Here is a 461,373-nt window from a genome sequence, read left to right as displayed (position 1 = left end):
GATGAGATCCAGCAGCTGATTCATGCGTGAACCGCCGGCGCTGTATGCGGTAACGTAAATCCCTTTGACTTTGGGGGCGGTGACCTGCGGATCTACCTTGACGGGCGGGTGGTCTGCGCTGACCGGAACGTCTTGTTGGGATGCGATCATTGCGGAATGAACGGTTGCCTGAAACAATTGGCTTAACGGATGATGGCTGTCCTGCTGCGGATGACCGGCACTGCTGCCGAGCAACAGCAGCAGCGCCCAAATAATATTCATAATACTCTCTCCCCTTGAATGGCTTTACATGTCAATTATATCGGAACGACCTCCTGTTTGGTGCAACAGCTTTGTAATCATTTGGCGAAGGCTGCGCGGCTGGAATCTGGGGCGCCTTTCCTTTTCTTAAACGGATCAGCTTGGAATCAAACGGTCTCCCTCTTCCGTAGGGTTGCCACCGGGATGCTTAAATACTTGCGGGAAAAGCGACTTCCAACATTTTGACAAAATTGCAGTTCCCGTGCCCGGTGGCCGCTTCAGGACAAATAAAAATGCCACCCGCGCTGCCGCTGAAAGCGGCCATTCGCGAATGGCATGTTATTCAAGCACTTGCTACTTGCTATAAATCAGTGAAGCAGCGCGGAGCTCTGATGTTCACAGATGCTGTACTGGATGATCTCCATGGCATCTTCTTGTTCCAGAATGCTAAGTCCGTCCCGCAGCACAATGAGGGAATTCAGTTCATTTTGCTTCAAGAATGGCATCATATCCGGGAACCATTTCATGACGATTTGGGACAACTTTACCGTTTCCATTTCCATTTCCACAAAAATCACCCTTTCCTCCTTCGAATCTTCACAGTCAGATGATCCAACGCAAGGCGAATCGGAAAAGCGTTTTGGTGCTTTGGGAAATTCGGGTCTATCCTAATCTCATGGAACTATTGTAGGAAGCGCGCACTATTAATATACCACATTTGGTGTTTTTTTTACACAGCGCATACAAAAATCAGCTTCTGCGGAAGGAACCCATCACCCCGACGGTCTCGACAATGTTGACGAACGCCTTCGGGTCGGTCTGCTTGATGATGCGCTTCAGCTCGGCCAATTCGTACCGTGTGGTAACGGTCATCAGCATATCCTTTTCCACATTGGAAAAGGCGCCCTGCGTCTTGATCTTGGTTACGCCGCGCGGACGTTCCAGCAGCTGTTGAAGAAGGGCATCCGTCTCATTCGTGATGATGTACACAGTGACCTTGAAATGGCTGACGTGGATCATGTCCACGACCTTGCCCGTGACGAAAATGGAAACGATGGAGGCGAGCGCCAGGTTCCAATTGTCCTGCAAGTAACCGGCTGCGAGGATGACGACCCCATTCATGGCCACCAGTATGTTTCCGATCGGGAAGTCGCGGTAACGCGTAACGATGGACCCGATAATATCGAACCCGCCGGAGGAGCCGCCGGCACGGAAAGAGATGCCTGCCCCGATCCCGACGAGGACGCCGCCGAATACCGCAGCCAGCAGCGTATCGGACACGAGGGACGTTTCGGGGACTACCGCGATCAGCCACGTCGTGGCGACGACCGAAAGAATACTCAGAATTATGAAACGTTTGCCGAGCTGGAACCAGCCGGCGACAAGCATCGGTATGTTAAACACGAAATAAAGAACGCTGAGACTGATCGGTGTAAAATAATTCACGAGCATGGACAGGCCCGACACGCCCCCGCTCAGCAAATGAAGCGGTACGAGGAATAAATTGAACCCGCAGGCAATAAAAGCCGCACCAAGGACCACAACCACATACTTCCAAATATTTTTGAGCTCCAAGCTCATCACCTCATTATGTAATTTTCTGCAAGACGATTGAAAGTTGTTTCAGCTTGACTGGTGTTTGTAATTTGGTTTGTGATATAATGTATTAGATGTTCTTGAGTACGGTTGTACAATAGTATTATTTTGCATTGTTTCAGGAGAATAATTACCGTTTACTAAATTCTGTAGGCTGTTTTGTTTGCCCGGATAAACGCTATAGAGAATCGAAGCCATGAAAAATTTGATCGAAGTTTGGCTACCCTATATAATGTTTACCGCTACTTAAGAATACAGACAAGATTGTGGTATGTCCACTTTATAGAAGGAGTATGAAAAATTTGAAAAATTTCGCAGAATTAGGCCTCGAACCAAAGGTATTGCAGGCCATTACGGAGCTTGGATTTGAGGAAGCGACACCGATTCAGGCACAATCCATTCCGATCGCAATGAGCGGACGGGACATGATTGGCCAAGCACAGACGGGTACAGGCAAAACCGCTGCCTTTGGTATTCCGCTGATTAATAAAATTTCCAAAGATACGGATAAAATCGTCGCCCTCATTATGACACCTACCCGTGAGCTTGCGATTCAGGTCGCAGAGGAAATCGGAAAATTGACCCGTTTCAAAGGAATTGGCTCGCTGCCGATTTACGGCGGTCAAGACATCGGACGCCAGATCCGGGCGCTAAAGAAGAAGCCTCAAATTATTATCGGTACGCCAGGCCGTTTGCTTGACCACATTAACCGCAAAACGATCCGCCTGGACGACGTCGAAACCGTCATTTTGGACGAAGCCGACGAAATGCTGGATATGGGCTTCATGGAAGACATCCAAACGATCCTGAAGCTGGTGCCGGAAGAACGCCAAACGATGCTGTTCTCCGCGACGATGCCGCCGAACATTCAGAAGCTGGCTCAGCAATTTTTGAAAAATCCGGAGCATGTTTCCGTTATTCCGAAACAAGTCAGCGCACCTCTGATCGACCAGGCTTATATTGAAGTGCCGGAACGCCAGAAGTTTGAAGCGCTCAGCCGCTTGATCGATATGGAATCTCCGGAGCTTGCCATCGTTTTCGGACGCACGAAGCGCCGTGTCGACGAGCTGGCCGAAGCCCTGCAGAAGCGCGGATATTCCGCGGACGGCCTGCACGGCGACCTGTCCCAGAACCAGCGCGACACCGTGATGCGCAAATTCCGTGACGGAAGCATCGACGTGCTGGTAGCTACGGACGTTGCGGCCCGCGGCCTGGACGTATCCGGCGTTACCCACGTCGTGAACTTTGACCTTCCTCAGGATCCGGAAAGCTACGTGCACCGGATCGGACGTACCGGCCGTGCCGGGAAAGAAGGAACCGCGTGGACCTTCGTTACTCCGCGCGAAATGGATCATCTGCACCTGATCGAACGCGTAACCCGCCACCGGATTCCGCGCAAGCCGCTCCCTACGCTGGCCGAAGCCATCGAAGGCAAACAGCGCGTGACAGCAGAAAGATTGCTTGAAACCGTGGAGAAGGGCGAATTGAACGAATACAAAGGACTGGCCATCCAACTGCTGGAGCAGTACGACTCCGTGCAGCTGCTGTCTGCGGCATTGAAGATGCTGACAGGCGAGAAGAAGGATTCGGATATCCAGCTGACGCCGGAAGACCCGATCCGCGTCAAGCGCCGTCACAGCGGCAAGCCAGACCTGCGCAGCGGACGCAAACCGTCCGGCGGCTATCGCGGCGGCAGCAGTGGCAGCCGCAGCGGCGGAGGGTATAACCGTGACCGCGGCGACGGACGCGGAGGTTACAGCAAGAGCTACAGCGGACGCGGGGATTCGTACCGCGGCGACCGCAAACCGCGGACCAGCAGCAGCGAGGGACGCCGTACTACGAAACGCGAAGATTCTTACGAGAAGTAAGAACATAACAAAGAGGCGAAGTGCCGCGTGCACTTCGCCTCTTTTTTCATATCATCAAATTACCAGATGAATGCGCGAGTGATGATAACGAGCAGGATGAACAGCACCAGAATGGCGCCTGTGGAACCCCAAAGGCCATGACCGTAACCATAACCAACTCCGCCTACAGCGTGAGACATTGAACATAACCTCCTTCAAAAAGTTGAACTCTTTTGGATTACGGTGTATCTTATGACGGTTTTCGCCCGCATGTATAGACCAACACCCAGATGCCGGAAATTAGGCTCTGGCAATGTATGTCCCTAATGCGGTATTATTAAGGTACAGGCATGTTAGTGGAGGAGGAGACTTTTACTTGGAATTCAAAGGTGCAATGGGTGGAATTTACAAAATTACAGAGTGGATTACCCGGATAGCTTACAGCAATATCTTGTGGATGCTGTGTTCGATCCCGTTCTTCTTTTTTCTCGTAACGAAGCTGTTGGTAACGGGGGCTAACGAGTCGCTGCAGATGAACTGGGCTATGGGAATCGTGGCACCGTTTACATTGTTCCCTGCAACGGCGGCGCTGTTTGCAGTGGTACGTAAATGGGTGATGGGCGATACCGATATTAAAATTTTCAGCACCTATTTCAGAGCGTACAAGGAAAACTACAAACAAAGCATGGTCGGCGGCATTTTCTACGTGCTGCTGCTGGTTATTATGATGGTGGATTATACGGTCTATATGACCCAGTTCCGCAATATGCAGCTGATCGGGATTGTGATGCTGATCCTGCTGATCGTTCTGTTCCTGTCGATGTTCAACTTTTTCTCGATGATCGTTCATTACCATATGTCCATCGGACAGATTTTGAAGAACGCGATTCTGATTACGATCATCCGGCCTTTCCGGGTGCTTGCTACCGTGCTCGGGAGTGCGGTCGTCCTGTTTATCGGGTCTAAGTATCCTGCGCTGATCTTCTTCTTTGGCGGTAGCGTCATCGCATTGTGGGCGTTTTTCAACTTCTACGGCACCTACATGAAGATGCAGGAGCAAGCGGAGCGGCTCAAACAGAAGGAAGAAGAGGCGCAGCAGGAAGCCGCTGACGCAGATGATTCCGTAAGTTTGCAGGGCGATCCGGACAAGAGAGATGAATGGTACGAAGAAAGTGTTTCAAATGGCGATGAGCCGGGTAAAAGAAACTAAGCCAGCAAGCGATAATTTTCTTCTAAATTTTTACCATTTCGTTTACATGCTGACGATTTCGGTCTATAATAAGACTACATCCTGCGATGTTCGCCACGGTTAATCGTTGTTTTGAACCAATGATAATGTCTGAGGGAGATCTATATGAAGCGCAGCTGAAACGCCCTGTCTATATGACATGGGGACTTCAAAACCGCTTATGCGATCACCCACCTGCTAGAGCAGGTTCAGAAGACAATTTAACCGGACGGCATAGGCGGGTTTTTATTTTGTCGATGAACCCATTGCGACCATGATGGTGCAGAATAGAGAACATCCCAGCCGGTTCTATTTCCGGATTGGGGTGTTTTTTTTGTTGAATCTCCGGCATCAATCCGTACTTACTCTTTTGTTCTGACCGTAACAATGATAAACTGTTAAGTATTGATGATGTTTACTATAAAGGAGGAAAGGTCTTGTCGCTAAAGAGAGTTCTAGTGGGGGTCATTCGCAGTCAAGAAGGAACAAGCGACCGCGCGAAGGATCCTAAAATGAAAACGCGCTATTACAATTTATCGAAAGACAAGGCATGGGAGGAAATCTCCTCGACACTTAAAAAAATTCCTGGCTACAAAGTGCTGCACGAGGTGTCTTCCGTCGGGGAAATCACGCTGGAGAAGAGAACCTCGCTTGGCCGTACCGTGGATATTACCATTTCGGTGCTATCGGTTGGTCCAGTCCGCACCGCTGTTGATATGTATTCCGCCTCCCGGGGCTCGCTGGGGGATCTGGGGTATAATTACCGGATTATTTTAAACTTGTTCGGCATATTGGATAAGAAACTGGCTAAATACAAAATAACACAATGAGTAAGGAAAAAGCGGGAGAAAGATCAGCTCTTTCTCCCGCTTTTTATGGGAACATGGCGGCTTAAGCCGAATTACAGCAGTTCTTTAACGGCTGCTACGGCATTTTCGTAGTTCGGATGCTCGGCCATTTCCTTCAGGTACTCGACATATGTAATCTTGTCGTTTTTGTCCACGACGAAAATGGAGCGCATGTCCAGACGGAATTCCTTAATATGAACACCGTACGCGTCGCCGAACGACATCTCCTTGTGGTCGGAAAGGGTCACGACACGGTCGATTCCGGCAGCGGCACACCAGCGTTCCTGGGCGAATGGAAGGTCGGCGCTGATGGTCAGCACGATCACGTCGTCGCCAAGGCCGGCGGCTTCTTCGTTGAAACGGCGCGTTTGGGCGTCACATACTCCCGTATCAAGAGAAGGAACGACACTAATTAATTTGATTTTACCGGCATAATCCTTAAGAGTAGCCTCTTCAAGCAAATTTTTGCTGACCTTGAAATCCGGAGCGGCGTCGCCCACATGAAGTTCCGGGCCAATGAGGGTAATCGGATTGCCTTTGAATGTAGCTGCATTGGTACGTTCTTGTGCCATATGAAATCTCCTTCCTGGTTATCAAAAATTGGTGATTCGTGACAAAGTCCATTATAATCTTTTTAAAAAGGCATTGTCCAATTTCGTCGGCGGTTTACTCGGTTATAGAAGGAAGGATAACATGTTATTTGTACGTTATGAGAATCTGAAAAGTTATTTGAAGTACTACCCGATCACGACGCTGCTCTTTGTCATCAACCTGGTGATGTTTCTCATTATGGCCTTTAACGGGGGCTCCACCAACAATGAAACGCTGATCCGGTTTGGAGCACTGACGAACATCGATCAATATAATGAGTGGTGGAGATATGTCAGCTCCATGTTTTTGCATGCGGGTTTTTCCCATTTGCTGTTTAACAGCTTCGCGCTGCTCGTGTTTGCCCCGCCACTGGAGAGGCTGCTTGGTTCTTGGCGATACGGGCTGCTGTACTTGTTAAGCGGTATTCTGGGCAATTTGATGACAGTGGCTCATTACAACCGTACCGGAGAGATTCTGATCTCCATAGGCGCTTCAGGAGCGATTTACGGCATTTACGGCGCCTATCTGTATATCGCTTTGCTTCAGCGGCAGTGGATGGACGACGCCTCCCGGAAAACCGTGTACGGCATATTGATCGTGGGGGTCGTCGTAACCTGGGTTTCACAATCCAACATCAACTGGGTGGCCCATATGGGCGGATTGATCGGCGGTTTCTTTATTTATGGACTGATGGCGAGGGTGCTGAGAAGGCGCCGCTAGCCAAGCTCGGATGAACAGGTATCGTATAAGCAGAATGGAGCGAAAGTAGTGGAATTAAGACAGTTGCAATACTTTTTGAAGGTAGCACAGAAGGAGCATGTCACGCAGGCTGCAGAGGAGCTGCATGTCGCCCAGTCAGCGGTGAGCCGGCAGATTCATCAGCTGGAGGAGGAACTCGGAGTCCACTTATTCATGCAGAAAGGAAGAAACCTGCAGTTAACCCCCGTAGGGCAGCTGTTCTGCAAACGGGTGGAGGGTATCCTGAAGGATTTGGATAAGGCGGTCATGGAGGTTCATGAATTTCTGGATCCGGAGCAGGGAGAAATTCGTATCGGATTTCCGCACAGCCTGGGGATTCATTTGATCCCTTCCGTGGTGGCCGAATTTAAACGCCGGTATCCGAACGTGAAATTCCGTTTCAAGCAGGGGATGTTCCCGTCCTTGATCCGTGATGTGATCTCGGCGGAAGTCGATTTGGCCTTCATTTCACCTTTCCCGGAAAAGCATGAACATGTGGAAGGCGAAGTGATCCTGACCGAAGAGCTGTATGCGATTCTGCCGCCGAACCATCCGTTGGCCGAGAAGGAGAGCATCAAGCTCGTCGAGCTGAAGGATGAGAAGTTCGTTCTCTTCAGCAAAGGCTATTCTTTGCGGCCGATTGTCTGGCATGCTTGCCTCGAGGCGGGCTTTACGCCGAAGATTGCCTTCGAAGGTGAGGAGACCGACACGATCCGCGGACTGGTGGCCGCTGGCATGGGTGTCAGCATCCTGCCGGAGCTGGCCTTGTTCCAGACCAATCCGCTGCAGCCGGCACGCGTTAAAATTTCGGAGCCGAAAGTCACCCGCACGATCGGGCTGATTCATCGTTCGGACGATAAGCTTCCTCTGGTGGCCCAGTCTTTCCGCACCTTTCTGCTTAAATATTTCGGCTTACACCAGAACAATAAAAATACCCCGGTCGGTTAAACGACACGGGGTATTTTTATATTTGAAGCCGGATATTTACATACTTGTTTGTATTAGTCACGGTTGTTGCTGTTCGTAAAGATCAAAATGTACCGGAGCAGTTCGAGCAGGGAAACCAGCGCCGCTGCAACATAGGTCAGGGCTGCGGAGTTCAGCACCTTGGCCACGCCCCGTTCTTCTTCGTTCGTGATGTATCCTTCCGAAACCATAATCTCGCGGGCCCGGTTACTTGCGTTAAATTCGACCGGCAGCGTGATCAGCTGGAAAGCAACCGCAACGGAGAAGAAGATAATGCCGAGTCCGATCAGTCCAAGCCATTGGAAAAGGAAACCGGCAATCAGAAGGATCGGAGCAAGTCCAGATGCAAAGTTGACGATCGGGAAAATCCGGTGGCGCAGTACCAGCATCGGATAGTGCTCCTTATGCTGAATGGCGTGGCCGATCTCGTGACAAGCAACGGAAATCGCCGAGATGGAGCTCTCGTAATACACCGGTTCCGACAGGCGGACGACGCGGTTAATCGGGTCGTAGTGGTCGGAGAGGGCTCCGCGTACCGGTTCGATCGGCACGTCATGCAGCCCGTGGGTATCCAGCATGTGCCGGGCCGCGTCATATCCGGTCATGCCACTGTTCGCCTGAACCGTGGACCACTTCTTGAAGGTACCCTGAACTCGAAACTGTGCCCAGAGCGAAAACAGAAATGCAATAATGATAAGTATATACATTCCGTCGAAATACATTTCCATACCTCCTGCTTTATTTTGCGGGAAACTAGAGGGTTGGGCCGTGCTGTTCAAGGAAGAGGCGAATGGCCTCGATGCACGCCGCACCTTGCGGGAGGAGATTCAGCAGCACCAGCCGCGCATGGCTTGGCTTCATTTGCTTAATCAGCGGTTCGAGCTCCTTCACTTCGCGCTGCAGCTGCTGCATATGAAGCTCGAGGTGAGACAGCTTGTCGGACACCTGCTTCTCTTCCGGAACCGAATCCCACTTCTCAAGCATCTCTTTAATCTCATCCAAACTATATTTCTCTTGTTTCAATTCATTAATACGTTTAAGCCGGACCAAGGTTTCATGGCTGTACAAACGGTAATTCTTAAGCGTGCGCTTCTCTGGAAAAATCAATCCCAGCTTGGTGTAATAATCAATTGTACGCTCGCTGACACCACCAGCCTTAGCTAATTCACCGATCCGATACAGTATCATATCCCCATCCTATATCACCTCGCAGGAAATTAAACGAATGCTCGTTTCCATATTATATTACTTAAATTATGATACATGAATCCGAACCGTACAGTCAAACGTCATGCTTTTCCTGTAAAGCTGACATTGTAAGTTAATATTACATCAGAAACATTTTTTCAGTATTTTCAAAAAATATCTTGTCAATTTCAGGACTATCGGCTTATAATGTCATTAAGAATTTCACTTTGTGTTAGAAATATTGACATTGGGGGAATGGGGTACATGAAAAGAAAATGGTTAGGAATCATGTTATTAATGCTTACATTGCTGACGTTTCCCGTAACGGTTTTTGCAGCCGATGACGGGGCGACCAACGTTCAACTACAGGCTGGGTTGAACACCTTCTTCGTATTTATGGCTGCTATGCTCGTGTTTTTTATGCAGGCGGGTTTCGCGCTTTTGGAAGCCGGTACGGTACGGATGAAGAACGCGGGTCATATCGCAGGGAAGACCGTACTGACACTCGGAATTGCCATCGTCGTTTTCTGGGCAGTCGGTTTTGGCCTAGGGTTCGGCAATGGGAACAGTTTATTCGGAACGACGGGATTTTTCCTGACCGGCGATTCCATGGCGGCGTCCTTTGATTCCTTATCCGCATCGGATGCGTCGCTGACCGTTAAGTTTTTGTTCCAGCTATCCTTTGCGGCCGTTTCGCTGGCCATTGCCTGCGGCGGTATGGCGGAACGCGCTAAATTGAGTGTATATATCGTATTTGGAACGATCTTCATGATCGTACTTTATCCGGTTGTTGCCCACTGGGTATGGGGCGGAGGCTGGTTGGGGCAATTGGGTATGCAGGACTATGCCGGATCGACCGTCGTGCATCTGACAGGTGCGACCGCAGCCCTGGTCATCACTTACATGCTGAAGCCGCGCCTTGGCAAATACAACAAGGACGGCAAGCCTAACAGCATTCCGGGTCACAATCAGGTATTATCGGTACTTGGCGTGTTTATTCTGTGGATCGGCTGGTTCGGTTTTAACCCTGGCAGTGCGCTGACACCGCTGATGGACGGATTTTTCGGATATGTGGCCTTGACCACCAACCTGGCTGTAGCTGCCGGTGCTGTTGCCGCCCTGCTGATTTCCTGGGCAATATTCGGCAAAGCCGATATCCCTAGCATGCTGAACGGCGTTTTGGCCGCTCTCGTTGCTATCACCGGTTCTTGTGCATTCGTGGATGCGTGGGCAGCGATCGTGATCGGTGCGGTTGCCGGTATCATTACCTTCTTCACGGCTCAATGGTTTGAGAGAGCGGGACTTGACGATCCGATTTACGCTTTTTCCGTACACGGTATTGCCGGGATTTGGGGTGCCGTTTCCACAGGGTTGTTTGCAACGCCGAAGCTTGTTGAGATTACTGGCGTCGGAAAACCCGGACTGTTCTATGGCGGTGGATTCTCGCAGCTGGGCGTTCAAGTACTGGGTGTTCTCGGGGCGTTCGTATTCGTTCTCGTGATCTCCTTTATCGTCATCGCTATTATGAAAGCAACGATGGGAATCCGCGTTACCGAAGAGGAAGAAATGATGGGTCTGGACATCAGCGAACACGGCACTTACGGCTATCCGGAGCAAATGAGACTGCTCGTTGATTCCGAGATCAGACCATCGGCGTCTTCCGCATCGGCTCCTAAGCCATCTGCGGGAACCAACGAGTCCTTTACCTAAGTCTAAAGAAATATGAATGAATATAATTCACCATGGAGGGGGTGAACCGTATGGAACCGCTGAAGTCGGGATCATGTGACCTGGACCTCGGTACGATCGCTTATGCGAACTCGCGTGAAGAGCTTCGGAGTCGGCGGCTGGACTGCCAGGAACAGCTTCAGGAAATGTTCGCTGACATGCCGATCGGGGCCTGGTCTGCACTCGTCAATGAAATGCATGATTTGATCGCGGCCAGAGCCGTCGACATCTGCGAGCGGGAACTGGAGGAGGCCGGTTACGGCCTGCCTCCCGTCTCCTACGCCTTCGTCGTATTCGGCAGTGCGGGCCGTAGGGAGTCGACGCTGTGGAGCGATCAGGATAACGGCCTTATTATCAGCGACGAGCCGGATGCATATAAGGAAGCTTACTTTCAAATCTTCGGTCAACGGCTGTCGGACCTGTTTGAATATTTGGGCTATGAAAAATGCAAGGGGAAAGTCATGTGTTCCGAGCCGCTGTGGCGCAAAACGCTGGAGGGTTGGAAAACGCAGCTCTCCCGCTGGCGCAATGACTTCAGCTGGGAACCGGTTCGCTACCTGATTATCGCTACAGATATGCGCTATATTTCTGGTGATCGCACACTTTCTGAGTCGTGGAAGGCTTTTTTCGGAAAATGTCTCGATGAGACGCCGGAACTGGCGATCGCGATTCTGCGGAATACGGTCAGACATAAAGCAACGCTAAATCTGCTCGGCCAGGTCGTTACCGAACGGTTTGGAGAACATGCCGGAGATTTTGACGTGAAATACGGGGTGTACATCCCGATTGTCAACAGCGTCCGATATATGGCCCTCCAGCAGGGAGTCAAGGAATCATCCACGCTGAAACGGCTGGAGAGGCTGATGGTGCTGGACGGGGGCAACATGCTGCTGGAGAACGTGCAGCGCGCCTTTCTTACCGCCTTGATGCTGAGGTCGACCGCCCCCCACCGCGAAGAAAGGGGCATCTTCATGAGCAGCGGATACATTCCGCAGAAGGAGCTCAAGAAAAGGCCGCTGATGTATGAGCTTCGCGAAAGCCTGACCGTCGTCAGGCGGACACACCGGGCGCTGCAGCGTCAGCTCCGTTTCGCGGAGAGGAGACGACCATGAAGACGCCGGAGCGGGGGAACAGCGGGTTCTGGAGCCTGCTTCGGCAGGGAGGCATGCCTTCTGCGATTGCTTCAGTGATGGGAGGATCCTCCGCACAGCAGATGGCGTTTATCCGCTCGCTGATGAGAGAACAACGGCGGCCGGAGGTTCTGCATACTCCGCTCAGCGAGCTGGAAACCGTCGTGTTTGATCTGGAGACGACGGGATTTAACGTTCAGCAGGGCGATGAAATTTTGTCGATCGGGGCGCTCCGGGTCAAAGGCGGCGAAATCAAAGAGGATGAGTCGTTCTACAGCCTCGTTCAATGCAAACGCCCGGTGCCGTCCCACATTACCGGATTGACGGGGATTACGCAGGCGATGATCAACGAAGCGCCGCCGCTGATGGACGGTCTGCACGGATTCATGAATTTCGTTGGGGGAAGGGTGCTGGTCGCCCATGCGAGCGCCCATGACAAATCCTTTTTGAATGCGGCACTGTGGAAAACCTCGAAGGTGAACCTCAGCCACCGGGTGATCGACACGATGATGATTGCCCGCTGGCTGGAGCCGCAGCGCGCGAGCTTTGCGCTGGACGACCTGCTGATGGCGAAAAATATTCCGATCGAGGGAAGGCATCACGCTTTGGAGGATGCCAAGATGACCGCAAAGCTGTGGGTTATGTACCTGCGGGACATATCGCGCAGGAGACAGGTGGAGACGCTGGGCGACCTGTACGCCTATCTAAGCCATGCGTAACCGGGCCGGGCGGAGATGAAAATCGCCCGCTGCTGATCGTTCAATGAAGTAAGCTTGAGTCAGGATGGAAGATCCCGATTGGTCGGGGGAGCTGATCAAGTAGATACGGAGCAAATCTCCGAAAAGCGGGAGCTGACGCAAATCCTCCTCGGACGGAGCGGGAACGGTGTGTGGATGCGTGTGAAAGATTCCGAGCAGTCCCGAAGGGTTCAGACACTGCTGGACCCACGCCTGGGGATCCAGGACGAAGCGGTGCAGCGGGTCAGGCGCTACGTTGCGGATCGGGATCAACGTCTCGATTCGCATGCCGCCCGCTGCAGCATTACCCCGCAGTACACCGCAGGCTTCATAAGGCCGATGAAGAAATAGCTGCTCCGCCAATCCGTGGGCGCAAGCAGCATCCAGCCATATTTCTTCGTCGTATACGTGAAGCTCTGTCAACCGTATTCTCCCCTCTCACTTTGGCCTCTGCATTTGGCAGGGGCTCTTTTTTTTGTGCGTTCATATCATGTCAAGTGTAGCGGGATGCCCGTACAATCGCAAGGGACGTGCTCGGCAAATCGCATTGTGGCACAAGCCAAATAGGTCGTTGGGAAAAATTTTGCAGTTCATTTGTAAGTTCCCGTGAAAAGAGGGTAAAATATAAGGGATACCACTTTATGAAAAAAAGGGACGACATCAATGAAACGTAATTTGTATATTCTGCTCGCCTTTTTGGTGCTGGCGGGTGTTGTAGTTTACCAAAGTGCAGGCGACAAAATCCAGGCTGCCTTTCAGCAGGAGAAGCCGATGCCGACCGAAACGAAGCCGCAAGCGGGATATCTGGCACCGGCCTTCACGGCCACGGGGCTCGACGGGAAGGAATACCGTGTCGGCGGGGCGCAGGACAAGGCTATTCTGGTGAATTTTTGGGCTTCCTGGTGCGATCCGTGCCAGCAGGAAGCGCCCGAGCTGCATGCCTTGGCGGAGAAATACAAGGATGACCTGAATATTTACGGCATCAATGTCACCAAATACGACAACAAGAAAAACGCCAAAAGCTTCGTCGAGAAATACGACGTGAATTTTCCGGTCATGCTGGACCTGAAAGGAACGATTTACGACCAGTACAAAGGAGCCGTGTTCCCGACGAACGTGCTGATCGACAAAAATGGCGTCGTGCAGGATGTGATCCTGGGCATTCTGCCGTCCAAGGATCTGGAGAAGAAGATCAAGCATCTGATCGAGTCCTAGTTTAAGGAGAATGGGAGACCCGCCGCGTGAACGGAGGTCTTCTTTTTTTTGTGAATTTGTTGTAGAACATAAAAGACCGTCCAGGATAGCTCCCGGACGGTCTGCTTCAGTTAAGCTGATATGAATGGTTTAGTGATTGACCAGCCCTTGCGACGGTGAAGCCGCTTCAGGTTCCGATGTCTGAAGGATCTGTCCCAGCAGGGCGTAGCGCATACTGTCGACCAGCGCCTCCCAGCTCGCCTCGATGACGTTCTCGGACACGCCGACGGTGTTCCAAGACTGGTTGATGTTGCGGGATTCGATCAGTACGCGAACCTTGGCCGCGGTCGCATCCTTCTCATCGAGCACGCGGACCTTATAGTCGGACAGGTGCATTTCCTTGATCGCCGGGAAGTACTGCACAAGCGCCTTCCGCAGCGCATTGTCAAGCGCATTGACCGGACCGTTTCCCTCGGCCGCAGTATAGACGTTGTTGCCGGCGACGTTCAGCTTGACGAACGCCTCGGAAACGACGGCTCTGCCGGCGGTTTTCTCTACCAGCATTTTGAAGGATTCAAAGGTGAACAGTTCCTTCATTTCGCCGCCGGCTTCGCGCAGGAGCAGCTCTAGGGACGCGTCTGCCGCTTCGAACTGATAGCCCTGGTGCTCGAGATCCTTGATCTTCTCGATCACTTTGCGCGAATGCTCGCTCGTGGAATCGAAGTCCAGGCCCATATCTTGCGCTTTGGACACGATATTGCTCTGGCCGGCCAGCTCCGACACCAGCACGCGCTGCTTGTTGCCGACGAGCTCGGGCACGATATGCTCGTACGTGCGCGAGTCGCGAAGAATGGCGGAGACGTGGATCCCGCCTTTGTGGGCGAATGCCGCGTTACCGACATACGGCTGGTTCACTGGCATGTTGACGTTGGCAATTTCGCTGACGAAGCGGGCGGTGTTGGTCAGCTGCTTCAGGCGATCTTCACCGATGCACTCGTAACCGAGCTTGAGCTCCAGGTTCGGAATGATAGAGCAGAGATTCGCGTTGCCGCAGCGTTCGCCGTATCCGTTGATCGTTCCCTGAACCTGGCGGGCGCCGGCTTCTACCGCGCTGAGCGTGTTGGCCACGGCGAGCTCGCAGTCATTATGCGTATGGATGCCGAATTGGGCCTGAGGGATAAGCGATGTCAGGCTGGTGACGATCCCGTGGATTTCGTGCGGGAGGGTTCCGCCGTTCGTGTCGCACATCACCAGCCAATCGGCGCCGGCTTCCTTGGCTTTCTTCAGCACGGACACGGCATAGTCCGCATTGTTCTTATAGCCGTCGAAGAAGTGCTCGGCGTCAAAAATGACTTCAAGCCCCTGCTGCTTCAAAAAGGCGATCGAGTCGTAAATCATGGCCAGGTTCTCATCCAGCGTGGTCTGCAGCGCTGTATGGACATGGAAGTCCCAGGATTTGCCGACGAGCGTGGCGGCCTGTACACCGGATTCTAGAATGCGCTTTAAGTTTCCGTCCTGCTCAGCTTTGCTGTCTTTACGGCGCGTGCTGCCGAAAGCGGTGATTTTGGCGCTCAGGCCCAGCTGCTGAACCCTTTTAAAAAACTCGATGTCCTTGCTGTTGCTTCCCGGAATGCCACCTTCAATATATTGTACGCCAAGCTCATCGAGCTTCTTGGCAATCTTCAGTTTATCGTCGGCGGACAAGCTGACACCTTCGCCTTGGGTGCCGTCCCGCAGGGTCGTATCGAAGATGGAAATGGACTTAGACATGGGAGTCCTCCTTTGGAAGTCTTGGAATGATCACTACGTCATTTGTATAATTCATTATTATATCATTTTTACGCGGGAATGTAACAAAGAATTCCTCGTGCAAGTAGGTTCCCAGGGTTCTTGACCTCGTTTCTGGCGAGGGGTATGCTGGATTTATGAATTTGGTAAGGGTGAGAAAGATGGACAAGCCAAGCGTTGATGCCTATTATCCGCAGAATGGAAGGGTCATTCTGCATGTCGATATGAACGCGTTTTATTGCTCCGTCCATGAGGCGGAGGAGCCGGAGAAATACCGGGGCATGCCCACCGCGGTTGCAGGGAGCATGGAGCTGCGTAAGGGAATTATCGTTACTTGTTCCTATGCTGCGCGGAAACGGGGCATTTCAACAGGCATGCTGGTCACCCGGGCGCTGAAGCTGTGCCCGGAGCTGATCGTCATCAAGCCTGATTTTGATTTATACCGCAAATACTCCAAGGCGTTTATGAAAATCGCCTATTCCTATACGCCGCTGATGCAGGCGACTTCGATTGACGAATGCTATCTCGATATTACCGGATCGAAGCAGTTCGGGACGCCCCAGCACATCGCTGAGGAAATCCAGCGGCGGATCTATGAGGAGCTCGGGCTGCCGTGCTCTATCGGGATCGCCCCGAACAAGCTGCTGGCCAAGATGGGCTCCGATATGAAAAAGCCGAACGGCATCTCGGTCCTTCGCATCCGCGATGTGCCGAACGTGCTGTGGAGCAAGCCCTGCGGCGAGCTGTTCGGGATCGGCGGCAAAACGGCGGAGAAGCTGCGCAAAATCGGCATCCATACGATCGGCCAGCTGGCGCGTACGGACGAAGAAGCGCTGATCCGCGTGTTCGGGGTCGTGGGAGCCTGGATGAAGCAGGCGGCGAACGGCATTGACCATTCTCCGGTGGTGGAGGATCGGGAGCAGAGCAAATCGGTCGGGCATACCACGACGCTGCCTCACGACATCAGCGCCAAGGAAGATGTCAACCGGGTGCTGCTCAATTTAAGCGATCAGGTAGCCCGGCGCTTAAGAAGGAAGGAACTGGTTGCAGGCGGGGTGCAGATCACGATCCGGACGCCGGACATGAAGACGATCACGCGTGCCCGCGTGCTGCCTGCCCCGACCGAAAATGCCGAGGACATCTACGAGGCGGCACGCAAGCTGTATGCGGAGCATTGGAGCTGGGACAAGCCGGTCAGGCTGCTCGGCGTGACGCTGCAGCATTTGGTGCCGAAGGAGGAATCGGCGATCCAGCTTGATCTGTTCAGCTATGAGAAGCAGCCGAAGAAGGAGAACCTGACGAAGATCATGGACGAGCTGCGGAACAAGTTCGGGGAGAACGCCGTCGTTACCGCGGGGATGCTCGGCGACGATCCGTCGGCGCTGCTGCGCAACCATCGGGTACGGGGAACGTCGCTGCAGATGGATTTTGCCGATAAGCGCGATGAGGATCTTCCGTAGGGGGCTAGGGCGAAAGTCACGAAACGAAAATATGTGATTTTTGTCATTGAAGAGACGGTGAAATTTGCGTTACCATAGAAATATGGTTTTGCTGCTATAGTGGAGAACATTTCGTTTTTTTTGGATAGATCATTTATATAGATAAATAGAAAGGTAGAGGAGAGCCATGGCCAAATATACTTGGGTTGAGAAAGATACCTGCATCGCGTGCGGCGCCTGCGGCGCAACCGCTCCGGATATTTACGATTACGACGATGAGGGGCTGGCGGGAGTCGTGTACGGCGGCGACGACAACACAGGCAACACCGAAATTCCTGAAGAGATGTACGATGACCTGCAGGATGCCGTTGACGGCTGCCCGACCGATTCCATTAAGATCGCGGACTGCCCTTTTCATAAAGAAGGCTGAAGCATCGCTGCATACGCCTATGTCTGAAAACATCCCCCGGCCGAATAGGCCTCGAGGGGGATGTTTTTTTGTTTTCCGCGTGCCGATATAAATAGAAAGAACATTTGCGCATGGAGGTTACCGTTGAAGAATTCGCTCTATCTCAAAAAATACGTTCAGATGCATCCGGACAATAAAATGGGATGGTATTTGCTGGGGAAGGAATATGAAAAAAGCGGGCAGCAGGGGAAAGCCAACTACTGCTTTAACCAGTCGGGCGGAATTTATGAAGCCTTTGAAACGAGCCGGGTGCCTTCGGATATTTGGCTGGAATACGAACAGAAGCTGCTGAAGCAGGCCGAGGATGCGGAGCGGAAGCGGCGGCGGATTCGCCGGGCGGCGGTTGCCTTGATGATTCTCATTCTGGTGCTGATTCCTTCGGTGGAGTCGCCGCAGCGGCAGAGCCTTGCCGAAGAATCGGCGAACCCCGGGGAAGAAGTGCAGGCGGCTGCAGCAGCAGGTGATATGCCGGAGAAAACGGGTACGGGTATAGGCGAGGGGGCTGCGGCAGAAGCCAGACAGCCTGCATCCGGTACGGTGTTTACCGCACTGGGCGAGGACGATGGGGACGGCAAGGCGCACCTGCTAGCGGATGAAATGTCAATCGCGCAGAAATCCAGGAACCGCTTGGCGGTCCTGACCATGAAACGGCAGGGAAAATGGCTGCTGTGGTCGCGCGATCTGCCAGTCTCTTATACGATGCTTTCCGGCGGGAAAGGAAAGATGACCTATCAGTCCTATAACGCCAAAGACTGCGCATGCAAACCTGAGGATCAGGAAGCATTGCAGTCCGCCGCCGCGAAATGGACCCTGGAGCAGGAAGAGCTGGCTTTGCTGTACAGCGCCATGGCTGCCTACCGGGACAAGAACGGAGCCCTGCCGAAGTCCGTGAACGATCTGACGCGGCCGTTTCCGGAAAATTGGGTTTCGGGACGGACGCCGCGCATGCAGGAGGCGTTTGCCCCGATGGCCGAATGGATGCAATCCGGCGGTAGTTCTTCTAAGGGACAAGAAGGCGGGAGCGGTGAAACGGCATCCGGTGCCAATACGCCGTCGTCTCCGTTTGCTTCGACATGGGGGCAGGAGCCCTTTTTGCAGGAGCGGCTCGAAATTATCGTCGATAAAGCGGCGCACCGTCTGGCCGTAGTCAGCGGGGATAAGCTCATCCGCAGTTATCAGGTTGGACTGGGGGGAGAACGTACGCCGGAGGGAAAATACAAAATTTCGATCAAGGTGATGAATCCGAACGGCCGGGATGACGGCGAATTTGGAAGCAGGGGCATGCAGCTGTCGGACACCAATTACGCGATTCACGGCACGGACGAACCCGACAGCGTCGGTAAGGACGAATCCAAAGGCTGCATCCGCATGAGCAGGGCGGACATTGAGGAGCTTTTTGATCTCGTACCGTTAGGCACCCCTGTTCTCATCAGCAAGGGGGTTCTGCCTGATCTGCCGCTCGTGCCGAAGGAAAGATTCCTTACGAAGCCGAGGCAGGATCAGACGAACTCCCATCAGACGTATCACTGGCTGTGAACCGCAGCCCTGGCAGAAAGGCTTGTCCCAAACGATAATGCGTTAGATTATAGAATTAAAAATTTACACGTTGAAAATAATCAGAACCGAAATGAGCAGAATGAGCAAAAGCAGGCCGACCCCGACCGAAAGCACCGCCCTCCGGTTGACTTCGTCCTTCTTCTGCTGAAGCGTCGGCGGTTTGCGCTTGGTTGCCATGACGTTCTACCTTCTTTCCTAATCAGATTCAATCTTACCCTCATTGTAATGGCTTTCAATGTAAAATACCAGCAGGGGATGGGCTTGGAGCCAGCCGGTTCGATCAGGCAAAAAACTTTATTTTTATACCGATTAAGGATAAACTGAAGGATAGAGACAACAATGTGCATGGAGAGGAAGATTGGCTGGTGCTGTACCGAAATTTGGCAAAACCGATTTTTTTTAAAATGGATCCGGAGAAAGCTCACCATTTGGTCATCGGCGGACTTCATTCCGCGGGCGCGTTTCCGGGAGGAACGGGCCTACTGCGAAGCATGTACGGCGTGAACGAGACGGCAGACCTCGCAGTGGATCTGTTCGGCATACATTTTCCGACACCGGTTGGACTTGCAGCAGGATTGGACAAGAATGCGGCAGCGGTCGACGGTTTTTCTTCCATCGGCTTTGGTTTTATGGAGGTTGGCACGGTGACGCCGAAGGGACAGCCGGGCAACGAGCAGCCCCGCCTGTTTCGCCTTCCGCCCGACGAGGCGCTTGTGAACCGGATGGGATTCAACAACGAGGGAGCGGAGGCCATGGCCAAGCGGCTGGCGGCCATCAAGAACCGCAGAATCCCGGTCGCCGTGAACATCGGCAAAAATAAAGTAACTCCGAACGAGGAAGCCTATAAGGATTATCAGGAATGCCTGCGTACCCTGTATCCGTACGGGGATTTTTTTGTGGTTAACATCAGTTCGCCGAACACGCCGGATTTGCGCAATCTGCAGTACGGCAGCGAACTTTCGACATTGGTCCGGCATATTATGGAAGAGATGCGGGCACAAGCCGCCAAGCACGGAGAGTCCAAGCATATTCTGGTGAAAATTGCGCCTGATGTGAGCGACGGCGAGCTGGAAGAAATGGTCGACGCGCTGGCTCCGAGCGGGATCTCCGGCATTATCGCCACGAACACCACGATCGGGCGGGAAGGGCTGAGCCATCCGAATGCCAAGGAAACCGGTGGACTTAGCGGCAAACCGCTGCGTATCCGTTCCACGGAGGTCGTATCCCGGGTATACCGCCAGACGGGCGGCAAGCTGCCGATTATCGGTTCCGGCGGCATTTTTACGGCTGAAGATGCTTATGAGAAGATCAGGGCAGGTGCTAGCCTGGTGGAAATTTATACTGCCCTTATATATGAAGGACCCGAAATCAACCGGAAAATCAACGCCGGGCTGAGAGAGCTTTTGCGTCGTGACGGCTTTGCCCATATCTCCGAGGCTGTGGGGGCAGACCATCACTGAGGGAGACAGACAGGAGGCATGTGAATGGACGGCAGAGATTGGGGATTGTTTCTACTACCGTATGAACAAACCGTTGAGGAACTGAAGGTCAAATTCAAGACGATGCGTGCGGAACTGAAGAAGAGAGAGGAATATGCCCCGATCGAGTTCGTGACCGGACGCGTCAAGAAAATATCGAGCATTCTGGACAAGGCGAAGCGGCTTAGCGTTCCAATGGATCAATTGGAGCAAGGGATCGAGGATATCGCCGGCATCCGGATCATGTGCCAGTTCGTCGAGGATATCCGCCGCGTGGCCGAATATATTCGCAAGCGGAAGGATCTGACGGTGCTGTATGAAAAGGATTATATTACGAATTATAAAGAAAGCGGCTACCGCAGTTTTCATATGATCGTGGAGTACCCGGTTCAGACGGCGCTTGGTCAAAAACCGGTGCTGGCGGAGATCCAAATCCGCACGCTGGCGATGAATTTCTGGGCGACGATCGAGCATTCGCTCAGCTATAAGTACAGGGAGAGCCTTCCGGAGAACATCCGCAAGCGGCTGCAGACCGCGGCCGAAGCGGCATCCGTGCTGGATAACGAAATGTCGAGCATCCGTGAGGATATCCTTGAGGCGCAGAAGCAGTTTGAGGACGATTCCAACGTGACCTCTACGGTGCTGGCGATGATCCATCAGCTCTACTTCTATCATCTGGTGAACGAGGCGATGGCGTTCCAGGAACGGTTCAATCAAATCTGGTCCCAGACCGAGCCAGGCAAGCCCCATGACATGGAGAGCATGAGACAGCTCCTCGACGAGGTGCGGGAACTGATGGCGGCCTATAAGAAAAATTCTATCGACGTCTTCTCACAGGAGACAGACCGAGATTAGCGGAAATTTTTCTTGCGATCATGGGATGTTTCAGTATCCCTGAAATCTTACAGCCATGATCTAAAGAAAAACGATCCTTCCGATGAGGCATAACATTCGGATTCAGCCCGCTGCCGATCATGCGCAGCGGGTTGTTTGTATGGACGAGGGTTGATACAATGGGGTCCGGCCAACGATTTTATAATAAAGACAGGATGATGAAGCACATGGCACTTAAGCTGCCTGCTGCCTTTCAGGAACGGATGCGTTCCTTGCTGAAAGAGGAGTATACCGATTTTATGGATTCGTATGACCGTGTGCCGCGCAGCGGCATCCGGGTCAATACGCTGAAAATTTCCACAGAAGACCTGCTGTCTATCGCCCCATGGGATTTGCGGCCGATTCCCTGGTGCGGGACAGGCTTCTATACCGAAGCGGGTGAACGGCCCGGCAGGCATCCGTATTACCATGCGGGCCTTTATTATATCCAGGAGCCAAGCGCAATGGCTCCGGTGGAGCTGCTTGACGTAACGCCGGGAGAGGCCGTACTGGACCTGTGCGCCGCCCCTGGAGGCAAATCGACGCAAATTGCGGCCAAGCTGCGGGGGACAGGCATGCTGGTCTCCAATGATTTGAATGCCGACCGGACCAAGGCGCTGGCCAAAAATATTGAGCTGTACGGCGTCCGCAACGCGGTCGTGCTCAATGAGCATCCCGACCGGATCGCGGAGAAGTTTCCGGCCTTTTTCGATAAAATTCTGATCGACGCCCCTTGCTCTGGAGAGGGGATGTTCCGCAAAGACGAAGCGATGATCAAGGAATGGGATGGGGATTCGCCTCTGAAGTATGCGGACATGCAGCGCGGCATTCTTAGGGCAGCCGCCACGATGCTCAAACCCGGTGGACGGATCGTGTATTCGACCTGTACGTTTTCTCCGGAAGAAAACGAAGGGATGATTGCGGAATTCGTGGCAGGTCATCCTGAATTCCGCGTGCTTCCGGTCGGAGGAACCGGCTCTTTTGCCGCAGGGGAAACGGATTGGCTGAAGGAACAAGGCTCCGGATTCGGGCATATTCCGGATCAGGTTTGGGAGCAGGTTCGGGGCACAGCCCGGCTGTGGCCGCACCGGATTGAGGGCGAAGGGCATTTCCTGGCTGTCCTTCAGCATGAGGTGGACCCTAAGTCTGCCGCCGAAGCGGAACGGGCCAGAGATACGCTGCTGAGCAGCACGGCTCCGGCGGAGTCCGCCGACCGGCCTAAGGGAAAGGAACGGCCGACGCGAAACGTCAAGCCCGTGAAAGGAAAACCGCCGAAAAAAGGTGCGGGGAATCAGGGCGAAGCCGCACCAACGGCCGCGTATGAAGCTTTCATCCGCGAACATCTCCTTGGCTTCGTGCCGGGGGGCCATACGGTCGTCTACGGCTCCCATATTTATCAATCGCCGCTGCCGCCAAGCCTTCTCGACGGGCTGAAGGTCGTCCGCCCCGGCTGGTACATGGGCGATGCCAAGAACGGCCGATTCGTTCCCGCCCATCCGCTGGCGACGGCGCTGCATCCCGGTGAGTTCATCCGGGTCATCCGGCTGGACTCCGGGAGCGGCGAAGCCGTGCGTTATTTGAAGGGGGAAACGCTGAGCATTCCCGAGGAACGCGTGGAATGCGGAGGCGAAGCTTCGCCCAAGGGCTACGCCCTGGTTTGCATCGACGGCTATTCAGCCGGATGGGGCAAGTGGCAGGAGGGCATGCTGAAGAACGAATATCCGGCAGGCTGGAGGTGGACATCCGCATGAGCAAGCAGGGCAGAACGACACTGCGGTTGGACAAGGTGTTAACGCATATGGGATATGGCTCCCGGAGCGATATCAAGAAGAAAATCAAACAGGCGGGGGTTACCGTCAATGGAGTCCGGGCCAAGGACAGCGGCATGCATGTCGACCCGTATAAGGATGACATCCGGATTGACGGGGAACAGGTGCAGTATAAGGAATTTATCTATCTCATGCTGCATAAGCCGCCAGGCGTCGTATCGGCGACCGAGGATACACGGGACCGGACCGTGCTGGATCTGCTGGAACCGGAGCATTTGGCATTCGAGCCGTTTCCGGTCGGGCGGCTGGATAAGGACACGGAAGGCCTGCTGCTGCTCACCAACGACGGCAAGCTGGCGCATGAGCTGCTGTCGCCCAAGCGGCATGTTCCCAAAACATACGAGGCCGTCGTATCCGGCGACGTGACCGAAGCCGATGTACAGCAGTTCGCCTCCGGGGTCACGCTGGACGACGGTTATGTTACGCTGCCCGGCGAGCTCACTATTTTGCGCAAAGAGCAGCAGGGGGAAGGAGTTGTCTCCCACATCTCCCTTGTGATCCATGAGGGGAAATTTCACCAGGTGAAGCGGATGTTCCAGGCTGTCGGGAAAAAGGTCACCTACCTCAAGCGCGTGCAGATGGGGGAACTGAAGCTGGATGAAGGCTTGCGCATCGGGACTTACCGTGAGCTGACGGAGAATGAGCTGCTGCAGCTCGGGAAGGATGAAATATCCCGATAACATTGGCATACTACAATAGACCAAAGACCGGCTCGCTTTAGAACAGATAGAGATATTACGGCAAAGGATGGATGGAGCATGAAATACAAACTGATTGCATTGGATGTCGACGGCACACTGCTTAATGATGAGCATGAAGTAACCGAACAGACGCAGAAGACGATTCAGGAGGCCGCGCGTCAAGGCGCTGAAATCGTGCTGTGCACCGGGAGAGGACCGCAAAATTCCATTCCGTTTATGGAACAGATGGGGCTCTCCGGCTACGTCATCAGCCATAACGGGGCAGCGACAGTGAAGGTGGACACCCGGGAAGTGGTTCACCAATATGCGATGGACGCCAAGGCGATCGTGCCTTACCTGGATTACTTCCGGAAGGAAGGCGTGCATTTTGACGTTAATACGGCGTTTCAGATGTTTGTCGACGACGTTGAGGGACTGGCCGTGGAAGTACGCAGCATGTATGAAAACTATCTGATGCTGCCGTCGGTTCTGCCGCCGCTGCGTGACCTGAGTGATCCGATCGTCAAGGTCACCGCGTTTGGGCAGCCGGACACGATGGACCAGGTACATCAGGACATCGCGGCGTGGACGCCGGAATTTAACATCCTGCGGAGCGGCGAATATTTCGTCGACCTGATGCATCCGGAAGCGTCCAAAGGGAACGCCCTGAAGCATCTCGCTGAGCGGCGCGGCTACCGGCAGGAGGAGATTCTGGCAATCGGCAACTATTATAACGACATTACGATGCTCACCTACGCCGGCCTTGGCGTGGCGATGGATAACTCGCCGCTGGAGGTTAAGGCCGCAGCTAATGAGGTGACGGCTTCGAACAATGAGGACGGCGTGCACGCGGCGCTGCTGAAATACTGTTTGTCGTAATGAAAAAAAGAGCCTTCCTACGGCTTCAGCTTGGTACACGCTGGCGTAGGGAGGCTCTTTGTTGTTGATGGCCGATTACGGGGCGGCTAGTGCTGCCGCAGGCCTTTGGGCAGGTGGTTTTTGAGCTGCCCGCTGCTGGCTTTGCCCCAGCCGAGCGGCAGGCCGTCCACGGCCGCGAGCACCCAGCCCTTCAGGGAGGCGTCGACCTGAAGGGTCTCGCCCCGCAGGTAGGCGGAGACCTGCGGGTCCTCTGCGGCCAGCGTGATGCGCTTGGCCGCCTGCTGCGGGGAGAGAGCGATGGCGAGCGCATGCGCCGGCTCGATCCGGTTTTTCTTGAGGTGGGCCAGGTGGAGGCCCGCCCGCGGCACTTTCAGGCCCTGGAGCTGCTGTTCCTGCAGCAGCTCCCCGCCTGGAAGCAGGTACAGCGATTCGCCGAACAGAATCGGCGTACCCGCCGGCAGCGCGAAGTCCGGCAGCTCCTCATCCGCCCAGGCCTGGAACGCCTTCAGCGCAGACGTGGCGTCCTGGAGGCCGGCTCCCGGCTTGCCGTTTCCGCTGCGGCCTTTTCTTCGCGGCCGCTGCCGCTCGCTTGGCGAGGCCTCCAGGGTCTGCCCGCCACCGCTGGGTTCGCCCCGTTTCTGGAGGAGGGCGACAAAATGCCCTTCCCCCGCCTCGCGATGCGGCCACAGCCGCTTCATGGCGATGATTTCCATATCGGCATAATGAGCCGTAAAGCGCTCCATCATGTCTTCATTCTCGCTGCGGTTAAACGTGCAGGTTGAATAAGCCATCGTACCGCCGGGTTTCAGCATGGCGTATGCCTCCTGCAGAATATCCCACTGCCGGGCGGCGCACAGCTCGACCAGCTGCGGCGTCCATTCCGCGATCGCCCCGGAGTCCTTGCGGAACATGCCTTCGCCCGAACATGGGGCGTCCAGCATGATCCGGTCAAAAGCCTGCGGGAAACGGCGCGACAGCTCGTCCGGTGCCGCGCTTGTAACCACAGCGTTAGTAACGCCCATACGCTCGATGTTCTCGGCCAAAATTTTTGCCCGTTCCGGGTGGATTTCGTTCGAGACGAGCAGCCCTTCGCCCTTCATTTTCGAGGCGATATGGGTACTCTTGCCGCCTGGCGCCGCGGCCAGGTCCAGGATCGTCTCGCCGGGCTGCGGATCGAGCAGCTCCACAGCCGACATAGCGGACGGTTCCTGGATGTAATATAAGCCGGCCGTGTGGTACGGATGCTTGCCGGGCCGGACGTTCTCCCCGTAATAGTAGCCGGTGCTGCACCAAGGAACCGGGGTCAAGCCAAACTCCCGGATGACTGCCTCCTTGAGCTGCGGCACGCCCGCAAGCTTTAAGCCGTTGAACCTGAGCCCATGCGTTCTCGGCTGCTCGTAGCTGTCAAGAAATGCTTCGGTATCGCTTCCCAGCAGCGATTCCATCTGTCTGACAAAAGCTGCGGGGAGTTCCTGTTTACCCATTCGTTACATACTCCTTTATTCAACATCATCATGGATGCGGTTTCTATGTATTCGCGCTTTCCGCCGAAGGGGCCGTCCCGGCGGCTGCCGGCGGATTTGAAGACCGGTATGCGGTCACTTTATTTTTGCCTGTCGTCTTCGAGCGGTACATGGCCTGATCCGCCTGCGAAATGAGCGTACCGGCGTTCGTGCCGGCGCGAAGGACGCTGTATCCGACGCTCAGGGTCACGATCGTTTCGGCTTCGACCCGGGCCCGGATTTGCTCGGCGATCCGGCTGACTTTGGCCCTTTTGTCCACGATGAGGGCAACCAGTTCTTCGCCCCCGTACCGCCCGGCCAGGCCCGTCTCATCGACTTCCTCCTCGATAATAGCGGCCACCTGCTTCAGCACCTGATCCGCTCTGGCATGGCCTTCGGTATCGTTCAGCTTCTTGAAATTATCGATGTCGCAGAAGATCAGCGAGACCTTCAGCCCCTGGTCCACGTAACGGTTCAGCTGCCTCGTAAAGAAGCGGCGGTTGTATAAATTGGTCAAGCCGTCGGTAATGGATGAGCGGTAGATCGACTGCATTTGCTCCACGATCCGCGTAAACAAAATAAAAAAGAGGAGCGTGTAAAACAAGAGCGGCAGCCAGATCCAGATCGCCGGAATCCAAGTCTTTTCCAGGGGGATGAGGTTGTTCAGCAGATGGACCGAAATGTAGATGAAATAGACGGCCAATCCGGCGGTATATTTCTTGCGCTGGCCGACCCGCGGCGCCATGCCGAATAGCCCTATCATTACGGTGCCCAATTGGCACAGGTCTATATAACCCGCCTGCCAGCTTCCGGCCCCTTCCAGAAACCCGGGAGACAGGAGCGGAACGACATACAGAAGCGCCATGACGATCAGGAGCGCCCGCAGCCTGCGGTTCATCCGGTGGTACAGCTGGTACACAGCGAAGTTGAGGAGGAGGAGGGAGAAGGCCTGGAGCCAATCGGCACCTTCCGGATAATTCCCTTGCCTCAGCGATCCGGAGAAGGCGAAATGGATGTTCACCCCTTCGTATGCCATAATGAACAGAAAAGCCGCCACCATGTAGAGATAGGCTTTTTTGCGCTGCCTGCTGTACATCGTGAGACAAATCAGCAGCATGATGAGTATGATATATAAACCTGATGCGGCGGCAATCCCCGGTACAATGGGGGATAAGAATGAAGAGTAGGGCATGGATCGTTCTCCTGCTCTCTTGAATATTCTTTGGATCAGCGGTTTTACTTTACTGAAACATATGTTCTAATATATCATAATTTACAAGATGCCGAAAAGCTAAGAGACCTACAGAAAGGGGTGGTTTTCCCATTATGAGATTGTTACAGGCCCTCTTTTTCCCACCCGAGCAGCCGGGCGGAGTATCCTCCATGATTCCGTATATGCAGGAGCGATTCCAATCATCGAGATGGGATATGGAGCTGTTTTGGCTTCCTAAACGGATCCGCAACAAGGGGCATGAGGAGGTCGTGTTTGACACCTTCGATTGGACCGAGTTCAAGGACTCCCCTGTCGTTCAAAAATATATTCAGACATACAAGGATTACTTGTGGTGGACGCGTCTGCGGATCCAGAAGCCGTATGACCTGATCCATGCGCACCATCCCATCGCCGGGCTGGCCGCCAAGCAGGTTTTTCCCGATACGCCGTTAATTCAGACCATTCACTCCAGTTATGAACGGGAATTAATATTGAACGGACGCATTAAGAACGGTGGGCCGGAGCATCGGTTCCTCGTATCGCTGTATCGGGAGCTGGAGCAGAAGAGCCAGCGCATGCTGACGGTTTCCCGGTCGTTCGCCGGCTATTTGTCGGACTATGTGGACCATCCGGATAAGATTGGGGTCATTCCGAACGGTTTTGACGAAAAGCGGTTCAAGCCGGTTCCCCATGAGAACGAGGTGCCGCAGTTGATTACGGTCTGCCGCCTGGTACCCGCCAAAGGGCTGGATATTTTGCTGAAGGCCTGCGCCGAGCTTAAGAAGAAGGGGCATGACTACGTGCTGCACATCATCGGAGACGGACCGTTCCGCACGGAGCTGGAGAGCCTTGCCAAAGAGCTTGGCATTTATAACGAAACTATTTTCTATGGATACACGCTGCATCCGGAAGAGTTTATGCCGTTTTTTGATATTTTCGTGCTCCCTTCCAGAGCGGAAGCCTTTGGTTCGGTCTTTGCGGAAGCGGCGCTCAGCTGCCTGGCCCTGGTAGGAACCGACGTGGGCGGAATTCCGGAGCAGATCGAAGACGGAGTGAACGGCCTGCTGGTGCCGCCGGAGGACCCGATCGCGCTCTGCGAAGCGCTTGAGAAGGTTATCACAGACCCGATGTACCGCTACGATCTCGCCCGGACGGCCTGGGATAAGGCGAAGAGCCAATATTCCCTGACGCATGCGGTGAATGAACTGAAGAAAATTTATTTATCTTATCAAAAGGTGTAGCGTGCTGGCCGTTCAACACAAAGAGGCAGGTGCTGAGATTTTCAGCTCCCGCCTTTTTTTCTATTTCATGGCTCTGTCATTTGGATATGAACATCAGCTTCAGCACCAATATCAGGCACAGCGCGCCGATAATCGGGTACAGCACGGACAGCAGGGAGCTGAATCCGATCTGGCTCAGCAGAAAGCAGATGAACATGACGCAGACAATCAGAAGCTTTGGCGGCAAAGGAAGATGCTGCTGCAGCTGAAGGGTGACTCCGTAGATGTCGGCGACGAAGGTGCTGAAAATCTCTAAAAAGATCAGCATCACATAAATCAGCTGGATCGTGGTGCCCAAGTTGCTGGCGATGCTGCCCATCGGGATTTCGTACTGCCGGATGCCCGGCATGTGGGCGGACATGGCAACATGCGCGGCCAGCAGCATGAACCCGACGCCGACGCCCCCCAGAATGCCTCCCCATTTAACTACCGTATGGCTGTCCGTCTTGCTTCCAAGGGGGACCAGCACCGCTTGGGCCATGACGAGATTGAAGGCTGTATACAGCAGCGGAGATGTCCATACCGCCGTAAAATGATGGTCGGTCGTAATCCGCAGGAAGCTGTCTGCCCCCGGCATGCGGATCGTATTGAAAATAATGGCCAAAGACAACGTCAGCATCAAAGGGACAACAATGCTGTTCATCTGCACGATGGCGTTCATTCCCCGGGTGAGCAAGACATAGGATCCGACCAGAGTGATGATCAGGCCTGTCTGATAATGAAGGTGTAAATGCTCGACGAAAACGGAGCCGGCTCCCGCTAACATGACGCTGTTTACGCAGATGAGCACGAACATCATCACGATGCTGATCACTCCCCCGGCCCGGTCCCCGAACAAATGCTTGTTGAAATCCTCATAGGATCTGGCCGATATCCGCCGTGAAATGATCATAATCTTGGTCCCAAGCCAAATAAACAGGGCGGTGGACAGCAGAATCGTCAACGTCGCCCATTTGCCGTATTGGGTAAAAAACTGCAGGATCTCCTGTCCGGTCGCAAAGCCTGCACCCACAATGGTTCCGATATATGTAAAAGCAATTTGAAGTACCCTGATCCCGTTCTTCATCGTTATCCTCCCTGCTCCAGGCAGTCCGGTTTGTGTCCTGCCTGTACTACAGGTTATGATGATTAGAGGTAGGACATGACTGGAACCTGTCCATGTCTCATGAAGGCAGTCCATCAGGCGTTTTCCGTGAGCGGCTGCGTTCGAATGGACGAATAGACACACCGATAGGAAAGAGAGGCTTTGTAATGGCAGGGATTACCTTTTACATTGCCCATTACGGGTATGCGGCCATGTACTTTTTGCTGGCCTTGGGCATTCTGGGTATTCCGGTGCCTGACGAAACGCTGATTGTTGCTTTCGGGGGGATGGCTGCGAGGGGTGAGTTCAACTTTGCCGGCGCGCTGGCCGTCACTTTTCTGGGAAGCATGACCGGGATGATGATCAGCTATTCTCTTGGACGCCTGGTCGGGGAACCTCTGCTTCACCGGTATGGAAAATGGGTAAGAATGACTCCGGAGCGGCTGGCTGGGGCGGAAAAGTGGTTCAGGCGTTATGGATCACTAAGCATTATCGTCGGCTACTTCGTGCCGGGACTCCGGCATTTATCTTCGTATATCGCGGGGACGACGAAACTTCCTGTCAGGGCTTATGTGGTGTATGCGGGAGCAGGTGCCGCCTTGTGGTGCACCATCTTTATGCTGATCGGACATGCCGTTGGATACCATTGGAACGAAATTGCCGGGAGGATGACGCACACCACGATCCGGATCGCGCTGCTTGCGGCTCTTCTTGCACTCGGAGCGGCCATTGGCTTGCTTCGGTGGAAGAAACGCTGACATTTGAAGTTATGTATGGAGTTTCCCCTTGAAGTGGGAGCCCAAGATATGTTACTTTTACGTCAAAGGAACGGCGTGGGGGGCTATTGAAATGGATAAGTTAAAAGAACGAATTTTACAAGAAGGCGTCATCGTTTCGGATCAGGTGCTGAACTTGGACGGTCTGCTTAATCACCAGGTGGATCCGCAGTTGACGATGGAGATGGGAAAAGAGTTTGCATCCCGGTTTGCCGAAGCCGGTGTGACCCGGGTCGTTACCGTGGAATCGTCCGGGATTGCGGTGGCCTTTGCGACGGCTTACGAGCTTGGCGTGCCGCTGGTGTTCGCCCGCCGCAAGAAGACGCTGCTGGCCGATCCGGACGCTCTTTGCGAACGGGTTCCTTCGTTTACCAAAGGGATCGTGACGGATATTATGCTGTCGCGTCATTATATCAGCGAACAGGATAAAGTGCTCTTTATCGATGACATCATTGCAAACGGAGATGCTGCGCGGGGGCTTATCAAAATTATCGAACGCTCCGGCGCGGAATTGGTCGGCCTTGGTGTCGTCATAGAGAAGTGCTTTCAGGCAGGGGCCCGGACCATCCGGGAGCAGGGCATAAGTATTGAACCGCTCGTCCGTATCCAGTCGCTCGAAGGCGGCGTCATCACTTTTGCCGATTAAGCCCGGGATGAAAGCCCGTTTCGCCGCATTTTCCGCGGATAAATCGAAACAATTTCTTTCAACCGGCCGTCTTTTGGCTTATAATATGTATTAGATGATCATGAGGGGAGGCAGCACAATGGGGAAAGAACCGGTAACCGAACAGTATTTCATTGATAAATTGGCCAAAGCAAAGGATCACTTTGAAAGAGCGCTTGATTGCAAGCATACCGAATTCGATGACCTCTATCCCTATATTATAGAGCATCCTCAGTTTTTTTGGTATAAACGTTACGTGGCCTGGTCAGAACTGCTGACCATCGTGGGCATGTGTGATGAGCTAGACTTCTCCTGGAAGGAATTGTTTACCCCTCATCAAGTTGAATATCTGGAAAAACGAGTGATGTCGTCGACGGTGCTCGATTATTGGTACGAGAAGAACGACAGTAAAGAACACGCACAACGTTAATTGCTGAGCGTCACCGAGAGGTTCAGTTGATTAATATACACACCTTTATACCAACACATTCAGGATCAGCGGCCGATTGGCTGCTGGTCCTTTCTTATAATATCAGAAAAGTATAAACGCCAGAGCATTGCTTCCTGATATTGCAAGAAAAATTACCTCTAAACGCGGTCTGTCTTCTTTGAAGGTACGTCGATAGACGTTTTTCTTAATCATGCCGGATGACTTTAACGAAAAATGCCATTGAACCCGCTCAGTCTTGTGTATAAAAAAGGTCGGTACACACCGATTCCATTGTAAGATATGCGGGAAAAGCATATACTTATCGATGTTCACTACATGAAGAGATTGCTTCAAAAGCAAAGGAGGATTGGAGATGATCAGCGATGAGGAATTGGATGCGTACCGCCAATCCGGAGAGCAGGTCCGGGTGGTTCGCGACGGCATCGAAAGCAATGATGTGACCGGGATTGTTGTGGCTTGGGACGGCAGCCAGGTGCTGATCCGCCGCCGCAACCGCAAAGTGGTCAAGCTGGACCGGAACTACTTGTTCCAGCCTGCGAGCGCTCCGCGTCAAAGCCCTCTGGAATAATAGCAGAGCCGTCTGGTTCGGTTCCCCTTGGTTCATATGGGGGACTCCAGGCGGCTCTTATGGTTTGGAGCCCTCCTGAAAATAGGGAGCAGCGGGATGGTCCATATGGGGAGTAAAAGAAGAGACGGGAAGGAGAGAACGGTCTTCGGGAGAGAAAGGATCCAGCCCGAGATAAACTCTCATCCGAACGAGCATCTCGTTACGAAAAGCCGGCCATAGGATATTCATTTCGTCGGTATAGCCTCTGCAGGAATATTCCGCCTTGACCCCGGTATCATCTTGTAAGATTCGAAGGATCCGGATCTTGCGTCTTCTCATTTCCCGCTTGACTTCAGCGAGCAGCGTGCCGGCCTGCCGGTCGCCGTTCACAATCAGTTCCGAATACAACTGGGGGGTCTTGAATACGCCGCTCTCCTCCATAATCCGAATGTCCCGTTCGAAAACTTTATGAATAAAAATCAGGAGCAGATAACTCTTAATCAGCGATGTCTCTTCCGACGTCATGCCGGGTGCTGCCATACATATCACCACCTGTACGAACTTATGTTCTTATTTTACCCGCAAATGCTTGGATTATTCAATAGATAGGAACTGGAAATTGTTTAGAATGAAGAGGAAATTAAACTTTTTTTGAAAAAGTGTTGACTATACCTGTCCAGCATGGTATGATCTATCTTGTCGCCGCGAAAGATTGATTCTTTCAAAGAGTGACCGACCGATTTGCGGTCGTGGCGGAATTGGCAGACGCGCACGGTTCAGGTCCGTGTGGGCTAACCCCCCGTGGAGGTTCGAGTCCTCTCGACCGCATACATACATAAGGCGTTCCCGTTTTGAACAACGGGGACGCCTTTTTGTGTTATTTGTTATTTCCCGTATCTTTCCTGAGAGGGGAGTAGCGGGGATTTTTGCTATACATAATTCCTCCAACTTCCTCAAACAATGAAACCACATCGTGGAGATACCGAGTAAAGGAGGAAGTTGCTTGAGTACATCATCTTTCAATAAGCTGCATCGCGGCTGGCGGAATATTGCGGCAGCGGGACTGGCGCTTACGGTTGCGCTTTCTGATCAAACCGCCCTCGCGGATGGGGAACGATCACTGGCGGCGGAGCGGGTCTTCAACGAGCAAGCGGAGGAGCCCGGGGCAGACCAGCGGCAAAGTGACATGAAGCCGGATAAAAAGGTTGCGATCATCATCGACGACTTCGGGAACGGGCAAGGGGGAACCGAAGAAATGCTGTCCCTGCCGATTAAGCTGACCGTGGCCATCATGCCGTTTCTTCCTACCAGTAAAACCGACGCGGAGCTGGCCCATAAACAGGGGCATGACGTCATTGTCCATATGCCGATGGAGCCCAAGCAGGGCAATCCCAAGTGGCTAGGTCCCGGTGCCATTACCTCCAATATGAGCAATGAGGAGATTCGCAAACGGGTGGAGGAGGCCATCGACAACGTGCCGTATGCGGTCGGCATGAACAATCATATGGGATCGAAGATTACCGGAGACGAACGGATCATGTCCATCGTGCTGGAGGTCTGCCGCGAACGCGGGTTGTTCTTCGTGGACAGCAAGACCAACTACCATTCCGTTGTCGGCAAGCTGGCCGTTCAGATGGGAATGCCTCCGGTGGCCAATAACATATTTCTGGACGACCGGCACACCGTCAGCCATGTCAGCAAACAAATGAAAGCCGTTGAAACCTGGGCGAGCGAACATCAGAACTGTGTAACGATCGGGCATGTCGGCGTGCAGGGGAAAAAGACGGCGGAGGCCATTCGCCAAAGCATCACCGGTATGCAGAATTCCGTATCTTTTGTAGGAATCAGCGATCTCGTCCGGGATATCTGGGATTGGAAGCCGGCGCCTATATTGCCGTCAAATAATAGCTGATTCCGTTCGCGATGGCCTGCGCGATCTTGAGCTGCCCGCGCCGATTGCACAGCATCGCCCGGTCTGCGGCATTGCTGAGAAATCCGGTCTCTACGATAACCGCAGGATCTTTGACCTGGTTCAGCAGGTAAAACGGGCTTCCCAGCCGGATGCTTCCCTTCGTCTGGTACAGCGGGTTAAGCTGCTGCTGAATGCTGTCCGCAAGCAGGACGCTGCGCCCTTCGTTCTGGTGAAGCACAAGCGCCCCGTTCTTTGAAGGATTGCGGCCCCAATTGACGTGAAGACTCACGACAATCAGGGTCGGCAGCTGATGGCTTAACTCCTTCCGCTGCGCGAGATCGCGTTTATGGCGGGAAGAGCTGCGGAGCCAGTGATTGTCGTCGCTGAGGGCGTAGTCAGCCGTCCGGTTCAAGACCGCGTCGTACCCCTGGCTGCGCAGCAGCATAAACAGCTTCTGGGCGATGGCGAGGTTAATGTCCTTTTCCAGAATGTTCTGAAATGAAGTCCCTCCGTCAACACCGCCATGTCCTGCATCCACGATAATCACTTCATGCGGAAAAGCCGGATGCTCTGGATAGGCGGTCGTACTTTGGTCACCGGGGCCAGCGGCCCAAGCGGACGAGCTGCCTGCGCACAACATTGCCGGGATCAGGAGGATGGCGGCGATCAAGCTTTTGATAGGCATAAAGGATGGCCCTCCTTTCGTTAAACGGGATTGGAGCGAATAATTGATGTCGAAGTTAGAATGTGCAATAAACGGTAAATAATGCACCGTCCGCATTCCTCCGTTTAGATTACCGTATCTCTGTGCAAACTAAGAGCATAGCAGAGCTGTAATTTGGCATTGTGGGGGGAATGGAAATGGCCAGTGGAGATGAACTTGTAAAATACATTACAGAGCGCGTCGTCAGCTACATGGAAACACCCAAGGAAGAACGAAAGAAGCAAAAATATAAAGAGCCGTGGACGGTCAAATGGTTCGGCATGATCCCGTTCGGATTGTCCCAATGGGGAGGCCGGACGGCTGATAAACGCCATCCCAAGCGGCGAAAAATCAAGATGCGGAATCTTCATGACTGAACGAAGATGAAAGAAGCGGACCTCGTATCCACACGAGGTCCGCTTCTTTTTGGGAATGAAACGCGATAAGGGCAGGAACAGATAATCATGCAGGAGATCTAGGGGCGGGCATGAAATTCTCCGGCAGCCATCAGCATGGAGACAGGGAGGTACCGGGTTCCGGCACGTCCTGTGGCCGCGTAGCTGACCGCAGGAGCGCTTGCGGCCTGGGACCATGTCTGAATCCCGCTTACCGCAAACGGCGCCCCATAGGACGCGTTACGGCCGGGAGCGGTGAAGATCAGTCTGCCTCTGGATGCGACGGCTTTCAGCAGATCGTCTCCGCGGCGGATGTTCAGCCGGGGGGAGGTCATCCAGAGCAGGTCGTCATAAGGATCATTACTATCTATCTTCGCAGCAGGTGACGATGCCTCGAGCCGGAGACCGTTCTGATTGGTAACGACTGCCGTCTTAGAAACGGAGGCGGTGCTGGCGGAAACGGCATTTGCTGGCAGAAGCTCCAAGGTCAGCGCATTGATGTACATTGCCGGCTTGCCGGGCAGGGTCACTTTCCAAACCGGCAGCACTGCCGAATATTGAGCTTGGATTTGAACGTTTGTGGGGAGGCCGGGGTGATCGGGAATAAGGCCATCCTCAGCCAGCCGGTCATGGAGGGCATCGCTGCTGTAAGGGATGGCTGGACCGCTGCCGTACTCGCTGAGCATATATCCGCCTTCCTCCCTGGCGGTGAATATTAAATATCCCAACTGCTTGCTATCCTTTGAAACGACCGCAAGCCAGCTGTGGGTGCCGGGCCCTAGCGGGTAATAGTCGATGGCGGCGCCGTCCCACTGCTGAAACTCGGACTGCGCGGACAGCTCGCGGACGACGGTGCCGGCAAAGCTCTCCAGCGGCGCGGGCACCGCCTGCATGTCCGATCCCGATGCGATCCGAAGCAAGGCCGTCCGCACGGGGCTTGCCGCCTTGGCGGCAGCGATGCCGACCGCTGCGGCCGATTGCGGGACCGCAGGACTCCAGGCCGGCCAGGCGCAGCTGACGGCACAGGTCAATGCCGTCACTTTTAAAGCGAGAGATACCATCCTCACCACATTCACCCTCCTCGATTTCAGAGCTTTATTGACATCATTGTATCGGACAAGCCGTAAAAAGGCTGTTGCAAGGTGTCGGGCTTTGGGGCGCGGGCACGGGTCTTTTTTTGCCTTCTTTTAGCGAGGGAGGTCAAATGCTCATGGACGGATGGATCTTAAGTGAAACAGACCGCAGGTTATGGCGGACAGGTTCACCTTAGGTTCATACTGCCATGTCATTTCGCTACGCCGGTTGTCGTATTGCTCCCGGATGGCCGTAAGCTTCTCCTCCTCGGTTTCCTTGAGGAGGTCTTCGTAATACATGTCGATCACCGCAAGCTCATCCCTAAGGCGCTCCCTTGCGGCTTCCGCCCAGCTGTAATCCTCGCCCGCCAGCTGATCCTTCATATGCTTCTCCAGCAGATTGGCCGCGCCAGCGAGCGAGAGGCTTCCCGGCTGGATATGGATATTCTCGGGCAGCCGCGGCCCGAGTTGAAGCTTCTCCAGACGCTGGGCAAACTGTTGGTCGATCTGCCCGGTCACCAGCGAGATGCCGATGAAGTGGAGCGCTTCTTTCTTCACGTCGCAGGTCATCTCGACCTTGAAGCAGACGCCCAGCCACGGCTCGTAGGGGGCGGAGAACAGCGTCTCCCGCTGCAAAGGGCCCGGCTGCTCAAACAGGTACACGCAGGAGCCCTCCTGCCGGGCTACGGCCCAAATTTGCTGCAGCCGGCTGCTGCCGTATGTGACGTCTTCGCGGGGAATCCGCCCCGGGCCGATCCGCGGCCCTGCCGGATTCACCCCGAAATACCTCGACAGAATGCTGTCCTGCGGCTGAGGCTGCGCTGAAGGGGGCGGGGTTTTGGCCGCCTGTTCGTTATATTGGTCCGGATCAAAGACGAAGGTGTAGGAGAGAGTCTCCGGCTCCGCCCCAGTCCGTTCAATAAAGCCCCAGTAGTAGGGGCGGTTGGTCAGCTGCTTGTCCGCCTGCGGTGACAGTTTGACAGTCACGTGATAAGGGGACTTCTCGATAATGCTGCATTCGGTCGTTTCCAGATAGGTTAGCACTTGCTTCTGAACTTCCTGCGGGGACAGGCTCATCAAGCTTCCTCCTCAATGACGGTTTCCGCATCTTCGTATTCGATCTCGCGCTTGATCTGGTCAAGCGACTGCCCGAGCGAGCTGACTTTGCTGCGGATTTCCTCATCCGACTCCGACTCGAGGAACAGCTTGTACAGGCTTTTCTCGAACGATTCCTTTTTCTCGAAACGCTCCAGAATGACATCCAGGCCGCCGATGACCGTCTCAAACATGTTGATTTTTTCGTGCAGCAGATTCAGGATATGCTCCTCGATCGTTCCGGTGGTGGACAGGTTGTAGATCTTCACGTCGTTCTGCTGCCCGAGCCGGTGGACGCGGCCGATCCGCTGCTCCACCCGCATCGGGTTCCATGGCAGGTCAAAATTGATCATATGGTGGCAGAACTGCAGGTTGATGCCCTCGCCGCCGGCTTCGGTGGCGATCATGACCTGGGCCCGGCCGCGGAACAGGTCCATCATCCAGTCCTTTTTGCCCCGGTTCATTCCGCCGCGGTACGGTACACAGGACAAGCCGTGCTTTTGAAAATACTGCAGCAGGTATTCCTGCGTCGCCCGGTATTCCGTAAACACGATGACCTTTTCGTTCATGTCCTTGATCAGCTCGATCGTCTTTTCGGCCTTCGTGTTCGCTTTGATATTCCGGATTGCGTTCACCAGCTCCCACACTTCGGCGGTGAGCGGGGAGTCGTCCGGAATCTTCTTGGACAGGTTCACGAGGGTCAGGAACACCGCGTCCCGGCTGCTGCACACCTCACGCTGCAGCGTGACCAGGGACAGCATGCTGCTGAGGTTGCCCCCGGACGCTTTGTACTGGTTCTTGACGAAAGAAGTTACACCGTCGTACAGCGCCTGCTCCTCAGGAGAGAGCTGCAGGCTGACGTTGCGCACCGTCCGTTTGGTGAACTGCACCGGGCCTTCGCCGCGCCGGTTGCGGATCATTACCTTGGCGAGCTCGTCCCGGAGCTGACCCTCGTTCTTCGCCTGCCGTTTGCCGACAACGAAGTTGGCCGCAAAATCCCCCTGCCGCCCGAGCTGGCCGGGCTTCAGCAGCGTAATAAGGTTGAAGAGCTCGCTCATATCGTTTTGAACCGGCGTCGCAGTCAGCAGCAGGCAGTACTTTTTCCGCAGCTTCTGGATAAATTGATAGTTCGTCGTTTTCTTGTTCTTCAGCTTGTGCGCCTCGTCGATAATGAGCATGTCGTATTCCTGCTCCATCAGCATGTCCTTGTGGGGCTCGCGCTTGGCGGTATCCATGGAGGCGACGACGACGTCGGAATGCCAGGAATAAGCCTTTTTCTGCGCGACCGCCGGGATGCCGAATTTGCTGTTCAGCTCGCGGACCCACTGGAGCACCAGGGAGGCGGGTACCAGAATCAGCACTTTGGATACCAGCCCGCGCACCATGTATTCTTTTAAAATGAGTCCTGCTTCGATCGTCTTGCCCAGTCCGACCTCATCGGCCAGAATGGCTCTGCCGGACATCTCAAACAGCACCCTCCGCGCCGTGTCGATCTGATGGGGAAGGGGGGACAGGTCCTGCAAATGCTTCACACACTGCAGCTCGTCAAAGCTCGTCACAAGCCGCGCCTCTTCGCCCTGAACGGCCAGCTGAAACAGCCGGAAGTCACCCCAGGGGCCGCCTTTATCCAGGCGGGATTCGAGGTTATCCAGCCAGCTGCGGTCAATATTCAGGGGAACAGGAAGGTCCCCGGCCTGCGCCCCGCTACCGAGATGAGAAGTTTTCAAGCCTTGTACCTCCTTAATAGGTTCGTAATCTCGCGTAAGAGTAGTATGCACGTAAACCGGAGAGTTCATAACCTCCGTATGGATGGAGGCATCCGCTGATTTTCACAATTTTTTTCAAAGGAACCGAAGCAAAAAAGTGAGATTGGCGGAGAAAAGCAAAGGTTGTCCCAGAGTGAAGAGCTTTCATGGTCTAAATTTCAGGATTAAGGCGTGGAGTAACAATATGTGGTATAGTATAATCATCAATGCACACAATATATGGTACATGACGAGCGGATTTGCGTTTTAAATGGGGATATTTCGTTTATTGAATGGAAGGAACCCGGCTACATACAGGCCTTTCCCGGAAGTGAACCGGCACTTTTAGCGCAGTCGGCAGACCGACATCATCCGCTGATCGGAACTAAGAGCCGATACGTTCGGCAGAACAGTCATGGGAGGAGAATGTAACAGTGAATCAAGTTCAGAGCAAACAGAAGCTTGAGGGGTTAAGCGAAAAAATCTTTTTGGACCGGTATGCTTGGAAGGACCCGGACCCGAATCACGCCAAAGTTGGAGACGTCGTACTTGTACTGACCAAGGACGATCCGAAGTTTCCGACAAAGGAAGTCGGCGAGATCGTATCGCGCGAGGGGAAACGGGCGACGGTAAAAACACGCCGCGGCGAGCTGGTGGAGACGGACGTCGAGAAGCTGACGCTGAATATCGAGAAGACGCCTGAGGAAATGTGGGACCGGCTGGCCGGGGCCATGGCATCGGCGGAGCCGACGCCGGAGCTGCAGGCCGAGTGGAAAGAGAAGTTCCGCTACATTCTGGAAGACTGGAAGCTCGTTCCGGGCGGGCGGATTGCCGCCGGAGCGGGTGCCAGTGACGAGCTGACGCTGTTTAACTGTTACGTCATTCCTTCGCCGAAGGACAGCCGCGGCGGTATCATGGCGACGCTGTCCGAGATGACCGAAATTATGGCGCGGGGCGGCGGAGTCGGCATCAACCTGTCCTCGCTCCGTCCGCGCAGATCCGTGGTTAAGGGCGTGAACGGATCCTCGAGCGGTGCGGTATCCTGGGGCGGATTGTTCAGCTACACAACCGGCCTGATCGAGCAGGGCGGCAGCCGGCGCGGCGCGCTGATGCTCATGATCAACGACTGGCACCCGGACGTGCTCGATTTTATTACGGTCAAGCAGACGATGGGACAAGTGACGAACGCCAACCTTTCCGTCTGTGTGAGCAATGATTTCATGAAGGCGGTCAAGGAGGACCTGGACTGGGAGCTGGTATTCCCGGATACGACGGATCCGGATTACGACGAGCTGTGGGACGGCGACCTTGAGAAATGGAAGCAGGGCGGCCATGCCGTCATTCCGTACCGGACGGTGAAGGCGAGCGAAATCTGGCATACGATTATCGAATCGGCGTGGAAATCAGCCGAGCCGGGCGTCGTCTTTATGGAATACTATAATCAGATGTCCAACAGCTGGTACTTCAACCCGATTATCTGCACGAATCCGTGCGGCGAGCAGGGGCTTCCGGCATGGGGCGTCTGCAACCTGTCTGCGATGAATCTCTCCAAGTTCTACGATGAAGAGAAGCATGACGTGGCTTGGGACGAACTGGCGACGGTGACGCGTTACTCCGTGCGTTTCCTGGATAACGTTATCGACACGACGCCGTACCATTTTGAAGAAAACGAGAAAAACCAGAAGAAGGAGCGCCGGATCGGCCTCGGTTCGATGGGTCTGGCGGAGCTGATGATCAAGCTGAACATCCGGTACGGCAGTCCGGAATCACTCGAGTTCCTTGACAAGCTGTACGGTTTTATCGCCCGCGAAGCATACCTGGCATCGGCTGACATTGCGGAAGAGAAAGGCTCGTTCCTGGCGTTTGACGCGGATCCGTATTTGCAGAGCGGATTTATGAAAAATATGACCGAGGCGTTCCCGGAAGTCGGCACGGCCATCCGTGAGAAGGGCATGCGCAACGTGACCGTCATCACCCAGGCGCCGACCGGCAGCACGGGAACGATGGTCGGCACGTCGACCGGTATCGAGCCATACTTCGCGTTTAAATACTTCCGTCAGAGCCGCCTCGGCTTCGACGAGCAATTTGTGCCGATCGCGCAGGACTGGCTGGACGCCCATCCGGGCGAAGAACTGCCGGATTACTTCGTGACGGCGATGGATCTGACGGCGGAAGACCATATCCGCGCTCAGGCCGCCATTCAGCGCTGGGTGGACAGTTCCATCTCGAAGACTGCGAACTGCCCGGCCGACTTCACGGTCGAAGAAACGAAGCGGCTGTATGAGCTGGCGTTCGACCTTGGATGCAAGGGCGTGACGATCTACCGTGACGGCAGTCGCGACGTGCAGGTGCTGCAAACGGAGAAGAAGGAAGACAAGAGCGAAGCGAAGGCCGCTCCGACTGCGGAAACAGCTGCCTCCGAGGCTGCCGTACCGGCTGCCGCAGAGCAGGCGGGTGCCCAGGTAGCCGCTGCCGTGGCAAGCAGCCAGAGCTCCGTAGTGGATAAGCAGTACAAGCGCCGGCCGCAGGTGCTGCGCGGCGCAACCTATAAGATCAACACGCCGTTCGGCATGGCGTACATTACGATCAACGACCTCGACGGCATTCCGAGCGAGATCTTCCTGAACGTAGGCAAGGCAGGCTCCGATGTGTTCGCCATGGCGGAAGCGCTGGGCCGCGTCTGCTCCCTGTTCCTCCGCTACGGCGACCATGGCCACAAGGTGGAGCTGCTGATCAAGCACCTGAAGGGCATCGGCGGGTCCGGTGCAATCGGCTTTGGCGTCAACCGCGTGGAATCGATCGCCGACGCGGTCGCCAAAGCGCTGGAAGCGCATGTGCAGAGCGGCATCGAAGATGACCATCCGGAGCCTGCGCCCGTGGCAGCTACGCTGGCACCGGAGACAGCGGACCATGGCGGAACCCACTCGCACAGCCATGATGCGCCGAAGGCGTCGGTGGACCTGTGCCCATCCTGCGGGGCTGCGGCGCTGATCAATATCGAGGGCTGCAAAACTTGCGGCAACTGTGGGTATAGCAAGTGCTCGTAAATAGAGCGTGGTCATACACGGAGATGGAAAAAATAAATAAAGCGAGTTGAGTTGTAGCACATTGTAAATCCGAAGATTGATTAACCGGCAGTTTGGGGAAATACCCTCAAGCTGCCGGTCTTATTTTTCCTGCCGATCTTTCAATTTGGATGAAGGAAAAAAATACATTGGTACTAGTCGAATAAGTACAATTCATTGCCGAATTGGAGAAAAAGTAAAGCAGAGTTATGTAGATTGTACCAACTCTATCAAGGACCTTTAATGACAAAGCGTTAAGTCTGGAACATCGGGAAGCAATCGCCCAGAACTTTCCTGGCTTTAACTAGGCAAAAAATCGAATCATGCGGTGGAGAATGAATCAATTCAAAACCGGTTGCGGCTTTGTTTTGTGAATCAAATGAATTAAGCTTGGCATAACCTTAATTCATTGCCTGGTTGCGTACCTGATGAGTAAATGAGACACCTATTAGGGTGTCTCGTGATATTCGGCAGCCATATTTTTCTACGGAGTGAAAGACTCCTTTCTTACCCAAGCTCCACCTTCATCCGTACTCCGGTAAAACATTGTAGCGTAGCGGAGTGCTCCTCGTGCCGCTTCTTCAACAGATGAATATCTATTTTCCGATGGATCGTGAGGATCGGTTTTGTCCGCGTTTTTATAGTAATGGCTTAGCTCATAAAAATAATGGTCGTTCTGATTTCTGAGGATATCAATTTCAATTTCTTTACCATCGATTATAACCTTTAGTGTTCGGACAATCTCGTGAACGGCTTGGATATCGGCGTGAAGATTTCCGAGTTCAGACAGATTTAACATCGTCAGTATCCTCCCAATAGCTTCCTTTACCAAAGTAATCTTTACATACGTTGTTGAGTGACTGCAACACATCGATCATCCCTTTTAAATCACATGTATGGAAGGTGTTATTGATATCACGATTTTCGTCCTTGATTGAATATACATGGATCTCAGCGCAGCCATCCCATCTAATATCATCATCCTTATTCACATTCATCGTTTATTCGGTTTCCATCTCAGGTATGTCATCAAAGACGTTTGACTTTGGCACCTGGGTCATATTTTCTTTTTGCTGAACCCAATACCCGTTACGGTACCAATCCTGAAAAGAGTCGTCCAATTGCTGTTCCCGATTGCTGTCCTCATTAACGTCAGAATCAACTTCCATCTCCTTCCTTAGAACCCCATAAACATCCTTATTAACCCAGTCTTTCCGGTCATCGGCATCATTAAATGTATCCTTGTAGATTTAACCTCCTGAAGTCTATGGCCCTTTACCCATTTTGGTTAATTTGCTTGATCAAGGAGAGATTTATACAATCGTATTGATTCTTCGCAAGCAGGCATCGAATATTTGATTTGGGGTCTGCTTCATTTAAACTATTCATTCAACTGTGAGAAAAAAACTGCCGTATAACCGGCAGAGCAGGTTTTTTGATGGCTGCTTTTTTCATTAAGCTAACGGGCAGGATAGTGCAATCGGTTGTTCAATGAACGATACGGCACTCGAAATATAACTACCAATAATGTCTGACATATTGTTGTCAGCATTCCCACCTTATAATTAGTTTGAGAATAATTAAACGAGTGGAGGTACCACGATGATCCCTTCGAACAAAGTTACATGGTTTCAACTTCCCGCAGATGATGAGCAACGAGCATGGTATTTTTATGGGCAAATTTTTGGCTGGAGCCAGGAAGAAGTCTACGCAAATAAGACTACGACTGGCGCCATAAATGGCGAAATCGTACGGCGTAGCGGAGAACTAAAGGAACCGCGCCTTGTAATTCGGGTGGATGATGTTGATGGAATGATTGAAAGAATCATTCATTTTGGCGGTAAAATCATACAGCAACGAACCGAAATTACCGAGATCGGTATGGTGTATGCTTCGTTTGAGGACACTGAAGGAAATGCGGTAAATATTGTAGGTAACATCTAATAATCGAATCCTTGGCAAGAAGGAGCATTTGATGACGAAAATAGATGATCATGGACATTCCTGTGAATGACTTCGTTAAACTAACGGGAAACGATAGTTGAATAAACGACCTCTTGAAAGAAGCTGCCGGTGCAGTTCGGTAGCTTCATCTACGTTAACGGGCAGGATGGTTCAGTCGTTTCTCGAATATCATATTATGGATAACACCAGTCAAAACAAGGATTTAACGTATATACGTATACATTACTACCCGACCTAACAAGTGCTAGTAAGGTGGGTATAGCAATAGAGGGATAGGGAGATAGATAGATTCCCTCTCGTTGCTCGTGTACGATTTGTAGCTAAGCATGCATGTCCTTTGCCTGATCCTTAATGGATCAGGTTTTTTGATTTTAGGTTACCGGGTAACAGGTAATCATTTTGAATCGCTCTGAACCGTAGATAACGAAACGAGGACGGGACCGGCAAAATCCGATGCCTCCTCGCCTTTGGGATTCCGAAGACGAAACAGGAAGGCATTTGAAGATAGAGCTCGGCAAAGCCCAGCGGGTGCTCGACAAGCTCTCCGCTATGTTCGGATACTTCACTGAACGAAATCAACTCCCTTTTACCTGCAGCTGCAAGCTGAGCTAAATCGTAATTAGCAGGCAGCTTTTCGATATCGACATAGTACTCCGGGTGGCTGCTAAGATATCCAAGCGGTAGCCTTTTGCAGTATGGACGCGGCAGCATTATTTTTGTTTCGCTACATCAATATGTTCGGATGCCTTTTTTAGTAAATAGAGGTTCGAGCTTTCCTATAACTCCGCTCAGGAACATGGTACAGGTCAATGTAATATCCTTACATTAGACCATATAACAAGGAGCGCTTAGATGAGCCGGAAATTAACCTTTGATTATATTATCGTAGGAACTGGTCCTGCTGGTGCCGTCATCGCCAAAACATTAAGCGATAATAAAGAAGTATCGGTTCTTGTCCTGGAGGCCGGTGGGAACAACGATAAAGACACCCCCATTAAGGACTCTACATTCGCACTGGAATTGGAAGAACAGTTCTTCCCCCAATATTTTTGGCAGGGGGAAGGGGTTCCGCAAGAGGAGCTGGATGAGCGGGCATTTGAATGGACAACGGGACGCCTTTTAGGCGGAGGGTCATCGATTAACGGTGAGCAGTATGTACGTCCTACATCAGCTGTTTTCAGGGAATGGGAAAAGCTCTTAGGTCCGCTGTGGTCACCTAGACGGGCCATTCGCCGATTCAAGAAATTGGAGAAGTATAACGGAGAAACCGATGATCTGAACGCCCGTGGATTCAATGGAAGGATCGATATCAGACAGGCTCCGGTAAATCCCACATCTATGGCGGAAAAGCTCACGACGGCTATTGAGAGGGCTACAGGATATCCCGAGATCCTCGATTATAACGATCCTAAAACTCCCCTGGGCCCATTTACCCGCTGGCAGTTGTATCAAAATCCCAAAGGTCGAAGAGAAAGTTCCTCTAGAGCCTTTCTCTCCTCGGATATCATGACGCCTTCCGGCCGGGGTGTAGACGGCAGGAGACTTAAAGTGTTCTTTAATTCGACGGCTCTGCGCGTGCTTTTTGACAAGAAACGCGCCACAGGGGTCGAATTCCTGAAAGAAGGAAGACGCCTTCGTGCTTACGCCCAAAAAAAGGTCATCATCTCTGCAGGCATCAATAGCGCTCAGCTATTAATGCTGTCCGGAATAGGTCCGGCTGCTCTACTTAAAGAAGCTGGGATCCCTGTGGTTTTCAATAACCCGAACGTAGGGAAGAGCTTGAGAAATCACACGCTTAACTCTGCGGTGTTCACTACGAATCCGAACGATGCTGCCCTGCCTGCGAATGACCCGGATGCACTTTATACAGGGGGAGCCTTTTTGCCCGATCCGACGGGTGTAAACAGCAATCGCCGGGCGGTTCAACTGATTGGCATTGGTTCTGACAGTACGTTAACTTTAGCGGTTCTTTACTTGCGCCCCAAGAGCCGCGGCACGATTAAGATACAGAACAAGGATCCGCTTAAAATCGTGCTTGCGGATGAAGGATTTCTCGCCAATCCGGATGACATGGAAGCCGTTAAAAATATTTTTAGAACCTATGTGAAAAATATAGCGGCAGAACTCGCATCCATCGATCCGTCGTACCAGCTTGTTTCACCGACACTGGATATGATTGAGGACGACGCCCAATTGGAGGAGTATATTAAACAGAATTTCGACCATAATCATCACCAGCAAAGCTCCCTTCGTATGGCTCCGTTAAAAAAGGGAGGGGTAGTGGATCGAACGGGCCACGTGCATGGGGTAGAGGATTTGATCTTTGCCGACGCTTCCATCATTCCATTTACGGTGGACGGTAATACATCCGCCGCTACTTTCCTTATTGGTTATACGATTGCCAGGCAATTGGTCTCACCGGATAAAAAAGGCAGAAGACAGCCATCCGAGGGCGACGAAGAGTAATGAACTCAACTTATTCATAAATAACGCCTAAGTCCCCGAGCTCGAAAACCCGGGGACTTTTTTTATATGCTGCGCAGCTGGTGCGTGAAGCGCTTTACTCCTTGTTGTTCCTCAGCCCAAAAACTTAATGGATTCTTTGGTTTTTCTGGCAAATGCAATGGGATCATCGATTGACTCCCAGTGAACGTACATCAAGCGCGGATTCTCGAATAACCAGTGATTGTGGACGGCCGTTACTTTAATCCCGTTTTTGCGGAGATTGCTCAGCAAGCGGTTGACTTGACTTTGGAAGAGAGCGGTTTCGCCTAAACAGAGCGCCTTGCCCGAACTGTTCAGGGATTCGAAGGAGAAAAGTTGATAGCGGACCAAAGGAGAAGTGGTACGTCTTCCTAAAATCGAGGCTCTAATGACCCGATTTCTGGAGACAAAACAAACCGGACCTTTCGTAATTTCGTGCTCGGTTCCACCTAAAATAGCTGAGAATTCGTTACAAAGTTTTTTAAAGCGAGGACTTACTTTAACTTGCGCCATCCGAAATCATCCTCCCATGAAATGATATAATACAGCCTGCCCGTTTAACCGTGTTAGCCCAGGAATTTAATGGATTCTTTTGTTTTTCTGGCGAATGCAACCGGATTGTCAATAGACTCCCAGTGCATATACATTAAGCGAGGCTGCTCTTTCAGCCAGTGGTTATGGACTGCGGTTACTTTAATCCCGCGTTTACGGAGGTTCGACATCAACCGATTCACCTGATTTTGGTGAACGGCCGTTTCACCCAAACAAAGCGCGCGGCCCGACTTATCAAGAGATTCGAAGGAAAACATTTGCATTTGAACCAAAGGGGAACGTGTTCTTTTGCCAAGAATGGTTTCTCTTAAATTCGTCATCCGCGTAACAAAGCAAACCGGACCTGCTTCAATTTCCGATTCGCCTCCCAATATTTTTCCGAATTGGGTACAAAGTCTTTTGAACTGCGGGCTAACCTTTACTTGTTCCGCCATCATAAGTCCTCCTTTAATCAAGTTCTATGTATTCTATGATCAAGGAAGGAAGAGGTATGGACTGATAGCGTAGGGTACTCGCATAAAAAACGAACGACCGATGCTGCATCATGAGCAGGCCGGTCCGTTATCTGAACCCGCGTCGCTTTTTCTTCCAGAGCAGCATGACAAATGCTTGACGGGGAGAGGCATTTTGTGATAGTTTCATCCATATCAAATGAACAGGGAGGGATAAAGCGATGACGATTTCTGAGATTGTAGATGATCAGGTGAACCTGTCTTCGGGAGCAATGCTGGGCAAGGTTCACCAAATCACAAATCGGATACCGGAGCTTTATCCTTCTATGCATAAATATCGCAGGTGACTTGTTTTTAAAATAGTCGCTTGTTTGTGTATAGCTTGGTTAATGTATCGCAAGAAAGCACCGGTATGCTGGTGCTTTCTTTGCGTTGTCTCCGTGTAAAAGGAGATCGTTAACGTTGAAGCACATCACTAAGTATGAAAAAATCCGTCAGATCCTATCTATCCTGAAACAACCGGATTATAGATACAAGCAAATAACTGATGCTATTTTCAAGCAGAAAATCGGACATTTTGAAGAAATGAGCAGCTTGCCTAAAGCCGTAAGAAACGAATTCATCAAGGAGATTGGCAACCCTGTGCTGAGCATTACGCCCAAAATCGTGCAGCAGTCCAAGCAAGTAAGCAAAATTCTTTTTGCCATCCCTGGCGACGAGCACATCGAGTCCGTAAAGTTAAGTTATAAAAACGGGTGGGAATCCTATTGTATCTCATCCCAGTGCGGCTGCGGGTTTGGCTGTACCTTTTGCGCTACGGGAACGTTGGGGTTGAAGAGAAATCTCACAGCGGATGAAATCACGGACCAGCTTCTTTATTTCCATTTGAACGGCTACCCATTGGACAGCGTGTCCTTTATGGGGATGGGCGAAGCCCTTGCAAATCCGTATGTGTTTGATGCCTTACATGTGCTGACCGATCCTGAGCTTTTTGGCCTGGGGCATCGGAGAATTACGGTGTCTACCATAGGCATCCTGCCTGGAGTAAAGAAATTAATGAAGGATTTTCCGCAGATGAATCTAACGTTTTCTCTCCACTCCCCATTTCCGGATCAGAGAAGCGAGCTCATGCCCATCAATCATCATTTTCCGCTGGAAGAAGTGATGAAAGTGCTTGATGAGCATATTCAAACGACGAAACGAAAGGTATACATTGCTTATATCCTTTTGAGGGGAATCAATGACTCGGCCAAGCACGCTGAAGCGGTTGCTGATTTACTGCGGGGAAGAGGACCATGGGAACATTTATATCACGTCAATCTCATCCCTTACAATGCCACCACGGCCACCCCGCAAAGTTATAAAGAATCGGATCACAGCGGAATCAGCATGTTTCTTAAAATCTTAAAGACCAAAGGAGTCCATGTTACCGTCAGAACCCAGTTCGGTTCCGATATCAACGCAGCATGCGGTCAGCTGTACGGATCACAGTGAGATTTTGAAATTTTGCTGCCTGAACCATTTTTTCAAGGAGTGAGTCTCAGTGAGATACATTAACGCCTCTGCCGTCCTGCCGGAGGAATTGGTTGAAAAATTACAGGAATTTGTCCAAGGGGAATACCTCTATATACCGGCTATAAAAAATCAACATCGAAGCTGGGGAGAGCTATCCGGCGCCCGACAAGAGATTAATAAAAGAAACCATGAAATACTGAAAGCATATATACTGGGAGCATCCGTCGAGGAGCTTTCGGAATCGTTCCATTTATCGACCTATGCGATCAGAAAAATAATTTATCAGAAGTAGAAGTAGAAGTAGAAGTAGAAGTGGATCCCCCCCTCAAGCAAATCGTGCTAAAGGAAAGCATGGTGTGACTTGCAGGGGGGTTTTTACGTTGTTGCTACGAAATGCTACAGCATCATTCGGTATATAGATCAGGAAAATCCAATCTGTTAACGTATAAATGTAGGCAGGGAAGAGGGGGTCAAAGTCATGAATGCCATCGTAAATATTTCGGTTGTAGTTTAAGTGAGCATAAAAGTAAGAAGATAAATCATACGGGTAACAACTAATTATCGCTATTTATGCTTGCTTGAGGCTGATCGTACCTACGCATATAATGCACGATACGTCTAGAGGATCATCAGGAGGTAGTTAGGTTGTTAAAGATTTCAGTATATGATATGGATGGTAGAGTGACCGGTGAAATGGAGCTCGAACAATCCATCTTCGGCATTGTCCCGAACGAATCCGTTTTACATGAAGCGGTGGTCAATGTTCTCGCGAATAAGCGCAGCGGGACGCATTCCACCTTAACCCGCGGCGAAGTTAGAGGCGGAGGCCGAAAGCCCTATAAACAAAATAAAATCGACCGATCCAGAGCGGGTTCGATTCGTATGCCGCACTGGCGTCATGGAGGGATTGCGTTTGGCCCCAAACCTCGCGACTATGGTTATCGCCTGAATAAAAAGGTCAAGCGTCCATTGTCCTACCTGAAAAAGATCATATGATCTTTAAAAGCGCAAATAACATTCCGGGTGTGCAAACCACAGAAGCCGATTCGCTGAATGTATATGACATTCTGAATTGCGATAAGTTCATAATCACTAAAGATGCTGTGAGAATGGTTACGGAGATCTATGTTTAGGAAGGAATTTAATTTCATACGCGTAACTTGTTTTTTGAGGCCGAAAATGTGTAATGGTTGTTTTTATTGGTACCGTACACTGTGGAAAAAGCTGTAGTCGATTTGAAAAGAAACTACTCGCCCTTTTATAGGGCGGGTAGTTTTTATGCAAACCACAAGTCTTGAATCAGAGAAGATGCTCAGTATTTCTCCAAGTGGTAATAGTTGCGCGGGGATTTGCGGTATTGCCCTGGGCTCATGCCGAACATTTTTTTAAAAGTCCATTGAAAATGGGTGACGTTGTTGAACCCGATCGAATGAGCGATATCCGTAATCCGCTGGTTCGTATACAGGAGCATTTCCTTGGCCCGCCAAATGCGTTTGAAGGTAATGAACTCCACGACGGAAAAGCCTGAATTTTGCTTGAATACGCGGCTCAGATAGGATGAATTCACTCCGATAAAATCGGCGATACGGTCCAGAGTGATTTCTTCCGTATAGTACTGCGCGATGTATTCCATGGCTTTGGATACAACGGGTTTGAAATGCACATGCGACGCGTTCTCCATCTTAGAATATGGGGAATTGTCCTCATAACCTTCTTTGATCTCCAGTAAAATCCATTGCAGGAGTGACTTGATTTTTTGGCTTGAATAACGGCTTTGATGGTCGTAATGCTCTTGCAGCTGACTGAAGCCGAATTCGAGCTTCTTTTTTAAAGGTTCATTGACTCTAAGGCAATGGGAGAACCCCGGCTCGCGTTTTTCGAACAATGACAGCAGATTGACCTCGTCCAGCAGCGGATCGGTTTCGGCAAGCTGCCGGTTGAACATCAGTACTTTGGCTTCAAACGGTTCGTTGTTGATCAGCTGGCTTTTATGGAGCTCCTGATTGCCGATGACGAACAGGTCGCCTGGTTCAAACACATAGGTTTTGTTATCGATATAAAACTGCCCCCGTCCCGATAAGACATAGAACACCTCCAACTGCTCATGCCATTCAAAGGGCATCCGCCACTCTTCCTCGTTTAGATTCGTAAATATTTGAAATTCATCGAATCCCTGAAACGTTTTTAATGAATCGGGCAGACCATCCTTTGGGGAGATATTGTTCTTGTGCTTATCCATTTCTTTATCCTCCCCCGGTTATATTGGTTTATATGAGATATGAGCTGCCATAGATTTTGCGAAAGGATTCGGTTTTCCGAAGCTCGCCATCTTTCGAAGCGGACTGGACATGTCTCAAATAGTTCTCCTTGAACGTTTTGCCTCCGGAACCTTGACTGACATGCGAATCAGCGGCTTGAAGCTTGGCCTCCCATGTGCCAGTGACATCTACCGTATAATTAGGTTCATCCGACCAGAGGAGGTAGACCTCGCGCGGCTTCCACGGCTGAATGCCTTCTTCCAGATGCTTCGGATAATAACCGTAGCTGTCGGCCAAATAGGCGGCTTCGGCAGCGGCTAGGCCGAGTGCGCGATGGTCGGGATGGAATTCCCATTTTTTCCAGGCGTCCAAAGTGATCACCACATCGGGTTTTTCGTTCCGGATCAGGCGGAAGATGCGTTCCTTCAAGTCCGGCTGTTCGCTTAAGGTTCCGTCATCGAATCCGAGCTGGATCACTCGATTCACACCCAGAATGCGGGCGGCATCCGCCATTTCCCTTTCGCGGGTCTGGGCTAATTGTTCCGGCTTCACTGACGTATCCTGCGTTCCCCGATTCCCGTTCGTCGCGATGGCGATGGTTACCGAATGGCCTTGTTTGGCCAGTTTGGCCAGCGTGCCGCCGCAGGATACTTCGTCATCGGGATGTGCCGTGATTACAAGTACGTTCCACTTTTCCATATGAAACCCTCCAGTCATTTAGGTTTTGAATTGTTATCCCTTTAATCCGCCCAAGGTAATTCCCTCGATAAACTGCTTTTGCAGCAGAAAAAAAATAAGGATCATGGGCCATACGGCCAAGAGCATGCCTGCCATCAATACCGGATAATTTGTCGTGAACTGCCCCTGAAGGGAGGCAAGTCCGACGGCCAGCGTCATTTTGTCCATCGAATCGTTGACCACAAGCGGCCAGAGGAAGTCGTTCCACGACCATAGGGTGGAGATGATCGCCACGGAAATCAATCCTGGCTTTGCTAACGGGAGCATGATATTCCAGTAGATACGGAAGGGATTGCACCCGTCGATCCTTGCAGATTCCTCGAGTTCCGAAGGAAGCCCAAGAAAAAACTGACGAAGCAGAAAAGTGGAGTACGCGCTGAACATACCGGTTACGGTAATGGCTTTCAGGGAGTTCAGCCACCCCAAATCTTTCATTAATAGGTATTGGGGAATCAGAAAGACTTGGCCGGGCACCATCATAACCGATAAAACCAGCAAAAACAGCAGGGTTCTGCCGGGAAAATGAATTCTAGCAAAGGCATAAGCGGCCAGGGAACTGATTAATAAACCGAACAGTACCTTGACGAGCGTCGTTACAACCGTATTCCAATAAAACGTCATAAAAGGAAGCAAGTCGGCTACCTTTTGGAAATTGTCCCAATGCAGCTCGCCCGGAAGAATCGTGATCGGGATCCGGGTCACTTCATCAGGAGCTTTTAAGGAAGTAAGAAGTGACCATAATACAGGAACAACCATAAGGAACGACCCGACCGTGAGCACGATATGGATGATCATAGGCTGGAATCTTCGTTTCTGTTTTGCATGTGTGACTGTGGTCATCTTTGCGGCCCCTCCTTAATCATAATGCACCCATTTTTTCTGCAGTTTGAATTGGAGCGCCGTCACGATCAGGATCATGATAAATAATAGAACGGCAATGGAAGACGCATATCCCTTATCATTTTTAATAAAAGCTTGTTGATAGAACAAGTAGACAACCGTATTGACATGATCGATGGCTACTGTGCCGACCATCATATAAATGAGATCGAATACCTGCATGGCTCCGATGAGCGAAGTAACCGATACGAAAAACAGGGTCGGCGTGATCAAAGGGAGCGTGATCCGGAAAAATTGGGACACTCGGCCTGCGCCTTCGATGGAAGCCGCTTCATAAAGCATAGGGGAAATTCCCTTAATTCCCGATATGATAATAACGGCTTGAAGACCAACCGCTCCCCATACAGCTACGCCTACGACGGAGATGAGAACGGTTCGGGAATCCGTCAGCCAGCTAACGCCGTGAATCGAAAGCAGCTTCAGGCCGGCGTTCAGCAGCCCGTAATCGCCATTTAATATCCATTTCCAAGACATGGCGATGGCAGCCGGCATCAACACGGACGGCAGGAAAAAAATCGTCCTATACACCGATATGCCGCGAACTTTGCTGCTCAGCAGAACACCCGCCAAGGTGGACAGAATGACAATCGCAGGCACATAGATGATTACGTATTGAAGCGTGTGCAGAAGGGAATGGTATACGGCCGTATCACGGATCAGCCTGGTGTAATTGCTCAGACCTGTCCAATGATAATTGCCAAAATCGCTCCATTCCGTGAAGGATAAATAAATGGTCCTCAGTACCGGCCATATGAACAACGCGCTCATGCCGAACAGAAGGGGTAATACCATGGCGTATCCCCATCCATATTCCCTCCTCTTCAGCTTTGAACGCTTGGCGTTGATAGTGGATAGTTGTTTTGCATTCATCACATGAGTTTCCCTCCGATGCAATGACGTTATGGATTGGATGCGATGGCTTCGTTCAAAGCTTTGGCATACGCTTTGGCGGCTTCTTCAGGAGTGGATTCACCTGTATAAGCACTTTTCAGGTACTCTTCTTCCAAACCGTCGAGCTTGGCATTTTGCGGTCCGCGCGGTAATGCTTTTGCAGCGTTAGCCATATCCAGCAAGTTCTGCAGGTGGAACTGGGGTACCGATTTGAGCCACAATTCCTGTCCGCCATGAAATGCAGGCAGTGCGGTTCCGTCTTCCCCTTGGATATCGGCAGATTCTTTGGAACCCAGGAAATCAAGGAATTCGATGACTTCTTTAGGATGCTTCGTATTAGCTGCACCTACATTAGCCAGCCCATGAATGACGCTTGTTCTCAACTTATCTTTAGGTAGAAGAGCAACATCGACATTGTTCTTGGTATACTCATTGGTGGCAAAATCTTTGACATTCCAAGATCCATCTATCAGCATGGCTACTTTTCCGGATTTAAACAGATCTTTGGGCGACGTATCCGTCATTTGGGCAAGCGTTGGAGAAACCTTATACTTGTGAATCAGATCGGTCTGAAGCTGGAGGCCGCGAATGCTCTCCGGAGAATCGTACAAGGATTTCTTTCCGTCATCCGTATAGAATCCACCCCCGGCCTCAAGTATTGTATTGTAATATCCTGTTTGTCCCTGGAACTGAGCGGGAAGCCCCCATATGCCATTGGCCGGATCAGTTAATTTCTGAGCGGCCAGGGCGGCCTTGTTCCAATCCCATGTTTCATCCGGATAAGGGATGCCTGCTTGATCGAATAAACTTTTGTTGTACCATAAACCGATAGCGTCCATGTCTTTGGGTACCCCGTAATGTTTGCCATCGTATGTATAAATGTCGACGAGGCCCTGAGGATAATTCCCGAAATCGAGGCTTGTGTCTTTCGCGTAGTCGTCCAGATTCAGCAGTTGATTGTTGGATGCATACTTCGGCAAACTTGCTCCGTTAATCCAAAATACATCGGGAAGGTTGCCTCCGGTAGCTGCCGTTTCCAATTTGGTCCAGTATTCATTCCATGGGGTTAACTTGATCTCAACATGGATATCCGGATGCTGTTCCTCGAATTTCGCGATAATTTTCTCCATGGCCGGCTGTTGGACTTGATCCCACAGTCCGTATGTCAGCGTGACATTGCCGGAGGCGGACCCTGATTCGTTGGACGAATCGCTGGCTGAATTTCCGGCTCCGCACCCGGAAAGAAGAAGTGTGAGCATAACCGTAAAAATGAGGATGGGTGCATAAATTTTGTTCATATCCGTTTGTCACTCCCCTATGAATTAAATAGAATAAATCCGTGTAAACCACTAGGATTTAATGATATTTAATATCTTAGGATAATCTATCGTGATTTTCAAATGATTCCTTGCGTGAAACATTAGATATTTTTACCTTTTGACTAATTTATTTTTTTGAAGAATATAGCATTGGAAATGGAGGGGAAGCCTCCAGTGCAGCGGTCTTTTTCTATATGCGCATGAACGGTGAAGGATTATAGTTATAACTAAGCCATATCATATAAAGATTATGCTTGAACAGGAGGGAAGCGCATGGCATCCGGTACGGAGACAGGCACATACGGCTTTCGTTTCACGGCGCCTTCGCACCTGGCGTTGTGCGAATTGTTTGCGGTCGGGCGGGACGAGATTAGGCATCCGTCGTACCGATGGGACGGGGAGGAGCGGAAGGACGGTCCGCTGCTGCTGTTCCAGTACACGCTGGAGGGCGAGGGCATGTTCGAGTCGGGGACGGAGACGTACCAGATCGATCAGGGACGGGCAATTATGGCCGAAATCCCGGGTGATCACCGCTACTATTTTCCGGCGGATGGGTCACATTGGTCCTTCGTGTTTATTCTGATGCGGCCATCGCTCATCCTGCCGAATTGGGAGGAAGCAAAGCTGCGGTTGGGAGAGGCTCCCTACTTGCCGCCCACAAGCCGGCCTGTCCGCGCGCTGCTGGAGATTTGGGATCAGGCGGGTCACGGCCGAATTACCGACCCTTACACAGCCTCTTCCTGTGTATACTCTTTCATTTCTGAGCTGTGCCGGTATGCGGTAGCGCCGCAGGACGAGCGACGGAACTGGCCGGAGAAAGTGCGCCAGGCCGCCGAGTATATGGATGCGAATTACCGTTCGATGATCAGCCTGGATCAGCTGTCGGACCGGCTCGGGTGGTCCAAATACCATTTGCTGCGCACGTTTGCGGCTGCGGTCGGCCAGACGCCGAGCGAATATTTAAACCGGGTCCGCATTGAACAAGCGATGCGGCTGCTCCGGCAGACGGATATGAGCGTTGAACAGATCGCGGAGCAGGTCGGATATTCCGGCGGCAGTTACCTGATCAAGGTGTTCCGCAAGATGACCGGGCTGACACCCGGGGGCTTCCGCTCCGAAGAGGGGCAGCTGACGTTCAGCCGGATGTTTTTTGAAGATTATAACGTCGATAGACGTTTTTCTGATTAGTCGGCGAATAAACCGCAATATTTTGCTGTAATAGAAGAAAGATTACTATGGAAACGTTGTTCTTCCCGGACGTAATATAGGAGGCGTAAAAGCAATTTTATGATACGAAATCAATTCGGGAGGAATGTCATGCAGCATCATTCGTTTGCACCAACACCCCCTATGGGATGGAACAGCTGGGATTGTTACGGCGCAACCGTTACGGAAGCGGAAGTTCGGGGCAATGCCGAATATATGGCACGCCATTTAAAGGATTACGGCTGGGAATACATTGTCGTCGATATTCAGTGGTACGAGCCGGGAGCGGTCTCAGACCTGTACAGGCCCTTCGTCCGGCTGGAAACCGACGGTTACTCGCGCCTCATTCCAGCAGTGAACCGCTTTCCGTCTGCGGAGGGAGGCCAGGGCTTTAAGCCGCTGGCGGATTACGTACATAGCCTTGGACTAAAATTCGGCATCCATATCATGCGCGGCATTCCACGGCAGGCCGTACATGATAATACGCCGATCAAGGGCACGAACGTTACGGCCCGGGATATCGCCCATACCTGCTCTTTCTGCGGGTGGAACACGGACATGTATGGCGTCGACGCGGGCAAGAAAGGGGCTCAGGAATACTATCATTCCTTGTTTGAGCTGTACGCCGAATGGGGCGTCGATTACGTCAAGGTGGATGACATTGCGGATTCTTGGCTGCACGGAGGGCCGCATTTGGCGGAAATAGAGCTGATCCGCAAGGCGATCGACCATGCGGGCCGGCCGATGGTGCTGAGCCTGTCGCCGGGACCCGCACCTGTGAAGCATGCCGATTTCCTTGAAACCCATGCCAACATGTGGCGGATGACCGACGATTTCTGGGACCGCTGGCCGCTGCTGCTTGATATGTTCGACCGCTGCGAAACCTGGCAGGGACGGCCGAAGCCCGGCTGCTGGCCGGATTGCGACATGCTCCCGCTGGGCCGCATCGGCGTCCGGTGCAGTCATCCCGACCGGATGACGAACTTTACGCGTGACGAGCAGCTGACGATGATGACGCTGTGGACGATCTTCCGCTCGCCGCTTATGTTCGGCGGGGAGATGCGCGACAACGACGAGTGGACGTTATCGCTGCTGACAAACCGGGACGTGCTGGACATGCATCAGCACAGCTTCGGCGCCCGCCAGGTGAGCCGGAGCGAAGGCCGAGTGATATGGGCTGCTGAGGGTCCTCATGGCGAGCGTTACGCCGCGCTGTTCAATACCGGCGAGGAGGCTGCCGAAGTTTCCGTGTCGCTGGCTGAGCTGGGCATTTCCGGCTCGGCGCATGCGCGAAATTTGTGGACCGGAGAGGAGCGCAGGGAGCTGGGCGGCACATTGGCTTCTGCCGTTCCGCCGCATGGAGCTTCTTTGTTCCGGCTTATAGCGGAATAACAACCCTTTTGTTGATGCAGACATGATCAGAGGAAGTCTATCTTTTATAGATAGGCTTCCTTTTTGTTAAGATGAGCTAATTCATAAAGCTCTGTACGGCCCTGGCTGCCCGATGTGACGATATATCAATTAGATGTTGGTATAGATCATTGTTTAAATCAGGGGAGTCATTTACAATTTTTTTAAATTTAGTGCAAGTCATATAGAGATACAATGATATCTTGAGAGAATGTATGGAGGTGTTCCGAAAAAACAGATGAGACCATTGTGATTGGAGAAATGGATGGGGTCAGAGCGTTTTTTGCTTATTATTGAAAGCGTTTTCGAATGATTGGCTGGGAGTGATATTGTGGTTCCCCGTCAAATCTACGAATCTTTAGGGAAGGTGACACGATGCGCATACGAGAGTACAGCACGAAAGGCATATCTTTCAGGAAATTCCTCTACATACTTCCGTTCATGCTTTTGCTTGCTGTCTTTGCCTACTATCCGCTATACGGATGGGTCTATGCATTCTTCGACTACTCGCCGCCGATTCCGTTGTCCAAATCTCCGTTTGTCGGCTTACAGTGGTTTCGTTCCTTGATCGAAAACCAGGTCAAGATCGACCAGCTGCTCCAGGTCATCAAGAACACGTTCGGGATGAGTGGATTGGGACTGCTGTTCTCCTGGCTCCCCATGATTTTTGCCATATTCCTGAACGAAATAAAGGCCGTGCGGTTCCGGAAGTTTGTGCAGACGGTAACGACCCTGCCGAATTTTATCAGCTGGGTACTGGTATATTCTTTGGCGTTTTCCATGTTTTCCAGCGAAGGCATCGTCAACGGCCTGTTGAAGCAGCTGGGACTGATCGATTCCCCGATTTTATTCCTTCAGAACTCCGATCATGTCTGGATCACCATGTGGCTGTGGACGATCTGGAAAACGTTAGGCTGGTCCGCCATCTTGTACATAGCGGCGATTACGGGAATTGATGATTCCCTTTATGAGGCGGCCCATGTGGACGGGGCAACGAGAATGCAGGTGATATGGAACGTCATCCTGCCGAGCATGCTCCCGACGTATTTTGTTCTGCTGATGCTGCAGATCGCCAGCTTTCTGAATAATGGCTTGGAGCAATATTTCGTATTCCAGAATGCATTCAACAAGGAAAATATACAAGTTCTGGACCTGTATGTTTATAACTTGGCGATGGGGGGCGGCAGCTACTCCGTATCGGTCGCCATCAGTATGCTGAAGAGTTTGATTAGTGTTGTTCTTCTCTTTTCGGTAAACGGATTCTCCAAATTGTTAAGAGGAGAGAGTATCGTATGAGAAAAGCTGCAGTTCAGGTAAGCCCGACCGACAAAATGATCACCGTAGTGATCTACGTCCTTTTTTCCCTGTTTGCTTGCGTGTGCGTCTATCCGTTTTACTCCATCATCATTAATACGATAAGCGCAAACGATATCAGTGCCCGGGGGGACGTCGTCTTTTATCCGCGGCACATCCATTTCCAGAACTATTTGGACGTTTTTAAAATACCGGGATTGGGGAATGCGGCTTTGATCTCCCTGGGCAGAACCGTGATCGGAACTCTGCTGACCGTAGGGGCCTCCGCCTTTTTGGGATTCATGTTCTCCCAAGAGGATATGTGGGGGAGAAGATTCTGGTACCGGTTCACCGTGATCACCATGTTCTTTAACGCCGGCATTATTCCGTGGTATCTCACCATGCGTTCCCTGCATCTGACCAACAATTTTTTGGCATACATTCTGCCGACGATCGTAGCCCCGTTCTTCATCATTCTGGTCAAGACCTTCGTGGAATCGACGCCGAAGGAATTGCAGCAGGCGGCAAGCATCGACGGGGCGGGCACGATGATGATCTTCTTCAGGATCATATTGCCGATAAGCAAGCCGATCCTGGCGACGGTCGCGATATTTACTGCAGTGGATCAGTGGAACTCTTTTCAGGATACGCTGCTGCTCGTTACGGACAGCAAATTATACACGCTGCAATTTATTCTCTATAACTATATCAATCAGGCGAGCTCATTATCGACCATGGTTAACCTGCAAAATGCCGGTTCGACGGCCATAGCCAGTCTAGCCACAGAGCAAACCACGACTTCCATTCGCATGACCGTTACCATTATCGTCGTTGCCCCCATATTGCTCGTCTACCCGATCTTCCAGAGGTTTTTCGTCAAGGGAATTATGATCGGGGCGGTCAAAGGGTGATTTTCGCATGGGATTAAAAATGGATTAGGAGGATGGTCAATGAGTAAAAGCAAGAAAGCAGCAAAAAAATCGGTCATGCTATTGTTCGCTTGCCTCTTCATCGCCTCGGTCGGGCTGGCCGGCTGTGGAAGCGGATCCAATGAGGAGCCGGGTACCGATACAAAGACTTCCGAGAATAACACAGCCATCGATCACAGCAAGCCGCTGACGATTACGGTGTTCGATAACGCGGCGAATTACCAGGGCGAGCAGACCGGATGGTATGGCAAGCTGCTTAAAGACAAGTTTAATCTGACGCTGAACATCCTTGCTCCGCAGGTTGCCGGGGATCAGTTATACAAGACGAGGTCGGCAGCAGGAAATTTGGGGGATCTCCTGATCATCGATAACAGTCAGCTGGAAGAGCTCATCCCGGCCGGTCTCATTATGGACTTGACGGATAAGGTCAAGAACACCAAGTACTTGTCCCAGTATGTGGATAATCACTTTAAACCTTTCAACGAAGCTTTCGATAAAGTGAATCCGGACGGCAAAATTTATGCGTTACCGACGTTTACAGCCGATACTTCGCCAACGACCTTCTCGGAAGACCAGCCTTATTCCAGCCCCATTTTGCCCTGGGATTATTACAAGGGGGTAGGGGCACCCAAGCTGAACAATTTGACCGACCTCCTGAATGTACTGAAAAAAATGCAGGAGAAATATCCCAAGACTCCGGACGGGAAACCGATCGTTCCGATCACCCTGTGGAAGGATTGGGATGGCGGAGGGATGGAGAACGTACGCTGGCTGAGCAACTGGTACGGCTATGAGCAGCCTGACGGAACTTCAACCTTACAGCTGAATGCGAAAGGCGATATCGTTCCGCTCATCGATGATAACAGCATGTACAAAAAGATTTTGCAATTTTATTTTACGGCCAATCAGATGGGGCTGATCGATCCGGATTCCGCGTCGCAGGATTGGAACAAAGTCTCTGAAAAACTGACCAACAAACAGGTGCTCCTCTTATGGTATTCCTGGCAAAGAGGGTTCTACAATTCCATTGAAAGGGGTAAAAACGGCGACGGCTACGTTTCAGTTCCGATCGCGGATTCCCGGATCATTCAGACCAGTGATGCCTACTACGGCAACGGCAGGGTTTTTGCCATCGGTTCAAAGGCCAAAAATCCCGAAAGGATCATGGAATTCCTGGATTGGTCGGTTTCTCCCGAGGGCTTGCGCTACTACACGAACGGCTTTGAAGGGTTCAATTACGAAAAGACGGATGACGGCAAGTTCAAGCTGACCGAAACAGGGCAAACCGCTTTCCAGAAGAACACCCCCGTACCGGATCAATATGGAGGTGGCGGATACCAGGACGGACAGAGCAAGATCAACAGCATGATCATGAGCGATTTTGTCAAGGATCCGGACACCGGCGAATTCTATAACAACAATTACTGGAGTTCCACTATAGAAGCTAACAAGACCGCCTTGACCACGGACTGGCAAAAAACCTACGACGCCAAGAACGCAACAGACTACTATCAGAAAAATAAGATGATCGACATCGTGCCGAATATTAATACGAGCTTCGGTGTTGACTCGTCGGATATTAAAAATAAACGCAGCCAGATTTCGGACTATGTAAAAAATGCATCCTGGAAAATGGTGTTTGCGAAGGATCAGGCGGAGTTTGACCAGCTGTGGGCAAAGATGAAAACGGATGTGGCAGGTCTCGGCTGGAATGATGTACTTGCTGCGGATACGGCAAAAGCGCAAAAAATCGTTCAAATGCGTTCCGAGGCATCGGCCGGCAAATGAGAGTAGGGGCTGTGAAGGCCGTTGAATTCCAACAATGAAGGGAGACGTTACACATGCTTCGAATCGTACAAGTTGAAAACGGGGTGGTGCAGGGACTACCGGCAGCCGACCCCCGAATCACCAGTTTCAAAGGAATCCCATTCGCCGCTCCACCCGTAGGCGACAATCGGTGGCGTGCCCCGCAGCCCGCCCAGGACTGGGAAGGCGTGCTTAAGGCGTACGAATTCGCGCCGATCTCGATGCAGGTAAGGCAGGAGATCGACGAAAACAATATCTATACCCGGGAATGGGCCGTGGAACCGGACATTGCCATGGACGAGGACTGTCTCTACCTGAACGTATGGACACCGGCTAATCGGACCGATGAGAAGCTGCCGGTCTACGTATGGTATTTTGGCGGAGGTCTTCAGGTCGGCCATACGGCTGAAATGGAGTTCGACGGTGAACGCATCGCCAGAAGAGGGATCGTGGTCGTCACGATCAACTACCGCCTCAATGTGTTCGGATTTTTATGCCATCCGGAAATTACGGCGGAAGCGCCCGAAGCGCCGGCTAACTTCGGCAATCTCGATCAGCAGGCGGCCACCAGATGGGTCAAGCGCAATATTGCGGCTTTCGGCGGCGACCCGGACAACATCACGATCGGCGGTCAGTCCGCCGGCGGCGGCAGCGTGATGACACAGCTGACTTCGCCTCAGAATGAGGGGCTGTTTCAAAAGGCGATCATTCAAAGCGGAATCTACACGAAGCTGTATCCGGGGACTCGCGTGCCCCCGCTTCGGAGTCATTTGGCTGAGGCCGAACAGGATGGCGTGAAATTTTTTGAATACCTTGGCGTATCTTCACTTGCGGAAGCCCGGCAGCTGGATGCCGTCACTCTCCGCGACAAGGCTGTGCAATACAAGGGATTCTGGGGCACCGTCGCAGATCAGGTGTTCAGCGTAGGCAATCCGTTTGAATTGTTCCTTGAGAACAAGCGCTGGAATGTGCCGGTCATGTTTGGCCACACGTCCTCCGAGTTCTTCAGTACTCCGGATGTCCATACGCCTGAAGAATTCAAGAAGCTGGCCGAAGACATGTTTGGAGACGACGCAGAGGCGTTCCTGGAACTGTGTGGCGCGCCATCGGCCAACGTGGAGGAGAGCCGGCAGAAGGCTGCGGTGAGCGGCATCGAATATGCGATCCGCATCGCCGCACAGGCCAATGCCGAGACCGGCTCCGGTACGCCATTGTACTATTACAATTTTGATGCCGAGATTCCCGGCTGGGATGATCCGGGCACCTTCCACTCGGTAGATCTCTGGTTTTTCTTCGAAACGCTGGCGAAATGCTGGCGGCCGTTTGTCGGCAAGCATTACGATTTGGCCCGCCAGATGTGCAATTACTGGGCGAACTTCATCCGTAACGGTGATCCGAACGGGCTGGATGCAACGGGAGAGGAACTGCCGCGATGGGAGCCTTATACCCCGGAAGCCCCTTATGGAATGCTCTTTGCGGATCAGGCTGAATTTTCCCAAGAGCAGCCGAGCGAGATCATGAAATTTCTGGTGCGCCAATATTTCAAGAAGAACAGACCCGTCCTGCAACCAGAAGCTTAGCATGGCGTGATATGGATATCAAGCTTGTTTATGCTCCTGGAATTTTCTTGGCGAATAGCCTGTCATCTGTTTGAACTGTCTGCAGAAGTGCTCCACATTTTGATACCCGCATCGGGAGGCGACTTCAGCAATGTTTTGGGTGCTGTGAATTAAATATTCTTTGGCCAACCGGATTCGGCTGTTGATGACGTCTTCCATGCAGGTGACCTTAAAGGTTTTTTTGTAGATGCTCTGCAGGTAGCCTGGGCTGATTCCGAGATATTCGGCCATTTTCGCAATCGTCCAGTAATCGCCCGGATCGTTCTGGATCGCGGTTCGAAGCTTCAACAAGTTATAATACTGAGGCGTAATCGGTTCGTGAAAATAAGATTCCAACAGCTTGTTGAACAGCGTCCGCAGCAAACAGTCGATGGACGAAGCCTTGTAATCCCGATGAAAGTTGTGTTCGATGGTCAACAGTTCAAACAGCTTGCGGCAGTAGTCCGGATCATCCAGGGAAAAGGGGACTCCGAGCGGCAGCGGCGATTCCGTAATATAGGGCTCATTAGATTCAAAGCGGATCCAGTCATTGATGAATTGATCGGCGCAGGCCCGATAATACACTTTCTGCTGCGGGCGGTAGAGGATAACGCTGTGCGTAGGATATTCCTTCAGCGCACCATTGACCCAGAACTGCGCGGGAGTCTTGGTGATGACAAGAAGCCAGTGATGACCCACGGGAACATCGATCACAAAGTTGCTTGGGTGCGTCGTGTTATACTCAACAAAATGAATACGGGCCATCCTTATCCCTCCTTGGAATGATGTTTCTACTATACTATAACAAGGAAAATATGAACGAAACCCTATGAGTTCTACCTTAGCATCAGGAAATATGCTCAGTGACCGGGTCATGAGATGATCCACCGTTTACAAGCGCCTCGCGGCTGCCGTCAATTCGCCGCGGGGCGCTTGTTTGTGTTAAACCTTGGGCGACTATATTTTTAGGGGGAACATCTTGAGTTTGTGAATTGTAAGCGATTTCTAGAAAGATATAATTTAGTTATCACCAGGTGAGAATATGTGACAATAGATGAAAAAGGGGAGGGCACAAAGAAATGCGCAAAAAGGTAAAACGTTCACTCATCATTTTGTGTATCGGCATGATTTCTACGGCACTGCTGCTATCCGGCTGCAGCGGATCAGGAAAAACGAGCGGCGGGGGATCGACGGCTGAATCAAGCGGGGACGATACGAAACCCATTACCCTGTCTGTGTTTATGGACGCCCCGGGCCAGCAGCCTACGGCCGACAACAAAATTTATAAATTGATTAAAGAAAAAACCGGCGTCAGTCTGAATATGGAATTTTTGGTCGGGGATCTGCAGCAGAAGCTGGGCGTTATGATCGCAGGCGGCGACTACCCGGATCTCATCTCGGGCAATGACAAACTGATCAATGCGGGGGCTTATATTCCGCTGGAAGATTTAATTGAGAAGTATGCGCCCAATTTGAAGAAGCATTATGCGGAAGTATGGAATCAAATGAAGGATCCGAAGGACGGACATATTTATGTACTCCCAAGCTACGGCGTGTACACCGGTTCGGTTCACGATACGACCTATCAGGGACCGGGGTTCTATTTGCAAAAGGATGTTTTGAAAGAAATGGGCTATCCTACGCCGAAAACGCTGGAAGAGTATTTTGATATTATCGCGAAATATAAGGCCAAGCATCCGGATATGATCGGATTTGAAACCTTGAATTTTGACTGGAGGGTATTTCCGCTCCAGAACGCGCCGGAGCATTTATCCGGTCACCCTAATGACGGCGGCGTGATCGTGGACAACAACAAGGCGCAAATTTTTGCGGACAAGGATATCGCGAAAACCTACTATAAGAAGCTGAATGAAGTGAACGCGCAGGGCTTGCTGGATAAAGAAGCTTTCGTGCAGAACTATGACCAGTACCTGGCCAAAATCGCCAGCGGGCGAGTGATCGGCATGTTCGATCAGCATTGGAACTTCCAGGATGGTGAGAATTCCCTGATTTCCCAAGGGAAAATTGGAAGCACTTACGTCGGCTTTCCGCTCATGTATCCCGGTGCAAAGGAATACTATCGTGATCGCGGAGGGTTGAACCTCAATCGCGGATTCGGTATTTCCGTAAAAGCCAAAGATCCGGTCCGGATCATTAAATTTATGGATGCATTGATGACTGAGGATTGGCAGAAGACGCTGCAATGGGGAATCAAGGGAGAAGATTATGAGGTAAAAGAGGACGGCACGTTCTACCGGACTCCGGAGCAGCGGAAAAATGCGGACAACAATACCTGGAAATTAGCGAACAAGGCAGATTCGTTCTTTGGATACATGCCTAAAATGCAGGGATCTTACAGTGACGGCAACGCGACGGATCCCGGAACCCAGCCGCAGGAATTTTACGATAGCTTGAAGCCTTATGATCAAGAGATCTTGAAAGCATACAATCATAAAACCTGGGCGGAATTTTTCAAGGAGCCCGGCCCGAACCCGGTATATTTCCCGGCTTATACCATCATTCTGGAGGACGGTTCGGCCGCTCAACTAGCCAGCACCAAATTAAACGACCTGTCGGTAAAATATTTGCCGAAAGCGATTATGGCTTCCCCTTCGGAATTTGATAGTGTATGGCAGGATTATGTGAATCAGATCCACAAGCTGGATATTAAGGCTTACGAAGACCGCATGAATGAACAAATTCAATGGCGGATTAAGAACTGGAGCAGCAAGTAAGAGCTGTAGAAATCCAAACGGGGCGGGGAATTCATTCCCCGCCCCGTATTGGAAATGACATAAGGGAGGGGAACAACGAGATGTCTGAAATCGTGCTGACCGGGGAGGTCAAGAGCAAGAAGAAGAAGAAGAAGAGAGTGGACCCGGAAATTGGTGTCAGCCTGAGCTGGAAAACCCTGAAAGCCCAAAAACAGCTGATATTCATGTCGGTTCCAATTGCCATTTACTTAATCATCTTTTCATATGTCCCCGTCTGGGGATGGCTGATGGCTTTTCAAAACTATCGTCCGGCCCTGTCCTTCTGGAAGCAGGATTGGGTTGGACTGCAGCAGTTCCGTTTTCTGTTCCAGGACGATGCCTTCCTTGGGGTGCTGCGAAATACGATTGCCATGAGTTTCATCAACCTGGTTTTGGGTTTTGTAACGGCGATTGCCTTGGCACTGCTGCTGAACGAAATCAAGGTGCGGTTCTTTAAAAGGACGGTACAAACCATATCCTATCTGCCGCATTTTCTGTCATGGGTCATCGCGGCAGGCATTGTTGCGACTTCCTTATCTGTGGATGACGGCATCGTCAACACCGTGCTCATGAAGCTGCATCTGATTGATCAGCCCGTGATGTGGCTGAGTAAAGGGCACTATTTTTGGGGAATCGTCGGGCTGTCGAACGTTTGGAAAGAGGTTGGCTGGAATACGATTATCTATTTGGCTGCCATTACCTCGATCGATCCGTCCCTTTACGAAGCAGCTTCCATCGACGGTGCAGGCAGGTTTCATAAAATGAGGTATGTAACGCTCCCCGGGATCAAGTCCACTTTTATCATCCTGCTCATTATGAATATCGGGCATATCCTGGATGCAGGATTTGAGGTTCAGTATTTGCTGGGAAACGGCCTGGTCGTGGACTGGTCGCAAACGATTGATATTTTCGTGCTGAAGTACGGGATATCGATGGGGAATTATTCTCTTGCCACGGCAGCAGGCATATTTAAAACGATCGTGAGCGTCATACTCGTACTTATTGCGAATTCCATCGCAAAGCGTCTTGGCGAAGAACGATTGGTATAGAGGAGGACGGGGAAATGAAAACAGAAGTCAAGAGTCAGTTTCGCCTGGAACCCGTCGTTTTCCATACGCTGAATACCCTGTTTATGCTGATTGTTGTCATTGTCACGCTGTACCCTTTTCTTCATACGATGGCGATTTCATTTAATGACGGAAGCGATTCACTGAAGGGGGGCGTGTACGTTTGGCCGCACACCTGGACCCTGCAAAATTATAAAGCGGTATTCGTATCGGGCACGATCTATCACGCCGCGTTCATTTCTGTGTCCCGTACCGTCATTTCGACCGTGCTCGGCGTTTTTCTGACGACCATGCTGGCTTATACATTGGCCCAGCCTCACTATATTTTCCGCAAAAAAATAAGCATGCTGTTTATATTGACGATGTACTTCAACGCAGGCTTGATTCCCAACTATTTTTTAATCAAAGACCTGGGTTTGCGGAACAGCTTCTGGGTCTATATCCTGCCGGGTTTGGTCAGCGCATTTAACCTGATCGTGATCCGAACGTACATCAGGTCGCTCCCGGGAAGCCTGGTAGAATCCGCCAAAATTGACGGAGCCGGTGATTTCCGGATTTTCTGGCGGATCGTATTTCCGCTGTGTACGCCCGTCCTTGCGACCATTGCCTTGTTCATCGCCGTAGGCTCCTGGAATTCCTGGTTCGACACGTTCCTGTACGCTTCTTCTGAACAGAACCTCAGTTCACTCCAGTATGAAATGATGAAGCTGCTTGGATCGACCATGAGCACGAATAACGATCCGTCCATGATGGCAGGGGCTAATACGAACCAAACCCAGGCCATGGTAACGCCGGCGTCCATTCAGGCTGCAATCACGATCGTGACCGCGATGCCGATATTATTCGTTTATCCTTTTTTGCAAAGGTACTTTGTGGTAGGCTTGAACTTGGGAAGTGTCAAAGAATAAAAATTTTTCGGGTGCTCGTTTCAGACGAGAACAGTACCGTTCCGGCAGCCTGCCGGAACGGTTTCTCCTATTCCATGGGTGTATAATGAAGCAAATTCAATCGGTGGAGCGGTGATGCCAAATGCTTAAAGTCTTACTTGCCGACGACGAACCCTTGATGCTGGAAGGTCTGTGTTTTTTGGTCGACTGGACCGAATTGGGCTTTGAGATTTGTGGTACGGCTATGGATGGGGATGACGCCTTGCAGCTAATCCAGAGTCTCAATCCCGATTTGGTCATTACGGATGTTCGTATGCCCGTCATTGATGGATTAGAGCTGATTAAGCAGGTGCAGGGCGGGTCTCTCCAACCGAAATTTATTATTATAAGCGGATATGCTGATTTTCAATATGCCAAGACAGCCATTCAATATGGCGTTTGCAACTATCTGACCAAGCCTCTGGATGAGGGCGAGTTGGAATCGGCCGTGAAAAACATAGCTTCGGAGATCCGGTCCGAGCGGAAATCGGATGCGTACCGCAGAGCCGAGACTGCCTATGTCAAAACAGAACTGCTCTCGCAGCTTCTCACAAGAGAATACGCTCCGCAAGAGCTGGAGCAGGCGGTTAGGCAGCTCCCCATCGGCGATGAATCGCAGATTCGCTGCATGCTCGTGTATGGAACTGCTTTGGAGCACGGAAATGTTCGCGGCTGTCAGCTGCTGGATCGGCTGAGCCGTCTGGCCGAACAGCAAATAGAGCATATTACCGTGCTTCCTTTCGTGATTGGGCAGGACAAGCACGGCTACGTATTGATATCCGGCCCCGACGGCCCGGAATTAACTCCCCTTCTTGTTACCCGGTTCATCCGATGTATTAGAAATGATTATCAGGAGAATGTCACCTTCTCGGTGAGCGATGAGCATAGAGGACCGTATTCTCTCAACACCGTTTTCCAAGAAGCCGTTGCCGCTGGGGTTTCCCGTCTCGATAACCGTCATCAAGAGGTTTACTATTATGAGGAGGAGAATCTGGAACAGCAGCTCCTTCTTCCCTCTGCGTTTATGAAATCGCTCACAAAGGCGGTTGTGGAAGGCAGGGTGGATGAGCTGCCAGGTCGTGTGCACGAGTTTTTCGCCGTCATTTCGGGTGACCACGCTTCAAAACCGTGGATCAGCGCTTATGCAGCCAATATCAAGGTTGAACTCCTCCATGAAATCGGCAGAAGGGGAGGCAGCACAGCGGACTGGGAGAGGAGATGGTTTACTGGCTCACCGGCGTTGACGATGCAAAGCGACCTTGAACAACAAACCCTGACCGAGCTCCGCGAAGCGGCCGAGTGGTTTGCTGAAGAGGATGGGGTTCAGACGGATCAAAACATATCGAAAGCGATAGAATTCATCCGTGATCATTATCCCGAGAAACTGAAGCTGCAGGATATCGCTGAGGTTCTGCATGTCAATGCGGCCTATCTGGGACAGCGCTTCAAGAAGAAACTCGGCATTTCCTTTAACGAATATTATCATGCCGTGCGGATTGAAGAAGCTATGAAGCTTCTTCGGCGAACCGACTTGAACATTCGCGAGATTGCGGCTCGTGTCGGTTATGCCGATACCGATCAGTTTACGGCCAAATTTAAAGCCATCAACGGCATATCCCCTTCGGTTTATAAGAAGGGCTGAAAATATGATGCAGGAGACAGGTGCATGAACGTGAAGTGGAAGACCTCAGCTCTCATGGACGATATCCCTTTAAGATACAAGTTTTTAATCATCCTGCTCGGTGTACTTATTCCGATCATCAGCATTAATACGCTGTTCTATTTGCAGACCAGCAAAAATGCCGAAACCCGTGAACAGGAAAATCTGCAAATTTCGGTAGAGCGGGCGGGCTATGATTTTATGCAAATGGTTAATGAATGCGTTGCCATCGGCAACACGGTAGCTGCGGACCGGACGTTAAATGAAATGCTGGATTATAACTATGCGGATTATGATGAGTACTATGAAAATTACGATAATGTATTAAGAGATCGGCTGCGACAGTACAGTAACCTGCATTCCTATATTTTATGGCTTGGCGTATATACGACGAATCCGACCATTCAAAGCGGCAACAGCTATTTTGTCTTGCAAGACAGCGATAAGAACAGCGAGTGGTATCAAAAAATCGCCGGGAGCAAAGAAAAAGTGCTGCTCACTTCGTATTTGGATACGAACCCGATGTACCCGAATCAAAAGAAGGTATACATCAGCATCATTCGAAAAATGGACAATTACCCCGGACTATTAAAGCATACAAAGTATCTGCGGATCGATCTGCGATTGGACAGTCTGAAGGAATTGTTCGCCAAGGAACGGGATTATATGACGTTAAAGCTGATCGATGACAAAAACAGAATCGTTCTGGCATCCGATCAGTCGCATGATGATGCGGGCGACAGTCAGCTGTTGAGCCTCCCTGTTGAGAGCGGAGCTTCCGGAGATGGAGCGATAAAGGATATTATCAGGCCATTAGGACCGGCAAATTATACACAGGGCTGGAATCTGGTCGGAACACCCGAAAGGAAAGATATCAGCGGCGAGCTTCGTCATATCCTTCGTTTTATCCTGATTTTGGCTCTGATCACCACGCTGATCCCGGCCATCTTATTTGTAGTCATTCTGCGTTCCTACAATCTAAGAGTAAAGCAGCTGTATAAGCATATGAAACTTGTGAACTACGAACGTTTTGAAACGATTCATATGTACGAAGGAAAAGATGAAATCGGCGGGCTCCTGCGGAGCTTTAACATGATGACCGAAAAAATCCGCAATTTGATCAACGACGTCTACAAGCTGGAAATCCAGAAGAAGGATCTGGAGCTGGAACGGGTCAGGGCGGAATTAAACTATTTGCAAAGCCAGGTGGACCCCCACTTTTTATTTAATACATTAAATGCGGTGCTGGTCATCTGCAAAAAATACAAGTACGAGCAGGTGACCGATATTATTCGCAATCTGGCCCAGATCCTGCGCAGATTGTTAAGCTGGAAAGATGACCTGGTGACGATTGAGGAGGAGGTGATGTTCATTGAAATGTACCTCCAGATCGAAAAATTCCGGTTCCAGGACCGGTTTTCCTATGAGCTGGACGTTGATCCCGGCCTGATGAAGTACCGGATCCCTAAAATGAGCATCCAAGCGCTCGTGGAAAACTCCTGCAAGCATGGACTCCAGTCGGTCAAAGGAGCACGGTTGATCCGGATCGGGATCCACCGGTCCTATGAGGACCTTATCATTACCGTGGAAGACAACGGGATCGGCATGAACAAGGACAAGCTGGATTGGATCAACCGCAATCTTCATTCGGACGATGACACCGGAAAAAATATCGGACTGCGCAACGTGTATAAGCGTCTGAAAGTGTACTACGACGGTCAAGCCAAGCTTGTCATTGAAAGCGATCCCTATGTACGTACGGCGATCGTAATCCAAATCCCGTTGAACCAGGTTCAAGCACAAGCGGGAGGTGAAATTCATGTATAGCGTGCTTCTTGTGGATGACGAAGCGATTGCCCTCGAGGGGCTGAAGATGTTGAGCGATTGGGAAGGACTCGGTTTTCAAATCTGCGGAGCATGCGACGACGGCGAAGATGCCCTGTCTCTGATTATGGACACGCTGCCAGATTTGGTGGTCACCGATATTCGCATGCCGGGGATCGATGGGCTGGAATTGATACGTCGAGTCCGTTCCATAGAACATTATGATCCGATCTTTGTCGTTCTCAGCGGGTACAGCGACTTTGAATATGCCCGCACGGCTCTTCGGTACGGGGTGAGATTTTATATGCTCAAACCGGTCATTGAGCCTGAGTGGGATGCGATGATCGCGACGATTGTTAATGAACTTGACGCCAAATCACGCACCAGAGAGCAAGAGGAAGCTACCTCCAAACAGGTCTTGGCCATCGCCCTTTCCCGAATGCTTCGCGGAGAACTGACCGAAGTCGACGGGGATATTGCGCATTTGATGGATCAGATGAATCAGCAAGCCACCGGCTGGCGGTATGTCCACATTGAAGGACTGACATGCGAGGGAACGGAAATTTGCCGGTCGTTTTCCCAGTCAGGGCATGCATTATATGTAGATATGTACTGCAACCAAGCCGGTCTTATCGTAGATACTGCCCGTAAACCATTAGAGCTCGCGCGACGCGTGCACGAAGAACTCCTGGAGCATGGCCTTGACTGCTCCGTATCCGTCGGTCCTTCGGTTCAAACCCTTCATGACCTGCCTGAGTCTTATATGAGGGCAGCCAAGGCTTCCCTTCAGCACTTCTTCCGCTCGGAGGAGGGAGGGGTGATTGACGGTGACCCGGATTCCTCGCTTAAAATGAATTACGTTCTTCCTCCGTCCCTTGTCCTGGATGAATTGCTCATCGCTGTCGAGAGATCACAGGAGCAGAAAGTTTGCGATATGCTCCATCAGTTGTTCGAGACATTTAAGGATAACAAGACTGCTCCTGAAGTGGCGTATATGGCAAGCATTCAGATCGTCATGAAAAGTATCGAGCTGCTCAGGGAATTCGGCGGGACCACGGATTTATGGCGGGATGTGTTCCATTTTTTAAAAACGAAGCCGGGTTCCATTACTGCGTTAAAGCAGTCGCTGCACACGTTTTTAGAATTATGCATGGGAACCGTCAAGCACTACAAAGAAATGAACTCCGAGCATCCCTTGGTGCAAATCGAGCGTTATTTGCAAGAGAATTTCCATCAGAATCTGACGATCAAGAAGATCGCGGAACGATTTTTTATCAATCCGGTTTATTTAGGGCAGGCGTTTATCAAAAAGAATGGTGTCGGCATTCTGGAATACATCCACGATCTGCGGATTGCCGAAGCCAAAAGAAGATTGTGCGACACCGAAGAAACGGTGCGGGTGATCGCAGAGGATCTCGGATATGTCCACTATCACCATTTTTTAAGAGAATTCGAGAAGCGGACGTCTCTCAAACCTGTAGCTTACAGAAAATGGCATCAACCGGGAGATCGGTTAGGTATTTCTGCCCCGTAAGCAGTAAACATCGGGTGGGTATGTAAAGAGATGCGGATTGAGTTTATCCGTCCGCTGCAGGGATAATGAAGTTTGATAAATCGAAACGCAAATTCCTAATCACAGTGAAAAGGGGATTTCCCATGACAGACCATCCAGCTGCATCCACGAACGAAGCTCGCGGCCCTGCGGCCCCGCGGGACCCGGAGAACCGGCGTGAAGATGATCAAGCTGCCGAAGACATGATCGATCCTCCGGTTGACTTTGATGGGCAGTCCTACCGTGATATGATCGCCAAATCTCTTTTGAATCGAGGCAGCAACAAGAGATTGAAAGCGGCCATCGAAAAAGCGAAGAGAGGGGAGCCGGTCACCATCGCCTACATCGGCGGCTCCATCACCCATGGAGCTGGGGCTATCCCGCTTCCCGCAAATTGTTACGCCTACAGGTCGTACGATCTTTTTAGGAAGCGGTTCGCCTCCTCCGAAGGCAGTCCGATCCGTCTGATCAAAGCGGGAGTAGGCGGGACACCGTCAGAGCTGGGAATCGTACGTTATGATCGGGATGTGCTCCGGGACGGTACGGAGAATCCCGATATCGTGATCGTGGAGTTTGCCGTCAATGACGCCGGCGATGAGACGCGGGGCAATTGTTACGAAAGCCTGGTGCTCAAGGCGCTTGGCGGCGATAGCCGGCCTGCGGTGATCTTGCTGTTCAGCGTGTTCCTGAACGACTGGAATCTTCAGGATCGGCTGGCTCCGGTCGGGTGGCACTACGACCTTCCCATGGTCAGCATAAAGGATGCTGTCGTCGAGCAGTTCCGTTTGGCCAGGGACCAAGGAGGCGTCATCTCCAAAAGGCAGTTCTTCCATGATATCTATCATCCGACGAATAGCGGCCATCAGATCATGGCGGATTGCCTGGACTGGCTGTTCGAAGTCACGGAACGGTCTGCACCTGATGAGGAGGATGTCCTGACCGATAAACCGCCGTTGATCGGCAGCGATTACGTTCACACCCGGCTGCTGGATCGTCAGAACGGTGACCGTATCGCTCAGATCGATACCGGTGGTTTTCGGGAGACCGATACCGATCTGCAGCTCGCGGAAATGGACGATCACGATTATGGCACGCCCCAATTTTCCCATAACTGGATGCATACAGCCGGATCGGGAGAGGGCCATTTTACAATGACCATCAGGAGCAAGCGTCTCATTCTCGTATTTAAAGACTCGGGAAGCAGCGATTTCGGATCCGCGGAGATTCGGGTGGACGGAAAGCACAAGCTGACCGCTGATCCGCATGAAGTGAACTGGACGCACTGCAGTGCGGTTATTTTGTACGATGAGCCGGAATCAGGGCAGCATACCGTCGAGATCCGTATGGCGGCGGGAAGCGAACATAAACGGTTTACGATTCTGGGGTTTGGTTACGTGCTGTAAAGCTTGTTTGTACTTGATACAGTTCTATTTAATCATGTGAGTCATAACAGGGGAGGAAAAGAAATTGATAGAAACAGCGCCAACGGGCTTTGACCAATATAGGGAACATATCAGCCGCGGACAAATCGAACTTGTGGAATATTATTCAGAAACAGTCGGCTGTGACCGCAATATGTTCATATACACCCCACCCGGGTACTCAGAACACCAGAAGTATAACGTGCTCTTTCTCCTGCACGGAATAGGCGGGGATGAAGCCGAATGGAAGAATCACGGCAATATACAGGTCGTGCTCGATAATCTTTACGCCGACGGCAAGCTCGAGCCCATGATCGTCGTACTCCCTAATGGCCGCGCGATGCCGAACGACAGGGCGGAAGGAGACATATTCGATCCCGACAAGGTGAAAGCCTTCGAGACTTTCGAGTCCGATTTGCTTCATGATCTGATTCCTTTTATGGAATCGAAATACCCGGTATTCACAGGCAGAGAGAATTATAGTATCGCCGGTTTGTCCATGGGCGGAGGGCAGGCGCTGAATATCGGATTGAATCATCTCGACCGCTTTGCCTGGGTAGGAGCCTTTTCTCCGGCCCCGAATACCAAGGTCCCGGAACTGCTCGTACCGAATCCCGAAGAGGCAGCAAATCTCCTTAGACTGCTCTGGCTATCCTGCGGAGACCAGGATGACCTGAAGCATATCAGTGACCGGACGCACTCGCATTTGTCAGAGCACGGCGTTCCTCATGTCTGGTACGAGGAAAGCGGCGGTCACGATTGGCCGGTTTGGAAAAACGATCTGTACCATTTCTCGCAGCTGCTGTTTCGAGTTTAGCATCATGGATCAGGAAGAAACCTTTCCTTTACGGATAGGTTTCTTTTTTTTAGTTAAAGCAGGTCAGGTTCAGGAAGGCTAAAAAATGATGTTTAAAACTTACAAATGCCATTTAGATTATCTATGGTTGTTTGCCGGAAATCCATTTAACATGATCCGTGTGCTTGCAGTTCATCAGGAACCACCGGCATAGGCATACGCGTGCAAGCTCATGTTTTGAAAGCGCTGTCCTATGAGACGGCGAAATCCAAAGGGGGGGTATTTTATGAGGAAGCGTAAGTCAATGGTGCTGGTTTGGTGTTTGATTCTGATCCTGATGGCCTCTTGCAGCAGCGGTTCCGGAGGAGGCGCATCCAACACGGATTCAAGCGGCGGAAATGCCGCTGAGGAAAGCACGAATGCACCCGCGAAGCCGGACGAAAAAGAAGAGAGCGGTACTTCGGAAATGAATTTCGACATGGGTGGCCGGACGATCAAATGGGTATCTTGGTACGACGAATCGATCAAGGAAGATAACCCGGACAATATTAAAAAGAAGCAGAACCTGGACGAACTCATGAAGAAGCATAACTTTAAAATGGAATACGTTACGATCGACTATGGCGAGTACGTGAATAAAGTGACGTCATCGCTGCTCGCGGGAGAGCCGCTCGGCGACATCATCCGGATGGCCAGACCTTGGATGATTCCAACGCTCGTGAAGCAGGATTTATTCTCCCCGATTGATGAATTCACAAAAAATCAGAACGTATTTATTCAGCAGTACACGAACGATTATTCGCAGTTTGAGGGCAGGGGCTACGGGTTCCGGGCAGGCATCAACGGTGCTTCATCAGGTATTTTTTATAATCGGACCTTGATGGAGAAACTGGGCCTCAAGCCGCTGCAGGAATACGTCAACGAAGACGACTGGAATTGGGAGACCTTCATCCAGGCAGCCAAAGAGGCGAACAAAGATACGAATAATGACGGTAAGCTGGACACCTGGGGGCTCGCTTCCGCTTCCATTTTAGTTCAGGCTCTGGCGGCCAACGACGCAAATATCGTGTCGGGAGATAAGCAAAACCTGGAGGATCCGAAAACGAAAGAAACCTTAAACTTCATATCCCAGCTCGCAACGGAAAACATCGCCAGACCGACCGAAGGCGGTGATTGGACCGAACCCGGCCAATTTTTCCGTCAAGGGAACACGCTGATGTATGCAGGGAGCGATTATGAGATGGATGGATTTAAAAAGGATATGCCTGATTTGGACATAGGCTTCCTGCCCTTCCCTAAAGGGCCCAGCGCGACAGAGTACCACTCCCATCTTACGATTCCGAATTACTTAACGATCCCGAAGGCGGTCGAACATCCCGAGCAATTGGTTTACATTTATGAAAAAATCAACGATATCGAGTCCATCTACGACTACCCGAAACAAGCTTCACTCGAAACGTTATTCAAGAACGAAGACGACATCAACAATGCAAAAATGGCAGGGGAAAGCATCAACGTCGTCGACGGCAAAGACGGGTATCCTTCCATGCCTTACTACGAGCTAGTCGGAGACATTATTGACGGAAATTCCGTTTCCACGGTCATTGGAAAATACAAAGAGCCGTTCCAGGCTTCGATTGATGAGGTTTGGAAAAAGTAGCGGTGATAGGTACCGTCCCCACGAAGAAAATATCCGAAGTGGGGACTCCTTATTCAAGGAGGTGCTTCTGCCCTGCCTGCTTCCTTGCAGCGGATGGAGGATAGCCCTTCATTTCCTTGAACAGCTTGCTGAAATAGTAAATATCGTCAATCCCGCACATTTCCGCCGCGTTCTTCACGGTAAAGTCACCGGATGACAGCATCATTTCGGCATTGTTGATGCGAATGCGTTTGATGTACTCCTTGAGTGTCGTACCGGTATTCTGCTTAAATAACCTGCCCAAATAGACGGGGCTCAGATGCAGCCATTCCGCCAATTCGGCGATCGAGAGATTTTCCGAGTAATGCTCTGAAATGTATTCGGTTAATTTCTTGATCCGCGGATCGATCGGCATGGGCGCTTTCCGGTAATAGTTGGTGAGCAGACGGTGGAGGATAAGCTCGAACAAAGCGCGTGCCTGGATGTGGTAAAACGGCTGCTTGCTCATCCATACATGGTTGAATTCACGAATATACCCCAGAATCTCCTTGGTCATCACTTTCTTGGTGACGCCTTTAAACGGAAGATGGATATGATTATACGGTTCAGCCCAAAAAAAGTTGAACGGATACGAGTGCATGAGGGACTCCTTGAACGTATGGGCTTCCCGGATGCTTCCCCCGGGGACGTAGATCATGTCACCTGCTTCTACTGTGAATTTTTCTCCATTAATATAGTAATTCGCCATGCCTTCAACCACAAACGTTAGATCGTGGAAGCCGATTTTCGCTTTCTGGATCGTCCACTCGGGAAAGCATCTACGGTCGATGAACAGAAAGATATTCGGAACAAGATGAGGATGATGCTCAATTTCCAAGTACACCGCCTCCTTTAAGCTAATCATAGATTTCGCTCCAGAAAATTCAAGAGAAAATCGAGATTGTATGACTCATCCATGATGAAGTATTTCATTTCAGTTCAACAAATGAAGGGGGTTTTGTCATGATTACATTAACTGGTTTCGCGGATGAGATTTCATCGGATTTGGAAGAACAGCTGGATGTCCTCGATTCGGAAAATATTCGGTATCTGGAGCTGCGGGGAGTCTGGGGGAAAAATGTATTGAATTTAACCGAAGCGGAAACGGTGAAGATTAAAGAACGGATGACCCGGCGGGGATTCGGCGTCTCTGCAATCGGCTCTCCTCTGGGAAAAATCAAGATCACCGAGGACTTTGATCCGCATTTTACGAAGGCCGAGCACGCCATACGATTGGCAGCGTTTTTTGAAGCGAAGTTTGTCCGCATCTTTTCGTTTTATATTCCGGAGGGAGAACATGAAAGATTCCGAGAGGAAGTATTCCGTCGTATGAAGCGGCTCGTTCAGCTGGCGAATGATGCCGGAATCGTACTGCTGCATGAGAATGAAAGCCACATTTACGGCGATACCGGAGAACGCTGCAAGGACATTTTGGAGGCCGTTTCGTCGCCCGGCATGAGAGCGGCCTTTGATCCCGCAAATTTTGTGCAATGCAGGGTACACCCCATGTCTGAGGCATACCCGCTGCTCGCCGGCTACATCTCTTATATTCATGTGAAGGACGCGCGGATGGACAATGGTTCAGTGGTTCCTGCCGGCGAGGGAGACGGCCAGCTGCGTCTGCTTCTCCAGCAATTGAAACAGACGGGATATTCCGGATTTATGTCTTTGGAACCGCACCTGCAAGCAACCGGAAAGCTCGCGGGGCTCAGCCAACCTGAACTATTCGTAGTAGCCGCGAAAGCAATTAAGAAACTGCTGGCCGAGCAGGAAATGAAGTGGAATTGACTGACGCAAAGTCCTACATTTATTGGGGGTATTTCTTTAGTTTATGAATAGGAGGGATCATAAAAACTGATTTAAAATAAATAGAGAAAATGTTTACGCTTTCACAAAAAAGTAAAAAACGGGTGAGCAAGTAAAAAGTTGCGGGTTGTGTGTTTGCGTACGCCATCAAGATAATAGTCTTGATACGCTTTAATGAATCTAATCGAAATGGGGTTGGCGCATTGCGTATTCCCAAATGGAGTGTAGTTGGTCTAGTCCTGACGGTCACGATGCCCTTGTCCATGCTGGCTTCGTGCGACCGGGTCGGGGTGTCTGACGGTGAGGAGGTAACAGGGAAGACCGATGGTCAGTACATCTACTCGGAACCCGGCCTGGAGAAGTATGATCCCCCGATTGAGCTCACTTTCGTGCGGGAGACGAGCGATGATTTGGACAACCTGATCAAAACGTTTCAGGGAGAAACGCTGGAAGATAACCGATGGACCCGCCTGTATGAACAAGTTCTGGGCATCCAGATCAAGTATGATTGGACAGCCAAAGGCACCCTCTATAACCAGAAGCTGGGCGTTGCGCTTGCTTCGGGAAACCTGCCTGATGTCGTGAGAGTCGATGCAGATCAGCTGCGTCAGCTGAGCAATGCAGGCCTGATTCAGGATTTGACCGAAGCCTATGAGAAATATGCGGCGCCGTTCACGAAGGAAATTTTGAGCCAGGAGGGGAGCGGGCCGTTTGAAGCGGCCACGGTAGACGGCAAATTGATGGGAATTCCCGAGACAAGCTCATCGATCGAGGGAGCACAGTATATTTGGATCCGGACGGATTGGCTGGACCGTCTCGGCTTACAGCCGCCACAAACGATGAATGACCTCCTGAACATTTCGAAAGCGTTTACAGAAAATGACCCCGACCGAAACGGAAAAAACGATACATTGGGGCTCCCGGTCACCCAATATTTGTGGGATCCCGTGATGGGCTTGTCGGCATTTATGGCCGGTTACGACGCCTTCCCTAATATATGGATTCGCGATCCATCCGGCAAGCTCGTATACGGAGCTGTTCAACCTGAAGTCAAAACTGCGCTGAAAGTCCTTCAGGACATGTATCTGAACGGAGAAATTGACGAGGAATTTATGTTTAAAGACGGCATCAAGGCCAAAGCAGACCTTATCGCAGGTAAATACGGGATGATGTACGGCGAACAGTGGGGATCGTTTGTCGTGCAGGGCAATCATGAGCAGGATCCGGAAGCCAGATGGCAGGCTTTTCCCATTGTTTCGGCCACAGGGAAACCGGCGAAAGTGCCGCTCCGCTTCGCTACCCATCAATTTCTTGCCGTCCGTAAGGGATTCCAGCATCCCGAGGCCATCGTCAAGCTGTTCAATTTGCATCTGGAAAAGAACTGGGGAGCGACGGCCGAGTACGAAATTTATTACAGCACCCCATATCCGGCTTGGCAGCTTTCTCCTGTAACTCCGTATCCTGCACTGAAGAATCTGGACGCCTACTACCAAATTGAAGAGGCACGCCGAACCGGAAACCCTAATGTGCTTAAGGATGAGGCAAGATCAATTCAAAAGAACATCGAGGCTTATCTGACCCGTGGCAATCCGTCCGGCTGGGGCTGGGAACGAACCTATGGCCCGTCGGGAGCGTTTTCCATCCTTGACCGGTATAAAAGGAACAACCAGTTATTGTATGAGAGTTTTGTGGGCGCGCCAACCGATACGATGATCGAAAAACAATCGATTCTGGACTCTCTGACGATGGATACGTTCACTAACATTATACTTGGTCATCCCATCGATGAATTTGACCGTTTCGTCGAGGAATGGCATCGTCTGGGCGGTGATAAAATGACAGCCGAAGTCAATGAATGGTACTCGAACAAACAGAAAGATTAGTGCATCGGAGGCGTTGTTTTGATTAGGATTCCTGTGAATTCGTTGCGTCATACCATCCTGGCCAGGCTCGTTCTGATGTATCTGGTGGTGATCCTCCCGATTATTCTGCTCGGCGTATACCTGTACAATTGGAGCTATACCAACGCAAGCGAAGAAATATCAAGAAATTCACTGGCGCAGTTATCATCCTATCTCGAGGGGCTGAACCGGGAAATCGAATGGCTTGAAATTCAGCAGTTCGACATTTTGCAGGAAAGCGAGCTTCATAAAATTGCCGTCACTTGGGGGATGATGGACAGCGCCGAGAAAAGGTCCAGCGTAAATTACTTGCTCCACCGTCTGACTTCCATAAAAAACAGCAGCCCGTACATCAAAGATATTTATGTCCATATTCATTCGATCGGTAAAACGATTTCGGCCAGCAATGCTGTCCGTTCGCTGGACCAGCAGAGATATGATGCAATACGCTCCATCGGAGAACGAAGCGGCGCCCGGCTGATGCGGCAGGGGGATTCGCTTCAGCTCACCGCCTCGAAGTTTGGCGGGAACAATGTGGAGGATCCGCTGTACCTCGTTGAAATCGAATTGGATAACGACAAGCTGAAGGACTCATTGAAACCGCTCAGCGTGTATCCCGGAAGCGGCTCGATTCTGATCGCGAGGGAAGCTGGATTCACATTGTCCAGCAACGGCACGCCGCCAGAGCTGCTGGAGGATTTTATAAAGGCGGCCAAGGGCTTGGATGACAGTACGATACTGCTCGATATCGGGAGAAGGGAGTACCATTTCAATATCGTCAATTCCGACAAGCTGGCCCTCTCGCTCGTTTCGTACTTACCGGAGGGGACGGTCAAGAGACCGCTGATCAAATTCAACCTGTGGGCATGGGTGTTTGCGGTAACTTCGGTTTTTGCCATTATCGTATATGCCTATTCCACTTATCGTTACGTTCATCGTCCGCTGCTGTCGCTCGTCCAAAGCTTTCGAAGGATGGAAGGAGGGACCCTTGATATTCCGATTCAGCATGAGCAGAAGGATGAGTTCGGCTATTTGTATGACCGGTTTAATCAGATGCTCGTCAAGCTGCAGACGTTGATCGATCAAGATTTCAAACAGAAATTGATGATGCAGAAGGCGGAACTGAAGCAGCTGCAGTCGCAAATCAAACCGCATTTTCTGTATAACAGCTTCTTTATCCTGAATTCGCTGGCCAAGACGGGCGATACGGATCGGATCGAGCTGTTTACGATCATGCTCGGCGAGTATTACCGGTTCATCGCCCGCAACGGCGAGGACCATGCCACGCTGTCGGAAGAAATCAAGCATGCGAGAATGTACACGGAAATCCAGCAGCTCCGCTTCTCCCGGCGCATCCGTGTCCAGTTCGACGAATTGCCTGTGGACATGCAGCGCATCAAGGTTCCGAGGTTGATCGTCCAACCGTTGATCGAGAACGCCTATGAGCACAGTCTGGAGAGCATGCCGAACGAAGGGTTTCTCCGCGTTACGTTTGAACGAACCGGCTCCGAATGTGTCATCAAGGTGGAGGATAACGGGAACAGCATCGATGATGCCGGGCTCGAAGCCCTCCAGCATCGGGTAACAGGTCCTGCCGAATCCCACGAAATGACCGGGATGATCAACATCCATCGGCGGATCCTGCTTACGTACGGCGAAGGCAGCGGACTGTTCTTGTCCAGAAGCAGTTTGGGCGGGCTTCAGGCCGCCATTCGTATCAAGATCAGGGAGGAGAACGGGGATGTACAGACTGCTAATCGTTGACGATGAAGATATCATTACGGACGGGCTATATGAAGTGTTCAACCGCTATCAGCCGGAGCGGCTCGATGTGTGCAAAGCCTATTCCGCCAAGGAAGCGCTGGATTGGATGTCGCGCACGAGAATCGACATCGTCTTGACCGATATAGCCATGCCCGGCATGAGCGGGCTGGAATTATCCGAGGAAATCCGGAAGTACTGGCCCAGATGCAGAGTCGTGTTCTTGACCGGCCACAGTGAATTCGAATATGCGTACCGCGCGATCCAAATGACAAATGCCCGTTATGTGCTGAAGACGGAAGGGTACGCCAAAGTGACCGACACCGTGCAGGATGTCTTGGACGATATCGAACGCGCGTATCACGACAGTCTGCTGCTGGAACAGTCCCGCGAGCAGCTGCTGGCGTTCCAATTCATGGCGCAGGGTGACTATATGAGGCACCTTCTCCAGAACAGCCGTGTATTGGATGAGGATACAGACATGCTGGCTCGCGAATTCAGCAAGCTGGGCATCGGCCTCGATCCCGCCCAGCCTGTCGTGCTGGTCCTTGGCCGCATCTCGTATCCGGAGGGCAGGACGTATACGGAAAGAGGCGAAATCCTGTCGTCCGTCAGAAGGATATGGGATACCTATTTTTCGGGCAGGGCCCGGAGTATGGGGATCACCGACAAGCATGGCGACGCCTTTTGGTTTCTGCAACCGTCTGAACTGGCCGAGGGCGGGACCGACAGCCATTTCATCCGATTCGTGGAGGGGACCTTGGAGCTGGTTCAGGAATCCTGCATCGGTTTTCTTGGATTGAGCATCGGATTGGCGCTGAGCAGCGAAGCATGCAGGTGGGAAAGCTTGACGCGCCAATACGAAAGGCTGCGGGAGCTGCAGCAGTTAAGGAGCGGCAGCGGGGGAGCCATCATTGTACGCGACGGCTTCGAGCCGCTCGATGGAATGGACTGCAAAGCGAGCTTTGCGGACAGTCAGACAGCGGAGGTGCTGAGGGCTTATCTGGAGTCGGGGAGACACGATGAATTTATCCAAGCGCTTGAGGAGGTAACGGCCAGTGCACTGAAGATGAGCTGTAAGGTTCAGTTAACGATCGAGACGTACTATACGATTGCGCTGATGCTGCATTCCTGCATAGGCCGTATGGGAATGCACGGGCATATCGGCGATACCGGAAAATTGATGCGGCTGAACGATCATCCCTCAATGGAGGAGGCCTTCGGTTATTTGAAACGCGTGGCGGAATCTATTTTCCTAAGCAAACAAACGCAGGAGAGGGACAGGGCCACGCTGATTGTCGACCGGATCTGCCAGTACATCGAAGAGCACTTGAGTGAGGATTTGTCCCTGGTGCGCCTAGCGGAAATCCATTATTTCAATCCCTCGTATTTGTCGCGGTTCTTCAAGCAGGAGAAAGGAATCAACTTATCCGATTTTATCGACAAGTGCCGGGTGAAGAAAGCCAAGGAGATGCTGCGGGACAACGATTTGAAAGTGCGCGAGGTGGGGTTATCCGTCGGTTACGAGGCGGCCCATTCGTTCACCCGTTTTTTCAAAAAAGCAGCGGGGCTCACGCCACAGGAATACCGGGATACACTTTCTTTGAATTGAACCTCTGGAAACTAGAGTTTGGCGGGTGATCCGGACGGATCAGACAGGTTGTTACCGCTGAACGCAAGCCTTACTCTTTTTAAGAGAGTTTGGTTATACAAAAAATGCTGAATACGGGAGTTGACACAAAAATGAATGAACTCGTTCATGCACCGATCGGCAAGCTGCCGCGAAACGGAAATCCGCTTGTCGCCCATAAATTTGGAGCAGACCCCTATGTACTGGTGTTCGACGGGCGCGTATACCTCTACAATACAGACGATGTATTAGAGTATGACGAGCAAGGAGCGGTCAAGGAAAACAGCTATAGCTCCATCAACCGCATATCGGTAATTTCCTCGGATGATCTGGCGAACTGGACGGACCATGGCGCCATTCAGGTGGCAGGTCCGGATGGAGCAGCCAAATGGGCGACGCAATCCTGGGCCCCTGCGGCGGCTCACAAAAGAATAGACGGCAAAGACCGCTTCTTCCTGTACTTTGCCAACAACGCCAGCGGCATCGGTGTGCTGACGAGCGACAGTCCGACCGGCCCATGGGTCGATCCGATCGGCAGGCCGCTTATCGCAAGGGACACGCCGGGCGTTCCAGGCGTCGTATGGCTCTTCGATCCGGCCGTGCTGGTGGACGATGACGGCAAAGGCTACATTTACTTTGGCGGGGGCGTTCCGGAAGGCCAGGATGAGAATCCCGGGACCGCTCGGATGATGCGGCTGGGTGACGATATGATCAGCGTGATCGGCGAAGCCGAGCTGATCCCGGCTCCGTTTATGTTCGAGGATGCCGGCATTCATAAGGCAGGCGGCCAATATTACTATTCGTATTGCTCCAACTTCTACAATGGCGTTCGCCCGGAGGGAAGTCCTCCGGCAGGGGAGATTGCCTATATGACCAGCACCGGCCCAATGGGGCCATGGACGTACCAGGGGACGATCCTTAAAAATCCCGGCCATTTTTTCGGTGTCAGCGGCAACAACCACCATGCCATGTTCCAGTTTCATGGGGATTGGTATATCGCTTATCACGCCCAGACCTTGTCGAAGGCCATGGGCGTGGTGAAGGGGTATCGGTCGACCCACCTTAACCGGGTGATCTTGGACGAGGATGGTGCGATCCAATCCATTGAAGCGGACATGGCCGGCGTTGAGCAGATCAAGCCGCTGAATCCATATGACCGCGTTGGAGCGGAGACGATCGCTTGGTGCGCAGGCGTGAATGTGCGTAAGCTTCAGACGGATGGACGGGAACAGGGCGAGGACCTCATGGTTTTAACGGACATTCACCATGGGGACTGGACCGCCGTGTCCGGCGTTGATTTCGGCGCCGGGGCCTCAGCGTTTTCAGCGTCTGTATCGTGCGCGAATGATGGGGGAGTCATCGAGCTCCGCCTGGACAGCCCTGAAGGCAAATCGATCGGTACGCTTCAAGTGTCTTCGACCGGCGGACAGTGGAGCGAAATGGCGGCGCCCGTCAGCGGTGCGGAGGGCGTGCATGATTTGTTCCTGATCTTCAAAGGGAAGCCGGATATCGAGCTGTTCCAGATCGACTATTGGCAATTTCGATAATGCGCCGGTAATGAATATGTGAGAGTAAGGTCGTTGTAAGAAATGCCGTCCGTTTCATCGGGCGGCATTTTTTTAAGATATCAGAAAGTATAAAATTCGAAGCGAGACCTTCCTGATATCGCAAGAAAAACAACATCTAAACGCGGTCTGTCTCCTTTGAGAGTACGTCGATAGACGTTTTTCTTATTGCAAATACACGCAGCCGCAGAACTTGCAGCCTGCACATATCTACATTTTCTCAGGTAAACGAACGGGAACTGGCGGGTACTTCCCCCTGAATGGAAGCGCTACAATGAGGTTGGTGAAGGCGAATCGGGTCAGAACAAAGGGGCGAGTGCAATGACCGGTAAGGAAACGGAGACGAAGGATACGGGCGGCGGACCGATTCTGCAGGCAAGCGGGATCACACGGATTTTTGGCAGGGGGAATACCGCCGTTACCGCTTTGGAAAATATCCATCTGAACATTCCGCCTGGAACGATCGTGGCTCTGAGAGGGCGCTCGGGTTCCGGAAAGACCACACTATTAAACATTCTCAGCGCATTAGACGATCCGACGGAGGGACAGGTGTATTTCAAAGGGAGGGAAATCACCGGTTTATCCGGCTCCGAACGCAGCCAGATCCGGCGCAAGGAGATCGGCCTCGTGTTCCAGTCGTATGGCTTGATTCCGCTGATGTCGGCTTACGAAAATGTTGAATTCGGGCTGCGTATCGCAGGACTGAAGGGTAACCGTGAGGTGGTGGAACATGCGCTTGACCGCGTCGGCATGCGGGAGCGGATGAAGCATCGGCCGTCCGAACTGTCGGGCGGCGAGCAGCAGCGCGTAGCCATTGCCCGCGCAATCGTTCACCAGCCTGAGCTGTTGATTGCGGATGAGCCGACCGCCGAACTGGACAGCCGGATGGGGCTGCAGGTCGTCCGCATTTTTCGCGAGCTGGTAAAAGAATCGGGGATGACGGTCGTTCTCACGACGCATGACCCCGGGATGATGGAGCTTGTCGATCACGTTATCGCATTGGAGGATGGAAATATTGTATCGCAGACAACGAACGAATCTCCCCTTATCTAGAATAGACCGGCGTCTGCGGCGAATAGCCGCGCTTCTGACGGCGCTGATGCTGCTCTCGGGCTGTTCGCTCCTTCCGGTCGAACCGGAAACGCTGCAGCCGCCCTTGGTCGAGCCGGCCAAAGAACAGTTTAACCTTGTGCAGGCCAGCCGCGGGAAGATTCAGACCTTCCTGAAGGGGACGGCTTATTTTGTGTCGGCCCAATCCGAAGCGCTGTCCTTCAAGGAGATGGGCGGAAGGCTCAAATCGATTCCGGTGACAGTGGGCCAGGAGGTGAAGGCGGGCGATTTGCTGGCCGAGCTGGAGACGGGCGACCTCGATTTTCAGGTGCGTCTGCAGCAGCTGAATGTAGAGCGCGCACAGCTGCTGTACAAACAGGCACGCGATGCCGGCGCAGGCGCCGTAGACCTGCGGCTCAAGGAAATCGACCTGGAGCGCGAGCGGATGTCGCTGCAGGAGATGAAGGCCAAGCTTGGCCAATCACGCTTGTACGCTCCCGTCTCGGGAACGGTGACGTTTGTCGAGAAGCTGAATGCGGGAGACAACGTGAACGCTTATCAAGCGATCGTCACGGTCTCCGACCCGTCCAAAGTGCAGCTGACTTATGTTGCAGCGGACAGCAAGGATCTGAACCCGGTCAAAGCCGGCATGCCTGTGAGTCTCAAGTATAAAGGCAAGGACTATAAGGGAAAGGTCCTTCAAGCCCCTTCGGATTTGCCGGCAGCCGCCGACAGTTCGAAGGCCGAGAAGAACGGGGTTACGATCTTCATGAGCATGGACAATGCTCCGGGAGACGTCAAGGTCGGCGACAGCGCCGAGCTGACGATCGAGCTTCAGAAGCGGGATAACGCCATCATTGTACCCCGCTCGGCAATCCGCTCCTATATGGGGCGTTCCTATGTTCAAATCGCCGAAGGAGAACGCCGCAAGGAGGTTGACATCGAGATCGGATTGACGACGCCGACGGAAGTCGAGATTGTCAAAGGACTTGAGGAAGGCCAGAAGGTCATTCTGAGCAATTAACCGATGAGCTATGGCCCGGGCCGACCGGGCATTTAGGGATGGGGTGTATGTATTGGCTTTGTGGACGATGATCCTGCGCAAGATGGCCAACAACAAATGGCTGCAGCTGAATTTGTGGATCGGCCTTACCGTATGCGTGGCCCTGTTCAGCTCCATGCCGCTCTACTCGCAGGCCATTTTGCAGCGGACATTACTGAAGGAGCTGCAGTCCGTGCAGACCGGGAACGGCGTGTATCCGGGCTTTCTCCGAATAAGCACGACGGTCTCGGCATCATCCATGGACGCAAAGACGAAGGAAGCCATCGGAAGCGCCGACCGGTTCGTGAAGACGATTCCGGAGCGCATGGGGCTGGAAGCACTGTCGTTCTATCAGCAGCGGTTCACGCCGAAGATGAAGGTATACGGCGCCGATGCTTCGGCTCAAGAGAAGCAATCGCAAAAGACGTTAGGAAGCTTTATGTCGCTGTCTGATCTGGAGAAGCGGGTCCGGCTGATCGAGGGGCGGATGCCTGCGGATCGTTCGGACGGGATCATCGAGGCGCTGGTCACGCAGAAGTTTCAGCTGGCGACCAAGCGGAAGCTTGGTGAAGAACTGACTGTAGAGCCGCAGGATGGCGGAAGTACCCGCTTTCGGGTCATCCCGGTCGGCATCGTAGAGACGAATCCGGAGGCGGACCGGTATTTGCCGTTTCTGACCACGGAGAACGAGGACGGATTCCTGATCCCCTTTCAGCAGTTCGAGCGAGAATTTACGCAAGGCGGCAAAGCCAGGGTCTCCAACATGGAATGGCGGCTCGCGCTCAATTACGAACAGCTGTCGCTGGGCAAGGTCGATGCGTTCACCCAGGCGGACCGGGAGGTCCGGCGTTATTTCAAAGGCAAGCTTGGGGTAGCCGAAATCAAAATTCCGGCGAGCCCGACCATCGCATCGTACCAGGGCAAACAGGAGAAGCTCGATACGGTGACGCTTTCGCTGTATACCCCTGTCATGCTGATGCTGGCATTCTATTTATATATGACCGCCAATCTGATCATTGACCGGCAAAAAACGGAAATTTCCGTGCTCCGCAGCCGGGGAGCAAGCCGGCTGCAGATCATGGCTGCCTACCTGCTGGAGAGCCTGCTGCTCGGGCTGAGCGCGCTGGCGGCCGGGCCGTTTCTCGGCGTATGGTTTACCAAACTGCTTGGCGCCTCCAATGGGTTTCTGGAGTTCGTGCAGCGCTCCGCGCTGAAGGTCAGCATGACGAGCAGCGCCTATCAAGTGGCTGCAGCCGCTGTGGCGGGAGCGGTCATCCTGATCCTCATTCCGGCCTTCCTCGCAACGCGGGTCAGCATCGTAAGCCACAAGCAGCAGACGGCGCGCCTCACCCGGCTGTCGATCTGGCACAGGACAGGTTTGGATCTTGTTCTTATCTGCCTGGCAGCTTACCTGCTGTACAATTTCAACCAGCGCCAGGAGGATCTGCGGAGGCTTGCGCTGGGATCTGCCGACCTGCAGGTTGATCCGCTCCTGTTCCTGACCCCGGCTCTTTTCGCGCTTGGAGGCGGCCTGCTGGTGCTGCGGGTATACCCCTGGTTCGTCCGGCTCGTTTATTGGCTGGGCCGAAACGGATGGCCGCCTGCGCTGTATCATACGCTCGTTCAGATCAGCCGCTCGTCCGGGCAGTATTTGACCATTCAGGTGTTCCTGATCATGACGGTGGCGACGGGCCTGTTCAGTGCGAACGCGGCCAGGACGATCAACGACAACATGGACAGCAAGGTTCGGTATGCCGTCGGCACGGACATTGCGCTGACGACAAAGTGGGAAAGCGATGCGCCTCCACCTGTATCCCCCGGGGCGGGAGGGCAGCCTCAGTCTGAGCAGGCAACGACAACGGTGCAGAAACGGGTTCAGTATACGGAGCCGCCCTTCGAGCCCTTTGAGGAACTGGACGGCGTGCAAGCGACAGCAAAGGTGTTCAAGAAGCAGGAGGCCAGATTCAGTGCCGTCGGTAATGAAAAGTCCGGCAAAACGGCTCTCTTTGGCATCGACACGAAGGATTTCGGCAGTACCGCTTGGATGAAGGAGGGGCTGCTGCAGTATCCGATCAACAGCTACCTGAATCTGATCGCCCCGAATCCGGAGGCCGTGCTCATTTCGCGGTCGCTCGCAGAGGATGCCAAACTGAAGCCCGGCGATCCGATCCGGGTTTACTGGGACAGCTTGGACGGGGCGACGTTCACGGTGTATGGCATCATCGATTATTGGCCCAGCTGGAGCCCGCTGCCATCCGATCAGGGAAGCGGAAAACCCGAGCAGCCGCATCTCGTTGTCGGACATCTGGGCACGATTCAGAACAGGCTGGCCGTCGAGCCGTATGAGGTGTGGCTGAAGCTGGCGGACGGCACGAACAGCGAACAAATCTACAGGGAGCTGAAGGCGAAGAAGCTGCAGGTGACGAGCCTGCGGGACGCGACGCAGGAGTTGGTCCAGTCCAGAAATGATCCGTTCCGTTTGGCGATGAACGGCGTGATGACGCTCGGTTTTTCCATTTCGATGCTGGTCAGCTTCATCGGTTTCCTGCTGTTCTGGGTGCTGACCTTGTCCGGCCGGACGCTTCAATACGGGGTTCTGCGGGCCATGGGCATCTCTTTCCCGCAAATGATCGGCATGCTCGTCAGCGAACAGCTGCTCACGTCGGGGGCCGCGGTCCTCATCGGCGTGTTCATCGGCAACGTCACGAGCATGAAATTCGTGCCCCTGTTTGAAATGTCGTTTGCGTCCAAAGAACAAGTCCCTCCATTCACGATTACATATCAGCTCAGCGATTATTTGCAGCTGTACGGCATTATCGGATTCACGCTGGCGGTCGGCCTGCTCATTCTGGGGTACCGGCTGACACGAATCCGCATCGCACAGGCGCTGAAGCTCGGGGAGGAATAGAGCATGATTCAATGCGAAGGGCTCGTCAAAATCTATAAAACGGCGGATTTGGAAGTCGTCGCCCTTCAGGGCCTGGACCTTCAGGTGGAGAACGGTGAATTCATGGCGATCATCGGCAATTCCGGCAGCGGCAAATCGACGCTGCTCAACATGCTGGGCGGCCTCGACAAACCTTCGGCCGGCAAGCTGTTCGTAGACGGCAAGGACCTGCTCGCGTTCAGCGAGCGCGACCTGGTGCAATATAAACGGGAGTCGGTCGGGTTCGTCTGGCAAAATAACGCGCGCAACCTGATTCCCTATTTGACCGCGATCGAAAATGTCGAACTGCCGATCCTCCTGCGGGGCCGAAGACGCCGGGCCCGTGCGCTCGAGCTCCTGGAAGCGGTCGGCCTGAGCCACAGGGTGAAGAACAAGCTCAGCGAATTGTCCGGCGGTGAGCAGCAGCGGGTGGCTATCGCCATCGCGCTGGCGAACGAACCGCGGCTGCTGCTGGCCGATGAGCCAACCGGATCGCTCGATACGGGCACATCGAATCAGGTTCTCGATTTGTTCCGGACGTTGAATCGGTCGATCGGCATTACGATTGTGATCGTGACTCATGATCCGGAGCTGGCCCGCAAGGTCGACCGGGTTGTTCAGATCCGCGACGGCAAGACGTCGGCCGAGATGATCCGCAGGATCTCTTATTCCGATGTGCTGACGCAAATGGACGCCGACACCGCCCGGCGGGAAGCCGAGAGCCATATCGAGTACGCAGTGCTCGACAAGGCTGGCCGGCTGCAAATTCCTGCCGGTTACCTCGACACGGGGAGCTTCAAGGACAGCAACAAGGTGCGTGTCGAGCTTGAAGACGGGCGTATCGTTCTGTACCCGGCAAACGAAAGGCAGACGGTCTGAACTTAACCTGGTTTTATTTATGGAATGAAGTGATCCATAACATGACCATGGAACGCCGTTAAGCGGCGTTTTAATGGAATAGATGACATGAGGAGAGGTGGATTCATGAAAAAGCATCGAATCAAACGTTCCATCCTGCTGATGCTCGCGCTTGTTCTCGTACTGGCCCCTTTATCGCTCGGCACACGCCCGGGTCTGGCCAGTGCTGAGCAGGAGCCGGCCGGCCTGCTATCTGAAGGCCGCATGGGAACAGCCGGAACGAGCGATGCGGCAGCAGGCGTTCCGGTAAGCATCTCAAAAGATTTTGAGGACGGGACGCTTCAAGGCTGGTACGGGCGTGGCGGCAGCGAAGTCCTGACGGTTTCCCCGAATGCAGCCCATACGGGATCTTACGGCATGCAGGTCACCGGTAGAACCCAGGGCTGGAACGGCCCGCAGCTTGACGTGACGCCAATCATGGAAACGGGAAAGACGTACCGCTTATCGGCTTGGGTCAAGCTGCCTGCCGGAACGGCAAGCTCGCCGGTATCGATTGTGGTGCAACGCACGACGGATGGCGCCAATGCCTATGAACTCGTCAAATCGGTCCAGGCGAGCGACAGCGGATGGGTCAAGCTCAGCGGAGAATATACCTTGCAACACCCGATTGAAAGCCTAGCCGTTTATATCGAATCCTTCGATTATCCGACGCTTGATTTTTACGTGGACGATGTCGTGATTGAGCGCGCTCCCGATCCGGTTCCGATCGAGATTCAGAAGGACATTCCAAGCCTGAAGGACGTGTTTGCCGGCCAATTCAAGCTGGGGACGGCGGTGCTGGTCAATGAAATCCAGAATCCGAACAGCCCTGATGCGGAGCTGGTCCGGAAGCATTTCAACAGTCTGACGGCCGGCAACGAGCTGAAATGGGACGCCACCGAGCCCACGGAGGGTCAATTCAATTTTACGGCAGCCGATAAAATTGTAAACTTTTCCATGGATAACGGGATCGCCATGCGGGGCCACACGCTCATCTGGCATTCCCAGACACCGAAATGGGTGTTTTATGACAGCGACGGCAACCTCGCCAGCAAGGAGCTTCTATATGCGCGGATGAAAAAGCATATCGATACCGTCGTCGGCCGGTACAAGGGAAAAATTTACGCTTGGGACGTTGTAAACGAGGTCATTGAGCCCGGGGATCAGAAACCGGGGGGCCTCCGCAACAGCTTATGGTATCAAATTGCAGGCGAGGAATTCATTGAAAAGGCGTTCATTTATGCACATGAGGCCGATCCGGACGCCAAGCTGTTCATCAACGATTACAACACGAATGATCCCGTGAAACGGCAGTTTCTGCATGATCTCATTAAGCGTTTGAAGGCCAAGGGGATTCCGGTTGACGGCGTCGGCCACCAGACGCATATCGGGATCGAATATCCCCGTGTGCAGGAATTGGATGATATGATTCAGGCGTTCCGGGATCTTGACATCGATCAGCAAATTACCGAACTGGACATGAGCATCTATACGAATGACACGGAGGCTTATGAGACGTTCCCAACCGAGCTGCAAATCAAGCAGGCGAACCGCTACAGGGAGATCTTCGACGTATTCAGGAAGCATTCGGATCAGCTCAGCGCCGTCATATTCTGGGGCAAGGATGACCTGAACACCTGGCTGCGTACGTTCCCGGTCGTTCGCAACAATTGGCCGCTGCTGTTTGATGAAAGGCTGCAAGCCAAATACGCTTACTGGGCGCTCGTCGATCCGGCGAAGGTTCCGGTTGAAACGAAGCGCACGAAAGCCCTGGAGGCCAGCGTGAAGATTGACGGCCAGGCGGAGGCGGTATGGAATGTGGCGCAGGCGGTACCAATCCAGACAGGCGGCAAAGCGGCAGCGACTTATAAGACGCTGTGGGATACGGGACATCTGTATGTATGGGTTGATGTCGATGATGCCACGGTGAACGGCAATGACTCCGTCGAAGTGTACATTGACGGCAATAACGGCAAAACGAATGCTTATGAAGCGGACGACAAAAAGTATACGTTTCGGCGCAGCGGCGCGAATCCGCATAAACCGGCCGAGTATAACGTGGTGAAAACGGAGAAGGGATACCGGATCGAAGCCTCAATCCCGGTCGACGGTGCGCAAACCGGAAAGGAAATCGGCTTTGACGTCCGTATTCGCGACCGGTCCGGTGCAGCGGAAGAGCTGGCGTCCTGGAACGATATTCATCACAGGCAGGATTCGGATACGTCCGGGTTTGGCGTATTGACGATGGTGGAAGGTCCGCGAACCGCCAAGGCTGTAAAAGGAACGGCGGTCATCGACGGAGACATCGATGACATTTGGAACAAGGCCGAGCAGATCGTAACCGACCGCTGGGTCAGCGGATCTTCGGGTTCAACGGCCAAGGTCCGGACGCTCTGGGACGATCACCGTCTGTACGTGCTGGCCGAGGTGACCGACTCTCTGGTGACCAAGCGGAGCGCCAATGCGTGGGAGCAGGATTCGGTCGAAATCTTCATCGATCAGAACAACGCAAGAGCCGCTTCTTATGACAGCGACGACGGGCAGTATCGTGTGAACTTCGATAACGAGCCGTCGGTCAGCCCCGGATCGCTCGGCGCCAATTTGACATCCGCCGCGAAGCGGACCCCGACCGGCTACATCATTGAGGCCGCTGTCGATTGGGTCGGAACGCCTCCTGAGGCGGGCAGCCTCATCGGGTTTGACGTACAGGTCAATAATGACGGGAACGACAACGGGGTTCGCGACAGCGTGGCGATCTGGAATGATACATCGGACAGAACGTGGCAAAACCTGTCTAACATCGGACTGTTAACTTTGGAATAACCCCAGCGAGTGGGTGAACGAATAAAGGCCGCTCCCGGATAAACAGCCGGGAAGCGGCCTTTGTTTTAAGGGATCAGGCGGTCAGGCTTCATCGAATGTGCGCCATGTACGCCGAAGTGTGCTTAAATCACGCCGTTATGATCAGGGTCTTTCTATATTTGTTAGCGCTTACACCGGTATACGTTTTGAACTTCTTATAGAACCAGTCCATCTCGGTATAACCGACTTCATTAGCAATTTCATACACCTTCATGTCGGTATTCTCCAGCAGGAACTTTGCCTTCTCCATGCGCTGCTGAAGCAGATATTCCTTGAAGGTCATCTTCTCTTCAACTTTAAATTTCTGGCCGAGGTAAGAATAGTTGAAGTGAAAAATATGGGAGATTTCCTTCAGCGTGATGTTCTGATGCAGGGCCTCTTCCACATACGCCTTCACCTTGTCGATGATGCCGGCCGAAGAGATGGCGGAGGCAGCTTCCTGAACGGTTCCTGCCCATGGGACCGGTTGATGTCCGGAATACGGCGCTTCGTCCATCTCCCGCTTCACGGTCTTCAGGCTAGCCGCGAATTCCTCCGGTGATACAGGGTCGGGCAGGTAGTCGTTCACCTGATAATACAAAGCCTTCCGGGCAAGCTGAAACTCATTGCGCCCGCCGATCAGAACGATCGGGACACGGCTTTTCTCCCGGATACGGCCGCAGAGCTGAAGTCCTTCTTCCTCCGAGGCTCTCATGCTGATCAGCACCAGCTGATGATCCTGGGCGGATAGCATCGACATCGCCTCGGCAGCTGCAGCGGCATGGCACTCCAATTCAAATTCCGCTTGGTGTCTGTCCAGCATACGCTTTATCCATTCCTTCGCATGATGATCGGGATCAACAAGCAGCACCTTATACACGATATTCCCCCCTGTTTCTTTTTCGTAAATCATTGGCTCCGGTGAAGCTGCTTATCTCTCATTATGAAAAAGAACCCGATACCCAAACAATGTGCTTTTCTTTATATTGCTATCCGTTGTTTACTTATTGGCCATTTGTAATGTAAGGGGTTACAAGCAACCTATATTTTGACGGGTAGAATATCTAACTTACCACAGGTTGTTGCCCTTTCAATGTAAGCGCTACACTTTGAATGTAATTGGGATGCAAACCACTTTAACGGGGGGATTAGAGGAATGCGTATGGGAAAAATGATGCTGCTGCTCTGCACACTGTTGCTTGTGCTTTCGGCGTGCAGCAGCGGCGGCTCCAAAAGCGGGTCAAGCGCCGGTACGGCGGAGACGAGTACGGAGACGAGTACCGAGACTGCGGCAACCAACACCGACAATAAAGGTGCGGAAGAGAAGGATGCGGAGCAAACGTACAAGACGCCTGACATGGATTTCGACATGGGCGGAAGAACGATCAAGGTCGTATCGTGGTGGGATATGACGATTCCGGAGGATAACCCGGATAACATCCAGCGCAAAAAAAATCTGGAGGAGTTGGAGAAGAAGCATAATTTCAAAATCGAATACGTCGCGATCGATTACGGCGAATACCAGCAAAAAGTGACGGCTTCCCTGCTGGCCGGCGAACCGCTTGGCGACATCGTCAGATTGGGCAAAACCTACACGATTCCGGCACTTGTGAAACAGGACTTGTTGTGGCCCGTCGATGAGTATACGAAAAATCCGGTAGCCTTTAACCAAAGTGTGACCAATCAATACATGCAATATAACGGAAGGGGTTACGGATTCTCGGAAGGGCAGGGCAACAATGTCATGGGTATTTTTTACAACCGGACGCTCATGAGCAAGCTTGGCTTGAAGTCGCTTCAAGATTATGTCAATGAAGACAGCTGGAATTGGGATACGTTTTTGCAAGTAGCCAAAGAAGCCAACAAGGATACGAACAATGACGGCAAGCTTGATTCCTGGGGGCTCGCTAACCCGGCGCCGCTCGAATTTGCGCTCGCTTCCAACGAAACGAGCTTGACGAAGGACAACAAGCAAAACCTGGAAGATCCGAAAACGACCGAAGCGCTTAATTTTATTTCCAAGATTGCTACCGAAAAAGTGGCCAGACCAACGGAAGGCGGAGACTGGACGGAGCCGGGCCAATTTTTCCGCCAAGGCAACACGTTGATGTACACGGGAGCGCTCTACGAACTTAGCGGTTTCAAGAAGGATATGCCTGACGCGGATATCGGATTTGTGCCATTCCCTAAAGGGCCTAGTGCAAGCTCGTACCACTCTTACGAAGGCCTCTATCAATCTTTGTTCATCCCTAAGGCTGTGAAGGATCCGGATAAGCTGCTCTATATTTGGGAGAAAATCAACGACATCGATTCGATGTATGACTATCCAGACCAGGCCTACTATGAAACCTCGTTCACGGACGAAAACGACATTAACAATGCGAAGGAAGTCGCCGCCAATTTGATTGTCCTCGACCACTTCACATTCCCGAACCTGAAGTTCTACGATTTCCTCGGCGAAATCACCAGCGGAACCTCGGTGTCTACGGTGGTGGAAAAGTACAAAGCGCCGTTCCAGGCAGCCATTGATGAGGTATACGGATCGAAATAATTTCACATGTTGAAGCAGCAGTCCCTATTAGAAATTTTTTCTAACGGGGACTGTTATTGACATGACATGTCTCTTGCTTCAGGAGGGAGAAGCGTGAACAACCGAAAGAAGAGCTACGTCGCTGTCCTGCTCGTCCTTGCCATACTGGTGTCCATTTGGGCATTCTACCCTTCTGGTTCATCCGAAGTGCGGAGCGTTCAAGCCATGGCCGATTTTGCGGCTGTTACGGGATCGGGCGGGGATGACGGCGGCTACGATGCATATGTGAAAGCCCATTCGGCTGCTAAGCGCCCGGATCAGGTTATCCGGATCGAGGGCGAGAGCTTTACCCAAACCGACGGGCCGGGATTCGAGGTCGTCCATCCGTCAGGGGAAACCGCCGTCCTCACGCCGGAGTCAGGTTCCATCAGCTGGAACGTGCCCATCGAACAGGCGGGCCTGTACAACATCCGAATCCGGTATTTGCCGGTTGAAGGCAAAAGTTCCGCGATCGAACGCGGATTGACAATCAATCAACAGCTGCCCTTTAAGGGCGCCGACCTGGTTACGTTTGACCGGGTCTGGGGCAACCGGGACGACAAGATCGGTCGCGATGACAGAGGGAACGAGCTGCGTCCGAGTCAGGTAGAGAAGCCGATCTGGCAGGTCGAATCCGTCACCGACCGCAGCGGTTATTATGACGAACCCTATTTGTTCTATTTTGACAAAGGCAACCAAAGCGTGACCTTGACGGCATTGCGTGAGCCTATGGCCATCGATTATATCGAGCTGTACCAGGAAGAAGCATTAAAGACGTACGCAGAAATCAAGAGCGATTATTCAACCGAAGGGCTGCAGCCGGTCAAAGACCAATACACCCTGATTCAGGCAGAGGATGCGGTGTATAAGTCCTCTCCGACCTTGTATCCGGTTTCTGACAGATCGAGCCCGACGGTTATTCCATACGATGTGTCCAAAATTCGGATCAACACGATCGGAGGGCTGAACTGGAAGCTGCCCGGACAATGGATCGAGTGGGAATTCGAAGCGCCGGAGGACGGCTTGTACCAGATCGCTTTAAAAGAGAAGCAGGATCAGCTGCGCGGCGTCTTCGCCACGCGAAGCCTGACGATTGACGGAAAGGTTCCGTTCAAGGAGATGAAGCGGATCCCTTTTGAATTCAGCAGGGACTGGAGCATGTACGTCTTGGGAGAGGATGAGCCGTACCTGTTTCATTTGACCCAAGGCAAGCACCGGATTCGCATGACGGTTTCCCTTGGCGAGCTGGCCCCGCTGATCCAGACGATCGAGTCGAGCGTGCTGCAGCTGAACGAAATGTACCGCAAAATTTTGATGATCACATCCAATTCGCCCGATCCGTACCGGGACTACCAATTGGAGAAGCGGATCCCGGAAATGGCGGAGGTATTCCGCAAACAAGCCGAAACGATCCAGAGCGTGGCCGATTACCTGGAACAAGCGACAGGCGAACAGAGCGACAAGGTGGCCATTTTGCACACGATGGTCAAGCAGCTCCAAGAGATGGCCAAACGGCCGGATACGGTTGCGAACCGTTTGGAGGCGTTCAAGACCAACGTCGGCGGCCTGGGTACCTGGATTCTGACCGTCCGGGAACAGCCGCTTACGCTGGATTATCTGGTCGTTTCCTCCCCGGATCATAAGCTGCCGAGAGCGGATGCGTCGTTTCTGCAGGTGGTGAAGCATGAAGCCGGGGCGCTTACCGCTTCTTATACCGAGGATTACGACAGCATCGGCAATACCGGCAAGCAGAAGCGGTCGACGACCGTTTGGATTACGACGGGACGGGATCAGGCACAGGTGTTGAAAAACCTGATCGATGATTCGTTTACCCCGAAATCAGGCATTTCGGTCAATCTGAAGCTCGTACCCGCCAACATCCTTCTGCCCGCGACACTCGCCGGGGAAGGGCCGGATGTGGCTATGCAGATCGGCGAAGACGTGCCCGTGAACTATGCCATGCGGGGAGCCGCCGCTGATTTGTCGAAATTTGCCGATTATAACGAAGTCGCATCCCGCTTTCGCGACAGCGGATTGGTGCCTTACGAATATGACGGAGGCGTCTACGCGCTGCCGGAGCAGCAGTCGTTCCCGATGCTCTTTTACCGCAAGGATATCCTGAAGGAGCTTAACCTGGAGCCGCCCCAGACGTGGCAGGATATCTATAATATGATTTCGGTTTTGCAGAAGCACAACATGGAATTTTATCTGCCGATCGAGGCCGCCAACGCGAGCCTGGTGCCGAACCCGACGTTCTCCATGCTGCTGTACCAGAACGGCGGCGAATTCTACCGGGACGGCGGCAGAAAGAGCGCGCTGGATTCCGAAATCTCCATGGATGCCTTCAAGAAATGGACGCAGTTCTATACGAGCTACAAGTTCCCGCTGCTTGCCGACTTTCCGAACCGGTTCCGCACCGGCGAAATGCCGATCGGCATCGCGGATTATACGACGTACAACATGCTGACCGTCCTGGCGCCGGAGATCAAGGGGCTCTGGGAATTTACCATGGTGCCCGGCACGGAGAAGAACGGCACGATCCATCATGAAGTGGCAAGCCACACGACCGGCGTGATGATGCTCGAGGGCGCACGGGATCAAGAGGCGGCTTGGGAGTTCATGAAATGGTGGACGGATAAGGATACCCAAATCGCATACGGCCGCGAGATGGAAGGGCTGATGGGCGAGGCGGCCCGTTATCCGACAGCCAACGTCGAGGCGCTCGAGGAGCTGCCTTGGCCGGTTAAAGACTATCGTAATCTGGAGAATCAATGGAAATGGGTCCGGGGAATCCCTCAAGTTCCGGGTGGCTATTTTACCGGCCGGCATCTGGACAACGCATTCCGCAAAGTCGTCAACGCCAGCGAGAATCCCCGCGAGGCTTTGTCGGATTACCTCTTGTACATCAATGACGAAATTGCGGTCAAGCGGAAGGAATTCAATTTACCTGAACAGTAAGGGGGGAATCGGATGCAAGCCGAAACAACCAGCCCGTCCGCCGTATCGAGCCTCGTGCAGCCGAAAAAGCAGTCGCGGCTGGCCAACGTCTGGAGAGAGCTGAAGAAAAACAAGCATTATTACATCCTCATGAGTCCGTACATGCTGATCTTTTTTGCCTTTACGGTGGTTCCGGTCGTTTTCTCGATCGTTCTCAGCTTCTTTTACTTCAATATGCTGGAATTCCCCCGGTTTGTCGGGTGGCAGAACTACTCCAGATTGTTTTTGAATGATGACGTCTTTATGATCGCTTTGAAAAATACGCTGCTGTTTGCGGTCATTTGCGGACCGATCAGCTACATTGCCTGCTTTCTGTTTGCATGGATTATCAATGAGCTGTCCCCGAAGGTCCGCGCGTTGATGACACTTGTTTTCTATGCGCCGTCGATTTCCGGCAACGTTTTCTTTATTTGGCTCATTATTTTTTCAGGCGACAGATACGGCTATTTGAACGGCTTTTTAATTAAATTCGGCTTTATGCTGGAACCGATTCAATGGCTGACGAACGAGAAGTACATTTTGCCGATCATCATGATCGTCCAGTTGTGGCTCAGCCTGGGCACCAGCTTCCTGGCTTTTATCGCGGGATTGCAGACGATCGACAAGTCTCTGATTGAAGCCGGAGCGATCGATGGCATCCGCAACCGCTGGCAGGAGCTGTGGTTCATTACGCTGCCGTCCATGAGGCCGCAGCTGATGTTCGGCGCGGTTATGCAGATCACCAGCTCGTTTGCGGTGGCCGATATCTCGGTGGCGCTCGCCGGTTTTCCCAGCGTCAACTACGCGGGGCATACGATCGTCACTCACTTGATGGATTACGGAACGATCCGCTTTGAAATGGGGTATGCGTCCGCGATTGCAACGGTGCTGTTCGCCATGATGCTCGGTGCCAACAAAGTGACACAGCGATTGCTCAGAAAGGTAGGGGAGTGATTTGGTGACGAGAATGATGGCCGCCTTTCGCATGCCGAGAAGGCTGAACCGCTCTTTTACCGTCAGCTTTATGCTGTTCGCGTTCCTGGCCGTATTCGGCGCATTCATGGCGCTGCCGCTGATCTACGCCGTTAATAATGCTTTTAAACCGCTGAACGAACTGTTTCTGTTTCCGCCGCGTTTCTTCGTGAACAATCCGACGATGGACAACTTTTACGATCTGGTGGCGTTAATGGGAAATTCCTGGGTTCCGCTGTCCCGGTATATCGTGAATACGCTCTTCATTACGATTGTAGGGACCGTCGGCCATATCCTGCTGTCTTCTGCTGCGGCCTATCCGCTGGCAAAATACCGTTTTCCCGGGTCCAGAATCCTGTTCTCAATCGTCGTCATGTCCTTGATGTTTTCCGGGCATGTTACGGCGATTCCCAACTATATGGTGATGTCGTGGCTCGGCTGGATCAATACGCACGCATCGATTATCGTCCCGTCGCTTGCGTTCCCGCTAGGCTTATTCCTGATGAAGCAGTTCATGGAGCAGATTCCGGATGCCCTGCTGGAAGCGGCCAAAATCGACGGGGCGAACGAATACCGGATTTATTGGACGATCGTCATGCCCAATGTGAAGCCTGCTTGGCTAACGCTGATGATTTTGCAGTTTCCGATGCTGTGGGGCTCGGACGGAGGCAATTTTATTTACAGTGAGAACCTCAAGACGCTTCACTACGCCTTAGGCCAAATCACCGCGGGCGGGATTGCCCGGGCCGGCGTGGGAGCTGCCGTCGCGCTGATTCTGATGGTCGTGCCGATTACACTCTTTATCATTTCGCAGAGCAACGTCCTTCAGACGATGGCGACCTCCGGAATGAAAGAATAGAGGGGAGACTAGCACGATGCGAATGAGCATACCGAAAGTGAAAAAGTACCTCCTGGCGGCTGCCCTCTGCTGCCTGCTGGGGACGAGTATAGGCGTAAATGCGGCTCACGCCGAAGGCAGCGGCTCCTACAACTATTCCTTCTGGAATGACACGACGCCGGCTCCTGCCGCCTATGAGGCCACGTCCTTGCTGAACGGCGCACAGCTTGGCGTGGGCCCCTTCAAAAACCCAAGCGACATCCACGTAACGGCCGACAAAGAGATTTACGTGCTCGATTCCGGCAACAACCGCATCGTCGTCCTCGACGAGCATTTTAAGCCGGTTAAGGTGGTGGATTCCTTTGACCACAAGGGGAAGAAAGATACGTTCAATAACCCGCAAGGGATTTTCGTGACCGACCGGAAAGAGCTTTTTATCGCCGATACGGGCAATAAACGGGTGGTTCATCTGGATTCAAACTTAAGGGTGGCGGGGGTGCTTGAAGCGCCGAAGTCCGACCTGCTGCAGGCCAATTTCGATTTTCAGCCGGTTCGGGTGGTTGTCGACACGGCGCAGCGGATCTACGTCATGTCGACCGGCGTATTTGACGGTTTTATGGAATTCAATCCGGACGGGGCGTTCACCTCGTTCATCGGCGCCAACCGGGTGACGGTTGATCCGGTGGAGCTGTTTTGGAAAAGGATGTCTACGCAGGCGCAGCGGAGCCAAATGGTGATGTTCACGCCTACCGAATTCACAAATCTGGATATGGATGACGAAGGCTTCATTTACGCAACAAGCGGTGACTACTCGAATAACCCGATCAAAAAACTGAACGCTCAGGGCAACGATATTCTCCGGCGGACGGGATATCTCAGCCTGGTGGGGGATATCCGGTATTCAAAAGATGTCGGCCCTTCACGGCTCATCGATATCGATGTCACCGACAGCGAAATGTATTCGGTCCTCGACTCGAAGCGGGGCAGGATCTTCACTTACAGCGGGGATGGACATCTGATGTACATATTCGGCGGCTTGGGCAACCAAATGGGCCAATTTAACACTCCCGCGGCGATTGAACGGGTCGGGGACGATTTTCTTGTGCTGGATAAGGCATTCGGCGAGATAACGGTGTTTCAGACAACAGCGTACGGCCGGATCTTGAACGAAGCGGTCCGGAGCTACTACAGGGGCGATGAGGAAAAGGCGTTTGATCTCTATCAACAGGCGATCAATATGAATGCAAACCTGGAATTTGCTTATTCCGGCGTGGGCAAGGCCCTCCTTCGGAAAGGGGACTACAAAGGGGCGATGCAGTACTTCAAGGAAAGCTATGATCAAGTCAATTATTCAAAGGCGTACCTGCTATACCGCAAGCAGGTGATGAGAGAATACTTCCCGGCAGTCATGACCGGATTGATCGTGCTTGCCGCTGCTCTCCTGTTCTTCAAAAAGCTCCGGAAGCGGATGAGGAGACAAGGAGGTGTTACGATTGAATCGTGAGCTCGTAAAATACCCGCTTTATCTCATCGTGCATCCGTTTAACGCCTATTGGGACCTGAAATACGAACGAAACAAGCGGCACACGCTGATCGCTTCCTTGATCATTTTGTTTTTGATGATCATCACCAATGTCCTTAGCAACCAGTACAGCGGCTTCCTGGTCAAAATCACCAATCCGGATGATATGAACAGCCTGATGGAAGTAGTGTACATCATTGTCCCGGTCTTGTTCTGGTGCGTGGCCAACTGGTCGCTGACGACGCTCATGGACGGCGAAGGGAAGTTCGTTGAAATTTTTACGTCGACGTGTTTTGCCCTCGTTCCGATGATGATCATCAACTTCCCGTGGATCTGGCTCAGCAATATCATATCGCTGCAGGAGACGGCGTTTTATAACTTCTGCAGCACCGCGGCCTTCCTCTGGTCGGCGTATCTTTTGTTCGTCGGCAACATGACCGTGCATCAATACTCGCCGTCGAAGACCATCGGGACGATCCTGCTGACGATCGTGGCGATGGGATTTATGGCTTTTATCTGCCTGCTGTTTTTCGGACTGATTCAGCAGATGATATCGTTCGTTCACGTCATTTATCAGGAAATCATGCTGAGAAACTAAAGAAAGGAGGAGAAACCATGCGCAAAGCCAGAATCGCCCTGTGGCTCCCGGTACTGATCGCGGGGATCGCGCTGGCCGGCTGTGCCGATTCGAACGCCGCCCGCTCCGCGGCCAAGGATGCACCGGCTGCAGCCCAATTCACCAAGGGCCAGCCTTTGAAGGCGGCTTTCACCGACGCCCGCGCAGCCGGCATGAAAGGCGTAGCCGAAAATGAACGACTGCGGCTGTTCGTGGATGAGAGTACGGGTGCTATTGCTGTGTTAAATAAGGAAACCGGAGAGACGTGGTACAGCAACCCGCCGGAGCAGGGCAAGGATCCGCTCGCCTCGGGGGTGAACAAAGCCAACCTTTCTTCCCAGCTCAAGATCGATTATTACAACAATTTCGGCCAGGTGAATTCCATCAATACGTTCACGGACAGCGTCTCGCATAAGCAGATCAAATTCGAACCGATCCCAAGCGGGGTAAGGGTCACGTACCAGTTCGGAACGGCCGTGAAGTCAGCGGCCGATTTGCCGATGATGCTCAGCAGCGAGCGGATCGAGGCGATGCTGGGCAAGCTGGACAAAACGGGGCAGCGGGCTCTGAAGATCGCCTATAAAGAAGATCCGGATAAAAAGGTGTATGTCCGTAACGATAGCGCATTAAATGGACTGCAGCTCGATCGGGCCTTCAAGGCATTTGACGATGCCGGATATACGGAAGAGGACCTGATGAAGGACATGGAGGAGCTGCATTTTACACAGGAGAAGCCGGAACCTCGGATATTCCTCGCATCGATCGAATATGCTCTGGACGGCGGCAGCCTAGTCGCCAAAATCCCTTCATCCGGTATTCAATATCCGAGCGCATATCCGATCGGGAATATTTCCTTTCTCAGCTTTTTTGGCGCCGGCAGTTCCAAGGAGAAGGGGGCGATCTTCGTGCCGGACGGATCCGGTGCGCTCATCCACTTCAACAACGGGAAGAAGCAGTATCCCGCTTACCAGCAGCCGGTGTACGGGGAAGACCTGACGATGAAGACGACCGAGGATGCCAAGACCGAGCAGGCCGTCCGGCTGCCGGTGTTCGGCATCATCCGGGAAAGCGGCGCGATCCTCGGCATTATCGAGGAAGGCGCATCGGCTGCGGCCATCCATGCCGATATTAGCGGAAAGCTGAACAGCTATAACTATGTATATCCCAGCTTCAATGTCATGAACAAAGGAGAAGTGACACTGCAAGCGAACGGCCAGGAGCGTACGCTCCCCAGGTTCCAGGAACAGGCGATGAAAACGGATTTTACGGTCCGGTACGCATTCCTGAACAAAGAGGAGGCTTCTTACCAAGGCTTGGCCCGCTACTACCAGCGTTATTTGGAGCAGCATGGAGGTCTCCCTAAGCCAGAAGAGGCTACCGCAGGTACGACAGATACGCCGTTCTACCTGCAGCTGGTCGGCGGCATCGCCAAAGAAAAGCATTTCGCCGGCATTCCTTACCGGACCATTGAGCCCCTCACGACGTTCGAACAGTCGGAGGATATTATCAACCAGATGAAGAGCCGCGACATCTCCAACATCAAACTGAAACTTTCGGGCTGGTTCAATGGCGGGATGGATCATGAGGTTCCGGATCACATTTCGGTCGACAAGGCGGTCGGCGGCAGCAATGGATTGCAGAGCTTCCTGTCGTTCACGAGGGATCAAGGGGTTTCTTTCTTTCCTGATGTAGCCGTTTTGACCGCGAATACAGGAAAGGGATTCAACGAGAACGCGAATGCTGCGAGAACGCTGAGAGGCGTTCCTGCTGCTCTTTATCCGCTTGATCAGGCACTCAATCGAAGGGACCGGGATAAGCCGCCTTCTTATGTTGTATCACCTCGGCTTACTGTTCCCTATACCAAGTCGGTGCTGGAGGGCTTGAAGGGGTATCAGACAGGCGGCATTTCACTCCGGGATCTCGCCGATCAGCTCAACAGCGATTACCGCAAGCACAATCAACTGGATCGCACGCAGTCCGAGAAACTATCGGTTCAGGCGCTGGGCAGCATCTCGCAGCAAAATTTGAAGGTCATGGCAGACGGCGGCAACGCTTATGCGCTTCCATTCTTGTCGGATATTACGAACGCGCCGATGTCCGGCAGCCGATTCAAGATCGAGGACGAAGAGATCCCCTTCTATCAAATGGTCATTCGGGGGTCCGTCGACTACACGGGAAGCCCGTTTAACCTGTCAACCTATACGGATGAACGGCAGTATATCCTGAGATGCCTCGAATACGGAGCGGGCGTGTACTTCGAATGGATCCATGAACCGAATGACAAAGTAAAGGATACGGATTATAACGAGTTGTATGCCGTCCATTACAAGCAGTGGATCGACCAGGCCGCCGAAATGTACCGTGAAGTGAACGATGTGCTGAAGAACGTCCGGAATGAACCGATCACGGGCCATGAGAAGCTTGGCGAAGGCGTATTCAAGACCGTGTACGGGAACGGCGTATACGTCATTGTGAACTATAACCGTACGGATGTGACGGTGGACGGCCAAACGGTGAAAGCCGAGAGCTATTTGACGGGTGGTGTGCAATCTTGAAGTCGATCATGAAAATCGGCGCGAAGCGGCGGACATACGCCGAACAGAAGGCGCTCTGGGGCTTTATCTACGTTTTGCCGTGGCTGCTCGGATTCCTTCTCTTTTTTCTGATACCCTTAATTTCCTCATTAAGGTACAGCTTCAGCTCCATCGAAGCCAATGCTAACGGCATGAACATCAGCTTTATCGGCATCTCCAATTACGTGGAAGCCCTTACGGTCAATACGAGCTTTAACCGCACGCTGACGACCTCGATCGTAAACATGGTCATCAACGTGCCGCTCATTGTGATTTTCAGCCTGTTTTTGGCTGTACTGCTGAACCAAAGGTTTGTCGGCAGAGCCATTGCCAGATCGATTTTTTTCCTTCCGGTCATCCTGGCGTCCGGAGTCATTGCGAATTTGGAGACATCCAGCCTCGTTCAGGCCATCAATGAGCAGAACGCCGGCGGTGCCGTGAGTGGCCTGGGGACCAGCGAGCTGACGCGGATCATGGTCAATTCCGGTGTCAGCGATAACATCGTCGCGTACCTGACCAGTGCCGTGGATCGCATCTACCAGATCGTCAGCCAGTCGGGCGTGCAAATTCTGATCTTCCTGGCAGGGATCCAGTCGGTATCCCCCCAGCTGTATGAGGCATCCAAGATCGAGGGAGCAACCGGTTACGAAGCGTTTTGGAAAATCACGCTGCCCATGGTCAGTCCGCTCATCCTGGTCAACGTGATTTATACGGTGATCGACTCGTTCTCCCGGAGCGAAATGACAACGCTGATCAGGGAAACGGGATTTACAAATTTCAATTTCGGCCTCAGCTCGGCGATGGCCTGGATTTACTTCCTGGCGATCATGGTTATTTTGCTAATCATTACGTTTTTCATTTCCAAAAGAATTTTCTATCAAGAATAGAAGGAGCGTGAGCAGCGTTGATCATCGCCCGTTTGTTGTCGCTCGAAAGCTGGAAGAGCTGGCTGTGGACCGTCGTGCGGCTGGTCCTGATGGCGGGACTGTCGTTTGTCATTCTGTACCCCATTCTTCAAAAGATTTCAACGGCCATCAAGGACAAGAGCGATCTGTATTCGCCGATCGTCGTCTTTATCCCGGAGCATTATTCGCTGGACAATTTCAAAAAAGCCATCTCGATCATGGATTACTGGCACACGCTGTTCAATACGTTTACGTTATCGGCCATGACAACGATCCTGACGGCCGTGTCCTGCGCGTTTGCAGGCTACGCTTTCGCGCGGCTTAAATTCAAAGGCAGCAATTTGCTCTTTGGAGGCGTCATTCTGACCATTCTGGTGCCGCCAACGACCATTCTGATACCGATCTACATGAATTTGAAGGATTTCAGCCTCATGGGGCTGATCCCGCTGCTGACCGGGAAATCGGTGAACCTGCTGGATTCGTACTGGCCTTTCTTTCTAACCTCAGTCACCGCAAACTCGCTGAAGGCGGGTCTCTACATTTTTATTTTCAGGCAGTTTTTCCGGGGGATCCCGAAAGAAGTGGAGGAGGCGGCTTATATCGATGGGGCGGGCGTAAGCAAAACTTTTATGCGCATCATGCTCCCGAATGCCGTTCCGGCCATCGTTACCGTGCTGTTGTTTTCATTCGTATGGCAGTGGAATGACAGCTTCTTTACGACAACGTATTTAACGTCGGGCAAAGTGATGTCCACCCAACTGGCGTCGCTGCCGCACAACCTCTCCATCATGCTCGAGGGCGGGGTGGCGACCAACAAGGATCCTTTCTATATGAGCATGGTCCAGGATACCGGCATCTTGCTGGCGATCCTGCCGCTGATCATTATTTATTTGTTCGTGCAGCGTTACTTTGTGGAAAGCATCGAACGGACCGGCATCGTCGGGTAAGGTTGGGTTATGGTATTAACGAAAAAGCAGCATGCGGTCCCGCATGCTGCTGCTCTATTTTAGTTATCTATAAGGAGAAGGTTTCTATTGGAAACGGATAGAAAGCTGCTTGATTTAATCTCAAAGCCGTAAATCACCCGACTGCCGATACTCACGAGGCGTGCAGCCCACGATACGCCGGAATTGTCTGGAGAAATGCTCGACATTTTTGTATCCGCACAACTCGCTGATATCAGCGATTCGAAGCGATCCGTGGATCAGCCTTTCCTTGGCGAGGCGGATTCTGCACTGGATAACGTCGTCCATGCAGGAAATCCCGAAAGTCGCCTTATACAGCGTTTGCAGGTACCCGGGGCTCAAATGAACGTCATCGGCCATGGAAGGGACGCTCCATTCAGCGCCGGGACGGTTATGGATCGCCTTGCGCAGATTCAGCAGTTTCTGGTAATGCGGCGAATTTTCCTTGGATTGAAAAGCTTCGAGCAGCTTGTTGAACAAGATCCGAAACAGGTAGTCGATCGAGAGCTCCCGGTAATCGCAGCTAAAAAAATTTTCGGTGGCCAGAAGCTGGAACAGCTGGCGGCAGTATCCGGGATCCGGGACCGGAATCGGAACGCCCTGCGGAAGTGTCGTCTCCAGAACGTAGGATTCGTCCGTCTCGAAACGGACCCAGTCATTCACAAATTGGCCTGAGCAGGCGCGGTACATAATCTTTTGCCGAGGGGGAAAGAGAACGGCACAGTTTGCCGGGTACTCACGGATTTCTCCTTGAACCCAGAACTCGGCCGGCGTTTGCGTAAGAATCAGCAGCCAAAAATCATGTCCTTCCGGAATGTCATAAATAAAGTCTCCGGGATGGGCGGCATCATATCCGACATAGTAAATGGATGTCGTCATCACGATCTCCAATCTTAGAATAGATCAAATTTCTGTCAGCATAGATCATTCATTGCTGAGATGTCCCAATTTATAATTTCATAGTAAACGCAATATAAAGTCAATAGAATAATCAGAAATGGCGTTACTCCGTCAGCAAATCCGTATTTGAAATGATCAATAAAGGTGAGGCATGCCATGATATGGAAAAGCGAATTTATCAAAGTACTATGCTATACCCGCACTCCGCAGGAGGACATCATCTATGCACCTAGACTGGCGTACAGCATGCATCTTGCCTACAGCGAGAACGACAGGGACTTCCAAGCCTTGAACCATAATTCAGGCGTTCTGTTCGCCAAGGCAACGAATCATGAAAACGGGACGCTCCGGGCCAAAAGCCTGAAAAATCCGTACCTCTTCCGCATGGCCGACGGAAAATTCGGTGTCGTTGCCGTACGGACAGAGGCGGATGGACAGCAGGATGAAGAGAGCCGAGGAGCGGTGATGTTCTTTACTTCCGACGATTTGCTGCAGTATCAAGAAATCGGGCTTGTCGATTTGAAGAGCGATGTTTACGTCCATGATGTCGCTTGCGAGTACGATGAAACAAGCCAGGCATACGTCATCCGGTGGAGCGACGGGAAGGGCGGCAGCTACCAAAATAAGATTCAGGACCTTTATGATTTGGCTGGCGCCGGGACTCCGGAAAAAGCGGAGGCGTTTACGCTCGAAGCCGTATCGGCAGACATTGAAGGCGTCCAGCCCCGTAACGTGATCCGCGTTCCGCGGGAAACGGCACAACGGCTCGTATGCCGGCTTACGGTTCCCGAGAATGTCGCCATTGAAGTTCCGGATGGCATCAAGGCGGCATCGGCCGAGGATTTGAAAGCGCTCAAAGCGACCGCGGTATACAGTGACGGCACCACGGCCCCCAAAGCCGTGGACTGGGATACGGCAGCGGTTTGCTGGGATCAGGCGGGAACCTATCGGGTGAAGGGAAGGGTTCGTCAGGAGCATTATGCGTTTCCGATCGCGCCGAACCGGGCGGACCCCTGCATCGCGAAATGGAACGGCAAGTATTATTTCATTGCGACCAACGACGCCGACGGCAACCGAACCTTGTATATCCGGGAAGCAGAGACGATATCCGATCTGGTTCAGGCCGGCGAGTCTTTAATTTTGGATACACAAACCTATGATCACATTAAAGGGCTGTTATGGGCGCCCGAGTTCCATATTATCGAGGACGAGCTGTACATTTTTCATGCGGCAACGACAGGCGAGTTTTTCTATGAAGAGTGCCATGTGATGAAGCTGCGCGAGGGTGGGGACCCCACTTGCGCCGCTGATTGGTCGATGCCCCGGCGCGTCGTCAGGAAAGACGGTACCGAGTTATGCGAGGCGGGCAAGGTGATCTCACTGGACATGACCGTCATCCAAGTGAACGGGGATTGTTACGCGGCTTGGTCGGAGCGGCAGTTCGTGCCTGTAGATCTTGGCGCCTGGGTTTATATCGCGAAATTGGATCCGAAGGAGCCGTGGAGGCTGACGAGCGATCCCGTGCTGCTGACCAAGCCGGACTTTGGCTGGGCCAATAACCATACCTTTGTCGATGAAGGGCCGTTTGCTTTGATCCGGGACGGCAGGATTTTTCTAACCTTCTCGAGCGCGGCGGTAGACGCTACTTATTGTGTAGGCCTGCTGACCGCCGATGCGAATGCGGACCTGCTGGATCCCGGCAGCTGGACGAAGGGCAATTATCCGCTGCTGACGTCGAGAAGCGTCCCGGGCGAATACGGTCCGGGCCATAATTCTTATATTACCGATGACGATGGCGTCACTTGGAACGTATATCATGCCCGACCTGGAGTAGAGGGGCCAAGAGGCTCCGGAATCCGCCGCGTTCATTTCGGCATGGACGGATATCCGGTGCTTGATTTAACGGAAGAAAGGGATTTGAACCCGGCTTTGGCCGAGGTGTCGATCGAAATCATTGTACAACGCGATTAGGAAGGGGCAGAGAGAACATGTTTCCAAATCCGATTATATGGGCCGATTATCCGGACCTTGACGTGATCCGGGTAGAGGATACCTACTATATGGTGAGCACGACGATGCACATGATGCCGGGCTGCGTCATTCTGCGATCATACGACCTGATTCAGTGGGAGGTGGCTTCACATGTGTACGACGTACTGGACAATACGCCCGCACAGCGGCTCGAAGACGGACAACATATTTACGGCCAGGGCATGTGGGCTCCATCTTTTCGTTACCACAAGGGTAAATTCTACGTCATCTTCGTGGCGAACGATACCCGCCGGACTTACCTGTACACGGCAGATAGTGTAACCGGTCCATGGACGAAGCAATACATCGAGGGTTTTTATCACGACTGCTCCCTGCTGTTTGACGATGATGGCCGGACGTATCTGATTTACGGGAATGCCGAGATTCACCTGCTCGAATTGAAGGAGGATCTTTCCGGTCCCAAACCCGGCGGGCTGAACCGCGTTATCGTGAAAGAACGGGAGCCGTATCATCTCGGGTACGAGGGTGCCCACTTTTATAAGATCGATGGCAGGTATTATGCTTTCTTTATCCATATTTCGAAGGCTTCAGGGCGCCGAACGCAGGCCTGCTTTGCAGCGGATTCCCTGGAAGGCGAATTTACGGGCGGAGAGGTCTTTAATGACGATATGGGGTATTTCAATTCAGGCGTAGCGCAGGGCGGCATCGTGGATACGCCGGACGGGAAATGGGTGGCAGTGCTGTTTCAGGATCACGGCGCCGTCGGCCGGATTCCGGTGCTTGTTCCGCTGCGCTTTGAGAACGGTTTTCCGGTATTCGCCAAAGCAGCACCCCCAATGATCGAGCTGCCAAGCACAAGACCTGGGTATACCTACCAGCCTTTGGTTGGAAGCGACGACTTTGATTACACGCCGGACGAAGACGGCAAAGTACGCCTGAAGGATGTTTGGCAGTGGAATCATACGCCTGACAATACATTATGGTCCGTAACGGACAAACCGGGAGTCTACCGGGTCACATCCGGCAAGATCAGCCCCAATTTGACGTTCGCGGTCAATACGCTGACGCAGCGCGCCATGGGACCGGCATGCGAGGTGACAGTCACGCTGGACGGCAGCGGGCTGAAAGATGGCGATTATGCAGGCTTATGCTTTTTGATCGGTACGTACGGCTTGATTGCCCTGACCAAGGAGGCCGGCCGATCCTACCTGGTAATGCTGGCCAGAGAGGCCAAAGACCGCTCCATATTCGGCAAACTGGTCGACGAAGAGCCCGGGACCGAACTCGCCAGAATTCCCGTTTCCGGAAACGTCGTCACACTCAAGACGATTGGCAATTTCGTGAACAATGCGGATGAGTGCATGTTTTATTACCGGGATGGCGCGGACTGGAGGCAGCTCGGGATTACGCACAAGATGGTATACAAGCTGGACCATTTTATGGGATGCCGCATCGGTCTGTTTTTGTTTTCCACCCGAGAGGTCGGAGGGACGGCGGATTTTTCCGATTTTCAATACCAGGTGCTGAAGTAATCCGACTTCGTTCGCTCTTTATGCAAAGGGGATGTTCCTCCGGGAATGTCCTCGTTTGCGCTGGCTGTTTGAAAGTCGCAAGGTGTGGTCAATGACAACCATACTTTGCCGGGTGAGGACATGGTCAACGGCAGGTTGTTGCGTGATCATGAGGAGGCTTACACTTTGGGATGAAGGTGTCTTTCATAAAGCATTGGCGTGTAGAACTTCTCTAGGAGGGGATAGGTATGATGAGGTTGCGCGAAGCGTTTAAAGAACAGTTTTTGATCGGGGCCGCCGTCAATCCGGTGACGTTGGACTCGCAGCGTGATTTGCTTATTGAGCATTTCAACAGCGTGACTGCCGAAAATGAAATGAAATTCGAAAGATTGCATCCCACGGAGGACCGGTATACGTTTGAGGCGGCAGACCGTATGGTGGCCCTGGCTAAAGCCAACGGTATGGGAGTAAGGGGCCATACGCTGGTGTGGCACAATCAGACGCCGACATGGGTGTTTGAAAATGAAGACGGCAGCCAAACGGATCGGGTGACGCTGCTGGCCCGCATGAAATCTCATATCAACACGGTCGTATCCCGTTACAGGGGAGAACTCTATGCTTGGGACGTGGTGAACGAAGCGGTATCCGACAGCGGCAGCGAGCTGCTGCGGCCTTCGAAGTGGCTCGATATTATCGGCGAGGATTTCATCGCCAAGGCGTTTGAGTATGCCCATGAAGCCGATCCCGAGGCGCTGCTGTTCTACAACGATTACAACGAGGCCGATCCGGTGAAAAGCGAGAAAATCTACACGCTCGTCAAATCGCTGCTCGAGCAGGGAGTTCCGATCCATGGCATCGGGCTTCAGGCGCACTGGAGCCTGTATCACCCGTCGCTGGATAATATCCGCGTGGCGATCGAGAAATACGCCAGTTTGGGCGTGAAGCTGCATATTACGGAGCTGGACGTTTCGATGTTTGCGTTCGATGACCGGCGGACCGACCTCACGGCTCCGACGGAAGAGATGCTGGCTCTTCAAGCGGAACGTTACGGTCAATTTTTCCGGTTGTTCCAGGAATACAGCGAATATATCACTTCCGTCACTTTTTGGGGCGCTGCCGATGATCATACCTGGCTGGACCATTTCCCTGTACGGGGCCGAAAAAATTGGCCATTCTTATTTGATGCGAAGCATCAGCCCAAACCGTCTTATTCGGAAGTGCTGAAGACCGTGGGCTTGACTCTTTAGGCAAGGCAAGTTTTTCATTGGAATGGTGCTTGTACAAGCACCATTTTTTTCGTGTTAACGGCAGCTGCACCGCTTTTAATTAAGGCGATACCGTTTGATGGGAATTGAAGGTCATCCGGTATGCGGTCGGCGAGAAGCCGGTCGATTCCTTGAAAATTCTGGATAAGTAGGAGATATCGGATATTCCGATCCGCTCGCCGATTTCAGATAACGGGAGGTTCGTCGTCACAAGCAGCAGTTTGGCTTCCTCCAGCCTTCTTTTCTTGATGTATTGGATCGGGGAAATCCCGAACTGGCGTTTAAATACACGGATGAAATAGTTGGGATGCAAATGAGCCTTTTCGGCCAAATCCGTAATAGTCAGGTTGTGACGGTAGCTGCTCTGAATATACGAAATGACCTGTTCGAGAGGTTCGGGCTCCGTCGAACGATGGAGGCTGACCTCGGAGGAAACGGCATGCTCAATATAATAAGAAACCAATCTTAGCATGGCTGATTTCACAAGCAGCGGACCGCTAATGGAAGCCGCAGCATCGCTGTCGAGCAATTCGCGGAACAGCCGGATCGCTTCGCTGTCATTTTTTGTGTCCACATACAGTGGGGTTTGAATCAGGTCAAAGAGATTGCGGTCTCCAATCCGAGCCGTAAAATGGCACCAATATTTCGTGTATCTGGGGCCCGAAGTATAAGAATAGGACTGCTTAACCCCATGAGGCATAAGAAACCATTGTCCGGGTTTGGGTCTGAATTCCGAATCGCCGATTTTCAGCCATCCCTCCCCGTCACAGATCAAATAAAACTTGTTAAAGTCCGGCGTGTAGTCGAGCTCCCGCCAATCCGTCCATACCTGGTTATATCCCATCGATGTGACCCGTACGTCCAGATTTTCCATATACAGCCTTGCTAGTGATTGGTTGCCCATATTTGTATTCCCCGTTCTATATAGAGTAGATAATTTTATCCAACAGAAGGTTAGGATTCTGTATTCATTCATGGCATGAGGATTGCTAGGATAAAATCAATTCCTGATTCGAGCAAAGGAGGCAATACCGATGAACTGGAACGAAATCGCTGCAGGCCCCTACCAACCTACCTTTGAGTCCCTCCGCCAATTCGAATGTCCGGAGTGGTTCCGGGACGCCAAGTTCGGGATCTGGTCGCACTGGGGCGCCCAGTCCGTACCGATGTACGGAGACTGGTATGCACGGAACATCTACATCGAAGGTTCGGAACAATACCGATACCATATCCGTCACTACGGGCATCCATCGAAATTCGGCTATAAAGATCTTGTGCAGCTGTGGAAAGCGGAGGCGTTTGACCCGGATGCCTTAATGGACTTATACACGGCAGCCGGGGCCAAATATTTCGTGGCGCAGGCGATGCACCATGATAACTTCTTCAATTATGATTCTAGCATCCATCGCTGGAACTCGGTCAATATGGGACCCAAAAAAGATATTGTCGCTCTGTGGAAGGATGCGGCCGCCCGGCGTGGGCTGCCTTTTGGCCTAACGGAGCATCTCGGCGCCACATTCAGCTGGTTCCATTGGAATAAAGGCAGCGATAAGGAGGGGCCATATGCCGGCATTCCTTACGATGGGAACGATCCGGCGAATGAGGATTTGTATCTGCCCAATAAGGAACACCATCAAGGCAGGATACAGGCTGATTCGATTGCGCCTTGGTATACATCCAATCCATGGTGGCATCGTCACTGGTTTTCCGTGATGAAGGAAATCATTGATAAGTATCAGCCGGATCTGCTGTACTCGGACGGCGGGCTGCCGTTCACACCAGGCTACTGGGAAAAGCCGGAGCTGTCCCTGGATGATCCCGCTTACGAGGCTGGACTACGCGCTGTCGCACACTTGTATAATACGAGCGCGGCGATTCATGGCGGCGTGAACCGTGCGGTCTATAACCAGAAGGATCGGCGCAAGGAAATATACACGATCGGCGTGCTGGATATCGAGCGCAGCCAAGAGCCTGACATTAAGCCTGAGCCGTGGCAGACCGACACATGCGTAGGGGACTGGTTCTATAATGTGAGGTCTGTGTATAAAAAGCCGGGGCATGTCATCGAAATCCTGGTCGATATCGTTTCTAAAAACGGCAATCTTCTCTTGAATATTCCGCAGAAGCCGGATGGTACAATCGACGACGAGTGCACGCATATCCTCAGGGAGATGGCCGAGTGGATTCGAGTCTGCGGCGAAGGAATATTTGGCACCCGCCCGTTCCGCGTGTCGGGCGAAGGCCCTTCGCAGGTGGTCATTGACCATTTCACCGAAAACAAAGTGGAATGGACAGCGGCAGATTACCGATTTACGCAGAAGGGGAATATTCTCTACGCCTTCCAAATGCGCTGGCCGGAGGATCGTCTGGCCGTCATTCGTACGTTGACCCCGGCTGACAAAGTAAAGTCCGTGCGGCTGCTGGGTGTGGGCGATGTACCGTTCGAACAGCCTTACGGAGCTCTGGTTGTTTCCCTTCCGGAGCATGGGCCGACAAATCATGCCCACTGCCTGGCTATTGAGCTCGGGTGACACGCCGATGATCCATTTGGACCGGCATCGCTGGCTGAGTTAGGCATATAATCAGTATAAAAATATAATACTCGTTGGATTACGCCCTGCGGCTGTTATAATGATGCCGTGGGGCGTTTTTAATAACTCTTTTTAAGGAGATGATGACGATGAAAGCGCTGAAGCTGAGGCCTTTTGTTCCGTCCGGTGAGGATTATCCGCTTGCTGTGCAGTTCTATGAGGATTTGGGATTTAAAAAAATCTTCACCAGCGATGAGCTTACGATTTTCCGGATGGACGAAACGGAGTTCCATTTACAGAACTATCAGAACGCTGAATTGCAGATGAACTATATGCTGGAGCTATGCGTTCAGGACTTGGATGCGTGGTGGACCCACCTTCAACACTCCGGTGTCATCGGAAAATACGGCGTGAAAGCCAAGCCTCCTGAAATCCAGCCTTACGGCAGACGGGCCATCCACCTGCTGGATCCCGCCGGCGTTCTCTGGCATATTACAGAAGTCTGAACCCAGCCGATTGGACAGGTTAGACGCAGCTGATGGCTTTTGTATAGAGAGGAGGAAGATTACATATGGACGGTGATAAGAAGCAAATCTATCTGATCTCCGGTCCGCTCGGGGTCGGAAAATCGACAACGGCGAAAGAGCTCGCTCGGCTCGTGGAACGCTGTGTGCTGATCGTGGGCGACGATTTACTCCACATGCAGATGACGGAGCCTGCCCCGACATGGGAGGAGCGTCTGAGCTTGGCCTGGATGAATATCCTTTCGGTCACCAGAAACTTTATCCAAAGCGGTTTTCATGTCGTGATCGACTTTGTCGTCGAAGATGAATTCGAGTGGTTCTGCCGGCAGATCGCCGATTTAAACGTTCAGCTCAAATATGCGGTACTGCACGCAGACGAAGAAACGGTAAAGGAGCGTCTCCATAAGAGAGGGGATATACATTTACTGGACCGTTCGCTGTTTTTGCTAAATAAACTGAAGTCTGCAGCAGTCAATGCGGATTATCTTGTGGATACGAATCAAAAGGATCCGGCCGATACTGCCGCAGGAGTGATCCAACATGACAGGTTTCACGTTCATATTGGAATGTAACGGAAAGCATGGTTAAACAACGGCTGCCGCAGGGATAGACTGCGATTCTTCAAGTCTTCGCCGGCCGCCGTTTTGTTGTGCCCGAAAGTGTCTGAACAGTCAAATGCTGATGCATGAAAAAAAGGGTTGACAATAACTGTTAATCACCGCATAATGACATTGACTGACTGAGTCAATCTAAATTATGGAACTTCATATTTTTTTGGAATATTATCGACTGAACGAGTCAATCTAAACTAGGGAGGAATCAATTTATGGTTACCAAGGCGAACACAAGCAAGGCCATCGTCATCGGTGGAGGTATGGCTGGACTCATGACCGCACGCGTGCTCTCGGAACATTTCAAAGAGGTACTGATCGTCGAAAATGATGCCTATCCGACTGGGCCGGACGTCCGGCCGGGAACGCCTCAGGCATTCCATCCGCATCGCTTTACGGCGCGGGGGAAAGCGGTCATCGAACGCCTCTTTCCTGGATATGAGCAGGATATGATCGCGAACGGCTGCCCATCTTCACTGAACAAAAACGCGTATTTCATGAACCAGTACGGCACCCTGGAAATGAAGTACGACCGGGATGATCTTAAATTCAGCAGAGCGATTCTGGAGTGGGTCATCCGGCAGCGGACGGCAGCCATTTCCAACGTGAAATTTCTGACGAAACACCAGGTGACGGGGTTGTTAACGAGTCCTGACGGATCCGAGGTAATGGGGGTGCAAGCCAGAGACCGCGAGCAGTCCGGCCAGGAGAAAGCTCTGATGGCCGACCTGGTTATTGATACAAGCGGGCGATCTTCAAAGCTGTCGGGCTGGCTTACGGACCTGGGCTACGAGGTTCCCCAGCCGGATCTGTTGAAAGTTTCGCTCGGATACAGCACCCGCCGCTATAAAGTACCGCCGCACCTGACTCATTTGATCGATGAATGGGATGTCATCAACATTCAAGGGCAGCCGGCGAGCGGTACGTATACGAGTGTCTTCTCTTTTATCGAGAATGATACGGCTGAAGTGCTGCTCGCCCGTCCGGGCGGGAATTACCCTCCGACGGATGCCGCCGAATTCGAGAGCGCCTTGGAGCAGCTTCCGAGCCCGAAGATCGCAGAACTCGTCCGCGATTTCGAACCGATGGCGTCACCCAGACCTTTCCGCGTTCCGGAATTGTACTGCCATCGATACGAACAGATGCCGCAGTGGCCGCAAGGCTTGCTGGTCCTGGGAGATGCTTACTGCATCTATGACCCGATCTTCGGCCAGGGCATGACCGTGGCTGCCATCTCTGTCGAAATCCTGGAGGCTTGTTTGCGGGAACAGCGCCCCGAGAAGCGGTCGGATTGGGAGCATGGCGTACTCTGCCGCATCAAGGAGGCCATCGAGCCGGCGTTCTGGCTGAACTGTACGGCCGATCTCCGGTGGGAGGGAGTCGAATACCATGGGACGGATTCGAGCAAGAGGAACGCCTTCAGCCGGGAATATATGGAGCTGTTCCTGAGATATGCGGTCAGCAAACCCGATTGGAAGTTCTATGGACTCTATTGGGCGGTCAATACGTTAGCGGTTTCCCCCCGAAACATTTTCAACCCTGAAACAGCAGTCCAAGTGTTAACCGATTCGGAAGAAGGTAGGGAACTGCTCTCCCGTCTTACAGCGGACAACAGCCAGCCGGTTGAAACGATTCTTGAAGAAATGCTCCCGCAGTTCCCGGAATCGGCGTTCGAGCTGGTCAGACCATAGCGATAGCCAAGATGGATTTGATATACTGGTAGAAAAAACGGTAGCTTCCGGTAAAGGGGTACTTGACATTGGCACCATTAAACGAAGAGCAATTGCACCAAATTCGCGATGAACGAAAAGAACAAATCAAGGCGGCAGCGCTGCAGGTGTTTGCCCGCAAAGGCATCCTCAGCGCAAAGATGAGTATGATCGCGGAGACGGCAGGCATCAGCAACGGGCTGCTGTACCATTATTTTAAATCCAAAGACGAATTGTTCACGTCACTCGTTCAGGAGGCGATGGCCGAATCGGAAGCGGCGCTGCGCAGTGTCTATGACATGCCGGGAACGCCGCTCGAGAGAATTAGGGCGTTAACGGCGGAAATCCTCAATGAAGACGGCACTCCATACTTCATGCTGATTCACCAGGCAGCCACGTCCGACGGGGTGCCTGAACAAGTCAAGCAGCTCCAACAGCAATATTCTATGGATACGTATGTGGATATGCTGCTTCCGTTATTCGAAGAGGGCCAGCAGGCAGGGGAATTGGCGGAAGGAGATCCGCGTGAGCTCATCGTTTGTTATTTATCCGTCCTCTCCGGTGTGATGGTCATCAATTCGAATGGAAGCAAGGTGTATCAAATTCCGAAGGCCGACATGCTGATGCGGCTCGTTGCCCGGAAATAAACGCAGTCTGTACATCGTGAAAAAACTCTTTCCTACCCGTCTATCAAGGCGGGTGGAAAGAGTTTTATGATGTGTTCTCCTTATTCAAGAACAGCAATCCGTTTCCAGCCTCTAACGCTGCCTGCTTATCCGGCTCCATACTGGGCGAGATACTGCGGATACGAGCGGAGATGGACCGCTTTGGCCTTGCGCTGGGCCTCTTCCCGATGTTCCGGGACCTCCTCCGACTCGACGTAATCGGCCAGTACGTCAATGACGTCGTCCAGCAGTTTTGCCCGAAAATACAGCTCAAGCCGCTGGGCAACCGTATCTCCTGCCGTGGCCAACACCTTTTCCCTCCAAACCGGCCATGATGGGCCATGCCTTAGCGGCCATAACATAACCGAATAGTCCATCGCCGCATCTCCCTGGGCGGAAAGATCGTCCCAGTCGATGATCCGAAAGCTGTCCTTGCCGCAAGTCAGCACGTTGTTTCCGTTCAGATCGTTATGAACCACATCGCGCGCAGGGAGTCCAAATGCCGGGGTCTGCCGGACGGTTTCCCTCAGCCTTTCGATCTCTTCTCCAAACCACAAAATGGTCTCATCCGATACGAAGTCCCGCAGCAGCTCCCGGGATCCGCGGATTCCTTCCAAGTCTTCCGTAAACCTGGATATGTACTCGTCTTCAAATGCATCCGCATAAGTGCGGACTTCCGCTTCAGGCAGCATTCCGCGGAGAATGCCGTCGCGATGCAGCCTGGAGGCGGTCTCGATGACGCCCGTCAGAATAGCCTCCGAATTCGGCGCTTCCGCCAGCGGGACCGCATCCTCGATATATTCGAACACAAGGCCGTACGGATACCCTTCTATGATCTCGCTTTCAATTCTGTGGACCAGCTTGGGGGCGGCGTAGTGTTCGGCAAGATAATCGCTGACGCCCGCCCACTGCTGCAGCCGCTCGCTCCGATCAGGCGGAGCCAGCTTAACATGAAACCGCGTGCGGCCGTCCGACAAGCGGAGGGACAAATTGCCGAAGCCTCCCGGATTATAGATGTATGAAGCCTGGATATGATGGGGATCTAGGCCGATCGCATCGGCGTTCGCCGATGCCCATTTTTCGATGAGTCGTTCTGATAGCCTTACATCCATTGCAGCTTCCTGCCTCCTTACCTTTTTTTAGGATATACCGGATATTTTATCATGGAACGGATGTAATTACCCGGCCGTCATGCAGCAGGAAAAAACCATTCGTTCACGAATGGTTTTTTTAAAAGATGTCAGAAAGGACATCCCAAGCATCCTGGATAATGGCCAACAATGGAGGTTTAGCGCAAAATGTACACCGTTCTGATCGCCGAAAATGAACCGTGGGTATTAAAAGGAATCGTCCAGATGGTGAAGACGGCCGGGGAGGAATTCGAGGTCGTCGGAGAATGCAGCAACGGGGAAGAAGCGTGGAGCATGATTCAAGAAGTATGGCCCATGCTCGTGATCACCGATATTATGATGCCTGAACTGGACGGGTTATCTCTGATCAAAAGAATAGCTGAGCATCGCATTCCACTCGTATCGGTCATTATTAGCGGATACGACAATTTTCAATATGCCCAGAAGGCGATGACGTATGGCGTATCGGACTATTTGCTGAAGCCGGTAGAATTTGAAACGCTGACCGAGGCATTAAACCGATCGAAGGAGAAGCTGGAGTCGCTAAAGGACCTGAACGATTACATCGTCAAGTTTCAGTCTTTACTGGATAACAGCCAGGGCTTGGCGGTCGATGCGGTGATGCAAAAGCAGCGCCAATTCATCGAGTCCATCTTAAGGCTGCATCTGCTGAACAGAAATGCCCGGGTCGGGCTGCTGAATATGATGGAGCACAAGCTGAAGAACCTGATGAATGAATTCGGCCTGGACTTTACGGACGTGCCGAAATATCAGTCAGGCGATGATGCGTCCACCCTGAAATATTACATGACACTGCTGGAAAAGTGGTACCTTGGATACCCGGGAACACCGAAAACGAGCATACCCGCGGCCATTGCCGAGTCGTGCCGGTATATCGACGCCAATTATAAAACGAACTTATCGCTCACGGACATGGCGAACCTGACGAATTTCAGCGTCTCCCATTTCAGCGCACTGTTCAAAAAGCATACGGGCAGCTCGCTTGTCAGCTACGTCAACCGTTTGCGCGTTGATGAGGCCAAAAAGCTGCTCCGAACGACTTCATACGCCGTATCCGAAATTGCGGAAATCGTCGGCTACTCGTCTACGCCCTATTTTACGCGGGTATTCAAGGCACTTGCCGGGGTGGCGCCCCTCGAATACAGAAAGAGGATGGGATCATGAAATGGGGCCATTGGCATTACCGATTTTCGTTCAAGACGAAGATCCTCGGGCTGGTGCTGTCGGTGAGTTTTGTGTCCATTGCACTGATGGCGGGCTTCACATCCTACTACTACACGGAATCAGCCAAGGATGATTTCTACACGATTGCCCAGGACTCAACCGCAAGAATTAATCATCAGCTGGACCGGTATTTTACGCAAATGGCCCAATCGACCTACGCTTCGATTGCTGGTCCATTGCCCTCGAATTCGCTGCTTGGCGACAATCCGGAGAGCGGTCTCCTTCAGAAATGGCTCATCAGCGGCGAGAATTTCAACCGGGAACAGGAAGCGCTGGTCGAAGGCATCATGTCGAAATATATCGCGATCAACTACTCCAACGTCCTGGGCATCGTTCTCCGTTCGCTGGACGGCCGGCTGATTTATTCGAAAGATCACTCCCTGAGCCATCCGATGATTGAATCCTCGCCTTGGATGGTGGGCCCCTTGTCCGATCAATTAAAAATCGTTCCCTCCTATTACCGCCATGAAGATGCGGTTGTGCCCGCATACCCTTATATTACGCTCATCGTCCCTGTATTTGATCCGAATTCGCTTAAGCTCATCGGCAATCTGAATATTGCTTTATCGATTACGGAAGTCCAGGATATTCTTGGACAGACGAGGCTTGGGAAAACAGGGTATTTTTTTATCGTCGATTCGAGCGGCGAAATCGTGTATCACCCGGACGTGAGTTTGGCGGGCCGGCACGTGGAGGACACAGCTCTGGGCGTCCTTCCTCTTGGTAAGCAGGATGCCGTCATCGAACGAAACGGGGAAAAAATTCTGATGTCCGGCAATCGCTCGGAAGTGACCGGCTGGAATATGGTCGCCTCCGTGCCTATGCACGAGATGGCCAGCGGCCTGGACTTCGCCCGCAAAGCTACGTTGTGGGTGATGACGGGCATCATTGTGTTATCGCTGTTCTTTATCCCCAGGATGGTCGGCCAAGTGGTCCAGCCCATTCTTCACCTGAGGAATCTGATGAAGCGCGTGGAAACCGGCGATACCAAAGTCAGTGCGATCGTGGTTCCCGGCAGGGACGAAATACAGCAGCTGAACGGGAGCTTTAATCAGATGACGTCCAGGCTGAATGAGCTCATCCATACCGTCCATCGTCTGGAGATCAATGAGATGAAGCTGCAGCTGCGGCAAAGGGATGCGCATATTCAGGCGCTTCAGAACCAGATCAATCCCCATTTGCTGTACAATACGCTGGAAATTATCAAGAGCATCGCTTTTATCGAGAAGGTGCCGACCATTGAAAAAATGGCGACCCGCCTGGCGGGCGTTTACCGGTATACCTCGAAAATGCCCGGATCGGAAGTGCTGCTGCGGGATGAACTGCAGAATCTGCTCAATTATCTGGATATCATTCATATTCGCTTTGATCATTTTCACAGCAGCATATCGGTGCCTGAGTCCTGCATGGACTGCCGCATGATCAAGCTGTCGCTGCAGCCGATCGTGGAGAACAGCGTGAAGTACGCGGTGGAACCCAAAAACGGCCATGCCCAAATTACGGTGGAAGCCTATGAGAGAGCGGGCGACCTCGTCATTGACGTCACCGATAACGGAAATGGATTCCCTGAGGAAGACCTGGAGCGGATCATGCATCGAATGAAGCTGGTAGAGCAGCAGTCAGAGCCGTTCGCTCAGGAGGAATCGGTTGGAATCATTAACGTTCATGCCCGAATGGTGCTGAAATACGGTTCAGCTTACGGCGTCCGCGTACAGTCAATACCGGGTAAAGGAAGCGTCGTCACGCTGAAATTCCCAAAAAAGATAAATCCATGATCGGAAATTTGGATAAAAAGATCATCATTTTGTGAAAAAGTGACCCCTGTCAGCAAGATATATTGAAATGGAAGAGGACAAAATCCAATGGGTAATGGAGGTCACCTGAAGTGAAACGAATGCTCTCAATCATCCTGGTTATGAGTCTCGTATTTTTAGCGGCCGTTGGATGTTCATCCGCGGGATCGGAGGATACGGGTACCGCATCTGGAACGAACGGAGATAAGGACAAGCCCAAGAAAATCAAAATTGACATGATGATTGCGTCATGGAAAGGAGGGGGCTGGCCGGACAACAATCATCCGATCATCAAGTACATCGATGACAAATTCAATGTGGACCTTCAAATTCAATGGGTGCCGAATGCGAATTTTTACGAAAAGCTGAACGTGATTGCGGCATCCGGCAAACTGCCCGACGTGATGCGGATCGATAGTCCAAGCCAGTATTTGAAATGGGTGGAGGAGGGCGTTTTTCAGGACTTAAAGCCTCAGTTAGCCCAATATCCTCATTTGCAAAGCATCGCAAAACCGGAAGAATGGGCGCTGCTGAACCCGAAGGACCAAATCTTCGGCATTCCGATCTATGCCACAGCCCAGAATACCATTTACGTCCGCAAGGACTGGCTGGATAAGCTGGGAATTCCCGTACCAACTCCTGATACATTCACCATCGACCAATTTTATGATATGGCCAAAGCTTTCACGACTCAGGATCCGGACGGCAACGGGAAGAACGATACGTTTGGATTCTCGGCGCTGGGCAATGCAAGCCTGCTGGGCATGCCGGAGCTGTTCGCGCCATTTGGGCTCGCGAATGGCTGGAAGGAGGAGAACGGTAAGCTGATTCCGATGCAGGTCCAATCGGACGAATGGAAGGCGTTCCTGACCTTTATGAGCCGTGCATATAAAGAAGGCGTGCTCGACAAAGACTTTGTTACGAACACGAATTTTAACGAGAAATACGCGCAGGGCAAAGTGGGCTTTGCCGACATGCATTACCAGTTCAGCCAGCAAACCAATCAGCAGCTGCAGACGATTGCTCCTGGAGCCAAATTTGTGGAGCTGGCGCCGCCGATGGGCAAGGACGGGATGCGGGGAACACCGACGCCAACGAGCGGAACGATCAAAGTCGTCCTGAGCAAGGACGTGGATGCCGAGAAGCGGGATCGCATCCTGCAGTTGTTTGATTGGTGGGTATCGCCGGAAGGGGAAGACATCTTGAAGAACGGGATTGAAAATATCCATTACAAGAAAAACAGCAGCGGAGCCTATGAAATGACCGATGAGTTGAAGGCCGAAGGCGAGGGGCGGCAAAGTCTCTTGTGGAACTGGGTATTGCGGAACAATTCCAATACATTCAACACCTACAAGTGGAGCGATCCCACATGGGCTAAAGAGATGGAGCAATCCATTGATAACGCTGGCAAGTATCCATATAAGAACGCGTCCGACGCCTATCTGTTCTCGTCCAATACGTACTTGGAGAAAGGAACGGCACTCGACGAAAGCTTCCACAAAACCGTCATTGAAATTATCGCAGGCAAAAAGCCGGTGGAGAGCATCGATGAAGCGATCAAAGAATGGAAGAGCAGCGGCGGAGACCAGATTATCGAGGAAGTGAATGCCGCATACACGGCGAATCCATAACGTTCGCCTGAAGGTCCCGGGCGGCTGCGGCCGCCTGGGGCCTTTTATTTCCAGGCTGGCTATACAGCGAGTTGGAGGTTGAAGACATGAAAGCGTACTGGAAGAGGGCATTTCCCATTTATCTCATGATCCTGCCGGGTCTGCTCTATTTTATCATTTTTAAATATATCCCGATGTTCGGGATCTCGATCGCCTTTATGAAGTATAGTCCCTTCAAGGGAATAATGGGGAGCGAATGGGTAGGTCTTCATTATTTCCGCAGATTATTTGCTGAAGGCGACTTCCTGCTGCTTCTCAAAAACACGCTGCTGCTCAATTTGCTGGATGTGCTGTTCTTTTTCCCAGCCCCGATCCTCGTCGCTCTGCTGTTGAATGAATTGAGAGCCAGACGAATGAAGGCGGCGGTCCAAACCATTCTGTATGCACCCAACTTTATATCGTGGGTCGTGATCGTCGGTATTACGATCGTGCTCTTCGCCACCGGCTCCGGAGGCATCAATCAGCTATTGGAGGACTGGGGGCTGGGCCCAATTGAACTGATGACGGATCCCCGCTACTTCCGGTGGGTGTGGCTGTTACAGAACATTTGGCAGGGGGCCGGGTGGGGAGCGATTATTTTCCTGGCCGCCCTGTCGGGCATCGAACCTACGCTGTACGAAGCGGCTAAGATGGACGGCGCGAACCGATGGCGCCAGGTGTGGCATATTACGCTGCCCGGCTTGCGGGGCGTCATTGTCGTCATGTTTATTTTACGGTTCGGGCACATGATGGACCTCGGCTTCGAGCATATTTTCCTGCTGCAGAACCCGATGAACCAAGAGGTGTCCGAGGTGTTTGAGACTTTTATATACAAAAAGGGTCTGATCGAAGGCGATTACAGCTACTCGACGGCCGTCGGTTTATTTAAATCCGTGGTCGGTTTGGTGCTGGTATGGGGTGTGAACCGGCTCGCCAAGAGATTCGGCCAGGAGGGGGTATTTTAAATGCGGCAGGCAAAAGGGCCCGATCTGTTCTTCACGTGTCTTGTTTATTTCATCCTTTTCCTGGCGGCCGCGATCGCGATTTTTCCATTGTTCTACGTGCTTGCGGTTTCGTTCTCGACGGAGTACGAGTATTTAACGCGGGGATTCTTCGTCATTCCGAAGCAGTTTACCTTGGACGGTTATTTGTATTTGCTGGCCCATCCGGGCTTTACCCTAGCATTCCGCAATGCAGTGATCATCAGCTTGGGAGGGACGGCGCTGAATATCGTGCTGACCTCCCTTATGGCCTACGGGCTGTCCAAGCGATGGTTAAAGCTGCGCAGTACAATGAATTTTATTGTATTTTTCACGATGCTGTTCTCAGGAGGCATGATTCCAACCTATTTGGTCGTTCGATCGCTCCATCTATTGGACAGTTTCTGGGCGATCTGGCTTAGCTCGGCGATTGCCGCGTTCAACGTCATTGTGATGAGAAGCTTTTTTCAGTCCATGCCGCTTGAGTTGGAGGAGTCGGCCCGGATCGACGGGAGCGGAGAGTGGCGCCTGTTTCTATCAATCATCGTGCCGTTGTCTATGCCGGTCATTGCGACCTTTACGTTGTTTTATCTGGTGAGCAACTGGAATACGTATTTTTCCGCTATTATATATTTAAACGATGCGAAGCTTATGCCGCTGCAGGTCTTTCTGAGGCTAATGCTCGTTGAGGATGACCCTTCCATCTCCAACGCGTCCACTGTATTGTATAAATATACGCCTGCAGCCAAAATGGCAGCCATCATGTTAACGGCGCTGCCGCTGCTGATCATATTCCCCTTTTTGCAAAAATACTTTAACAAAGGGGTTATGCTCGGTTCGATTAAAGGATGAGGACAGCAACAAAAATTCGGATCATGGGGTGAAAACAGGTGAATCAGCAACCGAAGTATGTAGCCCATCGGGGGCTTAGTATGCAGGCGCCTGAGAATACCGTCGCGGCTTTTGAACTGGCGGGACGATCGGGATTCTGGGGCATCGAATGCGATACGTACTGCACGACGGACGGCCGCTGGATTGTTCATCATGACCGTACCGTAGACCGGATGACGAACGGATCGGGGAGGACGAAGGATTTCTCGTTTGCCGAGATCCGAGGGCTGAGCATCACCTCCGGAAACGGGATCAGCGATTATTCCGGCCTGCAAATCCCGGCACTGGAGGAAGTATTGTCCGTATGCGTCAAATACGGCATGCACGCATTCGTCGAGATCGAGGAATACCACCAGGATCGCGATCTGGAAAGGCTCGTTGAGCTGGTCCGCGGCTCCGGCATGATGGGACAAATGAGCTTCATCTGCTTCAATGCCAACGATCTGTTGAAGGTGCGTGCCATCGATCCGGCGGTGCCGCTCGGCTTTCTATCGGCGAAGCCGCCAAGCGAAGCAGACCTTGAGCTCATCGGCCGGCTGCAGCCTGCTTTTCTGGATTACGACTATCGTTCGGCGACGCCGGATGACGTGCGAAACTGCAGCAAGGCCGGAGTTGACGTGTCGATCTGGACCGTAAACGAGCGGGAGATTTCGCGGCCGTTTGAGGAGGCGGGTGCGGCCTATATAACGACGGATACGATTTTGTGGGATTGAAAGAGGAGTCTTGGTTTCCGTAGCGTTTTGTCCACGGGTATTACTGCTATGACTAATGGTGACATTTGGAGATAGTTGTTATAGCTGATGAGTGTTTAGTATAAGAAAAGGGAAGCGCTAATTCTTGCGCTTCCCTTTTCTGGATCGTATTTTTCCGAACTCTAATATGAGATTGAAGAGAACCTTATTTCTCCTCCAAAGAATAGGAGGTTACAGCGCCGTTTTTCAGCGTTACGTAGATAAACAATTTTGGTGGTGCGATGTCGTAGATCCAGGTTACGGTATGATTCCCCGAATTAAGGATCCGGTCCGGCTTGTCCCAGGATAATTCGAGCATCTTGCCGGTCATCCCTACACGAACCTGGCTATTTTCGATGAGCTTCCAAGATGAACTTGGAAAGTTAAAGGTTTTATAAGGGTTAACGGTCGAAATTACCTTTTGGAAATCCTCGGTGTGAAGGCTCTTGATTTTATATGTTTTGTTTTGATAAGTAAAGTATACGTCAACCCAGCCGGTAATTAGTTCATCGCTTTCTACCTTGATGATCTTAACTTGCGACAAATTGTGAACCGATTTAGTTGGCGTTCCGTCAAGTTCCGTTAGTTTCATCTGCACCCGGTAGCTGTGAATCCAAACAGTCTTGCCTATATATTTTTTATAGGTTTCATAGGCGTTATTAATAAAAATGATAACTTTCTTGGCTGATGTGGTGAGCATAACGTAGCTGATCGGCTTTGTTTTTTCATTTATAGGCCTGGTGTAATCTACTGTTGTCTTTGCATTCAGCGTGTCCGTTATCATCCGGAGGGGAAGCATCAACTTGCCCTCGATGAGCTGAGGAGGGACAGTATACAGCTTTTTTGCTCCATTAATCGACACGGACTTAACATTCAGCTTAGCGGTGACCTTGATATCCCCGATGGTATAGCCGATGTTTCCCTGTTTGGGATCAAACTGCAGTTGCAGGCCCAATTCTTTAAATAGCTGGCCAATGGGAAGCATGGTTTGACCTGATAGGATAACTCCTTTATCTTTCAATTCGATGGTAGGCAGCTCTGATTCTGTCTCTCCACTGGCCTCCGCCTTTTGTCCATTCGTGATTACCGAAATCCCCAGCACACAAGCCAGCAATATCATGACAATTTTCTTCAAAATTCTTCCTCCATTTGAATCTTTTCCTTGAATATACCTGAATTGCAGTGATTTGTCTCATTTTTTTGCTAGAGTCAAAGGAATCCACAGATATCATGTGGAAACTACTAGGCAGATGAATAACCGAAAGAGAGGAATATCGTGATGATGCCGGTTCAGGACCTACTGAATCCAAAAGCTTACCCGATGCAAAGTTTACATCTTTGCTCCATGCAGAGTCTATATGACAAACAGCGGCGGTTGTTTTGCATGGAGCCTTATCTATTAACCGCATCATTTTCAATTCATTAGCAGGATGTTTGTCATGCAGGCTTTGCTACCTTACCATCTGCAACTCACTTAGATGAAAGGGCGAAGCCAATGAAATATGTATCTGCGAGCGACATTTTACCTGAACAGCTGCTTCAGGAAATTCAAAAATACGTCCAAGGCAGGACGATCTATATACCTTCTCGCGAGGATGGCCGCAAAAAATGGGGCCAGCTTTCGGGACAGCGGGACTATCTGCGGAAACGCAATCTAGAGATCAGGCAATCGTTCCGTAAAGGAATTGATGTGGAGGAGCTCTCCCAGTCCTATTGCCTCGCGGTAGAAACGATCCGAAAGATCGTATACCAGAAAAAATAATGCCAGGGGCTTGCGTGTGATCAAACCAGCGCGAGCCCTTTTTGTATCCTAAATGGTTATGTGTATTCTCTGCCTATTGTTTCAAAGCGCCAGCCGATATACTTTACGGTAATAGATAAAAGGCTCTTTGAGGAGGATCCAACATGGCGAAAATAACGGTTGAATTAAGCGGGCGTGATACACAATCAATCATCTATAACCTTTACCCCCTGTACCTTCACGATTTAGCAGGGATCCGTAACGTGCTTCCCAATCGGTATGGCGTCTTTGAAGACAGCGATGCTATTCAAACGCTTCAGCAGCAAATGCCCGAGTTTGATATTTGGTGGGAAAAAGAGGAGTGCCTTTTTCCTTTCTTGATTCGGGTCGACGAAGTGCCCGCAGGATTCGCATTGATTGCCACACCTCCTTATGTGGAGGATGACAGCAACCTTTTGGTGAACGAATATTTTATACTGCAGCCTTTCCGGGGTCAGGGCGTTGCCGAGGAGGCCATAACCCAAATCTTCAACCGGTTCCAGGGAAAATGGCTGATCTACACGACCCCGACAGAGAGGAATTCAAGGACCATTCATTTTTGGAGAAAAACCCTCGCGCGTTATACGAACAACAGGTTCACGGAAGAGGACAAGGAACTGCGGGCTGAGATCGGTGCGGCAAAGGTGTTCAATTTTACAAATAAGTAGCCGGGCGGCTGATCGATAAGATCGGCTGTTTTTTTGTTTAATTCATGGCTGTTGCGATCCACCGATAGGTCCGATTCTACGAGACGAGATATCATTTTTGCCGCACTTGTATACATATGCACCTATCCAAACGTTGTACTGCTTGGAGGGAGGTTGAAAGTGGATAACGAGCAGATGCTGCGGCTGATGCAGGATAAAATGAAACAGATTCAGCGGTACCTGATTCGCCTGGGGGCAAGCAGGGCTGACGCCGAGGATATCGTCCAGGACGCGGTATATAAAGGTCTCCTGTATATTGATTCCATCGGGCCTGATAAGTTTTCGGCGTGGCTGTACCGGGTCGCACTCAATCGATATTACGACATGCTCCGAAAACGCAAACGAATCGAGATTTCGATGGAAGAGGCGAATGTGGAAGGCAGTGAAATTCCAGAGGAAATCCTGCTGCGAAAGGAACGGAGAGAAGAGATCGAAAAGGTGATGGAAGAGCTGGCTCCGATCTATAAACAGCTGCTTATTTTAAAATACGAACTGGGTTTTAGCTATAAAGAAATCTCTGAACTCATAGCCATTCGTGAGGAGAAGGTGAAGACGTACCTATATCGGGCACGCAAACTATTTCAGAAAAAATATGGAGGACTGTACGATGAACGATAACGAATCCAGCTTTGATGATGGGGCGAAGCTGTCGGCTCTCGTCAGGAAGGCACGCCGCAGAACGATTGCAAGGAACGTAAGTATCTCGTTAGCTGTAACTCTGCTTATCCTTGCGGGAGGGTGGTTTGCGAATTTACAGCTTCAGTACAGAAGCGAAAAACATGCAATGCGTGACATTGAGATGCTTAAAGCGATCAGTGGTCCGAATCAGTATATATTAGGTTTCCAGATTAACTACGGCTTTCTTCATGGTACGCTTGAATATCGGACATATAAGGTTGTAGAGGGAGTCCCGGTCATCTGGGGGGAGGAAAACTACGATTTTAGCTCATGGGGAAGTTTTTCCCGCTTTTTCGGCGACTATTCTGACCTGTCGCTTATGGACCCAGAAATGAAGGCCAAAGGATTTCATTATTCACGCCCCTATAACCGTTATAACGGCGAGAGAGAGATGCTGTTCTATCTTCCAAGTGTGAAATATGCGAACTATCTTAACGAGCTTCCGCAGCTGAAGGACATGGATGGACGGAAGCGGGTTGAAATGGGCATTTCTTTTGATAAAAATTATTCGGTAGAGCAGATCAAGGCGATGCTTCCGCCAGGTGTCCATCCCGTGTGGTATTGGGTAGATACTTACTCGGATATGAAGCCCTATACGGCCGCTAAAATGCCTGATGGATCCGTTGTTGATCCGTTTCCTGACTGGGCGAGCAGCGTATACGGTTTTGGCGTTCATCCGGATCGTAATGATATTTCTGAAAAGGATTTTCTTAGCGCACTGGAATATGGAGTGCATCACAATCGAAAATATAAGCAGGAATTTAAGCGGATTTATGATTATTTACGCAAGGATAAGGAACAACCGGAAACAAGCGACGTGCGCCTGTTTGGCGTTGTCGTAACCGGAACGGCTGAGAGCCTGAAAGCATTGCAGGGCCAACCCTATGTAAAAGCAGCCGTCATGGGTGCAACCGTCGACAGATGAGTGAAGTGTCCCGACTTCATCAGGAAAAGAAGGTATCCGGTCAGTGCGAACGGCTGCCTTCTTTTTAACTCATGGGATCAAAAATAGCATTTAGTAATCCTATCTATTTTTTGCCGAATATATTCTACCGCTTCTACAGGCCCCTCGATCTTTGCTTCTCCCCCTAAGGGCCAAATCAAATCCGTGAAAAATTCGATTTTCTGAACGGGGATCCGCATGCGTAAAGTACCTCTTCCATCTTCATGAATTTCTATGTGAGAACTGAACCAGACGTTGGTTTCAAGCGAACGTACGCCTTCCTCTGTTAGATCGACGATCAAATCGCACTGCTGCTCAAAGCGGGTCAAATCCGGTGTGATCCAATCGAATACGGATCGTCCGCCCAGATCCTTCCGGCCAGGAAAGCCGCCATTCAGACTCGCAAAGCTGATTCGGTCTGCGCGGAAAAGCCGGTAGGTCTGGCGGAGGAAGCAATAGGCCGGACAATACCAGTATCCCTCGCTCGCATAGAGACCGATGGGCTGAATATCTCTTTGCGTGACGCCATCGCCGGATTTATACGCAATGGTCACGACGCTGTCGTTCATGATCGCTTGCAGCAGAGTCTGGAGGCAGTCGGCGGACATCGTCCGATTAGGATTCCAAATGACGACCCGATTTCGCAGCCGGTCGATCTGCGCCTTCGCATCGGCAGGCAAGTAGTGATAAAACTTGTGAATCGCCGAAGCCGCACTCTCGTCAAAGGGAACGGAACCAAAGTACTGCAGGGATTGGCAGGCAAAAAATACGGCGACCGCTTCGTTCTCTGAAAAGGCAATCGGCGGAAGCATCCTTTCTTGAAGCAGTCGGTAACCGCCGCCGCGCCCTTGCACGGAATAAATCGGAAACCCTACTTCGCTCAGTTCCTGTAAATCCCGGGTAATCGTCCGTGGAGACAAGCCGAACTCGTCGGCAAGCTCTCTGACCGTAAACGACCTTTTGGCGTTAATCACCATCATTAATTGAATCAGGCGCTGTGATTTGATCATTACACGCTCATCCCTCGCCACATATTTTTCATCCATATTATCACATAAAATAAGCCAAGTTCTGACTTATTTAGGTGTTATATTCATGCTCGTAATGATCCTCTGCCCCGAAGAAAGGATGAGAGACATGAATCCGGAAGTATCCCGCATCAAGGATTTGCTGTTTGAAGAGATGGAGCTGGCGCTCACGACAACCGCCTCGCTGCTCTCCATGATTGAGGAGGAGCACTGGGAGTATCGTCCTCGCGAGAACATGCGGAGCTTAATCGAGCTTGCCCGCCATCTTGTTCAGGTCCCCGAGCAAGAACTGGCTATTTTGCAGGAACAACCCATGGAGCAGGTTAGAAGTCTGGTCATGTCCGTTATGCATGTAAAAGACGCAGCTGCCCTGTCAGAGGTTATGCATCGCGGAGTCTCAGCGTTAAAAGACTACATGAACAACTTGGATGAGGCAGACCTGCTGCACAAATCGACCGCACCTTTTTTTGCCAAGCACCAGCCTTCTGTTCAGATCAAATGGTTGATCGAGATTACGACGCATATTTATCATCACCGCGGCCAAATGTTTACCTATATGAAGCAGCTTGGCCTACCGGTTTCGATGTATGATCTGTACGGACCTGCGTCAAAGTCGTGGACGTTATGAAGTGTGCCCCACCAAAACTATAAAGCAAATCAAAGCAGCGGATCCCAACGATCGGCTGCTTTTTTTCGCTAACCGCGCGGATAACCTCATTTATAACGCAATTTATGGTACAATTTGGGATTATGAGAACATCTTTGGGGAGGTAACATGCGCTTAAAAGCATGCATATTGATCATCTTTTTCGTCTTAACGGGATGTTTTGCAGAGAGTAAGGAAACGACGTCACCTGATAGGGAATCTAGCCCTGCCAAAATAGAGCTGGTGCCCGTTGATTTGTTTAAGGGGGAGGCAGCCAAGTTTCAGCCGTTCCTCGGGGCGATGTCCGGTGCATTTAAGCTGAAATATGAAGGAAGCCAGCCGATCGCTAATTTGGACATAGACATTTGGAAGGAAGGACGGAGAGTAGATTCCGCAGGCTCGATCGGGGATGTGTTCTACAGTTCTGATGAGCAGAAGAATAACGAAATAGAAGTGATCGTATCCATTGACACGGTAACCATGGGGGAGAAGGACGAGTCTGCAATCATAAAGGTCAGCACGATTGGCCGCTCAGGATCTAGCCTACTCACATTTCAGATTCCTTGGGACAAAAAGCTGACGGCCCGAGGATTGATCCAGGATGCAGAGCCGCGTTCGTTTACGGCCGAGCAGGCCGTGCATGTGTTTGGCATGCAAGCCACAAGCTCCAATACCATGCGTACATCGGATCTTTCAACGGAATCGTTAAGCCAAACGAAGTGGGCACTCGTATTCACCTTACAGTTTGAGGATTAATAACCTTTAAGGCAAAGTTCTAGCGTGTTTCCTAATATCTTATGAACCTTTGTATTCACAAGGAGAAATCATGGACCCCCAAATAAAATTAATGTTCAAGGACGAGCATGCTACGGAAGGAGCTGCGCTGTTTGGCGTTAGCTCAAAGGAGCTGACTTTCATCGGCGGCTTTCAGAACTTTATTTATTCCTACATGGATGGCGATTCAAAATATATCCTCCGTTTCACCCCGAGCACGCTTCGCACATGGAATTGACTTGCGGCTGAGATCGAATGGATTCGTTATCTTTCGGCGAAAGGACTTTCTGTTTCAGAACCGGTATCTTCAGTTGAAGGGAAAGACATCGAACAAGTGCAAGGGAATGCCATTGATTTCTACGTGACGTCATTCAGGCACGCGAGTGGTCGTAAAATCGGGTACCCGGAGTGTTTAGGAAACGCCTTGCTTTATGAACAATGCGGACGCATCACCGGACATCTTCATGAACTGTCGAAGCGTTATAACCCAACGCTCAGAAGACATACTTGGAAGTCTAATGAATACCTCTCGCAAGCCAAAAATGTGCTGCCCTCAGAGCATCAACCGATTCTTCAGGCCCTGGATGAGCTTAAAGCACAGCTGGCTGTCCTGCCATCTGCAGAGGATCAATTTGGTTTGATTCACGGGGATATGAATGTCGGGAATTTTATGGTGGATGAAGCTGGAGGAATCACACTTTTCGACTTCGACGAATGCCAGTACAGCTGGTATGTCGAAGACATCGCCGTTCAGCTATATTACTTGCTGTATGTTTATGGGGAAGATTCGAAATCCGAACGGAAGGCGCAGTATGAACTTTTTATCAAACATTTCGTGCGTGGCTATACCGCGGATGGGCGTACTATGCCTGATGGCTGGAAAGACCTTCTGCCGCTCTTCCTTAGACTGCGTGAAATCATTGTATTCGTCGGTATGCACCGGAGCTGGGATTTACGTGAACCGGACGATTGGACCCGCGACTTTTTGCAGGGCAGTCAGATGCGAATAACGAAAGGAATGTCATTGATCGACGAGTTCTTTTAAATGATCAAAAATCATTTATGTTTGTGCATCGAAAGTTAGCACTCAGGCTGCCGCTTCATAACGGCAGCCTGTTCAGCGTTATAAAGATATGCATGATTCCATGATGAGGACGTTGTCGGATGCATCGGTGCTACCGAAGTCGCAGCCCGCCGTCCACCTCCAGCACGGTTCCGGTCACAAACGTGTTATCGATTAAGTAACGGACCGCTTTGGCAATATCCTCCGGCTGGCCTATTCTGTTAACCGGGGCCTGCTCTTTGTAAAATTCATACGCGGCGTTTTTTTGATCTTTCGGCAGCCAATTCCACCAAGGCGTATCCACGACACCAGGAGATATAGCGTTAACGCGTACAGGTGCCAGCTCTTGTGCCAATATGGGAACCATAGACTCCAGGGCGGCGTTAATCGCAGCGAGTCCAGCATTGCCTGGCGCATGGGAACGGGCCGAAATCGCAGTGAGGAAGGTGATCGAGCCGCTGCCGCTCAACGTATTCAGGCTGAGCTGGGCAGACGTCACTTGCGGCCAAAACTTGGCATCGAAGCCGCTGCGCAATTCATCGAGCGAGAGTTCACGGAAGTTTCCGCCACCTTTAGCCCCCGAGACCGCAATGACCAGGTGATCAAAGCTTCCTTGACGTTCATAAAAAGATTTCAGATCTTCGTAAGAAGCTGCATTAAGCTGCTCTCCTTTAGCGCCAGACCCCAGAAGTTGAAGAGCGGTCTCCAACTTGGCCTGATCCCGCCCCGTGACGATGACGTCAGCACCCAATTCGACCAACAACCGGGCTGATGCCAGCCCCATTCCCGATGTTCCACCCATAATAATGACACGTTGACCTTTTAAAGATTGTTCCATTGGATCGACTCCTCACTGTGCTTGATTGAAGTTCTGGTTTGAATTATAATATATTACGTAACGTTCTGTAAATAAATTATTTTAAGGGAGCTATCATGGATACTGAGCAAGACAAAACAACAGCTGTAGGTCGGCCAAGAAGCCAAAAAGCGTATGAAGCCGTGATGAAGGCGACTCTTGACCTTCTCAAATCGGGCAGGTACCCGAGCTTAACGATGGAAAAAATCGCAAAAGAGGCTGGTGTAGGAAAGCCTACGTTATACCGTTGGTGGCCTGGCGTTCCTTTTATCGTAATGGAGGCGCTGAAACTGCACGCGGACACGGAGATCGGCCTGCCGGATTCAGGCCATCTCAAGAGCGATGTGCTTGAATATTTAAAGCGGACCTTCCGTTCCCTGATGGAAGGAAAGGATGAAATCGTATGCAGTTTGATGGCGGAAGCCCAATTTAACCCTGAATTTGCCGCAGCCTTTCGTGACAACTTTATCTTTTCGCGCAGAGCAGCCTTGATTCGGTTGTTGGAGCGGGGACAGCAGCGTGGCGAATTGCCCAGGGATACAGACTTGGAGCTTATCGCGGACTTGTGTTATGGACCGATGTGGTATCGGCTTCTGAACCGGCATTCGACCCTGGAGGATCCTTTTGTGGATAACCTCGTATCGTACTTATTCGATTCCCCGCGTCCGAAGAACTAAAAATAAAATTTGCCGGCTGATTTTAAAAATCGGTCGGCTTTTTTTGCATGGCGTTAATTACTTGCAGCGTCCCGTGTCTTGGTAAAAGGTCATCCAGCTTTAGCACCCGATCAGGATCAATGGGTAGACAGATACAGCAAAATCATTTATGTTATTGCTTATTAAAAGTATTTTAATAAGTCCGGAAGGGGAGGGTGGCGGCAATGAATCCCGTGACGCACAATACGATGCGAGTCAAAAAGATGAATCAGGAGCTCGTGCGGCAAGCGCTCAAATCGATGAAGCAGGGTACCAAGTCGATGGTGGCACAAATGACCGGATTAAGCGTGGCGACCTGCGGCAGCATTCTGAACGAAATGCTGGAGACCGGTGAACTGCTCGAGCTGGATCGAGAGGAATCGAGCGGCGGCCGTCCGGCCAGACTGTATCAATATAATGTGAACTATGCTTATATCGCCTGCGTGATCATCCGGGCCGGCGTGAAGGTGCACTCCCTCACGTACAGGGTTGCTAATCTGGCCGGTGAAGCGGTAGAGGAGGGGCAGCAGGAAGCGGGCCGGATCGATGTAGCAGCGATTGAGAAACTGATCGACGGGCTCATCTCCCAATACCCGCAAATCCGGGCGGTTGGGATCGGTGTCCCGGGTGCGGTTTATCAGGGCGTGATCAATGTCAGCGATATACCTGAACTGATTCATGCCCCGCTGGAGGCGATCATTCGCGACAAGCACGGGATCGAGGTCATTCTGGAGAACGACATGAACTCGACCGTGTACGGCTTTTACCGGAAGCAGGAATATGACAGCGAGAAGTCGATTGCGGTTGCGACGTTTCTCGAAGGGAGCTTGCCGGGTGCCGGGCTAATCGTCGATGGGCATATTCATCGGGGGAATACCCGCTTTGCCGGTGAGATCGCCTTCTTACCGTATGGTATTTCGCAGGCGGAGCAGCTGCGGCAGCTGCACGACCGGGAGACCTTTCATTCCCTGGCTGCGCATGCGGTGTCCAGCCTGATTGCAGTCATGAACCCGGAGACGATCGCTCTGACGGGAAGTCTGGTACAGGCAGATGATATCCATCTGATCCGCCAGGAATGCCTGAAGTATATCCCGGAGATGCATATGCCGCAGCTGGCGCTGCTGGAGCATCCGGATGAGGACTACATGTACGGGCTGACGACCATGACGTTGGAAAGCCTGGCTTATTCCCTGCAGTTGGTAGAGAAGCGGAGGTGAGGGTCAGCCCAATGACATCTGTGAAAAGTAAACCGCATCCGGGAACGGTCCGGAATATTCTGTTTCTGCTGTTTGCCCTGCCGGGTCTATCCTTTGCGTCATGGGTCTCCCGCACGCCTGACGTTCGGGACACGCTTCAAGTCTCCACCTCCGGGATGGGGATGATTATATTTGCGATTGCCGCCGGCTCTTTGTTCGGTCTGCTTACGTCAGGTTCGATCGTAGCCCGGAAAGGCGCAAGATTTGTCATCCTCATCAGCTCTTTGCTGATTGTGGTTGGCTTCATCGTTGCGGGAATCGGCACGTCGCTGGCTTCGGTACCCGTAGTTATTATCGGCCTGATTATTTTCGGCGGCGGCTATGGTACGGCGGAGGTTGCTCTCAATGTGGAGGGCTCAGCCGCGGAAAAGGCGTTGAACCGGACGCTCTTACCGGCGTTTCACGGCTTTTTCAGTGTGGGGACGCTTGTGGGCGCAGCACTCGGCGCCGCCGCGGTCGCCATCCATCTTCAGGTGATGGTCCATTTCACGATCCTCGCCTTAATTATGGCGGCAGCTGTGCTCTATAGCTGGCGTTACCTGCCTGAGGAGTCTGGGAAGGAACCGGCGGGTGCTGGAGCACCTAAAGGATCGGCGATTCAGCAGCAGTTAAGGATGTGGACGGAGAGGCGCACCTTGCTGATTGGAATCATCGTTTTGGGCATGGCGTTTGCCGAGGGTTCCGCCAATGACTGGCTGCCGCTCACCATGGTGGATGGCTACGGGGTGAGCTCGCTGACAGGTTCATTTATTTACGGATTGTTCGTTGCGGCGATGACGCTGGGACGGTTTACGGGCGGATGGGTTCTGGACCGTTATGGCCGGGTGCCGGTATTATCCGGATGCGCCGTGGCGGCCATTTTGGGGTTATCGCTGGTGATCTGGGGTCCGAATGACGTTGTGGCCTCCATAGGCGTTGTCCTGTGGGGACTTGGAGCTTCCCTTGGTTTTCCGGTCGGACTATCAGGCGGCGGGGGACGATCCTCAAGGCGCTGCCGCAAGAGTCGGAGCCGTGGCGACCACAGGCTACATCGCTTTCCTGGTGGGCCCGCCTGCGCTGGGGTTCCTTGGAGAGCATTTCGGGTTATTGCACGCACTGATCGCAGTGCTGATCGGCATTGGGATCGCAGGTTCTCTGTCTAGAGCAGCCAAGCCCGTGCAGCTGCATCAAACATTACATCAAGATGAGAGGGGACTTCACTCCTAAGATGAAAACAGAAAAACAAAAGATGCTGGATGGCGAATTGTACGTCGCTGCCGACCCAGAATTGACGCGGGAGCGGGCATATGCCCGGCAAATGACCCGCATGTACAACCAGACGACCGAAACCGATGAAGCATTGCGGCTGAAAATCCTGAAGGAGCTGCTCGGTTCAACCGGGAACTTCCTGGCGATGGAGCCTAACATCCGCTTTGACTATGGCTACAATATTCACGTCGGTGAACATTTCTACGCCAACTTTGACTGTACCATCCTGGATGTGTGCGAAGTGAGGATCGGGGACAACTGCTTGTTTGGGCCCGGGGTTCACGTCTATACCGCGACTCATCCGGTGGATCCGTACGAAAGGATCAAGGGGCCTGAATACGGCAAACCCGTAACGATCGGTGACAATGTATGGGTCGGCGGGAGGGCGGTCATCAATCCGGGCGTAACGATCGGCAACAACGTCGTCATCGCTTCCGGAGCGGTCGTGACCAAGGATGTTCCGGACAACATGATCGTGGGAGGCAACCCGGCGAAAATCATTAAAACGATCGAAGCCTAAGTTGTAATAAAAAAGAATCGCCCGAGCGGAAACGGCCGCCGGGCGATTTTTACATACCGGAAAAAGGGTTATCTCAGAGGGACGCCCATAGCTTAGTTGCTTATGGGAGCAAAGTGATCCTCGAGTTTCACATTCGAGAATTTGGCAAAGTTTAATTGCTCGATCGCATTGGCCACATCGTTGCTGTCCACGGCAAAACCGACATAGACCGAATCCTGCATCGCGATGGTTCTCTGACCGATCGGCTTCCATTCCTTGCCGTCCGTCGATCCGTAGGCGTAGAAGGTGTTGCCATTACGGCCGAGCTTAAGCCAGTAGCCCTGCTCGACGCCGCCGATTTTGAACGGAATGTCGGGAACCAGCTGAATACCGGCTTCCTGCGCGCTGGATGCGCTGTCCAATGTTTCGGTCAAAGGATCAAAGCCTGAGCCCTGCTGATATCTACCCGTCAGATAAGCCGACCAGCTTGTTTCTTTGGACAGCTTCACCCAGGATAATCCAAGGGCTGCAGTGGCGCTGTTATCCTGCAAATCATCACGGATCATCAGTCCGGTAAAGGCATGATTGTCAACGGCTCCGATGGCTTCCAGCTTCGCGGTGAATTCCATGTCTCCGGTCATTTCCTTATATACAAAATGAAAATCGTCTTTCGCAGCATCGTTTTCCGGCGACTGCTCGGTGCTTCCTTCGCTCGTTCCCAGCTTGCCGTTGCCTTTAACGGTGATTACGCCGTCCGTCAGACTTCCGGTCCCTTTAATATCCGGGCGGCCGATATCGGCCGATTCCCAGCCTGCATCAGCCAGCGAGCGCGGAGCCGCGTTGACATGGATCGTGGCTGCGGTCGTTTGGGTCGCATTTCCGTCCGTGTCCGTCACTCTGGCGGAAATATTGTAGGAAGCATCCTGAAGGCCCTTGATGGTGTACACATAGGCGCCGCCTTTTTTCACCGCTTCTCCAAGGTACTGCGATCCGTTGTATACGGCCACATTGTTGATTTTATTGCCGAATTTGGAGGAGGCTTTGACGTTGATCTCAATGTCCTCTCCCAGAGCAAACTGCAAATTGTTCGCCGGCGCCGCAAGCGTAGCATCCGGATTTTCGGCTGCATGGTCCATGTCGGCCAGGCTGTTGAGGTACAGCTCAAGCCAGGTGTAGCCCGTGCCGGTTACCGTCTTATAGGCATCTTGAATGCCCCAGATGTTGTTTTTCTTTTCCCATTGGTCGTCGATTCCGTTCCGATTCGTATCAAAATCGGCGCCGCGCTGCTCCTCGATCACACCGAATGGGGAAACATAACCGCCAACCTCATTTTCGGTGTTGATGTACCTGCCGAGGCCCTGCTCCACTTCCGCGACGATTCTTGCGTCGATGGCGTCACGCCGCGGGTAGGTCGCACCCGCTTTCTGCAAAATGGCCTTCAGCAGCGGCTCGTTCGCTTTTTCCACGCCATGCTGCACGTAATCGTCAAACGCCGGATTGGTCACCCCGTGATTGACGCCCGTGCTGTCCGCAGAGAGATACGGTTTGGACGCAAAAGACGTCGACTGGTCTCCGCTGGCGTCACCGGAGCTTTTCACCAATGGGGACGATCCGTCGAGCCATCCCGTCTGCTTGCCGTTGATCCGGTTCCCGGCGATGTAGAAGCCGCCAAGCTTTTTGGATTCGCCCGCATCGATGACCCGGCCGGTTACATTATCCCTTGTGCCTGGACCGGCGATTTCGATATTGTTCATATAATTCGTAAAGGTGAACCCTCCACCATAGGTGCCATTAAAGCCCCAGTTATAGATCACATTGTTGGAGAGCTGCACGACCGCCACGTGATCGGCATCCGCCGCGCCGGCATACCCGCCGCCGAGCCTTGGGTTCCGGGAAGTATGGCTGGCATACAGATTGTGATGGAACGTCGTTTTGTCTCCGCCGGCGATGCCGCCGTAGCCGTGTCTGCCTTTGGAATGCCCGGACAGGGTGAGGCTCTCCGAAATGAGGGACCATTGGACGGTGCCGTTTTCGCCCCTGTACAGCGACAGCGTTTCATCCGTATTCCAGCTGAAGGAGCAGTGGTCAATGATAAAATCGTTGTTGTCCCTGCCCCAGAGCGCATCCATCGAATCGCTGCCGTTGTACACGTTGGTCGCCCCCGGCCGGAAGGAGAGGTACCGGAGGATAATGTTCTCCGAGTTGCTGATGTTGGTGTCCCAACCTGCAAGGGTAATGCCGTTGCCCGGCGCGGTTTGCCCGGCGATGGTCAGGTTTTTAATGTTTTTGAACAGCAGGGAGCTTTCCAGCTCGATCGTTCCGGATACGTTAAAAACAATCGTGCGGCCTTCTTTCGGCGTGGACATAATCCCATAGCGAAGCGATCCCGGGACCGCCTTTTCGTTGGCGCCGTAATCCTCCAGGGTGGTGACGATATAAACGTCGCCCCCGCGGCCGCCGCTCGTATAAACCCCGCCGCCTTCCGCGCCCGGAAAAGCGGGAATCGATGCGCCCGCAAACTTCTGCTCATCCGCCGACTGGGCCGAAACCGAACCGGAATGCGGCATTCCCGCAAATGGAAACGCTACCATAATACTCAACACAACAGCCATGCTTTTCAATCCTTTTTTCTTCTGTTTCATCCGCTTGCCGTGTAACATAAATGCACCCCTTACTGTTCGATTTGTCATTCGATCACACTTCCTCCCTTCAACGGCCTATGGAGCAGGAAGCCCGGCGGAATGCTGCGTTCTCCGCTCCATGGAGCCGCTTACTGCTCTTACTTTAAATCTTTTAGGCTGCTTTTACCTGCCAAAAACGAATTTTTTTGTGCCAGAAGTTGCACCCGGTGCTTGTGCTGATACAGACATCCATATTATCTTTTTCATAACAAACCAAGCTTGGCTGCCAGGGTTCACATCAGACCGAAACGGGGGATCGCAATGAAAATCAAATACCAGCACAGGGACCCGCAGTTTCATTTATTCATTTCCACCAACAATACCTATCCTCTGCATCTGCATAAAAACGTCGAAATTGCCATGGTCCTGTCCGGCGACATCCGTGTCCACATCGATCAACAAGAGTACGTCCTCTCCGAAGGGGACATGGCGATTATTTTCCCTAATCAGCCGCACGGCTATCAAACGATTGACCACAGCCAAATCCTGCTGATCTTCTTTGACGCTTCATTTCCGGGGGATTACACAGGAGATTTGCTTCATTATGTTCCGGACCACCCGGTCGTCCACAAACATCCGGTCGTATCAGGCATCCTGGCCAGCTTGTACAAGCTGTATCGCGAACCTGGCGATTGCCGATTGCTTAAGGCGTACCTTTCGGTATTATTAGGGCATGTGCTGCCGCTGATGTCCCTGAAAAGGGTGGATTATACGAAAGATATGGATCTCTTCCAAAAGATCCTTGCTTATATCGACCTTCATTTTCTGGAGGCCATCAACTTGGACACGCTTTCCAAAGAACTCGGGATCAGCAAGTTCCTCATTTCGCGAATTTTCTCCGAGCAGTTTCACGTCTCGTTCCGCGATTATATCAACGGCCAGCGGGCGGCCTACGCCCACATGCTGCTGCTGTCCACCGCCGATCCGGTCACCGAGATTGCGTTTGACTCCGGCTTCAACAGCTTGCGTTCGTTTTACCGCGTCTTCAAAAAGGAATACGGCATGACCCCGAACGAATTTCGCCGAAGCCTCCTGGAGGGCATGCCTAAGAACGAATCGGCTCGGTGAGTGAAAAAGGCGGGGGACAGAAGTATGGGGGAATGACTCCCGTGACTTTTTAAAATGCAGTAAAATGTGATATACTGTTTATAGTATAAACATTTTTTGAGCGCATAATGGCTTAGGACGACTAGGGGGTAGATCTGATGAGTAATGAAGAAGTGACACCGGAAGAAGCGGCGAAGATGCTTCCTGCCGGCGCAGCGCTGAGCTGGGGACTGGTGAAGCCTCCGCAGCGGGGGCCCAAGCGTGAGATGAGCATCGACCAGATCGTGTCGAAGGCGATTGAAATCGCGGACCAGGACGGACTCGCCGCCGTTTCGATGAACCGGATCGCGTCGGCGCTCGGCTTCACGGCGATGTCCCTCTACCGCTACATCCCGAGCAAAGACGACCTGCTCATCCTCATGCAGGATGCGGCATGCGATATTCCGCTGACTCCTGAGCGTCCCCAGCATGAATGGCGGGAGAGTATGCGTGAGTATGTACTCGGAACGGTCGCTATTTTTCGGAAACATCCATGGTATGGGGATATTCCGATCCTTGGCATTCCGATCACGCCTAACAATTTACGGATCGTCGATTGGGCGCTCCGGCCGCTGCGGGACATGCCACTGGACGATTTCGAGAAAATGTCGATCGTTCTTTTGCTGAGCGGCTATGCCCGTCATTGCGGGATGCTCCAGCGCGACATCGACCGGGCCGTTCAGGCGGGTTCGAGCGAGGAGGAGTTCAGCGGAATCAATTATTCGGTGGCGCTTCAGACGCTGGTCAAGCCTGAACTATATCCGAACCTGTACCCGATCGTTATGTCCGGGGTATATTCGGGTGAGAAAGAGGCCGAAAACACGGTAGGCGATGATTTGGAATTCGGGCTGGAGCGGATGTTGGACGGGATCGAACAGTATTTGAATCGGAAAATGAGCGGCGGCAAACACAAATAAAGCTGCCGCTAAAAAAGGCTGCTTCCAGGGATAATTCCTTGGAAGCAGCCTTTATTCATTTGCGCTGATCTTACGCAGCGGTGTGGACGGCCTTCTTCGGTTCGCGAAGCAGTACGAGCGTGACTGCGGTGGCCAGGAGCAGGATGACGGCGGAGATCAGGCAGGTGGCGTGCATGGCGGTGATAAACGCTTCACGGGAAGCCTTCATGACCTGCGCCGCAGCATCCGCCGGTAAATGCAGGGCGGCGGCCGATGCGCCAGCAATGGTTTGCCCTGCTGCCTGGGCCGCATCCGGCGCAAGTCCCGAGGGCAGGAACGGGGTGACCGCGTGGCGGTAAATGGCCGCAAGGACGCAGCCGAGGAGCGCGATGCCGAATGCGCCTCCGAGCTCGTTGGACGTTTCAATGAGGCCGCCGACGGCTCCCGCCCGGTCGGCCGGAGCGACGCCCACGACATAATCGGTGACGAGGGTCATGACGGATACGATGCCCGCGGCGACCAAGGCGGCGCCGACGAGCAGCACGGTCAGCGGCGAGAAGCCTTCCAGGCGGACCTGGGTCAGTACGCCGAATCCGACTGCCGACAGGAGAAAGCCGCCGGCCATGACGCGCGGTCTTCCGTAGATTTGCGACAGTTTACCGGCAATCGGTGCCGCTGCCCCGACCACCACAGAAGGCGCCACGCTCCAGAGGGAAGCGACGAACGGGGAGTATCCAAGAACCGACTGGAGGAACTGGGTATTGATGAGCGAGCTGGCCATGAGAGTAAACGTAGCGATAAAGTTTACGAGGATCGAACCGCCGGTCCGCCGCTCCATTAGCGCACGGATATCGAGCAGCGGATTAGAGATGGTCAACTGGCGCCGTACGAACAGGATGCCGATGAGTAAGCCTGCGGCAAGCAGTGCGGCGGGAAGGATCGCCCAGCCGTCTTCCGCCAGTGTCTTCACGCCGTAAGTCACGGGAAGGATCGCGGCGAGCGCGAGCGTCGAGCTGAATACATCGACTTTGACTTTTGCCGTGCTGCGGGACTCTGGCAGCAAAAACGGCGCGATGATGAGCAGCAGGACCATGGCGGGGATATTGATGAGGAACACGGATCCCCAGGAGAATGAGTCGAGAAGCAGGCCGCCGATAATCGGCCCGACGGTGACGCCGCCCGCCATGACGGCACTCCAAATGGCCATCGCCTTCGTCCGCTGCGCCGGGTCCTGGAACATCGTGCGGACGAGCGCCAGCGTCGACGGCATGAGGGTCGAACCGGCGATCCCCAGAATCCCGCGGGCCAGGATCAGCGTTTCGGCCGACTGGGCGTACGCTGCGAACAAAGAGCTTAGGGCGAATCCGACGGAACCGATCATCAGCAGTCGCCGCCGTCCAATCCGGTCGCCGACGGCGCCCATCGTCAGCAGCAGCCCGGCAAGGATGAAGCCGTAAACGTCGAAAATCCATAATTGCTGGGTGGCGGTCGGCAGTAGATCCGCGGCAATGGCCGGTGCCGCGAAGAACAGGACGGACACGTCCATCGAGACGACCATCAGCGGGAGACAAAGGATGCAAAGCGCGATCCATTCTTTGCGGCCGGCCAATTTGGCCGCTGCGGGGGTTGAAATGCTCATTTAAAATCCCTCTCCTTATTGTTTATTGTATAAACAGTAACTTTTGAAAACAGTATATTATATAAACAGTATATGGTCAACACAAAAGAAATTTATTTTTTCACGGGTACGGGCGGAGTTCTATGGAGCATTGAAGAGCCGCATGATAAACCATATTTTTATTGCCCGGCCCCATTTTTCTATGAGACAATCCGGGATATAATGGGTTCAATCCGGAATCGCGGGTAACCGATCGAACGATATGGAAGTGAAAGGGAGGCGGACGGCATGACCGAATACGAAAAACCAATCGTGGACATCACTTTGGTCGAGGAGATGATCAGCGAGCATCTGGGTGCTGGAGCGGTAGAAATCACGCCGCTGCAAGGGGGGAACTTAAGCCGCGTTTTTTCCTTTAACCATGAAGGTCACGGATACGTGATCAAGTTCAGCGACCTGGAGGGGGCGTACCAGTCGGAAATCTTCGTATCGGATCTGCTGTCCAGCCAGGGCATACCTTTCCCCCGGTGTATCGGATATGGAAAAACAGGGAATTTGGAATATTCCATTTTGGAAAAGATAGAAGGCCGCAATCTGGCGGATTTTTCGGCTGAGGAGCAGCGCCGTCGGCTTCCGGAGCTTATTCGGATTTTGACGCGCCTGAACCATATTGACCTGGGGGGAGCCCGTGGATACGGCTGGATCGGGGCGAGCGGTGACGGTGCGTTCCCAACCTGGAAGGATTATTGGGAATCCGTCTATGCGGAAGACCAAACGGGCAGCTTCTGGGAGAATTGGTACACCTTATTCCATACCTCCTGTTTGGAGAAAGAGGTATTCGATGAAATTTACAGCCGGTTAACGGCTTATTCACACTTTAACGAACCGTACCGCTATTTTATACATGGGGATTTTCACCAGTGGAACATCTTGTCTGACGGCAGCCGGATTACAGGAATTCTGGATTGCAACTGCGCTTACGGCGACTTTCTTGTGGATCTGGCCATTCTGGACCGGCACATGGACGGGCACAACGTCGTACAGGCTTATCAGAACCATCAAGAGCAGGCCGGAATTGTCATCCCCGATTTCAATGAGAGATTAAAAGGCGCTTACTACTTCAAAGGACTGGACGGACTGCGCTTCTATGCCAAAATGGGATGGACCGACGCCTACGCATATACCCGCAACTTCCTTCTGGGCCTGGACAAATCATAAGTCTGTTGTAACGGGCTCGGATGGAGCTGTTTGCATTTGTGTTTTGGCAACTCCGAGTGCCCTGTTCCCCCACAGCGTCTGCTCAACAAACGGGGCTTGCTCCGCTGCGCATTGGACGATCAATATCACTTCACCGGCTGTGGTCTTGACCGTTCGGATCTTTTTTCGTTTCACAAGGTTTTTGATCAAATCGTAAACAAAGCCAACAGCAAATCCCACAGCCGCTCCAATTAGCCCCCAATAGACCGGACCCCAATGGAGAACAAATCCTCTGGATACCCCAATGGTCCCGCCCATCATGGCTAGGATAAGCCCGATATCGATTAACGAGGTTCCGTCCGTACCATGCATCGTATCAACCAACTTCATATCCATCGAACGATTATCCAGGGGTACAGCGTAAATCTGGACGACATCGTTTTCCTTAAGCTTGCTTATAGCCAGCTCAACGTAGTGTGAATGCTGAAATGTAGAGAAAAACTGGATTCCCATTAGACTTTTTCTCCCTTATGCAGTACAAAATTTTGCGGCTGATAGTTTTCTTTCAAATAATCGGCTTGTTCCCAATCAAACAGTTTTGTCAGCTCTACAGCATTCGTGTAAGAATCATACATGGTAAAGAAATAGACCGAGGGGAAGTAAAGGAACCACTGAACTCCAATCACTTCTCTAGATTTCGGGAAGTCTCCCAGCAAAACGTAATGCAGCGCTTCGATCATATTGGACTGAATGACAATCATCATAGTCATAACAAGCGTCAGAACAGCAGCTAAGATTCGATGAATATATAGTTGTCCAAGACTTGGAATTGTCATTGCCCAGACTAACGCAATCCATGGCTTTTTCTTGTCCAGATAATTGACCTCGAAGGGGCTCATCGAAAAATTCGGGTATTTGGCATTTTCCCTTTTCGCCAGCAGGTGAATCTTATTGATATCGACTGTGGTCCGGTAACTGTCCCATATGGCAAATAAATAAACGGGGATATAGAGATATATGTACTTTTCATTTAATACAGCCTTTGCGTGGGCGATATCTCCGTTAAAAGAATACACAATGGCCGTATTCAGCTGAGTCTTTTGGTTGATATAAAATTCCCAAAAAAACAATGCAAAGCCGGAAATGAATTTGTGTAATAAGATGTGGCCGAATCCAGGAAAAGCTACGGACCATAACGCTACGACCAGGGGATTACGCTGGTGAAGCTGGATGGTGCCGAACGTCGTGACAAAGGCATGATAATAACGATTTCTATATTTGGCTCTAAAGTTATCCACTTTTCAACGCTCCAATGGAATACAGTGTAATCGAATTTTTTGTCAATTGGCGAAAGATTATTCTTCTTTGGGATATCTAATGCGATTCGATCAATAACACGTGGAATTAGCGGAATAAGTTTGGGGAAGTTTAAGGTCAATCCATAGACGATGAATGGTGCAAAAAGGAGCTGCATTACTTTTGTCAGACCGATATCCTTCCTTTGAAGAAATCAAAGATGTAGATCGTAAACTTACTGAAATGAGAAAGCTGTATTATTATCGCCATGACCTGTTCTCGATTCAATGGTGGTTTTTGTTGGTGCTGTTGATTGTGCCATGGATCATTTGGTGGAAAGTGGTCGATAAATCAAGACTGAAGGATATTTTACTTTACGGTTTTGCAATAACCATCGTTATTGTTCTTCTGGATGATATTGGAAGTGAGCTCGGATTATGGTCTTACCCTCATCAAGTCTTCAGGCTGATTCCTCGCTTAAGCCCGATTGATTACTCCGTATTGCCTGTCATTCATATGTTGATCTATCAGTATTTCAGAAGTTGGAAGTCATTCTTTGTTGCCAACGTCATACTGGCCCTAGGGGCTGCCTTCATTGCAGAGCCTTTCTTTGTCTGGATTGATATTTATGACATGGACCATTGGAAATCTATTTATTCGTTCCCTCTATATATAGCTAAAGCCTGTTTTGTTAAGTGGTCGCTGGAGTTCATGCTATCCAGGGCAAACCGATCACAACAAAAACCTGCGAACTAAAAGAGGGCATTGAGCCCGCTTTTAATTCCAGGATACAATATTGATAGATTGAATAACGCATCGAAGGCGGATTCGATGCGTTATTTTATGGTTTGTTATACGATACACTTTCTGAAACCTAACTTAAACCTTCCTTGGTGAAAAGGGGGGAGCTGTGGCGCGTAGATTACTGTTGTCCTTTGGCAAGAATCCGGAATGTAATGCCGAATGGATCAGTCACATTGCCGTAAGCGGGACTGAAGAAGCTGGCTTCAAGCGGCGTGTTCACTTGACCGCCCTGTTTCAAGGCGTCAAAGTATCGTGCGGCCTGATCTTTGTCATCGGTTTGCACAACGATGGTCACTGGCGAGCCCTTCTGGTAGCTGCTGCCGGTAACAAGGTCGGACAGTTGGAGCTGCGATTCGCCGATGACCAAGACCGCAAAGGATATCCAGTCTTTTTTCTCCGGCGGCAGCGGGGACTCCGGATCTTCCGGTAAATCGCCCAGCCGCTGTGCATAGACAACCTTGGCTTCCAGCGCTTTGACGTAAAAATCGATAGCCTCATTTGCTTGACCATTCATTTCAATAAAAGGGATTAAACTCGTGCTCACAGCAATCATCTCCTGTACATGTTTTTTACCGGGGATACCGACGGACCTTTTATTGGGCAGCGGGATTCCCTTCACTACCCATGTCGTTCACCGGCAGGGAAACGTGACCGTTAAAGGTAAAAAATATTTTTGCAATTTTTTTACGATTTCGGTCACATCCGTTAGATTTCTTACGACATATGAGTAATAAGGAAAAGGAAGGGTTGGGGAGCGTGAACGATCACGACGGGCTTGCAGAACAATTCGAATCGCATCGGAATCACCTTCAGTTTGTGGCTTACCGAATACTAGGATCACAGAATGAGGCGGATGACGCCGTACAGGAGTCATGGATACGTCTTAGCCGTTCGGATATGAGCAGCGTGGAAAATATCGGGGGATGGATGACGACGATCGTCTCGCGGGTCTGTTTGGATATGCTCCGAGCCCGTAAATCACGGCAAGAGGATCTGACGATGGATCGTGCACCAGAGCCGGTTACCCACTTCCGTGACGGAAGCGACCCGGAGTATGAAGCGCTGATGGCCGACGCTGTGGGGCATGCCATGCTTGTGGTCTTGGGAAAATTAAGTCCCGCCGAACGAATCGCGTTCGTGCTGCATGATATTTTCGGCATGTCTTTCGCGGATATCGCTTCCATCCTGGGGAGAAATGAGGCGGCAGCCAGAAAGCTTGCCAGCCGTGCACGTCAACGGGTGAAGGGGGATGAATCGGCTTCGATAGCAGAAGAACTCAGGCGCAAACGGGAGCTGGTGGATGCATTCCTTGCTGCATCGCGCGCCGGAGATTTTGAGAAACTTCTCTCTATCTTGGACCCGAATGTGGTGACACGAAACGATCCGGCATTTCCGCCGGCCGCAAACGCGCCGGTTGTTCATGGTTCGCAAGCTGCGGCCAAGCAATTCGCCGGCCGTGCCCAAGGCGCCCAGCCTGTGCTCGTGAACGGTTCCGTAGGCGCCGTGATAGGTCCGCTTGATCGAATCCTGTTCGTACTCGTATTTACGGTAAAGAATGATAGAATCACCGAAATCGAAATGATTGCCGATCCGGCGCGCCTGAGCCAGCTTGACCTGGCCTTGTTGAACGATTAACGGGTATAAAGAACACGGAGAAAAGATCATTGAAGCAAGGAAAAGGCACCGTTTGCAGCCGTAAGGCTTGCAGCGGGTGCCTTTTTTTGTTCCCAAACCCCGGTCAGGACAACCGGTATACTCTGGCTTCATAGGGGCGCAGCTCAATGCGGTCTCCATCCGCGTCAGGCGGCAGATCGTAATTGCTGATCAGCAGGTCTCGCGACATGCCCCGCAGCGTTTTCGGCCATTCCATGACCGGCGTATCATCAAAAAAGTTAAGGATGACCAGGATGGTATCTTGCTCCAGCGTACGGGTGTAAACATAGAGATCCGGATCCAATGGAAGCAGCAGCTTGTACTCTCCGTAGATCAACGCTTTATGGGTCTTACGCAGGGAGAGCATCCGCTTGTAGTAATGATAAATGGAATCCGGGTCCTTTATCGCCGAAGCCACGTTTACATCCGTATAATTGGGGTTAACCTTGATCCAAGGTTCGCCGGTCGTAAAGCCGGCTTGAGGTCCGTCGTCCCACTGCATCGGGGTGCGGGCGTTATCCCGGCTCTTCGCCTGGATGGCCTGCATCGTCTGGTCGATCGGCTTGCCTTGAAGATGGGACTGCTCATAGTAATTCAAGGTTTCCACGTCCCGGTAGTCGCCGATTTGGTCAAAGGCTGCATTGGTCATCCCGATTTCTTCGCCTTGGTAAATGTATGGCGTCCCTTCCAGGGTGAGCATGAAGGTCGCCAGCATTTTTGCTGATTGGACGCGGTACTGCTTGTCATTGCCGAACCTTGAGACGGCTCTGGGCTGATCATGATTGCCGAGGTAGTTCGCATTCCAGCCCTGGTTATGCAGTGTAGTCTGCCAACGGCTCATCACTTTTTTGAGCTCCAGCAGCGTCCACGCTCGGGATTCCCACTTACCGGTGCCGTTTGAGGCGGAGTCCAGCGTCATATGTTCGAACTGAAACACCATGTTCAGCTCATGGCGCTGGTCTCCCACATACTCCAAAGCCTGCTCCGGGCCGAGTCCCGAGGTTTCGCCGACGGTCATGATGTCGTAGTCCATCAGCACTTCCTTGTTCAGCTTTTTGAGCATAAAATGGACTTTTTCCAGGTTGGAAAATAGCTGGTACGCCCTCACGACAGGGAGATGCTGGGGATTGTCGGCATCCGGCAGTCCTTTCGCCTTTACGATGTGGGCGATGGCATCAAAGCGGAAGCCGTCCACGCCTTTTTCCAGCCACCACCGGATCATTTGGTACAATTCATGTACCATTTCTTCGTTTCTCCAGTTCAAATCCGGCTGATGCTTGGAATACAGATGCATATAGTATTCGTCCGTCTCCGGATCCATCTCCCACACCGAGCCGCTGAAATAGGACTCCCAGTTGTTCGGGTACAGGCCGTTGACCCCTTTGCGCCAAATATAAAAGCTTCGCTTGGGGTTGTCGGTCGACGATTTCGATTCCTTAAACCAGGGATGCTGGTCGGAGGTATGGTTCAGCACGAGGTCCATCATGATTTTCATTCCTCTGGCATGGGCTTCTTGCAGCAAATCATCGAAATCCTCCATCGTGCCGAATTCAGGATTGATCGCGTAGTAGTCGCTGATGTCATATCCGTTGTCTTTGCCGGGAGACTCGTAAATCGGGCAGATCCAAATGACATCGATCCCGAGGTCCTTTAAATAATCCAGCTTGGAAATGATTCCGCGAAGGTCGCCTTTGCCATCTCCATTGGTATCCATGAAGCTGACGGGATAAATCTCGTACACGGCGGCTTCTTTCCACCAGGTTTCGTTCATGTGCGCATTCCTCCTGTCCGTGCATGAAATGGGTTGTACGGGAATTAACCGTGTCCCCCTTGAAAAGCGGGGTATTTGGTCATCCCGCCATCCGCAAACAGGGTAATGCCCGTAACATAACTGGATTCGGAGGAGGCCAGCCAGGCGGCTGCAGCCGCGATTTCTTCCGGCTTGCCGATATACCCGAGCGGGATCAGCGCCTCAACGCTTGCTTTGGCTGCGGGATCGGAAAACTTGGCGGCATTGATCGGCGTATCGATCGCGCCGGGACCGAGGCTGTTGACGCGGATTCCCTTCGGCGCAAATTCCAGCGCCAGCGTCTCCGTCATCATTTTGATCCCGCCCTTGCTCGCAGCATAATGCACGAAATGGGGCCACGGAATCATCTCGTGCACGCTCGAAACGTTGATGATCCGTCCTTTGATCCGGTGTTCCAGCATGTAATCGATCGCCTCGCGGCAGCCGAGGAATGCTCCGGTCAGATTCACGTCCAGCACCTTGCGCCAGTCCTCCAGCGTCAAGTCCTCCGAGGGGACTTCGTTTTCGATGCCCGCGTTGTTGACCATGACGTCCAGCGAGCCGAAATGCTCATGCGCGGCGGCTACCAGCTTTTTGACATCCTCTTCACGAGTGACATCGCCGTACACGCCTATCGCTTGACCGCCGCTTTGTTCAATCTCCTGGATGATCGAATTCACTTCCTGCTCCCCGCTGCGATAGTTAATGACCACATTCATCTTTTCCCGACCGAACCTCAGCGCCATTGCCCGTCCGATGCCGGAAGAAGCTCCGGTAATAATGGCTGTGTTGCCTTCAAGATCCTTGTACATAATCATTCCCTCCTGTCGTCCCATCAAAATGACTACAATAGTATTTAACCGGAACGGGCATGGTTCAACAGGGCGGGGTCATAACTTCCGTCGAAGAAACGGCATTATAGTATCGGGATCAGTCTATGAGTCATTTCCATTTGACAATATCGTTCGATAGGTGTAATTTATAACTAACCAGTTAGTTATTAAAGCTAATGGCGTATACTAAGAGAGTGGGAGAGGATTCGAAATGAATGATCGTACTTGGCTGATCACCGGCATTAGCAGCGGCTTTGGACGTCAAATGACGGAGCAGCTTTTGAAACGCGGGGAACGGGTCGCGGGAACGGTTCGCAATATGGAGGCGGTAAATGATTTGCAAGCAAAATACGGCGACCTATTATGGGTTTCCAAGCTGGATGTCACCGATACGCCCGCCATACACCGGGTTGTAAACAACGCTTTTCATGATCTAGGCAGCATTGACGTCGTAGTCAACAACGCGGGTTACGGCCTTTTCGGCGCGGCAGAGGAGTTGACAGATGAGCAGATACGCCATCAGCTTGAAACGAACCTGATCGGATCCATCCAGGTGGTGCGTGCGGCTCTTCCACACTTGCGGAAGCAAGGCTATGGGCGGATCCTCCAGCTGTCGACCGTAGGCGGCCAGTCCGCTTTCCCGGGAAGTTCTTTGTACCATGCGAGCAAATGGGGAATTGAGGGGTTTGCCGAATCCGTCATGGCTGAAGTTGCCCCTTTTAATATAGGCGTCACTATTGTGGAGCCGGGCAGTGCAAGGACAAACTTCCGGTATCAAAGCTCCGCGCTGGCACCAAAGATAGATGCTTATGAGGCCTCCCCGGCCATCCATGCGCGGCGGATTATCGAAGAAGCCAAGGCACCCTCGCTAGGGGACCCTGCCAAAATGGCTGCTGCGATGATCAACAGTGTAGACCAGAATCCGGCGCCTAAAAGAATCGTGCTGGGCAGCGACGCTTATTCGACGATTCATAAAGCTCTTACCGAGCGGCTGGCGGAATTGGAACAGCAAAAGGATCTCGCTTTTTCAACCGATTTTGACTGATTTCCATTTGAACATAGCGGCTAATGTAGGCGATAAGTCTTCGTTAGCCGCTCTTTCATGATCTGGTCATGCGAAGCGAGGGCTAAACCTTGGTAAGCTTATCCGGGTTTCGTACGATATAGACTCTGGACAGCTTGCCGCCTTGGAGCTGCATAAAGACAGCTTTCACGGTATCGTCCCCCGAACGGATGACGATGCCGGACCCGCCATTCAGAGGGGCAATCTCGGAGTGAAGATTTCCTTGATCATAGGGCTGTATACCCTCGAACACGGCGGCAAGAAATCGGACTACTTGATCGCGTGTCTGTATTGGACGGGTGGCCGCAGTTACTTTTCCGCCTCCATCGGAGACGAGCATGACGTCTTCAGTCAGCAGGGAGAGCACATGATCGATGTTTCCTTGCTTCAGCGACGTGAGGAAACGGCCAACCCATTCCATATCGGCGGCTTCGGCTGAGATCGTCTCCTCTTCGGATATGCCCAGCTTGCCCTTTGCCCGGCTCATCAGCTTGCGGCAATTTGCTTCTTGTTTGCCGAGCATTTCGGCAATTTCCGGATAATCGAAGCCCAGCGCCTCGCGCAGCACGAAAACGACCCGCTCTGTCGGCGTCAGCCGCTCAAGCATGACGAGCATGGCGTAAGACAGCAGATCGCGGCGAACGACCGCCGTCTCGAGCGTATCCGTTTTCGGCGTCCGGATCGGCTCAGGGAGCCACGGACCGACGTACATTTCCCGCTTTTTGCGCGCCGTCTTTTGCAGATTGAGGCAGTGATTAGTGACCATTTTGCATAAATACGCTTTCGGCTCCTCCAAACGTTCAGGGGGCAAGCCGTACGCCTTTAAGAACACGTCCTGCACCGCATCTTCCGCGTCAGCCGCAGACCCTGTCAACTGATAAGCCAGCGTGAACAGCAGTGCTTTATATTTCCCGTACAGCTCCTCCATTCGTGTCTCTCCTTTTCAAGGGCGTGCATGCGGAGTTTCCATGCCAGTTCTTTCATTTTCAATAAAAAACCACATTTACGTCAAGAAAAAAAGGGCAGTGAAAACTCACCGGCTGCCGAAATTCAGGTCTGGTTAATATGAAGAAGCCGCCCCATTTGTCATCATGACATCTGGGACAGCTTTGTCTTGAAATCCGCAGCTGCACGATGCTGCCTATCGTTCGTGGGTGGTTTGGATTTTTATCAACTGATCGATGATTTCCTGAGGCTCCATACGCTTCATGAAATCCGGATTGACATAAGCGCGGCGGATATTCCCTTCCTGATCTATAATAAACGTGGCCGTGAGCGGCAGAATCCAGCGATCGGTTTGGTTGAACTCGGTGAGGTCCAGGCCGAAATTGTTGTAGGCATCCTGCAGGTAATCCGGCAGCTCATACAGGATTCGGTAGCTTTCTGCGACACGCCCGTTCGGATCGCTCAGCACCTGGAAGGTTAGTTCTTCCTTCTCCTTATGCGACAGCGAGTTGTCGGGGCTCTGCAGGGAAACGGCGATCAGTCGGCCACCAAGTTTCACAATATCCGGCAGCATTTGTTGATAAGCCCGAAGCTGGATATTGCAGAAGGGACACCAGCTGCCGCGGTAAAATGTCAGAATGACCGGACCTTTCGCAAGCTCGCGATACAAATTCACCTGTTCACCGAGCGGACCCGTTAGCGTAAAATCCGGTGCTTTGTCCTCTTCGGTGAGGCCGAAAACGACGCCGGACTCCTGCTGCTCCTGAATGTGCCGAAAAACTTGCGACTGCACCTCTTGAGGCGCTTTGACAACAAAACCTTCCTTTGCTTGATCCAATAATGCTTTGACCGCCATGGAACAACACTCCCTTGAAAAAGTGGTGGGGTAAATCCAATGATCATTTCTCAGCTTTATGACGTTCTGCACATATAACAAGGTAAGGGTCTGATTTGTGACATGGGGAACGAAAAAAAACGGCGGATAAAAACAAACAAGCGTCCTGATCATTCAGGGCGCTTGTTTATTGGCGGCTATTTCCACTTTTTATATTCATTTGGCGTGACGCCGACCACTTTCTTAAACAGCTTATTAAAGTAAGCGGGATCCGCATATCCTACCTCCGCTCCGATTTGGTGCACCTTCATGTTCGTCTCGGTCCGCAGAAGGCGTTTGGCGTTTTTAAGTCGTACGTCGGTGATGTACTCGGTCAGCGTCAGACCGGTTTCCTGTTTGAACAGCTTGCTGAGGTAGCTCGGTGTCAGATACACCATGGCCGCCAGGGTGTTCAGCTCGGCATGCTCGCTGTAATGCTCGGCGATCCAGCGCTTGACGATCTCTACGGCTTTACCGCCCATCTCGCTGCGCAGTCCGTACACTTTCTCCAGCGCCGACCTAAACACCTCCACAAAGCATTCTTCCATGCCGGAGAAGCTCATGCAGGCTCGCAGCTGCGTCTCCAGCCGGGCGCGGGCTTCTTTGCTCCGAATCTCCCGGTACTCCTGCACTTCCCGGCATGCCATATCCTCCAGCTGACTGCAGACGCGGACGATCGTCCCGGTACCTGCACGCTGCTCTTTCAGCCGCTCAAAGCCCTGACGGACGCATTCCAGCACGGCTGGAATATGGAGGAGCTGCAGCTGCTCGGCAAGGTTCATGCCGCGGACGGCATCCTCCGCTTCGACGATGTCTCCGAAAGCTTCCCCGGCATAACCGGCGGCATAATATAGGGCCGAATCTGAGTATAAGCCCAGGTCGCAGGCTCGCATGGCTTCTTCATAGGAGGCTCTGAGTTCGGCAGTGCCGTTGTGGATGCGGCTGAATCCGATATGAACCGCCGTTTCCTCTTCGCTTGGTTCCTCCGCGCCGCCCAGCAGACGGGCGATCCGGTCCAATTGTTCTTGCCCCGGAGCTTCCGGAAAATAAAAGACCCAGGCGAGCATGCGCTCCTGGACCGAGACCCAGTCACAGACGAGCTCCGGGTGCTGCTGGATCCGCCCGGCTGCGGCTTCCAGCGACCCGCCTTTCTGAACGAACGTGGCATAACAGGACAGGGGCAGCCCGGTATCCTCGGATAGATAGGGGAGGGGAGACTCGCTCAGAAAGCAGGAATGAAGCAGCCGCTTGCGGCTCAAGGCTTCTTTCTCGAGCGAAGACTGATGCTCCTCGTCCAATTGGTACAACAGCTCAAACAGCTGCTCTTTGTTGATCGGCTTGAGCAGATAGTCGACCGCGGAAGCGCGGATCGCTTCCCTGGCATAGTTAAATTCAGTGAAACCGCTCATCAGGATGGAACGGACGTGCGGGCGGGCAGCCTTCAGCTGCTTGATCAGATCTAGACCGTCCACAACCGGCATCCGGATATCGGTAATAACCACATCGACCTCCAGGCCGGGAAGGCTGTCCAGTACATCCTTGCCGTCCGGAAACTGCCCGACCACACGGAAGAGGCCGCTTTCCTTTTCGATCATGCGCGACAGGCCTTCGCGAATCAGAACTTCATCGTCCACAATCACAATTCGAAGCATATTTCTCTCCCGCCTTTGCTGTAATGATGTTTACTCTTGGTCTTCGTCGGGGAGTTCTTCCTTAATGCGCACAATTACCCGGGTTCCGTGCCCCGGCTCGCTCTCCACTTCAAGACCGCAGGTGCCGCCGTAATGCAGACGTACCCGCTCGGCCACATTATGCAGCCCGATGCCGAATGCACCGCCCGCGTCGCCGTGCTTCAGGCTGCGGTTCAACTGCTGGACGGTATCCGCATCCATGCCGACTCCATCATCGCCGATCACGAAGACGACATGGTCCTGTTCGCGTGAAGCGGTGATGGTGATGGTGCCGAGTCCGGGCTTGCGCTCCAGCCCATGAAAGACCGAATTTTCCACAATCGGCTGGAACACCAGCTTGAGCACCGACAGGCCGAGGTAGGGCTCAGGCACATCCATGATAAGCTGGAATTTGTCCGGGAAACGGATGGCCAGCAGATCGAAATAGTTGCGGACATGCTCCAGCTCCTGCCGGATGGTCACCGGGTCCCCGCTGCGGACGATGGAATACCTCATCTGGTTTCCCAGCAGGTAGGTCAGCTTGGCGACGCGCGGATCGTCGTTGCTCTCGGCCAGCATGCGGATGGACTCGAGTGTATTGTAAATAAAATGAGGGTTGATCTGGCTCTGCAGCGCCCTCATGTCGGCGGTCTGCTTGCGTTTTTCCGTCAGCTTGATTTCGGTGAGCAGGTCTTTGACCCGCAAAATCATCCGGTTGAAATGGCTGCCCAGCATGCCGATCTCATCATTGTATTTAGGCGAAATCCAGACGTCGAGGTTGCCGTGCTGAACTTTGCGCATCAGTCGAACCATGGATTTCAGCGGTTTGGTCAAGGCGTGAGAGAAGAAGGTTGCGACGAACAGGGCGATCGCCAGCAGGATTAAGGTCGTAACCATCAGCGCCCGGCTGTTCTGCTGGACCTTGTACAAAATTTTGGACAGCGGAATCGTGACGGACGTCGTCCATCCGGTCTGATCCGACGTGTAGTAGACGGTCAGATAACGGGTTCCGTGTATCGTCGATTCAAAATGGCCATCCTTCTGACCCTTGGCCGCCGTCATCAGCGCGGTCAGCCGATCCTGAACCGAATTCGCATCACCGCTGGCGTATACCAGCTGTCCTTGCTCATCCATAATGAGCGAGCTGCCCTGGGTCACCCGATCCATTGGCTCGACGATGCCCTGAAACAAACGGATATCGATATCCAGGACGATGATGCCGAGATATTGGAGCGAGCTGGCCGAGTTAATGGTCCGCAGCACGCTGATGACATCCATTGTACTGCTGCCGTTGACCGTGATCGGGTGGCGGCCTTCCAGGATCGGACGGGCTCCCCCCGCCTCGCCTAAGAGCTTCTTCCAGCCGGGAAGCTGATTTTCGGCCGACAGATCGTTGATGTTCCCGTTCTTGTCATAAAAAATATGATCGTACCGGTCAACGAGGTAGACAGCCACGACGTCTTTTTTGGTATGGCTCAGATAGCTGAGAAACATGCCCATACTCTCGTTCTTGTACCAGTCGGTGTGTTCCTGTCCGAGATAGTACTGCACATCCTTGTTATACAGGGGAAGCGCCGTGTAGCGCTTCAGGTCGTCCACGTACCGGTCGATCGTATCGGAGGCGTTGTCGGCCATCTGTCCCGCGTTGTTGGTGGCGTTCTGCAGCACGGAATTGAACGTGGACCTTGCCGACAGGTAGCTGACATAAGTGATGGGCAGCGATAACAGAAAGACAAATACGAGAATCAGCTTTTTCTCCAATGACAGATTGGCCAGAAAGAGCCATCCCCTGCGTATGATGCGGCCGATTGCAGTACTCATAACCGATAGTCCACTCCCTGATGCTTGTCTTATTTAACCGCTCCGCTGGTTACTCCTTCAAAGATATAACGCTGCAGGAAAAAGTACAATATGACCGTAGGCAAAAGGATGACCAGAATCGCGGCGCAGATGAGGTTCCAATCGGCCGTGTTGACGCCCTGGAACCGCATCAATACAGTGGTGACGACGCCGAGGCTCTGCTTTGGCATGTATAAATACGGAATGTACATATCGTTATAAATGCTGATCGTTTTCAGAATAATGAGCGTCGCCGTAGCCGGCGTCAGCAGCGGGAAAATGATCGAACGGTAAATTTTGAACAGGGATGCGCCTTCCACCATGGCGTTTTCGTCCAGGTCATAAGGGATGTTGCGGATGAACTGCAGGTATAGAATGATCTGGATCACGTCGGCTCCGATGTACAGGACGATCGGGGCACCCATCGTGTTGTACATCCCGAGGCTTTTGATAATACCGAATGTGGCAACCTGTGTCGTGATGCTCGGGATGATCGTAGCGACAAGATAAGCCCCGAACACGATCGGTTTCAGTTTGAAATCGAACCGGCCCAGGACATAGGCGACCATCGTGCCGAACAAAATGTTCAGCGCGAGCGAGACGACGATAATGATCAGAATGTTGCCGAACCCGCTGAGCAGGCCGCCGCGCTCGAACACGACCTTGAAATTTTCGAAATTCAAAAAGTTATGGGGCAGCGACATTGAGCTGCTGCTGTTAAATTCATCCCTCGATTTGAATGCGTTAATGATGACGACATAGAGAGGGAACAGGACGACGAATACCCCGATGAGCAGGGTCAAGTATTTAATCAGATCCTGGATCCGGAATTTGGACGAATGCATTATTTATTTCCTCCTCTGCTGAGCACAAGCTGCTGAACGGCCAGTACGATGACCACAAAGAACAATAAGATGACGCTCATCGCCGAGGCCAATCCATAGTTGTTGTAGGCGAAGGCCGTTTCCACGACGCGCTGCACGTAGGTCTGGCTCGCTCCGGCAGGTCCGCCTTTGGTCAGCACAAACGGAAGGTCGAACACTTCGAGCGCGCCCGTCACGGTCAGGAACAGGTTCAGCTGAATAACCGGCTTCATGTTCGGCAGCGTAATTTTCCACAGGGTCTGCAAAGAGCCGGCACCGTCGATTTTCGCCGCTTCGTAAATATCCTTCGGAATGGCCTGAAGGGAAGCGATGTAAATGACCATGTTGTAGCCCATAAAGCGCCACAGTCCGGTAGAGGCCAGCGCATAGTTGACAAGCCCTTCCGTGCCAAGCCAGCTCGTTTCGCCAAGATGCTTCAGTCCAAGGCTGGAGAGGAACAGGTTCAGCGAGCCATTGGTTGTGTCAAACACGTATCCGAACATAAAAGCGACCGCCACGCCGTTCATGATGTAAGGCAGAAACAGCAGAATCCGGAACACGTTCCGGCCGCGCAGCCGGCTGTTCAGGACGACAGCAAAGTAAATGGCGATGATATTCTGGACGATCCCCATCGCAAAGTAAGCGAAATTGTGCTCAAACACTTTGAAAATATCCGAATTGGAGAACACTTCCCGGTAATTGTCCAGGCCGACCCAAGGCTTCTCCGGGCTGTAGCCGTCCCAGTTCGTAAAGCTGTAATAGATCAGCTTGATCGCCGGGTAGTAGGTGAAGGTGGCTAGTAGAATTAAAGGAATCAGTAAAAAAGAGACGATAATGATCGTCTTCTGTTTGCGGTACGAGAGCGTTCCGAACATGCTATACCTTCTTTCTGCAAGCTTATAGGCGTTTCTTGGATGCAAGCCGACAGCAAAGCGGATTACCTCCTAAGGCGGATAATCCACTTTGCCGGGCTATTTCTGTAAGCAGGCGTTATTTGCCGAGGTCTTTCTTGGCTTTGGCCCACGCCTTGTTCCATTTATCCAGGACGCTTTGCGGATCCTTGGCAAGGACGAATTCCTGAACCATGGCCGGCAAATCGATCTGGGCTTTATTGAGGATGTCGGTAACCGTCGCGTCGTCCGGTGTGCCTTCCTGAAGCTCCACGCCGGTAGCTTGGAATTCTTTCAGCTGGGCCAGCTTGGACTCTTTGTCTTTCAGCGGCGGGATGAATCCGGCGAAATCTTCGTAACCGGAATCTTCGATCATCCATTTTACGAAAGCTTTGGCAGCATCAACGTTTTTGCTGTTTTTGGATACGGCATAGAAGAAGTCAGGGCTAAGGGCGGCGCGCAGCGTGCCGGAGTTGTCATACGGCAGCGGGAAGAAGCCGATGTTGTCCGAAGTCGTTCCTGCACCGACGACTTGATTGATGACCCAGTTGCCAAGGAAGTACATGGCGAACTTGCCGGAGGCCACATCTTTCTTGGACTGCTCCCAGTTGGTGGAGTTGATGTCCTTCTCCAGGTAGCCTTTTTCATTCAGTTCACGGATCAGGCTGAACGCCTTGCCGTAACCGTTGTCCATCGTGAACGGCGTGTCCGTGTTCAGCTTCGCGTTCGGGAAGTCCGCATTGTTCTCGATCAGCCGCGGCAGGTCATACACCCAGTTATTCAGCGGCCACTTATCCTTGAAGTTGGAAGCCAGCGGCACGATGCCCTTTTGCTTCAGCTTTTCACAAGCCGCCAGGAACTCGTCCCAAGTTTTCGGGATTTCTGTAATGCCTGCATCGGCGAACGCTTTTTTGTTGTACACGATACCGGAAGTGGAGTTGCCTGTTGTGATCCCGTATACTTTGCCTTCATAAGATCTGAAGTCTTTAAACGTAATCTTGTCATCCAGCCCGAGATCGTCAAGCGGAGCAAAATACTTCGGCAGGTCGGAGTTCGGAATCGTCGGGATAAACATCACGTCCGGAAGCTCATCGCCGGCCATTCTCACTTTGGCCTGCTGGTTATAATCGGTTTGCGAACCCTCGAATTCCACTTTGATATTCGGGTATTTCTCGTTAAAGCGCTTTACATAATCGTCATACTCTTTGCCGATCATATCGGTGCGGTTGGTCAAAAAGGTGATTTTGCCTGACAGCTCGGTTCCGCTTCCGGCAGATCCGCCGGACGAAGTGCCGGTGGTGTCCGTGCCTCCTCCGCTGCTGGCCGAATCATCACTGCCGCCGCTTGATCCGCAGGCGGCCAGGGACATGGAAAGCATCAGGATCATAACAAATCCTAACAACGTAACAGATTTCTTTTTCATTTCTACTCTCCCCATTTCGAATATGTTAGCGTTTGCATTGCTATTATAGCTTTTTGAATGCGTTTTTTAAATGTACTCATTTGTTATTTATTGTCTTCTATTATACTAATCACAATAAAAATTAGTGTTATTTATATAACAAAATAATAACAAATTAAATATTGAAGGAGAAAGAAGAAAATACTGCTAAAGAGAGTTGGCGGGGAATAGCATTATTTTGCTGTATAAGTGTGGGGGAGAAAGGGGATTGTTCGTGACGAGCTAAAGTGCATAGAGAAAGGGAAGAAGGGGATGGTGCGGACTTAAAGAGCGAAGAAGAAGGGCGAAGTTGCAGCGCTGGTTTGCCGCAGTTTCGCCGGATCGGTGTGTACATTTTGGCATGAGCGGAAGAACAAACAAGAAAGGAGCCGTCCCATGAGGGACAGCTCCTTTTGTAGATATAAGAAGGTATAAGCTCCAGAGAGTGATCTTTCTTATATGGAAGAATAACCTCCGCTAAATACGGTCTGTCTTCTTTGAATCTGGCGCCGATGGACGTCCTTCAAATATTGCGCCTTGTTGGCCGCTTACACGCCTTCCGGACGCATCCGGCACACGACAAACGGCTCATGCAGCGCCCGGAGGGCTGCCGCAAGCTCATCCTCCGGCAGCGCCGGCTCCGAGCTGACATGGTATTGAAATTCGTAAAAGCCGCCGAGCGTCGCTTTAAAATTGGTCTCCCAATAGTTGGTCATCAGCCAGGCGTACGATTCCGGCTTCTCGTCCTCCGCTTGCTGGGTGTGGAGGCGTCTTGTGCCGTACTCCAGCGGGCCCCATTGCATGAGCGGCGTATCCGGCGAAGCCAGCAGCAGCGAGCTTCGGTCATCCTGCCATGCAATGCCTTCCTGGACGCAGGCATAATCGAGGCAGGTCCCCGGAATCTGGTCCTTCCACGGACGCACCAAGCCTCCCGGTTTATCCGCATACAGCGTATCCCGCAAGGTGTCCCCGCTTGTAAAAGGAAGCGAGAGGTAGACGTTCTCCGGGCTCCAGACGCTGTCTTTATGGAAGCGGGCCGACACGTCGACCCGGTTCCGGTTGGCATGGACCCGCAGGAACAAGGCGAAGTAGGACAAGCCGTTCAACTGGTACGTGATTTCTACCGTTGCATAAAGCGGTCCGTTCTCCACGGTGCGCACCGATGTAATGCGCCCGGCGGAGCGCTCGGCGTGGAGCCCCTTGCGGTTGCGGCCCATCCGTGCCCGGGTGCTCCATACCTGGGAGGCGTCCGTCTCATCCGCCGGCCGGGTGACTTCGTAGATCGGTGTGAACGCACCGTACGGATTGCCGCTGCGCAGCATCTCGGTGTCCAGTTCCTTGTTGAACCAGGAATGAATGCCGCTGTCGGACCAGGCCAGACGGACGAACGGGGATTCCAGGCCGTTCCGGGTCATGCGGATCGGCGGATGGCCGGCAGCGCCGGAAGCCCCCTGGAACATGTCGTCCATGTCGTATACCTGGTCTGCTCCGATCAGGCGGGTGTTGGTCGTCGTCGTGCCCTGCTGCCGTCCCTGAGCCAGCGGGCGCAGAAGCAGGAAGCAGGTTTTCTGCGCCTGCAGCTTGAGCTCGGTGACGATGGTGTGCGGATGGACGGACTGCTGCGGCAGCACTTCGCCGGTATCCTCCCGCACGACTTCGACGCCTTCGCGCAGGGCGCCGGGCTCCCAGCCGTCCAGCTGGAGGGTGACGAGCTCCGTCACTTCGCGCCCGGCCAGATTGCTGACCCGGAACCGGTACGGCCGATCCGGGTACAGCGTGGCACTGCCCTGCTGCAGCAGCACCTTGTCCAAGGCGCGGTAGGCCCGGCGGCTTGCTTCGGAGGCGTGCGCCAGCTTGCGGACCTCCAGCAGCTGGACGTTTTTATGCCACGGTTCATAAATGGAGGAATGGTAACCCCACGTATGCTCGGCATACAGCGCCAGCGCTTCCTCTGTCTCATTGATCTCGACCCGGCTCAATACGCTTGCTTCAGGGTCCAGCTTGACCGCCTTACGGAGCGTCCGCTGGGCATCCCGGAAGACCTGGGTATGCATCGGTGTAGAGCTGACGCCGTCTGTCCACCAGTCCGGCCAGTCTCCCCGGTGGACAGGCAGTTCGTCCAGCTCTTCCTGCTTCAGGCGGGCAAAAAAGCCGCTGAGGCTGGTCATTTCGATCGTAATCCGATCGCCGTGCTGCTCGTTCCAGGCCTGGATCCATTCGATGATCCGGCTGTTCGGCGCGCCGTTGTCGGTGCCGAGTCCCGAGAGCATGACGGGCACGAACGCATACGGGTACTGCTCGGCCTCCAGCTGAGCCAAGTACCGGCGGATGCGGACCGTGGCGATGCCGTCATGGATCGCTTCCGGTTCCACCAGCTGGTGATGGAACTCGTCGCGGATCATGTATTTGCCGAGCGCTCCAGGGCACAAGCCCAGCTCGTTGCCGATCATATAATGCTCCCCGTTCCAGACGAGAAGGCGGCGGCCGTCGCGCGTTTCCCACCAGAAAGGAGCCTGCTTGCGGCCAAGGGCGTACATGCCGTGATGCGTATGGATACAGCTGAACAAATGCTCGATATCATGGTTCAGCAGGCTGTCGGCATACCCCCAGCCGTATCCGTTGATATCTGCGGTCATGGCGCTGTCCACACGGCTGCCAATCGAGGCGGCGTAGGCTTGGGCTTTGCTGTGAAGGCTGCTGAGCAGCTGTTCGTCCGGCAGCTCCGTCATGTTCAGATAGGTGCCGGACAGCTCGAGGTCGCCGCGGAGGACGGCTTCGGCAAACGATTTTTGCTCCTCGGGCGAAGCCGCCTTCAGAAACTGCTCCACCGCCCAGAACGTTTCGCACGTCCAGCGGAAGCCTTTCCATTCGGGTTTGGCACCTGTATGAGCGGCATTGGCGATCCGCAGCGCCTGGCGGATGAAATCGACATGGTACTGCTCGATCTTCTCTTGACGATCGGTATAGCCGAGGTCGGTGTGGGAATGATGAATGGCGTAAATCGTCCATTTACGGGCGGGCAGCGGCGCGTCGGCCTGTTTTAACTGTTGTTCTAGTGTCATCGTATATCCTCCTTAAGGGGAGAGTTGTATTGGCCTTCCAGCGAAAGCCGATTTAGGGAAAAAGGATCCGTATTAGTCAAAAAGCATGTCGGCTCCGTAAAAGACCAGCCGCAGCAGATCGTCTTCATACAGCACGGGCAGCCGTACCGGGAGCAGCGCGTCCGTAAGGGAAGCGCCGAAGAGCGGCAGGCTTTTGGCAATCTGGCCGCCCAGGATCAGGCGGTCCGGCCTAAAGCTGGCGGCATACGGGCGCAGCATCCGTCCGAGCCGCTCGCCGTAGGTGCGCCAGACCCGGAGGGCGGCAGCCTCGCCCCGGGCGGCCGCGGCGGCAAGGTCGATGACATCATCGCCTTGCCGCCGGGCCTGGAGCGCGTCCGCCAGCGCCAGCACGCCGCGCCTGCCAAACTGGCCGTCGACCGGCGCGCCCTCGAACGTCTCGGCATACAGCATGCCGCTCTCGGGCACGCCGTCTGAGCCGCTGACCGTCAGTCCCCGGTCCATGAAGACCGAGCCGAGACCGGTGCCCAAGGTCAGGCAGAGCAGCCGCTCGCCGGGGTAGCGCTTGGCGGCGCCCATGCCGAACAGGACGGCATCGTTGCCGAAGGCAATGTCTGCTTCCGCGAGTGTCCGCATCCATAAGGCGCTGCCCGGCAGCCCGGCGCGGCGGCGAAGCTCCTTCTTGAGCAGCTCACCTACGGGCACGCCGTACAGCTGCTCGTATTTGCCAAGCCCCCGGATGCGGCTGATGCCGCGTTCGTAATCGAAGGGGCCCGGAAATGCCGTCCCGATGCGAAACGTCACATCGTGCTCCGGGGTGCCGCTTCCCTTCATGTATGCTCCGGCAAGCCGGATGATCAGGCTGGTGAAATGGGCGATGAAGCTTTCGGCATCCGCTTCCGAGCGTGAAGGCTGCTCCAGATACGGCTCGGGCAGAAGGATCCCGTTCTCCAGCACGCCGCCTTTCATGAAGGTTCCGCCGGCGTCGATGGCCAATGTGGCGACCGTCCCAGCCGGCGTTTTGCCGGGGGTCCCGCTCATGCCCGCTCACCGGGCTTCCAGTGGTGCGGAAGGAGCGGCGTATTCCAGCCTGGCGAAACCTGGGCGCGGATCAAGGTGCAGGGCCCGGGGCCAACCGGCTCGAGCCGGTAGCCGCCGATCGAGGCGGGAACAATGTAGGCTTCTGCATACCCCCATTCCACGGCGGCTTCCTCGTCGCGTTCCGGAATCAGACGGACGCGCTGCCCCTCGACCAGGTTGTACATGACAAAACCGCCTTCGGTATGATCCTCCCACGGTCCGTCCAGACGCAGCCGCTTGACCTGGAACAGCAGGTCGTCCCGCTCGCCGAGCAGCTCCTCGGTGCTGTTTCCCTGCACGCGGCTGATCTTCGGCTGTGCGATCAGATGCTCACGGACATACGTGGTGTCGAAAGCGTCGATCATGTTCTGCTCCGCATGGTCCCGGTTGATCGGACGGGGCAGGCCGTCCTGGTCAAGGCGGAGGTGATCGTAAATTTTAAAGGTAAACCACCAGGTGGTGGACGATATTTCGAGCACGAGATTGTCCCTGCCGGAAAAATGGACGGCGCCCGGCGGGATCAGAAAAAGATCCCCTTTGCGGGATTCCCATACGTTAACATACTGACCGATGTCCAGCGGCTGTCGCGTCTCATGGGCCTGATCCACCGCCTGAAGCAGGTCGCTGCCGCCCGTTCCCTCCCGGAAGCCCAAGGCGACGATGGGGGAGGACCCCGGCTTTTGCTCCATAATGTAATAGGATTCCTGCTGCGTCATCGTTTCGTTGAACGTCCGCTCGATGTATGCTTGCTGCGGATGGACCTGCAGCGACAAGTTGTCGCCGTCGATCGTATCCAGGTAATCGAAGCGGATCGGAAAATAATCTCCGAACAGCTCCACGTTGCGCCCTCCCATGATTTCCTCCGGGTGGGAGGTAAGCAGGAGCGGAAACGGCACTTCGATGACGCTGCCATTTGCTTCGATCAACAGCGTATTCTCCGGGGCGATCGGCTCGAATGCCCAAGCGCAGTTGCGCCAATCTTCAGGCAGTCCGCACAGCTCCTTCAGGTACTGCCCGCCCCATATGCCCGGCGCAAAGAACGGCTTGACCCGAAACGGGCGTCGGGCGGCGGCAGCCAGCAGTTCTCTGAGCGCCGGGAGGGTAGCCCAGGCCGGCGATTCCGGCTGATTCATATCGATATACACATCGAAATCATACAGATGCCGATTCCGATAGTTCTCCCACACGGGCCATTCCAGGAACAGGGCCTGTTTGTATGTCTCCACCGGATCGGCGCTTTCGCCTAGGCCAAGACTGCCCATGCCCATCCGGTGGAGCTTCTGCTGATACTCCCTGGACAGGTCGCAGTAGACGGAAACATCCGGAGAGGGGCAGAGGAAGAGCGCCCCGGGACCGGCGGTCACGACCATCGGAATCGGAGTTTCGCCGGCTTTGACTGCTTCGCGGCAGATTCTCAGCTTCTGCTGAACGTCCTGGAACCACTTTTTCCCGGCTCCTTCCTGAAAATAGCCGTCTTCCGAAACGTCGGCGGCGATTCTGCCAAACGCGCGGTTATCGGTCAGATAGGGATGAAACTGCCGCAGAAGATCCTCCGGTTTCTTCATATAACGGGCAGTATCGATTCCGATCCAGGGAATGTCCTCTTCCTCGCAGTAAGTGCGGAGCCGGTTCACCCAGCGGCCATACTGAGCTCCGTTCGCCGCATCGATCGCGACGACAAAAGCCTCTCCGCCGTGATTTTTGTACATGGCGGTCAGCCGGGCCATTAAGGTATCGTAATCTTTAGAGAAGCCGTCCAGAATAAGAGAAGGTTCCTCGAGGCTGTGAACGGGAATGGAATTGACGGGGAACGGATTAAAGGATGGGGGTACTGATGCAGTCATGGGTGCTTCCTCCCTCTTGTCTGTCGTTATGTGTAACATTGTAAGACGAGAGAGAGGAAGCGTCTTTAAACGATCCAGAACAGCTTTTGTACAATCAGGACATGTTCGGAGGGAAATGTTCTTTGCCCGAACGCCCTTCGGTGAACTGGGAACGTCTGAATTTCGCGGGGGATACACCGAGCCGGCGGGTAAATATTCGTGTGAAATAATGGACCGACTGAAAGCCGCACTGCGATGCAATGTCCTTGACGGGCAGGTCGCTCTGAAGCAGCAGCTGGGAAGCCCGGCGCACCCGGCGTTCCTGAATATAATGGACGAACGATTGGCTCAGGTTGGCCTGAAACAACCTCGTTAAATGGCGTGACGAAATATGCAGGTGCCCGGCAACCAAGGCGAGTGTGAGCTCTTCGCCCAGGTTGTCGTCAATGAACAGCTTGACCTGCCGGAACAGTGAGTTCTCTTCGGCGGCTGCCACATCCGAGCCGGCGTCCGGCGTATCCTGCTGCTGTGTTCCGTGCAGGGAGAGGATGGACAGCATCAGCGACATCGAGACGTGGCTGAGTACCGGTTGGAGGGCCGGTTTTGGAGTCAAAAACATAGAAATGAGCGCATCCCACAAATGCCCGGCGGGCTGCTCGTCCGCACCGTCCACCACCGGCTGCCCATGCTCGGCCAAGTGCCGGTAAGCCTCCAGGTATGGGCTCCCGGTATGCTTTTCATCCACCTCAAAAGCGGCATAGACGAGCGTAAGACCCGTCTCGCTTTGGATCTGGTGCCAGACGCCTGGCAGCGACAGGAAGGCGGTGCCTTTCTTCAGCGGGTATTCTTTGCCTTGTTCGATGTATGCGCCTTCGCCGTCCACAACGTAACAGGCTTCAAAGAAGGAGTGGCGGTGCATGGAATTGTCATAGTGCGTGGGCATAAACCCCCAGTACATAATGGAGATGGACAGGCCGGCTTCCTCCAGCCGGGTCAGTTCGCGGTTACAGATTTGGTTGGCCCGGCGGAAAACGGATTGGATCGTCATGGCAGGCGTTTCTCCTTTAGAATGATGGGTGAACTCTGAAGATGCTGTGTTAAGCTGCGGGTGGAACAGCCATAAGCGATAGTTCACGGAAATGTAAGTCTACATGCCATTCTAGACCATTCCGTTTCCAAAAAACAGTCGGGTGTTAGGGGAGAAATGAAGGGAGATGGCCACGAGAACCAGGTCATCTTTTGCGGGTCCGGGGCGAATGAACGGTAATATCATTTTAAGGAAACTGGATCGGATTGTTTGGGGAGGTATTTAAAAAGGCGCAGGATGGTCACCGTTAAATGAGACCTGCATGGTTGTGTCTGAACCGCCTGTTTGTGCTAAACTGTTGGTGTATTAAAGAAATATTGACAGACGACGATGAGTTTAATATATTTTTAGGGAGACTAAATAAATGTCGCACTCATATCAAAACAATATCGGGTACTGGATCAAACTAATTTTCCGGGAGACCAGCAGGCTTTACGATCAGCGGTTGGCCCAGTATGGCATTACCACTTCGCAGGTTGGGGTCCTTGTCCAGCTGTGGAACGTCGGGGATGGGCTGACCCAGAAAGAGCTGCATGAGCGGCTTCGCATTCGGCCAGCTTCGCTGACCAACCTGCTGGATCCGCTGGTCAAGGGAGGCTGGGTTATCCGTAAACAGGATGCAGAGGATGCCAGGGTGAAGCGTATATTTCTTACGGACGCCGGCCGGTCGTTAGAACAGGTTTGCGGCGGTATCGTGGAGGACATCGAAGAACGAATCCAACAGCAGCTGACCCCGGAGGAGAGCGCATTGATGCTTGTTTGGCTGAGAAAGATCCACAACGGCGTGATGGAAGGAGGAGAGGATCGGGGGAAAGACTTGCCTTCATTATTTATTGAGAATGATTCGGAATAAGCGAAGGTATCGAAGATAGAGGAGGTAGCAGGGATAACAGTGGTAGCAGAGCAGCGAAGGTAGCAGGGATAACAGAGGTAGCGGAGAGCGAAGGTAGCGGGGATAACAGAGGTAGCAGAGCAGCGGAGGCATCAGAGGTATCCTGGCGGTTGCCATCAAGGACAGCCGGCAGGAAGCGTCGGAGAATCGGGGATGCAAGCACGCATCGTGATTCGTGACGTTTTTCTTTTGGATATATATTTAGGACAACTAAAGATTTAAGTAACTAAATAAAATGGAGCTCAATTTATGATTCATTTTCATTTATAAAGGAGAGATCGGGATGGATCTGGGACTTAGAGACAAGGTTGTAGTCATCACTGGAAGCTCAAGCGGAATCGGAGCGGCGACGGCTGAAAAATTCGGTATGGAAGGGGCCAAGGTTGCCGTTACGTATGCGAGCGGGCGGGAAGCGGCGGAACGTACGGTAGAGAAAATCAGAAGCCATGGCGCAGAGGCCATTGCAGTTCATTATGATTTAACGGACGACCGTTCCATGGATCAAGCCGTACATCAGATTGCCGAGAGGTGGGGAGGTATTCAGGTACTCGTTAACAATGCTGTCCTGTGGGGAGACCGCAGTGTCATGGGCCTGGCCTTTGAAGACACGGATGCAAGCGGTTGGAGACAAACCATACGCGCAAATCTTGAGGGATACTACTATACCATTCAGAAAGTGCTGCCATTGATGCGGACATCCGGCTGGGGAAGGATCATCAATATCTCTTCGGAGCTGGCTGAGGACGGCATGGCTGGAGGCGGGGCGTATACAGCGGCCAAGGCCGGTCTGCACGGTTTGACGGCGACGTTGTCCAAAGAGCTGGGACCCGCCGGAATCCTGACGAATGTGGTGATGCCGGGCTGGACGATGACGGAGAAAGCCCTAGCGATTTTTCCGGCGGAGATGATCGAGAAGGAGCGGGAGAACGTGCCTACGCGCAAACATAGCGCACCTGAGGATATCGCGAACCTGGTCGTCTTTCTCGGGTCTGAGGCAAACGGGAATATTAACGGCGAATTGATTCGGGTTACCGGAGGAAAATAAAAGTAAAAGGTTAATGAAGTACTTCAGCCCCCTCTCTTGAGGAGGCTTTTTTGTACCCTGGAATGTTGCTGTAATAACGTTTTGAAAAGGGAGGTACGGGGCCTCTGCTAACTATTCAATGAATTCCAGTTGACACCCGTCTCTCAGCCCTTCCTCCGCTGCCTGTACTGCCTGGGCGTGAGGCCGGTCTTTTGCTTGAACAGCCGGTGAAAAAACTTCAAATCGCTGTACCCGGCCCGGGCGGCGATTTCGCTCACGCTGCCGTCGCTTTCGATCAGCATACGGCAGGCGGCGTCCATGCGGATGCCCTGCAAATAGGCGGTGAAGCTCATTCCCGTCTGGCGGGTGAACAGCCGGCTGAAATGCCTCGGGCTGAGGCTGGCCTGCGCCGCCAGCTCGCCCAGCCGCAAATCGGAGGCGAAGTGACGCTCCATATAAGCGATCGATTCGTCGACCGTCAGCGAGCCTTGGCGCCTGACGGCTGGCGGATCCAGCTGCAGCCGGTGCCGGTACAGGCCGGTTAGCACGCGGACCAGCAGCGAGGCCAGCAGCAGCAGCCAGCCGGGGCTTCGGCCGGCATATTCCCGGTACAGCTCGCGGAACAAAGCGTGGTATTCGCCGCTCTGATCTTTAATTTCCAGCCAGGGCATAGCCGGATCCAGAAAGGCGGCGAACACCTCCCGATCGCGCGGAAAAGCAGCTTCAAGCTCCCGGAGATAATCGGCCGGAAAGATGCAGTTGTACACGACCAGCTGCCGGTCCTTCCGCGGCGTCTTCGGCCGGAACACATGCGAGAGTCCGACCGGGATGAGGAACAGGCTGCCCTGCTCGGCCGGCCATGCTTCCCCGCCGATATAATGGACACCAGACCCTTCACTGACATAGGTAAGCTCCACAAACTCATGAGAGTGTTCCAGCATATCGAACGATTCGGACACGCGGTTGACATAGAAGGGCACCCCCGGCTCGAAAAAAGCGTCCATCCGCAGCAAGGCCTGGCTTCGTTTTATGCTCACTTGCCTTCTCCCCTCGATGGTGGATTTTCTGAAAATCAACATTTGCTCCTATCCTAGGTGATCATTGGCGATATGTCCAGATCAGCCTATATTTTCGTCCAGATCACCGCCTGTATCGCCAAGCAGCCTTTTTTATAATATCAGCAAGTATAAACACCAGAGCCATGGCTTCCTGATATTGCAAGAAAAATTACCTTTGAACGCGGTCTGTTTTCTTTGAAGGTACGTCGATTGACGTTTTCTTGAAACACATGGCCAAAGACCCTGGTTAGCATCCAACGCAAAAAACGGGAGGGAAGTCTATGTCAACGCTAGGCATTACGAAATTGACCTGCGAATACCGCAGCGAGCCGCTTGGGCTCGGCACGGAGCGTCCCCGCTTCAGCTGGCTGCTCACGTCCGGCCGGATGCATGTGCTGCAGTCGGCTTATCATCTTCAGGTGGCGGGAGAGGAAGGGGATTTTGCCGGGGATCATCTGATCTGGGACACGGGCGTCGTGGACTCGGACGAATCGGTGCTTGTCGAATATGCGGGTGCCGCGCTTCAATCCGGACAACGCTGCAGCTGGCGCGTCAAAGTGTGGGACCAGCAGGGGCAGGAGTCGGAATGGAGCGACACGTCCTATTTTGAAATGGGGCTGTTGCGGACGTCGGACTGGAGTGCGGACTGGATTACGCCCGAACCGGGAATGATCGATCCCCAGGCAGAGGAAGAGTTCCTTCTTCGCAAAGCGTTCCATGTGAGTAAGGACGTCCGGAAGGCACGAATATACGCGACAAGCCTTGGCTTCTATGAGCTGGAGCTGAACGGCGAGCGGGTGGGCGACTGGGCATTCACACCGGGCTGGACCAGCTACCGGCACCGGCTGCAGGTTCAGGCCTATGACGTCACCGACCTGATCCGATCCCGGGCTGACAATGCCATCGGTGCGGCGCTGGCCAACGGATGGTATAAGGGCAATTTGGCTTGGGAGAACCATCGCAACCTGTATGGTGACCAGCGGGCGCTGCTGCTTCAGCTGTATCTTGAATATGCGGACGGCAGTACAGAAATCATCGGAAGCGATCCTTCCTGGAAAGCGTCGACCGGTCCGGTACGCATGTCGGAAATTTACCACGGCGAAACGTATGATGCGCGGCTGGAGGCGGGCGGCTGGAGCCAGCCCGGGTTTGATGATGCAGACTGGACAGGGATGGTGAAGCTGGATCACGCCAAGGACATCCTCGTCATGCAGGAAAATGAACCGGTGCGGGTCATCCAAGATTTGAAACCGGTTACAGTTCTGCGGACGCCTGAAGGGGATACCGTACTCGATATGGGACAGAACATGGTGGGCCGCATGCATATGCGCCTGAACCTGCCGGCCGGAACGGCGATTACGCTAAAGCACGCAGAGGTGCTGGACAGCCGCGGGAATTTTTACACGGGCAATCTCCGCAAGGCAAAGCAGTCCGTAACGTATATCTGCAAAGGCGGCGGTGAGGAAACGTATGAGCCTCATTTCTCCTTCCAGGGCTTCCGTTATGTGAAGGTCGAGGGCTGGCCGGATGCCGAGCCGCTGAATCCGGACCGGTTTACAGGCCGTGTCATGCACACGGATATGCCGCAGACTGGGCGGTTCGAGTGCTCGCATGAGCTGTTGAACCAGCTGCAGCATAACATCGAGTGGGGCCAGCGCGGCAACTTCCTGGACATTCCGACCGATTGCCCGCAGCGCGATGAGCGGCTGGGATGGACCGGGGACGCTCAGGTGTTTGTGCGGACCGCCGCGTTTAATTTCGGCGTGGCACCGTTTTTCTCCAAGTGGCTGCACGACCTGAAGGCCGACCAGCGGGAGGATGGCGGCGTGCCGCATGTCATACCGCAGGTTCTCGACGATAACGCCTGCTCGTCCGCAGCGTGGGGAGATGCCGCCGTCATTTGCCCTTGGACGATCTATCTTTGTTATGGCGATAAGCGGGTTCTGGAGGAGCAATATGACAGCATGAAGGCATGGGTCGACCATATCCGCGCCCAAGGGGACAATGAATATTTGTGGAATACCGGGTTTCATTTCGGCGACTGGCTGGCGCTTGACGCGAAGGAAGGCAGCTACGTCGGGGCGACGCCAAGGGATTTGATCGCCACCTGCTTCTATGCATATTCGACTTCCTTGTTCGTAAAGACTGCCGAGGTTCTCGGACGTACCGAGGATGCCGCCGCTTACCGCCAGCTGTACGAACGTGTGGCCGAAGCGTTCCTGAACGAGTTCGTCACACCAGGCGGAAGGCTGGCCGCGCATACGCAGACCGCGATGATCCTTCCGCTGATGTTCGGGCTGGTGGAAGGGGAGGTTCAGCGCCGGATGGCTGCTACGCTGGCGGAGTACGTCAAGGAACAGAACCACCATTTGACCACCGGATTCGTCGGTACGCCGTACCTGTGCCATGTGCTGACGGAGAACGGCTACCACGACCTGGCCGTGAAGCTGGCGATGCAGGAGGATTATCCGTCCTGGCTGTATTCGGTCAAGCAGGGGGCGACCACGATCTGGGAGCATTGGGACGGGATCAAGCCGGACGGCTCGTTCTGGAGCGATGACATGAACTCGTATAACCACTACGCCTTCGGCGCCATCGGCGACTGGCTGTACCGGGCCGTGGCGGGGCTGGATTTGAATGAAGCTGAAGGACCGGGTTACAAGCGGATCCGGCTTCGTCCGCGGACGGACTCGGCGCTGTCTTATGCCAAAGCTGCGCTGGATTCGATGTACGGCACGATCCGGAGCGAATGGAGCTTGACGGACGTGGACGGGGACGGGGACAGCCCGCTGGCGTCCTACGAATTCGAAATTCCGCCGAACACGACGGCTGAGGCTGAACTGCCGGGCGCCTCGATCGCTACAACGCAGGTCAATGGGCAGCCGGCGGATCAGGCATCGGGTGTACTGAGCGCCAAGGAAGACGACGCTGGAGTGCTGAAGCTGGAGCTTGGATCCGGCGTATACCGGGTGACCGTCCAGCAGCCGAGTCCAGCATTGTCCGGGGCGTGAGGCTAGGGCATGGTATGGGTTGATCCATAGCATCGAGCTTGGGACGAACGGATTGGTTCATTTATGCCCTTGCTTCCTGTTCCTACCCTTGCTGTTAGGTTTCGTTGTAAAAGAAAGCAAGCCTCGCCGACAGAGTCGGCGGGGCTTTTTTAGATATAAGGGAGCATAAGCTTCAGAGACAAGGATTTTCTTATGTCACTTAAGAAAAACTTCCGTTGAAAGGGGCATGGATGCTTAGAATGTGCGTGGATAGCTTTTTACACCTGCGGTACCGGCTCTTTCGCCAGCACGCGGCTCGTGCCAAAGATAAGCAGGGACGCGGCGAAGCAGCAGGCTGAGAACAGGCCGACGGCCGCATACCCTCCCGATCCGGCGTACAGCAGGCCCGCAAGGGAGGCGCCGACTGTCGTGGCGGCGTTCATGGTCGCCGTAGCCGTGCTTGAAATCGTCCCCCGCAGCGACGGATTCAAGTTGTTCAGGACGCCCATGATCATTGGAAAAAGAATGCCCAGGATGAAAAAGATAGCGAAATACATAATCGACGCGGCCATGAAAGACGGCAGGTGCGGGAGCGCGGCATAGCCGATCATCAGGAGCGGCACCGCAGCGGCTACGATCCTGGACGGCGTCCACAGGTTGTTGACATATCCGCTCACGAGACTGCCGGCCAAATTGCCCACGCCGAGGAAAATCATAATCGTGCCGATCTGGTCAACGGGTAGGTGAAAGCGTTCCGCCGACCATTTACCCAAAAACGCAAACGCGGCATTGCTGCCCAGATGGATCAGGAAATAAGCCAGGAAAGCGCCTCTAGCCCTGCCGCTTCCGAGAAGAGGTGCATATCTGCGCCAGAAGGCCTGCCGCGATGGAACGGCATTCGATTGCGGCTTCATGGAAGGCAGGATGAAAAAGGCGGCGCCGGCAAGCAGCAGGGACAGGGCTCCGATCGCGAAAAAGGGGAGGGACCAGCGTTCTGCCGCCAGCCAGCTGCCGATCGGAACACCGAACGCTTGGGATACCGCGAGCCCCGCATAGGCAAGTCCCATCGCCTTACCTTTTTTCTCTGCGGGCAGCAGTGTTTGGATGGACGCCCACACCTGCGGTGCGGCAAAAGCTGCGCTGATCCCGGCCAGCAGCCGGAATAGGCACATCATCCAGAAGTCTGCGGCGATTCCGCACAGCGCGGTGGATACCGCAAAGCCCAGCAGTCCGAGCAGCATGACCTTTTTCCGATCCAGACCGTCCGAGAGCGGGCCGGCAATCAAGGCGAAGACCGCGGCGCCAAGCGTGTAGGAGCCCATCATCCAGCCGGACATTCCCGTGGGGACGCCGTACAGGTCCTGAAGCGTCGGAATCATCGGGGAGATGAGGAAGGTATCTGTCCCGATCATAAACATGATCAGAAAAAACAACGCAGTAAGTTTCATATTTACTTCTCCTTTCCTTCTTCGTGGTTTTAGAGAGGGTGTTCTTGCTGCTATTGTATCGCTTAATAGTGACAATTATTGTCATGAACTTTGAGGGTGCAAAAATTGCCAAACAGCGCGGGAAGCGCCGCCGTAACCGTAAGTGTTTCGGGTATGCCCACCTAGTGAATGTGCTGCTTTAATTCGTGCGGTATGGAAAGGAACAGGGAGGCATGCCAGCATGCCCCTGTTTTGAAAGACACCGCCGCCCACGGATCACGACAAACTGACCCATTGATCCTTGCGGTACTGCTTGGCGATATAAATGATTTGGCCGATGTGGTATGCGTTATGGTACAGGCTTTTTTCGATGGCCTCGATGACTGTGACGGACCGGCCTTTGATCGTGATTTCCGTCAGCAGCTGCTCCTCCCGGAGCGCGGCGATTTGTCCCAGGAACAGGCTCCAGCCATGTTCCCAGCGATCCAGCAGGGCTGCGCGGTCGAGCTCTTCATGAATGAACTCCGCATCGCGGTTTCGGTCCGGTTTCTCCCCGTCGGTGGTAAACGGTTCGGTCCATCGGGAAATCATATTCCCGCTCATGTGCTTGACGATCACGGTGATGCTGTTGGAACCGGGTTCCGGGGCCCAAGCAAGGGCAGGATCCTCGAGCTGCCCGATGGCAGCTTCGGCCGTGCGTTTCATTTCTTCCAGTCGGGTTTTGACCGCGCTTTGATATGTTGTGAACAGTGTTGATGTCATAGGTTGTGCCTCCTTTGGGATATCGGTCTGAAAAACAAAAATCTCATCCATGCCTTCTCCACAGCGGTTTCATGACCGTGCTGTGCTTTCAGCATAATGAGATTTTGAGTATAAATCCAATATATATATCAAGCAGTATCATCAAAATAATTGATGATTTATGATCCGACCTGGGATAGCGGCGGTGCAATCATGGCCATAAAGTTAGCCGCCGGCGCCAGAGGCTCTTCGCCAATCCGGGTGTACAGTCGGATCGGGTCCTTGACGCGCATCCCGGGAACGCGCACCTCCGCAAGCTCGCCGGATTTGAGCTCCCGGGCTACCGCAAGGGAGGGCACAAAAGAAACGCCGTATCCCGATTTGACGGCTTCAATCGTTTCATGCATCCCTTCAATGCAGATCCCGGTTCGCGGCTTCGGTACTTCGTAGGCATCGCAGAGGGAGAAGAGCTTCCTGCGGGTATAGCTGCCTTCTTCCCGGAGGATAAAGGCGGCTGCCATCAGCTCTTGGAGCGTAGTGGCGGCACCCGCTAAGGGGTGGTCCGGGTGGGCGATGAAGATCAGCTCATCTTCCATGAGTGTGATGTATTCCAAACCGGAATTCTTCGGACCCTCACCGCAGATGAGCGCGATGTCCACCGAATGGTCGAGCAGCCGCTCCATTGCGATACGGGAGCTGCCCCGGGTCAACTGGACATGCACCTTCGGATACTGCTGCTTGAAGCGGACGATCCAAGCGGGAAGCACCGTCCGGCCGGGCAGATCTGTGGCGCAGATCCGGAGGCTGCCTTCGAGCCCGATTTTGAGTGCGTTCATCTCCCGCTCCATCTCGTATTCCAGCGAAAACAGCTGCCGTGCCCGGGCAGCCAGCCGCTCGCCGGCTGGCGTCAATTGGATGGAGCGCCCCTTGGAGGTTACCAGCTTCATCCCGAGCTCCTGCTCCAGATTCCGCAGCTGGGCGGTGGCTGCGGGCTGGCTGAGCAGCAGCTTGCCGGCGGCCCGGGTCACGCTTCCCGTACTAGCCACCTCCGCGAATACGCGCAATGCGTGTAGATTCATCCTTTTCCCACCTTTGTCGTTGGATTGTATTCAAATTGCATTTAAGTGTAGTTGTATACCTGTTTATGACCTAATCATCGATTTTTTTGATGCGTCGAAATGTTGCATCCATCAGATCAATGAGTTGTTCTTATTGTACTTTGCAAAATGCTGGCCGTAAAGGTCGCAGGAGTGAGGCTCAAAACATTAAAGAATTTATGGAAAAAAGGGCCTCTGACATGGTCGGAAGCCCTTTAAACATTTACGTCATACGCTTTGCCGCTGATCAACCGCGGTCATCCAAATCCCATTTCAGGATCAGTCCGGCGTGGGTCAAGCCGCCGCCGAATCCGTACAGCAGCAGTGTATCTCCGTTCTGCAGCTTGCCTTCGTTCAGTCCCAGCTGGAGAGCCAACGGGATCGAAACCGAAGACGTGTTGCCGTAATACTCCATGCTGGTCAGTGTCTTTTCCACGGGGATGCCGGCTTTTTCGCAGATGGATTCGACCATGCGGAAATTGGCGCTGTGCGGAACGAACCAATTCACGTCGCCGGCCGTCATTCCCGCCTGCTCCAGCAAAGTTTCTACGCCCTGAGGCACGGTGCGCGTCGCCCATTTGTAGACTTCCCGTCCGTTTTGGACCATTTTCTCGCTCGTTAGCAGATCCTCACCATTCATCGTTTTGGAAAGGTTCGTGCGATAGACGTGGATGCCGCCTTCGCCGTTCGTGCCCAGATGGGCCGCGATAAAGCTTGGGCGCTGCTCATCCTTCTCGACCAGAACGGCCGCGGCTCCATCGCCGAACAGGATGCAGGTCGACCGGTCCGTATAATCGGTTACGCGGGACAGCGTCTCCGCAGCGACTACCAGGACCTTCCGGTGCAGACCGGATGTAATCAGGCCGTTGGCCATATGCAGCGCATAGGTGAAGCCAGCGCAGGTGGCGTTCAGGTCAAATGCCGCAGTGCTGGGGATGTGAAAGTACCCTTGAATTTGGCAGGCCACGCTCGGAAAAGCGTAATCCGGCGTCGTCGTCGACACGATGATGCAGTCCACGTCGGTCAAGTCCTGACCGTAACGGCTGACCAAGTCTTCCACGGCTTTATAAGCCATTGTGGAGGAGTATTCGTTCTCACCGGCAATCCGCCGCTCCCGCATACCGGTCCGCTGGACGATCCACTCGTCGCTCGTATCCACCATTTGCTCCAGATCCGCGTTCGTCAATTTTTTTTCTGGAACATAGCTGCCAATAGCCGTAATGCGGGCTGTCGATACTGAAAGGTTCATGATCAATCGCTCCTTTTTTTAAAAAAATGAGTTCTTTAGGGTGTGAGGGATGGGTGTATATTAGGAAATTAAAAAATAAGGCCAATTTGTTGATATCAAGTATTAGTATCTGGTACTAATTATAGACGTGAATTGGGGAGAGGTCAATAGGGGGTGTGTGTTGTCATAATTAGTGATAATTTTTTCATAATTGATGAGAAATATTTTCACAATTAATGAGAAAATGCATAAATATACATAAACTCGCATACAAAAGTAATTAAAAAAACCGCCATTAGGCGGTCCTCCTTAATCAATTCAGCTTTATTAAGCGTTCAACAAATTCAATTTCATCATAGGGTATCCATAACGGACCATCATAAGTGCGCACTTTTGCCCGAATCGGATTGGATGGACCCTATTTATCCATCCAGAATCATTTAAATCTTATTTATCTTGAAGAAGATAGTGATGCTTCCCACTGTAGAGCGCTCAAGGCTGGCAAAGTGATGCTGCTGTTAGTGTCCATCTACATCTACGTCATTTCTATCGGACAGGCGCTTATTCATTAGCCATGTAAATCCTATGCCGCCGAGGAGGGACCATTTATGGTGGCCCTTTCGATTACAAGCTGACGTTTGATCCGTATTTGTTTAAATCGATTCATTGCATTTTCCGGCTAAGAGTGCTGTATGTAATAAACACGCCCAGAAACGTGATGACGGAAGCAGCGATGAATGACATGTGAATTGCAGAATTCAATTCACCCGGATTCATTTTTTCTAACTGAAGATTCGATTTTAAGTTGTAGGAAACAATTGCTATGATGGCGGCCAATCCCACCGCACTGCCTATTTGCTGGCCGGTTGAAACGATTGCAGATGCTACTCCTTGTTCCTTGGAATTGATACCAGTACTTCCTGCTATGAATGTCGTCGTAAACACAAGCGCTTGACCAAAACCGATGATAACTGTTCCTGGGATAATCCCCAAAGCAGAGCCTTTCTCGGATAGCTGCGTAAGCACTAAGAAACCGATTCCACCTAGAACCATCCCGATGGCGACCGTACCGGCTAAGCCTGCATTTAAGAGTACCTTATTGATGAGTCTCCCGCCGATAAAAGCACTGATTGTAAGCGGCAAGAAACTTAGTCCAGATTGAATGGCCGAGTAGTGCAATATCTCCTGAGTATATAAGGATAGAAAATAGTACAGTGTACCGAATGAAGCCGAAAACAATGCAGCAATGATCGCTGCTCCAATCAAATTCCGGTTGCGGAATAATCTAAAAGGGATTAACGGTTCTTTCGTACGTTTTTCAATTATGACGAATAAAATTAGCAATATTCCGCCAACCAGTCCAAACGGCAAGGTTTCGATATGTAGCCAGCCTTCGACTGGAGATTGAATCAAGTAATAAACGATAAGAATCATCCCCACTGTCACTGATATTGTTCCCAATGCATCGTAACGCTTTGGTCCTGAAGTCGTTTTGTTCTCTAACAGCACTAACGGTGCAAGGATGAGCGAAATCAGACAGATCGGCACGTTAACAAAAAAAGTAAACTCCCAGCCCAAAAAACTGGTCAAACCCCCTCCAAGAAGTAATCCAAGTGACAAACCGACGCCTCCCATGGAGGCCCAAATGCCCATTGCACGATTGCGTTCGGCCCCCTCACCAAAATTAGACATGATCAGCGATAACGTGGATGGCGACAGCAGCGCCCCGCCCAGTCCTTGCAACCCTCTCGCAGTAATCATCATTATTTGCGAGTTTGCCAATCCGCCTAGGAGCGACCCCACCCCGAAGAGAGCGATGGCAATCATGAAAATGCGCCGCCTTCCCAACAAGTCGGATAGTCTCCCGCCAATCAGCAGAAATCCACCGAAAACGAGCGAGTATGCGCTAATGACCCACTGCAAATGATTCGCAGAAAAACCTAAATCTGCTCCTATCGAAGGCACTGCAACAAAAACGATGGTATAATCCAACGCCAATATTAATTGGGAAACGGCAAGTAGAATAAGCGCCACACCTTTTTTCCTGTTTTTGCTCATGGTTCAGTCTCCTCGTATGTACTTATTTAAAAGTAAGTAATGAGCCAATTTCCATCCTACAAAGGGTTGTCGGCCGCTCAAAATTTCAAGCTTACCTTTTGAAAATGGCAATTGGGATTGGGCTTTCCTATTTGCCTCTGCACAATGGAACATAGGGCCCACTCTCGGAAAATTCCTCAATCTCTTTAGAGTGTTTACAATGAAAATCTTTTCATAGTAATTGACCCATTAGTATTTTTGACCATTTGATCTAGAATTACCAAAAGAAGAAGCGTTAAATAACACTTCACTCAATAATCAATGAGGACAGACAGCGTAATGGTGACTTTTTCGTCTAACTCTTTTGGGTCATTGGATAGCTTTGCTGCTTGAGCCATCGCATACTTTGCATGATATAAATACCGCGCAGCATATGCAGATCCTTGTTTGCTCCGACTTCCCCTTTGCTTTGGGCAAGGACCAGCGCTTCATAAAAAGCGTTATGAAGTCGTATCCTGTCCTGCTCGAATAACCCAGCAATTTCTGTATCATGCGGGATCTGGTAGATGGCACTGTGTAAAATCATGTATACCTTTCGCTGCTCTTCATCCTGAAGTGTGGATACGATGATTCGAAAAATATCGGAGATCGTTCGTTTCACCGCTTCTGCTTTCTCCAGATTGGAAACTACAGCCGAAGTTTTTTCATTTAAGTAATGTTTGAACGCTTTGATAAATAAGTCTCTTATCGTCCCGGAAAGTAACCTCCTTATTCCCTGATGAAACGTATATTATCACTTTCCGGACCAAACAGTCAATAATATCCGAGAAACGTTTCCCTTCCTGTATTTTTTTTAAGCGAATGAATCAAAGAAGAAATTATTATTGACGCGTCATATTATTACTAGTTATATTATGACTATGATTACCAATATCAAGAAATCACCTGTCGCTTTAGCCATCCTTTGTTTCCTTATTGAGGAGCCTATGCATCCATATCGTATGCAACAGTTAATTAAAGAAAGGGAAAAGGACGAGGTCATTAATGTTCGCCATCGAGCAAGTATTTACCAAACGATTGAACGGTTGCATCGAGACAAGGCCATTGCCATTCAAGGAAAGAAAAAGAATGAAGGGAGACCGGACTTGGTTGTTTATGAAATTACGGATTTGGGCCACGAAGCTGCCTATACTTGGATTCGTGAAATGATTTCTACACCGGCACAGGAGTTTTTGGAATTCCCCGCTGCTGTTTCTTTTCTGGCGCTGCTCACGCCCGAAGATGTGGCTCTCTTGTTCAAACAACGGGTCAACGCGCTAGAGAACACACTTGCTCGGCTCAAGGATCAGTTTCAGAAAGGCGTTACGCTAAGACTGCCGAGGCTGTTTTTGTTGGAAAGCGAGTATCAACAAGCCGTGCTTGAAGCTGAAATCGGGTGGATCCAATCCGTCATTGTCGATATTGAAGCCCGAAGTCTGACATGGAGCATGGAGGAGCTGCGCAAGAGAAATGAGTCAATCGATAACTGATTAGATGAAAAAGAAATTGAATAACGAAAGGACATGGTCATAATGAATTCGTTAAATTCCACTAAGATTGACGACACGGTACCTGTGCTTATTGTAGGGGGGAGTCTCGTAGGTCTATCCCTTTCCCTGCTTTTGGCTAAACAAGGGATAAAGTCAACAGTCGTCGAACGCCATCCGGGCACGGCCATCCATCCGCGCGTCTCAAGCTTGACTGCCCGCACGATGGAAATCTTTCGCTCTGCCGGAGTTGAAGAGGAGATACGCCATGAAGAACCACCTTTCCCACGGGAATTCGGCATCATGTTTGTCGAGAGTCTGGCCGGGGAAGTGTTTGAGAATCTGATGGAAGATATGAGCGCATATTTTACGGATGCCAGTCCTGTTGAAGGAAACGGCATTGCACAAGATTTGTTTGAGCCTGTGCTTCGGATGAAGGCTGAACAAGCAGGTGCCGATCTTCGATACAACACAGAAATGATTGGATTCGAAGCAGATGAGCATGGCATCTCGGCCACCATTCGGGATCGCACCAACGGCAAAACACGCCAGATTCGATCCGAGTATATGATTGGAGCTGACGGAAGCAAAAGTGGTATCCGTGCAGCGTTAGGAATCGGGCAGCATGGAGAGGGGACACTTTTTCATCTGATCAGCGTCATTTTTGACGCGGACATCCATGATCTCTTCAAGAACCAGAATGCACATATGTGTTTCTTCGCCAATGAAGACGCAAGTGGAAGCCTTGTCTTGTATCCCGGCACAAACAGGCGGCCTCATGTATACCGATTGGATGTGATCTATGATCCGGAAGAGGAAACGATTGACGATTACCCAGAAGAACGATGTATTGCATTAGTAAGGGCAGCTATCGGAATCCCTGACATTTCAGTCAAGTTCAAGAAGGTATTAACCTGGGAAATGGCTGCTCGCGTAGCTGATCGCTTCCAACAAGACCGTATATTTATCGTTGGTGATGCCGCACGGGTTCAACCTCCCAGCGGCGGCTTGGGAGGAAATACTGGCATTGCCGAGGCACACAACCTCGCTTGGAAGCTGGCTGCCGTGTTGCGCGGTGAAGCTGGCGAGGGCTTGCTTACCACTTACGACATGGAGAGACGGCCTATAGCGGATTACACCGTAGAACAGGTCGTCATGCTCTCCCAGCAGCGCGAACACGAAGGAGCAAATGGAATTACGGTAAACACCCTACATGTCAATATGGGTTATCGCTATCCAGACGGCGCGTTCATACCGGAAGGAGACGGGCAGAACCACCCCCTTGTACAACAGCCAGAGTCGTGGACCGGTCAGCCAGGAAGCCGCGCTGCGCACGTCGTTTTGGAACGCAACGGTCAGCGGCTTTCCTCCATCGATCTGTTTGGTTCTCGATTTGTGTTACTCGTTGGATCAGACGGAAAAAACTGGGTGGAGGCTGCTGAATATGTTAAAGATACGCTACGTTTCCCGATAGATATTTATCAGGTTGATGGGCATGCTGATTTCAACAATCCTGGGAACGATTTTCTTGATGCATACGGTATAACTTCTACAGGGGCTGTCATCGTGCGGCCAGACGGGTATATCGGATGGCGAAAACCGGGTACTGGGGGGAATAAGGGAGAAATGGAAAAAATGTTAACCCATGCTCTGTCGACAATCCTTTTTCGTTAAATCTACTACATCAAAAACGAAGGAATAATAATTATGCTTATATTTGAATATAACGAAATCTATAATTATCCCGCATCTATCGTTTTCTCACGCCTCGTTGATTTAAAGGGGAGACCTTCCTGGATTAAAGGTATTATGGAGGCTCGAGTTACTCCAGAAGGACCTGCTCAGTTGGGGACCAAGTATTTCGAACGTGGAAAATACTCGGGCTTCAAGAGCGAAAAAAACATGATCGTGACCGAGCTTGTTCAGGATCAATTGTTAACGATGGAGACAGTTCCTGACGAAAAACAATCGTTTCGCGAAAGCTATCGTATTGAGCCGATCTCGGATCAATCTTGCCGTGTTCATTTCTCAATTCAAGTTGACAACGTTCCGAAGGTAGCTGAATTTTTCATGCGTCAATCGATGAAAAAAGAGCAGCGGCAAACAGCTGCTGGCTTAAAAGCTGTTCTTGAGGGTTAATATCCATACGGTTTGCTGCAGTGCAAGAGTGGTATAGGCTTCAGCATAGTCTGCTAAGTCTAGGACTAAAATTAGTTCTAAATTTGTAATAGACATACCTCATCACCCCATTTATCTTAATGATTAAGATAAATGGGGTTGGACTAACGACATCGGCTTTACTGATTCTCTATAGTTGGTTTACGAAGGTCGTCGGTAAGCTTTCGAAGAGATTGACAGGAGAGAATCAAGTAATCGAGTATGGTCTGTAACTCCTCTTGACTGTACTTTGAGTAGAGTTCAAGCATGGCATCGTTTAACGGAGTGAATGCCTTTTAATCGTATGCAATTGCGAATAGAGTGGCTCGGCATAGACCACTCTGAGATCGTTAGGATCCTTCGTCCGGCGGATATAGCCCGCTCTTTCTAAGCGATTTAGCACGCTTGTAATAGCACCCGTGGTTAGTCCCGTCCACTCTGCTAGATGCCCTGCAGTGGCTCTTCCTCTGCTTAAAATCAAATCTAAGCACTTATGATCTGTAATGTTAAGGCCAAGATGGAGTAGAAGCATCCAAAAAATTAGCAGAAGGATCAATTATAAACCAATCAGTATTCGTAGGATTTATTGTCATTGTGGTTATTGCAATTATCACATTGATTTGGTCAACTCGCGTTTATAACAAGGCCATTGCATAAGATTTTAATGGAGTGGCAAAAGCGATTGGAAGCGAAACGGGCAATCATCCTAAATAGGAGTGGGACGTGTTTACTGATATTTCGAGGATTTTTCGTCACGTGAACAAAAATGCAGTGGGGGGAAAACAGATTGAAACAAGTAATAATTCCATCGGTTCTGCATGATGTTTTTGGAGAAAAACAATCTCTTGCATCCATTCTTACGATTCTACTGTTTGGCGGACTGTTGACTGCTATATTGTATTGGATGTATCCCGAAATGACATCCAATTTACCGGTATGGCGTAGAGTTATTAGTTTATTGTTGATATTCGATATTTTCGCGGGTTGTATAGCCAATTTTACGTTGTCAACAAGCAATTACTATGCTGCAAGGAAAAGGAACCGGATTGTGTTCATTGCCATTCATTTTCATGTCGTATTCATTGGGGTTTTACTAAACACGGCTATCGGATATTCTATAGGGGTATGGATATATACTATAATAGCGGCTTTTATCGTGAACTCGCTTAAAGGAAAGCAGTCGCAGCTGTTTGTTGCAGGCTTGCTTCTATCGATCGGCCAAGGTTGTACCCCCTTGCTGCCTCATATCCCACCTTATATTTTGATCACTTGTCTTTTATTTATGTTGAAGGTAATATTTGGATTTTCGGTCGATCACTATAACAAAAAAACTATAGAAACAATGGCAAATTGACATAAGTGCGTCAGGAGGGGAGCGAACAAATGCAAGAGTTTGAAGATCTACTTGCTCGTCAAAATCAGCTGCAAGCTGAGGCCGCTGTAGTGTTGGAAGAATTGAACCTTATCCAAACGCTAAAAGCGGCCGGTGTGCCCGTTAAAGTTGGAAGTGCGGCACTTGGTTTAATGACTTGGAGAGACCTTGATATGACGGTCATTTGTTCCAAGTTGGACGTTGCTGTAATTTCCGGAATTGCTTCGCAATTGATATTGAATCCCAAGATTCGGCAGATGAAATTTATGAACGATACCGGTAGCTGGAACACTGATCCGGCCTACCCAGATGGGTATTTTATTGGGTTGGATTACCTGTCTGAAAGCGGAAGCAAATGGTCGCTGGATATTTGGTTCGTTGACGATCCTGAGAAACAACCTGATCTGCGGCATATTCGTACGTTGCCCGGTCGTCTTCATGAAGATGCGGTTCTCTCTATCCTGCGGATCAAAACCGTCTGGGCATCGAGAGCCGAGTATGGTAAACAGGTGAAAAGCTTTGATATCTATACGGCTGTATTAGATCATAAAGTGAGCACACCCGCTGAATTTGAACAATGGCTGCAAAACCGCAACAACAATATATCACCTTGAGTGCTTTTGAAGGGGGAAGCCTGATGCCGGATTTTTCAACTTTACTGGCATATGTTATCGTTGTCATTCTTCTATTTTTAATTCCAGGACCAGCCGTTCTTCTTACCATTACTCGTACTGTTCAAAACGGGCGAAAAGGAGGCATTATGGCAGGGCTTGGCATCGCAATCGGGGATTTTCTTCACACCTTATTTGCTACTGTCGGGCTTTCCACTATACTGATGACCTCTGCTCTAGCTTTCAATATGGTTAAATATGCAGGAGCGGTATACTTACTCTATTTAGGAGTTCGCGAAATGATCAGAAAGCCATCAAATCCGAAACTTCCAAAGGTAAAATCGGCAGGAGCTTTAAAGTCATTCTTTACGGCAACTGTTGCAGAAGTTCTTAATCCCAAGACAGCGTTGTTTTTTTTGGCGTTTTTGCCTCAATTTGTTCATCACGAACGAGGTCAAGTTGCTATGCAGTTTTTGATCCTTGGTGTCGTCTTTGTGATTTTAAGTGCATTGTATACAACCTCAATTGTACTAGGTATCTCTGCACTTGGAAAACTGGTTAAAGAGAGGACATGGATAAGCCGGTTAAGCCGCCTAAGCGGCAAAATCGTCGGAACAATCTATATCGGACTAGGCCTAAAGGTTGCATTCCAAAGACAGTAATGATGCAATAACGTCAAGATTGAAGGCCGCCCTTTAGTGATATCGTCAAGTAGACGGTGGAATAAAACAAAATGTCTAAACAGCCTTAGCTCGAGCTACCCATCGGGCTAAGGCTGTTTTAGTCTAGCATACTTCTCTCATCTTTGAGAAAGGCACATCACGTGCGGCAGGATCGAGGGCGACGCAAGGCTGCCCGGATAGACAGAGCGCCCTTTGGGGGCGTTCTCTTTTTTACGTAGCTCCTCACCATTTTCCCATAAAAATATATCAATAAAATATATTTACTTGTTATATTATTTTGATATAATAAAATCGATCAAACGAATAAGGAGGAAATATAAGATGTTCAAAAGCGGCAATGTGACTGTAATGGTAACGGATATGAAAAAGGCGGTGAAATTTTACACCGAAACCTTGGGATTGGAGCTGCAGCACGGTGACGGGCATTTTGCGCAAATCGCGGCACCTGGATTGACGATCGGTCTCCTGCATCTTGCCGGAGAACAAGGTTCCCTTCCGGAAAAATCGGGCAGCATGTCTATAGGGTTTGAGGTGGCGGATATGGAGTCAGCTATCGAAACGCTGAAAACCAGCGGCGTTCAATTCCACGATTCCGTGGAAGGCAAGGCGGCCAATGTCGTGCATTTCAACGATCCTGAAGGCAATACCCTTTACTTGGTTTGCAATCGTTAAACCAAAGGGCGGCATAAAGAAAATGTAAGGAGGCGTTTTCCGCATGGCCTCGAAAACCAACGTCAACATGGTTATCGCCGGACTGCTGGCGGCGATGTTTATTGGCGCTTTGGATGCGACCGTCGTCGCCACCGCTACCCCGCATATGATCAAGGATTTGCACGGCGAGACGCTGTTCAGTTGGGTGTTTGCGGTTTATACGTTGACTACCTGCGTGGCGACCCCCATTTTCGGCAAGCTCGCCGATTTATTCGGGCGCAAACCCGTGTTCGCCGCGGGCATCAGTTTATTCATGCTCGGTTCCATCTTGTGCGGAGCCGCACAATCGATGACGGGGCTCATTTGGTTCAGGGCTTTGCAAGGATTTGGTGCCGGGGCGCTTGCGCCCGTGTGCTTTACCGTCATCGGCGATTTGTTCTCGGGCAAGCAGCGCGGCAAAATGATGGGTATCTTTTCGTCCGTTTGGTCCGTGGCTGGCCTTCTCGGCCCGCTTATCGGAGGTTACTTCGTCGATCAAGTTTCCTGGCGATGGATCTTCTACATCAACTTGCCGATCGGCATCATCGCCCTGCTGCTGGTCGTCGTATTTTTGCACCAGCCGATCGAACGTCAGGCGAAAAAAATCGATTACCTCGGCGCAATTATGTTTACCATTACTTTCTCCGCACTGTTGTATGCGCTGCTGAGCGGCGGGTCCCGGCATTCCTGGGATTCCCCGGTGATCGTGGGGCTGTTCGCGGCATCGGCCGTATGTTTTATGTTGTTCCTCTGGATTGAAAAACGGGCGGAGGAACCGATGATCCCGTTATCGATTTTCCGTATCCGCGTATTGAACGTCACCAATATCAGCGGTTTTCTGACGTTCAGCCTTACGACGGGGTTGACGGTGTACTCGCCGATCTGGATTCAATCCGTGCTAGACAGTTCCGCGACAAGCTCGGGACTGATCGCTATGCCGATGTCGCTGGCCTGGCCGCTCGCCTCCAACATCGCCGGCCGGCTCATGTACCGGGTCGGGGTGAAGGCATCGATCGTATTCGGCTCTTCGCTGGTCATGGCAGGCTCCCTCTGGCTGATTGCGATTCAGATGAACTCGCCCTATGTATTTTGGATCGGTATCCTCGTGCTAATCGGACTGGGAATGGGGTTCATTGCGACGCCCTCCACCGTTGTCGTGCAATCGGTCGTCGGCTGGGAAAAACGCGGCGTCGCCAACGCTTCCAGCATGCTGGCCCGTGCGCTGGGCCAAACGGTCGGCATCGCGGTATTCGGCACGATTTACAACCAGTATGTAACCATAATTGGCTCCAAAACGGAGCTGACTGCCGGAATGCATGCCGTTTTTCTGTTCATGTTGGGGATCGCGATTGCGAACCTGCTCGCCGTATTGTTCCTGCCGAAACACCGCCAAGTGATGACGCAGCAGCATTCAGCGTAACGGCAGGATAACAAAGCGAAATACCGGAACCGGCCGCAAATGGATGCAGCCTGGAAAAGCCGCGACCTGCGGCTTTTCTGTTTTTACAGGCATCCGTATGTTATACTGTTGTTTGCATAAAAGCAGTAAAACCTACAAGGGGGCCTTTCGTTTGTACGAATTATTCATACTAGGCGAATTGATGAATAACCCGATGCACGGCTACTTGCTGCATCAGATTTTGAACGGGATCGTTGGTCCTACGCGAAAAGTCAGCTGGGGGGCGATTTATCCGCTGATCCACGGCATGCTTGCGGACGGTTTGATCGAACAGGTTCCTGATGAGCAACCGGAGGGTGCCAAACAAGGAAGAGGAAAAAAAATAAAGACCTATAAACTTACGGACGAAGGCAGAATACGTTTTTTTCGGTTGATGGAAGAACCGATTCCATATTCGCCGGATTACGAGCTTCATTTTTATACGAAACTGAAAAATTTTGAACTGATCAGCAAAGAATTGCAGTTTTTAATTTTGCATCAATACAAAGATTACCTGCGTTATGAAATCCGTCACGAGGAAGAACGGTTGGAATACGCTAGCAAAGACGAACGGATTCCCGGCGGGGAGCAGAAATATATTCAGATCTTCTTCCGGCATCGGTTGGAAAAGCTTCGATTTGATGAAACGTGGGTTATGCAGTTAATCGAGAACCATCGCGTGGATGGACAAGGGCTTGAGCGGGAGTGAAATTGAAAGGCTTAAGGAGTAGCAGATCATTAATAGGATGGGGGGCGAGCTAAAAAGGTTGGCCCCTTTGTTGAAACAAATGACGCGAAAAGGCGAAAGTATCCTATTTACTTGGCAATCCATGACTTGAACTGAAAGTGAAGGAGTGGGTTATTTGAGGTCGGACATATATAATTGGATGCCTATCTCCATACCGGAAATTCAAGATATCTTCTCTAAAATTCCGATTCATTGGTGCATTGCCGGCGGTTGGGCACTGGATTTACATCTTGGTAAACAAACAAGAAAGCATAGCGATGTAGACATTGCGATTACAAGGGAGCAGCATCTGCTTGCATATCAATATTTAAATCAAGATTGGGTTTTATATAAAGCAGAAGAAGGTAAACTTACTCTTTGGCAAGACCAGGAATACTTGCATACAACAAATGATATATGGGTTAGCAGAAGTAAAGATGCCCCGTTTGTTTTTCAATTGATGCTATTGAATACAGAGGGGACCACGTGGAAATACAATCGAAATCACTTGATAACAAGACCGGTCGATGAGTTGTTTCTAAAAACAAAGGAAGAAATACCTTACATGAGACCCGAGATTCAGCTTCTTTATAAAGGAGGGGCTTCTCAAGTAAGAGAAAAAGATTATCTGGATTTTCAAACCGTACTGCCAAGTCTTTCACCTAAAGAAAAAGCATGGCTGAAATCCTCACTAAACCTTCAATTTCCGGAAGGACACGATTGGATTTCTACTTTAAAATAGTTTCTTCAGACGTGGGCAATTGAAATCCCGCGGAAAGTTGCCGTACTCCTTGCATCATCCGATTATGGATTTTACCTTTTCCAAAATTTCGCAGGTGGTTAAAAAGATGGGTGATTTTAGTAGAGTGAAGGAGTAAACGCCGTTCCGGAACTCAGGATGAAGGTAAGAACCGCCGATGTGGTATGATCCCCTCATGGTAGACAACGAAAAAAAGACATCTGGTAAGATGTACTTAAACGTTGGATACCGGAGGGGATTTTTTGTGGGGAAAACAGGCCGTACTAATAATAGCTATCCTGAAGAGTTGAAAATGCAGTCCGCAAACTGGTACTGATGGGAATATAGCAAGAAGCCTTTCGTAAAGGACGACCGAAAACAAAGTTCGCCAGCGTAGAAAAAGAAATGGAGTACTTGAAGGCGGAAATTGAGTACTAAAAAAAGCGGTATCCAAATCTACTCGGGGAGTGACGAGCAAAACGAGTCGGTGTGAAATTATTGAAGAGATGGGGATGTATCAACTTTATTTGGTTGGTTTTTCTCACTAATTATGACAACACACAAGGGCCATGAGTGTTGAGAAATTAAAAATCGGAGAATATGGTGGTACTTATCTAAAGACTTGATTTGCAGCGGTATCTTAGTACAATGGTTTTATGACAACTCAAAAAGTGATAAATGATGAGCTCAGAGTCAAAATATTTAAGGCGTTAGCTGATGAAACAAGATTGGACATCATTCGAGCTTTATACATCAGCAAGAATGAGATGAATTGTGGAGAGGTCGGACACATTCGCGATACTACGAAATCAAATACGTCGTATCACTTGCGTACTTTAAAGGAGGCGAAATTGATCAAGGTACGAAAAGAAGCTCAAGCGAAGTATATGAGCATCGATTTGGAGACATTTCAAACTTACTTACCCGGATTTCTGGATACGTTGTAGAAAGAAATTCTCTTTTTTTATTTATTAGTTCAATGATCATTGAACAATAGAACTAACTATAGAGGGTGAATAGAATGATCCAATTAACTACTTTATTTTTCCTCATCATGTTTGTTATCGGTACAGATACGTTTTTGATTTCTCCGCTCATCCCCACGCTTCAGAACTTATTTCATATCCCAACGGAATATTCCGGTTGGATGGTTGGGGCTTATGCTTTAGGTTATGCCATTTTCGCATTAATCGCTGGACCGCTTTCCGATGGATGGGATCGCAAAAAAGTAATGCTTTTTGGCATGGTCTGCTTCTCGGTTTCAACCATATTATGCGGCTTTGCCACAAGTTTTTGGTCGATGTTCGTATTCCGTTTTTTAGCTGGAGTCAGCGCAGCATTTACGGCGCCTCAAGTCTGGGCATCGATTCCTGCTCTGTTTCCAACACCAAAAATAGCCAAAGTATCAGGAATCGTCATGGCAGGCTTAGCTGCTTCCCAAGCGTTCGGCATCCCTATTGGAAGTCTGCTTGCCTCAACCCATTGGTATTATCCTTTTTTTACAATCGGTGCATGTGCACTATTAGTGGCGGTATTCATCTTCTATGCTTTGCCCGAAATGAAACCAAATCATGGCCCAAAAACCAAGACTCCGATTTTCAGTAGATACATCCCCTTATTGAACAGCCGAATGGCGAGAAGGGCTTTCCTCGCTCACTTCTTATTTCAGTGTGGATTCTTTGCCGCCTTTTCTTTCATTGGAAAATGGGTGACAGATCGTTTTCATCTTTCAATTGACCAAGCGGGGTACGTGATGTTTTTTCTTGGTCTCGGGAATATAGTCGGAAGCTTCGGCGGTGCCTATGTGATCAAAACGTTTAACCGTTTCAATACGCTAGTTGTGGGCTTTCTTGTCTCTATCGTATGTTTTATTGTTTTGCCTCACTTGTCATCGGTTGCGGCTTTCGAAAGTGTTTACTTTTTCATATTCGTTAACATGGGGATCGCTTTTCCCCTCATATTGGGAATGTTGAATTCATTAAATCCAACCATCCGCGGCACGACTTCCAGCTTGGCCAATTCAATCATGTATGCTGCGACAACGCTCGGGTCTTGGATCGCTGGCCTCATTTACGCGACTTTTAACGGTTTTTCTGCCGTTGGCATGTTTGCGGCTATATGCTTTGCCGGTTCCTTGTTATCTTTCATACTCAGCGGTATTTTGACCAGCCAAGCGAAAACAAAGAAGGAGATTGCATCATAAATGCAAGAAACTCATATGGATATTCTAAATTTTCCGAAATTTAACATCCTGAGTATATGTGAGAATGAGTTTGAATTTCTAATTCAAATGGTGACGAACTCTCCACCTTTGGCTTGCCCTCATTGTGGATGTATAGCCAACCTCTACAAACACGATAGCAGGGAACAGAATTGTATGGACTTGCCTCTTCACGGCAAGCGTGTAAGCCTTCTCATAAAGCGTCAGAGATATTGCTGTAGAGACTGCAATCGAACCTTTTGGGAACACTTAGACCACACCATAGACAAAAAGCGAAACTGCACCAAACGATTATTGTCTTATATAGAGACGCAAAGCATTGAACGTACGTTTGTTAGCATATCCGAGGATGTTGGATTGCATGAAAAAACAATACGCAACATCTTTCGAGATTACATCAACCGTCTTAGAGAAACGCATCGATATGAAACTCCCAATTGGCTTGGGATTGACGAAATTCACATCATTAAACCAAGATGCGTTTTAACCAACATTGAGGAATGTACCTTGTTGGATGTTTTGCCAAATCGTAATAAGGAAACCGTTGCAGATTACCTCTTACGCCTTCCAAATAGAGGACAAATCCGATACGTCACTATGGATATGTGGCAACCGTATAAGGACGCCGTAAGGGCTGTATTGCCAAAAGCTCTTATCATCGTAGATAAATTTCACGTTGTCCGTATGGCAAACCAAGCGTTAGAAACCATTCGTAAGCAGATCCTTGAAGGATTATCGCCAAAAGAACGCCGCGGGCTGATGCCAGGCCGTTTTATCCTCTTAAAACGGGATATAGAGCTTACAGAGAAGGATCGGATTACGCTAGACCTTTGGAGAAAGAATCATCCGTCTCTCGTCACTGCTTATAACTTAAAGGAATTATATTTGGATATTTGGGAATGTGATAACAGACAAACGGCATTTCTTAAATACAACGAATGGAAAGTTAAAGTACCAACGGACCTGCGAACCGCTTTTGAACCACTGACAAAGGCTATGAAGAACTGGGAAGAAGAAATATTCGCTTATTTCGACCATCGCATTCGCATTCCAGATGCTTATACGGAATCTCTAATTAGACTTATTCGAGTCATTAATCGTTTAAGAAGGGGATACTCTTTTGAGGCCCTAAGAGCCAAGATACTCTTTACAGAGGGACTTAGAAAGCAATGCAACCCAAAGTACCAGAGGCGGTTTGATAACTACCATCTACGGGAGGAAAACTTCCCGATGTTTAATAAGCCAGCTATCGAAGTTGTTCGTGAGCCAGAAGAAATAATCTTCCTTGGAATTGATTTTTCCACCTTAATCGATAAATTGGAGAAGGACGAATGTTGACGATACCCGGCGTTTAATAGTCAAAAAGAGATGTCATTGCACTGGATCCATGGTGAGATGATTTCTCTTTTTTGTTTGTCTAAGGTATATTCAGATTTTTGTACGAAAGCAAACATTGAATGAATAAGGTTGTCCTCTAAACTCTGCCCCGGGCAGAGTTTTTGAGAGTGGTCCGGGAAACCTTCACAAGTTCTTCATAAGTTTTGGGTAGAATGTTTGGGAGATGAGGATTCAATCCAAATAGAAATATGCAAAGGTGTGTGACAAACTGTGAAAAAAGTATTCATTTTTATTAGCCTTGCAGCAATCCTGGTACTAAGTGCGTGTGGAAACAAGGATAACGCAAACAATAATACGAACATGGACATGGGCAGCGACCATTCAAATATGGGGGATATGGGCAGCATGAACCATTCGGGTTCGGGTGAGGTTCCTGAAGGGTTGAAAGAAGCTCAAAATCCCACCTTCAAAGTTGGAGATGAGGTTGTGATCCATGCCAAGCATATGGAAGGGATGGATGGTGCCAAGGCTAAGGTGGTTGGGGCCTACGACACGGTGGCTTATGCTGTAACGTATACTCCAACCACTGGAGGTGAACCCGTCCCCAATCACAAGTGGATTATCCAGGAGGAAATAAAGGATGCGGGTAGTGAGCCCTTGCAGCCAGGAACTAAGGTGACCATCGAGGCTGATCACATGGAAGGTATGAAAGGCGCAGAGGGCACCATTGACTCTACTGAAAAAACAACGGTATATATGGTTGACTATACGCCAACTACAGGAGGAAACCCCGTTAAGAATCATCAATGGGTAGTCGAAAGTGAGCTTTCTAAATAGAGTATTTTTTAGCAGGTGAGTGAAGTGATGCTGCGTGGCACAAGACGGCGAGTTCCTTTCTCCTTATGTACGTTATATGACTGATACTGTAAATATTGGATATGGGCAGCGTTATGACGTGTTATCGACAAGCTCAATGAAGATCATGGTTCGACTGTGTACTGACGGATAAATTAACCGATCTGACAATGCCAGATCGGTTTTTTGTTTGGCGTCTATATGATGATTTGCCTTAGTTTTTTTGTTGCTCGGAATCAATCCTTTACAAAATTGTTATTTTTTCTTGCTTAACATGTTCCGTTACCAAGATAAGTACCTCGATTTCGGGAATAGTAATCGACAAACTTTACTCAGCTTCGCTGAAACTTCCATAAAATTCAACAAATATCAGTAAAATAGTTACGATTAACGGGAATCTATTAATTAGCCATTGACAAAAAAACTGATTATATACTACATTATGTAGGGTTACATTTTTTTAATCATTATTGCCGAATTTCTTGATACTGAAAACGGGGGAACCATTTTTGGGTGAAATATTCTCATTGAAGAATAGAGGGAACCTTCTACCGAACCCTTAGCTAACTCCGTAGGCATCGGAAGGAGAACTACATCGTGAAGAAAGTAATACTGTCAATGTTAGGTGCGGCCATTGTTTTTTCAGCAAGTGCAACCAGTTCCTTTGCCAGCTCCGTTAAACTCGAAAGTGAGGTGGATAAGGTCGTAGGCACTCCTTATCAGTGGGGCGGCACATCAGTGGCTGGTTTTGACTGTTCCGGTTTTATTTTATACATATTCGATAAATTCAATTTAGATTTACCCCGCACATCTAAAACACAGGCTCAAGCCGGAACTCCAGTAGATCGTGAAAACCTTAGAGCAGGAGACCTGGTATTCTTTAATACGGACGGTACGGGAATATCCCACGCGGGTATTTATATCGGCAATAATGAGTTTGCACATTCTTCAAGCAGTAAAGGCGTTACCATTAGCAAATTATCGGATTCATATTATAAAAATCGGTATGTTACAGCACGCCGCGTCGTGAGTCAGCAAAGTTACCTGAAAATGATCAGTGAAATTTGATCTAGTCGGGATAATCTACCTAAATCAAAAATGAAAGCACCGGCTGAAGTCAGCCGGTGCGTTTTGTTGTTTATTCAGGGACGTTGTTCACATTGGGATCAGGCGTATAATTATTTTGATAATCATCATACATCACATCAGTTACCATTCCAGCGGAGGCGTGGTGTAAATCGTGGCAATGGAACATCCATTCACCGGGGTTGTCAGCTTCAAAAGCAACTTCATACGTTTCGCCAGGTTTGACGTTCAGCGTGTCTTTCATGATCGGAGATCCTTGTACTGGCTTGCCATTCTTGCTCAAGACTTGGAAGAAATGGCCGTGCAGGTGCATCGGGTGATCGTCCATTCTGGATTGATTTACAAAGGTCACCTTTACCTTATCTCCTTTTTTTACTTTGATTGTATCCGTGTCCGGAAAAACCTTTCCATTGATCGTGTAAACCATATCTCCATTTCTCATCTCGGTATTCAGATTCATCGTCACGTCTTCATCAAAGCTTTGATCCAAAGAAAATGCGGATGCAGACATGGTTCCGTACTTCTCCAAATCAAAATCGGGAAGTTCTTCGAAGGCATCGGAAGGGTCGGGCTTCGCATTAGAACCTTCGTATTGAATAACGGCTCTCATGTTTTGTGCTCGATTATCCTTTGCGTGTTCTTCCAGCAACCAATTTCCTGGATAATCTGCGGTAAATTCAATGTCATACCGTTCTCCGGGAGCAATCGAGACGAATTGATCCTTGATCACAGCCGGGTCATTCACGGGCTGCCCGTCGGATGCAACAACCTTAAAGGAATGACCGTGTAAATGCATCCGGTGCGTAATGTAGCCGGCGTTAATCAACCGAAGTTTTACTTTTTCACCCTCTTTAACGGTAAGCTTATCGATCGCATCACCTGTTTTTCCGTTGATCGTATAAAGGTCATACATACTCATATCATGTCCTGACATATTCATCCCATCGTTATCCATGTCCATATCCCCAGAACTCATCCATTCATCGAGCACAAGGGTGTAATCGCGGTCAGCGGTATCTTGGGGGTCTTCGACTACAAGAGAACCATACAAGCCTTTGTCCACTTGATTCACACTGTCTTGATGTGAATGGTACCAATAAGTACCCGGTACGGTAGCTTTAAATTCATAGGTGAAGGTTTTTCCGGGTTCAACAGCATCTTGTGTGACTCCTGGAATTCCGTCCATGTTGTTTGGAACCGGATAGCCGTGCCAATGGATGGAGACAGGCTGCTTGAGTTGATTTTTCAAGTTTACTTTGACTGTATCTCCAACCTTAACCCGGATTTGTGGACCGGGAACCGAGTTATTAAATGTCCATACGGGAATGGTTTTTCCCTTCTCCACTTCGAGATTACTTTCCTGTGCGGTTATGGTGAACTCTTTACCATCCACAACAGGTGTTGCTGTTGTCAGTTTTGCGGATGTAGCGGATTCACTGGAGTTGGAAGTGGGGTTTGAACCCATACTCATTTTTGAATGATCCATGCCGTTCATATTGCTTACTTTCGAGCAGCCAGCCGCAAAAACGGCCACTGAGCTAGCGAGGATTATTGTTCTTAATATCGCTGCTTTCATTTGAAGAACCCCTTTCTAATTCTTTTGATGTAAGCCTCATTCATCATAAAATAAACATGTATAGAAATGATGAAGATGGCTGGGGTATTATAACTTTAGGCTTGAATATTATACTATAGGGGGGTATACTAATAACAAATCGAGAGGAGGAGTCGAAATTGAAAACCATTACTTTAAACGTAAACGGAATGAGCTGTCAACACTGCGTGAATTCCATTGAAGGAGCTCTTAAGCAAATAGGGGCTGGGGGGAAGGTTAACTTGTCTAATGCTTCTGTTGAAGTTCAATTCGATGAGACCAAACTTACGGAAAGCAAAATTAAAGAGACCATCGAAGACCAAGGTTATGATGTTGTTTAAGAGTGAACCCTTAATATAAGACATTGATGTCGTCAAAATGAAGAAAATCGGGAAGAAGCATAACAGGTCATTTCGTTGTGAGAAATGACCTGTTTGATTATATAGTCTTGCAGAGAACGGAAGTTGAGGTGTAGGAAAAAAAATCCGCCTATACGTTTGGAGGGAATTCATGCGTAGAATTTTAGTTGTTGAAGACGAGGAGAAAATCAGGGAAGTCATCGTCGCTTATTTAAAAAAGGAAGGGTTTGAAGCGCACGAAGCGTCTGGAGGGGAGAGTGCATGGAGTGAATTAGCCAATCAACCTTTTGATTTGGTTTTATTGGATCTTATGCTTCCCGATATGAACGGAGAGGAATTATGCCAGAAGATTCGAACAGCTTATCCCACACCAATTATTATGCTGACAGCTAAATCGTCCGTTTCACATCGTATTCATGGGTTGTCTGTTGGGGCAGACGATTATATGGTGAAGCCTTTCGATCCTCAAGAACTCATAGCCAGAATTCGCACTGTACTGCGGCGAACCAATCAGCAAGAACTTCTGGCCGATCGATTAGAATATGGCGAAGGACGTCTGATGATTGATAGCCATGCCAAACAGGTTTTCGTTCAACATAAACCCATCAGTTTAACCCCATCCGAATATAAATTGCTTCTAGTTATGGCGAGAAACTCGGAGCGTACGTTTTCCCGGGAAGAATTGATTGAACTCGTTATGGGCTTTGAATTTGATGGAGAATCGCGCATTATTGATCAGCATGTCAAAAATTTGCGTCAAAAAATAGAGGAGGATCCCAAGAACCCCTTATTCATCCGGACTGTTTTTGGTGCAGGATACCGCTTTAATGGGGGGAGTTTATGAAACGTACATTATCCTTTCGCTTAAGCACGGTTCTGATTTTATATACCGGCTTTATTTTGGTGATCGCTTCGATTGCTATGATCAATGCAACCCACTACCATTTTCAAATGTATGGACGCGAAATGTCCGAAGCGCAGCATTCAGCTGATTCACTGAATTCTCACTTGGAGCAAGCGATTATACAATCCATTGGCTTAACGATTGGGGGAGCTTTAATCGTCTCATTTGTGTTAAGTGTGTATATCGCCAAACGGATTTCGTCGCCATTAATCAGCATGAAAAATCTTACATTAATCATGGCCCGAGGAAAACGGGATGTCCGTCTCCCGTTGAAGAATTTGCCCAAAGATGAACTGGAGGAGCTGGCCGCTTCCATCAATCACTTAGCTGAACAGCTGGAGCAGCAAGAAAAATTAAGAATCGCTATGACGGAAAATATTGCACATGAGTTGCGGACACCTTTAACCACTTTGAATAGTTACCTCGCGGCTATTCAAGACGGAATATGGGAGCCTACTCCGGAACGGATCCAGTCCAGCCGTGAAGAAATTCACCGTTTGATTCAGCTGGTTCATGATTTGGAAGAGCTTCAAATCGTTAATTCCATCGATTTTCAATTCATGCTTGAGCAAGTCTCCTTAAAGAAGTCTATGGATCAAGTCATGGACCTCATGCGTCCTTCATTTCAACAAAAGGGAGTTAACCTGGAGAAAAAAGATATACCCAATGTTTGCGTAATTGCCGATGAAAGCCGGCTTATTCAAATCTGGACAAACCTGTTATCTAATGCATTGAAATATACACCTGAAGGCGGTACCGTTGAAGTCAAGGGTACCGTCCGGTTAGGTGTGGTCCAAATTACCGTCTCAGATAATGGCATAGGAATTCCATCAGCGGATCTTCCACATATCTTTGAGCGTTTTTATCGGGTAGATAAATCACGCAGCCGTAAAATGGGTGGCGGTGGGCTTGGATTAGCCATTACCAAAACGTTGGTAGAGCGCCACGGTGGGCAAATATGGGCTGAAAGTGATCATGGTGCACAATTTTACGTACAATTACCGATACAAAGGTGAGGATTATAATGGCTGCAATCCTGACGCTCCTACGGGGGCGTTTTTTATTTTGATAGGAGCCAACTAATAATCAACATTCGCTGTTTATTTCAAAAAAATAAATCGCTTGACAATATAGGGTAGGGGGCTATACTATATTCACATCAAACCCGGTAATTTATGGTATTTCACCTCGTTCATCTGACGGCCGTCACGAGCGTGAAAGGGATGAAGGACCGGTTTTATTTCTCTAAAGGAGGATGATAGAAATGACAACTCAGTCTCAAGGTCTTTCCCAGGCTGATCCGAGGCGCTGGATGGCACTCGCATTGTTATGCCTTGCGAATTTTATGGTGATTATGGATACATCAATTATCGGGGTAGCTTTGCCCGCCATTAAAGAAGCGCTGGGGTATTCCCAGGAAAGCTTACAGTGGGTGTTTAATGCATACGTTATTTTCTTTGGCGGCTTTCTATTGCTGGGGGGCCGGTTGTCTGATCTGTTTGGACAAAAACGCATGTTCATGTGGGGTTTTCTTATTCTAACTGCAGCTTCGTTACTTGCAGGGCTAGCATGGAACGACACCGTACTCAACATCGGCCGAGCGCTCCAAGGCTTTGGGTCTGCACTCATTGCACCGTCCGCGTTAACGATCGTTATGATGTTATTTAGCGGAAATCCCAAGGAATTAGGGAAGGCGTTGGGATTCTGGGGGGCATCCGCTGCTGCAGGAGGTTCCGCGGGGGTGTTTCTTGGCGGTGTCATTACCGAATGGTTAAGCTGGGAATGGACATTTCTGATCAACGTCCCTGTCGGAATTCTTGCCCTACTATTGTCTCCCGGGCTTTTAGCAAAAGGAACACGCAGAAAAGGCGGCATTGATATCGTAGGATCCGTATTTGTTACGGCTGCATTAGTTTTAATAGTGTATGGGATTGTCACCGCAGAACATAACGGATGGGGAGCACCTACAACGATATGGACACTGATCTTAGGTTTAGCTCTATTTATCCTCTTCCTCATTGTTCAGGCGGTCAAAAAGGAACCCCTTGTACCTCTTCGAATTTTTAAGGCACCGAATCTAGCAGCAGGTAATATCGCACTGTTAATGTTATCAGGGGGATGGATCCCGCTTTGGTACTTCCTCAATCTATACATGCAGCAGGTTTTGAAATTTTCAGCTTTTACCGGCGGTGTTGCGCTGCTGCCGATGACCATTGTCATCGCCATTTTCATGATTGCGATAACGGGCAAGCTCATCGCCAAGATCGGCGTAAAAGCGAATATCGTAATAGGTTTGACTGCCTTAGGAGGTTCGATGATCCTGTTCTCCACGAACACGCCTGTAGACGGAACCTTCTTAGCGAATGTGCTGCCGGCTTCACTTTTAGGTGCGCTCGGGATGTCTCTGGCTTATATTCCTTCCATGATGTCTGCCATGAACGGAGCTAAACCTGAGGAAGCAGGGCTTGCATCAGGGCTTGCCAATACCAGCTACCAGATTGGTTCAGCGATCAGCTTGGCGATTATGGTTGCCATTGCTGCAACAACGACTTCGGCACAAGCAGGTGGTGATCCAACGGCAGCTCTGAACAGTGGATTTCAAGCTGCATTCTTGTGGTCGGGTATCGTTGCATTTATTGGCGCATTATTGGCATTGATCTTCATTCGTTCACCAAAAAAGGTTGGCTCCGACATCTCTAAACCGATGTAATCTTTTTAACTTCAGTCACCTTGTGGCTGAAGTTTTTTGACTCCGGCTAATTTTAGGTGATTTGGCGGCAGAGACATTAATGGGTGTTACCAACTTGACTTTATAGGGGTGGGGGGTATATATTGAGTACAAGAGATTAATCATGCCGTCATATATGAAGTAAACCAATACGTTAGTAAGGATCTTTATACAGGAATGGAGGCAGGGACAATGAGTGTTGAACTGGAAACGGTAGAAAGTACTTTAGCAGAAAATGCAGGGTGCTGCTCAAGTGAGGAACCGGGTCGGAAGAGCCATCATTCCGAAAAAGAAAAAAACAATATGATATCCAGGTTGAACCGAATAGAGGGGCAGATCCGGGGGATCAAAGGATTGATCGAAAAAGACACTTACTGCGATGATGTTTTAAACCAGATTGCTTCGGTGCAATCGGCCTTAAATGGGGTAGGTAAGCTTTTACTTGAGCATCACATGAAGAGCTGTGTTATCGATCGGATCCAAAAAAGTGACACTGAGGTTTTAGATGAGCTATTGAAAACCATGAATAAGTTAATGAAATAAAGACCTTTAAAAGGCAGCGATCACGCTGCTTTTTATTTTGAATCATCATATAGGGTACTGGGGTACACAAAAAAATACAGAAAAGTGTTGACTAATTATAGGGTAGGGGGGTATACTAATCACAAGGAAGTTGTTGGAAAGCAAAATAAACACCTTAATATAACAACCCATGAAAAAAGTAATATCATGCAGGTTTTAAACTGTGAGAATGCATTTGCCATTATCCTTTAGGAGTGATGAACATGGAAGCCGTAGCCGGAAAAGAGAGCAAACAGACAACGCTGCAAATTACAGGAATGACTTGTGCTGCATGCGCCAACCGTATTGAAAAAGGACTGAATAAACTGGAAGGTGTTTCTTCAGCCAACGTGAACTTTGCCTTGGAAAAAGCAAGTGTAACGTATGATCCAGGTAAGGTAGGCGTCGATAAGTTGGAGGAAACGATCAAAAAACTTGGGTATGATACGGCGAAAGAAGTCGTTGATTTTAACCTCGAAGGAATGACCTGTGCTGCGTGTGCTAACCGTATTGAAAAAGGCTTGAGCAAACTTCCCGGGGTTACTAACGCATCCGTCAACTTTGCGATGGAAACGGCACGAGTTGAGTATTCGCCAGCTGATATTTCCGTTTCTGATATGCAGAATAAAGTCAAGCAGCTCGGTTATAAAGCGGTAACGAAGCAAGAGAACAAGAAAACGGTCGACCACCGGAAACAAGAAATTAAGCATCAGAAACGATTGCTGCTTTTATCGGCAATCTTGTCCCTTCCGCTGCTGTGGAGTATGGTGGCACACTTTTCGTTCACCTCGTGGATCTACATGCCAGAAATTTTGATGAACCCGTGGTTTCAGCTCATTTTAGCAACACCGGTCCAATTTTATGTCGGAAAACAGTTCTATGTGGGGGCCTATAAGGCACTCCGAAACGGAAGCGCCAATATGGACGTGTTGGTATCGCTAGGGACTTCAGCTGCTTATTTCTACAGTCTGTACCTGACGATTGACTGGTTCACTGCCGGAGCGAACGCCCACCACGGTCCATCATTGTACTATGAAACAAGTGCGATCCTGATCACTTTAGTCATCATGGGTAAGCTGTTCGAATCGCTGGCCAAGGGCCGGACTTCCGAAGCCATCAAGTCCCTGATGGGACTCCAGGCGAAGACGGCATTGGTTGTACGCGATGGTCAGGAAATGACGATTCCGGTCGATGAAGTGATTGTCGGGGATATGGTTCTTGTACGGCCCGGAGACAAAGTTCCGGTTGATGGTGTGGTGCTCGAAGGAACATCCTCCGTGGATGAATCCATGCTAACCGGCGAAAGCTTACCCGTTGAAAAGAATGCCGGTGATGCCGTCATAGGAGCGACCATCAACAAAAATGGCATGCTCCGTATTAAAGCAACCAAAGTCGGCAAGGAAACTGCGCTGGCACAGATTATTAAAGTGGTTGAAGAAGCCCAAGGTTCCAAAGCCCCGATTCAGCGGGTGGCAGACGTGATCTCCGGTATCTTTGTTCCCATTGTGGTAGGTATTGCGGTGGTCGCTTTCCTGGTCTGGTATTTCTTGGTCACACCTGGCGAGTTTGCAGAGGCTTTGGAAAAAGCAATCGCCATCCTGGTTATTGCCTGCCCATGTGCGCTGGGGTTGGCAACTCCAACATCGATTATGGCCGGGTCGGGTCGTGCTGCAGAGCTCGGGATCTTGTTCAAAGGCGGAGAACACCTTGAACAGACTCATAAGATTGACGCCATAATCCTGGATAAAACAGGAACGGTAACGAAAGGTAAACCTGAACTTACGGATGTGCTTACAGAGATGGACGAAGTAGACTTCCTTAGATTCGTCGGCGCTGCGGAGAAAAATTCGGAGCACCCTTTGGCCGAAGCGATTGTGACCGGCATTCAGGAGCGCAATATTTCCCTTCCTGGAACAGAAGCTTTTGAAGCTATTCCAGGCTACGGAATCCAGGCTGTCGTCGAAGGAAAAGAACTGCTGATCGGTACTAGAAGATTGATGGAAAAGTACGATGTAGACGCTATGCATGCCTACGAAACGATGTCCAGACTCGAAGAAACGGGAAAAACAGCTATGCTCGTAGCGATCGATAAGCAATATGCCGGCATGGTTGCGGTGGCGGATACCATTAAAGAGACTTCTAAAGAAGCTGTCCAGCGCTTAAAAGGAATGGGCATTCAGGTGATCATGATCACGGGTGATAATGAGCGTACAGCCAAAGCGATCGCTGCCCAGGTTGGCATTGATCATGTACGTGCAGAAGTGTTGCCCGAAGGGAAAGCAGAAGAAGTTAAAGCCCTGCAGGCCCAAGGAAAAACCGTAGCCATGGTGGGTGATGGCATTAACGATGCTCCGGCATTAGCCACAGCCGATATAGGAATGGCTATTGGGACAGGAACGGATGTTGCCATGGAGGCGGCCGATGTGACCTTGATGCGTGGCGATCTGACGAGTATCCCGGACGCCATCTATATGAGCCGTAAAACGATGAGTAATATTCGCCAAAATTTATTCTGGGCGCTTGGTTATAACACTCTAGGCATTCCGATCGCAGCCATCGGTCTGCTGGCACCTTGGGTAGCAGGAGCAGCGATGGCTCTGAGCTCCGTATCCGTTGTACTGAACGCACTTCGGCTGCAGCGTGTAAAAGTACGCAGCTAACCATTGCAGCAGAAACGATAAAATAGCCAACAGCAAGCGAAAGGAGGTGAATAGGATGCAAGATGCAAACGTCAAAGTACATGGAATGAGCTGCCGTTCATGCATTAGTAAAATTGAAGGAACATTGAATTCCATCGGTGTGGAGGGAAAGGTTCATTTTGATCAAGGTATCGTTGAGGTCAAGTACGACGAATCAAAATTTACCCTGGGAGATATTAAGGATGTTATCCGGAGTAAAGGGTATGAGGTCGCTAATTAATATCAGGAAAAGGAAGTGAGAGTATGTCCGCCAACGTAAAAATCTACACGATCCCCACCTGCAGTGATTGCAATCATGCGAAGCGATACTTTAAAGAGCACAACGTTCCTTATATAGAATATAACTGCGAAGAAAACCCTGAATATGCAGTAGAAGTTAAAAATCTTACGGGTAAACAAATTGTTCCGACCATCCTTATTGACGATAAAGTGTTCATTGGGTTTGCAGAAAATTTCAAAGAAATAAGTGCATTACTGGCATGAATAGGAATTGGATGGTTCAAAGGGCTCTAACTTGCAGAATTTCAAGTTAGAGCCCTTTGACGTTGCAACTTGCTGGAGGTTGGTATTTCTGAAACAAGTTCGAGTCAGCCAAGAGGGGGATGAGCATCTGCTAAAATGTACAACGGATATTAGACCAAATGGGTTGCTAATTTTGGCTTGACTCGTAAAAAAATGATAATGGTACTGCTTCCGCTATAGCCTTATTCCCATCGTCATTGGGGTGGGTTTTGTCGCCTGAATCGTAAATATGGAGCATCTCAGTCGGCTCTCGTGGATCCGCCAATGTCCGATCCAAGTCGATGATTAGATCAGTTGGAGCGTTAGAACGGATCCATTGATTCACTTCTTGACGTACTTTTTCCCGCTCATCAGTAAAAAAATGTGATTTCCCAAAGGGGGTCACGGTACATATTGCTACCTTGAGATGTTGTTTCTTTGTTCGGTCGATCATTTCATTCAACCCTCTTATCAGTTGTTCCGAGGTAGCATCACCGAAAATATCATTGATGCCGCAATTAAATATGATTCCCTTTAGACCTGGCTGGGTAAAACCTTCCCGCTCTAAACGATCAAGCATTCGTTCACCGGCATTTGCTAAACCAAGAGCTGCCCCTTCTTCAACATCTCTTGCATCTCTTAAAATCATGTTGCCGGTTAGTCCCGCGTTTAGAATCGAGGGCAACGGCTGATCACTCACTTGACGGATTCGATTCAGCAATAAGTCTGGCCAGCGTTGGTTAGCATTTAGACTGGAAGCATAGCCTTCTGTAATGGAGTCTCCCATCACAACAAAAACCCCAGGATCAACCCCTGAAGACATCATTTCTACATCTAATGCGGTTAACCAATAATACGAATGTGTCGTAGTATCAAATATATCGGCATCGTTCACCTTAGTTTGGTTTCCTTGCGCCATGTACGTGGAACGAGCAGGGGAAAAGTGCCAAGTTGAAACCTTTGTATAAACGGGCAAATAGAGACTAATGGTTAAGTCAGCGCTTGGATCAGCATGATACGAGATAGGATCACTATACAATTCTTTCCCAACCGGTATGACAACCTTGGATGACCCTTTAAATGTAACATTGCCAACATCTTGATCATCAAAATTTACATTCTTGCGGTGGCTTGCTAGCGTGACACTGTCAAGTGTTAAGGGGTAAACTCCGTAACGATTAGAAAATTTAATACGCCATATCGATCCGTAATCATGAGGATGTATCACCATGCGTACAGTCTGGTTCTCGAATGAAGCATGGGAGAAAGCATGACCAAAAAACCGATCATCAAATTGGGTTTGACTCGCATACCATGATCTTTTCCATTGAGACATACTAAATACTCACCTTTCTTTTAATATAGTATACCCCCCTTATCTATTTTTATATCATTTTAATTCCATACATGCAACGTAACTAGCCCGTAAGTGAGCAAGTGGATGGAACATTTCTATTAAGTGGTTCTAGTCGAAATTGATGTATAGATGTATATAGGTGAATAAATATATTCTATCCAGGGATGCTATATCTGGCGCTTACTAAAGGAACTCCTCTCATTAAATATGAAAACACGCCTTGATGTATCTACGCTTCCATACGTCTATACGGCTTGTCATTAGAGTGCATAGAATATATCAAATCTAGCATCTTGAAAGTGGTGACAAGTATGAAGATAGAGAATGTGAAAGGTGCTTATGACATTATAATCGGCTTGGGAAGCTGGTGCGGGCCATCCATCTTTTTGTGGCGACGTCAGCTGCGACGTTTCTCCTTGCCGTTAGACTGGATGATCTCGAAATCGGTCACGGACGTGACCCGGTTGTTAGAGAATCGGTTCGAAGGTTTTATGGATCTCGGGCAGCTCCGGAAGATTGAAGGCACTTCTGACTATTTAGAAGACGGAATCGCAGTACCGAAAGGAGACGGGACATATCATAACGCTCATTTTATTCTAGATACACGCTATAATGTTATTTCCGTCCATGATTTCCCCGTTATCCCCTACCAGGATTGGACGGCCACCTACGGCGCATACAGTGAGAGACTTATTCGTCGAATTCAAAGGTTTTTACATGTGCTCGATCACAGTCGTTCTGTTCTGTTCATCAGGTGGGGAGAAATCGGGGAAGCGGAAGCCGTCAAGCTTCATGCTGTCGTATCCTCGTTGACTCCGGGCAACTGCAGAATACTATTCATGCAGACCGTATCCGGGTTGCAGTCGATTCAAGAGATTGATTGGGGACAAGACGGCATCGCTACGCTGCAGGTTCCCCTCGATGAGCTCTATCATGAATCCGCTTGGGACTGTACCATGAACGGTCTGTCTTTAACGGGGCGTTGGTAGTATTGGTAGCGGGGAATAAAGTTGCACACGATGTTATGTTTTCACTTTAGTCCATTCATTCTCCTTGATCCAAACTCTTTGGACTTTGATACCAAGGTTCTTTTTCTGTAATCAGCCGCTTGGATATGTGAAATGGGTACTCGTCATATTCACTATATAGAATATGACGAGATTTAGGGATGACTGGACATGAAATGCGAAATCGCGGCGGATATCCGGTAAAATGCAGTGTTGCCTTCCAACGGCCGGCTGCAGACTACCGGTCCGACGCAGTAGCCTACTCACGGGGTTGGAACGTACAAATCATTCGATATCCCCCAGAATCATTTCATGTAACGCCGTTCCTGCAAGGACCATAGGATATACATTCTCTTCTTTCGGTACGACAAACTCCACAAGTACGGGACCAGGTGTATTTAGAGCCTCTTGCCAAACACGGATAGCCTCTGCTTTATTACTCGCTCTCAACCCTTTGATGCCGTAGGCTTCAGCCAGCTTTACGAAATCGGGGCTGCCGGCAAGGTCGATCTGGCTGTAACGCTTGGCATAACTGAGTTCCTGCTGCTGCTTAACCATCCCCAACACTTGGTTGTTAATCACGACAATTTTGACAGGAATCCGATGAATGGAACAAATAGCCATCTCCTGCGCGCACATTTGCATGCCCCCGTCACCGTTAACGGAAACCACAAGACGATTTGGATTCCCGATCTGTGCGCCAATGGCGGCCGGTAACCCGAACCCCATCGTTCCAAGACCTCCTGAGGTGATCAGCGAGCGGGGATGGTTAAACTTGTAAAATTGAGCTGCCCACATCTGGTGCTGGCCAACGTCCGTGGTTATGATCGCCTCGCCTTGTGTGGTTTCATGGATCATTTCAATGACAAATTGGGGCTTAAGCTCCGTATCCGAATCTTTATACCGAAAAGGAAAATTCCGTTTGTATTCCTGAATTTCTTGGATCCAACGAGCGGATGGGGAGGCGGCAGCTTTTGTATTCGCATAGTCCAGTACAGCTTTGATATCACCGATGCACGCAATATCCGCCTTGATGTTTTTGCCAATTTCAGCCGGATCAATATCGATATGGGCAATCCGTTTGGCATGGGGGGCGAAACCATCCACCCTCATGGTCACCCGGTCATCAAACCGCGAACCCATCGAAATAATCAGATCGGCATGCTGGATGGCCATATTCGCTGCATATGCGCCATGATGGCCCGCCATGCCCAGCCACAGGTCGTGCGCACTTGGAAAACCTCCCAAACCAAGCAATGAGGTCGCCACCGGAATGTTGGTTTTATTCACGAACTCCAGCAGCTCATTGGATGCACCTGAATAAACCACTCCTCCTCCGGCGATCATGACCGGTCTTTCGGATTCGGTAATCGCTTGAATCAAGGTATCGATCGGGTCTGTATCCAATTTCGGATCGGAATCGTACCCTCGAAGATGAATCGGATCCGCTGGCTGGTAGTACAGCTTGTGATTGGATACATCCTTAGGAATGTCGATCAGTACAGGGCCTTTCCTGCCCGTATTCGCAATATGGAAGGCTTCGTGCACGATGCGCGGCAGGTCTTGCACATGACGAACGGAGTAACTGTGTTTCGTTATGGACAGGGTCATGCTGACGATATCCGCTTCCTGAAAAGCATCCGTGCCCATAACCGTAGTCGACACGTTGCCCGTAATGATGACGAGAGGTGTGGAATCCATATAAGCCGTCGCAATCCCGGTAATCAAATTTGTCGCTCCCGGACCAGATGTGGCGATGCAGACGCCGACTTTCCCTGTCGACCGGGCATAACCGTCTGCTGCGTGTATCGCTCCCTGCTCGTGCCGGGCCAGAATGTGTTTGAACTCCGGATTGTCGACCATAGCGTCATAAATGTACAACGCGTTGCCTCCGGGATAACCAAAAACATGTTCAACCCCCTCGAGCAATAAACAGCGCAAAAGGCATTCGGATCCTGTGATGAGTTCAGCTTCGTCTCTCTTCGTTTCCATGTGATATCCCTCCAATAAAAAAATCCCCTCTCATCCCAAAAGCCGGCAGCATACTGCCGTACTAAAGGGGCGAAAGGGGTTGATTTTCGCGGTACCACCCTGGTTTGCCTAAAATCTCACGATTTTGGGCCTCACGAAGTAAAGTGTTTCCTTACTTCCGGCACAGTAACGTGTGCCCATCCGGTTGAGACTACTCACTGAATCAAGCGCTTGATCCGGTTTTCGATCAACAGCTCGGAGATGACGTTCATGCTAGGGGTTAAGGCAAAGGTTTCAGCATTTCCTTCGCTCTCTGGACATAAGAGCCCTTGACACTTTTTTCTCTTCATCGCTTGTTTGTTATATACATAAAAACCCCTCTCCTCCCAAGCTCGGCAGCGATCTGCCGAACGATAGGGACGAAAAGGGGTTATTTTCGCGGTACCACCCTGGTTTGCCTGAAATCTCACGATTCCAGCCTCATGAAGTAAGGAATCCCTTACTTCAGCACGATAACGTGTGCCCATCCGTTTGGAACTACTCGCCAAATCAACAATCAGATCCGGTTTTCGATCAACAGCTCCGAGGTGACTATCATACAAGGGGTTAAGGCAAAGGTTTCAGCATTCCCTTCGCTCTCTGGACATAAGAGCCCTTGGTACTTTTTCCTCTTCATCGCTTTTCAAATGATATTATGAGGATATTATCACAGACGCCATGATTTTTTCAACTGGTTCTTATCATACTGGTTTTAAAATTAGTAAAACCGGAAAGCTGCATGCATTCCCGGTTTACATATCGTAGGTGGGTTCGAGTAAATGAGGCGCTGAAATTTGTTCCAAAATTGTTATTGACCAACGAATCACGATTTGATATAGTGAAATCACCAAATTAGTAATTGATCAATCACTCACAAAAGCGAGGTGGCGAAGAATGCCCCACCTATTGGCACTGACTTGGGCGACAGTGGGTTAAAGGGGCTGTAACGAATACTTTGAAGCGGCTTGGCAAGCCGAATATTTTTTTGATGAAATGTAATTGATTAATCAATAACAGGAGGAAATTGTATGAGTTCAATGGTTCAACCGGCAATCGCAAATTCTCGGCATATGCCACTTCGGTGGTGGGCGCTAATCGCGCTGGCTTTAGCTCAATTCCTGGTCGTTCTCGATGCATCCATCGTCAATATCGCGCTTCCCTCTCTCGGCTCAGAACTTCACTTAGGCACAAATACACTGAGTTGGGTCATTACGGCTTATGTATTGCCCTTTGGGGGCTTGCTGCTTCTCGGTGGAAGATTGTCGGATCGATTCGGACATCGAAGATTGTTCATGACCGGCGTTGCGGGATTTGCGCTTGCTTCGGCCGCAGCCGGACTGGCAGCCTCAGGAGCCTGGCTGCTCACGGCCAGAGCGATTCAGGGCGCATCTGCCGCTCTGCTCGCCCCGGCCGCGCTGGCTCTTGTCACCAAGCTTTTCGCAGATCCTCAGGATAGGGCCAAGGCGCTCGGCATTTGGGGTGCAGTTGCAGGTATCGGCAGCGCGGCGGGCGTCTTGCTGGGAGGCGTGCTGACGGCTTCGCTTGGCTGGTCGGCAGTGTTCTATGTAAATGTTCCCGTAGCGGCATTGGTCCTGGCGGCGGTTCCCTTCCTCATCGCCAAAGATTCGCTAGGCGAACGCATAACTCTGGATATGACAGGTTCGGTTGCGGTAACGGGTGGCATTGTAGCGCTTGTGGCCGCGCTTTCCGGAACAGAGCGGGTCGGCTGGACGTCTCCACAGACGCTGATTCTGGCAGGTTTGGCGGTTGCGCTGCTCGCATCGTTCATCTTCCTCGAGAAGCGTACTGCGAATCCGCTTATGCCACTGGGTATCTTCCGTAACAAATCGGTTACGGGTGGCAATCTGGCGATGTTCCTCATCGGAGGGGCGACAACGGGACTGTTCTTCGCACTCTCGGTTTACATGCAGCAAGTGCTACATTACGATGCGTTAAAAGCAGGGCTCACCCAGCTCCCGCTAGCCGGCGCGCTGGTCGCCATTGCCGGAGTTGTTCCCGCGGTGGTTAAGGCCATCGGTCAAAGCAGGACGCTGGCGACATCGCTGATCCTTCTTGCCTCAGGGCTAATCTGGTTATCTCTATCGCCTAGTGACGCTACGTTCGCTGCCAATTTGTTAGGACCGTCCATTTTGATCGGAATCGGTCTGGGGGGCGCCTTTGTCTCAGGAACAGAGCTTGCGGTTCACGGTGTAACGGACGAAGAAGCGGGGCTTGCCAGCGGTTTGGTCAATACGAGCCAACAGATCGGCGGAGCCATTGGACTTGCAGTGCTGACAACGGCGGCATCGGCCCGAAGCGATCGCTTGTTGGACCGCGGCGTATCCGAAGCACAAGCATTGACCGGAGGATTTTCCTGGGTGTTCCTTGGAGCTGCCGCGTTCGCGGTTATCGGAGCATTTGTGGTCCTCGCGGTTGTAAGGCATCCCCGACTTTCAAAGTAAGTGACTAATCAATCACAAAATGAATGCTCATCGCTTCTTCGAACGGTCAGAGGAACCTACGATGACAACCCTGAGAAGGTGCGGCGGATGCTAGAAGCCGTTCGAAGCATCGCGGTGGTGAGTGGAGCCAAGATGGTTACCCTCGAAGGGGTTTATCTCCCCGTCGATAGGAGGGAGCAGGTTAACTTGAACGTTCCTGGCGCAACTTCCATGCGAATCTTTAGTCCGGAGTTGTACGGAGAGGGCGCTTCCAACACGATCATTCATTACGCACTTCGCAAAATCGTTCAAGCGAAACCCGTTAAGCAGCTCATCGATCCATCCGTTAGAAGAGGCTATCTATATGTGGACGACGCTACCCGTTATGTTCTCGAGCTGGTTTCGATGGAGACTGCGTTCAGAAGCGATTGGCGCCTTCGCGGCAGTGGCCTAATTTCGCTAGCGGAACTTCTTGACCTAGCGGGTTCAGTCGTTCAAGCTGCGCCGCGGTTTGAGCCGATCGGAGGGTGGCAGCAGCGCCTACTTCAGTGGTATGAGCCAACGGCAAAGAATATGTTGGATCGTTATGAGTGGCTCGGCGAGGATATTGGAACATATGGCACCGAGTATAGCGGCGTATCGCCAACATCTTATAAAGAGGGTATAGCCTCTACGATAAAAAGCTTGATGGCAAAGCACAATAGTGGCTATTGAATAATTCTTATTAAGCGTGACATGAAATGTAATTGAGTAATCAATCAATTCAAATCCAATGAAATGAGGTCAATAAAATGAAAAAGCCGATGGTAAATGGGGTAGCCAACATGACGGGAGTGGAGAACACGAAAGAATGGTTTACACGGGAAGGAATGGCCGATATTGACCGAAATGCACAGGTTATCGTCGACCTGTCCATCGAGATTGAAGCTTCGCAGGAGATCGTATGGCGGATACAGACTGGCGTCGAACAGTGGCCGAATTGGCAGAAGGATATCACGCAAGTACAATTATCCGGTCCAATCGCGAAAGGAAGTACGTTTTGGTGGGAGACCCATGGGTTAGAAATTGTCTCTACCATCCTTGAAATTGACCCCATGAAACGTATTGTATGGGGAGGTCCAGCACATGGTATCGACGGCGTTCATGTATGGAGCATCACCCCCACACCTAAAGGAGTCCTAGTGCATACCACAGAGTCCTGGGACGGTCCGCCCGTAGCAGCTGACCCCGATGGCATGCGTGCTGCACTCACGGCTTCGCTGAATGCCTGGCTCGCCGCCCTCAAATCAACGGCCGAGAGCTTGCAGCGGACATCTGCGAAGGAGTAATTGATTTAATCAATCATATGATGGGGTGAAAATAATCTTGAATAAAAGAAAAATCGTTAAACGTCTGATTTACTTTGGCCTTCCTTTGACTTTGGTGGTTTTGGTCGGAGCGGTGATCGTCACATATTTTTGGCAAATGCGGCTTCAGAAGCCGGAAGAGATCAACATGGCTTACCATCAGATGACAGCTGGCATGTCTAGTATGATAAACATGACCGATATGGATGGCATGGAGCATATGGGTGACATGGAGCATATGGGGGGCATGGGAAATCTCTCCTCCGAGGAAGGCGCGGTGTCTTGTTCCTCAATCACGACACCGGAGTCATCGGCTCCGATTCGCAAGTTCGATCTGACGGCCGCCCGGACGACATTAAAGTTGGACAACGGTAAGACCGTCGATGCTTGGACCTTCAACGGCATATCTCCGGGACCGGAACTTCGCGTCACGGAGGGCGACCAGATTGTTGTTACTCTGCATAACAAAGATATTGAGGACGGTGTTACGATACATTGGCATGGAATTACGGTTCCGTGCTCGCAGGACGGGATTGCGGGAGTAACGCAGGACGCCGTTCCGCCTGGGGAACAGTTCACATACACGTTCATCGCGACGACTCCGGGCACGTATTGGTATCACTCTCATCAGATGAGCTCGGTACAGGTAAGCAAAGGACTTCTAGGTGCGCTCATTATCGAGCCGAAAAACGGTTCTGAATCCGGTACTTCAACATCAGAGGCAACGGCTCTTTATCAACAGCTAGGTTCTTCCATGCTGGTGAACGGAAGCGAGAGAGGATGGACGATCCCTGCCAAGCCAGGCGAACAGGTCAGACTAAGGCTGATCAATTCAGGCAATGAAACGATGGAATTTGGCGTCGACGGGGCTCCCTTCCGGGTTCTGGCAATGGATGGCCACGATTTGCATGAGCCCGGCCTGCTGGAAAGGACGATAGTGCCGATAGGGGCGGGCCAGCGTTATGATCTGCTTATCCAAGTTCCGGGGGCGGGTAAAGTCGTCGTCAGCAGCCCCTCGGCTAAGGGGTTACCGATTACGATAGGCAGCGGAAACCAGCCGCAGCATAATGAAGAGGGGCAGCTGTTCTCGTTTCTCGATTACGGTACCCCATTGCCTGACGACCCCGTCTTACAAGCCAAGCCCGATCGGCATTTTGAGCTTAAGCTCGGCCAAACCCTTTTTACCAAGTCAATTAACGGAAAATCCTTTCATGATATTCCTCCGATGACTGTGAAAGAGGGCGACCATGTTATCATTACTGTCTCTAGCGAAGGCGGAGGCGATCATCCTTTCCACCTTCATGGGCACGTGTTCCGAGTCTTGAGAAAGAACGGCGAAGCCTTGTAAGGCAGCCCGGTGTATCTCGATACACTTCTGACGAAGAAGGGCGAGACCTATGAGCTGTACCTGGAAGCTGACAATCCCGGGCTCTGGATGATACATTGCCACAACCTCAAGCACGCCTCGATGGGTATGAGCATGATGTTGAATTACGAAGGCATTACGACGTCATACCGGGTAGGAACCAAATCAGGCAATCTTCCCGACCTATAACGAAAGCATTCCGTTAATCCGCAAAGGAGCCGAGTTGATCGAACATATCTTGTCTGCCCTCCGATAACTCCGTTGATTTTGTAATGGCTTCCCACAGTCTGCAATACGTCGATGATCTGGAGGCCGTTATGGATGAGATTTATCGGATATGCCGACATAAGGCTGTCGTTTGCATCGTCGCTTCATACGCCCATGTCAATCTTCAACGAGTTTTTATTTTCCCATACCGACAAAATGGTCACTGCAGGAGGAGCCCGACTATGTCAAAGCCTAGAGAGGCTTAAACTTGGGGAAACAGTAGAGGAACCCGCGGTAACGACTCAAAGCGACATTACCATCCAGGTACCGTTCGTCCTTCCGAACGTGAAACAAAACACAGTGATCCTCAGTCCGGTCACGTTCTCATTGGATAACGGGCCGTTCTTTCCCTCGTTCGATCAAGCGCGCAGAAAAAAAGCATGACAGCTAAGTGTCATGCTTCTTCGTATGTAATTCCCTGTTCATCAAACACTTTTATGACTACAAACATGGCATCCAGCGTCTTGGGAAAGCCCGCATAAGATACACAGTGCATGACGGCCTCTACAATCTCATTGGGCGTAAGCCCGGCATTCAGAGCCCCTTGAATATGGAAATCGAGCTGAGCGGCCGCTCCTGAAGCAATCATAGCCCCTATCGTAAGCAGGCTCCGCTGCTTTAAATCCAGACCTGGACGGGAATACAGCGAGCCATAAGGGAACTCGACAATCAGCTTGGCCATGTCAGGACTGAATTTCTCCATTTTTTTAACCGTCGCGTTCAGCGTTTCTTCACTGACCATCCGTTGTAACACTTCTATTCCTTTATCATACCGATTCGATTCCATATACGTCCTCCGTAAGTTTTAATCTAAGCTAAGCAGTCTGGTGAGGATTGGTGGGATTTCTTGCGGATCCACCATGACCTCGATGACCGCTACTGTATTCGACTGCAAAGCTGTCTGAACCGCCTGCTTGATGTCGGTTTCATTCTCACAGCGAAATGCCATTGCGCCCATGGATTGGGCAAATAAGCTAATATCCAGCGGCCGCTCATAGACAGCACCAACGGAGCGTCCCGTGTTATAGGACATTCCCTTTTCCACCATATCTAAGCGACCGTTATTCAGCACAAAGAAGATAACCGGAATCCCGTGGTTCACTGCTGTCGATATCTCGGTGCCGTGCATCATGATGCAGCCGTCGCCGGTCACACAGACGACAGGGCGATCTTGCATAGCTATTTTCGCTCCGATCGAATAGCCGATCGCCGCTCCCATCGCGATGAACACCTCATCGAAAAAGAACGTACCGGGCTCGATGATTTCGAAATGCTGTACGGCATGAAAGGAGTGACTTCCTGCGTCTCCGAAGAGTACCGCCTCTTTCGGAAGCACGGCCCGCAAGCTCCTGAACGCCGCTCTCGCCGACAACGTGGTGGATTCCAACTGGGAGGATGCAGCTGCTGCCGCTTGTGCCCGCGGTGTCAGCATCTCATGCTCTTTGGACGTTGCCCCGCTCCGCAAAATGAGCTGAGTCAAGTTGGAGCGGATATCGCCAAGGATCAATTGCGTCGGCGCCTGAATGGTTTTGCCTGCAAACGTAATGTCATACTCAAATTGCAAGACCTTGTCCGGCTCCATATCGGCCGTAAATCCGGACAAAGACATGTCGCACAATTTGCTGCCGACGACGATCATCAGGTCAACGCCGGATTTCATATAATCGGTTGCATACTTGGAACCGCCGAGGCCATACCCGCCCAAGTATAAGGGATGATTGGTAGGAAAGGCTCCTTTCCCGCCAGGGGTGGTCATTACAGGAATTCCCCAATGTTCTGCAATCGTCTGCAATTGGTCATAGGTATCCGACATGACGGCCCCTTTGCCCACGAAGAGGACAGGTTTCTTGGCCTCATCCAGCAACGTGATGGCCTTATCAATGTCGGGAGATACAACGGGTGAAATATGATCCGGCAATGGCAGGTAGAAGGTCTCCACTTCCTCCATCAGCACATCAAATGGGATGCACAGATGAACGGGTCCCTTTTCGCCGGTGTAGGCTTTTTCCAAGGCATGTTTAAGGTAGAGATAGAGAGTGTCCCCCCGTTCGATGCGAGCACTGAACAAGGTGACAGGTTCGAACATTTTAACCAAATCTGCCCCGAACTGGCTTGAATCCTGGCTTAAAGCGCGCCCAGTCTCTTGCATCGAAGGCTGTCCGGTAATGAACAATACAGGCAGCTGGAATTCTTTGGCCTGCGCTGCGGCTGTAATCAGGTTTGTTCCTCCCGGCCCGGAAGTGCCAATCGCGATCCCCATCGTTTTTGCTGCCAGGGCATAACCGGATGCTTCAAACCCACAGCCGGCTTCGTGACGACCCAGCACATATTGAATATCATAGTTTTCGAGTTCCAGCATCAGCGGAGAGATGGACTTTCCGGGAATGCCGAACACGTGGGTAATTCCCCATTTTTTAAAATGCTCGACTAATATTGTATACACTCTTTGTTTCATCTTATCACCCCTGCAAATTGGTTTTTATGGTCGTCGTTTGCATCAACAACTGTTCGATTTGTTCTGCTGGTATAGGTGGGTAATAATAAAAGCCTTGTACTTCATGGCAGTTCTGACTGCGCAGGAAATTCAACTGATCCTTCGTTTCTACGCCTTCTGCGATCACATCGATTCCAAGCTTATGGGCCATCGCGATTACCGTAGCTACAATGTCTGCGTCATTCGAATCCGTCATGATATCCCTGACAAAGGATTGATCAATCTTCAGCCGGTCAATCGCGAACTGTTTCAGATAGGAGAGATTGCTGTAGCCTGTCCCAAAGTCGTCGATGCAGATCAGTATACCTAGTTCCTTCAGCTTTCCGAGTATCTCGATGGCAACTTCAACATTCATCGTCATCGACTCTGTGATTTCGAGCTCCAGATAGGAGGGATCGATGTGGGTTTCGAGTAAAATCTCTTTGATGGTCTCAACCAAATCATGCTTTGAAAATTGGCGAGAAGAGAGATTCACAGACACGCGCATCGGGGTAAACCCTTTTTCCTTCCACTTTTGATGCTGAAGGCAGGCGGTTTTGAGCACCCATTTTCCGAGGGGGACAATAAGTCCTGTTTCTTCGGCGATCGGGATGAACTTAGCCGGGGGGATCAAGCCAAGAGTCGGGTGATTCCAGCGAACAAGCGCCTCGGTACCGATGATTTCCCCTGTCTTTGAATCGATCTGGGGCTGGTAATATAACACGAATTCCTCTAGCTGCAGCGCTTTACGGATCGAATTCTCCAGCGTAAGCCGTTCAATACCGCCGCCGCTCGGGATAGATTTGAAAATGTTATAGTTGTTCTTTCCATCGTCTTTCATCTGGTAAAGGGCAATGTCGGCGTTCTTCATCAGCATCTCGACATCCCTGCCATCTTGAGGATAGAAGGCAATACCGATACTGGCTGTGATATATAATTCATAGCCGTCCACTGCAAATGGTTTCTCGAACGCTCTAATAATCTCTTCCGCAACCTGAATGGCTTCCGTCTGATCCTTAATCTCTTCCAAGAGGATCGTGAATTCATCCCCGCCCATTCTGGATACCAGTTGGTCCGAAGCATGACAGCAAGCTTTCAGACGCTCGGCCACCATCTTCAACAGCACGTCGCCGTTGTTATGGCCCAGCGTATCGTTAATCTTCTTGAAACTGTCCAGATCGAGGAACATGACGGCAAAGATGCGGTTTTCGTTCACCCCTTGTCTCAGCAATTCACCAATATGGCCGGTGAAAAACCTTCGATTCGGCAAGCCTGTTAAATCGTCATGGTAGGCTAAATAATTGATTTGCTTTTGCGTATGATAACGCTCCGTGATGTCCCGAAACTGTGCGAATGCGCCCATGATCTGCATATTCTCATCGCGAATAGGGAAGGCGTCAAACAGGCAGACCCGCTCGTCTTGTCCCATCTTAGGACGCAGCATGAATTCCATATCTTCATACTCTTTCCCCGTTTGAAGGACCTCTTTAATGAAGTCGTTTGTTTTGGCATTCGGAATAGGTTTATTGATGACATCCTGCTTTTTGGCACCGGTTAAAATTTCAGCAAACTTGTTGAACTCCGTAATGTTTCCATCCCGATCCGTAATAATAATGCCGTTTCTTGTCGTTTCGATGACCACCTGATTCAGTATGTGCAATCGTCTGTTTTGCTTCTTCAATAGCAGTTCTCTTTCGATCGAATCGACAACCGTGCATAGCATTGCCAGTAAAAAGGGGTTGTGCTGGTCGATCGTCGTCATGATCGTAATGGTTCCGAGCAAATTGGAGATATCTGTATATTGAAAGGGTACGGTATAACAGGCCGAGGACCATAAAAATTCATAATAATGCTCGTCCCCGACAAGTTGAATCGGCTCACGATGATCCAAAACCAAATTAATGCTGTTGGTTCCCGCTTCGTGTTCATTGAACACGAGGCCAACTTTAATGCCCGATTGCTGAATCACAGTCTTGATCGCTTCATCCCCGGCCATTTCCAGTATGCAGCCGTTCTCATCGGTAATCAGGATGAGCAGCGGGAGCCCTTTCATGAGCTCCAACAACTTATGAACAAAGAAATCAATGACGGACAGTATTTCCTCGTATTCTGCCCGTTTTAGATTCAAATCGCTTTCTGAGAAAAAGTTAGTAAAGGAGGGAATCCCCTGTGGATCAATACCTAGCTTTTCACATCTCTTTTTAGACTCCGAGATCAAGGATAACTTCGTCAAATCAATCCCCCTACTTTACCAAGAAAAATGCAATAAATTTACTTGAATGATATGTAGCTGAAATTTACCGGTTCTTTTTTCATTATGACGGCGCTCAAAGTTTTTTTCAATTTATTTTCTGTTAGATTCTGGGTGATTAGAAGCAAACAAAAAAGAAGCCCGCTGAGATCACTGGGTTGATGTTACAGTTTCATCCATTTCTCTTTGAAAAATAGAGAGAATACGCGAACCGCAATGATTTTCAGCATCATATAAACAGGAATGATAACAATCATCGCGATGATTCCCCCGATATTGCCGGCAGCCAGGACAAGGATTACGGTTGTAAGGGGGTGAATATCCAGCTTTTTACCGAATACATAGGGAGCGATCAAGTTATCTTGAACTTGCTGAGCGACCAGTATGATGACAAGCGACCATATAGCCGTCGCCGGCGATTGCGTCAGCCCTACAATGACAATCGGAATCGCAGACAGGATGGCACCGACAAACGGAATAAAGTTTGCAATGACGGATATGACCGTAAGCAAGAAAGCATAGGGTAAGCCAATAATCAGGAAGCCGATATACATTAAGACACCCAGCGAAAGATTGACGATCACTCTTCCAACGATAAATCCGCTTAACATATGGTCGATTCCTGTGACAATCTCACGGGAATCGTTTTGATAACGATTTGGCGTTGCGCGCACAAGTATATTTCCGAACTTTTCTCCTTCTTTTAGCATGAAAAACAGGAGGATAGGGAAGGTGAACAGGATAATCGTAAAATTAGACACAAACGAAAACAAACCGCCTAAATAATTCGACATGAAAGAAAAGCCTTTGTTTAAGTAATTGGTGATGGATGAGAGTCCATTGCTTTCATTGGCCGGAAATAAGGAAGCGAGGAATCCGTTCTTCTCAAGCTCATTGATCTGTTCCCCTACGGAACTCAAGAGACTTGGGACATTATCTAGAAAGCTTATCAACTGCCCGTAGAGCACAGGCCATTTGCTAGTAATGAACCAAACGATGGCAAGCGCGAAAATGACGTAAATAATCAAAATGGCCAAGGTCCGGTTAACTTTATATTTTTCCATTAACTTTACCAGCGGCCTGAGCAAATAGTAAAAAAATACGGAGAGAAGAAGCGGAATGGCGACTACCTCGATTAAGGCAATGACCGGACGAAATACAAAACTCACTTTGGATCCTAAGAAAATAATCAAAAACAGCAATACGATAAGCATGCCAAAGCGCAATGCTTTGTTTGTGGTGAACAAATGATTTCCCTCCATTTTGTATAAACTCCCCGGCTTGATGCAACTTGGGCATCCTGCGTTCGGTCTTATCTCTACTATAGAATTAAAGATACTTACTTTTACGTTGGCTTAAGAATGACGTTTCATAATGTAATGAACATCTGTCTAGGTATAACGCTTTAATGTTTTTGATAATAAACAAAATAATTTAAATATTCCTTGACGGGAATATTCCTAAGGTGGTATATTTTTCCCATAAGCTTAGAACTATTCAAATGGGAGGGAAAAAAACGGGATGAATCAGGAAGTTACAGCCTACATCGAAAGTTTGCCGAAATGGCAGGGAGAGATGAGTTCAACCCTGCGGAATATGGTTCATGAGACGATTTCGGAAGTTGAAGAACGCATTCAGTACAAGAAACCGCATTTTTTGAAAAACGGCCATTATGCAGCGGTGATCTCGCCAGCAAAGGACGCCATTGCGTTCATGATCATGAACGCAGACAGCATCGACTTCCCAAAGGGATTCGACGGGCCTGCTGAACGGAAATGGATCAAATTGCGGGAAGGCGACACGCCGGATCTGGCTCTGCTGTCAGGTCTGCTGAAGCAAGCTTCCAGCACGTTGTAACAGGAAATCGGGGGGGACAATGAAAACGACAACTTTGAACGCGCTCGCGGAACCCAACCGATTGCAGATCATTGAACTGTTGCGCGAAGGTCCGCTTACCGTCGGGGAAATTGCGGATCGGCTGCACCTTCGGCAACCCCAAGCGTCCAAACATTTAAAAGTTTTGAGTGAAGCCGACCTTGTCGAAGTGCGGGCGGACGCCAACCGGCGAATCTACCGGCTTCGCGCTGAGCCATTCATGGAAATGGATGTATGGCTCCATACGTTTCGCAGTATGTGGGAAGACCGTTTTGACCGTTTATCCGATTATCTTAATCAATTAAAAAAATCAGATTATCCCTAAATTCCAAGGAGGAGATCTAATGAATACTCAAGGACTTTTATTGAAACGTGAGTTTGACGCCCCCCGGGAGCTGGTATTTGAGGTCTGGACCAATCCGGCGCACTTTGGCAACTGGTGGGGACCAAAGGGGTTTTCGCTTGAAGTGGCTAAGATGGACGTTCGGCCAGGCGGAATGTTTCTCGGCTGCCAGAAGTCGCCGGATGGACAGCAGGCGATGTGGGGCAAATTCGTTTACCAGGAAGTGCAGGCACCGGAGAAGCTGGTATGGGTTCAGTCCTTTTCCGATGAAGAAGGTAACACCGTTCGCGCTCCGTTCAATCCGAACTGGCCGCTGGAAATTCTGAATATTCTGACGCTTGAGGAAAATGAGGGGAAGACGGTGCTGACGCTGCAAGGTGGACCGCTCAATGCCTCTAAGGAGGAGCAGGAAGCATTCGACTCGATGTCGCCAATGGTTGCACAAGGGTTCGAAGGTACCTTCGAGCAACTCGCAAACTACCTGTCTAGCCAACAATAAAGCCAATACCAAGGGGAATCTGAAAGCCTCGGAGAGAATTTGCTCCGCGGCTTTTGCTATTCATGGTAATAGATTGCATCATAAGGAAACTCGAACTTCTTCATTCGATATTCCTTGGGTGTCATGGACATATATTCACGAAACACCTTGCCGAAGTAGCTGGGGCTCTCAAAGCCGCATTGTTTGCCAACATCCTGGATCGGCAGATCTGTGGTTCGAACTAAGGTGACTGCGGCTTCAACCCTCCGGTCTCGCAAATAAGAAAGGGGTGGGGACTGCTCCGACTTCTGGAATAGCCTGCATAAGTAGTGCTTGTTAACTCCGCAGTGTTCAGAGAGCATGTCCAGCGTTATTGGGGAAGCATAATGCTCCTTCATGAAACGTTTAGCCTTCAGAATGATGGAGATGGAGTTCTCGTTGATGTCTTTGTTTATTTCTCTGCTCGTCTTGACTAGAGTAAGCATCCACTCATAGACAGTACTGGACAGCTGATATTTATCAATAACGTTCTCCTCAGCTATCATGCTTAGAAGCTTCCACAGATCTAGAATTAAGGGAGAGTCAGCATCTCTATGAATGACGGGCCCCTCTTGCCCGATAACAAGATCCCAAATCCGGTTTGCTTCCTCCCCTCTCAAGTTAAGCCATAGAATCTCCCAGGGCGTTCCGTTGTCTGCATAATAGTACCGGTGTCTGCTTGGAACTTTGACCAGAAATCCTGTTCCCTGGTCCAGTGTGAAGCGCTGCTGCTCATACTCCAGGATGCCTTGGCCGCTAAGCGTATATTGAAAAATGACGTGCCCGCAATCCGGACGATCCTCGCCTGCAAAGCTGTACTCCGCGCTCTGGATGATCTGCCAACCGACCGAATCTAATGTCAATATTGAATGATCGTCGCTTCGAAAAGCATAGGATGAAGGGGATACCATGTCGTGACCTCCACGATTCATGAAGTCAATTTTGTTATAGTATAGCGCAATACTTTTAGATTGTCTTCGTCATTGATCACGCATAAGATCGAGGTATCAAGAACAAAGTGGGTGAACCTATGGAGGACAAGAAGTATAACGCAACGCTGAGGATAGATCTGAGGGAAGATGAATATTGGTGGGGTGGAGCTGTCCAAGATGGAACCTTCATGCCGTTTGGCAGCGAGCTCTATTCACGCGATCTATATGGCGATGCAGCCTATAACCAAGCAGCGCCGCTGCTTCTCTCCAATAAGGGGAGACTGGTTTGGTCGGAGGAACCGTACCGGTTTTCTTTTGACGGCCGAGTACTTGTTATTGAAGGAAAGGATAAAAACATAAAGGTCGAGGAAGGCGGTAGCACCCTGCGTGATGCGTACCGCCTTGCTTCACAGAAGTATTTTCCTCCTGCCGGCCGTGCTCCGGATTTGCAGTTTTTTACCGTGCCCCAATACAATACGTGGATGGAGATGAGCTACCATCCAACGCAGGACAAGGTGATCGCTTACGCTGAAAACATATTGTCCCATGGGCTGCCGCCAGGCATCCTCATGATTGACGACAATTGGCATGAAGACTACGGTACGCTCAAGTTTCATGCGGGACGGTTTCCCGATCCCCAGGGGATGGTGAACCGGCTTCACGAGCTTGGGTTCCGCGTGCTCCTGTGGGTATGTCCGTTCTTCAGTCCGGACGGCGAGGTATACCGCGACTTGAAGAGGCGGGGATATTTGCTGAAAAATCCGGATGGGAAACCGGTTGTTCGCGAATGGTGGAACGGGTTCAGCGCCGTTCTCGACGGCACAAATCCGGAGGAAGTAAGCTGGTTTGCGGGTGAGCTGAACCGGTTGGTTGAAACGTACGGGATCGATGGCTTTAAGCTGGACGCGGGAGATCCTCAGTATTACAAGCCGGAGGACATCAGCTATCGGCGGGTGACGCCGAATGAGCAGACCGAAGCTTGGGCGCGTCTCGGACTCCGCTATGCCTTTAACGAATACCGGGCATGCTGGAAGCTGGCCGGCCAGCCGCTGGTTCAGCGCTTGAGCGATAAGAACCACAGCTGGGGCAACGATGGATTAGCCAGTCTGATTCCGAATGGACTTGCTCAAGGACTGATCGGATATGCCTTCAACTGCCCCGATATGGTCGGGGGCGGCCAATACGAGGACTTAATTCGCCCGGATTTCAAGGTGGATGCTGAGCTTTTTGTCCGGTACGCGCAGTGCTCCGCTTTGTTTCCCATGATGCAATTTTCTACAGCACCATGGCGGGTGCTGGATGAAGCGCATTTGAACTTATGTATCGAAGCTGCAGCGCTGCACTGCCGGATGGGAAACGAAATCGCTGCGTTAGCCCGTCATGCCGCCGAAACGGGTGAGCCGATCATGCGTCATATGGCATACGTTTTCCCGGAAGGGGGCTTCGAGCAAATCACCGATCAATTTATGCTTGGTGATGAAATGCTGGTCGCCCCGGTTCTCCAGAAAGGGGCGACGATCAGAACAATCGCATTCCCTTCAGGGACTTGGTATGGGGATGACGGGTCGCGTGTAACTGGCCCGTGTGAAATCGAAGTTGATGCTCCTCTGTCCAGGCTTCCGTGGTACCGCCGGGAGCAGCGGGTTTCCAGCTAGAATCTGCAGTAGAGGGAAGGGCTAAGAGCTCAGCTGAACGCTGAGCTCTTTTGGTTTGTATCTACCTTTGATCCGCCTACGGCTAGTTGTCCAGTCGACGTTCCGGATCAGACCCCGGGCCGTACAGCTTTCGGTAGGTCTCCGGCGTCATCCCTTCCTTCTGCCGAAACGTAGCCACGAAGTGACTCGCGTCGCGAAACCCCACCGCTTCTCCGATGCGGCGCACGGTCCAATCGGGCCGGTAAGGCAGCCATTCCTTCGCCTTGCGGAGCCTTAGCTGAATGAGATAGGCATAAGCCGTCATCCCGAACAGATCGCGAAATCTTTCATTCAGCTGCCGTTCACCGATGCCGAGCTGCGCAGCCATCTCCGCCAAGCCGATTTCCGGGTTGGCGAATTCGTGTTCCAGCCAGTTCAGCAGGCCTTGAACCCGGTCCAGCCGCTTCGAGATGGACGGCCGCTTGTCCGTGCGGGCGTCCGTACGAAGCAGCGTAAGAAATCGGTATAAATCCGCGGAATACCGCCATCCCGACGGATCGCCGCCCGACTCGGCGAACGCCAGCATGCTTTTTAGCTGGTCGGTTATCGGATCATGGCCGGCTTCCCATTGAAACCATTCGGCGGCACTCCAGCCGAGGGAACGGACGAAACTGGCGGCGATACTTCCATGAAAAGTGATATAACCGGTCTGCCAGCCGCCGCCTTTGGGCTCATATCGATGAGGCGTCCCCGGGGCGAGAAGAACGCCCGATCGTTCCGTCATTTTCCACGTGTACCCGTTAATTGATAGTTCTCCCTCTCCATGTAATGTCTGAAGCCAATGGAAATAGGGATAGCCCGAGGGCCTTGCTATGGTCTCCTGGTCGGGTTTGATCCCAATGGTCTCCAGCTGCAGGGGCAGCAGTTCCGAAGGGAAGGCGGGAACGACTCGGCGCATCTTATAAAAACCTCCATATTCTTATATATAAAATCCCGAATTTTATATTTTTTACAGATATCATAAGCCATTAAGATAGGGTTATCCATTGCAGTTTTATCATATACATTGAGGTGTGACAAGTTGATCAATACGAAAAAGGCGAAAATTTGGTATGGCGGAGATTACAACCCGGATCAATGGGAGAAGCCGGTCTGGGACGAAGATTTACGTATGTTCAAGTTGGCTGGTATAGACGTCGTGACGCTCAATGTGTTTGCCTGGGCGGAAGGGCGGAACTGATGGGACATGATGTATGGATTGTCAAGCTCGATCGGTAGCATAACGTCTCATGGAAGCTAGCTCATCAGGTTGGCAGAGTTACACCTCAAGGGTTCCTGGTTACCGCGTGGCTCTATTACGAGAATAGGGGATGAACCGAGATGAAAATAAACGCAAACCGAAGCGACTTGGAGCAAATCGCCGGACGAGTGGCGTCTTACACGTTCGACATGGACCTGACGTGGGATTGGCCGGGAGGCGTCGCTTACTATGGCGTCAGCAGAGCATTTGAAGTAACGGGTGAGCAGGCCTACCTTGAACGGATGAAGGAATGGGTGGATGAATATATCGAAGCCGGCCTGCCGGACTGGACGGTGAATACGTGCGCCATGGGTCACATGCTGCTCACGCTATACGAGCAGACAAAAGATGAGAAGTACGCGGAGATTATTCACAGCAAACTCGATTACCTGGAGAATGATGCGCTGCGTTTCGGCGATCGGGTGCTTCAGCATACGGTATCGTCGGGGAACGATTTTCCGGAGCAATGTTGGGCGGATACGCTGTTCATGGCGGCATACTTCATGCTGCGTGCAGGCATTCTGTTCGATAAAAAACACCTCATTAACGACGCCCTGCATCAATTTTTCTGGCATATCAACTACTTGCAGGACGACAACGACGCCCTGTGGTATCACGGCTACAACCATATTAAACAGGATCATATGTCAGGCATTTACTGGGCGCGTGCGAACGCTTGGGCTGCCTATACGATGGCCCGCGCGGCACGTATTCTGCCGGAAGGGTATCTGTATCCCCCAATGATGCATATTTGGAGCTCATTGCGCGATCAGCTAGCCGCGATTAAGAAGCTCCAGAAGGAAGACGGCCTGTGGGGAACGGTTCTGGACTACCCGGAAGCTTACGGCGAGGTATCGGCCACGGCGGGCATCGGAGCGGCCATGGTAACCCAAGGCAATCCTTTGCACGCAAAATATGTGCAGAAGGCGCTCGACGGCCTGCTGGCGAACATTGCCGGCAACGGCCGCGTGCTGAACGTATCGGGCGGCACCGCTGTCATGAATGACATCTCCGGATACCTCGGCATCGACAGGAAATGGGCCCAGGGCTGGGGGCAAGGACTGGCGCTCGCGTTTCTGACATCGGTGATTGAGGAGCTCAAGAAAAATGAAGCGAGAGTGGATCACAAGTCGGTGGATGCTTTGTGAGATGAATAGAATGAGGTTCATGTAACAGAACGTGATGGAGAGCAACGTGATTACCACTCAAGAGAGCAACGAATCAAACATGATTCGTTGCTTTTTTTTGATCGAGCTCGACTAAAAAAGGTATAGAAAATAAAATTTGAGAACGATCAGTAAAAATAATTCTTTACCAATCGTTCTCAATGTGTTAGGATAAAACCACAAACAGGAAATAGAATAAAGGAGTTGGACGACTTGACACATTTTCAATCTAAAAACGGCGTGGTCACTTGGAATGATGAGTTGCAGAGCGTGGTCATCGAATGGAAAGGATTTGCATACGGACAGGAGTTTCAAACGATCCTGATGAAGGGAGCCGAACTGTTGAAACAAATGAACGGCAGCAAAGTCCTGATGGATACCCGCAATGGCTCGGCGATTAAGGCTGAAGACAAAGTATGGATTGGGGAGTTTTTCATCCGGCGGGCGTTTGAAAGCGGACTTCAATACCTGGCTCTGCTGCAGCCACACAGCGTCGTTGCTAAGCTGAGTCTGAACAGAACGGTCGAGGGGCTCGGAACGCTGCCTTATCGCCAGGAAAGCTTCACCGAGTGGGATGAGGCGGTACGCTGGTTGACAAATCCGTCACCGTTGCTGAGCGCGATCAGCTAACAGGGATTTACAACATTATTTTCATCATTTTAGAATGTTCATTCTCAAATAAAAGGAGACGACAAGTATGACAAAACCAAATTTAGAAGGAAAAATCGCATTGATCACAGGTGCAACACGAGGAATCGGACTGGAAACCGCCCGCGGCTTGGCCCGATTGGGGGCAACGGTCATTCTCGGCTCGCGTGATATCCGTAAAGGAAATGAAGCAGCGTATCAATTACATCAAGAAGGGCTAAAGGCTGTAAGCATTCAAATTGACGTGACCGATCAACAAGATCATGCCGCTGTCTATCAGTACCTTGAAGAAACGTATGGTAAGCTGGATATTTTGGTGAACAATGCCGGCGTCCTCCTCGAGCAGTCCAGCATTTCTGCCGCGACGCAAAACCAGACGAGTGCTATACCATTAAAAGAGCTGCGCGATACGTTCGATGTGAACTTTTTTGCTCAAGTTGAGTTAACCCAAACTTTGCTTCCATTGATCCGCAAATCGGAAGCAGGCCGGATCGTCAACGTGTCCAGCATCTTAGGCTCATTAACCCTGCAGGCAGATCCAGGCTCGCCGATTTATTCTATCAAAACCTTTGGTTATAATGCCTCGAAAGCGGCGCTGAACGCTTTTACCATTCATCTGGCACATGAGCTCAAGGATACTTCGATCAAAGTGAACTCTGTACATCCGGGGTGGGTCCGTACGCAGCTTGGCGGGGAACATGCAGATCTGGATGAAGCAGGCGGCAGCGAGACGAGTGTATTGTTGGCTTCGCTCCAAGAAGACGGGCCGACTGGGGGCTTCTTTCACTTGAACGATTCGCTGCCTTGGTAAGTTTGCGGAATATTTAGAATGTTCATTCCCATATAGTTAGCTGGTAGCAGGGAACGGGGATAGAAAATCATTGAAATATATAACGGGAGATGAAGGGAAATGAAAAAATTAAGTTCTGCTTCGGAATTTGAACGTGAGATTCAGGGAGATCAAACAGCGGTTGTCAAGTTTTATGCGGATTGGTGCCCGGACTGCAAACGCTTGGACCAGCACTTCGGACAGATCATAAGTGAATATCCGACTTTTAATTTCTATGATGTTAACGTGGAGGAACTTGTGGATGTAGCCGAAGGGCAGGACGTACGAGGTATTCCAAGCCTGCTGGTTTTCAGGAACGGACAAAAAGTGGCTCATCTTCATAGTGCCAATTTAAAGACTCCGCAGCAAGCCAGAGAATTTCTTAATACGTTGTGATCATGATACGGAAGACGACATGTTAAGCCGGATTGAAGAATGGTTTACGGATTGCTTATCACTGTGATTTTTCAGTGGTGAGCTTTTTTTATTTTTCTAATGACTGATTTCACATCGCAAACTTTCGCAAAAAACGCAGAGAATTGCTTGAATAAAGCGAATCCTGTCAAAAGGATCGAAACGAATAGGCCTGGAGAATTATTTAAGTATACATTGAAAAATAATGATTGTATTAAGAATACTTAAAATATAAAATACATACCGAATATAATGATAAAGGAGGTTCACAAAGTGCGTCTGCGACTGTTATCAGGTATTTTGTCCGTGGTCATGCTCATTCAGCTTGTTCCGGTATTCAAGGTGCACGCAGGTCCGTATATACCGGATCTTCCGCAGTCCGATCATGTCCTCACAGGCCAGGATTTGATTCCTGCCCTCGTCCTCCACGATTTCAACACACCTGAAGATGTAGCGTCCTGGAAAGCGGGAACCAACACCAAAGAGGTCAAGTATGTGACAAGTATGCTAAACGGCCCGAACTCGCCGTATGAAGGAAGCGGTGCTCTGGAACAGGTCCCGAACCCGGTCAAAGTGTATGAATGGCGCACGATCTATACGGAATACGAGCAGCCGAAGGACTTGTCTGCCTACCGTTTCCTGGCTTTTGCGGCAGACAGCTGGGGTTGGCAGGCCTCTGCAGACTATGTGCTGAAGGTGAAATTGTTCAGTGGAGACGACGAGTTTGAGAGCATCGCCCATATCCGCCCGGACCAATGGAAACGGGTCTTTATCCGTCTGGGGGATTGGGGAGGCAAACATGCCGTCACCAAGATGGAAATATCCTTTATGCAAAATTTTGATTTGGAAAATGTGCAGCCGGGGCAGCCGGGATACGATTCCTGGGATGGGCGCTTTCAGATCGATTACATCTGTGCGACGAACGTGATTGATCTCGGGTTTAATCAGGAAGGGGAAACTGAAGCCTTCACCGCCATGAACGGCTCGGTCCAGGCACAAGACGGGGCATTGGTATACCGCATGGAGGCCGAAGGCGGGTACATCGAATCACCGGAAATCAAGATCGATACGACTCAGAGGAACGGCATGACGATCGACATGACGAACGACACGGGCGCTCAGGAACTGAAAATCCAGTGGCGGACCGAAGGGGGAGAGTGGTCTGACGATCAGGTGAAATCGTTCACCGTTCCGGCCAGCGGCACCTTCTCGCAGGATTTTAACTTCTCGGATCATCCCGGATGGCAGGGCGTCGTCACCGCATTCCGCATCATTCCGGAAGCAGCGGCCGGTACGATCAAGGTGGACCAGATTCGCTTCAGGCAGCTGCCGGAAATGGAGCAGCCTTATGCAGGCAAAGCGGAAGCGAGAATCGATCAGGACGGCAGGATCATCGTTGAAGGAACGGTTGGGCCCGATTTTGTGGCTTCTCATCCCGAAGGCCAGCTGGAGCTGTTTGAATTGGCAACCTACGAGGATGCGAAGGATGTGCTCTCAGCCAAGACGCCTCTTGCCAAGACCGGTCTGAGCGAGTCGTTCCGGTTCGAAACGGCTGTGAATGACGGGCAGCGGAGCCGTCTCTACTCCAAGTTCGCCGTGGTATATCGTGCGGAAGACGGCACATACACTCCAATGGACGCTCCACAGTATATCATCAATCCGGAAGCCACTGCGCGCAACACCGAGCCCTATCCGGAGGCGCAAAGCATCAAGGGGCTTCAGGTACAAATGACAGGTGATGCCCAGGAGCTTGGAATCAGCCATGCCGCTCTGAATGTAAGCTACAACGAACTGATGTACAAATCCGATAACTATCCGGAGAACACGATAGCTTACGACCTCGAGGGAGAAACCTTCTATTTCCGCAAAGACCGGATCGAACGCATGGATAACGCCATCAAAAGCTTGTCCGACAACGGCATTATCGTCTCCCTGATCTTGATCATGTATGATATCAAGGATCCCGATTCACCTAATGAGTTCCTGATCCATCCGGACTCCGAGCCCGGAGGGACCGTATATGCGCTCAATACGAGTAATGAAATGGGCGTAAAATACGTGAAGGCGGCTACCAGGTTCATGGCGCAGCGTTATTCGATGCCAAGCGAACAATACGGGAGAGCCGTGAATTATATCGTCGGCAATGAAGTCGGCCAGAACAAAGTTTGGAACAATATGGGGCCCAAAAAGGTGGATGCCTACGTCCGGGAGTATGTCCAGACCTTCCGGCTGATCGACACCATCGTCAAAAGCGAGTACGCCAACGCCAGAACGTATGTATCTTTGGACCATTTCTGGAATGAAAAGCTGGACGATGCTTCTCTTTGGAAATACGATAACAAGGTCATTGTCGATAAAATGGCGGAATTATCGCGTAAAGAAGGCGATTTCGCCTGGAACATTGCTGCGCATCCTTACCCGGAAGATTTGTTCAACCCGCGCTTCTGGAATGATGCCACGGCAACGGATTCGTTTGACACCCAGCGCATTACGTTTAAAAACCTGGGCGTTCTTGTGGATTATATGAAGCAGCCGGAGCTTCTCCATAACGGGCAGATGCGGCGAATCATCCTGTCGGAGCAAGGCTTCCACAGCTTGTCCAATTCGGAAGAGCATCAGAAGCTTCAGGCGGCCGCTTATGCCTATGCTTATTATAAAGTGAAGTTTTTGGATGGCATTGACGCTTTCATCCTTCACCGGCATGTTGACCATGGACAGGAGGGCGGGCTTAATCTCGGCTTGTGGACCCATACCCCGGACAGCGTCGTGACGCCGGATCAACCGAAATATATTTATGATGTCTTTAAATATATCGATACGTCCCGCTCGCTGGAAGTAACCGAGTTTGCCAAGCCGATCATCGGGATTTCGGATTGGCGGGAAGTGATTCCGAATTTTGATCCCGGCCAGCTTCAGGACCGGACGATTCCTTCGATCGGCGGCCTTGATTACATTCGTGACGTGCAGAAGCCAAGGGAAGGAAGCGGCTTTGAATCCGGCACCGACGGCTATGCCGCATCGGATGAGGTGCAGGAAGTGAGCAAAGCTTCCGGCGATGCCTTCAACGGAACGGGCTATCTGGCAGCCAGATTCAACAGCCCGTACGCGAAAAATTGGGCCGGCGTGCAGAAACAGTTCACGGAGCCGGTCGATGCGAGAAAAACGCCATACTTCACAGCCGCGCTTCGGCTAGCCGATGTGAATCCGGAAAAGGCATATGAGGCGAAAATTATTGTGTACAGCGGATTTGACCGGATCGAAGGAACTGCCATGCTGGATGCAGCGAAGGGATGGCAGCTGGTCTCGCTTCCGCTTGGGGAATGGAAGGGAGCAAAGTCCGTTGACCGGGTGAAAATCTGGGTGCGCTCCGAGGGAGGAGCTCCTTTGACAGGAGAACTCCGTGTGGATGAAGCCCGTTTTGCCGAAAAAGTGAAATATGATCCTCATTCGTCCAACCTGAAGATTTCGGTACAGCAGCTGACACCCAAGCTTGAGGCTGGGGCGAAGCTTAGCGTCACGGTCACCAATCTCGGATCCCGGAAGCTGAACAAGAAGCTGAGGGTGGAGTTCCCCCAAGGAGTTCAGGCATCCCCGGGAAGTATTGATCTTGGCGACGTTGGAACAGGGATGAGCAAGAACATCACCTTGGAGATCACCCGATATGCTCCGTTGAATGAACAAGATCTGACATTGACGTTGGACTATGATTCCCGTAAATTCACTTTTCCTTTGGAGTGGGAGCGATCGTAGGGACATTTTACGTACTTGCGACTATCATCCATTCAAGCTTCTCAACTTATATAGAAATGACTGTGGTGCTCGGTAGGGAGTGCCGCAGTCTTTTTTAGTTGTCCTATTGGCGATCAAATCAAACAATGTATATTTAGTTGTAAAAGACTCAAACAAAGTATATTATAAAACTAATAAGAATACTTAATTTTAGAAATAAGTGCTTGCGATATTCGTTAATGGAGGTTGAGCCGCCTATGTGTGACACGGATCTGTTGGGAGGAGCAGAAAGGATGCGGAATCACGTGAGTCGAATGCACGCCGATCAATGGGGAGGCATTGACGGGTTGGGAAGGGAGCTTCCAACGCGGGCAGAAACGGGGCCGACGCGCGAAGGCAGGTACGTAGGTTTATTTTACTTTCTGTGGCTGGGGCAGCACGGAACGTCAGGTCCTTTTGATAACAGCGAAATTCTCGCCCGATATCCCGAAGCGGTCAGGGATCCAGCCCACCCGGCCTGGGGGGCGGAAAATGCATTTCACTTCTGGGGCGAACCTTTGTATGGCTATTATCTGAATGACGATGCCTGGGTACTTCGCAGACACGTGCAGCTTCTGACGAGTGCGGGCGTGGATTTTATCGTGTTTGACACGACCAATGCCGTTACATACAAGAAGGTATACGACGTATTGTTTCGCGTGCTGGACGAGGTATGGGGACAAGGCTTTGCCGTACCGCAGTTTGCCTTTTACACGAACACGGATTCAGGAACAACGATTGCGGAATTGTACGAAGATATATACAAACCGGGGCGCTATAAGCACCTATGGTTTCATTGGAAAGGCAAACCTTTGATCATTGGAGATCCGGCGGAATGCACGGAGGAACGGCGGGCTTTTTTCACCTTTCGCCGGAATCAATGGCCAAATGAGGAAGCAAAGGTAAACGGATTTCCATGGATCGAGTTTCAGCGGCCGCAGCGGGTGTTTTTTAATGATGAAGGGGAGAAGGAAGTGATCAGCGTTTCCGTCGCGCAGCATCCGAGTGTAGCTATGAGCGATACGCCCTTTTACGGGTACGGGAACAATTGGGGGAGAGGTTATCACGAAGGGATGGAGAAACCGGAGGCTGATCTGCCCGAATCCATTCATCGGGGCATGAATATCGCCGAACAATGGGAGTTTGCTATTGCAGAGGACCCGCAGATCATTTTCGTTACCGGCTGGAACGAGTGGATCGCCATGCGCCTGCAGGGAACAACGGATCGGCCGGTTTTGTTCGTTGATCAAGCTACGCTTGCATTCAGCCGGGATATCGAGCCGATGAAGGGCGGGTATCAAGATCATTATTATATGCAGCTGGTCGGTTATATCCGCCGCTACAAGGGCATGACCGAACCGGTGGACAGCGGAACCTTCCTGGCTGCAGAGCCGGACTTTACGGCTTGGCCGTCTGTACCGGAGCTGTACAGGGACTTTGAAGGGGATACGATGCGCCGGGATCATGCCGGATATGGGAGTTTTCATTATTTTCAAGACACGGGCAGAAATGATTTGGTTACCCTGAAAGCCGCTCATACGGATCACTGTCTATATTTTTACGCAAAAACGAAAGATCCCATCACCCCCTATACGGACCGTCACTGGATGATGCTGCTCATCCGTAACCGGAGACAACATAGCCCGGGATGGGAGGGGTACCATTACATTGTGAACAGGACAGTCATAGACCGTTCCAAGGCGCTGTTGGAACACAGCACTGGGGGTTGGAACTGGAAAGCGTCGGCAGAGATCCGTTATTTCGTTTCGGGGAATGAAATGTATGTTGAAATCCCGCTCGCACTGCTAAGGGGCGATGAAGCTCCGAAAGACCGGGCGAAAGGAATATGGATCGAGTTCAAGTGGGTGGACCATATGCAGAACGAAGGGGACATCGCAGACTTTTATTTGCACGGCGACACGGCGCCGGAAGGACGATTGAACTTTGTGTACAGAGCGGTCGACGAATCATAATTCATAAGCAGTCATTTTCTGGATACTCGAGATCAGCATAAGCTGGAGGTAAAGCGATGAATAGAGATAGCTGGAAAGCGGAATGGATTTGGGCAGAGGGAACGGGGAATGAGAATAACGTATATGTGGAAGCGCGCCAATCCTTTGAACTGACGGTACCCTTTACAAAAGCGCTCGTACGGATTTCCGCCAACCAATCCTACAAGCTGTACATTAACGGCATCGAAGCGGGCAGAGGCCCCGCGCCATCCGATTTGTTATGGATGTCTTTCGATACGCACGACGTTGCCGCACTGCTCCGGAACGGCCGGAACTGCATTGCGGTGGCCGCACACAATTTTGGTAAAGACAAAATCGTTACCGAGCAGCTGCAGGGGCCCGGCGGATTGATATGCCAGCTCGACGTTTACGGCGCTGACGACCAAGGGGCAAGCCTGCTGACGGTTGCCAGCAGCTCCGAATGGAAATGCAGGCGGTCCCCCCGGTGGAAAACAGGAGTAAGCCGCCTCCATATGTGGGGTGGATACCGTGAATTGATGGATGTGTCCCGGGAAGACGGCTGGGAATGCGAAGATTATGACGATTCCTCCTGGCCGACCGCGGAAGTGATCGCAGCAGCTGAGCAGGAGAATTCCCCTTGGCCCCGCCTGGTCGCGCGGGACATCCCGTACCTGCAGGAGAACTTGGTATCCCCGGTAACGGTGGTATCGGCTGAATCGTTACTTGGGTCCATCCAAAACCCGGAAGCGCAATTAGCTGCTGACACGGCGGAAGGAAGGGGACCGGTGGTCATGGACGCTTCGATTCCCGGCTCTTTTCCCCAGATTACCTATGACTTCGGTGCTGAGATCGTCGGCTATCCGGAGCTTGAAGTTATCGCCGGTGAAGGCGGGGTGCTACAGCTGTTTTATGGGGAGTCGCTGGAATTGGATTTGAGGGATACGTACCTCCTCCGCAAAGGCGTAAACAAGATCACTCCGTTCGGAAGGCGTGCATTTCGCTACCTTAAGGTTGGGGTCATGGCGACGCCTGTTCCGTTGCGTATTTGTGACCTTCGAGTCCGTTTTGTTCATTATCCGTACAAGGACGGGGGACATTTCCGCAGCAGCGATGATAAGCTGAACCGGATTTGGGAAGTCGGCCGGTACACAACCATGGTCAACAGCCAGAACCATTTTGAGGATTGCCCTTATCGTGAAGGTGCGCTGTGGGTGGCTGACTCGGTTGTCATGGCCAAAGTGGTCTATCAAACGTTCAACGATCCCCGGCTCGTCCGGAAGTCATTGCTTCAGGCGGCAAAAATACAAAACGACGACGGTTCCATACCCGGCACCGGACCGCAGCGGAACGCCTATTTGCTGCCCGATTTTTGCGCGCATTGGCTGTTTGGTGCAGCCGAATATTACGATTATACGAAGGATCGGGCTTTTTTAGAGGAATTATGGCCGCATATCGTGAAGCTTGCCGCGTGGTTTACGGAGCAAGAAGATGACGCCGGATTGTTTGCCAACGCAGATCGGGACGGCATGTGGTGCTTTATTGACTGGTCGGACGAAATCCACCGGGAGGATCGCGTAACCGCCGTCTCTTGCTTTTATTATAAATTTTTGCATACGGCCGCCGCGCTGGCGTTTGAGCTGGGGGAAGAGGAGAGCGGGAACTCCTTTACGCATCAAGCGGCGGAGCTTCGCAAGTCCGTCCGGAACCTGCTCCGGATACCGAATACGGCGATTTATGCAGACTGTTTGAACGGAGATGGTCTTTCCTCCAGTATCACGGCACAGACCAATTTTGCGGCCGCCTGGTCGGGAATCATGGATGAGGAGGAAATATCCGTGTTCTTGCAGGAGTATTACTTGAAGGGACGGCTTCCGCAAATTCGTGGAGCGTTCTTTTATCATATCGTGCTTGAGACTCTTTTCCGTTACGGTTATGCAGCGGATGCCGTACGCATCATCCGAAATTATTGGGGCGATATGCTGGATCGGGGCGCGACAACCTGGTGGGAAACCTTTGATCCGAATCTCCCCTTTTCGACTACGCCAAGCCCCTACCTTGGGCATACGCCAACCTATTTGGAGGACGCTGTCCCTGTAAGTCTATGCCATGGCTGGGGAGCATCACCGACGTATTTATTGAACAGGGAACTGCTTGGGATTGATATTTCTAAGGCGGGTCATGGGCAAGTTACGCTCCGTCCCAGCGCAGAGGCGGAAGTGGAGTGGGCGGAAGGTTCGGTGGTCACCCGTTACGGAAAAATCAGTGCCCAGTGGAAAAGGGATGTGGACGGAATGTACCGCTTTGAGGCTCGCCTGCCCGCACAAATGACATGGAAGGCGCCAGGATTGTGCGACATATCCGTGTCTACGGATCAGGATCGTGTCCACGTTCGAGGAACGGTTCCGGTTCATGAGGCAGCACCAAAGCGGACACCATTGGTCGATTGCAGCGGGTAACGAAGACAACACCATTCAACTTGAAAAGCTGCGCAGCTGCAGCATGATGAAAAGGGCTGAAATTTTTCAGCCCTTTACTAATTCCATCAAGCTCAAATAAGCACTATTCGGCCAGTCCTTTCCACTCCATCAGGAATCAAGCGACGCGACTAACCAAATTGCCGTCCGGGTCCGTTATCGGATGATTCCCAGCATCTCCTTAGGGCTTAAACCCAATTCCTGTTTGAAGGCCCTTCTGAGATGCCGTTCACTGCAGTGGGCCTGCTCGGCTAAATCCGTAACGGATAGATTTCCTTTATGATGATAAATAATCGGCATACTCTGAGACACCAAAGGGGGAGGAGCCGCATTACTCTCCGCTAACACTTTGCTTAATTGACGATCGGCAATCGCAAGGATGGCCGGATCAGGAACATGGGTTGCCGGGAGGAATCCGGTCTCCGGACGCTGTCCAACATGATATTTACTGTTCCGCCGCCTACAGGCAGTCTCTCTTTCCGCCAGGATCAGAGACTGCCCTTTTGCTTGCAGGAGTGACTGTGTTTAAAGTATACTTAACTCAATTTGGTAAGGAGTGATGGCTTCATGGATATGGAAAAGTCGGACAAGACTCCGATGTATCAATATATAATGAACGATATTAAACGAAAGATCGCCTCCGGAGAACTCAAGCCGCATGATCCGCTCCCCACTCAGATTGAGCTGGCAAAAGAGTATAACACCAGTGAAATTACGTCCAGGCGGGCACTGTCGGATCTGGTTCAGGAAGGATTCGTGTACAGGATCCGGGGGAAGGGGAGCTTCGTCCATGAGAATCCGGCTCAAGCCGATTCCAAAGGGCTGCGCACCTTGTATTTTGCCCATCAGAATCATGAAGTTAGCATCCTGAACCACCCGTTTTTTACGGATATGTTTGAAGGCATTAAAGAGGTGTGTGATGATAACGGCGTCGCGTTCCACATTTGGGATATCGGGGAAAACTACGAGCTGCCCGAGGATCCCGGCGCCGGCATCATCCTCCTGACGGTGAAAGGGCATTTTGACTTTTCACGTTTAACGGCTTGGCAGGAAGAGAATCGGCGCATTGTGACGGTGCATTTCTATTATCCGCATTTGGGCATTCCCTATGTTATCGCGGATAATCTGACAGGGGGATATCTGGCCACCCAGCATCTGATCTCTCAGGGGCATCAGCGAATAGGGATTATCCTGACAGGCAGTTCGCTCTTGGAATTAAATCAGGATTTCTCCCTTCGCCTCCAAGGCTACAAGCTGGCGCTGACCCAGCATAATATTCCTTTCCATCCGGAACTGATCACCGTTGTCGACGGTGAAGACGAACGGGCGGAGATGGGGGAGGAAGGGTTCAAAAGGCTGATGAAGCTGCCGGAACCGCCAACGGCGATATTCGCCACAAGCGACTATAAGGCTTTCGGTGCAATGAACGCGGCGAGAGAATCCGGGATGAACATCCCCGAAGATATAAGCATTATCGGTTACGATGATGTGAAACTCGGCGAGTATTCCTATCCGAGGCTCACCACGGTGAATCAGAATACTCGCAAGATGGGACAGCGGGCGGCGGAAATTTTGCTGTTTGAACTGGAGGAGGATCATTCGTCCCTGGTAAAAGACGAGATCGTTCCGACGCTGATCTTGCGCGACAGCACCGCCCCCTTATCGGCGAAGCAACGCATCAGGAATAGTTAATTTGCAGGGTGCCGAATTAATCTAACCCGGCAAGTATGCTTGCCTCTTCCATCGAAGGGATGATTCAGGTTAACTGCCTGGGGTCAGAGCGCTGTGACAGGTTAGCCATAAGCAGCCTGTCGCAGCGCTTTTAGTTTTTTATCGTCTCGCGATGCGTCGCGGTAAGCTCATTACGAGAATAGAAATAGGGTGACCCAAGACCAACGTCTTAGTCACCCTCGCAAGTTATGAATTACTCTCTTGGAGCGTCTCCATCATCGCATAAAAATATTTAGGGTCGCTTGAAGTGAAGTAGTTATACCAAGCTCCTAAAGTCTCTTCCGCAAACAGGTCCAACAGCGCAATAACCTCGCGCGCTAATTCTAGTGCGCCGGCCGAACCGGTTGTGATCAGATTGCCATCGGCCACGACTTTCTCGTTTTTATATCGAGCTGCGCCTTTGTATGAGGGGCTAAATAAACTTAAATACTCCAGACTATTGCTCGTATGCTGACGCTCATCCAGCAACCCGGCATCCGCAAGCGCAAGTGTCGCCCCGCATATGGCTGCAACATAGCCACCGACGTTCAGCAGTTGTTTTGCTTTTTCGATGATTGGCCCATTCGTTGGATCTTTCCAGTTGTCAGCACCCGGCAAAAGCAATATAGCCGATGTTTCATACGTGATCTCATCTACTGTCAGTTCCGGCACGATTGTTAATCCGCCCTTCGTCGTGATAGGACGTTTGGAAGCTCCGACGGTTCGAACGGGAAGGCGACTCCCGCGGTTTTTGAAATATTGACCGGAGTTGAGCTCTGCAGTAACAAAGCCAAGTTCCCAGTCCGCCATCGTATCCAGTACATAAACATAAGCGTATTTCATCAGTTCCTCCTTGTTCATCCATGATTCTATCCGTTGAAAAGATGTTGTCGCCGATCTGTGCCAAAGTGACTTCGTTCCCTCATGGTTTCCATTATGAACTTCCTCCCGAGCCGAAATAATGTAAAGGGATAAATCGTATCAGTTCATTGGCCAGAAGTTCGGGTTTTTCCAGCGCTGCAAAATGACCGCCACAGGGCATTTTGTTGTAGCTGCACACATGTACCGAACGTTCAGCCCAACTTGAGGGGAACTGGATTTCGCGCGGGAAGAGCACGATACTTGCCGGTACTCTACGTGTCGCTCTGACCGGCGAAGCACTATCTACATTCGCTTGGTTGGCCATTACAATGAGCCGATACATGCGTGCGGCGGATCCGGCCGTCCCAGTCAGCCAATAGATCATGATATTCGTGAGCAGTTCGTCCCTTCCGCCGAATGCATCATCTACGGTCTCGTCGCCAGCTCCCGAACGGATCATGCCGACGATCCAAGATGCCAAGCCAACCGGCGAATCGTTAAGTGAATAGGCAAGCGTTTGCGGTTTGGTCGCTTGCAGCTTCAGATAGGCCCCTTCTGATTGAACCCAGGTCTGCGTATCTAACATAAACTGCCGATCGGCAGGGGACATCTCCGTAATATCTTCACTTCCGGTTGGATAACCAGCGTCCGTCAACAAGATCGCTTTCACAACGTCGGAGTGATGTGTGGATAGCATGGTCACGATTTCAGTGCCGACATCCCCGCCGCAAGTCGCGAAGCCCTCGTATCCAAGTGTTTCTGTCATCAGTTTGGCAAACAGGTGGGCGACTCGTTTCGGTGTTGTGGTTTTTCGATCCGAAAATCCAAAACCGGGAATCGAAGGCATGACAAGATCGAAGGAGTCGGATAACAGAGGGATCATCTTGTGAAATCGGTAGAAGCTGTCGGGCCAACCATGAACGAGCAAAAGCGGCACCGCATTTGGATTTTCGCTTCTAACCTGCACGAAATGAAGGGTCGTATCCTCTATAACAGTCTTGTATTGCGGTAAGGCATTTAATTTGGCTTCATGAATACGCCAGTCATACTGCGTTCGCCAATAATCGATTAATTCTTTCATATAACCGAGATCTGCACCCATATTCCAGCCTTCGCCAGCCGCTTCGTCGGGCCACCGCGTATGATCCAGCCGCATTTTCAAGTCTTCAAGATCCGATTGCGGAACATTGATTTTGAATGGAGCAACGATAACTGATCTCCCCCTTCAATACAGAATGTAATAGCTGCTTTCTGCATTGTAAGGGAGCCAACAAGACACTGTATTGTATATTTTTTCCCGAGATCTAGTTCGTGAGAGGGATGTGATTGGGGTGCAGGCTTTCTATAGCGCGATACTCGGTCGGAGTGAGGCCGGAAAAGGACTGAAATTCTTTAATGAAATGGGACTGATCATAATATTCGCAAGACATGGCAAGATCGGCCCAATCAATATCATTGCTCTTTCTGATTAGACGTATCGCCTTTTGAAAGCGCATTAAACGACTAAACCTCTTGGGTGTTAGTCCTACTTCATCCTTGAAAATTTGAATGAATCGTTTGGCGCTCATGTTAACCTGTTCAACCATGTTCGCAATGGATTCGGGGTGATGCGACTGCTGAAACGAGGCAATCGCAAACTGAACGGCTGAATGCGATGGCCTTGACCAATCACTTCGTAACAGAAAGTATTTTTCAAGGATACGAAATCGATCTTCTACCGTGTTGGAATAAAGCAGCTCATCGCGCAGATCAGTAGCCGCTATCCCCCATAAATCATCCAACGAGACATGCGTATCTTTTAACGCAATAGAAGGCAGCTTTAGAAGGGGACCAGCGCAGCCGGGCTTGATATGTACGCCAATCATGGACCGCTCGCTTGAAGAATCCGTTATGTAATAATCAGTGTGAGGCCCACTAATCACGGAAGACGCTAGTGTCATCTCGCTGTCATATCGATTGTGTATACGAGTTTTACGATCATACAGATCAATGACGAGATCAATCGAGCCGTCCGGTAGGGTGAGTCTTCTCGAGTGCGGCGGATTCTTTCCGGTATAGGACCAGAAGTATGCGATGAAGGAAGACAAAGGAGGCTGGGGGGAATAGGTCTGAAACGGCATTGCTGTTCAGTCCTTTCTGTCTCATTGTTCAAATAACTTCATTGTACTTGATAACTTTCATGATTTGAAACAAGAAGTTCAGAAGGAGTTCGCTACTGCACTAAGAGAATTTTTATTTCATAATATCCGAGTAATAATAGCAGGAGTATGGAAAGAGTCTACAAAAATAAATGCACGTGTTCCGGATTTAGGAAATCGAGTAGAAACTGTTCGATATAGGTGATTGAAACCAGTGTAAGGACCATCTATCGTGATATTCAGGTACTCAGCGAAGCAGGCTTGCCTACTATAGGTACAACAGGCACAGGGTATTTGGCTAACGGTAGGCGTTTGCCAGCTCCCGTTCGGACGCACTAAAAAACAGCCTGGAACATTCACTGTTCCAGGCTGTTTTTTGCCTACAAATGGCTTAAATTGTACAAATAAAAGGCATAATCTGTTGGTATTCCGGGATGCCCTAGTTGCCTGAGCATCGCAGTCACGTTACCACGATGATAAGTTCCGTGGTTCACCATATGTTGGATATAGTCTACGCATCTGGCATTAAATGTTCCTGACGGATAAACTGCTTCGATATCTTCATGTTGCTCGATGAATGACCGGAAGCTATCCGCCAGTTCATCTTGCATCTGACCCAGTTCTTCAATACGTTTGCTGTTGGTTTCTGCCACTATAATCTCTATAGTGTTCTTCAAGTTCTCAAAGTATTCCTCCGACAACTCGGAGACGCCGCCTTCAGTTAAGAAAGTTAACCAACCTCGATCGATAACATAAATATGGACGATAGTGTCGTAGATAGTTGGGAAAACGCTAACGATTTTCTTTCGATATACCTCATCAGAAAGTTTCTGAAGATGCTCGCAAACCTGCCGGTTTGCCCATACATGATAATCAAATTGCTGCAAAGCATGTTTTTTCAACTTTGTTCCCCGTTTCAAATAGGGGAGCCCGCAGTTTAAGGGCAATTATGCGTCCTGCCCCTCAATAGTTTGCCCGGGAGTAAAAGCCGTTCTCATTACAAACGCCTCCTTGCGGTAATATGATCTACAATATCATATAGGGGGTGGATAAAAGTCAATTTCCCCCTAAGTCAACAATATCAAAATATATAAAGAAAAACATGAGAATGTTCTTTTTTAATCGAATTATCCCATCGATCCGCGGCAGCCTCATCGTGTTTCGCAATAAAAACTATTGCAATAGGCAAACTCCTACAGTATACTTTGTTTATTAAAGTATACAAAATTTAAAACGTATACTTACAGCTGAAGCATATTCGTTCAAGTTTATTGCAATTGTAAGCGCTTCAGATCATGACCATTCGAAATTAGGGGAGATCAATGTGAACAAAAGGAAGGGATTCATCGTTCTCTTGAGTATTGTGATGCTTTTGGCTTTATTGTCAGCATGCACCAAAGCAGCTCCCGCACCACCAGACAATCCAGGCACCGCAGAATCCAATCCAACGGGTGAGGATCAGGGTAAGGAAGACGCAGGGAAGGATCCGGCCGCGTCGCAGCTGACAGGAAATATTAACATTTCCTTGCCGAATGCATCGGCGTCAGTATGGAATGCGGTTGCCGAAGCGTATATGAAGAAAAATCCGGGAGTGAAGGTCAAAGTCGACAACAAGCCTGCGGAAGGCTACAAGGAATGGCTGACGGCTCAATTTGCAGCAGGTGTGCCGGACGTTGACCTGGTTACGAATAACGAAGTCGGTGGCCTAGTAAACAGTAAAAAATTTATGGACTTTTACCCTTATTTCGATAAGGTCAATCCTTATACGAACCAGCCTTGGCAGGACACCCTGGATCTGAAGGCGATGGGCATTAACCTCGAAGGCATTGGAGCCGAAGATCATTTGTACAACCTGAACTTTGAATCCGTGCAGATCGTATGGGTGTACAACAAGGAGATTTTCCAGAAAGTCGGTATTACCGAAGCTCCCAAAACGTTTAACGAGATGATCGACGCTTTTAATAAAATAAAAAAGGCCGGATATACGCCGCTGGCGCTCGGCGGAGACTCCAAATCGATGTGGAGCGGCCAGGCGGGATGGCTGGTGCGGATCTATGCCGATCAGTACATGCGTGATTATATTAATATCATCCGGTCCCAGGAGCAGGACTATACTTACGTTCCCGAGCTCGACGAACAGTGGAAATACGATCTGACGGATCCGTATAACGATTCCAACAGTAAAGTGACCAAAAATGAAATGCGGCTGTGGAAAGCTGTTAAAGACAAAGAAGGTCCCTTCAAAATTGCCGGCAATCCCCAGTGGAAGGCTTACTCGGAAAATCTGAAAAAACTGTTCGATTATGTGCCGGACGGGTTTTTCGGAGTGAAAGAGGACCAGGCTTACAATCTGTTCCTGACGGGAAAGGCGGCGACAATGTTAGGCACGCCGGCCTCCTACTGGCAGCTTCCTAAAGATTTCGCGGATGAGGAAAAAACGGGTGCCACAGGCGGCGTGAAGCCTTTCGAATACGGATTCTTCAACATGCCTTCCATGGAAGGGCCTGAGGTGATGGCACCGGCCCGAACGATCCAGATTCCGATCGGATTCTATGGTTTCGTCAATAAAGATGCGAAGCAAAATGAGCTGAATGTGGATTTCATGATGTACCTGACGAGTCCGGAAGGTTACGCCGTATATTTGGATGCGATCCAGAAGAGTGACGACGCCTCCCTCTCAGGCGCACCGGCCATTAAAGGCATTACGCTCCCGGATGAAATGGCGGCGGCATTCGCCGATTTCAAGCCGATTGGAAATACCGAAGGCTACACCAGCGCCGCGAACAATCTAGCCCGGGGAATGTGGGATTACCAGCCGTCCGTGCAGGATTGGGTAGGGCTCGTACAGCGGTACTTCAGCGGTAAGCTGACAACGGATCAATATTTAGAGCAGCTGCAGGCGAATATCGATAAATATATGGAACCTGCCATGAAAGAAGCTAAGAAAGAACTCTCCGACTTGGATCACCCCGAGCGGCGTCCGCCGCAGCGGTAATCACTTATTCACACGGGTCTGCACATGCATTTGCATGTGCGGACCCGTATGATTACCCGAGGGAAGCAGGCAATTCGTAAGGATGACGGATAAAAAGGGAGGTTCATCATGAGGAAAGCCCCATGGATATTTCTTGCACTGATCCTGCTTCTAGGGCTTGTCCCGGGCGCAGCACTTGCCAAAGACCATTGGTCCATTGAAGGAGCGGGGAGTATCACCTCCCTCTCCGTATCAGAGGATGGGAGCCGTGTGACTGTTGGGGGTCATAATGCGAAGGCATTTCTCTACGATTCCGAAGGCAACCCCATCTATGAGGTTGGGGCTGGAAATGTCGTTACAGGGGTAGCGCTTCTGAGTAACGGCACACTTCTGGTTTCATCGGATGACAGGCATCTGTATGCATATGACGAGACAGGAGGTCAGCTGTGGGATTCGGATCTGAAGCGGCAGGTCAAAAGCTTGGCCGCATCGCAGGACGGGTCCACCATCGTTCTCGTTACCCAGCGCAGCAAAGATCTCATCGTTGTGGATCAAAATAACGGAGAACAGACAGGCAGTATCCCCATCGGTTCCCTGTTGAAGGAAGTGAGCGTATCGGGCGGCGGACAGTGGATCGTTGCCGCGACAAGCGACCAATTCGCCTATCTTCTGGACAAGGATGGCAGCCTGCTGTATAAATTCAGCGCGGATAATCAAATCCAGGCGGTGGCCGTTTCAGACAATGGCCTGGCTGCAGTGGGTACGGCTTCCAATAAGGTGGAATTGTTTGATCAGAAAGGGAACGTTAACGGTTCGATTAACACGCGGGACATCGTGACCGATGTCGCCTTTTCAAGCGATGGGGAACGGATCGGCGTTTCGGATTTATCCGGTAACTACTATATTTTCGACGGGCGCGGAAAGCAGCTGTGGGAGTCAAAGATCACGGGGGAAGGCCGGGGCGTTCAATTTGACCGGGAGGGCAAGACGCTGTATTCGGGCACCAATGACGGAAGGATTTTTAAGTACGATGTAGGCAGTGTCATCGATAAAGCGGCAAGCAAGGCACGAATAAACGCTATGCTATGGGCTGCAGCCGGTGTCTTGGCGGTCGTCCTTGTTATGCTGTACTTGAATTATTTGAAGAAGCGCAACCGGCTGGTTATTTTCCGCCAGATATGGAAAAGCAAATATATTTACCTGGGCTTGGCACCGACCTTTATTCTGGTGTTCGTCTTTCTCTATTACCCGGCTTTTTCGGGCTTATTCCATTCCTTATATGACTGGCAGCCAGGGGGCAGGACCACCTTTGTCGGCTTGGCCAATTTTGAACGAATGATTCATGATCCTTATGTCATTAAGGGGATGGGCAACCTGGTCATTCTGATCATCACCGGTTTGATCAAAGCGATTATCCCTGCACTCATTACCGCTGAACTCATCTTCCATCTACGCAGTAAACGTCTACAATACGGCTTTCGGACGGCATTTACCGCATCGATGGTTATTCCGGGTGTGGCCCTATTGTTGATTTGGCAAAACTTGTATGATCCTAACGTGGGTCTGATCAATAATGTCTTAGAACTGATCGGGCTTGGTTCCTGGGCGCATGGTTGGCTTGGTGACCCCAATACCGCCTTGTGGGCTATTATTTTTATCGGGTTTCCGTTTATAGGCATCCTGCAGCTGCTGGTATTTTACGCAGGGCTGCTGTCCATTCCGAACGAGCTGATCGAGTCCGCAAAAATCGATGGGGCCAATCTTTGGCGGATTATCCGTTCCATTCATTTGCCGCTGCTGGGCGGTCAATTCAAGTTTCTGATCATCTTAACCCTCATAGGCATTATTCAGGACTTTAACGGCATCATGATCGTTACGGGCGGCGGTCCCATGGACTCGACTTATGTACCCGCTCTGCAGATGTATTATGCCGCCACCAAGTTCAACGATCTCGGGTATGCCTCGGCGCTCGGTGTAAGTATGTTCCTGGTGATCCTTGCGATTACGGTTGTGAACATGAAGCTTATTAAAACAGAAGATTAAGGAAGGAGGAGAGGGATCGATGTATACCGAAACGGATACAGCCGCTGAAAGCGTCAGCCCCGTGAGGAGGCTCAGAAAAAACGAAGGCGGGCTCATCAAATATCTCACTTTCCCCCAAATCACCATCATCGTGCTGCTGTGCGTGCTGGTCATTCTGATGCTGGTGCCCATTCTGTTCATGATCGTCAGCTCCTTAAAAAGCAATGCGCAAATTCTCGGCAATTTCTGGGGGCTGCCATCTCCGGCCAAATGGAATAATTACGGCGCTGCGTTCATCAGTATTTGGCGATATATGGTGAATTCCATCTTGTATGCGGTCGGAGCCAGCGCTTGTGTCATTCTGCTCTCTTCCATTTCAGGATATATATTCGCCAAAAAAAGCTTTCCCGGCAAAGAACTGCTGTTTATGATGATGCTGGCCATGATGATGATTCCGGGCGTGTTAACGCTGATTCCTTCGTACGTCCTGTATAATAATCTGGGACTAACGAATACACCTTGGGTGATCATTATTGCCGGTGCAGCCGGCGGGCAAATCTTCGGAACCTTCTTGTGCAGGAGTTTTATGTCCGGCATCCCCAGCGAGCTGTTTGAAGCGGCCCGGATCGATGGGGCATCGGAGATTCGCGTATTTTTTCAAATCGTCATCCCGTTGTCGCTGCCGATCCTGGCCACCTTGTTCATTATGCAGGCTGTTGGCGTGTACAATGATTACATTTGGCCGCTGCTTACGATCAGGGACAGCAGTCTTCAGGTGGTTGCTGTTGGCCTTACCGTCTTTACGAAACAGTTCGGCATCACCGATATGGGAACGCAGTTTTCGGCATACGCCATTTCCTCGATTCCGTTAATTTTGATTTTCTCTTTCGGCATGAAATATTACATTCAGGGCATGACGCAGGGGGCTTTGAAAATGTAGCGTGTGAGATGAATCGTTTCAATGTAGCGCTCTCGGCGCTGTGCTCACTTCAACGAGTAACAAAAAAAGCAGCCGGGCGGCTACCGGTTGCTTTTTGATTTGAGGTTCGTTTGCCGGTGATACGTGTCAGCGATAGAAGTCAACCATGTCTGCAAACAGGCGCTTGATCAATTCAAGCTCGGCATCGCTGTACCTTCCCAAAAACTCGTACATTCTCTGCTTTTCCAACGCATGGAGCTCGTCATGCGCAGCAAACAGCTTTTTGCCGGCAGGAGTTAACCGAAAGTACACTTCCTTTTTGTTATCGTTGAGCTGGGCTTTCCGTACCCAACCGGCTTTAAGTAATTTGCTCGCGATCTTGGAGGTGTTCCCTTTGCTCAAATTCATCTTTTCCGCGATGGAAGTGACATTGATCGGCTCCTGCTCCCCGATGCACGCAATGGTGTGCAGTTCTGTCATATTCAAACTGAATTCGGCACCGATATGCTTCCGGATATCTTCGAGATAGGATGCGGATATTCGGGATTCATATTCTTCTTTTTGCTGAAGAAACTGAATAAAAAATTCATGAATGGCGGCTTTGCTTTTATCTGCAGTATCCATGGTTCATGCTGGCTCCTCGACTCATTTTTTTTTAGTATATCATAAATCGTTTCCTGAGAAATAATTACGCATACTTCTAGGCAAGGTTGACACGTCGAGGGTGGCCGGTACACGGGAAGCTGGTTTCAGACTTTTGTTTGCGAGCGAAAAAAAGAAGAGCTAAACCTAGATAATTCCCGGCGAGAACAGCTGCATTGACTTTAAATCATTATTTATGTATTCGGCGATACGTCTGGCATCATGCTGTACCCACCCCAAAAGTGCAGATCCTCTGCAGGACAGCCACGGAAGACCGATGAAATATAGGCCTGGAATATTAGAAATACCATTGAACTGGGTAATTTCTTGATGTTCATTAAAGAGATGATTGATTTGGATCCAGGAGAAATCCGGGCGGAACCCGGTTGCCCAAATGATATTGTCAGCCTCAATATAGTGATCGTCCGCAAAAAACACAGTACGTGACTCCGCGCTGGCTGCCCTCGGAAATAGCTTGATTTTCCCTTCTTTTAATCGTTGTTTTAATTGGTATCCATAGATTTGCTCAGGTTGTTGGCGTAACCATTTCCCGCGTTTGGTGTGATTTCCGGCCTGTAAGAAACCCAATTTGTCGTAATACCAAAAAATGCTCTTTCCCAATATGTACAGAGGTTTAAAATGGAGCTGGTTTGATGCGGATAAATAGACATCAAAGTCATTTGACAGTTCTACTGCAATTTGTGCACCTGAATTTCCTGCTCCCACGACCAACACGCTTCCAGGTGTAAGCTGGCCGGGATTCCGGTATGCGGAAGAATGAAGCTGAGTCGTATCATTTGAAATGGACTGGCTTATGGCTGGAACATACGGTTTATGAAAAGGCCCTGTAGCCACGATTACATTTTTGGATTGAATCGTTCCTCTGCTAGTCTCCACCTCAAATCCCCTTGGAATGGAGGTTAACGATTTGACTTCCGTATCCAACTGAATCGGAAAATCAAAGGTTAAAGCGTATTCCGATAAGTATGCGGCAACCTCATCTTTTGTAGGGAGACCATTCGGATCCCCAGGCAAATCAAGACCAGGTAAACGGCTGTAATTCCTGGGTGTGAATAATTGTAAGGAATCGTATCTGTTGCGCCAGGAATCGCCTAAGGCTTTGGCTTTATCGATTAACATCAATGGTATTCCTTTTTGCTTTAAGAAGTAGGCAGCTGCAAGACCAGCCTGTCCGGTACCAATAATCAAGACATCCAGCATAGAAATTCCTCCAAGTAAAATAAATGTTGATTATATAATACATGATCATTTGTTCATATGTAAATGAAATGAATAGAATCTTCGCTTAAAGCCAAGTCCAGATATATGGAAAAGAGTGGGATTATACCGATGAGAAGCAAGCAAGAAAGAAAACTGCCGGTTCAACGGCAGTCTTCTTCTCACAAGGACTATATGGTTGAAAAGAGGAGATTTATCTTATTCCAAAGTTCTTACTCCCTTGACTGCGAGAGGTTATAGATCCCAAACTCATAAAAGGAATATCCATAATCGGTGGCTCTTTCAATCCCCTGAAATTTAACGTACCTGGCTGTAACGGGGGCAAAATGGACCGTTTCTTTGCCATCATGGGCCGTAATGATGCCATCATTGTCCTGGATCACGCTGCTCCAGTTCTGCTGGTCGTTGGAGACAAGGATTTTGTAAGTTTTGGCGCGGGCTAATTCCCACTCGATCCGGACCGTATCGAATGCTTTAGCTTCGCCTAGATCGACCTGGAACCAGCTGTCATTCACGTAGTTGCTCGCCCATCTTGTCGAAGAAAACCCATCGACGGCATATTTCGGCGCCAAGGTCGAAACGGAGCCTTCGACGGAAGAGGCGGTTACGGTTTTATTTTCCGCCAGGTTACCAGCAAGATCATACACCTCTTCTTTCAGCGAAGCATAAGCCGTATCGGAAACAATACGATCCGCGTACAGTTGATCCAGCTTTACATTGAAACCTTTGAGGAATTGATCAAACTGCGCAGCATTCTTTCCTTCAAAACGCTTCATCTGGTCCAGCTGCGCGTTCAACGAGCGGGGAGCTCCGGGCGTCGTGAACTGCTTTTGCTCGGCGAAGAGGTTCACATGAGCTTTCATGGTGTCAGCGGTAGTTGCCGCCCGGATTGTGTAAGCTGTCGTCTTGGATTTGGCAGCCGCCACGGTAATGGCCAGTTGATGCTTACCCGGCATTCCCTTCAGATCAATCGGCGTTCCCGGGGCGTAGGGTTTGCCGTCGAAAGTGGCCGTTACCCGGGTCAAACCGCTATCATCGTCTTGCACTTCCCATGTGAATGCAACTGTTTCAGTATTGGGAACAACTACATCGCCATTTAACTTTTGTCCGTTGATAAATACGTCTGCTTCAGGTGGTGTACTGTTATGAATGTCGTATGTTCCGTTCAAGTATTGATACAGCCAGTCATACATGAGACGCAGGCCGGGATCTTTGCTCACCGCCAAATTATAAACCGCATTATTTCCCTGGTAATAAGCTCTGAATCCCTTTTGCATCAAGCCGGTTGCGGCGCCGCTGTTCAAGTAATCGATATAACGCTCACGGAATACGCCGTCCTGAAGCATCCGGTCATCAAATTCGACTTCATTCGACATTCCGTACCGCTTTGCAGTATTTGCGGCATCTTCCAGCCGGTCTTGATCCATGCCGCCAAAGAAATAGTTCGGTTGAAGGGCCGCGGCATCAAATCCTACGTCTTTCCACATATAGCTTTTATAAGCCAAAGAGTGGGGGATCCAGAAAAATTTCAGATTCATGTCATGGATTTTGCCGCTCACGGCTTTAATCAAGCCCGGTCCCGTTTCGCTTGTGCTGATTTGTTCTTCCAGCCAGTACATGCCGACAAGCTCCAGATTGGAATAATTCGCGGCCTGCCATCTTTGCCGGACCTGGTCCAGCCACCACTGAACCGCTTTTTTTCTGTTTTCGAGGGCTTTCTCTTGTCCGACGACAGAGGCATTAAAGCTTAACGATTCCCCTGACCCGTCCACATCGCCAAAATCGTTTAAAGATTCCCCTGGATTCGGAATCATGAGCACAACCTTCTCTTTATAATCAGGTTGGTTCAGCTTGGACCCGACTTCCTTGGTCGCCTCATTCAACTGCTGCATATCTCCCGCAGCTGCAAAGGTTTTGTCCAAATACCAGGTCCAGTCCCCCAGATTTGTTTGCCCCAGACCGAAATCCCGGCCGGCAGGGGAAGCAAGCCCGAGATATAAAACACCGTCAAAAAGCCAGTCGGTAGGTTCCCCGTTCTGATCCACGTAACTGATGTTCGGGATGATCCGTTCCTTGGTCCAGTCCCCCAAACCATCCGCATACTGTCCGTTATACAGCAGATTCAGATTCCGGATCCCGCCCGTAGCTTCGCCCGGCTCCAAAAAATGAGGCTGCTCAGCGGGAACCTTTACCGCTCCGTTCATCTTTCCGTCCGTGCCCATAATTTCAATTTCGTCAATGTATTCCCATAGGGTAGGATGCATCGTGAAAATGACTTTTACATAGCGGGCATAAGCCAGCTTGCCGTCCGTACTCCCGCCTTGGATTCCGTCCCGGCTGCCGTCCCACGCAAACATTTCCTGCCTTGGCGGTCCTTCTCCCCAAAGCAGTTGAGTGGCGTTATGGGAGAGAAGGCCCCAATTCTCCTTATCGTCCGAGACATACATCGATACCGTGAGAGGCACGAGGATGGAGTTGGCAGGGTAATCCTGAAAAAAATGGGCGGTTACTTTTCCGATCGACTTCTCCTCACCCAAATCGAACACGACTTCGCGCGCTTTGCCCCGAACATGTCCTACCCAGGCCGGGTCATTCATATCTAGTTGTCCATATTTCCCATCTGTAAGCTTATTCCCGGCATCAGGATGCGACGGATCCGGGGCTTCAGACCATTCATAAGGAAGTCCAAGGGCAAGATTACGGAGCTTTGGCTGCTCCTCATCCGGTGGCGACGCAGGATCATCCGCCGGGGAAATCCCTTTTGCCTGCATCGTCGGAACCAGCTCGCTCGCTTGGGCCGCCGGAACCAGCGACACCATCATGACTGCAGTCATGGCAACCGCAGCCCATCTTTTATACCAACTCATCAAGTTCAGCTCCTTTTCTCAAGTTAAGAAACCGCTTTCAAATTTTGGTCAGCATTTTCTCCGAATCAAACTTTCCGTCACCCCCTCACTGCGATTCGATCTGATAGGTGTAAGTCATGGTGACACCCTCCGCATGATTGATGGTAAATGGGGCCTTGTATGCAAGGCAAGCAACATTTTTTGATGCGTTCGCAATATTTTCATAAGGCTTGGAGGGAGGGGATTTCATTGTCTTTTTTGTGTATCGGTGTATTTTGTTTTGGATATGTTAGCATCCAAGAAATCTATCATTTTTACGAATAGAATACATCATAGATTTCGAGGAGGTGAGATCCATGCCGAAAAAACCACGGGTAAAGCAAGGGGACGACTTGATGATCGTTGCCGATGCCTATGTGTTGTATTCCCAAAACATTTCTTTAAACACGGATGCATTCAGAGCGGCCGTACGGACGCGGAATGCACAAGCCGTCCGCAATATTCTAGGACTCCCCAGACCGTCTTCCATCTCGTTCTTTACGGCTCAAGACGGGAGACGTTGTGTCAACATTGTCTTTTCTTCAGGAACAACCTCAGGCAGATTAACGATCTGTGTACCTCGCCAATAGTATTTTAAGCGTAGGGAACTCCAAGCTGTCTAGCTTGGAGTTTTTTGATGTTCACTTGTCGTCCGGCCCGAATGAATAAACGGCTTTTTAGCTATAAGTATCAAGACATGCTGATGTTGTTTCTATTACCATACATAGAAGAACGGCTTAAGATAACCATCGCTATGGCATGCGAACTGAGCATAGAAGGAAATGGGTCCAGGCTGGCGAACTCCTCAGTTAACCTGAATTTTAATAAGGGAAATTATGGTATGAAGGGGGCGTTTAAGGAAATGAAAACGATTCGCAGCATGTTCGAGCAGCTGTATTGGGCCGACAAGCGCATACTGGATGCGCTGGACGCTGGCGGGGATGGGGAATCCGACGCCGAAGCGGTCCGGCTGCTAAGTCATACTCTGCGTGCGGAGCAGGTGTGGTTCACCCGGCTGCAGGGACAGGACAGCAACCACCTGCCGCTTTGGCCAAACGATAGTCTGGATGACTGTAAACGTCTTGCGCAAGAGATGCGGGAAGCCTTCAGCGCATATCTCGCTGAGCTAACCGACGAACGTCTGGACGATGTGATTTCCTACATCAACCAGTACGGGAGGTCGTACCGGACATCTGTTCAAGACATTTTGACTCATCTTGCGCTGCATGGCCAGTATCATAGGGGGCAAATCAACATGAAGCTGCGCTCTGCTGGCATGGAGCCGGTCAACGTGGATTATATTACATTTGTGCGCCTGCAGGGACAGTAATCCCCCGTTCTCACTCAAGCGAAAAAGTCATAACCACAGATCGTGGCTATGACTTTTTTGGATGACCGGTGCTCAGTTCGTACGCTAGAAAATATGCCCCAGCTTGTCGGGGTTTCGAACAATATAGATGTTGTGGATCTTCCCATCTTCGAAGTGAAAGAGCAGCACTCCATTGACTGCGCTGTCTTCCGAACGCATCAGTATGGCAGCTTCTCCATTGACTTCCCCCATTTCGACAGTCGTTCCTTCTCCAAACATGGCTGCTTTACGCATACCGCCGAGAAGGTAGCGGCCAACCCGTTCCCTGGAGACAACCGGATGGACCGTTGCAACCACTTTGCCGCCACCGTCGGCAACCAGCACGACATCTTGGTCCAGCAGCGATAAAAGCTGATCCATGTTCCCTTTCTTGAGCGCTCCCATAAATCCATGAACCCACTGCTGGCTCTCAGGGTGGATCTGAACGGGCTCATCGGAGATCCGGCCCATCTTGGCGCTTGCACGGCTGAACAGTTTCCGGCAGCTCACTTCGCTTTTTTCCATAAGCTCGGCGATCTCGTTGTAATTGAAGCCCAGCGCTTCGCGTAGGATGAACACGGCACGCTCGGAGGTCGTCAGGTTTTCCAGCAGAACAAGCATTCCATAAGAGAGGAGATCATCTCTTTCCAATGCTTCCGTTGAATCGTCGTTTAACATGAGAAATGGCTCGGGAAGCCATTCTCCATAATATTCCTCCCTTTGTTTTCGTGCCGATTTCATCATATCTTTACAGTGGTTCGTGACCATTTTGCACAAAAAAGCCTTGGGCTGCGTTAAACGTTCCCGTGGGACATCATGTACCTTCACAAAAACATCCTGCACGGCGTCTTCCGCATCGGAAACCGAACCCGTCAATTGATAAGCAAGCTTGAATAACAGCTTCTTGTACTGCTTGTAAAGATCCTGCATCCGACTTGCTCCTTCCGCAGCTGAATTTCTATTTTCACCTTAAAGGAATCAGGACTTTTACACAACCCTTACCGCCACTCGACGATCTCATCGAGGCTTTGCCTTGCTTTTGGACGTTTGGGGTCCTCTTGCCGGTATCCGAAAGCAACCATACAGGATACGCCGAAATCGCCAGTTCCGATGATACCCTCATTTTGTAAAATAGAGGTCACCTGCTTTTTATCAAAACCTTCGATGGGACTGGAATCAATGCCGATTTGAGCCGCGGCTGTCATCATGTTGGCCAGTGCGATATACGTTTGTCTGCATGCCCATTCAAACAGGAGACGGTCATTATTTTCGAGCTCCGTTTCGATGAAGGTTTTGTAGAACCCGGAAACCCGCTGCACCACTTCTTCTGGCATATGCTGGATGTCTTTCAGCATTTTCATGACATGAGCCGAATCATGCCTTAAGCCTTGTCTGGCCAAAATCACAACAAAATGGCTCGCCGTAGGCAGTTGTCCCAGGGCACCGCCCGTGACAGGTTTTAACTTTTCGCGGAGCGCCGCATCCTGAATCACGACAAACTTCCAAGGCTCAAGGCCAACCGAACTCGGAGACAATCTACCTGCCTCCAAAATAAAGCGGAAGTCTTCATCCGGGATTTTTTGGCTGCTATCAAATACATGGCAAGCATGTCTGAATTGAAAAGCCTTTAAAATTTCTTCTATTTTATTCACCGCTGCGATCATATGGGATCAACCTTCTTTCGTGGGTTTACACATATAACGAGGTAAGGCTGGCATTTGTGACCGCTGCTCAAACGCGACTCTTGGTTCATTTACAATGCGGAAGTCCTGTGTTAAATTTAATCGTGTATCAACAAGTGATATGTTGTTTCATCCTGTGAAACAAACGGACGACGACCGTGGACAATTCGATTCGGAAGCTGATGATGATTTAAGGGGGAGAGTCTATGATGGATGAGTCGAGGAAAAACCAGGTAAAGCAGCAGTTTTCCCGGAATGCGGATAAGTACGTGACGAGCGCTATCCATGCCAAAGGCGAGGATCTGGCCTGGCTTGTGTCATGTGCCAAAGCCAATGCGAATATGAATGTGCTTGATATCGCAACAGGGGGAGGACATGTGGCCAATGCGCTTGCCCCGCTGGTTCGGCATGTAACGGCCTGTGATTTAACCCGTGAAATGCTGGCGGCAGCAGAACGCTTTATCGGCGGAAATGGACACACGAACGTTAGCTACATAACGGGAGACGCGGAGCAGCTGCCTTTTGAAGATGAATCCTTCGATCTGGTGACCTGCCGGATCGCCGCGCATCATTTCACAGATGTTCCGGCGTTTGCCGCCGAGGCCTTGCGGGTTGCCAAACCTGGAGGGAAACTGCTCTTCATAGACAACGCAGCTCCCGAGCAGGACCCTTTGGATCAATTTTATAATGATATCGAAAAGTTACGGGACCCGAGCCATGTCCGGGCATGGAAGAAATCGGAGTGGATTCATCTGCTCGAAAGCACCGGCTTCCGTATCGAGATGGCCGTCTGCTTCCCGAAACCGTTCCGGTTTCAGGATTGGTGCGAGCGGGCCGGACTCCCGCAAGCGGAGAGAGAGGCTTTAGAGAACAAGATGCTGCAGTCTGCAGAAGATGTACGCCGGTTTTTCTCGATATTTTCTGATGAAAACGGCAGGCTTTCCAGCTTTTCCGGAGAATCCGTCTATATTCAGGCTGTCCGGGTGGAGTAAGCAGAGCTTGGACTAACCAAAATCGGGAAGGGGAAATAACGGATAATGAAATGTGCAATTCTGGACGATTATCAACGGGTTGCCTTATCGATGACGGACTGGTCGGCCGTCGCGGAGCAAGTCGAGCTCCGTGTATTCGATCATCATTTCGATGACGAAGAGGAGCTGGCTGCTGCGATCGAAGATTGCGAGATCGTCGTCATCATGAGGGAGCGGACGCCGTTCCGGGAATCGCTGTTCCGGCGTCTGCCGCGCCTGAAGTTGCTGGTGACGACAGGCATGCGCAACGCCTCGGTCGATCTGGCCGCGGCTGCGGAACGAGGCGTCGTCGTATGCGGGACGCAAGGAGGCGGCGAGGGGACGACGGAGCTGACCTGGGCGCTCATTCTCGGGCTCGCAAGAAGGCTGGTACAGGAGAACGAAGCGCTGCGCAGCGGTGGAGCCTGGCAGAGCACGATCGGTGTAGACCTGCTCGGCAAGCGGTTAGGGCTGCTCGGCCTCGGCCATATCGGAAGCAACATCGCGCGCATCGGGCAGGCGTTCGGCATGGAAGTTATGGCCTGGAGCCAGAACTTGACCGCCGACAAAGCCGCCGCCGCGGGGGTGAAGCTCGCATCGTCGAAGGACGAGCTGCTGGAGAGCAGCGATTTCGTCTCCATCCATGTCGTGCTCAGTGACCGCACGAGAGGGTTGATCGGCGCGCGGGAGCTTGGACTCATGCGTCCGTCCGCTTACCTCATCAACACCTCGCGGGCACCGATCGTTGACCGTGAGGCTTTGATCGATGCTTTGCGCAGCGGTAAGATCGCGGGTGCCGGCCTGGACGTATTCGAGCAGGAGCCGCTGCCTTTAGACGACCCGCTCCGGACGATGCCGAACGTGCTGGCCACGCCGCATATCGGTTACGTTACCGAAGCGACCTACCGCGCCTACTTCCGCGGCATCGTCGAGGCGATCGATGCGTACCTGAAAGGCTCACCCGTGAATGTGATTGGGTAACGATATTCAACCCATATGCCAATAAGCTAAGCCCCCGTTAGGGGGCTTTTTTGTGTGGTAAACATCGAGTATGTCCTTGCAAGGACATACCGCTGTTCATGCATTAACCCATATAAGCAGTTCAATGGGAGGGGGAATCAATCTAGCATTTAAAAAATAGTCTTTTAATCGTTCATATTCGCCTTTCCTCTCTTTCTCTTATCTTCATAGTATGTTGATATATTACAAGATTGGAGGAATGAACAGATGGCAGTTAGTCCTAGTCCGCTTTGTAAACAATTCGCTTCCATTTTGAAGGCGACTCCGCAGGTTATTAACGGTGTTTGTACGGCTTCATCGGTCAGAAACAACATTAAGCCAAGGATTTTAGGTAAGAGAACCAAATCATTTCTGGCCATCCCGCAGGCTTTTTCCTTTGAAAACATTGGCCGTGACGGGAAAGCCTTGTGCCTTGGCGAAACCGTTATTTTAACCGCAGAAATCAATCCTTTTATTTCCCGACTTCGCAGTCATGGTATCAAGGTAACCGCGCTGCATAACCACTGGTTGTTTACGAACCCTAATATTTGGTATATTCACTTCGAAAAAAATGCGAAACCGTTAACTTTCGCAAGAGACGTTCGGGATGCGCTCGATGTCCTGACAACGAAAACGGTTCGGCCTGTTATGATTAAAAAATAATCAACAGGTCAAAAAGGTCCGCCAAAGGCGGATCTTTTTTGTCTCTGCTCAGAAGCGATCATCACAATATCGGTGCCAATTAATAGTCCGAAGAGATCACGTCCCGATGTATACAGGCTTCCCGCGAAGTGTTATCAGCCCACATTGATGGGAATTCTTCTATTGTGTTAAAATTTCTTGTGTTTGTTCAATGATATGAGCTTGCCAAACAGCAAGCTGGCGTAGGAGGGTTCGAACATGAAAATATTGATCGTTGGCACAACGGGTACGCTTGGAGCGGCGGTTCGCCATGAATTGGAGCAGAGCCATGAGATCATTACGGCCGGACGCAAAGGGGCTGACGTCACCGTCGATATGTCGGTACCTGAAAGCATCATCGCCATGTATGATGCCGTCGGCAAGGTCGATGCGGTGATCTGCACCGCTGGACAAGCTTACTTCGGTCCGCTGCGGGAATTAACACCGGAACGTAATGAAATCGCGGTCTTAGGGAAGCTGAAAGGACAAATCAACCTCGTGCTGCTGGGGTTGGACCATGTAAATGATCAAGGAAGCTTTACCCTGACCACCGGTATTATTATGGACAGTCCCATTGTGGGCGGAATCTCATCCGCGATGGCGGGCGGCGCCATCAAAGCCTTCGTACAGTCGGCAGCCATTGAAATGCCAAGAGGAATCCGGATCAACAACGTCAGCCCGAACGTACTGGAGGAGTCCATGGATACCTATGGTCCTTATTTCCCGGGCTTTGAGCCTATACCTGCTAGAAGAGCTGCCTTAGCGTTCCGGAAAAGTGTGGAAGGTGCCCAGACCGGACAAACTTATACGGTCTATTGAAGTAAGACGACCGGACGAATATTGTTATCCGTAAAGTTGAAGCCAGGCTAACGAATGTAGCTGTCAGCGAACAAGAGCTTTGGCAGATATGCAGAGCCAGTGGTTGGAGGATATCCAGCGACTGGCTCTTTTTATGCAGTTCCTCGTTCTGCTATCCTCTACAGGATCCGAAGGTTGGTAAATCGAATGATGGAACCCCAGGTCCTATCTGCCACTAGCGTCTTTGTCATAGGTCTGGACGTAAATACCGTCCCCTTCCTGCCATTCGGCGATCAGAACGTCTTTATAATCGGTTATGTGATACGGTTCCAGCTGTGCTCTCAACCAGGATTCGTCAAATCCGAGATCCTTGATTTCGTCCCACAATACTTTCCCGTCGCGGATGATCGTTACGGGAACGTAAACCGGTTTGTCAGGCAGATTCAAATCCTCCCCGGTCGTTTTCTGATACCGGGACTTTTTTAAAATGCTGAGGGAGCCGTCGGCCTCCAAATAGCAGAAGGCGACCTCCCGAATCGAGAAGGTTTCGCTCTGGCGGAGCAAGCTTTGCAGCTGGTTTATGTTCATCCGGTTTTTCTTCAGCGCCTGAAGATCCAGGACGCCGTTTTTGATCAATGCAGAAGGCTTGCCCTCAAATATCCCCCGGAAAAACAGCGATTTTTGCCCCAGGTATTCGATGATGACAAGCAGCACTCCCCACAGGCAGATGGAATAGATGATATAAGACAGCCCGACTTTCGGTTCATACAAGGCGTTCCCGAGCAGTTCTCCAAACACGATGGAGGCGATGAAGGTGAAGGGCGTAATTTGTTTGATGATTTTTCTTCCGGCAAATCTCACGATCACGAACAATAAAAAAAATCCGACGATTAGTTTGAGGGTTACGGGCCCTAAATGAATTTCCGGCATATCATTAACCTCGCAGCGGTTTCTATTTTGGAATACATTCTATGTATGCCCATATTGCGCCCGATATTTACTATCGACGTTTCAAGCAGGACGGTAACACAAAAGAACCGGCATTTGGCCGGTTCGTGAATTAAGGATAAGTATGTGCATCTAAAGACTTGGATTTCCGATATCGCAAGGAAAGCTTCCGCTAAGTGCAGCCTGCTTTCCTTGAAGATTCGTCGATCGGCGTTTTTCTAATGCGGCGAGTGGAGGAATGAAAGACAGATGTTACAGTTTGCTTACCGTCAGCAATCTTTTTCCCATGAACCATATGACAGTGCCGGTGCCCCACAGGATCAGGGCGGACCCAAGGCCGACTACGGACATATAAGCATTGATGTGAGCCGCACCAAAGCTGGCCTCTACAGGCAGGAACAACAGTGTTGCGAGCGCGAGCAGACACAGTAATGCCCCGGTTAGATGATAAAACTTGACCCGGAACAAAGAGGCCAGCGGGAAAAAGTGAATTCCGACAATCAGAGCGGTCACGATGGGGATCAACGCCGTGCGGCCGGCGGCATTGCAGACGGCAACCGCAATGGCGATTGCGGCACCCTCTGCCGCAAAGACGATATTGAAACGGATGGCGATCCGTTTGCCGGGCCTGGGATCAGCTACTGCGCTTTGATCCTTGATCTTCCGCGACCCGCGGATCAGCGAGGCACCTCCGATGAACAGCACAATCCCAATGGCGACAGCTGCGGCTAACCACAAAGGAGCTGCGAACTCCTGCAATCCCATGATGCCGGTATACGCCCACAGCGTACCGAATAAGGCCATAAAAAAAACGCCGCTTGCCGTTCCGCGTATGGCGGAACTATGGATGGTGCCAGATGGTTTTTTCATAATGTTAACTCCTCCGAATGGATATGATCTTCACTGGATTCATCATATCAAAAGGACCGAAACTCCCAGTATTCACGGTTGTCATGACTTTGATATGACAGTTGTCATCAATTTCCCTATGCTCAAACGCCGCCATGTTTCGGCAGTATGCCATGCAAAATAAGCCGGCCGGCAATGGGCGCCGGTCAGCTTCTTCAGATCGTATTATTTTGTCCGCAAGTACCGCTTGTCCTTCAGGAATAACCACCAGAACAGAATAAACACCGGCAGCAGAATGACGGTGCCGAAGCCGTAGCCCCAGAGCAGCGACACGAACATCGAGTGGTTCGTAAAACCGGCCTCCACGGTCAGGTCGGGGTGGACGATGTAGGGCATATGCGCTCTCCCGTAGGCGTAGCTCGCCAGGGCAAACTGCAGAATCACGGCGACGACGGACAGGCGCAGCCAGCCTTTTCTGCCGTTTTTCCGGCGGATCCACAGTGCACCGTACCCGATGGCAAAAGCGACGACCGACAGCAAGAACCACATCGACTGCTCCTGCATTCGGGCTACGATCCATAACGCTTCCGGAACCATCGTAAACGTCGCCAGGACGGCCATCGCCAGCGCCAGCGGCCCCAGAACGACCGCAATGGAGCGATAGTGCTGCGAGACCTGTTCGTCGCCGGCTTCCCGGCCGTAGTCGGACAGGAACAAGGCGGACAGGAACAGCTCGGTCAGAATGCCGAAGCCGACGTGGGCGTACAGCGTGGCGCTGGTCAGCAGCTTCCCGAACTCGAGCTGGGGAAACCCCTGGCTCATGTGAATAAATCCGCCGAGCGAAATCGGCAGCACGCTGACGAGCAGACCGGGGATCAGCAGTCCGGTGACGCCGGATACGATCCGGAGCGCCAGTTCATGCTTCTGGACAGAGTACGAATAGACGATGAACGCGCTCCGAAACAGCAGCAGGACGAGCACCAGGCTCACTGGCACAAGCAGGAGCGTGCCCAGGACATAAGCGGCCCGGGGAAAAAAGCCGACCAGCGCGACCACGAGCAGGACGAGGAAGACGTTGGTCACTTCCCAGGAAGGGGACAGGAAGCGATTCGCGATGTCGGCCGCATGCGGATTCCGTCTGCTGAACACCATGGACCAGAAGCCTGCGCCGAAGTCGATGGAACCGGCGATGGAATAGATGAAAATAAAGCACCAGAGAATGGTGATTGCAAGCTGCGTGTCGCTCATAGGCTTCTCCCCTCTCCGTTTACGCCCTCCACCCCGTCGAAGGTGACCGGATGCCGTTTGAAATAGTAGTACATCACCACGGCCGTGACGATGAGCAGAAAAACATACAGGCCAAGGAAAAGGACAAACAGCGAACCGAGATGCTGCGCCTTCGTCGCGGCCGACGCCGTCGTCTGCATATGGTAGATCGTCCACGGCTGACGCCCCGTACAGCTGAACACCCAGCCCGTTTCAATGCCGATCATGGACAGCGGGCCGGCCAGCAGCAGGGCGGACAGCAGCCACCTCGGATAGGGGCGCTTGGTCAGCAGCCGCAGACCGACCGTAAAGGCCGATGCGAGGATCAGCAGCGTGCCGATCCCGACCATGACGTTGAACAGCGTATGAATGATCAGCGGAGGCCACTGATCCTCCGGAAAATCGTTCAAACCCTTCACCACCGTGTCGAACCGGTTGCCCGCCAGAAAGCTGAGCGCCCACGGAATTTCGATGGCGCCTTTAATACTGCGGGTTTCTTTATCGGTGACACCGCCGATCGCGAGCGGCGCATAGGCTTGGGTCTCAAAGAGCCCCTCGGCGGCCGCCAGCTTTTCGGGCTGATGCTCATGCAGCATTTGTGCGGTTTCGTGGCCGCTAAGCGCCGTCATGAGCGAAATGATGCCGCCGATAAGCAGTCCCAGGAACAGGCTCTTCTGGTGATAGGACCGCTCGCGGTCCGACGATCCACGCTTTAGCAGCTTATAGGCGGCTACCGAAGCGACCGCGAACGCGCCGGTCATATAGGCCGACAGCAGGACATGCATGGCCGTCGTCGGCAGGCTCGGGTTGAACACGGCCGCCCATGGATGGACGTCAAACACCCGGCCGTTTTCCATCCGGAAGCCGCTGGGCGTGTTCATCCAGGCGTGAGCGTCGGTAATGAGCACGGCGGACATGCTGGATCCGATCGCAACGAAGATGACGCTCAGAATCCGCAGTGTTCCCGGAAGCCGATCCGCTGCGTAGACATAGATGGACATGAACAGCGCCTCGAGGAAAAAGGCCCAGATCTCAATCTGGAAGGGAAGCGCGATCACTTGGCCGACGATTTCCATAAAGCCGGGCCACAAGAGGGACAGCATCACGCCGACCAGGGTTCCCGACGGAATGGCGACGCCAAGGAGAATGGCGAGGCCTTTGGTCCAGCGTTTGGCGAGCGTGGCGTAGTCCTTGTCCTTTTTCACCTGGTACAAAATTTCCGCGATCACGATCATGAAGGGGATGCCTACCCCGAGTGTCGCAAAGATGATATGAAACGCCATGGACGATCCGAACAGTGACCGTGCCAGCATAACGTTATCCATAAGAAGCCTCCGTTCTGAGCGTAAAGTCGCATCTTATTGTGAACCAAGGTTATCCAAAGTATTCCTGCGCAGATAAATAACGCCAAGAGCGTAAAGCGGCCGGAACAGAGAGTAAGCGGGCGGGGACGATGGATTGTGGCTGTAACCATCCTGACTGTATAATGAAGATAAGATGACTAGGAAAGGGGCGACCCGGAGTGAAAATCAGCGAATTGTCGCAATTAACCCATGTCAGTGCCCGCTCGATCCGTCATTACGAAAATCAAGGACTTCTCATCGCCGACAGACTGGATAACGATTACCGGGATTTCCCTGAATCGGCCGTCGGGCGGGTCAAGGCGATCCAGCTGTACTTGAAGCTGGGATTGACGGTTGAAGAGATCAAAGCGTTATTCAGAACGGAAGTGGCCGATCCTGACGGTTATGAATATTGTGAGGAGATGCTGGCTACGTATGAGGGAAAGCTGCAGCAGGTAAATGAGCAGATCGAAGCCTTGCACGGGCTGAAAACATTACTGGAAAGGCAAATCGCCTTCACCAACGGGAAAAAGAACATCGTATAGCCAAAACAGCACTGGAGCGCCGGAAGCATGCTCCGGTTTTTTTATGTTGACATTGACACTAGTGTAAACCTTTATGATGGGCTTAATCTCGTGATGAAGGGAGTTTTACCTATGAATACAGGCTTTACAAAAGACACCCGTCAAGCTGGCGATTCGTATGCGGCCGGCCCTTCCAAATCAGTCACCCTCATCGGACTCGGCCCGATGGGACAGGCGATGGCGCTCGTACTGCTGGACCGCGGCTATGCCGTGACCTTGTGGAACCGGACCCCCGGCAAGGTGGAAGAGCTTGTCCGGCAAGGTGCCGTCCGGGCCGAGACGGTCGGCGGAGCTTTGGATGCGAATGAGCTCACGATACTCAGCCTCACCGATTACGGCGCCATGTACACTATTTTCGAACCGGCCTCAGAGCAATTGGCAGGCAAAACGATCGTCAACTTGAGCTCGGACACGCCGGCGAACGCCCGTAAGGCGGCGGAGTGGCTAGCGGACCGCGGCGCCCGTCTCGTCACAGGCGGCGTGCAGGTTCCACCTTCAGGGATCGGCCAATCCGGGTCCTACACGTATTACAGCGGGCCAAGGGAGGCGTTTGAGGTTTATAAGGAGACGCTGGAGGTGCTGACCGGCACCGATTACAGGGGAGAGGATCCCGGACTTTCCATGGTGTATTACCAGATCCAAATGGACATGTTCTGGACATCCATGCTCAGCTATCTGCATGCGCTTGCGCTGGCTGACGCAAACGGCATTTCGGCGGAACAGCTTCTACCGTATGCTTCAGCGACCCTGTCGTCGCTGCCGGGCTTCATCGCGTTCTACACGCCTCGCCTTGACGAAGGGCTGCATCCCGGCGATGTGGACAAACTGGCCATGGGTGTGGCGAGCGTCCAGCATGTCGTGCACACTGCCGAAGATGCGGGGATTGATGCTGCTTTACCGGCTGCCGTGCTCCAGATTTTCAGGCGGGGAATGGACCAAGGATATGCCGGGAACAGCTTTACCAGCCTGATTGAAACGTTCAAAGCAGCCAAAGTGCGGAACACATGACCCGCAATGCCGAAGCCTGACTCTTTTGGAGTTCAGGCTTTTTTGTACTGTAACTGAGAAGCGATTGACCTTCGTCAAGGTCTAGGGGTATACTTTATTCAATTTTTCAGAATACGTTTTCGTAGCTCGGCAAGAGCAGGAAAACGAGAGTTTGTCTTACATATAACGCTGCATGCAGCGTAACGATCTCAAGGAGGTTATCATTTGCTTACTACATTAAATCTAGCCGGAATTTGGGAACTCCAATTAGATGGGGAGAAGTCCGGATTGCAAACGCCGTTCGCCGATACGATGGCGCTCCCGGGCACGACATCGCATGCCCGAAAAGGGGAGCGGAACGAAGCCGCAGAGATCGGCTCGCTGACGGATGAGTATCGTTTTGAAGGCTATGCCTGGTTTTCACGGACGTTTGAAGTGGACGCATCACTCGTGGGGTTACCCTGCTTCCTTTACCTGGAGCGTACGCGTGTGACAACTGTTTGGATCGACGGTGAGGAATTGGGCAGCCGTAACAGTCTGAGCACCCCCCACGTGTACGAGATCTCCGGAGGACTGACGGCAGGGACGCATACGATGCTCATTCGCGTCGACAACACGAACTACCCCACCAAAGGCGGCCATCTTACATCCCCGGATACCCAGACGAACTGGAACGGCATCACCGGACGGATCGAGCTGCAATTTACGGGCCAGCGTTACCTGCAAAATGTCCAGGTCTATCCGGATGCAGCAAGCCGGTCGGTCACCGTCAAGGCGCGCCGCGTGGGCATTTCTGCAGACAAGCTGGTCGTGTCAGCATCCGGATTCAACGGCGATTCCGAGCATCGGCCGGAGGCGCAAACGTTCAGCCTTTCCGATGATCGCGAGGTCGTTATCACATACCCGCTCGGTGAAGAAGCCAGACTGTGGAGCGAGTTCGATCCCTACCTGTACAAGCTGAACCTTCGTCTGGAGGACGAGGAGGGAACGCTGCTGGACGTGACCGAAATCGTATTCGGACTGCGGTCATTCCAGGCTGACGGCGATAAGTTTACGATTAACGGAACCCGGACCTTTCTGCGCGGGAAGCATGACGGCCTCATTTTCCCGCTGACAGGTTACGCGCCGACAACTGTTGACGAATGGCTGCGGGTGCTTACCATTGCCAAATCGTACGGCATCAACCATTATCGCTTCCATACCTGCTGTCCGCCGGAAGCCGCTTTTACCGCGGCCGATCTGCTGGGAATTTATATGGAGCCGGAGCTGCCGTTCTGGGGAACCGTCACCGACGAATCCGATCCGAAGCATAACGCCGCCGAACAGGAATACCTGATTCAGGAAGGGTTCTCCATGCTGGAGAGCTTCGGCAATCATCCGTCTTTTGTCATGATGTCGCTCGGGAACGAGTTGTGGGGGAGCAAGTCGCGCCTCAGTGAGATCCTTGCCGCTTACAAAGCGTTCGATGACCGCCCCTTGTATACGCAAGGCTCGAACAACTTCCAGTTCGTGCCGGACATTCTCCCGGAGGAGGATTTCTTTTGCGGCGTCCGCTTCTCGCGGGATCGTCTCTTCCGCGGCTCCTACGCCATGTGTGACGCGCCGCAGGGCCATGTGCAGACGGACATGCCAAGCACCCGGAAAGATTATGACGAGCAGATCCAGCCGTCCATCTTGGGTAAAAGATCGGTGGAAGGATCCGGGAACAGCATCCAGATCCAGTACGGAACAGGTACGAAGACCGTGCAGGCGTCGGCTGTAGAAGAACAATTGATCCCCCGCATTCCGGTCGTTTCGCACGAGATCGGACAGTATGCCACCTTCCCGAATTTTGCCGAGATCGAGAAATACACAGGTCCACTCAAAGCCCGCAATTTCGAAACGTTCCGGGAACGGCTCGAGGACAAGGGGCTCGGCCATTTGGCAGAGGCTTACTTTTGGAACTCCGGACAGCTGGCGGTAGACTGCTATAAGGAGGAGCTGGAAGCTGCTTTCCGGTCCCGCCGGCTGGCAGGGTTTCAGCTGTTGGATCTCCAGGATTTCAGCGGCCAAGGGACGGCGCTCGTGGGTGTACTGGATGCTTTTATGGACAGCAAGGGCTTGGTGACACCGGAAGAGTGGCGGACGTTCTGCTCCGACGCCGTGCTGATGGCTCGTTTTGACAAATATCATTTTACAGCCGGGGAGCGTTTCGGCGCGCACGTCGAACTGGCTTATTTCCGCGGCATACCGCTAAACACGGCTGAGGTCGTCTGGAACGTTGCAGAAGGCGGGACGATCCTGGCCGAAGGAACGCTGGCTGCAGAAGCATCCAAAGACGATAACTACGTCGATTTCGGGGATATCTCCTTCGTAGTTCCGGAACCTGCGGGTATGACACAGGTCACTTTGTCACTTGCGATCACCGGGACGGATATCCGTAAAACCTACCCGCTCTGGCTCTACCCGGCGGGAGTGACTGTCGATGTATCAGCCGAGCAATGGGTAACCGCACTTGACCCAGGCGTCCTGGCGCGTCTTGCGCAGGGGGAGTCTCTGCTGCTTACGCCGGACCCAGACCGGCTGAAATCCGCCGTAGACGGCACGTACTGCACGGATTTCTGGTGTTACCCGATGTTCCGGTCGATATCAGAGAGCATGAACAAGCCTGTGCCTGTCGGTACGATGGGACTGCTGATCGATCACTTGCATCCGGCACTGCGGCATTTTCCAAGCGCCTCGCATTCGACGTATCCTTGGTGGAGCATCGCGACCCACTCGCGTCCGATCATTCTGGACGATCTGTCCCAAGCCTTGTCGCCGATTGTTCAGACGATTGACAATTTTGAGCGCAACCATAAGCTGGGCCTCTTGTTCGAGTGCCGGGTCGGCGCCGGCAAGCTTCTCGTCTGTCCGCTGAATACGGAAGCAGTGATTGGTACGCCGGAGGGCAAGCAGTTCCTGCACAGCCTGATCGAATATGTACGATCGGAAGATTTTGACCCGCAGGTTGAACTTGCGCCTTCCGAGCTTCAGGCCATCCTGTAAGCTCACGATCTTCAGGATGGCTCCATCCAAACCGGACGATGCTGAAAATACGGACGTTTGGTTGAGCAAAACTGCCGCTGACGTTGCAGCTCCACGCAATTTGCCCTATGATGAGAGAGAAAAGGGGAGCTGAACGTGGCTAGAACCAAAGCATTTGATACGAATGAAGTTCTGCATAAAGCGATGAAGGTTTTCGGGAGCCGGGGCTATGAAGGCACTACACTGCCGGACCTGTTAACGGGGCTGGGCATCGCCCGCCAAAGTTTGTATGACACGTACGGTACGAAGCGTGACCTGTTCGTGACGGCCGTCAAATATTATATGGATCGAAAAAATCGCGATTTGCTGGAATTGATGGACCAGCCGGGTGCGGTTATTGATAAAGTGAAGCTGGCTTTCACGGCGATGATCAGCGCTCTGGCGGACCCGGAGCTGCGCCTGGAGTGTTTTATCATCAGCAGCGCGATTGAGCAAGCGCCTCATGACGAGGAGCTGGCCGCCTATATCCGCTCCAACACCGAACAGGTGGAGCAGGCTTTCTACAGCATGCTGGAGCGCGGGAAGGAGCGGGGCGAGATCGATCCGGCAACCAATACCCGCGAGTTGGCCCGGTTTCTGGCGCATGAGCGGATATCCTTGGTCGTTGCGGCAAAGATGGGGATGGACGAACAGAACCTGTTGGGGATCATGAAGATCGTGCTGTCGGTCGTCAATCCAAGTGGTAGTCATGTGGAATAGAAGTGGTGCGCAAAAAGGGCTATCCCGTGGTCATCGGTCATGATCATGGGATAGCCTTTCTTCATGTTGCTTAAAGAGTAAAAAAGCTATTACAGGCGTGGTAAAATGGTTTTACACTTTAGGTCGGCTTAAAGTCAAAGCCGATGCGAATGTTGTAAACTGAACACTGGAGAATAGGCGGGAAACAATGAAAAATGGAAGTACGATGAATAAACAAGGGAGAATGGAAACAGCTTTTTTATATGCAGTGTTCATTTGTTACATCCTTTTTTTATGTAAATTATTGTTCTTGTCAAGAGTTTCGCTTGTGGATTTGTTTAATAGTCAAAGGACTATAGATAGGTCGATCAATCTCATTCCTTTTCATAGTATAATGGACTATATATTTAGCAGCTCTGCCACGATAAAAAAATTCGCTTTTGCTAATGTGGTTGGCAATATCGTTATCTTTCTTCCTCTCGGCACCTATTTGTCGTTAATTAAGAACAATAAAAGAACAACCAATCTGCTATTCATAGTAATGACAAGTTTATTTATTGAAATCATTCAGGGCCTTTTAGGCATTGGAGCATCAGACATTGATGACATCATTTTAAATGGTTTGGGTGGATTCGTCGGTATTTTAGGGTATACGTTTTTAATGTGTATATTACGGGATAAGATAAAAGTACGTACTGCAATTACAATACTATCGGCAATAGGATTACCCGTTCTATTATATTTATTATTTGCGGTGAGATTGCGTCTCTGAATATCTTTATTGCATAAACAAGATGGTCCCTTACGGAAAAGGAACGGACTTATGACAAAGGATTGTTCTTCTGCTTATGATCCAATCGTTCTTTGCCGTAAACCCGCTCCATGACCGTAATAAAGTCGAGCTATTCTTTTGCTAGCGTTTATTGGTTAATCAACAGCCTGAAACTATACATCGTTGCTCAGACGTAAGCCTTCTCCAGCCAGCACCGGTTGTCCCGAATAAATTCATCCAGCGACCGCGGATTCCGCCCGGTTACTCGCAGTACCGTGTCCGTAACCTGATCTTCCACGCCTTCCGTCCGAATACGGCGATCCAGATCAGCCAGGAATTCAGCGTAGTCATTCGGAATACCGGCGGCTGTAAGCGACTGCGCCAGCTGCTCTTCCGTAATGCGGCTGTGCTTGACGGCCAGGCCTGTAAGCCGGCTGATTATCGCTGCGGCTTCATCATAGCTGAGTGATTCGGGCCCCGTAATGATATGCTCTGTATTGTGCGGTTCCTTGTCCGTCAGCGCATGGAAGGCGACGGCTGAAATATCTTCCGCATCCACGAAGCCGACTTTGCCATCCCCGGTCGCCGTGAACATTTGACCCTGCTGGCGGATGGTATGCCCATGTCCGGCTTCCGTAAAATTTTGCATGAAATAGGATGGCCGCAGCACGGCCCATTCGGGCGCGTGCTCTTTCAGGTACTGATGGACGGGGCCGAAGACCGGCCCATGCTCCGTTATCGACGCGCTGGAGAGCAGGACGAAGCGGCGGACGGAGGCGTCCAGTGCTTTGCGGATCAAAGGGATCATGACTTTATCCGGGTGCATGCCCGTCGGGGCGACGAGATAAATGGCACCAACACCTTGCAGGGCTGCTTCGTGGGTGGAATCTTCGTACCAGTCAAAGCGTGCATGGTCTGCCAGGGCATTCTCCATGTTGGACGGGCTTCGTCCGGCTGTCCGGATGGAGTAGCCTTGGTTGATCAAAAGCTGGGCGAGACGGGAGGAAGTTTTTCCTTGTCCTCCTGTGATGAGAATGCGATTGGATGAATCGGTATGCATAAGAACAGCTCCTTTTTTTATCGTTTGAGTGATGATCAAAGTGCTAAGGGGTTCCAGTAGTCCTGAAACCGGACAATTTTTCCGTTCTTAACCTCTACAACAGAAATATACTTCTGCTCATATGGTTTGCCATCCGCGAAGACGTTCCCGTTGCCTTCGTACTGGGCAATAAATACCGGGGATTCCGCCGAAACATGGATTACCGGTTTGGTAAAAGAGCGAATCTCAAGCAGGGTGTCGAGCATATCCAGGTGCTGCTTCAGAGCCCTTTTACCCTTCAAAAATTGAGGTAGCGCCTCAGGCGCGTAAGGGAATTCAAAAACGATATCCTCATCAAACAAATCGAGAAAACCTTCATAATCTTTGTTCATAATACGATCTGTGAACCATTGCATGATCGTTTCTGCCTGTGCGGAAGAAATCGTGCCCATTTGAGATGCCTCGCTTTCTGCGGTGGATTGGACCTGTTTAGCAATTCGCCAAAGGTATGGACCTAATATAACAATTCCGGACCGAATGGTCAATAATATTTTGACTAAATAGTCCGAAAAAAGAAAAAACGATGGAAAGAGGGCGCCTGTTATCAGGTGAGCCGATCTCAGCTTTTCATGAATAAGGTCACTCCATTGGCATACGGACGAAGGGAGGTATACAATACCATTTGGGCGAGCATCGCAAATGACCCATGAAAATCTGTTCATAGGAGGGGAACCATGCCGCAGGAAGACGTGATCAAAACCGTGATGAAACAGTACATTGACCGCTTCAATCAGGATGATGTGGAAGGCGTGCTTTCCCTTTTCGGGGAAGAAGCCACCGTGGAAGATCCGGTCGGTTCACCGGCTGTAGAAGGGAAATCCGCAATCGCTGAATTTTACAAAAAGGTGGTTAATGGAAATACCCGAATCCGGCTTGAGGGACCCATACGGGGATCTCACGGCAATTCGGGAGCCATGGCGCTGCAGATTACGACCTCAGCTGAAGGGAAAACCATTTCCATACCGGTCATTGAAGTGATGACCTTCGACGAACAAGGCAGCATCGCTTCGATGAAGGCATACTGGGGGCCGGGGGATATGGTCATCAAGTAATACGGTATTGGCATAGGTGCCGCCGTACTGGAGCACATGCTGCCCGGTGCGGCGGCTTTATGTTTTTCTGGGGAGGCGCGGCCCTGAAGTCCATATTATTATATGATTTCGCACTATTTTAATATTGTCCTTTCCACTGCATGACGGTAAGATCGTTGTAGTTTGAATTGAAACCGCTTCCTAAAAAGAATTCCATATGCGCATTTCTACAGGTATGGATTGCTGATCAACGTGAAAATGAGGTGCAGTTCATGACGGAAATCGAAAACCTTAAACAGCAGTTTGCCGATCCGCCTGCTGAATTCAGCCCTATTCCTTTTTGGTTCTGGAACGATGCACTGACGGAGGAGGAAATCATCCGCCAAATCCATGATTTTCATGCCAAAGAGGTGGCGGGGTTCGTCATTCACCCGCGGATGGGAATGCCCAGAGAGATTCCTTATTTGTCGGAGAAATACATGGACTTGGTTGAAACCGCCGTATCGGAAGCCGCCGGTCTGGGGATGCGGGTCATTCTGTATGATGAAGGGATGTATCCTTCCGGCTCCGCCTGCGGACTCGTCGTGCAGCAGAATCCCGCGTTGGCCAGCCGGGGGTTGCGGCTTCAGGAGATCCCATGCGATAAAGGATCAGGCCCCGTCAGGGTTCCCATCTCGTTGTCCCCTGGGGAGACGCTGGTGTCGGTCCAAGCTGTTATCAAGCCGTCTGCAGGTGAGGCCCAATTGGGAACGGCACTCATGCTCGAATGTGAGAACGACGGCGTGTCGTTCACACCGCCGGCACAAGGAAATTGGTCGGTCTTATTGTTCATCGAGACTCCATCGCAGGGAACCATCCGCGGGGTTCATCCCGGACAGGACGATGGCGAGCCGGACGCTCCATTAGCGGCTGATTTACTGAATCCGGATGCGGTGAGAACCTTTATTACGATAACGCATGAAAGATACTATCAAAGGCTGCATCGCTATTTTGGAACGACCGTATTCGCCTTTTTCACCGACGAACCGGATTTGCTCGGCCGCGGCCATATCAGGGGGCTGAAGCCATGGACGAACGGCTTCCTGAACGAGCTTATCGAGAACGGCTTTCGGGAGCAGGATTTACCGGCGCTGTGGTTCGAGACGGGAGACTCTGCCGCTTCGGTCTGCGAAGCCTACGAAACGGCGGTCCGGAACCGGCTGGGCCGCACGTATTATAAGCAGATCGCCGATTGGTGCGAAGCGCACGGTATCAGCCTTACCGGTCATCCGGCGGGAAGCGACGACATTGGGCTGCTGGAGCATTTTCATATTCCCGGGCAGGATGTCGTCTGGAGGTACATCGCTCCCGAAGACGGCAAGTCGCTCACCGGCGTGCACAGCACCATGGGCAAGTGCTCATCGGATGCCGCCCGCCACCGGGGGAGACGGAGAAACCTGAACGAATGCTTCGGCGTCTGCGGAATCGAGGGCGGCTGGTCGCTGACCGCCGACAATATGAAATGGTACCTGGACTGGCTGTTCGTCCGGGGTGTCAATCTAATCAGCCCGCATGCCTTTTATTACTCCATCCGCGGAGAGCGCAGAGACGAGCGTCCGCCGGATGTCGGACCTCATAACATATGGTGGCCGGAATACGGCAGGTTCGCAAGGTACATCAAGCGGATGAGCTGGATGATGACGGGCGGTGTGAACGGAGCGGAGGTCGCCGTACTGGCGGGGGCTAAGCACCTGCCTTGGCAAATCGTCAAGCCGCTTTATGAGCAGCAGATCGAGTTCAATTACTTGGAGGAATCGCTGCTGAACACCTCCTGCGAGTTAGAGGACGGGACGATTGCGATCGCCGGTTACCGGTATAAAGCGCTCCTGATTGAGGATTCCCTGCGGCTTGCGCCTTCCAGCCTGCAGTTCCTAAAGACGTTTGCCGATCAGGACGGCGTGATCATCGAATGGAGTCCTGAAGGCAGGCAGAGCATGGACATCGGCCAGGTTGCGGTAAGCCGCGCCGTAGAGATTCCGGAAGCTCTGGGACGCAGGCTGGGCAGCAAGCATAGGCTCGAACCCGCCGCGGAAGCGATTCGGATCAGCCGCGTGCTGAAGAACGATATCTGTTTCTATGTCATCGTCAATGAGGGTGAAGAAGAATACGAAGGTGCCTTGCGGATAAACCACGCCGGTACGGCGGAGTATTGGCGGCCTTGGACGGGGAAATGCGAAGCGGCGAGGACGGTTCAAACAGAGGATGGACAGGTCGTCGACTTACGTATAGAACGCAGGGAATGCATCATCGTTGCCGTGGATCCGGCCTGGGATGAACAGGGGGCGAGTTTCAGATCGGAGACGGCGAAGAGCAAGAGGGATTGGGACGTATCGGTGGAGGACCTGTCGGAAGGCTGGCAGGTGGTGGATGGTCCATGGACCGGGGAGCTCCCTTCGCTGTCGTCATGGACTCATTGGGAAGGGATGGACCACTTCTCGGGAACGGTTGTTTACGAGCGGAGCTTCGAGCTTGAAGATCCGTCCGCGTGGATGGAACTCCTGCTGGATCTCGGCGATGCCCATGAATTCGTTCAACTCGAGGTGAACGGCAGGGAGGCGGGGGTCCGGATGTGGAAGCCGTACGTTTTTGACTTGGCCGAATCGGGACTGCATCCTGGATCGAACCGTTTGCGCGTGTCTGTCACGAACAGCCTGGCCAACCGCTACGACGGCAAGTCCTTCCCGTCCGGGCTGATTGGCCCGGTACAGCTGAGGAAGGTGCCGCATCCTTGAGATTTCTTTGGCAATAAGAACTGAGTTCGTGACGGCAAGTTGTCGAACCCCATATGAAAGGTAACTCTTCGCTGCAGGCTGATCTGTTAAGGGATAGCGGATGACGTTTCCCGTTTGACGGCCAGCTTGACGAAGCGGCACAGCGGTTCGAGTTTGAACCGGGACATCATTTCGGTTGAGATCGACCTAAAATAACGGCAGAATCTGCTCCTCTTCCCGCGTCTGCACAGCGTCTGTGCAGACGTCCCGAAGAGGAGTTTTCGTATTTGGCAATCCTCGGCCGCATACAATGCACGACGATTCTCAAGTATATGGACTCTGCGAAATGGCGAAAATGATGAGAAAGATTCATAAACCGTGCTGCAAGGGGACCAACAAATGTCATTTTTCAAACAACTATGGAAGGCCATGCTCAAGGATGAATCTAAATCGCAGGAAGCCATTGTCGAGGCATATCCTGAAAACAACGAAAGTCCCTCTCTTCAACATACGCTGGAGCAATTTAACAATTGCGCCGATCTGGTGCATCGAACGTACCCCAAACTTCAAGTGGATATCGTGTACTTTAGTCCCATGATGGATATGGACAAGCTGACTCGCGACGTATTAACCCCGCTGCTGCAAGCTGGTGAAGATGAAGTATCCGGCGTGTTGGAGCAAAGCCAATTTTCCAAAAATGAGGACAGTAAGCAAATCGTTAAAGGGATTCTTTCCGGACAGGCAGCCATCTTTTACGGGCAATTCGCCTATTTAGTGGATGTTTTCGGCCCCGAATCGCGCGCCGTTACCCAATCCGAAACGGAGACGGTCATTACGGGCCCCCATGATGCTTTTACAGAACGTGCGGGGACGAATCTGGCGCTCATTCGCAGCCGAATTCGAAGCTCACATCTGAAAGTGATCCGGTTGTCTGTGGGGGAAGTAACCAAAACGGATGTGTTTATCCTTTATATAGAAGGAATTGCAAACATGGATTATGTTCATGAGGCGATAAGCAGAATTAAAGCCATTGAAATGGACGCCGTGTATGACACCTCGATGCTCATCCAATGCATAGAGGACAGCCCGAAATCCGTGTTTCCCCAATTCATTACGTCGGAACGTCCGGACGCGATTGCGTCCAAGCTGGTATCCGGGCGGGTGGTTGGGCTCTGTGACGGGAGTCCTTCAGCATTTAGTGCACCTACATCCGTGTTCGAATTTTTCTCTTCCTCGGACGATTACTACCAACGATGGATGGTCGGTACCGGGATCCGCCTGCTTAGATTCGTTGCCTTTATCATTACAGTAGCCTTCACGGCCCTTTACGTGTCCGTCACGACGTATCATTATGAGATGATTCCTGAAAATCTGCTGATCCCGTTAACGGAATCCAGAAGCAGGGTTCCCTTTCCACCTTTATACGAAGCTCTGCTGATGGAAACCACGATCGAGCTGCTAAGGGAAGCCGGCGCACGGCTGCCTACTAAAATCGGGCAAACCATCGGTATCGTCGGGGGTATTGTGATAGGACAGGCAGCCGTTCAGGCCGGTCTGACAAGTAATATTTTAATTATCGCCGTGGCGATCTCTGCGATCTCCTCCTTTGTTATTCCCAGTTATGCCATGAGCGGCTCGATTCGAATCATTCGTTTCGGAATCATCGTGTTGGCAGGAATATGGGGGAACTTCGGGATTGCGATCGGGTTCACCGCGATCATTATTCATCTTGGGGGAGTGCTCAGCCTCGGTACGTCCTATTTAACTCCCGTTGCCCCGTTTAAGTTTAGGGATTGGAAAGATACGTTTATCCGGGCTCCATTTTTTATCCTGGATGAAAGACCTACACAAACCAAGACGCCAAACCGGATAAGACAAAAGCCCAGAAGGTAGGTGACGGCTCATGAAGGAGAAGTTATCTGCGTTTCACGCCACCATACTAATCTATATGACTCAAGTCGGCGTAGTCAGCTTCAGCCTTCCCCGAATGCTTGCCCAGCATTTTGGAACGAACGGTTGGCTTGCGATATTCATTATGGCGGCCTTTGCATTTCTAAACACGGCGATCATTGCTGTTGTTTATCGGCTGTCCAAAGGGAAATCCGTCTTTGAAACGCTAGAAAGGTCGATTCCCAAAATCGTTCTGTTCCCGATTTACCTTAGTTTATGCTGTTTCTGGGTAACGATCGGCTGTTTGGCCGCGAAGGAGTACATATTTATCTTTCAAATTATCGCCTTTCCTTCGACCCATCCGATGATCTTTATGTTTATTTTTTGTGTGCTCGCCTATTTATTAATTAATAAGGGAATTTACAATATTGCCAAAGTTTCGACCGTTTTTTATATCATCACGGTGTGGATCCTTTTTTTGTTCTTTTTTTACTATCATGACTTTAAGTGGACCCGGCTTACGCCTTTCATTTTTCAAGGTGGAAATCCGGACAAAATCAAAGGGTTTTTCGATGTGTATCCAGCTTTTCTCGGATACGAGCTGACCCTACTGCTTTTTCCATATGCGGACAAAAAAACGCATCTCATGCGGTCGGCATTTATAAGCAGTGGGCTGGCGACCATCGTGTATGCGTTCATTGCCTTCGTCTCTTTTGGCTTTTTCGGTTTGGGCTATCTGAAGGTGCTGCAATACCCGATTCTCGTCTTGTTTGCGTATGTTCACCTTCCGCTCATTGAACGCATTGAGAATCTGCTTTACGGTTTTCTCTTGTTTACAACCATGATCACGACGGTGATGAACAGCTGGGCTGCCGTTGAGGTCGGGAAAAGGATGTTCCCCAAATTAAAAAACGTCGTATTAAGTTTTTTGATCATGCTGTTCGGTTATGTGATCTCCATTATCCCGAAGGTGCTGATGGAGGCCCAGAGGTGGCTGAATTACGCAGCTTACATCGAAACCGGTCTTGCTTTCGGCTTCCCGATTGCTCTGATCTTGTTGTTGCTTATTCAACGAAGCAGAGGTGAATTCCAATCATGAACAAAAGATGGCCCGGATTGTTGTTGACCCTTGCCATGCTTACGGGATGCGACGATCAGCACATATTGGAGAGAACCGGATTTTGCCACACGATCAGCTACGATCTTTTGCCGGACCATAATTTTAAAATCGGACTGAGCGTACCCAAGGCAGATCCGAACTCCAAGACGGACCGGGAGGTGCTGCAAGCTATCGCCCACAGCAGTAAGGACTCACAACCGAAATTGGTCAGACAAACCAGTTTGCTGCTGGTTAACGGACAGCTGCGGAACCTTCTCTTCAGCCTGCCTTTAGCCGAGGGCGGTCTTTTGGACCAAATGGATACACTGAGCCGAGATCCATCGATTCCGCCTAAAGTCAAGATTACTCTGGCTGATGGCGATGCCTATGATTTGCTTAAAAAAAATTACAAGGAGCACCCCCGAACCGACCGGTACATTTATACTTTGCTGGAAAAGGAGGCGGCGTATCAAACGGTGCCTGAGGCTACCCTGTACGAATTCATACGGGATTATTACGATGACGGAATTGATCCGATCGCTCCCATCATCAAAGACGCGGGAGATACGATTACGGTCTCCGGCGTAGGACTGTTTAGAGGGGACAGATATATTACCAGGATCAAACCGGATGATTTGCACATATTGGCTTTGTTACGACATAATCTGCGCCATGCGGATATGACGATCCATCTGGCCTCGGAAGGACAGCACAAAGAGCTGATCACCTTCAACTATTTGAAGAGTGACCGGAAGATCGATGTTCTTCGCGACAAGAGCGGCAAACCCGTGGTGATGATTCATATCAAGGCGTCCGGATCGGTGCTCGAGTATATCGGGAAATTGAAGCTGCACAGTGATGCGGACCGAAATACATTATTGCAGCAGGCAGCCAGGCATCTGGAGAGCAGAGCGGATGAAATGATCAAGTTTATGCAGGATAACAAGGTGGACAGCATCGGGATTGGTGCTTATGTGCGCAACAGTATGAGTTATGCGTCCTGGAAGAAACTTGACTGGTATGAAGAGTATGCTCATCTTACCGTGAAATGCAAGGTCGATTTAAACATCGTCAACTCTGGACAAACCCTCTAGAAGCGGCTATCTGAGGCAGGGAAGGGGTTATTCTGAAAGACGAAAAAAAGGGGGTTGACACCAACCGTATTTAAGCATAGAATTGTCTCATAATCAAATATCTCAAATTAAAGACAAATGAATTTAAGGTTTTTGAAGGGTGGGAATCGGATGCAATCGACATGCAAAAATAAAGCGTACCTGGCGTTAATGCAGACTTCTAAAGAAATCCAGGAATGCATTAGAGCCGAGCTGGCGAAAACCGACCTTCACGTTACGGAATTTTCAGTATTGGAAGTCCTCTACTTCCATGGCAAGCAGACGATCCACGAAGTGGCGCAGCGCATTTTGGTGTCAAGCGGATCCATGACGTATGTGATCGATAAGCTGGAGCGTAAGAACATGCTCAAACGGGTACCGTGTCCTGACGACCGCCGGGTAATCCATCTGGTTCTTACCCCCTACGGGGAAGCGTTCATGCAGTCCATCATGCCGAGACATCAGGAGCGGGTGGAGCAGCTGTTCGGATCGCTGTCTGAAGAGGAGTCGGGAACCTTCGTACAGCTGCTCGGAAAAATCAAGCATCAGCTTCATGTACAGGTTTAATCATTCGATCTAAAATAATGAAGATCACGGGAGGAATTTAAAATGAGTAAAAAAACGATGGGAATTCACCATATTACAGCTATTGTGGGTCATCCGCAGGAAAACGTCGATTTTTATGCCGGCGTATTGGGGCTTCGCCTGGTAAAGAAAACGGTCAACTTTGACGATCCGGGTACCTATCATTTGTACTTTGGCAATGAAGGCGGCAAACCGGGGACGATCATTACATTCTTCCCTTGGGCAAACGCGTATCAGGGCAAAATCGGCGACGGCCAGGTTGGAGTCACCTCTTATGTTGTGCCTGCCGGTGCGATGTCCTTCTGGGAAAAACGGCTGGAGCAGTTTCAGGTTCCTTTTACAAAAACGCAGCGCTTTGGCGAAACGTACTTGACGTTTGACGATCCGCACGGACTCCATTTGGAAATCGTTGAGCGGGAGGAAGGGGAGCCTAACGCCTGGAGCTTTGGCGGCGTAACTGCGGACGTTGCGATCAAAGGATTCGGAGGCGCGACCCTGTATTCTGCGCATCCGGAGCAGACGGCGGAATTGCTGGAGAACGTGATGGGTCTGGAACTCATCGGCAAAGAAGGGGATCTGGCCCGGTATCGCTCTACTGCGGATATCGGCAACGTCATCGATCTGAAGCTGGCCTCGGCAGGCCGCGGTCAGATGGGGGTCGGAACGGTTCACCATATTGCCTGGCGGGCCAAAGATGATCAGGATCAGCTGGACTGGCAGAGCTATGTTGCTGACAACGGCTATCACGTGACGCATGTGCGTGACCGCAACTATTTCAATGCCGTCTACTTTAAAGAGCATGGGGAAATCTTGTTTGAAATTGCCACCGATCCTCCAGGATTTGCCCACGACGAGTCTTTGGAAACGATGGGACAGCAGCTGATGCTGCCGGCGCAATACGAACCTCATCGCGCTGAGCTTGAACGGGTTCTGCTTCCGTTTGAAGTCAGAACACTGGACTAATTGAAGGGAGGGGCAACCCGCATGATATCCATCGATCCCAAAGCCCAGAGCGAAAGGGATAACTACAAGCTGCTGATTGGCAGCATCATTCCCAGGCCGATCGCGTTTGTAACGACGAAATCACAGGATGGCGTATTGAACGGAGCGCCGTTCAGCTACTTTAACATCGTGTCCAGTAACCCGCCGATGATTTCCCTGTCCATTCAGCGGTCAGGCGGCGAACCTAAGGATACGGCCAGAAACATTCGCGACCTCCAGGAGTTTGTCGTTCATATCGTGGATGAGCAGAATGTTCGGCTAGTGAATGAAACCGCGGCCAAGCTGCCTCCGGACCACAGCGAAATCGAAATAGCCGGATTGACGCCCGTAGAAAGCACCCAAGTCTCTGTTCCGGGCGTCGCCGAAGCCAAGATCCGGATGGAGTGTGTGCTCGAACAAGCACTGGAACTGGGCGGAACGGGCTCTGACGGATGCGACTTCATCATCGGCCGAATCGTTCAGTTTCATATCCAGGAGGATCTGTACGAGAACGGCCGAATCAACGCCCGGCGTCTGGCTGCGGTTAGCCGGCTGGCTGGCAACCATTACGCGAGGATCGGGGACATATTCACGATTGAGCGCCCGCAGTAAGTTTGCTCGAATGGAATTGATAAAATGGCGGTGCAGGGGGTTATCCCTGCGCCGCCATTTTTGACTTCCAATCGGTTGCCCGCCTCCTTTGGCAAATTACGGGCAAGCGAAGTGATCCGATCACAAGGCTCACCTTCTGGTTATAGGATTGTGCCCATTCTTACCGGGTGTCGCAAAATGGTCCTTGCCTTCTCCGGAGGGGTGCTCATGATATCGGAAATATAAATTTCATGATGAAGCCCGTTTTGTACCAGGTTATGGTCCTTCATAAATGCCTCAATCAAATCCACGGTTTCCTGCTCCCGATCATAGGGGCCGTTATGCATCATTTGCACGCATTTACCCTCATTGATCGTTTCTAGGACGATAGACTGAATGAGCGGATTGTCCATGCTCGCATTTATTTTGGTCCTCTCCCAATGGTTCTCCGTCACGTAGTCGGGAACTCGTATGAGCAGTTTCCAATACCATTGCTCCATGGGCACTTCCCGAACAGGCTTATTGCCGTCCACCCACCAGAGCCCCTCCAGAACCGGCACGATAAAATCTTTGCCTTCCTTCATCATCAGTGATTTGACTCCGTATGCGGAGGTGTGAAGTGCTTGTACAGCAGCCAGGTGGGCAGATCCACCAGGGGCACCCTGATCGGAAATGGTAAGATAAAGGTTGCTTTCAAGCTCAATCAGTTCGGGGTGATCCGGAGCGTGATAATACTTGTTGTCTGTAATCATTAGATTCATCAATGTTTGCCTCTCCTTTCGTTTAAGGTGCAGTGACATTGTACTATACCGTTTACGACATCATTATGTCATGAACGGTTTGGGTTTTTTAGGCCAACGTTTTGTGTTTTAATGAGTGTGTATTGAACTAAAGAATGAAGCGGAAATGGGGGACAAGGGCCTTGAAAATCGACAGGCTTCTTGCTATCGTGACGCTGCTGTTGGGGCGCGATAGAATAAGCGGCAAGGAACTCGCCGAACGTTTTGAGGTATCGGTCCGAACGATCTGCCGAGATATCGACGCAATCAATAGGGCAGGTATCCCTATCGTATCCTATACAGGGAACGCTGGGGGTTACGGACTGATTGATCATTATAAACTTGATCGTCAACTGCTGACTTTTGAAGAACTGTTCGTGATTGAGACAGCCCTGAACGGGATGCTCTCCTCACTGGATGATCAGAAGATCCAACTGTTAATGGATAAGGTACAAGCTCTTATCGTAAAAGCGGAACGGGATCAAATGCAGGAGCATAGGCAGAAAATGATCGTAGACTTTAATCCATGGGGGCACGGACGATCGGAACAAGACATTATAGAACAATTGCGCGGTGCCATTAAGGATAACCTGATGGTTGAATTTGATTACCCAAACACGATTGGCGAATATCATGCTCGCAAAATAGAACCGATGACGATAGCATTGAAAGGTTATCATTGGTACGTGTACGGGTATTGTAGGACTCGAAACAATTATCGAATCTTTCGATTATCCCGAATAAACAACCTGCGGATTGCCTTAGAGAGCTTTGTTCGCCGAGATAAAACGATCGAGGACTTCGAGGATTTATGGAACGATCGCGGTCCGGTTACTCATTTGGAGTTACATTTTCAGCCGCAGGTAAGAACGAGAGTACAGGACTACTTCCAAGCGGAATCGATCACCCATTTACCTGACGGCTCGCTTCAAGTTAAAGGGGAGTTTCTGGAGGATAGTTGGCTATATGATACGATTCTAAGTTTTGGGCCGAATGTTCTCGTATTGGAACCTGAACACATAAGGGCAGAGATCGCCGATCGAGTACGCAGAACCGCTCAATTATATGATAAATGATTTAACTCCTAACCATTGAAAAGACGTGACCGGATTGGTCGTTAACAGCGACCAGCCTTCCAGTACACGTCTCACGCTTTACCATGACATGCTGCTCAAGTGAGGTTCACGATGGCTCGGCCCCGCATACGGCCTTGAAGAATTTGAGTCAACGCGTCCGGCAGATCGGACAGCGCAATCTCGTGAACGACGGAATCGAGCATTTCTTCTTCCGGCAGCCACTCGGCCGCGATCCGTCCCCATACCTTGCGCCGGAGCTCCATAGGGCACTGCACCGAGTCAATGCCGAGCAGATTAACGCCGCGTAAAATAAACGGAAGCACTGATGAAGCGAAGTCCATTCCTCCGGTAAAACCGCTGACTGCGACAGAGCCTCCGTAACGGACCGATCTTAGGACATGAGGCAGAAGAGCCCCGCCTACCGGATCGACCGCACCGGCCCATCGCTCCTGCTGAAGGGCGCGTCCTTCAGGCAATTCCAGCTCCTGGGGCGAGATGCATTCGGCGGCGCCTAGTTTTTTTAAATAATCGGCTTCAGCGCTTTTGCGGGAGCTGGCCGTCACGTCATAACCCGACCGCGCCAGCATGGCGACGGCCCAGCTTCCCACGCCGCCGGTGGCACCGGTCACGAGCACTGGGCCTTGGCTGGTAGCCAGTCCGTTCTCCTCCATCCGGTGAATGGATAAGGCAGCGGTGAACCCGGCGGTGCCGACCGCCATCGCTGCCTTCGCCGACATACCCGGCGGCAGGGGCACGACCCAAGCAGCGGGCACCCGCGTCATTTGGCTGAAGCCTCCCGGATGGGATACCCCCAATCCGTATCCTGTAACGAGGACTTCGTCTCCCTCACGGAATGCCGGGTCAGACGAAGCGACGACGGTTCCGGACAAGTCAATTCCCGGAATATGCGGGTAACTGTTCACGATATGGCCTCCAGGGATGCTGGTCAGCCCGTCTTTATAGTTCACGCCTGAGTATGCAACACGGATCGTTACGTCCCCTTCCGGCAGATCGTCCAGCGAATAGCCCCGTACTTCCGGCTTCAGATGTTCCCCTTTCCAATCTACTGTTAATGCTTGATAAGTGTTCATTTGGATGCCGCCTCTCTTAAATAATGATGGATGATTTGCAGAAAATTAAGCTCTAAGCATGGATGCAGCGTCCGGATTCAGCTCGGTCCGATCGAATCAACAAACTCTTTGAGTTCCAGATTAAAGCGCTCCGGCTGATCCCAAAAGACCGCATGCCCTGCTTCTTCATACAGGGATACCCTGGAATGGGGGATGATTTCAGCGGTTCGCCGGCTGGCCTCAAGCTTCACCGTGCAATCCTGGGCTCCGTGCGTGATCCGAACGGGCTTCGTCATCGACGACAATACATCGTCGTTCGTGATCTGCCTGTTAAAGATTCCTTGATGTACGTATGCCGGAACGACCACATTGGATCCGAGAAAGAGATAGTGCTCCTCGCGGGTCAAAGTGTGATAAAACACGCTTTGTCCCAGCCATTGATCCAGCGAGTTAATCCGAACCATCGGTTCGTCAGAGAAGAGGCCCGCCGAAGCGTTCAGCGTGTCGCTTCCCATATCGGCGGTCAAAGCTTCCTTGCCAAGCCGGGTTAAGGCACCCGCAAACAGGACTCCTCCAATCTCGTTCTCCCCATACTCCCGGATATAGTCGAGAAGGGGGATTCCCGCGAATGACCAGCCGACCAATACCGGTTGAATCAATCCCAGCTCCCGAATGACGGCATGAATGTCCTCCGCCCACAGCCGTCCGTCGGCATACCCTTGCGCCGGTTTATCCGATTGCCCGTGTCCGCGAAAATCCATCGTTACCAGGCGGTAGTCCAGGGCAAGCTCCGAATGAATCTGCTTCTTCCAACACAAGCTGCACTGCGATCCGCCGTGCAGGAACAGCAGCGGGCGGCCATGGACATTGCCCGATTCCTCGACAAGGAGCTTAACGCCGCCGCCTCCAGTTACCTTAAAAGACACGGGCTGCCGCAAGTGGTTTAGCATCTGCTTATCGAACGTCATCTGCGATCCCTCCTTATAGTTAGAATCGTATCCTTGTTCGTTCATTTCGTCTAATTTATAATTCGTATATAAATCATGCATAAATGTAATGGATGAGGAGGGGATGAAAATCGAGTGGCAGCAGATTGAGTATTTTATTGCGGTGGCAAAGCTGCAGCATATGACGAAGGCGGCACAGCAGTTATCCCTGTCCCAGCCTGCCTTGAGCCGTTCCATCGCAGGCTTGGAGAGGGAGCTTGGCGTGGCTTTGTTCGAACGGAGCGGGCGTAATCTGGTCCTGAACCGGTTCGGACGCCTTTTTCTAGAACGGGCCGAACATGCTTTTCGTGAAATTGAGCAAGCCAAACAGGAGATCGCGAACCAAATCAATCCCGAGGCGGGTGTGATTTCCCTTAGCTTCCTGCATACGCTCGGAGCTCAGCTGATCCCCAGCCTGCTCGGCTCCTTCCGGGAGCGTTATACCGATATCCGTTTTGAGCTTCATGAGAGCTCCAATCAACAATTGCTTACGCTCATCTCCAATCACGAATGCGATTTCGGCCTTTCCACGCCCGAGCTGCTGGATGACAAGTTCAACTGGCATTTGCTCGGCATGCCCGAATTATTTCTGGCCCTTCCGCAGCATCATCGGTGGAGCAGCAAAAGCCAAATCAGTCTGGAGGAGCTGCAGGATGAGCCTTTTGTCGGTTTAAAGACGTCCTGCGGGTTAAATTTCACCATCAACCAATTGTTCGAAAAAAAACAGATTCGCCCGAACACCGTATTTGAAGCGGACGAATTGGATACGGTGGCCGGGCTCGTTTCTGCGGGTTTTGGAGTTGCCTTGCTGCCGAAGACGATAGGTGTTCAAAATCATCATTTGCACTGGGTGAAGGTCGATGACCCGGCATGCAAGCTTCCGATCGGTGTAGTATGGAAAAAAGACAGGCCGCTTACCCCGGTATCGGAAACTTTCCTTGACTTCATCCGCGAAAAATACCCCTCGATGCAGTCATAGGGATGGTGCATCATCGCATTTTGGAAATACCGCCGCTGATCAGATTCACCTTGACGGTAATGATACCAATGCTGCCCCGATCCAGCTTTAATTGTCCTTTGTTGCTTAGTTCCTGCCATTCCTTGGGCATGCTGCGGTACAGCTTTGCCGACAGGCTGTACACGTCAATGTCCTTCTCCAACCCCTTTACATACGTGTCCATGATCTGATTTTTGACTTCTTTGGCAGCCTGCAGCTCAAGCTGTTGTCGATGAAGGCTTGTGCTCAGCTGCGGAAGCGTACCCTGCATGGAAACCTTGAAATCGAAGACAGGTTTCCCATTGACGGTACGTGGCCGGATCGAAGATTTGATGTTGTTCATGACTATGACGGCTTTGATTTTCTTTTTTTCCTTGATGATCAGGGGCGTTCTTATCGTTTTTTTCTCCGTCCAGCGGAGACCCAGGATATCTTGGGCCGGAAGACAGCTCCGGAACTTCTGATGATCCAGAAAGCATACGCCGGCCATGCTGTTGTTAGGGGACGGCTTCTGGTTGTCGGTCCAACCCGATACGGTTTCCAGGTAAGGCAGATGGACCGTTTCACCTTTTTCTTTCCATTTCCAAATGAATTTGTACATATACAGCGGGGCGACGATGGAGCTTTGTTCATAAGACCGCATCGGGCTGTTCAGCTGCGAGTATATGGCGGACAGTTCGCTGGTTGACGTCGCATTGAGCACCCGCTCCAAGGGTTCCCTGGTGGCCATTGCCCATACGGTATAACGAAACTCGTAATACCGGTCCCATACGTCAAAAACCTGATCGATCAGTCCGTGCTTTAATGCATTCTCGGTAAAGACAACCGACTTCACGTTGCTCCAGACAATTCGCTGCGGACTCGATTCGTACAGATTGAATACCGCGGCGTCGAACGCATCGCCTTCAGCTTTCCCGACATAGGTCTTCTGCTGTTGGGACTGCCCCGATTCTTTTTTTGCAATCCCTCCAAAGTTGACCATTTGGATGTACACGACGACTTTGTCTTTGACATAATCTACGCCTAGTGTATTTACATAGATCATATGATCGATTTCCCTCGTTCCCCAGCAGCCGGTCAGCAGCGTGGAGAGCAGGATCACAGTTAAAATGCATCTTATCGTTCTCATGCCTCTACTCATCCTTTGTTTCCGGATTGGTCGGTGAATTTTCCTTTGCCCCAAGGCATGCGGAAAAGGACCTTAAACCATTCCTTAAATTGCGGTGGGGATAGAGGGGCCAAATAAGGGGTGCCAAAGGATCGAAGATTGACCAGAAACAGTATGAGCGCCATCAGACTCGACAGCGTGCCGAACAGTCCGAGAAACCCGCTGATCAGCAGAATCACCAGCCTTAGCAAGCTTACCACCGTGACTAGGGACTGGTTCACCAGCGTAAAGGTGGAGACGACCGAAATCGCCGTAACGACGATGGTCCCCGGTGCCGCGATCCCTGCGCTGATGGCCGCCTGGCCAATAATCAACCCGCCGACGACCGACAAGGTCTGTCCGAAGGATGAAGGCAGTCTCATCCCCGCCTCCCTGAAAATCTCAAAGAGCAGCAGGCTCACCACGGCCTCCAATGGGACCGGGAGCGGCACGCCTTGCCTGGAGTTGACGATGGTCGCCAGCAGGGTGAAGGGGATCTGATCCTGGTGGTATGTCGTAATCGCCGTCCAGAAGCCCGGCAAAAAAAGCGACAGCATGACCCCGCTTATCCTCAGTAACCTGGTGAAGGCCACGAAGACATTGACGTAATGTGCGTCTTCCGACGTGTTAAGCAGAAGATTAAAGGTCACGGGGGCAAAGACCACCGTCGGCGAACCATTCATCACTAGTACGAATTTGCCATGAAGCAATGCGTTAACGGCGTAGTCCGGCCGGCCCGTATAGGACATTAGCGGAAAAAAGGAAAAGCCTGTCAACGTTTCTTCCAGCTGCGTATTGCTGATCAGGCCCTTGGTACGTACGTGCGTAAGCCTGGAGCGAATTTTATCAAGTACGTTCTTCTGAATTTCACCCTTATGGTACATCAGAAATACCTCGGTCGACGTATCGGATCCGATCGTGAACGCTTCAACCGCCAGCATCTCAGTCTTGAGCCTTCTTCGAATCAAGGCCAGATTGGTGTATGCATCTTCGACAAATCCGTCCCGCGGTCCGCGGGTCGACACCTCTGTATTAGGCTCCTCCGGCTGCCGTAAGGGCGGATCGGCTACAGTCACCGAGTAAATCTGATAAGTAGGTTTGAATAGGAGCAGAAGATTTCCGTTCAGCACGGTTTCCTTGATGGCATTTTCCCGGTTTTTTTCAGGCAGGGCCTGCATGTGAAACGGAACTTTCTGCTGCAGGTTCATCTGGTCGGTTCGAAAAATATCTTCAGAAATGTCCTTCAGCGCAGGAATGATACCCTGCTCCACTTTGTTGACGTCACACAACCCTTGGCAGTACAGCAGCTGAACGCTGTAGTCTGCATTGGATAGCTTGAGGGTTATATTCTTAATATCCGCACTCGAATCGAATAAGCGGGAGACCAAAGCATCAATCGCTGGACCGGTCTGGCTGCTTTTTCTCATCATGATGCTGCTTTCCCCCTTCGCTGGGCCAGCAGGAGGAGTCCAGCCATAATTACCGAAAACGCCAGCACTCCCCACAGCGATATAGGGAGTAAATAGTTTGTCATTATTCGTAGAAATGCCTGATCGCTGATCGGCATGGTCGAGATGAAGGTGATGACCGCGTAAAGGCAGCTAAGCATCCAGGCTTTTCCCTTTTTGCTCTGAATCCGGAATACATCCAGAATGAGAAACATGGAGAGGGATATCCGGATGAACGCGCCGCTGAACCATTGGTACACGCTGAAAAAGTCCAAGTGCTCGATGTAACGGCCGATCGTGAGCAGTCTCCATTCCTCGTAAGCTGGAAACCTCAGCTTGGCCGCTTCGTCCGTCCCGAATTCCGTGATGGCACCGATAAGCGGCCCCATAGTGAGACCCGCCAGCAGAAGTATGATGATCATAAAGGATAGATACGACAGGCGGGTTTTGATGTGATGATGCATGAAGAACAGCATGATCACTTCCGCGAAGCCGGCCCCCACATAGATCACGCCGCTCCAGACGGGCTGCATGCCATAGGCGAGAAGCGGTTTAAGCAAGGAGTAGTCTTTATGCATAGTGTTCGAAAACATGACGAAAAAGCCGAGCAGGATGACAATGGGCAGCAGGATGCTGGACGTATTGGCGATCGATTGGATACCAAGGTACGCGTTGACCACCGATATGAAAAGAAAGATCAACGCAAACACCAGAATCGGTGTTTCAGGAGAAAAGGTCTGGTGAATCCAGTAAACAGTGTCCCGGGTCGTGATCGTGCAAATCGCAAAGAGGTAGATCGCTGCCGCTCCGGCCAGCAGGCGCCCTACAAGAGGATGGTAAGCCTTTGAGACGATGTCAAATATCGGACGCTTGCCGATTTTGCTGATTCCTAAGTGCAGGATGACAATCCACGCCAGCGAGCATGCCGCCGCAACAATTACAGACATCCAGGCGTCCCGATCAGCGGCATCCAGCAGGACCGGGATAATGATGACATGGTTCATCAGCCCCGTGCTGAGCATCAAGATCATGACCGATTGAACGAACGAAATTTGGGGTTTCATGATCCTCATCCTCCTGCTTTGGCAATCTTTCCTTTCTTATAGTGGGATATTTTAGATTTATTATACTGTCGAACCTAAACGAAGGCAGAGGATAACAAGAGTTTCTTATGACAGTAGTGGCATCAGGTTTATTCAAAAGAGTTAACCTTTGTTAATCGACAACGCCATTTTTCGCTCCTATAATGATTCAATCTTAGGTTTAGGAGTTGATCATATTGCTTTGGCGATGGAAACAGGCTGGATTGTTATTCCTTTGTTTATGCATCGGGCTTCCATCCATTTATTCATTTCCGCCTGTACAAGCATTCGCTTCTTCAGCGGCTGCGCCTTACGATATTCAAGACATAGCGGCTGGCGGTTATCACTCCCTCATGCTGACAGCTGACGGTACCGTTTGGGGTTGGGGGAGCAACGAGGCTGGCGAAGTAGGCAACGGGACGAGCGGGAATAACGTCCAGCGTCCAGTGCAAGTGCTGCAAACGGGCGGAACAGTCCTGACGGGCGTAACCGGAATATCGGCAGGGACTTGGCATTCAGCCGCCCTGAAGTCGGATGGAACCGTCTGGACATGGGGATTCAATAGGTATGGACAGCTTGGCGACGGAACCACGACGGACCAATCCCGAGCCGTTCAAGTGTTAACTTCCGCTGGGGTGCCTCTCACCGACGTAAAAAGGGTTCAAGCGGCTGGCCAAGAAACGTTTGTGATTAAAAATGACGGTACTCTGTGGGGCTTCGGGATCTCCGGCACATTGGCGGGTACCGATAATTCCAGCAATCGGGCAGTCCAAATCAAAGCTTCGGCCAATGCGTATTTAACCGGTGTTAAGGATGTGGCCGGCAGTGAATACCACGTGTTGGCCCTCAAAGAAGACGGGACGGTCTGGGCTTGGGGGTATGGCGGCTATGGAGCCCTGGGAAACGGTTCAACAAAAGATGCCGAATACCCGGTTCAAGTAAAAATGAGCAGCGGAGACCTCCTAACGGATGTCGTTGATGTTGCCTCGAATGATATTGCCTCGTTTGCATTAAAGAGTGACGGGACGGTCTGGAGCTGGGGCAACAATTTGTACGGTAACCTCGGAAATGGAGGCGGAAACACAACGACTGCCGTCCAAGTACTCGACTCAACAGGCGCACCGCTTACGGATGTCGTTGGGGTTGCAGGCGGTATCCAAATCAACGTAGCCATGAAGAGCGACGGTACGTTATGGTGGTGGGGTCTTCAAAATTCGGGATATCCCAAAGCGACCAAGGTGAACCTAGCCGGCGTTACCAGCTTCTCGGCCGGAGCCAATTTTGGCGTCGGGCTGCTGAGTGACGGCACGATATGGAGCTGGGGGTGGAACACCGACGACCAGTTTGGAGTGGATACCAACAAGCTCACTTATTCCACAAACCCGATCAGGACCTATCCCGCAGGCGCAAATTTTGCAGCGAATCCTGGATCGGTTCAGGCAGACGGGATTAGCAAGTCAGCTATTACAGTTACGCTGAAGGATGGGATTAACGAGCCGCTTACAGCCGGTGAGGGGCAGCTCGAACTAATGTCTACACTCGGTCGTCTTAGCGAAGTAACAGATAATGGAAACGGGACCTACAGCGCCGAATTGACGCCGGGCTCTGAAGCAGGTGCGGCGAAAATTACGGGGACGATCAACGGTTATCCGTTGTCCGGGCAGGGATCGGTGGTAATCACACCGTTAGCGGCATCGACCGAGGCATCCACGCTTACTGTAACTCCCCTATCCTTGACCGCGGATGGGACGAGTAAAGCGACGGTTACCGTACAATTAAAAGATGCGAACGGGAACAGCCTGACGGCCAGCGGCGGATCAGTAACGCTCAGTACGACGGCAGGGACATTGGGTCCGGTCAGCGACAAAGGGGATGGCACCTATACAGCCATTGTGACCTCGCCGACCACTGTGGGAACGGGTGTCATCAGCGCGAAGTTGAACGGACAGGCTCTGAGCCAAACGGCAAATGTAAAGTTCATTCCCGGAGCGGCATCAGCTTCCCAATCCTTTCTGTCGGCGAGCCCAACGACGCTTACGGCGAACGGCAGCAGCAAGTCGACCATCACTGTTCAACTGAAGGATGCGAACGGCAACAACTTGACCGCCAGCGGTGGAACAGTGACGCTCAGCACAACGGCGGGAACGCTGAGTGCGGTAACAGACCGCAGAGATGGCAGCTATACGGCCCAGCTTACGGCACCGACAACTGCCGGTACGGCCACGGTCAGCGGGAAAGTATCGGGAACATCCCTGAGCCAGACGGCTACCGTCGGCTTTGTCCCCGGCCCGGCATCTGCCGCCAAGTCCACGGTAACTGCGGCTCTATCGTCGATCACGGCAGACGGGAGAAGCAGCACAACCATCGCTGTTCAATTAAAAGATGCAAACGGCAATAACTTGACGGTCAGCGGTGGACCGGTGACGCTGACCACAACGGCGGGAACGCTAGTAGCGGTAACGGATCACGGCGACGGGAGCTATACAGCCGAGCTCACGGCGCCAACCGCTGTGGGAAAGGCTACGATCAGCGGCAAGCTGTCGGGAACAAGCTTGTCGCAGACTGCTGCCGTAACCTTTGTCCCCGGGGCGTCTTCTGCGGCCAAGTCAACTCTGACGGTAAGTCCGGATACCATTGCGGCCGATGGGGCCAGTAAAGCGACCGTTACCGTGCATCTTAAGGATGCCTACGGAAACAGCCTGACGACCAGCGGCGGAGCCGTGACGCTGGGCACGACGGCCGGCAAGTTAGGTCCCGTGACCGATCACGGCGACGGCAGTTATACAGCCGAGCTCACGGCGCCAACAGCCGCCGGACCGGCCGTCGTCAGTGGGAAGCTGTCAGGCACGGCCCTGGCGCAGACCGCCGCTGTAACTTTTGTTCCGGGTGCTGCATCCGCCGCCAAATCAGTCTTGAGCGCAAGCGAGAACGTGATCACGGCGGACGGAAGCAGCCGCACGAAGGTTACTGTGCAGCTTAAAGATGCCTACGGGAACCAGCTTACGGCCAGCGGCGGCCCCGTGACATTAAGCACAACGGCCGGGGCATTAGGAGCGGTGACGGATCATGGAAACGGCAGTTATACGGCTGAATTAACGTCATCGACGGCCGCCGGAACGGCGGTGATCAGCGGGAAGCTGTCGGGAACAAGCATGGCACAGACGGCGACTGTCCATTTTGTTCCGGGTGCGGCATCCGCCGCTGCATCGGCTATTTCCGCACGCGAGAGTTCGATCACTGCGGACGGCAGCAGCCAGACGTTGATTACCGTCCAGCTGAAAGACGCCTACGGGAACGACCTGACGGCCAGCGGCGGGCCCGTGACGATCAGCACAACAGACGGGACGCTGGGCACTGTAACGGATCATGGTGACGGCAGCTATTCAGCCGTGCTTACGGCATCGACAGCCGCTGGACCGGCGGTAATCAGCGGGAAGCTGTCGGGAACAAGCCTGACGCAGACAACGACCGTCCATTTTGTTCCGGGTGCGGCATCCGCCGCTGCATCGGCCATTTCCGCACGCGACAATTCGATCACGGCAGACGGCAGCAGCCAAACGTTGATCACGGTGCAGCTGAAGGATGCCTACGGGAATAACCTGATGACGAGCGGCGGAGACATAATGCTCAGCTCGACAGGCGGGGCGCTGGGCACCGTAACGGATCACGAAGACGGCAGCTACACAGCGGTTCTTACGGCACCGCTCGGAACCGGCAAGGCAGTGATCACCGGGAAGCTTGATGGGGTTGATCTGGAAGGGAAGACAACTGTCGAGTTCGTACCGGGAGCAGCTTCACCGGAGACGTCCTTATTGACGGTCAGTCCGAATGTGATCACCGCGGATGGACAGAGCACTTCCACCATCACGGTTCAGCTTAAAGATGCCTATGGAAACAACCTGACCTCAAGCGGGGGAGACCTCGAGCTCATGGCCGACTCAGGTTCCATAAGCGAAGTAACCGATTATGGCAGCGGAACGTATTCCGCCGTCCTGACTTCGTCGAAAGCGGCAGGGACGGCCACGGTCACCGGCGTATTAAACGGTGTTGAATTAACGCAGACAGCCACGGTCATCTTTTCGCCGGGGGATCCTTCGGCGGCAGTCTCAACGGTCTCCGTTGACAAGGACAGCGTAACGGCAGACGGAATCAGTTCGGCTGCGGTCAGCGTCCGGCTGAAAGACGAGAACGGAAATGACGTTGATTCGGATGATGGCAGTCATGTGCAGATCTTATCGTCGCTTGGCTCGATCACGGACACAGCGGTTCTTCCGGACGGAAGCTACGAAGCTGCGGTCACGTCGACAACGGCCGGAACAGCTGTTTTGACCGCTACGCTGGACGGAATTCCGCTTGAGGGAAAAGCTGAGGTTGAATTTACGGCTGGACCCTATGTACTGGAAAATTCCGTCATCACAGCCGGTACGACGGAGCTTCCGGCGAATGGACTTGGTCTCTCAGTAATCACGATCGAAATCAAAGACGCTTTCGGTAACCTGACAGATCAGCATCCGGTGGTTCATGGTGACACAACGCTTGGCAACCTTTCAGATTTTACCTATAAGAGCCAGGGGGTCTATACCGCGCTGATCAGCTCTTTCCAATCGGGTACAGCGGTGATCCGCGGATTTATTGGCGAGGAAGAGTTGGTGCCGGAGATCCGAATCGACTTTGGCGACGGCATGTTTATCGTTCCTTCAGAATATTCCATTGAAGTGGGGGGAAAGGCCCCTACGGTGGTGCAAACGGTAGACGGATCATCGACGGTCGATTGGACCTCAGAAGTCCAGTGGCATTACGATCCGGAAATGATCAAAGTGGGTCACGAGGATGACAACTGGTATATTTACGGCTTGAAGCCTGGAACGAGCGTAGTTTCGGCCGTATATGGCGAAGGAGCCGAGGCCCTGACGGCGACAGCTTCCGTCACGGTGTATGCCGTTCAGAGCGGATTGACATTGGATTCTCCTTCCTATGATTTACGGACGCGCGGACATATACGGATTCAGGCTATCGCCAGTTATTCGGATCAAACGGAGAAAGATGTGACCGGATTGGCGGACTACCATATCGATGATCCGAACATAGCCAAGGTAGACTCCGATGGACTGGTTACGGGGCTGACAGCCGGGCAAACCGTCATTACGGCAACGTACGGAGGACAGGCGGCGACTGCGCTGATCAGGGTCACCGAGCCGGTAATTGCCGGAGGAGGCAGCAGTGGTTCGTCGTCTAACGCTGGCGGTAAACCGCCCGAAACGCCGGCTCTTCAGCCGCTCTCCCTCCAAATCGAATACGATCAAATGAAAGGGACGATCTCGCTTCACGAGGAAGAGGTCAAGCAAGGGCGCATCCATGTGCGTACCGAGGATGGAGATCAGAGCTGGGGGCTCCGTCTTTCCGGACCACTCATCCATCGGCTTTTATCCATCAACCCGGATCTGAAGATCGAGTGGGCGACACCGGGTGGCAGCGTTGTATTGCCGCTCAAGGAGATCAAGATGGCGGATTCGGGTCATCCATCGGAAGGTACGAATGGCGAAGGGTTGTTGTTTACGATGAAACGCCCGGACGCCGGGTTGAAATCACAAATCCAAGACGCCGCAAAGCGCGCGCATGCCGAAATGATAACCGAACCGTTCCAGTTTAATGTCTCGGCGGTTCAGGATGGCGCAGGAATAGCACACGCGGTCAATATAGATAAACTGACTTTTTTGCTTGACGACAGCGCTAGCGGTAAACTTCAGCCTGATCATGCATCTGCTGCCGTTTTACAGCCGACCGGGCAAACCTTCCGTTTCATTCCGGCTCTGTTTAGAAAGGACGCAGCCGGTTCACAGACAGCTACGGTTCTTCATGAAGGCTTCGAAGCGGATGTGATTGTTCTGCTTCAACGAAACGCATCCTTTGCGGATCTTCAGAACCATTGGTCGCAGGGGGATGTACTGCTGCTTGCCAACAAATGGATGCTTCAAGGGAAAACGGCATCCAGCTTCGCTCCCGGTGACACCGTTACCCGGGCGGAATTTGCTGTGCTGCTGGCCCGGGCGCTTCAGCTCCCCGAACAGGCAGGAACAAGTATCTTCGACGATGTTGATGATAAGGACTGGTATGCGGCGGAAGTACAGTCGGCCACGAAGGCAGGAATCATCCAGGGGGCAGGTGACGGCGGATTTCATCCGGAACGCGCGGTAACCCGGCAGGAAATGGCGCTGATGATCAGTAAATCCATGACGTACTCAGGCAAAGCGGATACTCAAGGCAGCGTTGAACAAATGAGTCTCGAGAGTTTCTCCGATCAAGAAGAGATCGCCAGCTGGGCCCATGATGCGATGATTAAGATCGTTCAGGCGGGAATTATGCAAGGTGACCAGCATGGCGCACTGCGTCCGGACGAGACTTGCACTCGTGCCGAAATGGCGGTCATGATCGTCCGGATGCTGAAGGAAATCCAATTTATCAATTAGGCTGCTCCCATGGCCGATTGACGTGACACTTTCCCTGCTTTGCTTTAGGATATAATTAGCAAAATGAACCTAAGGCGGATCTTATCATGTTATGGATACTCGAATTGTTGAGCATGGCGGGGAACCTGGTCTTGGCCTGTTTTACAGGTTCTGCCCTGATCATGGGCGTCGTCTTTTTTTTGATCGGATTTCAGGGAGCGCGGCTCTCCACGCTTGCGAAAGGGAAGCAGACCCGAACCGACGTGTTAAAAATATGTTCCACCCTCGGCATCGTTCTTGTCATCTTCCTGATTTCGTTCGAAAGTCTCCGGATGACGGGCCAGTTGGCCTTTTCGTCCGGAATGGCACCGGAAACGGCCAGGCGGCTCGGGATGAGGCTCGTCGTGCTTGGCGTGGTTCAAGCGGCCTGGTTGTTCATCTCCCTGAAATGGCTGCTGCCGCTGGTTTTTGACCCGATCGACCTCAGCCCCAAGCGAAAAATGGTTGTTGTCAGCGCAACCGTGCTTAACCTGCTACCGGGCCTGCTGGTCGTTCAGGATATCGGGGCCTAGCGTTTAGTCGCAGAAACATCAGTGTACACAGGATATGGATTAGAGCAGATTTTTATGGTTTGCGATATGTAAAATCAAGAATAAAACAGCCATTTGCCTGTATGTAACCGGCAAATGGCTGTTTTTGTGTTGGGTCAACATGCGAAAAGAGCGGAGCGCCGCATCCAGGTTCCGCTAACCGCTTTGGCTGGTGCTCTGAAGCCAATGCCTTTTGCGGTAGGCACCCGGCGTGATGCCGGTCACCTTTTTAAAGGTCCGGTTGAAAGAGGTGATATTGAGGTACCCGACCTGCTGGCTGATTTCATTCACGGTCAGGCTGGTGCAGGCGAGCAGCTCTCGAGCCTTTTCCATCCGGATGCCCTGCATATGGTCGCTGAAATTCAAGCCGGTCTTGTCTTTGATATAGGCGGATAAATAGGTGCTCGTCAGATTGAATTTGGCCGACAGGTAATCCAGGGACAAATCCTCTGCGTACTGGGTCTGCATGACCTTCAGAAGCTTGGAGATCAGCGGTTCTTCCCGCGCATCCCACTTGGAACGCAGCAGGGAGCAGGCTGCTTCGAGCAGCTGGCGGAAGACTTGTCGGTAATCGGTGACGCACTGGCAGTCCTGCAGCCCGCGGGTCCACTGCTTCAGCGACTGAATCTTCGTTGGTTCCACCTGGGCGGCTTCCACGAAGTAGATCACCCGCGAGGCGATGGAATCGGCGAAGAAGCGGAATTGGCCGATGCCGGCTTCCTTGCGCAGCATAAAGTCCAGCGCCTGGTCGATCAGCTGCAGGCAGCGGGCGTCCTGGCCCGATTGCAGGGAAGCGGTGAATTCGCGCTCCTGAGCCGGGCTTAGGGATACGGAAGCGGGAAGGGATCGGCTGCCGGTAATCAGCTGGGCCTCCTCGACCAATTTGGCCTGGGCCGTCCACGACCGCAGCTCATGGTAAGCCCGGCTGAACTCCGATACCTGGTGGATATCGCCGCTGACGGCAATGCTGACCAGAATCTGGTCCTTCTCCGCCTCCAGCATGCTGCGGATCTCTTCCAGAAAGGAATAAGTCGAGCTTGAGGATGCTCCCTTCATAATAGATATAATTTCATTTTTCTCCAGCTGGAACGTATGGGAGCCCTCGAACTGCCCGGTCGTCAGGATATGAATATGGTCCAGCAGATGCCTAACGGCTGTATCGGCGTGCACAGGCAAATCTGCCGTATGGGACAAGCGGAACCGGATGTGATACAGCACCACGACATAGCGTTCGTCCGCCGTCAGGAAGTCCTTCCATTCGTTAATATCCGTGTTGATGTTTTTAAGGCGGCTGATATACGAATAGCTGGTCAGTACGGACCGCTGCTGTTGGAGCTTGGCCCGGATCTCGTTTTTGTCCCGCTGCAGCTCGTGGATCCTCTCCGCGATCAGATCATATTCCACCGTGCCCTTCCGCAAGGGTGCAGGGGCTGCATCAAAGGGTTTATGGTCCAGCATGGCGGACAGCATGCGCTTGACGGGCGTATGCAGCTTGCGGCTGAGGAGGATGGAAACGCCTACAGAAACGGCGAGCGTCAGCATGAAGATGACCAGGACGGTTCCTGTCACCCGGCTGAACTGCGAGGAGACATGCCTGTAGGGTACGGCCGTAATATAAGTCAGCCCTTGGTCCGGCGATGTTTTGAAATAATAGGTATCGTCAATGAGCATCTGAAGCTGTCCCGGCTTGAATTCAGGCAGCGTATCCATGCTGAGTTTTCCATGCTGATACAGCAGGTTTCCCTCCGGGTCCATGATTCCTATCGTCCGGTTCTGGGTGTTGCCGAAAAATGAACTGGCCGCTTTTTCAATGTCGATCAATGCGATCACCTGATATCGTCCGCCAGGCGGCTGGTACACGTAAGGCAGCAGTTGCTTGGCATCCGGCACCGTGACATTGACGTGAAACGGCGACGCCGGCAGCAGCCGGAACGTCTGCGGATCAGACGGACCGGAGGCGGCCTGCCAGAAATGCTGCGGGTACGCGGAGCTGGCATAGAGATGGCTGAACAGGTAAGAAGCGCTGCTGCTTCCGGATTTGCTGAGGGCAAAATCTTTTTCGTCAAAATAAATAATGACGTCTTCCAGGTAAAAGAGGGGGTTATATACATCCCTTCTCATTTGGAGAATCACGCTTCGGGCTTTGAGATAATCGACGTTTTGGCTCTCTGCGCTGTGAAGCTGGCTGTTAAAGCCGATCAAGTCCTCCTGGTTGTACAGATCGTACAGCAGCACCTGCAGACGCTGGAGCTGATTGGTGAAACGGCCCGCCGCATCGTGCAGATCACTCTGGTTCGACTGGATGATTTCTTCCTGAAGCGTTCCTTTAAACATATGGTAAATGGCCGTATAAACCCCGCCAAACAGCAGGATCAGCGCAAGAAAACTAACGAAAATCTGGACGAACAGCGAGCGCCTGCGTTCCTTGATCCAGCTAATTATCACCGCTTAAGCTCCCTTCAAACCATTTTGGGACGGATACCTATCCCATTAATGTAACGGCTCACTATTAAGTCGATTGGACGCGGATGTTAAGAGAACGTAAAAATTGTATATGCAAATTTTATGATTTAGTTCGATTATTCATGATTTCCGGACTGCAAGTTAGAAGAGTTGAGAGATGGGTAAGCATCTTGAAAATTGTCCATAGCGGCGTGCGGCAAAGCTGTGTCATGATGCATTCGTGTCAGATAGCGTCCAGCATGGGGCATGAATCTTGCACAGAAAATCAAGGGGGAGGGAAATTCGTTGTGGACAGCCAAACGGCGGTGAACAAGATGGCCGGCAAGGGCGGCAGCATGTACGAGAATAACGGACGAGGGAGCAGCCGGGCGGCGGCATGGCTCCGGAATTGGCAGCTGTATCTGTTGATTGCCCCGGTTCTGGGTTACTTTATCGTCTTCCACTATATTCCCATGTACGGCGTGCAGATCGCATTCAAGGATTACATCGCCTCGAAAGGCATCACGGGGAGTCCTTGGGTCGGACTCAAGCATATCGAACGCTTTTTTGACAGCTTTTATTTTGCGCGCATTCTGTGGAACACGCTTGGCATCGGGGTGTATGAGTTGATCGCGGGTTTTCCGGTTCCGATCGTGCTGGCGCTCCTGCTGCATGAGGTGCGTTCATCCAGGTTCCGGCGATTCGTCCAGACGGTGACTTATGCCCCGCATTTTTTATCGACTGTAGTTGTGGTCGGCATGCTGATGATGTTTCTGTCTCCGGTCAGCGGGCTCGTCAATGCGGTTATCGTATGGCTTGGCGGACAGCCGGTTGCTTTTCTGACCGAACCGTCATGGTTCAAGAGCATCTATGTCTGGTCAGGCGTGTGGCAGAGCATGGGCTGGAGCTCGATCATTTATTTGGCCGCCTTGTCCGGGATTGACCCGCAGCTTCATGAAGCGGCCAAGGTGGATGGTGCCGGCAGGCTCAAACGGATGTGGCACATCAATTTGCCGGGCATCGCGCCGACGATCGTCGTTCTGCTCATTTTGAACATCGGATCGATTTTGGGCGTCGGTTTTGAAAAGGTGTTCCTGATGCAAAATTCGCTCAATATGGAAGCGTCGGATGTCATTGCCACCAACGTATACCGCAGCGGTATATTGGGGGCGCAGTACAGCTATTCCGCCGCCGTGGGGCTGTTCAATGCCGTCGTCAATTTCGTGCTGCTCCTGACCGTAAACCGGATCGCGCGCAAAATGGGCGGAAGCAGCCTATGGTAATCTTGACTAGACAACGGAAGGAGGGTCATCCATGCTGGAGACCAGGTCCGAACGGATCACGGGTATAGGCATCTACGTTCTGTTGGGGGTCGTCACCCTGATCGTCCTGTATCCGCTGTTCTTTGTGCTGATCGCATCGGTCAGCCATCCCGGGTCGGTGATCCGGGGAGAGGTCTGGCTGTGGCCCAAAGGGTTCTCGCTCGTTGGTTATGAACGCCTGTTTGGGAACAAGGAGCTGCTCCGTGGCTTTATGAACACGGTTATGTACACGGTTGCCGGAACCGCGCTCAATGTGGTGATGACCGTGGCGGGGGCTTACCCGCTGTCCCGCACGGACTTTAAAGGCAGGCACTTCTTTACGTTCCTGATCGTGTTTACGATGTTTTTTGGCGGCGGCATGATTCCGACATACCTGCTGATCAAAAACCTCGGGCTGCTCAATACGTTCTGGGCCATGATTATTCCGTCCGCCGTCTCGGTATGGAACATTCTGATCATGCGCACGTTTTTTCAATCCTCCATCCCCAAGGAAGTTCAAGAAGCGGCTTTCATGGATGGATGCTCCAATATTAAAATTTTACTCAAAGTCGTACTGCCCCTGTCGGGACCGGTACTCGCGGTCATGGTGCTGTTCTACGCGGTCGGACATTGGAATGCTTACTTCAGCGCGCTGCTCTATTTGTCGGACCGGGATTTGTATCCGATGCAGCTGTTTCTGCGCGAGATTCTGGTACAGAACCAGATGCAGGAGATGGTCGATATCAGCGATGATACACTGGCCCGCAGTCTGATGGATGCCGAGGCGATCAAATATGCGGCGGTTATTGTCACGAATCTGCCGATGCTCATTCTTTACCCTTTTCTGCAAAAGTATTTCGTCAAAGGTGTCATGGTTGGTGCGATTAAAGGCTGATCAGGTTCAAATCTAAACGTTAACGGAGGAGATGGAGTATGGGAAAGCAACAACGGCTTCGTAAGATGAGGGGCAAATGGGGACCGCTCACGCTGTCGCTCGTGATGGCTGCGGGTTTGCTGAGCGGATGCAGCGGCAGTGCGTCGGAAGGCGAAGCGGAGAACAAGACCGACAAGCTGGAAAATCTGAACGAAACGGGCATGCCGATCGTGAAAGAACCGATTGAGCTGACCTTTTTCACAGGCAAGTCGCCGACCAACGGCAGCAAATTTGAAGATACACTGATTTGGAAAACGTACAGCCAAATGTCGAATATCCAGGTGAAGTTCAATCTGGTGCCGTTTGAAACGCTGACCGAGAAAAGGAACCTGGCGCTGGCGGGAGGCGATTATCCGGACGTCTTTTATTCAGCGCGCGTCGGATCGGCTGAGCTCGCCCGGTACGGGCAGCAGGGCGTTTTCATTCCGTTAAATGACCTGATCGACAAGTACGCGCCCAACTTCAAAAAGCTGATGGAGAAATATCCGGACATCCGCAAAGGGCTGACGATGCCGGACGGCAACATTTATTCGCTTCCGTCCTTCTATGACCCGGATCTTCTCTCCATGCTGATCGGCACGCCGCTGTGGATCAACCAGGATTGGCTGAAGAAGCTGGGGATGGGGGAACCACAGACGACCGAGGAATTTTACAAGTACCTGCAGGCGGTCAAGGCGACGGACCTGAACGGGAACGGCAAGCATGACGAGATTCCGTTCAGCGCCGGCGGCGTGACCGTCCTGATCGACCACATGAAAGGGGCCTGGGGGCTTGGCACCAGCGGCCTCGGGCATAAGCTGGTGGATGTGGACCCTGGGACTGGCAAGCTTCGCTTTATCAAAAGCCTGCCGCAGTACAAAGAGGTGCTGCAGTTCATAAGCAAGCTCTATAAGGAGGGGCTGATCGATCCCGAAATATTTACGATCGAAGGCAGCGCCTTGAACGCCAAGGGCCAAGCCGGCCTGCTTGGTTCAACAGTCGTGCCGAACCCTGAAACCGTGATGGGGCGCAAGGAATTTACGGGACTCGGAGCCTTGAAAGGGCCGCATGGCGACCAGCTGTATGCCCATGTCAAAGTTCCGATGGTGCATGTCGGCGCTTTTGCCATTACCAATAAAGATCCGTATCCGGAAGCTACGATCCGCTGGATGGATTACTTCTACAGCGATGAAGGCGCCAAGCTGTATTTCATGGGCAAGGAAGGGGAGACGTATACCAGCGATGCGAGCGGCAGTTTGAAATACGTGGACGAGATTACGAACAATCCGGACGGGCTGACGCAGGACCAGGCATTGGCCAAATACTTCACCTGGCTGGGTGGAAGCTATCCCGGCTTCGTGACGGAGGAGTATTTCAAAGGGTCGGAGACGCTCCCGAATTCCATGGCCGCGGCCGAAAAAGCCAAGCCTTACGCGGTGAAGAACATCCTGTATAACTTTAACTATACGCCGGAGGAGACGGAGGTCATGTCTTCCATCGGCAAGGACATTGAGGATTACACCGCGGAAATGGAAGCAAAATTCATTAACGGCTCCGCGTCTTTCGATCAGTGGGACGGGTACGTCAATAACTTGAAGAAAATGGGACTGGACCAGTACATGTCCGTGTATCAGGCGGCTTATGATCGGTATCAGGCGGAATAAATCAATCATAGAAAAAATGGTTCCATCCTCATCGGGAAAGAACCGGCCAACGGCCGGTTCTTTCTTCTGACTATCGGCGGATTGCCAATGATCCGGGCCGGTGCTAAGGTAGTTATTATCCAAAGGAGAAGCGGACGATATCCGCGATTCGTTCATGGCTGTCGCTTATGGTACTACCGCCTTCGGGCTGCTCTCAATAAAAAGGAGGTGTTGTTATGGCAAGGCCTGCAACTTTCGGCATTATCGGCGGCGGTGGATTTCGGGCCCAATATTTTTTAAGAATTGCGCAAGCGCTTCCAGAGGAATTCCAGGTCACCGGAATGGTGGTCCGGGACGCAGCCAAAGGCCAGGCGATGGAGCGCCAGTGGCAGGTGGCCGCATACAGGACGCTTGAACAGCTGTTGACCGGCCCGCAGCCTGATTTCATGGTTGTATCCGTCAGCGCATCGGCTTGCGCGGAGTATTTGATTCAGCTTGCGGACCATGGCATTCCCGCATTGGCGGAAACGCCTCCTGCACCTGATTTGGACGGGCTGATAAGGCTGCATAACCAGCTGACACGCCGCGGTGCGCGGGTGCAGGTCGCCGAGCAGTATCCGTTCCATCCGATGAATCAAGCTAGAATGGCCATCATTCGGGAAGGGCTGCTCGGGAACGTAACCCAGGCAACCGTATCGATTTCACACTTTTACCACGGAGCCGCCCTGCTTCGGAAGATGCTCGGTATTGGATTTGAAGACGTCCGCGTTCGGGCAATGCGGTTTGAGTCCGACTGGGTGGCAGGACCTACCCGGAGCGGACCGCCGCCGGAAGAACAGATCGTGACGTCCCGGCGAGATTTGGCCTGGCTGGATTTCGGCGGCAAGCTCGGGATCTACGATTTCACCGCGGACCAGCATCGTTCCTGGATCCGCTCGAACCACCTGTCGGTTCGGGGGGAGCGGGGCGAAATATTCGATGACCGGCTGACGGTCCTGAAGGACTTCCGTACGCCGCTTTATTTGAACTTCAAGCGAATCAATAAGGGTGAGCTCGAGAATCAGGAAGGGTACTTTCTGGAGGGGATCATGGCGGGAGAACGGTGGGTGTATAACAATCCGTTTGCCCCTGCAAGGCTGTACGACGACGAAATCGCGATTGCCTGCTGCCTGCAGCAAATGGCTGTCTACGCTGCGGGCGGGCCCAGTTTCTACAGTCTCTCCGATGCTTCGCAGGATCATTATTTGGGCATGCTCATGCAGCAGGCGATTCAGTCTGGAGAAACCGTCGTTTCTTCACGTCAGGTTTGGTCAGGCGATGAGTAGATGAAGATCCCGATGGCCGAGCCGGAACATAAGGAAGACTAAAAAACCGCGATACGATCGCGGTTTTTTCCTTTTCATTACAGCCATCATTTGATTTTCATTTCAACGACGGGCAGATCCTTTAGAGGTTTAGGGACGCCCGCGTCATCCGACTCGAGGTACATCTTCAGCACAAGCGAGCGGGGCTTGTCGAGCATGCTGCTGCTGAATATTTGCTGGAAGCCTTCGTCGGTCCCGTTTCCGGCTACCGGACTCAGCTGCACAGCCCTACCATTTCTGTTAGTGGAGACGATGGTCATGTAACGGAGCTTATCCCAGATGGATTGCTTTGTTTTGAAATCCAACTCGCTGCCGTTATCGATCACGAAGGTGGCGCGCGTCAACAACGGAGACATTTCCACCTTGGAGAGAACAACCTTATGGCCATCGATGCTGATAGAACGATCGGGCTGCATCACAAAGGTCGGCGACTTTTCAAATTTTGGTTCTAAATCAACTTTAATTTTCATACGGTCGGAATAAAGGAAGTCCGCAGCGGCCGCTGTGGTTTTCGGGTCGCCAAGCTTCCCGGGATTTACGGAGGTCACCTGAAAATCAACCTCGATGCGGCTCGGAAAAGGCTGGCTTCGGTCAAGCATCACCGTGCTCAGAGCGGAGAAGCTGTGTACGTCTCCGTTGCTGATCTGCAGCTCAGCATTCAGAGGCCTGCCTGAATTCAAATCGGTCACTTTGACGCTGTTCACCGCTTTGATTTCATGGCTGGACTCGGCTGTGGCCGTGTAAAGCAGCAGCATCTTGTTCTCGTCTGCCGTGACGGCGTCGAGGGTAATTCGGTAAGGACCGGAGGAAACCGACTTGTTGACGATTTGGATGTAATCGTTGCGTACTGCGGATTCGAGTGTCGCATGGTCCACGTCTTTGGCGGATAGGGCCCTGTATCTTTCCAATGCGCCCCAACTCATATCCTTCGCCGTATGGGGTGCAGGAATGCCGATCGGGCCGCCCTGCCACCATCCGGCGCCCAGCAGCACGGCCAGCACCATTGCAGCGACGGCATAGGGCAGCAAACGCCGCTTCCGCGAAGCCGATCTATTTGCGAATCCGCGCCGGATCGCCTCGGTAGCTTCCGTTTCGCCGATTTGCATCCTTTCCCGCCGGAGCTGCGCCGCGTCGGCAAGCAGGGCTTGTTCTTCAGGGTTCGTGTTCATTCCCAATCCCTCCGATTCTTCATCCATTTGCGGAGCTGGCCAAGCCCCTTATGCTGCCACGTTTTGACCGTGCCTTCCGGTTTGCCGAGAATCGCGGCGATTTCCGTGAGCGTCAGGTCGTTGTAGTATTTCAGGATCAGCACATGGCGGTATTTCGGCTTCACCTTTTCCAGCAAGGGACCCATGGCGACCTTATCGTGGTTGAATGCTTTGAATGCATCATGAGGCTGGCTAATCCCCTCAAGCTGCGCATCCACGGTAGGAACGGTCCGCTTCCTGCGCCGCTGTTCATCGATGCATACATAAATGAGTATGCGGATGAGCCAAGCCTTCAGCGCCCTGCCGTCTTTCAGCGTCGAGCGTTTGACCCATGCCCTGCACGTCATTTCCTGCAGCGCCTCCAGGGCATCATGACGATTGCGCAAATAGCTGTAAGCGATGTTCAGCAGCGTTTCCCGGTGCTCCATGATGGCGTCATAAACATCGGTTTCTACTCCGGCTTGTCCCATGCTGACCTTTTTCATTTCTGCGTGAGAGCCCAGCGGGCAGCCCTCCTTTCCTTGTCTCTGTGGTACAGACGGACCAATGGTTCAAACGGTTTTAAAATTCTTATTTATAATTATTCTAAATAAATATTGACTTTAAATTGATAAGTGTTATCATTTGTTTATGAGGTTTCTGATGATCATTTTACGAAGAAGGTGGAGAGCTAATGAGTACAAATCATTCCGATTCCAATAAACTGACAACGAGCTGGGGAGCCCCGGTTGGGGACAACCAAAATTCCATTACGGCCGGACATCGCGGTCCTACCCTGATTCAAGATGTTCACCTGCTGGAGAAATTAGCCCACTTTAATCGCGAGAGAGTTCCTGAGCGTGTCGTTCATGCGAAAGGTGCCGGAGCGCACGGTTATTTTGAAGTGACCAACGACATGTCTAAATATACCAAAGCGAAGCTGTTCCATGACAAGGGCAAGCGAACCGACCTCTTTATCCGGTTTTCGACCGTTGCGGGAGAGCTTGGCTCCGCAGACACCGTCCGCGACCCGCGCGGATTTGCTGTCAAGTTCTACACCGAAGAAGGCAATTACGATATCGTCGGCAACAACACGCCGATCTTTTTCATTCGCGACGCGATCAAATTCCCGGACTTTATCCATACTCAAAAGCGCGATCCGAGAACGCACCTGAAAAATCCGAACGCCGTATGGGATTTCTGGTCCTTATCTCCTGAATCGCTGCACCAGGTTACTTACCTGATGGGCGACCGCGGCATTCCGGCGACGCTGCGTCATATGCATGGTTTCGGCAGCCATACATTCAAATGGGTCAACGAGCAGGGTGAAGCTGTGTGGATCAAGTACCATTTTAAAACAGACCAAGGCGTGAAGAACCTGGATCCGGATCTGGCGGCAAAGCTGGCAGGTGAAAATCCCGACTACCATATTCAGGACCTGCAGCAGGCGATCGAAGCAGGGGACTATCCTTCCTGGACGCTGTATGTTCAGATCATGCCGCTGGAAGACGCAAACACGTACCGGTTCGATCCGTTTGACGTGACGAAGACGTGGTCCCAGAAGGATTATCCGTTAATCGAGGTTGGGAAAATGGTGCTTGACCGGAATCCGGAAAACTATTTTGCCGAAGTAGAGCAGGCCACATTCTCTCCGGGCAACCTTGTTCCGGGCGTTGAACCGTCCCCGGACAAAATGCTGCAGGGCCGCCTGTTCGCCTACGCGGATGCGCACCGTTACCGTGTAGGGGCGAACCACAACCAGCTGCCGATCAACCGTCCGAAGGTACCGGTCAACAACTATCAGCGCGACGGATACATGAATTCGGGTACGAACGGCGGCGGATCGGTCTATTACGAACCTAACAGCTTCAACGGACCGAAGGAAGATCCGCATGCCCGGATCACTCCGTTCGAGGTCGAAGGCTATGCTGGACAAACGGCGTACGATCACGATGATCACTATACGCAAGCCGGGGACTTGTACCGCTTGATGAGCGAAGAAGAGAAGGCCCGCCTCATCCGGACCATCGTGGAAGCGATGAAGCCGGTGGAGCTGGAGGAAATTAAGCTGCGCCAGATCTCCCATTTCTACAAAGCGGATCCGGATTACGGAACCCGCGTTGCCGAAGGTTTGGGCTTAACCGTCCAAGCGTAAAGCGGCAGCAGCGGTTTTGCCCCTTAAAGGCGGCAGCCGCATGGATCGAGGCGTGCGAACAAATGAAAGGGAGGGTGATCCGGCATGATGTTTCAGCCAAGTGTATGCCCCATGTGCCACCAGCCGATCAAAAATTTGAAGCATACGATCATTTGCGGCTGCGGGAGCAAAATCAAAACCAAAATCAAATTGAAGTAACGCATTGCGGAGCTAGTATCCGCATAGATAAAATAAATACCGACGGTTTATTCGCGGAAAAGTGAACCAGATAAAAAGAAGCTCACCCGAATCGGAGGGGTGAGCTTCTTTATTGTTTTTTTTATAATGTCTGGGTATTCCCCGACTCCTCCCGCCGTATTCGCAGCTGCGTGCGGCGGCCGAGCAGGAGTCCGACCAGAGACGCCATCATCTGTTGGAAGACCATGCCCAGAACGACGGGAACGGCGACCGGTGCGGGAAAATAGGCGACGGCCAGGACGGCGCCCGCGCTGATGTTGCGCATCCCGCCGTTGAAGACGAGGGCGACCTGCTCCGGCTCGCCCCAGCCCATCAGAGCGGAGATCGCGAAGCTCAGCAGGTACCCGGCCGCGGCCAAAAAGACGATAACCGCAGCGATGCCGACCAGCCGGGGGCTGATGTCGGACAGATAGGGAGCGACTACGGAGCCGTTGATCATGATGACCAGCGCCATGGCCAGTTTGGAGAACGGATTAAGGCGCGGTCCCCAGACCGGAACGATGGCGCCTTTGCTCCATTCGTTCAAGGCCATGCCGAGCAGGGAAGGGACCACGATCATGCCGAACAGGCTGCTGATCATCGGCAGGATGTCCATATGAACGCTCGTTCCGATCAGCAGCGACAGAATGCCCGGAACGGCGAAAGGCGCGATCAGCGTGTCGACCAGGATGATGGACAATGTCAGCGCGATATGTCCCTTGTACAGGCTTACCCATACGAAGCTGCTGACCCCCGTCGGGATGACCGCGGCAAGTACAAGCCCGGTGATCGTATAAGCATCGAGCGGGAATAGAACCCTGCCCGTGCCGAGGGCGACCAGCGGCATGATCACATGCAAAACGAGCAGGCAGGCGAAGAGCGGCAGCGGCCTTTTCATAACACTGAGAAAATCCTTGAAGCTCAAGCTGATGCTTCCGGCAAATGTCATAAAAGCAAACAGCCAGGGGGACATGAACGTATACGAAGACAGCAAACCTCCGCATAAGACGCCGATGACGATGCTGGCCGGCGTAATCAAAGGCATGATTCGGTTGAGTCGGGCATTCAGCGATTGCAGCATAAGCAGTCCGTCCTTATGTTTTCGTATTCATACATTATACATGGCATGGCAGTATTGAAAAAGGCTGAATCGGCCAGTTGGGCACAGGCGAGCTGTTTGATTTCGGCATCAGGCCTGCTGATCAAGGGCATTCCGCGGACAGCGTTCTCTATGAAAATATGGAGCTTCGGCCAACCATGTAATTGGAATTGGCCATGAAATCTATGATAAAATGAAAGATAAACCTAATTGTACGGAGTAAAGGAGCGGCCTATTATATGAGACCCATACAGTTCGTGGCCAAGACGGCCGGCGTGTCCGTTGCGACCGTGTCCCGGGTGCTGAACAACAGTCCTCTCGTCAAGGAATCGACGCGCAAGAAAGTGATGGAGACGATCAAAGCGCTGGAGTATGAGCCCAATTCCCTCGGCAGGGAATTAAGAAGAGCGGAGACGCGCCGCATTATGGTGCTGACTCCGAGCCTCGTCTTTCCAATTATGGCGGACGTGTATAAGGGAATACAGGATGTAGCTCAGAAGAACGGATATCAGGTGCTGGTCTGCGCCTCCGAGGACGACCATGATAAGGAAGAAGAGCTGCTGCAGATGCTCAAGAAAAAAATCGTCGACGGCGTCATCATTGTGGCTTCCACCTTGAGCGCGGAGGAGCTGGATCAGCTGGCGAAAGATTACAGCATCGTGCAGTGCTCGGAATATGAGCAGGTGCAGCACGCTTACAGCGTTTCGGTCGACAATGAGCAGGCAGCCTTTGATGCGGTATCCCACCTCCTGTCTTTGGGCCACCGGCGGATTGCCATGGTTAAAGGGGGAAACGCGAAGAGTTCTTCCGCCGCCCGGGAGCAGGGGTACCGGCGAGCGCTGGAATCGGCGGGGATCGAGGTGCGCCAGGAGTGGATCAGGGAGAGCGACTACGAGTACCAGAACGGGTACGACCTTGCCGTCGAATGGCTTCAAGCTGCGGAGCATCCGACCGCCATTTTCTGCTCCAGTGACGCTACAGCCATCGGCTGTGTCAACGGGGCGATATCGCTGGGCAAATCGGTGCCGGATGACGTTGCCGTCGTCGGATTCGACGATACGGTGGAATCGCTGATGAGCCGGCCGCCTATCACGACGGTACGCCAGCCCAAGTATGATCTCGGCCGTGCCGCCATGGAGGCGCTCCTGCAAAGCTTGCGCGGAGAAGCGGGCGAGAACAAGACGATCCTGCTGCCCCATGAAATCGTCATCCGGGAGTCGACGGCAAAGCGCTCCCGCTGACAGGTGAAAAATGGGGGTTGCGCTCTTTATAGAAATCGCTTACAATATCGCTTAAAGAAACGGTTACCAAGCAGCCGTTTTTTTAAAACCGCTGAAATGTAATGCGTTACATTTCTAGAAACCGGATTCGCGCGAATCAAGGTACCGCTTAGCAAAACCAACCAGTCAGGCCAATATCTCTTTTTCATACCTTAAAATGTAACGCATTACATTTTGACGGAGGAAGGTTGATTGTTCCGGATTCGCCGGGGGAAGAAAAGCAAGCATGTTCATCAGGATAGGAAACCGAGAAACCGCATTGTAAAACACAAAAAGTGGTGATGAGACATGGCTCAAGCGGCGGGAAAGCTGTCCTTAAGCGAAAAAATCAGTTACGGCTTTGGAGACTTGGCGTCCAACTTCGTTTGGGGGATGACGACAAGCTATCTGCTCTATTTTTACACGAATGTGTACGGCCTGGCCGCCACGGCCATCGGCACCTTGTTTCTGATTACAAGAATTCTTGACGCGGTGATCGATCCGGTGATCGGGGTCATGATCGACAAGACCAGCAGCCGGTTCGGCAAGGCGCGGCCGTTCATTCTCTTTTTGACGATCCCGTTCGCCATCTTCAGCGTCTTAACGTTCATTACGCCGGATTGGTCGGAAGGCGGGAAGCTGATCTACGCCTATTTGACTTACCTGATTCTTGGGATCCTGTATTCCGGCGTCAACCTTCCTTACGGCGCACTGATGCCGATGATGACCAAGGATCCGGAGGAGAAAAACCAGCTCAGCAGCTTCCGGATCATGGGGATGGCCATTGGGGCCATCGCGGTATCGGCGCTCACCAACCCGCTGGTGAAATGGATCGGCGGCGGGAATGACCGCTTGGGGTTCCCGGTTACGATGGGCATTTTCACGGTCGTCGCCGTCGTGATGTTTTATGTGGTGTTTCTCAAGTGCAAGGAACGGTTCTCGGAGAGCGCCGAGAAAACCAAAGAGTTTAACACGCTCACATCGGCTAAGCATATGTTTCGCAATCAGCCTTGGGTGATGATCGCTCTGAACTCCCTCTTCATGTTTCTGCGGATCGGCGTCGTGTTCGGCGTGCTGGTGTATTTCGTTCAGTACGTTCTGGGCCAGCCTGAAATGATCCCGCTGTACCTGACACTCGCGAATGTCGCCAACTTTGTAGGAGGCGCACTCGCCCCGTTTGTACTCAGAAGGCTTGGTAAGCGTAACGGCAGCATCTTGGCCTTGACTGGCGCCGTGCTGCTGTACGGATTGCTGTTTTTCCTGGAAAGCAGTCCGCCATTTCTGTATCTCGTCATTTTCTTTATTGCCAACATAGGCATCGGCATTAACAGTCCGGCCAACTTCTCCATGCTCGCCGATACGGTGGATTACCATGAATGGAAGTTCGGCCATCGGTCCGAAGGCATGCTGTATTCGGCTTACAGCTTCGCCACCAAGTTTGGCATTGCCGTCGGCGGCTCCGTTGTCGCTTATGCACTTGGTTTCGCCGGATATGATCCCGATGCGGTTACGCCGCAGGCGACCGATATGATCCGCGTCCTGTTCTATATTGGACCGATCCTGCTCACCATTCTGCAAATCGGTTGTCTGGTGCTGTATAAGCTGGATAAAGAGCATAAACAGATTGTTCAAGATTTGGACCTGCGCACATCGTCGGTCAAAGCCTAAATATTATAGAGGAGTGATTTCACATGATTCAAATTCCAGTTGGTCTGCAGCTGTTTTCGGTACGGGAAGCGCTGGCTAAAGATTTCGCCGGGACGCTGCAAAGCATAGCGGATATCGGATACCAAAACATCGAATTCGCATTTCATAACATCCGGGAAGACGGCACGTTCGAGGTCGACTACACGGCGGCGGAGCTGAAGGCCATGATGGACAAGCTGGGCCTGCAGGTGGTCACGAGCCACGTGGCCTATCATCCGAATCTGGATCTGGATGCGGTCATCCGCTATAACGCGGAGATCGGAAGCAAGGGCATCGTTATGCCGTGCGCCTTTTTCCGTGACCGGGAGGATGCGGTGGAATTGGCCAAATGGCTCAATGCGTCCGGACGCAAGTCCAAAGAAGCCGGCATTCAGTTTTACTTCCATAACCATTTTCATGAGTTTCAGGAGTTTGATGGCCAGACCATTATGGACATTCTGCTGGAGCATACCGATCCGGAGCTGGTTCAGATTGAATTTGACACGTTCTGGGCGCTGCGCGGCGGCGTGGATCCCATCGCTTTTATGGACAAGTACGGCAGCCGGATCGGGCTTCTTCACCAGAAGGATCTGGCCCCGTCGGCCAATCCGGTGAATCTGCTGGAGAAGGTTTCTGGGCGTTTAACGGATGAAGTGGTGTTCTCAGCCGCAAACCAGGAGGATTTCACTGAGATCGGCGCAGGCGTCATGGACATTCCGTCGATTTTGAAAAAAGCGGAAGAGCTCGGAACGGTTCAATACATCATCGTGGAACAGGATCAGACCGTAAAAGGCGAGCTGGCCAGCGTCAAGGAAAGCTTCGACAACATCCAGCGGCTGCTGGCACAGTAAGGCACAGCTTCGGATAGACAACCAACCGGGAGGGAACCAGATGACTACTTTGAAAATCGGCATTATCGGATGCGGCGGGATCGCCAAGGGCAAGCATTTGCCCGCGCTGGCCAAGCAGCGGCACAAGGCGGAAATGACGGCGTTTTGCGACATCGAGCTGGATCGTGCGGAGCTTGCGGCCAAGGAGTATGGAACGGAAGAAGCCAAGGTATATACGGATTACAAGGAGCTGCTCAAGGACCCGTCGATCGACGTGGTGCATGTGCTTACCCCGAACAGCAAGCATGCCGTCATTACGGTCGCCGCGCTGGAAGCCGGCAAGCATGTCATGTGCGAAAAACCGATGGCGATGAATACCGCCGAGGCACAGCAAATGCTGGATGCGGCGAAGCGCACGGGCAAAAAGCTGACAATCGGCTACCAGAACCGGTTCCGTTCGGATTCGAGAGCGCTGTATGCGGCATGTGAACAAGGGGATCTTGGCGAGGTTTATTTTGCAAAGGCGCATGCCATCCGCAGACGCGGGGTTCCGACATGGGGCGTGTTTATGGATATCGAAAAACAGGGCGGCGGCCCGCTGATCGACATCGGCACGCATGCCTTGGATCTGGCCTTGTGGACCATGGACAACTATAAGCCGAAGCTCGTCGTCGGGTCCGCGTTCCATAAGCTGAAGGATAAGATGGACGGCAACATGTTCGGTCCGTGGAATCCGGAGGAGTTCAAGGTGGAGGATTCGGCATTCGGCTTCATTAAGATGGAAAATGGAGCGACGATTACGCTGGAAGCTTCGTGGGCGCTGAATATGATCAACGCGAAAGAAGCGCAGGTCACCCTGTGCGGTACCGAGGGCGGGGCCGAAATGTTTGGCGACGCCTGGGATAACAAAGGCACGGTGACATTTAACCATACCCGGTATGGGCAGCTGGTCGAAACGAGCACTTCTGTAGGGGGCGGCATCGCCTTTTACGAAGGGGAATCGCTGAACGCTGGAGAACTTGAGGCGAAGCAGTGGATCGACGCCATTCTGGAAGATCGGGAGCCGCTGGTTAAGCCGGAGCAGGCGCTTGTAGTGACGCAGATCCTCGAGGCCATCTACAAATCGTCGGAAACCGGCAATGCGATCACGTTGTAATCATCTTTATATATGAAGAGAACTGCCTGTCCTCCGCGAGGTGGACAGGCAGTTCTTCGTTTGGGGCAGGGAAGTCAGATTAACATGCCTCCGGAAACCTCGATCCGCTGCGCGTTCACCCAGCGGTTGTCTTCGGAGAGGAGGGCAGCAATCATCGGCCCGACGTCATCCGGAAGTCCGGCGCGTCCAAGCGCCGTCATGCCGGCGATCTGCTGATTCAGCTCGGCGTTGTCGCGCACCATGCCGCCGCTGAAGTCGGTCGCGATTGCTCCGGGAGCCACCGTATTGACGGCGATGCGGCGCTCGCCGAGCTCCTTGGCCAGGTACCGGGTAAGCACCTCGACCGCGCCTTTCATCGAGGCATAAGCGGCGCTTCCCGGAATGCTCATGCGCGTCAGCCCCGAGGAGATGTTAACGATGCGCCCGCCATCGTTAATGAGGGGGAGCAGCTTTTGCGTCAGGAAAAAGACGCCTTTGAAGTGGACGTTGTACAGCTGGTCCAGTTCTTCTTCGGTTGTCTGCTCGATGGAGTTGTGATGCGAGGTTCCGGCATTGTTAACCAGGTAATCGAACCGCTTCACCCCAAGCTCCGCCAAGACTTGGCGGACGTTCTGGGCGAAACCGTCAAAGGAAGAGGTGTCTGCCGTGTTCAGCTGCAGGGCGACAGCCTCCCGCCCCAGATCCCGGACGGACTGGACGACCTGCTGCGCTTCAGCTTCATTGGTGTGATAGGTAAAGATCGAATCGACGCCGCGCTTGGCAAGCTGAAGAATCGTATTGCGGCCCAGACCGCGGCTTCCGCCGGTCACGAGTGCGATTTTTCGATCAGAGGTTTGTAAAGTCATTCAAAAGACCTTCTTTCCATTGATTTTCCCAGCGATCAGGTTTACTAACTAACTGGTTAGTTCATAATATATAACTAACTAACCGGTTTGTCAATGGCTTAAAAATCGTGATATAGTAAATCCTATGCAAAAACACGGGAGGAACCACTATGCGTAACGCCGAAGCTACAAAAGAGAAAATACTGGAGGCGGCCATGGCCGAGTTCTCCGCCTACGGAATTGCCGGCGCCCGGGTGGACCGGATCGCCAAGATGGCGAAGTGCAACAAGAACATGATTTATATTTATTTTGAAAATAAAGAGCAGCTTTTCTCGACTGTGCTGGAAATGCATCTGACGAGAGTGTACGAGGAGTTTGCCTTTACTCCGGAAGATCTTCCGGGGTATGCCGCGCGGGTTTTTGATTTTATGATGGCCAATCCCGACCTGATGCGGCTGATGACATGGTTTACGCTGGAGCAGAAGACGGAGCAGCTGGATCAGAGGAAGGAAGCCCATAACCGCAAAATTGCGGAGCTGGCGAAAGCACAGGAGGCCGGGCACATCGGAACGGATTTTTCCCCGGCGTTTCTTCTGACCAGTATCATGGTTCTGGCCACGGCCTGGATGCCCACCAACCCGTTTGGTCCATCGATCGATCCGGCTAGTAGCGGCAAAACCGATGAGCTGCGGGAAGCGATCATGAGGGCGGTCGGACGGTTGGCGGGCGAACCCGCCTCTAAGGAAAATCGCTGATCCAGATAAAAAAGGGAACCCTCATTAGATAGGTCCGAAAGGGAGGTTTTTTTGGATGAAGATCATGGCAGACTGGGTGCAGGGCTATAAAGACAGGAAAATATCCTATACCTTATTGTCTAAAGCAGAATCCAACACCAGCGGCTTGGCGATCATTTTTCCGGGACAGGGATACACTGCACAGGCACCTCTTTTGTACTACTCCATGGGGATTTATCTGAACCAAAACTACGACGTGCTGCAGGTGAACTATCAGTACAACGATCCGTTCTACCGGGATTTCAGCTTTGATGAGATGGCCGAAGCGATCCGCATCGATGTCGGCGCCGTAATCGACCGTGTGCTGCAGAACGCATCCTACGACGATTACATTCTGATCGGCAAGTCCATTGGAACGATTGCGCTTGGGTTTGAGGTGCAGCGTGATCTGTTCCAAAAGGCCAAGGTCATCTGGTTTACGCCTCTGCTGGGCAGAGATTTCGTCTGGAACGCGATGTTGGACAGTAAGCAAAGAAGCCTATGCTTCATCGGCGACAACGACAGCTGCTATATCGAGGAGAGATTTCAGCAGCTTCGGGCAAATCCGAATCTGCTGCTGCGCTTGATCCCCGGCGTGAATCACGGCCTGGAATACGAAACCGATCTTTTTGCGTCGATGGACGTGTTAAAACAGGTGATGAAGGAAGTCGAAGCATTTTAGTTCGGTATTTCGTTCAAGCCCGCTCTTGGAGCGGGTTTTTTGTTTGCTTAAAAAAGTGGCTTGCACCTGACGCTGCGTCACCTTTTATAATGGGCCTACCGGTAAAAAATAGGCGCCTAAAAAATTCAACCTGTAGGAGGACATTGGCATGACGATCGGAAAGAACGAAATTATTTCCACTCGGGTGTTCGACGCACCGCAGCACCTTGTGTATCAGGCCTGGACAACTCCAGATTTATTAGCCCGCTGGTGGGGGCCCCACGGGTTCACGAATACGTTCCATGAAATCGACATCATGCCGGGCGGAGCCTGGAAATTCACCATGCACGGACCGGATGGCCGGGATTATCCGAACGAGAGTGTTTTTGTAGAACTTGTCCCTTTGGAGCGGGTCGTCCTGGATCATCTCTCCGAGCCCCAATTCCGTGTTACGGCGACGTTTGAAGAAGAGAAGGGCCGGACTAAAGTTGTTTTTCGCCAGACGTTCAAAAAGGAAAAGCAGTTTGAGCAGATCAAACAAATGTGCATCAACGGCAATGAGGAAAATTTCGACCGGTTCGGCCAACTGCTGGAGGAAATGAAGTCCGGCACCGCGGGTTAAGCGGAGCTTAAGGAGAGCGGGATGTGACAGTCAAGGCAGGTGGCATTCATGATGTTTACTGCCATATTAAAAAAGGCCCAAGGGCATGATCCCTTGGGCCTATGTACGTTGATATCAAATGGCAAATACATGACGTCCAATATTTACGGTACGGGCGCGCGTCCAAATCCACTTGTTCGTTGCCGTTTTCGGGTTATAGTAGTAGAGCGAGTTATGGGTCGGGTCCCATCCGCGCACGGCGTCAATGGCGGCACGGTAGGCGGTCCGGTTCGGCTTCATGCCGTACTGGCCGTCGCTGACGGCGGTGAATGCGTTCTTCTGAAAAACGACGCCTTGAATCGTGTCCGGGAACTCGTCCGACTGAATCCGGTTCATGATGACGGCACCGACGGCTACCTGTCCTTTATAGGACTCGCCGCGGGCTTCAGCGTAAATGATTTTCGCCATGATCTCCATATCGTTTTTGCTTAAGGTGTACTTCCGGAGCTGTCTCCATGTAGCGGGACCGACCGTGCCATCCGCAACGGCGCCGTACTCCCTCTGGAATTCCTTGACGCTGGCTTCCGTGCCGGGGCCGTATTTTCCGTCAAGCGTACCGCCATAGAGACCGAGCACCTGCAGCCGGTACTGTAAATCAGAAACTTTGGGATCCTCGCTCCCTAATTTAAGGACGGGAGCCGCTTCGGCATGATCAGCCTTCCACGCGAAGCTTTGAATGACTAAGAGGACGACGAGGATCGAGGTAACTGCCCATTTTTTGGTTGTCATCGAAATCATCTCCTTCACGAGGCATTATAACGGGAGGAGGACGGACAAGGCAAAGCCATAAACTGGAAAATAAGTGGTAAAACCTTGCGGCTCTAAGCGAAATTTTGGAAAACCGGCGGCGTTAAAATGATGGTGCGGGTTCGTTTTTTTGCACGTTATGCATTTGGAACTAATGAATTCGAAGCCGCAGGATGCTATAATTGAACAAATATGAAAGCGTTTTACTAGGACGGCGGACAGAAGATTTAGGAGCCATACATAAGGAGTGCAAGAACGGATGGGGAAACGGAATTGGTTTTACCGCCAGCTTTTTTCATATATGCCGGCTTTTTTAATCGTCATTTCGTTTATTTTTTTCGTTTTCTTTCAAATGCTTGGGGATCAGAGCCGCAAGGAAGCTGTAAAAGCCAATGAGACGCTGATGCTGCAGGCGATGAGCTCCATCGACTCTTCCCTGAAAACGATCGAGCAGATGCTGATGACGGAACTGCTGAATAATCCGGATTTATCGACTTTTTACAAAAGCGGAACCGAAAACGACTATTACCTGAACATCCGGATCGTCAAGTTTATGAATAACTTTAGAAATTCCTATCCCTTGGTGGATTCCATTTATCTCGTTCGGTCCAGCGACGGATTTGTCCTGAGCAATGCGACCAGCTCCAGCCTGGAAGACTATCCGGATGCGCCTTTCATCAAGCCGTATATCGAGCAGGCGAAGAAGGATGAGGGCTGGAGCGGTGTCCGCCAATTCGAGGAGTTCAGTATCAAAGGGCCGAAGCGGGTCGTGAGCCTTGCGCTGAAGGCGCCTTTCCTGAAGACCGGGCAGGGATTCCTGGTCGTGAACGTAACGGCAAATGGGCTAAGCCAATTGATCGAGAGTATGTACAGCCGGGATGTCAGCTACATCCATATCATCGACAAATCGGGGGCAGACGTGCTTCCGAACGGTAAATCGGAGCAGGAGCGCAGCATTGTGTCGAGCGCCATTTCGCCCGTGACCGGCTGGGATTATCAAAGCGGACTGATTAACGGAAAATGGGTGGACGTAGCCAGCCAGCTCTATAACGTCTGGTTCATCCTTGGGATCGTTATGATCGCCGCAGGCGGCTTATGGATCGTCTATGCCGCACGAAAAAATTACAAGCCGATCGAAAGGATCGTCACCCAGGTTCAGAAGTTATCCCAGACGAAGGCGGCGGCCCTGATGCAGGGCAGTGGCCAGGACGAATTTACCTTTTTGCAGTCCGCCATTAACCAGATGCTGGAGCAGTCCAACACCTATCAGCGCCAGTTCCGCGAGGATCTGCACGTCAAGAAGGCGTATTTGTTCCAGCAGCTGGTTGAAGGGCAGCATCTTCCGAAATCCGAAGAATGGGAAGCCTTGCGGGACACGATGCAGCTCAATGATCTCGACATGCCGCAGGTCGTGTGCGTCGTAGAAATCGACAAGTTTGCTTCGTTCTGCAGCCAGTTCACCCAAGAGGACCAGTACTTGATGAAGTTCGCCCTGAAGAGCGTCATCCAGGAAACCGCCCAAGAGCACGGGGGAATCGTGTGGACGGAATGGATTTCCGGCGACGGGCTCGGCGTGCTGGTGCAGATCGAGGAGACGGACGATCCCCGCGGCCGGGTCACGGATATGCTGGACCATGCAAGAAGATGGGTGCAGGAGCATTTGAAGCTTACCGTAACGGTCGGTGCGGGAGCGGCAGCCCGGTGCCCGGCCGAAATTCCGGAATCTTACGCCCAAGCACAGCAGGCTCTGAAATATAAAATGGTCCTCGGCAGCAACCGGATCATTTTCTATGATTCGCTGGCAAAAGAGGATCAGGGAGCCATGTTCGACTATTTTCAGCTTGTCCACTCGATCGCCCAATCGTTCCGGCTCGGCAAGCCGGACTGGAAGGATAAATACGGCCAATTGATTCAAGGCATCGGGCAGCATCTGCTGAGCCGCGACCATATCGTCAGCCTGGCGGATTATTTGATCTATTCCATCGGGCGGGAAATGGGTAAAATGACGAAGGAATACCAAGAGCTGTGGGAGGAGACCGGGCACCGTCCCCTGCAGCAGGCGCTGCACGCGTCAGATACCTTTGAGCAGGTGGAAGAGAGCTTCATGAAGACGCTGGAACGGTGTTATGAACAGCTGCTGCAAATTCAGGTCACCCGGAATCATTCGGATACGATCCGCAAGGTCCGCGAAACGATGGAGCGGGAATTCGCCAATCCGGATTTGTCGCTTGATTTTCTCAGTGAACGGTTCGACCTTCCCTCCAAAACGCTCAGCAAATTGTTCAAGGAGGAAACCGGGCAGAAGTTCGTGGATTATTTAATCGAGCTTCGGGTCGGGCGCGCGCGGACGCTGCTTGAGAATACGGACCATGCCGTGCAGGAAATCGCCGAAGAGGTCGGATACTTGAATGTCATTTCGTTTGGTCGGATGTTTAAAAAAATCGTGGGCCTGTCCCCGGGGGAATACCGTGAACACATCACCCGGACAGAGCGGGATTCAGCCGCTCTCTGACAGGCCGTTTGCGCCGGTTCCTCAAGGTGCCGTATCCCGCCGGGACAGATCCCTGCGGGATTTTTTTGGGTATAGACCAGGCCGGTAAGAAAAAAGTTGCATGGAGAAAAAGGTTTAGCCCTTCAGATTTTTTCTATGGGAACGACGATTCATTAGCATTGCGGAAATAAGTTGACCGGGCGAAAGTTGTATATTGAACGCATCCGTGCCGTGCCGATAACATGAAGGCAACTCAAGCGCAAAGGAGAGTCGGCAGGTATGGAAGCAACTAGCAGCAAGGCGGCTTCGCCGCATCCCCCCGGATTGGCCGCCCGCCGGAAGAGGGCGGGGTCACAGGCCGGCCGGAAAATCAGGAAGCACTGGCAGTTTTATTTGCTCGTCTTCCTCCCTCTGCTTTATATCGTCATTTTCAAGTACGTGCCGATGTTCGGCGTCATCATCGCATTTAAGGAGTACAACGTCGTACAGGGCATCCTCGGCAGTCCGTGGGCCGGGCTGAAGTACTTCAAGCAGCTGTTCGATACCCCGTTCTTCTGGCAGTACTTTAAGAACACGCTCGAAATTTCGCTGTACGGCATGGCCATCGGATTTCCGGCGCCGATCATTCTGGCGCTGGCGCTGAACGAAATTCGCAACGGCTTGTTCAAGAAATCGGTTCAAATGATTACCTATGCGCCTTACTTTATATCAACGGTCGTGATCGTCTCGATTCTGATCGTCAACTTATCGCCGAATGTCGGGCTCCTCAGCAACATCTTCAGGTCGCTCGGGATGGAGCCGATCGATTTTATGGGCAAGGCAGGGTACTTCAAAACGATTTACGTCCTCTCGGATGTGTGGCAGTTCACCGGCTACGGGGCCATCATTTATATCGCGGCGCTGTCCGGGGTCAATCCCGATTTATACGAGGCTGCCAAGGTGGACGGAGCTTCCCGGTTTCAGAAAATTGTCCATATCGACCTTCCCAGCCTCGTTCCGGTCATCGTCATTATGCTGATTCTGAACCTGGGACAGATCATGGGACTGGGCTTCGAGAAGATCTACTTAATGCAAAATCCGCTGAACCTGAACACGTCGGAGGTCATTTCGACTTACGTCTACAAGATCGGCTTGCTGGGCGCCAACTTCAGCTTCTCGGCCGCGATCGGGCTGTTCAACTCGGTCATTAACTTTGTGCTGCTGATCCTTGTCAATTTCATCGCCAAAAAGATCTCGTCCAACAGTTTATGGTAGGAGGTGCGAAAAGCGTGCAATCAACGAAAATACGCGAAGCGGTAGCGGACCGGCTGTTTCTGGGCATCGTCTACCTGTTTTTATCGCTGGTGCTGATCGTCATTTTATTTCCATTGCTGCATGTGCTGAGCGCATCCTTCAGCTCGCCGGCGGCGGTGACGTCCGGGAAGGTGTGGCTCTGGCCCGTGAATTTCAGCCTGGTCGGCTACAAGGCGGTATTCCAAAATTCCGATATTTTGATCGGATTCGGCAATTCGCTCTTTTATTCAATCGTGGGTACGCTCATTAACGTTTCGTTCACCGTGATGCTGGCCTATCCGCTGGCACGCAAAACGTTTTACGGCCGCGGGCTGATTATGGTGGTGATCGTGTTTACGATGTTTTTCGACGGCGGGCTGATTCCGAACTATTTGCTCGTCAAATCCCTGGGTATGGTCAATACGAGATGGGCTATGATCATCCCCGGCGCGCTGGCCGTATTTCAGGTCATTATCGCCAGGACGTTCTTCCAGTCGCTTCCCGACGAGCTGGCCGAGGCCGCTGAAATGGACGGGTGCAGTGACATGAGATTTTTTCTGCAGGTCGTACTGCCGTTATCCAAGCCCATCCTTGCGGTATTGTTCCTGATGTATGCCATCGGGCATTGGAACGCTTACTTTAATGCACTCATTTACCTGAAAGACAACAGCATGTTCCCTCTGCAAATCTTCCTGCGGAACATTCTCATCCTGAACTCGGAAAATTCCGACATGATGACCAATGTGAACAGCCTGCTCGTGCAGCAGGGGCTGAAGGATTTGCTGAAATATTCACTCATCGTCGTCTCCAGCGCGCCGGTGCTGATCATTTATCCGTTTGTCCAGAAGCATTTTGTTAAAGGAGTCATGATCGGATCGCTGAAGGGATGAAGACGGTGAACGGAATTTCGTAAGGGGGGTGTGACCGGGTTAACGCTGCAGGATGTTTTGAAGTGGTCATTTGTAAGGGGGCATGGATATGAGCCATTCAACCAAAGGAGGAATTTCTTTGAAAAAACGGGCATTTATCGGCTTAAGTGTGTTGTTGGTATTATCCCTTCTGCTGTCGGCATGCGGAGGCTCCAAGCAGGAGCAGAATGACGCAGGGGCTGCCGCCTCGGATCCCAGTAAACCGGTGGAGCTGTCGGTATTCGCTCCGCAGCAGGCGGGGATCGAAAACATGGACGTCAACAAGTTCTCCAAGTACATCGAGGACAAGCTCGGCATCAAGTTTAATTGGAGCACGGTGCCGGACGCCGGCTTCAGCGACAAAAAGCTGCTGCTTCTGGCGAGCGGCGACTACCCGGCTGTCATTATGAACGCGGGCATATCCAAAGCGGACCAGATCAAATACGGCCAGCAGGGAGCCTTCATCCCGCTGAACGATCTGATCGATCAGTATGCCCCCAACATCAAAAAGGCGATGGAGGACGTGTCTTACCTGAAGCAGGGCATGGTCGCCCCGGACGGCAAAATTTACGCGCTGCCGAAGCTGAACGAATGTCTGCACTGCACCTATGGGCAGCGGATGTGGATCAATACTTCCTGGCTGGAGAAGCTGGGCCTGTCGATGCCGACGACGACCGATGAGTTTTACAATGTGCTGAAGGCCTTTAAGGAGAAAGACCCGAACGGCAACGGCAAAGCCGACGAAATTCCGTTCACGACCTCATCCGACGGAGTGTGGGGAGGCGGCGTGGATTCGTTCCTGATGAACGCTTTTATCTATGACAACACCTCGGATTACTTAAGCATCAAGGACGGCCAGGTCATCTATTCACCGGCGCAGCCCGAATGGAAGGAAGGCCTGAAGTATTTGCGGAAGCTGTTTGCCGAAGGCTTGATGGACAAAGCGGTCTTTACGCAGAACAACGATGCGGTGAAGCAGCTAGCCAATAAGCCGGACGCCGCCGTGGGCACTGTAGGTTACGCGCTGCTTAGCAGTGCCTTCAGCGTGGATGACTCGAACCCGAGACATAAGGATTACGACGTCGTCCCGCCGCTGAAAGGACCAAATGGAGTCCAGCTGACAGGCTACAGCATCGGCGCGGGCGACGGATCGTTTGTGATCACGAACAAGGCGACGAAGGAGGAACAGGTCGCTGCCATCAAACTGGCGGACTACCTCTGGTCCGAAGAAGGAACGGTCATGACCTCCTGGGGCTTTGAAGGTGAAGGCTGGAAAAAAGCCGACAGCGGCAAGCTGGATTACAACGGCAAACCGGCGAAGTATGAAGTCGTTCCGAAAGCTCCGTCCGCGAACGGGGAAACGAAGCTGGACAATTTCTGGTGGCAGCTGGGCACGATGCAGATGCTTAACTCCATCCGCGAATCCTTTGCCGCTCCAAGCGATCCGCTGGGCAACGGTGCCTACGAATACCGCTTATGGCTGGCCGCCAAAAAATACGAGCCTTTCGCCAAGCCGGAAGTCGTCTATCCTGCGGATACGTTCATTGACCCGGCGGACGCCATGACGGTTGCGCAAATGCAGAAGTCGCTGACCGATTATGTGAAATCGAGCCTGGCGCAGTTCGTGACGGGCAACAAAGACATCGACAAGGATTGGGACAGCTACATCGCCGGCTTCAAGGGATTGCAGCTGGATCAATACTTGGCGATCTACCAAAAAGCGTTAAAGAAATAAGGGACGGCAGCCGGATATCTGAGGTGTAAAGCAGGTATCCGGCTTTTACAAGGAGAACAAGGTATTCATACCTGTAATCAAAACCAGGATGGAGGGCATTTCATGATGGTAACGACCGAAAGGATCCGCTACGCCGCACAGGTTCAGCCGACCGAACGGCAGCTGGCCGTGCAGGAGATGGAGTTCTACGCGTTCATTCATTTTACGGTCAATACGTTTACTGACCGGGAGTGGGGGGACGGGAAGGAGGATCCGGCTATCTTTAATCCGGCGGAGCTGGATGCCGGCCAATGGGTGGCGGCGATCAAGTCAGCCGGGATGAAGGGGCTGATTCTGACGTGCAAGCACCACGACGGTTTCTGCCTCTGGCCGAGCCGGTATACGGAGCACTCGGTCAAGAACAGCCCGTGGAAGGACGGGCAGGGCGATGTGGTCCGGGAAGTGTCGGAGGCGTGCCGGAGGGAAGGGATCCGCTTTGGCATTTACCTGTCCCCCTGGGACCGGCATGAGCCTACATACGGCGATTCGCCGGCGTATAACGAATATTTTACCAATCAGCTGAGGGAGCTGCTGACCCATTACGGCGACGTGTTCTGCGTCTGGTTCGACGGCGCCTGCGGCGAAGGGCCGAACGGCAAGCGCCAGGTGTACGACTGGGACGCTTACTACGCGCTGATCCGCGAGCTGCAGCCGGAGGCGGCGATTTCGGTCTGCGGTCCGGATATCCGCTGGTGCGGCAACGAAGCCGGCCACTGCCGGGAATCGGAGTGGAGCGTCGTGCCTGCGTCGCTGCGGGATAACGAGAAAATCCAGGCAAAATCGCAGCAGGAAGACGATCCGTCGTTTGCCCGGAGCTACCGGTCGGAGGACGAGGACCTGGGCAGCCGGGCGGTCATCGAGCACGAGCAGGATCTGGTCTGGTACCCGGCGGAGGTCAACACGTCGATCCGTCCGGGCTGGTTCTACCACGCCTCCGAAGATGACAAGGTCAAATCGCTGGATGAGCTGATGAACGTATATTATGGATCGGTCGGCGGCAATGCGACGTTCCTTCTTAACCTTCCACCGGACCGGCGCGGCCTCATTCATGAACGGGACGTTCAGCGCCTGCAGGAGCTGGGGGACCGGATCCGCAGCACGTTTGGCACCGACTTGGGGGCAGGGGCCACTTTGGAGGCATCCGTTCAGGCAGAAGGCCATCAGGCGGACCATGTTCTTGACGGACAACCGGACACGTACTGGGCACCGTCCGAAGGCACGGAGCAGGCTTCGCTCACGCTCGATCTGCAGAGGGAGACCGCCTTTGACCACGTCGTGCTGCAGGAATACCGGTACAGCCAGCGGGTCGAGCGCTTTGAGCTCGAGTATCTGGATGGGGACACGTGGAAAACTGCTTATACGGGTACGGTGATCGGCCACAAGCGGATCTGCCGCTTTCCCGCCGTCAAGAGCCGTTATATCCGGCTTCAAATCCGGGAATCCCGGTGGTTTCCGCAGATTTCCTCCATTCGGATCTATCTGCAGCCATAGAGCGGAACCATTATAGTTTCTTTTCAATCGTATACTATGAACTGATTAAACTCCTCGCTGAGGCGGGCCCGTATAGGGTCTGTCCATCGGGGAGTTTTTTTGCGGTTATCCGACATCCCGCCTCAGTATAATGTTAATGAACTTCGAACCAACAATTTCAAATCATGGAAGGTGGGATATTCGTATTGGATAGATCTTCACTGTACACCGATCTCGTAACGTACCCTTCCGGATGGAAAATGGGCACGCATGTGCATCCCCATTTCGAAATCTGCGTGGTCACTTTCGGACGAGGTGTGTTCTATGCTGAAGACCAGGTCTTTTCGATTCAGGAGGGGGACGTCATCCTGATCACCCCCGGCGTACCCCACGACTACAGCTCCGTTACACCGATCCGCTTCGCCGTCCTGCAGGTTGACCATTTGTCGCATGAGCTCGAACGGTTATTTTTTCAAATGACAAATGAAGAATCGCTGCACCTGTTTCCCCTGGCCCATTATGCATTGGAGCGTTTTGAGAAGTTGTTCAGCGTGTGGCTCCACATGACCTCCGTCCGCCCGAATCAGCTGTTTAACCGGTTGTTAAAAACGTGGGTCGAGTTATTTATGCTGTTTTTATTGGACCGCATCGAACAACAGGATTCCAGAATTACCTTGGACGCCATTGCCGAGTATATCCGCACCAACCTGGACAAAGAAATGAGGGTGACCGATCTGGCGCGGATGATCCGCATGTCGGAGAGCGGGCTGCGCTCCTGTTTCAAAAAGACTTACGGTCTCTCACCCAAGCAATATCTACAGCAGTACCGGATGTCCGAGGCCAAAATGCTGCTTACCTTCTCCGACAAGACGGTTCAGCAAATCGCGAGCGGGGTCGGATTCCCCAATATTCATGCCTTCTCCGCCTGGTTTCAAAAACAGACAGGAATGTCTCCCACCGCCTGGAGGAAAGAGCAGCGAAGAAGGGGCGGGTGAGAAGTCGAAGGCTGTCTTCGGAAAATGTTCAGCGATAATCGTAAAACTTGTGAAGTTTTTTATAAATACAGCGAAGGCGTCCCTTTATAAAATAGGCTTGCACGTTTAAGAAAACGCTGTCAAAGGAGGGGGAATCTGTTAAATCCGCAAAAATCGGCTAGGAGGTGTCTGCTTGTCCCGTTCAAGTGCAGAGGTTCGGCCGTCTGTTCAGGCCCGTTCGTCCAAGGGAACCATGAGCAAAATCGCAAAAGTGAATCTTCGGAACGGTCTGCTGTTCGTTTTACCCTGGCTGGCAGGGTTTGCCGCCTTTTCGCTGCTGCCGTTTCTGCTATCCCTGTACTACAGCTTTACGACCTACGATGTGGTCAGTTCGCCCGTATGGGTAGGGTTGGATAATTTTGTGCAGTTATTCAAAGACCCGTTATTCTGGAAATCGATTACCAACACGATGTACTATACGTTATTTTCGGTTCCGCTCGGCATCGTCTTCGGCGTGGCGCTGGCGCTGCTGCTGAACATGAAGGTGAAAGGAATGGCTTTGTACCGGACGATTTTTTACCTGCCCAGCATCGTTCCGGTTGTGGCGTCTTCCGTACTGTGGCTGTGGCTGTTCGACCCGCAGTTCGGACTGATCAACGGCCTGCTGGATGCCATCGGCATTGCGGGTCCCGGGTGGCTTGTCGACCCGGCATGGTCGAAACCTGCCCTGATCGTGATGGGGCTGTGGGGCGTCGGCGGCGCGATGATCATCTACCTCGCAGGGCTGCAGGATATTCCGCAGGAAATGTACGAGTCGGCGCAGATCGACGGGGCGGTATGGTGGCAAAAAATCGTCTATATTACGCTGCCGATGCTGAGTCCGGTCATTTTCTTCAATTTAATTATGGGCCTGATCGGTTCCTTTCAGTATTTTACGCAGGCCTACATTATTACGTCCGGCGGACCCAACGATTCTACGCTGTTCTATTCGCTGTATCTGTACAAGAACGCCTTTTCTTACTTCCATATGGGGTATGCCTCGGCTATGGCATGGATTTTGTTCCTGCTGATTATGGCCGTCACGCTGCTGGTATTTAAGAGCTCGGCACGCTGGGTTTTCTATGGCGGGGAAAGGTAAAACGATATCGGAGGTGCATGGAATGAAGTCAACGCTCAAACCGTTCTTATCGATCGTGCTGATCATGCTGATGCTTGCCGGTCTAATAGCATGTTCCTCACCGGGTACTCCGGCGGCCGGGCAGGACGGCAAGAAGGAAGATACGTCCGCCCCTTCTTCCGATTCCGGGAAGAAAGGCGACGGAAAAGCCGTAGAAGTTACATATTGGCATATGTGGACGAGTGACTGGAAGAAGCTGATCGACAGCCTGGTCGATGAGTTCAATCAGACGCATCCCGGCATCCATGTGACCGCGCTCTCCATTACCGGCGATGCCAACGCTAAATTTTTGACGGCACAGGCCGGCGGGGATCCGCCCGACGTCATGACGCAGTGGAACCAGATCATTCCCTCATGGGCGGAAAAGGGAGCCATCGCTTCACTGGATCCGTACATCCAGGCCGACGCGCCGGATTTGGGCGAGTGGATGTACCCTACGGTAAAGGAAATCGGAACTTACAAGGGAAAAATGTATGCGATCCCATTTTCGATGAATACGCTGGCGATGTATTACAACAAGGATATTTTGAAAGAGGAAGGGTTCGATCCGGAAAAACCGCCCACCACGATCCAGGAGCTGGATGCAATGCAGGACAAATTGTGGAAGCTGGATAAACGCGGATTCATCCAGCGGGTCGGCTATATGCCGAGCGGGCTTACCCAGTGGAGCACCGCTTTCGGCGGAAAATGGGCGGATGAGGATGGCAAGCCGACGGCAACCGATCCGAACAACCTGGCCACATTGGAATGGTTTCAGTCTTACGCGAAAAAATACGATCCGACCAAAGTCGCCGCATTTAACAAAAGCATGTCTTCCAACGTGAACTCGGCGTGGTCTTTCCTCAGCGGCAAGCAGGTGTTCGCGATGGACGGCATGTGGAGGCTGGAGGACCTGAAAAATTATGCACCGGACCTTCAGTACGGCATCATGACGCTGCCCTACCCGGAAGGAACCGGAAAACCGGACGCGACCTGGGTCAATGGAAACTTTAACATTATTCCGGAAAAAGCCAAGCATCCGAAAGAGGCGTGGGAATTCATCCTGTGGCTGACCGGCTACCATAACGAAGATTGGGCGGCGCAAATGCTGACCAAGGGCGGATGGATCCCGCCATCGCCAAAAATTACAGAGAAGCAGGCTTACCAAGACTTCATGAATGAAATTCCGGCCAGAAAAACGTTCGTCGATCTGCTCGGCAGCCCCAACGCGAAGATCACGCCTGTCATTCCGGTGCAGCAGTATTATTGGGACCGGGCGGCAAAAGCCGAAGAGTCCGTCATGACGGGAAACAAAGATCCGAAGCAGGCCTTGGAAACCTTGCAGAAAGAAGTCGAAGAAGAGATCGCCAAAGCCGGAGGCAAATAACGGATAAGGGCAGGGAGGAAAGGGATCCAATTCGGGGTTACCCCTTCCTCCTGCCTTCATAACCGTGAAAGGAGAGGCCCGAGATGCTTGAAATCAAGGCACAATCTACCACGAAATTAAGCAGAACAAAGAAAGGCGTGTTTCAACAGCTGATCGCCCACGTTTGTTTGATCTTGCTGGGCATCACCTTTCTTTTTCCTTTTGTCTGGATGCTGTCCACCGCGCTCAAACCGGAGGCGCAAATTTTCAAATGGCCGCCGGAGTGGATTCCGGATCAGTTCCTATGGTCGAACTTTCCGGAGGCGCTGACGTTTGTCCCGTTCGGTACTTACGTCCTCAATACGTTAACGATTTGCATATGGACAATGGTCGGCACCTGCGTTTCCTCCGCTCTCGTGGCTTACGGGTTTGCCAAAATCCGATGGCCGGGACGGAACGTACTGTTCATGATTATGCTCAGCACGATGATGCTGCCTTCCCAGGTCACGATGATTCCGATTTTCGTCATTTTCAAAAAGATCGGCTGGGTGGGAAGCTACAAACCCCTCATTATCCCGGCATTTTTAGGCGGTGCGTTTTTTATTTTTCTGCTGAGGCAGTTTTTTCTGACGATTCCGCAGGAACTATCCGAGGCGGCCAAGATCGACGGCTGTTCGGAATTCCGGACCTTTTGGCAGATCATCCTCCCGCTCGCCCGTCCGGCATTCGCCACAGTGGCGTTATTTACTTTTATGAACAACTGGAATGACTTCATGGGACCGTTAATTTATTTGAGCGACGAGAAAATGTACACCGTATCGCTTGGGCTGCAGCAGTTTATCGGTCAATACGGCACACGCTGGGGGATGCTGATGGCGGCTTCCACCGTAGCGACGCTGCCTATTATCATTTTGTTCTTTTTTGCCCAAAAGACCTTTATTCAGGGGATTTCGACGACAGGCATCAAAGGCTGACAGCTGACTGGCCGGGGTTCTGGCCGCATGCAGCTTGATCAAAGGGAGGAATTCGGCAGTGAAGAAGATCGTATTTATCGGGGCAGGTAGTCTCGTGTTCACGAAAAACCTCGTTCGCGACCTGCTTACGTTCCCTGCGCTCGCTGACAGCATCATCGCTTTAGTTGACATTGACGAGGAGCGTCTCGGATTTGCGAAGAAGACGGTGGAGAAAATCATTTCGGCCGGAGGCTATCCGGCGAAAGTTGAGGCGCATACCGACAGGACCAGAGCGCTCGACGGGGCGGACGGAGTCGTCTGCACGATCTTGGCGGGAAGCCTGGACGTATGGCGGAAAGACATCGAAATTCCGAAACAATACGGCGTGGACATTAATGTCGGAGATACGCGCGGGCCATCCGGCATATTCAGGGCGCTCCGCACGATTCCGGTGATGCTGGACATTTGCCGCGATATCGAGCGATACTGTCCGCAGGCGGTATTTCTGAATTATACGAATCCAATGGCGATGCTGTGCAGGGCGATGCAGAGCGAGACGAACGTGACCGTGACAGGTCTGTGCCACAGCGTGCAGGGAACGGCATCGATGCTGGCCAGGTGGATCGGGGCGCCTAAAGAGGAGATTACGTATCTCTGTGCAGGCATCAATCATCAGGCGTTCTACCTGGATTTTCGCTGGAACGGGCAAGACGCGTATCCGCTCATCCGGGAGGCGGTGAATCATCCGGACATTTACAACGAGGAGCAGGTCCGAAATGAAATGTTCCTTCACTTGGATTATTACGTCACGGAATCCAGCGGCCATAACTCTGAATACAATGCCTGGTTCCGAAAGCGTCCGGATTTGATTGAAAAGTACTGCACGAACGGCACGGGCTGGAATCCCGGTGAATATGCGTATATTATCAAAGGCTACGAACAGAGGCAGGGCAGCTGGAAGGAACAGATGCAGCGCTGGATGAATGAGCCTGTCGAATTGAAGCGTGGCGAAGAGTACGCCGCGTATATCTTTAACGCCGCGATTGGGGACGGTACCCTGTTTAAATTCAATGGCAACGTCCGCAATCATGGCTTGATCGATAATTTGCCTGACGGCTGCTGCGTTGAGGTCCCGGTATTGGCTTCGAAACGAGGGCTGGAGCCGATTCAAGTGGGAGCGCTGCCGGATCAGCTGGCGGCCCTGACCAATATAAGCGCCCGCTGCGAAGAAATGGCTGTGGAAGGCGCGCTTACGGGCGATCCGCGGAAAGTATTCCATGCGGTATGCTTCGATCCGCTGACTTCCGCGGTCCTCAGCCTGGCTGAGATCAAATCGATGGTTGATGAGATGTTTGAAGCCAATCGCGAATATTTGCCGCAGTTTAAACATTTCAAATCATAGCTTATCGTTTCCTGGATGAAACTTTTTCCATCCTGAATTCGTTTAACAGGGTGGAGGCGATCATACAAGATGAAACTTAATCGAAAAATTGGATTTACACTAGCAACCGGTTTGATGGGAGCAAGCCTGCTGGCTGCTGCGGCCGGAGCGGCTCCGGCGGGGAGCGTGACTGTTCCGGCGCAGGTGCCGGCACAAACGGTAGAGAAGGTCGTCGTGACCGACGCGACCAAGATCAGCAAGCTGAACCATACCAGCGTCACGCCATTAATCATAGAAGCCGAGAAGCGGTATTTTTATGCCCTGGGCGGCGGCAAGGGATTAGGGGACACATTCAAGGTGGATGGCCGGGAGTACCGGTACTTGTCCGATGATATCGGAACCCGGGAGAAGCTGATGAACTATTTGAAGTCTGTGTATACGGAAAAGGCAGCGGCCTATTTTGTGGACAAATATTTCATTTCTCATGATGGTCGTTTGGCCCAGCTGAACGCCGATGGCGGCAACATTCTGGAATTCGACAAGGCGACAGCCAAACTGCTGAGCATGACGGATACGCAGCGTGTGTATAAGCTGAGCGTTCCTTACCCGGAGCATCTTCAGGGCCCGGCATACGTGACGGTCAAGTTTGAGAAAGTCGGGCAATTTTGGAGAGTGGGCACCGCCCCGCATGCGATTTTTTAGAAGGGATTCCGACTTCTGCAGCTTATCGGATCGCGGGGCAGATGCACTTGAAAACCGAATAAGCATATGTGCAAAAGCTGCGTATTTTTACGCAGCTTTTTTATTTGCGATTCGGGAATCGCGGCTCATCGATCTCCACCTCCTGCGCCATCTCCTTGAAACCGGGTCAATGCCGAACCGGTTGGAAATGGCATTTTTATAAATCCAATTGGCGTTTTTGTTCATATTCAAACCGGGTCTGGTGTCTTTACAATCAAAGAGAAAGATGCAGCGCATCTTGCTTAAATACTATGGATGGAGGGAGGTTGGACTGAAACTTGTAACCGCTGTCAAAATAAAAGTTCATCAAAGGAGGATATTGAAGCAATGCGCAAGAAGCTGCCCGTTATCCTATTGGCTGTTACGATGATGTTAGGAGGCGCCGCGCCGGGAATGGACACCGTCAGGGCCGCCGCCAAGGAGCCCCAAACGCTGAATCCTGTGGATGAATATCTGCCGCTGGATCTGGATGGACGAAGCCGCCTGTACCCGAAGGATTGGTATCCGGGTTACCAGGACGAACAGGGGAGATACGTACAAGATTTTTCCTATGCGGGTTATCATCGCGGCATGGAGGCTATTCCTTCCGCAAAGAAAAACAAAGGTATTGATGTCACAAAGGCGCCTTATCACGCCGATTCGACCGGAAATACGGATGCGACGGCTGCCATTCAGCAGGCCATCGACGATGCAGCTTCCAGCGGGGGCGGCGTCGTCTATCTCCCGAAGGGAACCTATCGGGTGGCGCCGCAGCCGGGTAAGGATTATGCCTTAAACATCCAAGCGGGCCATATTGTGCTGAAAGGCGAAGGCATGGACAAAACCCGGATTTATAACGCCCAGGAAAACATGAAAAACAAGGATATTATCCGGGTCGGCGGCGGAGATTGGAAAAAGACCGATGTCTCCACTGCCTTGACGAAGTCGGTTTCCGAACCGACCGTGCTGCTTCCTGTAGCGGATGCAAGCAGGTTTGCCGTTGGCGACTATGTAGTCATTTCGTTCGAGACGACGGAAGGATTTCTGAAAGAGCTGGGTATGCAAAACAAATGGTCGTCCCGTCTGGGCAAGGTGGAGCCGCTGTTCTACCGGCAGATCGTCGGAGTGGATCCGGTACACCATACATTAACGCTTGATATTCCTACCCGATATCCTATGAAGCTGAGGGACCATATCACGATTGCCAAGACAGCACAACCGCTGGAAGAGATCGGGCTTGAAGACTTCTCCATTGCCAATGTTCAAAATTCCAAAACGGGACTGGGTGAAGACGATTTTAAGGTGGTGGGAACGGCCGGCTATGAAAGCGATAATGCCAAGGCCGTTAATGTGGTCACCGTCGCCAACAGCTGGATCCGCAACATCAGCACCTATAAACCGCCGGGGAATCAGGACTATCATATTTTATCCAAAGGCATTATTCTTGACCGGACCAAGAATGTTACCGTAGAGAATGTTACAATGCAGTACCCGCAGTACCGGGGGGCGAACGGCAACGGTTATTTGTACCAACTGATCGGAAACGACAATCTGATCGAGGACAGCAAGGCCGTAGGCGCGAGGCACAGCTATACCTTTGCCAATTTTTCATCCAACGGAAACGTGCTTTACCATGATTACTCGGAGAATCCATCCCTGCTCACCGATTTCCATATGTATTTAAGCATGGCCAACCTGATTGACAATCTCGTGGTTAACGGAGATACCATTTCCGCCATTACCCGGGATTACGGCTCTTCTCCTACCAACCGGCACGGCGTCGTGACCACTGAAAGCGTGTTCTGGAACACGACCGGAGAAGCGTCGCATCCCAGCAAGCCCGGTGTGATCGTGGAATCGGAACAATTCGGTAACGGATACGTGATTGGCACCCAGGGGAAAGACAATGGGGTCAATGTACATATCACCGGATCGATTCCCGAAGCGAACACGCAGCCTTTTGACATGGCCGAAGGGATCGGCGAAGGAAAGCGGCTGTCGCCCCAAAGCTTGTACGCCGACCAGAGCAAGCGCCGGCTGCAGCGTCTGGGCGCCGGGCTCAAGTCGCTTCTGATCGAAGGGCAGCCGATTGCCGGCATGCAGTTTCTAAGAACGGAATACGACTATACGCTGCCATATGGGACGACGAAACCTCCGGTTATGACGGCCGAACCGTTGGAAAACGGTGCGAAAGTATCCGTGGCCCAGCCCCAGGATGTCAACGGCACAGGGGAGATCAAGGTGTCTTACCGCGGTGACGTGCAGAACATCCGGGTTCGTTTTCATGTCGCAGACAGCCCAGTCCTTCCCGAAAATATAACGGTCACGCCGGACAAAAGTGTTCCTGGCTGGAGAGTGACCGGCAATGCGATCAGCGCTGGCAGAAGTGGACAGCTTGCCTCATACCTGACGCTGGACAATGGCGATATGGTTAATGTCAAAGACTTGAATGTACCCGTCAGCTACCGGGTGAGCGATGACACCGTAGGGATGGTGGAAGGGAACACCTTCCAAGCCTTGAAGCCCGGGACGGTGGATATTATCGCAAGCTGCGTTTTCGAAGGGGTGACCGTAGAAGCCAGGGAGACATTTGAGGTCAAGGATGCCATTCAGGAGCCGCCGGGGGCGCTGGCCGAAATTGTAAAGGTTACAGCCAGCGCCGATGACGGAAATGTTCCGGTCAATACCATCGACCGGGACCCGGATTCCAGATGGTCGGCAGACGGCAAAGGTCAGTACCTGCAGCTGGAGCTTGCCGAGGAAACGCAGATTGATCAGGTCAGCATTTGGTTCTATAACGGCCATACCCGGTCCAATGATTTCGATCTGGAGGTTTCGGCGGACGGCATCCATTATGAGAAGGTTCTAAGCGGCATATCCAGCCAAAAGCTTGCCGGATACGAAACGTTCGCGTTTCCGCCGGTTCAGGCGAAGTATGTCCGCTATGTCGGACAAGGAAATGAGCTGAATACCTGGAACAGCATCACGGAGTTTTGGGTACATGCATCTTAAAAAGCCGACTGAAGGAAAGAGCGATATGGATTCTCGGTGAGAAAAAACCAGCCTGGACAACGCGTCCAGGCTGGTTTACAAATTTCGTTATCACTTTTCGTTTGAACTTCGTTCGAGCATTCTGTTTCCGTTGGCCGGGGAGAATCATGTTATCCTCCATGTGTGAACGCCGGATCCGTATCGGAGCGCCCGGATGACCATCAAAACGTTGGACGGTCGTATGTACCTCCAGTTACCCGAATGAAGTATGGACGCTTCGTTCGACGATTTCCCTTAGTTCAGCCTTGTGCGCCGCATATTGATCGGAGCTAATGCTCCCTTTGCGCAGGCGCTCATCCAGCTGGCGGGTCAGCTGCGATACTTGCAGATCGATGACTCTCTGGATGTCAGCTCCTCGGTCAGCAGCGATGTTATGCAGGGACTTGCCCTCATACAGCGCTTCATACAGTTCCTCGTCGGAGTCCTGATGGAGAGCTTCCAGCAGTTCGTCTTTATCCTTTACGCCGGTAGCGGCCCATTTGGCGGCCGGGCTTGCGCTTGTGATGGAGGCGCTTAACGCGGTGCTTCCAAAGGACATGATCACGACCATCGTTCCGACAATCATCACTCGCTTTATATTCATGGTTAAAAATCCTCTTTTCATGTATTTTGTTACGGGTCATTTGTGTGAACAGGTATGGGGTATGTGAGATCTTCAGCCTAAGGTCATTATAGACAGCAAACCTGAGGAAAACCTTAAAGATTCTATAACCGTACCTAAAGATTTTACGTGTTGCTTCCCGGATCGGTTTCACTTTAGAGATAAAAAACAACGGAAAGCTCATGAGCTTCCCCCAATATCTATTGGCCATTCCGGTGAAATCAGGGGAGCATCAAGGGTTCGCCGATGGACAGTAAAAGGTGGTGCTGCAGGAGAGTGAATCGGATATTGGCAAGTTCTTGCGCTTCCCAAAAGTTTGCCTTGTGCTATAATGTAACCGATTCCATAGAGTTCAGCAGACTGTGACAAGGGGAAACGCAGATGAAGAAGATGATGATGGTTTACCTGGTACTAATCATTGCGTTTGGCGTCTATGTATTTATGTACCGGATGGATGACAAGCGTTCTTCTGCATGGCCGGACGGCGGGCTTCACGGCAGCATCGGGGAGAACTATGTGATGGTGACCTTCCAATCCGGAATGGAATATTGGAAAAATATTGTGAAAGGCTTCGAGGATGGAGGCGACGCCCTCGGCGTGTCCGTCGAATACCACGGAGCCACCCAGTACGACGTGCAGGAGCAGATCACCGTCCTTGAGCAGGTCATTGCCAAAAAGCCTGCCGGCATCGCGCTGTCGGCCATCGATTCCGACGCTTTGACCGCGACGATCAACAAGGCAGTAGATGCGGGCATTCCTGTCGTCCTGTTCGACTCGGACGCACCGGACAGCAAGGCGTACTCTTTTCTTGCGACCAATAACTACGATGCGGGTGTGGCGGCTGCCGATAAAATGGCGCAAATCGTCGGACGGCAGGGCGAGGTCGGCATCATCACGCAGTCCGGCCAGCAAAACCACAGCGACCGCACATCAGGTTTCAAGGAAACGATCGCGAGCCGGTATCCGGCGATGTCGGTGGTTGAGGTGAAGGAAGGAAAAGGCGACGCCATGATCGCCAAGGCTGCGGCCGCGGACATGCTGGGTAAGCATCCGGACCTTAAAGGCATTTTCGTGACGGAAGCCAGCGGCGGCACCGGAGCGGCCGACGCGGTGATCGCAGCGAATCGGACCGGGAAGGTGAAGATCATCGGGTTTGATACCAATAAAGAGACGCTGGACCGGATATCCGACGGCACGATTTCAGCGACGATTGCGCAGGGGACGTGGAATATGGGCTACTGGTCGCTGCAGTATTTATTCCATCTTCATCATGGACTGACCGTTCCTGCACCGACGCTGGGCAACGACGTATCCCCTCTGCCTCCGAGGGTGGATACCGGCATTACGATCGTTACCCGCGAGAATGTGAAGGATTATTATGCGAAATAAACTGCGTAACAATTGGCGGCAGCGTCTGCTGCAGTGGACCCGGTTCGGCGATCTGCCTCTGCGGTACAAGCTGATTATCCTTTTTCTGATGGTAGGCATCCTTCCGTCGATTGCGCTCGGCGCATTGGTCAACTGGACGGTCAACCGGATCGTCGACGGGCAGGTCACGGCGAACACGGTGCAGCTCATCGGCAAAGTCAATCAGACGCTTGATAACGATATCGAAAACTTGCAGAACATTACGTATTTGATCGGCTTTGACCCGGCTATCAACCGGTTCCTGAATGGGCAGATCGCCGCTGAAGGGGCGGGTGCCACCGGAGGAGTTGCCGGACAAGCGCAGCGCCCGCAGATTAATGACCAAAACGGGGAAGTGTACGCCTTGAAGAAGTATCTGCAGGGCTTCACGACGCTGTATCCGGAAATTGCCGCCATCCTGGTCGTGAACCAAAACGGCGATTACATCAGCAACGAAATGTATGCCCGGACGCCGGCCAATTTGACCCGGGATACGTGGTATGAGGAGGCCGCGGGACACGAAGGGATTTTTACAGTGCTGGGGCATCCTTCTGAGCGAAACGTCACGACGCATGTGCATTATGCCAACGATGAGCTGATCTCGGTCGTGCGGTCCTTTGTCGATCCGGATACGCGTAAAGTCACCGGAGCCGTGCTGATCGACCTGAAACTGCGGGCGGTGGCCAGCACGGTCCGGAACGTCACCCTCGGTAAAAACGGGTATTTGATGGTAACCGATGCCGGCGGCTCGGCCATTTACACCCCGGACGAACCGTTGGTTCGGGACATTCCTTCATCCTGGATTCCCCGGGAAGACAGCGGCATGTTCAGGCATGAGGTCGACGGCAGGCGGCTGCAGTTTATTTACGGCACCTCGTCTTTTACAGGCTGGCGGACCATCGGCGTATTCGACAGCGGCGAAGCGGTCCGCGAAGTGCGGGAGATCCGCTTCTACGTCATCTGCTTCCTGTTTGTCGTCTGCATGTTCGGCCTGACGGCCTCGTATACGCTGTCGCAGTCCGTGTCCCGGCCGATCCGCCAGCTGATGGCCTTTATGCAGAAGGCCGAATCCGGGGATTTGACGATCCGGTATTGGGGCGGAAGGCAGGACGAGGTTGGTATGCTGGGCCGCAGCTTTAACCGGATGCTGGCCGAAATCCGCAAGCTGCTGAAGCTGAGCGAGCTTCGGGAACGGCAGAAGCGCGAAGCGGAGCTGCGCAGCCTGCAGGCGCATATCAAGCCGCATTTTTTATACAATACCCTGGATACGATCCATTGGATGGCTAAGAAAAAAGGGGCCGACGATGTGTCCGATATGGTGGAGTCGCTGTCCAGGCTGTTCCGGATCGGGCTCAGCAAAGGGGATGACATCATTCCGATGACCGACGAATGGACGCATATCTCCAGCTATTTGCAGATTCAAAAGACGCGCTACCGGGACCGGCTCACCTACGAGCTGGATCTGCCCAAGGAGGCGGAAGGGCTGTACGTTCTAAAGCTTGTGCTTCAGCCAATCGTTGAAAACGCCATCTATCACGGCATTAAGGCACGCCGAGGCCCGGGCATCATACGGGTATCCGCTGAGGTGGAGGGCGGCGTCCTGCGCCTCATTGTTAAGGACAACGGGGCGGGGATGTCCCAGGAGCGGCTGGATGCGCTCCGCCGCCAGCTTCAAGATCCTTTGGCGGCCATGGATCATCCACCGGAAGAAGGTGGACCTGCCAGCCGCAGCTACGGCATGCTGAACGTCCAGGCGCGGCTTGCGCTGACTTTTGGGGAAAAATACGGAATTAGCATCGAGAGTACGGAAGGCACGGGCACGAGCGTGATGATCGAGCATCCGCTGCTGCATACGGTCCCGGCGCAACGTGTACAAGATGGGAGAGATCGTTAATGAAGAAGCGATATCAAGTGCTGATTGCGGACGATGAACCGATTATCCGGGAAGGCATCATGGATTCGGTGGATTGGGAGACGCTTGGCATGGAGGTCGCCGGCGAAGCGGAGGACGGGGAGGAAGCGCTTGAATTCGCCCTGCGCGAAGCGGTCGACATCGTTCTGGTCGACATGAATATGCCGATCATGGATGGATTGACGCTGATGAAGCGGCTGAAGGCCGAACGCCCGGCGTGCCGGTTTGTCATCATTACCGGACATGACGAATTTGCCTACGCGCAGGAAGCTATCCGCCTCGGCGTCAAGGATTATATTTTGAAGCCGGTCAACAGCGGCCATTTGCAAGAGGTGCTGCAGAGCGTCAAGCAGGAGCTTGATGAGCAGCAGGTGCAGAGCCACTATCTGAAGCAGGCCTCTGAGCAGATTGAGCGGAACATCCCCCTCCTGCGGCAGCGCTTCTGCCAGGAGTGGATTCAGGGGCTGGTGGATGACGGTAATGCGCTTGAGCAGCTGGAATTTCTCGGCCTGCCTGCCGGTTTCCCGGTAGAGCTGGGGATTGTCAGATGGCCGGAGACGGCCTCAAACCAGACGCTGATGAAAGAGAGCGAGAGACAGCTGTATTTGTTCGCGATCGAGAACATCGTCTCGGAGCTGCTGCAGGATACGCCCCATCAGGTATTCCGCGAGCATACGGAATTGATCGGCATCTGCTTGTGGGATAACGCGCCGCTGGAAATGGCAGCGAATATTGAATCGGCGGTGCAGCAATATTTGAAAATCACCGTCCACTGCCAGATCGAGGCGGTGCCGGAAGGCCCGGGTGCTATGGCGGCCGCGTATGACGCCTGCCGGGAGGCGGTGTTCCGGGACGCGCAGCTGTCCCCGCTGGTGCGGCGGGCCCGGCAGCTCATCCACGACAATTACGACCGGCCCGAACTTACGCTGGAGTCGTTTGCGGAGAGCCTGCAGGTATCGCCGGTTTATTTGAGCCGGATGCTGAAAAAGGAGCTGGGGACTTCCTTCGTCGGCTTCCTGACGCAGACGAGGATCCGCAAAGCGATCCAGCTGCTGAACGCGACGAACCTGACCATCTACGAAATTGCCGAGCAGGTCGGCTACGACAGCCAGCATTACTTCAGCACAGCGTTCAAGAAGGTGATGGGCGTCTCTCCCAACCGGTACCGGCGCGGCGACGCGTATCAGGAAGTGTAGAGGCCCCGAGAGGAGCAGGCGGCCTCATTATAAACCTAACGACCGACGACCGAAATTTTTCGGTCGTTTTTTATTTGCCCTTATAGCCATCCCCCGCGTCTTATCCTGGCATGCCCCACCGGCAACGATCCCAACAAAGGTTTGAAATTTATAAAAAAGGTTCGATCCGTGGAAAGACCCCGGCGCGGGTCAGCATGTATCCTTTGAAGTACAGAGAGGCTTTACGATCCATTGGATGTAAGCGCTCTCGACCTTGGGCATACCGGAAAGGAGAACGTACCGATGAAGAAAGCAATGTTAGCGCTCCTGATGGTCGCGATGCTGATGGCCCTGACGGCCTGCAATCTGGCCGAGAGCGGAGCCGGTGATAAAAGCAAGGGCTATGTCGGGCTGGCGATGCCGACCAAATCGTCCGAGCGCTGGGTGAACGACGGCAAAAACATGGAGCGGCTGTTCCAGGAAAAAGGCTACAAGACCGATTTGCAGTTTGCGGAGGATGTGGTCGAGAACCAGATTTCGCAAATCGAGAACATGATTACCAAGGGGGTTGACGTCATTGTCGTCGCCTCGATTGACGGAAACACGCTGACCGACGTCATCAAGAAAGCGCATGATCAGGGGATTAAAGTCATCTCCTATGACCGGCTGATCCGGAACACGCCGTATCTGTCCTACTACGCGACGTTCGACAATTTCAAGGTCGGCGTGCTGCAGGCTTCTTACATCGAGCAGAAGCTCGGTCTTAAGGAAGGCAAAGGCCCCTTCAATATTGAGCTGTTCGGCGGATCGCCGGACGACAACAACTCCTATTTCTTCTACGACGGCGCAATGTCCATTTTGAAGCCGTATATCGACTCCGGCAAGCTGGTCGTCCGCAGCAAGCAGACGACGATGGCGCAGATCGCGACCCTCCGCTGGGACGGCGCCTTGGCGCAATCCCGGATGGATAACCTGCTCAGCGCGAACTACTCGAACGCGAACCTGGACGCGGTGCTGTCGCCGTACGACGGCATCAGCATCGGGATCATTTCTTCGCTGAAGGGCGTCGGCTACGGCACGGCCAAAAAGCCGATGCCGATCATCACCGGCCAGGACGGGGAGCTTGCTTCCATCAAGTCCATCGTCGCCGGGGAGCAGACGCAGACGGTGTTCAAAGACACCCGCAAGCTGGCGGAGCAGGCGGTCAAGATGGCTGAGAGCATCCTGAAGGGCCAGAAGGCGGAAGTCAACGATACGAAGTCTTACGATAACGGCATCCAAGTCGTGCCGGCTTATCTGCTGCCGCCGGTATCGGTCGATGCGACGAACGTCGAGAAAGAGATGGTGGAATCCGGTTACTACACCAAGGCGGAAATCGGCCTGAAGTAGTCCGAAGTTCGGAATCAACATAAGCGAAGCGAGGGGAAGGTGAAGCTCACATGTCGGAATACATTTTGGAAATGCGGAACATTACGAAGGAGTTTCCCGGCGTCAAGGCGCTGAGCAACGTGAACCTTAAAATCCGGGAAGGCGAAATTCACTCCCTGTGCGGGGAGAACGGGGCGGGCAAATCGACGCTGATGAAGGTGCTGAGCGGGGTCTATCCGCACGGTACCTATGACGGAGAGATTTTATTCAAAGGGAAAACCTGCGAATTTAAAAATATCAAGCACAGCGAGGAGCTCGGCATCGTTATCATCCACCAGGAGCTCGCGCTGATCCCGTATCTGTCGATTGCGGAAAATATATTCCTCGGCAATGAACGGTCGAGCCGCGGCATCATGAACTGGAATGAAACGATCACGGGAGCGAAAGAGCTGCTGGACAAAGTCGGACTGAAGGAAAACCCGAACACGCCGGTGGGCAATATCGGGGTCGGCAAGCAGCAGCTGGTCGAAATTGCGAAAGCGCTCTCCAAAAAAGTCAAGCTGCTCATCTTGGATGAGCCGACCGCGGCCCTTAACGAGGACGACAGCGAAAACCTGCTCCAGCTGATGCTGGAATTCAAGCGGCAGGGCATCTCCTGCATTCTCATCTCCCACAAGCTGAATGAGGTGTCGAAAGTATCCGATTCGATCACGATTTTGCGGGACGGCCAAACGATCGAGACGCTTGACATGAAGGGCGGGGACGTGAACGAGGACCGGATTATCCGCGGCATGGTCGGACGGGACTTAACGAACCGTTATCCGGAGCGCACGCCGAAGATCGGCGATACGATTCTGGAGGTCAAGGACTGGACCGTGTACGACGAACAGCGGAGCGACCGCAAAATGCTGGATCAGATCAATCTTCATATCCGGCGCGGGGAGATCGTCGGCATTGCCGGGCTGATGGGGGCCGGGCGGACGGAGCTGGCGATGAGCATTTTCGGCAAAGCTTATGGACGCAACATTTCCGGGACGCTGATCAAGAACGGAAAGCCGATCCAGAACAACACGATCACGCAGGCGATCGACAACGGCTTTGCGTACGTGACAGAGGACCGCAAGCATTACGGACTGATCCTGATCGACGATATCAAGCGCAACATTTCGCTGACGGGCCTGCCCAAGCTGGCCAAGGGCACGGTGATCGACGATAAGCAGGAGGTTCTGGTGGCGGAGGAAATGCGGAAGAAGCTGAAGATTAAGACGCCGAACATTTTGCAGAAAACGGGGAATCTCAGTGGAGGCAACCAGCAGAAGGTGGTGCTGAGCAAATGGATTTTTTCCGAGCCGGATATCCTCATTCTCGATGAACCGACGCGCGGAATCGACGTGGGGGCCAAATACGAAATTTATACGATTATCAATCAGCTGGCCGATGAGGGCAAAGGCGTCCTCGTTATTTCTTCCGAGCTCCCGGAAATTCTAGGGATCTGCGACCGCATTTATGTGATGAACGCTGGCCGGATCACGGGCGAAGTGAGCCGGGAAGAAGCTTCGCAGGAGACGCTGATGAGATATATGACCAAGACTGGAGGGGCCAAGCATGGAAACGTTGGTTAAACTGTTTAAAAATAATATCCGGCAGTACGGGATGATCATCGCCCTTGTCGTCATCATGATTTTGTTCGAAATCATTACGGGCGGCCTGCTGCTCAAGCCGATTAACATTACCAATCTGATTTTGCAAAACAGCTACATTCTCGTTCTGGCGATCGGGATGGTGCTGGTCATTATTACCGGGCATATCGACCTGTCGGTCGGCTCGATCGCCGCGTTCGTCGGTGCGGTGGCCGCCATTATGATGGTTGACCTGCACTGGCATCCGGTTGTCGCCGTGATCGCCTCCCTCGTTGTCGGTGCGCTGATCGGCGCTTGGCAGGGCTTTTGGGTCGCTTATGTAAAAATCCCGGCGTTTATCGTTACGCTGGCCGGCATGCTGCTGTTCCGCGGTCTGACGATGATCGTGCTGAAGGGGCAGTCCATCGCGCCGTTTCCGAACGGATTTCAGAAGATCAGCTCCGGCTTCATTCCTGATTTCGGCAGTGCCGGAACGAATATCGTGGCGGTGCTGGCGGGTATTCTATTCACCGTCATCTATATCGTCAACGAGCTCCGCGACCGCAGAGCGCAAAAGAAATATAACTTTGAAGTGGTTTCCGGCGGACTGTTCATCCTGAAGCTCGTCGTCATTGCGGCGATCATCAACGCATTTACCTTTATGCTTGCGATCTACGCCGGGCTGCCGAACATTCTGATTCTGCTGCTGGTGCTCATTATCATCTACTCGTTCGTCATGAACAAAACCGTGATGGGACGCCATATTTACGCTCTCGGCGGCAACGAAAAAGCGGCGGACCTGTCCGGCGTGAAAACGAAAAAGGTGACGTTCTGGGTCTTCGTGAACATGGGCGTGCTGGCCGCCATCTCGGGCCTCATCTTTGCGGCACGCCTGAACGCGGCCACGCCTAGAGCCGGCACCAACTTTGAGCTGGACGCGATCGCCGCAAGCTTCATCGGCGGGGCATCGGCGACGGGCGGCATCGGAACGGTCTTCGGCGCCATTATCGGCGGCCTCGTCATGGGCGTGCTCAACAACGGGATGTCGCTCATCGGTCTGGGGGTCGACTGGCAGCAGGGGATTAAGGGTCTTGTCCTGTTGGCGGCCGTAGCCTTCGATATATATAATAAGAAGAAAGTGACTTTTCTGAAGTGATCGTTTTACTTTGACAACAGATCATTTTCCATTGAAATATAAGGCACTTGAAGATCAAGAGTCCGCAGTTTTTGCGGACTCTTGGTCTTTTTCTATATTTAATCTTGGATTATGTGTATATCCGGATACTTCGATAAGCGGTTTTCAAGCAGCTCGGATGACATATGCCGCAAATGCAGGTTGAAGAAAGCCGTAACATACGCTCGTTGGGCTGATACAGCCTGCGCCGGCTCCATCGTGCCGATGGCCTCCTGCACGACTGCGCTTGGCAAGCCTAGTTTCTCTTGGAGCTGAGGCAGTATCGCCGGGTAATCCGTGAATGTAAAATGCATGCCTTTCGGGGCGCTGACGTCCAGCTTCCAGCCGGTTGAGTGCGTCCACAACGACTTCCAATCCGGTCTGGTTACATGCGAATCGGCCCCTTGTTCTTGATAATAACCGGACCCCATCAGCATCAATGGGCGATCCAGGCCTTCCTCCGCGACAGGGAGCAGGGCATCCGGCAAGTAGCCGAGCGTTCCGTCCATCAGGATGCCTGCGTCGATACGGCGGTCATCATACATCGTCTGCAAGGCGGCGGCTCCTCCGGCGGAATGGCCGAAAATGCCGATATGCGACAGATCCATCGCCTTACCTAGCCCGTTAGGGAGCGGGCGCTGTGCTGCGTCGGGATTCCCGCCTGTCCGAAGGACCGCCAGCTGATCAAGGACAAACCGGATGTCCAGTTCCCTTACGGCCATAAGCTTCATGATGGTTTCTTCGCTTAGCTTCGGCAATGCCTGCACTTCCACCCTTCCGCCTGGAAATTCCACCTCGGATGCGTCGTACGTGTGGTCAATCGTGACGACGACATACCCTTGACTGGCGAGCTCCTCGGCTGCGATCGTGCCGGCCGTCCGGGGGACGCCGCTTCCCGGGGAGTATAACACGACGGGGTATCGGCCATGGGGATTTGCCACCGGGGCAGCGAGCATACCATGCGTCCTGACTTGTTCCCACTGGATGGCCCCAGGACTTATACCGGCAGGGATCAGGGTGGATTTTTCGTAATGGGCGGCCGCCCCGGGCTGCATATAAGGAGCGAGAGCGGAACTGGTGGTCTTTTGCCGGGCTGGATACCAGATGCTGATCATAAGTTCTCGCGTTTTTCCGGTCACCCAAGGATCGGGTCTGCCCCTGTCGATCAGATGCATCTCCGTTGTGCCCACCGAATATGCTCCGGTGGTTCCGGTAAGCTGAATACGATCGGGGCTGTTTGAGGCGGAGAGGAAGCGGGAACCGCCGATTCGGCATACGATGTGGGGATCAAGGACGTCAATCCGCCAGCCAGGAGGATACCTAGGGTGAGGCGCAGGACAAGCCTCCCTCTTTGCGCCGAGCAGCCTCTTCGGGCTTGCTTTCGATAAGCATACGTTTAGAACCTCCAATTATGGAATAAGTCTTGCCTATCCCATTCTACAAAAGCGAACATGAATCGCGGCTTACAAAGCGCACGGCCAACCTTACGCTTTTGTCACGGTGTGCTTGTCATTTGCCCGCAGAACATAAAAAACACCCCCTAGGATCAGACAGTCCATCCTAAGGGGTTCCAACATTAAATTTACGGGGTGTAATGAATCAGGGACGGTACGGTTACGTTATTGCAGAATAAACATTTTCTGTATACTTTGAAATGGCTTCGTCGTAATCGGGATACGAATATCCGAGACGGCTAGACACCGTTTTGGAATATTTTCTGAAAAGCTCATAACAAGTGAATAAAGACCTCCACATGTGCTCGTACCCGTTCTCCGCGTAAGTTGACATCAGAGTTTCCCAATCTTCAACGGGAAGGTAACGGTCGATAAATTTATAATTTTTTCCTACGCTAAAGGTAAACCCGTGCTCCGAGCCAATTTGCCAGGCCATCATTCTCAATAAATTGGGCCGGGCGATCTCGTTCAAGTGGTCGATGGCAAACAGGATTTCTTTTCGGGCCAATCCCTTGACTACGTAAGTTGATCCCATCCAGAACTCATTGCAGCAATCGTCGAACTCCCTGGCCGTAGGCTTCTTAATCCAATACTGGCGGTCATCCGCGATCACTTTATTTGTAATGAGAGCATCCTTATCCAGCAACACTTCGACCAAACCGTCGCTTTCGGTGAAATAGTTCTCCACCTCATTGAATGGAATCAGGGTCAAGTCGACTTTATTGCCGTCTTCCAGGTGAATTAGATAGGAAAACCAATTGCCCAGTTCCGGCGGAAACAGCTCCATATCCTCAGGTTTTTGCATCATGATACGCTTCCCTAAAAAGTCGAGCCACCCGTCATGCTCCTTGAACGAATCCATCTCGGTTACAAAATAAGAAATGTCGTAATCCTGGAATGCATCCGAAGGGATATTTGTGTTGGTGCGCGATCCTTCCAGGGTCACCAATCGAACCCGGTCATCGTGTTTTGCATAATCCAAAAGCAGCTTCATCATTTCTTGCTCACTTCGCATTTTGCCCTCAACCTCCCTATATTCTAGTTCTGCATTGTCATCCTTGAAGGAAGGCGGTCCGCGAATCCGAAGGGAACAGCGCTCTCGGCCTGAGGCACGTTATAACTTATCCAGCCGCTTTTCCATAAGTCATGGCCCTCCGTTTCTTGAACGATAATGTTTTATTTTACCATATATAAAAGGCATGCCCCAGCAATAAAACATAACGTTTGCACTTCGGGAGGCGTTTATAATCATAGACGAATCGAAGGAGGCGGGAGAATGGCCTTACTACGAGACAGTTTGCAGCGAGAAGAGCTAAAGGAGCAGTATGATCGTCTTTGGATCGAATTTCAGCATTTGGAGGATCGAAAAGTAGAGGCCCTTTTAAACGAAGTAGAGTTCAAGCTGTTATCAAGGAAAGAGAAGCTGTTTGACATGCTGCAGCCTTTTAGAACGCACACGATTTGGGTGATTCCGGTCAGTGTCATTTCCGTTATGGTCACGTTGTATACCTTGTTTATCTGGGCTGCATTATGGGTTGAATAATCTGGAAGGAAGTGAACGGATGTTTTACCGCAGAAAATTTTACATTGTGAAAAATGAATTCGTGGACGTTTTCAACCGTCATTTTAATGAAACCAATTTACCGAATCAAATGAAGCACGGCACTCGCCTGATCGGAAGATGGATGGTGCCTCGTGATGAATTCACAACCGAAATTTTTGCGATTTGGGAATATGACAGCCGCGATCAGTATGAGGAAATTGAGGCTAAAATAAGAAGCGACAAGGAACATGTACAGCGGATACAGAACTGGTACGAACAGCATGGCGGAAGGGACCGCGTGTATAAGGAGTATCTATTAGAGGTCCGAAATGAAGAGCTGTTATCTACGGTTGAACATGACGGATTGGCGGATTCGGAATCGGCCGGGCGGCAGCAGAAAAGAGCGACATGAGGAAAGTTCCATTAACGATGGCATCGATGTTGTTATTCGGTTTCCTGCTCGCCTGTAATCAAAGCGACGATCTACCGGATAACGCTTTATCCACTGAGATTTCATCGACGGATGACAACCCTGGCGAAGGTATGCAGCAGCCATCCTCTTCTTCTCCGGGCACTTCGGTTGAACGGGTCAGCCGGTTTCCGGAATCGTTCCTTTCGGGATCGGTTGTGCTTGACGCGGCTTCGGATACGCGAGTGGTTCGTGCAGAAATCGAGACCCGGCAAGGGACTCTTCTCATGATTTCCCAAGGAAGGGAGGAACGGGGGCATTTAGCGGTTCCGAGCAATTACGGACGGGAAGGGGACATGACGTTTCAGGCCGACTATTCCATCGTTTACAGGCAAGCCGGGAAGGAAGATACTCTGTTATTGGACCTGCCTGCCTTTTTATTTGCAAGACCCAATGACGAGAAGGTTCCTTTCGAGCAGGTACGTTTCCAAGACGCGGATGTTTACTTTCTTGCGCCTCAGTATAAATCGGGTCATGGAATGGAGGCGTACGTGTTTGCGATCGACCGCCGCAGCGGCGAGGCCACAGCTTTAAAAGTCATGCAAAAGGGGCATGCTGGCGGCAAGCTTGTGTATTCGGAAATAGAGCCTTCTCCGCACATTGAAAACGACCGCTTGGTGGTCCATCCCGCGATCGGAGCCGGGACTCCCGAAGAAGACACCCGCGATGTGTTATACCGGTTGGATTTGGCCAATAAGCGGTTAGTAGCCATCGATAATAAAAATTAATTATAACTATGCTGTACATTGCCGCCCCCTTCCCGAGGTGATACGCTGAAAATGTTAAATCCAGGAAGGCGGTGCTTCCATTGGTAAGAGTATGAGGTTGCAGACAACAGAATACAAATATTCGATCCATGGAGGCTATAGGATGCCAAACGTAGAGCAAATAACGAAGCGGCTGGACCAGCTGCTGAATGATTATATCGCGCAGGATGGCGCGGCGGCGGGCATGGCTGTAGGAATCGTGTACAATCGCGAGCCTGTCTACGCCAAAGGATTTGGTGTGAAAAGTAAAGAGACCGGAGCCCCGGTGGATGAGAACACGCTGTTTCACATGGCCTCAATTTCCAAAACCTATGTGGCTACGGCGGTTATGCAGCTCGTGGAACGCGGACAAATCAAGCTGGATGAGAAAGTGACGGCGTACCTGCCTTACTTCAGACTGGAGGACGTGCGTTATCGGGATATCACGATCAGGCACATGCTCACCCATACCTCCGGCATGCCGGATGAAGATGATTATGAATGGGATCGGCCTCAGTTGGATGCAGGAGCGCTGGAGCGTTACGTTCGCAGCGTATCGAACCGAGAGCTGTTATGGGAACCCGGCCAGGGAAAATATGCTTACAGCAACATAGCCTTTGAGATTCTCGGTGATGTCATCGCGAAGGTCTCGGGGGTTTCCTTTGAACAGTACATGCAGGAGCATATTTTGGATGTGCTTGGCATGGCAACGAGCACCTATACGATGCCGGATGCAGACCAGGGCCTGCTTGCCGCCCCGCACATCATGGGGATGGGTTCCTCCTTTGGAGCCAAGGTCAGCCGCGTTTATCCGTATAACCGGGCGCATGGGCCGAGCTCCACCTTGCTGACGAGTGCGGCGGAATCGTGCAGCTACGCGGCGGCTTACTTAAACGGGGGAAAATGGGGCACCGCACCTGTTCTGCAGCCGTCCAGCATTGGGGAGCTGTGGCAAAGCCATGCGCCGGCTGAAGATTTCGGTTATTACCGGAACATTGGCCTGGGCTGGTTCATGGGACCGTATAAGGGGCTGGAAGCGAAAGCGCATGGCGGATCGGACACGGGATTTCGTTCCAATCTGGTCGTCTTGCCCGAACCGGGTATCGCGGTAACTCTCATGTTCAATACCGATTACCTTGGACTCCATCAGGTCAACAACGCAATCTTGGATGTGCTGCTTGGGGAGCAGGTCGAAGTGATTCCGCGTTCGCTGACGATGCATACAGCCGGCATATTGGCCACGGAAGGAATAGACTCGGCCCTGAGTGTATACAAGGCGGGCAGCGAGCAGCGCTCCAAGCTCGGTTATGTACCGTACGAGTTCGACTTCGGCTTCCTGGGCATTGCCGGCAGGCTGCTGCGGGGCGGGGAACCGCTAAGTGCCGCGGCCATCGTTGATTTGGCGTTAGCGCTGGATCCGGACGATGAAGAGCTGCGTTTGATGAAGGATCAGCTTGCCGATTCTATTGCGCGATCCTGATCGTCAGCGCGGCCGAGGCCGCCATCATGTTTTGAACACAAGCCGGTGAAACAGGAACACAGCGGCGGCCGAAATCACGAGAGAGATCAACCATACCGTTATTTTTTGCGGTGTAATCCACGGCCGGCCGGCCCCGAATTCAACTGTGGACGGCAGGGGTTCCGCACCGTTTGGATCATAGGCGGCTATCATGTTCGCCGTATTTTTTTGGGTCGTATACATGCCGAGGCCTGTCTGGATGCCGGTTTGGATCAGAACAAAACAAACGGCAAAGATGATAGGTAAAGCGATGTACTTTAGCATAGATTGGTGAAATCCTCCGAATCTATTTTTGTTAAATGTTACCACAATGTAATGAGGATTGTCTCTAGTTCGATAAGCCTTTAACAAGCGAAAATCTGCTGAACCTGTGAAACCCCGCGGGAGCAGTGGATAAAAAGATCCTGGCAATCATGCCAAGGATCTTTTTAGTGCTTATGCCGGCAATACGGCGGCCGTTCGGGGGTAAAGCTGATGGGTTCGATTTTTTTCATAGATTCCGTGTGCCACAGAGCTCGTCTACGATTATAATAGTTTCAAGATTGGCGGCTTGCAGCCGTCGCTGACGTTAACCTTTCGTAAATGGAGAGTTGTCATGATCCCAAAAATCTTTGCCTTGATGCTGATTTGCGCCCTTTGGTTACCGGCAAACTCGGGTGTAGTTCTAGCTTCGGGTTTATCTTCCTGGGAAGGGGCGATACTTACGAAACATCCCCCCATATCCGTCGTCACAAGTCCAGCTGTATCCCCTAAGCTTTCGGATGAGGAAGCGAAGCGGCTAAGGGAGGCCTACGGTCTCGAGCAGCCCGGAACGGAGCCACGGCAGAGCATCGGCGATTTCGGCGCCAGCTTCCGTATTCAAGAGCTGCTGGCATGGGCATGCATTTTATTCCTGTCCTGGGCACCGCTGTGATGCAGATTACAGAACCTGATCCGGCCCTGTGCTATGATGGGTTCGGTTAAGTTAGTGATTATTTTCACAAAAATAGACAGGGGAGATTGGACATGGCTCTGGCTCATCTATCGCTGATAGGCATTTTGCTGCGGTTCCTTCTGGGAGGCGCAGCCGTGGTGGCGGCATCGCTTATTGCCAAACGCGCGGGAGGAGCTGTCGGCGGCATTTTTGCCGCGTTTCCCGCCGTTTTTCTGGCGGCGCTGCTGACGATGAGGTTCGATTACGGTTCCCGTGAACTGGTCGCCCATTCCATCGATCTGTCCCAAGGCGCTTTGATCGGAATGGCGATTAATGTGGCGTGCGCCGCGGCGGCAGGCTACTTGTGCACCAGCAAAGGATGGAAGAAGGGGCTGACCTTGTCCGTAGGCGGCTGGCTGCTCGTTTCGTTCACGATATCCTATGTGCTGTTCAGCTTGTAAAGGGGGAAACAGGAAATGAAATTACGGGAGCTGCTGCTTCGGTTCGTGTTGGGTGGCCTGGCGGTCGTATTGAGCTATATGGCGTCGGTCCTGCTGCCCTGGAAGGCGCTTGGCGGTATTTTTGCGGCGTTTCCCGCGGTGATGGTCGTCGCCGTGCTGATGGTCGGCCTCAGCCAGGGCTCGGAAAAGGCGGCCGCGGTGGCCAGAGGTTCGGTATACGGGATGACCGGCTGCGCTGTCTGCGTCGTGACGGTCTGGTATGCCCTGAAAATAACCGGTGCCTGGTGGCCCAGCCTGATGCTGGGACTTATAGGCTGGTTTGCCGGCTCGTTTGCGCTGCTGAAAGTGAAGGAGAAAGTGCAAAAAATCCAGCACATGCACCGGCTGCCGCGAAAACAGACCAAGCACGTGTAAATGGCCGACTTGCGTCATGGATCAGTCATGCGCAGGGACGCATGACGTTTCCGTGTTGGTGTGATATTTTTCACAGCGCAGGGTGCCCAGCCGTTTTACAATATAGTCATGCAAGAGTCCTTTCCCGTTGAAGGAGGCAGATCCCATGGCTACACACATTCATGGCAAACATTTTGAAGTGACACCGGCACTCCAGGCGTATGCCGAGCAGAAGATCGGTTCGGCCCAATCCTGGTTTGACGAGACGGTGACCATTCACGTCACCCTGCTGCTGCAGGCCCGGAAACAGGAGCATGTCGTTGAAGCAACCATTCCCTATCACGGCATGGTCTTTCGGGTCGAAGTGAAGGATGCGGACATGTATGCCGCCATTGACCAGGCCGCGGATAAGCTGGACCGCAAGCTCCGCAAGTACAAGGAGCGGGCGCGCCGCAAGCTGCGCAGCCAAGGCCGCGCGGTCGGCCCCGGCATTCAGGACGGCGGACAGCCGGAACCGGAAGCGCCGGAGGAAGCCTTTGTCATTGCAAAAGAAAAGCGGCTCGTGATGAAGCCGGTGGATCTGCAGGAGGCCGTGCTGCAGATGAATTTGCTGGACCACAGCTTCCATCTGTTCTTGAACCGGGATACCAACCGTGAGGAAGTCGTTTACCGCAGGGCGGACGGCACTTACGGGCACCTCTTTGCTGATTAAGCCAGGTTTGTTGTCTTCAAGTCTTGATGACTCCTAACTGCTATTCCTTTGCGCCGAATGGAGAGCCATAGCTCCATTCGGTATTTTTTTGTTTAGACGATAGAATTTCGCAAAAAGCGCCTAAGCACTGCATTTTTCGGACCTTAAAAAATTTATAGATCGATGTGAGTAATGTCATAGTTAGCCCCCCTGGGGTTCCAGTAGGATGAACTCATCAAGGAGATGAGGGACCGGCAAAGGTCTCCAAGGAGGAGAAAACGATGGCTGTTAAAGAAAGCAAGCTGGAAACAAAGAACTCCGCCCATGAAGAAGTGAACCGATTGGTTGCCCGCGCCAGGAAGGCGCAGGAAGCGTACCTGAACATGAATCAAGAGGAAATTGACGAAATCGTACAGGCGATGGCGCTGGCCGGTTTGGACCGGCACATGCCGCTCGCGAAGATGGCGGTCGAGGAGACCGGCCGGGGCGTCTACGAGGACAAAATCACCAAGAATATATTCGCGACGGAATACATCTATCACAGCATCAAGCATGACAAGACGGTCGGCGTTATCGAGGAGAACGCGTTTGAGAGCTACAAGAAGGTCGCCGAGCCGGTCGGCATCATCGCCGGCGTTACCCCGGTGACGAACCCGACGTCCACGACCATGTTCAAGACGCTGATCGCAACGAAGACGCGCAATCCGATCATCTTTGCCTTCCACCCTTCCGCCCAAAAGTGCAGCGCAGAAGCGGCCCGCACGCTGCGTGACGCCGGAATCGCGGCCGGCGCGCCGGAGCACTGCGTGCAGTGGATTGAAACGCCGTCCCTGGAAGCGACGCAGCTGCTGATGAACCACCCCGACGTGGCGCTCGTGCTGGCAACCGGAGGCTCGGCGATGGTGAAATCCGCATACAGCACGGGCAAACCTGCGCTTGGCGTCGGACCGGGCAACGTTCCCTGCTTCATTGAGCAGTCTGCGGATTTAAAGCAGGCCGTCACCGACTTGATTCTCTCAAAGACGTTCGACAACGGCATGATCTGCGCTTCCGAGCAGGCCGTCATTATCGAGGAGCCGGTGTACGACCAGGTCCGGAAGCTGATGAAGGACAGCGGCTGCTACTTCCTGAACAAGGCTGAAACCGAGGCCGTGTCCAAGCTGGTCATCAACAGCGAGAAGTGCGCGGTAAACGGGGTCATCGTCGGCCAGCCGGCGGTAAAAATCGCTGAAATGTCCGGCATTCAGGTGCCGCAGGATACCAAGATCCTCGTGGCCGAGCTGGCGGGCGTCGGTCCGGCCTACCCGCTGTCCGCAGAGAAGCTGAGCCCGGTGCTTGCCTGCTATAAGGTCAAGACGGCGGCGCAGGGCATCGAGCGCGCGGCCGAAGTGGTCCAATTCGGCGGCATGGGACACTCGTCCGTCATCCATTCGAACGATGACGCCGTCATCCAGGCGTTCGCCAACCGCCTGCAGACCGGGCGCGTAATCGTCAACTCGCCTTCGACGCACGGGGCGATCGGCGACATCTACAACACGAACCTGCCGTCCCTGACGCTCGGCTGCGGTTCGTACGGACACAACTCGACGACGTCCAACGTCACGTCGGTGAACCTGATCAACGTGAAACGCGTGGCCTACCGGACGGTCAACATGCAGTGGTTCAAGGTTCCGCCGAAGGTCTATTTTGAGAAGGGCGCGACGCAGTACCTTGAGAAAATGCCGAACATTTCCCGTGTGCTGGTCGTCACCGACGAGATGATGGTCAAGCTGGGATACGTCGAGAAGGTGGAGTACTACCTGCGCAAACGCGTCAATCCGGTAGCGATCGAAGTGTTCTCCGACGTGGAGCCAGATCCGTCCGTCGAGACGGTAGAGCGCGGCACGAGACTGATGGAGAGCTTTAAGCCCGACTGCATTATCGCACTTGGCGGCGGCTCCCCGATGGATGCGGCCAAGGCGATGTGGCTCTTCTACGAATATCCGGACACCAGCTTCCACTCGCTGAAGCAGAAGTTCATGGATATCCGCAAGCGGGTCTATAAGTATCCGCGGCTTGGCGAAAAGGCACAGTTTGTCGCGATCCCGACCACTTCGGGCACCGGCTCGGAAGTGACTTCTTTTGCGGTCATCACGGACAAGAAGGAAGGGAATACGAAGTATCCGCTCGCCGATTACGAGCTGACGCCGGACGTGGCGATCATCGACCCGGAATTCGTGTACACCCTGCCGAAAACGGCGGTGGCCGACACCGGTATGGATGTCCTCACGCATGCCATCGAGGCGTACGTTTCCGTCATGGCGAGCGATTACACCGACGGGCTTGCGCTTCATGCGATCCGGCTGGTGTTTGAAAATCTGGAAAAGTCCTTCCACACGGCGGATCCGCTGGCCAGGGAGAAGATGCATAACGCGTCGACGATTGCCGGCATGGCGTTTGCCAACGCCTTCCTCGGCATCAACCACAGCCTGGCCCACAAGTGGGGCGGCCAGTACCATACGGCCCACGGGCGGACGAATGCGATCCTGATGCCGCATGTCATCCGGTACAATGCGCAGAAACCGACGAAGTTCGCGTCCTTCCCGAAATACAACCATTTCGTGGCCGACCTTCGCTATGCGGAAATCGCCCGTATGCTTGGCCTGCCGTCCCGGAATACGGAGGAAGGCGTCAACAGCCTGATCGAGGCGGTGCGCAAGTTGAACCAATCGCTGGGCATTCCGGAGAAATTCCAGGATCTCGGCTTTGACCCGGCCGATTTCGAGGCAAAAGTGGATTATTTGGCCGACCGTGCGTTCGAAGACCAGTGCACGACGGCCAACCCGCGGATGCCGCTGGTCAGTGAACTGGCGGACGTTTACCGGAACGCCTTCTACGGCAAATTCTAGGAGCTGCACCGCATGATCCAGCCGGCTGCCGACCGAAAGCGTCGGCAGCCTTCTTGTCTCAGAATCGTGATGTGCGTTGATGGCAGTGGAAAGGAGTGATTCATATGCTGTCCGGCGTTATTTTGGCAGGCGGCAATCATGGTTCTACGAAAGGCGCACCTACCCTATTCCGGATGATTCAAGGAGAAACGCTGCTGCAGCGGCAGATCCGTGAAATGCGGAAGTGCTGCGGCGAGATTACGATCGTGACGGACGATCCCCGGCCGCTGCTTCGCCAGGTGGACCGGGATATCCGGATCATTACGGATTATTATGTCGGAAAAGGAATGCTTGGCGGCATGCACGCGGGCCTCTCCCTGTCTAAACACCGGGCCGTGTGGATTATCGGCTGCCACATGCCGTATCCCTCGGCCGACGCCGCTGAGCTGATGGCGCTGAGGCTGGAGGACGGGCTCGACGCCGTCCTGCCGATGATCGGCGGCAGGCTCCATCCGCTTCACGGTATTTATGATCGCTCCTGCGCCGTGTATTTTGGGCAGTTTCTGGAGAGCGGCCATACGGAAGCTGATGGTCTGGTTCGCCAGCTTCGTTATCTGACGGTTGCGGAAACGGATTTCGGGTATCAAGGCATGGACGGCGGCTTTGTTCGCACACTCGAAGATGCTTGGGGAGATGCGCTGACCGAATTTTTGGCTGACGAAGGGAAAGCATCTAGATCGTTCAAATAAAAATAACGGCAGCGAAGATGGTGAGAAAAGTAAAAAGAGTGAGAAAAATCACTGTCTTTAACCTGTGAAAAAAGTAACATGAAAGCATAGAAAACGGAGGTGCTTGATCATGGCGATGAAAGAAAGCGAAGTAAAGAACCGGGCTGGATTCGAGGAGGCATGGCGCGGTTTTGCGGGAGGCAGCTGGCAGAAAAATATTGACGTCAATTCATTTATCGGGCGCAATCTCACACCGTATGAGGGCGATGAGCAGTTCCTTGCGCCGCCAACGGAGAACACGCTGGATCTGTGGAAGCAGGTCAGCCAGCTGTTAAAGGAAGAGCGGGAGCGGGGCGGCATTCACGACGTGGACGTGAACACGGTCTCCACCATAACCTCGCATGCAGCGGGATACATCGACCAGGACAAGGAAACCATCGTCGGATTGCAGACCGACGCACCGCTTAAGCGTGCCGTTCAGCCGTTCGGCGGCATCCGGATGGTCGTCGATGCCTGCAATGCGTACGGGTATCAATTGAACCCGGAACTGGAGCGTATTTTTACCGATCTGCGCAAGACGCATAACCAAGGCGTGTTCGATGCCTATACGTCCGAGATGCGCGCAGCCCGCAAGGCCGGCATCATCACGGGCCTTCCGGATGCCTACGGACGGGGCCGGATTATCGGCGACTACCGCCGCGTGGCGCTGTACGGTGTCGACCGCCTCATCCAAGGCAAGAAGGAGGAGCTGCTCCAGCTCGAAGTCGATGCGATGAGCGAAGACGTGATCCGGCTGCGCGAAGAGCTGTCCGAACAGATCCGAAGCCTCGGCGAGCTGAAGGCGATGGCCGCATCTTACGGACATGATATCTCGAGACCTGCGATGAACGCCAAAGAGGCGGTGCAGTGGCTCTACTTCGCTTATCTGGCAGCCATTAAGGAGCAGAACGGAGCGGCGATGAGCCTTGGACGGGTATCCAGCTTCCTGGACATTTATATCGAGCGCGACCTCGTGGAAGGTACGCTGACGGAGAGCCTGGCGCAGGAAATCGTCGACCATTTCGTCATGAAGCTGCGGATCGTCAAATTTTTGCGCACGCCGGACTACAACGAGCTGTTCAGCGGCGATCCGACATGGGTGACCGAGTCGGTTGGCGGCATGGGGCTTGACGGCAAAACGCGCGTGACGCGGAACTCCTTCCGCTTCCTGCATACCCTCTACAACCTGGGACCTGCGCCGGAGCCGAACCTGACGGTGCTGTGGTCGGCGCAGCTGCCGGAGAACTTCAAGAAGTTCTGCGCCAAAGTGTCGGCCGAGACCAGTTCGATCCAGTACGAGAACGACGACCTGATGCGTCCGCACTTCGGCGACGATTACGGCATCGCCTGCTGCGTATCCGCGATGCGGATCGGCAAACAGATGCAGTTCTTCGGAGCCCGGGCCAATCTGGCCAAGGCGCTCTTGTACGCCGTCAACGGCGGCGTCGACGAGAAGAGCGGCGCCCAGGTCGGACCGGCCATCGCGCCGATCACGTCCGAGGTGCTGGACTATGAGGAAGTGAAAGCAAAGTTCGACGTCATCCAAGATTGGCTGGCGAAATTGTACATCAACACACTGAACGTGATCCATTATATGCATGACAAATACTGCTACGAGCGCATCGAAATGGCCCTTCATGACCGGGATATTGTCCGGACGATGGCCTGCGGCATCGCCGGCCTGTCGGTCGTGGCCGACAGCTTGAGCGCCATTCGTTACGCGAAGGTTCGCCCGATCCGCAACGAAAAGGGGATCGCGGTCGATTTTGAAATCGAAGGCGAGTATCCGCAGTACGGCAACAACGACGACCGTGTCGACCAGCTCGCCGTGGAGCTGGCGGAAGGGTTCATGAACCGGCTGCGCAAGCATAAGACGTACCGCGGCGCCATTCCGACCATGTCGGTTCTGACGATTACGTCAAACGTCGTATACGGCAAGAAGACGGGCAGCACGCCGGACGGCCGCAAGGCCGGGCAGCCGTTTGCACCGGGCGCGAACCCGATGCATGGACGCGACCGCAAAGGCGCGCTCGCTTCGCTGGCTTCGGTCGCCAAAATCCCTTACGAGCACAGCCTGGACGGCATTTCCAATACATTCTCGATCATTCCGAAGGCGCTGGGCAAAGAGGACGCAGCCAGACACAGCAACCTGGCGGCGCTGCTGGACGGCTATACCGCAAGCGGCGGACATCATCTGAACGTCAACGTCTTTAACCGTGAGCAGCTGCTGGATGCAATGGAGCATCCGGAGAACTATCCGCAGCTGACCATCCGGGTATCCGGGTATGCGGTCAACTTCATTAAGCTGACGCGGGAGCAGCAGCTGGATGTCATCAGCCGGACGTTCCACGGAGAGATCTGAACGGCCGTTACGATTCGCAGAGCAATAAAGCAGTGAAATCAAAAGTTGTCATGAAGAGAGGAGCGTGGCCCGCATGAAAGGCAGAATACATTCCATGGACACCTTCGGTACGGTGGACGGACCGGGCATCCGCTTCGTCCTGTTCATGCAGGGCTGCGCGCTGCAGTGCCAATTTTGCCATAACCCCGATACATGGGATACGAAGGGAGGACGCCAGGTTACCGTCGAGGAGATTCTCCGGGAAATCGAACCCTATGTGCCTTACTATAAAAGCTCGGGTGGCGGCATCACGGTGACGGGAGGCGAACCGACGCTTCAGGCGCCTTTTGTGGCGCAGCTGTTCAAGGCTTGCAAGGAGCGGTTCGGCCTGCATACGGCGCTCGACAGCTCGGGTTTCTGCGAACCGTCTCATGCAGGCGAGCTGATGCAGTATACGGATCTGGTCCTGCTCGATCTGAAGCAGCTGAACAACGAGAAGCATGAGCGGCTGACCTCCCAGCCGAATGACCGGATCTTGAAATTTGCGGCATGGCTGTCCGCCATCGGAAAACCGGTATGGATCAGGCACGTGCTGATTCCGGGCATCACCGATCAGGCAGGAGATCTGACGCTGCTGGGTGAATTTATCGGACACCTGCGCAATGTGGAGCGAATCGAGCTGCTGCCCTATCACCGGATGGGCGTATACAAATGGCAGCAGTTAGGCCGCCCGTACGCGTTGGACGGCGTGCCTACGCCAACGGACCGCGAGGTGGAACGCGCAAGAGAGCTGATCGAGGCGGCGCGGAGGGTTGCGGCGTCCCGGCCATAATAGGGAGCAGAGAGTCCGGAACAGGATGCGGCAACCCTTAGCCCCGGCCCTATTTCCGAATCGTTCGCCGGAATCTTCTCTGTCCCACGGTTCCATCCGAATCCGTCCGGATATTTCCTCAGCGCTGCGTCGTTCCGTTGACGGGGCTGCCCTAAGCGACTTACCGAGTTAGGCTGTGATTTTTCTCATAGGATCTAGGGGAGTCACCCCTATGAAAAATCAGTGCATCCCCCGATAGGTTAATCCATCCTGAGGGGTTATGATAAAGGCAAAGATGTGCGGAAGGGGAAATGAACGATGGGGCAGACCGTGACGGGGACACAGGCGAAGCATTGCCGGGAGGGCTTGGAGCCGCTGCTGTCGCAAGAGAGCTTCGAGAAGCTGGAAAGCATCATGTATAAGCGCAGCGCGGAAAAGGGCAGCTGCCTGTTCTGGGAAGGCGATCCGGCCGGCAAGCTGTATTTCATCATCGAGGGCCGGGTGAGAACGACGAAGACCTCGGACAGCGGGCGGGCTTTGACACTGTACCTGCATCATGAAGGGGATCTGGTCGGACAGATGGATCCGTTTCAGGATTCGGTGCACAGCTTCAGCGCCGAGGTCATGGAGGATGCCAAGGTCGGGGTCATTCAGCGCAAAGACCTGGAGGTTCTGCTCTGGCAGCACGGCGATCTGGCCGTTGAGTTCATGAAATGGATGGGTCTGATGCATCGTTTGACGCAAACCAAATTCCGCGATCTCATGATGTTCGGCAAGACGGGAGCGCTCTGTTCGCTGTTGATTCGGCTAGGGAATTCGTATGGAACGGAGCGGGAAGAAGGCGTCTATATCGATTTGAAAATCAACAATTCCGAAATGGCCGACATGATCGGGGCCACGCGCGAAAGCGTGAACCGGATGCTGAGCGATTTGAAAAAGGAAGACGTGATCGAAACCGAGGACGGCCATATTATCATCAAGGACCTTCACTATCTGCGGGATATTTGCCGGTGCGAGAACTGTCCGAAAGAAATATGCCGTATGTAATCCGGACCGGCGTGGGGAAGACCGGGCAGCTGCTGCCTGGTCTTCCTTTTGCTGCACAGCAGGCATTCCGTAAGGAGTAGCGCAAATTACAAACCAAGCTGGCCGTTTTGCATATGTAGGTGGCAGCTCCCTGAGCGGGAATCGGGGGGTCCCCTTACATACAAACAAGCGGGCTTTTTATTAGAAATCAGAAAATATAAACTGACGAGGCTAAGCATCCTGATCTCGCAAAAAAACTTCAACTAAACACGGTCTGGATTCATAGAATGTATGTCGCTAGACGTTTCTATTTTCAATAGAACTAGAACTATTGGGAAAATAGGAATATCGATGTTCATGAAGCGCACGGCTCGATAGAGGGGGATATGCATGGAAAGGGCAGGGACAGACGACGAATTCGACCGCCGGCTGGAATGGATTCGCTTGAAAAGCGGAAGCGATTTCATCGCTTATGCGCAGCCGGCCGGCAGCTCCCGCAGGATGGGATGGGACCGCATCCTGGGGGGCAGCAATGTCCGGGTGCGGCAGATGACGATCAAGCCCGGCGTTGGTTTGGGCGGCATGGTGATGCGCCATGGGACGGTATATACGGCTCACGAAGAGGAGAATCCGTTCATGCGTGAAGAATGTCCGGTCATGCTCGCCGAAAAGCTGCTCTCCGGCATGGCTTTTCCGGTAACCACTGGCCATTCCACTGCCAGCAGCGGTATTCTATTGCTAGGGAGACGGGATGGCAGGGCATATGCCAAGACGGAGACGGCGTGGATCAAGTCCGCGTTATCCGGAAGAAGCGCCTGTGAACCCGGCAAGAAATGATATGATTAGATCATAAGAGCAAAAGGAGGACGCTATGATCAACATTATCATTGTGGACGACCATGCCATGGTCCGGTCCGGGCTTCGCATGCTGCTGAGCGCGGCGCCCGACATTGAAGTGGCGGCTGAAGCATCCGAAGGGGACGAAGGCATCCGCATGGCCCTTGAGCATCAGCCGAACGTTGTCCTGATGGACTTAAGCATGCCTCACGGGAAGGACGGGTTAACGGCGGCGACCGAGCTGAAGCAGCAGCTGCCGGACGTGGCGGTTCTCATTCTGACCATGCATGACGACGACGAATACTTGTTCCGGGCGATTCATGCCGGCGCCGCGGGCTATGTGCTCAAGAGCGCGCCCCATGAAGAGCTGCTTACCGCGATCCGCACGGTCGCCGGAGGCGACGCCTATTTGTACCCGACGGCGACGAAGCGGCTGATGAACGAGTATGTGGAGCAGATGCGGAGGGGCGAGAGCACCGATCTGTTCGACGGCCTCTCGGAACGCGAGAAGGAGGTCTTGTCGCTGACGGCCATGGGCTATGCCAACAAAGAAATCGCCGAGCAGCTCGTGATCAGCGTCAAGACCGTCGAGACGCATAAGAGCAATCTGATGGAGAAGCTGGGGCTCAAAACCCGGCCGGAGCTGATCAAATACGCCATGAAGAAGGGGCTGCTGCAATTTGAATAAACAACCGGAACCCGGCAGTAAGATCATCGCCGAGCATGTTGAGTCGCTTCTGTCCCAGCTCGATGAGCAGCTCCCGGAATCCCGGTTCCGCACGGACTTGCGGGAATCGCTGAAACAGCTGGCGGACGTCAAATTCGCCCTGGACGAGTCGTCGATCGTGGCGGTGACCGATCGCCGGGGGAGGATCCAATACGTCAACGATAAATTTTGCGAAATCTCGAAATATGACCGCTCCGAGCTCTTGGGCCAGGACCACCGGATCATCAACTCGGGGACGCATTCCAAAGCGTTTATGCGCGACTTGTGGAGCACCATCTCCTCCGGGCGGGTCTGGACCGGAGATATCCGGAACCAGGCCAAAGACGGGACTTATTATTGGGTGAACACGACGATCGTCCCGTTCATAGGCGAGGACGGGACGCCTTATCAATATTTGGCCATCCGCAACGAAGTCACCCGCCTGAAAAAGGTGGAGGAAGAGCTGCAGGAAACGCTGGCCAAGGTCATGACCATTCAGGAAGAAGAGCGGCGCAAATTTTCGCGCGAGCTCCATGACGGCATCGGGCAGAGCTTGTTTTCCCTGCTGATCCAGCTGGACCGGGCCATTGCCTCCCCTGAGCCTGAGAAAGAGGATCTTCGCGGGATCCGCGAGCATGTCGCGGGGGTCATCGAGGAAGTCCGGGGGCTCGCCTGGGAACTGCGGCCGTCCGTTTTGGATGACCTCGGCATCGTCCCTGCGATCCGGACTTATATCGAAAACTATGCATCCCATTATGGGATCAAGGTTGCTTTTGAATGCAATTTGCGCAAGCGTCTGGATATCCAGAAGGAAACCGTGATCTACCGGGTCATTCAGGAGGCGCTGACCAATATCGCCAAGTATGCCGACGTTTCCGAGGCTGAGGTGGAGATCTGGGAGCAAGAAGAGGAGGTTGCCGTGCGCATCAGCGACCAGGGGGCCGGTTTCGAGCCGTCTCTGCCAACCCAAGGAGTGGGACGCTTCAGTATGGCGGAGCGGGCCCGGATTGCCGGCGGCCGTCTCCGGATCGACTCCGCGCCGGGAAGCGGGACGACGGTAACGTTGACGCTGCCGAAATCAACGGCGAAACTGTGAGAAAGCTCACTTCTTTTTTCCGGCTTAACCCGTAAGATGGGGGCAAGAAGGAGATGACAACGATGAGCGAAAAAGCATTCGTCATGATTAAACCCGACGGCGTCCGGCGGGGGCTGGTTGGCGAAATCGTCAGCCGCTTTGAGAAGAAGGGACTCCGTCTGCTGCGCGGCGAGATCATGGAAATTTCCCAGGAAACGGCGCGCGTGCATTACGGCCATCTTCAGGACAAGCCGTTCTTTGAAGAACTGGTCGATTACATTACGTCCGGACCGGTTTTTGCCATGATCGTGGAAGGGAAGGAAGCGGTGGCTAACGCGCGTTCCCTCATCGGTCCCACCAATCCGGCTGAGGCGCCTCCCGGCACGATCCGCGGCGACTTCGGGCTGGCCGTTGAAGAGAATGTCATCCACGGATCCGATTCGCCGGAGCATGCGCGCAGGGAAATCCGGTTATTTTTCGAAAAATAGCGTTTGAACGCCGCAAGTGTAAAATAGGTCACAGTTTCAGTTTGTGTTCGGATATATAATGAAACTGCAGGGGGAAGCCGAAAAGAGCATGCATGCCGGACTTTCAAGCATTATAACTTTGGAGGCCCGGCCCTCTTCCGCCTGATGATGTGAAGTGTTTCACAACTCTGGCAGTCTTTCGCATCATGACCTGGATGAGCAGTCCTATCACGAGAAGAGGTGAACGGTGATGACCGAGATCAATCAACTCCGCGACCTGACGACATTTATGATCCACTGCTGCTATACCTGTCCGAAAGCTTACGAGTGCACGACCGAGGAGCAATGCCTGGCCTGCTGGAAGGCGCAGCATACAGGTGTTGAAGAGCAGCCGGATGCGGAAACGACGGAAAAGCTTTTGAAGGAATACGCACTTTAGGCCGAGCATGGCGGGTGAACACCGTGAGAAAGCTATCGCTACAAAATTAAGGTTTGTCCCAAATAGGCTAGATCATTGGGTCGTCATTTACGGCGGCCTTTTTTGTTTGGATTTAAATTTTGCATGCGCGAATTGGATTTTTCTATTACACAAGCCGCTGGAGTTCCCCTATATTTATAATTACTACTTTTCTTATAGGATTTATAGAAAATTCCGTTGGTGGCATGGCGGAAAAAATCAGTGGGAGGCGAAGTCCAATATGGCTGATCTGAATGAGTATTTGAAGCAAAAGAGGAATGCGCTGCTGCTCCGGCGAGCAAAGGCCGAAGCGGAGCCGGCGCAGGCCGTCAACACGCTGCGTGCCAAAGTGTCGGCCAAGGGAAGAAGCGGGGTGCGCGAAATCCGGATCCGGGATTACCGGGTGATCAGCGATAGTCCGCCTGACTTTGCCGGCTATGACCTGGGGCCTTCGTCACCTGAACTTCAGCTCGGCGTGCTCGGCAGCTGCCTGACGCATATTACGCTCATTCAAGCCGCGGAACGCGAGGTGTCCCTGCACAGCCTGGAAGTTGAAGTGGAGGCGCAGATGCATCCGCTGGCGGGAAGACCCGGATACGAGCATATTCCTATCTACCCGCATGACATCCGGTACCGGCTGATCATTGAATCAGATGAAAGCGAGGAGACGCTGCAGGCGCTGCACGAGGCTGTCGAACGGGTCTGCCCGATTTTCAATTTGCTCCGTGATCCCCAGGCGATCGAAGGCGAGCTGGTCCTCAGCCGGCCGGAGGAGGCTGTACGATGACCAAAAGGCAATTAAAGCTGGGTGCAAATCTCAATGGCGTCGGCAACAGCATTTCTTTCTGGAGGCATCCCTCTATTCCCACCGATGCGAGCGTAAGCCTGGAGTTTTACAAGCAGCAGGCGCTGAAGGCGGAAGAGGGAAAATTCGATTTGCTGTTCATCGCAGACGGTTTGTACATTAACGAAAAGTCCAATCCTCATTTTCTGAACCGGTTCGAGCCGCTGACCCTGTTGTCCGCCCTGTCGGCCGTGACGACGAATATCGGCCTCGTAGCCACCCTGTCCACGTCCTACAGCGAGCCGTTCACCGTGGCCCGGCAGTTCGCTTCCATAGACAAACTTAGCGGGGGCAGAGCGGGATGGAATGTGGTCACCTCGCCGCTGGAGGGTTCTGCGCTCAATTTCGGCAAGGGAGAGCACCCCCAGCATTCCCTGCGGTACGAAATCGCCGAGGAACATGTGAAGGTTGTCAAAGGGCTGTGGGATTCCTGGGAGGATGACGCGTTTGTCGGGGATAAGGCGGCAGGGGTATTTTTCGACCCGTCCAAGCTGCATACGCTGCACCATCAAGGCAAGCACTTTTCCGTGCAGGGGCCGCTCAACATCGCACGGTCAAAGCAGGGGCATCCGGCCATCTTTCAAGCCGGATCCTCCGAGTCCGGCAGGGATTTGGCGGCCCGCACCGCGGACGCGATTTATACCGCGCACGAGACGCTGGAGGAAGCACGCGCTTTCTACCAGGACGTCAAAGGGCGAGCCGCATCGTACGGCCGCAAGCCGGAGGAGCTGCTGATCTTCCCGGGAATCGGGCCGATCGTCGGCCGCACTGAGGAGGAGGCTGAGCGGAAATACCGCGAGATTGCAGAGCTCGTTTCGATCGATCAGGCGCTGAATTACTTGGGACGTTATTTCGACCATTTCGACTTTTCGCAATTCCCCTTGGACGAGCCGTTCCCGGACATCGGTGATTTGGGCAGCAACAGCTTCCGCAGCACGACGGACAAAATCAAGCAGGAAGCCAGGGAGCAGGGGCTCACGCTCCGCGAAGTGGCGCTGCGGGCTTCGACCCCGCGCACCTCGTTTATCGGTACGCCGGAGCGGGTCGCCGACCTGATTCAGGAATGGTTTGAAGAAGGGGCGGCTGACGGCTTCAATGTCCGGACCGTGGTGCCGAACGGATTGGCCGATTTCGTCGATCTCGTGGTGCCGATCCTTCAAGCGAGGGGCCTGTACCGGACGGAGTACGAAAGCGATACGCTGCGCGGGAATCTCGGGCTGCCGGTCCCGGCCAACCGGTACGCGGCTCAAAACCTCGCCAAGGCAGTCCACCAAGCTTAATCGTCAATGCATCGGCATGCTTGGTACTGCATCTGTGCACGGAAAGTACCTTCCACCGTTCGCAGCCGTTTCATTGCAGCATATCTACTGCCGATTCGTTCGGTTCACCGCCGTGGACTAAGGAGAAGAAGACACTTTCTTCTCCTTTTTTGCCGTTCCTTCCAAATCCATAACAAAACACCTGTATCGTCCCCTGAAGTGGGTTTATGCTATTAAACGAACCTTAAACCTACGGATGAAGGGGGATGAGCATGGATCCGATTCACCAGCAATTCATGAGCCGGCAGCTGGCCCAGCTGCGCGTTCAGCTGCTCCTTGCCAAGAGGTCCGTCTGCCATGCCGGTTGGCAGCGGCTCCGGTTTACCCCAACGTACGACAAGCTGTATTACATATGCGACGGGGAAGGGTGGCTTCAGGTCGGCCGCAAGCAGCTTCGGCCCAAGCCGGGGGAGCTGGTGCTGATCCCGGGCGGATTGGAACAATCGTATTCCGTGACCGCCGGACCGCCGTATACGAAATATTGGTGCCATTTTCGCTCCAATGTCCCTTTGAGGCGTTTGTTCCATTTGTACGGCCTTCCGCATGCCGTTTGGGCAGGGGATTCCGCCGACCTGAGCAGCCGATTTCAAGAACTGGTAGAGCACCGGGCGAATCCTGGTCCCGCCGGACCGCTCCGGATTCAATCCGCGCTGCTGTCGATCATCGCCTTTTTTATCGAACGGGCCCTGCGGTTTCAACGGGCGAAATACGCTTCCGTCTCACCCAAGGAACTGATGGAGACGCTCCATTTTATCGACCTGCATCTGTCCGGGGATCTTACGATCGAAGAGCTGTCCCGGCAGGCGCATTTCCACCCCAACTATTTTATCCGGATGTTCAAAAGGCATCTCGGCATGACGCCGATGCGTTATATTCAGGAGCGAAGGCTGGAGCATGCGCAGCAGCTGCTGGAGACGCCGGATTTGGCGATTACCGAAATCGCCGGCCAGAGCGGCTTTAAGGATTTGTCCCACTTTTCCGCGGCCTTCAAAAAAAAGTACGGCGCTTCCCCTTCCGAATACCGGAATCTGCTGATGAACGGCCATGCCAACCTCATGCCTGAAGCACAGCCTATGCTCGAACCAAGTTGTTTGTTTGAGAACAATTCAGGTTAGGCTAATCCCTTTCGGCCCCTCTTGTAAGCGCTGTATGATGAGGAGAACCGCCGGCAACCGGCGGAATCCGGGCAAATGTGAGGTGGAGTTCATGAGAATGGTCGCCGGCTTGAAAATGATGATGGCGATTGGCGTGATGTTCGGCAGCGGCTTGTCTGTTCCCTCGGTACATACGGCAGCTGCCCCTGCTCCTGCGAAGCATCCGGCCATGCTGTATGTGGCCCAAAATGGCAGCGATGCCAATGACGGATCGAAGCAGAAGCCTTTTGCAACATTGGAAAAAGCCAGGGATGTCATCCGCGGAATGATCCGGAATCACACGCTCCCCGCAGGCGGGGCTTCTGTCCTGATCCGCGGCGGCGAATACCGTCTCAGCCGGACATTCGAGCTGAACGAGCAGGATTCGGGGACGAAGGATGGTCCGATTACGTACCAGGCCTACAATGGCGAGAAGGTGAGCCTCGTCGGCGGAGATACGCTGAATCCGTCGGAGTTTCGCCCGGTATCCGATCCTGAGGTGCTGGGCAGAATTCCGCAGGAGGGCCGGGGCAAAATCGTCCAGCTGGACCTGAAGTCCCTTGGCATTACGGACTACGGTGAGCTGGGGAACAACCTCGCCGTCGCCCCGGAATTATGGGTGAACGGCAATGCCATGACGCTGGCGCGGTGGCCGAACGCAGGTTTCACTACAGTCGATCAGGTCGTGGACAAAGCGGACGAAGCGGCCGGCAAGGGCTACACCTTTACGTTCAAGGATGAGATGCCGCATGCCTGGCAGTCGTTCCGGGATGCCTGGATGCTTGGGTATTGGGGGAATGACTGGTTCACCAACGACCTTCAGATCAAGTCGATCGACCAGGCGCAGAAGCGGATCGAAACGTTCAAGGGCAGCAGCTATGCGATGAAAGCCGGACAGCGTTTTTATTTCTACAACGTCCTCGAAGAGCTCGACCGGCCGGGCGAATGGTATTTGAACCGGGAGAACGGCATGCTGTACCTGTATCCTCCGGCCCCACTGAATAGCATCACAATCCAGCTATCCGCTTTCACGCAGGACATGATTCGGATGGATCACGTATCGAACGTGACGTTAAGAGGGATGGCCCTGGAAGTAAGCCGGGGCAACGCGATCACGATGACCGGCGGCGGCAGCAACCTCATCTCCAATATGGAGATCAGCAAAATGGGCGGCTATGCGGTCAAAATCGACGGCGGACAAAACAACGGCGTATCCGGCTGCAGCATTTACAGCATGGGGAACGGGGGTGTGATCCTGAACGGGGGAGATGCCGCAACGTTGACGGCTGCCGGGAATTATGCGGACAACAACGACATCAGCAACTATGCGCGGATCAAATTGACGTACGCCTCGGCCGTGGAAATCAACGGAGTCGGCAACCGCGTGACGCATAACAAGATGCATAATGCTCCCCATTTTGCCATTCAGTTCCGGGGGAACGACCATACGATCGCGTACAACGAGATTTACGATGTGGTCAAGGAAACAGCCGACGCCTCAGCCATTTACTCGGGCAGAAGCTTCGTATGGCGCGGCAATGCCATCAATTACAATTACATCCACGACATCAAGGCCAGCAATCTGCGGGTCTCCACCGCGGCTATTTATCTGGACGACTATATGAGCGGTGTGGAAATGCGCGGCAACGTCATCACCGATATCGGCAAGCAGGCGTTCAAGCTGGCCAATGGACGGGAAAACGTCGTCGAAAACAACCTTGTCATCCATGCCGGAAATGTGATTGCATTTATGGCACGGAACTATAAGCCGGGAGAAAAGAATTACGACTCGTTGATGGGCAAGTTCGATCAGATCCCTTATCAAGGCGAGATCTGGAGCAAACGCTACCCGACGCTCCCGGACATCTTGAACGACGAGCCGCTCCTTCCGAAGCGGAACGTGGTGCGGAATAATGTTTTTGTGGGCAGCGGGCCGATCACGGGAGAGGTCGAGCAGAACATGGCACTGGGGACATTTGAGAACAACATCTCAGTCGGCAAGCTGACCGAACTGGTTCCGGTGGACGGAACGGCAGGCGGCCTGCAGCTGAAGCAGAATGCCGAGACGCTCAGCCGGATTCCGGAGCTTAAAGGCATTCCATTTGGCGAAATGGGGCTTCAGGCATCCGGCCTGCCGCCGACGCAGTCAGCTGTATCGGCAGCGACCGTGGCTTACGTCCAGGGCGGAGACCAGGCTGAATTTCAGATAAGCCTGAACGGCAACCGGCTGGTATCGGTCCAGGATGAATCCGGGAAGTTACGTAAAGAAACGGATTACACACTTGAAGGGTCTGTCCTTGTGCTGCAAAAGGCATATCTGTCGCAGCTTCCCGACGGGCCGCAGCCGCTCCGGCTGGCCTTCAGCGCAGGCAACGACGCGTTTGTGACGGTGGACGTCCACCCGCAGCAGTGAGTCGTTCCAAGAGAATGCAGGAATGAACTGCTGAATCCTTTTGCGAAGGCGCTGAAGTTTATCGCGCGATGGAAAGCCCTCCACACGGAGGGCTTTCGGCATGTTACGGCAGGGAAGGCTTCCCGGAGGGGGTTACGGAACGTCTGCGCCGGCGCTTATGGTTTGCGTGCCTGCCGGTTTGCGTGATCGGCGAGCGCGATCTCCTTTTCGCTAAAGAGCTTCGCGGGACGGTGGTTTTTTTAAGCGGGGCTGCGGATGAAACTCCGTCATCGGATAAAACGGGGCGCTCCCTGACGGCGTTAAAGTTCACCGGTTCAATGGAACATGCTTGCATCGTCCAAGCAATTTCGGGATTGGTAAATACCCGAAGCTCGCGCTCCCGGATCTCAGTCCATTCGGACAAGCCGCGCAGCACGTCATCCACGTAACCGGGATGGCACATAATCTCGGTCATCCCATCCGGAGCAGAGCGGATATAGCGCAGCAGCCGCTGCAGGCCTTCGCTGTCGCCATAGGTGTCCAGAAGGACCCAGTCTGTCATTTTCAGAGCAGACGGGGAAAGAGGATGTTCAATCTGCGATCTCCGGAGCGGGATCCGGTGCCTGCACGCCAGCTCAGCCATCACTCGGTAGATCACAGGGTCGTCCTGATGCAGCAGCTGATGTGAATCCAGGTGTGTGGGGAACAGGGAGGTCTCCAGGAACCGGTTCCACTGGGCATCCAGCTCGGCGGCAACATCGGCGGCATTCCGGCTGCGTCTGATTTTACCATCAAGAAATACCCCGTTCTCTCTCACTAGCGAAGGGACGGCAGCCGGGTCCGACAAGGGCCGTCCATATGTCAGGTTAAAATGCAGCCCGACGCCGAGACCGGGCAGCGAGCGTGCTGCATGCACAGCGTCCGCCAAACCGGGCATATTGACCATCATCGAGGTGCTGGTGATTCCACCGGCCCGGTATGCCTCAATAATGCCGCGGTTCACGGCAGGTGACAGGCCAAAATCGTCGGCATTGATAATGACTTGCCGGTTCATCGCAGCGAACTCCCTCCATCGTTCATAGAATCTGGCCATAAATAACCGATGATACAGCTTAATGCGGTACGCAGGCGTTTGGAAACGTACGGACGCCCGGCCGGGAAGGTTTTCCCGCATCGTGCCAGGACAGCGGTGACCGGGCGCATTTTTATACTTTTTTTAGATTTGGTTTAGTGGCGTTTTAGAGATGGGGGATAAGATGGTGATTAGAGGGCCAGGGCGAGTCCGCTCCGAAGGCGGACGGCAGCTGCCATCCCGGGACCCGGGCTTTCTAATTCACGAAACAATGGAGGATATAATGAGAAAAAAATGGTTGTCGGCAGGAGCGGTTGTCGGGCTGGGCGCGGTTATGCTGTTCGCAAGCGGGTATTCCGTCATGGCGAACACATCCGGATATGAAGCTTACAAATCAGCGTTTACGCATACGAAGGGCGCTGACAGCATGGCTTCCCATGTCGTATGGAGTTTGAGCGATAACGGTAAGAAGGTGCTGTCCGGTGCGGCGGACATGAAGGTCAATCACGCCAAGCAGGCGATGAGCATGACGGCGGTGGTAGACGACGGTACACGGACACATACGATGCAGACATACAGACAGGACGGCAAGATGATTCTAAAGAGCAGTGATTCGGAAGTATATCGGGTGATGGACCAGGCGCCAGAGTGGCAGCATGACGGTAAAGCGGCCCAAATGCCGCAAGCCGCGGAGCAGGTAATGGAAGCGCTGATGGGGAACATCAAGGATTTGGCGACAGTGGAGACGGGCAGCGACGGTACGAAGGAGGCGGAGCTCCATTTATCGGGCAGCCAGATTCCGGCCGTGGTGAATGCTGTAGGCTCACTCATCGCTTCCAAGGCCGGCAGCGCGGATGGCTGGAATCACGGTGCGGCGGTTCAGGGACATCTGCCGGCCGGACATTCGGAATGGAAGGTGAGTCTGCCGAAGCTGACGGATGAGATCAAGGTGGAGCAGGTCGATCTGGATGCCAAAATCGGCAAAAACGCTGCCTTGGAAAACCAATCGGCGGAAATCCGGGTTACGGGGAAGGATGCGGCAGGAGCAGCGCATGAGCTTACCTTCCAGCTGAACGCCGGCTTCTCGGGGTATGACGCAACGACGCCCGACCGGGTCGATCTCGCGGGTAAACAGACCGAGAAGGTCGATAACCGATGGGAACGAAACGGCTGGAATCGTCACTAAGCAGGAAGGCGGCCGGACAGGAGAAGGTCCGGCCGCCCTTTTTTAGAAGGAGGGATTGAACGCATGAACAGCGTACTTGAAGTGGAGGGAATCACCAAGCTATTCCGTAACCACCGGGGGGTTAAGGATGTGTCATTTACCGCCTCGGAAGGCGAAGTATTCGGATTCATCGGGCCCAACGGCGCGGGTAAGACGACGGTGCTCAAAATCATCACGGGCTTAATCCAACCGGATCGGGGAAACGTCCGGATCATGGGGCATGATATCGCGGAGCGTTTTGAACAGGCCGTCAGCCATACGGGGTGTATCATTGAGACCCCGGAAGCTTATGAATACATGAGCGCCCGCGATAATTTGAAGCTGTCGGCACGGTTTTACAAGGATCTGCCGGCAAGCCGGATTGACGAAGTATTGGAGAAGGTCGGTCTCAAGCCATACCGCAATGAACGGGTGCGCGGCTTTTCGCTGGGAATGAAGCAGCGGCTGGGGCTGGCTTCGGCGCTGCTGTCCGCTCCGCGGCTGGTGCTGCTCGACGAACCGACGAACGGGCTGGATATCGAAGGGATGGCCGATTTTCGCAGCACGGTCCGGCAGCTGGCAGACCAAGGAATCACCTTCCTCATTTCCAGCCACTTGATCCACGATCTGAGCTTGATCGCGGATCGCGTCGGCGTGATGCGTGAGGGTCGTCTGATCAGCCTGGGAAGGGATGACGAATGGAACGGGGCAGGCCTGTCGCTGGAACAATACGTCACTTTTAAATTGCTGGAGTCCAAGGAGGGGGAGCGCGATGCACAGCTTATACGCCAATCTGCTGAATGAAACGGAGAAGCTCTGGCGGCAGCGCCGGACGAAGGGATTCCTGCTGTTGGCTCTGATCCTGCCAGTCGCTACCGTGCTGCTGTCCAGCCTTCTGAAGATGAGGGCAGGCATGCTGTTTGGACTGGAGGGGAGCCTCCCGGTGGCCATGCTTCACTTGTTCACCTTTGCGATCATTCCGCTCTACATGGCGGCTGCGGCGGCCCACTCGTTTGCCGGGGAGGTGGCGGCCCGCACGATGAAGCTGGTTCTGCTGCGGCCCGTTACGCGTGCCCGGGCGTACGCGTCTAAAGTGATTGCTATCGCGGTGTTTGCTGCTCTATGCCTTGTCGTGCTCTGGATCGCCTCAACCGTATCGGCGTGGGCGGTCGGGGGACTGGCAGGCGGCATGGCGGACAGCCTAAAGGCGTACGCCGCTTCCTTAGTGCCAATGATGGCCATCGGCCTGGTGTGCGTATTTATTGCGCAGCTGTTTTCGTCCGGAACCAGCGCCTTAATGACCATCGTGCTGATCTATGCCGCGGCCAAAGCGCTGCCTTTGCTGCTGCCGCAGCTGTCTGTCTGGTCTGTCTTTTCCTACACACGCTGGGATGTGCTGTGGACCGGCAGCGGAGCGCCAGCGGGTACACTGCTCAATACGTTTCTCCTGCTGCTGTCTTATATTATAATGGCTTATGCGGCGGGACTCATGATGTTCGCGAGAAAACAGCTCTAAGGAGATTGGCCCATGTCCATCAAAACAAGACTTTTGCTTTCTTATATTGCGATGACCTTCATCCCGGTCGTCCTGTTCGCTGTGATTGCCGGAGGGCTGTATACTGTATTGTTCAAAAACATCGGGGAAGGCCGCGGCACCCCTGCCATCTGGGAAAAGGCAAGCCTTCGCGGCGAAATGGCCGCCGGCCTCAAGTTTATGATCCAGACCGAACCCGATCGGTTCACCGATCCCTCCTTCGTAGCCAAAGCGGACGAACAGCTGACCCGATTGGATGCGGGGATCGTCGTAACGGAAGACGGCCGGATCACGTATGCCTCGGATCTGCTCCGCGGCGTCGATGTGGAGAAGGAAATCCAGAAGTGGCAGCCGGCGATGTCCTGGCACCGCTGGGGAGCGAAAGGAAGCGGCCGGTTCTCCGTGGAGAAATTCGATGTCGCGTTCAGCGGCCAGCATACGGGGGCGGTCTACGTCTTGACGGATATGAGCACATTTTTTGCGGAAGCCAAAAAGTTATTCCCGCTGATGATACTATCCCTGCTTCTGGTCATCGGGTTAACCAACGGAATTCTGACCTTTCTGGTTTCCCGGAGCCTGATCAAGCCGCTGTATGCATTAAAGCATGCCGCAGAGCAGATCAAGGACGGGGATCTGAGCCACGAAATCGCGCTGAAGCGCAAGGATGAGATCGGGGAGCTGGGGGAGGCATTTGAAGAAATGCGGAGCCGCCTGAGCGAATCGATCCGCCTTCAGCTGCAGTACGAGGATAACCGCAAGGAGCTGATCGCGAGCATTTCCCATGATCTCAAGACGCCGATTACCGGCATCAAGGCTTGCGTGGAGGGCCTTCAGGACGGGATTGCCGATACCGACGCGATGCGGGATAAGTATATGGGGATGATCGCGAAAAAGACGGAGGATATGGACCGGCTGATTGAAGAACTGCTGCTGTTCTCGAAGCTGGATTTGAAGAAGCTGCCTTTTCATATGGAGCCGACCGATCTGAAGGGATATGTAGCGGACTGTGTTCAGGAGCTGCAGCTCGATCCCCGGATGTCCGGCGTGAAGATCGCGTGTGAACTGCCTGATAGGGAGCGCGTCCAGGTGATGGCGGACCGGGAGAAGCTGCGGAGAGTGATCATGAATATTATCGACAACAGCCTGAAGTATTTGGATAAGGCGGACAAGGAACTGTCCGTATACCTGAGCGACGGGCCGGATGAGGCTGTGATCCGGATCAAGGATAACGGCTCCGGGATTGAAGAAGCGGCACTGCCGCATATTTTCGACCGGTTCTACCGCGCCGAGCCGTCACGAAATACGGATACCGGCGGGAGCGGCCTCGGGCTTGCGATCGTTAAGCAAATGATCGAGGGCATGGGAGGTAAAGTCTGGGCGGAGAGCCGTACCGGTGAAGGAACGAGCATTTATTTTGCGTTGCCAAAGATGACAGGAGATGGCGGTGAGCGGGCGTGAAGCGCATTTTGATTATTGAGGATGAACTGGTCATTGCGGAAGTGGAAAAGGATTATTTGGAGGCGGGCGGATATGCCGTCGACGTCGCGGCAAGCGGGGATGCCGGCCTGAAGAAGGCGCTGGAAGAGGAGTACGATTTGATCATCCTCGATTTGATGCTGCCGAAGGTGGACGGATTCGAAATCTGCCGCCAGGTCCGCGAGGCGAGGAACATTCCGATCCTGATGGTGACCGCCCGCAAGGAGGACATCGATAAAATCCGGGGACTCGGCCTCGGTGCTGACGATTATATTACGAAGCCCTTCAGCGTAGGCGAGCTTGTAGCACGCGTCAAAGCGCATCTGTCCCGCTATGACCGGCTGACGTCGGAGCATCGGCGGGAGCCGAAGAGCGAGCTGCGGCTGCGGGGAATCCGGATTGACCAGCTGTCCCGCAAGGTGTTCGTGAACGAACAGGAGGTGCTGCTGACCTCCAAAGAGTATGATCTGCTGCTGTTCCTGTGCACGCACCCGAACCGGGTGTTCAGCAAGGACGACCTGTTCGAACGAATTTGGGGACTCGATGCTTTGGGGGATAACGCCACCGTCACCGTGTATATCAGCAAATTAAGGGAGAAAATCGAAGCGAACCCCTCCAAGCCGCAATATATCGAGACGATCTGGGGTGTGGGTTACCGCTTTAATGTATAGATGAAGATACGCATTTGATCCTAATAAACGTTTTTGGGAAGGCCTTTACTGTCGGTAAAGGCCTTTTTGCGTTTTCGGAGCTTGGAGGCCCGAGCGTGTTTTTATACTTTTTTTAGATTCGGTTTAGAGCCGGTTTAGAATCGGGATCTATGCTGAAGAAGGAGGTGAATCGGATGAAAAAAATGACGGTGAAGCAGCGGAAATGGCTGCTGACCCTGCACTTGCTGTTTTCTGCCGTTATGCTGGGCACGGCTGTTATTTTCTTGTTCTTGAGCATTACGGCAGCCGTCACAGAGGATGAGGGCGTATTTCGTGCATGCTACAGCATCATGCATATGCTGTCCGAAAAGACGATGCGCGTGTCCACGATCGCAACGCTCGTAACCGGCATCATGCTGTCGGTCTGGACGCCGTGGGGATTGTTCAAATATTACTGGATCATCGTCAAGGAAATCCTGACGCTGCTTCTGGTCATTCTCGGGCCCGTCGGCATGTATTACTGGACGCTGCAAGCGGTCCAATACGTCTCCGAGCCGGGAATGCAGGGTATCCTCAGCCCGGAATTTACGGTGAACAACGTACAGCTGTGGACCGGGATCATTCTGCAGATCGTTTCGCTGGCAGGGTTATTTATCATTTCGGTATTCAAACCGTGGGGAGCACGGCGGGACAAAGCAAGACTCCATGTTAAAAGATGAAAGGGAGCGGTAAGGAATGGGTGGCAGGAACGAAAAGCAGGGGAAAAATGAAGTAAAAGGAGGATTCGGTACGAAATCGGAGCCTGGGCGGCAGTTTAACTCCGGTGATGCAGGAGCTGCAACGATGCCGGTCCGGATCCGAACCGTAAGTTGGATCTACGGATTGTTGGCGGCGGGTTACCTCGCCTGTGTTGTTGTGCAGGTGTTTTTAGCCGGCCTCGGCATTTTGGTGGATCCCGGCGATTTGCAGCTGCATCGCGTCTTTGCGAACGTTTTTGAGTTCGTTCCTATTGTAATGTTTGTCCTGTCCTTCTTGGGGGATATCCGGGGTGGTCTAAGATGGTGGCCGCTCGCGCTGTTCGCCTTGACTGCGCTGCAGCACATCACCATTCAAAATGTGACAGGTTCGCTGCGTGCACTTCATGCGGTGGATGCGCTGCTGCTGTTCGGATTGTCGGTCCATATGGCTAGACGTTCCTGGCCTTGGCTGCTGGGTACGAACCGCGCTGGGAAGGCCAATGCGTCGGGATCCGGAGATATGAAAGATTAGTATATGTGATGTTTTCTGACGTGTCGAAAAATATTAAGCGCTTGCATGAACTTTGTATTTACAAAATCGCGAATCCCTTGTTAGAATAAATAACAAATCAGCTTGTCCTTGCGGCTTATAGGTCGTCCGATGCCGCCCATCGAACATCCCTATGGGTTCAGCAGGAGAAGCGAGGAGACAGGGGATGCGTCAATTGTACGATAAGGACACGATCTACATCGTCGGCGATGCACAAACCTCGGTGAATAATCCGATAACCCAGCAGTACAGCGCCTTTTTTATCGGACTGGTCGTGGACACCGTCAGCCACAAAATCGTGGATGCCGCCTGTTCCTCCACGATTCCACTCACGTCGCAGTTTGTACGCTCTATTTTTCTGGGGAAGAGCATGCTCTCCCTGGAGCCGGTGGCGGAAGAGATCCGGACGAGGTATTACGGCTCTTCGCAGAAGGCGATCATCGTGGCGTTCAAGGATGCGCAGAAGAAGTATAAATTGGCGCTTTCGTCGAGGGAAACTTCGCCGGATTCATGAGCAGCAGCGATTCGGAACGATTTGAAGCCGTGTTTTCCGTGTTTCACTAATTGCATACCGCTGCTTTGTTTATCAGTATGGCGACATACGCGTAAATAAAACCCAGCAAATGACATATGCACGCCCGGGCAGCGCAGGCATATGACGTTTGCCGGGTTTTTTTATACCCAAATACGACAATCGGAGGGACTTGAAGATGAAATTGTACATATCCATTGATATGGAGGGCATTACCGGTCTGGTGGACGCGACATTCGTCGATTCCAGCCGCTACAACTACACCCGGGGCCAGCATATCATGACGGCAGAGGCGAATCACGTCATCGAAACCGCTTTTGAAGAAGGGTTCAGCGAGGTGATCGTCAACGACAGCCACTCGAAAATGAACAATCTGATCATCGAAAATCTCCACCCGGACAGCAAACTGATTTCCGGCGACGTCAAACCGTTTTCGATGATGCAGGGGCTTGACGGAAGTTATGCGGGAGCCGTCTTTCTCGGCTATCACGCGATGGCTGCCCGGAGGGGCGTCCTCAGCCATACGATGATTTTCGGCGTCCGGAACATGTATATCAACGACGTCTCCGTAGGCGAATTGGGATTTAACGCTTACGTGGCGGGACATTACGGCGTGCCGGTACTGATGGTGGCCGGTGACGACGAGACGGCTATCGAGGCCGAAAGTCTGCTGCCCGGCGTGACGACGGCGATCGTCAAGGAGCGTATTTCCCGCACGTCGGCGCTGTGCCTGTCACCGGAGAAGAGCGGACGGCTGCTCCGCCAGAAGATGGCTGAAGCGATTGCCGGGCGCGACCGCGTCAAGCCGCTCGTTCCGCCGGAACGCCCGCAGCTGACGATCGAATTCGCGAATTACGGGCAGGCGGAATGGGCCCATCTGATGCCAGGCACCACGATCGAACAGGGATCGCCTGTCGTCTCGTTCCAGGCCAAAGATATTCTTGAAGCGTACCAGGCTATGCTGGTCATGACTGAACTGGCTATGCGAACATCCTTCTGCTGATGAAGGCCGCCTGTTTTCCGAAAATACGCTGTCAGGTTTATCCGAGGTAGATGGGCCTGAAAGAATGCACCATATGCCGAGTAAAGAGAGGGTGAGATTCATGGCGCAATACATTTTGAAGCGTTTCTTATCCATGCTGGTCACGCTGTGGCTGATCGTCACAGTCACCTTTTTCCTGATGCACTCGATTCCCGGCTCTCCGTTTGACCGCGACGGGAAGGAAGCAAGCGCAGCGGTCGTGCAGAACATGATGTCGTTCTACCATCTGGACAAGCCGCTGGGCGTCCAGTATTTGCTGTATCTCAAATCGCTGCTGACCTTCGATCTCGGGCCATCGATATCCCATTACCCGACAACGGTGAACACGATGATCGACCGCGGCTTCCCGGTATCCTTCCAGCTCGGCGCGGCAGCCATTCTGCTGGCGATTGCAGCCGGAATAGCATTAGGTACGGTGGCCGCCCTGAAGCAGAACGGCATCATCGACTATATCGCCATGGTGCTGGCCGTCATCGGTATCGCGGTGCCAAGCTTCGTTATCGCTCCGCTCCTGATCAAATATGTCGCCGTCAAATGGGGGCTGCTGCCGGTCGCTTCGTGGGGAACGTGGAAGCATGTCGTGCTTCCGGCCTTCGCTCTCTCGGTTGGGCCCATCGCCACGATCGCGCGCCTGACCCGGGCCAATCTGATTGAGGTGCTGACCCAGGACTATATGGAGACGGCCCGCTCCAAAGGGCTGTCGCCGGCAAGGATGATCGTCAAGCATGCGCTGCGCAATGCAGTGCTGCCCGTGGTGACGCTGCTCGGCGCGCTGCTGGCCAACGTGCTGACGGGGAGCTTCGTCATCGAAAAAATATTCGCGATCCCCGGCATGGGAAAATACTTCGTGGACGGCATCAACAATCGGGATTACGCCGTCATCATGGGCACGACGGTCTTTTACAGCGCACTCCTCATCTTCATGATGTTTATTGTGGATATCGTGTACGGGTTCATCGATCCCCGTATCAAGCTGCATAGAAAGGGGGCCTGACGCATGCAGGTACCGGACCATTTGTTTACCCCAATGTACAGAACGGCCGGAGAACAGGAGCGGATCGTCAGGCCGCGCCTGTCGTTATGGCAGCAGGCCGTCCGCAGTTTGCTCCGCAACAAGCTGGCCTGCTGCGGACTCGCCCTGATCGTGCTGCTGGCACTGCTGGCCGTGTTCGGCCCGCTGCTGACGGATCAGAGCTACTCCGGCCAGAATCTGCTCAGCGCGAACCAACCTCCGTCCGGCGCGCACTGGTTGTTCGGAACGGATGACCTTGGGCGGGACGTCTTCGCCCGGATTTTGTACGGTTCGCGCATCTCGCTTACGGTCGGTTTGGCCGCCGCCTTGATCGATTTTTTCATTGGTATCATTTACGGCGGCATCGCCGGATATTTCGGCGGGCGCGTCGATAACGCGATGATGCGTTTCGTCGATATGCTGTACGGCATTCCTTATTTGCTTGTGGTCATTCTGCTCATGGTCGTAATGGGCCCCGGGCTGCTGACCATTATATTGGCATTGACGGCAACGGGGTGGATCGGGATGGCGCGGATCGTCCGCGGGCAGGTGCTTCAGCTGAAATCGTCGGAGTACGTCCTGGCCGCCCGGACCTTGGGAGCCGGGTCGTGGTACATCATCCGCAGGCATATGCTTCCCAACGCCGTCGGGGTCATCATCGTGCAGGTGACGTTTTCCGTGCCTTCGGCCATTTTCGCCGAAGCCTTCCTCAGCTTCCTCGGTCTCGGCATCCAGCCGCCGCTGGCGAGCTGGGGAACGATGGCCAACGATGCCCTGCCGACCATTCTGTCCGGCAACTGGTGGCGGCTGTTCTTCCCGGCCTTTTTCATTTCGGTGACGATGCTCGCCTTCAACCTGTTGGGAGATGGACTCTTGAACGCCTTTAATCCGAAGCAAAGGAGGTAACGGAAGATGAACAACGACGCGCTGCTCGAAGTGGACAATTTGCATGTTTCGTTCTCCACCTACGGCGGGGAGGTGAAGGCCGTCAGGGGCGTCAGCCTCCGCCTGCACCGGGGAGAGACGCTGGCGATCGTCGGCGAATCCGGCTGCGGCAAAAGCGTCACCGCCCGCAGCATCATGCGGCTCCTGCCCAAGAACAACTCGAAAATTACGGAGGGCAGCATCCGTTTTAACGGACGCGAGCTGACGCGTTTGAGCGAAAAGCAGATGCGTGACGTGCGCGGCTCGGACATCGCGATCATTTTTCAGGACGCGATGACCGCGCTGAATCCGACAATGACGATCGGGGAGCAGCTGATGGAGGGCGTCATCCGCCACCAGCGGCTGTCCCGGACGGAGGCGAGGAAGCGGGCAGTCGAGATGCTGCAGTTTGTGGGCATCCGCGACCCGGAGCTTCGGCTGAAGCAGCACCTGCATCAGTTCAGCGGGGGCATGAGGCAGCGGATCATGATTGCGATGGCGGCGATCTGCAGTCCCGCCGTCCTGATCGCGGACGAACCGACCACCGCGCTGGACGTCACGATCCAGGCGCAAATCCTGGATCTGTTCCGCATGCTGCAGCGCACGACCCAGGCTTCGCTGATCATGATTACGCACGACCTCGGCGTCGTCGCCAGCATCGCCGACCGCGTCAATGTCATGTATGCGGGGCAGGTTGTGGAATCCGCACCGGTCAAGGAGCTGTTCCGGAATCCGCAGCATCCGTATACGCGGGGGCTGCTCGATTCCATCCCGCGCCTGGACCGGCCAAGAGGGGCGAAGCTCGACGCGATCCCGGGCACCCCGCCGGACCTGTTCGCACCTCCGAAGGGATGTGCGTTTGCCGCCCGGTGTCCTCACGCGATGGAGGTATGCGGCCTGTTCCCGCCGGACAGCGTGAAGCTGGACGGAGAGCACACCGTAGCTTGCTGGCTGCAGGACGCCCGGGCCAGAACGATGCCGCCGCAAGGGCCGGCGCAGGTTGAAACCGCATCGGCCAGCCAGGGATAAGGCATGAAGAGCACAGTTTTATCATTTTGCGGGAACAGGATCCTGCTTCAGGTTTGCTCTGCAAGCCTTGGGACTTGACCATAGATCAGCGTCTTGAATAGCGCAAGCTCATGAATAACGGAATAGCTTGTATTTGCAGCAACCAACCAATTCGGGATTAAGGGAGAGGGTCTCATGGAAAAGGCTGTCGTGAACAAGTCTGTGAAAATAAGGTTAATACTGGCGCTGCTGACGTGCATGCTGCTCAGTCTGCTGCTGGCCGCATGCGGCGGCGGAACCGAAGGAGCAAGCGGTGGTGGAGGAGATACCGGAAGTAAAATCCTCCTGTACAACAACGTTCGCGAGCCCACTTCGCTCGATCCGCCGATCGGCTTCGACCAGGTTTCCTATGACATTTTGAACAATGCGATGGAGGGCATGACGCGTCTCGGCAAGGACCAGTCTCCGGAGCCGGCTGTGGCTTCCGAGTGGAAGGTATCCGAAGACGGACTCAAATACACGTTCACGCTGCGCGACGGCGTAAAGTGGAGCAATGGCGAGCCGGTAAAGGCGAGTGACTTCGAGTTTGCCTGGAAAAGAATGCTCGATCCGAAAACGGCGTCTTCTGCCGCGACGCTGGCCTATGTGTTTAAAGGAGCGGAGGCTTTTAACTCCGGCAAAGGGACGGCGGACGACGTGCAGGTCAAAGCCGCTGACGACAAGACGCTGGAAGTGACGCTGGCCCAGCCGGCCCCCTGGCTGCTGAGCATGCTGGCGAATCCGGCCTTCTTCCCGGTGCCGCAAAAGACTGTGGAGTCCAATCCGAACTGGACGGCGGAGGCCGATACGTTCGTCAGCAACGGCCCGTTCCGCATCTCCCAGTGGAATCACGATTCCGAGCTGAAAATGGTGAAAAACGATAAATATTGGGATGCGGCGAACGTGAAACTGGACGGCGTCACGTTCAAAATGATCAACGATTCCAACACGGAATACCAGCTGTACCAAAGCGGCGAGCTGCACATTGCGGGCGTTCCCGCCGATATGAGCGACCAGCTGTTCTCGGAAGGCAAGGTGAACGTTCAGGATTCGGCAGGTACGTATTTTTACCGCTTCAATACGACCATGAAGCCGTTTGACAACGCCAAAATCCGCAAAGCCTTTGCGCTCGCGGTGGACCGTCAGAAAATCGTGGACCTGGTGGTCAAGCAGAAGCAAAAACCGGCCGGGGGTTTCGTATCCTACGGACTCAAGGAGCCGGACGGACGTGATTTCCGCGAGGTGGGCGGCGACCTGATTACATTTGACGCAGCGCAGGCCAAGAGCCTGCTTGAGGAAGGCATGAAAGAAGCGGGATACAGCACGCTTCCCGAAGTGACGCTGACTTACAATACAAACGATTTACATCAGAAAATCGCCGAAACGCTGCAGGCCATGTTCAAGGAAAACCTGGGTGTCGACGTCAAGCTCGCGGGCAAAGAAGGCAAAGTCCTCACCGCGGAACAGAAGCAGCTTCAGCTGCAGTTTTCCCGGTCGTCCTGGCTGCCGGATTTCGCCGATCCGATCAACTTCCTGGATATTTTCGAAAGCAAAAGTCCGAACAACCGTACGGGCTGGAGCAATGCCGAATACGACAAGCTGATCCAGGCCGCTTACCAAGAGACGGACGAGACGAAGCGCTATGACCTGATGCACCAGGCCGAAAAAATCCTGATGGACGAGGCGCCGATCATGCCGATGTATTTCTATGATTCCGCTTATCTGCAAAGTGACAAGCTCGTCGACGTGGTACGCCATCCATACGGCTACATGGACTTTAAGTGGGCTGATCTGAAATGAGAAGGCTGAGACCGTTCATGCATGCTGCCGATTCGGGCATAGAAGGGGCGCAGGCCGGTGCCGGGAGAAGGCCGATCCGGCCGGCCCGGTTGAAGCCGGGGGACACGGTGGGCATCACCGCCCCGGCGAGCCGCGGGGACGCGGAGGCGATCCGCCGTTCGGCCGAAGTGTTCGAAGAGCTTGGCCTGAAGGTCCGGTTTGGCGATTCGCTGAACCGCGGCCACGGCTACCTCGCCGGAACCGACGCCGAGCGGGCCGCGGAGCTGAACGCCATGTTTGCGGATCCCGGCATTCAGGCCATCGTTTGCGCCCGTGGAGGCTATGGCACCGCCAGGATTGCGGAGAAGCTCGATTACGATCAAATCCGCCGGCATCCCAAAATTTTGTGGGGGTACAGCGACATCACCTTCCTGCATGCCGCCATCTGGAAGATGACCGGATTGATCACGGTGCATGGGCCGATGATGATTTGCCTGGGAGACAAGGATGTTCACCCGTTGACCCGGCAGAGCTTCGCCCAGCTGGTCCGGCCCGAGCCGCTCCGCTACACCGAGGACATCACCCCGCTGCATACCTTGGTGGAAGGCAAAGCCAAGGGCCCGCTCGTCGGAGGCAACCTGACTTTGCTGACGAGTACGCTCGGTACGCCGTTTGAGATCGATACCCGGGGCTGCCTCCTGTTTATCGAGGATATCGGGGAGGAGCCGTACCGGATCGACCGTATGCTGAACCAGCTGCGGATGGCGGGCAAGCTGGAGCAGGCGGCCGGTATCCTGGTGGGCGACTTCCGCGATTGCGAGCCGGTCAAGCGCCCGGTCTCCTTTACCTTAGAGGAGGTCATCCGGCATTATGTGACCGAAGCGGGCAGACCTTCCCTGATGGGCTTCGGGATCGGGCACGGCTCGCCCAACGTCGCGGTTCCGCACGGGATGGAAGCCGAGCTGAGCACGGCTGACAAAAAGGTGGAAGCGCTGGAGTCAGCCATTATATAGAGGAGGCAACCGGCAAATGCGAATACATGATATCGAAGTGCTGCGCAAGTACACGCCGCTGACCAAACCGTTCAAGACGGCGCTGCGCACGGTTCATCAAGCCGAATCGATTGTGGTGAAAATGACGGCCGACGACGGAAAAGTGGGCTGGGGCGAGGCGCCGGCTACCGTCGTTATCACAGGCGACAGCCTTGAGGCGATCCAGTCGGCCATCGAGCATACATTCAAGCCGCTGCTGATCGGGCAAAGCCTGCTCGCCTACGAGCAGATCCTGCAGTCGGTCCACCAGGCCATGGTCGGCTGTACCAGTGCCAAAGCGGCCATCGACATGGCCGTTTATGACTTGGTGGCCCAGCACGGGCGTATGCCGCTGTACCAATTTCTCGGCGGGTACCGCGACCGGATCGAAACGGACTTTACGGTCAGCGTCAACTCGCCCGAGGAAATGGGAGAAGATGCGGCCCAATACGTTCAGGCGGGATTTACCGTACTGAAGATCAAGGTCGGCAAGGATGACATCGAGCATGACATCCGCCGCATCCGGGAAATCCGGCAGCGCATCGGCAGCGACGTCAAGATCCGCCTGGACGCCAACCAGGGTTGGCAGGCCAAGGAGGCGATCCGCTCCATCCGGAAGATGGAGGACATGGGGCTGAACATCGAACTGGTGGAGCAGCCGGTCCGGGCCGGGGATATTTACGGGCTGCAGCAGGTGACCGCCGCGGTGGACACCCTGATTATGGCCGACGAAAGCGTCTTTTCTCCGGTGCAGGCGCTGGAGGTGCTGCAGCGGCACGCGGCCGACCTGATCAACATCAAGCTGATGAAGGCGGGCGGCATTTACAAGGCGCAGCTGATCAACCAGCTGGCTGAAGAATACGGCGTCGAGTGCATGGTGGGCAGCATGATCGAATCCCGATTGGCGGTGACCGCCGCTGCCCATTTCGCCGCGAGCAAAAAGAACGTCACCCGCTACGACTTCGACGCGCCGCTGATGCTGCACCAGGATGATGTCGTCGGCGGCGTCATGTACGACGGCCGGGTGATGACCTTCTCGGATGCGCCGGGTCTGGGCATAACCGACGTACGCACGACGGACGAAGTGGGGGTATGGTGATGGCGGATCGAGACGATCAGGCCGTATTCCCGGCATGGCGGGTGGTCAGCGTTCCGGTAGCCACCGTCTGGACCAGCCCGTCCTCTCCGCGGGCGCTGGACGCGCCGGCTCTGGCCGGGTTCGCCCCTAGCGAACCTGGGAGTGGCAAACGGGAGGCCACGGATCCATCTGATTCAGGGAACCCGTTGGAGATGGAAACCGATCCGGCGATTGCGCGGGGGAGCGGCATCGAGCCATGGCTCGCCGCCATGACGATACCGGATAAGCTCGAACTGTGCGCGGCCAACCGCGTGCAGACCCAGGCGCTGTACGGCACGCCCGTCCTCGTCTATGAGGAGCAGGACGGATGGAGCCGGGTCGCCATCCCGGGCCAGATCTCGCCCAAGGATGAGAACGGATATCCCGGCTGGATTCCGACGGAGCAGCTGCTGCCATTGAGTGAGGAGAAAGCGCATCGGCTGCTGGACAGCGGCGGAAACGTTCCCGGCGCCGCTGCTGCTCCAGCTTCTGCGATCGTGACGGCACCTACGACGGACTTGGAGCTGTTGTCCTCATCGGCGAAGCTGCGTATCAGCTTCCTGACAAGGCTGCCGCTGGCGACCGAGGAGGAGCGGGGGACGGTGCCTGAAGTAGAACCCGGCGATGGAGTTCAAGCCGTAAAGGGTTTACAAGCCGAAACGGTAGCGGGACCCGCTGCTGGAGCTTTTCCCCAAGCAGGGAGTGTTCCGAGAGATGGCGTTGGGGCAGGTGCAGATTATCGTGGGGATGCTTTTGTCGTCGTGCAGACCCCGCACGGTCTTGCCCGGATCAGACGGGCAGACGTACAGGTGGTGGCTGAGCCAGGGGAATACCCGGGCTCTCGTGCGGATCAACAGAATAGGGGCAAGGCCATCGTGGCGCAGGCCAAGCGCTTTCTGGGACTGCCTTACTTGTGGGGAGGCATGTCGGCCTGGGGCTACGACTGCTCAGGGTTTGCCCACTCCATGCATCTCGCCTGCGGCATCGTCATCCCAAGGGACGCCTCTGTCCAGGCGCTGCACGGAGCCAGCATCCCGCCGGAGGAGCTGCAGCCGGGGGATCTGCTGTTCTTTGCCTATGAGCAGGGCAAGGGACGCGTCCATCATGTCGGCATCTACGCCGGGGACGGGCACATGATCCATTCGCCGGATTCGGCCAGCTCGGTGGAGCTGATTCCGCTGAAAGGGTATAAGCTTGCTGACGAGCACTGCGTCTCCCGACGTTATTGGACGTAACGAGGCAAGGCTTTGCCCGGGCATCGCATTCAACTCGAAGCGTTCTGTAAGCTGCTCCCAGATTACAATATCCAGAGAATCACAATGAACACTTCGAGCGACAACAAACTCCCGGTCGGTTCTATGACGCCGGGAGTTTTTGCTGATATCTCCCGAATGGAGCACAGGCCGCGCAGGCTCATTCAGGTATATTTTAACGGAAAACACCCATATTAAGGGAATCAAGGCAGAAGCTGCTCGCAGGGTGGGGGAATGATGACTGTGGAAAGGCATGAGGAAAAGCATTTTAACGCATCGGATTTGATCAGGGATATTGTGATCGGAATGTCGGACGGTTTAACGGTTCCGTTTGCCCTTGCCGCCGGCTTGTCCGGGACCGTACCGAATACGAGCCTGGTCGTTGTGGCGGGGATGGCTGAAATCGCTGCGGGTGCTATCGCAATGGGGCTCGGCGGATATCTTGCCGCCCGGACGGACCGGGAGCATTATGCATCCGAACTCGTGCGGGAGCAGGAGGAAATCAGGGAAATACCGGATCAGGAAAGGGAGGAAGTGGCCGATATCCTGAGAGAGTGGCATTTTCCCGAAGAAATTGTGGAATCGGCGGTGGATGCCATCTGCCGGGACTCGGACCGATGGGTTCAATTTATGATGAAATATGAGCTCGGGCTCGAAGAACCCGAGCCTAAGAGGGCGCGCAACAGCTCGCTCACGATCGGACTGTCCTACATTATAGGGGGTGTAATTCCGCTGTCCCCTTACATGCTGATCACGCAGTCGGGCACAGCTTTATCCGTTTCGGTGATCGTCACGCTGATTGCCTTATTCGTGTTTGGCTACGTTAAAGGAAGGTTCACCGGTACCCGTCCGTTCCGCAGTGCCTGGCAAACAACCATTGTAGGCGGAGCGGCCGCCGGAATCGCATTTTTCATTGCAAGACTCATATCTTGAGGGTTAACTCTCAATGACTGTGTTCAGCGGATGAATCCGGGATGTTCTCTAGTAAAACGACAAATACTTCATCACATTCTCCGCCTTCTCCTCGCCCAGCAGCTGCACGAGCTTCGGCCTGACTTCCTCCACAAAGGCAGCCTCGATTTCAAACGTTTCTTCGTTGGTTACATTCCCCTCCATTGTGAAAGCGGCTTCGATCAAGAAGGCAAGTGCCGAAAAAAAGTCGGTCAGCGAGTCTGCAAGGGGAAATGCTCCGGATCCATCGATCCGCCCGTACACCGGGGATGCCGGCGAGGCGGTGTCGACGATCAGCGGGTCGTCGTTGTAATTGGCAATGACCACATGCTCCGGAGGCCACGAAGGGGATGCTTGGTACGGCTCCCCCGTTCCCAGCCAACGGTATCCCAGCTGCTGGCGAAACAAATGCTCCGGCTTCGGAAAGAAAAGAACGGCCGCATCTCCGATTTCCACGGCGGCGCTTTTCATTCCGAGCGATGTTATATGATCAGCACCACTTCTTATTTCATACCTGGTGTAAAAATGCTGCAGTTCCGGCGAAAGCGGAATACGTATATCCACGCCGGGGTCACAGAACTCCGCCAACGGGCGGATGTCCTGCTCTTTGAAAAGTCCGTATGCCTCGTTATATTGATCCTGCCATTTTAGAAAAGATGCCATGGCTTGGTCCAGCACGTCCATCAAGTTTCACTCCCCATAGATTCTTTAATAAAAATCGAAGTAGCCGCGCCAGGTGCCGTCCTTTTTATGCTTGGCAAAATAAAAATTGCCGTCATCAACGATGTTGAGCCCGGCTTTGGCGTCTGAGGCGATTTGGAGGACAAAAGCGTATCCATCTCCAAAGTCAATGCCAGGCTGGGTGAAGGCGGCATATCCGCCAAGCTTGTGAACACGATATATTCCCCCGGCAATATCCTCGAAATAATTCAGCCCTTCCAGCTCTTCCAGTCGGAGAATCTCTTGTCTGTGCGCTTCGGGTATATCATTGCTGTCCCATTGCGGGGAGTCATCTTCACGAAGCTCTGGGAACAGCGGGAAAGGTTTGATCGACATAAAGGCAGGCCCGAAGTCTTTCAAGACCAATTTCCCGGCATCGCTGTACTCTCGGATGCACATATATCCGCTCATATCATCGTGATCCAGGACGTTAGGTGACAAAAATACGGTCAGCAGTTCGGTTTCCTTCAGTTCGTCCGGAACATAGGGCAGCGCGGGCAGATATAGCTGTAGGATGGGAGCCATTGCCTCTCCGTCCACATCGACGGGCAGTTCCTCATCGGGCAATGCCAGGTTGACTTGTCCGATCCAGCACTGCTCCATCGTGGGGCTAGGCCTGCTTCCACCTGTTTGAAAAAGGGTCGCCGTGCGCCGCAAGGCGCTTTGAAGCTCTACGATCCGTTCGTTACTCATACTTGCATCCTCCTTTAAGTGCCCATGCTCAGGTCACCCCTGCTTCCATCTGAAAAAACGAAGATCATCAATATATCATCATGTATGTACACGTAAGCAACTTTGCCGCTTCTTTACGGAACCCTCCTCGAGTAGGTCATTGTTCGGTCCCTCTGCTTAACCCTCGGCAAATATGCCGTTGTTCGGATCCCGCTGCTTACCCTCCGGAAAGTAGTAACCCATATGCCTTTCACCTTACGTATCCGTCCGCACATCGTCCCATTCCTGGCCCATATATCCAGTCAGCCAGTTCAAGACGCGGTGACGCTCATACACGACGCCTGCGTTCAGGCCGCCGGGAGCCGGCTGTCCTTGAATCCGGCTGTCGACGCAGAGCCAGTCGTAGCGGTAGATCAAATCGGCGGCGTCGAGAATTTCCTTACTGCTCCGCTGCCGTGAGCCCGCTAAAAAGGCATCAAACGTATCATACTGCTGCAGCTTGGAGACGGCTTCGGGGACATCGCAAATATCCGTCGGGCTCCCCAAGGCGTTCACATGGCCCAAGGCCCACAGCAGCACCCAAAAGCCTTCATACCGCCAGGAAAACGGGACCGCTTCGGATTCATCCGCATGGCCGTTTTGGATAAACGCCTTCTCCTCGGGGGAAAAGAACCCGTCCGCCCCGTACTGGGCCGTAATTCTCGAGATCAGCTCCCGGGTATCCTCGGGGCTTTCGCCCGCACCGATGCATTCGCCCTTGACGGCGGTAATGCAGAGGGCGACGGCGCGCTGTGCGGTTTCCGCAAGCGTCCGGATTCGTCCCGCGGCTTCATCGCCGAGCCGTCCGGGCATCGGAGGCATCTTCTGGAAGCCTTGCGCCGACAGAACCGCTTCGGACCGCGCTTTGCGCTCCGTACCGGAAGCTGTCTCCGGCTCCTCGCCATGGAGGAAGCTCGTATGGGCGGTGACGGTGTAATCGTCTACTTCCGAGCGGCCGTCCGTACCCAGCAGCAGCCGTCCTTCCGGATTCAGCAGCTGCCCGCCGCCCCAGAACATCAGCCCGTCCAGCGTCCGGATCATTGACAGCAGCCGGGTGAACAAGGACTCCGAAATGTCGTCCTCCGTTTCGACGCCGATGACCATATTGAGCGTGCTGATCTTGATCAGCAGCTTTTGCTGCAGCGGCTCGTTCTCCGCCGGGATCTGGGCAAAAAATTGCTCCATGCCGCTTCGCATGCTTGCAAACTCATCCGGGTGCGTTTTGCTGGTCATGATGTTAAAAGCGGCAGCCTTTCGGCGAAGCCAGCCCTTGCTGACGATTTCAATCCGGGTTTTGCTCTCATTGACGCTCATTTTTCCATTCGGGTCGATCGCCTTCATCAGGTCCACGATCTGATCCAGATCGAAGGTTGAGCTGTACAGCGCACAATTCTTCACAACGATTCTCCTCCCACATGTAAAAAACAACCAGTAACACGGTGCAAAAAGCACACATCAACCATTTTATACCGAATTCGTGCACGACTTCCAGGCCGAATCTCGTCAGCAGCAATATCCTCGAAAACCTCCCACCTTCGGCTTGAAAAATGTACACCTGACGTGCCTGCGGTCTGTGCTAATATAGGGGGAAGAGGAGGGACCTGACATTCATGCTCAGATGGAAACAGCTAACGCAAAGCCTTTTCTTTAAATTTTCGGCTTCCTTTATCCTGGTGGGACTTGTGCCGTTATCCCTTCTCAGCTACTATGCCGTGCAGTCGTTCACGTCGCATGTCGAGCGCTATACGACCAACAACCTTCGGCAGATGGTGCTGTACATGAGCTACAACGTTAACTCGGCGCTGACCAAATACGACGACATTTCCAAGCTGATGTACACCGGCCGGTATGACGGTTACGTCGAAGGATCGGACGAAAACCAGACCCGCAAGGTCAACGAACTGGAGCAGATCAATTCGGTCCCGATCGAAAGCTTTCTCAAAACGATTTTGTACAGCGATCCCTTTATCCGCAACGTGTATTTTGTCAGGTCCTCGGACATGAAGCTGTATTACCAGCTCCGAACCAATGCGGTGCTGATTCCGGAAGCGCTGCCATTAAAAGATTGGCTCAGCATTATGAAGGAACGTCCGCGGAACATCGCCTATTTCGCTGCGCATGACGAGACCTATTTGGCCCGTTCGGACAAACAAGTCGTCACGATCGGGCGAAACCTGATCGATATCTCGCTGCCGCTTGAGAAGGAGCCGCATGTGGTCGGAACGCTGTTTTTTGACGTAAGTACGGACATGTTCAACCAATTCTTTTCCGAAATGAAATTAAACGGGAAGGACGAGCTGTATGTGCTGGACGGACAGGGGCGCGTCTATTTCGGTCATCGGAACAACGCCGGGAAGACTGTCACGGCGGTATCCGATCCACCCGACGGTCAGATGCTGGCTCTAAGTGAACCGATTCCGGCTCTGCAGGGCCGCATCGTGACCCGCCTGTCCAAAGAGGAGCTGTACCGTCAGCTCGCGACGACCCGCACGGCGGTGTATATTGCGATCGTGATTTGCGCGGTGGTGTTGATCGCCATGGGCGTCTGGTTCTCGCGGCGGCTGGCGGCGCCGATCCGCCAGGTGATTCAGAAGATGGTCACCGTAGAATCGGGAAATCTGGACACGCATGTTGAAGTCCGGAGCCAGGATGAAATCGGCCGTTTGGGCCATGGCTTTAATCGAATGGTCGAGCGGCTGCAGGCTTTTATCGACGAAGCCTATGTCGCCGAGATCAAGCAGAAGCAGACCGAACTGAATGCGCTCAAAAGCCAGATCCGCCCGCACTATTTATATAACACGCTGGAGGTGATCCGGATGAATGCCGTGCACAGCGACGTGCCGGAGGTCGGCGACATGATTCTGTCGCTGTCCAACCAGCTTAAGTACGTCATCGATTACGGTGAGGAATGGGTACCGCTGCAGCAGGAGCTCGATCATCTCCGGGACTATTTTTACATTATCGAAGTCCGGTTTGAGAACCGTTACGAACTGCGGACGCACATTGCGGACGATGTGCGCCTGTCGTGGAGCGTGCCGAAGCTCTTCCTGCAGCCGCTTGTGGAAAATGCCGTGCAGCACGGCCTGCGGCCGCAGGGCAAAGGAACGGTCGGTATTTCCATCTGCAAACAGGAGGACCGCTTGGCCATCGTCATTGTCGATGACGGGGTCGGAATGGAAAAAGAGGAGGTCGAGCGGATCACGGCCAGGCTTGCCGAGGAGGGCGCACCGTCCGGCCACGTCGGGATGAAAAACGTCCAGGAGCGGATCCGGTCGCTGTGCGGTCCGGAATTCGGGCTGTCGGTGACAAGCCGGCCCCATATCGGCACATCCGTAACGATCGAACTGCCTATCAAGGAGGTGCATGACGATGATTCGGGTTCTGCTCGCGGACGATGAGCCGATGATCCTCAAGGGATTGCGGAAATTGATTGACTGGAATGCGCTTGGCTTTGACATTATCGGAAATGCCTGCGACGGCCGGGAGTTAATGGAGCTCATGGAAGCCCTGGAGCCCGACGTGATCATCAGCGATATCAGCATGCCGCATTTTACCGGGATCGACATGATCCGCCGCATCCATGAAGAAGGGCTGCCGATCAAGGTGATCTTTATCAGCGCGTTCCAGGAGTTTACCTACGCGCGGGATGCGGTGGCTTACGGGGCGCTCGATTACTTGGTGAAGCCGATCATCAAGCAGCAGCTCGAATCGGTGCTCTGCAAGGCGGCATCCCTCATCAACGAGCACCAGGAGGAAGCGATCCGCAAAGGAAAGCTGCAGCAGCTTGAGCACAAAATCCGTCAGGGCGAGCTGGAGTCGTGGCTGGCGCAGCTGATGGAGGGAACGCTCCAGCCCGGTTCCGCGCCTTACCGACATCTTGCGGGCGAGCTGCCTGGCCCGTTGTACAGCACAGGGGTGGTCTTGGCCGAGCAGCTTCCCGGCGACAGCGATAAGTGGAATGACAGGGAGACGAAGCTCGTGGAGTTTGCCGTAGGCAACATTTTGCAGGAAGTCGTCCGCCGGTCGGGATCAGGCCATGTGTTTGTGCGATCCGGCCGTTTCTGCTACGTCGCCTGCCATGATGGTCCCGAGGGAGCGTTAGAACTGGCACAGGACGTGCAGCGCAGCATCCGCACCTATCTGAAGCTGAGCGTGACGATCGGGACCAGTCCGGCGGCGGCCGATTTCGGCAGCCTTCCGGAGGCTTGCCGGCAGGCGGAGCAGGCGCTTAGCCTGAAGTATTTTGACGGACCGAACCGGGTTTATACCTACCGGGCCATGAACAACAAGCCGAAGCAGGATGAGCTGTACCAGCGTCAGCTGGCGGTGGTGAACGGCTTTACGGACGACGATTGGGAAGCGGTTGCAGAAGAGTTGGACCGCTTGCTCTCCTACATCTGCGTCAGCGCCTACGGGAGTCGGTCGCTGGCGGTGTCGACGGCGTTTTCGTCCGTCCTTTTGCTGGCGCAGGAATTGGGGAAATCAGGCCTATCTCTGCCTGAAACCAGCCTGGATGCGCATGATGTTCAGCGTAGGCTGGAGCAGTGCGGCTCGTTCGCCGAACTGCGGCGCGACATAACGGATACGGTCGAGAGGATGTTCCGGATAGCCGGGGCGGACTCCGGCAATAAGGACAAAGCGCTGCTGGCCAAGGTGAAGCAGTATATTGAGGAGCACTATCCGGAGGAAATCACGCTGGAGTCGGCCGCCGGCATTACGTTCATGAATCCAAGCTACTTCAGCTTTTTTTTCAAAAAGCAGACCGGGATCAATTTCAAGCAGTACGTGACCGGCATCCGGATGAAACACGCGGTGCGGCTGCTGTTGCATACCGATCTGATGGTGTATGAAATTGCCGAGGCGGTGGGGTATAACAACGCCCGCCATTTCAGCGACATTTTCCGCAAAACGTACGGAAGCCTCCCGAACGATTACCGTCAGGACAAGAAAAGAAAAGCTTGACCTCAAGCTGCCCAAGTCATCCATCTACACCCTGCCATAGGATGCAGACCACCCTCCGGCCCGCCGGTTTAAAACGCCGTCAGGCGTTTTTTTTCTGCATTATAGAATTTATAACTTTTGGGGGTCCCCGCCAAGTACTTGGAATATGCACCGAAGTATAGGCTCCACTTTGTGGGGATGTTTCTTCAGTAAGTACTCGAAAATGCCTCACCTCAAACTCGAAAAAGTTCATTCTAGCGGCTTCCGCATTTTGATAACCTAAGACCAAGGATCGGGCCGGACGCGCGCAGCGCAGTCATCCGGGCGGCATGGAACCCGTCGATCCGCACGATTCAAACCGTACCATTCAGAAAAAGGGAGGCAACACATCAGATGGCTCACAAATCCAAATTTCACATGCTCAGCCTGCTGCTGGCGCTCGTGCTCGTTCTGTCCGCATGCGGCAATGGCGGCACGGAATCAGGCGCATCCGGAACAAGCGGAGAAGGCGCTTCGGACGGAGGGGGCCAGGCGGCGAAAACCTCGTTTACGATCGGCTATGCCACCGGCGACCCGGCATCCAAGCAAGCGATATCCGACGCAATTAAGGCGTTTACTGAAGCCAATCCGAACGTCGAAATCAAGGACGTCAGCGAAGGGACGACTTCCTCTTATCTCGACTGGCTGAAGACGAAGGACGCGGTCGGCGAATTTCCCGATCTGGTGGAAATGCGCGATACCGAGGTCTTTCTGAAGGCCGGCAAAATCGTGGAGCTCCCGTCCGACCTGCACGATCTGTTCAGCACACTGCCGGAAGTCGGCGGCAAGGTGTATAACGCTCCGCTGACGCTGAACGCCCCGCAGGGCATTATCTACAGCAAGCAGGCGTACGAGAAGGCCGGCATTACCGAAGAGCCGAAGACGTACGACGAGTTTTTGGCCGACCAGGAGAAGCTGAAGGCGAGCGGCATTACCCCGATCGTCGTCGGCGGCAAGGATATTTTCCATATGGGCTTCTGGCTGAACAAGTTTCTGATCGATGATGTGTATGCCAAAGACCCGGACTGGAACTCCAAACGCACGGCCAAACAGGTGAGTTTTACCGACGCCAACGTGGTTCAGGCGATGACCGACTACAAAGATCTGTTCTCCAAATATGTGGACAAGGGCTGGCTGAGCACCGCCGACAACCAGACGGCGTCCATCCTGGTGGCCGGCAAAGCCGCGCAGCTGTTCTCCGGTCCATGGATGTTCACACAAATCCAGCAGGCGGACCCGAACTTTGAATTCGGCTTCTATGCACTGCCGGACAGTGAAGGCAAACGAAATGTTATCGGTCTGCCGTCCCCGGCCGGCTGGACCTTATCTGCTGATGCGGCCAAAGATCAGGCGAAAGTGGACGCCATGAAATCGTTTATCCGGTTTTTCTTCTCCAAAGAGCAGTATGCGAAGTATCTGTCCACGGTCAACGGCATTCCATCCACTAAGGAACCTGTGGAATACCAGGCGACCGAGCAGATGCAAACCGTTCTTGACCTGATGAAAGACGAATCGGTGACCAAATCGCTGGCGATCAACAATTGGTGGGGAGAGAATCAGATCCCGCCGCAATTCCGCAACTGGTATTACAAGCTGATGCAGGAAATGGTTCTGAAGAACGGCGACGTTGCGGAATATATGAAGAAGGCGGACGCCGAGTACGATACGGAAGTCGCGGCCAACAAGCAGTAAGGCGCATCTCAAGCAAAGGAGGATCACAGCATGGCAATGCCTTATCCCGACAGCCATAACCAGATTCAGACCATGCCGATTCCGAAGAAAAAGCGAAAGGTGCAGCTCTACGCCCTGCTGTTTATTCTGCCGTCGCTCATCTTGTATACGCTCTTCGTGATCGTGCCGACGGCAAGCAGCGTCTATCTCAGCTTTACCTCCTGGGATGGCGTAAGCAGTGACGTTCACTACATCGGATTGGCCAACTTCGTGGAGATCTGGCACAGCGATCGGGTGCACAATGCGCTGAAGAACACGCTGATTCTGACGGTGTCGCTCGTCGTCCTCGAGAACGTGGCCGCCCTGCTGCTGGCGGTGCTGGTGGATCAGGTGCGCTGGTTCCGCAATCTGTTCCGCAGCATCTTTTATTTTCCCGTCCTGATGAGCGGGGTGGTCATGGGGTTTATCTGGACGATCATACTGAATTACAATTTCGGCGTCTTCAATCAAATATTGGATAAAATTGGACTGTCCTCGCTTATGGTCGATTGGCTGGGAAGTCCGAAATACGCAATGGTATCGATCATTTTGTCCACAGTCTGGAAATCGGCAGGCTATTATATGATCATTTACCTCGCCGGCCTGCAGAGCATTTCCGCCGATCTGACGGAGGCCGCCTCCATAGACGGGGCGAACCGGTGGCAGCAGTTCCGGCACGTGACGTTTCCGCTGCTCGCCGGATCGATGACCGTATGCTCGGTATTGTCCATGATCAGCTCGCTGAAAATTTTCGACCAAATCGCGGTGATGACCGACGGCGGGCCCGGATTTGCTACCGAAACGCTGACCTACATCATTTATAAAGTCGGTTTCGGCGAAATGCGGCAGGGATTCGGAACCGCCATGGCGATGGTGCTGTTCCTGCTGATCCTGGTTATTACGGTCATCCAGGTGAAGTTTTTGCGGAAAAGGGAGGTGCAGCTGTAATGATGGAACAGCGGCGCAAATGGAACGACGTGCTGATGTTTATCGTGACCTTGATTCTGGCCGTCATCTTTTTCTTTCCGATTTTCTTTAACCTCATGTCCGCCTTCAAGAGCAATCCGGAAATTATGCGGGACGCCATCGCCTTTCCCAAGTCGCTCTATTTGGAGAGCTTTAAGTACCTGCTGACTGAAACGGACTACCCGAAAGCGATGATCAACAGCGTTCTGCTGACCGTGCTCTCGATCCTGTTCATGGTGCTGATCATCCCGATGGCGGGCTATGCGATCGAGCGCCATAACAAGCGCTGGACGGGTTTCGTGTTCGTCTTCTACCTGGCCGGGATGATGATTCCGTTCCAGGCGTACATGATTCCGCTCTTTAAGGAACTGAAAATGCTCGGCATGTACGGCAACCTGATCGGGCCGATCGCCATTTATGTGTCCGGCTCGGTGGGCTTCGGCTGTCTGCTGTACACCAGCTTCCTCAAAGGGGTTCCGCGCGAAATTGAGGAGTCGGCCGCTATCGACGGGTGTTCGCGGTACGGCATCTTCTGGCGCATCGTTTTCCCGCTGCTCGGTCCGTGTACTGCAAGCATGGTCGTGCTGCAGGGGCTGGGGATCTGGAACGACTTCCTGATGCCGATGCTGGTGCTGCCTTCCGGACAGCCTAAAACGATGATCGTGGAAATCTTCTATTACGTCGGCGAGTTTTCGTCGCGCTGGGATATGATTTTTGCCGGGACGACGATGTCGATCGTGCCGGTGCTGATCGTGTTTATTTTCCTGCAAAAGTACTTTGTAAAGGGCCTCGCGTCCGGCGCAATCAAGGGGTGAGTCATAGATGGTTAAGAACAATGTGAAAAAGCCGGCGACGCCGGCCGGAGTGACGGCGGAGGAGCGGCAGTGGCTGGATGACGTATGGGATAAGCTGCAGGTGAAAATGTTGGCCGAAGTGGACCGGATCGGCGACCGGATTCCGTATATTCCGGAGAACGGCGCATATCGCGAAGATAAGGCCGAGACGGATATATACTGGTGGACCAACGGGTTCTGGCCGGGGATGCTCTGGCAGATGTATCACGCCACAGGGGAAGCGAAGTACCGGGCGGCGGCTGAGAGCGTCGAGCGCAAGCTGGACGCCGCGCTGGAAGGCTACGACGGCCTTCATCATGACGTCGGCTTTATGTGGCTGCATTCGGCGGTCGCCAATTACCGCCTGACCGGCAGCGCCCGCGCCAAAACACGCGGCATGCATGCAGCGAATGTGCTCGCCGGACGCTACAACCCGGCGGGCCGGTTCATCCGCGCCTGGAACGACGACTGCACCGGGTGGATCATCGTCGACTGCATGATGAACATCCCGCTGCTGTATTGGGCAAGCCGCGAGACGGGCGATCCGCGCTTCGGTGTTATCGCACGGCAGCATGCCGACACGACGCTGGCGAACGTCGTCCGTCCGGACGGCTCGTGCAACCACATCGTCATCCTCAGCCCGGAGGACGGCTCGTTTGTGGAAGCGCCGGGAGGCCAGGGATACGGGACCGGCTCCGCCTGGTCCCGCGGGCAGGCGTGGGCGCTGTACGGCTTCGCGCTGAGCCACCGTCATACGGGCGAAGCCCGGTACCTCGAGGCGGCCAAGCGGGTCGCGCATTATTTCATCGCGAACGTGGCGGCGTCGGGCTATGTCCCGCTGGTCGACTTCCGGGCTCCGGCCGAGCCGGTGGCCTGGGACACGACCGCCGGCATGTGCGCGGCCTGTGGCTTGCTGGAAATCGCCGAGGCCCTGCCAGCGCTGGAGAAGCCGCTGTATGTAAATGCCGCGCTTCGCATCCTGCAGGCCACGGACGAGCGCTTCTGCAATTGGAATCCGGCCGAAGACGCCATCGTGGGCGGCGGAACCGGTTCGTATCACGGGCGCAACGGGGATTACGCCGTGCCGATCATCTATGGGGACTATTTTCTGATCGAAGCGGTGCTCCGTCTGAAAGGAATGGATTTCCTGATCTGGTGAACGGGTGGGCGAACCCAGTCCGAATGCCGATCTCTAAATAAGAAACCGAAAGACCCTGTCCACCTGTTGGCGGGGTCTTTATTCAACTGCCAAAAAAAGCGGCACATCGGCCTAAAGAAACTGCATTCCAGGGATGGTTGCCATTTTTTAAGATAAGAAGGGAAGGCCGGTCGTCTATATCAGAACAAATTTGTAAGCGGATTCATCGATTCCCGTATCCAAAGGAGGAATGCGAGGAAGCATACCAGCCCGAAGCGCTGGAGCTGAGGAGGGTAGTTGACAGAGCGGATTGACTAAAACGGCAGTACATTTTCAGAAGGAAAGGAAGATGATCATGGAAGTGAAGCATAAGGCTCCGTTCAGTCAGGTTTGGAGGCGTGCGGGCATCGTGCTGTTGACGATTTCGCTGCTGATCCCGCTGTTCCCTTCAAACCGGGTGGCGGCAGAGACCGCATCCGGTAACAGAGATGCTGCAATGACAGACTACAGGGTGGATATTCATGAAACCGTCAGCAGCGGATTCAAGCACCCCGGCGTCGGATTGACGAAAGAGATTCTGGAGAACGTGCGGACTCAGGTCCTGGAAAAAAAGGAGCCCTGGTATTCCTATTACCAAGCGATGCTTATCTCCTCGTCCGCAGCGAAGGATGTCACCTCCAGCAATCAGAGTGCGGCCGATCCGTCCAAGCCGGGCAGCGACGCATTCGACAGCCAGGGGATCAACTCCAGATTTATTGCCGACGGGCTGAAAGCTTACACGCAAGCGCTGCTGTACTATATTTCTGGAGACGAGACATACCGCGGAAATGCGCTGCACATCATCCGGATCTGGTCCCAGATGGATCCGGCTAAATACAAGTATTTTCAGGATGCCCACATCCACACGGGAATTCCGCTGAACCGGATGGTGACCGCGGCGGAAATTCTGAGATATACCAGTTACCGTACAGAGAGCCTGAAGTGGACGGAGCAGGATACGGCCGATTTTACGAACCATCTGATCACACCGGTGATCGAGACCTTCCAGCATGACAACAACCATTTCATGAATCAGCATACGTATCCGCTGCTCGGGGCGATGGCGGGCTATATTTTTACTGACAACCGTGATCGGTACAATGAGGGCGTCGAATGGTTCACCGTCAACAAAACCGCTGTAAATCAGGGGATTAACGGCTCCATCCAAGCGCTCTTTCGCTTGGTGGATACCGATGCCGTGACGGGTGAAAAGCTCACAACCCCGCGCGTACAGCATGTCGAAATGGGAAGGGACCAAGCCCATGGCGGCGGTGATCTGAACAATGCGGCCATTCTGTCGCGGCTGCTGCTGGCACAGGGAACGAAGGTGGACCCTGTCAAAGGCACGGTTTCAACCGCCAACAACGCTGTGAACTCATATGAATTTTTGAATAACCGGATCTTGAGCGCGGCCGATTATTTCAGCCGTTACATGCTGGGCTACGATACCCCGTGGACCCCGGTGGCCGCGAGTACGGATCCGGACGGCAAGCCGCTCATCATCTACAAGCAGCTGTCCGAAATGTACCGGGGGAGAATGGTCACGACGAATTTTTGGGACATCTACTTCTATTACAAGTACACCGAGGGCATGAACCTGAAGAAGGAGGCTCCTTATCTGACCGAAATGTTCGAGAAGCGCCCGCCATCCAACTATTATTACAAAGGCAATCTGGAACAGGCGTGGGACAACGTCGACGGAGGCGGGGACTTCTGGCTGTACATTCCGAAAAAGGCCGGCGCCGAAGGGAATAAGCTTGTTCCCAAAGCGCAGCAAGACAGCGCGCGGATCGACGTTGAGGAGCGCTATACGGCATTTGACAAAAATGCAGCGACACGGAAGGACGGGGACGTTTCGTATATCGAGGTCAAAGCCACGGAGAACGGCAGCTGGCTGGCGCCGCTGAACGTGGCTTACGGCGACCGCTCGAAGCCGCTCCTGGTCGGCTTGAGGTTCCGGACGAACGGCCCGGCGCAGCTAGCGATGAGCAGGGCGATGGGCTCCGCGCCTTATCATACGCTGACGCTGCCGGATACCAAGGGCGAGTGGAGGTACATCACTTATGATATGGGCATCGATCATGTGACGTACAGTCAGGTCGACCCCAACCACAGCATCGTGTACTGGAAGGTGTCCGGCCCCGGAACAAAAGTAAGCATCGACAGCCTGAACGTCAAGGCAGGGGAGCAGCTGACGCCACCGGTATTTAAGGCGGGAAGCGGCGATCTGGAGCGGGTCACTTCTGTGGGTGCCGCAACGTCTTATGATTTTTCCGCCACCGATCCGGGTTCAAACGATCGCGTGACCTACGAGACGGAGGGGCTGCCGGCGGGCGCCGAGCTGGATCCGGGTACCGGCGCGTTCCGTTATAAGCCTGAGCAGGCCGGCACTTACGCCTTCACCGTCACAGCCACCGACGGAACGACCGTCGCGACACGGAACGTCCGCTTCGACGTGACAGAAGACAGGAAGTCTGCCGTGGATGCCGCGGCAGCAAATTATGACTCCAACACAGGTTACGTGTCTTCGTCCCTGGAACACTTTAAGCAGACCTATGCTGATGCCTTGGCTTCCATCGGGGAAGCAAGCGACGAGCTCTTTGACCGCAAGCTGTCCGACGTTCTGCGGGCGGCGAAGGAACTTGAGCCGTTAACCCCGCATCTTTCCGACGGAAGCCTGGATTATACGGCGGGGGTCGTGGTGACTTCCTCCTTCGGTGATTACCTGAGCAGTCTGACGGATGGGGACGATAATACTTTTGCGGCCTATGGACTGGCTGCCGATCTGTTCCACACGATCGATTTCGGCAGCAGCTTCAAAGTGTCCGCAGACGCCTTCCAGATCCAGGGACGGCGAAGCTTTCCGGAGCGGATTGCGGGCATCGCGGTGTTCGGTTCCAATGACGGCGAGACCTGGACCCGCTTAACGTCCGGGTCGACCGGGCTCACGGAGGACATGCAAAGGCTAGAGGTCGACGAGGCTTACCGGCAGGAGCCGTTCCGCTATTTGAAGATGCAGATGATCGCACCGCAGAGCACCATGCTTGAAGTGAGCGAATTCCGGATCGAGGGACAGCGCCACGAAATCCACAACGATCTGGACTCGGTGTCGATTGCATCGGAACATGCCCTGAAGCAGCGGATCGTTCCCGGCGACCCGGTTCAGCTATCTTTTACTTCCAAGGAGACGATCAGCCAAGTGAGGGTCAGTATCCAGGGTGAGGAGGCCGAAGTCCGTACGGATGATCAGCGTCATTGGACGGCGGACACCGTATTATCGGATGACGCACCCACCGGGAACGTCAAGTTTAACATTACCTATACCAAGGCAGACGGAACGCCGGGAACACCGCAGGTATTGACGACGGATAACTCGAAGCTGTTCGTCAGCCGGAACGATGACGTCATCGATGTCCTGCAAGCGGCCGATTTCATCGATTCAACCGGGCGGGCGGCGGCGGACACCCTTAAAAATGTCGCGAATCTGTTCGATGCCGATGCCGGTACCATTTCCGACTTCCGCCTGAACGGGGGCGGGGCCGGCGGATATATCGTTTTTGACTTGAAAGAGGGCCATCAAGCACAGCTCACAGGCGTTGAGCTGATGGCAAGGCAGGACAGTTATTTTTCACGGATCAAAGGGACGGTCGTCCAAGGGTCCAACGATCTGACGGAGTGGACGGCGTTAACATCGCCGGCGCAATCTACCGCAGACTGGCAGGTGCTGCCGATCAACGGAAAGGAAGCCTACCGCTACATCCGGATGTACAACGCCGGCACCTGGTTTGGCAATATGGCGGAGCTGCGGCTTCACGGCACGGTGCAGTCCTCGCTCGGGCGTTAAGCTTGTCGAAGCCGAAATCGGCTCGGCAGCCACGTCATTCCGCCTGCGTGCCGAAAAGTCACGTACGTATACGATTACGTACACGCCGTCCGATCAAGCGGGCAATCAAACAGCCTGTACGGTCACCGTCACAGTGTCGCATAATCATTCCGGCGATTCGCCGAACACAGATGGGGTAGAAAAAAGCCTTGGAGAGGATGAAAAGGCTCCGATGGCGGAGCTCTGAACTCGAAAGCAGGTTATGGTACACAGGGATGGGAATGAACCCGCTGCCCGACGGACAATGCATGTCCGCCGGGCAGTTTTTTTAGGTATAAGAATGGTAAAAGCTTCAGCGGCTTGGCTTCCTTAATTCCCCAGAGAAACTACCGATTGTCTACATTGAATGTACATCAATAGACGTTTTTATGGGGATTGCGTATAAACCCGAATACTAGGGACAATGCATTTCCCATATAAATAGGTAGTAGAGGATGTGCATCTATCACAACGATGGGGATGAAAGGAGGGAGCCGAAATCGTCTCGTCCATCGGAAAAGTAGTTCTGAGAAAAGAATCCGGGCAGAAAGTGACCGGGGCGGCCCGTTACACGGGAGATACCTCGAAACCCGGCCTGCTGCACGCCGCCTTGGCTGTCTGCCCGCATGCCCATGCCCGGATGCTGTCGATCGATACCTCCGCGGCCCGGAGTATTCCGGGCGTCCGTGCGGTCATCACAGGAGAGGATTTCCCGGTGCTCACCGGTTCTCCGCTGGAAGACCGGCCGCCGCTGGCCATAGACAAGGTGAGGTATTTCGGCGAGCCGGTTGCCGTGGTGGTGGCGGATGCGGAATATATCGCGGAAATGGCGGCGCTGCAGGTCCGCGTGGAATACGAGACGCTGCCGCTTGTTCAGTCCCCGCTGGAGGCCTATAAGCCGGGCGCACCGCTCATTCATGAACGTCTGGCCGAGTATAAGCATTATGAGGAGGTGTATCCGGAGCCCGGTACCAACGTTGCAAGCCGCAACCGGATCCGCAAAGGAAACATGGAGGAAGGATGGAGCCGCAGCGTCCACACGATCGAGGTCCGGGTGAGCATGCCGCAATCGGACCATGCCGCGATGGAACCGCGCTGCAGTACGGCGGAGCTGCTGCCGGACGGCAAAGCCGTCATCCATTCCGCCTCGCAGTCTCCCTACATCATCCGCAGCCAAATCAACAGATACTTTCATATCCCGCTGCAGCAAATCATCGTTCACACCCCGCTCGTTGGCGGTGGGTTTGGCGGGAAGGCGGCCGTTCAGCTGGAGTTTCTCGCTTTTCTGGCTTCAAGGGCCGTAGGGGGAAAAGCGGTCAAGCTGGTCAATTCAAGGGAGCGCGACATGGTCTCTTCCCCGGTGCATATCGGGCTGGAATCGAGAGTCAGGTTGGGCTGTACCGCCGAAGGAAAAATCGCTGCCGCGGAAATTACGCACTGGTTTGACGGAGGAGCCTACTCGGACCGGGGACCGATCATGAGCAAGGCGGGAGCCAGCGACTGCTCGGGTCCGTACCGAATCGACAATCTGCAGTGCGATTCGCTCTGCATGTATACGAATCACCCGTATTCCACTTCATTTCGCGGGTTTGGACATCCCGAGCTGACGTTTGCCATAGAGCGGGCTATGGATGTCATGGCCGCACGCCTCAACATGGATCCGCTGGAGTTCCGCTTTCTGAATGCGATCGGGCCCGGTGATACGACGCCGACACAAACGCTGCTGGACCGCAGTACGGTAGGCAATCTCCCGATGTGTATCGCCAAGCTGAAAGATATGATCCGATGGGATGAGCAGCCCTTGATTGAAGCAAAAGGCCACTTTGTCAAAGCCAGGGGCGTATGCTGTATGTGGAAAAATTCCAATACCCCCGCCGATGCCGGTGCGGGGGCGGTCATCATTTTCAATGCCGATGGCAGCGTGAATTTGCTTTGCGGTGCTGTGGAGATCGGGCAGGGCACGCGGACGTCCCTCACCCAAATGGTAGCCGAGCTGCTCCGAATGGATGTGCATAAAGTATCGATCAGCACTGACGTCAATACGGAGACCGAGCCGCAGCTGTGGAAAACCGTTGCAAGCCGCAGCACTTTTCTGGTCGGCAACGCGATTCGGGCGGCGGCGCACGATGCCATCGTACAGCTGAAGAACACGGCTGCCCGGGTACTTCAGCTCCCGCCGGCCGAGCTGGAAATCGGAGGCGGAAGGGTTTACAGTAAGCGGGATCCGGGGATCGGCATAGAGATCACCAAGATTGCCCTTGGATACAAACTTCCGGAGGGGGGGACGATTGGAAGCCAGGTCATCGGACGCGGCAGTTATGCGATGCGGGATATTAAGGAGCTGGACCCGATGACCGGCAAAGGAAAACCGGGCCCGGAATGGACGGTCGGCGCACAGATGGTGGAGGTGGAGCTGGATACGAGGGATTATAGCTATCGGATCCTGCAGGCGGCAACCGTTATTGATGCCGGCAGGGTGATCAATCCGGTTTTCGCCCGCGGCCAAATCACTGGAGGCATGAGCATGGGACTGGGCCTTGCCAGCAGGGAGGCCTTTGCGTTCAATGAAGAGGCCCAGGTGCAGAATCCGCAGTTCCGGACTTATCACATGTTGCGTTACGGAGAGCAGCCGGCGTATTTCGTCGATTTCGTCGAAACGCCGAATGCGGAGGCGCCATTCGGCCTGCGGGGCATCGGCGAGCATGGCATTATCGGCATGCCTGCTGCACTGGCAAACGCTTTGTCGGCAGCAACGGGCATCGCGCTAAATCGGCTTCCGCTTACCCCGGAGCGGATCTGGAGGACGGCCCATGATACCCTTTGACTTTGAATATTACCGGCCGTCTTCGGTGAAAGAGGCGGCAGATGCCTATCAGGCGCTGCAAGCCCAGGGCAAACAGCCGATGTATTGGTCCGGAGGGACGGAAATCATTACGATGGCCAGGCTGAACGAGGATCGCCCGGGTGCGGTCGTCGATTTAAAGGCGATCCCCGAATGCAATGTCATGGAATACCGCGAAAATGACCTGATCATCGGCGGCTGTGTCACGTTGTCCGCCGTTACCGGATCGAACTTCTTCCCGCTGCTCGGCAGGGCGGCCCAGGGCGTCGCCGACCAGACGTCCCGTAACAAAATTACGCTCGGCGGCAACCTGTGCGGCCGAATCTATTACAGGGAAGCGGTTCTCCCGCTGCTTGTGGCCGACAGCCGCCTGGTCATCGCAGGGAAAGGCGGCGTCAGGGAGGCTGCGATCCACGAAGTCTTCCGCGGGCAGATCCGTCTGGAACCCGGAGAATTTCTGCTGCAGACCGTGACCGACCGTGAATTCGTATCTCTGCCGTCCGTTCATGTGAAGAAGCGGCAGATCGGTAATGTCGGTTACCCGTTGGTGACCTTGGTTGCCGTGAAAAAGGGTAGCCGCATCCGCGCGGCATTCAGCGGGATTTGCGGGTTCCCGTTCCGTTCGGCCTCCATCGAGCAGGTGCTGAATACCCCCGGGCTATCGGCGGAAGAGCGGGCCCGCCAGGCAGCCGGACGGCTCCCGGCACCGCCGCTGACCAATACGGAAGGCACGGCCGATTACCGGCTCTTTTTATTTAGGCAAACCGTCAAAGACGCCATTCATGCTTTGGAAGGAAGGTGAACGTCCTGGAAAGCGCAAGCTCGAACTCGAATGCGATCTACCCGCTGGAGATGGAGGTCAACGGGGAGCGCAGGTGGCTCTGGGTCCGTGCGGCGGAGACGCTGCTGCATACCCTTCGGGACCACCTTGGCTTAACCGGGTGCAAGCCCGGCTGCGAGAACGGGGACTGCGGCGCCTGCACTGTCATCCTGAACGGGCTGCCGATGAAGTCCTGCCTGATGCTCGCCGTAGAGGCGGACGGACAGCGCATCACCACGATTGAAGGGCTGAAGCATTCGCCGGTCCAGGAACAATTTGTCCTGAAGCAGGCATTCCAATGCGGCTACTGCACGTCGGGATTTATCATGAACGGTCACGGGCTGCTGAGCGCGCATCCGGACGCGGATCCGGAGACGATCCGGCTGTGGCTGGAATCGAACATATGCCGCTGCACCTCGTATGAAGAAATTCACGGGGCGATCATGGCGGCGCTGGCAGCGAACAAGGAAGGCGGCCCGGCAGACGGCAGCAGCTAAAAGGAGGAACACGCTTGGAAGACATTCATCGGATTCTGGAAGCACTTCAGCAGTGCGGACAACGCAGCGTGCTGGCGACCATTACCCGGGTGAAGGGCAGCGCCTACCGTAAAGAGGGCGCATCCATGCTGCTGTTCGAGGACGGAACGCAGATCGGCGTGCTGAGCGCCGGCTGCCTGGAAGCGGATATCGCAGCCCGCGTGCCGGAGCTGTTGGCAGCCGGGGTTCCGTGCACCTATACATTCGACTTGGACACTGCCGATCCGCTGTCCTGGGGGGAAGGACCGGGCTGCGGAGGCGTGATCCAGGTTACGGCTGTGGCCGTCGGCGACCAGCTGCGGGGGCATCTGCAGATGCTGAAGGAGTATTTGGACGATCAGACCGAAGTCATGCTGATTCTAAAAAATAGCGCGGAACCCTTGGCTGCCGGATACAGCTTTGTCACCAGCTCCAGGCACCGGTTCGGCGAATGGCCGGGAGCGTTTCCCGAGGCTCTGCTGGATTGGGCAGCTGCCCGGATAGGGCGGCGGAGCGGTATGCAGAACGTGCCGGGAGAGGCGGAGGAAGTGTTCGTCCACACGTATTTCCCCAAACCCCGGCTGACCCTGTTCGGTGCCGGGCCGGATGCCAGGCCTTTGGCCTCCTTTGCGGCCGCCGCCGGATTCACGGTTACCGTCGCCGATTGGAGGGCAGCCCTGTGCGACCGAAGCTTTTTTCCGGATGCCCACACGCTGCTTGACGGCTTCCCGGAGGAAACGGCCGGACGGATGCGGTGGACGCCAAACGATTACGTCGTCATCATGACGCATCACTTCCGGAGGGACCGGGAGCTCATCCGATTCCTCTCCAGCCATAACCTGGCATATGTTGGTCTCCTAGGCTCGAAACGCAGAACGCAGCGGCTTCTTGAAAGCGGCTCATTGCCGGACCATTGGCACGCCCCCGTAGGTTTGCCGATCGGAGCAGAAGGTCCGGAGGAAATCGCCTTCAGCATCGTGGCCGAATTAATCCAGGTGTACCGAACTTCCCGAAAGAGGCGCTTATCTTATGAAGCGACATAGTGTCCATGGCATTTATTTGGCGGCGGGACAAAGCAGCCGGATGGGAACGAATAAGCTTGGTCTGCCGCTGAGGGGAATTGCGCTTGGCAATCATGCTCTGCTTGCCGCTCTGGAGGCCGGACTGGCGCATATATGGATCGTGACTACCGAAGGGAAGGCGGATTGGATGGACGCAGCCCTTGGCAGCGACCGCTTTAGACCAAAGTGGACGCTTGTCCGCTGTCCGGATGCGCATTCAGGACAGGCGCATTCGATCCGGTGCGGGGTGGAGGCGGCGATGACCGCGGGGGCCGAAGCGGTCATGATTTTGCTCGCCGACCAGCCCTGCGTCACATCTGCAATGATCAACGAACTGCTCTGCCGCTACGATCAGGCATCGGAACGGGAAAAGATTCATTTCGCCGCCGCGGAGTTCGGCGGTCTGGCGAGACCGCCGGTCATTTGCCACCGGCGGATGTTTCCGGAGCTGCTCCGGCTGCAAGGGGACCAGGGAGCCCGGCAGCTGATCCGTCACGGAAGGCCGGGGATCTCTGTCCCTTTCGGATCGCCGGATCTGTTCCTCGACGTGGACACACCGGAGGACTACGGGCTGCTGCGGGACAAGGAGATCGATTCCCCGCCAAAATCCTGAAGCAGCTGCCCGGCATTCATATACAGGGCGAGAGGGTACTGCTCCTGCTCCCAATGCGCCGGAGCGTGAAGGCTCAAGCTGACCTTGCCGGCGCTGCCGTCTGTGGAGATGCCGGGGCCGGTATGCCATCGCTTGATCATCTGGGCGAGTTCTTGCAGGTAGTCGGCCCATTGCTGCTGCTGCTCCCGGGTAAAATGGCCGGTCTGCGACCACTGCCCCAGCACCCGGATCATATCCGACAGATTGGCGTAGCCCGAACGCAGCTGCTCCATCTGCCGGGTCAGGCGGTTCAGCAGATCGCGCTTCTTGGCGGCAAAAGGGTGGTACCGCAAGCTCTGGGCTGCCTTGTCCAGCTCGGTGGTCGCTTGGTGCAGCTCCTGAAACAGCGCCTGCCAAGTCCATTTCAGCGTTTGCGCTTCACTTGGAGGACATCCCTTCTCCACCCATTGCCCGGCCTTGATAAAATGACTTGCCAAATGGTCCGCGAAGCGGGTCATTTTTTGCTTGGCGGATGGGATGGAATCCGGCGGGAACAGCAGCGACTGCACCAATACCGCTAACACGGCGCCGATGATCGTATCCCGGATCCGGTCGAACGAATAGCTGGGCATTTTGTGCTGAAAGAACAGCACGAGCAGAATGCTGAGGGCCACCTGTGTCACCATGGTGTGGTCCAGCCTCAGGCGCTGGATGGAAAAGGCCGCGACCAACAGGCACGCTCCGATGCTCCATCCGTTCAGGGGGAGCCAGGGCGTTACACAGAGCGTCAGCAGGACGCCGGCAACCGTTCCCAATACACGCTGCCAGGCGAACTGCATCGATTGGCTGACCGTGGCCTGTACGGACAATATCGCGGTCAGCGGGGCGAGATAAGGATGTGATGAGCCCGTCCACTTTGCAGCCTCCCATGACAGCGCCGCAGCCAGCGGCATTTTCCAGACGACACCGCTGTTTTTGATCATATTCCATAGATTGTCACTCATTCGTTGTGCAGCCCCATTTTACTTATTGTTGCTGCTATTGTTCCCATGGAATCAGGGGAGTAAACTCGCAAGGCAGGTGCGCTACTTTCTTTTTCGGTAGCCGCTCGGGGTGGCCGATACGAATTTTTTGAACTGCCGCATGAAGTGGGTTTCGTTCTCATATCCGCACATCTTGGCGATGCCGCCGATGGAGAGGGAGCTGTTATCCAGCAAATACTTCGCGTACTCTAGCCTGCTGTTGATCATATCTGACGAGACCGAGCATCCGAACAAATCCTTGTACAGATGCTGAAAATAAGATTTGCTCAGGTTGACGCTGGCCGCGAGCTCGTCCAGGGAGTAGGAGGCCTGCGGTGAACGGTACAGCTCGCTGCGGATTTCCGACAGCTGGTGCAAATACCGGCCGGCATTTCCCTGGGCAGGGGGCACGTGCCGCCAATTGGCGAGCTTCATCAGCAGGCTGCGCAGGTCCAGGTCGATAATTTCCAAACGGTGGGGCCCGCCCAGCCAGTTCACGTTTTGAAGCTCCATGATGCCCCGGGACACGGACGCCGGGTAAGCCGCATCGGCCGGACGGTCAAGCGGAAGCTGAAGCTGCTGCAGATATGCGCCAAGCTCCGTTCCTTCACAGTGGAACCAGTCGTTGACGAAGGGCTTCTCCAAGTCCCGGTACATGTAAGGCGTGCTGGGCTGCATCAAGATGTAGGCATTGTTATCCACGGTGTAAGCCGTGCCGTCAATCACCACTTCCGCCTTGCTCCGAAAAAGGACAAAAGCGTAATTCCCGGCCCCGCTGCTGCGGTCGATCCGGATCCCGTCCGAGTGAACGAAGTTGTGCCCGCAGCTGACTAATTGAATCATAAATGCCTCCTCCATAAAAAGCACGATAGGTCAGTTTTTGGCCAGTATAAATCATTGTGGCATAACGTACAAGCTACTATACTGTGTGGGAGAAAACCGGGAAAGAGGAGGCTATTGGATGAGCAGCATATTAAACGTGGATACGATTAAAGGCAAAATCAATAAAAACATTTACGGACACTTCTCGGAGCATTTGGGGCGGTGCATTTACGAAGGCATCTGGGTCGGGGAGGATTCGCCGATTCCGAACACGAACGGCATCCGCAATGACGTCGTGGAGGCGCTGAAGCAAATCCGGGTACCGGTGCTGCGCTGGCCGGGCGGCTGTTTTGCGGACGAGTACCATTGGAAGGACGGCATCGGACCGCGGGAAAACCGCAAACGGATGATTAATACCCACTGGGGCGGCGTGGTGGAGAACAATCACTTCGGTACGCATGAATTCATGGAATTATGTGCCCAAATCGGCTGTGAGCCTTATATTAACGGCAATGTTGGAAGCGGTACCGTGCAGGAAATGTCGGAATGGGTGGAGTACCTGACCTTCGGAGGCGTATCGCCGATGGCAGAGCTGCGCGAAGAGAACGGGCGCGAACAGCCTTGGTCGGTCACCTATTTTGGCGTAGGCAATGAAAACTGGGGCTGCGGCGGCAACATGCGGCCGGAATATTATGCGGATTTGTACCGCCAGTACCAGACGTATGTCCGCAACTACGGGGACAACCGGATTCACCGCATCGCCTGCGGCCCGAACTCGGACGATTACAACTGGATGGACGTGCTGATGCGTGAGGCCGCACGGTATATGGATTCCATTACGCTGCACTATTATACCGTCCCGGGAACATGGGGGAACAAGGGGCCGGCTACCGGATTCAGCCGCGAAGAATGGTTCACCACGCTGGAAAAGGCGCTGTTTATGGATGAGCTCATCACCAAGCACAGCACGATTATGGACAAATATGACCCTGACCAACGGATCGGACTGATCGTCGACGAATGGGGAACCTGGTATGACGTGGAACCGGGAACCAATCCGGGATTCCTGTATCAGCAAAACTCGCTTCGGGACGCGCTCGTGGCGGGATTGACCCTGAACATTTTCCATAAGCACTGCAACCGGGTGCGGATGGCCAACATCGCCCAGACGATCAACGTGCTGCAGGCAGTCATTTTGACCGAAGGCGAAAAAATCGCCCTGACCCCGACGTACCATGTGTTCGATATGTATAAAGTGCATCAGGATGCGGAGCTGCTGGATCTGAATCTGGAAAGCGGTACATACAGCGCCTTCGGCCGGTCCATTCCGGAAGTGACGGGAACCGCCTCGCGGGACGCCGAAGGAAAAATCCATATCAGCTTGTGCAATTTGAACGACGAGAGCGCTTCGACCGTAACGATCGATCTGCGCGGCATTTCGGCGGCATCGCTGACGGTGACCGGAACGACGCTGACCTCGGAGGAGCTGGATGCGCATAACACGTTTGAACAGCCCGACCGGATCGCGCCGAAGCCGTTTGATGCGTACAAGACGGATGGGACGCATCTGGTCGTCGAGCTGCCTTCCAAGTCGGTGACTGTGCTCGAACTGGTCTAAGCAGTCTGCTTTGGGCTTGCCGGCGGGATGCGGGGGATAGGCGTACCGCTTCGCCGCAAGTGGAGCATCCGATCCATCTTAGGATTGCATGACAACCGCGTGCAGCGGAAGTTTTTCTTGCCATCCGGATCATGAAGGACAGCAGTAATACGTTCCATTAATAAAAAAGGCAATCTCCACAGCGCTGTTGTGAACAGCCCCGGAGATTGCCTTTTGTTGTAGTTTCGTCGTTATTTCAGCTTCAGAATGCCCGTTGTGTCAAGCAGCACGAGCAGCACCAGAATCGGCGCCACGTAGCGGAGCATGAACAGCCATACCCGGAACCATCCCGATTTGAGGCCGGCCGCTTCGGCAGCGCCTTTCCAGAAGTACCCGGCGAAAATGGTGGTGATCAGCCCGCCGACCGGCAGCAAAATGTTGGATGTAATGAAGTCGAGCCAGTCAAAGAAGTTTTTGCTGCCCATTTCCGACAGCCCCGGCACGATGCCGAAGGAGAGCGCAGACGGAAGGCCGATCAGCAGCACGAGCACGCTGATGATGACAACCGATTTCGTACGGCCCCACTTCCAGCGGTCCATCAGGTATGTTACCGGCACTTCCAGCAGCGATACCGCCGACGTCAAGGCGGCGATTGCCAGCAGGACGAAGAACAGCCCGCCGAAGAACGCACCAAACGGCATGGCCGAGAAGGCGGCCGGCAGGGCGATGAATACCAGACTTGGCCCGGAGTCGGGCTCGATCCCGAACGAAGCGGTCGTCGGGAAAATGATCAGCCCAGCAACGAACGCATAGATCAGGTCACCGACGCCGATGGCGATCGTGGCAGACCCCAGAGACTGGCGCTTGTCCACATAAGCACCATACGTAAGCAGGATGCCCATCCCCAACGAAAGGGAGAAAAAGGCATGTCCCAAAGCGACTAGCGCCGATTCCGGGGTCAGCTTGGAGAAGTCGGGATTCAAGAAAAACGATACGCCGTCACCCGCGCCAGGCAGGGATACGGCACGAATCATCAGGACGATGAGCAGGATGATCAATCCCGGGATCAGCACTTTGTTGAACTTTTCGATGCCGCCGGAAATCCCTTTGACTACGACAAAGCCGGTAATCAGGATGGCGACAGCCTGCCATACGATCGGCATGTAGCCGCCGATAAACGAATTGAACTGTCCTTTGAAATCCGGATTGCTGTACAGGTGTCCGCTGAAAGACTGCACGGCGTAATGCAGCGTCCAGCCTGCGACGATGACGTAGAAGGTCAGAATCAGAAATGGCGCGATGACCTGCAACAGGCCGAGACGGCCGAACACTTTGCTGCCGCCCGCTTTCACAAACGAAGTGGCCGCACTGCCTCTGCCTGCGCGTCCGATGGCAAGCTCAGCGAGCAAAACAGGTAAACCAATGACGATCAAGCACACGATAAAGAGCAGAAAGAAGGCTGCGCCGCCGTTTTGTCCGGTGATGTACGGAAATTTCCACATATTCCCGAGACCCACAGAGCTCCCGATGGCGGCCAGGATAAAGCCTGCGGATGAAAACTGGTCTTTTTTTCCTGATGCCGCTGGGTTTTTTGGTGGTGTAGTCATAGAAGTTCCCCCAGTTTATTTTTGAAAGTTCATTCTATTATAATTTAACGTCCCCGTAAAGGCATAGGAAATTTAATTTCACCCAATTAAAACAGCACGATTCCCGCAACGCCCGAGCATACGATGACGGTCACCGGATGCAGTTTGTATCTGGTGATCGCGATAAACGCCAGCACGCCGATCAGCAGCGTGGCGAAGGTCGTCCAGTGATAGATGGCTTCCGACGGATTGGGGAAACCGAAGTGGATGGCCGCATAGACGATAAGTCCGGTAATGATCGGCCGGAGGCCGTAAAAGGAGGATTTGACCCAGGGGTTAGCATTCATTCGATAAAAGAAAGCCGCAATCAGGATCACAATGAGCAGGGAAGGCAGAACGATGCCGGCGGTAGTGGTAACGGCTCCAGCCAGGCCCGCGGTCTGGTAACCGATCAGCGTCGCGCTGTTGGTGGCGATCGGGCCGGGCGACATGCCCGCAATCGATACCGTCCGCTGAAATTCCCCGGTGCTCAGCCACCCGTGCTGCTGTACTTCGTACTGGATCATCGGGATAACCGCATAACCGCCGCCGAAGGAGAGAAACCCGATTTTTAAAAATGAGACAAATAACTGCCAGAACAGCATGGGACGCCTCCTAGATGTAATATTCGATGACGGACTCGTTCTCCTCGCGTGCCCTCTCGGTGTGAACCGGAAGCCCCAGCCGCTTCTTCAGCCGGATGACGGTGATGCCGAGCACCAGCCCGACCGCTATCAGAACCATGGGGTTCAGTCCGGTCAGCAAAAGCAGGGCCAGGGAGCCTGCGGCGGTGATGACGGTCGTCCGGTCAAACAGCGCATTTTTGCCCATTTTGAACGCGGCCACTGCGATCAGTCCGATGACAGCGCCGTGAATGCCTTTGAAGGCGGCCTGGACTTTGGGCTCCTCGCGGAACATCGAGTAGAACACGCTCAGCAGAAAAACGATGATAAACGTAGGGAGCGTTATGCCCAACGTGGCCGCAAGGGCGCCGGGGATTTTGCCCAGCCGGTATCCCAGAAAAGCCGAAGCGTTCACGCCAACGCCGCCGGGCGCCGAGCCCGCGAGCGACATTAAATCGCTCATTTCCTGGCGGTCCATCCATTTGCGTTTATCGACGAATTCCTTCTCGATCATCGGCATCATGGCGTATCCGCCGCCAAATGTCGCCGGGCCGATTTTGAAGAAAATCCAAAACAATTGAAGAAGCAGGTACGCTTTCGATGTCTTGTCGGTTTGCACAACACGTCACCTCGAGTTAAATTCTGTCTGTATTATAACATCTTTTATCCAAAATGAAATTAACTTATTTAAAAATAGGCTGGAAGATATCGAAAGGGAAGGGAAGTGGGTAGTAACCGGGTATTGGGATATCGGCTGCAGAATGTTTGCTAGGCCATTGTAATGTCGAGGAATTTAGTGGGTTTTTTCTTATTTGTATCAAGTTTGAGAGAGGTTCCAAAAAAAGGATTTAAACCAAGCGAACTGCTCGACTTTATTTCATAATAGAATTAACTTAAGTTCAGCGAGTGAGCGTATACCAAAAAAACCTTAAAGGCCAGCGGCAGCTTCATGGTTTCTTGGGAGCATGCTTGTTTTTACATAAAACACTTCGGTAGACGTCACCGTAATCTCGACGATTTGCTTGGCTGTTTAATCCGGAGACTCCGGAAAATCTTCCTCAATCCAGCGGATGACAAGCCGGCCGCTGATTTTGACGAGTCATACTGGGATCGGCTGATCTCAGTAGATTTGACGGGCACAGCTTTGTGCATGAAGGATGGGCTTCAGCAGAAGCTCAAACAGGGGAACGACGATCCGCATCGGCACTGGATATACTTCCCGTTAATCGTTTCTAAATAAATCGGTCACTGGACAATTTAAATGCAGGTGCCATGGAAACCGGGGGACTCCCCTTTGGTTCGAGGCAGCCGGTACCCTGTACACTGTGAAGAATTGGGAAAGTGCTGTTTTTTTGAATACCCATAACTGAAAAAATCCTTTTCTTGCCGGTCAAAACACCAGTTTTTTGGGAAAAGTGTACGCCGGAACACCCAGATGTACCTGTTCAGAAAATGAGGAAGTCCCTATCATCAGCAGTATAGAAAGCGCTATCATTTCGTGTTCGATGGCCGGCCGTCTGTGGCGTCAGCGTCCTGGAAGCCAGCATCCGTCAAGCGGTCCGAAATAAGGTCATCCGTAAAACGCGAAGGCGCCTCTAAGTTATTCATGCTGGGAGGAGATGATGGAATTATGATGAAGCGGTTGGGAAGGAAGATGGGGCTTATCCTGCTGGTGATGCTGGTACTGGTGCAGACCGGATGGGCTGGACAAAAGCTGAACGTGGCCGAAGCGGCTAACAAGGAGCTGGCCCAAAAGCCGTATATGGGCTGGAGCAGCTACAGTATGCAGGTGTATGATTCTGCGGGCAGATGGACGTCGGCGGAGAGCATTAAGAAGCAGTCCGACGCGATGCGCGACAAGCTGCAGTCCCACGGATACAACTACATCAATATTGATGCGGGCTGGAACGGAGACATGGACGAATACGGCAGGCCGATTCCAAGCACGAAACTGTATCCGAACGGATTTCAGGAAGTCATCGATTACGTGCATCATAACGGGCAGAAAATCGGTATTTATCTGATTCCCGGCCTGTCGATTGATGCCTATAAGAAAGATCTCGAAGTTTATGGGACGGGCGGTGCCTGCCGGGTGCGCGACATTGCGGCACAGCCGCTCAAGATCGTCGATGCCTGGAACTCGTACACGTACAAAATCGACTTCACCAACCCGTGTGCGCAAAAGTATGTGGACTCCATTGCCGACATGCTCGGGGATTGGGGGATCGATTTCGTCAAATTCGACAGCGTCACCCCCGGATCGGGCAACAACAACCTGAACCTCGACTCCCGCGGGGACGTGAAGGCCTGGTCCGAGGCGCTGGCACGCCACGACATTTGGTTCGAGATCTCGTGGGCGCTGGACCACAACTACGTGGACTTTTGGAAAAAGTATGCCAACGGCTGGCGCATTCAATGGGATGTGGAAGCCTATGACAGCAATGTCGGGCTGACGCAGTGGGCCAATATCGCCCGCCTGTTCCCGGATGCGGCCGTATGGTGGAGGGACGCCGGGCCGGCCACCGGCTGGAACGACTTTGACTCCCTGAACGTCGGCAACGGCTCGATGGACGGCTTGACCAAAGACGAACGCCAGACGGCCATGACCTTCTGGGCGATATCGGCGGCGCCGCTCTATATCGGCAACGATATGACCCGGCTTGACGACTACGGGCTCAAGCTGCTGACCAACGACGAGGTGATCGCCGTCAATCAGGCGGGACGCCCGGCTCACCCGGTGTCGATGGACACCCAGCAGCAGGTGTGGTACGCCAACAACGGGGACGGCACTTACAGCGTCGCCTTGTTCAATCTGGGCAGCCGCAGTACTGAAGTCAAGGTCAACTGGAAGGACATCGGTCTGACCGGCTCGGCCAAGGTGAGGGACTTGTGGAGCCATACGGAGCTTGGAACCTTTAATGATGGATACGCAGCCGTATTGGAGCCGCATGCCTCCCGAATGTTCAAAGTAACGGCTGTCCAAGGAACGTCGGTGGTTAATGACGACGATACGGGCATCCGATATACCGGAGACTGGCAGCGGAACGGCGGCTATGAGCAGACGCCTGCCGTGCAAAATCTGGCTGTGACGATTAAAGACTCCGCATCCGTACAGGGTGTAGGGGCCGAGCAAAATAAAGGCGGCGTTCAGCCAGAGGCTGCAGGTGGAGCTCAACCGGAAGGAGCAGAGGCCGTTCAGCCGGAGGAAGCGGGTGACGGTCAGCAGGAACACGCAGGCGGTGTTCAGTTGGATGCAGCGAGTGATGTTCAACCGGATGGCGCCGGCCAATCCGCCGCCGAGCAGCCTGATGCAGCCGTGGGCAGCCAGACTTCTGACTCCGGCGAGGCGATTTCCAGCTCCTCGGACAAGAGCGAAGCAGTTGTCTCTGCTTCCGCAGAAGCGACGGTCACTCATTCGGTATATATCAACGATAATGATCCTGGAATTACATACAGCGGAAGCTGGTCGTCACAGGGAGACCGGCCGGCGGGGGACTACAAAGGGGATGTTCATTTTACCGAAACGGACGGTGACTACTTCGAGTATGCCTTTAACGGCAGCGGCATTGACCTGATTACGGAGAAGGACCCGGAGCAAGGGGATGTAGACGTCTACTTGGACGGAGGGGCTGATCCGGAAACGGTCAGCACGTATACGGAAGGCAGCAAGCAGGCGCAGCAGGTGGTGTACACCGTATCGGGACTTACGGAAGGTCCGCATACGATCAAGGCGGTCAAAAGAACGGGCACATACATGCTGCTGGACGCGCTGAAGGTGACGACAAGCCATCTGATCGACCCGGTGTCCGCCAGCTATGACAGGGAGAGCGGCAATCCGTCCGACCTTACCGTGAATCTGACACTGGGGAGCGGTTCGCTTACGGCCATTCAGAACGGCGCCGATGTGCTGAAGAACGGCAGCGATTATACGGTAAGCGGCGGCACGGTAACCATCAGCAAAGCTTATCTTGCCAAGCAGCCGGAGGGTCCGGCAGCACTGAGTTTTAGGTTTGAAGGCGGGGACAGCGAGGTGCTGAGCGTGGACATCCGCGGCAAAGCGGCGCAGAACAGCTCGATCAACCCGAAGGAGGCCAGCTTCGACAAAAGCGACGGCCAGCAGCAGGACTTGTCCGTGAAGCTGGGGCTTAACGGCAACACTTTGACGGCCGTCGAATACGAGGGGCAGCCTTTGACGGAGAATGAGTATGCCGTTGACCAGGACACGGTGACGATCAAAAAGGAATTTTTGGCGGGGCTGCCGGGTGGCGACATCACGCTCAAATTTATGTTCAGCGCTGGCGATCCCCAGACGCTGACCGTCCATTTGACCGGTGCGGAGACGGTGCGCTATACGACTCTGAACGATGACGATCCGGGTATCGTCTATCATGGAGCCTGGAACCGCAGTACCGGAAGGAATTTCGGTGACTACAAAGATGATGTGCACTATACGGAAGCCAACGGCGATTCCTTTGAGCATACGTTCCGGGGAACGGGTATCCAGTTCTTTACCGAGATCGACCCGTCGCAGGGAGACATGGATATTTACCTGGACGGCGAGTTTCAGAAAACCGTCAGCTCATACAGCGAGCAGCGCCAGCCGCAGCAGAAGCTGTACAGTGTGAGCGGGCTGAAGGAAGGGTTTCATACGCTGAAAGTTGTGAAGAAATCCGGCCGCTTCATGCTGGTGGATATGCTCAAGGTCGAAATCCCCGACTTGATCAGCCCGGTATCAGCCGTGTTCGATAAGTCCGCCGCGAACCAGAAGGATGTGGCGGTCACCTTGCTGCAGCAGCCGCAATTGTTCAGCGGCATAGCAAACGGGAAGAACCGGCTCGTCGAAGGAACCGATTATACGGTTGAAGGCAGCCGGGTGATTTTAAGCCAAGCTTATCTGGCCGCCCAGCCGGCCGGAACGCTGCAGCTGGCGTTCGCGTTCGATGGGGATTATCAGAACGACGTCCATTATACGGCAGCAAACGGTGATGAACTCGCCTATACGTTCAAAGGGACGGGCGTGGAGCTGGTGGGTCCCGTTGGACCGGCTCTGGGAGACATCGACGTGTACGTGGATGGCGTGCTGAAGAAGACCGTCAGCGCCCACAGCGATCAGCGCCTGGTATCACAGCCTTTATACCGTATTTCCGGTTTGACTGACGGAACACATACGTTGAGGGCGGTGAAAAAATCGGGCGATCTGATGCTCGTGGATCAGCTGAAATTCACCGTGCCTGCGGCGGGCACAGGCACGGGCCCGGTAGATCCCGGTACGCCAAATCCGCCAACAGGGCCGTCCGGTCCAACAGCACCTGGCCCGGGATCAAGCTCGGGGGGATCATCGTCAGGAGCGGCAGCGCCTCCGTCCACACCTGAACCCGGGGCTCAGGACGATACTCCGAATGAGCGGCATACCGCATATATTCAGGGATATCCGGACGGTACATTCCGGCCGGAGCAGCCGGTTACGCGCGCCGAGATGGCGGTCATTCTGTCCAAAGCGGCTCCGCAGGCAGCAGGCGATACGGCCGGCACGGCAGCCAGCACGTTTCGCGACGTGAAGGACGGCTTCTGGGCCGGGAAGGCTATCGCGGCCGTAACGGTGGCGGGCCTGATGAAGGGCTATGAAAACGGCACCTTCAAGCCGGATCAGGCCATCACGCGCGCCGAAATGGCCACGCTGGCCAGCCGGCTGAAGCCGGGTGCTTCCGCGGCGGGCAGCGGCTTCCGCGATACCGCGGGCCACTGGGCGGAGAGCGCTATCGCGAAGGCGCAGGGAGCCGGCATTCTGAACGGCTACCCGGACGGCACCTTCCGCCCGTCCAAGGCGCTGACGCGCGCGGAAGCGGTAACGGCACTGAACCGCGCGCTCGGCCGCGGGCCGCTCTATGGAACGGCCGCGCTGCTTTGGAGCGATGTGCCTGCTGCGTATTGGGCGTATAAGGATATCGCCGAAGCCTCGCTGGATCATCCGGTGAAGGCAAGAAAAGCAGGCGGGGAAGAGTGGGCAGGGGAGACGGTTAAGCAGCCGTAAAAATACATCATCCAGGGGTCTGAATCCCAGATCCCTTGGAAAATGATCTGTTGAATGCAGCAGGCCGCCGAAGCACCGGCGGCCTGCATGTTGTATACGATCCTGAAAAAATACTGGACTACTCGTTCCAGTTCGTATATACTTGTGCTCAAAGGGAGGTGGCGCCGATGGGACGCACCAAAGAATTTGACCGGGATCAAGTGCTCCGCAAAGCTATGACGGTGTTCTGGAAGAAAGGTTACGAAGCGACAAGCATACCGGATTTGCTGGAAGCGATGGGTCTTAGCCGTTCCAGTTTGTATGAAACGTTCCAGGATAAGCAGTCCCTGTATTACGAGGCGATCCAGCACTACAAAAAGTTGTCGCAAAGAAAGCGGGATGTGTTAATCGCCGCTCCTACCGCCATTGAGGGCATCCGGCAGTATTTCGAGATTCATATCACGAGCGCTTTTGCCGTGCAGGACGAAGTCCTTCCCAATGGGTGCATGATTACGAACGCAGCCCTGAGTTTCGACGCCATGGACGAACCGCTGCAGAACATGGTCAAGAATAGCTTTGATGAACTGGAACGGCTGTTTTACGAAAAATTAAAGAGAGGGCAGGAGACCGGAGAAATTTCTCCCGACAAAGACATTCGTCTCTTATCGTTCATGCTGCTCAATCTCAACCACAGCGTTAACGTGGTGGCGAAAATTCAGCAGGACAGCACGAAGGCGCGGGAGATGATCGAAATGGTGCTGGGCATGCTGTAACGAAGCCTCCGCTTCCTGATCGGCAACAAAAACTTCCGCTAGCGGTGCGACTTCTGCGAAGAAACGTCGGCAGGCATTTTTTTAGCTATATCGGAACGACTGTTCCGAAAAATGAATTTCTGAGAAAAAATATTTTTTGTTAAAAAACATAGGCGGACTGTTCCTAAACTGGAACGATTGTTCCGAAAAAGGGATGCCTTACAAACAAAGGAGAAATGTTATGAGTACCATCGCAAAAGAAAAGCCTCAGGCCGCTGCCGTTTCATCCTGGATCAACCTGATCCTCGCCGTCGCTTGCGGCATCATCGCTGCCAACCTGTATTATGCCCAGCCTCTCGTAGGATCGATCAGCTCAGCCCTGGGATTATCCTCCGGGGCGGCGGGATTGATCGTCACCTTAACTCAAATCGGTTACGGAATCGGCCTGTTATTGATCGTGCCCTTAGGAGATTTGCTCGAAAACCGCAAGCTCGTGGTCACCCTGCTGATCTTTAACGTGGTCGTGCTTCTCATCGCTGCTGAAGTCCGTAGTGCGGCTTTGTTTCTTGCGGCATCGCTGTTTATCGGCGTGGGGTCCGTTGCCGCCCAGATCCTGGTTCCGTACGCAGCTCATCTGTCTCCTGAGGAAACGCGGGGGCGCAATGTGGGGAATGTCATGAGCGGCCTGCTCCTTGGCATCATGCTCGCCCGTCCGGCTGCCAGCTTGGTGGAAGACTTCCTTGGATGGCACGCCATCTTTATTCTGTCCGCCGTTCTGATTCTCGTGCTTGCGCTGGTGCTGGCCAAGGCGCTTCCGGCAAGACGTCCGCAAACATCCATCAGCTACCCGGAGATCCTTTCATCGATGCTGAAGCTGCTGAAAACGACGCCGATTTTGCGGCGCAGAGCACTTTACCACGCGTTTCTGTTTGCTTCCTTCAGCCTGTTTTGGACAACGGTACCTATGCTGCTGGTCAGCCCGGCATTTCATTTTTCCCAGACAGGGGTCGCCCTGTTCGCCTTGGTAGGGGTAGCCGGAGCAGCGGCTGCGCCGGTTGCCGGCCGCCTTGCCGATAAAGGGTGGATCCGTCCCGGTACAGGGATCGCCCTTGGACTCGCGGTCGTTTCCATGCTCCTGCCTATTGTGATCCATGGCGGTTCCCTGCTATCGATCATCAGCCTGGTCGTGGCCGCCATTGTATTGGATATGGCCGTTTCCGCCAATCTGGTGCTCGGGCAGCGCTCTATTTTTGCACTGGGTGCAGAGCTTCGCAGCCGGCTGAACGGCTTGTTCATGGCTATCTTTTTCGCCGGCGGGGCTATTGGTTCCGCAGTAGGCGGATGGGCGTATGCACAAGGCGGATGGGAAGCGGCCATATGGCTTGGCGTTCTGTTTCCGGTGCTGGCTTTGCTCTACTTCTTAACGGAGAAAAAAGAAGCGAGATAACAAGTTTGGTATCATCCGGAAGATCGCTGTTAGATTTCTCAAAAAAGCAACCGTACAAGGGGAATGACCCCGTTTAAGGCAGGGATCAAAACACCTTTCACGTTTAAGCAGCCAGTCGTCGATCATGAATCGGCGACTGGCTATTTAGTTTCGCTTTTATACCTCCCTGTGAGAAATGCCCTATCCTACTGCCTATTTCTCGGACAACTGAATGTTAATCTCAGCCTCTGGCGACGCCGGCGTGGCGAGAAGCTGCTGTCCTTCAGGCCAGTGATAATGAACCGTTTCCGTTACAGGATCGATTTCGACGGTATAAAGCGTGCCGAAATGATTCGAAAACTTGCGATGATACAACGGCTCTTTATGAAAATCCTGAGGCGATACGGCACCGCCCATTCTGAGGAGATGGTCGAACCGCTCCACGGTCCGGTGTTCGTCGTGCGCGGAATCTTGAACTTGGCTCTGATGATTTGTGCAGCAAATGAGACCGTCAGCTGCGCTCACGCCTTCCGGCGAAGTGTAGACGACGCTGAAACGGCCCTTCCGATCCAAAAGCGAGATGTTTTGAACAAGCCGATGGGGGATCGAGTTCAGACGTTCCACTGCCTCAGGAACCGTTGCCGAAGTGGCCAAGAGATAGCGGACAATGAGCGGAATGCTGAAACCGTTACCTACCGTGAAGTCCCCGCCAAATGTAATGGCCGCTGCGAGACCGTGATGGTTCAGGCCGTCGAGATAGCCCCAGCCGCCTTCGGCGGAACCCATGATCCACCCTCCATCAGGCAATGGCTCGTAACGGAATACGCCGCTGAACCCGTCCAAGCTGAAGTCGTAATTTCGGATTAAAGTAGGATGGCCTAATCGGTGGGATATCGAGTTGCTGCAGCCGGAGAAGAAGGGAGGGAGGTTATACATAGCAAGCAGCTGAGCTTCGCCGGGACGGTCTGGTGAAACGGACAGCAAGGCCTCGTACTCGGGGAGCAGTTCGGGCATGAAATGACGGAGAGCAAGCCGTACTTTCTCGGGATCCATGGGGTTCTGGGGACGGAACGCCTCCATATTCCAGTGCTGGGCGATATGGGAAGCCCATACCGCAGGATGCGATGCAAGGGCAGGCAGCCGCTTAAACCAAAACGGTTTCGTTTCATTTACCATCTCTGAGTCTCCTTTTCATGAATCAAGTTTGAAGAATCCTTCACCTGCTACGTTAACGCAATCGAGTCCGTTCCGCCTGTTCATTTGTGCGGTCTTTGGATAGCCCAGCAGCCGATAGGATCAAATGAATGGCTTTCATCAAAAAAAAGCCCGGCTGCTGTACTGCGAAGCGCCGGACTGCGGATATTCGTGGGATGTAAGCGGATTGGTTCTTCGATTGAGGCATTTAAGGAAACAGCCTGCTTTCTTAACTCGTTCTTGTACCATGCTGCCTGGGAGCTTGGATTACCGGGCAGCGTGCGTCGACTCCCGGAACAGCGGCTTGGTCTGGATATGCGTGACCTGGTAAGGCTGCTCCGGCTCCTTAATCCGGGAGAGCAGCATATTGGCCGCGGTGATGCCCATCTCGTCACTATAGATGTGCACGGTCGTCAAACGAGGCTCGACAATGCGCGACTCGGGCGCATCGTCGAATCCGGCCACGACGATTTTCTCCGGAATGGCGATCTGACGGTTCTTCAAAGCCTTCATCACGTTGACTGCGATAAAGTCATTCGCGCATACAAAGCCCGAGGGCGTGTCTGGCATCTTGTCCAGCCGCTGCTCCATCCAGTCGGATTCCGAGAAAAATTCGCGGTCCGGTTCCAGGACGCACTGGCTGCGGTCCAGCGGAATACCTGCTTCCGCAAGGGCCCGGTTAAATCCGGCCCAGCGCTCGTTGAAGCTTTTACAGTGGTTGTAGTCGCCGATAAAACCGAGCGAGCCGCAGCCGTCCTCGATAAGCCGTTTGGTCATGAAATAGGTGCTGTGTTCGTTTTCCATCAGAAGCAGGTCGGCTTCAAGGTCGGGATAAGACATGTCCGCCGCGCAGTCAATGAATATGGTCGGGAGCCCCAGGCTCGTGATGAGCTTGGTGTATTCCATGTCGAACAGTTCGATGCAGATGATACCGTCCACCTTGGACGCTTCAAAATTGTTCGGAAGCTGGAGGGAGCTTCGCTCGATGTCCCTTACGATATGGATAGACAAATTGTAGCCTTCGCCGCTGATGCGTTTCTCCAGTCCGCTGATCAGCTTGGCCCCGAAATGCGACATGCTGGGCATGTTTTGCGTCAGCAGGGCGATATTGCCGGGGTTTTTCGGCATCAGGCTTTCGGTTTCCATATATGCGAACTGCTTGTACTTCAGCTCGATTGCTTTCTTGATCACCCGGTTGCGGGTCTCGCCCGGTATGCTGTCGCTGCCGTTCAGCGCTTTAGACGCCGTGTTCCGGGAAATGCCCAGCGCATCGGCGATATCTTGAATGGTGACTTTCTCTTTCCCCATGTATTCGATGTTCACCTCTAACGATTATTAGTACGGAAGCAAGTTCCTCCTCATAAACCTGCATGCATTCGATCTCAGGTATCCTATGACCAATGTATACCAGATTGCTTCAAATAGCAATGTTAACTTTACAAATGCACAAATATATAATGCCTTCATTTTGCAAAATGACATGCAACACAGATGGATGACTTTACATAGGCAATTATTATACAAACAGCAGAATCCGCACCGGCAGACCACGCTTTGAAAAGATATAGTTGGTCCCTAAATGGACGGAAAAAGTGACATTTTAGCAAAATAATGAACCTCTATGAACAAATTATATTGGTCAATTGCACAAATAAATATTTACAAAAGTTATTGACGAACATTACATCGTCTGCTAAATTGTAAAAGCAGCGATACGGTGCAGGTGCTAATGTAAGCCCTTACGGTATGCGGCGTGTAAACTTTTTGTGCAAAGAACGGAGGTCACGGTTTTGGAAAATACGGTAGAAGTGGATCCAAGGGCGGCGGCAGTGAGGAGGAAGAGCTCTGCGGGGCGGGTGCTGCAGACGGTCAGAAAGCATTATTTTCTGTACGTGCTGCTGGCTCCGGCGCTTATTCTGACCCTGATTTTCAAATATGTCCCGATGTACGGGGCGATTATCGCCTTTAAGGATTTCAGCCCGATCAAGGGCATCATGGGCAGCGAATGGGCCGGACTGAAGCATTTTGAGAAGTTTCTCTCCTCGCCTAATTTCGACGTGATATTTATGAATACGCTTAAACTCAGTTTCTTCGGCCTGATTTTCAGCTTTCCCGTGCCGATCCTGCTGGCGCTCATGCTCAATCAGGTCCGGAGGGCGGGGGTGAAGAAGAACGTTCAGCTGTTTCTGTACGCGCCGAACTTCATTTCTGCGGTTGTCATCGTGGGTATGCTGTTCATCTTTTTGTCCCCGACGGGACCGGTCAACCATCTGTTGACATGGATCACGGGAGAGCCGCTGATGTTTATGTCCGAGCCGAAATATTTCCGCTGGATCTACATCCTCTCCGACATCTGGCAGGGCGCCGGCTGGGCATCGATCATTTACGTGGCTGCTCTGGCGAACGTCGACCCGGAGCTGCACAATGCGGCAAGCCTGGACGGGGCGAACCTGCTCCAGCGCATCCGCCACATCGACCTGCCGACGATCCGGCCGATCATGGCCATCGTGTTCATTTTGGCGGCGGGAGGCATCATGTCGATCGGGTTTGAAAAAGCGTACCTGATGCAGACCTCGATGAACCTTCCGGCTTCCGAGATCATCGCCACCTACGTGTACAAGGTCGGTTTGCAGTCCGGCGACTATGCGTATTCCGCGGCGGTCGGCCTGTTCAACTCGGTGATCAACGTCGTGCTGCTGCTCACGGTCAACTTTATCGTCAAGAGGCTTAATGAGGGCGAAGGACTTTATTAGGAAGGAGCTTATCAACTATGGCTGTTAAACATTCGCCGTTCGACCGGTTTCTGCTGATTCTGAACGGCCTGTTCCTGACGGTGGCGGTGCTGCTGATCGTCGTGCCGCTCGTTTACGTCGTCGTGGCGTCATTTATGGATCCGACCGTGCTGCTGAATCAGGGCCTGTCGTTTCGCATTTCGGACTGGAGCCTGGAGGGCTACCGGAAAATATTGTCCAACCCGGCTATGCTGCGGGGCTTCGGCAATTCCGTATTTTACTCCGCTGCATTTGCCCTCGTTACCGTGACTGTATCGGTATGCGCAGGCTATGCCTTGTCTGATTCGCGGCTGGCGGGCCGGAAAATTTTTATGACGCTGTTTGTGATCACGATGTTTTTCGGCGGGGGCCTGATTCCTACATATCTGCTGGTCAAGCAGCTTGGCATGCTGGATACGGTGTGGGCCATCATCATTCCGGGTGCGGTCAATGTCTGGAACATCATCCTGTCCCGGACCTTTTTCAAAGGCGTGCCGAATGAGCTGAGGGAGGCGGCCAACGTCGACGGCGCGACGGAGGCGGGCATTTTTTTCCGGATCGTGCTGCCGCTCTCCAAACCGATTATTTTTGTGCTGGCTCTCTATGCTTTTGTCGGGCAGTGGAATTCCTATTTCGACGCGATGATTTACCTCGAGGATGCGAAGCTTCATCCGCTGCAGCTCGTGCTGCGCTCGATCCTGATCCAGAACCAGGCGGCGCCGGGCATGATCAGCGACCAGCTGGCGATGAACGAGCTCAAGCGGCTCTCGGAAATGATCAAATACTCGGCGATCGTCATTTCCAGTCTGCCGCTGCTCGTCATGTATCCGTTTTTCCAAAAGTATTTCGAAAAAGGTGTGATGGTCGGTTCCCTGAAATAGGGACGGCCTGAACATACATGGCACTGATCCATTCTAATCCTGTGGAGGTCATAACGATGAACAAAAAGAGAAATCGCAAGGCTGCTGCCATGACGGCATCCGTTTCAGCGCTCGCGGCGCTGATGCTGCTGTCCGGCTGCGGAGGAAGCGGCGGAGACGCCAAGGAGTCGCCTGACGGGAAAGTCACCCTCAATTTTCTGACGCAGAGCTCGCCGCTGGCACCCGCGGACCCGAACGACAAGCTCATCAATAAGCGGCTGGAAGAGAAGACCGGCATTCATATCAATTGGAAAAATTACACGAACGACGTTTTTGCGGAGAAAAGAAACCTGGCCGTGGCGAGCGGCGATCTGCCGGATGCAATCTTTGACGCCGGGTATGGCGACTATGATTTGCTGAAGCTGGCCAAGGACGGGGTGATCATTCCCCTCGACGATCTGATCGAGCAGCATATGCCGAACTTCAAAAAGGTGCTGGAGCAGGCGCCGGAATATAAAAAGATGATCACCGCGCCTGACGGCCACATCTATTCTTTCCCTTGGATTGAAGAGCTGGGCTCCGGCAAGGAACGGATTCAGTCCGTGGACGACCTGCCGTGGATCAATATGGAGTGGCTGAAAAAGCTGGGGCTGTCCATGCCGAAGACCACCGAGGAGCTGAAGAAGGTGCTGATCGCCTTCAAAACGCAGGACCCGAACGGCAACGGCAAGGCGGACGAAATTCCGCTCTCCTTTATCAATAAGCCGGGCGGGGAAGATCTGGCCTTCCTGTACGGTTCTTTCGGCCTCGGGGAGAACTGGGACCACACCGTCGTGACCGATGACGGCAAGGTTGTCTTCACTGCGGCGGAAGAAGGTTATAAGGAAGCGATCAAGTACATTCACGAGCTGTACCAGGAGGGGCTGATCGATATCGAGTCCTTCCAGCAGGACTGGAACACCTATTTGGCGAAAGGCAAGGATAACCGGTACGGACTGTATTTTACATGGGATAAGGCCAACATCACTGGCATGAACGATACGTATGACGTGATGCCTCCGCTGGCAGGACCAAGCGGCGAAGTCAATGTGACCCGCACGAACGGCATCGGCCTGGACCGCGGGCGCATGGTCATCACAAGCAGCAACAAACATTTGGAGGAGACGGCCAAATGGGTCGATCAGCTCTACGATCCGCTGCAGTCCGTTCAGGATAACTGGGGGACGTACGGGGATCAGACACAGCAGAACATTTTCGAATTCGACGAAGCCAAGGGCATGCTGAAGCATCTGCCGCTGGAAGGCACAGCCCCTGTGGAACTGCGGCAAAAGACGAGCATCGCCGGTCCGCTGGCCATCCTCGACGAGTACTACGGCAAATACACGACGATGCCGGACGACGCGGCATGGCGACTTAAACTGCTGAAGGACGTGATGGTGCCGCACATGAAGGCGAAAAATACGTATCCGAACGTCTTTTTCTCCATCGATGAGCTGGACCGGCTGTCCACCATCCAGACCGACATGTTCGCCTATCTCGAGCGGAAGCGCACCGAGTGGTACCAGAACGGCAAAGTCGATCAGGAGTGGGATGCCTACCTCAAAGAGCTGAACCGGCTGGGGCTGCAGGATTGGCTGAAGATCAAGCAGGCGGGGTATGACCGCAGCGCGCAATAAAGGTTGAATAAAACATCAAAAACAACATATCCGCACTTGCTTGGCGCATAAACGTTAGCAGTGCAGAATCCGGATGCGGCCGCCAGATGCCTTTGGGCAAAAATGCGGCCGGGTCCGCAGCAAATAAAACATGTAATTCAAAGGAGCACAGCTGATGTCCACATTCATTTCGCACAACTACCGCGGGGGGTATCACTTTTCCCCGAAAGAGCACTGGATGAACGACCCCAACGGAATGGTCTATTTCCAGGGGGAATACCACCTGTTTTACCAGCATCATCCCTTCGGGAACACCTGGGGACCGATGCATTGGGGACACGCAGTCAGCCGGGACCTGGTTGTCTGGGAAGAACTCCCGATCGCCTTGGCGCCGGACGAGTTTGGCACGATTTTCTCCGGCAGCGCCGTGGTCGACTGGAACGACACGACCGGCTTTTTCGGTGGGGAGCCGGGGCTTGTCGCCATTTTTACGCAGCATGCCGAAGGACCGGAGGGCGAAGCGCCGGTGCAGCGCCAGAGCCTGGCATACAGCACGGATGCGGGACGGACCTGGACGAAGTATGCCGGCAACCCGGTGCTGTCGCATGACACCTTCGTGGACTTCCGCGATCCGAAAGTATTCTGGCATGAGGCTTCCTCACAGTGGGTGATGATTGTTGCCTGCGGCCAGACCGTCTGTCTGTACCGTTCGCCGAACCTGATCGACTGGACGCTGTCCAGCGAATTCGGGGAAGGCATCGGCAGCCATGACGGCGTGTGGGAGTGTCCCGACCTGTTTCCGCTGCCGGTGGACGGGGACCCGGGCCTGACGAAGTGGGTGATGCTCGTCAGCATCGGCGACCATCCGGAGTTGGCGGAGGGGTCGCGCACGCAATATTTTACCGGAGACTTCGATGGGGAACGCTTTACGCCGGATGCCGTATCGCAGACCCGCGTGAGATGGATCGATTATGGCCGGGACAACTACGCCGGCGTCAGCTGGTCGGACGTGCCGGCCGAGGACGGCAGGCGCCTGTTCGTCGGCTGGATGAGCAACTGGAAATATGCCAATCAGACGCCGACCGGCGTGTGGCGGGGCGCGATGACCGTGCCGCGGGAGCTCAAGCTGGAGCTGCGCCACGGTTCGGCCGAGCTGATCCAGCAGCCCGCCCGGGAATTGGAGGGATACCGCAAGGAGCTTCTGTCCCTGAAGCGGGTAACGGCCGCTCAGGCCTCCGCGCAGCTGGCCGATTTACAGCTGGAGAGCGGAGAGATTCGGATTCGCTTAGAATCCGGCCAATCGCTGGAGCTGAAGGTGCGGGCAGGCCGCGGTCAGGAGACGGTGATCGGTTACAGCGGAGCGGCCGGTGAAGTCTATATAGACCGGACCCGGGCGGGAGCGGCAGACTTTCATCCGCTGTTTGCCGGCAGGCATGCGGCCGTTCTCAATGCGGCGGACGGAACGGTGGAACTGCGAATCCTGATCGACCGGTCTTCGGTAGAGGTGTTCGCGGGCGGCGGCCGTGCGGTTCTCACCGACCTGATCTATCCGGATCAGGCATCCACCGGATTGTCCCTCAAGGCAGACGATGAGGAAGCGCTCGTCGAATCGCTCGACATTTACGATCTTTCTATTTAAATAACAACCTTATAAATAAGTACTTTTAAATACGAAGCTTGATCCAATGGAGAATCCTAATCCATCGACCGATAAAAATTTGAAAAGAGAGGCACATCATCATGCGCATCGGAGCCATTGAAGCGGGCGGAACGAAATTCGTCTGCGGCATCGGAAACGAACACGGGCAAATCAGCGAGAGCATCAGCTTTCCGACGGGACGGCCTGAGGAAACGATGCCCCGGGTCATCGCTTATTTCAAAGATCGCCAGCCGGAAGCGATCGGGATCGGATCGTTTGGCCCGATCGACCTTCACCCCGGCAGCCCGGGGTATGGAAGCATCACGACCACCCCTAAGCCGGGATGGGCGCATTATCCCTTGCTCGCGGAGATGAAGCGGCACTTCGACGTCCCTTATGGATGGGACACGGACGTGAATGCCGCCGCCTGCGGCGAGGCGCTGTGGGGAGCGGCCTGCGGGCTGGGCAGCTGCGCGTACTTCACGATCGGCACCGGCGTCGGTGTCGGCGTGTATGCCGGCGGCCGGCCCGTTCACGGGCTCGTCCACCCGGAAGGCGGGCATATTCCGGTCCGCCGTCATCCGGAGGACGGCTTCCCGGGGGCGTGCCCGTATCACGGGGACTGCCTGGAGGGGATGGCCGCCGGGCCGGCGCTGGAAGCGCGGTGGGGAGTGAAGGGGCCGCAGTTGCCCGCGGATCACGCGGCCTGGACCTTCGAGGCGTATTATGTCGCCCAGGCGGTCACGGCGGCGGTCCTGATGCTCTCGCCGGAGAAGGTCATCCTGGGCGGGGGCGTCATGCAGCAGCCGCAGCTCTTCCCGCTGATCCGCCAAGAGGTTCAGCGGAGCCTGAACGGCTACGTGGACGCCCTGGAGCTCACGGACGGAATCGATGGTTACATCGTTCCGCCCGGACTCGGCGGCCAAGCCGGATTATACGGCGCACTTGCGCTGGGGCTTCAGGCGCTGGAGGCATCCGGTCAGAAGGTGTAGGAGCCTGCAGCAAAACTTTGGTTCAATCCCGCCTTCGTTTGGGAGCAGCCAGCCGCAGTACAGGCCGGCTGCCCGAAAGCGGGCGACGGTACTAACGGTATACATATCGTGTTGAGCCGAATTAGGCTGGGAGGAACAACTGAGATGATGCTGGACAGGGTTTGGAGAGACAGGGACAAGCCAAGAACAAGCCAAGAACAAGCCAAGAACAAGCCAAGGGCTAACCTTGAATTTACTCGGCATATCCTGTTCGGTTTCTCTCTAACCTAAGTCCAGCCTAGCTCAGTTCAGACATCGTTCATATTCGATTTGAGTGCATTGCACTGTTTGTTTATAAGGAAAACGCCTGTTTAACGCCGCATTGTGTAAGCGTTTACAATAAGTTTTGTTTTCATGCATCAGGCTTGTCTTCATGCACAGATTTGTTTTCATGCACAGGCTTGTCTTCATGCACAGGTTTATTTTCATGCACAGATTTGTTTCATGTATAAGCTTGTCTTCGTTTATATGTCATTTTTACACATTGTTCTGATGATAAGGAGGAGTGTTGATGAGATCAGCAAAAAAGATGCTGTCCGCGTGCCTGGCCGGAATTTTGGCATGTGCGTCCATCCTGCTGTATGGGTCTGACGAAGGCCGGGGATGGGCGATGCCTGCAGATTCCGAAGTTAAAGTTAACGGCGCGGCAGCTGCATTAACGAAGGAGGCGGACAGGATGGCAGCGAGCGTCAATACGAACCTGGAAGGCTGGCAGGTCCAGGGCAAGGGCGAGCTTGAGCAGACGGCGGAGGGGCTGAAGCTGGCTTCCGATCCGCAGGAGAACGTGATGGCGGTCTCCAGCACGAAGGCGGACGATTTTATCTACGAAGCCGATGTCATGATCCAAAACGCCGGGACCGATGCTTCGCTGCTTTTCCGCGCTAGCAGCGACGGCTGGTCTTCATATATGCTGCAAATCGTACCGTCGTCGGGCATCATCCGCTTGAAAAACGCAGCCGGAGGAGGGCTCCAGGAAGAACGGCAGGTGCCGCTGAAGGTCGGCGAAATCTATCACCTGAAAGTGAAGGTTGAGGGAACGAGCCTGCAGGTGTATTGGGGCAGCCAGTATCAGCCTGTCATCCGTGCGGTCGATACCGCCTATGCTTCCGGATATCTTGGGCTTCATGTGTGGAACGGTTCCGCCGTATTTCAGAATGTGAAGGTCGGAAGCCTTGCAGGCAATCTGGACGGCATGCTCGCTTCAACCGGAAGCTGGCAGCCCGATCTCAAAGGGCTTAAAGGAACGGGAACGACCGGACAAGCCGCGTTACGGGTATACCGGAACATTGCTGCGGACGCCGTCTATGAAGGCAACGTTACACTGGGTGAAGCCTCATCCGCGGGCATGCTGATTCGGACAAATGCGGAGGGAACCGCCGGATATGAAGCTGTGCTGCGGCACCAAGGAAGCGGGGTACAAGTACTGCTGCGGAAAATGGACGGATCTCTCATCAGCGCCTCGACTAGCGTTTACCCCGATTCGCCAAACGCCAAGCATCATTTGGAGATTCAGGCCGTCGGGCCGAGGATTCAGGTGTTTGTGGACGGATACGCTCCCGCCGCCGTAGACGTGACAGACGACAGTTATTCGGCCGGATATACCGGACTGGTTGTAAGAGAAGGCACGGCATACGTCCAGGATGCCTATGTCACGCTTGACTCCGAATACTATACGGAAACGTATCGGCCGGAGTACCATTACAGCCCGATCCGGGGATCGGCAAGCGACCCGAACGGTCTCGTCTATTTTGAAGGAGAATACCATCTGTTCCATCAGGATGGAGGACAGTGGGCGCATGCCGTCAGCCGTGACCTGCTGCACTGGAAGCAGCTGCCGATCGCCCTGCCCTGGAACGATCTGGGGCATGTCTGGTCAGGCTCGGCCGTGGCCGACACGACGAACGCTTCCGGATTGTTCGGAAGCTCAGGCGGCAAGGGGCTGATCGCGTATTATACTTCCTATTCGCCGGATCTGCCGAACGGCAACCAAAAGATCGGGCTGGCCTACAGCACCGATCAGGGACGGACCTGGCAGTACTCGGCGGAGCACCCGGTCGTGATCGATAATCCCGGCAAAAACGGCGCCGACCCGGGCGGCTGGGACTTCCGCGATCCGAAGGTCGTCCGGGATGAGGCGAACGGCCGCTGGGTGATGGTCGTCTCCGGCGGCGATCACATCCGTTTTTTTACCTCCCGCAATTTGATCGACTGGACGCTGACCGACAATTTCGGATACGGGGAGTACGTACGCGGCGGGGTGTGGGAGTGCCCGGACCTGTTTCAGCTTCCGGTAGACGGCACGGACCGGCGCAAATGGGTGCTGATGATCAGCACCGGCGCGAATCCGAAAACGCAGGGCTCGGACGCGGAGTATTTTATCGGGGAGCTGACACCGGAAGGGAAATTCATGAACGACAATCCGGCGGGAACCGTGCTGAAGACGGATTGGGGCAAAGAATTTTATGCCTCCATGTCTTTCTCCGGCACGCCGGACGGGCGGCGGATTCTGCTGGCCTGGATGACGAACTGGGATTATCCGTTCAGCTTCCCGACGGAAGGCTGGAAGGGGCAAATGACCGTACCGCGGGAGGTCACGCTGCATACGACGGGCAACGGCATCCGGCTGTTCCAGTCGCCGGTCCGGGAGCTTGCCGGGCTGCGCAGCACCTTGTTCAGCGTGAAAAACCGTGAGGTTAGCGAATCGGCAGCGAACGTGCTTGGAGGAATTTCAGCAGGCGCCTATGAAATCGAAGCCGATATCGAGCTGCCGCAAAGCGGAGCCGCAGCTGAATTCGGATTTACGGTCCGCGAAGGCGGCGGGCAGAAGACGATGATCGGGTACAAGACTGCCGAGCAGAAACTATTTGTGGACCGCTCGTCATCCGGCGTTACCGATTACTCAAGCCTGCTGCAAACGAGGCATGAGGCCGCGCTCCAGCCGGACGGCAGCCGCATCCGCCTGCGGATCCTTGTGGATGAATCCTCGGTGGAAGTGTTCGGCAATAACGGCAGGGTCGTCTTTTCCGACTTGATTTTTCCGGATCCGGCCCGGCGGGGCATGAGCTTCTATACCAAGGGAGGTAAAGTGAAGCTCGCGTCCTTGCAGGTGCATGCGCTGGACAACGTATGGCGTGAAGGGCGGAAGACGGGCTCCTCGATCATCCTGGACCGGAAAGAGCTGGAATTGTCTAAGGGGGATGAGGAGAAATTGTATGCATCTTACTTGGAATCCTCTGGAGCAAGCCATCCGCCGCTGGTATGGAAGTCCAGCAATCCCGGCGTCGTGCAGGTGACTTCCTCCAATCAGGGGGAATCTCCGGGGATAGCGGTGCTTCGGGCGAATAAGGCGGGAACGGCCGTCATTACGGCCGTGTCACCGAACGGGAAGGCTTCAGCCCGCTGCGTCGTAAACGTCACCGACGGGACGTTTACGACGAATCTGACAGGCTGGAAGCCGGATCTGTCGGCATCGCGGTGGGTCGTGACCGAACGCGGCATCCGGGGCAGCTATACAAGCGATGCGAACTACATGGCGCAGGAGGAGGCCGGGGATTTTGCCCTGGAAGCCGACATGACGCTGGGCGAGACAGGAGGCGCCGGCTCGATCCTGTTCCGGGCGAGCGCTGACGGCCGCAGCGGGTATTATTTCAATCTCGATCCGAACCTGAAGGCCATTCGACTCTTCTATAAAGTAGACGGGCGGTTTGAGGACAGGCAGGTGCTGGCCAAGGCCCCGAGGTTCATCCAGCCGGGGAGGACGTACCATATCCGCATTGAAGCGAAGGGGCCGCAGATCCGGGCGGAAGTGGACGGGGTGCAAGTCTTCGATGTGAAGGACGGCACGTTTGCTGAGGGGCACTTCGGCGTGAACGTGTTCGGCGGGCAGGCGTTTTACCAGCAGGTGACGGTCAGCGGAATGGCTGATGCCAAGCTGGCCGAAACGACGCTGGTGAACGCGGCCTCCGGCCTTGCACTGTTTGCTGCGGAATCGCAAAACGGCGAACCGGTAACGGTGGGCGGCCCTGAAGGGGCTTCCCCGCAGGCATGGGTTTTCGTCCCTAACGGGGACGGGACATGGTCCATCCGGACCCAAGCGGGCAAAGCGCTGGACCTCGACACGGGGCAGGGCCGGCTGCAGCTGTACGACTACCTCGGCTACAACAACCAGCGCTGGCGAGTGGAGGACCAAGGAGACGCTGTCGTCACGGTATTCTCCGTGCATAACGGACAGGCGCTGGAGGTATCGGCCGATGGGACAAAGCTGCAGCTGGGCGACCCGGCCGCCGGTGAGCCGCGGCAGCGCTGGAAGGTCCTGCCGGATGCCGATCTTCATCCGGAAAAATAAGATGCAGCAGCAATAGGGCTTATCGACTGCCCACGCAGAACAGACAGCGCAAATAAGGGTAACGCTGAGCTGATGTACCATCACGCAACCGCAACCCAGTGTATGGGGGGCGGTTGCTTTGTTCTCTAGATTAATAGATTTTCAGCAGAGGGAAACATTCTATAAACGCCACAATAACTCCTGATAAAAGGCGGTCTGCCTTCTATGACATTACGTTAATGCACTATTTTATGAGGTGATGCAGTTTCTACCAACTTGCAGGCTGCTCTGAGGTTTGTTATTATTTAGATATAAAATATTTAGATAACTAAATATATAACGAAAAGAGGAAGCAGCATGAAATTACAAGGGAAGGTCGGTATCATTACCGGCAGTGCATCAGGCATCGGCAAAGGCATGGCGCTGGCTATGGCTAAGGAAGGCGCACATATTGCGATCGTCGACGTGAATGAGGAGAAAGGGAAAGAGACGCTGGCCGAGATTAACCAATATACAGAGGGAATGCTGTTCATCAAGGATATTTCCAAGCAGGAGAGCGCGCATGAAATCGTGGCCGACGTGGTCAAGCGCTTCGGCAAGCTGGATATTCTGGTGAATAATGCACATGTATCGAGACAGGCGCCTTTTATGGAAACAACGCAGGAGCTTTTTGATTTATCCTTCGGAACAGGCTTTTATCCTACCGTTCATTTCATGCAGGCGGCGTATCCGGAACTGAAGAAAACGAAAGGCAAGGTCATCAACTTTGCATCCGGTGCGGGCATTGACGGGCAGGTCACGCAGACGTCGTATGCTGCCGCCAAAGAAGCGATCCGGGGCGTGTCGCGTGTTGCGGCCAATGAATGGGGTCCGGAAGGAATTAACGTCAATCTGATTTCCCCGATCGCACTGACGCCGGGCGTGGAACAGTGGCGCGAGAATGCTCCGGAGCTATACGAGGCGATGCTGAATAAAATTCCTCTGCGCCGGCTCGGCGATCCCGAGCAGGACATCGGCCGTGTCGCGGTGTTTCTGGCCAGCAGCGACGCCGACTATATTACAGGTCAAACCTTTATGGTGGACGGGGGCTCCATTAAATTGCGTTAAAAGCGGGATTCGTCCTGCGCCGCAGGCTTCACGGGCTGCCAGGAACGGTGGATTCCCGGCTGAAAAGCATGTATGATAATGAAGGCCTCTAATGCAGATTAGAGGCTTTGACTTGCAGAAAGCGGGGATTTGCCTGATGGAAGAACAGACGATTTTTGAAATCATTCACAATATGGATAAAGTGACAAACAACCTCATCATCCAGTGGGGGAAATTGTTCAACGAGGATCTTGGAATTTCCCATATTCTCGTTCTGGCTCACCTGCAGCACCATGGGAACAGCCGGCCTTCGGATATCGCCAAGGCTCTGGGGCTGACCCCGCCGACGCTGACCCATCTATCGGAAAAACTCGTGCAGAAGCAGTTAGCCGTTCGAATCGTCGATGAGAAGGATCGTCGTATCATCTATTTGGGGATTACGGACAAGGGTCTCGACATCGTTCAAAAGGCGAATCAGGACGGGCAAATTTTGCGCAGAAATCTTTTTGAAAAATTGACCGAGGAAGAAAGGCAGCAGCTGCTGAAAATCTATGAAAAGCTGACCGGGTTTTTATGAGAATCCCCGAGGCGCAGCGTGACACCTTCACGTGATGACAGCCATATCGTGAGATATGGACATCACCTGGAGGTGTTTTTTTGCTTTATTAAAACCATGACGTACAGTTGTCAGCTTTTGCCTCCTATAATGGCCGTAGATGATGAGGGAACAAACGGAGGAGGAAAATAAACATGATCGAAAAACAAACGTTAAGAGGCATGGCGACGATTAATTATTGGGCAGACGATATGGAGGCAGCGGTGTCGTGGTATTCGGAGGTGCTCGGGATCTCCCCGTACTTCAAACGCACCGGATCGTCTGGCGAGCTTGCCTATGCCGAGTTCCGCATTGGGGACTACCAGCATGAGTTGGGTCTGATCAGCCGCCGTTATGCTCCTTCGCAAGCGGTGCCGGGTCCAGGCGGTGCCATCATGTACTGGCATGTTGATGATGTGGAAGCCGCGTTTACGAAATTGCTGGAGATGGGCGCGAAGCAATACGAACCAATTACTCCGCGTGGCGAGGGATTCGTTACGGCTTCGGTAACGGACCCTTTTGGCAATGTGCTGGGGATTATGTATAACCGGCATTATTTGGAGATGGTGGAATGGATGAAGAGAGGTAATGAGGTTACGAGTGATTGATGATATGTTTGTTTTGAAGAATATGAGGGAGTGTCGCTTTTAATAATATGGTTGAAAAGGCTGTTGGGCATGTTCCCGACAGCCTTACGCACTCATAAAGAGCTGCTTATTTGTGAGTTGGACTTTACCAACTCCTGTTTGACTTGCTTCGCTCTCTTGTTTTGCGCTGCGCGCAAAGCCAAAGTGGCTCACCAATTCAAACACTCGTCTGCTACTTTAAAACTTAAACTTGTTGACAAGTTCAGCTAAAAGGACATTTCTACAACGCAGATTCGTTTCCATTCATCCCTCACTGACTGCAAGGTCCGCGCCCGCAGCACCAACAAGCGCAATCATTGCGTTCCATCGTCATGCTCTCCTTCTATTACGATGACAGGAACGATAATATGTTCAAGCCGGTGTTTGAAAATGAGGTTCATATCCTCGCCTTCCCGCTTCAGTTGAACAGGACTGCCATCCGTTAGCAGATTTGCTGTGCCTTCACAGAAAAATTCCTTTACCTTGACGGTTATTCCGTTAGGACGCCCCAAAATGATCAGATACAGCCGGTTGTCCTTTCGCGTAAACCGGATCGTTTCACCGTTTTCTGTTTCCGCTTCCGCACGGATCCAGGGACGCGTACCATATACGGCCTCCCCATTCCGTTGTAACCAATCCCCAAATTTGGACAACCGGCTTAACTGCTCGGGAGGAATTTGAGCATCCTCGCCGCGCGGACCTACATTCAGCAGCAGGTTTCCGTTTTTAGACAGGGCATCTATAAAATCGTAAAGCAATGTTTCAAAGGATGAATAGTCTTCATCCTGCTCATTGCGGTTGTAACCGAATGAATGGCCGATTCCGCGGGTCATCTCCCATTTTTCGGGTTGTATTTCCTTGTATTTGGTATATTCCGGAGTCGAAAAATCGCTATGGGGGATCGCAGGCTGCGCCAGGGCAGAATGAATATCCGGATTGTTCATGATCATTCGTTTGATCATCATGTCCATCACTGCGCGTACAGGTTTGAGACTTAACAACTTGTTAGCGGAAGTTGAATACTTCCAGCGGTCATTGACCACGCCTTCGGGTACAGCGTTATAGTAGTAGGCGAACAATCGAAAAAGGGAGTCTTCGTTCCCTGGCCAGCATATATCGTTCCATAGAATATCAGGGCGGTACCGGGAAATCAGTTCGCGGATCTGGGCGTCGGCGTATGCTGCATAACCGCCCCCGGGTGTGGAAAAGGAGTAGTCCATAAACGTTCTTGAAATCCTTCTCCGAAAAGTCCAGTCGATCCCACCCGAATAGTAGATGCCAAAGCGCAGGCCTTCGCTGCGTACAGCGTCTGCTAATTCGCCGATGATCTCGCGCTCGCTAAACCAGTGCGGCTCATGCGGGTTGGTCACCTTCGTTGGCCATAGGCAAAATCCGTCATGGTGCTTCGAGACGATCACGACGTATTGTGCACCGGCATTCCTGAAAATTTTGGCCCAAGCTATGGGGTCCCATTGTTTCACTCCGTCCATGAACAGCGGTTTAAATCCTTGGTAGGGCATGCTGCCATATACGGCTTGATGATAACGCGCAGACGGTGTGGTCTGGTCTTTGATCGCATTCCAGTAGCCTTCAGCGTACGGGTAGACGAGCATTGCCCGTTCATAATCGGTCTTTAAAGTATCCGCAAAGTTACCTACGGGTGCAAAACCAGGTACGGAATAGGGACCCCAGTGTATAAAGATGCCGAATTTTGCTTCGTCAAACCATTGCGGAAGCGGGTGACCGTTGAGGGATTCCCGGGTGGGCTCGTAATTTTTATGATTCACGGCTGTTTCCACCGTCCTTGTCGCCTGATGATTGACCCGATAAATAATGATTTACCGCCTTGTCGATAAAAGCTTGGGATGCCACGAAAAGTTCCCGGTCGCCCTCCGGCCAAGATGCCCGTTCACCTTGCATTTGTACAAACGCATCCACTTGTTCGCTTTCTCCGCCAGTTGCCTCTTGCACCATGGTGCACCAAGCCTTGGCCACCTCTTGTGCAGCGGACTCTTCCGGCCCTGCGCCTGCCAGCTCCAGCGTAACGGCTTTTAAAGCCAGCCGTCTCCAGGTATGATACAAATCGAATGCACTTTGTTCCGTGGCAAATCGTCTGCCAAAAATTTCTTTTTGGGTTTCGCTAAAAGCATATTGTTTCCAATCAACCAAGCTGCTGTTGTTGAAACACCGGATAAAAAAGGCCAAAAGCTGCCACGGCGCATCATTCCCGGCCGCGACCGCCGTTCGGTGGGCTTCGATCGCGGCAATGCCTGCATGTGCTTCTTCTATTTTTCGGTAAAGCGCCAGTTCCTGCTCTTGCAGAATTTGTTCGATCTGCGATGAGTCGGGACGCTGGATGACTTTGTCGCGGATTTCTTGAAGAGAGAGCCCTAGAGATTTGTAAAAAATGATCTGCTCCAAGCAGAGGAGGTCATCCTTCGTATAATACCGCCGTCCGCCTGCCGTACGGCCGGTTGTGGGCAGCAGCCCGATATTGTCATAGTGCTGAAGGGTCCGTACCGTTACGCCGGTAGCTGCGGATATTTCTCCGACCAAATAAGTTGTGTCGTCATTATGCATGCATCACACCTCCATACTCATTACATCACATGACGTTACGTAATGAGCAACTGTTTTTTGAAAAGAAATCGTACGTAACGGACGCGCATGCTTCATTCGAGCCAAGACTTCGTCGTACTGGAGCGGGACATGCTTACGAGATTCCGTTACTTAAAAAATATTCAATCGATTTTCCAATCTCGCGCGTCTATATTATAGAGCGGCCGCCAAGAGACCCGTCGGTGAACGGGTTGTAGAGATACAGAGGGGGGAGTGGGGACGCTGAATGCTGATAGTACATGGAGCGAGATCCATATGAATAGAACCACGCTGACGGAAGCAGAAGCGTTTTTTGAGCGTCTGACCGCCGAGCAGCGAAAATTGTATTCCATCGCCTACAGTTATTTGCGCAGTGAAGCCGACGCGCTGGAAGCTGTGCAGGAGGCATCATACCGGGCGTGGGTGAAGCGGAAGAAGCTGAAGGACCCGCAGTCCTTCACCCCGTGGCTCGTCCGCATCACGATCAACTGCTGCATGGACGAGCTGCGGCGGAAGAAACGGGTGTTTCCGGTGGAGGTGCCGCAGGAAGGGGCCGTGCAGGAGATGAAAAGCAGCGAGCGGATCGACCTGCAGCGCGCGCTGGAGCGGATGAAGCCGAAGTACCGGCATGTCGTCATGCTGAAATATTACCAGGACATGACGTCCGTGGAAATCGCGAAGGTGCTGGGCAAGCCGGAAGGAACGATCAAGACTTGGCTGCGGGAAGGCCTGAAGCAGCTCCGGAAATATATGTAGAGGCTGAGCAGAAGGGAGGGACAGGTTATGCCCGAAAAAGAACAGCGCATTCTGCTGCAGGATGCCTATGAAGTAAACAAGCATGCGGAAACGTTGCCTGAGATGAAATTGACTTTGGCTATGCGCAAAGGAATGGAGAGAGGAAAAATGCGTGAGAAGCGGCGTTTCTATTTTTGGAGTACGGGGACGGTTATGGCGCTCGCGGCGGCCCTGCTAATTATCAATTACTCGATCGGCAGCTTGGCCCAACGGGAGGAGCCGGCGCCGAAGCAGACGGCGGGGATTCCGAGCCAGGCTATGCTGGAGCCGTACCGATCAACCACGGTGGAGGGTCTGGCGAGCGCAATGGACCGGGGGCTCGTCAAGCCGATTGCCGAAAGCGTCGAACAAAAAGGGTATCGCGTAGAGGTGGACGGTGCCGTCACGGATGGCCGGATGGCCTATGTGCTGTTCGGTGTCCGCAACCAAACGGATAAAGAGGTCATCAACGCGGACGTAGCCCTTGAACTTGGCGGCGTGGAAGCCCCGTCCAAAGGAGCGTCGGTGGAATTGGCGGGAAGTGGCAGCAATAGAATTCCGGCGAATGGAGCCAATCATTTTATTTACACCGTGCCCCTGGACCCGTCCGTTCACTATACCAAGGATGCCAAGTTTCATGTGACCTTGACGGAGACGTCAAACGAAGCGCTCATGTCCAGCTCCAATAAATACCGCACGGCGTTCGACATTTCGTTTGAGCTCGATCCCGGCATGTTCAAGGACAAAGAGCGCGTGCTGCACCCAGACCGGACACTGACCGTAGGCGGCCAGCAGATTCATGTGACTCAGGTCATCTATACGCCGCTGCACACGTATGTCGACCTGGACTATGATCAGGCGAATGGGAAACAAGTATTCCGGCTGCTCAGTCCGGTGCTCATCGGGAAAGTCGGAGACGAAATCGAAAAGCTGTATTATCCGAAGTGGTACTCTCGGGACAATTCGGAGGCCCTCACGGTGGGGACGGACGCGATGCTGATGTACGGCAGCGGCCAGAAATACGCCCGGTATGATTCCATTAGGCTCAAGACGGAGGGCACGGCTGCGGTGGACAAGGACCAGCTGCAAATCGTGATCGACCTGAAGAAGAAGCAGATTGTGGAAGCGCCGGACGACCGGTTTACCCTGATTTCATACACCCGGACGGCTGGCCCTGGCGAGGTGCTGATTCACCGCGAGCTCGAACACGCCTATGCCGGCGAGAGCCTGTCGTTGTCGCTGGAGGACAGCTTCACCGATGCCGACGGCAACGTCCACAAAAGGCAGTCTCCTGAAGGATATTCCCAAGGTGGACATAGCTGGTCCAACAAGAAAGACACGATGGGAGACGATTACGATTACAACTTCGGCAAGGATGCGGTAGACTATCCGCAGCCGCTGACCATTAAGGTGAAGCAGATATGGATGCCGATTCAGGATACGCAGGCGGTGGAGCTGCTGAAGTAGTTGGCGTAACAACCGCGTACAACCACGTACAACCACAAAATATACAGACAGGCAGTCTGATGGGCTGAGGAGCCCGAAGGCTGCCTTTTTGTTCCCTTCAGAAAAGCCCGGCCAGTGGGATTGAAATGCGCCAGCAAAATTTGTATGTTGGATGCATACCATTTTTTCAACTGAACAAAAGGGGCTATGTCCGGTGAAATTGGCAGAAGATTACCTTCGGCTGCGAAGCGCTTATTCCGGTGAAAAGGAAGGGGAGCCGTTCCGGGTGACGATCGACGGGCTGGCCGAGGCCCTGTACTGCACGCCCCGTAACGCCAGGCTGATCCTGCGCAAAATGACGGACGCCGGCCTGATCCGCTATGCAGCCGGGCAGGGCAGAGGCCATCGGTCGGAGCTGACGTTTCTGGCGGACAAGCGGGAGCTCGTGATCCGAGAAGCGCAGCAATACGTGAAGCAGGGAGACGTGCAGGGCGCGCTTCTATGGGTAAAAGAGCAGGCGGGCGAACCCGAAGTGATGCAGCGGTTTGTGGACTGGCTCACCGGCTATTTCGGATACCGGACGGAAACGACCGGGGAGGGACATATGGTTGAGACGCTCCGCCTGCCGGTATACCGACCGATCGTGACGCTGGACCCGGCGGACGCAATGTATGCTTTCGATACCCATCTGATCCGCCAAATCCATGCGACGCTGGTCGAGCTGGAAATGGACACCGGCAAGGTTATTCCGGGCGTCGCACATCATTGGGAATCTAGTGCTGATGCCTGTTGTTGGACGTTCTATTTGCGAAAAGGCGTGACGTTTCATGACGGCACGGAGCTTACGGCCGATGACGTCAAATACAGCCTGCTGCGCGTGCAGCAGGAATCCAACAATCATTCCTGGCTGTGCAGGGACATCGTTGAGATCAATGCGGAATCGCGTTACACCATCCGCATGGAGCTGCGTCAGCCCAACGTCCTGTTTGCGTTATTTATGTCACATACGGCGGCAGCCATCCTTTCCCGCGCCAGCGGGGAGTCCGGGGCCGGAACGGTTCCCGGCAGCCTGCCCGTCGGGGCAGGGCCTTACCGGATCGCTAAGCTTAAGCCGGGAATGTGCTTGCTGGAGGTTTTCCCGGATTATTATGCGGCCCGGGGCCTGATCGATCGAATCGAAGTGATGATCATCCCGGACACCGGCGGAGAATGGGCGGTGGAGACCAATCCGGGCGTACTGGTCGTCGAGACGGGAGAAGCGCGCCGCCAAGAGCTGAAGACATGGCGGCGCAGCCGTCTCGTCACCGGATGCAGTATGCTGACGATAAACCTTGCGAAACCGGGGGTTTTGCAAACCGGTTCCTTCCGCAGGGCGCTTGCACTTGCGGTTGACCGGAGCCGGATGGTCCGGGAGCTGGGGTACCCGCATGCTTCACCTTGCCTCGCTTTTCACCTTGAGCCGCAGCCGGATGCCGCTGATCCGCTGTATGATCCGGAAGAGGCATCAAGGGAATTGAGACGGTCCGGGTACGGCGGAGAGGCGCTGAAGCTGTATGCGTACCGTCGCCATGAGCAGGCGGCTGACTGGCTTCAGCAGCAATATGGTCAGGCCGGAATCCGGCTGGACGTGCATATTCTGCCCTGGGAGGAATTAATGAAGGAAGAGCGGATCCGGGAGGCGGACCTGATCCTGTTCGAGGCGCTGCTGAGCGAGGGGCTGCTCCGGCAGATCGAATATTTGCTGTCCCGGTACAGCTTCATTCGCAGCATGCTGGATCCCGGAACGCAGGCGGAAGCGGACCGGCTTGTGGGGCAGCTGCTTCAAGAGGCGGAACCTGAAGTCCGGGACGAGGCGTTTCAACGGCTGGAATCCTGGTTGATCGACCGCAGCACGGCCGTCTATTTGACCTACAACGAGGCCCGGGTGCTGTCCCACCCGGCGCAGCAGGGCGTTCGGTTGAATGCCGCCGGGTGGGTAGATTTTAAGGACATCTGGTTTAAAGGGGAAGGTTAACAGCAGGAGATCAACCGCGATTGCGGTACGGGAAAACATGACATCTGACGAAAGGGGAAAGGTTTCCCGGAAAGATTACCTTTTTCTAAGGGCTCGTCCGGCTGTACAATGATCACAGCACATGAGATGAAACTTACCAACGGAGTGAAGGTGAACGGTATGAAAATTATGCTGGACGATTTAAGCGGGCCGGAAATAGCCGCGTTGATCCGCGAGCATCTTCAAGGCATGGCGGAGGAGTCGCCGCCGGAGAGCATACACGCCCTAGATCTGGACGGGCTGCGGCGTCCGGATGTGACATTCTGGAGCGCATGGGAACAGGGAGAGCTGCTTGGCTGCGGGGCGCTGAAGGAGCTTGATCCCGGCCACGGCGAGATCAAGTCGATGCGGACCGCATCCGCCCACTTGCGTAAAGGCGTGGCCCGATCCATCCTGGCGCACATCATTGAGGAGGCCCGTAGGCGGGGATACCGGCGGCTGAGCCTGGAGACAGGCTCGATGGCGTCGTTCGAGCCGGCCAGACGGCTGTACGCAGCCTTCGGATTTGAGGAGTGCGACCCATTTGCGGACTATACGCTCGATCCCTACAGTACTTTTATGACCCGAGAGCTGTAACCTAAATATGCGGAAGTTGATGTGAAAAAAGGACATGCTTCCTGTCATCGACAGGGTGAGCATGTCCTTTACTTCATGTGCCGGAAAACTTAGCAAGGAATGACAGCGGTGAAGGTGCTGCCTTGGCCGGGCGTGCTTTGCACGCTCAAAGTGCCGCCGTGGGCTTCGGCAATCCATCTGCCGATGGACAGCCCAAGGCCGTGGCCGCCCAGCTCCCGGGCGCGGGATTTGTCCACGCGGTAAAAACGTTCGAAGATGTGCGGCTGTTCCTCCAGCGGTATGCCGATTCCGTTATCGCTGACGGTCATGTGCAGCATTCTCCGTTTGTCCTCCCGGATCTTCAGGGCAAGGGAGACGGTGCCGCCCACCGGCGTATATTTGATGGCATTGTCCAGTAGGATGACCATCAGCTGCTGCAGGCGCTGGGCATCGCCATGAACCGTCATGCCGTCTTCCGCATGCAGCTTCAGTGTAATTTGCTTGGCCTGCGCCAAAGAAAGCAGGGATGCTATCGTCCGCGAGGCTTCGGCCGCCAGATCAAAGTCGGTCATGATCAGCTGAACCTCATCTGAGTCGGAGCGTGCCAGTGTCAGAAGGTGGCTGGAAAGGTCGGTCATCCGCTTGGCTTCTTCCCGCATGTTGTCCAGCACCCTCCGGCTGAACGGATCGTCCTTCAGGCTGTTTTCCATTTCGAGCACCTCAATGGAGGACAGGATGACGCTGAGCGGCGTGCGCAGCTCATGCGAGGCGTCCGCGACGAACTCGCGCTGCCTCGTATACGAGCGGGCGATCGGAACCATCGCCTTGACCGACATGTTCCGGCTGAGAAACACGGCCAGGACGCAGAACAGCAGCGCGAGCCCGATCAGCACGAGCAGGAGCCAGCCGAACAGCCGGTACTGGCTGCCTACCTCCTTGGCCACGTACAGCGTGCCTATAAAGACCCCGTTATCGTAAACGGCCTTGCCGGCAAGAAGCATGCGGACATTTCCGGGAGCCGCCTTGCGGGGATCGTTTCCGTGTCTTGGCGGCCCTCCATCCCGGCCGGTTTCCTTGATCGTAACGGTCTTGTATTCCGTCTGATCGCCTTCGGGCGTCCACTCCGCCACCGCGCTGCCGACCGCTGCGCTCAGTCCCATCCGCTGCTGTGCTTCGTACAGAAAATTCCCTTGAGGGTCCTTGAAGCAGCCCACCGTCTGGTTCGCTAACGATGGATAGCTGCTGCCGAGATTGCCTTCAATATTATAGGAGCCGGTATGCTCCATCGATTCATGAAACGCATAGGACATATCTTGAATCCAGTCGTTCAGCTGATTTTTCTGGTCGTTGATCAGCAGAAAATACAGCAGCCCGTACACCGTTCCGATGAACAGGGCGAGGAAAGCGATAAGCACTGCGGTATACTGCAGCGTCAACCGGTTCTGGGTTCTTTTGAACAGGTCACTCCCCTGCCGGGGCCAGGCGAAGGGAACTTTCCATTTCCATTTAGGCTTCAATTTTATAGCCGACCCCCCGGATGCTCTGAATCAGCTCTTGATTCAGTCCGCTGAGCTTCTTGCGGAGCAGCTTGATCATGGCGTCGATCGCTTTGGGGCCGACATCGGCGTCGAGTCCCCAAATCCGGTCCAAAATGACTTCCCGGGTCAAAGCGATGCCCTTGTTCTGGATCAGCAGATCCAGCAGCTGAAACTCCCGCGGCGTCAGCTGGACGAGCTCTCCCGCGATGCTTGCCGTCTGGTTGGTCCGGTTCAGGATGAGGCCGGTGACCTGAACTTCCTCACCTTGAATGGGCGCAAAATTCCGCCGCGACAGGGCGCGGAGCCGGGCGAGCAGCTCCTCGATTTCAAACGGCTTGACCAAATAGTCGTCTGCGCCCGCGTCCAGTCCATTGATCCGGTCCTGCAGTCCGTCCTTGGCGGTCAGCATCAGGATGGCGCCCATGTATCCTTCCTTCCGCAGCTGCCGGCAAGCCCAGACGCCGTCGCCTTCCGGCATCATCCAGTCGAGAATCAGGACGTCGTAATTGGTGGCCTCGGCATACTCGCAGGCTTCCCTGCCGGTAGTGACCCAATCCGCAGTATGGCCGCCTTTTTTCTTCAGCATGTGCACGACCAACTCCCCAAGCCGCATATCGTCTTCTGCCAGCAATATTTTCATCCATATCCAATCCTTTCCCGCATCTATATAGATCGAACTAAAGTTTTGCATCGAGCTTCCTGTTATATCGGTCTATTGCGGCCTATAACATTTATTTCTTTAGTTCATTCGATCTAGCTCCTGAAATAGTGCCGGAGTTCAAGTTTAATAAGAGCATACTTCCGGCGGACAAACCGAGTCAAGAATCAGGGCAGGCCGATGCTCCAACCTTTCTTTTCAGCGTGGTACAAGCAATCGTTTGGTGGCTGCGCACGATGTTGAGGACTTTGCATATCACAAAAGCCCCAAAACCCAAGGCTTTGGAGCTCTTGAAGGTTTGGGGCTGATGAAGAAGCGGCATACCCCGTAATATAACTGGGAGATGTGCCTTTTTGATAAAACGGGTCATGTCGTTAACTTCGCGTAGACGATGAAGAAAATCATGACTTCTCCGACGATGGCGTAATTGGGGACGGGGAAGATCAGGTCAATCACGAAGCAGCAAGCAAGAATCCCCAGCATAATAGCCAGATGATAGGGCTTCAGCCGCAAATGTTTGTGTCTGTACCGGTGGAACACCACAGAGGTCGATAAGAAATACAGGAGCACAGACCCAAACACGAATGCCAGCATGAAGGAGTAATCCATCTGGTCTTTGTATAACAGCTGAATGGCTGCCGCGATCATACTCATCGATAAATACACGAATAAGTGACCGTAAATAATCATTTGGCCGGCGGTGTGGATTTCCCGGCTTACCTTTTTGTCGATGTTATCAAAGTACTGCCACCACATGGCGATGACCAGCAGGCTGGTAAAGGCTACGAACAGGACGGACGGCAGGTCCCAGTGATTAAATTGCAGCACGGCCAGGATACTGACGACCGATTCGCCTAGAAGAATCAAGGTAAACAGGGCGAAGCGTTCGAGCAAGTGGTGCGTATTGATGGGCGTTTTGACCAAATGCCGGCGCCCCAATAAGGGAAGCAGAATATCTACGGCGATTCCCGCGTACAAGACGGCATACCGGATCCAGGAGTCGAAGAACAGCGAGCAGGCCGAGATCAGGATGCCGATCAAAAAGTGGGTGCCCAAATAGGAGGCGGTCACTTGCTGATGAGCCGCTTTGGCCCGATGGACCAGAAGATACTGCAGGACTGTCAGCGCCCTTGAGCCTATGTATCCTACAAAGAAGGGAACATAGTATTGGTCAAAGTCAGGCGACAAACTCGCCGTCATGACGAGAACGAACAACAGCTGAAGGATCATGAAGATCCTGTGAATTAAAATATCCTGGCCGAACCGGTTCACAAAGAGTGTTTGTCCTACCCAACCCCACCAGATCGGGATAAAAATCAACACGAATTTGCTCAGGTACTCCAAGGGAATGGTCCCGTGTTCCGCATGCAGCAGGACATGCGTTGCTTTGGACACGGCTGCGACTAAGAGAAGATCGTAAAACAGCTCCAGCCAAGTCACCTTTTTTTCAATCATAGCCTTATAGATCTCCTCCTTGATGTGATGAATGCCGTCAAATGAGTCACAAGCGAATCCGCCGCTCATCCGAAGAATCAATTTATTATATCAATTTTCAAATCCCGGTCTACTACATTTTCGGAAATAGGACTGCTGACTGTAACCGAAGTCCCGGATTGTTAAGCAGGGGTAAATGCAACGGCCTTTTTTACTGATTTTTTGTACATTAGAGAGAAAAACATAGTTAATATAATTTTATATACACGAAAAACATTATGTGCTATTCTAACGTTGCCAAAGGGATGTTATGCGTCAAGCATGTTTGTCGATTCCCACTACGCTTCTTGGCTGCACGGAGCACCGGATCAACATTGGAAGGTCCTTAGCCTGATGGACGGGCATCATGGGATGCCGTGGCCCTTACCGGGTGATTTCATGCTTTTTGAAACTACGCATTGTAGTATAAATTATGGGAGGGAATACATATGACAAAGAAGGTTGTTTTGGAACCCGCTGCTTTGAAATTTGCACAAGATACCGCCAATCCGCCGTATTTGTTTGATCTTGGACCGGAAAAAGGGCGCGAAGCCGTAGACGAGGTTCAATCGGGCGACGTCCCGAAGCTCCCGGTTGAAATTCAGGATATCACCGTTGAGGGAGGGCCTAGCGGACAGGTTTCGGTCAGACTGCTTCGTCCCGAAAACGTTACAAATAAGCTGCCGGTCATTCTTTATATCCATGGCGCCGGCTGGGTGTTCGGAAATGCGCATACCCATGATCGCCTGATCCGGGAGCTTGCGGTCGGTGCCGAGGCCTGCGTCGTTTTCCCGAATTACAGCCTGTCTCCGGAAGCAAAATATCCGACGGCGATCGAAGAAATCTACGCGGTTCTGACCTGGATTGCGGAACATGGCGAGGCATACGGTCTGGATACGGACCGCCTTACCGTGGCTGGGGACAGCGTTGGGGGAAATATGACCGCTGCGATTACGCTGATGGCGAAAGAACGTAAGGGACCCGCCATTCATAAACAGTTGCTGTTCTACCCGGTGACGGACTCGGGCAACGACACGGAGTCCTATCATCAGTTTGCGGAAGGTTATTTCCTGCGCCGGGACGCCATGGCCTGGTTCTGGGAGCAGTATATTGCGAAGCCGAGCGATAAAGAGGAGATCTATGCTTCCCCGCTGCGGGCAACGCGCGAGCAGCTCGAAGGCTTGCCTCCTGCACTGGTCATTACTGCTGAAGCGGACGTTCTTCGCGATGAAGGCGAAGCTTATGCCAACAAACTGCGCGAAGCCGGCGTCCGGGTGACCGCTGCCCGTTTCCAGGGGGCCATTCATGACTTCGTCATGCTGAATGCTCTTGCGGATACCGCAGCGGCTAGAGGCGCGATCGCGCTGGCGAACGCTTGGCTCAAAGAATAGCAGGGGCGGTGAAAATAGCAAATGGCGACAACCATAGGCATTATGGTGGGGAGTTTAAGGGAGCATTCGTATAACCGGATGATTGCGGATACGATCCCGGAGCTTGTAGATTCCGCACAATATGAATTCATCTCGATTGCGGATCTTCCCTTGTACAACGCGGATTTGGACCGGGAGGAAAGCCCGGAGCCGGTCAAACGCTACCGCGAAGCGGTTCAACAGGTGGACGGAATCATCATCGTGAGCCCGGAATATAACTCGGGCATCCCGGGTGTGCTCAAAAATGCGCTGGACTGGGCCTCAACCCCGACCAAAACCGCGGTTCTCATTCATAAACCGGCCGGGGTCATCGGTGCGACGCCGGGCGTTAAAGGGACGATTTTGTCGCAGCAGCAAATCCGGCAAACCTTGGACGCCGTTCAGTCTTATGTGATGCCGTTTCAAAAAATGTATATATCGCAGGCGATGGAGAAGGTTGATCCGGAGAGCGGTAAGCTGACCGATGAAACGACCCGCAGGTATGTACAGCGTTACGTGCGGTCGTTCATCCAATGGGTCGATCAGGTACAGCAGATGAACGGGCAATAACCATCTTAATCAGGAGCTGAGGCTATTATGGGTAACATAGCAATTTATGGATTCGGTCGGATCGGAAGACAGCTGCTTCGGGCGGCGTTGGAACAAAGTTTGTTTGTTCCTTATTCCATCTCCGATATCAAAGATGAAGCGACGCTGGCGGCGCTGTTTGAAGTGGACACCAACTACAAGCGCTGGCCTGAGAACGTATCGGGCGGCGAGGGCGCGATCGTGATCGGCGGCCGGGATATCCGGTATTTGAATTCGGCCAAGGAAGTGCCTCATTGGGGTGAGCTCGGCGTCGACCTGGTCGTCGACTGCACCGGGCGGGCCGTGACGCGGCCTGTGGCCGAACAGCATCTGGAGCGGGGAGCCAAACGGGTGCTGGTCAGCGGACCAAGCAAAACGCTTGATGACTGCGACGCCGTTCTGCTGAAAGGAATCAACCTCGACAGCTTCGATCCGGAAAAGCATAAAATCATCAGTATGGCGAGCTGCACGACGAATGCGCTGGCTCCGGTCGTCAAATTGGTCCGGGAAAACTACGGTATCAAATACGGCTTATTCTCCACGGTACACTCGTATACGAACACGCAATCGTTAACCGATCAGCCGATGAAGGACCGCCGGGACTCCTGGGCTGCAGCCGAAAACATCATTCCGTCGTCTTCCGGCGCCGCCAAAGCGCTCAAGTTCATCTGGAACGATCTGCAGATTACCGGCAAAGCGTACCGCATTCCGACGCGTACAGGCAGCATTGCCGAGCTGAACCTGATCACGGAGAAGCCTTGTACCGTTCAGGAGATCAATGATATGTTCCGGCAGGCCGCAAGCGAAGGCGATCTGAAGGGTGTGCTCGACGTTTTGGAAGGGGAATGGGCATCGTCACGCATCGTTGCCGATCCGCATTCCTCGATTATCGACCTGCCGTTAACCCAGGTGCAGGGGGAAATGCTGTCCGTCGCCACCTGGTACGATAACGAATGGGGTTATGCCTCCAGATTGGCGGAAGTTGCTGCTTATTTGGCAGGGAAATAGGATGAAATAGGATTGCAGTTACAGAGGAAAGGGGCTGCCGGTGAGTACCGGCGGCCCTAATTTGCTTGAGAAAGGGACGGATCGGATTCGCTCCGAAAAAATGGATTGACAATGAGAAGAACATCATTTATCTTTAATTTAAGATAAATAAATTCGAAATAAAAACCCGGATCCAAAAATCCTAAAGGAGCGATACAGATGTTCACACGCACGGCAGGTATTCATCACATTACGGCATTTTCAAGAAATCCCCAGGAAACGATTGATTTCTACAGCGGCATCCTCGGACTCAGCTTGGTGAAGAAGACGGTCAACTTCGATGATCCTACGGTGTATCACCTGTATTTCGGTGACCCGGCCGGGTCTCCGGGAACGATTCTGACCTTTTTTCCTTATCCACGGGCCCGGCAAGGGCAGATTGGGGGCGGTCAGGTGGGCATCGTGACCTTTGTCATTCCGCCCGGCTCCATTGATTTTTGGCAGGAACGGCTGGCTTGGTTCGGACGGGATGCAGCAAGCAGCAAGCGGTTTGGAGAGAACTATCTGCAGTTCTCGGATCCGGACGGACTGCGCCTGGAACTGGTGGAGCGGGAGGACGGAGCCGGGGGCGCAAGCCCGCTTGAAAGCATTCCGGATGACCAGGCCATCAAGGGATTAGGCGGTGCGGTTCTGTTCAGCGAGGCTTATGCCGACACGATCGACGTGCTGGAGAACCTTCTCGGACTGGCCAAAATCGGGGAAGACGCCGGATACGCCCGTTTTCAAGCGACGGCTGAGATCGGCAACCTGATCGATGTTCGTATGGAGGACATGGAAGCGGGACATGGCACTGCCGGAACCGTACATCACATCGCCTGGCGGGCAAGCGATAACGCGGAGCATGAAGCGTGGAGGGAACGCGTGTCGGTCAATGGCTTTGACGTCACTCCAATTAAGGATCGCCAGTATTTTAAAGCCATCTATTTCAGGGAACACGGCGGAATCCTGTTTGAGATTGCGACGGATCCTCCCGGATTCGCCCGGGACGAAGCCCCGGATGCGCTGGGACGCAAGCTGATGCTGCCGGAATGGTTTGAACCGCAGCGCGGTGACATTGAAGCCCGGTTAGAGCCGGTTACGACCGAGAAAGTATGGAATTGACCGCGGAACAGGCGGTGCGCGATATCGTGAGACAATCAGCATTTGGATATGAGGTAATTTAGAACCGCCGTCCATCGATGATCCCTGCAAGGACAGGGGTCATCTTTTTTTTAGCAATCTTCTGCCTGAACGCTAGACTTTATGGTGAGACATTGGCTTTTCACCATCTTTTCACCATCGCCCCGTACAATGACAGCATAACGGGAATGAACATACTTGAAACAAGGTGGTCTGTATATGGCAAATTCCAAATGGATCAAATGGACGGCAGGCATGGCGGGTGTGGTCATGTTTACAGGTTTCGTAGGATATATCTCCAAGTTTAATCCGGCCGACACTGCTGCAGGGAATGTGGCGAGCGCTTCCCCGATCTTCGGAGCGGGACAAGACGACTCAAGCGGCGACGTCGAGAACCAGTGGCGGGACGAAGCTTCCGGCGGGGACGCAGGGTTCTCCGGGCAGGAACGCGGATTTATGGGCGGCCGCTCCCGGTCGGGCATGGACTTCGGCTCCGGGCAAAGCAGCAGCGGGGAAGGCTCCATGCGCACCCACGCTTCCTAGCGGCAGATGCTGGACGGAGGTGATTGAAGATGCATACATTCAGAGCGATGAACACCGAATTCGTCACGCAGGGACTGCCTGAGGCGGAGCAGAGGGAAGCGGAGTCCTGGTTTGCTTTTGTAGAAAAGCATTTGACCCGCTTCGACCCGGGCAGCGAGCTGTCCGGGCTGAATCGTTCGGCAGGCAGGCCGTTTATGGCGACGCCGATCCTGTTCGAAGCCGTCAGCGTGGCGGTGGATTATTACCATAGGGCCGACGGGTTGTTTAACCCTTTTCTCGGGCAGCTCCTGACTGATCTGGGATACGGCCGAAGTTTCGGAGAGACGGCTGCTGAAAAGAAGGTTTCTTCACAGGCATCCGATCGAACGGAGGCTAATGCAAAGCTGCTGGGCGCTTTTGGCCCGGAGATGGGGGCCAAGCTGAACCCGCTGCTTCGCAGCATCGAGCTGCCTCCGGCATGGTCGGTGGATCTCGGCGGCATCGCCAAGGGCTGGAGCGCCGAGAAGCTCGCGGGCATGATGCGCAGAAAGGGCATTGCACACGGGGCGGTCAGCGCCGGCGGGGACATGATGCTGTGGGGCGGGGAGGACCGTCCGCAGCAGGTTAACATAGCGGATCCATTCGCTTTGGACCGCGACATGGATTCGCTCGTCATCCGCAGGAACGCGGGCGTTGCCACAAGCAGCCGGCTAAAGCGGAAATGGCTGGACGGAGAGGGACAGGAGCGGCATCACATCCTCGATCCTCGCACCATGATGTCTAGCCTGACAGATGTGGTGCAGGCGACGGTCATCCATCCGTCGCTGACGGCGGCCGAGGTCTATGCCAAATGCCTGCTAATCCTTGGCCTGCAGGCCGGGACGGCATGGCTTGAACGCAAACATCCCGCCGCGGCGGCTGTGCTCGTCTGCGAAGACGGCTCCGTCTGTACGGCGGGATTCATCGAAGCATATCGACAGGAGAATGGAAAGGAGGCGGGATGATGGCGGTCTTTTATCATTTCGGCAGCGGCATCAGTCAAATTTTATCGGTGTGGGTGACGACGAGGGCGGCGGGGCTGACCTCTTATATGCTCCTGTTCGCTTCTGTTGCGGCAGGACTGCTGCAGGGAGGGGCGTGGGCGAGAGGGCCGGTGAAAGCGAAGCTGAACATGGTGCATCAATGGTGCGGCTGGTTCGGTCTGTTATTTGGCATGGTTCACGGACTCGTTCTTCTGTTCGACCGGTTTGTCGGGTATTCCTTGGCGGATCTTTTGATCCCCTTTAAGGCGAGCGGCGACCGGTTGTGGATGGGGATGGGGATTTTGTCGCTGTACTTGCTGCTGCTGCTGATCATCAGCTCGGATCTGATGAAGAAGCTCGGCAAAAAGGTATGGCGCTTCATTCACTTTCTGGCCATGCCCGCCTATTTGATGGCGCTGGTCCACGGGATCATGCTGGGAACGGACAGCCGGCAGGCTCCCGTGATTGGGCTCTATGCGGTGACCGGCGTGACGGTGCTCATCCTGCTGGTGAACCGGATCGCCGCTTCTCGCAGAAAGGGCGGAGGGAGACTGATTGTGGTGCAGGAAGGCGGGAAAACCCGCATCAAACAAATTCCTTCTTCACGCTAATAAGACAGGCGGAGTGCTTCTGCGCTCCGCCTGTTAAGCATGATCAAGCGTTATTCGGATGTTATCAAAAGTTCATATTCGCTCGGGTTCGGGCCATTTAGATTTAGCGGCTGTTCTCCTGCCGTCCGGCGTAGTAGGGGGCGCCTGGATCGATGTCGAGCACGACGCGCTGCGGCTCGGCCAGCGCATATTGATGCTCGCAGCGCCAGCGCATCTCTTCGGTGAAGCCGATCGTTTCGCCGTCTTCGATCACGTCTCCCTGCCGGAATAAATAGTACGCCACATCCATCAGCTGGCCGGCCAGCTCGGAAGGGTCAAGGTCAAAGAAGTGGCATTGGACGTCGGGAATCCCGAGCGCCGCCAGCCCAAGCGAATCCATCAGCCCTTCATTGCGCCCGCTCCCGGTCCCTTCCACGTTATAAAAGCGGATGTTCATCGCGCCGTACAGCAGTTCGCCTTGTTCCACTGCCGCCAGGTACGCCTGCGGTTCGACAAGCTTGTCGCTGGCCCGGAAATAGACGGCGTCGCATGGAGCCACCTCCAGCACGGCCCGCAGGGCGCCGGTCATCAGCTGCAATCTGTCTTGGGGCATAAGGCCCGAAGCCACCAGGTCGGTGAGCAGCAGCGTATAACCGCATCCGCTGACGACTTCTCCGGCTTCTCTCCAGTGCCAGGACTGCTGAACGGCGGTGGCATATTCGTCTACCGGGCGGTTTTGGACCGGCATCAGGCTGGTTTGCGCCGGCATCTCGCCTTCCGAATAGGCAACCTTATAGTCCAGGTGAAAAAAGTGCAGCAGATCATCCGGACCGGACTCATCCGGCCCCCACACCGCAAGGCCGGCATGTTCGCGTTCTCCGGCTTGCTGGGTGGAGCCGGTGTAACGCTCCATGCTTGCAAACAAACGGCTTCGGTCGATTTCCGGCTTGTGCCGATATTTCAGTTCGACTGCATATACCCGCGAGAAGCCAAAGCTTTGTTCTTCCTGAGTTACCTCACTCGTCATGTTCCTCTTCTCCTATCGCTGTACTGTTCTCCATTCCTTATTGTAACGAATCTTTCCAATGTGTTCCAGCTCATGCTCCGTATCCCGCCGGACAGGGAGAAGGAAATTTATTTATTTCGGCGAATCGCTGGATGTCATAAAACCGCAGGCCGGCAATAAGTTATAAAAGGCCCGGCTGAAATCGGAGTGCTCCGAAAACGCATCGGTCCCGGGATGTAGTTTTATGTCGAAAAAAGCACAATTAAAGAAGGGATTTGGTGAAACGCATCGAATAAAGAGAAGTGCATTTTTACCTCTACACCCAAATTTCAGGAGGATGTTTAATGATCGTTGTCATGATTGTGCTGTACCTAGCCATATATATCGCCATTTGCGGCGCGTATTTCCAGCTTGCCAAAAAGGCGGGCAGGGACGACATCGCGTGGTTTGCGTTTGTCCCGATTTTGAATTATATTCTCCAGTTGAAGCTGATCAAGGAGAGTGCATGGTGGATCCTGATCACACTGGTGCCGATTGCCAATATCGTGTTCGCCATCATCTGGCAGGTGAAGCTGCTGAACGCGTTCGGCAAGAACGGGGCCTACGTTCTTTTTGCCATTTTCCTGTCCCCGGTATATGTGATTCTGTGGATGGTTTGGGGCTATTCCAGCAAGACGACTTACCAGCTGTACAATCCGCCGGTTCCCCCAGGGCCAACAGCCGCATTTTAAGCAGAAATCGTTCTTGGGCTCTGACCGGATCTTTGCTTACATACCGACAGAACTGAAGCGTGATTCTAAGATTTAACAACACAGGGCATGATTCGTACTCGGGTCGGCCCCAATCATCGAGGTAAAAATGCACACAATGACCGTGACCGCTCCCGTTAGGGGGCGGTTTTGCATTTTCGGATATCGGAGGTGTTACCGGGAGGGAGCTCGATGCATAAAAAACAGGGGAAACAGCAAAATAATGGTAATCATTTCTCGAAGGAGTTTTCCCATTGTTTATTCAGCGGCTGAAAAAGTTTCTGTATACCTATCCCCGGCCTGAGCGGGAGCAAGAACATCAGGATTCTCCTAAGGGGAAGCCCCTGAGCAAAGAACTATCCGACAGTCTGGAGCTGCTCCAACAATCCATGGGCAAAAATACGGATTTTGTCATCCATCATCTCGCAGCCGATCAGGAATCGGACTATAA

At 52.8% G+C, this 461,373-nt stretch carries 389 protein-coding genes, 1 tRNA gene, 1 other RNA gene, 5 pseudogenes, 1 riboswitch and 1 other annotated feature (2 of these 398 only partly in view); of the genes and pseudogenes, 277 read left to right on the top strand and 119 right to left on the bottom strand.

Going from position 1 to position 461,373, the window contains the following annotated elements; all coding sequences use genetic code 11:
- The 3 genes from K2F33_RS31800 to K2F33_RS31790 all read right to left on the bottom strand — a co-directional run.
- On the bottom strand, positions 1-261 hold the start of the coding sequence (locus K2F33_RS31800) for a putative glycoside hydrolase (RefSeq protein ID WP_089546052.1). The gene continues 912 nt to the left of window position 1, outside the view; only the first 261 of its 1,173 coding nucleotides appear in the window; the start codon lies at positions 259-261; its stop codon lies beyond the left edge, outside the window.
- A gap of 347 nt (positions 262-608) precedes the next feature.
- On the bottom strand, positions 609-803 hold the full coding sequence (locus K2F33_RS31795) for a hypothetical protein (RefSeq protein ID WP_076170738.1): 195 nt from the start codon (positions 801-803) through the stop codon (positions 609-611).
- Positions 804-990: 187 nt separating this feature from the next.
- Positions 991-1,821: a YitT family protein gene (locus K2F33_RS31790; protein WP_105441575.1), complete on the bottom strand. Its 831-nt coding sequence runs from the start codon at positions 1,819-1,821 to the stop codon at positions 991-993.
- Positions 1,822-2,138: 317 nt separating this feature from the next.
- Between K2F33_RS31790 and K2F33_RS31785 the strand changes: the two genes are divergently transcribed.
- Positions 2,139-3,704: a degradosome RNA helicase CshA gene (locus K2F33_RS31785; protein ID WP_089546056.1), complete on the top strand. Its 1,566-nt coding sequence runs from the start codon at positions 2,139-2,141 to the stop codon at positions 3,702-3,704.
- A 59-nt stretch (positions 3,705-3,763) separates the two neighbouring features.
- Here the strand turns inward: K2F33_RS31785 and K2F33_RS31780 are convergent, their stop codons facing one another.
- On the bottom strand, positions 3,764-3,883 hold the full coding sequence (locus K2F33_RS31780; protein ID WP_208629305.1) for a YjcZ family sporulation protein: 120 nt from the start codon (positions 3,881-3,883) through the stop codon (positions 3,764-3,766).
- Positions 3,884-4,059: 176 nt separating this feature from the next.
- Between K2F33_RS31780 and K2F33_RS31775 the strand changes: the two genes are divergently transcribed.
- The 3 genes from K2F33_RS31775 to K2F33_RS31765 all read left to right on the top strand — a co-directional run bounded on the left by K2F33_RS31775 (position 4,060) and on the right by K2F33_RS31765 (position 5,741).
- Positions 4,060-4,893: a YesL family protein gene (locus K2F33_RS31775; RefSeq protein ID WP_076170238.1), complete on the top strand. Its 834-nt coding sequence runs from the start codon at positions 4,060-4,062 to the stop codon at positions 4,891-4,893.
- A 75-nt stretch (positions 4,894-4,968) separates the two neighbouring features.
- Positions 4,969-5,160, top strand: a non-coding RNA gene (gene ssrS / locus K2F33_RS31770) — 6S RNA.
- Between the two features lie 188 nt (positions 5,161-5,348).
- Positions 5,349-5,741, top strand: a complete 393-nt coding sequence (locus tag K2F33_RS31765; RefSeq protein WP_076170237.1) for a DUF1499 domain-containing protein — start codon at positions 5,349-5,351, stop codon at positions 5,739-5,741.
- A gap of 71 nt (positions 5,742-5,812) precedes the next feature.
- On the opposite strand, the gene tpx is transcribed toward K2F33_RS31765, so the two are convergent.
- On the bottom strand, positions 5,813-6,331 hold the full coding sequence (gene tpx / locus K2F33_RS31760) for a thiol peroxidase (RefSeq protein WP_076170236.1): 519 nt from the start codon (positions 6,329-6,331) through the stop codon (positions 5,813-5,815).
- A 121-nt stretch (positions 6,332-6,452) separates the two neighbouring features.
- Between tpx and K2F33_RS31755 the strand changes: the two genes are divergently transcribed.
- The gene (locus tag K2F33_RS31755; protein ID WP_076170235.1) at positions 6,453-7,070 is read left to right on the top strand and encodes a rhomboid family intramembrane serine protease; all 618 of its coding nucleotides are present in this window, start codon (positions 6,453-6,455) and stop codon (positions 7,068-7,070) included.
- Between the two features lie 48 nt (positions 7,071-7,118).
- Positions 7,119-8,036 (top strand): glutamate biosynthesis transcriptional regulator GltC, encoded by a 918-nt coding sequence (locus tag K2F33_RS31750; RefSeq protein WP_076170234.1) that lies wholly within the window; start codon positions 7,119-7,121, stop codon positions 8,034-8,036.
- Positions 8,037-8,089: 53 nt separating this feature from the next.
- On the opposite strand, the gene K2F33_RS31745 is transcribed toward K2F33_RS31750, so the two are convergent.
- Complete coding sequence (locus K2F33_RS31745) at positions 8,090-8,776, bottom strand: zinc metallopeptidase (protein ID WP_076170233.1); 687 nt, start codon at positions 8,774-8,776, stop codon at positions 8,090-8,092.
- 31 nt (positions 8,777-8,807) lie between these two features.
- The gene (locus tag K2F33_RS31740; RefSeq protein ID WP_076170232.1) at positions 8,808-9,242 is read right to left on the bottom strand and encodes a MerR family transcriptional regulator; all 435 of its coding nucleotides are present in this window, start codon (positions 9,240-9,242) and stop codon (positions 8,808-8,810) included.
- A 264-nt stretch (positions 9,243-9,506) separates the two neighbouring features.
- Here K2F33_RS31740 and K2F33_RS31735 point away from each other — a divergent pair, with 264 nt between their 5' ends.
- The 3 genes from K2F33_RS31735 to K2F33_RS31725 are packed head-to-tail and all read left to right on the top strand — an operon-like array spanning position 9,507 to position 12,819.
- Entirely contained in the window at positions 9,507-10,952 is a 1,446-nt protein-coding gene (locus tag K2F33_RS31735) for an ammonium transporter (protein WP_263880545.1), read from the top strand.
- Between the two features lie 50 nt (positions 10,953-11,002).
- Positions 11,003-12,082, top strand: a complete 1,080-nt coding sequence (locus K2F33_RS31730) for a DUF294 nucleotidyltransferase-like domain-containing protein (RefSeq protein WP_263880544.1) — start codon at positions 11,003-11,005, stop codon at positions 12,080-12,082.
- Positions 12,079-12,819 (top strand): exonuclease domain-containing protein, encoded by a 741-nt coding sequence (locus tag K2F33_RS31725; RefSeq protein ID WP_076170229.1) that lies wholly within the window; start codon positions 12,079-12,081, stop codon positions 12,817-12,819. Before K2F33_RS31730 ends, K2F33_RS31725 begins: the two co-directional genes overlap by 4 nt.
- Here the strand turns inward: K2F33_RS31725 and K2F33_RS31720 are convergent.
- The gene (locus K2F33_RS31720) at positions 12,805-13,260 is read right to left on the bottom strand and encodes a Mov34/MPN/PAD-1 family protein (RefSeq protein ID WP_263880543.1); all 456 of its coding nucleotides are present in this window, start codon (positions 13,258-13,260) and stop codon (positions 12,805-12,807) included. The two genes, K2F33_RS31725 and K2F33_RS31720, sit on opposite strands and share 15 nt — an antisense overlap.
- A gap of 240 nt (positions 13,261-13,500) precedes the next feature.
- Here K2F33_RS31720 and K2F33_RS31715 point away from each other — a divergent pair, with 240 nt between their 5' ends.
- Positions 13,501-14,052 (top strand): TlpA family protein disulfide reductase, encoded by a 552-nt coding sequence (locus K2F33_RS31715; RefSeq protein ID WP_076170227.1) that lies wholly within the window; start codon positions 13,501-13,503, stop codon positions 14,050-14,052.
- Between the two features lie 129 nt (positions 14,053-14,181).
- Here the strand turns inward: K2F33_RS31715 and cimA are convergent, their stop codons facing one another.
- The gene (gene cimA / locus K2F33_RS31710; RefSeq protein ID WP_076170226.1) at positions 14,182-15,801 is read right to left on the bottom strand and encodes a citramalate synthase; all 1,620 of its coding nucleotides are present in this window, start codon (positions 15,799-15,801) and stop codon (positions 14,182-14,184) included.
- A 155-nt stretch (positions 15,802-15,956) separates the two neighbouring features.
- On the opposite strand from cimA, the gene K2F33_RS31705 reads away from it, so the two are divergent.
- The 3 genes from K2F33_RS31705 to K2F33_RS31695 all read left to right on the top strand — a co-directional run bounded on the left by K2F33_RS31705 (position 15,957) and on the right by K2F33_RS31695 (position 19,263).
- The gene (locus K2F33_RS31705; protein ID WP_256992725.1) at positions 15,957-17,279 is read left to right on the top strand and encodes a DNA polymerase IV; all 1,323 of its coding nucleotides are present in this window, start codon (positions 15,957-15,959) and stop codon (positions 17,277-17,279) included.
- Between the two features lie 166 nt (positions 17,280-17,445).
- Positions 17,446-17,688, top strand: a complete 243-nt coding sequence (locus K2F33_RS31700) for a ferredoxin (protein WP_089546064.1) — start codon at positions 17,446-17,448, stop codon at positions 17,686-17,688.
- Positions 17,689-17,811: 123 nt separating this feature from the next.
- Entirely contained in the window at positions 17,812-19,263 is a 1,452-nt protein-coding gene (locus K2F33_RS31695; RefSeq protein WP_263880542.1) for a L,D-transpeptidase, read from the top strand.
- Between the two features lie 63 nt (positions 19,264-19,326).
- Here K2F33_RS31695 and K2F33_RS31690 read toward each other — a convergent pair whose 3' ends face one another.
- On the bottom strand, positions 19,327-19,461 hold the full coding sequence (locus K2F33_RS31690) for a hypothetical protein (protein WP_263880541.1): 135 nt from the start codon (positions 19,459-19,461) through the stop codon (positions 19,327-19,329).
- 188 nt (positions 19,462-19,649) lie between these two features.
- Between K2F33_RS31690 and K2F33_RS31685 the strand changes: the two genes are divergently transcribed.
- The 5 genes from K2F33_RS31685 to K2F33_RS31665 all read left to right on the top strand — a co-directional run bounded on the left by K2F33_RS31685 (position 19,650) and on the right by K2F33_RS31665 (position 25,023).
- The gene (locus tag K2F33_RS31685) at positions 19,650-20,744 is read left to right on the top strand and encodes a quinone-dependent dihydroorotate dehydrogenase (protein WP_076170733.1); all 1,095 of its coding nucleotides are present in this window, start codon (positions 19,650-19,652) and stop codon (positions 20,742-20,744) included.
- A gap of 24 nt (positions 20,745-20,768) precedes the next feature.
- The gene (locus tag K2F33_RS31680) at positions 20,769-21,617 is read left to right on the top strand and encodes a GTP diphosphokinase (protein ID WP_076170223.1); all 849 of its coding nucleotides are present in this window, start codon (positions 20,769-20,771) and stop codon (positions 21,615-21,617) included.
- 206 nt (positions 21,618-21,823) lie between these two features.
- Positions 21,824-23,386 (top strand): RsmB/NOP family class I SAM-dependent RNA methyltransferase, encoded by a 1,563-nt coding sequence (locus K2F33_RS31675; RefSeq protein ID WP_263880540.1) that lies wholly within the window; start codon positions 21,824-21,826, stop codon positions 23,384-23,386.
- Entirely contained in the window at positions 23,383-24,144 is a 762-nt protein-coding gene (locus K2F33_RS31670; RefSeq protein ID WP_263880539.1) for a pseudouridine synthase, read from the top strand. The genes K2F33_RS31675 and K2F33_RS31670 overlap by 4 nt, the downstream gene beginning before the upstream one ends.
- 78 nt (positions 24,145-24,222) lie before the next feature.
- Positions 24,223-25,023 carry a Cof-type HAD-IIB family hydrolase gene (locus K2F33_RS31665; protein ID WP_263880538.1) on the top strand — a complete coding sequence of 267 codons (801 nt, stop codon included), beginning with the start codon at positions 24,223-24,225 and terminating at the stop codon, positions 25,021-25,023.
- Positions 25,024-25,109: 86 nt separating this feature from the next.
- On the opposite strand, the gene K2F33_RS31660 is transcribed toward K2F33_RS31665, so the two are convergent.
- Together K2F33_RS31660 and K2F33_RS31655 are read right to left on the bottom strand one after the other, a co-directional pair.
- A complete protein-coding gene (locus K2F33_RS31660) occupies positions 25,110-26,507 on the bottom strand; it encodes an RsmB/NOP family class I SAM-dependent RNA methyltransferase (RefSeq protein WP_263880537.1) in 1,398 nt (465 codons plus the stop codon).
- Positions 26,508-26,550: 43 nt separating this feature from the next.
- Positions 26,551-27,717, bottom strand: coding sequence for a GGDEF domain-containing protein (locus K2F33_RS31655; protein WP_263880536.1), 1,167 nt, complete (start codon positions 27,715-27,717; stop codon positions 26,551-26,553).
- 134 nt (positions 27,718-27,851) lie between these two features.
- Between K2F33_RS31655 and K2F33_RS31650 the strand changes: the two genes are divergently transcribed.
- Positions 27,852-28,979: a glycosyltransferase family 4 protein gene (locus K2F33_RS31650; protein WP_076170217.1), complete on the top strand. Its 1,128-nt coding sequence runs from the start codon at positions 27,852-27,854 to the stop codon at positions 28,977-28,979.
- Between the two features lie 76 nt (positions 28,980-29,055).
- Here the strand turns inward: K2F33_RS31650 and K2F33_RS31645 are convergent, their stop codons facing one another.
- Complete coding sequence (locus K2F33_RS31645) at positions 29,056-30,084, bottom strand: YkvI family membrane protein (protein ID WP_263880535.1); 1,029 nt, start codon at positions 30,082-30,084, stop codon at positions 29,056-29,058.
- 185 nt (positions 30,085-30,269) lie between these two features.
- On the opposite strand from K2F33_RS31645, the gene K2F33_RS31640 reads away from it, so the two are divergent.
- The 4 genes from K2F33_RS31640 (at position 30,270) to K2F33_RS31625 (ending at position 32,561) form a co-directional block, all read left to right on the top strand.
- Entirely contained in the window at positions 30,270-30,860 is a 591-nt protein-coding gene (locus tag K2F33_RS31640; RefSeq protein ID WP_263880534.1) for a DedA family protein, read from the top strand.
- Between the two features lie 91 nt (positions 30,861-30,951).
- Entirely contained in the window at positions 30,952-31,524 is a 573-nt protein-coding gene (locus tag K2F33_RS31635) for a xanthine phosphoribosyltransferase (protein WP_076170214.1), read from the top strand.
- A gap of 118 nt (positions 31,525-31,642) precedes the next feature.
- Positions 31,643-31,972 carry a hypothetical protein gene (locus K2F33_RS31630; RefSeq protein WP_076170213.1) on the top strand — a complete coding sequence of 110 codons (330 nt, stop codon included), beginning with the start codon at positions 31,643-31,645 and terminating at the stop codon, positions 31,970-31,972.
- A 373-nt stretch (positions 31,973-32,345) separates the two neighbouring features.
- Complete coding sequence (locus K2F33_RS31625) at positions 32,346-32,561, top strand: hypothetical protein (protein WP_076170212.1); 216 nt, start codon at positions 32,346-32,348, stop codon at positions 32,559-32,561.
- Between the two features lie 57 nt (positions 32,562-32,618).
- Here K2F33_RS31625 and K2F33_RS31620 read toward each other — a convergent pair whose 3' ends face one another.
- Positions 32,619-33,080 (bottom strand): YhjD family protein, encoded by a 462-nt coding sequence (locus K2F33_RS31620; RefSeq protein ID WP_263880533.1) that lies wholly within the window; start codon positions 33,078-33,080, stop codon positions 32,619-32,621.
- 203 nt (positions 33,081-33,283) lie between these two features.
- On the opposite strand from K2F33_RS31620, the gene K2F33_RS31615 reads away from it, so the two are divergent.
- Positions 33,284-33,368: transfer RNA gene (locus tag K2F33_RS31615), tRNA-Leu, on the top strand.
- 175 nt (positions 33,369-33,543) lie between these two features.
- Positions 33,544-34,452 (top strand): divergent polysaccharide deacetylase family protein, encoded by a 909-nt coding sequence (locus K2F33_RS31610; protein ID WP_244879191.1) that lies wholly within the window; start codon positions 33,544-33,546, stop codon positions 34,450-34,452.
- Here K2F33_RS31610 and K2F33_RS31605 read toward each other — a convergent pair.
- On the bottom strand, positions 34,427-35,092 hold the full coding sequence (locus K2F33_RS31605) for an N-acetylmuramoyl-L-alanine amidase (protein WP_412974026.1): 666 nt from the start codon (positions 35,090-35,092) through the stop codon (positions 34,427-34,429). The genes K2F33_RS31610 and K2F33_RS31605 overlap by 26 nt on opposite strands.
- Positions 35,093-35,313: 221 nt before the next feature.
- On the opposite strand from K2F33_RS31605, the gene K2F33_RS31600 reads away from it, so the two are divergent.
- Positions 35,314-35,532, top strand: a complete 219-nt coding sequence (locus K2F33_RS31600) for a YqzE family protein (protein ID WP_263880531.1) — start codon at positions 35,314-35,316, stop codon at positions 35,530-35,532.
- A 98-nt stretch (positions 35,533-35,630) separates the two neighbouring features.
- Here the strand turns inward: K2F33_RS31600 and K2F33_RS31595 are convergent, their stop codons facing one another.
- The 3 genes from K2F33_RS31595 to K2F33_RS31585 form a co-directional block, all read right to left on the bottom strand.
- Positions 35,631-36,617 carry a hypothetical protein gene (locus K2F33_RS31595; RefSeq protein WP_263880530.1) on the bottom strand — a complete coding sequence of 329 codons (987 nt, stop codon included), beginning with the start codon at positions 36,615-36,617 and terminating at the stop codon, positions 35,631-35,633.
- A 141-nt stretch (positions 36,618-36,758) separates the two neighbouring features.
- A complete protein-coding gene (locus K2F33_RS31590) occupies positions 36,759-37,700 on the bottom strand; it encodes a YqhG family protein (RefSeq protein ID WP_263880529.1) in 942 nt (313 codons plus the stop codon).
- Entirely contained in the window at positions 37,700-39,445 is a 1,746-nt protein-coding gene (locus K2F33_RS31585) for a DEAD/DEAH box helicase (RefSeq protein WP_263880528.1), read from the bottom strand. The genes K2F33_RS31590 and K2F33_RS31585 overlap by 1 nt, the downstream gene beginning before the upstream one ends.
- Before the next feature lie 452 nt (positions 39,446-39,897).
- On the opposite strand from K2F33_RS31585, the gene K2F33_RS31580 reads away from it, so the two are divergent.
- Complete coding sequence (locus K2F33_RS31580) at positions 39,898-42,510, top strand: adenosylcobalamin-dependent ribonucleoside-diphosphate reductase (RefSeq protein WP_263880527.1); 2,613 nt, start codon at positions 39,898-39,900, stop codon at positions 42,508-42,510.
- Positions 42,511-43,012: 502 nt separating this feature from the next.
- Here the strand turns inward: K2F33_RS31580 and K2F33_RS31575 are convergent.
- Positions 43,013-43,327 carry a hypothetical protein gene (locus K2F33_RS31575; RefSeq protein WP_076170196.1) on the bottom strand — a complete coding sequence of 105 codons (315 nt, stop codon included), beginning with the start codon at positions 43,325-43,327 and terminating at the stop codon, positions 43,013-43,015.
- A gap of 803 nt (positions 43,328-44,130) precedes the next feature.
- On the opposite strand from K2F33_RS31575, the gene K2F33_RS31570 reads away from it, so the two are divergent.
- Positions 44,131-44,472, top strand: a complete 342-nt coding sequence (locus tag K2F33_RS31570; protein ID WP_263880526.1) for a VOC family protein — start codon at positions 44,131-44,133, stop codon at positions 44,470-44,472.
- Positions 44,473-45,345: 873 nt separating this feature from the next.
- Entirely contained in the window at positions 45,346-46,959 is a 1,614-nt protein-coding gene (locus tag K2F33_RS31565) for a GMC family oxidoreductase (RefSeq protein WP_263880525.1), read from the top strand.
- 111 nt (positions 46,960-47,070) lie between these two features.
- Here the strand turns inward: K2F33_RS31565 and K2F33_RS31560 are convergent, their stop codons facing one another.
- Entirely contained in the window at positions 47,071-47,490 is a 420-nt protein-coding gene (locus K2F33_RS31560) for a DUF1259 domain-containing protein (RefSeq protein ID WP_076169218.1), read from the bottom strand.
- Between the two features lie 53 nt (positions 47,491-47,543).
- Positions 47,544-47,963, bottom strand: coding sequence for a DUF1259 domain-containing protein (locus K2F33_RS31555; RefSeq protein WP_076169217.1), 420 nt, complete (start codon positions 47,961-47,963; stop codon positions 47,544-47,546).
- 480 nt (positions 47,964-48,443) lie between these two features.
- On the opposite strand from K2F33_RS31555, the gene K2F33_RS31550 reads away from it, so the two are divergent.
- The 3 genes and pseudogenes from K2F33_RS31550 (at position 48,444) to K2F33_RS31540 (ending at position 50,629) form a co-directional block, all read left to right on the top strand.
- A complete protein-coding gene (locus K2F33_RS31550; protein WP_076169216.1) occupies positions 48,444-49,475 on the top strand; it encodes a Cfr family 23S rRNA (adenine(2503)-C(8))-methyltransferase in 1,032 nt (343 codons plus the stop codon).
- Between the two features lie 49 nt (positions 49,476-49,524).
- Positions 49,525-49,788: a CD3324 family protein gene (locus tag K2F33_RS31545; protein ID WP_076169215.1), complete on the top strand. Its 264-nt coding sequence runs from the start codon at positions 49,525-49,527 to the stop codon at positions 49,786-49,788.
- 377 nt (positions 49,789-50,165) lie between these two features.
- Positions 50,166-50,629, top strand: a pseudogene (locus K2F33_RS31540) (50S ribosomal protein L4).
- Positions 50,630-50,808: 179 nt separating this feature from the next.
- On the opposite strand, the gene K2F33_RS31535 reads toward K2F33_RS31540, so the two are convergent.
- Genes K2F33_RS31535 through K2F33_RS31515 form a run of 5 tightly spaced genes read right to left on the bottom strand, consistent with a single transcriptional unit; the run spans position 50,809 to position 55,581 of the window.
- The gene (locus tag K2F33_RS31535; protein WP_263880524.1) at positions 50,809-51,735 is read right to left on the bottom strand and encodes an AraC family transcriptional regulator; all 927 of its coding nucleotides are present in this window, start codon (positions 51,733-51,735) and stop codon (positions 50,809-50,811) included.
- A 28-nt stretch (positions 51,736-51,763) separates the two neighbouring features.
- Complete coding sequence (locus K2F33_RS31530; RefSeq protein WP_263880523.1) at positions 51,764-52,453, bottom strand: PIG-L deacetylase family protein; 690 nt, start codon at positions 52,451-52,453, stop codon at positions 51,764-51,766.
- A 33-nt stretch (positions 52,454-52,486) separates the two neighbouring features.
- Positions 52,487-53,332 (bottom strand): carbohydrate ABC transporter permease, encoded by an 846-nt coding sequence (locus tag K2F33_RS31525; protein WP_263880522.1) that lies wholly within the window; start codon positions 53,330-53,332, stop codon positions 52,487-52,489.
- A 15-nt stretch (positions 53,333-53,347) separates the two neighbouring features.
- Positions 53,348-54,262 (bottom strand): carbohydrate ABC transporter permease, encoded by a 915-nt coding sequence (locus K2F33_RS31520; protein WP_212984610.1) that lies wholly within the window; start codon positions 54,260-54,262, stop codon positions 53,348-53,350.
- A 29-nt stretch (positions 54,263-54,291) separates the two neighbouring features.
- Positions 54,292-55,581 carry an ABC transporter substrate-binding protein gene (locus K2F33_RS31515; RefSeq protein WP_263880521.1) on the bottom strand — a complete coding sequence of 430 codons (1,290 nt, stop codon included), beginning with the start codon at positions 55,579-55,581 and terminating at the stop codon, positions 54,292-54,294.
- A 294-nt stretch (positions 55,582-55,875) separates the two neighbouring features.
- On the opposite strand from K2F33_RS31515, the gene K2F33_RS31510 reads away from it, so the two are divergent.
- The 6 genes from K2F33_RS31510 (at position 55,876) to K2F33_RS31485 (ending at position 63,826) form a co-directional block, all read left to right on the top strand.
- Positions 55,876-56,790 (top strand): helix-turn-helix domain-containing protein, encoded by a 915-nt coding sequence (locus K2F33_RS31510; RefSeq protein ID WP_263880520.1) that lies wholly within the window; start codon positions 55,876-55,878, stop codon positions 56,788-56,790.
- Positions 56,791-56,919: 129 nt separating this feature from the next.
- Positions 56,920-58,200, top strand: coding sequence for a glycoside hydrolase family 27 protein (locus K2F33_RS31505; RefSeq protein WP_076169212.1), 1,281 nt, complete (start codon positions 56,920-56,922; stop codon positions 58,198-58,200).
- Positions 58,201-58,593: 393 nt separating this feature from the next.
- Entirely contained in the window at positions 58,594-59,514 is a 921-nt protein-coding gene (locus K2F33_RS31500) for an ABC transporter permease subunit (RefSeq protein WP_076169211.1), read from the top strand.
- A complete protein-coding gene (locus K2F33_RS31495; protein ID WP_263880519.1) occupies positions 59,511-60,422 on the top strand; it encodes a carbohydrate ABC transporter permease in 912 nt (303 codons plus the stop codon). Before K2F33_RS31500 ends, K2F33_RS31495 begins: the two co-directional genes overlap by 4 nt.
- Before the next feature lie 39 nt (positions 60,423-60,461).
- Positions 60,462-62,228 carry a type 2 periplasmic-binding domain-containing protein gene (locus K2F33_RS31490; RefSeq protein ID WP_089546134.1) on the top strand — a complete coding sequence of 589 codons (1,767 nt, stop codon included), beginning with the start codon at positions 60,462-60,464 and terminating at the stop codon, positions 62,226-62,228.
- 53 nt (positions 62,229-62,281) lie between these two features.
- Complete coding sequence (locus tag K2F33_RS31485; protein WP_212982940.1) at positions 62,282-63,826, top strand: carboxylesterase/lipase family protein; 1,545 nt, start codon at positions 62,282-62,284, stop codon at positions 63,824-63,826.
- Between the two features lie 18 nt (positions 63,827-63,844).
- Here K2F33_RS31485 and K2F33_RS31480 read toward each other — a convergent pair whose 3' ends face one another.
- The gene (locus K2F33_RS31480; RefSeq protein WP_089546138.1) at positions 63,845-64,609 is read right to left on the bottom strand and encodes a helix-turn-helix transcriptional regulator; all 765 of its coding nucleotides are present in this window, start codon (positions 64,607-64,609) and stop codon (positions 63,845-63,847) included.
- A gap of 314 nt (positions 64,610-64,923) precedes the next feature.
- On the opposite strand from K2F33_RS31480, the gene K2F33_RS31475 reads away from it, so the two are divergent.
- The 9 genes from K2F33_RS31475 to K2F33_RS31435 all read left to right on the top strand — a co-directional run bounded on the left by K2F33_RS31475 (position 64,924) and on the right by K2F33_RS31435 (position 77,503).
- Positions 64,924-66,579, top strand: coding sequence for an ABC transporter substrate-binding protein (locus tag K2F33_RS31475; RefSeq protein WP_076169206.1), 1,656 nt, complete (start codon positions 64,924-64,926; stop codon positions 66,577-66,579).
- An 80-nt stretch (positions 66,580-66,659) separates the two neighbouring features.
- Positions 66,660-67,646, top strand: coding sequence for an ABC transporter permease (locus K2F33_RS31470; RefSeq protein ID WP_212982941.1), 987 nt, complete (start codon positions 66,660-66,662; stop codon positions 67,644-67,646).
- Between the two features lie 14 nt (positions 67,647-67,660).
- The gene (locus K2F33_RS31465; protein WP_076169204.1) at positions 67,661-68,572 is read left to right on the top strand and encodes a carbohydrate ABC transporter permease; all 912 of its coding nucleotides are present in this window, start codon (positions 67,661-67,663) and stop codon (positions 68,570-68,572) included.
- Between the two features lie 121 nt (positions 68,573-68,693).
- Positions 68,694-70,232 carry a response regulator gene (locus K2F33_RS31460; RefSeq protein WP_263880518.1) on the top strand — a complete coding sequence of 513 codons (1,539 nt, stop codon included), beginning with the start codon at positions 68,694-68,696 and terminating at the stop codon, positions 70,230-70,232.
- 24 nt (positions 70,233-70,256) lie between these two features.
- Complete coding sequence (locus K2F33_RS31455; protein WP_163877878.1) at positions 70,257-72,077, top strand: sensor histidine kinase; 1,821 nt, start codon at positions 70,257-70,259, stop codon at positions 72,075-72,077.
- A complete protein-coding gene (locus tag K2F33_RS31450) occupies positions 72,070-73,608 on the top strand; it encodes a response regulator (RefSeq protein WP_263880517.1) in 1,539 nt (512 codons plus the stop codon). The genes K2F33_RS31455 and K2F33_RS31450 overlap by 8 nt, the downstream gene beginning before the upstream one ends.
- Positions 73,609-73,730: 122 nt before the next feature.
- On the top strand, positions 73,731-75,029 hold the full coding sequence (locus K2F33_RS31445) for an SGNH/GDSL hydrolase family protein (RefSeq protein ID WP_318671710.1): 1,299 nt from the start codon (positions 73,731-73,733) through the stop codon (positions 75,027-75,029).
- Positions 75,030-75,093: 64 nt separating this feature from the next.
- Positions 75,094-75,864 carry an alpha/beta hydrolase gene (locus tag K2F33_RS31440; RefSeq protein WP_263880516.1) on the top strand — a complete coding sequence of 257 codons (771 nt, stop codon included), beginning with the start codon at positions 75,094-75,096 and terminating at the stop codon, positions 75,862-75,864.
- A 265-nt stretch (positions 75,865-76,129) separates the two neighbouring features.
- A complete protein-coding gene (locus tag K2F33_RS31435) occupies positions 76,130-77,503 on the top strand; it encodes an ABC transporter substrate-binding protein (protein WP_263880515.1) in 1,374 nt (457 codons plus the stop codon).
- Positions 77,504-77,552: 49 nt separating this feature from the next.
- Here the strand turns inward: K2F33_RS31435 and K2F33_RS31430 are convergent, their stop codons facing one another.
- Positions 77,553-78,386 carry an AraC family transcriptional regulator gene (locus K2F33_RS31430; RefSeq protein ID WP_244867553.1) on the bottom strand — a complete coding sequence of 278 codons (834 nt, stop codon included), beginning with the start codon at positions 78,384-78,386 and terminating at the stop codon, positions 77,553-77,555.
- Between the two features lie 98 nt (positions 78,387-78,484).
- Between K2F33_RS31430 and K2F33_RS31425 the strand changes: the two genes are divergently transcribed.
- The 10 genes from K2F33_RS31425 to K2F33_RS31380 all read left to right on the top strand — a co-directional run bounded on the left by K2F33_RS31425 (position 78,485) and on the right by K2F33_RS31380 (position 94,922).
- A complete protein-coding gene (locus tag K2F33_RS31425; protein ID WP_089546153.1) occupies positions 78,485-79,309 on the top strand; it encodes a sugar phosphate isomerase/epimerase family protein in 825 nt (274 codons plus the stop codon).
- Between the two features lie 269 nt (positions 79,310-79,578).
- The gene (locus tag K2F33_RS31420) at positions 79,579-81,210 is read left to right on the top strand and encodes an extracellular solute-binding protein (protein ID WP_412974025.1); all 1,632 of its coding nucleotides are present in this window, start codon (positions 79,579-79,581) and stop codon (positions 81,208-81,210) included.
- A gap of 18 nt (positions 81,211-81,228) precedes the next feature.
- A complete protein-coding gene (locus K2F33_RS31415) occupies positions 81,229-82,992 on the top strand; it encodes a sensor histidine kinase (protein ID WP_412973955.1) in 1,764 nt (587 codons plus the stop codon).
- The gene (locus tag K2F33_RS31410; protein ID WP_263880514.1) at positions 82,970-84,601 is read left to right on the top strand and encodes a response regulator; all 1,632 of its coding nucleotides are present in this window, start codon (positions 82,970-82,972) and stop codon (positions 84,599-84,601) included. The genes K2F33_RS31415 and K2F33_RS31410 overlap by 23 nt, the downstream gene beginning before the upstream one ends.
- A gap of 104 nt (positions 84,602-84,705) precedes the next feature.
- Positions 84,706-86,166: a glycoside hydrolase family 43 protein gene (locus K2F33_RS31405; RefSeq protein WP_412973954.1), complete on the top strand. Its 1,461-nt coding sequence runs from the start codon at positions 84,706-84,708 to the stop codon at positions 86,164-86,166.
- Between the two features lie 339 nt (positions 86,167-86,505).
- Positions 86,506-87,237: an ABC transporter ATP-binding protein gene (locus K2F33_RS31400; protein ID WP_076169195.1), complete on the top strand. Its 732-nt coding sequence runs from the start codon at positions 86,506-86,508 to the stop codon at positions 87,235-87,237.
- Positions 87,200-88,258, top strand: a complete 1,059-nt coding sequence (locus K2F33_RS31395) for an efflux RND transporter periplasmic adaptor subunit (protein ID WP_263880512.1) — start codon at positions 87,200-87,202, stop codon at positions 88,256-88,258. The genes K2F33_RS31400 and K2F33_RS31395 overlap by 38 nt, the downstream gene beginning before the upstream one ends.
- A gap of 52 nt (positions 88,259-88,310) precedes the next feature.
- Positions 88,311-91,184 carry an ABC transporter permease gene (locus K2F33_RS31390; RefSeq protein WP_263880511.1) on the top strand — a complete coding sequence of 958 codons (2,874 nt, stop codon included), beginning with the start codon at positions 88,311-88,313 and terminating at the stop codon, positions 91,182-91,184.
- A 3-nt stretch (positions 91,185-91,187) separates the two neighbouring features.
- The gene (locus tag K2F33_RS31385) at positions 91,188-92,081 is read left to right on the top strand and encodes an ABC transporter ATP-binding protein (protein WP_076169193.1); all 894 of its coding nucleotides are present in this window, start codon (positions 91,188-91,190) and stop codon (positions 92,079-92,081) included.
- A gap of 105 nt (positions 92,082-92,186) precedes the next feature.
- Complete coding sequence (locus K2F33_RS31380; protein ID WP_263880510.1) at positions 92,187-94,922, top strand: endo-1,4-beta-xylanase; 2,736 nt, start codon at positions 92,187-92,189, stop codon at positions 94,920-94,922.
- Positions 94,923-95,049: 127 nt separating this feature from the next.
- On the opposite strand, the gene K2F33_RS31375 is transcribed toward K2F33_RS31380, so the two are convergent.
- Positions 95,050-95,820 carry a helix-turn-helix domain-containing protein gene (locus K2F33_RS31375; RefSeq protein WP_263880509.1) on the bottom strand — a complete coding sequence of 257 codons (771 nt, stop codon included), beginning with the start codon at positions 95,818-95,820 and terminating at the stop codon, positions 95,050-95,052.
- 276 nt (positions 95,821-96,096) lie between these two features.
- On the opposite strand from K2F33_RS31375, the gene K2F33_RS31370 reads away from it, so the two are divergent.
- The 9 genes from K2F33_RS31370 (at position 96,097) to K2F33_RS31330 (ending at position 108,858) form a co-directional block, all read left to right on the top strand.
- On the top strand, positions 96,097-97,491 hold the full coding sequence (locus K2F33_RS31370; protein WP_076169191.1) for an ABC transporter substrate-binding protein: 1,395 nt from the start codon (positions 96,097-96,099) through the stop codon (positions 97,489-97,491).
- Positions 97,492-97,584: 93 nt separating this feature from the next.
- Entirely contained in the window at positions 97,585-100,467 is a 2,883-nt protein-coding gene (locus K2F33_RS31365; RefSeq protein ID WP_145135608.1) for an extracellular solute-binding protein, read from the top strand.
- 12 nt (positions 100,468-100,479) lie between these two features.
- On the top strand, positions 100,480-101,439 hold the full coding sequence (locus K2F33_RS31360; protein ID WP_263880508.1) for a carbohydrate ABC transporter permease: 960 nt from the start codon (positions 100,480-100,482) through the stop codon (positions 101,437-101,439).
- Between the two features lie 13 nt (positions 101,440-101,452).
- The gene (locus K2F33_RS31355; RefSeq protein ID WP_089550090.1) at positions 101,453-102,316 is read left to right on the top strand and encodes a carbohydrate ABC transporter permease; all 864 of its coding nucleotides are present in this window, start codon (positions 101,453-101,455) and stop codon (positions 102,314-102,316) included.
- Positions 102,317-102,332: 16 nt separating this feature from the next.
- Positions 102,333-103,799, top strand: a complete 1,467-nt coding sequence (locus tag K2F33_RS31350) for a hypothetical protein (RefSeq protein ID WP_263880507.1) — start codon at positions 102,333-102,335, stop codon at positions 103,797-103,799.
- The gene (locus K2F33_RS31345; protein WP_412973953.1) at positions 103,780-104,415 is read left to right on the top strand and encodes a Yip1 family protein; all 636 of its coding nucleotides are present in this window, start codon (positions 103,780-103,782) and stop codon (positions 104,413-104,415) included. Before K2F33_RS31350 ends, K2F33_RS31345 begins: the two co-directional genes overlap by 20 nt.
- 17 nt (positions 104,416-104,432) lie before the next feature.
- Complete coding sequence (locus tag K2F33_RS31340) at positions 104,433-106,988, top strand: DUF5696 domain-containing protein (RefSeq protein WP_263880505.1); 2,556 nt, start codon at positions 104,433-104,435, stop codon at positions 106,986-106,988.
- On the top strand, positions 106,985-107,893 hold the full coding sequence (locus K2F33_RS31335; RefSeq protein ID WP_076169185.1) for a carbohydrate ABC transporter permease: 909 nt from the start codon (positions 106,985-106,987) through the stop codon (positions 107,891-107,893). Before K2F33_RS31340 ends, K2F33_RS31335 begins: the two co-directional genes overlap by 4 nt.
- Positions 107,894-107,910: 17 nt before the next feature.
- The gene (locus K2F33_RS31330) at positions 107,911-108,858 is read left to right on the top strand and encodes a carbohydrate ABC transporter permease (RefSeq protein WP_263880504.1); all 948 of its coding nucleotides are present in this window, start codon (positions 107,911-107,913) and stop codon (positions 108,856-108,858) included.
- A 120-nt stretch (positions 108,859-108,978) separates the two neighbouring features.
- Here K2F33_RS31330 and K2F33_RS31325 read toward each other — a convergent pair whose 3' ends face one another.
- On the bottom strand, positions 108,979-109,755 hold the full coding sequence (locus K2F33_RS31325; protein WP_089546176.1) for a helix-turn-helix transcriptional regulator: 777 nt from the start codon (positions 109,753-109,755) through the stop codon (positions 108,979-108,981).
- 177 nt (positions 109,756-109,932) lie between these two features.
- Here K2F33_RS31325 and K2F33_RS31320 point away from each other — a divergent pair, with 177 nt between their 5' ends.
- From K2F33_RS31320 to K2F33_RS31310, 3 genes are all read left to right on the top strand, one after another.
- Positions 109,933-111,747, top strand: coding sequence for a family 43 glycosylhydrolase (locus K2F33_RS31320; RefSeq protein WP_263880503.1), 1,815 nt, complete (start codon positions 109,933-109,935; stop codon positions 111,745-111,747).
- A 17-nt stretch (positions 111,748-111,764) separates the two neighbouring features.
- Complete coding sequence (locus K2F33_RS31315) at positions 111,765-113,300, top strand: glycoside hydrolase family 43 protein (RefSeq protein WP_263880502.1); 1,536 nt, start codon at positions 111,765-111,767, stop codon at positions 113,298-113,300.
- A gap of 227 nt (positions 113,301-113,527) precedes the next feature.
- Positions 113,528-114,526 carry an endo-1,4-beta-xylanase gene (locus tag K2F33_RS31310; RefSeq protein ID WP_263880501.1) on the top strand — a complete coding sequence of 333 codons (999 nt, stop codon included), beginning with the start codon at positions 113,528-113,530 and terminating at the stop codon, positions 114,524-114,526.
- A gap of 79 nt (positions 114,527-114,605) precedes the next feature.
- On the opposite strand, the gene K2F33_RS31305 is transcribed toward K2F33_RS31310, so the two are convergent.
- Positions 114,606-115,448, bottom strand: a complete 843-nt coding sequence (locus tag K2F33_RS31305) for an AraC family transcriptional regulator (protein ID WP_076169179.1) — start codon at positions 115,446-115,448, stop codon at positions 114,606-114,608.
- Between the two features lie 130 nt (positions 115,449-115,578).
- Here K2F33_RS31305 and K2F33_RS31300 point away from each other — a divergent pair, with 130 nt between their 5' ends.
- The 5 genes from K2F33_RS31300 (at position 115,579) to K2F33_RS31280 (ending at position 120,566) form a co-directional block, all read left to right on the top strand.
- Positions 115,579-117,075 (top strand): alpha-L-fucosidase, encoded by a 1,497-nt coding sequence (locus tag K2F33_RS31300; RefSeq protein ID WP_263880500.1) that lies wholly within the window; start codon positions 115,579-115,581, stop codon positions 117,073-117,075.
- Positions 117,076-117,224: 149 nt separating this feature from the next.
- The gene (locus K2F33_RS31295; RefSeq protein WP_089546185.1) at positions 117,225-117,581 is read left to right on the top strand and encodes a VOC family protein; all 357 of its coding nucleotides are present in this window, start codon (positions 117,225-117,227) and stop codon (positions 117,579-117,581) included.
- Positions 117,582-117,646: 65 nt separating this feature from the next.
- Entirely contained in the window at positions 117,647-118,171 is a 525-nt protein-coding gene (locus tag K2F33_RS31290) for a P-loop nucleotide/nucleoside kinase family protein (RefSeq protein ID WP_089546186.1), read from the top strand.
- A gap of 254 nt (positions 118,172-118,425) precedes the next feature.
- A complete protein-coding gene (locus tag K2F33_RS31285) occupies positions 118,426-119,901 on the top strand; it encodes an FAD-dependent oxidoreductase (protein WP_089546188.1) in 1,476 nt (491 codons plus the stop codon).
- A 68-nt stretch (positions 119,902-119,969) separates the two neighbouring features.
- Positions 119,970-120,566, top strand: a complete 597-nt coding sequence (locus tag K2F33_RS31280) for a TetR/AcrR family transcriptional regulator (RefSeq protein WP_089546190.1) — start codon at positions 119,970-119,972, stop codon at positions 120,564-120,566.
- Between the two features lie 125 nt (positions 120,567-120,691).
- On the opposite strand, the gene K2F33_RS31275 is transcribed toward K2F33_RS31280, so the two are convergent.
- Positions 120,692-121,696, bottom strand: a complete 1,005-nt coding sequence (locus K2F33_RS31275; protein WP_089546191.1) for an aminoglycoside phosphotransferase family protein — start codon at positions 121,694-121,696, stop codon at positions 120,692-120,694.
- Positions 121,697-121,882: 186 nt separating this feature from the next.
- Between K2F33_RS31275 and K2F33_RS31270 the strand changes: the two genes are divergently transcribed.
- The 6 genes from K2F33_RS31270 (at position 121,883) to K2F33_RS31245 (ending at position 128,985) form a co-directional block, all read left to right on the top strand.
- Complete coding sequence (locus K2F33_RS31270; protein ID WP_089546193.1) at positions 121,883-122,899, top strand: response regulator transcription factor; 1,017 nt, start codon at positions 121,883-121,885, stop codon at positions 122,897-122,899.
- On the top strand, positions 122,896-124,734 hold the full coding sequence (locus K2F33_RS31265) for a cache domain-containing sensor histidine kinase (protein ID WP_089546195.1): 1,839 nt from the start codon (positions 122,896-122,898) through the stop codon (positions 124,732-124,734). The genes K2F33_RS31270 and K2F33_RS31265 overlap by 4 nt, the downstream gene beginning before the upstream one ends.
- A 119-nt stretch (positions 124,735-124,853) precedes the next feature.
- Positions 124,854-126,383, top strand: coding sequence for an extracellular solute-binding protein (locus tag K2F33_RS31260; RefSeq protein WP_256993117.1), 1,530 nt, complete (start codon positions 124,854-124,856; stop codon positions 126,381-126,383).
- Between the two features lie 86 nt (positions 126,384-126,469).
- Complete coding sequence (locus K2F33_RS31255; protein ID WP_089546198.1) at positions 126,470-127,366, top strand: ABC transporter permease; 897 nt, start codon at positions 126,470-126,472, stop codon at positions 127,364-127,366.
- Entirely contained in the window at positions 127,367-128,233 is an 867-nt protein-coding gene (locus K2F33_RS31250) for a carbohydrate ABC transporter permease (protein WP_263880499.1), read from the top strand.
- Between the two features lie 38 nt (positions 128,234-128,271).
- The gene (locus K2F33_RS31245; protein ID WP_144025371.1) at positions 128,272-128,985 is read left to right on the top strand and encodes a glycerophosphodiester phosphodiesterase family protein; all 714 of its coding nucleotides are present in this window, start codon (positions 128,272-128,274) and stop codon (positions 128,983-128,985) included.
- A 184-nt stretch (positions 128,986-129,169) separates the two neighbouring features.
- Here the strand turns inward: K2F33_RS31245 and K2F33_RS31240 are convergent, their stop codons facing one another.
- Positions 129,170-130,138 carry a stalk domain-containing protein gene (locus tag K2F33_RS31240; protein ID WP_076169171.1) on the bottom strand — a complete coding sequence of 323 codons (969 nt, stop codon included), beginning with the start codon at positions 130,136-130,138 and terminating at the stop codon, positions 129,170-129,172.
- Positions 130,139-130,498: 360 nt separating this feature from the next.
- On the opposite strand from K2F33_RS31240, the gene K2F33_RS31235 reads away from it, so the two are divergent.
- The 4 genes from K2F33_RS31235 to K2F33_RS31220 all read left to right on the top strand — a co-directional run bounded on the left by K2F33_RS31235 (position 130,499) and on the right by K2F33_RS31220 (position 133,093).
- Complete coding sequence (locus K2F33_RS31235) at positions 130,499-130,765, top strand: CD3324 family protein (protein ID WP_263880498.1); 267 nt, start codon at positions 130,499-130,501, stop codon at positions 130,763-130,765.
- 143 nt (positions 130,766-130,908) lie between these two features.
- Positions 130,909-131,451: a GNAT family N-acetyltransferase gene (locus K2F33_RS31230; RefSeq protein WP_263880497.1), complete on the top strand. Its 543-nt coding sequence runs from the start codon at positions 130,909-130,911 to the stop codon at positions 131,449-131,451.
- Between the two features lie 159 nt (positions 131,452-131,610).
- Positions 131,611-132,108: an RNA polymerase sigma factor gene (locus K2F33_RS31225; RefSeq protein ID WP_263880496.1), complete on the top strand. Its 498-nt coding sequence runs from the start codon at positions 131,611-131,613 to the stop codon at positions 132,106-132,108.
- A complete protein-coding gene (locus K2F33_RS31220) occupies positions 132,098-133,093 on the top strand; it encodes an anti-sigma factor (RefSeq protein WP_263880495.1) in 996 nt (331 codons plus the stop codon). Before K2F33_RS31225 ends, K2F33_RS31220 begins: the two co-directional genes overlap by 11 nt.
- A 77-nt stretch (positions 133,094-133,170) precedes the next feature.
- Here the strand turns inward: K2F33_RS31220 and K2F33_RS31215 are convergent, their stop codons facing one another.
- Entirely contained in the window at positions 133,171-134,121 is a 951-nt protein-coding gene (locus tag K2F33_RS31215) for a helix-turn-helix transcriptional regulator (protein WP_263880494.1), read from the bottom strand.
- Between the two features lie 127 nt (positions 134,122-134,248).
- Between K2F33_RS31215 and K2F33_RS31210 the strand changes: the two genes are divergently transcribed.
- The 4 genes from K2F33_RS31210 to K2F33_RS31195 all read left to right on the top strand — a co-directional run bounded on the left by K2F33_RS31210 (position 134,249) and on the right by K2F33_RS31195 (position 136,604).
- The gene (locus K2F33_RS31210) at positions 134,249-134,767 is read left to right on the top strand and encodes a DinB family protein (RefSeq protein WP_263880493.1); all 519 of its coding nucleotides are present in this window, start codon (positions 134,249-134,251) and stop codon (positions 134,765-134,767) included.
- A 147-nt stretch (positions 134,768-134,914) separates the two neighbouring features.
- Positions 134,915-135,541 (top strand): hypothetical protein, encoded by a 627-nt coding sequence (locus K2F33_RS31205; RefSeq protein WP_263880492.1) that lies wholly within the window; start codon positions 134,915-134,917, stop codon positions 135,539-135,541.
- Between the two features lie 70 nt (positions 135,542-135,611).
- Positions 135,612-135,797: a hypothetical protein gene (locus K2F33_RS31200; RefSeq protein ID WP_263880491.1), complete on the top strand. Its 186-nt coding sequence runs from the start codon at positions 135,612-135,614 to the stop codon at positions 135,795-135,797.
- Positions 135,798-135,809: 12 nt separating this feature from the next.
- A complete protein-coding gene (locus tag K2F33_RS31195) occupies positions 135,810-136,604 on the top strand; it encodes a phosphotransferase enzyme family protein (RefSeq protein ID WP_263882489.1) in 795 nt (264 codons plus the stop codon).
- 130 nt (positions 136,605-136,734) lie between these two features.
- Here K2F33_RS31195 and K2F33_RS31190 read toward each other — a convergent pair whose 3' ends face one another.
- A complete protein-coding gene (locus tag K2F33_RS31190; protein ID WP_212982978.1) occupies positions 136,735-137,460 on the bottom strand; it encodes an SDR family oxidoreductase in 726 nt (241 codons plus the stop codon).
- A gap of 95 nt (positions 137,461-137,555) precedes the next feature.
- Between K2F33_RS31190 and K2F33_RS31185 the strand changes: the two genes are divergently transcribed.
- From K2F33_RS31185 to K2F33_RS31170, 4 genes and pseudogenes are all read left to right on the top strand, one after another.
- Complete coding sequence (locus K2F33_RS31185) at positions 137,556-138,155, top strand: TetR/AcrR family transcriptional regulator (protein ID WP_263880490.1); 600 nt, start codon at positions 137,556-137,558, stop codon at positions 138,153-138,155.
- A gap of 203 nt (positions 138,156-138,358) precedes the next feature.
- Positions 138,359-139,390, top strand: coding sequence for an ROK family protein (locus K2F33_RS31180; RefSeq protein ID WP_076169160.1), 1,032 nt, complete (start codon positions 138,359-138,361; stop codon positions 139,388-139,390).
- An 11-nt stretch (positions 139,391-139,401) separates the two neighbouring features.
- Positions 139,402-140,635: pseudogene (locus K2F33_RS31175) on the top strand (MFS transporter).
- 1 nt (position 140,636) lies between these two features.
- The gene (locus tag K2F33_RS31170) at positions 140,637-141,197 is read left to right on the top strand and encodes a sugar O-acetyltransferase (RefSeq protein ID WP_263880489.1); all 561 of its coding nucleotides are present in this window, start codon (positions 140,637-140,639) and stop codon (positions 141,195-141,197) included.
- Positions 141,198-141,289: 92 nt separating this feature from the next.
- On the opposite strand, the gene K2F33_RS31165 is transcribed toward K2F33_RS31170, so the two are convergent.
- Entirely contained in the window at positions 141,290-143,866 is a 2,577-nt protein-coding gene (locus K2F33_RS31165; protein ID WP_263880488.1) for an Ig-like domain-containing protein, read from the bottom strand.
- A 252-nt stretch (positions 143,867-144,118) separates the two neighbouring features.
- Between K2F33_RS31165 and K2F33_RS31160 the strand changes: the two genes are divergently transcribed.
- Complete coding sequence (locus K2F33_RS31160) at positions 144,119-144,925, top strand: AraC family transcriptional regulator (RefSeq protein ID WP_263880487.1); 807 nt, start codon at positions 144,119-144,121, stop codon at positions 144,923-144,925.
- A 137-nt stretch (positions 144,926-145,062) separates the two neighbouring features.
- Positions 145,063-145,860 carry a TetR/AcrR family transcriptional regulator gene (locus K2F33_RS31155; protein WP_263880486.1) on the top strand — a complete coding sequence of 266 codons (798 nt, stop codon included), beginning with the start codon at positions 145,063-145,065 and terminating at the stop codon, positions 145,858-145,860.
- A gap of 70 nt (positions 145,861-145,930) precedes the next feature.
- On the opposite strand, the gene K2F33_RS31150 is transcribed toward K2F33_RS31155, so the two are convergent.
- The gene (locus tag K2F33_RS31150) at positions 145,931-147,478 is read right to left on the bottom strand and encodes an MFS transporter (protein ID WP_263880485.1); all 1,548 of its coding nucleotides are present in this window, start codon (positions 147,476-147,478) and stop codon (positions 145,931-145,933) included.
- Between the two features lie 267 nt (positions 147,479-147,745).
- Here K2F33_RS31150 and K2F33_RS31145 point away from each other — a divergent pair, with 267 nt between their 5' ends.
- On the top strand, positions 147,746-148,675 hold the full coding sequence (locus tag K2F33_RS31145; protein ID WP_263880484.1) for a phosphotransferase family protein: 930 nt from the start codon (positions 147,746-147,748) through the stop codon (positions 148,673-148,675).
- Here the strand turns inward: K2F33_RS31145 and K2F33_RS31140 are convergent.
- Entirely contained in the window at positions 148,670-149,167 is a 498-nt protein-coding gene (locus K2F33_RS31140; protein WP_318671690.1) for a YqgE/AlgH family protein, read from the bottom strand. The two genes, K2F33_RS31145 and K2F33_RS31140, sit on opposite strands and share 6 nt — an antisense overlap.
- Entirely contained in the window at positions 149,167-149,952 is a 786-nt protein-coding gene (locus K2F33_RS31135; RefSeq protein ID WP_076169153.1) for a hypothetical protein, read from the bottom strand. Before K2F33_RS31135 ends, K2F33_RS31140 begins: the two co-directional genes overlap by 1 nt.
- Before the next feature lie 181 nt (positions 149,953-150,133).
- Between K2F33_RS31135 and K2F33_RS31130 the strand changes: the two genes are divergently transcribed.
- Positions 150,134-150,706, top strand: a complete 573-nt coding sequence (locus tag K2F33_RS31130) for a CBO0543 family protein (RefSeq protein ID WP_263880483.1) — start codon at positions 150,134-150,136, stop codon at positions 150,704-150,706.
- Positions 150,707-150,872: 166 nt separating this feature from the next.
- Here the strand turns inward: K2F33_RS31130 and K2F33_RS31125 are convergent, their stop codons facing one another.
- Positions 150,873-151,298, bottom strand: coding sequence for a VOC family protein (locus K2F33_RS31125; RefSeq protein WP_076169152.1), 426 nt, complete (start codon positions 151,296-151,298; stop codon positions 150,873-150,875).
- A gap of 212 nt (positions 151,299-151,510) precedes the next feature.
- On the opposite strand from K2F33_RS31125, the gene K2F33_RS31120 reads away from it, so the two are divergent.
- Positions 151,511-152,389: a sigma-70 family RNA polymerase sigma factor gene (locus tag K2F33_RS31120; protein WP_263880482.1), complete on the top strand. Its 879-nt coding sequence runs from the start codon at positions 151,511-151,513 to the stop codon at positions 152,387-152,389.
- Between the two features lie 103 nt (positions 152,390-152,492).
- On the opposite strand, the gene K2F33_RS31115 is transcribed toward K2F33_RS31120, so the two are convergent.
- The gene (locus K2F33_RS31115; protein ID WP_263880481.1) at positions 152,493-154,178 is read right to left on the bottom strand and encodes a glycoside hydrolase family 13 protein; all 1,686 of its coding nucleotides are present in this window, start codon (positions 154,176-154,178) and stop codon (positions 152,493-152,495) included.
- A gap of 44 nt (positions 154,179-154,222) precedes the next feature.
- Positions 154,223-155,008 carry a glucose-1-dehydrogenase gene (locus tag K2F33_RS31110; protein WP_145024710.1) on the bottom strand — a complete coding sequence of 262 codons (786 nt, stop codon included), beginning with the start codon at positions 155,006-155,008 and terminating at the stop codon, positions 154,223-154,225.
- A 232-nt stretch (positions 155,009-155,240) separates the two neighbouring features.
- On the opposite strand from K2F33_RS31110, the gene K2F33_RS31105 reads away from it, so the two are divergent.
- The gene (locus K2F33_RS31105; protein WP_263880480.1) at positions 155,241-156,074 is read left to right on the top strand and encodes an SDR family oxidoreductase; all 834 of its coding nucleotides are present in this window, start codon (positions 155,241-155,243) and stop codon (positions 156,072-156,074) included.
- 82 nt (positions 156,075-156,156) lie between these two features.
- Here the strand turns inward: K2F33_RS31105 and sigJ (K2F33_RS31100) are convergent, their stop codons facing one another.
- From sigJ (K2F33_RS31100) to K2F33_RS31050, 11 genes are all read right to left on the bottom strand, one after another.
- Positions 156,157-157,020, bottom strand: a complete 864-nt coding sequence (gene sigJ, locus K2F33_RS31100) for an RNA polymerase sigma factor SigJ (protein WP_263880479.1) — start codon at positions 157,018-157,020, stop codon at positions 156,157-156,159.
- A gap of 213 nt (positions 157,021-157,233) precedes the next feature.
- The gene (locus K2F33_RS31095; RefSeq protein WP_076169148.1) at positions 157,234-157,893 is read right to left on the bottom strand and encodes a peroxiredoxin-like family protein; all 660 of its coding nucleotides are present in this window, start codon (positions 157,891-157,893) and stop codon (positions 157,234-157,236) included.
- 176 nt (positions 157,894-158,069) lie between these two features.
- Positions 158,070-159,563, bottom strand: coding sequence for a response regulator transcription factor (locus K2F33_RS31090; RefSeq protein ID WP_263880478.1), 1,494 nt, complete (start codon positions 159,561-159,563; stop codon positions 158,070-158,072).
- Between the two features lie 30 nt (positions 159,564-159,593).
- Complete coding sequence (locus K2F33_RS31085) at positions 159,594-161,402, bottom strand: cache domain-containing sensor histidine kinase (protein WP_263880477.1); 1,809 nt, start codon at positions 161,400-161,402, stop codon at positions 159,594-159,596.
- Between the two features lie 29 nt (positions 161,403-161,431).
- Positions 161,432-162,265: a carbohydrate ABC transporter permease gene (locus tag K2F33_RS31080; RefSeq protein WP_263880476.1), complete on the bottom strand. Its 834-nt coding sequence runs from the start codon at positions 162,263-162,265 to the stop codon at positions 161,432-161,434.
- A complete protein-coding gene (locus K2F33_RS31075) occupies positions 162,265-163,158 on the bottom strand; it encodes a carbohydrate ABC transporter permease (RefSeq protein WP_076169143.1) in 894 nt (297 codons plus the stop codon). The genes K2F33_RS31080 and K2F33_RS31075 overlap by 1 nt, the downstream gene beginning before the upstream one ends.
- A 115-nt stretch (positions 163,159-163,273) precedes the next feature.
- Complete coding sequence (locus K2F33_RS31070; RefSeq protein ID WP_263880475.1) at positions 163,274-164,596, bottom strand: ABC transporter substrate-binding protein; 1,323 nt, start codon at positions 164,594-164,596, stop codon at positions 163,274-163,276.
- 566 nt (positions 164,597-165,162) lie between these two features.
- Positions 165,163-167,676, bottom strand: coding sequence for a glycoside hydrolase family 38 N-terminal domain-containing protein (locus K2F33_RS31065; RefSeq protein ID WP_263880474.1), 2,514 nt, complete (start codon positions 167,674-167,676; stop codon positions 165,163-165,165).
- A 72-nt stretch (positions 167,677-167,748) separates the two neighbouring features.
- The gene (locus K2F33_RS31060) at positions 167,749-168,669 is read right to left on the bottom strand and encodes an ROK family protein (protein WP_263880473.1); all 921 of its coding nucleotides are present in this window, start codon (positions 168,667-168,669) and stop codon (positions 167,749-167,751) included.
- 41 nt (positions 168,670-168,710) lie between these two features.
- Positions 168,711-170,597 carry a class I mannose-6-phosphate isomerase gene (locus tag K2F33_RS31055; protein ID WP_263880472.1) on the bottom strand — a complete coding sequence of 629 codons (1,887 nt, stop codon included), beginning with the start codon at positions 170,595-170,597 and terminating at the stop codon, positions 168,711-168,713.
- 94 nt (positions 170,598-170,691) lie between these two features.
- A complete protein-coding gene (locus tag K2F33_RS31050; protein ID WP_263880471.1) occupies positions 170,692-171,624 on the bottom strand; it encodes an AraC family transcriptional regulator in 933 nt (310 codons plus the stop codon).
- A gap of 403 nt (positions 171,625-172,027) precedes the next feature.
- Between K2F33_RS31050 and K2F33_RS31045 the strand changes: the two genes are divergently transcribed.
- Positions 172,028-172,516 carry a MarR family winged helix-turn-helix transcriptional regulator gene (locus K2F33_RS31045; RefSeq protein ID WP_263880470.1) on the top strand — a complete coding sequence of 163 codons (489 nt, stop codon included), beginning with the start codon at positions 172,028-172,030 and terminating at the stop codon, positions 172,514-172,516.
- 322 nt (positions 172,517-172,838) lie between these two features.
- On the top strand, positions 172,839-173,600 hold the full coding sequence (locus K2F33_RS31040) for an SDR family NAD(P)-dependent oxidoreductase (protein ID WP_263880469.1): 762 nt from the start codon (positions 172,839-172,841) through the stop codon (positions 173,598-173,600).
- Between the two features lie 143 nt (positions 173,601-173,743).
- Here the strand turns inward: K2F33_RS31040 and K2F33_RS31035 are convergent, their stop codons facing one another.
- On the bottom strand, positions 173,744-174,616 hold the full coding sequence (locus K2F33_RS31035; protein ID WP_263880468.1) for an AraC family transcriptional regulator: 873 nt from the start codon (positions 174,614-174,616) through the stop codon (positions 173,744-173,746).
- Positions 174,617-174,918: 302 nt separating this feature from the next.
- On the opposite strand from K2F33_RS31035, the gene K2F33_RS31030 reads away from it, so the two are divergent.
- On the top strand, positions 174,919-177,648 hold the full coding sequence (locus K2F33_RS31030) for an alpha-L-rhamnosidase (protein ID WP_263880467.1): 2,730 nt from the start codon (positions 174,919-174,921) through the stop codon (positions 177,646-177,648).
- A 257-nt stretch (positions 177,649-177,905) separates the two neighbouring features.
- On the opposite strand, the gene K2F33_RS31025 is transcribed toward K2F33_RS31030, so the two are convergent.
- From K2F33_RS31025 to K2F33_RS31000, 6 genes are all read right to left on the bottom strand, one after another.
- Positions 177,906-179,075 (bottom strand): MFS transporter, encoded by a 1,170-nt coding sequence (locus tag K2F33_RS31025; protein ID WP_263880466.1) that lies wholly within the window; start codon positions 179,073-179,075, stop codon positions 177,906-177,908.
- A gap of 255 nt (positions 179,076-179,330) precedes the next feature.
- Complete coding sequence (locus K2F33_RS31020; protein ID WP_263880465.1) at positions 179,331-179,816, bottom strand: DUF1572 domain-containing protein; 486 nt, start codon at positions 179,814-179,816, stop codon at positions 179,331-179,333.
- A gap of 158 nt (positions 179,817-179,974) precedes the next feature.
- Positions 179,975-180,874 (bottom strand): LysR family transcriptional regulator, encoded by a 900-nt coding sequence (locus tag K2F33_RS31015; protein WP_263880464.1) that lies wholly within the window; start codon positions 180,872-180,874, stop codon positions 179,975-179,977.
- A 265-nt stretch (positions 180,875-181,139) separates the two neighbouring features.
- Positions 181,140-182,141, bottom strand: coding sequence for a ketoacyl-ACP synthase III (locus K2F33_RS31010; protein ID WP_263880463.1), 1,002 nt, complete (start codon positions 182,139-182,141; stop codon positions 181,140-181,142).
- Positions 182,142-182,783: 642 nt separating this feature from the next.
- Entirely contained in the window at positions 182,784-184,178 is a 1,395-nt protein-coding gene (locus K2F33_RS31005) for an MFS transporter (RefSeq protein ID WP_263880462.1), read from the bottom strand.
- A gap of 334 nt (positions 184,179-184,512) precedes the next feature.
- Positions 184,513-184,818: a hypothetical protein gene (locus K2F33_RS31000; RefSeq protein WP_263880461.1), complete on the bottom strand. Its 306-nt coding sequence runs from the start codon at positions 184,816-184,818 to the stop codon at positions 184,513-184,515.
- A 223-nt stretch (positions 184,819-185,041) separates the two neighbouring features.
- Here K2F33_RS31000 and K2F33_RS30995 point away from each other — a divergent pair, with 223 nt between their 5' ends.
- From K2F33_RS30995 to K2F33_RS30985, 3 genes are read left to right on the top strand one after another with little or no spacing between them, the layout of a single operon-like run.
- Positions 185,042-185,686: a PadR family transcriptional regulator gene (locus K2F33_RS30995; protein WP_263880460.1), complete on the top strand. Its 645-nt coding sequence runs from the start codon at positions 185,042-185,044 to the stop codon at positions 185,684-185,686.
- Between the two features lie 42 nt (positions 185,687-185,728).
- Complete coding sequence (locus tag K2F33_RS30990; RefSeq protein WP_263880459.1) at positions 185,729-187,357, top strand: FAD-dependent monooxygenase; 1,629 nt, start codon at positions 185,729-185,731, stop codon at positions 187,355-187,357.
- A 33-nt stretch (positions 187,358-187,390) separates the two neighbouring features.
- A complete protein-coding gene (locus tag K2F33_RS30985) occupies positions 187,391-187,822 on the top strand; it encodes an SRPBCC family protein (protein WP_089546252.1) in 432 nt (143 codons plus the stop codon).
- Positions 187,823-188,117: 295 nt separating this feature from the next.
- Here the strand turns inward: K2F33_RS30985 and K2F33_RS30980 are convergent, their stop codons facing one another.
- Positions 188,118-188,372, bottom strand: a complete 255-nt coding sequence (locus tag K2F33_RS30980; RefSeq protein ID WP_089550094.1) for a MarR family transcriptional regulator — start codon at positions 188,370-188,372, stop codon at positions 188,118-188,120.
- A gap of 255 nt (positions 188,373-188,627) precedes the next feature.
- Between K2F33_RS30980 and K2F33_RS30975 the strand changes: the two genes are divergently transcribed.
- The 12 genes from K2F33_RS30975 (at position 188,628) to K2F33_RS30920 (ending at position 199,582) form a co-directional block, all read left to right on the top strand.
- Positions 188,628-189,194, top strand: coding sequence for a hypothetical protein (locus tag K2F33_RS30975; RefSeq protein ID WP_263880458.1), 567 nt, complete (start codon positions 188,628-188,630; stop codon positions 189,192-189,194).
- 29 nt (positions 189,195-189,223) lie between these two features.
- On the top strand, positions 189,224-189,826 hold the full coding sequence (locus K2F33_RS30970) for a hypothetical protein (protein ID WP_263880457.1): 603 nt from the start codon (positions 189,224-189,226) through the stop codon (positions 189,824-189,826).
- Between the two features lie 23 nt (positions 189,827-189,849).
- Positions 189,850-190,485, top strand: a complete 636-nt coding sequence (locus tag K2F33_RS30965) for a LysE family translocator (protein ID WP_263880456.1) — start codon at positions 189,850-189,852, stop codon at positions 190,483-190,485.
- A gap of 342 nt (positions 190,486-190,827) precedes the next feature.
- Complete coding sequence (locus tag K2F33_RS30960) at positions 190,828-191,178, top strand: VOC family protein (RefSeq protein WP_263880455.1); 351 nt, start codon at positions 190,828-190,830, stop codon at positions 191,176-191,178.
- Between the two features lie 43 nt (positions 191,179-191,221).
- The gene (locus K2F33_RS30955) at positions 191,222-192,616 is read left to right on the top strand and encodes an MDR family MFS transporter (RefSeq protein WP_263880454.1); all 1,395 of its coding nucleotides are present in this window, start codon (positions 191,222-191,224) and stop codon (positions 192,614-192,616) included.
- Between the two features lie 43 nt (positions 192,617-192,659).
- Positions 192,660-193,343 (top strand): PadR family transcriptional regulator, encoded by a 684-nt coding sequence (locus tag K2F33_RS30950; protein ID WP_263880453.1) that lies wholly within the window; start codon positions 192,660-192,662, stop codon positions 193,341-193,343.
- A gap of 145 nt (positions 193,344-193,488) precedes the next feature.
- Positions 193,489-194,103 carry a nucleotidyltransferase domain-containing protein gene (locus K2F33_RS30945; RefSeq protein ID WP_318671677.1) on the top strand — a complete coding sequence of 205 codons (615 nt, stop codon included), beginning with the start codon at positions 193,489-193,491 and terminating at the stop codon, positions 194,101-194,103.
- Positions 194,104-194,756: 653 nt separating this feature from the next.
- Positions 194,757-195,047 carry an ArsR/SmtB family transcription factor gene (locus K2F33_RS30940; protein WP_089546265.1) on the top strand — a complete coding sequence of 97 codons (291 nt, stop codon included), beginning with the start codon at positions 194,757-194,759 and terminating at the stop codon, positions 195,045-195,047.
- Between the two features lie 74 nt (positions 195,048-195,121).
- Positions 195,122-196,303, top strand: a complete 1,182-nt coding sequence (locus tag K2F33_RS30935) for an MFS transporter (RefSeq protein WP_076169056.1) — start codon at positions 195,122-195,124, stop codon at positions 196,301-196,303.
- On the top strand, positions 196,304-197,659 hold the full coding sequence (locus K2F33_RS30930) for an ISL3 family transposase (RefSeq protein WP_318671674.1): 1,356 nt from the start codon (positions 196,304-196,306) through the stop codon (positions 197,657-197,659).
- Between the two features lie 270 nt (positions 197,660-197,929).
- Positions 197,930-198,496, top strand: a complete 567-nt coding sequence (locus tag K2F33_RS30925; protein WP_256992739.1) for a YdhK family protein — start codon at positions 197,930-197,932, stop codon at positions 198,494-198,496.
- Positions 198,497-198,975: 479 nt separating this feature from the next.
- Positions 198,976-199,107: riboswitch (cyclic di-AMP (ydaO/yuaA leader) on the top strand.
- A gap of 4 nt (positions 199,108-199,111) precedes the next feature.
- Positions 199,112-199,582 (top strand): C40 family peptidase, encoded by a 471-nt coding sequence (locus K2F33_RS30920; RefSeq protein ID WP_076169050.1) that lies wholly within the window; start codon positions 199,112-199,114, stop codon positions 199,580-199,582.
- Between the two features lie 70 nt (positions 199,583-199,652).
- On the opposite strand, the gene K2F33_RS30915 is transcribed toward K2F33_RS30920, so the two are convergent.
- On the bottom strand, positions 199,653-201,176 hold the full coding sequence (locus K2F33_RS30915) for a multicopper oxidase family protein (RefSeq protein WP_263880451.1): 1,524 nt from the start codon (positions 201,174-201,176) through the stop codon (positions 199,653-199,655).
- A 158-nt stretch (positions 201,177-201,334) separates the two neighbouring features.
- On the opposite strand from K2F33_RS30915, the gene K2F33_RS30910 reads away from it, so the two are divergent.
- The 8 genes from K2F33_RS30910 to K2F33_RS30875 all read left to right on the top strand — a co-directional run bounded on the left by K2F33_RS30910 (position 201,335) and on the right by K2F33_RS30875 (position 208,928).
- Positions 201,335-201,535 (top strand): copper ion binding protein, encoded by a 201-nt coding sequence (locus tag K2F33_RS30910; RefSeq protein WP_076169045.1) that lies wholly within the window; start codon positions 201,335-201,337, stop codon positions 201,533-201,535.
- A gap of 169 nt (positions 201,536-201,704) precedes the next feature.
- Positions 201,705-202,397, top strand: coding sequence for a response regulator transcription factor (locus tag K2F33_RS30905; RefSeq protein WP_263880450.1), 693 nt, complete (start codon positions 201,705-201,707; stop codon positions 202,395-202,397).
- Positions 202,394-203,473: a sensor histidine kinase gene (locus K2F33_RS30900; protein WP_212970195.1), complete on the top strand. Its 1,080-nt coding sequence runs from the start codon at positions 202,394-202,396 to the stop codon at positions 203,471-203,473. Before K2F33_RS30905 ends, K2F33_RS30900 begins: the two co-directional genes overlap by 4 nt.
- Before the next feature lie 248 nt (positions 203,474-203,721).
- Positions 203,722-205,167 (top strand): MFS transporter, encoded by a 1,446-nt coding sequence (locus K2F33_RS30895; RefSeq protein ID WP_263880449.1) that lies wholly within the window; start codon positions 203,722-203,724, stop codon positions 205,165-205,167.
- 210 nt (positions 205,168-205,377) lie between these two features.
- A complete protein-coding gene (locus tag K2F33_RS30890) occupies positions 205,378-205,728 on the top strand; it encodes a metal-sensitive transcriptional regulator (RefSeq protein ID WP_263880448.1) in 351 nt (116 codons plus the stop codon).
- 242 nt (positions 205,729-205,970) lie between these two features.
- A complete protein-coding gene (locus tag K2F33_RS30885; protein ID WP_263880447.1) occupies positions 205,971-208,406 on the top strand; it encodes a heavy metal translocating P-type ATPase in 2,436 nt (811 codons plus the stop codon).
- A 55-nt stretch (positions 208,407-208,461) separates the two neighbouring features.
- Positions 208,462-208,665, top strand: a complete 204-nt coding sequence (locus K2F33_RS30880) for a heavy-metal-associated domain-containing protein (RefSeq protein ID WP_263880446.1) — start codon at positions 208,462-208,464, stop codon at positions 208,663-208,665.
- 23 nt (positions 208,666-208,688) lie between these two features.
- Positions 208,689-208,928, top strand: a complete 240-nt coding sequence (locus tag K2F33_RS30875; RefSeq protein ID WP_212970198.1) for a glutaredoxin family protein — start codon at positions 208,689-208,691, stop codon at positions 208,926-208,928.
- A gap of 166 nt (positions 208,929-209,094) precedes the next feature.
- On the opposite strand, the gene K2F33_RS30870 is transcribed toward K2F33_RS30875, so the two are convergent.
- A complete protein-coding gene (locus tag K2F33_RS30870) occupies positions 209,095-210,282 on the bottom strand; it encodes a GDSL-type esterase/lipase family protein (protein ID WP_263880445.1) in 1,188 nt (395 codons plus the stop codon).
- Between the two features lie 332 nt (positions 210,283-210,614).
- Here K2F33_RS30870 and K2F33_RS30865 point away from each other — a divergent pair, with 332 nt between their 5' ends.
- Positions 210,615-211,292 (top strand): DUF1796 family putative cysteine peptidase, encoded by a 678-nt coding sequence (locus K2F33_RS30865; RefSeq protein ID WP_076169028.1) that lies wholly within the window; start codon positions 210,615-210,617, stop codon positions 211,290-211,292.
- Positions 211,293-211,595: 303 nt separating this feature from the next.
- On the opposite strand, the gene ilvB is transcribed toward K2F33_RS30865, so the two are convergent.
- Positions 211,596-213,302, bottom strand: a complete 1,707-nt coding sequence (gene ilvB / locus K2F33_RS30860) for a biosynthetic-type acetolactate synthase large subunit (protein WP_244169217.1) — start codon at positions 213,300-213,302, stop codon at positions 211,596-211,598.
- A 391-nt stretch (positions 213,303-213,693) separates the two neighbouring features.
- Positions 213,694-213,966 (bottom strand) — a binding site (T-box leader).
- Positions 213,967-214,348: 382 nt separating this feature from the next.
- Between ilvB and K2F33_RS30855 the strand changes: the two genes are divergently transcribed.
- The 5 genes and pseudogenes from K2F33_RS30855 to K2F33_RS30835 all read left to right on the top strand — a co-directional run bounded on the left by K2F33_RS30855 (position 214,349) and on the right by K2F33_RS30835 (position 219,124).
- Positions 214,349-215,782 carry an MFS transporter gene (locus K2F33_RS30855; RefSeq protein ID WP_076169024.1) on the top strand — a complete coding sequence of 478 codons (1,434 nt, stop codon included), beginning with the start codon at positions 214,349-214,351 and terminating at the stop codon, positions 215,780-215,782.
- 87 nt (positions 215,783-215,869) lie between these two features.
- Entirely contained in the window at positions 215,870-216,475 is a 606-nt protein-coding gene (locus tag K2F33_RS30850; protein WP_263880444.1) for a Rossmann-fold NAD(P)-binding domain-containing protein, read from the top strand.
- A 77-nt stretch (positions 216,476-216,552) separates the two neighbouring features.
- Positions 216,553-217,089: an SRPBCC family protein gene (locus K2F33_RS30845; RefSeq protein WP_208629262.1), complete on the top strand. Its 537-nt coding sequence runs from the start codon at positions 216,553-216,555 to the stop codon at positions 217,087-217,089.
- 136 nt (positions 217,090-217,225) lie between these two features.
- Positions 217,226-218,662, top strand: a pseudogene (locus tag K2F33_RS30840) (multicopper oxidase family protein).
- A 132-nt stretch (positions 218,663-218,794) separates the two neighbouring features.
- Complete coding sequence (locus tag K2F33_RS30835) at positions 218,795-219,124, top strand: hypothetical protein (RefSeq protein ID WP_263880443.1); 330 nt, start codon at positions 218,795-218,797, stop codon at positions 219,122-219,124.
- Positions 219,125-219,134: 10 nt separating this feature from the next.
- On the opposite strand, the gene K2F33_RS30830 is transcribed toward K2F33_RS30835, so the two are convergent.
- From K2F33_RS30830 to K2F33_RS30815, 4 genes are all read right to left on the bottom strand, one after another.
- Positions 219,135-219,527 carry a carboxymuconolactone decarboxylase family protein gene (locus tag K2F33_RS30830; protein ID WP_089546275.1) on the bottom strand — a complete coding sequence of 131 codons (393 nt, stop codon included), beginning with the start codon at positions 219,525-219,527 and terminating at the stop codon, positions 219,135-219,137.
- Positions 219,528-219,545: 18 nt separating this feature from the next.
- Positions 219,546-221,195, bottom strand: a complete 1,650-nt coding sequence (locus K2F33_RS30825) for a thiamine pyrophosphate-binding protein (RefSeq protein WP_263880442.1) — start codon at positions 221,193-221,195, stop codon at positions 219,546-219,548.
- Between the two features lie 4 nt (positions 221,196-221,199).
- The gene (locus tag K2F33_RS30820) at positions 221,200-222,975 is read right to left on the bottom strand and encodes a putative bifunctional diguanylate cyclase/phosphodiesterase (protein ID WP_263880441.1); all 1,776 of its coding nucleotides are present in this window, start codon (positions 222,973-222,975) and stop codon (positions 221,200-221,202) included.
- Between the two features lie 653 nt (positions 222,976-223,628).
- Positions 223,629-224,726, bottom strand: coding sequence for an AI-2E family transporter (locus K2F33_RS30815; RefSeq protein ID WP_263880440.1), 1,098 nt, complete (start codon positions 224,724-224,726; stop codon positions 223,629-223,631).
- A 259-nt stretch (positions 224,727-224,985) separates the two neighbouring features.
- Between K2F33_RS30815 and K2F33_RS30810 the strand changes: the two genes are divergently transcribed.
- From K2F33_RS30810 to K2F33_RS30800, 3 genes are read left to right on the top strand one after another with little or no spacing between them, the layout of a single operon-like run.
- Complete coding sequence (locus K2F33_RS30810; RefSeq protein ID WP_089546279.1) at positions 224,986-225,321, top strand: DUF1801 domain-containing protein; 336 nt, start codon at positions 224,986-224,988, stop codon at positions 225,319-225,321.
- Positions 225,322-225,340: 19 nt separating this feature from the next.
- Positions 225,341-225,664 (top strand): ArsR/SmtB family transcription factor, encoded by a 324-nt coding sequence (locus K2F33_RS30805; RefSeq protein WP_212983012.1) that lies wholly within the window; start codon positions 225,341-225,343, stop codon positions 225,662-225,664.
- 19 nt (positions 225,665-225,683) lie between these two features.
- The gene (locus tag K2F33_RS30800; RefSeq protein ID WP_263880439.1) at positions 225,684-226,181 is read left to right on the top strand and encodes an SRPBCC family protein; all 498 of its coding nucleotides are present in this window, start codon (positions 225,684-225,686) and stop codon (positions 226,179-226,181) included.
- Positions 226,182-226,237: 56 nt separating this feature from the next.
- Here K2F33_RS30800 and K2F33_RS30795 read toward each other — a convergent pair whose 3' ends face one another.
- Positions 226,238-227,110 (bottom strand): AraC family transcriptional regulator, encoded by an 873-nt coding sequence (locus tag K2F33_RS30795; protein WP_263880438.1) that lies wholly within the window; start codon positions 227,108-227,110, stop codon positions 226,238-226,240.
- A 119-nt stretch (positions 227,111-227,229) separates the two neighbouring features.
- Between K2F33_RS30795 and K2F33_RS30790 the strand changes: the two genes are divergently transcribed.
- Positions 227,230-228,786, top strand: a complete 1,557-nt coding sequence (locus K2F33_RS30790; protein ID WP_263880437.1) for a glycoside hydrolase family 31 protein — start codon at positions 227,230-227,232, stop codon at positions 228,784-228,786.
- Between the two features lie 82 nt (positions 228,787-228,868).
- Here the strand turns inward: K2F33_RS30790 and K2F33_RS30785 are convergent, their stop codons facing one another.
- On the bottom strand, positions 228,869-229,723 hold the full coding sequence (locus K2F33_RS30785; protein WP_263880436.1) for an AraC family transcriptional regulator: 855 nt from the start codon (positions 229,721-229,723) through the stop codon (positions 228,869-228,871).
- Between the two features lie 123 nt (positions 229,724-229,846).
- Here K2F33_RS30785 and K2F33_RS30780 point away from each other — a divergent pair.
- The 8 genes and pseudogenes from K2F33_RS30780 to K2F33_RS30745 form a co-directional block, all read left to right on the top strand.
- A pseudogene (locus tag K2F33_RS30780) lies at positions 229,847-229,990 on the top strand (beta-galactosidase); the annotation flags it as partial.
- Positions 229,991-230,145: 155 nt separating this feature from the next.
- Positions 230,146-231,213 (top strand): glycoside hydrolase family 88/105 protein, encoded by a 1,068-nt coding sequence (locus K2F33_RS30775; protein WP_263880435.1) that lies wholly within the window; start codon positions 230,146-230,148, stop codon positions 231,211-231,213.
- Positions 231,214-231,444: 231 nt separating this feature from the next.
- Positions 231,445-231,861: a hypothetical protein gene (locus tag K2F33_RS30770; RefSeq protein WP_076168988.1), complete on the top strand. Its 417-nt coding sequence runs from the start codon at positions 231,445-231,447 to the stop codon at positions 231,859-231,861.
- Positions 231,862-231,928: 67 nt separating this feature from the next.
- A complete protein-coding gene (locus K2F33_RS30765) occupies positions 231,929-232,690 on the top strand; it encodes an SDR family oxidoreductase (RefSeq protein ID WP_089546285.1) in 762 nt (253 codons plus the stop codon).
- A gap of 99 nt (positions 232,691-232,789) precedes the next feature.
- Entirely contained in the window at positions 232,790-233,104 is a 315-nt protein-coding gene (locus tag K2F33_RS30760; RefSeq protein WP_089546286.1) for a thioredoxin family protein, read from the top strand.
- Positions 233,105-233,395: 291 nt separating this feature from the next.
- Complete coding sequence (locus K2F33_RS30755) at positions 233,396-236,872, top strand: DUF5722 domain-containing protein (protein ID WP_263880434.1); 3,477 nt, start codon at positions 233,396-233,398, stop codon at positions 236,870-236,872.
- Between the two features lie 284 nt (positions 236,873-237,156).
- A complete protein-coding gene (locus tag K2F33_RS30750) occupies positions 237,157-238,863 on the top strand; it encodes a hypothetical protein (RefSeq protein ID WP_263880433.1) in 1,707 nt (568 codons plus the stop codon).
- 56 nt (positions 238,864-238,919) lie between these two features.
- Entirely contained in the window at positions 238,920-241,319 is a 2,400-nt protein-coding gene (locus tag K2F33_RS30745) for a glycoside hydrolase family 78 protein (RefSeq protein WP_263880432.1), read from the top strand.
- A gap of 174 nt (positions 241,320-241,493) precedes the next feature.
- On the opposite strand, the gene K2F33_RS30740 is transcribed toward K2F33_RS30745, so the two are convergent.
- On the bottom strand, positions 241,494-241,637 hold the full coding sequence (locus K2F33_RS30740; RefSeq protein ID WP_212983022.1) for an AraC family transcriptional regulator: 144 nt from the start codon (positions 241,635-241,637) through the stop codon (positions 241,494-241,496).
- Between the two features lie 267 nt (positions 241,638-241,904).
- On the opposite strand from K2F33_RS30740, the gene K2F33_RS30735 reads away from it, so the two are divergent.
- Entirely contained in the window at positions 241,905-243,029 is a 1,125-nt protein-coding gene (locus K2F33_RS30735; RefSeq protein WP_263880431.1) for a GntR family transcriptional regulator, read from the top strand.
- A gap of 225 nt (positions 243,030-243,254) precedes the next feature.
- Here K2F33_RS30735 and K2F33_RS30730 read toward each other — a convergent pair whose 3' ends face one another.
- The 3 genes from K2F33_RS30730 to K2F33_RS30720 all read right to left on the bottom strand — a co-directional run bounded on the left by K2F33_RS30730 (position 243,255) and on the right by K2F33_RS30720 (position 246,028).
- On the bottom strand, positions 243,255-243,890 hold the full coding sequence (locus K2F33_RS30730; RefSeq protein ID WP_263880430.1) for a DJ-1/PfpI family protein: 636 nt from the start codon (positions 243,888-243,890) through the stop codon (positions 243,255-243,257).
- Positions 243,891-243,981: 91 nt separating this feature from the next.
- Positions 243,982-245,100, bottom strand: a complete 1,119-nt coding sequence (locus K2F33_RS30725) for an epoxide hydrolase family protein (protein WP_263882486.1) — start codon at positions 245,098-245,100, stop codon at positions 243,982-243,984.
- Positions 245,101-245,212: 112 nt separating this feature from the next.
- On the bottom strand, positions 245,213-246,028 hold the full coding sequence (locus K2F33_RS30720) for a helix-turn-helix domain-containing protein (protein ID WP_263880429.1): 816 nt from the start codon (positions 246,026-246,028) through the stop codon (positions 245,213-245,215).
- Positions 246,029-246,247: 219 nt separating this feature from the next.
- Between K2F33_RS30720 and K2F33_RS30715 the strand changes: the two are divergent.
- A pseudogene (locus tag K2F33_RS30715) lies at positions 246,248-246,364 on the top strand (HTH domain-containing protein); the annotation flags it as partial.
- A 62-nt stretch (positions 246,365-246,426) separates the two neighbouring features.
- Here K2F33_RS30715 and K2F33_RS30710 read toward each other — a convergent pair.
- Entirely contained in the window at positions 246,427-246,948 is a 522-nt protein-coding gene (locus K2F33_RS30710; protein WP_116231798.1) for a DinB family protein, read from the bottom strand.
- Positions 246,949-247,370: 422 nt separating this feature from the next.
- Here K2F33_RS30710 and K2F33_RS30705 point away from each other — a divergent pair, with 422 nt between their 5' ends.
- The 3 genes from K2F33_RS30705 (at position 247,371) to K2F33_RS30695 (ending at position 251,982) form a co-directional block, all read left to right on the top strand.
- Positions 247,371-249,041, top strand: a complete 1,671-nt coding sequence (locus tag K2F33_RS30705; RefSeq protein WP_263880428.1) for an ABC transporter substrate-binding protein — start codon at positions 247,371-247,373, stop codon at positions 249,039-249,041.
- Between the two features lie 108 nt (positions 249,042-249,149).
- Positions 249,150-251,063 (top strand): DUF5711 family protein, encoded by a 1,914-nt coding sequence (locus K2F33_RS30700; protein WP_263880427.1) that lies wholly within the window; start codon positions 249,150-249,152, stop codon positions 251,061-251,063.
- 19 nt (positions 251,064-251,082) lie between these two features.
- Entirely contained in the window at positions 251,083-251,982 is a 900-nt protein-coding gene (locus tag K2F33_RS30695) for a carbohydrate ABC transporter permease (RefSeq protein ID WP_263880426.1), read from the top strand.
- A 126-nt stretch (positions 251,983-252,108) separates the two neighbouring features.
- Here the strand turns inward: K2F33_RS30695 and K2F33_RS30690 are convergent, their stop codons facing one another.
- The 3 genes from K2F33_RS30690 to K2F33_RS30680 form a co-directional block, all read right to left on the bottom strand.
- On the bottom strand, positions 252,109-252,585 hold the full coding sequence (locus K2F33_RS30690; RefSeq protein WP_076168961.1) for a MarR family transcriptional regulator: 477 nt from the start codon (positions 252,583-252,585) through the stop codon (positions 252,109-252,111).
- A gap of 165 nt (positions 252,586-252,750) precedes the next feature.
- Positions 252,751-253,824, bottom strand: coding sequence for a flavin-containing monooxygenase (locus K2F33_RS30685; RefSeq protein WP_263880425.1), 1,074 nt, complete (start codon positions 253,822-253,824; stop codon positions 252,751-252,753).
- 230 nt (positions 253,825-254,054) lie between these two features.
- Positions 254,055-256,709 (bottom strand): DUF4855 domain-containing protein, encoded by a 2,655-nt coding sequence (locus K2F33_RS30680; RefSeq protein ID WP_263880424.1) that lies wholly within the window; start codon positions 256,707-256,709, stop codon positions 254,055-254,057.
- Between the two features lie 335 nt (positions 256,710-257,044).
- On the opposite strand from K2F33_RS30680, the gene K2F33_RS30675 reads away from it, so the two are divergent.
- Complete coding sequence (locus K2F33_RS30675; RefSeq protein WP_145022703.1) at positions 257,045-257,317, top strand: hypothetical protein; 273 nt, start codon at positions 257,045-257,047, stop codon at positions 257,315-257,317.
- A gap of 272 nt (positions 257,318-257,589) precedes the next feature.
- The gene (locus tag K2F33_RS30670) at positions 257,590-258,057 is read left to right on the top strand and encodes a DinB family protein (RefSeq protein ID WP_263880423.1); all 468 of its coding nucleotides are present in this window, start codon (positions 257,590-257,592) and stop codon (positions 258,055-258,057) included.
- Positions 258,058-258,141: 84 nt separating this feature from the next.
- Here K2F33_RS30670 and sigJ (K2F33_RS30665) read toward each other — a convergent pair whose 3' ends face one another.
- Both sigJ (K2F33_RS30665) and K2F33_RS30660 read right to left on the bottom strand, forming a co-directional pair.
- Positions 258,142-259,005, bottom strand: coding sequence for an RNA polymerase sigma factor SigJ (sigJ, locus tag K2F33_RS30665; RefSeq protein ID WP_089546297.1), 864 nt, complete (start codon positions 259,003-259,005; stop codon positions 258,142-258,144).
- Positions 259,006-259,073: 68 nt separating this feature from the next.
- Complete coding sequence (locus tag K2F33_RS30660) at positions 259,074-259,739, bottom strand: NAD(P)H-dependent oxidoreductase (RefSeq protein ID WP_412973952.1); 666 nt, start codon at positions 259,737-259,739, stop codon at positions 259,074-259,076.
- Positions 259,740-259,966: 227 nt separating this feature from the next.
- On the opposite strand from K2F33_RS30660, the gene K2F33_RS30655 reads away from it, so the two are divergent.
- The 4 genes from K2F33_RS30655 (at position 259,967) to K2F33_RS30640 (ending at position 263,266) form a co-directional block, all read left to right on the top strand.
- On the top strand, positions 259,967-260,749 hold the full coding sequence (locus K2F33_RS30655) for a class I SAM-dependent methyltransferase (RefSeq protein ID WP_263882484.1): 783 nt from the start codon (positions 259,967-259,969) through the stop codon (positions 260,747-260,749).
- Between the two features lie 45 nt (positions 260,750-260,794).
- The gene (locus K2F33_RS30650; RefSeq protein ID WP_263880422.1) at positions 260,795-261,748 is read left to right on the top strand and encodes a D-2-hydroxyacid dehydrogenase family protein; all 954 of its coding nucleotides are present in this window, start codon (positions 260,795-260,797) and stop codon (positions 261,746-261,748) included.
- Positions 261,749-261,994: 246 nt separating this feature from the next.
- On the top strand, positions 261,995-262,429 hold the full coding sequence (locus K2F33_RS30645; RefSeq protein WP_263880421.1) for a DUF1259 domain-containing protein: 435 nt from the start codon (positions 261,995-261,997) through the stop codon (positions 262,427-262,429).
- Positions 262,430-262,666: 237 nt separating this feature from the next.
- Positions 262,667-263,266, top strand: a complete 600-nt coding sequence (locus tag K2F33_RS30640; protein WP_263880420.1) for a short chain dehydrogenase — start codon at positions 262,667-262,669, stop codon at positions 263,264-263,266.
- Between the two features lie 204 nt (positions 263,267-263,470).
- On the opposite strand, the gene K2F33_RS30635 is transcribed toward K2F33_RS30640, so the two are convergent.
- The 4 genes from K2F33_RS30635 to K2F33_RS30620 form a co-directional block, all read right to left on the bottom strand.
- Complete coding sequence (locus tag K2F33_RS30635; RefSeq protein ID WP_076168942.1) at positions 263,471-264,175, bottom strand: DUF421 domain-containing protein; 705 nt, start codon at positions 264,173-264,175, stop codon at positions 263,471-263,473.
- 270 nt (positions 264,176-264,445) lie between these two features.
- Positions 264,446-265,063, bottom strand: coding sequence for a hypothetical protein (locus tag K2F33_RS30630; protein WP_089546303.1), 618 nt, complete (start codon positions 265,061-265,063; stop codon positions 264,446-264,448).
- Between the two features lie 204 nt (positions 265,064-265,267).
- A complete protein-coding gene (locus K2F33_RS30625) occupies positions 265,268-266,290 on the bottom strand; it encodes a cytochrome d ubiquinol oxidase subunit II (RefSeq protein WP_089546304.1) in 1,023 nt (340 codons plus the stop codon).
- Positions 266,287-267,633, bottom strand: coding sequence for a cytochrome ubiquinol oxidase subunit I (locus K2F33_RS30620; RefSeq protein WP_089546305.1), 1,347 nt, complete (start codon positions 267,631-267,633; stop codon positions 266,287-266,289). The genes K2F33_RS30625 and K2F33_RS30620 overlap by 4 nt, the downstream gene beginning before the upstream one ends.
- 197 nt (positions 267,634-267,830) lie before the next feature.
- Between K2F33_RS30620 and K2F33_RS30615 the strand changes: the two genes are divergently transcribed.
- From K2F33_RS30615 to K2F33_RS30595, 5 genes are all read left to right on the top strand, one after another.
- Entirely contained in the window at positions 267,831-268,196 is a 366-nt protein-coding gene (locus K2F33_RS30615; protein WP_076168931.1) for a MerR family transcriptional regulator, read from the top strand.
- 111 nt (positions 268,197-268,307) lie between these two features.
- On the top strand, positions 268,308-269,243 hold the full coding sequence (locus K2F33_RS30610) for an NAD(P)-dependent oxidoreductase (RefSeq protein WP_263880419.1): 936 nt from the start codon (positions 268,308-268,310) through the stop codon (positions 269,241-269,243).
- Between the two features lie 204 nt (positions 269,244-269,447).
- On the top strand, positions 269,448-272,249 hold the full coding sequence (locus K2F33_RS30605; protein ID WP_263880418.1) for a glycoside hydrolase family 2 TIM barrel-domain containing protein: 2,802 nt from the start codon (positions 269,448-269,450) through the stop codon (positions 272,247-272,249).
- Between the two features lie 135 nt (positions 272,250-272,384).
- Entirely contained in the window at positions 272,385-272,987 is a 603-nt protein-coding gene (locus K2F33_RS30600) for a TetR/AcrR family transcriptional regulator (protein WP_212983039.1), read from the top strand.
- Between the two features lie 187 nt (positions 272,988-273,174).
- On the top strand, positions 273,175-273,738 hold the full coding sequence (locus tag K2F33_RS30595) for a VanZ family protein (protein WP_263880417.1): 564 nt from the start codon (positions 273,175-273,177) through the stop codon (positions 273,736-273,738).
- Positions 273,739-273,925: 187 nt separating this feature from the next.
- Here the strand turns inward: K2F33_RS30595 and K2F33_RS30590 are convergent, their stop codons facing one another.
- Positions 273,926-274,798 carry an NmrA family NAD(P)-binding protein gene (locus K2F33_RS30590; protein WP_263880416.1) on the bottom strand — a complete coding sequence of 291 codons (873 nt, stop codon included), beginning with the start codon at positions 274,796-274,798 and terminating at the stop codon, positions 273,926-273,928.
- Positions 274,799-274,833: 35 nt separating this feature from the next.
- On the bottom strand, positions 274,834-275,229 hold the full coding sequence (locus tag K2F33_RS30585; RefSeq protein ID WP_076168919.1) for a nuclear transport factor 2 family protein: 396 nt from the start codon (positions 275,227-275,229) through the stop codon (positions 274,834-274,836).
- Between the two features lie 282 nt (positions 275,230-275,511).
- Here K2F33_RS30585 and K2F33_RS30580 point away from each other — a divergent pair, with 282 nt between their 5' ends.
- The 8 genes from K2F33_RS30580 to K2F33_RS30545 all read left to right on the top strand — a co-directional run bounded on the left by K2F33_RS30580 (position 275,512) and on the right by K2F33_RS30545 (position 284,897).
- Positions 275,512-275,889 carry a nuclear transport factor 2 family protein gene (locus K2F33_RS30580; protein ID WP_076168916.1) on the top strand — a complete coding sequence of 126 codons (378 nt, stop codon included), beginning with the start codon at positions 275,512-275,514 and terminating at the stop codon, positions 275,887-275,889.
- A 251-nt stretch (positions 275,890-276,140) separates the two neighbouring features.
- Positions 276,141-278,639 carry a glycosylhydrolase-like jelly roll fold domain-containing protein gene (locus tag K2F33_RS30575; protein WP_263880415.1) on the top strand — a complete coding sequence of 833 codons (2,499 nt, stop codon included), beginning with the start codon at positions 276,141-276,143 and terminating at the stop codon, positions 278,637-278,639.
- Positions 278,640-279,017: 378 nt separating this feature from the next.
- Positions 279,018-280,511 (top strand): spore germination protein, encoded by a 1,494-nt coding sequence (locus K2F33_RS30570; RefSeq protein WP_263880414.1) that lies wholly within the window; start codon positions 279,018-279,020, stop codon positions 280,509-280,511.
- Positions 280,512-280,521: 10 nt separating this feature from the next.
- Positions 280,522-281,607, top strand: coding sequence for a GerAB/ArcD/ProY family transporter (locus tag K2F33_RS30565; RefSeq protein ID WP_263880413.1), 1,086 nt, complete (start codon positions 280,522-280,524; stop codon positions 281,605-281,607).
- Entirely contained in the window at positions 281,604-282,701 is a 1,098-nt protein-coding gene (locus K2F33_RS30560) for a Ger(x)C family spore germination protein (RefSeq protein WP_212969255.1), read from the top strand. The genes K2F33_RS30565 and K2F33_RS30560 overlap by 4 nt, the downstream gene beginning before the upstream one ends.
- Before the next feature lie 150 nt (positions 282,702-282,851).
- Positions 282,852-283,286 carry a MarR family winged helix-turn-helix transcriptional regulator gene (locus K2F33_RS30555; RefSeq protein WP_076168906.1) on the top strand — a complete coding sequence of 145 codons (435 nt, stop codon included), beginning with the start codon at positions 282,852-282,854 and terminating at the stop codon, positions 283,284-283,286.
- Positions 283,287-283,328: 42 nt separating this feature from the next.
- Positions 283,329-284,267, top strand: coding sequence for a ring-cleaving dioxygenase (locus tag K2F33_RS30550; RefSeq protein ID WP_212969254.1), 939 nt, complete (start codon positions 283,329-283,331; stop codon positions 284,265-284,267).
- Between the two features lie 21 nt (positions 284,268-284,288).
- Complete coding sequence (locus K2F33_RS30545) at positions 284,289-284,897, top strand: flavin reductase family protein (RefSeq protein ID WP_263880412.1); 609 nt, start codon at positions 284,289-284,291, stop codon at positions 284,895-284,897.
- 140 nt (positions 284,898-285,037) lie between these two features.
- Here the strand turns inward: K2F33_RS30545 and K2F33_RS30540 are convergent, their stop codons facing one another.
- Positions 285,038-285,637, bottom strand: a complete 600-nt coding sequence (locus K2F33_RS30540) for a GyrI-like domain-containing protein (protein ID WP_263880411.1) — start codon at positions 285,635-285,637, stop codon at positions 285,038-285,040.
- A 161-nt stretch (positions 285,638-285,798) separates the two neighbouring features.
- On the opposite strand from K2F33_RS30540, the gene K2F33_RS30535 reads away from it, so the two are divergent.
- Positions 285,799-286,731: a helix-turn-helix transcriptional regulator gene (locus tag K2F33_RS30535; protein WP_263880410.1), complete on the top strand. Its 933-nt coding sequence runs from the start codon at positions 285,799-285,801 to the stop codon at positions 286,729-286,731.
- Positions 286,732-286,826: 95 nt separating this feature from the next.
- Here the strand turns inward: K2F33_RS30535 and K2F33_RS30530 are convergent, their stop codons facing one another.
- Positions 286,827-287,822, bottom strand: coding sequence for an acrylyl-CoA reductase family protein (locus tag K2F33_RS30530; RefSeq protein WP_263880409.1), 996 nt, complete (start codon positions 287,820-287,822; stop codon positions 286,827-286,829).
- Between the two features lie 77 nt (positions 287,823-287,899).
- The gene (locus tag K2F33_RS30525) at positions 287,900-288,769 is read right to left on the bottom strand and encodes an alpha/beta fold hydrolase (RefSeq protein WP_263880408.1); all 870 of its coding nucleotides are present in this window, start codon (positions 288,767-288,769) and stop codon (positions 287,900-287,902) included.
- A 103-nt stretch (positions 288,770-288,872) separates the two neighbouring features.
- Here K2F33_RS30525 and K2F33_RS30520 point away from each other — a divergent pair, with 103 nt between their 5' ends.
- Positions 288,873-289,766: a LysR family transcriptional regulator gene (locus K2F33_RS30520; protein WP_167372851.1), complete on the top strand. Its 894-nt coding sequence runs from the start codon at positions 288,873-288,875 to the stop codon at positions 289,764-289,766.
- Positions 289,767-289,776: 10 nt separating this feature from the next.
- Here the strand turns inward: K2F33_RS30520 and K2F33_RS30515 are convergent, their stop codons facing one another.
- The 3 genes from K2F33_RS30515 to K2F33_RS30505 are packed head-to-tail and all read right to left on the bottom strand — an operon-like array spanning position 289,777 to position 293,443.
- On the bottom strand, positions 289,777-290,913 hold the full coding sequence (locus tag K2F33_RS30515) for a Ger(x)C family spore germination protein (protein WP_179231892.1): 1,137 nt from the start codon (positions 290,911-290,913) through the stop codon (positions 289,777-289,779).
- Positions 290,914-290,921: 8 nt separating this feature from the next.
- Positions 290,922-292,361, bottom strand: coding sequence for a spore germination protein (locus K2F33_RS30510; protein WP_263880407.1), 1,440 nt, complete (start codon positions 292,359-292,361; stop codon positions 290,922-290,924).
- On the bottom strand, positions 292,358-293,443 hold the full coding sequence (locus tag K2F33_RS30505) for a GerAB/ArcD/ProY family transporter (protein WP_263880406.1): 1,086 nt from the start codon (positions 293,441-293,443) through the stop codon (positions 292,358-292,360). The genes K2F33_RS30510 and K2F33_RS30505 overlap by 4 nt, the downstream gene beginning before the upstream one ends.
- Before the next feature lie 206 nt (positions 293,444-293,649).
- Between K2F33_RS30505 and K2F33_RS30500 the strand changes: the two genes are divergently transcribed.
- Together K2F33_RS30500 and K2F33_RS30495 are read left to right on the top strand one after the other, a co-directional pair.
- Positions 293,650-299,928, top strand: coding sequence for an invasin domain 3-containing protein (locus K2F33_RS30500; RefSeq protein WP_318671637.1), 6,279 nt, complete (start codon positions 293,650-293,652; stop codon positions 299,926-299,928).
- A gap of 86 nt (positions 299,929-300,014) precedes the next feature.
- Complete coding sequence (locus K2F33_RS30495; protein ID WP_263880405.1) at positions 300,015-300,479, top strand: hypothetical protein; 465 nt, start codon at positions 300,015-300,017, stop codon at positions 300,477-300,479.
- A 174-nt stretch (positions 300,480-300,653) separates the two neighbouring features.
- On the opposite strand, the gene K2F33_RS30490 is transcribed toward K2F33_RS30495, so the two are convergent.
- Positions 300,654-302,942, bottom strand: coding sequence for a helix-turn-helix domain-containing protein (locus K2F33_RS30490; protein ID WP_263880404.1), 2,289 nt, complete (start codon positions 302,940-302,942; stop codon positions 300,654-300,656).
- A gap of 353 nt (positions 302,943-303,295) precedes the next feature.
- On the opposite strand from K2F33_RS30490, the gene K2F33_RS30485 reads away from it, so the two are divergent.
- From K2F33_RS30485 to K2F33_RS30470, 4 genes are all read left to right on the top strand, one after another.
- On the top strand, positions 303,296-304,222 hold the full coding sequence (locus K2F33_RS30485) for an ABC transporter permease (RefSeq protein WP_263882482.1): 927 nt from the start codon (positions 303,296-303,298) through the stop codon (positions 304,220-304,222).
- A gap of 31 nt (positions 304,223-304,253) precedes the next feature.
- Complete coding sequence (locus K2F33_RS30480; protein ID WP_263880403.1) at positions 304,254-305,135, top strand: carbohydrate ABC transporter permease; 882 nt, start codon at positions 304,254-304,256, stop codon at positions 305,133-305,135.
- Between the two features lie 38 nt (positions 305,136-305,173).
- On the top strand, positions 305,174-306,817 hold the full coding sequence (locus tag K2F33_RS30475; RefSeq protein WP_263880402.1) for an extracellular solute-binding protein: 1,644 nt from the start codon (positions 305,174-305,176) through the stop codon (positions 306,815-306,817).
- Positions 306,818-307,032: 215 nt separating this feature from the next.
- On the top strand, positions 307,033-308,121 hold the full coding sequence (locus K2F33_RS30470) for a Gfo/Idh/MocA family protein (protein ID WP_263880401.1): 1,089 nt from the start codon (positions 307,033-307,035) through the stop codon (positions 308,119-308,121).
- Positions 308,122-308,207: 86 nt separating this feature from the next.
- Here the strand turns inward: K2F33_RS30470 and K2F33_RS30465 are convergent, their stop codons facing one another.
- Positions 308,208-309,329, bottom strand: a complete 1,122-nt coding sequence (locus tag K2F33_RS30465; RefSeq protein ID WP_263880400.1) for a DUF4179 domain-containing protein — start codon at positions 309,327-309,329, stop codon at positions 308,208-308,210.
- Positions 309,326-309,853 carry a sigma-70 family RNA polymerase sigma factor gene (locus tag K2F33_RS30460; protein ID WP_263880399.1) on the bottom strand — a complete coding sequence of 176 codons (528 nt, stop codon included), beginning with the start codon at positions 309,851-309,853 and terminating at the stop codon, positions 309,326-309,328. The genes K2F33_RS30465 and K2F33_RS30460 overlap by 4 nt, the downstream gene beginning before the upstream one ends.
- A gap of 188 nt (positions 309,854-310,041) precedes the next feature.
- Here K2F33_RS30460 and katA point away from each other — a divergent pair, with 188 nt between their 5' ends.
- Complete coding sequence (gene katA, locus K2F33_RS30455; protein ID WP_263880398.1) at positions 310,042-311,502, top strand: catalase KatA; 1,461 nt, start codon at positions 310,042-310,044, stop codon at positions 311,500-311,502.
- A 319-nt stretch (positions 311,503-311,821) separates the two neighbouring features.
- Here the strand turns inward: katA and K2F33_RS30450 are convergent, their stop codons facing one another.
- Complete coding sequence (locus K2F33_RS30450; protein WP_263880397.1) at positions 311,822-312,799, bottom strand: bile acid:sodium symporter family protein; 978 nt, start codon at positions 312,797-312,799, stop codon at positions 311,822-311,824.
- 257 nt (positions 312,800-313,056) lie between these two features.
- Between K2F33_RS30450 and K2F33_RS30445 the strand changes: the two genes are divergently transcribed.
- From K2F33_RS30445 to K2F33_RS30430, 4 genes are all read left to right on the top strand, one after another.
- Positions 313,057-314,058, top strand: coding sequence for a LacI family DNA-binding transcriptional regulator (locus tag K2F33_RS30445; RefSeq protein WP_163877440.1), 1,002 nt, complete (start codon positions 313,057-313,059; stop codon positions 314,056-314,058).
- Between the two features lie 327 nt (positions 314,059-314,385).
- On the top strand, positions 314,386-315,744 hold the full coding sequence (locus K2F33_RS30440; RefSeq protein WP_263880396.1) for an MFS transporter: 1,359 nt from the start codon (positions 314,386-314,388) through the stop codon (positions 315,742-315,744).
- A 23-nt stretch (positions 315,745-315,767) separates the two neighbouring features.
- Positions 315,768-316,613 carry a sugar phosphate isomerase/epimerase family protein gene (locus K2F33_RS30435; RefSeq protein WP_263880395.1) on the top strand — a complete coding sequence of 282 codons (846 nt, stop codon included), beginning with the start codon at positions 315,768-315,770 and terminating at the stop codon, positions 316,611-316,613.
- 40 nt (positions 316,614-316,653) lie between these two features.
- A complete protein-coding gene (locus K2F33_RS30430) occupies positions 316,654-317,748 on the top strand; it encodes a Gfo/Idh/MocA family protein (protein ID WP_263880394.1) in 1,095 nt (364 codons plus the stop codon).
- A gap of 74 nt (positions 317,749-317,822) precedes the next feature.
- Here the strand turns inward: K2F33_RS30430 and K2F33_RS30425 are convergent, their stop codons facing one another.
- Positions 317,823-318,593, bottom strand: coding sequence for an SDR family NAD(P)-dependent oxidoreductase (locus K2F33_RS30425; RefSeq protein WP_263880393.1), 771 nt, complete (start codon positions 318,591-318,593; stop codon positions 317,823-317,825).
- A gap of 149 nt (positions 318,594-318,742) precedes the next feature.
- Between K2F33_RS30425 and K2F33_RS30420 the strand changes: the two genes are divergently transcribed.
- The 3 genes from K2F33_RS30420 to K2F33_RS30410 all read left to right on the top strand — a co-directional run bounded on the left by K2F33_RS30420 (position 318,743) and on the right by K2F33_RS30410 (position 320,628).
- On the top strand, positions 318,743-319,327 hold the full coding sequence (locus K2F33_RS30420; protein WP_076168866.1) for a TetR/AcrR family transcriptional regulator: 585 nt from the start codon (positions 318,743-318,745) through the stop codon (positions 319,325-319,327).
- 55 nt (positions 319,328-319,382) lie between these two features.
- A complete protein-coding gene (locus K2F33_RS30415; RefSeq protein ID WP_076168864.1) occupies positions 319,383-320,027 on the top strand; it encodes an alpha/beta hydrolase in 645 nt (214 codons plus the stop codon).
- Positions 320,028-320,175: 148 nt separating this feature from the next.
- A complete protein-coding gene (locus K2F33_RS30410; protein WP_076168862.1) occupies positions 320,176-320,628 on the top strand; it encodes an SRPBCC family protein in 453 nt (150 codons plus the stop codon).
- Positions 320,629-320,742: 114 nt separating this feature from the next.
- On the opposite strand, the gene K2F33_RS30405 is transcribed toward K2F33_RS30410, so the two are convergent.
- Positions 320,743-321,396, bottom strand: coding sequence for a cell wall hydrolase (locus K2F33_RS30405; RefSeq protein ID WP_076168860.1), 654 nt, complete (start codon positions 321,394-321,396; stop codon positions 320,743-320,745).
- 277 nt (positions 321,397-321,673) lie between these two features.
- On the opposite strand from K2F33_RS30405, the gene K2F33_RS30400 reads away from it, so the two are divergent.
- From K2F33_RS30400 to K2F33_RS30345, 12 genes are all read left to right on the top strand, one after another.
- Entirely contained in the window at positions 321,674-323,926 is a 2,253-nt protein-coding gene (locus tag K2F33_RS30400; RefSeq protein ID WP_263880392.1) for a helix-turn-helix domain-containing protein, read from the top strand.
- Between the two features lie 258 nt (positions 323,927-324,184).
- Positions 324,185-325,159, top strand: coding sequence for an ABC transporter permease (locus K2F33_RS30395; RefSeq protein ID WP_084203793.1), 975 nt, complete (start codon positions 324,185-324,187; stop codon positions 325,157-325,159).
- A complete protein-coding gene (locus tag K2F33_RS30390; protein ID WP_076168856.1) occupies positions 325,153-326,067 on the top strand; it encodes a carbohydrate ABC transporter permease in 915 nt (304 codons plus the stop codon). Before K2F33_RS30395 ends, K2F33_RS30390 begins: the two co-directional genes overlap by 7 nt.
- A gap of 88 nt (positions 326,068-326,155) precedes the next feature.
- Positions 326,156-327,820 carry an ABC transporter substrate-binding protein gene (locus K2F33_RS30385; RefSeq protein ID WP_412973951.1) on the top strand — a complete coding sequence of 555 codons (1,665 nt, stop codon included), beginning with the start codon at positions 326,156-326,158 and terminating at the stop codon, positions 327,818-327,820.
- Positions 327,821-327,922: 102 nt separating this feature from the next.
- The gene (locus K2F33_RS30380; RefSeq protein ID WP_263880391.1) at positions 327,923-329,350 is read left to right on the top strand and encodes an alpha-L-fucosidase; all 1,428 of its coding nucleotides are present in this window, start codon (positions 327,923-327,925) and stop codon (positions 329,348-329,350) included.
- 185 nt (positions 329,351-329,535) lie between these two features.
- The gene (locus K2F33_RS30375) at positions 329,536-330,324 is read left to right on the top strand and encodes a helix-turn-helix domain-containing protein (RefSeq protein WP_076168852.1); all 789 of its coding nucleotides are present in this window, start codon (positions 329,536-329,538) and stop codon (positions 330,322-330,324) included.
- Positions 330,325-330,496: 172 nt separating this feature from the next.
- Positions 330,497-331,441, top strand: coding sequence for a carbohydrate ABC transporter permease (locus K2F33_RS30370; protein WP_263880390.1), 945 nt, complete (start codon positions 330,497-330,499; stop codon positions 331,439-331,441).
- 22 nt (positions 331,442-331,463) lie between these two features.
- Entirely contained in the window at positions 331,464-332,846 is a 1,383-nt protein-coding gene (locus K2F33_RS30365) for an ABC transporter substrate-binding protein (RefSeq protein WP_263880389.1), read from the top strand.
- Between the two features lie 83 nt (positions 332,847-332,929).
- Positions 332,930-333,799 carry a carbohydrate ABC transporter permease gene (locus K2F33_RS30360; RefSeq protein ID WP_263880388.1) on the top strand — a complete coding sequence of 290 codons (870 nt, stop codon included), beginning with the start codon at positions 332,930-332,932 and terminating at the stop codon, positions 333,797-333,799.
- A gap of 58 nt (positions 333,800-333,857) precedes the next feature.
- The gene (gene melA / locus K2F33_RS30355) at positions 333,858-335,180 is read left to right on the top strand and encodes an alpha-galactosidase (RefSeq protein WP_263880387.1); all 1,323 of its coding nucleotides are present in this window, start codon (positions 333,858-333,860) and stop codon (positions 335,178-335,180) included.
- Positions 335,181-335,249: 69 nt separating this feature from the next.
- Entirely contained in the window at positions 335,250-335,861 is a 612-nt protein-coding gene (locus K2F33_RS30350; RefSeq protein ID WP_263880386.1) for an IseA DL-endopeptidase inhibitor family protein, read from the top strand.
- A 366-nt stretch (positions 335,862-336,227) separates the two neighbouring features.
- Positions 336,228-338,891, top strand: a complete 2,664-nt coding sequence (locus K2F33_RS30345; RefSeq protein WP_263880385.1) for a discoidin domain-containing protein — start codon at positions 336,228-336,230, stop codon at positions 338,889-338,891.
- Between the two features lie 232 nt (positions 338,892-339,123).
- Here K2F33_RS30345 and K2F33_RS30340 read toward each other — a convergent pair whose 3' ends face one another.
- Positions 339,124-339,513, bottom strand: coding sequence for a hypothetical protein (locus K2F33_RS30340; RefSeq protein ID WP_263880384.1), 390 nt, complete (start codon positions 339,511-339,513; stop codon positions 339,124-339,126).
- Positions 339,514-339,912: 399 nt separating this feature from the next.
- Between K2F33_RS30340 and K2F33_RS30335 the strand changes: the two genes are divergently transcribed.
- From K2F33_RS30335 to mmsB, 6 genes are all read left to right on the top strand, one after another.
- Entirely contained in the window at positions 339,913-340,920 is a 1,008-nt protein-coding gene (locus tag K2F33_RS30335; RefSeq protein WP_076168841.1) for a substrate-binding domain-containing protein, read from the top strand.
- Positions 340,910-342,832, top strand: a complete 1,923-nt coding sequence (locus K2F33_RS30330; RefSeq protein WP_089546341.1) for a cache domain-containing sensor histidine kinase — start codon at positions 340,910-340,912, stop codon at positions 342,830-342,832. Before K2F33_RS30335 ends, K2F33_RS30330 begins: the two co-directional genes overlap by 11 nt.
- Complete coding sequence (locus tag K2F33_RS30325) at positions 342,832-344,046, top strand: response regulator (RefSeq protein ID WP_263880383.1); 1,215 nt, start codon at positions 342,832-342,834, stop codon at positions 344,044-344,046. The genes K2F33_RS30330 and K2F33_RS30325 overlap by 1 nt, the downstream gene beginning before the upstream one ends.
- A 282-nt stretch (positions 344,047-344,328) precedes the next feature.
- Positions 344,329-345,414, top strand: coding sequence for a multiple monosaccharide ABC transporter substrate-binding protein (gene chvE, locus K2F33_RS30320; RefSeq protein ID WP_089546343.1), 1,086 nt, complete (start codon positions 344,329-344,331; stop codon positions 345,412-345,414).
- A gap of 50 nt (positions 345,415-345,464) precedes the next feature.
- Positions 345,465-347,015: a multiple monosaccharide ABC transporter ATP-binding protein gene (gene mmsA / locus K2F33_RS30315; protein ID WP_263880382.1), complete on the top strand. Its 1,551-nt coding sequence runs from the start codon at positions 345,465-345,467 to the stop codon at positions 347,013-347,015.
- On the top strand, positions 346,999-348,168 hold the full coding sequence (gene mmsB, locus K2F33_RS30310) for a multiple monosaccharide ABC transporter permease (RefSeq protein WP_089546345.1): 1,170 nt from the start codon (positions 346,999-347,001) through the stop codon (positions 348,166-348,168). The genes mmsA and mmsB overlap by 17 nt, the downstream gene beginning before the upstream one ends.
- 98 nt (positions 348,169-348,266) lie before the next feature.
- Here the strand turns inward: mmsB and K2F33_RS30305 are convergent, their stop codons facing one another.
- Both K2F33_RS30305 and ant(6) read right to left on the bottom strand, forming a co-directional pair.
- A complete protein-coding gene (locus K2F33_RS30305; protein WP_263880381.1) occupies positions 348,267-349,595 on the bottom strand; it encodes an alpha/beta hydrolase family protein in 1,329 nt (442 codons plus the stop codon).
- 205 nt (positions 349,596-349,800) lie between these two features.
- Positions 349,801-350,655 carry an aminoglycoside 6-adenylyltransferase gene (ant(6), locus tag K2F33_RS30300; protein WP_263880380.1) on the bottom strand — a complete coding sequence of 285 codons (855 nt, stop codon included), beginning with the start codon at positions 350,653-350,655 and terminating at the stop codon, positions 349,801-349,803.
- A gap of 261 nt (positions 350,656-350,916) precedes the next feature.
- Here ant(6) and K2F33_RS30295 point away from each other — a divergent pair, with 261 nt between their 5' ends.
- From K2F33_RS30295 to K2F33_RS30280, 4 genes are all read left to right on the top strand, one after another.
- Positions 350,917-351,183 (top strand): hypothetical protein, encoded by a 267-nt coding sequence (locus K2F33_RS30295; protein WP_263880379.1) that lies wholly within the window; start codon positions 350,917-350,919, stop codon positions 351,181-351,183.
- A gap of 19 nt (positions 351,184-351,202) precedes the next feature.
- Complete coding sequence (locus tag K2F33_RS30290) at positions 351,203-351,595, top strand: NIPSNAP family protein (RefSeq protein ID WP_263880378.1); 393 nt, start codon at positions 351,203-351,205, stop codon at positions 351,593-351,595.
- Positions 351,596-351,612: 17 nt separating this feature from the next.
- Positions 351,613-352,380 (top strand): hypothetical protein, encoded by a 768-nt coding sequence (locus tag K2F33_RS30285; RefSeq protein ID WP_263880377.1) that lies wholly within the window; start codon positions 351,613-351,615, stop codon positions 352,378-352,380.
- Between the two features lie 142 nt (positions 352,381-352,522).
- Positions 352,523-353,878, top strand: coding sequence for a serine hydrolase domain-containing protein (locus K2F33_RS30280; RefSeq protein WP_263880376.1), 1,356 nt, complete (start codon positions 352,523-352,525; stop codon positions 353,876-353,878).
- 24 nt (positions 353,879-353,902) lie between these two features.
- On the opposite strand, the gene K2F33_RS30275 is transcribed toward K2F33_RS30280, so the two are convergent.
- Positions 353,903-354,181, bottom strand: a complete 279-nt coding sequence (locus tag K2F33_RS30275; RefSeq protein ID WP_263880375.1) for a hypothetical protein — start codon at positions 354,179-354,181, stop codon at positions 353,903-353,905.
- A 331-nt stretch (positions 354,182-354,512) separates the two neighbouring features.
- Between K2F33_RS30275 and K2F33_RS30270 the strand changes: the two genes are divergently transcribed.
- The 18 genes from K2F33_RS30270 to K2F33_RS30185 all read left to right on the top strand — a co-directional run bounded on the left by K2F33_RS30270 (position 354,513) and on the right by K2F33_RS30185 (position 373,438).
- Positions 354,513-354,830 carry a hypothetical protein gene (locus K2F33_RS30270; protein ID WP_263880374.1) on the top strand — a complete coding sequence of 106 codons (318 nt, stop codon included), beginning with the start codon at positions 354,513-354,515 and terminating at the stop codon, positions 354,828-354,830.
- 98 nt (positions 354,831-354,928) lie between these two features.
- Positions 354,929-355,291 (top strand): DUF3147 family protein, encoded by a 363-nt coding sequence (locus K2F33_RS30265; protein ID WP_089550108.1) that lies wholly within the window; start codon positions 354,929-354,931, stop codon positions 355,289-355,291.
- A 15-nt stretch (positions 355,292-355,306) separates the two neighbouring features.
- Positions 355,307-355,705, top strand: coding sequence for a DUF3147 family protein (locus tag K2F33_RS30260; RefSeq protein ID WP_145156570.1), 399 nt, complete (start codon positions 355,307-355,309; stop codon positions 355,703-355,705).
- A gap of 145 nt (positions 355,706-355,850) precedes the next feature.
- Entirely contained in the window at positions 355,851-356,396 is a 546-nt protein-coding gene (gene hpf / locus K2F33_RS30255) for a ribosome hibernation-promoting factor, HPF/YfiA family (RefSeq protein WP_263880373.1), read from the top strand.
- Positions 356,397-356,656: 260 nt separating this feature from the next.
- Entirely contained in the window at positions 356,657-359,263 is a 2,607-nt protein-coding gene (adhE, locus tag K2F33_RS30250; protein WP_263880372.1) for a bifunctional acetaldehyde-CoA/alcohol dehydrogenase, read from the top strand.
- A 104-nt stretch (positions 359,264-359,367) separates the two neighbouring features.
- A complete protein-coding gene (locus K2F33_RS30245) occupies positions 359,368-359,991 on the top strand; it encodes a molybdenum cofactor guanylyltransferase (RefSeq protein ID WP_089546353.1) in 624 nt (207 codons plus the stop codon).
- Between the two features lie 109 nt (positions 359,992-360,100).
- Positions 360,101-362,371 carry a formate C-acetyltransferase gene (pflB, locus tag K2F33_RS30240; RefSeq protein WP_212983080.1) on the top strand — a complete coding sequence of 757 codons (2,271 nt, stop codon included), beginning with the start codon at positions 360,101-360,103 and terminating at the stop codon, positions 362,369-362,371.
- Between the two features lie 73 nt (positions 362,372-362,444).
- Entirely contained in the window at positions 362,445-363,182 is a 738-nt protein-coding gene (pflA, locus tag K2F33_RS30235) for a pyruvate formate-lyase-activating protein (protein WP_212983081.1), read from the top strand.
- 297 nt (positions 363,183-363,479) lie between these two features.
- A complete protein-coding gene (locus K2F33_RS30230; RefSeq protein WP_263880371.1) occupies positions 363,480-364,208 on the top strand; it encodes a Crp/Fnr family transcriptional regulator in 729 nt (242 codons plus the stop codon).
- 369 nt (positions 364,209-364,577) lie between these two features.
- Positions 364,578-365,024, top strand: a complete 447-nt coding sequence (locus K2F33_RS30225; RefSeq protein ID WP_263880370.1) for a hypothetical protein — start codon at positions 364,578-364,580, stop codon at positions 365,022-365,024.
- 34 nt (positions 365,025-365,058) lie between these two features.
- A complete protein-coding gene (locus tag K2F33_RS30220) occupies positions 365,059-365,712 on the top strand; it encodes a response regulator transcription factor (RefSeq protein WP_076168789.1) in 654 nt (217 codons plus the stop codon).
- Positions 365,705-366,826: a PAS domain-containing sensor histidine kinase gene (locus K2F33_RS30215; RefSeq protein WP_263880369.1), complete on the top strand. Its 1,122-nt coding sequence runs from the start codon at positions 365,705-365,707 to the stop codon at positions 366,824-366,826. The genes K2F33_RS30220 and K2F33_RS30215 overlap by 8 nt, the downstream gene beginning before the upstream one ends.
- Positions 366,827-366,888: 62 nt before the next feature.
- Positions 366,889-367,293, top strand: a complete 405-nt coding sequence (ndk, locus tag K2F33_RS30210; RefSeq protein ID WP_145022465.1) for a nucleoside-diphosphate kinase — start codon at positions 366,889-366,891, stop codon at positions 367,291-367,293.
- A 229-nt stretch (positions 367,294-367,522) separates the two neighbouring features.
- Complete coding sequence (locus K2F33_RS30205; protein ID WP_076168783.1) at positions 367,523-367,711, top strand: hypothetical protein; 189 nt, start codon at positions 367,523-367,525, stop codon at positions 367,709-367,711.
- A gap of 259 nt (positions 367,712-367,970) precedes the next feature.
- The gene (locus K2F33_RS30200; RefSeq protein WP_076168781.1) at positions 367,971-368,516 is read left to right on the top strand and encodes an OsmC family protein; all 546 of its coding nucleotides are present in this window, start codon (positions 367,971-367,973) and stop codon (positions 368,514-368,516) included.
- The gene (locus tag K2F33_RS30195; protein ID WP_263880368.1) at positions 368,513-369,853 is read left to right on the top strand and encodes an LLM class flavin-dependent oxidoreductase; all 1,341 of its coding nucleotides are present in this window, start codon (positions 368,513-368,515) and stop codon (positions 369,851-369,853) included. Before K2F33_RS30200 ends, K2F33_RS30195 begins: the two co-directional genes overlap by 4 nt.
- 251 nt (positions 369,854-370,104) lie before the next feature.
- A complete protein-coding gene (locus tag K2F33_RS30190) occupies positions 370,105-371,007 on the top strand; it encodes an AraC family transcriptional regulator (protein WP_263880367.1) in 903 nt (300 codons plus the stop codon).
- Positions 371,008-371,098: 91 nt separating this feature from the next.
- Positions 371,099-373,438: a X2-like carbohydrate binding domain-containing protein gene (locus tag K2F33_RS30185; protein WP_263880366.1), complete on the top strand. Its 2,340-nt coding sequence runs from the start codon at positions 371,099-371,101 to the stop codon at positions 373,436-373,438.
- 103 nt (positions 373,439-373,541) lie between these two features.
- Here the strand turns inward: K2F33_RS30185 and K2F33_RS30180 are convergent, their stop codons facing one another.
- The gene (locus K2F33_RS30180; RefSeq protein ID WP_263880365.1) at positions 373,542-374,471 is read right to left on the bottom strand and encodes a carbohydrate deacetylase; all 930 of its coding nucleotides are present in this window, start codon (positions 374,469-374,471) and stop codon (positions 373,542-373,544) included.
- A gap of 301 nt (positions 374,472-374,772) precedes the next feature.
- Between K2F33_RS30180 and K2F33_RS30175 the strand changes: the two genes are divergently transcribed.
- The 17 genes from K2F33_RS30175 (at position 374,773) to K2F33_RS30095 (ending at position 391,310) form a co-directional block, all read left to right on the top strand.
- On the top strand, positions 374,773-375,675 hold the full coding sequence (locus K2F33_RS30175; protein WP_263880364.1) for a hypothetical protein: 903 nt from the start codon (positions 374,773-374,775) through the stop codon (positions 375,673-375,675).
- A 63-nt stretch (positions 375,676-375,738) separates the two neighbouring features.
- Positions 375,739-376,497, top strand: coding sequence for an ABC transporter ATP-binding protein (locus K2F33_RS30170; RefSeq protein ID WP_212983090.1), 759 nt, complete (start codon positions 375,739-375,741; stop codon positions 376,495-376,497).
- Positions 376,466-377,209, top strand: a complete 744-nt coding sequence (locus K2F33_RS30165; protein WP_263880363.1) for an ABC transporter permease — start codon at positions 376,466-376,468, stop codon at positions 377,207-377,209. The genes K2F33_RS30170 and K2F33_RS30165 overlap by 32 nt, the downstream gene beginning before the upstream one ends.
- Positions 377,210-377,221: 12 nt before the next feature.
- Complete coding sequence (locus K2F33_RS30160; RefSeq protein ID WP_263880362.1) at positions 377,222-378,685, top strand: sensor histidine kinase; 1,464 nt, start codon at positions 377,222-377,224, stop codon at positions 378,683-378,685.
- Positions 378,682-379,374 carry a response regulator transcription factor gene (locus K2F33_RS30155; protein WP_089546368.1) on the top strand — a complete coding sequence of 231 codons (693 nt, stop codon included), beginning with the start codon at positions 378,682-378,684 and terminating at the stop codon, positions 379,372-379,374. The genes K2F33_RS30160 and K2F33_RS30155 overlap by 4 nt, the downstream gene beginning before the upstream one ends.
- A 173-nt stretch (positions 379,375-379,547) precedes the next feature.
- The gene (locus K2F33_RS30150) at positions 379,548-380,072 is read left to right on the top strand and encodes a DUF2269 family protein (protein ID WP_263880361.1); all 525 of its coding nucleotides are present in this window, start codon (positions 379,548-379,550) and stop codon (positions 380,070-380,072) included.
- Between the two features lie 16 nt (positions 380,073-380,088).
- Positions 380,089-380,622, top strand: coding sequence for a DUF6220 domain-containing protein (locus tag K2F33_RS30145; protein ID WP_263880360.1), 534 nt, complete (start codon positions 380,089-380,091; stop codon positions 380,620-380,622).
- A 193-nt stretch (positions 380,623-380,815) separates the two neighbouring features.
- Positions 380,816-381,154 carry a DUF3870 domain-containing protein gene (locus K2F33_RS30140; protein WP_145157466.1) on the top strand — a complete coding sequence of 113 codons (339 nt, stop codon included), beginning with the start codon at positions 380,816-380,818 and terminating at the stop codon, positions 381,152-381,154.
- Positions 381,155-381,350: 196 nt separating this feature from the next.
- Positions 381,351-382,175, top strand: coding sequence for a M55 family metallopeptidase (locus K2F33_RS30135; RefSeq protein WP_263880359.1), 825 nt, complete (start codon positions 381,351-381,353; stop codon positions 382,173-382,175).
- Between the two features lie 100 nt (positions 382,176-382,275).
- The gene (locus tag K2F33_RS30130; RefSeq protein WP_076168749.1) at positions 382,276-383,208 is read left to right on the top strand and encodes an ABC transporter permease; all 933 of its coding nucleotides are present in this window, start codon (positions 382,276-382,278) and stop codon (positions 383,206-383,208) included.
- A 3-nt stretch (positions 383,209-383,211) separates the two neighbouring features.
- Entirely contained in the window at positions 383,212-384,132 is a 921-nt protein-coding gene (locus K2F33_RS30125; RefSeq protein WP_263880358.1) for an ABC transporter permease, read from the top strand.
- Between the two features lie 6 nt (positions 384,133-384,138).
- Positions 384,139-385,179 carry an ABC transporter ATP-binding protein gene (locus K2F33_RS30120; RefSeq protein WP_076168743.1) on the top strand — a complete coding sequence of 347 codons (1,041 nt, stop codon included), beginning with the start codon at positions 384,139-384,141 and terminating at the stop codon, positions 385,177-385,179.
- 174 nt (positions 385,180-385,353) lie between these two features.
- On the top strand, positions 385,354-386,997 hold the full coding sequence (locus K2F33_RS30115; protein ID WP_263880357.1) for a peptide ABC transporter substrate-binding protein: 1,644 nt from the start codon (positions 385,354-385,356) through the stop codon (positions 386,995-386,997).
- Positions 386,998-387,014: 17 nt separating this feature from the next.
- Positions 387,015-387,989: a S66 peptidase family protein gene (locus K2F33_RS30110; RefSeq protein ID WP_263882481.1), complete on the top strand. Its 975-nt coding sequence runs from the start codon at positions 387,015-387,017 to the stop codon at positions 387,987-387,989.
- A 16-nt stretch (positions 387,990-388,005) separates the two neighbouring features.
- A complete protein-coding gene (locus tag K2F33_RS30105) occupies positions 388,006-389,106 on the top strand; it encodes a mandelate racemase/muconate lactonizing enzyme family protein (RefSeq protein ID WP_263880356.1) in 1,101 nt (366 codons plus the stop codon).
- Positions 389,106-390,359 (top strand): C40 family peptidase, encoded by a 1,254-nt coding sequence (locus K2F33_RS30100; protein WP_263880355.1) that lies wholly within the window; start codon positions 389,106-389,108, stop codon positions 390,357-390,359. Before K2F33_RS30105 ends, K2F33_RS30100 begins: the two co-directional genes overlap by 1 nt.
- A 252-nt stretch (positions 390,360-390,611) precedes the next feature.
- A complete protein-coding gene (locus K2F33_RS30095) occupies positions 390,612-391,310 on the top strand; it encodes a VIT1/CCC1 transporter family protein (RefSeq protein ID WP_263880354.1) in 699 nt (232 codons plus the stop codon).
- Between the two features lie 48 nt (positions 391,311-391,358).
- On the opposite strand, the gene K2F33_RS30090 is transcribed toward K2F33_RS30095, so the two are convergent.
- The 3 genes from K2F33_RS30090 to K2F33_RS30080 form a co-directional block, all read right to left on the bottom strand.
- The gene (locus tag K2F33_RS30090) at positions 391,359-392,012 is read right to left on the bottom strand and encodes a hypothetical protein (RefSeq protein ID WP_263880353.1); all 654 of its coding nucleotides are present in this window, start codon (positions 392,010-392,012) and stop codon (positions 391,359-391,361) included.
- 24 nt (positions 392,013-392,036) lie between these two features.
- Entirely contained in the window at positions 392,037-392,741 is a 705-nt protein-coding gene (locus K2F33_RS30085; RefSeq protein WP_263880352.1) for a DUF1963 domain-containing protein, read from the bottom strand.
- Between the two features lie 234 nt (positions 392,742-392,975).
- Entirely contained in the window at positions 392,976-394,157 is a 1,182-nt protein-coding gene (locus tag K2F33_RS30080) for a DUF4272 domain-containing protein (protein ID WP_263880351.1), read from the bottom strand.
- Positions 394,158-394,369: 212 nt separating this feature from the next.
- Here K2F33_RS30080 and K2F33_RS30075 point away from each other — a divergent pair, with 212 nt between their 5' ends.
- From K2F33_RS30075 to K2F33_RS30020, 12 genes are all read left to right on the top strand, one after another.
- A complete protein-coding gene (locus K2F33_RS30075) occupies positions 394,370-396,157 on the top strand; it encodes a sensor histidine kinase (RefSeq protein ID WP_263880350.1) in 1,788 nt (595 codons plus the stop codon).
- A complete protein-coding gene (locus tag K2F33_RS30070) occupies positions 396,129-397,721 on the top strand; it encodes a response regulator (protein WP_263880349.1) in 1,593 nt (530 codons plus the stop codon). Before K2F33_RS30075 ends, K2F33_RS30070 begins: the two co-directional genes overlap by 29 nt.
- Positions 397,722-398,093: 372 nt before the next feature.
- Complete coding sequence (locus K2F33_RS30065) at positions 398,094-399,431, top strand: ABC transporter substrate-binding protein (protein ID WP_263880348.1); 1,338 nt, start codon at positions 398,094-398,096, stop codon at positions 399,429-399,431.
- 30 nt (positions 399,432-399,461) lie between these two features.
- Positions 399,462-400,397: a carbohydrate ABC transporter permease gene (locus K2F33_RS30060; RefSeq protein WP_076168716.1), complete on the top strand. Its 936-nt coding sequence runs from the start codon at positions 399,462-399,464 to the stop codon at positions 400,395-400,397.
- A gap of 2 nt (positions 400,398-400,399) precedes the next feature.
- Positions 400,400-401,230, top strand: a complete 831-nt coding sequence (locus K2F33_RS30055; protein WP_076169585.1) for a carbohydrate ABC transporter permease — start codon at positions 400,400-400,402, stop codon at positions 401,228-401,230.
- Positions 401,231-401,237: 7 nt separating this feature from the next.
- Positions 401,238-402,407: a glycoside hydrolase family 88 protein gene (locus K2F33_RS30050; protein WP_263880347.1), complete on the top strand. Its 1,170-nt coding sequence runs from the start codon at positions 401,238-401,240 to the stop codon at positions 402,405-402,407.
- 328 nt (positions 402,408-402,735) lie between these two features.
- Positions 402,736-406,269 (top strand): putative Ig domain-containing protein, encoded by a 3,534-nt coding sequence (locus K2F33_RS30045; protein WP_263880346.1) that lies wholly within the window; start codon positions 402,736-402,738, stop codon positions 406,267-406,269.
- A gap of 568 nt (positions 406,270-406,837) precedes the next feature.
- A complete protein-coding gene (locus tag K2F33_RS30040) occupies positions 406,838-409,111 on the top strand; it encodes a xanthine dehydrogenase family protein molybdopterin-binding subunit (protein ID WP_263880345.1) in 2,274 nt (757 codons plus the stop codon).
- Positions 409,098-409,931, top strand: a complete 834-nt coding sequence (locus K2F33_RS30035; RefSeq protein ID WP_263880344.1) for an FAD binding domain-containing protein — start codon at positions 409,098-409,100, stop codon at positions 409,929-409,931. The genes K2F33_RS30040 and K2F33_RS30035 overlap by 14 nt, the downstream gene beginning before the upstream one ends.
- A gap of 50 nt (positions 409,932-409,981) precedes the next feature.
- The gene (locus K2F33_RS30030; RefSeq protein WP_263882480.1) at positions 409,982-410,446 is read left to right on the top strand and encodes a (2Fe-2S)-binding protein; all 465 of its coding nucleotides are present in this window, start codon (positions 409,982-409,984) and stop codon (positions 410,444-410,446) included.
- Between the two features lie 14 nt (positions 410,447-410,460).
- Entirely contained in the window at positions 410,461-411,507 is a 1,047-nt protein-coding gene (locus K2F33_RS30025) for an XdhC family protein (RefSeq protein WP_263880343.1), read from the top strand.
- A complete protein-coding gene (locus K2F33_RS30020; RefSeq protein WP_263880342.1) occupies positions 411,494-412,138 on the top strand; it encodes a nucleotidyltransferase family protein in 645 nt (214 codons plus the stop codon). Before K2F33_RS30025 ends, K2F33_RS30020 begins: the two co-directional genes overlap by 14 nt.
- Here K2F33_RS30020 and K2F33_RS30015 read toward each other — a convergent pair.
- Together K2F33_RS30015 and K2F33_RS30010 are read right to left on the bottom strand one after the other, a co-directional pair.
- Positions 412,090-413,121, bottom strand: coding sequence for an FUSC family protein (locus K2F33_RS30015; protein ID WP_263880341.1), 1,032 nt, complete (start codon positions 413,119-413,121; stop codon positions 412,090-412,092). The two genes, K2F33_RS30020 and K2F33_RS30015, sit on opposite strands and share 49 nt — an antisense overlap.
- A gap of 81 nt (positions 413,122-413,202) precedes the next feature.
- Complete coding sequence (locus tag K2F33_RS30010; protein WP_263880340.1) at positions 413,203-413,982, bottom strand: helix-turn-helix domain-containing protein; 780 nt, start codon at positions 413,980-413,982, stop codon at positions 413,203-413,205.
- A gap of 118 nt (positions 413,983-414,100) precedes the next feature.
- Between K2F33_RS30010 and K2F33_RS30005 the strand changes: the two genes are divergently transcribed.
- Positions 414,101-415,579 carry an alpha-N-arabinofuranosidase gene (locus K2F33_RS30005; RefSeq protein WP_263880339.1) on the top strand — a complete coding sequence of 493 codons (1,479 nt, stop codon included), beginning with the start codon at positions 414,101-414,103 and terminating at the stop codon, positions 415,577-415,579.
- 230 nt (positions 415,580-415,809) lie between these two features.
- On the opposite strand, the gene K2F33_RS30000 is transcribed toward K2F33_RS30005, so the two are convergent.
- From K2F33_RS30000 to K2F33_RS29990, 3 genes are all read right to left on the bottom strand, one after another.
- Positions 415,810-417,165, bottom strand: a complete 1,356-nt coding sequence (locus K2F33_RS30000; RefSeq protein WP_263880338.1) for a sodium-dependent transporter — start codon at positions 417,163-417,165, stop codon at positions 415,810-415,812.
- Positions 417,166-417,251: 86 nt separating this feature from the next.
- The gene (locus tag K2F33_RS29995) at positions 417,252-417,788 is read right to left on the bottom strand and encodes a chromate transporter (protein ID WP_263880337.1); all 537 of its coding nucleotides are present in this window, start codon (positions 417,786-417,788) and stop codon (positions 417,252-417,254) included.
- Positions 417,789-417,798: 10 nt separating this feature from the next.
- Entirely contained in the window at positions 417,799-418,425 is a 627-nt protein-coding gene (locus tag K2F33_RS29990; protein ID WP_076168687.1) for a chromate transporter, read from the bottom strand.
- Between the two features lie 1,011 nt (positions 418,426-419,436).
- Between K2F33_RS29990 and K2F33_RS29985 the strand changes: the two genes are divergently transcribed.
- The 3 genes from K2F33_RS29985 to K2F33_RS29975 all read left to right on the top strand — a co-directional run bounded on the left by K2F33_RS29985 (position 419,437) and on the right by K2F33_RS29975 (position 426,015).
- The gene (locus K2F33_RS29985) at positions 419,437-423,837 is read left to right on the top strand and encodes a X2-like carbohydrate binding domain-containing protein (RefSeq protein WP_263880336.1); all 4,401 of its coding nucleotides are present in this window, start codon (positions 419,437-419,439) and stop codon (positions 423,835-423,837) included.
- Between the two features lie 167 nt (positions 423,838-424,004).
- Positions 424,005-424,589 carry a TetR/AcrR family transcriptional regulator gene (locus K2F33_RS29980; RefSeq protein ID WP_163877267.1) on the top strand — a complete coding sequence of 195 codons (585 nt, stop codon included), beginning with the start codon at positions 424,005-424,007 and terminating at the stop codon, positions 424,587-424,589.
- A 220-nt stretch (positions 424,590-424,809) separates the two neighbouring features.
- On the top strand, positions 424,810-426,015 hold the full coding sequence (locus K2F33_RS29975; RefSeq protein WP_263880335.1) for an MFS transporter: 1,206 nt from the start codon (positions 424,810-424,812) through the stop codon (positions 426,013-426,015).
- Positions 426,016-426,207: 192 nt separating this feature from the next.
- Here the strand turns inward: K2F33_RS29975 and K2F33_RS29970 are convergent, their stop codons facing one another.
- Both K2F33_RS29970 and K2F33_RS29965 read right to left on the bottom strand, forming a co-directional pair.
- Entirely contained in the window at positions 426,208-427,170 is a 963-nt protein-coding gene (locus tag K2F33_RS29970) for a C45 family autoproteolytic acyltransferase/hydrolase (protein ID WP_263880334.1), read from the bottom strand.
- A gap of 285 nt (positions 427,171-427,455) precedes the next feature.
- A complete protein-coding gene (locus K2F33_RS29965) occupies positions 427,456-428,496 on the bottom strand; it encodes a LacI family DNA-binding transcriptional regulator (protein ID WP_263880333.1) in 1,041 nt (346 codons plus the stop codon).
- Between the two features lie 521 nt (positions 428,497-429,017).
- Between K2F33_RS29965 and K2F33_RS29960 the strand changes: the two genes are divergently transcribed.
- The 9 genes from K2F33_RS29960 to K2F33_RS29920 all read left to right on the top strand — a co-directional run bounded on the left by K2F33_RS29960 (position 429,018) and on the right by K2F33_RS29920 (position 441,757).
- Positions 429,018-429,941 carry an ABC transporter permease gene (locus tag K2F33_RS29960; RefSeq protein WP_256993119.1) on the top strand — a complete coding sequence of 308 codons (924 nt, stop codon included), beginning with the start codon at positions 429,018-429,020 and terminating at the stop codon, positions 429,939-429,941.
- A 17-nt stretch (positions 429,942-429,958) separates the two neighbouring features.
- A complete protein-coding gene (locus K2F33_RS29955; protein ID WP_076168655.1) occupies positions 429,959-430,840 on the top strand; it encodes a carbohydrate ABC transporter permease in 882 nt (293 codons plus the stop codon).
- 56 nt (positions 430,841-430,896) lie between these two features.
- Complete coding sequence (locus K2F33_RS29950) at positions 430,897-432,495, top strand: ABC transporter substrate-binding protein (RefSeq protein ID WP_263880332.1); 1,599 nt, start codon at positions 430,897-430,899, stop codon at positions 432,493-432,495.
- Between the two features lie 154 nt (positions 432,496-432,649).
- The gene (locus K2F33_RS29945; RefSeq protein WP_263880331.1) at positions 432,650-434,113 is read left to right on the top strand and encodes a glycoside hydrolase family 32 protein; all 1,464 of its coding nucleotides are present in this window, start codon (positions 432,650-432,652) and stop codon (positions 434,111-434,113) included.
- A 101-nt stretch (positions 434,114-434,214) separates the two neighbouring features.
- The gene (locus K2F33_RS29940; RefSeq protein ID WP_263880330.1) at positions 434,215-435,105 is read left to right on the top strand and encodes an ROK family protein; all 891 of its coding nucleotides are present in this window, start codon (positions 434,215-434,217) and stop codon (positions 435,103-435,105) included.
- 550 nt (positions 435,106-435,655) lie between these two features.
- A complete protein-coding gene (locus K2F33_RS29935; RefSeq protein WP_373309533.1) occupies positions 435,656-439,489 on the top strand; it encodes a GH32 C-terminal domain-containing protein in 3,834 nt (1,277 codons plus the stop codon).
- Positions 439,490-439,825: 336 nt separating this feature from the next.
- Complete coding sequence (locus K2F33_RS29930) at positions 439,826-440,575, top strand: SDR family NAD(P)-dependent oxidoreductase (protein WP_076168641.1); 750 nt, start codon at positions 439,826-439,828, stop codon at positions 440,573-440,575.
- Positions 440,576-440,666: 91 nt separating this feature from the next.
- On the top strand, positions 440,667-441,131 hold the full coding sequence (locus K2F33_RS29925; protein WP_306433644.1) for a MarR family winged helix-turn-helix transcriptional regulator: 465 nt from the start codon (positions 440,667-440,669) through the stop codon (positions 441,129-441,131).
- Between the two features lie 173 nt (positions 441,132-441,304).
- On the top strand, positions 441,305-441,757 hold the full coding sequence (locus K2F33_RS29920; RefSeq protein ID WP_212983114.1) for a VOC family protein: 453 nt from the start codon (positions 441,305-441,307) through the stop codon (positions 441,755-441,757).
- 332 nt (positions 441,758-442,089) lie between these two features.
- Here the strand turns inward: K2F33_RS29920 and K2F33_RS29915 are convergent, their stop codons facing one another.
- Together K2F33_RS29915 and K2F33_RS29910 are read right to left on the bottom strand one after the other, a co-directional pair.
- Complete coding sequence (locus K2F33_RS29915; protein ID WP_212983115.1) at positions 442,090-443,562, bottom strand: alpha-L-fucosidase; 1,473 nt, start codon at positions 443,560-443,562, stop codon at positions 442,090-442,092.
- Positions 443,552-444,355, bottom strand: coding sequence for a MerR family transcriptional regulator (locus K2F33_RS29910; RefSeq protein ID WP_212983116.1), 804 nt, complete (start codon positions 444,353-444,355; stop codon positions 443,552-443,554). Before K2F33_RS29910 ends, K2F33_RS29915 begins: the two co-directional genes overlap by 11 nt.
- A gap of 294 nt (positions 444,356-444,649) precedes the next feature.
- Between K2F33_RS29910 and K2F33_RS29905 the strand changes: the two genes are divergently transcribed.
- The 4 genes from K2F33_RS29905 (at position 444,650) to K2F33_RS29890 (ending at position 449,222) form a co-directional block, all read left to right on the top strand.
- Complete coding sequence (locus K2F33_RS29905; protein WP_212983117.1) at positions 444,650-445,129, top strand: sigma-70 family RNA polymerase sigma factor; 480 nt, start codon at positions 444,650-444,652, stop codon at positions 445,127-445,129.
- Positions 445,130-445,156: 27 nt separating this feature from the next.
- Positions 445,157-446,614 carry a DUF4179 domain-containing protein gene (locus K2F33_RS29900; RefSeq protein WP_212983118.1) on the top strand — a complete coding sequence of 486 codons (1,458 nt, stop codon included), beginning with the start codon at positions 445,157-445,159 and terminating at the stop codon, positions 446,612-446,614.
- Between the two features lie 193 nt (positions 446,615-446,807).
- Complete coding sequence (locus tag K2F33_RS29895; RefSeq protein WP_212983119.1) at positions 446,808-448,607, top strand: ABC transporter substrate-binding protein; 1,800 nt, start codon at positions 446,808-446,810, stop codon at positions 448,605-448,607.
- A gap of 159 nt (positions 448,608-448,766) precedes the next feature.
- A complete protein-coding gene (locus K2F33_RS29890) occupies positions 448,767-449,222 on the top strand; it encodes a GNAT family N-acetyltransferase (protein WP_212983120.1) in 456 nt (151 codons plus the stop codon).
- 89 nt (positions 449,223-449,311) lie between these two features.
- Here the strand turns inward: K2F33_RS29890 and K2F33_RS29885 are convergent, their stop codons facing one another.
- The 3 genes from K2F33_RS29885 to K2F33_RS29875 all read right to left on the bottom strand — a co-directional run bounded on the left by K2F33_RS29885 (position 449,312) and on the right by K2F33_RS29875 (position 452,852).
- Positions 449,312-450,718, bottom strand: a complete 1,407-nt coding sequence (locus K2F33_RS29885) for a sensor histidine kinase (RefSeq protein WP_084203782.1) — start codon at positions 450,716-450,718, stop codon at positions 449,312-449,314.
- Positions 450,708-451,379: a response regulator transcription factor gene (locus K2F33_RS29880; protein WP_212983121.1), complete on the bottom strand. Its 672-nt coding sequence runs from the start codon at positions 451,377-451,379 to the stop codon at positions 450,708-450,710. Before K2F33_RS29880 ends, K2F33_RS29885 begins: the two co-directional genes overlap by 11 nt.
- A 384-nt stretch (positions 451,380-451,763) precedes the next feature.
- Positions 451,764-452,852, bottom strand: a complete 1,089-nt coding sequence (locus K2F33_RS29875; protein WP_212983122.1) for a low temperature requirement protein A — start codon at positions 452,850-452,852, stop codon at positions 451,764-451,766.
- Between the two features lie 467 nt (positions 452,853-453,319).
- Between K2F33_RS29875 and K2F33_RS29870 the strand changes: the two genes are divergently transcribed.
- The 7 genes from K2F33_RS29870 to K2F33_RS29840 all read left to right on the top strand — a co-directional run bounded on the left by K2F33_RS29870 (position 453,320) and on the right by K2F33_RS29840 (position 459,188).
- A complete protein-coding gene (locus K2F33_RS29870; protein ID WP_212983123.1) occupies positions 453,320-454,261 on the top strand; it encodes an alpha/beta hydrolase in 942 nt (313 codons plus the stop codon).
- A gap of 21 nt (positions 454,262-454,282) precedes the next feature.
- Complete coding sequence (locus tag K2F33_RS29865; protein ID WP_212983124.1) at positions 454,283-454,849, top strand: NADPH-dependent FMN reductase; 567 nt, start codon at positions 454,283-454,285, stop codon at positions 454,847-454,849.
- 27 nt (positions 454,850-454,876) lie between these two features.
- Positions 454,877-455,875: a type I glyceraldehyde-3-phosphate dehydrogenase gene (locus tag K2F33_RS29860; protein ID WP_212983125.1), complete on the top strand. Its 999-nt coding sequence runs from the start codon at positions 454,877-454,879 to the stop codon at positions 455,873-455,875.
- A 198-nt stretch (positions 455,876-456,073) separates the two neighbouring features.
- Positions 456,074-457,015: a ring-cleaving dioxygenase gene (locus K2F33_RS29855; protein WP_212983126.1), complete on the top strand. Its 942-nt coding sequence runs from the start codon at positions 456,074-456,076 to the stop codon at positions 457,013-457,015.
- A gap of 237 nt (positions 457,016-457,252) precedes the next feature.
- The gene (locus tag K2F33_RS29850; protein ID WP_089546419.1) at positions 457,253-457,576 is read left to right on the top strand and encodes a hypothetical protein; all 324 of its coding nucleotides are present in this window, start codon (positions 457,253-457,255) and stop codon (positions 457,574-457,576) included.
- Positions 457,577-457,605: 29 nt separating this feature from the next.
- On the top strand, positions 457,606-458,559 hold the full coding sequence (locus K2F33_RS29845; RefSeq protein ID WP_212983127.1) for an FAD:protein FMN transferase: 954 nt from the start codon (positions 457,606-457,608) through the stop codon (positions 458,557-458,559).
- The gene (locus K2F33_RS29840) at positions 458,556-459,188 is read left to right on the top strand and encodes a ferric reductase-like transmembrane domain-containing protein (RefSeq protein ID WP_263880329.1); all 633 of its coding nucleotides are present in this window, start codon (positions 458,556-458,558) and stop codon (positions 459,186-459,188) included. Before K2F33_RS29845 ends, K2F33_RS29840 begins: the two co-directional genes overlap by 4 nt.
- Before the next feature lie 103 nt (positions 459,189-459,291).
- On the opposite strand, the gene K2F33_RS29835 is transcribed toward K2F33_RS29840, so the two are convergent.
- Positions 459,292-460,194 (bottom strand): DUF4261 domain-containing protein, encoded by a 903-nt coding sequence (locus K2F33_RS29835; RefSeq protein WP_212983128.1) that lies wholly within the window; start codon positions 460,192-460,194, stop codon positions 459,292-459,294.
- A 323-nt stretch (positions 460,195-460,517) separates the two neighbouring features.
- Here K2F33_RS29835 and K2F33_RS29830 point away from each other — a divergent pair, with 323 nt between their 5' ends.
- The gene (locus K2F33_RS29830) at positions 460,518-460,904 is read left to right on the top strand and encodes a DUF5684 domain-containing protein (protein ID WP_076168600.1); all 387 of its coding nucleotides are present in this window, start codon (positions 460,518-460,520) and stop codon (positions 460,902-460,904) included.
- Positions 460,905-461,176: 272 nt separating this feature from the next.
- Positions 461,177-461,373, top strand: partial view of a spore germination protein gene (locus tag K2F33_RS29825; protein ID WP_306433646.1) — the start only. 1,408 nt of this gene lie beyond the right edge of the window; only the first 197 of its 1,605 coding nucleotides appear in the window; its start codon is at positions 461,177-461,179; the stop codon falls past the right edge of the window.

This window comes from Paenibacillus sp. PSB04 (assembly GCF_025809195.1).
GTDB classification, from domain to species: domain Bacteria; phylum Bacillota; class Bacilli; order Paenibacillales; family Paenibacillaceae; genus Paenibacillus_AQ; species Paenibacillus_AQ favisporus.
Note: the sequence above shows the minus strand (reverse complement) of the source record. Positions and strands in the feature narration are given on the sequence as shown.

Coding starts and splice junctions, on each gene's coding strand:
- K2F33_RS31480 (WP_089546138.1), bottom strand. CDS start 64,609: ATGGCCCGTATTCATTTTGTTGAGTATAACACGACGCACCCAAGCAAC.
- K2F33_RS30120 (WP_076168743.1), top strand. CDS start 384,139: ATGAACAACGACGCGCTGCTCGAAGTGGACAATTTGCATGTTTCGTTC.
- K2F33_RS31045 (WP_263880470.1), top strand. CDS start 172,028: ATGTCGCACTCATATCAAAACAATATCGGGTACTGGATCAAACTAATT.
- K2F33_RS31555 (WP_076169217.1), bottom strand. CDS start 47,963: ATGGCGGAACAAGTAAAGGTTAGCCCGCAGTTCAAAAGACTTTGTACC.
- K2F33_RS30940 (WP_089546265.1), top strand. CDS start 194,757: ATGACAACTCAAAAAGTGATAAATGATGAGCTCAGAGTCAAAATATTT.
- K2F33_RS31450 (WP_263880517.1), top strand. CDS start 72,070: ATGTATAGCGTGCTTCTTGTGGATGACGAAGCGATTGCCCTCGAGGGG.
- K2F33_RS31355 (WP_089550090.1), top strand. CDS start 101,453: ATGATGGCCGCCTTTCGCATGCCGAGAAGGCTGAACCGCTCTTTTACC.
- K2F33_RS31145 (WP_263880484.1), top strand. CDS start 147,746: ATGACCGAATACGAAAAACCAATCGTGGACATCACTTTGGTCGAGGAG.
- K2F33_RS30525 (WP_263880408.1), bottom strand. CDS start 288,769: ATGACGTTCGATAAGCAGATGCTAAACCACTTGCGGCAGCCCGTGTCT.
- K2F33_RS30810 (WP_089546279.1), top strand. CDS start 224,986: ATGAATCAGGAAGTTACAGCCTACATCGAAAGTTTGCCGAAATGGCAG.
- K2F33_RS29835 (WP_212983128.1), bottom strand. CDS start 460,194: ATGACGAGTGAGGTAACTCAGGAAGAACAAAGCTTTGGCTTCTCGCGG.
- K2F33_RS30680 (WP_263880424.1), bottom strand. CDS start 256,709: ATGAGTTGGTATAAAAGATGGGCTGCGGTTGCCATGACTGCAGTCATG.
- K2F33_RS30485 (WP_263882482.1), top strand. CDS start 303,296: ATGTACGAGAATAACGGACGAGGGAGCAGCCGGGCGGCGGCATGGCTC.
- K2F33_RS30035 (WP_263880344.1), top strand. CDS start 409,098: ATGATACCCTTTGACTTTGAATATTACCGGCCGTCTTCGGTGAAAGAG.
- K2F33_RS31040 (WP_263880469.1), top strand. CDS start 172,839: ATGGATCTGGGACTTAGAGACAAGGTTGTAGTCATCACTGGAAGCTCA.
- K2F33_RS30845 (WP_208629262.1), top strand. CDS start 216,553: ATGAAAAAGCCGATGGTAAATGGGGTAGCCAACATGACGGGAGTGGAG.
- K2F33_RS31700 (WP_089546064.1), top strand. CDS start 17,446: ATGGCCAAATATACTTGGGTTGAGAAAGATACCTGCATCGCGTGCGGC.
- mmsA (WP_263880382.1), top strand. CDS start 345,465: ATGTCGGAATACATTTTGGAAATGCGGAACATTACGAAGGAGTTTCCC.
- K2F33_RS31110 (WP_145024710.1), bottom strand. CDS start 155,008: ATGTACAAGGATCTTGAAGGCAACACAGCCATTATTACCGGAGCTTCT.
- K2F33_RS30875 (WP_212970198.1), top strand. CDS start 208,689: ATGTCCGCCAACGTAAAAATCTACACGATCCCCACCTGCAGTGATTGC.
- K2F33_RS30965 (WP_263880456.1), top strand. CDS start 189,850: ATGCCGGATTTTTCAACTTTACTGGCATATGTTATCGTTGTCATTCTT.
- K2F33_RS30090 (WP_263880353.1), bottom strand. CDS start 392,012: ATGGACGTGCTGGACCAAGCCATGGCATCTTTTCTAAAATGGCAGGAT.
- K2F33_RS31745 (WP_076170233.1), bottom strand. CDS start 8,776: ATGTATTTCGACGGAATGTATATACTTATCATTATTGCATTTCTGTTT.
- K2F33_RS30955 (WP_263880454.1), top strand. CDS start 191,222: ATGGCCTCGAAAACCAACGTCAACATGGTTATCGCCGGACTGCTGGCG.
- K2F33_RS31385 (WP_076169193.1), top strand. CDS start 91,188: ATGATTCAATGCGAAGGGCTCGTCAAAATCTATAAAACGGCGGATTTG.
- K2F33_RS30790 (WP_263880437.1), top strand. CDS start 227,230: ATGGAGGACAAGAAGTATAACGCAACGCTGAGGATAGATCTGAGGGAA.
- K2F33_RS31030 (WP_263880467.1), top strand. CDS start 174,919: ATGTCAACGCTAGGCATTACGAAATTGACCTGCGAATACCGCAGCGAG.
- K2F33_RS30865 (WP_076169028.1), top strand. CDS start 210,615: ATGAAGATAGAGAATGTGAAAGGTGCTTATGACATTATAATCGGCTTG.
- K2F33_RS30405 (WP_076168860.1), bottom strand. CDS start 321,396: ATGACAACCAAAAAATGGGCAGTTACCTCGATCCTCGTCGTCCTCTTA.
- K2F33_RS31425 (WP_089546153.1), top strand. CDS start 78,485: ATGATTACATTAACTGGTTTCGCGGATGAGATTTCATCGGATTTGGAA.
- K2F33_RS30540 (WP_263880411.1), bottom strand. CDS start 285,637: ATGAATCTAATGATTACAGACAACAAGTATTATCACGCTCCGGATCAC.
- ilvB (WP_244169217.1), bottom strand. CDS start 213,302: ATGGAAACGAAGAGAGACGAAGCTGAACTCATCACAGGATCCGAATGC.
- K2F33_RS31570 (WP_263880526.1), top strand. CDS start 44,131: ATGATCCCTTCGAACAAAGTTACATGGTTTCAACTTCCCGCAGATGAT.
- K2F33_RS31495 (WP_263880519.1), top strand. CDS start 59,511: ATGAGAAAAGCTGCAGTTCAGGTAAGCCCGACCGACAAAATGATCACC.
- K2F33_RS31270 (WP_089546193.1), top strand. CDS start 121,883: ATGTACACCGTTCTGATCGCCGAAAATGAACCGTGGGTATTAAAAGGA.
- K2F33_RS30890 (WP_263880448.1), top strand. CDS start 205,378: ATGAGTGTTGAACTGGAAACGGTAGAAAGTACTTTAGCAGAAAATGCA.
- K2F33_RS30775 (WP_263880435.1), top strand. CDS start 230,146: ATGAAAATAAACGCAAACCGAAGCGACTTGGAGCAAATCGCCGGACGA.
- K2F33_RS30050 (WP_263880347.1), top strand. CDS start 401,238: ATGGTTAAGAACAATGTGAAAAAGCCGGCGACGCCGGCCGGAGTGACG.
- K2F33_RS30585 (WP_076168919.1), bottom strand. CDS start 275,229: ATGGGCACGATTTCTTCCGCACAGGCAGAAACGATCATGCAATGGTTC.
- K2F33_RS30595 (WP_263880417.1), top strand. CDS start 273,175: ATGAAAAATGGAAGTACGATGAATAAACAAGGGAGAATGGAAACAGCT.
- K2F33_RS29935 (WP_373309533.1), top strand. CDS start 435,656: ATGAGATCAGCAAAAAAGATGCTGTCCGCGTGCCTGGCCGGAATTTTG.
- K2F33_RS30850 (WP_263880444.1), top strand. CDS start 215,870: ATGCTAGAAGCCGTTCGAAGCATCGCGGTGGTGAGTGGAGCCAAGATG.
- K2F33_RS31025 (WP_263880466.1), bottom strand. CDS start 179,075: ATGAAACTTACTGCGTTGTTTTTTCTGATCATGTTTATGATCGGGACA.
- K2F33_RS31735 (WP_263880545.1), top strand. CDS start 9,507: ATGAAAAGAAAATGGTTAGGAATCATGTTATTAATGCTTACATTGCTG.
- K2F33_RS31215 (WP_263880494.1), bottom strand. CDS start 134,121: ATGATCAAATCACAGCGCCTGATTCAATTAATGATGGTGATTAACGCC.
- pflA (WP_212983081.1), top strand. CDS start 362,445: ATGAAAGGCAGAATACATTCCATGGACACCTTCGGTACGGTGGACGGA.
- K2F33_RS31635 (WP_076170214.1), top strand. CDS start 30,952: ATGGATAAGTTAAAAGAACGAATTTTACAAGAAGGCGTCATCGTTTCG.
- K2F33_RS31600 (WP_263880531.1), top strand. CDS start 35,314: ATGGCCAGTGGAGATGAACTTGTAAAATACATTACAGAGCGCGTCGTC.
- K2F33_RS30555 (WP_076168906.1), top strand. CDS start 282,852: ATGCAATCGACATGCAAAAATAAAGCGTACCTGGCGTTAATGCAGACT.
- K2F33_RS31535 (WP_263880524.1), bottom strand. CDS start 51,735: ATGGATAAGCACAAGAACAATATCTCCCCAAAGGATGGTCTGCCCGAT.
- K2F33_RS31290 (WP_089546186.1), top strand. CDS start 117,647: ATGGACGGTGATAAGAAGCAAATCTATCTGATCTCCGGTCCGCTCGGG.
- K2F33_RS30825 (WP_263880442.1), bottom strand. CDS start 221,195: ATGAAACAAAGAGTGTATACAATATTAGTCGAGCATTTTAAAAAATGG.
- K2F33_RS31510 (WP_263880520.1), top strand. CDS start 55,876: ATGGCATCCGGTACGGAGACAGGCACATACGGCTTTCGTTTCACGGCG.
- K2F33_RS30735 (WP_263880431.1), top strand. CDS start 241,905: ATGGATATGGAAAAGTCGGACAAGACTCCGATGTATCAATATATAATG.
- K2F33_RS30275 (WP_263880375.1), bottom strand. CDS start 354,181: ATGCTAAAGTACATCGCTTTACCTATCATCTTTGCCGTTTGTTTTGTT.
- K2F33_RS31645 (WP_263880535.1), bottom strand. CDS start 30,084: ATGAAGAACGGGATCAGGGTACTTCAAATTGCTTTTACATATATCGGA.
- K2F33_RS30095 (WP_263880354.1), top strand. CDS start 390,612: ATGATGACTGTGGAAAGGCATGAGGAAAAGCATTTTAACGCATCGGAT.
- K2F33_RS30835 (WP_263880443.1), top strand. CDS start 218,795: ATGAGATTTATCGGATATGCCGACATAAGGCTGTCGTTTGCATCGTCG.
- K2F33_RS31230 (WP_263880497.1), top strand. CDS start 130,909: ATGGCGAAAATAACGGTTGAATTAAGCGGGCGTGATACACAATCAATC.
- K2F33_RS31305 (WP_076169179.1), bottom strand. CDS start 115,448: ATGGGCAACCAATCACTAGCAAGGCTGTATATGGAAAATCTGGACGTA.
- K2F33_RS31160 (WP_263880487.1), top strand. CDS start 144,119: ATGAAAATCAAATACCAGCACAGGGACCCGCAGTTTCATTTATTCATT.
- K2F33_RS29940 (WP_263880330.1), top strand. CDS start 434,215: ATGCGCATCGGAGCCATTGAAGCGGGCGGAACGAAATTCGTCTGCGGC.
- K2F33_RS30800 (WP_263880439.1), top strand. CDS start 225,684: ATGAATACTCAAGGACTTTTATTGAAACGTGAGTTTGACGCCCCCCGG.
- K2F33_RS31310 (WP_263880501.1), top strand. CDS start 113,528: ATGATGAGGTTGCGCGAAGCGTTTAAAGAACAGTTTTTGATCGGGGCC.
- K2F33_RS31010 (WP_263880463.1), bottom strand. CDS start 182,141: ATGAACCTTTCAGTATCGACAGCCCGCATTACGGCTATTGGCAGCTAT.
- K2F33_RS31190 (WP_212982978.1), bottom strand. CDS start 137,460: ATGGAACAATCTTTAAAAGGTCAACGTGTCATTATTATGGGTGGAACA.
- K2F33_RS30480 (WP_263880403.1), top strand. CDS start 304,254: ATGCTGGAGACCAGGTCCGAACGGATCACGGGTATAGGCATCTACGTT.
- K2F33_RS30520 (WP_167372851.1), top strand. CDS start 288,873: ATGAAAATCGAGTGGCAGCAGATTGAGTATTTTATTGCGGTGGCAAAG.
- K2F33_RS30570 (WP_263880414.1), top strand. CDS start 279,018: ATGTCATTTTTCAAACAACTATGGAAGGCCATGCTCAAGGATGAATCT.
- K2F33_RS29925 (WP_306433644.1), top strand. CDS start 440,667: ATGCAGATTAGAGGCTTTGACTTGCAGAAAGCGGGGATTTGCCTGATG.
- K2F33_RS30640 (WP_263880420.1), top strand. CDS start 262,667: ATGAAAATATTGATCGTTGGCACAACGGGTACGCTTGGAGCGGCGGTT.
- K2F33_RS31730 (WP_263880544.1), top strand. CDS start 11,003: ATGGAACCGCTGAAGTCGGGATCATGTGACCTGGACCTCGGTACGATC.
- K2F33_RS30645 (WP_263880421.1), top strand. CDS start 261,995: ATGGCAGTTAGTCCTAGTCCGCTTTGTAAACAATTCGCTTCCATTTTG.
- K2F33_RS30105 (WP_263880356.1), top strand. CDS start 388,006: ATGCGAATACATGATATCGAAGTGCTGCGCAAGTACACGCCGCTGACC.
- K2F33_RS31530 (WP_263880523.1), bottom strand. CDS start 52,453: ATGGAAAAGTGGAACGTACTTGTAATCACGGCACATCCCGATGACGAA.
- K2F33_RS31690 (WP_263880541.1), bottom strand. CDS start 19,461: ATGGCAACCAAGCGCAAACCGCCGACGCTTCAGCAGAAGAAGGACGAA.
- K2F33_RS30380 (WP_263880391.1), top strand. CDS start 327,923: ATGATGGTAACGACCGAAAGGATCCGCTACGCCGCACAGGTTCAGCCG.
- K2F33_RS31260 (WP_256993117.1), top strand. CDS start 124,854: ATGCTCTCAATCATCCTGGTTATGAGTCTCGTATTTTTAGCGGCCGTT.
- K2F33_RS30820 (WP_263880441.1), bottom strand. CDS start 222,975: ATGACGACGATCGACCAGCACAACCCCTTTTTACTGGCAATGCTATGC.
- K2F33_RS30815 (WP_263880440.1), bottom strand. CDS start 224,726: ATGGAGGGAAATCATTTGTTCACCACAAACAAAGCATTGCGCTTTGGC.
- K2F33_RS30635 (WP_076168942.1), bottom strand. CDS start 264,175: ATGCCGGAAATTCATTTAGGGCCCGTAACCCTCAAACTAATCGTCGGA.
- K2F33_RS30430 (WP_263880394.1), top strand. CDS start 316,654: ATGACTACTTTGAAAATCGGCATTATCGGATGCGGCGGGATCGCCAAG.
- K2F33_RS31140 (WP_318671690.1), bottom strand. CDS start 149,167: ATGGGAATCCAGTTTTTCTCTACATTTCAGCATTCACACTACGTTGAG.
- K2F33_RS31705 (WP_256992725.1), top strand. CDS start 15,957: ATGAATTTGGTAAGGGTGAGAAAGATGGACAAGCCAAGCGTTGATGCC.
- K2F33_RS31150 (WP_263880485.1), bottom strand. CDS start 147,478: ATGAGCATTTCAACCCCCGCAGCGGCCAAATTGGCCGGCCGCAAAGAA.
- K2F33_RS30445 (WP_163877440.1), top strand. CDS start 313,057: ATGAGACCCATACAGTTCGTGGCCAAGACGGCCGGCGTGTCCGTTGCG.
- K2F33_RS29945 (WP_263880331.1), top strand. CDS start 432,650: ATGTCCACATTCATTTCGCACAACTACCGCGGGGGGTATCACTTTTCC.
- K2F33_RS31250 (WP_263880499.1), top strand. CDS start 127,367: ATGCGGCAGGCAAAAGGGCCCGATCTGTTCTTCACGTGTCTTGTTTAT.
- K2F33_RS30450 (WP_263880397.1), bottom strand. CDS start 312,799: ATGCTGCAATCGCTGAATGCCCGACTCAACCGAATCATGCCTTTGATT.
- K2F33_RS30385 (WP_412973951.1), top strand. CDS start 326,156: ATGAGCCATTCAACCAAAGGAGGAATTTCTTTGAAAAAACGGGCATTT.
- K2F33_RS30545 (WP_263880412.1), top strand. CDS start 284,289: ATGATATCCATCGATCCCAAAGCCCAGAGCGAAAGGGATAACTACAAG.
- K2F33_RS30805 (WP_212983012.1), top strand. CDS start 225,341: ATGAAAACGACAACTTTGAACGCGCTCGCGGAACCCAACCGATTGCAG.
- K2F33_RS30295 (WP_263880379.1), top strand. CDS start 350,917: ATGGCCTTACTACGAGACAGTTTGCAGCGAGAAGAGCTAAAGGAGCAG.
- K2F33_RS30440 (WP_263880396.1), top strand. CDS start 314,386: ATGGCTCAAGCGGCGGGAAAGCTGTCCTTAAGCGAAAAAATCAGTTAC.
- K2F33_RS30200 (WP_076168781.1), top strand. CDS start 367,971: ATGGCTGATCTGAATGAGTATTTGAAGCAAAAGAGGAATGCGCTGCTG.
- K2F33_RS30400 (WP_263880392.1), top strand. CDS start 321,674: ATGGGGAAACGGAATTGGTTTTACCGCCAGCTTTTTTCATATATGCCG.
- K2F33_RS31410 (WP_263880514.1), top strand. CDS start 82,970: ATGTACAGACTGCTAATCGTTGACGATGAAGATATCATTACGGACGGG.
- K2F33_RS31085 (WP_263880477.1), bottom strand. CDS start 161,402: ATGAGTACTGCAATCGGCCGCATCATACGCAGGGGATGGCTCTTTCTG.
- K2F33_RS30475 (WP_263880402.1), top strand. CDS start 305,174: ATGGGAAAGCAACAACGGCTTCGTAAGATGAGGGGCAAATGGGGACCG.
- K2F33_RS29900 (WP_212983118.1), top strand. CDS start 445,157: ATGCCCGAAAAAGAACAGCGCATTCTGCTGCAGGATGCCTATGAAGTA.
- tpx (WP_076170236.1), bottom strand. CDS start 6,331: ATGGCACAAGAACGTACCAATGCAGCTACATTCAAAGGCAATCCGATT.
- K2F33_RS30170 (WP_212983090.1), top strand. CDS start 375,739: ATGAACAGCGTACTTGAAGTGGAGGGAATCACCAAGCTATTCCGTAAC.
- K2F33_RS31660 (WP_263880537.1), bottom strand. CDS start 26,507: ATGGGTAAACAGGAACTCCCCGCAGCTTTTGTCAGACAGATGGAATCG.
- K2F33_RS31460 (WP_263880518.1), top strand. CDS start 68,694: ATGCTTAAAGTCTTACTTGCCGACGACGAACCCTTGATGCTGGAAGGT.
- K2F33_RS30515 (WP_179231892.1), bottom strand. CDS start 290,913: ATGAGAACGATAAGATGCATTTTAACTGTGATCCTGCTCTCCACGCTG.
- K2F33_RS31435 (WP_263880515.1), top strand. CDS start 76,130: ATGAGGAAGCGTAAGTCAATGGTGCTGGTTTGGTGTTTGATTCTGATC.
- cimA (WP_076170226.1), bottom strand. CDS start 15,801: ATGTCTAAGTCCATTTCCATCTTCGATACGACCCTGCGGGACGGCACC.
- K2F33_RS30350 (WP_263880386.1), top strand. CDS start 335,250: ATGAAACTTAATCGAAAAATTGGATTTACACTAGCAACCGGTTTGATG.
- K2F33_RS30245 (WP_089546353.1), top strand. CDS start 359,368: ATGCTGTCCGGCGTTATTTTGGCAGGCGGCAATCATGGTTCTACGAAA.
- K2F33_RS29840 (WP_263880329.1), top strand. CDS start 458,556: ATGATGGCGGTCTTTTATCATTTCGGCAGCGGCATCAGTCAAATTTTA.
- K2F33_RS30190 (WP_263880367.1), top strand. CDS start 370,105: ATGGATCCGATTCACCAGCAATTCATGAGCCGGCAGCTGGCCCAGCTG.
- K2F33_RS30765 (WP_089546285.1), top strand. CDS start 231,929: ATGACAAAACCAAATTTAGAAGGAAAAATCGCATTGATCACAGGTGCA.
- K2F33_RS31170 (WP_263880489.1), top strand. CDS start 140,637: ATGAAAACAGAAAAACAAAAGATGCTGGATGGCGAATTGTACGTCGCT.
- K2F33_RS30260 (WP_145156570.1), top strand. CDS start 355,307: ATGAAATTACGGGAGCTGCTGCTTCGGTTCGTGTTGGGTGGCCTGGCG.
- K2F33_RS31755 (WP_076170235.1), top strand. CDS start 6,453: ATGTTATTTGTACGTTATGAGAATCTGAAAAGTTATTTGAAGTACTAC.
- K2F33_RS30390 (WP_076168856.1), top strand. CDS start 325,153: ATGGTAGGAGGTGCGAAAAGCGTGCAATCAACGAAAATACGCGAAGCG.
- K2F33_RS30950 (WP_263880453.1), top strand. CDS start 192,660: ATGCAGCCTGGAAAAGCCGCGACCTGCGGCTTTTCTGTTTTTACAGGC.
- K2F33_RS31470 (WP_212982941.1), top strand. CDS start 66,660: ATGTCTGAAATCGTGCTGACCGGGGAGGTCAAGAGCAAGAAGAAGAAG.
- K2F33_RS31320 (WP_263880503.1), top strand. CDS start 109,933: ATGATATGGAAAAGCGAATTTATCAAAGTACTATGCTATACCCGCACT.
- K2F33_RS31465 (WP_076169204.1), top strand. CDS start 67,661: ATGAAAACAGAAGTCAAGAGTCAGTTTCGCCTGGAACCCGTCGTTTTC.
- K2F33_RS31360 (WP_263880508.1), top strand. CDS start 100,480: ATGCAAGCCGAAACAACCAGCCCGTCCGCCGTATCGAGCCTCGTGCAG.
- mmsB (WP_089546345.1), top strand. CDS start 346,999: ATGGAAACGTTGGTTAAACTGTTTAAAAATAATATCCGGCAGTACGGG.
- K2F33_RS30460 (WP_263880399.1), bottom strand. CDS start 309,853: ATGAAAAAGGTCAGCATGGGACAAGCCGGAGTAGAAACCGATGTTTAT.
- sigJ (WP_263880479.1), bottom strand. CDS start 157,020: ATGGAGGAGCTGTACGGGAAATATAAAGCACTGCTGTTCACGCTGGCT.
- K2F33_RS29965 (WP_263880333.1), bottom strand. CDS start 428,496: ATGGGGAAAGAGAAAGTCACCATTCAAGATATCGCCGATGCGCTGGGC.
- K2F33_RS30970 (WP_263880457.1), top strand. CDS start 189,224: ATGCAAGAGTTTGAAGATCTACTTGCTCGTCAAAATCAGCTGCAAGCT.
- K2F33_RS30870 (WP_263880445.1), bottom strand. CDS start 210,282: ATGTCTCAATGGAAAAGATCATGGTATGCGAGTCAAACCCAATTTGAT.
- K2F33_RS30650 (WP_263880422.1), top strand. CDS start 260,795: ATGAAATGTGCAATTCTGGACGATTATCAACGGGTTGCCTTATCGATG.
- K2F33_RS31275 (WP_089546191.1), bottom strand. CDS start 121,696: ATGGATGTAAGGCTATCAGAACGACTCATCGAAAAATGGGCATCGGCG.
- K2F33_RS30550 (WP_212969254.1), top strand. CDS start 283,329: ATGAGTAAAAAAACGATGGGAATTCACCATATTACAGCTATTGTGGGT.
- K2F33_RS30785 (WP_263880436.1), bottom strand. CDS start 229,723: ATGCGCCGAGTCGTTCCCGCCTTCCCTTCGGAACTGCTGCCCCTGCAG.
- K2F33_RS29880 (WP_212983121.1), bottom strand. CDS start 451,379: ATGAAAATATTGCTGGCAGAAGACGATATGCGGCTTGGGGAGTTGGTC.
- K2F33_RS30530 (WP_263880409.1), bottom strand. CDS start 287,822: ATGAACACTTATCAAGCATTAACAGTAGATTGGAAAGGGGAACATCTG.
- K2F33_RS30130 (WP_076168749.1), top strand. CDS start 382,276: ATGGCGCAATACATTTTGAAGCGTTTCTTATCCATGCTGGTCACGCTG.
- K2F33_RS30280 (WP_263880376.1), top strand. CDS start 352,523: ATGCCAAACGTAGAGCAAATAACGAAGCGGCTGGACCAGCTGCTGAAT.
- K2F33_RS30205 (WP_076168783.1), top strand. CDS start 367,523: ATGACCGAGATCAATCAACTCCGCGACCTGACGACATTTATGATCCAC.
- K2F33_RS31080 (WP_263880476.1), bottom strand. CDS start 162,265: ATGCATTCGTCCAAATTCCGGATCCAGGATCTGATTAAATACTTGACC.
- K2F33_RS30470 (WP_263880401.1), top strand. CDS start 307,033: ATGGCAAGGCCTGCAACTTTCGGCATTATCGGCGGCGGTGGATTTCGG.
- K2F33_RS30195 (WP_263880368.1), top strand. CDS start 368,513: ATGACCAAAAGGCAATTAAAGCTGGGTGCAAATCTCAATGGCGTCGGC.
- K2F33_RS31095 (WP_076169148.1), bottom strand. CDS start 157,893: ATGGCGGTCAAAGCATTATTGGATCAAGCAAAGGAAGGTTTTGTTGTC.
- K2F33_RS31475 (WP_076169206.1), top strand. CDS start 64,924: ATGCGCAAAAAGGTAAAACGTTCACTCATCATTTTGTGTATCGGCATG.
- K2F33_RS31640 (WP_263880534.1), top strand. CDS start 30,270: ATGGCAGGGATTACCTTTTACATTGCCCATTACGGGTATGCGGCCATG.
- K2F33_RS31445 (WP_318671710.1), top strand. CDS start 73,731: ATGACAGACCATCCAGCTGCATCCACGAACGAAGCTCGCGGCCCTGCG.
- K2F33_RS30655 (WP_263882484.1), top strand. CDS start 259,967: ATGGATGAGTCGAGGAAAAACCAGGTAAAGCAGCAGTTTTCCCGGAAT.
- K2F33_RS30110 (WP_263882481.1), top strand. CDS start 387,015: ATGCATGCTGCCGATTCGGGCATAGAAGGGGCGCAGGCCGGTGCCGGG.
- K2F33_RS30895 (WP_263880449.1), top strand. CDS start 203,722: ATGACAACTCAGTCTCAAGGTCTTTCCCAGGCTGATCCGAGGCGCTGG.
- K2F33_RS31490 (WP_089546134.1), top strand. CDS start 60,462: ATGAGTAAAAGCAAGAAAGCAGCAAAAAAATCGGTCATGCTATTGTTC.
- K2F33_RS30070 (WP_263880349.1), top strand. CDS start 396,129: ATGATTCGGGTTCTGCTCGCGGACGATGAGCCGATGATCCTCAAGGGA.
- K2F33_RS31055 (WP_263880472.1), bottom strand. CDS start 170,597: ATGACTGCATCAGTACCCCCATCCTTTAATCCGTTCCCCGTCAATTCC.
- K2F33_RS30565 (WP_263880413.1), top strand. CDS start 280,522: ATGAAGGAGAAGTTATCTGCGTTTCACGCCACCATACTAATCTATATG.
- K2F33_RS30905 (WP_263880450.1), top strand. CDS start 201,705: ATGCGTAGAATTTTAGTTGTTGAAGACGAGGAGAAAATCAGGGAAGTC.
- K2F33_RS30135 (WP_263880359.1), top strand. CDS start 381,351: ATGAAATTGTACATATCCATTGATATGGAGGGCATTACCGGTCTGGTG.
- K2F33_RS31575 (WP_076170196.1), bottom strand. CDS start 43,327: ATGTTAAATCTGTCTGAACTCGGAAATCTTCACGCCGATATCCAAGCC.
- K2F33_RS30410 (WP_076168862.1), top strand. CDS start 320,176: ATGACGATCGGAAAGAACGAAATTATTTCCACTCGGGTGTTCGACGCA.
- K2F33_RS31515 (WP_263880521.1), bottom strand. CDS start 55,581: ATGAACAAAATTTATGCACCCATCCTCATTTTTACGGTTATGCTCACA.
- K2F33_RS31715 (WP_076170227.1), top strand. CDS start 13,501: ATGAAACGTAATTTGTATATTCTGCTCGCCTTTTTGGTGCTGGCGGGT.
- K2F33_RS31675 (WP_263880540.1), top strand. CDS start 21,824: ATGGCACTTAAGCTGCCTGCTGCCTTTCAGGAACGGATGCGTTCCTTG.
- K2F33_RS31605 (WP_412974026.1), bottom strand. CDS start 35,092: ATGTTGTGCGCAGGCAGCTCGTCCGCTTGGGCCGCTGGCCCCGGTGAC.
- K2F33_RS31370 (WP_076169191.1), top strand. CDS start 96,097: ATGCGTATGGGAAAAATGATGCTGCTGCTCTGCACACTGTTGCTTGTG.
- K2F33_RS30060 (WP_076168716.1), top strand. CDS start 399,462: ATGGCAATGCCTTATCCCGACAGCCATAACCAGATTCAGACCATGCCG.
- K2F33_RS30005 (WP_263880339.1), top strand. CDS start 414,101: ATGAGCAGCATATTAAACGTGGATACGATTAAAGGCAAAATCAATAAA.
- K2F33_RS30185 (WP_263880366.1), top strand. CDS start 371,099: ATGAGAATGGTCGCCGGCTTGAAAATGATGATGGCGATTGGCGTGATG.
- K2F33_RS31285 (WP_089546188.1), top strand. CDS start 118,426: ATGGTTACCAAGGCGAACACAAGCAAGGCCATCGTCATCGGTGGAGGT.
- K2F33_RS31065 (WP_263880474.1), bottom strand. CDS start 167,676: ATGACACTAGAACAACAGTTAAAACAGGCCGACGCGCCGCTGCCCGCC.
- K2F33_RS30100 (WP_263880355.1), top strand. CDS start 389,106: ATGGCGGATCGAGACGATCAGGCCGTATTCCCGGCATGGCGGGTGGTC.
- K2F33_RS30495 (WP_263880405.1), top strand. CDS start 300,015: ATGTTATGGATACTCGAATTGTTGAGCATGGCGGGGAACCTGGTCTTG.
- K2F33_RS30915 (WP_263880451.1), bottom strand. CDS start 201,176: ATGAAAGCAGCGATATTAAGAACAATAATCCTCGCTAGCTCAGTGGCC.
- K2F33_RS30160 (WP_263880362.1), top strand. CDS start 377,222: ATGTCCATCAAAACAAGACTTTTGCTTTCTTATATTGCGATGACCTTC.
- K2F33_RS31790 (WP_105441575.1), bottom strand. CDS start 1,821: ATGAGCTTGGAGCTCAAAAATATTTGGAAGTATGTGGTTGTGGTCCTT.
- K2F33_RS30330 (WP_089546341.1), top strand. CDS start 340,910: ATGCGAAATAAACTGCGTAACAATTGGCGGCAGCGTCTGCTGCAGTGG.
- K2F33_RS31565 (WP_263880525.1), top strand. CDS start 45,346: ATGAGCCGGAAATTAACCTTTGATTATATTATCGTAGGAACTGGTCCT.
- K2F33_RS29970 (WP_263880334.1), bottom strand. CDS start 427,170: ATGGTAAATGAAACGAAACCGTTTTGGTTTAAGCGGCTGCCTGCCCTT.
- K2F33_RS31340 (WP_263880505.1), top strand. CDS start 104,433: ATGCGCAAAGCCAGAATCGCCCTGTGGCTCCCGGTACTGATCGCGGGG.
- K2F33_RS30145 (WP_263880360.1), top strand. CDS start 380,089: ATGGGTGGCAGGAACGAAAAGCAGGGGAAAAATGAAGTAAAAGGAGGA.
- K2F33_RS30830 (WP_089546275.1), bottom strand. CDS start 219,527: ATGGAATCGAATCGGTATGATAAAGGAATAGAAGTGTTACAACGGATG.
- K2F33_RS30745 (WP_263880432.1), top strand. CDS start 238,920: ATGAATAGAGATAGCTGGAAAGCGGAATGGATTTGGGCAGAGGGAACG.
- K2F33_RS29995 (WP_263880337.1), bottom strand. CDS start 417,788: ATGCTGTTCTGGCAGTTATTTGTCTCATTTTTAAAAATCGGGTTTCTC.
- K2F33_RS31620 (WP_263880533.1), bottom strand. CDS start 33,080: ATGGCAGCACCCGGCATGACGTCGGAAGAGACATCGCTGATTAAGAGT.
- K2F33_RS30345 (WP_263880385.1), top strand. CDS start 336,228: ATGCGCAAGAAGCTGCCCGTTATCCTATTGGCTGTTACGATGATGTTA.
- K2F33_RS30795 (WP_263880438.1), bottom strand. CDS start 227,110: ATGGTATCCCCTTCATCCTATGCTTTTCGAAGCGACGATCATTCAATA.
- K2F33_RS30465 (WP_263880400.1), bottom strand. CDS start 309,329: ATGAACACGAACCCTGAAGAACAAGCCCTGCTTGCCGACGCGGCGCAG.
- K2F33_RS30720 (WP_263880429.1), bottom strand. CDS start 246,028: ATGCCGTTTCAGACCTATTCCCCCCAGCCTCCTTTGTCTTCCTTCATC.
- K2F33_RS30620 (WP_089546305.1), bottom strand. CDS start 267,633: ATGGATAACGTTATGCTGGCACGGTCACTGTTCGGATCGTCCATGGCG.
- K2F33_RS29975 (WP_263880335.1), top strand. CDS start 424,810: ATGAGTACCATCGCAAAAGAAAAGCCTCAGGCCGCTGCCGTTTCATCC.
- K2F33_RS30015 (WP_263880341.1), bottom strand. CDS start 413,121: ATGAGTGACAATCTATGGAATATGATCAAAAACAGCGGTGTCGTCTGG.
- K2F33_RS31185 (WP_263880490.1), top strand. CDS start 137,556: ATGGATACTGAGCAAGACAAAACAACAGCTGTAGGTCGGCCAAGAAGC.
- K2F33_RS30075 (WP_263880350.1), top strand. CDS start 394,370: ATGCTCAGATGGAAACAGCTAACGCAAAGCCTTTTCTTTAAATTTTCG.
- K2F33_RS30695 (WP_263880426.1), top strand. CDS start 251,083: ATGTATACCGAAACGGATACAGCCGCTGAAAGCGTCAGCCCCGTGAGG.
- K2F33_RS30610 (WP_263880419.1), top strand. CDS start 268,308: ATGAATACAGGCTTTACAAAAGACACCCGTCAAGCTGGCGATTCGTAT.
- K2F33_RS31020 (WP_263880465.1), bottom strand. CDS start 179,816: ATGACATCAACACTGTTCACAACATATCAAAGCGCGGTCAAAACCCGA.
- chvE (WP_089546343.1), top strand. CDS start 344,329: ATGAAGAAAGCAATGTTAGCGCTCCTGATGGTCGCGATGCTGATGGCC.
- K2F33_RS30270 (WP_263880374.1), top strand. CDS start 354,513: ATGATCCCAAAAATCTTTGCCTTGATGCTGATTTGCGCCCTTTGGTTA.
- K2F33_RS31200 (WP_263880491.1), top strand. CDS start 135,612: ATGGACCCCCAAATAAAATTAATGTTCAAGGACGAGCATGCTACGGAA.
- pflB (WP_212983080.1), top strand. CDS start 360,101: ATGGCGATGAAAGAAAGCGAAGTAAAGAACCGGGCTGGATTCGAGGAG.
- K2F33_RS30415 (WP_076168864.1), top strand. CDS start 319,383: ATGAAGATCATGGCAGACTGGGTGCAGGGCTATAAAGACAGGAAAATA.
- K2F33_RS30670 (WP_263880423.1), top strand. CDS start 257,590: ATGAAAACGATTCGCAGCATGTTCGAGCAGCTGTATTGGGCCGACAAG.
- K2F33_RS30420 (WP_076168866.1), top strand. CDS start 318,743: ATGCGTAACGCCGAAGCTACAAAAGAGAAAATACTGGAGGCGGCCATG.
- K2F33_RS31265 (WP_089546195.1), top strand. CDS start 122,896: ATGAAATGGGGCCATTGGCATTACCGATTTTCGTTCAAGACGAAGATC.
- K2F33_RS31155 (WP_263880486.1), top strand. CDS start 145,063: ATGAGTAATGAAGAAGTGACACCGGAAGAAGCGGCGAAGATGCTTCCT.
- K2F33_RS30690 (WP_076168961.1), bottom strand. CDS start 252,585: ATGGATACTGCAGATAAAAGCAAAGCCGCCATTCATGAATTTTTTATT.
- K2F33_RS30885 (WP_263880447.1), top strand. CDS start 205,971: ATGGAAGCCGTAGCCGGAAAAGAGAGCAAACAGACAACGCTGCAAATT.
- K2F33_RS30930 (WP_318671674.1), top strand. CDS start 196,304: ATGCAAGAAACTCATATGGATATTCTAAATTTTCCGAAATTTAACATC.
- K2F33_RS30560 (WP_212969255.1), top strand. CDS start 281,604: ATGAACAAAAGATGGCCCGGATTGTTGTTGACCCTTGCCATGCTTACG.
- K2F33_RS30360 (WP_263880388.1), top strand. CDS start 332,930: ATGCTTGAAATCAAGGCACAATCTACCACGAAATTAAGCAGAACAAAG.
- K2F33_RS30085 (WP_263880352.1), bottom strand. CDS start 392,741: ATGAGTAACGAACGGATCGTAGAGCTTCAAAGCGCCTTGCGGCGCACG.
- K2F33_RS29850 (WP_089546419.1), top strand. CDS start 457,253: ATGGCAAATTCCAAATGGATCAAATGGACGGCAGGCATGGCGGGTGTG.
- K2F33_RS30325 (WP_263880383.1), top strand. CDS start 342,832: ATGAAGAAGCGATATCAAGTGCTGATTGCGGACGATGAACCGATTATC.
- K2F33_RS31180 (WP_076169160.1), top strand. CDS start 138,359: ATGAATCCCGTGACGCACAATACGATGCGAGTCAAAAAGATGAATCAG.
- K2F33_RS29950 (WP_263880332.1), top strand. CDS start 430,897: ATGAACAAAAAGAGAAATCGCAAGGCTGCTGCCATGACGGCATCCGTT.
- katA (WP_263880398.1), top strand. CDS start 310,042: ATGAGTACAAATCATTCCGATTCCAATAAACTGACAACGAGCTGGGGA.
- K2F33_RS30855 (WP_076169024.1), top strand. CDS start 214,349: ATGAGTTCAATGGTTCAACCGGCAATCGCAAATTCTCGGCATATGCCA.
- K2F33_RS30365 (WP_263880389.1), top strand. CDS start 331,464: ATGAAGTCAACGCTCAAACCGTTCTTATCGATCGTGCTGATCATGCTG.
- K2F33_RS31455 (WP_163877878.1), top strand. CDS start 70,257: ATGAACGTGAAGTGGAAGACCTCAGCTCTCATGGACGATATCCCTTTA.
- K2F33_RS31665 (WP_263880538.1), top strand. CDS start 24,223: ATGAAATACAAACTGATTGCATTGGATGTCGACGGCACACTGCTTAAT.
- K2F33_RS31520 (WP_212984610.1), bottom strand. CDS start 54,262: ATGAATGCAAAACAACTATCCACTATCAACGCCAAGCGTTCAAAGCTG.
- K2F33_RS30030 (WP_263882480.1), top strand. CDS start 409,982: ATGGAGGTCAACGGGGAGCGCAGGTGGCTCTGGGTCCGTGCGGCGGAG.
- K2F33_RS30180 (WP_263880365.1), bottom strand. CDS start 374,471: ATGAACCGGCAAGTCATTATCAATGCCGACGATTTTGGCCTGTCACCT.
- K2F33_RS30590 (WP_263880416.1), bottom strand. CDS start 274,798: ATGCATACCGATTCATCCAATCGCATTCTCATCACAGGAGGACAAGGA.
- K2F33_RS29930 (WP_076168641.1), top strand. CDS start 439,826: ATGAAATTACAAGGGAAGGTCGGTATCATTACCGGCAGTGCATCAGGC.
- K2F33_RS30425 (WP_263880393.1), bottom strand. CDS start 318,593: ATGACTTTACAAACCTCTGATCGAAAAATCGCACTCGTGACCGGCGGA.
- K2F33_RS30000 (WP_263880338.1), bottom strand. CDS start 417,165: ATGACTACACCACCAAAAAACCCAGCGGCATCAGGAAAAAAAGACCAG.
- K2F33_RS30020 (WP_263880342.1), top strand. CDS start 411,494: ATGAAGCGACATAGTGTCCATGGCATTTATTTGGCGGCGGGACAAAGC.
- adhE (WP_263880372.1), top strand. CDS start 356,657: ATGGCTGTTAAAGAAAGCAAGCTGGAAACAAAGAACTCCGCCCATGAA.
- K2F33_RS30990 (WP_263880459.1), top strand. CDS start 185,729: ATGAATTCGTTAAATTCCACTAAGATTGACGACACGGTACCTGTGCTT.
- K2F33_RS29985 (WP_263880336.1), top strand. CDS start 419,437: ATGATGAAGCGGTTGGGAAGGAAGATGGGGCTTATCCTGCTGGTGATG.
- K2F33_RS29870 (WP_212983123.1), top strand. CDS start 453,320: ATGACAAAGAAGGTTGTTTTGGAACCCGCTGCTTTGAAATTTGCACAA.
- K2F33_RS31380 (WP_263880510.1), top strand. CDS start 92,187: ATGAAAAAGCATCGAATCAAACGTTCCATCCTGCTGATGCTCGCGCTT.
- K2F33_RS31725 (WP_076170229.1), top strand. CDS start 12,079: ATGAAGACGCCGGAGCGGGGGAACAGCGGGTTCTGGAGCCTGCTTCGG.
- K2F33_RS31315 (WP_263880502.1), top strand. CDS start 111,765: ATGTTTCCAAATCCGATTATATGGGCCGATTATCCGGACCTTGACGTG.
- K2F33_RS31560 (WP_076169218.1), bottom strand. CDS start 47,490: ATGGCGCAAGTTAAAGTAAGTCCTCGCTTTAAAAAACTTTGTAACGAA.
- K2F33_RS30575 (WP_263880415.1), top strand. CDS start 276,141: ATGACGGAAATCGAAAACCTTAAACAGCAGTTTGCCGATCCGCCTGCT.
- K2F33_RS31075 (WP_076169143.1), bottom strand. CDS start 163,158: ATGTTCGGAACGCTCTCGTACCGCAAACAGAAGACGATCATTATCGTC.
- K2F33_RS31070 (WP_263880475.1), bottom strand. CDS start 164,596: ATGAAAAAGAAATCTGTTACGTTGTTAGGATTTGTTATGATCCTGATG.
- K2F33_RS30065 (WP_263880348.1), top strand. CDS start 398,094: ATGGCTCACAAATCCAAATTTCACATGCTCAGCCTGCTGCTGGCGCTC.
- K2F33_RS31255 (WP_089546198.1), top strand. CDS start 126,470: ATGAAAGCGTACTGGAAGAGGGCATTTCCCATTTATCTCATGATCCTG.
- K2F33_RS29955 (WP_076168655.1), top strand. CDS start 429,959: ATGGCTGTTAAACATTCGCCGTTCGACCGGTTTCTGCTGATTCTGAAC.
- K2F33_RS30935 (WP_076169056.1), top strand. CDS start 195,122: ATGATCCAATTAACTACTTTATTTTTCCTCATCATGTTTGTTATCGGT.
- K2F33_RS30700 (WP_263880427.1), top strand. CDS start 249,150: ATGAGGAAAGCCCCATGGATATTTCTTGCACTGATCCTGCTTCTAGGG.
- K2F33_RS31115 (WP_263880481.1), bottom strand. CDS start 154,178: ATGAACGAAACCTGGTGGAAAGAAGCCGCCGTGTACGAGATTTATCCC.
- K2F33_RS31220 (WP_263880495.1), top strand. CDS start 132,098: ATGAACGATAACGAATCCAGCTTTGATGATGGGGCGAAGCTGTCGGCT.
- K2F33_RS31625 (WP_076170212.1), top strand. CDS start 32,346: ATGATCAGCGATGAGGAATTGGATGCGTACCGCCAATCCGGAGAGCAG.
- K2F33_RS30880 (WP_263880446.1), top strand. CDS start 208,462: ATGCAAGATGCAAACGTCAAAGTACATGGAATGAGCTGCCGTTCATGC.
- K2F33_RS30625 (WP_089546304.1), bottom strand. CDS start 266,290: ATGAGCGACACGCAGCTTGCAATCACCATTCTCTGGTGCTTTATTTTC.
- K2F33_RS29890 (WP_212983120.1), top strand. CDS start 448,767: ATGAAAATTATGCTGGACGATTTAAGCGGGCCGGAAATAGCCGCGTTG.
- K2F33_RS31780 (WP_208629305.1), bottom strand. CDS start 3,883: ATGTCTCACGCTGTAGGCGGAGTTGGTTATGGTTACGGTCATGGCCTT.
- K2F33_RS31420 (WP_412974025.1), top strand. CDS start 79,579: ATGCCCTTGTCCATGCTGGCTTCGTGCGACCGGGTCGGGGTGTCTGAC.
- K2F33_RS30225 (WP_263880370.1), top strand. CDS start 364,578: ATGGAAAGGGCAGGGACAGACGACGAATTCGACCGCCGGCTGGAATGG.
- K2F33_RS29920 (WP_212983114.1), top strand. CDS start 441,305: ATGATCGAAAAACAAACGTTAAGAGGCATGGCGACGATTAATTATTGG.
- K2F33_RS29830 (WP_076168600.1), top strand. CDS start 460,518: ATGATCGTTGTCATGATTGTGCTGTACCTAGCCATATATATCGCCATT.
- K2F33_RS31525 (WP_263880522.1), bottom strand. CDS start 53,332: ATGACCACAGTCACACATGCAAAACAGAAACGAAGATTCCAGCCTATG.
- K2F33_RS29865 (WP_212983124.1), top strand. CDS start 454,283: ATGGCGACAACCATAGGCATTATGGTGGGGAGTTTAAGGGAGCATTCG.
- K2F33_RS29875 (WP_212983122.1), bottom strand. CDS start 452,852: ATGATTGAAAAAAAGGTGACTTGGCTGGAGCTGTTTTACGATCTTCTC.
- K2F33_RS30505 (WP_263880406.1), bottom strand. CDS start 293,443: ATGAAACCCCAAATTTCGTTCGTTCAATCGGTCATGATCTTGATGCTC.
- K2F33_RS30045 (WP_263880346.1), top strand. CDS start 402,736: ATGATCATGGAAGTGAAGCATAAGGCTCCGTTCAGTCAGGTTTGGAGG.
- K2F33_RS31300 (WP_263880500.1), top strand. CDS start 115,579: ATGAACTGGAACGAAATCGCTGCAGGCCCCTACCAACCTACCTTTGAG.
- K2F33_RS31430 (WP_244867553.1), bottom strand. CDS start 78,386: ATGATTAGCTTAAAGGAGGCGGTGTACTTGGAAATTGAGCATCATCCT.
- K2F33_RS31210 (WP_263880493.1), top strand. CDS start 134,249: ATGAATCCGGAAGTATCCCGCATCAAGGATTTGCTGTTTGAAGAGATG.
- K2F33_RS30285 (WP_263880377.1), top strand. CDS start 351,613: ATGGCATCGATGTTGTTATTCGGTTTCCTGCTCGCCTGTAATCAAAGC.
- K2F33_RS31050 (WP_263880471.1), bottom strand. CDS start 171,624: ATGACGATCCAATCCGTTTTCCGCCGGGCCAACCAAATCTGTAACCGC.
- K2F33_RS31400 (WP_076169195.1), top strand. CDS start 86,506: ATGACCGGTAAGGAAACGGAGACGAAGGATACGGGCGGCGGACCGATT.
- K2F33_RS31740 (WP_076170232.1), bottom strand. CDS start 9,242: ATGATACTGTATCGGATCGGTGAATTAGCTAAGGCTGGTGGTGTCAGC.
- K2F33_RS30165 (WP_263880363.1), top strand. CDS start 376,466: ATGCACAGCTTATACGCCAATCTGCTGAATGAAACGGAGAAGCTCTGG.
- K2F33_RS30115 (WP_263880357.1), top strand. CDS start 385,354: ATGGAAAAGGCTGTCGTGAACAAGTCTGTGAAAATAAGGTTAATACTG.
- K2F33_RS30980 (WP_089550094.1), bottom strand. CDS start 188,372: ATGCTTCTACTCCATCTTGGCCTTAACATTACAGATCATAAGTGCTTA.
- K2F33_RS30055 (WP_076169585.1), top strand. CDS start 400,400: ATGGAACAGCGGCGCAAATGGAACGACGTGCTGATGTTTATCGTGACC.
- K2F33_RS29845 (WP_212983127.1), top strand. CDS start 457,606: ATGCATACATTCAGAGCGATGAACACCGAATTCGTCACGCAGGGACTG.
- K2F33_RS30985 (WP_089546252.1), top strand. CDS start 187,391: ATGCTTATATTTGAATATAACGAAATCTATAATTATCCCGCATCTATC.
- K2F33_RS30010 (WP_263880340.1), bottom strand. CDS start 413,982: ATGATTCAATTAGTCAGCTGCGGGCACAACTTCGTTCACTCGGACGGG.
- K2F33_RS31325 (WP_089546176.1), bottom strand. CDS start 109,755: ATGACGACATCCATTTACTATGTCGGATATGATGCCGCCCATCCCGGA.
- K2F33_RS31590 (WP_263880529.1), bottom strand. CDS start 37,700: ATGAGCCTGTCCCCGCAGGAAGTTCAGAAGCAAGTGCTAACCTATCTG.
- K2F33_RS31500 (WP_076169211.1), top strand. CDS start 58,594: ATGCGCATACGAGAGTACAGCACGAAAGGCATATCTTTCAGGAAATTC.
- K2F33_RS30580 (WP_076168916.1), top strand. CDS start 275,512: ATGCCGCAGGAAGACGTGATCAAAACCGTGATGAAACAGTACATTGAC.
- K2F33_RS31405 (WP_412973954.1), top strand. CDS start 84,706: ATGCTGAATACGGGAGTTGACACAAAAATGAATGAACTCGTTCATGCA.
- K2F33_RS31205 (WP_263880492.1), top strand. CDS start 134,915: ATGCGCTTAAAAGCATGCATATTGATCATCTTTTTCGTCTTAACGGGA.
- ndk (WP_145022465.1), top strand. CDS start 366,889: ATGAGCGAAAAAGCATTCGTCATGATTAAACCCGACGGCGTCCGGCGG.
- K2F33_RS31630 (WP_076170213.1), top strand. CDS start 31,643: ATGGGGAAAGAACCGGTAACCGAACAGTATTTCATTGATAAATTGGCC.
- hpf (WP_263880373.1), top strand. CDS start 355,851: ATGGCTACACACATTCATGGCAAACATTTTGAAGTGACACCGGCACTC.
- K2F33_RS30900 (WP_212970195.1), top strand. CDS start 202,394: ATGAAACGTACATTATCCTTTCGCTTAAGCACGGTTCTGATTTTATAT.
- sigJ (WP_089546297.1), bottom strand. CDS start 259,005: ATGCAGGATCTTTACAAGCAGTACAAGAAGCTGTTATTCAAGCTTGCT.
- K2F33_RS30510 (WP_263880407.1), bottom strand. CDS start 292,361: ATGATGAGAAAAAGCAGCCAGACCGGTCCAGCGATTGATGCTTTGGTC.
- K2F33_RS30230 (WP_263880371.1), top strand. CDS start 363,480: ATGGGGCAGACCGTGACGGGGACACAGGCGAAGCATTGCCGGGAGGGC.
- K2F33_RS30290 (WP_263880378.1), top strand. CDS start 351,203: ATGTTTTACCGCAGAAAATTTTACATTGTGAAAAATGAATTCGTGGAC.
- K2F33_RS31505 (WP_076169212.1), top strand. CDS start 56,920: ATGCAGCATCATTCGTTTGCACCAACACCCCCTATGGGATGGAACAGC.
- K2F33_RS31680 (WP_076170223.1), top strand. CDS start 20,769: ATGGACGGCAGAGATTGGGGATTGTTTCTACTACCGTATGAACAAACC.
- K2F33_RS30740 (WP_212983022.1), bottom strand. CDS start 241,637: ATGCCGATTATTTATCATCATAAAGGAAATCTATCCGTTACGGATTTA.
- K2F33_RS30685 (WP_263880425.1), bottom strand. CDS start 253,824: ATGCTGGATGTCTTGATTATTGGTACCGGACAGGCTGGTCTTGCAGCT.
- K2F33_RS30150 (WP_263880361.1), top strand. CDS start 379,548: ATGAAAAAAATGACGGTGAAGCAGCGGAAATGGCTGCTGACCCTGCAC.
- K2F33_RS29980 (WP_163877267.1), top strand. CDS start 424,005: ATGGGACGCACCAAAGAATTTGACCGGGATCAAGTGCTCCGCAAAGCT.
- K2F33_RS31795 (WP_076170738.1), bottom strand. CDS start 803: ATGGAAATGGAAACGGTAAAGTTGTCCCAAATCGTCATGAAATGGTTC.
- K2F33_RS29855 (WP_212983126.1), top strand. CDS start 456,074: ATGTTCACACGCACGGCAGGTATTCATCACATTACGGCATTTTCAAGA.
- K2F33_RS30730 (WP_263880430.1), bottom strand. CDS start 243,890: ATGAAATACGCTTATGTTTATGTACTGGATACGATGGCGGACTGGGAA.
- K2F33_RS31165 (WP_263880488.1), bottom strand. CDS start 143,866: ATGACAAATCGAACAGTAAGGGGTGCATTTATGTTACACGGCAAGCGG.
- K2F33_RS30125 (WP_263880358.1), top strand. CDS start 383,212: ATGCAGGTACCGGACCATTTGTTTACCCCAATGTACAGAACGGCCGGA.
- K2F33_RS29860 (WP_212983125.1), top strand. CDS start 454,877: ATGGGTAACATAGCAATTTATGGATTCGGTCGGATCGGAAGACAGCTG.
- K2F33_RS31650 (WP_076170217.1), top strand. CDS start 27,852: ATGAGATTGTTACAGGCCCTCTTTTTCCCACCCGAGCAGCCGGGCGGA.
- K2F33_RS31655 (WP_263880536.1), bottom strand. CDS start 27,717: ATGCCCTACTCTTCATTCTTATCCCCCATTGTACCGGGGATTGCCGCC.
- K2F33_RS30335 (WP_076168841.1), top strand. CDS start 339,913: ATGAAGAAGATGATGATGGTTTACCTGGTACTAATCATTGCGTTTGGC.
- K2F33_RS31670 (WP_263880539.1), top strand. CDS start 23,383: ATGAGCAAGCAGGGCAGAACGACACTGCGGTTGGACAAGGTGTTAACG.
- K2F33_RS31350 (WP_263880507.1), top strand. CDS start 102,333: ATGCGAATGAGCATACCGAAAGTGAAAAAGTACCTCCTGGCGGCTGCC.
- K2F33_RS31090 (WP_263880478.1), bottom strand. CDS start 159,563: ATGCTTCGAATTGTGATTGTGGACGATGAAGTTCTGATTCGCGAAGGC.
- K2F33_RS30675 (WP_145022703.1), top strand. CDS start 257,045: ATGCCGAAAAAACCACGGGTAAAGCAAGGGGACGACTTGATGATCGTT.
- K2F33_RS30435 (WP_263880395.1), top strand. CDS start 315,768: ATGATTCAAATTCCAGTTGGTCTGCAGCTGTTTTCGGTACGGGAAGCG.
- K2F33_RS29910 (WP_212983116.1), bottom strand. CDS start 444,355: ATGCATAATGACGACACAACTTATTTGGTCGGAGAAATATCCGCAGCT.
- K2F33_RS30340 (WP_263880384.1), bottom strand. CDS start 339,513: ATGAATATAAAGCGAGTGATGATTGTCGGAACGATGGTCGTGATCATG.
- K2F33_RS30960 (WP_263880455.1), top strand. CDS start 190,828: ATGTTCAAAAGCGGCAATGTGACTGTAATGGTAACGGATATGAAAAAG.
- K2F33_RS31015 (WP_263880464.1), bottom strand. CDS start 180,874: ATGAATCTACACGCATTGCGCGTATTCGCGGAGGTGGCTAGTACGGGA.
- K2F33_RS30395 (WP_084203793.1), top strand. CDS start 324,185: ATGGAAGCAACTAGCAGCAAGGCGGCTTCGCCGCATCCCCCCGGATTG.
- K2F33_RS30175 (WP_263880364.1), top strand. CDS start 374,773: ATGAGAAAAAAATGGTTGTCGGCAGGAGCGGTTGTCGGGCTGGGCGCG.
- K2F33_RS31485 (WP_212982940.1), top strand. CDS start 62,282: ATGCTTCGAATCGTACAAGTTGAAAACGGGGTGGTGCAGGGACTACCG.
- K2F33_RS31295 (WP_089546185.1), top strand. CDS start 117,225: ATGAAAGCGCTGAAGCTGAGGCCTTTTGTTCCGTCCGGTGAGGATTAT.
- K2F33_RS31005 (WP_263880462.1), bottom strand. CDS start 184,178: ATGAGCAAAAACAGGAAAAAAGGTGTGGCGCTTATTCTACTTGCCGTT.
- K2F33_RS31235 (WP_263880498.1), top strand. CDS start 130,499: ATGAAATATGTATCTGCGAGCGACATTTTACCTGAACAGCTGCTTCAG.
- K2F33_RS29905 (WP_212983117.1), top strand. CDS start 444,650: ATGAATAGAACCACGCTGACGGAAGCAGAAGCGTTTTTTGAGCGTCTG.
- K2F33_RS30220 (WP_076168789.1), top strand. CDS start 365,059: ATGATCAACATTATCATTGTGGACGACCATGCCATGGTCCGGTCCGGG.
- K2F33_RS30760 (WP_089546286.1), top strand. CDS start 232,790: ATGAAAAAATTAAGTTCTGCTTCGGAATTTGAACGTGAGATTCAGGGA.
- K2F33_RS31105 (WP_263880480.1), top strand. CDS start 155,241: ATGAATGATCGTACTTGGCTGATCACCGGCATTAGCAGCGGCTTTGGA.
- K2F33_RS30660 (WP_412973952.1), bottom strand. CDS start 259,739: ATGATCGCAGCGGTGAATAAAATAGAAGAAATTTTAAAGGCTTTTCAA.
- K2F33_RS30630 (WP_089546303.1), bottom strand. CDS start 265,063: ATGAAAAAACCATCTGGCACCATCCATAGTTCCGCCATACGCGGAACG.